Here is a 458,128-nt window from a genome sequence, read left to right as displayed (position 1 = left end):
CCATGGACCGCCGGCCGAGCTGACTGCGCGCCCAGTACCGCCGGCGCGCGTCCTCGCCGCCGGTGAATTCCTGGAACGTCATGGGCACGTGGTTGCGCCGGAACGAGCCGTTCTCCCCGCGGTAGTCCGGGATGCCGGACTCCGTCGAGAGGCCCGCTCCGCTGAGCACGACGACGCCTCCCGCACGCACCGCGGCGACGACCGCCGAGAGGTCGGTCGAGGCCGGAGGCAGGTCACCCCGCGGCTCCCAGGTCAACGTGGGTCGCGTCCGCATGTCTCACAGCTTAGGGCCGGGCTCCGACAGTGGCCGTCGGCCGCCTCAGGCGTCCGCCGTGTCCTGGAGCACGTCGCAGGTGTTCTGGAACTCCTCCATCAGGCGGGTGGCCTCGACGATGAGGACCCCGTACGGGCGGGACGCGTCGGCCAGCGGCAGCCCGTACTCCTGCGCCACGTCCAGCACCTTCTGCAGCGCCTCCTGGGCGGTCCCGGCGAGCCCGCACATCTCCTTGGCCTGCTCGGTCAGCTTGTCGGAGTCGAGTTCGACGATGACGTGCACGATGTCGCGCAGGGTCGCGGCGAAGTCGGCGTAGGCCTCGAGCGCCGGGGCGTAGGTGTACGTGTCCTCCGTCTCCCGCCACCGGCCGAGGCTGCGGGTCAGCGAGGCCAGCTGGTAGACCGCGCGTTCCAGGGCGCCGAGCGCCTGCCGGTAGCGGTCGAACGTGAGGTAGCCGCGGTGGGCGGGGAGCAGGCGGCGCGGGTTGAAGGGCAGGCTGTTCTCCGCCGTGCTCAGCCCGGTCCGCGCCTGGCCCACCGCGTCCTGCACGCGCTCGCCCGCCGTGCGCCACTGCTCGGCCCGTTCGGCGTCCACGTCGCCGCTGCCCAGACCGTCGGCCATGTCGTCCAGCAGGTACTCCATCTCCCCGGCCAGGGCGCGCAGCCCCTGCTCCGCGCTGCGGTAGCGCAGCGGCGGCGCGATCAACAGGTTGACGACGAGGCCGATGCCGCAGCCGATGAGGACGAGGAGGATGATCTGCCCCAGCTGCACGGCCCGGTCGGCGTTCGTGGCGGCGGCGGAGTACGTGGAGAAGGCGAAGAACGCGGCGGTGGCGACCTGGGAGCGCTGCTCGCCGAGCGCCGTCCACTGGCCGAGGCTCAGCGCGATGGCGGCGACCACGACGAAGGCGAACAGGTCGGGCCCCGCGGTGAAGCCGATCGCGGCCTGCACGGCCACGCCCACGACGACCGCGGCGATGTAGCGGAGCGTCTGCCAGACCGACTTCTGGAGCGTCACGTTCATGATCAGCACCGCGGAGAACGGTGCGAACGCGGGGGACGTGGCGTTCAGGAAGTCGTGCGCGATCCACCACGACAGCGTCGCCGCCAGCACGCACTTGGCGACGAGGAGCACCGTGTGGCGCTCGTGCCCGGACGAGCCCCACGCCCGCGCCACCCAGGACCCACCACTACGCAACCGCTCCACCACGCGCTCCGACCATCCTTCTGTGCTCTGTCCCGACCGTCGGGAACTCCAGACACTGTGTAACCCGCATCAACCACTTGAATCCGGGAAGCGCGGCGTACGACGGTCGAACCGGCCGCTGGTGGACCCTCGGCGACCCGTGCGGAGCAGGACGAAGGCCCGGACCATTCCGATGGTCCGGGCCCTCGTCGCGTCTCGTGCCGTGCGCGGTCACACCTCGCCGCGCCAGGCGCCGGTCTCCGCCCCGCCGCGCTTCTCGATGAACTGCTTGAAGCGGCCCAGGTCACCGGCGACCTGTCGTTTGACGAGACCGAGCTTGTCGCCGACCGTCTCGGCGAGGCCGTCGGGGTCGTAGTGCATCTGGAGCATGACCTTGGTGCGTGATGCGTCCAGACGGTGGAAGGTGACGACGCCGGCCTGCTTGGCCTGGCCCTCCACCGTGGTCCACGCGACGCGCTCGTCCGGGATCTGCTCGGTGATCCTGGCGTCGAACGTGCGCTCCACGCCGTCGATCTTCGTCACCCAGTGGGTGAGCTTGTCGGTGCGCTGTTCGATCCGCTGCACCCCTTGCATGAACTCGGGGAACGTCTCGAACTGGGTCCACTGGTTGTACGCGGCGCGGACCGGGACGTCGACTTCGATGGACTCTTCGACTTGCGACACGGATGACACCTTTCCTCGCGTACGTCCTGGTGCGAGCACGCGACCGACCCCTGAGAGGTGGCGGCCGCGCTGTGCACCTCTCTCTTCACTCGCGAGTGCCCGGGACATCCGCTTTCACTCACGGGCTCCGAGAATCCTCACGGGCGGCGCAAGTCCGCACGGCTGTGCGAGTCGAGGACGACCGCCGTCCCGGCGACGGTCCTGTCCTCGTGCATCGTGATCACCTGGCCGGGCCGCAGGACACCGGCCCCTGAGAACGGGGTCCTCCGGCGGCCCTCGTCGGCGGGTACGAGGACGAGGTCGACCCGGATGCTGTTCGGTGCGCCGGTCACTTCAGGTGGCGGGCGAGGAAGCGTTCCGCCGCGCGGTAGAGGTCGATGTTGTTCTCCGGGTTCACAAAGCCGTGGCCCTCGTTCTCCTTGACCATGTACTCGACCTCGACGCCGCGGGCCCGCAGCGCGTCGACGATCCGATCCGACTCCGCCTTGACCACACGCACGTCGTTGGCCCCCTGGACCACCATCAGCGGGGTGCGGATCCGGTCCACCCGGCTGATCGGCGAGCGCGCCAGCAGGTCGGCCTCCTGCTCGGGGTCGCTCGGGTCACCGGCGTACAGGTACCAGTTGTTGACCAGGCCGGGCCGCGCGAACTCCGGCAGCGTCCGGAGATAGGTGACGAGGTTCGAGGGACCGCACGTGTCGATCGCGGCGGCGAAGACATCGGGAGTGAAGGCGGCACCGACCAGCGCGGCGTATCCGCCGTAGGAGCCGCCGAAGACGGCGACGCGGTCCCGGTCCGCGTACCCTCGCCCGACCGCCCAGTCGACGGCGTCGATCAGGTCGTCGTGCATCGTGCCGGCCAGCTCGCCGATGCCGGCCTTGAGGAACGCCTTCCCGTACCCCATCGAGCCGCGGAAGTTGACCTGCAGCACCGCGTAGCCGCGGTTGGCCAGCAGTTGCACCACCGGGTTGTATCCCCAGGTGTCCCGGAACCACGGCCCTCCGTGGACCAGCAGCACCGTGGGCAGCCCGACCGGGTCCACGCCGACGGGCAGCGTCAGATAGGCGGGCAGCCGCAGCCCGTCGCGGGCGGGGATCACGACCGGCGCCATGGGGGCCAGCACTTCGGGGTCGAGATGCGGGTACGGCCGGTACAAAAGCCGGGTCTCCCTGGTGGCGTGGTCGTAGAGGTACGTGGCCCCCGGGTCGCGGTCGTGGGAGAAGACGGCGACCCAGCGCCGCCCGCTCGCGTCGCAGGAGACCGCGGCCAGGTCGCCGTCGGACAGCCGCTCCAGGTTCGGCAGGACCGCGGCGAAGTGCGGGTCGAGCGCGTGGATCACCTGCCGCTCACCGAGGTAACGCGCGCCGAGCAGCGCTCCGGTGTACGGGTTGCGGATGAGCGGCGACGGCAGCGCGGGGAAGACGACGCAGCGGGTGTCGAGGTCGAAGACCGGATGGCTGTCGACACCGGTCTCCTCCCCCGTGGCCAGGTCCAGGCGGACCAGGCGGGTCCGGTCGCTGTTGCGGTTGGAACCCAGCCACACGCCGGTGCCGTCCGGAGTGAGCTCGAACGGCTGGATGCTCAGGGGGTAGTCGGCGCCGTCGAACGTGGCGACCGGGCGCAGCTCTCCCGATCCCGCCGACGTGTCCCAGCGCGCCAACTGGATATCGCCCTCGGCCGTCAGGAGCTGCGCGTAGAGCTCGCCTCCCGGCGTGCACATCCAGCCCGCGGACTGACCGGGGTTCTGCGCCAGGACGGTCAACTCACCGGTGGCGATGTCGAGTTCGTACAGGTCGAACTCGACGGGGTTCCGCTTGTTCAGATGCAGGAAGGCCTTGCCCGGCCGAGCGGCCGCCGTGTCGAGCCCCAGCGCCACGACGCCGGGGAACGGGGTGAGGTCGACGGCCCCGGCCTCCGGGTGGTCCAGGTCGACCCGGTGGAGGTGCCACATCTCGTCGCCGTCGCCGTCCTGCTCGTACAGCAGCCAGCGCGGGTCGTCCGTCCAGTGGAAGGTGTGCACGCTGCGGTTGTCGTCGGCCGTCACGCACCGCGGCTCCTCGTCGGAGTCGAGGTTCTCCACCCATACGTTGAGCCGGCCTCGCCAGGGCGCGAGATAGGCGATCCTCGTGCCGTCGGACGAAATCGACGCACCGGCACGCACGGGAGAGCCGAAGAGCTCCTCGACGGTCAACTGCTCGACGGCGAGCCGGGGGGCTCCGTGCGCGGGGGCGGTCGTACGGGCACTCTCACTCATGCGGGCACTCCTTGTCGGTGCGTCGCCGCCGCGTCGGTCGGCGACAGGGACGCGAAGGCGTCGGGCGTCGGGCATCCGGGGTCGGGGGTAGCGCGTCAGACGACGGGATCACCGACCGCTCCCCCGGTGGCCGTGCGGATCGCCCGCGCGTACCGCCGGGCGAGCGCCGCCACGTCCTCGAACTCGGTGACGTCGTCGCCCGCGAGCGCCGCCGTGCCGATGTGCTCGTCGAGGACGCGGACGACGGACGCCGCCGACGCGGCGTACATCCGGACCTGAAGGTCGTCCGGCGGGCGCTCCAGGCGCTCGCCGATGATCGTGCGGAGTTCGCGCTCCACCTCGTCGCAGGCCATCAGCCACGCCGTGCGCAAAGCCGGTTCGGTGTCGGCCAGGCGGATCATCTTCATCGCGAGCAGTTCGTCGGCCAGGGTGACGGGCGGCCGCTCGTGTCCGAGCCTGATGCCGGTCAGTTCGGCGTCCAGGTGGTCTTCGAGGGCGCTCTCGCGGGGCCAGCGGCGCAGCACGCCGAGGAGTGTGACCACGCCCTGCATGATGACCGGCTCCGCGCAGCTCTCCTTGCTGCGGAAGTGCCGCCAGATGGTGCGCGTGGAGAGGCCCACCGCGTCGGCGATCTGGTCGCCGCCGGTCGCGGCCACTCCCTGCTCCCAGAAGAGCCGGGCCGCCTCCCGGGAGATCTCCAGCCGCAGCCGCGCACGCCGCTGCTCACTCATTCCTCGCGTCATCAAGGGACAGTATGTCACTAAGTGACGCGCGCGGCTCGGCGGCCTCAGATGGCCGCGGCTCTCGCCCGCCGCGCGATCGTGCGCCGCACCTGCATCCGCATGGTCTCGGTGAGCAGCGGATTGCTCTTGAGGACGCCGTTGAACTGGGTCAGGAGCCGGAAGACGGCGACGGGGCCCGCCGTGCCCCGGTTCGGGCACGCGAGCGCCGGCAGCGGCAGCGGGCGCCGGACCGGTGGCCGGTTGTTCCGCACCGCGGTCCGCCAGAGCGGCTCGAAGTAGGCCGCTTCGCCGTTCAGGGCGGAGACGAGCTGCTGGACGGCCCCCCAATCCGGCACCGCCGCGCTCTCCAGCATCGCGGTGATCTCATCGGCCGTCAGCCGCTCGCTGAGGCTCGCCAGTTGGGCCGGATCGGGGCACCCGGCGCGGTGGTGGAGGTAGCGCAGCGCCGCGTGCAGCGAGGGCGGGGCGTCCCTCTTCGCGCCCCGACGGGTCAGCGCGCTCTCCCACAGCGGCCGCAGCTGGACCGGGGAGGCACCGCAGGCGCGGGCCAGGCGACACACGACGGACCAGGAGGGCAGCCGTTCTCCGGCGATGATGCGCGAGACGTAGCCCGGGGAGAGGCGTGCCTGCTCGGCGACCGAACGCAGCGTGCGGCCGCTGGCGCGGTGCAGGGAGGCGAGGGCGGGGGCCAGCTCCTCGGCGCAGACGACGACGTCCGCGCCCTCCTCGTCGGCGTGCTGGCCGAAGGTGCCGGTGATCATGTAGCGCACAGGGCCGGGGCCCGGCCCGTCGTCGGGCGCCGCGGGTCTGCGGGGCGTGGGCCCCGTCGGACGCTGGGCGCGCGGGGCCCGCTTGCGCTGGTAACGGTCCAGGGCGGTGGCGTACTTGTGGCGGACCGTGTCCGGGGTGAGGTTCATGGCCGCGCCGACATCCGGCCAGCTGGCGCCGCGGGCCTTGGCGCGGCCGACGAGACCGATGGTGACCGCGTCCAGGCGCTGCTGGATGCGCACCAGAATGCGCAACGGGTCTTCGGGCGGCGCTCCGGAGTAGTCGAGGGAGCCGAGCAGTTCCTCGACCTCGTCCTGGATCGCCTGGAAGTCCTGCAGGAGCTGTTCGTCGACGAGCCGTGTGTCGGGGGGCTCCGGACGGCTCTTTCTGCTTTCGCGGTTGGCGGCCTGGCGGCACTTGGTGCCGCAATAGGTGCCCGGGCGCCCCGCTCCCTGCGAAATCCAGGTGCCGCCGCACTGCGGGCAGACCCTTTCCCCCATATTCGGCTGGATCATGCCGTGTTCCTTCCTGGCTTATGTGGTGGTCAAAGACTCAAGGACGCGAAGGTCCGGACCACCTGACTGCTGCGGCCGTGCATTCCGTGACAGGAGCCGGTGATCCAATCCCCTTTCGTCGGGAACTGGACCAGCGGCGTGGCACCGGAGGCCGGGCAGGAGAACCCGGCCTCCGATGGCCCGTCAGTTCTGTCCGGCGCGGCCGAGCAGATACACCCCGCACATCCACACAGCGGCGATGACGAGGGACGCTGCACTCTCGGAGAGGCCCACAGGGCCGTGGAAGACGATCAACGGCGGCGCTTGCAGGGCCGTGACCAGCGGGTTGCCAGGTTTGTTGCCTGCCGGGTGTTCAGTGTTGCCCGTCATATACGGGGCGGCCGGTGCGCTGTTATGGTCGGGACCGGTTCGGCGCCGAGCGCGCCGGAACCGGAAGCGGCCGGGAAAACGGGGCATGTGTCGCGTCCTCTTTCTTGGTTTGCATTCATCAAGAGCGCGAGCCCGGGACCCCGCTAAGAGAACGGGCTCGCGCTCGGTGAGCGTAGTGACACGGTATGCGCAAAGCTATTCGGGCATTTGCCCCCAACTGCAGTGCATTTTCGGGCCGATCGGACACTTTCGTAGACCGCCTACGGCTTCTTCGCATCCACTACGCCGAACAATCCCGCACCCTCGAATTGCTTCTGCTATAGGCGGATGCGACGGCGTGCGCCGGACGGCGGGGCGGCGACTCACCGGCTCACCGCGAGCGCCACGTCGTCCGTTCGCATGAAGGCGCGCAGCACCGTGTCGTTGCCCCCGAGCAACTCCCGCGCACCGGAGTCGTCGTACGACGTGGCGCCGCGCTCCAGGCGCGGCAGGTGACGCTCGGCGAAGCCGAGGAGTCTGGCGAACGCCCGCCACACGCGGGCCTCCGGAACCGTCCCCACCGCCGCGTGGTGCGCCTCCAGCAGATGGGCGGCCAGCGGGTCGCCCGCGCCGGCCGCGAACCGCCACCAGAACAGCGCGCCCTCGCGCCGGTCCAGCACGTACAGCAGACAGGCGAACGTCCGCGCCCCGGCCTCGTCGTAGTCGTCGGCGAAGTCGGCGAGCGAGTCGATGTGCGCGGAGCTCACCACCTGTCTGCACAGGCCCCGGACGTGTTCGAGGACCGCCTCCGGCGCGGCCGCGGGGTCCGGTGGGCAGAGCCGCGAGGGGCGGCGGCGCGCGCCTCGCCGCGAGCGGGGCCGCGAGGCGCCCGTACGGCGTGCGGGCGCCAGGGCCTCCTTGGCGACGACGGCGGCGCCGCTCTTCTGGACGCGCGGCGGCAGAGACGCGTCCTGGGTGATCCGGACGGCGAGGCGGTGCATGAAGGCGTCGCTGTCATGGGCTTCGAACTGAAGCTCCAGTTCCCGCGCGCTGCTGCGCAGGATGTCTTCCAGCATCAGGAATCTCCTTTTCCCCGAGTGGGGAGATCCATGAGGGATTGAAGGTCTTTGAGGCCTCTGCACACGTGGACCTTGACGCAGTCCGGGCTGATCTCCAGCCGTTCCCCGACCTCGTGGTTGGTCAGTCCGCACAGGAACCGCAGCCGTATGCAGGCCGCACGCACGGGTGCGCGTGCTTCCAGGCGCTCCAGGGCCAGGTCCAGTTCCTCGTGCTCTCCGAGGGCGAGCAGATCGTCACCGGTCGGGACGTCCGCGAAGGGCAACTCGCCGTAGGACGTCTCCCGGTCGGCTATCCGGGCCTGCTTGCGGAAGAAGGTGGCGATCTCCCAGTTCAGGATCTGATGGGCGTACGCGACCGGATTGGCGTGCGCGCGGATGCGCGGCCACTTGCGGTAGATGCGTACGCCCGCGATGAGGACCACCTCTTCGGCATCGTGCGCATTGCGCACCCGTGATGCCGCCGACTTCAGGAACTCCTTCTCGTGATCCCGGAAGAAGGTCTCGAAGTCGGCCGTCAGTTCGGCGGGATCGATCAGATGGTGCTCCTGCTCGGACGGTTCAGTCACCCCCCACACCTCCTGCGGCAGGATGCCGGGCCCAATGAGGCCACACGGACTGCTCCTCTTGCGTTCGACTGGGCGGCCGGGGCGCTCCGTGGCACGCCCGGGAGGACATCGTCCCCGCCCCTACATCGCGCCGCCGGACCCGTCCGGTTAACCGCACGGCCCAACTTCTTTTCGGAATACGGGATTCCGACCGCCGTGGACAGTGCCACCTGCACATACCTCAACCACTGTGACGCACGTCACGACATGGGGCGCAGGAGGTCGGGGCTCTTTTGGCCTTGCCGATCTTGGGCAACCGGGAGAAGTGATCTTCGTTTCCGTCCCCCGCCCCGTCCACCGACAGGGAGAGCAATGACCCGATCCTCGCGCCCGGTCCGGCGGACGAACCGCGAGCGGCGCTTCGATCTGCGCACGACCGCCCTGTTCTTCGTGCTCGTCGCGATCCTGCTGTGCGGCACGGCGGCCCTGGTCCGCGCCGCGGCCGACATGGTCGAGAGCCGCCCGCTGTGGATCGGCTCGCTCGCCGTCGTGGGACTCTCGGCGGCCTGCCTCGGCAGGTCACGGTGGCGGCGCTTCTCGGCGGCACGGGTGGCGCGGCGCGCGGCGGAGGTGCTGGAGGAGGCGGCCGAGCGGGCGTCCGAGAGCCTCGAGGGCACAAGGACGCGGGCGGCCGCCGCGACGGCCGGCGGTCCGGTGGTTCCCCTGGTCGCGGGGGACCGCTTCGGCACGGAGCCCACGCTCGTGGAGGAACCCGCCCGCATCGAGGAGCCCATCCTCTTGGAGGAGCCCACCCTCGGAGCGGAATCCACGCTCGTACTGGACACGACGGAGACCGCGACCGTCGTCCTCGACGCACCGGCCGCCCCCGTCGACTACGCCGCGCTCGACGCCGACGCCTTCGAGCAGGCGGTGGCCGACCTCTGCGTCCGTGACGCGTGCCAGGACGTCGAAGTCGTCGGCGGGGCCTGCGACTTGGGCGCGGACGTCCTCGCGGTGACACCGGACGGGCGCCGGATCGTCGTCCAGTGCAAGCGCTACGGCGAGGACAACAAGGTGGGCTCGCAGGACCTGCAGCGTTTCGGGGGCACGTGCTTCACGGTCCACGAGGCGGATGTCGCCGCCCTGGTGACGACGAGCGACTTCACCGCTCCCGCCCTCGCGTACGCGGAACAGTGCGGCATAGTCTGCGTGAACGGCGCGGAGTTGCAGGCCTGGTGCGACGGTACGGGGCCGAGCCCGTGGGACCTGGTGGCCGTCGAGGCCTGACCGGTCGCCGGGGACGCCGGAACGCGGCACGGGGGCATGTCCCGTGCCGCGTTCCGGCGTCCCCGGCTCTCCCGCATGACGACGTACGGATCAGACCTTCGCCGCGACCCGCCGTTCATTCGGCGCCGGACCGTCCTCGCGCAGACCGAACCGCGCGTGGAACCGGCGCAGCGGCCCCGGCGCGTACCAGGCGGACCGGCCGAGCAGCCGCATCGCGGCCGGTACGAGGATGCCGCGCACGGCGATCGCGTCGATGAGGATGGCGAGACCGCTGCCCAGGCCGAAGAGTTGCATGAAACTGATCTCCGCCGTGCCGAAGGCGAAGAAGCTGACCGCGATCAGGGCGGCCGCCGCGCCGACGATGCCTCCGGTGTGTCCGAGGCCGCCGGTCACCGCGGACTCGTTGTCCTCGCCGAGCTCGTGCAGCTCCTTGATGCGGCTGGTGACGAACACCTCGTAGTCCATCGAGAGGCCGAAGGCGACGCAGAACATCAGCACCGTCATCGACGTCTCCATCGGCTGCGCGGTGAACCCGAGCACCCCGGAGAGGTTGCCGTCCTGGAAGATCCAGGTCATCACGCCGATGGTCGCGCCCAGGCTGACCGCGTTGAGGACGAGGGCCCTCAGTGGCTGCACGACGCTGCCGGTGAAGAGGAAGAGCAGCAGGAACGTGGTGACGACGATGAGGCCCACGGCGAGCGGCAGCCGTCCTGCGATGGAGTCGTTGGAGTCGACGAGTTCGGCGTCGGCGCCGCCGACCAGCGGGTGCGTCCCGGAGGGCGGGGTGGCGGCCCTGACCTCGCCGACCAGAGCCTTGGCCGCGTCGGACTTCGGCGTCAGGGTGCTCACGACGTTGAGCTGCTGCACGGTGGGGCGGCCCAGTGTCGGGTTGCCGGGTCCGGTCGCCCCGGTCCCGCCGTCTGCGTAGGTGCCCTTGCTGGTCTCGACGCGGGCGACCCCGTCGAGCCCGGACAGGCGTGCCGCGTACGACGCCAGCGGTGCCGTGTGCATGCCCCCGTCGATGACGACGTGCAGCGCCGCCGCGTCGTTTCCTTCGAAGTTCTCCCGCAGCGACACGGAGACCTCGCGGCTCTTGGCGCCCTCGGGCAGTACGCGTTCGTCGGCCGTGCCGAAGGTGATGCCGAGCAGCGGGCTCGCCGCGACGAGCAGGACCGCGAGCACGGGCACCGCGGTGAGCGCGGGACGGCGCATCGCGGTGCGGGCGAGGCGCCCCCACACCGATGTCGGGCTCCCGGCGCGCGTCCGCTTCGCCCACGGCATCCGGCCGCTGTTCACGCGGTGCCCCAGCACGTTCAGGAGCGCGGGCATCACGAACAGGGAGGCGAGGGCGGCGATGACGACGACGCCGACGCCGGAGTAGCCGAACGAGCGGAGGAAGTACTGCGGGAACACCATGAGTGCCGCGAGGGCTGCCGCCACGGTCGCCGCGGAGAACGCGACGGTACGGCCCGCCGTGCTCATCGTCCTGCGGACGGCGTCCTCGACGCTCGCCCCCGCGGCGAGCTGCTCGCGGAACCGGCTGATCATCAACAGGGCGTAGTCGACGCCGAGTCCGAGGCCGAGTGCCGTCGTCAGGTTGATCGCGAAGATCGAGACGTCGGTGACGCTGCCGACCACGTAGAGCTCCGCGAAGACGCCCACGATCGCGATCAGCGCGACGGCGAGCGGCAGCAGCGCCGAGACGACGGTGCCGAAGACGACCAGGAGCAGCAGGAGGATGAGCGGGACGGCGATGGTCTCGGCGAGGACGAGGTCCTTCTCGGTCTGCGGCCCCATCTCGTAGCTCACGCCGGCGCTGCCGCCCGCCTTCACGGTGAGCGTGTCCCCGTACGTTCCCGCGTAGTCGTCGATGACGCCCTCGGCGTTCTCCTGCTGCTCCATGTCATGGCCCTTCACGCGGGCGAGCACGAGGGCCTCGCGGCCGTCCTTGGAGCGCAGGTCGGGGCTTTTCGTGTCCCAGTACGAGACGACGTTCTCCAGGTCCCTTTCCTTTTTCAGGTCCGTGACCAGCGCCTGGCCGCTGCGCCGCGCGGCGGGGGCGTCGATGAGGCCGTCGGCGGCACGGACGAGGAGGACCAGGTTCGTCTCTCCGCCGAGCTTCTCGTCGATGACGGTCCTGGCCCGGGAGGACTCGGAGGCCGGATCGTCGAAACCGCCCCCCAGTAGCTTCCCGAACGCACCGGCTCCCAAGGCGCCCATGAGGGCCACGACCACTGCGGCGACGATGAGTACCAGCCGCGACCGGCGGATCGCCAGCTCGGCTATGCGTTCGAACACGCGCTGTCTCCTTCATAGACGGGTGTTGCGGTGACGGGCGCAGCCGACGCTAGCGGGGCACAACAAAATTGAGCAGTGTTAGATTTTCTTCACAGGATGCCGACTTCCGGTCCCGTGACGAGGGACAGCGACGTACGGTCGCTGTATGTCCACCTCTGAAGTCCCCGCGGCCCGGCCGTCATTGCGCGAGCGTCGGCGAGCGGTCGCCGTCGACGAGATCGTGAGCACGGCCGAGACGCACATCGCCGAACACGGCCCGCACGCCCTGTCGTTGCGCGCGGTGGCCCGCAGCCTCGGCATGACCGTGCAGGCGCTGTACCACTACTTCCCGAGCCGGGACGACCTCGTCACGGCTCTCATCACCAAGGCGTACGACGACTTGGCGGACGCGGTGCAGGCCGCGACGGAGACGGCACCCGACGACTCGGACGTGCCGGGGATGATCGTCGCGGCGGAGGGCTATCGGCGCTGGGCGATCGCCCATCCCGAGCGGTTCCAACTCCTCTACGGAGCACCGCTGCGGCACTATCACGCGCCCGTCGACGGCCCCACGACGGAGGCGAATCGGCGGATGAGCGCGGTCTTCGAAAGGGAGCTGTTCCGGGGGTTCACACCGGAGCAGCTCGCGGCGGCCGACACGCGGTCGCTGTCACCCGCGTTCCTGGGTCACCTGGCGCGGGAGGTACCCCCGAGCGGCACCGCTCTGCCGCCGCCCGCGACGGCCCTGCTGCTGAGCGTGTGGGGGTATGTGCACGGCATGGTCGCCCTGGAGGTGTTCGGGCACACCGGGTTCCTCGGCGTCCACCAGTCCGAGCTCTACCGCATGGCGATGCGGAACCTGTACGAGGACGTGCGCCGGCGGGTGCCGACGCACGACTGAACTCGCTCCTGACGCCTACTTCTTGCCGCAGAACTCCGCTTCGAAGACGTCGTCGTACGGCTTGCCGTCCTCCAGCCAGTCACCGTTGAGGTGGAACGTCAGGGTGTGCTTGCCGTCGGCGGTGGTCGCCGTGCTGGTCAGGGAGCCCCAGACGATGCCGTCGTGGCCGTAGACCTTCACTCCGCACGACAGGGTGCGGACGATCAGGCCCGCGCCGTACCGGTAGAAGGTGCCCGTCTCGACGGTGTCCAGCAACTCCCGCTGCTGCGCGGGCGGCAGGAGCTCACCCTTGATGAGGGCGCTGTAGTAACGGTTGAGGTCACCGGTCGTGCTGATGACCTCGCCGGTGGCGCCGGACCACGCAGGGTTGTACTCCGTGGCGTCGTACACCTCGGGGCCGGGGTTCTCCGCGTAGAGCTTGGAGTAGCCGACCGCGTAGGGGGCGGGCATCTTCGGGTCGGTGCCGGGGAACGTGGTCTCGCGCAGCTTCAGGCGCTTGATGATGCGCCGTTCGGCCTCCTGCGCGTACGTGTTGCCCGTGGCCTTCTCGATGATCATGCCCGCGAGCACGAAGTTGGTGTTGGAGTAGTTCCAGCCGGTGCCGGGCTCGAAGTCGGGCTTGTACTTGAGCGCCAGGTCCAGGATCCGCTCGGGGCTCCAGGTCTCGTAGCGGTGGGCGAGGAAGCCCGGACCGTTCATGTACGAACGCCACTCCGGCGTCGACACCATGTCGTGCACGCCGCTGGTGTGGTTGAGGAGCTGTCGCACCGTCACCTTGGTGCCGTCGTAGCCGTTGCCGTCCAGCACACCGGGCAGCCAGCGCTCCACGGAGTCGTCCAGGCTGAGCTTCCCCTCGGCCTCCAACTGCAGAAGGACCACGGCGACAAGGGACTTGGTGTTGCTTCCCGCGCGCAGGTGGTCGGCCGCGGTGCGCTTGCGCTGCGTCGCGGTGTCGGCGTACCCCGCGGATCCGAACCACTTGCCCTTCGAGTCGCTGACCTCGGCGGCCACGCCCGGCATCCCGGCCCGCACCAGCCCGTCGAGAGCCTGCTGTGTGGCGGCGTGCCCGCCGGTGGACCCGGGCCCCTTGGAACCCCCGGCCGCGGTGGCGGTGCCGGTGACTCCCGCCAGGGCGACCGCGACGCCCAGCGCCACGGCGGATCCCCTGCGGAGTATTCGCTTACGAGTGGACATGCGTTTCCTCTCCCCCAAATGGTGCAGCATGATCATTCGACGGAGGCAGTGTACGAGGAGGAGAAGGGCAGTTCTTGGTATATACCAAGGAACTCCTCCCCCAGTAACCTCCACAGTGGCCGGCGGCACACCCCCACCCGCTCACCGCACCATCCCCCCACCCACCCCGTTGGCGCGCGGCCTCCAGGAGGATCACGGTGAAAGTTCGCACCAGCAGCACTGCGGTCATCGGCTCCATCTGCCTCATCGCTTCCCTCGCCCTGAACACGGCGTCCGCCGACGAACCGGCCGCCTCGCGCCAGAACGCGAAGGTCGCGCTCAAGAAGGTGGCCACCGCGAAGAACCCGTCCGGCGGTGCCGCGGGCCCCGGCGGCGCGGTCTGGATCGCCGAACGCGCGGGCACCGTGCGTGTGTTGGGCAAGCAGGGGCTCGGCGAGCCCGTGCTCGACATCTCCGCGGAGACCACCACCGACGGCGAACGCGGCCTGCTCGGCATCGCGTTCTCCAACGACTTCAGGTACTTCTACATCTCGTACACGGACCTCCAAGGCACCAGCACCGTGGACGAGTTCGCCGTGCACAAGGGCAAGCTGCGGCCGGAGACCCGGCGCACCGTCCTGACGCAGACGCAGCCCTACTCGAACCACAACGGCGGCGACATCAAGTTCGGCCGCGACGGCTACCTGTACATCGCGCTCGGCGACGGCGGCTCCGGCGGCGACCCGCACGGCAACGGACAGAACCTCGACACGCTCCTCGGCAAGCTGCTGCGCATCGACCCGCGGGGCGGCAAGCCGTACGCGATCCCGGCGGACAACCCGTTCGTCGGCGACCCGAAGGCGAAGGACGAGATCTGGGCGTACGGACTGCGCAACCCGTGGCGGTTCTCGTTCGACAGGGGCACGGGCGACCTGTTCATCGGCGATGTCGGCCAGAGCGCCTGGGAGGAGATCGACCGGGCCCCGGCGACGAGCAAGGGCGGCGAGAACTACGGCTGGTCGCAGATGGAGGGCACCCACCCCTTCCGCGAGGGCACCGAGCCCGCGAACCACGTGCCTCCGGTCCACGAGTACGACCGCACCGGCCTCGGCTGCTCCGTGACCGGCGGATTCGTGTACCGGGGGAAGGCGATCCCCGAACTCAGGGGCCAGTACCTGTTCAGCGACTACTGCGACGGCACCGTCCGCGCCCTGAAGATGAAGGACGGCAAGGTGACCGGGGTGAGCGACCTGGGCGTCAACGGCGGCGAGGTCGTCTCGTTCGTCCAGGGCGGCAAGGGCGAGCTGTACGTGCTCGACCTGGGCGGGCCGGTGTCCCGCATCGACCCGGCGGCGTAGGCCCGGCGGCGCAAGGGGGCACTCTCACCGTCCGTTGGCCGAGAAGTGCTGGTAGTCCGGGGCCCGCCAGTGCCCTCCCCACTGCCAGCCCACCTTGCGCATCGCCGTCGTGATCACGTCACCGTCCTTGATCATGCCCTTGGCGGTGCGTCGCCTGTCCAGGAAGGCGGCGCCCGCCGCGGGGTAGACGCGCCCGTTCCTGTCCACGTACGGGTTTTCCAGCGTGTTGATGTCGACCGCGTCTCCGTACGAGTGCTGCGAGAGCCGTGACGGATCGCCGGTGACGGCACGGCAGTTGAACGCCGAGGTGTTGTCCGCCTTCATCGCCGCGACGTCGCTGCCGCCGTACGCCGCCATCGTCCGCATCCGGCGGACGGGGAACCGGGCGTCGAAGGCCCGGCCGAAGACGTACAGCATCGGCCGCACGGCCTGCTTGCGCACGACGAGCTCACCGGCGTGGACGCGGCCGTCGAACCCCCAGTGGTTCATCCGGATGAGCCGCAGGTCGGCGGGCGGGACCGGGCACCCCGGATGCCGGCTCCGGCCGAGGTCGCGCGCGGAGACGGCGCTGACCCGTGCGTCCAGCGCGGGCGCTCGCTGTGGTCCCGCGGTGGCGGGGGCCGGGCCCAGGACGGTGAGGAGGACGGCGGCCGGAGTGGTGAGTGCGAGGAACGCACGGGCTCGAAGCGTGATCACTCCACAGGCATAACGCGCCCGAGCGGCCCCGCCCGGTCCGCACAGCCAACCGTCGGCCACCATTCGCCCGATTGGGCGGGCCCGCCGCCCGCACCCTCGTTTTTCCTTTCTCTGGACAAAGTGTGGACGTCACTCGACGCGATCCCTACGCTGAGCGTCGCTCTGCCACAGGGATCTGCGTAACCCACGACGGAACCACGCAGGAGGAAGAGTGAAGCCTCACCGCAACGCCCGAAGATCCACGGGACTGCTGCTCAGCGCCTTGCTCGGAGCCGGTCTGCTCGCGCCCGGCGCGGTCGCGGACGACGACGACCCGCGGCCGTTCGCGGACCTGCCGCCCCAGGAACCCGGCGTCACCCTGCGCGTGTTCGACGTGCAGACCCCGCTGGACAAGCTGTGCGACCTCAAGCCGGCCCAGACCCCCAACGTCGACAAGCTGATCCCGACGGCCGACTGGACGTCGACCGACGGCTTCGGCTTCAGCGACAACTTCGTGTCGCAGATCATCGGCAACCTGAACGTGCCGGAGGCGGGCGCCTACGACTTCCGGTTGATCAGCGACGACGGTTCGCGGCTCTTCCTCGGCGGCCAGCAGGTCATCGACCACGACGGGCTGCACGGCGCCGAGCCCAAGGACGGCGGGATCACCCTCAACGCCGGGTACCAGTCCCTGCGCATCGACCACTTCGACCGCGGCGGCGGACAACAGGTCACCCTCCAGTGGAAGCCGCCGGGCGCCAGCGAGTTCAAGACGGTGCCGAACTCCGTCCTCAGCACGGACGCCGACGTCGTACGGGTCACCGCGCCCGGCCGCAAGGAGTGCGAGGGGACGTACGACACCCCCGGTGACGGCCTTCCGCTCACCGAGGTCAACCCCGGCTACAAGCTGACCGACCTGCGCCCCAAGGGCTTCGAGCCGCAGGTGTCCGCGATGGACTGGCTGCCCGACGGCCGACTCGCGATCTCCACGTGGGGCGGCAGCAACGAGACCAAGGGCGAGGTATACCTCCTCGACCACGTCACCGGTGACACGGGCCCGGAGAAGGTCACGTACAAGAAGATCGCCGACGGCCTCAGGGAGCCGATGGGCATCAAGTACGCGGACGGCAAGCTGTACGTGTCGGAGAAGCACCAGCTGACCGAGTTGAACGACACGAACGGCGACGACGTCACCGACGAGAAGCGGAAGATCGCCGAGTGGCCGTGGGGCAAGAACTTCCACGAGTTCGCCTTCGGACTGCTCTACGAGAAGGGCGACTTCTATCTGAACCTGTCCGTCGCCATCAACTACGGAGGCGCGACCACCGACCCGCAGCCCGCCCCGAACCGGGGCACGACCATCAAGGTCAACAAGGCGACGGGAAAGGTGAGTTACCTCGCCGGAGGTCTGCGCACGCCGAACGGCATCGGGCGCGGTCCGGACAACGGCCTGTTCGTCACGGACAACCAGGGCGGCTGGCTGCCCGCGTCCAAGCTGGTCCACATCAAGCAGGACCGGTTCTTCAACCACTACATGAACCCCGACGGGCCCTACGACGACAAGCCCGTCACCAAGCCCGTGCTGTGGCTGCCGCAGAACGAGATAGCCAACTCCCCCAGCACGCCCATGCGGTTGAAGAAGGGACCGTTCGCCGGGCAGATGGTGTTCGGCGACGTCACGTACGGCGGACTGCAGCGCGCGGACCTGGAGAAGGTCGCCGGTGAGTACCAGGGCGCGGTGTTCCGGCACACGCAGGGCCTGGAGGCCGGCATCTCGCGGATCAGCGAGGGCCCCGACGGCGCCATCTACACCGGCGGCCTGGGCGCGGACGGCAACTGGGGTCAGGAGGGCAAGCTCCGCTTCGGCCTGCAGAAGCTGACGCCGAACGGGAAGACCGCCTTCGACATCAAGACGATGCGCGCCACGCCTGACGGCTTCGACCTCACCTACACCAAGCCCCTCTCCGATGAGACCGCGACCAAGCTCACCGAGGGCGCGTACGCGGTCGAGCAGTGGCGGTACGTGCCCACGCCGGACTACGGCGGTCCGAAGGTCGACGAGGAGTCGCTGCCGGTCGCGTCGGCGAAGCTCTCGAAGGACCGGCGCACGGTGCGGCTCACCATTCCCGGCCTGAAGCCGGACCGGGTCGTGCACGTCCGCTCGCCCCGCCCGTTCTCGTCCGCCGAGGGCGAGGAGCTGTGGTCCACCGAGGCCTGGTACACCCTGAACGCCAAGCCGGGCCCGCAGGAGCCCGTCACCACGTACGACGCCGAGTCCGCGAAGCTGTCGGGCGGCGCGGACATCGACAACGAGCACGCCGGGTTCACGGGCGGCGGCTTCGTCGACGGCTTCGGCGACAAGGGCGCGAAGGCGGCCTTCGACGTCGTCGTCGACAAGGCGGGCGCGTACGAGGTGGGGCTGCGCTACGCGAACGGGCCGCACCCCGCGCCCGGCACCAAGACGGTCGGCGTCAGCGTCAACGGCGGCGCGGCGAAGCAGACGAGCCTGCCGTCCACGGTCGCGTGGAACCGCTGGTCGACGAAGACCGAACGGCTCTCCCTGCGCAAGGGCCACAACACGATCACGTACGCCGTGGGCGCCGACGACACCGGCCATGTGAACCTCGACGCGCTCGACGTGCGCAGACCGGGCGCGCGGATCGATCTGTTCTCCGGCGGCAGCGTCTCCACCGCGTGGCAGCACAGTGACGGCCGGAGCGCACAGTGGCCGCACAAGGCCGAGAAGTCCATGGAGGTGTGCTGCGGCGACCTGCGCACGAAACAGCACTTCGGGGACTTCAGGCTGCACGTCGAGTTCCGGGTGCCGAAGCTGCCGGACGACGTGACCGGGCAGGACCGCGGCAACAGCGGGGTCTACCTCCAGGAGCGTTACGAGGTGCAGATCCTGGACTCGTACGGCGTGGCGAAGCTCGCGGACAACGAGGCGGGGGCGATCTACCAGAAGAAGGCCGCCGACCTCAACGCGTCGAAGGCGCCGGAGACGTGGCAGACGTACGACATCACCTTCCGTGCCGCCCGCTTCGACGCGGACGGCAAGAAGACGTCGGATGCCCGCGTCACCGTGGTCTGGAACGGTCAAAAGGTCCACGACGACGTGGCCGTGGACGGACCGACCGGTGCGGGTGACGCCGAGTCCGCGGCGGCCGGCGCCATCCGGCTCCAGGACCACGGCAACAAGGTCCGGTTCCGGAACGTGTGGGTGGAGCCGGTGTCCTGATCAGCCGTCACCCTCCGGCGAACAGGGTCGTCCCGTCGGGGCCGAGCGCCTCGACGCGGGCGCCGTGTTCGACGGTGCGGCTGACCGTGCAGTACTTCTCGTGGGTCAGCCGGATGGCGCGCTCCAGCGCCTCGGCGGCGCGGGTGTCGCCGTCGGGCAGGTCGAGTTCGTAGGAGACGCGGACGACGCCGACGCGGCCGTCGTCCTCGGGCCGGGACACCGAATCGACCACGACGCGCAACGCGTCGTGGTCGACGGTGCGGGCCGTGCGGTCCACGACGAGTCCCCCGCAGCCGCCGAGCGCGGCGAGGAGGAGTTCGACGGGGGTGAAGGAGGGCTGGGCGTCGGGGTTGTCGGCGGCGGCGATGCGGACCTCGGCGCCGCGGTCGTTGCGGGCGGTCCAGTCGCGTTCGCCGTTGCGTACGGTCTCGATGCGGTAGTCGGCCATGGCGGAACGGTATCCAGGGCCGGGCCCGGTCGGGCGCAGGCCGGTCCGGCGGGCCTGTCTCAGGGTGCCTGCTGGACGTCGCCCCGGGTGGAGGAGGCGACGGTGTCGCGGTGGGCGAAGTCGCCGGGCGGGATGCCGGGGTGGTGGCCGGGCAGGGGCTCGGCGGTGGTCGCGGCGGGGCCGAGGGTGAGGCGGGAGACGATGCGGTAGCGGTCGCCCCGGTACAGGGAGTGCACGTACTCGACGGGCTGCCCCGCCGTGTCGGAGGTGAGGCGTTCGAAGAGCAGCGCGGGGGACAGCTCCGGTACGTCGAGGAGCTCGGCCTCGGCGCGGGTGACCACCGTCGGCTCGATGGCTTGCACGGCTTCGCGGACGTGTACGTCGTGGTGCTCGCGCAGGTGCTGGTAGAGGTCCCCGCTCTCCAGTTCCTGCGCGCTGAGCCCGGGGACGAGGTCGGCGCGGATGTGCAGGTGCTCGATGGCCATCGGGGTGCCGTCGACGAGCCGGAGCCTGGCCACGTAGACGATCGGGGCGGCGGGCGACAGGCGCAGCTTGCGGCCGACGCGGGCCCCGGCCGGGATGGTGGTGAACTCCAGGAGCCTGCTCGACCAGGTTCCCGCGGCCGGCGGGACCGACAGCGCCTGTTCGCGGGAGACCAGTTCCTGGGTGATCTTCTGGGGTGCGACGAACATGCCGCGCCCGTGTTCGCGTACGAGAAGACCGGCGGCGACGAGTTCGTCGACGGCCGCGCGCAGGGTCGGCCGTGACACCCCGAGGTCCGCGCAGAGGGCGCGCTCGGAGGGGATCGGGTCGCCGGGCCGCTGCGACTCGATGAGTTCGAGGATGTGGTCGCGCACCCGCTCGCGCTTGAGCACCGCGCCCGGCGCCTTCGTGTTCTTCTCGGCAGTCACCGAACGAGCCCCCTCACCCCACACGACCAGTTGCCTGACCAGTTGACCACAAGGTCTCGGAGATCGACAACTGACCAGCATTCACCAGGGGGTTGACGCTTCGATTGGTCCATGCCACCTTTCTCCATCACCAGAGGTCACCTGACCAGTTCTCCAACTGGTCAGGTCCGACGCCCAGAGGTGACCCGTGAAGCTCCGCTTGCTCGCCGGCCTGTCCGCGTTCGTCGCGGCCGCCGGGCTCAGTGCCTGCAGTCCGTCCGGATCCGGCGACGGGGTCTCCGGGGACGGCGGGCGGACGGCCCTCGACGTGTGGCTGATGCGCGACAGCGTCTCGGCCGCGTTCCAGAAGGATTTCGAGAAGGGCTTCGAGGCCGCGCACCCCGACATCGACGTACGGGTGCAGATCCAGGAGTGGGACGGCATCGGCGAGAAGGTCACCGCCGCACTCGCCAGCAACGACGCGCCCGACGTCATCGAGACCGGGAACACACAGGTCGCCCAGCTCGCCCAGAGCGGCGGCCTGCTCGATCTGAGCGACAAGGTCGACGACCTCGGCGGCAGGCACTGGCTGAAGGGCCTCGCCGAGCCGGGCGCGTACGAGGGCAAGCAGTATGGCATCCCCTTCTACGCGGCGAACCGCGTCGTCGTCTACCGCACCGACCTGTTCGAGAAGGCGGGCATCGACGCCGACGCGATCAAGACCCGCGACCAGTGGATCGCGGCGACCAGGAAGCTCGACGAGGACGGCCGGCAGGGCATCTACCTCCCCGGCCAGAACTGGTACACCCTCTCCGGCTTCATCTGGGACGAGGGCGGCGACCTCGCCACCGAGTCCGACGGGACCTGGCGGGGCGCCCTGGACACACCCGAGGCGCTGCGCGGCATGGCCTTCTACAAGAAGCTCCAGGCGCTCGGGAAGGGCCCCAAGGACTCCGACGAGGCGCAGCCGCCGCAGGCCGAGGTGATGGCCAAGGGCGAGGTGGCCCAGATCATCAACACGCCCGGCGGCGCCAACGTCGTCGCGCAGAACAACCCGGAGCTGAAGGGCAAGCTGGGGTTCTTCCCCATCCCCGGGAAGACCGCCGACAAGCCGGGCGCGGTGTTCACCGGCGGCTCCGACCTGGTGATCCCCGCCGTCGCCGAGCACCACGACGCCGCGTACACCTTCGTCAAGGAACTCACGGGCGACGCCTGGCAGAAGAAGCTCGCCGTCGCCATGAGCTACGTGCCCAACAGGACGACCCTCGCCGACGCCGTCGCCGAGGACCCCGGCGCCTCGGCGATGGCGGTGGGCGCGGCCGTCGGCCATGCCACGCCGAACACACCGGGCTGGGCCGCCGTCGAGGCGAAGAACCCCGTGAAGGACTACATGACGGCCGTCCTGACCGGCGGACATCCCGCGCGGGAGGCCGAGAAGGCGTCCGACGCGATCACCTCGGCGATGAAGTAGGGAGCGGGTGCCGTGTCGGTCGTCCGCGAGCGGACCGAGCCCCGTCGCCTCACCCGGCCGCCCAGGCGCCCGGCGCGTCCCACGCGCCGCACGACGACGTCCGGTGCCTGGCCGTACCTCCTGGTGGCGCCCGCCGTCCTCGGCATGCTGTACCTGCTGCTCTATCCGCTGGCGCGCGCCGTCCTCATTTCGTTCCAGGACTTCGGACTGCGCGAACTGATCCTGGGCAACGCGCGGTTCACCGGATTCGACAACTACACGACGTTGCTGTCCGACCCCCGTTTCTGGACGGTGGTGCGCCGCACGTTCGTCTTCATGGCGATCTGCGTCGCCTCGATCATGGTGCTCTCGACGCTGGTGGCGCTCATGGTGGAGCGGCTCGGCAGGGTCTGGCGGGCCGCGGTGCTCAGCGCGCTCGTGCTCGCCTGGGCGATGCCGGTGGTCGCGGCGACGACGGTGTTCCAGTGGCTGTTCCACTCGGAGTTCGGGATCGTCAACCACGCCCTGACCGGCCTGGGGTTCGCGTCGTTCGACGGGTATCCGTGGCTGGCGCACGGCCCTGCGGCCTTCGCGATCCTGGTGCTGCTCGTGGTGTGGCAGTCGGTGCCGTTCGCCGCGATCACGCTGTACTCGGCGCTCACCACCGTGCCGCGCGAGCTGTACGAGGCCGCGCGCATCGACGGGGCGTCCGGGGCGCGCGTGTTCCGTTCGGTGACGCTGCCGATCGTGCGCCCGATCTTCATGCTGGTGCTGTCGCTGGAGGTGATCTGGACGTTCAAGGCGTTCGTGCAGATCTGGGTGATGACGCGCGGCGGCCCCGGCGACGCGACGACGATCCTGCCGGTGTACGCGGTGCAGACGGCCCTGTCCGGCCAGCACTACGACCTCGGTTCGGCGGCCTCGATGGTGACGGTGCTGCTCATGTCCGGCGTGCTCGTCCTGTACTTCCGGCAGATGTTCCGACAGGAGGCCGAGCTGTGACGACCTCGCGCGCACTGCGCCGACTGCCCCTGCACCTCGGCGCGGCGGTCACGGTGATCGTGTGCCTCTTCCCCGTGTACTGGATGGTCACGACCTCGTTCAAGCCGTCCCGTGACATCCAGTCCGACGACCCCCGTCTGCTGCCGCAGAGCTGGACGCTGGACCACTTCCGGCGGGCCGTCGACGCGGACGGGTTCGGACTGTTCTGGCGCAACAGCGTGCTCGTCACCCTCGGCGCGGTGCTGCTCGCGCTGGTCGTGGCGCTGGGCGCGTCGTTCGCGGTGGCCCGGATGCGGTGGCGGGGCCGGCGGCAGTTCCTGCTGATGGTGTTCGTCGCCCAGATGGCACCGTGGGAGTCGCTGATCATTCCCGTGTACATCATCGCGCGGGACACCGACATGCTGGACCGGCTGCCGACGCTGACCCTCGTCTACTTCATGATGACGCTGCCGTTCACGATCGTCGTGCTGCGCGGGTTCATCGCGACGATCCCGCCGGAGCTGGAGGAGTCGGCGCAGGTCGACGGCTGTACGCGACTCGGCGCGTTCCGGCACGTGGCGTTCCCGCTGCTCGCGCCCGGCCTCATGGCGACCTCTCTGTTCGGCTACATCACGGCGTGGAACGAGTTCGCGTACGCCAACTTCCTGATCATCAAGCAGCAGGACCACCGGACGCTGCCGGTGTGGCTCTCCTCGTTCCAGAACACGTTCGGCACCGACTGGGGCGCCACGATGGCCGCCTCCACGCTGTTCGCGCTGCCCGCGCTCGTCGTCTTCCTGCTGCTGCAACGGCAGGTGACGTCGGGGTTCGCGGCCGGTGCCGTCAAGGGCTGATGCCGTGAAGGGCTGACCCAGCCGCCGCCCAGGACCGACCCGTCCGCCTTCTGGAGGCCCCGCCGTGCCCGCACCCCGCCCCTCCCTGGTCCCCCTGCCCACCCACCTCTCCTGGCGTCCCGGCCACTTCACCCTGAACCGCCACACCGCCGTACGTGTCTCCGCGGGCGCGGAACCCGCCGCCGCGCTGCTGCGCACCCTGCTCGCCCCGGCCACCGGGCTCCGGTTGCCGACCTCCCCCGACGGGCCGCTCGTCCTCGCACTCGATCCGCAGCTGCGCGGCCTGGGCGAGGAGGGGTACGGCCTCACCGTCGGCCCTGACGCGCTGCTTCTGCGCGCCGCCCACCTCACCGGGCTGCTCCGTGGCGTCCAGACGCTCCGTCAGCTCCTGCCGCCCGAGGCCCTCGCGGGACGGCCCAGGCGCGGCACTCCGTGGGAGCTGCCCTGTGCGGAGATCACCGACGTCCCCCGGCACGCCTGGCGGGGCTTCATGCTCGATGTCGCACGCCACTTCCAGCCGGTCGCAGAGCTGCGCAGATACGTGGACCTGCTGGCCCTGCACAAGCTCAACGTGCTGCATCTGCATCTCACCGACGACCAGGGGTGGCGGATGCCGATCGCCGCGTATCCCCGGCTCACCGAAGTGGGCGGCCGCCGCGCCCAGTCGATGGTGGGCCCGGCCGGCAGCACGGTCCACGACGGCATCCCTCATCAAGGTGCCTACACCCGGGCCGAGTTGACCGGCCTCGTCTCCTACGCCGCGGCGCGGGGCGTCACTGTCGTACCGGAGGTGGAGATGCCGGGCCACACGCGGGCCGCCCTCGCCGCCCACCCGGAGCTCGGCAACGTCCCCGCGCGGCGGCTGGCCGTGTGGACCGACTGGGGCGTCTGCGACACCGTCCTCGCCGTCGACGAGCCGGTGCTCGACTTCTGCCGTACCGTCCTCGACGAGGTCATGGACGTCTTCCCGTCCCCGCACATCCACATCGGCGGCGACGAGTGCCCCACCACGGAGTGGGCGGCGAGCCCGGCGGCACGCGCACGGGCCGCCGCCGAGGGCCTGCCGGACACGGCCGCGCTGCGCGGCTGGTTCCTCGGCCGCATCGGGGCGCACCTCGTCGGGCGCGGGCGCGTCCCGACCGCGTGGGCGGAGAGCGGCGAGGGGCTGCCGTCGGAGTTCACCGTCATGGCGTGGCGCGACCCCGAGCACACCCGCCTCGCCCTGAAACAGGGGCACCGGGTCATCAGCTGCCACCACCGGGCCGCCTATCTCGACTACGCCCAGTCGGCCGACCCCGCCGAGCCGCAGGCGCAGCCCGGACCGCTGGTCGACCTGCGCGCGGTGCACGGCCACGAACCGCCGGACGACACCGCGATGACCGGCGAACTCCTCGGCATGCAGGCGCAGTTGTGGACCGAGTTCGCGCCCACCGCGGACCACGTCGACCGTCTTGTCTTCCCGCGTCTGTGCGCGCTCGCGGACCGTGCCTGGCACGGCGCCGCGCCCTGGCCCGGCGTGCACGGGCGGCTGCGCGCGCACGCTGCCCGGCTCGCCGCGCTCGGCGTGCGCCACGGCCCGCTCGATCCGTACGTCCCCCTCCCCCACCGTCCCGCAGAGGGACAGTCCTGAGAAAGGAACCGGCATGAGAAGGAAGACGCTCACCCGTTCGGCGAAGCGGTCCCTCACCTGTGCCGTCGCGGCCGCACTCGGCTGCGCGGGCCTGCTCGCGCTCCCCTCACCGGCCGTCGCGGCCGTCGGCGACCTGACCGTGCAGTACCACACGGGCGCCACCGGGAGCGATCAGGCCGAGCCGTGGCTGAAGGTGAAGAACACCGGTGGTTCCGGCGTGGCACTCAGCGGCGTGAAGATCCGCTACTACTTCAAGTCGGACGCGGGCAACCCGAGTTACCGCTTCGCGTGCTCGTGGGCGGTCAAGGGGTGCGGCAACGTCACCGGTACGTTCGGGACGCTCGCCAAGCCGACCGCGACCGCCGACCGCTACCTGGAGATCGGGTTCGCACCGGGCGCCGGATCGCTGGCGGCCGGCGCGGACACCGGTGACCTCCAACTGCGCTTCCACCGCGCCGACTGGCAGCCGTTGAACCAGTCCGACGACTACTCCTTCGGCGCCGCGCAGTCCACGTACGCGAACTGGTCGAAGGTCACCGCGCAGCTGGACGGCGCGACGGTCTGGGGCACGGCACCCGAGGGCAACGACCCGACCGACCCCACCGATCCGACCGACCCGCCCGGCGACGGGGCCACCCTGTTCGACGACTTCACCTACAGCGCGTACGACGACCCGAAGATCGCGGCGAACGGCTGGAACGTGCGCTCCAACTCCGGCGGTCCCGGCGTGCCCGGCGCCACCTGGGACCCGCGCAACGTGACGTTCGCGTCGTCGGGCGGCAACACGGTGATGAACCTGGAGACGTCGACGGCGGGCACCGGCGCGAGCACCGAGCAGACCGAAGTGCTCACCAAGGCGACGAAATTCAAGAACGGGACGTACGCGGCGCGCGTGAAGTTCAGCGACGCCCCGCGCAGCGGCCCCGACGGCGACCACCTCGTGCAGACGTTCTTCACCATCAACGACCTCAAGGCGCCGATGGCCGACGACTACGCCGAGTACGACTTCGAGTACCTGCCCAACGGCGGCTGGGGCGAGCCCTCGAACATCCTGTACACGACGTCGTGGGAGACGTACGACCCCGACCCGTGGCAGGCCGTCAACCAGCACACCGAGAGCCGGCGGAGCTACGCGGGCTGGCACGACCTGGTGGTCACCATCGACAACAGTGCCATCCGCTACTACGTCGACGGCCAGTCGTTCGGCACGCACGACGCCGCGTACCTGCCGGAGCGGCCGATGTCGATCAACTTCAACCAGTGGCTGATCGACCTGGCGGGCCAGTCCAGCACCACCCCCCGCTCGTACGACCAGCAGGTGGACTACGTCCTGCACGTCAAGGACCAGGTGCTGACCCCGGCGCAGGTCTCGGCGAAGGTCGCCGGCTACCGGGCGGCGGGCAAGGCGTTCGAGGACACGGTGCCGTCGGCGTGACGGGGCGGGGCGCGCGAGCGGTCAGGTGTCCGGTACGGCGAAGTCGCACCACACGGCCTTGCCCTCGCCGCGCGGCTCGACGCCCCAGCACGAGGCGACCGCCTCCACGAGGAGAAGCCCGCGCCCGGAGGTGGCGGTCTCGGCGGGGGACCTCCTGCGGGGGCGGTCGCTGGACCGGTCCTTCACCCACAGGCGGACCCGGCGCGGCGGCCCGGAGAGCACCTCCAGGGTGAGGATGGCGCCCCCGTCGGTGTGGACCAGGGCGTTGACGAGGAGTTCGCCGGCCGCGACCTCCACGTCGTCGGCGACGGCGCCGAACCCCCACGACGCGAGGTGTTCGCGCAGCGCGGCCCGCGCGTCGGCGAGCCCTTCCGGGTCGGCCTGGTGGACGTACCGGTGGATGCGCGGCTCCTGGGGCGTTCCGGGGTCGGGCAGTCTGCGCAGGACGAGGAGGGCCACGTCGTCGCTCGTGCCCCACCGCTCCCACAGCGCCTCGGAGAGGTGGTCCGCCAGGGCCTCGGCGCGTTCGGGTCCCTGGCGCATCACATCGGCGAGGTTGCCCATGCCGGTCTCGACGTCGAGGGCGGCGTCCTCCACGAGACCGTCGGTGCAGAGCACCATGGTCTCGCCCGGCACCAGGTCGAGGCGCACCTCGGGGAAGTCCTCCATGCCGAACTCGGTGGCCAGGCCGAGGGGCAGCCCGCCGGGGACCCGGGGCACGCCCACCCGGCCGTCCACGTGGCGCACGAGGGGCGGCAGGTGTCCGGCGCGGACGGCGCGCACGATGCCGGTGGCGGGGTCGAACTGGGCGTACGTGCAGGTGGCGAAGCGCTCGGTGTCGAGCTCGGCGAGGAAGCGCGAGGCGCGGGAGAGCACCGTGCCCGGCGGATGGCCCTCTCCCGCGAAGGCGCGCAGGGCGATGCGCAGCTGGCCCATGATGGCCGCGGCGTGTGTGTCGTGCCCCTGTACGTCGCCCACGACCAGGCCGATGCGGCCGCGGGGCAGGGCGACGACGTCGTAGAAGTCGCCGCCGACGTCGCGGCCGCCCCACGCCGCGTGGTAGCGCACGGCGACCTCGCAGTCCGCGACGGCGGGCACCCCGCGCGGCAGCATGGTGGCCTGGAGGCTCTTGGCGAGGTCCCGTTCCTCGTCGAAGAGCATGGCGCGCTGCAGCGACTGGGCGACGATGCCGGAGAGCCCGATGCAGAGGTTGCGGTCGGCGTCGGTGAAGTCCTTGCGGCCCCGGTAGAAGAGGCCGAGTCCGCCGATGGCACGGTCCTGGGCGACCAGCGGCAGGAACGCCGCCGAGTCGAGGCGCATGTGCTCGATGTAGGGGCGCAGGCGGGTGAAGCGGCGCGCGAGGTCGGGCAGCGAGGCGACGAAGCGGGGCTGTCGCGTCATGACGGCCTCGGCCAGCGGCTGGGACTCGTCGACCTTGTGCAGCTTGAGTTCGTCGAGTGCCTGCATCGTCTGGCCCACCAGGGCGATCAGCCTCAGCTTGTCCCCCTCGACGAGACCGAGGACGAGTCCGTCGGCGGCGAATCGGTCGAGGCCGCTCGCGCCGGACAGGACGGCGACCACGTCGTCGACGGTGACGGCCCGCGAGAGGGCTTGGGTGGTGCCCTGCACCATCAGGGCGATGCCCTGGCGGCGTTCCTCCCTGGGGTCGATGGCGGCGAGTTCCGCCCCGTCCTCCGACGCCGACCGCAGGACGCCGAGGACGCGCACGGCGCGGCCCTCGCCGTCGCGGACGATGCGTCCGCGCGCGTGGCCGAGGTGGATCGTGCCGTCCCTGCGCCGGGCCCGGAAGTAGACGCCGTACCGGTCCTCTCCGGAGGCGACGGCCTCGGTGACGGCGTAGTTGATGCGCACGGCCTCCTCGGGAGGGATGCGCTTCGTCAGGCAGGTCACCAGGCCGTTGAATTCCTCGGGGCGCAGGTCGAGCACCGCGAGGGAACCGGCGTCGAGACCCAGCGCGCCGGTCTTCAGGTCCCAGTCGAAACCGCCCACGCCGGTGAGGAGCAGGCACTGTTCCACATCGACGGATGTCTTCTTGGCTGACGTCATGGTGGTCTCCGGTATGCCGCTCGGCCACCATATGCTCCCCGCGCATCACCCGCCCGCCGGAGTCCGGCGTGCCTTTGGTCCCGTCAAACGTGACCTTGGTCCTGTGTGACACGTCATCGTCGGGACATTCGCTCTGTGTCGGCCTGGAGATCCAGCGCCGACCCGAGCACAAAGAGAGGAACGTTCTCGTGGGCATCATCGCCTGGATCCTGATCGGTCTCATCGCGGGAGCCATCGCCAAGGCCCTCACCCCCGGCAAGGACCCGGGAGGCTGCCTGCTGACCATGGTGATCGGCATCGTGGGCGGGCTGCTCGGCGGCTGGCTGGGCAAGGTGATCTTCGGCGTTCACTCGATCAACGGGTTCTTCCACCTGTCGACGTGGATCGCCGCCATCGTCGGCTCCGTGATCGTTCTGTTCATCTACCGCCTGGTCTCCGGGAAGCGGTAGACCCCGCCCGCAGGCCCTCGGGGGCGCGCATCCGAGCCGGATGCGCGCCCCCGAGGCGTTTCCGGGTTCCCGGGACTCTTCGAATTAGCTCACTTGTTCGACTCTTGGTTACACTGGCCGCATGGCAACCCACCAGCTCCAGGGATCGCTCTTCGACCAGAGCGACGACGTGCGCCTGGGCTCCCTCGCCGGCATCCGCCGCACGGTCCTCGGCGACGGCGCGTGGATCGACCTGCTGCCGGGCTGGCTGAGCGGCGCCGACGCCTTGTTCGAACAGCTGGCCGCGGAGGTCCCCTGGAAGGCCGAGCGCCGCCAGATGTACGAACGGGTCGTGGACGTGCCACGCCTGCTCGCCTTCTACGGCGCGGGCGAGCCTCTCCCCCACACCGTCCTCGACGAGGCCCGGTGGAACCTCTCCGAGCACTACGCCGACGAGCTCGGCGAGCCGTTCACCACGGCCGGCCTCTGCCACTACCGGGACGGGCGCGACAGCGTGGCCTGGCACGGCGACCGGATCGGCCGGGGCGCCCGCGAGAACACGATGGTCGCCATCCTCTCCGTCGGCGACCCCCGCGACCTGCTGCTCCGCCCGCGCTGCGGCGGCGCCACCGTCCGGCAGCCGCTCGGCCACGGCGATCTGATCGTGATGGGCGGCTCCTGCCAGCGCACCTGGGAGCACGCCGTCCCCAAGTCCGCCCGCGCCTCCGGCGGACGCATCAGCATCCAGTTCCGGCCGCACGGCGTGCGGTGAGGGCGAACAGCCGGGTGAGCGGATGGAAGCGGTAACGACCGGGAGCCCGCGACTCCAGGAGCTGCACGTCGACGAGCTGCTCCAGGATCACCTCGGTCGCCGACAGCGCACCGCCGGTCGTCACCGCCGCCCGCGCCACCGTCAGCTCCACTTCCCCCGGCTCCCCCTGCTCCCCCGGCTCTCCCTGCTCCGCCGCCAGCAGCGGAAGAGCGAGCGCCGCAGCCCGCCCGGTCGCCCCTCTGGCCTGCAGCTCCCGGTGACCGGCCGCCAGGGCCGCGTGCATGTCCAGGTCCGCGAAGGACAGCTCCGCGAGACGGCGCCCCGGATCCGCGAGGCGCTCGGCGAGCTCGCGCACCGGCCACCGGGGCCGCGCCGCGAGGCGGGCGCCCGCGATGCGCAGCGCCAGCGGGAGGTGGCCGCAGTGCCGCGCGATGACCTGGGCGGCACCGTGCTCGGCGGTCAGCCGCCCCGGTCCCGCCCAGAGGCCGAGGACCGCGACGGACGCCGAGGGCGGCAGCGGCATCAGGTGGAGGTGGGCGGCGCCGTTCAGGGTGGCGAGGACGCCGAGGCTGGTGACGAGGACCGCGCAGCTGTGCGCCGCGGGCAGCAGCGGACGCACCTGGGCCGCGTCCGAGGCGTTGTCGAGGACGATCAGGACGCGCCGTTCGGTGAGCAGGGTGCGGTAGGCGGCGGCCGCGTCCTCGGCGCTGCCCGGGTACGGCCTCGGCGCACCCAGCGCGTTGAGGAAACGCCGCAGGACGACGGCGGGCGGGACGGGGCGCTCGTCGCGGTGTGAGCCGCGCAGATCGGCGTAGAGCTGGCCGTCGCAACGCCGCGCGGATGCTGGCCCGGGTGGGCGAGATCCTCGCGACGGGCACCCTCACCGAGGAGTCGGCGTCGTGGTACCGCAGGCTGGACTACGACCGGCTCTACCGCTCGGGTCTGAGCCTCGGCCAGGTGCCGCACTCCATCGAGCTGTGGCAGGCGTTCGCCCGCCAGGCCGCGAAGGGCGGCCCGGTCGCCATCTGCCGCGACATGCGGGGTCGCACCGTCGCGGTCGCCGCTCTCATCGGCGACTGGCTGGAGCGCGCCGACGGTCCCGAGTCGGACGGCGAGCTGCTCCGCGTCCAGTCCGCGATGGCGGACCTGGCCGCGTACGCCCAGTTCGTGGCCTTCGCCAACAAGGTGGAGCCGCGTGACCCGGCGTGGCTGACCCCGCTGGGGTCGGTCGCGTAGCGGCTGTCCCTGAGCAGAACGAAGGAGCGTCGGCCCGGGCCGACGCTTCTTCCGCGTCTCCGTCACCGGTAGGCGCGCGCCTGGAGCCCGTACATCTGCGCGTACGGTCCGCGCCGCGCGAGGAGTTCGTCGTGGGTGCCCGCCTCCGCGACCCGGCCGTGGTCGAGGACGACGATCAGGTCGGCGCCGCGCACGGTGGAGAACCGGTGCGAGACCAGCAGGGTGACGGTGCCGGGCCCATCGCCGTTCGTGCCCGGACGGCGTGCGGCCTCGATGTGCCGCTCGAAGACGAGGTGTTCGGTCTCCGCGTCCAGTGACGCGGTCGGCTCGTCCAGGATGCGCAGCAGGGGTGCCCGGCGCATGAGGGCCCGTGCGATCGCCAGCTTCTGCCACTGGCCCGTCGACAGATCGACCCCGTCCTGCCAGCGGCTGCCCAGCTGGGTGCCGAGTCCGGCGCCGAGCGTGCCGGGCAGGTCGGCGGCGCCGGCCCGGCACAGCGCGTCGGCGGCCGCCCGCCGGTCGCCGACGCGCGGCAGATCCCCGAAGCCGACCGTCTCGTGGACCGTGAACTCGAAGCGCACGAAGTCCTCGAAGGCCGCGCCGAGCCGCTCGCGCCACGACTCCGCGTCGAGCGCGTCGAGCCGGACACCGTCCACCGTGATCCGGCCCCGCGTCGGCTCGTACATCCGGCACAGCAGTTTGACGAGCGTGGACTTCCCCGAGCCGTTCTCGCCGACCAGGGCGATCACTCCCCGGGCCGGCAGCCGCAGCGTGACATCGCGCAGTGCGGTCCTCGTCGTGCCCGGATAGCGGAAGGACAGCCCGTCCACGGCGATGCCATGCCGCAGCTTCGACGGCACGGCCGCTGTCGACGTGCGGTTCTCCCGCTCCGCGTACGCCTGCAGCCAGCGCAGCCGTTCGGCGTTCTGCAGGAGTTCCACGACGGCTCCGGTGGTCTGCACGAGGCCGACGACGTGGCCGGTGAACCGGCCCGCCAGGACGACGGCGAGCAGTACGGCGCCGAGTCCGGTGCGGCCCGTCACGGCGAGGTGCACGACGAAGGCGACCGCGCCGATCAGGCCGAGCGAGTTGAGCAGGCCGGCCGCGCAGCCGTTCGCCCCGACGAGGGCGACGGACGTGCCGGCCGGGATCGTCAGGTCGAGCCCGCGCAGCACGGGTTCGTCCGTGCCCGGGTAGGTGAAGTCGACGGACTCGAAGGCGATGTCGCGGCGGGCTTGCGGGGCGTGGCCGCTGCTGTCCGCTGTCCCGGCCGGGCCCGTGCCGTCGCCCGCGGTCCCGCGCGCCTCCAGTGCGGCGAGCGAGCGCAGGCCGAGCAGCGCGTCCCGCACCACGTTGTCGGCGTCACCGACCCAGCCGAGCGCGGGGACGGCGAGCGCCGCCTGGGCGCTGATCACCAGGCGGGTGAGGTCCAGGTCGCCGCGTGCGGCGGCGAAGGCCGCGTGGCCGAGGACGGCCGCCTCCGCGAGGACCACGAACCCGACCGCGCCGCAGGCCCGCCGCGCGGCCGTCCCGCGGGTGGCCCAGACCTCGGCCATGCCCGACTGCCAGACGGCCGTCATCCGCTCGGCGAGCCAGTCGCGGAGCCCGAACAGCCGTGCTTCCTTGGCGGGTTCGGGGTCCACGGCCAGCGACCGCAGGTATCCGGCCCTGCGGATCACCGCGCTCGCCGCCTGCATGCTGCCGTGCACATGGCGTGCCAGACGCTGGTAGGAGCGGTACGTCAGCACCGCCGCGAGCGCGAGCAGCACCGGCGCCCACCAGGCGAGCGGCGCCAGCAGGACGAGCAGCCCGATCCCTTCGAGCCGGGGGCGCACGATCTCGGGAAGCAGCGTGGCGAGTTGGTCGGGGCGGCTGTTCGGCTCGGTGACCAGCCGCAGCGTATCGGCGTAGCCCGGCTCTTCCAGGTGTCCGATGCCGTCCGGGCCGGTCCCGGCCGCCATGGCCCGGTCCTCCACGACACTGGCCGCACGCAGCTTGAGCACCGCGGCGAGGCCGCCCTCCACGGCGCGCAGTCGCGTCCGTACGAGTATCAGCGCCCCGAAGACGGTGAGTGCGGCGAGGACGCGCCGGGCCTCGGTCGATCCCGGCCCGCCGGTCACCGCTCCGGGCAGGCCGCCCACGAGCCGCCCGGTGGCGATCACGACGAGCGGTCCGGTGAGCGCCCCGCAGACCACGGTCACCGTGAGTGCGACCGTGTGTCGTGGACCGGCCCGCCACAACAGCCGCACCTCTGCCGCCCATTCCTGCCATGCCCGCATGTCTGCCTCCTCGACCGCGCCCCGTCGTTGGGGGCCCGATGCTCACAGAGGAGGCAGGTGGCCGGTCGACGGTCCCGGGCGCGGCCGGACAGTGCCGGTCGCCGGCCGAGCAGGTGTCAGCTCCGGCGTCGCGTGAGCGCGTGGCGCACCACTTTGGCGAGCACGGCGGGGCGGAACAGCAGGGCGGGCGGTGCCGTCATGTTCAGGACGCGTACGAACCGTGCCCACACGCTCGGGTCGTGCACGGCGAGCGCGAAGACCTGCTGGTTGTACCAGTGGGCGAAGCGTGCGGGCAGCGGGGGGCGGGTGGGTGCCCACATGACGTCCGAGCTGGTGGCCATGGTCCACGGGACCTGGATGACGCGGGCCGCGGCGCGCTGGTAGGCGCGGCTGAGGCCGTCCAGACCGCCGGACCGGTGCCGGTCCAGGAGGCGGCCGAGCAGCTGCGCCTCCAGTGCGGCGACCGTGAGTCCCTGTCCGTACACGGGGTTGAAGACGCAGAGCGCGTCGCCGACCGCGACGAGGCGTTCGGGCCAGCGGGCGTTCTTGTGGTGCAGGCGCCAGGCGTTGCCGGTGTTCGTGTAGCGGTGGATCTCTCCTTCGCGGGTGCCGCGCTTGATCTGTTCGGCGAGGCGGGGGGTGCCGAGGCTCTGGGCGAAGTCGAGGTAGCCCTCGTCGTCGGTGGGCGAGACGTGCTCGTCGACACCGAACAGCGAGCACATCCACCGGTCGCGTTCCACGGCGAGGACCACTCCGCCGCGGGGTACGTCGGGTGCGAAGGCCATTTGATAGGCGACGTCGAAGTCCTGCTGGTCCCGCGGCGGGCGCACGTAGCACGCGGAGGTGTAGGTGATCTTCGCCTTGATGACGTTCTTGGGGGACGCCGGCAGGCGCGCGTCGGTGAGCCAGCGGTCGACGGACGTGGAGCGGCCCGACGCGTCGACGACCAGGTCGGCGGTGATCTCGGTGGCGTCCTCGTCCTCGGTGCGATATCTGACCCGGTCCAGGCGGCCCGGCACGCTCGCGGTGACCGTCTCGCAGTGGGCGGCGGGGACGACGCGGACCGCGGGGAGCGCCGAGATCCTCTGTCGCAGGCGGCGCTCCAGCTCGTCGCGCGTGAAGGTCTGGATGCGGACGCCCACGGGGTCGGTCGGCGCGTATCCGGTGGGCAGGAGGAAGCTGATCCGCTCGCCGTAGTCGAAGACGGGCGCGCCCTCGTCGGCGAGCTCCGCGCGCAGCCCGGGGAAGAGCGCCTCGAGCACTTCGCCGCCGCGGGCGAGCAGCGCGTGCGCGTGGTAGCCCTGCGGGACGTGCGGGTGGACGCCGGTGTCCGGCAGCACCGGGTCACGCTCCAGGACCAGTACCTCGGTGAAGTGGTCGGCGAGGACCCGTGCGGTCACGAGACCGGCGTATCCGCCCCCTACGACGACGGCCCGCTCCCAGCGGGCGGCGGGCGTCGGGCTGTGCTGGTTCTCCGGCATGGCCGGTCCCCTCCCTGTCGGCGCGACGTCCCACCACTCCACCGTGGAGCGCCCCCGTTCTCAAGGCCCCCGGGGGAGCGCGCGGAAGCACTTGATCTTCCGCCCCGCGTCTCACGTCGAGGATCTCGGGTACTCGTCACAGGCCGCGATCGCCCGTGTGGCGAGCCGGCGGACTGTGTGAGCACCGTGGGAGGGGCCCACACCGGCCATCAGCCACCCAGCGGAAAGGAGCGCATCATGCCCGCAGGATCGAACCGCAAGAGGGAACGGCAGTACGAGCACATCAAGGAGAGCGCGAAGGACCGCGGCGAGTCCACGGGCCGTGCGGAGGAGATCGCCGCCCGCACGGTGAACAAGGAGCGTGCGCGCTCCGGCGAGTCCCGCACGGCGAGCCGTACGTCGACGAAGGACCCGAAGTCCGCGTCGCAGCGTGGCGGCGAGCGTTCTCACCAGGGCTCCCAGGGCCCGACCAAGGACCAGCTCTACGCCGAGGCGCGGAGGAAGAACGTCAAGGGCCGCTCGTCCATGAACAAGTCGGAGCTGGCCCGCGCCGTCGGGCGCTGAGTGGAAAGGTGCGTCCCCATGCGTGCTCTGACCTGGCAAGGCAAGCGCGACGTGCGCGTCGACGAAGTGCCGGACCCCCGTATCGAGAAGCCCGACGACGTGATCGTCCAGGTGACCTCGACCGGCATCTGCGGCTCCGACCTGCACCTCTACGAGGTCTTCGGGCCCTATCTGGACGCGGGTGACATCCTCGGCCACGAGGCCATGGGGGTCGTCGCGGAGACGGGCCCCGACGTCACCGAGGTGGCCGTGGGCGACCGCGTGGTGATTCCGTTCAACGTCTCGTGCAACACCTGCTGGATGTGCAAGCAGGGGTTGCAGTCGCAGTGCGAGACGACCCAGGTCAAGTCCATGGGCAGCGGCGCCTCGCTGTTCGGGTTCACCAAGCTGTACGGACAGGTGCCCGGCGGACAGGCCGAGCTGCTGCGGGTGCCCTTCGGCAACACGCTGCCCATCAAGGTGCCGCACGGCCCGCCGGACGACCGCTTCGTGTATCTGTCCGACGTGCTGCCCACCGCGTGGCAGGGCGTGGAGTACGCCGACATCCCGCGGGGCGGCAGCGTCGCGGTGTTCGGCCTCGGGCCCATCGGCGACATGGCCACCCGCATCGCGCGGCTGCGCGGTGCCGAGCTGGTCATCGGTGTCGACCTCGTCGACGCCCGCCTGGCACGCGCCCGGCGCAACGGCGTCACGACGCTCGACCTGCGCGAGCACGGCAAGGACCTGGGCGACGCCATCCGTGACCTCACGGACGGCCGCGGCACGGACGCCGTGATCGACGCGGTCGGCCTCGAAGCACACGGTTCGCCGGTGGCGACGGCCGCCCAGCGCGCCACCGCGCTCCTGCCCGACAAGCTGGCCCGCCCGCTGATGGAGAAGGCGGGCATCGACTGCCTGACCGCTCTCCACGCGGGCATCGACGCGGTCCGGCGCGGCGGCACCCTGTCCATCAGCGGCGTCTACGGCGGGGCCGCGAGCCCCATGCCGCTTCTGACCATGTTCGACAAGCAGATCCAGGTGCGCATGGGCCAGGCCAATGTGTGGCGCTGGATCGACGACATCCGCCCGCACCTGACGGACGACGACCCGCTGGGCGTCGACTCGTTCGCCACGCACCACCTGCCGCTCAAGGACGCCCCCTCGGCCTACGCGACCTTCCAGGCCAAGGAGGACGGCATGGTCAAGACACTGCTGCGGCCATGAGCGCACGGCACGACGACGGTACCTGCGCCCTGATCGTGATCGACATGATCAACACGTACGACCACAAGGACGCCGAGCATCTGCTGCCTTCGGTGCGTGAGGTCGTACCGGTGATCACGGACCTGCTCGCCGCCGCCCGTGGCAGCGGGGCGCCGGTGATCTACGTGAACGACAACTTCGGCCAGTGGCGCTCCCACCACGGGGAACTGGTCGAGGCCGCCATGGCGGGGCCGCACGCGGATCTGGTCGAGCCGCTGCGGCCGGACCACGACTCGCTGTTCGTCGTGAAGGCCCGGCACTCGATCTTCTACGAGACCCCGCTGACGTACCTGCTCTGGGAGCTGGGCGTCCGCAAGGTGACGCTGTGCGGTCAGGTGACCGAGCAGTGCGTGCTGTACTCGGCGCTGGACGCCCACATCCGGCACCTCGACGTGACCGTGGCCGCCGACGCGGTGGCCCATATCCACCCCCGTCTCGCGGAAGCAGCCCTGGAGATGATGCGCATCAATCTCGGAGCCCGGATCGCCAACGGCAAGGACATCGAGTTCGGCGGGGGCGTCACAGGCCCATGACGCGTTTCGTGACAGTCGCCGCGCTGCTGGCCTGCGCGGCCGGCGGCGTGGTGCTCGCCCTGCTGACGTCGCCCTGGTGGTGGGCGGCCGCCGCGCCGCTCCTGGTGGTGGCGCTGACCGGTGTGCACGACCTCGTGCAGCGACGCCACTCCGTCCTGCGGAACTATCCCGTCCTCGGCCATCTGCGGTTCTTCATGGAGGCGCTGCGGCCGGAGCTGCAGCAGTACTTCGTGGAGCGCAACTACGACGGCAGGCCATTCGACCGCGACACCCGCAGCATCGTCTACGAACGGGCGAAGGGGGTCGCCGCCGAGGAGCCGTTCGGCAGCGAGCGCGACATGGACGACCGGGGATACGAGTTCCTCGTGCCGTCCATGGCTCCCGCTCCGGTGCCGAAGGAGCCGCCCCGCGTCCACGTCGGCGGCCCCGACTGCGAGCAGCCGTACGACATGGCCCTCCTCAACGTCTCCGCGATGAGTTTCGGCTCCCTCTCCGCCAACGCGATCGTGGCGCTGAACACCGGCGCCGCGCGGGGCGGGTTCGCGCACGACACCGGTGAGGGCGGCCTCTCCGAGCATCATCTGCGGCCCGGCGGCGACCTCGTCTGGGAGATCGGCACGGGCTACTTCGGCTGTCGCACCCGGGACGGCGACTTCGACCCGCGGCAGTTCGAGGAGAAGGCCGCCCATCCGGCCGTGCGCTGCCTCTCGCTCAAGCTGTCGCAGGGCGCGAAGCCGGGGATCGGGGGCGTGCTGCCCGGCAGCAAGGTCAACGCCGAGATCGCCTCCGTACGCGGTGTACCGCAGGGTGAGACCGTCATCTCGCCGCCGTACCACCGCGTCTTCTCCACGCCCCGCGAGCTCGTCGGGTTCCTGGCCCGGATGCGGGAGCTGGCGCACGGCAAGCCGGTCGGGTTCAAGCTCTGCCCCGGGTCACGGACCCAGTTCCTCGCCGTGTGCAAGGCCATGGCGGCGGAGGGGATCACCCCGGACTTCATCGTCGTGGACGGCGCGGAGGGCGGGACGGGCGCGGCGCCGCTGGAGTTCGCCGACCACCTCGGGATGCCGCTCACCGACGGGCTCATCACGGTCCACAGCGCCCTGACGGGCTCGGGGCTGCGGGACCGCATCCGCATCGGTGCCAGTGGCAAGGTGGCGACGGGCTCCGACATCGTCAAGCGGCTCGCCATGGGCGCCGACTACACGAATGCCGCCCGCGCGATGATGTTCGCCGTCGGCTGCATCCAGGCCCAGCGCTGCCACACCAACCGCTGTCCGACCGGCGTCACCACCGTGGACCCGCGCCGTGCCCGCGCCCTCGACGTCGTGGACAAATCGGCGCGCGTCACCCGGTTCCAGCAGGCCACGGTCGAGAGCGCGCTGCAGATCATGGCCGCGATGGGCGTGCGCGACGCCGCGGACCTCGGCCCGCACCTCGTGCGGCGCCGCGAGGACAACGGGAGGTTCCGGTCATACGCTGACTTGTACGACTGGCTCTCCCCCGGCGAGCTGCTCGCCGCACCACCCGAAAGCTGGGCCGCCGACTGGCACGCGGCGGATCCGGACAGGTTCGCCACCTGACCGACGCGTTTGGATCATGTGGGCCCGGAAACAGGAGGGACGCCACGTATCGCCCGCGACAACGCGGGCACCCGGATCGTGACCAGTCGCAGGATGGGAACGCCGACCATGGAAAGGCACACGTAGCTGATGAATCACGTCACAGGTAAGGCGACCACCACCGATGCCGGCGTACCGGTCGAGAGTGACGAACACTCGCTCACCGTCGGCGCCGGCGGCCCGATCCTCCTCCAGGACTCCTATCTGATCGAACAGATGGCGCAGTTCAACCGGGAGCGCATCCCCGAGCGGCAGCCGCACGCCAAGGGCAGCGGCGCCTTCGGTCACTTCGAGGTCACCGGGGATGTCAGCCGCTACACGAAGGCGGCGCTCTTCCAGCCCGGCGCCCGCACCGATCTGGTGATCCGATTCTCGACCGTGGCCGGTGAGCGCGGCAGCCCGGACACGTGGCGCGACCCGCGCGGCTTCGCGGTGAAGTTCTACACCAGCGAGGGCAACTACGACATGGTCGGGAACAACACCCCGGTCTTCTTCGTGAAGGACCCGATGAAGTTCCAGCACTTCATCAGGTCGCAGAAGCGCCGCGCGGACAACAACCTGCGCGACCACGACATGCAGTGGGACTTCTGGACCCTCTCCCCCGAGTCCGCCCACCAGGTCACGTGGCTGATGGGCGACCGCGGCATCCCGCGCAGCTGGCGCCACATGAACGGCTACTCGTCCCACACCTACATGTGGATCAACGAGCAGGGCGAGCGGTTCTGGGTGAAGTACCACTTCAAGACCGACCAGGGCGTCGAGAACTTCACGCAGCACGAGGGCGACCAGATGGCCGCCGCCGACACCGACTACCACACCCGTGATCTCTTCGAGCACATCCGGGATGGGGACTACCCGAGCTGGACGCTGTACGTGCAGGTCATGCCGTACGACGACGCGGCCTCGTACCGGTTCAACCCGTTCGACCTGACGAAGGTGTGGCCGCACGGCGACTACCCGCTGGTCGAGGTCGGCAAGATGACCCTGGACCGCAACCCCACGGACAACCACGCCGAGATCGAGCAGGCGGCGTTCCAGCCCAACAACCTGGTCCCGGGCATCGGCCCGAGCCCCGACCGCATGCTCCTGGGCCGGCTGTTCTCGTACGCCGACGCGCACCGTCACCGGATCGGCGGAAACTACCAGCAGCTCCCCGTCAACGCCCCCATCGTGCCCGTCAACACGTACTCCAAGGACGGCGCGATGGCCATCCGCAAGACGGAGGACCCGGTCTACGCGCCGAACTCCAAGGGCGGCCCGGCGGCGGACACGGACCGCTACGGCTCCCCGCCCAGCTGGTACGCGGACGGCGACATCACCCGCTCGGCCTACGTCGACCACGCGGAGGACGACGACTGGGGCCAGGCGGGCACCATGGTCCGCGAGGTGCTCAACGACGCCGAGCGCGACCGTCTGGTCGACAACGTCGTCGGGCACCTGCTCAACGGCGTGACCGAGCCCGTGCTCGTCAGGGCCTTCGAGTACTGGTCGAACATCGACAAGTCGATCGGTGAGCGCATCGAGCAGGGTGTGCGCGCCAAGGCCGGCGAGAAGGACCCGAAGGCCGCGGAGCAGGCCAACCCGGCGCGCAGCAGCATGCAGGACAAGGCCTGACAGCAGTTCCCTCTCTCACCTCCTGGGCTGGGTCCTCGGCAGCCTCGTCGCCCCCGCGGCGGCGAGCAGGCAGAAGCCGAGGACCCACCAGAAGGTGTCGGCGAACGCCGAGGAGATATCGGTTCCCCGGTCCGTGAGGCGGTTCTCCAGGACCACGGCGAGTGCGGCCGTGCCGACGGAACCGCCCACGGTGTTGAGCAGATTGAGCGCTCCCGCCGCGCGCGGGAGCTGTTCGGGTTCGATGCGGCTGTAGACGATGTTCATCACGGGCGCGCCGATCATCGCCATCCCGATGCCGCGTACCGCGAGCGCCGCGATGATCAGCGCGTCCGGTGGTTCGTGACCCAGCTGGGTGAACGGGACCGTCCCGGCGAGGATCAGCACGATGCCCGCGACGACCAGGGTCCTTGGTGCGATCTTGTCGATGGTGCGGTTGACCAGGACGGAACCGGCCGCCGCACCGATGCCCTGCGGGGCGAGCAGCAGCCCGGCCTCCCACGCCGAGAGACCGCGACCGCTCTGGAAGTACAGCGGCAGCAGGAACGTGGTGCCGAAGACCGACGCGCCGAGCACGAGCAGTGCGAGGGCCGCCGCCCCGAAGGGCGGCCGGGCGAACAGGCGGGGGTCGACCAGCGGGGTGGCGCGGGTCCGCAGCCCGTGCACCGCGAAGCCCGCGAGCATCGCGAGGCCCGCCGTCACGCCGAGCGCCGCGGGGAGGTCACGGCCGTGGGCGACCTCGGTCAGCCCGTACACGAGGACGGCGAGACCGGGCGAGAGCAGCACGGCCCCCCGCAGGTCGAACGCGGTGCGCCGGGGCGCCGGTGGCACCGCGGGCACGTAGCGGCGGGCGAGGACGGCCGCGACGGCACCGATCGGCAGGTTGACGAGGAACAGCCACGGCCAGGACGCGGCGCTGAGGATGGCGCCGCCGACCAGCGGGCCGAACACCGGTGACAGCAGCGGGACGACGGCGACGACGCTGATCACGCGACCGGTGCGGTTGCGGCCCGCGATGCGGGCGAGCAGTGCCTGGCCGGTCGCGGGCAGCAGCCCGCCGCCGAGCCCCTGGATCACCCGGAACACGATCAGACTGGTCGCCGACCAGGCCAGCGCGCACAGCACCGAGCCGAGCAGGAACACGCCCACGGCGGCGAGCCAGGTGCGTCGGCCGCCGAAGCGGTCGGCCAGCCAGCCGGACGCGGGGACGGCCGCGACGACGGCGAGCAGGTAGGCGGTGCTGACCCACTGGATGTCGGCGACCGACGCGTCGAACTCCTCGGTCAGCCGGTCGATGCCGACGCTGACGATGGTGGCGTCCAGCGTGGCCATGAAGGTGCCGAGGACCAGGATGAACGCGATGCGCAGCAGCTGTCCGTCGACCCGGTCGGCGGGTGGCGCGGCCTCCGTCGCCTGTCCTTCCGGAGCGCTTGTCATCGGCCCTCCAGGAGGTCACGGACGTCGCGGTCGAGGTGCTCGTCCATCGTGCGGAGCAGGTCGAGGAGTTCGTCGGCGAGTCCGTCGACGCGCACCCCGGCGCGGTGGGCGAACACTCCGGTCCAGCCGTCGCCGTCCGGCATGACCGTCAGGGTCACCGGGTGGTGTGTGGACTCGCGGAAGCGGGTGCCGACGACCGTGAGCCCGGGGGCGGGTTCGCGGAGGCGGTCCGGGTCGACCGGGTAGTTCTCGAACACGACCAGGCTGTCGAAGAGCCTGCGCCGCCCGGTCAGTCGCTCCAGGTCGGAGAGGGCGACGTGGTGGTGTTCGACGAGCGCGCGCTGCCCGGCCTGCAGCCCGGCGAGTGTCTCGGCGAGGGTGCCCGTGAGACGTGCCCGCACCGGGACGGTGTTGGCGAGCAGGCCGACGATCTCCTCGACGCCCGGGAGCTCCGGGGGACGGCAGGCGACCATGGCGCCGAAGCAGACGTCCGCGCGGCCCGAGCGCCGCGCGAGCAGGACCGACCAGGCGCCCTGCACCAGCGTGTTGCGGGTGAGGCCGCGGCGCGCGGCGAGGCGGGTGAGGGTGTCGACGAGGTCCGCGTCGAAGGTGATGAGCGTGGGTTCCTGCCAGGCGGGGCCCGGTTCGCCGTCGCTCAGGTAGTCGCCCTCGGGCAGCCCGGCCAGCTCGGCGGCCCAGAGGTCGAGGTCCGGTTCGTGGTCGGCGCGCCAGCGCAGGTAGTCGCCGAACGGCACGGGGGCCGGGAGGTCGGGGGCGACGCCGCGGGTGCGGGCCGTGTAGAGGTCGAACAGTTCGGTGAGGATGCGCGGCGCGGACCAGCCGTCGGAGAGCACGTGGTGGCTGGTCATGACGAGGTGGGACCGGTCGGCGCCGTCGCGGATCACGGTCAGGCGCAGGAGCGGGCCGTCGGCGAGGGCGAACGGCTCGGCCAGGTCCGCCGCGAACGCCTCGTCGGCGGGTCCGTCGACGACGCGGAAGTCCGGCCGCGGCGACTTGGGGAGCACGGCGAGGTCGGCGGGGAACACGGCGCCGAGGTTCGGGTGCCGGTCCATCAGGTCGGCGCCGGCCGCCCGCAGCGCGTCGAGGTCGAGCGGCCCTTCGAGGGTGAACGCCGACTGCACGGTGTACGGGTCGGGGCGTTCGGTGCGCGAGTGCCGGAGCATCACTTCCTGGAGCGGGGTGAGCGGCTGGATCTCGGCGACGGGCCTGCCGCCGTCGAGGGCGCTGATCTCCGGCGCGGCGGCGAGTTCGAGCAGCGCCGTGCGCAGGCACTCGGCCAGCTCCTCCGCCTCGGCGGCGGTGAAGAGGGCGGCGGGCCAGGTGACGCGGACCCCGAGTGCGTCGTCGCGCACCAGGGCGTTGACCATCAGGCTGTGCGGCAGGGGCAGGGCGTCGGTGCCGCCGGAGCCGAGCGGATCGGCGTCCGGGGACGGTTGCCACGGCGTCTCGTCGGTGGGGGTGCCGGGGAACTGACCGAGGTAGTTCCAGGCGATCTCCGGCGTGACGGGGTCGAGGAGACCCGCGGAGGTGAGGATGCCGTGTCCGAGGCCGTCGCCCTGAGCGCGCAGCCGCTCCTTGACGGTCTGCACGTCGTCGCCCGCGTCGAGGCGTACGGGGTGGACGGCGGTGAACCAGCCGACGGTCTGGGAGAGGTCGACGTGCTGCGGGCGCCCGTGGCTCTCCAGCGCGACGAGGACCTGCGGGGTGCCGCGCCAGGCCCGGACGGCACGGGCGAGCGCCGTGAGCAGCACGGCGTCCGGTGTGCTGCGGTGGGCGGCGGGCAGGGTCGTGATCAGCGCGCGGGTCGCGTCGGTGCCGAGGTGGATCTCGTGGTGCCGCGCGGTGGCGACGGTGTCCCTCGCGGGGTCGAGCGGCGCGGTGAGGGCCGGGGTGGCCGTCATCCGCTGCCAGTGCGGGAGTTCGGCGCGGCGGTCCGCCTCGCGCAGGGACTGCGCCCAGCCGAGGAAGGACAGCCCGTGCCGGGCCAACTCGCCGCCCGTGTAGGCGTGTTGGACGTCGTCGAGGAGGATGCGCCAGGACACGCCGTCGGCGACCAGGTGGTGGGCGACGAGGACGAGCCTGCCGGGCCGGTCGGGCCCCGCGTCCACCCACAGGGCGCGCAGCAGCGGGCCGGTGCGCGGGTCCATCGCGTCCCGGATTCCGGCGACCCAGGTGTCGATGAGGGTGCGCGGGTCGTCGTCGCCCGCGCGGACGACGGTGAGGATGTCGGCGCCGGTGACCGCGCCGACGTGCGGGATGTGCAGGGAGTCGGCGCCGAGCCGGGCGCGCAGCACGTCGTGCCGGGCGAGCAGCGCGTCGAGCACGGCCTGCCACTCCCCCGCTTCGCCGCCCGGCGGGACGCAGATCTCCACCCACTGGCAGAAGCCGTCGGCGGCGGTGCCGGCGCGGCGCAGCAGGTCCCGCATGATCGGGGTGAGCGGCGCGTCGCCGGTCGCGGGTGCGTCGCCGCCGTCGAGGGTGCGGGCGCGGGCCGCGATGCCGGCGACGGTCACTCCCTCGAAGACGTCCCGCGCGGTCAGGCCGAGGCCCTGGCGGCGGGCGCGGGAGACGACCTGCAGCGACACGATGCTGTCTCCGCCGATGGCGAAGAAGTCATCGTCGGGGCCGACGGCCTCGGTGCCGAGGACGTCCCGGAAGACGCCGAGGAGTACCGCTTCGGCTTCGGTGGCGGGGGCGCGGCGTGCGGCGGTCACGGTCTCGGGGGCGGGCAGCGCGGTCGGGTCGAGCTTGCCGCTGGGGCTCAGCGGCAGCCGGTCGATGGGCACGAGCACGGTGGGAACCATGTGGTCGGGCAGCTCTCCGGCCAGGAACTCCCGTACGCGTGCGGTGTCCAGGTCGGCGCCGTCGGTCGGGATGACGTAGCCGACGAGGCGCCCTTCGCGCACGATGACGGCGCAGGCGCGGACGTCGGGGTGCGCGGTGAGCATGGACTCGATCTCCCCGAGCTCGACGCGGAAGCCGCGGACCTTGACCTGGTGGTCGACGCGGCCCAGGAACACCAGCTGACCGTCGGGCCGCCACCGCACCAGGTCGCCGGTGCGGTACATGCGCTCGCCCAGCGGTCCGAACGGGTCGGCGACGAACCGCTCGGAGGTGAGGCCGGGACGCCCCAGGTAGCCGCGGGCCAGGCTGGGCCCCGCGAGGTACAGCTCACCCGTCACGCCGACGCCCACCGGCTGGAGGCCGCCGTCGAGGACGTACGCCCGGACGTTGGGGTCGGGCAGACCGATGGGCAGCGGCCCCTCGTCGTCCGGGTCGTAGTGCCAGGTCACGGAGTTGATGGTGACCTCGGTCGGCCCGTACGCGTTGAAGAGCGCCCGGCGCCCCCGGCCCCAGCGCCGCGCCAGTTCGGGGTCGAGTCGCTCGGCGCCGACGACGAAGAACACGTCGGGGTGGACGGTGCGGTCGTCGGGCATCGCGGCGAGGAACGACGGCAGCAGGTTCACGCCCGTGACACGGTGCTCGACGATGTAGTCGAGCAGTTCGTCGCCGGGGACGCGCACCTCCTCGGGGGCGATCACGGAGGTGCCGCCGGAGAGCAGCGGCACCATCGTCTGCCAGAACGCGACGTCGAAGCTGGTCGACGCGAAGTGCAGGTACCGGTCGTGCTCGGTGACGCCGACGACCTCCTCCTGGAGCGCGATCAGGTCGGGCACGCCCCGGTGCGTCACGCCGACGCCCTTGGGGCGACCGGTGGTTCCCGAGGTGTAGATGACGTACGCGAGCGCGTCCTCGGTGAGCCGGGCGCGGGCCTCGGCCGGGTCGGTGTCGGACGCGGCGGCGAGGGTGGCGGGGTCGTCGAGGCGCAGGACGGGGATGTCGCGGTCGACGGGCAGTTCGGCGCCGGTCGAGACGACGGCCGCGGGCGCGATGTCGTCGAACATGAACGCCAGCCGCTCCCGGGGGTAGCTCGCGTCCATCGGCACGTACACCGCACCGGCCTTGGCGACGCCGAACAGCGCGACGGTCATCTCGATGTCACGGCCGAGCAGCACCGCGACCGGGTCCTGCGGGCGGACGCCGCGGGCGATCAGCGCGTGGGCGAGGCGGTTGGCCTCGCGGTCGAGCTCGGTGTAGCTGAGGCTGCGGTCGCGGCAGACCAGGGCCTCGGCGTCGGGCTTGCGGCGCACCTGGGCGGCGAACTCGTCGAGCCAGTGGCCGCGGTCCTTGGCGGGGACGATCTCGGTGCCGGTGCGCAGGATCCGCTCGCGCTCGTCGGCGTCGAGGGCGGGGAGCCGCAGGGCGGGGCGCGTGGGGTCGGCGACGAGCTCGCGCAGGAGGTTGTGCAGCCAGCGGCCGTAGTCGCGGACGGTGGGCGCGTCGAAGGCGCCCGGCTGGTAGCCGAGGCCGATGGTGATCTCGTCGTCGGGGATGACGATGACGGTCAGCGCGTAATGCGTGGCGTCGGTGATGTCGACGCCCGTCAGGTCGAGTCCGGGGGCGAGCGGGGTGCGCTTCCTGCTGGAGAGCGGGAAGTTCTCCATCACCAGCATGGTGTCGAAGAGTTCACCGACGCCGACCGCCCGCTGGATGCCGGGGAGGCCGACGTGGTGGTGCTCGGCGAGCGCGACGCTCTCGGCGTGCACGCGCGCCATGAGGTCGCTCGCGCTCTGGTCCTGGGTGTGCCGTACGCGTACCGGGATGGTGGTGCCGAGCTGGCCGATCATCGACTCCACGCCCGTGACCTCGGCGGGGCGGCCCGACACGGGGCAGCCGAAGACGACGTCGCGGCGTCCGGTGAGCTTGCCGAGGAGCAGGCCCCACGCGGTCTGCAGGACCGTGGTGAGGGTGATGCCCTGTTCGCGGGCGAAGGCGCGCAGCCGGTCGCTGAACTCGCGGTCCAGCGTGACGCTTTCGCGTCCGGGCCGCTCGACGGCGGTGCCGGTGGAGGCGGGGGCGAGGCGGGTCGCGTCGTCGACGCCGGCGAGCGCGTCCCGCCAGGCGCCGACGGACGCCTCGTGGTCGCGGTCCGCGAGCCACCGGAAGTACTCGGACAGCGGCGGCGCGACGGGGGCGGCGGGTCCGCCGTTCAGTTCGGCGTAGAGGGCGAGGAGGGTGCGGCCGACGATCGGCATGGACCAGCCGTCGAGCAGCGCGTGGTGGTTGGTGATGACGAGCTTGTGCTCGTCGGGTCCGACGCGGGACAGCAGGAAGCGGATCAGCGGCGGCCGCGCAGGGTCGAAGGGGCGCTCCAGGTCCTCGCGGGCGGCCTCGGGGAACCGGTCGTCCTCGCGCCAGTCCAGGGTCACGTCGGCGGGGATCACCTGCACCACGTCGTCGCCCGCCGTGCCCAGGTACACGCGCAGAGCGGGGTGGCGGTGCAGCAGTTCGCGTGCGGCCTGCGCCATCAGCTGCGGGCGCACCTCGCCGACGAGCGTCGTCACGGCCTGCACGACGTACACGTCGGCTTCCCGGTCGTCGCGGACCAGGGTGTGGAAGGAGAGCCCGACCTGCAGCGGCGTGGCGGGCAGGACGTCCGCGACGCGTCCGGTGCGTTCGAGGGCGTCGATGGCGTTCTGGTCGAGGGCCACGTGGGGCAGGTCGGAGGGGGTGAGTCCGCCGACGGTGTGGCGCGCGTGCTCGGCGAGCGCGTCGAGCGCGGCGGCCCAGGCGCTCTGCAGGCCCGCGACCGCTTCGGCGCCGAGCACCTCGGACGCCGCCGTCCACTCGACGGCGAGCCGGGGCGCGCCTTCCTCGTGGACGAAGCAGTTGAGGGCGAGGACCTGTTCGAGTGCCTTGGCGTCAGGCTCGATGACGGAGAACGCGTCGCGCTCGGGCAGGCGCCAGCCGGTGCCGGGCAGCGCGGCGAAGCGGCCCAGGTAGTTCAGCAGGACGTCGGGCGGTGCGACGGCGCCCAGTTCGGCGGCCGCCTCCGGGTCGAGGTGGCGCAGGACTCCGTAGCCGATCCCGGCGTCGGGGACACCGCGCCGGGCCTCCTTGGCGGCCCGCAGCACCTGGCCCACGCCGTCGGCCACGGGGACACGGACGGGGTACTCGCCGGTGAACCAGCCGACGGTGCGCGACAGGTCGAGGTGTTCCCGGCCGTGGCCCTCCATCGTGACGGTGACCGCGTCGTCGGCCGGTCCCCACGCGCGCAGGGCGAGCACCAGTGCGGCGAGCAGGACTTCGTCGACCCCGGCGCGGTAGGCCGCGGGCAGCGTGGTGAGCAGTGCCTCGGTGACCTCGGGCGAGGCGACGGTGACGGACCGGCGGGCGGTCGCGACGGTGTCCCGCTCCTGGTCGAGGGGGCGGGCGCCGAGCCGGGACGCGGAGCCGAGGGCGGCGCGCCAGTGGTCGAGTTCGGGGCGGCGGGCGCCGGACGTGCCCTGCTCGGCGAGGAGCGTGGCGTGGCGCCGCCAGGACGTGCCGGCGGGTTCGAGCGCGGCCCCCGTGCAGGCGGTGTGCAGGTCGGGCAGCAGGATGCGCCAGGACACGCCGTCCATGGCGAGGTGGTGGACGACGACGACCAGCCGGTCCGCCGCGCCGTCGCCGGTACGGAGCAGGGCGGCGCGCACCAAGTCGCCCGTACGCGGGTCGAGTCGGGCGGCGAGGCGTTCGGCGAGCGCGGTGATGTCGTCCTCGCCGTGGACCTCGTCGACGACGGCGCGCACCGCGCCGCGGGGCAGCACGTCGAGGCCGTCGTCCACGCGCAGCCGGAGCGCGTCGTGGTGGTCGAGGACCGCTTGTACGCCCGCGACCAGGTCGCCGTGGGCGAGGTCGTCGTCGATGTGCAGGGCGGTCCACTGGGCGTACCCGGCGACGGTGTCCACGTCCGGATGCGGGTCGAGGAGGCCGCGCACGATGGGCGGGGCGGGCACGGGCCCGGTCGGCTCGTCCACCGGTCCCGCGACGTCCTCCACGAGGGTGGCGGAGGCGGCGAGCGCGGCGAAGGTGCGGCGGGCGAGGAGGTCCCGCGGCCGCAGTTCGAGGCCCTTCGCGCGCAGGCGGCTGCTGATGGTGATCGCGGTGATGCTGTCGCCGCCGAGGGAGAAGAAGTCGTCGTCGACACCGACCCGTTCGACCTCGAAGACGTCGGCGAGGACGGCACAGAGCAGGCGTTCCCGCTCGGTGCCCGCCTCGCGGCCGCCGCCGGAGGACGCGGGCGCGGGCAGGGCGGCCCGGTCGAGCTTGCCGTTGGTGGTGACGGGCAGTTCGTCGAGGACCACCACGGCCGCGGGCACCATGTGCTCGGGCAGCCGCGCGGCCAGTTCGGCGCGGACCGCCTCGCCGGTGACGGAGGCGGACACGACGTAGCCGATGAGGCGGGAGGAGCGGACGGTGGCGGCGGCCGCGGTGACGCCGGGCACGGCGCCGAGCGCGGCCTCGACCTCGCCGGTCTCCACGCGGTGGCCGCGGATCTTGACCTGTCCGTCGCCGCGGCCCAGGTAGGTGAGGCCGCGGCCCGGTATCCAGCGGGCGAGGTCGCCGGTGCGGTACATGCGGGCGCCGGGCGGGCCGAAGGGATCGGCGACGAACCGGTCGGCGGTCGCTCCGGGCCTGCCGAGGTAGCCGCGGGCGAGGTGCGGGCCCGCCAGGTACAGCTCGCCGGTGCGGCCGTGCGAGACGGGCTGCAGCGCGCTGTCGAGGACGTAGACGCGGGTGCCCGCGAGGGGGTGGCCGATGGTCGGCTCGCCGCCGTCGACGCGGGCGGTGGTGGCGTCGACGGTGGCCTCGGTCGGGCCGTACATGTTGCGTGCGGTGATGCCGGAGTCGGCGACGCGCCGCCACAGTGCGGGCGGGGTGGCCTCGCCGCCGAGGACGAGGAGCGTGGGCCTGCGGTCGAGGAGGCCGCCGTCGATCAGCGGCGCGGCCATGGACGGCGTGGTGTCGACGATGTCGATGGCGTCGCGGGCGTACGCGGCGAGCAGGGCGTCGGCGTCGCGGGCTGTCTCGGTGTCGTACACGTGGAGGCGGTGCCCGCACAGCAGCCAGACCAGGTGGTCGAACGCGGAGTCGAAGGCGAACGAGTAGGTGTGGGCGACGTGCAGCGGCCTGCCCGCGGCGCCCTCTGCCTCGGCGACGACCGTGGAGCGCTGGTGGTGCAGGAGCGCGGCGAGACCGCCGGTCCGGCCGAGCACGCCCTTGGGGCGGCCGGTCGATCCGGAGGTGTGGATGACGTAGGCGAGGTGCTCGGGGTGGCGGGGCGCGGCCAGTTCGTCGACGGTCAGCGGGGCGCCGGAGAGGGCGGCGGCCTCGTCGAGCAGCGTGCTCCACGGCACTCCGTCGATGTCGTCGGCGGCCGTGAGCACCAGCGCGGGCCGGGTGTCGTCGATGAGGCCGCGCAGCCGCTCGGTGGGGTACGCGGTGTCCAGGGGCAGGAAGGCGGCGCCCGCGTCGAGTACGGCGAGGAGGGCGACGACCGAGTCGGCGGAGCGGGGCAGCGCGAGGGCCACGACGTCGTCGGTTCCGATGGCGCGGGCGCGCAGGGCGCGGGCGACCCGGTGCACGCGGTCGGCGAGTTCGGCCGCGGTCAGCCGGTCGTCGCCGCACACCAGGGCGGTGTGCCCGGGGTCGGCGGCGACCATCGCGTCGAACGCGGCCGGGATGTCGGCGGGTGCGCCGGGCAGGGCGGGCGGGCACCAGGCGGCGAGGAGGCGCTCGGTGTCCAGGTCGCTGCCGGCGAGCGGGATCCGGCCGACGGTCCGGCCGCCGATCAGCCCGGCGAGCAGGGCGCGCAGGCCGGAGAGGAGACCGTCCACGGAGGCCTGGTCATGGGAGGCTGCGTCGACCTCGAAGCCGAGCAGCAGTCCCCCGTCGCGGGCCGGCAGGACGCTCAGGCCCATGTCCTCGGGCGGTCCGCCCGCGACGTTGCGCATCACGCCACTGGCACCGGCGAAGTCGAGGGCGAGGTCGAAGGCCTTGAGGTTGATGCCGCGTCCGTGCAGGAGCGCGCCCGCGCCGGGCACGCCGAGGTCGCGGGGCAGGTCCTCGCCGCGGTAGCGCTGGTGGTCGCGCATCTCCTTCATGGCGGTGGCGACGCGGCGGCTCAACTCGCCCAGTGCGTCGCCCGGCCGCACGGTGACGCGCAGCGGCAGCACGTTGACGGCCATGGCGGGGGTGCGCAGCTCGACCGAGCCCGTGCGGCACATGAGCGGCAGGGCGAAGACGACGTCGGTGCGGCCCAGCATGCGGTGCAGGAAGGCGGCGTAGCAGGCGATGAGCGCCTCGCCCCAGGTGACGCCCTCGGCGTCGGCGAACGCGCGGAGTGCGGACGCCTCCTCGGGGGTGACGGCGGCGCGGGCGGTCAGCGTGCTGTCGGGCGCGCCGCCGGAGGCCTCGGCATGCTCGCCGAGTTCGGGCAGCGGGGTGAACCGCTCGACCCAGTACGCGCGGTCGTCGGTGAAGCGGTCGCTCTCGCGGTAGGCGCGGTCGGCCTCGACGAGGGCGGCGAACCCGCCGAACGTCGACTTGCGGGGCTCGGTGCCGTTGACGAGGGCGGTGTAGCGGGCGGCGGTGCGGCGGGCGAGCATCGCGGCGGTGTAGCCGTCGAAGATCAGGTGGTGGCCGAGCTGGGTGTACCAGACCTCACGGTCGGAGAGTTTGATGACGGTCCGCGCGTACAGCGGCCGGTCGACCATTCCCCGGCAGGCGGCGCCCGTCCGTGCCCGTTCGGCGTCGACGAGCGCGTGGGCGGCGGCCACCGGGTCGGCGTCGCCGCTGACGTCGATCACCTCGGGTGCGGCGACGGGGTCCTCGGCGACGGTCTGGCGCGGCCCGTCCGGGGTGTCGTACACGCGCAGCCGCAGCGTCTCGGCTTCCTCGGTGGTCGCCCGGACGGCCTCGACGAGCGCGTCCACGTCGACGGGTTCGCCGCCGGATATCTCGACGACGTCGCCGACCACGTAGTACGGCGAGTCCGGCTCCAGGCGTTGGGCGTTCCAGATGCCCAACTGGGCGCCGGTCAGGGGAAGCAGGCCGTCCGAGGAGACGCTTGCGGTGCTCAACTTACTCTCCTTGCAGAGTGGGGACGACCATCGGCGTGGCGGTGACCGGGTCGGGGACGATGACGCTCGGCAGGTCGAAGACGTCCTTGATCAGCGCGGCGTCCACGATGTCCCCGGGGTCGCCCTCGGCGACGATCCGGCCGTCCTTCATGGCGACGAGGTGGTCGGCGAAGCGGCATGCCTGGTTGATGTCGTGGAGTACGGCGATGACGGTGCGGCCCTCGTCGCGCAACCTGGCGAGCAGGCCGAGCAGTTGGTACTGGTGCGTGATGTCGAGGAAGGACGTCGGCTCGTCGAGCAGGAGGTAGGGCGTCTCCTGGGCGAGGACCATGGCCATCCACACGCGCTGGCGCTGTCCGCCGGACAGCTGCTGCGCGGGGCGGTCGCCGAGGTCCTCGACCCCGGCGGCCACCATCGCCTCGTCGATGGCCGCCTCGTCGTCGGGCGAGCGCAGGGCGAGCAGCGACTGGTGCGGGAAGCGGCCCCTGGCGACGAGCTGGCGGACCTTGATGTCCTCGGGGGCGAGGGGGTCCTGCGGCAGGAAACCGAGCTGCTTGGCGAGGGCCTTGGCGGGATAGCCGCCGACTTCGCGGCCGTCGAACTCGACGTGCCCCTCGTGGGGGCGAAGGAGTCGCACGAGCGCGCGCAACAGGGTGGACTTCCCACAGGCGTTGGGGCCCACGATGGCGGTGAACGCGCCGTCGGGGACGTCCAGGTTCAGCCGTGCGGAGACCACTCGGTCTCCGTAACGCAGGGTGATGTCCCGCGCGGTCAGGCGTGCGGTCACGCGCGCGCCACCTCCTTACTGAGGAGCCAGATCAAGTAGCAGCCGCCGATCGCGGTGCTGACGACGCCGACCGGCAGGGCGACGGGTGCGAGGAGCATCTGGGCGATCAGGTCGGCGCCCTGGAGCAGCACCGCGCCGGTCAGCGCGGCCGGGAGCAGCGGTACGCCCGCGGCGCCCGCGAGCCTGCGGCCGATCTGCGGGGCGGCGAGTGCGATGAACGCGATGGGGCCTGCGACCGCGGTCACCGTGGCGGTGCAGCCGACGCCGACGAGGACCATCAGCAGCCGCAGCCGGTTGAGGCCGACGCCGGTGGTCACGGCGATCGCGTCGCCGAGGGCCGCCTGGTGCATGGCGTGCGCCCGCGACGCCATCAGGGCGAGGAGCACGGCGATGACCGTGAAGGGGATGCCCAGGTCCTCCCAGCCGACGCCGGCGAGGGAGCCCGCGCTCCAGCCGACGGCGGCGATCGCCACTTCCAGGTCGGCGCGGAGCACGATCCACGAGTTGATCGCGGTCACCATCGCGTTGACGGCGATGCCGATCACCACGAGGCGCAGCCCGGAGAAGCCGCGGTCGAACGAGAGGAGGTAGATCACGGCGGCGATGATCAGGCCGCCGAGCACGGAGCCGGTGGCCAGTTGGGCGGAGGTGCCCGACAGGACGGTGAGGGCGAAGAGGGCGCCGGTGTAGGCGCCCGCGTCGAGGCCGATCACGTCGGGGCTGCCCAGCGGGTTGCGCGTGAGGTTCTGGAAGAGGGCTCCCGCGACACCGAGGGCGGCGCCGAAGACCAGTCCGGCGAGGACGCGCGGCAGCCGCCAGTCGGAGATGACCACGGAGCGGTCGGTGCCGGTCAGCGAGGCGAACACCTCGCCGGGGGTGGACCATGACGTGCCGTAGCAGAGTCCGAGCAGGCCGAGGCCGAGCATCAGTACGGTCATGACGGCGACGAGGATCACCGTGCGGCGTTCGGTTTTCGGTATGAGTGTGTGCACGTTTCTCGTCGTGAGTGTGTTCACAGCGACCCCGCTCCGTAGCGGCGCACGGCCCAGATCAGCATGGGGCCGCCGAGGAACGCGGTCACGATGGCCACCGGCACCTCGCCGGTGGGCAGCAGGACGCGCGAGCCGATGTCGGCGATCAGGAGCAGGATCGGGCCGAGCACCATCGTGTAGAGGATCAGCCACGGCACGGAGCCGCCGGCGGGCCTGCGGACCAGGTGCGGCACGATCAGGCCGACGAACAGGATGGGTCCGGCGACCGCTGTCGCCGCGCCGCTGAGCACGGTGATCAGTACGAGGGCGGCGATCCGCACCCGTCCGACGTTCGCGCCCAGCGTGTGCGCGACGGTCTCGCCGAGCGACAGGGCGTTGAGCGCGCGGCTCAGCAGCAGCGCGCCGACGAGGGCGAAGGCGATGACCGTCACGGGCAGGGCCATGGGTGCCTGTTCGCGGGCCGCGAGGGAGCCGACCGACCAGAACCGGTACGCGTCGAAGGTGTCGGGCAGCATCAGCCGCAGGCCGAGGGCGACGCCGTTCAGTACGGCGGTCAGGGCGACGCCCGCGAGCACCAGGCGCAGCGGCGAGTGCCGTCCGACCGCGACGACGAGGAGCGCGGCGACGACCGAGCCGAGGACCGCGAAGCCCAGTTCACCGGCTTGATTGACCGTCAGCCCGAGCGCCGAGCCGATGGTGATGGAGAAGCCGGCGCCCGCGGTGACCCCGAGGATGCCGGGTTCGGCGAGCGGGTTGCGGGCCAGCGTCTGGATGAGGGCGCCCGCCACCGCGAGGGCCGCGCCCACCGCGATGGCGAGCAGCGCGCGCGGCGCGCGGACGTCGCGCACGATCACGTGGTCGTCGTTGCTGCCCTGGTAGTCGAACAGGGCCCGCACGACCTCGCCGGGCGCGACCGAGCGGGCGCCGATGCCGATGCTGAGCACGGCGACGACGGCCATCAGCACCAGGCCGCCGACGAGCAGGCCGGTCCGCGAGACGGTCTTTCTGGTTCCGGCCGCCTCACAGGCGCGGCCCGCGACGGTCACCGCTTCAGGAGCGGAGCGAACGACTTGTCGATCGCGTCCAGGGTCTGCATGGCCTGCCCGTAGGTCGCGGCCTCGGTGTAGCGGATCGGGAAGGTCTTGCCGGCCTTGACGGCGGGCAGGTTCTTCCAGAGCTTGGAGTCCATGACGTACTTGACCGGCTTCGGGACGCTGCCGTCGGGGTTGACCGAGTAGGTGATGGCGTCGGCCTTGCCGAGGGCGTCGGGGAGTTCCTCGATGGAGGGGTACTCGCTGACGGCCTTCGAACCCGGGCCGGGCTCCTTGACCTTGCCGTAGTACTTCGCGCCGACGTCCTCGGCGATGTTGGTGCCCCACGAGCCGCCGAACTCGCGCTGGAACGTGCCCTTCGCGGTCTCGCCGTACGCGCCGACATGGCCGAGCTTCAGCTTGGGCAGCACGTCCGCGTACTTCTTGGACAGCTTGTCGGCCTCGGCCTCGTACGTGGTCTTCGCGGCGTCGAACTTCTTCAGCGCGCCCGCCGCGTCGGACTGCTTGTGGGCCAGCTTGCGCCAGGCGGACGGCACGGTCGGGCCGATCGCGACGACGGGGGCGATGCCTTCGAGGCGCTTGACGTCGATGTCGCCGAGCACCGGGGCGGGGACGCCGATGACGATCAGGTCGGGCTCGGCCTCGGCGATGGCCTCGTAGTTGGTCTCGGTCGCCAGCTCGCCCGCCACCTTGGGCGTCTTCTTGTACGTGGCGAGGTCCTGCTTGCTCATCATCGGCTCGCCCCGCTTCCAGGACGAGATGCCGACGAGGGGTGCGCCGCCCTCGATCAGGGCCGGGACGGCGTAGCCGGTGGCCACCACACGCTTCGGGTCGGACGGGATGGTGATCTTGCCGTTGTCGGCGGCGAACACCCGCGTCTTGCCCTTGCCGGTGTCGTCCGATCCTCCGTCGGACGATCCGCACCCGGTCACCATCAGTGCCAGCGCCACGGCACCGACCAGGCCCGACGATCTGCGTATGGACATGTTTCACTCCTTGATACTTAGGTAAGGCTCACCTTAGTAGATGGTGAGCACGGCAGGTCAATCGGGGCGCGCAACGATTTCGCGCGCCCTTCCCGCCGGTCTGTCAGTGATCGTCCTCGTCGAAGTCGGCGACGCCGCGCTTCCAGTAGCCGGTGATGTCGTGGTCGGCCTTGCCGAGCCCCAACTCGTCGCGGACCCAGCGGCGCAGGGGCTTGATCTGCCCGGCCTCGCCCGCGACCCACACGTAGACGCGCTCCCCCTCGGGCACGGTCACCGCGGTCACGGCCCGCTCCAGCGCGCCGCCCGTGCCCGGGGGCAGCGTGCCGCGGTGCAGCCAGTGCACCTCGACGCCCTCGGGCGCGGAGAGCTCGATCTCCTCGGCGGCATCGGCCACTTCGACGAACGCCCAGCCCTTCGCGGTCCGTGGCAGCTCCTCCAGCCACCGCGCGATGGCGGGCAGGGCCGTGATGTCTCCGGCGAGCAGGTAGCGGTCGTAGGTGTGCGGGACGATCAGGCCGCCGGGCGGGCCCGCGACGTGCACGACGGCGCCGGGCTGGACCGCGTGCGCCCAGTCCGACGCGAGACCGCCGTCGTGCGGGACGATGTCGATGTCGAGTTCGCCCGTGCCGGGGTCGTAGCGACGCACGGTGTACTCGCGCGAGGTGGGCGCAGGACGCGGCCAGCGCAGCATCGCCCCGTTGCGCTCGGGCAGCCGCAGCTCGCCGTCCGGCTCCGGGAAGATGAGCTTCACGTGCTCGTCCGGCGCGTGCGCCTCGAACCCCTCGGTGCCGGGGCCGCCCAGGGTCAGCCGCAGCAGGCCTTCGCCGACCTTGGCGGTGCGCACCACCTCGGCCTGCCGGATGCCGATCGGGTAGCCCACCTTCTCGGCGTGCAGACCCTCGCGGACCTCGGCGATCCGGTCCAGGTGGCGGTGGCGGTGGTCGACCCGGGTCACGCGGCACGCTCCGTCAGGAGAGCCGTCCAGTGGCCCAGTTCGGGCTGCTCGGCCAGGTCGGGGAATTCCAGCGTGGTCGCTCCCGCGGCACGCCACCGCTGAACCAGGGTCATGATCCGCACCGAGTCGAGACCGAGGTCGAACAGATCCTCGTCGGGCGCGATCTCGGCGGGGTCGCAGTCGAGCAGTTCCGCGATGTCGGCGCGGACACGCTCGGGCGACAAGGTCTGGTTCATCGGATGGCTCCTTCGAAACGCGCAGCGCGGACTCTCCGTCCCCGGTCCACACTCAGGGAAGGCTAACCTAACTTAATCATGGTGATCACGTGAAAACGGGAGACCTGTTCGAAGGCCTCCCGTTTTCCGTCCGCGTGTCAGGGCGTCACATGACCTCGCGCAGGGCGTTTTCGACCACTTCGGTCAGGGCCGGGTGGATCCACAGCGGGCGCTCGGCGACCTCCCGCACCGTCAGCCCGAAGGTCATCGCGAGGACGAGCGGCTGGATGAGGGTGGCGGCCTGCGGTCCGAGCACGTGCGCGCCGAGCAGACGGCCGCTCTTCGGGTCGGCCAACACCTTGCAGAAGCCCCGGGTTTCCTCCAGCGCCCAGCCGTACGCCACGTCCTCGTACCGGCGCGAGCCGACCACGTACTCCACGCCCCGCTCGCGGGCCTCCTGTTCGGTGATCCCCACCTGGGCGATCTGGGGCCGGGTGAACACGGCCGCGGGCACCACGTCGTACGACATCGTGCGCGGCTCGTCGGGGTGCAGGAGGTTGTGGGCCACCACCTCGGCCTCACGGTTGGCCACGTGCTTCAGGGGCGGCCCGGCGATGGTGTCGCCGAGCGCCCAGACGCCGTCGGCGCCGGTGCGCAGCTGCGCGTCGACCTCGATCATTCCCTTGTCGTCACACGTGATGCCGGCCTTGTCCAGGTCGAGTGTGTCGCTGTTCGGCTCGCGGCCCACGGCGACGAGCAGCGTGTCGGCCTCGACGACCGAGTCGTCGTCGAGGGTCAGCCGCAGGTGTCCGGGGCTGCCTTCCACGCGCACCAGCTCCCGGCCGAGCCGCAGGTCGTACTGGTCGCGCACGCTGTCGGTGAAGGCCGACGCGACCGATTCGTCCTGCTCGGCGAGGAGCGTGTCCTTCTTCTCGACGACGGTGACGGCAGCGCCCGCGGCGTGGAAGACGTGGGCGAGCTCGGCGGCGATGTAGCCGCCGCCGAGGACGGCCAGCCGCTCGGGCACCCCGGCACGGCGCATCACGGTGTCGGACGTCTCGTAGGGGAGGCCGGAGTCCGCCACCGGGGGCGGGACGACGGGGCGGCCGCCCGCCGCGACGACGATCCGGTCCGCGCTCACCGTCACGGGCCCGTCGGCCGTCTCCACCAGCAGCTCGCGCTCTCCGGTGAAGCGGGCGCGGCCCCGGTGGACGGTCACGAAGTCCGAGGCACGGCGGCCGTCCTCGCCGTCCCGCGACACGGCGTCGAGGCGGCCGAAGACGCGCTCCCGCACGGCCGACCAGTCGATGCCGTCCGACGTCGCCCGCACGTCGTGCCGGTCCGCCTCGCGTACGCCGTCGGCCACTTCGGCCGTCACGGCGAGCATCTTGCTCGGGATGCAGCCCGCGTTGAGGCAGGTGCCGCCGAACGGGCCCTCCGCCACGACGGCGACGTCCAGGTGGGAGAAACGGTCGTCGATCAGCACGTTTCCGGAGCCGACGCCGAGGACGAGGAGATCATGGTGTCGCATATACGGAGAGTATCCACATATGTTCTCGGCACACCTCAGGCGCCGCGCCCACGCCCACTCCCCCGCCCGGTCCCCCCGCCCACGCCTGTTACAGGTGCCGCGGCGGGCTGTTGCGGACGGCGGAGCGTCGCGCCCACAGCGCGATCGCCAGCAGAACGACTCCGGGCACGAAGTACGCCCACGCGTCGGCCGTGCCCGTGACGGCGCCGACGCCCCACGCGACCGACCACACGGCGAGCAGGACGCACAGGGCGCCCCAGGCCAGGGTCCGCATGCGCTGCCGCGCCTCGAGTCTCTGCGGGGTGCCGCGCTCCATCTCGCCCATGCCGGACGGGCCGTTGAACTCATCACGTGTCGTCATACTCGGCCGGATGCCCCGAAGTCCCCGGGTGAACCAGCCCCGCGCCGGGGGTCAGTCGACGTCGGCCCGCGACTCCCCCATCGCCAGGCCGTCGATCCAGTTGATGGCCGCCGTACTGGAGTCGGTGCCCCAATAGGTGCCCCACCGCGGCTTGTTGCCGAGGTCGTCCCAGGTGCGGGCGCCGGTACGGGAGGCGATCTCCTTGCCGTCCAGGTGGACCGAGAGCTTGCCGGAACTGCCGGAACTCGTGGTGATGCCGAGCTGGACGGAGTGCCAGGCACCGGCCGACCACGGGGCGGAGCCGATGGACGTCCACTCCTCGCCGGGGGCCACGTACCAGACCTTCAGCCTGCCGTCCTCGACCTTCATGATCACCGGGTAGTTCTGGCTGTGCTGGTCGTTGGTGCCGTTGGACTTCCACTGGAAGACGGTCTGCGCCTCCCCCGTCTTCGTCATCGAGTCCCACCCGAACCAGTACGTGCGCCCGTCCCGGAAGGCGTACTCGCCGCTCCCGGTCCGCACGTTGTGCGCCTCGCAGCGCGGCACGCCGATCGGCTTGTTGAACTTGAAGAAGTCACCGCGGGCCGTGCCCCAGTTGTCGACGGTGACGCTGCCGGGCGCGTCGCACAGGGTGGTCCCGAAGACGCCGAGCCCGTGGGAGGCGTCACCGTCCCACAGCACGCTCCTTGCGCCCTTGGCCCGCTCGTCTCCCTTGCCGCTGTCGTGCGGCGCGGCGTCTGCGCCCTGCGGCAGGGCGACGGCGACGGCCCAGGCGGCGGCTGCGGCCGCGACCATGCCGCCTGCCGAGGTGAGCGTCTTCGCGGTCCGGTTCACGGCATGCTCCTGCGAGGTGGGGGGGTGGTGGGGCGGCCACGAGGGTGCCACTGCCCCCACCATCACAGCAAGCGCTTGCACAACAGGAGTTTCAGAGCACAACAGGAGTTTCAGATCCGGCGCGCGACGGCCTTCTGCTGACGAGCGACCGCGTTCTGCGCGCTCTCGGTCAGCGAGCGGACCGTCCCCGCCGCGTCCCCCGCCGCTCCGCTCAGCGCCTTCGTGGCGTCGCGGCGGGTGCGGCGGGCCGCCCGGCGGCCGGCGACGGCCGCGGTACGGGTGCGGTAGGCCACGGACGGCTTGCCGTGGGTGTCGGCCGCCGCGATGAGGAGGCCGCCGAGCAGCGAGACGTTCTTGACGAACTGTGTGCGCTGGGCCGCCCGTCGCTCCGGATCCTTCTCCTTCCACCACGCGTGCCCCGCCAGGGTCGTCGGCACCAGCGTGCCGGCGAGCGCGAGGGCCGCGACGCGCGGGACGCGGCCGGTCGCCAGCATCAGACCGGCGCCCAGCTGCACCGCGCCGTTGACGCGGACCAGCCGCTCGGGGTCCTCCGTGAGCCATGGGATCCGGGACGCCACGGGCGCGGTCACGGCCTCGGCGGCGGGCGCCACGCGCTGCGGGTCCCGAAGAGTGTGCAGCCCGCCCGTGACGAAGACGGAGGCGAGCATCGGGCGTGCGCATTTCCTGAGAACAGCCATGCCCATCGGCTGCCCGAATTGTGGGCGGACAGTCCGGCGGCATCAGTCGGGCCGCTCCGGGTACGGGAACAGCGACCGACCGCACGCCCGCCGCACCGGCGGGGTGAGCCCCAGGAGGACCTCATGGCCGGACTGCTCTCACGCATCAGGGCCTACAGCCGCACCCCACAGGGACGGCGCACCGTCGCGTCGGCGCGCCGCGCCGCCGCCGACCCGCGCAAGCGCGCGCAGGCCCGCTCGCTCCTCTCCCGGCTGCGGGGCCGCCGCTGAGCCGGCGGCCGGACCGCCGATGAGTTCCGGCGTGTGCGGCAGTCTTCAGCGATAGTTGCCGCACACCCAAGAACTCCGGGAGAACCCACATGCGTACCGTGATCAGCACCGCCTTCGTCTCGCTCGACGGCGTCGTGGAGGCTCCGGGCGGTGAACCCGGATACCGGAACTCCGGCTGGACGTTCAAGGACATCGACTTCCTCCCCGAGGCGTACGAGATCAAGGGCCGGGAACAGCAGGAGGCCGCCGCGCTGATGCTGGGCCGGGTCAGCTACGAGTCCTTCAGCCCGGTCTGGCCGGACATGGCGGACTTCGCCGACTACAAGCTGATGCCGAAGTACGTCGTCTCCACCACCCTCGGCGAGGGCGACCTGGTCGACAACTGGGGCGAGACCACGATTCTGCGCTCGCTCGACGACGTCGCCGCGCTGAAGAAGACCGAGGGCGGCCCGATCATCGTCCACGGCAGCGCCTCCCTGAACCGGAGCCTCTCGGACGCGGGTCTGATCGACCGCTACCACCTGCTCGTGTTCCCGCTCCTCCTCGGCGCGGGCAAGCGTCTGTTCAGCGACACGGACAAGGACGCCCAGAAGCTGCGGCTCGTCGAGCACGAGGCATACGCCAACGGCCTCCAGAAGAATGTGTTCGACGTCCTGCACTGACCGTAATCTGTGCGGATGTTGCTCTACGCCCCGGCGGCCCTGCTCTTCCTCGTCTTCTGTTGGCGGATGGTGCGCGAGCGCCGCCGGTTCGGCAATGCGGTGCTCCTCGGCCTCGCCGCGCTCTGCGCGCTCGCGGCCTGGATGTACCGGCTGATCTCGTCCGGCTCGACGACGGGGCTCGTCATCGCCTCCACGCTGCTCGCCCTCGGAGCCGTGGGCATCCTCGTCCTCGTGGGCCTGCTCTTCCTCAACGGGCTGCAGATGGTGCGCAAGGAGGGCAGAAGCCCGTCCAACCTGCTGTCCCTGATGGGCGCGCTGGGCATCATCGGCGTCGTGGCCCTCGTGGTCACGGCAGCGGTGCTGCGGACGCCGGTCCTGATCGGTGTGGGCACGGCGGCGCTCGGCCTCGCCTGCTATCTCTCGTTCCTGTTCCTCAGCTTCGTCGTGTACGCGTTCCTCTACGGCCGCCTGCGGATTCGCCGCAACGCCGACTACGTGGTCGTCCTCGGCTCCGGCCTCATCGGCGGGTCCACGGTGCCGCCGCTGCTCGCCAGCCGTCTGGAGCGGGCCCGTGAGGTGCACGCGCTGCTCAGCAAGCGTGGCACCGCACCGGTGCTCGTCGCATCCGGCGGGCAGGGCCCGGACGAGGACCTGCCGGAATCGCACGCGATGGCGGACTACCTCGTGGAGCGGGGCTTCCCCGCCGACCTGATCGAGCGGGAGGACCGGTCGACGACGACGGAGGAGAACCTGCGGTTCAGCAAGGCGATCATGGAGAAGACCGGGGCGGACTACCGGTGCGTCGTCGTCACGAACAACTACCACGCCTTCCGCGCCGCGCTCCTGGCCCGCAGGGCAGGTGTCAGGGGGCAGGTGGTCGGCTCGACCACGGCGGCGTACTTCTGGCCCAACGCGACGATCCGCGAGTTCGTGGCCGTCCTTGTCGCCTACAAACGGACCAACATCGCCATGTGCCTGCTGTTCGTCCTGGCCGGCGTCCTGGCGTGGGCGGCTCGTTAGGCACAAACGCGTGAGCGGCCGCGTCCCTGTCCCACGAAGGCGCGGCCGCTCAGCTCGGAGGTGGAGCCGCCCACTGACCGGTCAGCGGCCCCGGCAGGATGTCACCCCTGCACTGAACGCGTGCCCACACCTGGGACGGCTACACACATGCGCCGCCATTCGCAGGGGCGGACTCACGTCGAGTCCCTCACCACCAGCTCCGGCTCGAAGATCAGGGACGTCGGTTCCGTCCGGGCACCCCGCACATGCTCGTGGAGCAGCCGGGCCATCGCCGCGGCCATCTCCTCCACCGGCTGGCGGACGGTGGTGAGCGGCGGCCGGCAGGTCAGCGCCACGCTGGAGTCGTCGAAGCCGACCACCGCCACCTCCTGCGGCACCTGTCCGCCCCGCTCGCGCAGCAGTTCGCACACGCCCTGCGCCATGAGGTCGTTGGCCACGAACACCCCGTCGAGATCGGGGTGCGCGGCCAGCAGTTCCGCCATCGCCGCGGCGCCGCTCTCCCGGGTGAAGGCGCCCTCGGCGATCGGCACGTACGCCGTCCCGGCCCTTTCCAGCGCCTCCCGGAAGCCCGCGAGGCGCTCCTGCCCCGCCGGCAGGTCCAGCGGTCCCGTGACGGTGGCGAGCCGCCGTCGGCCCCGTGCGAGCAGGTGTTCCGCGGCGAGCCGTCCGCCCTCGCGGTGCGCGAGGTCGACGTAGCTGATCGGGACGGGCAGCGCGGGCCGCGCGAAGCACACGGCGGGCAGGCCCTCGGCGACGAGCTGGGCGGGGAGCGGGTCCTCCGCGTGCGTGGAGACGACCAGCGCCCCGTCGGCACTGCCCTGCCGCAGGAACTCCGTCACCTGTTTCCTGGCCGCCGCGCTCTCGGCGACCATCAGGACCGGGTGCATGGACCGCGGCCGCAGGAAGCCGACCACACCGCTGATCACACGGCCGAAGAACGGGTCGGCGAACACCCGGGCCGCGAAGGCGTTCTGCACGCCGTCGCCGGGACGGCCTTCGTCCCCCTCGCCGTCGCCCTCCTCGCCCGCGCCCGAGATGACGAGGGCGATGGTCTCCGTGCGCCGGGTGACCAGGGAGCGTGCCGCCCGGTTGGGCGCGTATCCGGTGCGCTCGATCGCCTCACGGACCACGTCCCGGATCGCCGGGTCGACGTTGCGCACCCCGTTGATCACCCGTGACACCGTGGCACGGGAGACACCCGCCTCCCGTGCCACGTCCTCGAGCGTCAGCGACTGTCTCTCCATGCGTGCACTCTAACTTCCCTGCACAGCAAGGTGATAGAGCGCTCTCCCATCATGGGTCGGCGGGGCGGAGGTCAGCGGTAGACACCGAACTCGTAGAGCGAGTAGCCCCAGCCCGTGCCGCGCGCGGTGCCGTGGATCCGTACGTGGCGGCCCGTGCCGTCGACGTCGAAGTCGTCGATGCCGCCGTTGCCGTCCTTCACCTCGTGGACGGTCCGCCAGTTCTGTCCGTCGTCGGAGGTCTGGATCGTGTACGCCTTCGCGTACGACGTCTCCCAGTTGAGCTGGACGTGCCGGAACGACTGACGGGAGCCGAGGTCGACCTGGAGCCACTGGGGGTCGCTCCAGTCGCTGGCCCAGCGGGTCGTGGCCTTCCCGTCGACGGCGCCCGCGGCGGTGCAGGGGCAGTCGCCGCCGCCGGCCTGCTCGGAGGAGGCCTTCGCCGACTTGCCGAGGGCGAGGTTCGTGCCGTCGACCGGCGGGGCCACCACACGCACCGAGCGTGTCTCGACGCCGACGTTGCCCTTGCCGTCGGTCACCTTGACGTAGATCTTCCAGACGCCCGTGCGGTCGGGAGCGGTGACCTTCAGGCGGCCGTTGCCCTCGTCCGTGTGGCGCAGGGGCGTCAGGTTCTTGTCCTTGTCGATGTACATGCTGTTGGCGAGGACCTCGTAGCTCAGCGCGTCCCCGTCGGGGTCGGTCGCCCGGGTGGTGAGGGTGAGCGCACGCCCCGCCGGCACCTTGGTGGCATCCCCCTCGACGTCCAGCGCGGAGATGACGGGCGCCGTGTTGTCGCGGGAGGTGTCGGCGCCGTACGCCTTCTTCACCGCGGTGTACGCGAGCCGCTTCTGGCCCGCGGGCAGCAGGTTGAACCAGATGCCCCCGAAGTCGTACTCGGTTCCGTAGTGGAACATGGTGGCGCCCAGCGCGACGCCCTTGTGTCCGGTGACGCAGTTCCAGGCCTTGGTGTACCCCTCGGCCTTGGCACGGTCGGTGGGTTCCCGGGGCACTCCGTTGGCGTCGTCGGGCACCTCCCACTCCCCCGCGGGCCCGGTCTCGGTGACGATGTACGGCTTGGTGTAACCGCCCTGCTCCCACGTGGACTTGATGTCGCAGACCGCGTTGTAGGAGTTCACGGCGTACAGGTCGAGGTCGGGGGCGTTCTTCTTGTAGTAGGGCCAGGCGCCGGTCCACGCGTCGGTCGAGGTGACGGGGTGATCCGGGTCGACGGCGTGGATCTTCTTGGTGACGTCGTTGACGAAGGTGGTGTAGGCGTCGCGCTGGCGCTCCAGCTCGGCGCCGGTGTAGCAGTTCTGCAGCCCGAGCACGGACTCGTTGCCCACGTTCCACATCAGGACGCCCGGGTGGTCCTTGTAGGTCCGCACCCACTGGGGAAACTCTTCGAGCATCTGGTTCTTGTACGTGCTGTCGGTCAGGTAGTTGACGCAGCCGCCGCTGCCCGGGCCGCCGCCCGGCTGCAGCCAGAAGCCCGCGATGACCTTGATGCCGTGGTTGGCGGCCGAGTCGAACAGGGGCTTGCTGGAGGCGTCGGTGCCCCAGGTGCGGATGGTGTTGACGCCCATGGACCTGAGGTCGGGCATGTACTTGTCGGCATCGGCGACGCTCGGCCCCCAGGTCAGGCCCTTGACCTGGTAGGGGGAACCGTTCACCGTCAGCTGCCAGTTGCCCTGTGAACCGGTCACCTTGACCACGCTGCCGGCGGCACCCGCCTGCTGGGCGGGCAGGGCGAGGGCGCCGGAGGCGAGCAGGGCGACGATGAGCGGCACGGCGACGCGCCGCCGTCTCGTCGGTGGGCGGGGCGTGCGGACTCTGGGCATGCGGGGTCTCCTGTGGGGGTGGGGTGGGGGTTCGGTGGGGTGGGGCCGGACGGGTGGCCGCCGGTCAGGGGAGCTCGTAGTTCTCGTCGAGCGCCGCGCCCGCCTCGGGGTGCGTCTCGTCGTATCCGCGGGCGTTGCACTGCAGCCCGCCGACGACGCAGTGGTCGACCAGGGCCTTGAGCGTCGCGGGATCCCAGGCGTTGAAGAAGTCGTAGTGGAACGAGTGGCCGTCGCCGCTCGCCAGCTTCACCTGCGAGAGGTCTCCGTTGACGGGGAACGCCATCTTGAACTCGATCATCGGCACCGCCACCGGGTGGGACGCGGGACAGATGTTGTCGTTCGTCCCCGCCTTCACCTTCGGGTACGACATGTGGCTCTGGTGGTCAGGAGTGTCGAGGTTCTTCCCGTCCCAGCAACTCGGAGCCTGGAAGCGGATGTTGAGCTGGGTGTCCGCCGACGTCGGGCAGTTCTTGGGGATGTCGACGTTGAAGTAGCTCTCACCGCACTCCCAGCCCTCGACGAAGCCGGGGTGGCGCCGGAACTCCTCGGCGCTCTGCATCGGGCTGCCGACGACATAGCGCAGCCCCTCCGGGAACGGGCGCACGCTGGTGTAGTCGGTGACACCGGCCTTGTAGTAGATGACCTGCGGACCCACCGGAAGGACCGGCTGCCCGGCCTTCAGGAGGGTGGGCATCCAGTACGCCGACTTGTCGCCCGGCGCCTTGCACGCGGTGTTCCCGCGCTTCAGGGAGTCCGTGGTGCTGTGCGCGTCCGTCGTCGTGTTGCCCATGAAGGTGTGGTCGTGGGACTTGCCCGGCTGGCCCGGATAGACGATCGGGTCGTCCGGCCTGGTGTGCGTCACCGAGCAGTTGGCCTGGAACTCGTGGAAGTAGCGGTGGGGCGGCGCCTTGACCGACAGCCGGGCGCCGGTGACCGGCGACTTCGCCGGGATGGTGCCGTCGCCGTCGCGGTCCTCGGCGGCGGCGACGGTGGACGCCGCCATCGTGTGTCCCTGGTGGTGCCCCTGGTCGTGGCGCGCCGGGGCGGAGTCGGCGCCCGCCGCCATGCCGCCCACTCCCAGCGAGGTCACCAGGAGCGCGCCGGATATCAGTAACCCTGAGATGATCTTCGATCTCCGTGCCATGGAGACCTCCTGCCGAGTCAGCCGGATCGATGGGGTTGCGAGTGGCTCGGGAGAGCGCTCTCCCGATCCGGAGTGTTGCGGCCCTGCCGTGAGCGTGTCAATAGAAAGTGAACGCTTCCGAGCCACCCCCGCACCACGGCGACTTCCACCCCTCACGAGAACCGGCCCACGTACAACCCACGGGCCAACCGGCTCTGTACAGGCCTTTCTTGAAGTCCCATCAGGGACAACACCGGTAACTACCGTGCGACCTCTTGACGCGCCTCTCACGCGGATGAACTATTCCCGGTCAAGAGAGCGCTCCCCCGGCTCCCGATCGTTCACTTCCTGAAACAGGAGAGCCCCCATGCCAACCTCCCCCACACGCCGCACGGTTCTGGGCGCCATCGCCGCGTCGGCCGCCACCGCGGGCCTCGCCGCCACCGCCTCCCCCGCCGCGGCGCGGACCCCGGCCGCCCGACTGCCGGGCGGCGGCGACCTCGGGCCCAACGTGATCGTCTTCTCGCCCTCCACCTCGGGCATCCAGGCCCGGCTGGACCAGATCTTCAAGCAGCAGGAGAGCGCGCAGTTCGGCACCGGGCGGTACGCCCTGTTGTTCAAGCCGGGCACGTACAACGGACTCAACGCCCAACTCGGCTTCTACACCTCGATAGCGGGGCTCGGCCTCTCCCCCGACGACACGTCGATCAACGGTGACGTGACGGTCGACGCCGGCTGGTTCAACGGCAACGCCACGCAGAACTTCTGGCGCTCCGCGGAGAACCTCGCGCTCACCCCGGTCAACGGCACCAACCGCTGGGCCGTGGCGCAGGCGGCCCCCTTCCGCCGCATGCACATCAGAGGCGGGCTCAACCTCGCTCCCAACGGCTACGGCTGGGCCAGTGGCGGCTACATCGCCGACAGCAGGATCGACGGCAGCGTCGGCCCGTACTCGCAGCAGCAGTGGTACACCCGCGACAGCTCCGTGGGCGGCTGGGTCAACGCCGTGTGGAACATGGTGTTCTCAGGCGTCCAGGGCGCGCCGGGCCAGAGCTTCCCGAACCCCCCGTACACCACACTGGAGACCACGCCGATCTCGCGCGAGAAGCCCTTCCTCTATCTGGACGGCGCGGACTACCGGGTGTTCCTGCCGGAGAAGCGGACCAACGCGCGCGGTACGACGTGGGGCAACGGAACCCCGCGCGGCACGTCGCTGCCGCTCACCCAGTTCTACGTCGCCAAGCCCGGCACCAGCGCCGCCACGATGAACGAGGCGCTCGCCCAGGGCCTCCACCTCCTCCTGACGCCCGGCATCTACCACGTCGACCGCGCCATCGAGGTGAACCGCGCCAACACCGTCGTGCTCGGCCTCGGCTACGCCACGCTCGTGCCCGACAACGGCGCCTTCGCGATGAAGGTCGCCGACGTGGACGGCGTACGGCTCGCCGGCTTCCTCGTCGACGCCGGTCCGGTCAACTCGCCCGTGCTGCTCCAGGTCGGGCCGCGCGGTTCGGCCAGGGACCACTCCGCCAACCCGATCACCGTCCAGGACATCTTCATCAGGATCGGCGGGGCGGGGCCCGGGAAGGCCACGCTCAGCATGGAGGTCAACAGCCGTCACACGATCATCGACCACACCTGGGTGTGGCGCGCCGACCACGGTGCGGGTGTGGGCTGGGAGACCAACCGCGCGGACTACGGCGTGCACGTGCGCGGCGACGACGTCCTGGCGACCGGCCTGTTCGTGGAGCACTTCAACAAGTACGACGTGGAGTGGTCGGGGCAGCGGGGGCGCACGATCTTCTTCCAGAACGAGAAGGCGTACGACGCGCCCAACCAGGCGGCGGTCCAGGACGGGAACGTGAAGGGCTTCGCCGCCTACAAGGTCGCGAGCTCGGTGACGTCCCACGAGGGCTGGGGACTGGGCAGCTACTGCAACTACACCTCGGATCCCTCGATCCGTCAGGACCACGGGTTCGCCGCCCCGCGGACGCCCGGCGTCACGTTCCACGATCTGCTGGTCGTGTCGCTCGGAGGCATGGGCCAGTACGAGCACGTCATCAACGACACCGGTTCCGCCACGTCGGGCAGCTCCACGGTGCCGTCGACGGTGGTCTCCTACCCGTGAGCCGTGCTGCTCCCGGGGCTGGGGCCGGGGAGGGCGGGACGATCAGTTCCCGACTTCCCGGTCCCAGTCCTTCTCGAATTCCTTCTTGAACTTCTTCTCGCAGTCGCGGCGGCCGTCCTGGCTGTCGGCGTCCTTCATGCACTCCTTGAAGGTCTGCGCCGAGTCCGAGTTCAGGATCGACACGCCCAGGGCGATGATCAGCGCCGAAGCGATCAGTCCGAGCAGGCCGAGGACGACCCCGGTGATGGCCATGCCCCGGCCGCCCGCCCGGCCGCGGCGCGCCCGCACCGCGGCGACGATGCCGAGGATCACGGCGAGCAGTCCCAGCAGGACGCCGCCCACGACCGTCCAGAACAGCACGCAGGCGAGGATGCCGAGGACGAGCGCCGCGATGGCGAGGCCCCGGCCGGGGGCCGCCCCGGACGGCGGCTGCTGCGGTTGCGGTTGCTGCCATCCCTGCGGGTGCGAGCCGTCGTAAGCCGCCATACCGCTGACCTCGCCTTTCCTGCTGCCCGAACCGATGATCACGACCTTCGGTCATCCTCACAGAGAGGGCAGGGCTCCGCACCCGGTGTAGGCCTCCGCGAGGTACGCGGACCCGGCGGCGGAACCCGTCACGGCGGCCAGCTCGCCCAGCTGGCGGCGCGTGTCGAAGTCGGTGGCGTCGGGCAGCCGGTGCAGCATCGACGTCATCCAGTAGGAGAAGTGCTGGGCCCTCCAGACGCGGCGCAGCGCCCGGGGGCCGTACGTGTCGAGGGCGGCGCGGTCACCCGTGCGGACGGCGCTCTCCACCGCTTCGGCGAGCACCCGTACGTCGGCGAGGGCGAGGTTGAGTCCCTTGGCGCCGGTGGGCGGGACGGTGTGGGCGGCGTCGCCGGCCAGCAGCATGTTGCCGTAGCGCAGGGGGTCGCACACCAGGCTGCGGAACCTGAGGACCGAGCGGTCGGTGACGGGTCCCTCCTTGAGGGAGAAGCCGTCCGCTCCGGCCACCCTGGCCTGAAGTTCCGTCCAGATCCGGTCGTCGGACCAGTCCGCGGGGTCCTCGTCGGGGTCGCACTGGAAGTACATGCGCTGCACGGTGTCGGTGCGCCGGCTGATGAGGGCGAAGCCCCGCTCGGAGTGGGTGTAGACGAGTTCGGCGGCGCTGGGCGGCGCCTCGACGAGGATGCCGAACCAGGCGAAGGGGTACGCGCGGAAGTAGTGCGTACGGGATGCCTCGGGCACCGCGGTCCTGCACACGCCGTGCGCTCCGTCGGCGCCGACCAGGATCTCGCACCGCACCTCGCCGGGCCGCCCGTCGGCGTCCTCGAACAGGATGCCGGGGTGGTCCGTCGTCAGGTCGACGACTCGGGTGCCCGTGATGCCGAAGCGCACGTCCGCGCCGTCGCGCTCGCGGGCGTCGGCGAGGTCGGTGAACACGTCGGTCTGCGGGTAGAGCCATACGCTCTCCCCGACGAGTCCCTGGAAGTCGATGCGGTGGCCGGTGCCCCCGAAGCGCAGCTCGATGCCGTCGTGCCGCTCCCCGTCGCGCAGCACGCGGTCACAGACCCCGGTGTCCGTCAGGAGCCGGACGCTGTCCGCCTCGAGGATGCCCGCCCGGCTGGTGCCCTCTATCTCCGCTCGCGTGCGGTTGTCGACCACGACGGAGTCGATGCCCGCGCGGGCCAGCAGATGGGAGAGCATGAGGCCGGCCGGGCCCGCGCCGACGATGCCGACCGGGGTGCGCGTGAGGTTGCGGGGCACGGCCCGTCCCTTCAGGTCGCCAGGATGGCGTCGACCGTCTCGTCCAGGGTCTGCTCGGAGCTGTCGAACCACTCGCCCTCGCCCCGGAGTTCGGCGCGCATCGCCTCGTCCAGGAACGTCCAGTCGTCGGCGAGTACCTTGTCGCGCGCGGTGAGCCGTCGTGAGACGACGTCGACGGCCGGGGCCAGCACGATGAGGCGCAGCGGCAGGTCCTTCAGCTGTTCCCGGTAGAACTCCAGGTGCGCGCGGCGGACGACGACGTCGTCGATGACCGGGACGACTCCCGCCGCGTGGAAGCTGCGGGCGAGGACGGCCGCGTTGCGTGCGCGCAGGAGCAGTTGGCGGTCGGCTTCGAGGTCTTCCTCGGGCTGGGGGAGGTGGCTGCCCGAGACGATCAGGTCCTGGAGGTGGTCGCCCTCGATGTGGGCACCGAGGGGGAATCTGCGGGCGAGCGCGTCCGACACGGAGCTCTTGCCCGAGCCCGGGATGCCGACGACGAGGAACACGTGCGGCGCCGGTTCCGTGTCGACGGTCTGCCCCTGGAACGAGGTGTCCGGCATGCTTCCCCACTCTCCGACGTCTGCGGCTCTGTTCGACGGCGTCGGCCAGCCTATGCGTGGCGGACGGCCCGTTCACCCCTTTTGAATGCGACTGCAACGCGGCGCGAACGTAATTGCTTCACACCGCCCACACATTCTCCACCGCGATCTTTACCCAACGGTTGATTGCTGGACCAATTCCCAGCTCAGGGGCGGTAATTACTCAATTTTTGGCAGGTTTTTGCTCTGTCATCCGTCGGTAATGCGATGGCAAAGTGATGGTCACGACGGCCGTCCAGGCTGTCTCCAGGGCGACAGGCGCCCACCGTTCCGGCGGGCCAGTGCCGCCCCGCCGTCACCATCGACCCGACCACACCGCGTCCCGGCCCCGCCCGAGCGACGCAGGAGGCAGGCCACCTTGAAGTCCCTTATCGACAACGCCCGTTCGTTCGCCGCGACACACGTGGCGGACCCCCACAACGCAGCGGCCTTCCGGGCTCTCGAAGCCGGACAGTCACCCGAGGCCCTGTTCGTCACCTGTTCCGACTCGCGCGTCGTCCCGGCCCTGATCACCGGAGCGCGACCGGGCGAGCTCTTCGAACTCCGTACGGCCGGCAACGTCGTCCCGCCCTACCCCGCGTCCGGCATCGACGGCCGCTCCGAAGGACCCATGAGCGAGGCCGCCACCATCGAGTACGCGGTGTGCGTGCTCGGCGTCCGCGACATCGTCGTCTGCGGACACTCCCACTGCGGCGCCGTCGGCGCGCTGGTGCGGCGCGAGGACCTGTCGGCGGTGCCGGCCGTACGCGACTGGCTGGAGCACTCGGTCGGTCCCGACGCCACCCTGCGCTCGCTGGCGGCGACCTCGCCCGACGTGGCGGAGGCCGTCCAGACCCATGTGCTCGCGCAGGTGGAGAGGTTGCACGCGTACCCGTGCGTCCGCGAGCGCGTCGCCGACGGCTCCCTCACGCTGCACGCCTGGTACTACGAGGTGCACACGGGCACCGTCAGCACCCACCGTCCTTCGGACACCGGCCGACCGTCGTTCAGTCCGCTGTGAGCACCGCCGCTCCTCCCTGACCGGCCCGCTCCCACGACAGGACCCCCACCCTCATGTCCTCCCTGCCCCCTTCTCCCGCCTCCCTCCGTTCCCCCTTCCGCGCCCTGCGCGAACCGGGCGTGCTGCGCCGGGACATCCTCGCCTCGCTCGTCGTCTTCCTCGTCGCCCTGCCGCTCTGCGTCGGCGTGGCGGTCGCCTCCGGCGTGCCCGCCGAACTCGGCCTGGTCACCGGCATCGTCGGCGGTCTGGTCGTCGGCTGTCTGCCGGGCAGTGCCATCCAGGTGAGCGGCCCGGCCGCCGGTCTCACCGTGCTCGTCTTCGAAGCCGTGCGCGAGTTCGGGCTGAGCATGCTCGGCGCGATCGTGCTGCTCACCGGCGCGCTCCAGATCGCCCTCGGTCTGCTCCGCTGCGGCCGGTGGTTCCGCGCGATATCGGTCTCCGTCGTCCAGGGCATGCTGGCCGGCATCGGCCTCGTGCTGATCTTCGGCCAGCTCTACACCATGGCCGGGGCGAAGCAGCCCCTCTCCGGCATGGACAAGATCACCGGTCTGCCCGGGCTGCTCGCCGACACGGTCGGGGACACCACGGCGCTGACCGCGGCGGCCGTCGGACTCGGCACGATCGCCGTCCTCGTGCTGTGGCCGAAGCTGCCATCGGCGGCGCGTGTGGTGCCGGCCCCGCTGGCCGCCGTGGCCCTCGCCACGGCCGTGACCGCCGGGTTCGGCCTCGACGTGGCGAACGTGTCGGTGCGCGGCATGGTCGACGCCATCCAGCCGCCCGGCTTCGGTGACCTCGCCGGGCTGGGGAGCGTGGCGGTGCTCGGCACCGTCCTCGCGTTCACCCTGATCGCGTCGGCCGAGTCGCTGTTCAGCGCGGCCGCGGTGGACCGCATGCACGACGGTGCCCGCACGCACTACGACAAGGAGCTCGTCGCCCAGGGCGTCGGCAACACGGTGTGCGGTGTGCTCGGCGCCCTGCCGATGACCGCGGTGATCGTGCGCAGTTCCGCCAACGTCCAGGCCGGGGCCCGCACCCCGCTCTCCCGCATCCTGCACGGCGCGTGGCTGCTGCTGTTCGCGGTGCTCCTGCCTGCCGCGCTCGGCATCATCCCCCTCGCGGCACTCGCCGGCGTCCTGGTGCACGCGGGCTGCAAGCTGATCCCCGTCAAGGAGATCGTCCCGCTCGCCCGCACCCACCGCGGCGAGGCCGTCGTCCTGGCCGTCACGGCGATCGCCATCGTGGTGACCAACATGTTCGAGGGCGTCATCCTCGGCCTGGTGCTCGCGGTGGCCAAGTCCGCCTGGGACACCTCCCATGTCCACGTGGACGTACGGGAGTTGACCGACGGGCGGATGGTGGTGACGCTCACCGGCAACGCCACGTTCCTGCGGCTCCCCCGCATCCTGGAGACCCTGGAGGCCATGCCCCAGGACCGCCCCATCGAGCTGGACCTGACGGCCGTGCGCCACCTGGACCACGCCTGCCGCACGACGCTGGAGAACTGGGCGCTGCGGCACAACGACAGCGACACGGAAGCCGTACGGATGAAGACGCTTCCGGCGGCCGGGTCCGAGGCCACGTCCGCGGTCGATGCCGAGGCCGAGACGAAGGCCGGGGCGAAGCCCAAGGCCAAGGCCAAGGTCTGACGGCCGGCTCACGCCACCTGCCGCTCACCGATTTCCCCCTGCTCCGGGGGCCGGGACCAGAACACCCGGCCCGGCCCCCGGTGTCCCACCCATCCCTCGGCACGGAGTGCCGTGCCGATCAACCATGGAGGTTTCCACCGTGGAACAGCTCATCAAGCGCATGACGCAGGAGTCCGTCTGGCAGAAGTGGGTCGCGGTCAACTCGGCCCAGGGCGCGGGCGCGAAGGACGGCTGCATCAGCGCGACGCCGAAGAGCGGCTGCATCAGCGCCACCGGCAAGACCGGCTGTATCTCCTAGTACCGCCGGCACCGCCGACGCGGCGGGCGGTGGCGGTGACGACGGCGGCACGAGCCGCGGTCGGTCACCGCCCCCGCCCCGCCGTCCACCCCGCCCGGACACAGCCCGTCCGGGCCCACCCTGCCCGGCCCCACCCCGCCCAGCACCGGAGCCCCTTTGAACCGCCTGCCGAGCGCCGACGTCCTGGACCAGGTCCGGGACATCCCCCTGTACCGCGCGTCCGTCGAGCGCGGCGACTTCCCCGTCCTGGAGAAGCCGGAGATCGCCCGGGACTTCCCGGCCAACTGGATGACCCCCGAACTGGAGCGGGCCCTGGAGACGGGCGACGCCGAGTTCGTGCTGTCCACCGGGACCAACCACGCCCGCATGCAGCTCATCCGGCCGCCGTACTTCCTGCTCCGCTCCTACTACCGCCTGTGGAGCGAACACCCCGAACTCGGCGCCCTCTGGCACGCGGAGGCACGGCGCATCTCGCTCACCACCGTCCTCGCCACTGAGCACGTCGCCCGCGTCAACGCCCGCAAACCGGGTGCCACGCCCGGCGAACGCTGGCTGGACCACCGGACCTTGTACCTCAACCGGCAGCTGGATCCGGACGGTTGGGACCGCGTCGAGGTGGAGCGGATGCTCACCGAGATCCGCGAGGTGAGCGCCGCCCATCCCACGGGCGCCTACCTCCTGGACTGCTCCAGCTACCACTTGGCGCACCTGGTCCGGAAGGTCACCGAGTGGGACCTGTGGGCCCTGTTCCCGCGTCCGGCCGGGATCATCCACGCCTACGAGTACACGCCGCTGAACGTGCGCGCGTATCTGCGCACCCACTTCGACTGTCCCATCGTCGACCTCTTCGGCAGCACGGAACTGGGTTACCTCTTCTACAGCGAGGGCGAAGGACGCTACCGCCCCTACCTCCACGACATGAGCGTGGAACTGATTCCGGTGGAGCCGGGCAGTGGCATCCACAGCCTCATCGTCACCAGTGTCCGCAACCCGTACATGCCGCTGGTCCGCTACCGCTCCGGCGACTGCGTCCGCACCGCCGACGGCAGCCCCGACCCGGAGCGGATCGTCTCCTTCTGCGGCCGCGAGAAGGAGCTGCTCGCCACGCCCGCGGGCCCCGTGGCCCAGGCCGACCTGGACGCCGGGGTCGCCGCGGCCTCGTCCCGCGTCTTCCTGCACCAGCTGCACCTCACCGGCGACGACCGCTGCGACCTGTGGTGCACGACGTTCGACGGCAGACCGCTCACCCCCGGCGAGACCGCCGAACTCACCGCGACGGTCACGGCGTTGACCGGACGCGTCTGCCGTGTGGAGTACCGCGACCACGTGCCGATCGGGCACTCCGGCAAGTACGCCTGGCTGGCCGCGCCCCAGTGACCGCGCCAGCGACCGCACCAGAGACCGCGCCCGTGACGGCGACGTCGACCCACCGCACCGGAGAGCCCTCATGCCCACGTCCGTAACGCACGCCCCCACCGCCGAGGAGCTGCTCGGCTCCGACCTGCACGCCGAGGTCGTACGGCACTTCGCGGCGAAGCCCGACGCCCCGGACCTCACGTACGTCACCCACCAGGTCCGCGAGTGCCTCCGCTACCTCTACCTGGTCTCCCGCCACCCCGACCGCCTCGCCGGGCTCTTCCTCCCCGTCGAGCAGGACATCGACGAGATCTGGCACTACCTGATCCTGCAGACCCGGGAGTACCGGGAACTGTGCGAACAGCGGCTGCCCGGGGGCCACTTCATCCACCACCGGAGCGTGTCGTACGACACCTATCAGCAGGAGCCGGGCCGTGAGACGGCGGCGGAGGAGGCGCTGCGCTGGATCCCCCTCTACACCGCCGCGTTCGGCCCGTACGACGAGGACGCCCTGCCGCACTGGACGGTCGTGCGGTTCCTGCACGAAGTGCTCGAGATGCCCCTGTCGGAGATCGCGACTCTGGCGGACACCCCGGTTATGTGACATTTTACTGAGCGGCCCCGCGCCTCCGTCCGTGCGTCGTCCCCAGGGAGTCCTCGTGACCGCATCCGGCATGCCGCAATCCGCCGCCACCCTCCACACCGGCAGCCACGACCTGCCCGCCTCCGCCGAGCTCTCCCGCTTCATGGCGGAGGCCTGGGCACCGTCCGCCCTGCCCGACTCCGCGCGGGTCCCCGCGCACGCCGTCACCCCGGCCCGCCGGGCGCGGCTGTCCGCCCGCTTCCCCGGCGAGCGGCTGATCGTGCCCGCGGGCGAGCTCACGGTCCGTTCGAACGACTGCGACCACCGCTTCCGGCCGCACAGCGCGTACGCCTGGCTGACCGGGCTGACCGGTGAGGACCAGGCCGGCGGCGTGCTGGTGATGGAGCCTTCGGGGCCGCACGGGCACGAGGCCGTGCTGTACCTGCGGCCGCGCTCGCCGCGTGTCGACGGCGACGAGGAGTTCTACCGGGACCGGCGCTACGGCGAGTTCTGGGTGGGTCGCCGCCCCGACCTCGCCGAGGCGGAACGGCTCACCGGCATCCGCTGCGCCCACCTGGACTCCCTGGGCGCGCCGACGGGCCGCAACGCCGCCGCCGACCCCGAACTGGCCGCCGCACTGGCCGAGTTGCGGCTCGTCAAGGACGCCTGGGAGGTCGAGCAGCTACAGCTGGCCGTCGACCACACCGCCGCCGGGTTCGAGGACGTGGTCCGTGCACTGCCGCGCGCGCTGGCGCATCCGCGCGGGGAGCGCTGGATCGAGGGGGTGTTCGGCCTGCGCGCCCGCGCCGAGGGCAACGGCACCGGGTACGAGACCATCGCGGCCTCGGGGGCCCACGCCTGCGTGCTCCACTGGATCCGCAACGACGGACGCCTCGACCGCGGCGACCTCCTGCTGCTTGACGCGGGCGTGGAGACGGACAGCCTCTACACCGCCGACATCACCCGCACCCTGCCGCTCTCCGGCCGCTTCTCCCCCGTCCAGCGCCAGGTGTACGAGCTGGTGCTCGCCGCCCAGGACGCGGGCATCGCGGCGCTGCGTCCCGGCGCGCGCTTCCGCGACTTCCACCGGGCGGCGATGCGCGTCATCTCGGAGGGGCTCGCCGAGTGGGGCGTGCTGAAGGACGCGCGGGGGGACCTGCACCGCCGCTACACCCTGTGCGGCAGCGGCCACATGCTCGGGCTCGATGTGCACGACTGCGCCAAGGCGCGCGCCGGGGCCTACTTGGACGGCGTCCTGGAGGAGGGCCAGGTCCTCACCGTGGAGCCCGGCCTCTATCTCCAGCCCGACGACGAGACGCTCCCCGCCGAACTGCGCGGCGTCGGCGTCCGGATCGAGGACGACCTCGTGGTCACGGCGGAGGGCGCCCGCCTGATGTCGGGCGCCCTGCCGCGCACGGTCGCGGGCGTCGAGGAGTGGATGGGCACCCTGCTCGACGCCCGCGCCTGAGCCGCTCCTGGACGCGGATTTCTCCCACGGCCAGTCCATGGGGTACAGTCGATCATGTGCTCGACGCCGGAACGACGGCGCAGGGCCCGCGCGTTGGTGGTCCAAGGAAAGGCGCCCCACTTCCTGTGGGGAGATGCAGGTGCAAGGCCTGCCCAGCGCTCAGGAAAGAAGGCCCGACCTCCGTCACGGAGGTCGGGCCTTCTCGTGTGAGCGACACTGTGACCATGTTCCTCGACCGTCTTCCGCCCCCTGACCTCTACGGCCGCCTCCGCGTCGAGCGCCACGACCTGTCCCCCGCCCACTGGCTGGCACAACGCCCGTCGGGCGCGGACGGGTTCGGGACGGTGGCCGCCGTGTGCGCTCCCGGGTTCGAGGCGTACGCGCGGATCCTGCATCCCGCGCGGCTCGGCGCCGCACCGGTGCGGTGGGACCGGGCCGCCGCCTCGTACGGCGCGACGGTCGGGGCGGCGACGCGCTGGCACGAACTGATCGGCGCCGAGGACCGGCTCCTCTACCGCAACGACGACACCCCCGCCGTGCCCGGCGTCTGGGACGAGCACCCGCACGAAGGGCCCACGCAGGGCGATGTGGCCCGCGCCCTCGTCCCCGTCCTGGCCCGGCACACCGGGACGCCCGACCGCTGTTGGTACGGACTGTGGGCCGGATACGGGCACATTGACTGGGACGGCGTTCCCGTCTTCCCCACGCCGGGCCGCGAGGAGATCCTGCTCTCCGGCCCCCTCGACGACGCCGACTCCCCCGCGCCCGGCTCCGTCGACGGCGTGCCCGAACTCCCCGACCTGTGGTGGCCCGAGGACCGCGCGTGGTGCGTGGGCGGAGACGTCGGCCTCGTCAGCACGTACGTCGGAGGCTCCGCGCGGTGCGTCGCCGAGATCCTCGCGACCCCGGGCCTTGAGGCGTACGAGGTCGACGAGACGTCCGCGGTGGACTGATCCTGAGCGGTCAGCGCAGGAGACCCGTCCGGCCCGACCTCGCCGTGGAGACGAGTTCGGCGACCGTGGCGATCTTGACGCGCGGGCGGCCCGCGCTCGCGCCCCGGGTCACCTCGGCCCGTTCGATGGCGGCGAGGCCTCGTGCGTCGACCACGTGGCGATTGCGGCGGCGCACCAGCCGGTGGAAGGCCTTCGTGGCGTGGAGCGGGGCGGGCAGCGCGCCCGCGACCGCGTCGGCGAGGAGGGTGGTGACCGTTTCGGCGGCGCAGGTGCGGTTGGCGCCGATGCCGCCGCTGGGGCCGCGCTTGATCCAGCCCACGACGTAGGTGCCGGGCCGTCCCTCGACCCGGCCGCCCTCGTGGGGCACGGTGCCGCCGGTCTCGTCGAAGGGCAGTCCGGCGACGGGCGTGCCGCGGTAGCCGATGGCGCGCAGGAGCAGGCCCGCCGGGATGGACTCCTCCCCCGCGGCCGTCTCCACGCGCACCCCTTCGACCCGTTCCGTGCCGAGGACTTCGGCGGGTCCGCAGTGGAAGCGCAGCACGATGCGGCGGCCGGGCTCCGGCTGCCGTTCCCAGTCCGGGCGTGTGCGCGTGACGCCGTGCAGGACCGCCGCCTTGTCCTTGGCGCCCGCGGCTTCGACGGCGTCCGCGACGCGCGGGTCGTGGTCGTCGACGACCAGGTCAACGCCCGGCAGATGCTTGAGGGCCAGGAGTTCGGACGTGGTGTACGCGGCGTGCTCGGGACCGCGCCGGGCCAGCAGGACGACCTCGCGGACCTTGCTGTCACGCAGGGCGCGCAGCGCGTGGTCGGCGATGTCGGTGCGGGCGAGGGTCTCGGGGTCGGCGAGCAGGATCCGGGCGACGTCCAGGGCCACGTTGCCGTTGCCGACGACGACCGCTCGCTCCGCCGACAGGTCGATGCCGTCCGGCGCCGCGTCGGGGTGGGCGTTGTACCAGGCGACGAACGCGGTGGCGGAGATGCTGCCGGGCAGTTCCTCGCCGGGGATCGACAGGCGCCGGTCGGCCGACGCGCCCACGGCGTAGACGACCGCGTCGTGGTGGGCCGCGATCTCTTCCGGGGTGACGTCGGTGCCCACGTCGAGGCCGAGGTGCATCCGTACCCGCGGGTGTGCGTGGAAGCGGGCGAAGGTCTCGCCGACCTTCTTGGTCGCGAGGTGGTCGGGCGCGACGCCGTAGCGCACGAGTCCGCCGGCGACCGGGAGCCGGTCGATCAGGGTGACCTCGGCGCTGGTGTGGAGCAGCAGGTCCTGCACGGCGTACATCCCGGCGGGGCCCGTGCCGACGACGGCGACCTTCAGCGGCGCGAAGTCCGCGGGCAGGACGCGCGGGAAGGACGGCTCGCCCCAGACGTGGAAGTTGGGTCCTGCCGGGTCCGGTTCGGGAGCCCCCTCCCCCGTCGCGTCGTCGTAGTAGGCCGCGTTGATCGCGGCGTACTCCCGCTGCGCAACCGGCAGGGTGTCCACCGGGAAGATCGCGTCGACGGGGCAGGCGTCGGCGCAGGCGCCGCAGGAGATGCACGTCCTCGGGTCGATGTGCAGCATCTCCGTGCTGCCGAACGCCCGCTCCTGCGGCGTGGGGTGGATGCAGTTGACCGGGCACACGGCGACACAGGTGGCGTCGTTGCAACAGGTCTGGGTGATGGCGTAGGTCATGTTCGTCGGCTCAACTCGGGTCGGCTCGGCTCGGATCGGCTCAGATGAGGTGGGCGCGCTTGTAGAAGACCAGGGCCGGCTTGGTGAGCAGACCGCACGAGGCGAGGAACTCCATGAGGCCCGAACAGCTCGACCGCATCATGGACTTGTGGTGCTCGTTGGCCTTCGCCTCGGCGACGGCGCGCTCCTCGTCGAGTCCGGCGTTCGCGTACACCTTGCGGTTCACCATGCTGGTGACGATGACGTACGACGCGATGGCGATGATGAGGGAGTTGATCTCGCGGCGCACCCGGCCCGCTCCCGCGAGCTGCTTGCGCGTCTGGTCGCGGGCGAACTTCATGTGCCGCGACTCCTCGACGACATGGATGTTGTTGATGGTGCGGACGAACGGCACGACGCGCTCGTCACGCATCCAGTCGCGCTGCATCACGTCGAGGACCTCCTCGGCGACGAGGATCGCGGCGTACGCGGCCTCGCCGAACGCGACGGACTTGAAGACCCTGCCGAGTTCGGTGGCCCAGCGGCGCGGGCGGTAGGCGGGGGCACCCAGCTTCTCGGCGCCGCGGGCGAACATGATGGAGTGCCGGCACTCCTCGGCGATCTCGGTGAGCGCCCACTGCACCTCGGTGCTTGTCGGGTCCTTGGCGTAGACGTCGCGCAGCACCATCTGCTGCAGGATCATCTCGAACCAGATGCCCGTGCTGGCCACCGAGGCGGCCTCCTGCCGGGTCAGCTCCTTGCGCTGCGCCTCGGTCATCTCCCGCCAGTAGGCGGTGCCGTAGAGCGTGCTCCACTCCGGGCTCGCGCCGTGACAGTCGCGGTCGAGGGGGGTGTCCCAGTCGACTTCGACGGCCGGGTCGTACGCCAGCACGGCAGCCGAGTCCAACAGCCGCCGGGCGACATCGCCCTCCGGGGAACTGCCCTGTGTGCTCGGCCGAACAGTGCTGCTTGCCATGCTGCGGCTCCTTGGCTCGGTGACGCGTCGACTCCGACGCCGTCCAGGCAGCGGGCGCGGCGCAGCGTCGCACGGCTGGCCGCGACCCCGTTGTTAGACAGAACGTATAACAAGGGGGTCGCGTACGCCTACCCTCGAGTAAGCAAGGAATTGGGCAGAGCCGGTGAAGCCGTAAAACCCCGCAGGTCAGCCGGTCGTGGCCGGCCAGCGGATCCGCGTACTGCACGCCGAGACGACCAGCGCCGAGGCCGCGACGGCCGCCAGACCCCACACCAGACTGCTCGCGTGGGCGATGAAACCGATCAGCGGCGGACCGGCCAGCAGACCCGTCGTCCCCATGGCCGCCACCAGGGTCAGCGAGTCCGAGCCCTGTCCCGCCGCGGCCACGTAGACGCACGGGGTGACGGCCGCGATGCCGAGGCCGACACAGGCGAAGCCGAGCAGCGCGGGCACCAGGCCCCCGCTCAGCAGGGCGAGCGCCAGACCCGCCCCGGCCAGCACGCTCCCGGACAGGACGACACGGCCGTCGCCCCAGCGGCTGCGCCACCCGTCGGCGAAGAGGCGGGCGACGACCATCATTCCGGAGACCACGGCGATGCCCAGCGGCGCAAGCTCCGCGGACGCCTCGGCGACGTCCTCCAGATAGAGCGCCGACCAGTCGTTCATGGCGCCCTCGGTGACCGTGCCGAAGGCCATGGCGACGCACATCCACAGCGTCACCCGGGACGGCACCGTCCACCTGGACTTCTTCTTCACCGCCACCGCACCCGCCGCCGCACCCGACTCCTCGCCGGCCGTCTCCGCCTCCGCGGGACGCTCCGTCAGGAGCCCCGTGCGGGCGCAGACCACCAGCAGGAGCAGGAACAGCGCGGCCGCCCCGAAGTGCGCGGCGACCGCCGACGTCACCGCGTTCATGCCGGAGGCGAGCAGCGCCGCCAGCAGCGAACCACCGCTGAACGTGGCGTGCAGGCGGGCCATGGCGTTGCGCTCGTACCGCTTCTCCAGCTCGGCACCCTGCGCGTTCATGGCCACGTTGAGACAGCCCACGAGGACGCCGTCGACGCACATGACCAGCAGCGCCACGGGGTAGTTGGGCGCCCCGGCCAGCGCGAGGAGCAGCAGCGCCAGACAGAGCGCCGAAAGGAGCGCGAGGCGCTGCGAGCCGAGGCGCCGCATCAGGACGGCGACGAGGGGGAACGACACCGCCGCGCCGATGCCGGCGGCCATCAGGAGCACACCGACCTCGGCCGCGGACAGGTCGAGGTCCTCCTTGATGGCCGGGATGCGCGACGCCCAGGTCGCGTACTGGAAGCCGAGCGAGCAGAACAGTGCCGCGATCGCCAACTGGCTCCGATGGAAAGGATCACGCACGCGGAGCACCCGCATCAGCCCACTTCTCTGGTTCGCTCGCCGGTACGGTCGCCGGTCGTGTGGTTCTCGTCGTCGAGGGGCCCGTCGTTCTCGACATGTAGACGGCCGTCGGGCCGTAGCCGACGGGTGGCGGGCCCGGGTGCGCGGTGAAGCCCCGGCCCGCCCAGAACGTCTCGCTGCCGCCCACGGCGACCAGGGAGATCTGCTCGTACCCGTGCGCGCGGGCCGTTGCCATGAGATGGCGCAGGAGGTGCCGGGCGAGACCCCGGTGCCGCAGGTGTTCCGCCACGACGATGTCGTGCAGGTGCAGGTTGCGCGACGGGAGCGTCGCCCCGCGCTCGGGCCCGTCCAGCTCCGGGTACGCGGACTCCGGGTACGGCAGGGCCAGCAGGTAGCCGGCCAACTGCCGTCCGAGGTCCAGCGCGAAGCACGTCCCTGGCGACGCGTCGACCCGGGACTCCAGCGCCTCCCGCCCCTCGGAGAGGCCGAGGGGCGTGTAGGCGCGGGACTCCAGTGCCACGATGCCGGGCCAGTCGCCGTCGGCGATGCGGCGTATGCGTACGACCTCGGTCATGCCGCCTCGCCGTCGATCCAGGTGTACGGAAGCGGGCTGAAGCCGTTGAACCCCTGCGTCATGTAGCTGGTGGCGTACGCGCCGCAGGACATCACCCAGACCGGGTCGCCCGAGGCGAGTCCCCTGGGCACCGGTACGAGGCCGTCCTCGTGCGAGTAGGCGTCGTCGCTGTCGCAGGTGGGGCCCGCGACGACGGCGGGGACGGACTCGGCGTCGCGGTGCGAGGGGAAGACGAGCCGGTACTGCAGCTGGTCCATCTCGTAGAGGCCGTTGAACTTGCCGCAGCTCAGGTACAGCCAGTACTGGCGCTCGCCGTCCGGCCTGCGGCGCGCCGACAGCCGGGAGACGTGGGCGCGGATCGCGCCGTGGTCGGCGACGAGGTAGCGGCCCGGCTCCACGACGAAGCCGAGGTCGTGCCCGGGCAGCGCGCCGAGGCGTGCCATGCCCTCGCGGATGACGGTGAAGATCTTGTCCATCGGCGGTTCGAGGGTTCTGCCGTGCTTGTCGCGGTAGCCGAGCGCGGGCAGGCCGCCGCCGAGGTTGACGTGGTCGAGGGCGATGCCCCGGGCCGCGAGCGCGGTCAGCACGTCGGCGATGCGGTCGAACGCGCCGTTCCAGGCGTCGGCGGTCATCTGCTGGGATCCGACGTGCACGGAGAGGCCGGCGGGCGTGAGCCCCAGGTCGCGTGCCGTCTCCAGGATCGCGAGGGCATCCTCGGGCGAGCACCCGTACTTGTTGCTGAGCCCCCAGAGCGCGCCCTCGCCGGTGGTGGCGAGGCGGCAGAAGACCCGGCTGCCCGGGGCGTGTTCGGCGACCGCGCGCACGTCCTCCAGGCTGTCGGTCGCGAAGTCCCTGATGCCGAGCCGGAACGCGTCGGCGATGTTCCGGTCGGACTTCACGGTGTTGCCGTAGTGCACGCGGTCGATGGGCACGCCCGCCCGCAGCGCCTGCTCCACCTCGATGGGGCTCGCCGCGTCCACGCCGGAGCCGCGCCGCGCGAGGAGGGCGAGCACCTCGTCGACCGGGCAGGCCTTCATGGCGAAGCGGACGGCGACTCCGGGGAGTTCGCGCAGCAGCGTGTCGTACCCCTCCTCGATGCCCGGGAGGTCGAAGACGATCTGGTCCTGCGCGGATGCCGCGAGGGCGTCGAGGAGGGAGGCGCTGTCCGGCCCGTAGGTCGTCGTGGCGTTCACGCGGGGGTTCCCGTCGACGTGAGGGGGCCGATGTCCCGGGCGGCACGCATCAGCGGCTGCCAGGCCTCGGTCAGCAGGGCGAAGTCCTCGATGTCGCCGCGTGCCTCGTCGAGGAGGCGTTCGCGGTGTACGGCCAGGTGGTCGGCGACGTCCGCGTACCGGCCGCCGAGCGTGCGGTGGGCGGCGTCGAGGCGGTCCAGGCGCCGGACGTTCTCCGCCTGGTCGAGCGCGGTGCTCTGCCGGGCGAACCCGGCGATGACGGAAGGGCGCACGTGGCCCTCGCCGTCGAGCAGCTCCTCGCAGGCCTCGGCCATGCGGTCGTAGATGTGGTTGAAGTAGAGCATCGACAGGAGGAACTTCGCGTAGCGCGTCTGGTACGCGAGGAAGCCGGCGTCGGTCCTGCGTTCCCCGGTGTAGTAGTTGACGATGTTGCGGTTGTGCAGGACGCCGGGCAGGCCTGCGTCGTGGACCAGGTGGATGAGGAAGTAGTCGCTGCCGATGGTGTCGGTGGCGGGCGGCAGCGGCACGTGTTCGTGCACGTCGTGGAAGCTGATGTTGCACATGTCGACGCGCATCGGGTCGACGAGGCCTAGGAGGGCGTGGTCGCGCTCGAACGGGTCGGTGCCCGCGCCCCGGAAGGACTCGTCGACCAGCGCCCGCTTCTCGGCGTCGGACCAGTGCTCGGGCGCCCAGAGGCTGACCACGTCGTGGTACACGTCCGGGTCGATGCGCTGGATCTCGCCGATGTCCACGGAGAGTTCCCCGACGAAGGAGCTGCCCACCATCGCCACGCGCCGGTCGGCGTGGTCCGGTTCGAGAGCGCTCTCGGAAACGCCGTGCGCCGCCTCCCGCGCGGGCTTGCCGAGCGACATGAGCTCGTGGTGCACCGGGAAGACGGGCTCGCCGTCGACGCTCTGGTAGCGGCTGTCGGAGTCCCTGCGGTGGACGGACTCGCAGCCCAGCGCGCGGGCGACGAGGAAGGCGCGGTTGGTGCAGGCGCCGTAGGAGAGGCTTTCCGGGAGCATCAGGTCGAGCATCAGCTCGGGCTTGGCGACCTCGGCCCGGTCGATCACGGTGCGCAGGAAGTCGCGCTGTGCCGCCTCGTCGAGGTGGTGCACGACGACGTGCGGCACGTCGGGCAGTGCGGCGACGGCCCGGGTGTGGTCGGCGAACGTGGCGGTGTCCGAGGAGTCCAGGATCAGCAGGTGCGCCTCGACGTCGAAGTGCGCGGCCGCGTACGCCGCCTCCTCGGCGATCGCCGCGATGGTCTGCGGGCAGGACCGGTTGGTGGGAAGGGTCAGGCAGATGCGTCGCATGCGGCTTCCCCGTTCCAGGACTTGAGGCCGAGGAGCTTGGCGCCCAGGTCGTTGAGGGCGGCGGTGCCGTAGCGCAGCGATTCGTGCTTGTGGGCGTCCCCGAGCAGCGTGGCGTTCCACTCCGGGGTGCTCAGGTTGGACCAGGAGTCGATGCGGGAGCGGCGGAGCTCCTCGTGGGACTCCAGGGCGGGCATCATCGAGAGGTACTGGACCGCGCGGACGCCGTCCTTCGAGGTGTTGGGAGCGACGCCGTGGGCCAGCAGGCCGTTCCAGATCAGCAGGTCGCCGGCCTCCAGCTCGGGCCGGACGACGGGCATCTCGTCGCGGTCGATCGCGGGGCGGATGGGGTCGCGGCCGTCCGGCTGGAGCGCCTTCCACCGGTCGAACTGCCGGAACAGCTCGGGGCAGCACTGGAAGCCGCCGTGGTCCTCGCGGGTGTCGTCGAGCGCGATGATGCCCTGCACGCGCTGGGGCAGCACGCCGAGGGTGGTGTCGACGTCCCAGTGGAGGTTGATGTCGAAGCCGCGCTCGGTGGGCGCGATCAGGGAGCGGGAACGGTTCTTGACGTTGGGCGGGTTGAGGTTGAGGCGGTCCAGGGTGACCCAGAGCTCCTCGCAGTCCCATACGTCGACGAAGGCGTCGTAGACCCGCTGCGTCTGGCGGCTGTCCCAGATCAGCTGGTGGTGGTAGGCCTCGACGAAGCCGTAGACGTGCAGCTCGCGGTCGAGGTCGGAGCGCCACTCGCGGTCCTCGTACCAGGTCTCGGGGCGGCCGCGGTCCAGGCCCTGGAACTCCCAGGCGAAGTCGAGGAGGTCCTTGGCGGCCTCGCGGGGGATCGCCTGCTTGACGACTATGTAGCCGTACGTCTGCCAGTGGGCGAAGTCCTCCTCGGAGAGGACGCGCAGGGGCCGGGTCTTCTTGAGGTCGCGCAGCTGGGTCTGGGCCAGGTACGTGTCGGCGTCCGAGCTGAAGTACGGGACGTCGGAGGGGGCTCGATGGAGGTAGCGGTCACTCGCTGACATGTGGTGCTCCAAGGATCGGTTCTCAGCTCCGGCGGCACATCTCCACGCCGGGATCACCAAAATGGACTAGACCAACTCCTCGTGTCAACAATTGAATTGGGCGCCTTGAGGGGCAAAAAAGTGACATTTACCCCCAGTTCACTCGCCCGTCATATGTGGATTCGGCAAAGATCCCGCAGCTCAACTCGGGCCTACTGACAGGTAGTTGGTCCGGACCAAAATAAAAGAGGCGCCACCGTGAACACGGTGACGCCTCCTGAGCCCTGGGGCAGGACGGACCTGCCTCAGGGACCCGCCGTTACTCGTCGATCGCCGCGCCGAACGCCGCGTCCGCGGCCGGCGCCCCGAGCGAGCCCGCGCCGTACGTCCAGGAACCGGCGGCGGTGACCCCGCCGGAGTTCGCGGACAGGACCCACACCACACCGTCCCCGGTGTTCTCGCCGGGAGCGGCCGCGAGGAGCCCGAAGCGGCCGTCGCGGTTCGGGTCGGTGAGCCGCACCTGCGCGCCCCACTTGTCGCCCTTCTCCGCCTCGCCGGGGATGTCCGCGGAGTTCTGGTCGAACGACTTCGCGCCGGTCGCCGTCATCCCGTTCTCCGAGCCGCGGAGCACCCAGACGGCGCCCGCGTCGGCGACCGTCCCGATGTCCTCGCCCGGCGCACCGATCGCGACGTCGGCGTAGCCGTCGCCGTTGGTGTCCGCGACCGACAGGTCGGCGCCCCACCCGTCGCCGCGCTCGGCGACACCCGGCACGCCCTCGGCGTCCTGCGTCCACCACTTGGCCTCGTCCACGAGGCCGTCCTCGGTTCCGTAGCGCACGCCGACCAGACCGCCGGTCATGGTCTCGCCGCCGTCGTCCGGGGACGCAGGCTCGCCGGTCACGAGGTCGTCGTAACCGTCGTTGTTGATGTCCCCGGAGGCCGCGACCGGGCCGCCGCGCAGGTCGTTCTTGTACGTCAGGCCGTCGGCGCCGCCCGCGAACTGCACGGACCAGCCGTGACCGGGCTCGTCCCCGTCGGTGGTTCCGGAGGCGACGAGGTCCGCGTAGCCGTTCTTGTCGTAGTCGCCGGTGGTCAGCGACTTGGACACGATCGCGCTCGCGGCGGCCGACCTGCCGAGCCGCTCGGAGGCCTGGCGGCGCAGCGAGGCCTCGCCCCTGGCCTGCGGCGCGGGCTCGTACACGTAGAGGTCCACGTTGTCCCGGTCGAGGACGGCGAGGAGGTCGCCGGGCGTGTCCGCGGTGAAGTGCGCGGCGGCGAGCCCGAGACCGAACTGCTGGCCCGCGGCCGCTTCCTGGCTCTGCAGCCAGCTGCTCGCGGAGCCGGTGAGCCCCGACTTCGAGCCCCACAGGACGGCGACGCCACCGGCGTCCGCCCCGGCGTCGAGGTCCTCCCCGGGGATGCCGATGACCGCGTCGTCGTACCCGTCGCCGTCGAGGTCGCCGGTGGCGACGGCCTTGCCGAAGTTGTCGCCCGCCTCCGCGGCGCCGGAGACACCGGCCGTCGACTGGCTGAATCTGGCGACGTTGCTGGTGTTGATGCCGCCTGTGGAGCCGTACTGGACCGTGACGAGTCCGGCGCCCTTGGCGCCGCTCACCGTGGCGCCCGGGGCGCCGACCAGGACGTCCTCGTACCCGTCGCCGTTGAAGTCACTGTTGCGGTCGTCGGCGCGGGTACCCCCAGGGGTGCCGGCGAAGGCGGAGGGGGCGGCGGCGATACCGGCCCCGGTCAGCAGAAGGAACGATGCCGCGGCGAGGGCGGCCGAACGGTTCTTGCGCACGAGCGGCTCCTGTGAAGGAAGGTGGCCGGGCAGGCGCGGGGGGTGTCCGGAAAGGGCCCGTTCCTTGTCCGGCGCCCTGTTCGACACGGCATGGGGCGCCAGGGTTGTACCGGGTTCACGATCTGCTTCCGGAGCGTGTGGTCGCAGTTCCCGGAAGCGTCACTTCCATCCGTAGGCGTACGCAGCCACCCAGGTGATCTCCAGCTGCGCGCTGCTGCCCGGTTCGGCGCCCGGTCCCTCCAGGGCGCTCTCGTTCTGCAGGACCCAGGAGAGCGGGCGGTCGGGGACGCCGCGCGTGTCGTGTCCGGTCTCGCGTCCGTCGACGAAGAACCGGACATGGCCGGGCGTCCACTCGGTGGAGACGGTGTGCCATGCGGTCCAGTCCTCGGCGCCGGGGTAGGAGCCCTGTTCGCCTCCGCCGCAGGGGTGGTGGAAGGCCGTGAGGGGGCCGGTCCACTCGCCTTCGGGATGGTCCATCTCGCAGCCGCCGCCGTGGTGCAGCCAGGCCGACTTGTAGCCGGGAGCCGGCTTGGTCACCTTGATGCGGGCGCTGTACTTGCCGTACCGCATCTGCATGACCGCGCGTGGTACCACCGCCGACGCGTGGACGGGCCCTCCGTCGGCGGGCCGCCACATACGGATGCGCATACGGCCGTCGCCGTCCGCCGCAGGCCCCACGCTCACCGTGTCCTCCGGGTGGTAGACGCCCACGACCTCGCGCCCCCGGTCGTTGGCCGTGTCGCGCCAGCCCGTCGGATACGCCCACCAGTTGTCCCGGTACGAACCGTCGAGCCCCGCGCAGAAGGCGGCGGACGTGTCGGCGTGGTGATCGCAGTCGCGGAAGGCGCCGAGCGGCACCCGGTCGCCGTTGAAGTCCTCGGCGAGCACCTGCCAGAACGGTCCGCAGTCACCGACCGGCAGCGTGCTGCCCGCGGTCCGGCAGGCGTCGGCCGACACCGGCGCTCCCCCGGCACTCGGGATGCACAGCAGAGCCCCCAGCAGCGAGACCCCGAGCGCCCCGAACACGACCGGCCGCCGACGCCGCCGTCCGGCCGCAGCATGTGATCCCATCGCGCCGCCTCCGCTCCACGGACGGCCCCACGAGAAGGGCCGCGCCCTGTCGAGGGGGACATCCTCGTGGAGAGACGCAGGTGCCGCCACACGGACGGCGCAACGCTCGTCCTTTGCAGTGCTCTTCGTATGAAGCGCCGATGGGTTGAACGGTCCAGAACGTCAATCGTGCGAGCCTCCCCACGTCTCATTGACCATGTGGGAGCTGATGTGCACGTGACCTTTCCTTCCCTCGTCCGGACCGGAATGAGGTACCTCTGCCTCCTCGGCGTCGTGGCGGGGACGAGCCTGTCGGCCGCGCCCGTCGCCGAGGCCGCCGCGAAGCCCCTGCCCGGCGGCCTCGGCCCCTGCGTGCCGGGCAACTGCCCCGACGGCGACTACCCGCCGATCAACAACGGGGGGATCAAGTACCGCGACAACGGCATCAACATCTATGTGGGCGGGGACTTCCTTGTCCGCGAGAAGGCCTCGGAAGCCGAAGGGCGGGTCGTCGTCCTCGGCGACTTCGACCAGGACAAGGCGGACGGTGTCAGCGGCGTCTACAACATCGGCGAGGCCGGTGTCGGCTCACGGGTGGCACCGCCCGTGGGCGCGGACTGGCTCACCGCGGGCGGCGACGTCACCGTCGGCAGCGGGGAGCGGCTCCTCGCCGAGGACGGCGTGGTGCGGTACGCCAAGGACGCCACCGGCACGATCGTGGGCACCAAGAAGAAGGACCCCGACGCCGCGAAGCCGTACATCCCGCTGCGCGACGAACTGACCGAGGCCAGCCAGTGCTACGCGCACCCCGAGGGCGGCACGCGCACGCCCACCGGGACGGCCACGCACGCGGGTGGCGAGACCCTGTTCCGTGGCGACAACACCTCCATGCTCCAGGTGTTCAACGTCGACTTCGACCTGATGGGCGGCAGCGGCGGCCAGGAGGGCATCCGCTTCGAGGGGATCCCGGACGGCGCCACGATCCTGGTCAACATCCTCGGCACCAAGCGCACCATCAACACCTACAGCGGCACCATCGACGACAGCAGTCAGCTCAACAAGCTCCGCAGCCGCCTGCTGTGGAACTTCCCCGACGCCACCTCGGTGGAGGTCAAGGGCACCGGCCAGTTCCAGGGCAGCGTCCTGGTCGGCAACCAGGCCTCGATGACGACGGTCAGCGTGCCGGGCATGAACGGCCGCTTCTTCACCACGGGCTCGCTCACCCACACCAGCTCGGCTTCGGGCGGCGGCGGCCAGGAGTTCCACAACTATCCCTTCCTCGGCGACCTGCCGGACTGTGCCACCGCACCCACCAGCGGCGAGGTCAAGGTCGTCAAGACCGACGCGGACAGCGGCAAGCCGGTCGCCGGCGCCGAGTTCGAACTCTGGCAGGAGACCAACGGCGACGACGGCCTGCAGACGAGCGGCGACGACCCCGACACGAAGGTCGGCGGCGTCTGCGCCACCGAGAAGCCCGGCGAGTGCGTCCAGACCGTGCCGCTCGGCACGTACTACTGGCGCGAGACCAAGGCCCCCGACGGATACGTGCTGCCGAAGCCTGCGGTCTTCGGACCGCTGGAGCTGACCGCGGCGAACGCCTCCGAAGGAGTGTCCGTCCAGGCCGTCAACAAGAAGAAGCCCTCGGTCAAGAAGGGCGAGGTCAGCGTGGTCAAGAAGGACCAGGACACGGGCAGGCCCCTGTCCGGAGCCGTCTTCCGGCTGTGGCGCGAGACCAACGGCACCGACGGCCTCCAGCAGAAGGGCTCGGACCCCGACACCGCGGTGGGTTCCCCCTGCACGACGACCGACTCCGGCGCCTGCCGCAGGACCGTCGCCGTCGGCACGTACTACTGGGTCGAGACCAAGGCGCCGAATGGGTACGCACTGCCGGACCCGGCGGTCTTCGGGCCGCTCGAACTCACCGCGGGCAACGCCGCACAAGGAGTCTCCGTCGAGGCGCTGAACAGGAAGCACCACCACCCTGGCGCTGTCGGCGAGATCACCGTCCGCAAGAAGGACGAGAAGACGGGCAGGCCGCTGTCCGGCGCCGTCTTCCAGCTGTGGCGCGAGTCCAACGGCAAGGCGGGTCTGCAGTCGTCGGGCGCGGGCCGCGACACCCTCGTCGACCGGGGCTGCGCCACGGACGGCCGTGGCCGGTGCGACTTCGAGGGCCTCGAACTCGGCTCGTACTACCTGAAGGAGACGGCCGTTCCCGATGGCTACGTCCTGCCGTCGAACACCGTCAGCGGCCCGTACAAGGTGACCGCGGGCAACGCCGGGAAGGGCGTCACGGTGACGCTCACCAACCAGCGCGGCGGGGGCAAGAAGGGGAAGTGACCCCCTGAGGGGCCCTTGATGGTCCGCGTTCCGGGCGCGGGTGGCATCAGCCGCCCGTGCCCGGTTTCGTTCCCCAGAGGTAGATGCGGTCGCCCTTCTGCAGCAGGTCGTACAGGCGCCGGGCGTCGTCGACGGCCAGGTTGACGCAGCCGCCGGAGCCGGACGAGAAGAGGTCCGCGCGGGTGCCGTGCAGGGCCTGGCCGCCGTTGAAGAACTGCGCGTACGGCATGGCGACGTGATAGATCGTCGAGTAGTGGTCGCGGTGCTTCAGGTAGATCCGTTGCCAGCCCCGGCGGGTCTCCAGACCGTCCCGGCCGCTGCGCACCGGCACCGGGTCGAAGACCAGCCTGCGCCCGCTCTGCGCCCACAGGATCTGCCGGGACAGGTCCACGCACGTGATCCGGTACGGCTTCACGGGGCAGGCCCGTCGTCGCGCGGGATCGCGCCGGATCTGGTCCGCGACGAGGAAGCGGTAGGTCCGCAGCGTGGCCCTGCCGTCCGCGGGCCGGACGCCGAGCCGCTGCTGGAGCCGTTTGATCGCCGCGCAGTCGGCGGCGGACTGCCGCCCGTCGACGGGGAGCCGCAGCTCACGCTCCAGTTCGCGCTGGTAGGGGGCGGTGCCTGCCCGGCACGCCGGGCCCTGGGCGGGCCCGGGAGGCGCCGCGTACGACGCGGGGACGGCCAATGACAGTGCGGCGATCGCCGGAAGGAGCCAACGCATCGCACCAGCTTCACCCGTGCGCCGCCGCTCCCCCGGCGACACGACCCGACCATCCCACGATTGCTCCGAACAGGGCCCCGGGCCGCCGCCTCGCAACCCTGTCGCAACGTACCGGAGGGCAGAGTCCCGCCATGGACCGTCATGAGACGAAGGACTCCGGGGGCGAGGTCCCCCGGGTGGAGCTCACCCCCGCCGCGGCCCGGCTCCTGCGGACGTTGCGGGAGGCACACGGGCCGCTGATGTTCCATCAGTCCGGCGGCTGCTGCGACGGCAGCGCCCCCATGTGCTACCCGGACGGCGAGTTCCGTACCGGCCAATCCGACGTCCACCTCGCGTCGCTGACGGTCGAAGGGGTGGCCGAGCCCGTAGCGTTCTGGATGTCGAAGAGCCAGTACGAGCTGTGGAGCCACACCCGGCTGATCGTGGACGTCGTGCCGGGGCGGGGCAGCGGCTTCTCACTGGAGGCCCCGGAAGGCGTACGTTTCCTGATCCGTTCCCGGCTCGTCGGAACGTAGCCACCGGCGTCTGGTGAACTCCTCTGGCTGCTGCGACAGTTGGTTCGCTGCCCGGTCGACAACCAGGGGGATCTGTGACTCGCCAGAAGCTACGCGGTGGACGGTTCAGAACGGCCCTGACCCTTGTCACGACGCTCGGCATGCTGGCCGGCGCGGCTCTCACGGGAGCGGCGCCGGCCGCTGTCGCTGTCGGGGGTGAGAAGCGCGCGTCGGGGCCGGTCGCGCCGGGCGTGGAGTATCGATACTTCGACGTGGCGGGATCGCACGGCACGGCCCGCGTGCACGTCCTCGATGTCGATCTGCGCGACCCCCGCACCAGCGTGGGACTGCTCTATCCGGGGAAGGTCGCCGCGCGTGCGCCCGTCTCCGCGCTCGCGGACGGTGCTGGCGCGGTCGGCGGCATCAACGGCGACTTCTTCAACATCACCGAGACGCAGCACCCCGGCGTCGAGGCGACCGGCGCGCCCGTCGGTCCCGCGATCACGGGCGGGCACGTCCTCAAGGGCGCCGTGCCGAACGGGCAGCGGTTCGGGCCCGCGATGCCGCCGGGCGTGACCACCGAGGCCGTCCTCGGTGTCGGGTACGACCGCAAGGCCCGCCTGGACAGCCTCACCCTGGACGGGCGGATCCGCAGCCGGGAGGGCCGTCTCCCGCTGGGCGGACTGAACCAGTACGCGCTGCCGGTGGGCTCCGTCGGCGCGTTCACCAGCGACTGGGGCTCCGTGTCACGGGTGCGGGCGACCTGCGGCACCGACACGAGCCGCGGCGCGCCGTGCAGCACGGACACCCACGAGGTGACGGTGCGCGGGGGACGCGTGGTGGCGTCGGCCGACACGCCGGGCACGGGGCCGATCGCCCGCGGCACCACCGTGCTGGTGGGCCGCGAGGCGGGCGCGCAGGAGCTGCGGAAGCTGTCGACGGGTGACTGGGTGCACGTCAGGCACCGCCTGGTGGCGTCCGAGTCGCGCGTGCCGCTCCGCTTCGCTCTCGGCGGCTACCCCGTGCTCCGGGGCGGCGAGCCGCTGCCCGGTCTCGACGGGACCACGTCGGCGGTGCGGACCGCCGCGGGGATCTCCGACAGCGGCCGCCGCCTGCTGCTCCTGTCGCTCGACGGGTCGCCGGAGTTCCGGGCGGGCCTGACGATCGCCGAGATGGCGCGGGTCCTTCAGGAGCTGGGCGCGCGGGACGGCTTCAGCCTGGACGGCGGCGGCTCCTCCACGCTGGTCTCCGCCACGTCCACGCTGGTCGCGCGGCTCCCGGGCGCCGAGGCCGTGACGGTGCGCAACAACCCCAGCGGGGGGATCGAGCGGCCCGTACCGAACGGCATCGGCGTGTTCTCCCGTACCTGAACCGATCGCTCACCCGCCGTCCCGCACCGCCACGAGCCCGTTGAAGGCGCCCACGTAGGCCGTCCCGTCGGGCCCCAGGGTCACGGGTGCCCAGTTGTTGTCGTACGCGATGCCCGTGCCGGCGAGCCGCTTCCAGCGGGTGTCGCCGGTGCGGAAGTCGACGGCCGTCAGGTACCACGCGTCGATGCCGAGCCGGTTGGGCTCCTTCGTATAGAAGTACAGGAGGCCGTTGGCGGTGGACAGTTTGGGCACCGTGGACGGGGAGCGTTCGGCGCTCTCCCAGACGGTGTCGCAGCCGGTGCCGTCCGCGCGCACGTCGATCCTGGTGACGCCGCCGACGACGCTGCGGCCGAGGGTGAGCGAGGTGATGTTCTCGTAGCCGTAGTTGTTCTCGACGACGAGGCTGTCGCCCCAGGTGATCAGCGAGTTGTCGGTGGTGGAGGCGCCGGAGCCGAAGACGGGGACCTTGCAGACGAGCCGCTCGTCGTCCGGCACGTCGGCGCCGCGGCGGTAGACGAGGACGTTCATGCGGTCGTCGGCGTTGTCGGTGATCGCCACATAGTCGTCGTGCGCGCCGAAGAGGTCGGGCGTCGTGCCGGAACCCTGGTTGACGGAGCCGGGCTTGGTGCCGGTGCCGCGGTCGTACGTCTGGCGCCAGAGGGCCTTCGGGGTGCCGTCGGCGGTGGCCCGGAAGGTGTAGAGGGCGTGGTCGGAGACGATCGAGACGCCGTCGTCGGCGACGGAGAACGAGTTCTGGATCTCCTCGCCGTCGAGGCGGACGGAGCGGATGTCGCCGGACTTCGGGTCGACTGTCCCGATGCGGCCCTGCCGGGTCACCCACCAGATGCGCCCGTCCCAGTCGGGCATCACCGACGTGACGGGGTCGCACTCGCCGCTCGGGTACAGGTTGGTCCAGCTCACGCAGTCGTGCGGGACGTGGTCCGTCAGGTCCCACTCCTTGTCGACGACGAAGCGCCAGCCGCCGTCCGCGGTCCGCTCGTGCGCGAGCCGCACGATGTGCTGGCGCGAGTCGGCCAGGACGAGCCGGTCCTCGTTGTCGAGGTACGAATAGGCGCCGCCCGACGTGTCCTTGAAGATCTTCGAGAAGTCGAGGCGGGTGATGGCCTCGACGGTCGAGGGCCGCTGCGGCAGCTTGTACTCGGCGAGCGTGTCCAGCGTCTTCGGGTCGAGCAGCTTGACCAGGAATCCGGTGAACGTGCCGCACACGGTGACGATGCGCCCGTCGCGGTCGAAGGTGACGGTCGCGCACTCGCCGCCGAGCGCCGCCATCTTCTCGCTGTCGACGACGGGCCGCTTCCCGAGCGGCCCGCTCCAGGGGTACGTTCCGCTGCCGGCCGCGTCGGCGTGCATGCCGCTGCGGCCGTTGGCGGCGAGGTACGGGTGCTGGGGCGGTGGGGTGCCGGGCAGCGGGCGGGCCTCGGCGGGCGCGCCCTGGTACTGCTCGACGAGCCGGTGCCCGGGGGCGTTGGGTATCTCGTCGGCGTACGCGGGAACCGCGAGGGACACGGTCAGGGCCACGACACCGGCGGGAACGATGCGGCGCAGTCTGCTGGACATGCGCCGAAACTAGAGGGCGCCTCTACAACTGTCCATGACACGTAGTCAGTTGTTCATGAAACAGCAAGACTGGCCGACGCCAGGGCCACGTCCGTGGCCACCCTCACGGCCGGATCGAACTGACGATGTCGGCGGTGGCCGTGAGTCCGTCGTGGATGGTCGGCGCCATGCTCGTGCTCGCCAGATAGAACCCGAGGAGTCCGCAGACGATGGCGTGCGAGACCTTCAGCGCCCCGTTGCGCAGGAAGACCACCGCGAGGATCACGAGCAGCAGCACGACAGAGATCGAAACAGCCATGGGAAGTACCTCCTCCGCCACGTGGAACCGCGGCTTCCGGCCGTCAGTCTGGCGTAGCGGAGGGAGCGTCCGGGCGTCTGACCTGTGCTCCGAACGGGTGCTAGTTGCGCGAGGGTTGCTCCTCGAAGATCATCCGCGGTGTGCGTCGAGGAACGCCTCGAGTCCCGCGAGGTCATCGGTGTTGAGGTGATCGACCCCGGCGTCGAGCAGCTCGCCCCACACCGCTTCGCGCTGCGCCCCCGGCAGGTCGGGCGTGGCCCAGAACCGCACGCGCTGACGGCGCGCATGGGCGGCGGAGACGATGCCGCGCAGCTTCTCACGCTCGGTCGCAGGCATGGGCCCGACGCCCTGCCAGCCGAAGTTGAGGGACCAGTTGTCGCTGATCAGCGGGATGAGCGAGGCGCTCGCGGGCCCACCGAGATCGGCGAGCCGCCCGTCATAGAAGGCATGCCGCACCCGCTGCGCCTCCATCGGCCCGCGCGCCGCCCGGTCCCCGGAGACGACGGCGGTGACGGCACCACGGCGCACTTTCCCGTGGCTGTACGACGTGAAGAGGTGCCGGTAGCGCCGCAGATGGCGGTGGAGCTCGGCGTACGTCGAGGCGCCCTCGGTCTTGATGTCGATGAGCAGCTGGAAGGGAACACGGTGATACCCCCGGTACACGGACCCGTGCTGAGCGCGCACGCGGGCGGCAAGCGGCTCCAGGTAGAGCGACTCCAGGGTCCGCCTGGGGTCGAGGTCCACCGGGTCGTGCGCGACGAGCAGCTGCCCGTCGACGAGATAGATGTCGGCCTCGACGCTGCCGAAGCGGTGGTCGAGCGCGTCGAAGAGCGGCCGAGGGTGTTCGTAGTCGTTGTGCGCGTGGGCGCGGAACAGGGGCCTGGGCCGGTGACCACCTCCGGTCGCGTGCGCATAGGAGGGCATCGCGACGCCGCCGACGAGGGCGGCTCCGAAGGTGGTGAGGGCTCTGCGACGGGTGGTGAGGGTCATGTCTGCCTCCCGGGGCGAGTGGGAACGGGGCGTCGCTGTACGACGACGGGCGGGACCACAGTGAGTATGGGGTCCCGCCCGGCCCAGGAAACTCCGCCCGTAAGGGAGTTGGCTCTATCGACTCCGTGCGTTCACGGGCGGTCCGCGAGCGCGTCCGGGTTCGCGCAGTGGGCGAGTGGTTCGCCGCGGAGGTAGCGGGCGACCTCGGATGCCACGATTCGGGCCGCCTTGTGGGCCACCTCTTGGCTGCCGCCCGCGATGTGTGGGGTCATGACGATGCCGGGGGTCTTCAGGAGGCGGGAGTCGGCGGGGACGGGTTCTGTGGGGTAGACGTCGAAGGCGGCGCCGGCGAGTTGGCCGGCGTCGAGGGCGTCGCAGACCGCTTCGTAGTCGAGGAGGGCGCCGCGGGCGCAGTTGACGAGGACGGAGCCGCGCGGCATGCGGGCGATCTGTTCGGCGCCGATCATGCCCTTGGTCTCGTCGGTCACGCGCGCGTGCAGGGAGACGATGCGGGAGCGGGTCAGCAGGTCGTCGAGGGAGACCTGCTCGGCGACGCCGGTCAGCAGGTCCGGGCGTACGTAGGGGTCGTGGACCAGGACGTGGGCGCCCAGGGCGACCAGGACCTTGGCGACGCGGCTGCCGATGGCGCCGTAGCCGACGAGGCCGACGGTGGCGCCCTCGATCTCGATGCCGCAGTTGTCGTAGTCGTAGTAGTCGCCGCGCCAGATGCCCGAGCGCAGGTCGGTGTGGGTGTCGCCGACGCCGCGTGCGGCGGCGAGGAGCAGGGTGAGGGTGTGTTCGGCGGTGGCGACGGCGTTGCGTCCGGGGGCGTAGCAGACGGCGACGCCGTGGCGGGTGGCCGCCTCCAGGTTGGCGTTGACCGGGCCGCCCCTGCTGACGCACATCAGCTTCAGGTCGGGGCAGTTGGCGAGGATGCGCTCGGTGAGGGGTGCCATCTGCGTGACGCACACCTCGACGCCCTGGAGCGCCTCGATGAGCTCGTCCTCGGTGCCGGACGCCTCGACGACCTCGGCGACGGGCCCGAAGGGCGTGTGCGGCCAGGGCAGCGTGAGTTCCCGTACGGCGACGGTGTCGTCGCTGTCGGAGGTGGCCGCGCGGACCTCGTCGGCGAGCAGGCGGGGCAGGACGAAGTGGTCGCCGGCGGCGAGGACGGTGGTGCTCATGAGGGGGTTCCTTCGTGGGTGGGGGCGGCCGTGGTCGGCGCGTTGAGGCGCAGGAGTGACATCCGGCCGCCGCGCAGCCGCAGTTCGGTGAGGGCGCCGTTGTGGAGTGCGGGGAAGACCCGTCGGTAGTCGGCGAGCGGTATGCCCAGCTGGTGGCAGAGGACGAGGCGGACGAGGGTGGAGTGGGCGACCACCAGGACGCGGCCTTCGGGGTGGGCGACGGCGAGGTCGTGCAGGGCCTCGCTCCCGCGCTCGGCCGCCGCGCGCGGGTCCTCGCCACCGGGCAGGTGGTGGGCGACCGGGTCGCGGAGGAACGCGGCGAGTTCCTCGGGGAAGCGGTCGCGCATCTCGTCCCGGGTGAGTCCGTCCCCGCGTCCGAAGTCCAGCTCCAGGAGGCGTTCGTCGACGAGGGGTGTCAGGCCGAGCGCCTCGGCGGCGGGCTCCGCGGTCAGCCGGGCGCGGCTCAGCGGGGAGCTGACCACGGCGTCGATGCGTTCTCCCGCGGCCCACGCGCCGAGTGCGGCGGCCTGGCGGCGGCCGTGCGGGGTGAGCTCCACGTCGGTGCGCCCCGCATAGCGGTTGCCGTCGTGCCAGACGGTCTCCCCGTGGCGTACGAGGACGAAGTCGGTCACTGGTCTTCCCTTTCGCGTTCCTGGGTGCCGGGATTCCGGCGGGCGCGTTCCCGCGCGTGTGCGACGACGGTTCCGTCCAGCCAGCCCCGGCGGGCCAGCTCGTCGACGAAGGCGAGGTAGACGGGTGTCCAGCGGGCGGTGCGCACCGGGTCGGGGAGGATCTCCTCGCCGGTGCGGACCATGGCGGCCACCGCGTCCCGTACGCCGACGCCCGCCGAGGTCGCGGCGAGGACCGCCATGCCGACGGCGCCCTCGGCCTGTTCGGGGACGCGCACGGGCCTGCCGAGGACGTCGGCGCGCAGCCCGCTCCAGTACCGGTTGCGGGCGCCGCCCCCGGTGAGCGTGAGCGGTCCGTCGACGGGCGCGCCGATCAGGTCGAGGTAGTCGAAGCAGAGCCGTTCGACGCAGGCGACGCCGAGGAGGTGGGCGTGGAGGCGCTCGGCCTCGTCGGCGGGGTCGCCGAGGACGAACGGCCGGGCGTCCGGGGCGCGGAAGGGGAAGCGTTCGCCTCCGGCGGAGACCAGCGGGTAGGCGACCGCGTCGGACGTGCACCGGCTCGCGAGGGCGGTGAGTGCGTCCAGGTCGGCGTCCGGGAACTCGCGGGCGAGGACGCCCGCGCCGCTGCTGGAGGCGCCGCCCGGCAGCCAGGTGTCACCGGGCCCCCGGTGGCAGTAGACGACGCCTCCGGGGTCGCGCACCAGATGGGGGCTGGTGCCCTTGAAGACGAGCGTGGTGCCGAGCACGGAGTTCCAGGCGCCCGGGGCGAGGGCGCCCGCGCCGATCTGCGCGGCGCACCCGTCGGTCATGCCCGCGACGATCGCGGTGCCTTCGGGGATGCCGGTCGCGTCGGCAGCCGCCGCGCAGACGGTGCCGAGGAGGCTTCCGGGACGTATGACATCGGGCAACAGGGCACGCGGGACGGCGAGTTCGTCGAACACGCCGTCCGGCCAGCGTTCCTCGGCGAGGTGGTAGCCGGTCTTCAGGGCGTGGCTGGCGTCGCTCGGCACCTGGTGGCCCGCGAGCCGCCAGGTGATCAGGTCGGGCTGGTGCAGCAGCCGGACCCCCGTGCCGGCCGCCGCGGGTTCGTGGTCGAGGAGCCAGAGCAGTTTGGGCAGCGCCCAGGACGGCTGCATGGAGCGGTAGCCGAGCTCGTGCCAGACGGCGGCGCCCGCCTCGTTGGCGCGGGCGGCCTGTCCGGCGGCGCGCCCGTCGTCGTACATGAGACCCGGCGTGAGCGGGGCGCCGGAGGCGTCGGCGAGCAGGATGGTCCCCGATGTGCCGTCGATGGCGAGGCCACGGACGCGGTCGGCGTCGATGCCGGACAGGGCGTCGCGGCAGGCGGCGGCGAGCGCGTCCCACCACTGCTCGGGGTCCTGTTCGTGGCGGGTTCCCTCGCGGCGGCTGGTGAGGGGTCTGGACGCGGTGGCCAGCACGTGGCCCGTGGAGTCGACGGCGACGCAGCGGGCGCTCTGGGTGCCGAGGTCGAGGCCGAGCCAGACGGCGTCGGGGGGCAGTTGCTCAGGCACGGGGGGCTCCTTGATCATGTGCCGCTTCCGGTCCCCTGCGGGGGCCGGGCAAGGGGGTGGCGGTCGCGGTCCAGCCCGCTTCGCGGGCCAGGCCGCGCCACCTCAGGAACGACTCGTACAGCTCCGCGTAGTAGGCGGATCGCTCCGGATCGGGTTCCCAACTGGTGCGCATCCGTACGTATTTGGCGGCGGCGCTGTGCATGCTGGACTCGGCGCCGCTGAGCACGAGCCCGGTGAGGAAGGCGCCCTTGGCGCCGAGTTCGGTGTCGCCGGAGCGGGCCGTCGGCACGCCGGTCGCGTCCGCGATGAGCGCGCACCACTCGGCGCTGTTGGCCCCGCCGCCGCACAGCCGCAGCTCCGTGACGGAGGTGCGCGAGGCGACGAGCGAGTCGCGCAGGACGAGGGAGAGTCCGTCGAAGACGGCGCGGGCCAGGTCCGCGCGGGTGTGTTCGAGGGAGAGTCCCCAGAACGAGCCGCGGGCGCGCGGGTCGAGGAACGGTGCCCGCTCCCCCGCCGGGGAGAGGTAGGGCAGGAACATCAGGCCTCGGGCGCCGGGTCCGGAGTCGCCGAAGGCCAGCTCGGCGAGTTCCGGCGGTCCGTCGACGCGCAGGGTTCGCGCCGCCCAGTTGAGGACTTCCGCGCCGTTGAGGGTGGGGAAGGCGCGCAGGACGCGTTCGCGGCCGCGGTAGGCGATGTTGATGCCGGAGGGTTCGCCGCTCGTGTCGACGTCCTTGCGGACGATCTCGGTGCACAGGGTGGTGCCGAGGATGCCGCACGCCTGGCCGGGGTTGACGACGCCGGCGCCGCGGGCGGTGGAGGCGATGTCGTACGGCGCCATGACGACGGGGAGCCCGGCGGGCAGTCCGAGCTGGGCGGCCGCCTCCGAGGTGATCTCGCTGATGCGCTCGTGCTCGCCGAGGACCTCGGGAAGGAGCCGGGCGTAGGAGGTGAGGCCGAACAGGGCGACGATCTGAGGGTCGTAGTCGCCGGTGGCGTGGTCGAGGAAGGGTGCGGAGGCGTCGGACTCGTCCGTGGCGGTGACTCCGGTCAGGCGCAGGAACAGCCAGCCCGCGGCGGTGAGCGAGGCGGCGGAGTGCGCCAGGCGCTGCGGGTCGTGGGAGCCGAGCCAGCTGAAGATCGCGTTGGGCATGCCGCTGCAGGTGAGGGAGCCGTTGCGGCGGTAGGCCTCTTCGAGGACGCCTTCGCGCTCCCAGCGGGTGAGGATGTCGCCCGCGCGGCCGTCGGACCAGAGGATGGCGGGTCCGGTGGGGCGTCCCGCGGCGTCGACGAGCCAGGCGCCGTCGCCCTGCGCGGTGAACGCCACGAGCCAGACGGGGTCGGTGATCTCCGACAGGGCGTTGCGGACGGTGTAGACGACGGCGTTCCACACGGTGTCCATGTCCTGCTCGGCCCACCCGGGGTGGCGGCGCTGCACCTCGGTGGCGAGGCGGGAGACGGCGAGTTCGTTGCCCTGGTCGTCGAAGACCACGGACTTGATCATCGTGGTGCCGACGTCGATGGCGAGTACCGACATGGGTCACAGTCCCTTCGGGGCGGGTGCGCCGACGGGCCCGGTGGCGTCGGCGGGAAGCGGCTGTGGCAGGCGTACCGCGGAGTCGGCGGCGGGGACAGGGTTCGGGACGGGGACAGTGGCCGGGGCGGTGGTCCGTAGGGTGAGCGTCAGGAGCGCGCTCACCGCGTGGAACCCGGCGAAGATCCACACGACGCCGCCGACGCCGAGCGGCCCGAGGAAGAGGCTGACGACGAGCGGTCCCACGAAGGTGGAGGCGCCGGCGCCGAGGTTCAGCGCGGCCATGGCCTGGCCCTTGTGGGTGGGGGCGATGTCGGTCATGAGTGCGGAGAGCGGGACGTAGCCGGAGAGCGTGGCGCCGTAGAGGACGGCCACCAGTACGCACAGGGCGTACTGCGCCCCGACCGCGGACGGGACGTAGTACAGGACGAGCGTCGACACCGTGCAGCCGACACCGCCGAACCAGGCGACGGTGGTGCGCCAGCCGACCTTGTCGCCGACCATGCCGAACACCAGGTTGGTGACGATGTTGGTGGCGAACATGAGGGCGAGCAGCCGCAGCCACTGCGCGTTCGAGAGGCCGATCTCCTTGACGAACCAGGTGGGGAGCATGACCAGGAAGCCGAACTGGGAGGCGGTGTTGAGCATGCGCACCGTCGCGCCCACGCCCACCCGCGGGTCCCGGTAGAGGATCGTCAGGCTGCCGACAAGCCCGGTCACGGGGCTCTCCCCCGCCGGTGCGAGACGTCCGGAACCGGTGGGCTCCCGGATCAGGAGGAGCGGTACGAGTCCGCCGACGACGACCACGCCGAGCGCGGCCCACAGGGTGCCGAGCTCCCCGATGTGCGGGATCAGCAGGCTGGCGGTGAGCGAGCCGAGTGTGGGCAGCCCGGCGGAGAACGCCGACCAGAACCAGCCCATGGCGCTGCCCATCTGCCGCTGCGGGGCGACGGCCGCGATCCACACGAGGAAGGCGTACGCGAAGAGCGGGAAGGCGAGGCCGCGCAGGCCGTAGCCGAGGAGGAGCAGGGGGTACGCCTTGCTGGGGATCGCGACCGTGAGGAAGAAGACGTGCGTGACGGCGAACGCGGCGAGCCCGGCCCACATGACACGGCGCGGACCCCACAGGTCGGAGAGCGCGCCGGCGAACCAGGCGGCGACGGCGCCCGTGACGCCGTACACGGTGAAGACCATCGCGACCGAGGAGGCCGGGATGCCGAGGTCCTCCAGGTACGGCGAGAGGTAACCGGCCTCGATGCCGACACCGGTCATGAAGATCAGGAGCCCCAGGTATCCCCAGGAGAGGGCGGGCGGGATGCCGAGTCGTGTGAAGACGGAACTCGGGGTGTTCGTCATTGAAGCTCCCCTGCGGCAAGGTCGGCGGCGGATACGGCGGCGAGTGCGGGCAGCTCCGAGCTAACAGTTGGCCGAAATCCGCCGTCAATCACCTGCCGACATCTCCCGCGACGAGGGCCTTTCGCCGTGTGAGGAGGACTTCGGTCCCCTGCCCCCGAGCAGCGCGACCCCCGGGCCGCCCGACACCCCGGCCCGTGAAATCCATGAGATCATCACACAGCGATTTCACACGGTGGGCGGACGAGCGGCACGGCGGGAGAGGGCTCATGGCGACGGCGGACCGGGCGGACGTGCGCGAGGCGCGGCGCGGCAGCATCCGTGAATCAGTGGTCGCGCACGGTTTCGTGCGCGCCGCCGACCTCGCCGACGAGTTCGGCGTCAGCCTGATGACGATCCACCGCGACCTGGACTTCCTGCAGTCACAGGGGTGGCTGCGCAAGGTGCGCGGCGGGGCCACGGGCCTGCCGTCCGCGCAGTTCCACGGCAGCGTCGCCGAGCGCATGTCGACGATGGCACAGACGAAACAGCAGCTGGCCCGCGCGGCCGCACGCGAGCTGGTGCCGGGCCAGACGGTCCTGCTCGACGACAGCACAACCTGTCTGCATCTCACGCGACTGCTCACCGAGCGCACGCCGCTGACGGTCATCACCAACTCGCTGCCCGCGATCACGGCGCTCGCCAAGGAGCCCGGCGTCTCCCTGATCGCGCTCGGCGGCAGCTACTTCCCGGCGTACGACGCCTTCATGGGCCTGCACACCGCGGACAGCGTGGAGGCGTTCCGCGCGGACGTCCTCTTCATGTCGACGACGGCGGTGACGCGCGGCCGCTGCTACCACACGTCACCGGAGACCGTGCAGGTCAAGCGCGCCATGATGGCGGCGGCCACGCGCCGGGTCCTGCTCGCCGACCACACGAAGTTCACCCGCGACGGCCTCTACGCCCTGGCACCGCTCACGGACTTCGACCTGCTGGTGGTGGACGACGGTCTCGCGCAGGACGAGGTGGGCCGGATCCGCCGGGGCGGCACGGACGTGCGGGTCGTGCCGCGGGGCTGAGGCCTCAGCGAGGAGTCCGGCCCGCCAGTTCGTCCCAGTGCGCCGTGCGGTCGCACCAGCGCTCCAGGAGTACGCGGTCGTGGCCGACGGCGAGGAGGCCGGCGTCGTGTTCGGTGCGGTACTCCTCCACGACATGGACGAGGGCCGCCGTCGTCGACGCGTCGAGCATCGCCGTCATCTCGTCGCAGATCAGCCAGCGGGGGCGGAGCACCAGGGCACGGGCCAGGCAGGCCCGTTGGAGCTGGCCGTCGCTGACCTCGTGCGGGCGGCGGCCCAGGAGGTCCGTGCCGAGGCCGACACGGGCGGCCAGTTCGGGGACCGCGGTGGCCGCTTCGGCGCCGCGCCCGACGGCGCGCAGGGGTTCCGCGATCAGGGCGGTGAGGGTCAGGCGGGGGTCGGCGGAGAGTCGCGGTTGCTGGAAGACGACACCGAAGGCGGTGCGCTGCTCGCGGGGTGCGCGGTGGCGCCAGCCGCGGGCGGTCGTGCCGTCGATGACGACCTGTCCGGCGTCGGGGCGGTGCAGGAGCGCGGCGACCCGCGCGAGCGTCGACTTGCCGCAGCCGCTGGGGCCGAGGAGGCCGACGGATTCGCCGGGCGCGAGGGTGAGGCTCACGTCGCGGACGACGGGGGCGCGGCGGTCGTAGCCGGCGGTGATGGAGCGCAGTTCAAGCACGGGGCGCCTCCAGCACGTCCGCGTGGGGATGGTGGCAGGCGGCGCCGTCGCCGAGCGCGGGCAGCGTGCCGCACGCGTCGTCGGCCCGGTCGCAGCGCGCCGCGAAGGCGCATCCCTCGGGAAGCGCGGAGAGTTCGGGCGGCATGCCGGGGACGGGGGTGAAGGCGCGCTCCGGCAGGGCGTTCAGCAGGCCGCGGGCGTACGGGTGCCGGGGGCCGGGCGCGCCGAAGAACGCGTCCGCGTCGGCGACTTCGACGATACGGCTCGCGTACATCACGGCGACCCGGTCGGCGATGCGCTCGGCGGCCGCGAGGTCGTGAGTGATGAGGAGCAGCGCGCGGTCGTCCCCGACGTGCCGGCGCAGCTCGTCGACGGTGCGGTCGACCAGGTCGCGGTCGAGGCCCGTGGTGGGCTCGTCGGCGAGGAGGAGCGGCGCGTCGCCGATGAGGGCGAGCGCGGTGGCGGCGCGCTGGGCGAGGCCGCCGGACAGTTCGTGCGGGTAGCGGTCGAGGTGGCCCAGGGGGAACGCGGCGCGTTCGGCGGCCGCTTCGGCGGCTGACCTGAGCTGCGGCTTCCGTACGCCCGTGAGTTCGCGGAGGGTCTCCTCCAGTTGGGAGCGGACGGTGCGCACGGGCGTCAGGTGGGCGGCGGGGCTCTGCGGTACGAGGCCGACGCGGCGCCCGCGCACGGTGCGGGCCAGCGTGCGCTCGTCGGCGGTGAGCAGGTCGACGGGGGCCGCGCCGTCCCGGTCCGCGATCAGCGCGGACCCGGCAGTCCGCGCGTTCTCCGGGAGCAGGCCGAGCAGCGCCGAGGCGAGCACGGACTTGCCGCAGCCGCTCTCGCCGACCAGGGCGAGGCACTCCCCCGCCGCGAGGTCGAAGGTGGCGTCGGTGACGGCGGAGACGTGGGTGCCGCCGCGCATGCGGAAGCGTACGGAGAGTCCGTTCACGGAAAGGACGGGGACCGTCACAGCATGAGCTCCGATCGGCGCCGGGGGTTGATCCGTTCACGCCAGGCGCCCGCGAGGCCCGCGATCGCCAGGGTGGGCACGATGATGAACAGGCCGGGGAACAGCGTCGGCCACCAGTCGCCCGCGAGGAGCGAGCCGCGGGCGCTCTGCACGAGCGTGCCGAGGCTCGCCTGGTGGGAAGGGAGGCCGAGGCCCAGGAAGGACAGCGCGGACTCGTGCCAGATGGCGTGCGGCACCATCAGGACGGCGGCGAGTCCGGCCTGCGGCAGGACGCCGGGCAGCAGGTGCCGCACGGCGACGCGCAGCCGCGAGGCGCCGCCGGAGATCGCCGCGTCGACGTAGGGCCGCGAGCGCAGCGACAGGACCTCGGCGCGCACGATGCGGGCGGTGGACAGCCAGTGCGTGAGCGCCACGGACACGACGACAGGCCAGACGCCGGGCCGGAACATCGCGACGATGAAGATGCCGAGCAGCAGGTGCGGCACGGACGCGAAGACGTCGACGAGCCGCATGACCAGGCGGTCCACCCAGCCTCCGGAGGCGGCGGCCAGCGCGCCCACCGCCGTGCCGATGACGGTGGCGACGACCGCCGCGACGACACCGACGAGGAGCGAGACCCGAAGCCCGTACACGCAGCGCAGCAGCAGGTCGCGGCCCACGTCGTCGGTGCCGAAGGGGTGCGCGAGCGACGGCGGCCGCAGCTTCGACGCGAGGTCGACGGCCTGCTCGTCGAGGTGGACGAGCGGGGGTACGAGGAGGACGGCGAGGACGACCGCGGCGACGAGCACCGCGGAGGTGCGCACCCGCCACGCGCGCGTGGAGCGGCGCGCACCGCCCCGGTCGCGCCACACGATGTCGGCGTTCTCAGCCGTCCCGGTCATCTCGGTCGTCTCAGCCATCGAATCCCACCCTCGGATCGGCGAGGCCGTACAGGAGGTCGGCCACGAGGTTGCCCAGGAGGACCGCGACGGTGGCGAGCGCGGTCAGCGCGGCCAGCAGCGGGAAGTCCACGGAGGTCGCGGCCTGCACGGTGGCCGCGGCGATGCCGGGCCAGCTGAAGACGGTCTCCACCAGGAGCGCTCCGGTGATGAGTTCGGGCACGCGCGAGCCGATGAGCGTGAGGACGGGCAGCATGCCGGAGCGCAGCGCGTGGCCGAGGAGCACGGTCCGTTCGGCGAGGCCACGCGCGCGTGCCCCGCGCACGGGGTCGTCGCCGAGGGCGTCGCCGACCCCCTGACGCACGTACAGGACGAACCACGGCAGCTGCGAGATCGCGAGCACGGCGGCGGGCAGCACCAGGTGGCTCGCGACCTGTCCGGCCGTCACGGTCGAGCTGGCCGTGTCGGTCAGTCCGCCGGAGGGCAGGACGCCCAGTTTCAGCGCGAACAGCCAGACGGCGAGCAGGCCGAGCCAGAAGGGCGGGGCGGCTTCGAGGGTGTACGCGAGGGACGTCACGGCGCGGTCGAGCCAGCCGCCGGGCCTGCGCGCGGCGAGCACACCGAGCGCGGTGCCGAGCAGGATGGCGACGACGAACGCGGTCGCGGCGAGCAGCACGGACCAGCCGATGCGTTCGCCGATGGCGTCCGCGACGGGCTGCCTGAGGGTGCTGGAGTCCCCGAAGTCACCGGTGAGCGCCGAGGTCAGCCAGTCCCACCAGCGAGCGGCCAGCGGCCGGTCGACGCCGAGGTTGGCGCGCAGCTGGTCGAGGTTCTCCTGCGAGGCGGTGAGCCCTGCCGTGCCCGCGTACGCCTTGACGGGGTCGAAGGGCGACGCGGCGGCGACGGCGAAGACCCCGAAGGTGACGACCAGCAGCACGGGGACGGCGAACAGGGCCCGCCGGCCCACGAGGCGCGCCATCGGCCCCCAGGGGAGGCGACGGCGCGTCGCCTCCCTCGGGGTCTTGGATATCGCCGGTGCCGGTGTCACTTCTTCGGCTGCCAGTCCTCGACGTTCCACCAGGGGCCGGAGGCCAGTCCGTGGTCGTGCGGCTCGACCTGGGTGGTCAGGTCGCCGAACTTCTTGTCGACGACGTAGAGGTGGTCGATGTGGGTGAGGAACGTGTAGCCGGGGTTCTTCACGAGCTCGCGCTGGATGGTGTCGTACGCGGCCTGGCGCTTGGCGTGGTCGCCGCTCTTGCGGGCTTCCTCCAGGGCCTTGTCGACCTTGGGGTTGTCGTAGTGCGCCATGTTGTTGAAGCCGTCACCGGCGAGGGAGGACTTCAGGAGCGTGTACTGGTCGAAGTCGGGGTCCGCCGGGGAGCCGCCGCCGGCGAGGACCGCGTCCTTGGGCATGCGGGGCTCGATGACCTCCCACGTGCCGGACTGCACCTCCACCTTGACGCCGATCTTCTTGGCGTCGGAGGCGTAGGCGAGGGCGTGGTCCTGGCGGAGCTTGTCGCCGGAGAGGTACCAGAGCGGGAACTTCGCCTGGACGCCGTCCTTCTCGCGGATGCCGTCCTTGCCCGGCTTCCATCCGGCGTCGTCGAGGATCTTCTTCGCCTTGTCGGCGTCGAACTTGCGCTCGGTGCCCTTGGTGAACCAGGGGCTGTCGGTCGGGACGGGCCCGTAGGCCTCCTTGCCCTCGCCGTACAGGATCGAGTCGACCATGGCCTTGCGGTTCACGCCGGTGTCGAGGGCGCGGCGGATGTCGGTGTCGCCCGTGACCTCGTTGCCGGTGGGCAGGGTCACCACGCGGTAGTCGAAGGTCTTGGCGGCGTAGGTGTTCTTGGCGTCGTCGCTCTTGTACTTCTTGGCGAGGTTGGGCGGCAGGATCGCGCCGTCGAGCTCACCGGCGTCGAGCCGGGTGGCGCGGATGTCGTCGTCCTTGATGATCGCCATGGTGAAGTTCTTGACCTTCGGCGCGCCGCCCCAGTAGTCGGGGTTGGCCTTGAAGGTCAGCTTCTCGCCCTTGGACCACTTGACCAGCTTGTACGGTCCTGTGCCGACCGGCTTGGTGGTGAAGGTGCCGGTGTTCACGTCCTGCTTGCCCGCGACGTGCTCGGGGGCGATGGGCAGGACGGTGCGCTCGGCGAACGGCGCGTAGGGGTACTTGAGGTGGAAGACGACGGTGTCGGCGTCCTTGGCCTCGACGCTCCTGACGGCGTCCAGCTCGGTCTTGGAGGCGTTGTTCGTCTTCTTGTCGAGGATCGTCTCGTACGTGAAGACGACGTCCTTGGCGGAGAAGGGCTTGCCGTCGCTGAACTTGACGCCCTTGCGCAGCTTGTACGTGTAGGTCTTGCCGTCGTCGGCGACCTCGGGCAGCTCGGCCGCGAGGGCCGGCTTGAGCTTCATGTCGGCGTCGTGCGTGAGCAGGCCGTCGAAGATCTTCGAGTTGCCGTCCTTGCCGTAGCCGAGGAGCGGGCTGAGGGTCTCGGGTTCGTAGGCGATGCCGACGACCGCGGAGTCCTTCGCGTCGCTGCCGCCGTCGCCCGGCGCCGAGCACGCGGAGGCGGCGACCGCTATCGCGGCCGCCGTCGCCGTCGCGCCTGCGCCCCGTATCGATCGGGCCCTCATGCTCCACACCCCTACTGAAGATCAACCGTTGTTGCGAACGGCTCGCAATTATGCCCTACGTAATGACGGCGTAAAACGCGCAGCCCGCACCTGGTAGGTGCGGGCTGCATCAAAAATACGGGGGTGGGGTGTCGGGGCTCGGGGGCCCTGACGTGTCGGGGCTCAGGGGGCCCTGAGATCAACCAGCTCCGCCAGCGCCGCACGGTGCCGGCCCGCCGTGCCGTAGGCGATCGAGTCCGCCTTGGCGCGCTTCAGGTACAGGTGGACGGGGTGCTCCCAGGTCATGCCGATGCCGCCGTGCAGTTGCAGCGCCTCCTCGGCGGCGTGCACCGCCACGGGGGCGGCGTACGCCTGGGCGAGCGCGGTCGCCACGTCCGCGTCGGCGCTCTCCGTGGCGAGCGCGTCGGCGGCGTTGCGCGCCGCGGCGCGGGTGTTCACGACCTCCAGCCACAGCTCCGCGAGGCGGTGCTTGAGCGCCTGGAATGAGCCCACGGGCCGGTTGAACTGGTTGCGCTCCTTCGTGTACCCGACGGTCTCCGTCAGGCACCACTCGGCGACCCCGAGCTGTTCCGAGGCGAGCAGCGCGGCACCGGCCCGCAGGCCGCGCCGTACCGCCGGGGCGGCGTCCCGGGTGAGCTCGCGCGCCGCGGCGCCCTCGAACGTCACGGTGGCGAGGGGCCGGGTGAGGTCAAGGGAGGTCCGCGGGGTGACGGTGACACCGTCCTGCGCCGTGTGGACGGCGTGGAGCGCGCCGTCGTCGGCGGGGACGAGCAGGATGTCGGCGCCGGCCGCGTCCGCGATGCCGGTCGACTCGCCGTGCAGGGCACCCTCTACGTGACGTACGCCCGGGAAGGCGGCCCCTGGGGCGGCCGCGAGACCCACCGCGAGCGCGGCCACCGTGCGCCCGGCGGCGAGCGCCGCGAGCAGTTCGGTGGCCTCGCTCCCCGTACAGGCGAGCAGCGTCTCGGTGGCGACGACGGCACTGGTGAGGTAGGGCACGGGCGCGACCGCGCGGCCCAACTCCTCCAGGACGACGGCCGCTTCGCGATGCGTGGCGCCCTGACCGCCCAGCTCCTCCGGGACGAGGAGCCCGGCGAGACCCATGCCTTCGGTGAGCGCCTTCCACAGTTCGCGGTCGTGCGGTCCGTCGGCGGCCGGGGACTCGGCGCGGGCGAGGACGGTGGCGGCGTCGCACCGGTCGGCGAGCAGGCCCCGCACGGCCGAGCGCAGCGCCTCTTCCTCTTCGGAGTACAGCAGGTCGCTCATCGCGCGAGGTCCTTCCAGGCTACGTCCTTGTCGGTGCGCGGCTCGGCGGGCAGGCCGAGGACGCGCTCGGCGACGATGTTCAGCAGGACCTCGCTGGTCCCGCCCTCGATGCTGTTGCCCTTGGACCGCAGGTAGCGATAGCCCGCGTCGCGGCCCGTGAAGTCGACGAGCTCGGGCCTGCGCATCGTCCAGTCGTCGTACAACAGCCCCTCCTCGCCGAGGAGTTCCACTTCCAGGCCGCTGATCTCCTGGTTGAGGCGGGCGAAGCCCAGCTTCATGCCGGAGCCCTCGGGGCCCGGCTGCCCCGCGACGAGCTGCTGGCGCAGCCGCTCGCCGGTGAGCCTGGCGACCTCCGCGTCGACCCAGAGCTTCATGAGGCGCTGGTGGAGGTCGTGGGTGCGCAGGTCGGGGCGGTCGCGCCAGGCCTTGGCGACGGGGCCGATCATGCCGCCCTCGCGCGGGATGCGCATGCCGCCGATGGAGACGCGCTCGTTCATGAGGGTGGTCTGGGCGACCTTCCAGCCGTCGCCGACCTCGCCGAGCCGGTGCGCGTCGGGAATGCGCACGTCGGTGAGGAACACCTCGTTGAACTCCGCCTCGCCGGTGATCTGGCGCAGCGGCCGCACCTCGACGCCGGGGTCGGTCATGTCGCACACGAAGTACGTGATGCCGCGGTGCTTGGGCAGGTCCGGATCGGTGCGGGCGATGAGGATGGCCCAGCGCGCGGTGTGGGCGCTGGACGTCCACACCTTCTGGCCGTTCACCACCCAGTCGCCGTTCTCCCCGTCGCGGACGGCGCGCGTGCCGAGCGCCGCGAGGTCGGAACCCGCGCCCGGCTCGCTGAAGAGCTGGCACCACACCTCGTCACCGGTCCACAGCGGGCGCAGGAAGCGCTGCTTCTGCTCCTCGGTGCCGAAGCCTAGAACGGTCGGCGCGGCCATGCCGAGGCCGATGCCGATGCGGCGGGGGTCGTTGTCGGGTGCGCCTGCGGCCTCCAGTTCGGCGTCCACGACGGCCTGGAGGGAGCGGGGCGCGCCGAGGCCGCCGAGGCCCTCGGGGTAGTGCACCCAGGCGAGTCCGGCGTCGAAGCGGGCCTTGAGGAAGTCGGCGCGGTCCGTGGTGGCGGGCGGGTGCGCCGCGAGCAACGCGCGTGTACGGGTACGGAGTCCGTCGGCGTCGATCATGCGGCACCACCGTGCGGCAGGACGACCACGCGGCCGGTGGTGACGCCGTCGGCGACGCGCTGCACGGCGGACGCCCCGTCGGCCATCGGCACGCGCTCGCTCACCAGCGGCTTGATGGCGCCCTTGGCGGCGAGTTCGGTGAGCTCCTCGTGGCAGCGCAGGATGGAGCGCGGGTCCTTGGTCTTGTACAGGCCCCAGTGCAGGCCCACGATCGAGTAGTTCTTCACGAGGGCGTGGTTGAGCGCGGGGGTCGGGATGGAGCCGCTGGCGAAACCGATGACGACGATGCGGCCCTCGAAGGCCACGCACTTCGCGGACTTCGTGTAGGCGTCGCCGCCCACGGGGTCGTAGATCACGTCGGCGCCGCGTCCGCCGGTCGCTTCCTTGACGGCGCCGATCACATCGTCCGAGCGCCGGTCGAGGACGAGGTCGCAGCCCAGCTCGCGCGCGACCCGCGCCTTCTCCTCGCCGCCGACGACGCCGATGACCTTGGCGCCCGCCGCCTTGCCGAGCTGCACCGCGGCGCTGCCCACACCACCGGCGGCCGCGTGCACGAGCAGCGTCTCGCCCTCCTGGAGGTGCGCGCGGCGGTGCAGGGCGAACCAGCCGGTCTGGTAGCCGATGTGGAGCGCGGCGGCCTCCGCGTCGTCGAGCGCGTCGGGGGCGGGCAGCAGCCCGGCCGCGTCCGCGACGGCGTACTCGGCGAGACCTCCGTACGGCAGCACGGAGTTGGCGATCACGCGCTCCCCGCCCATCGTCTCACCGCAGATCTCCACACCCGGCGTGAACGGCAGCGGCGGCCTGACCTGGTACTGCCCCCGGCAGAGCAGCGCGTCCGGGAAGTTGATGTTCGCGGCGCGGACCTTCAGCAGCACCTGCCCCTCGTCGAGCGGAGGGCGTTCCACCTCGGCGAGACGCATCACCTCGCCCGGCTCGCCGTTCTCGTGCACTTGCCATGCCTGCATGCGGGGCCTCCACGGGGCTGTCGTAGACCATGCTCGTCCGCATACTAAGCGGTCGCTTGCCCCCAAGGGAACAGCCCCGTGGCACCCTCCCGCGCCCCTTTCAGTCCGCCTCACCCTTGCGGGTGGGCCGGGCCCGTACGTGCATCCGCTCCCCCTGCGGCCCGAAGAGGCTGATGAACTCCGCACCCCCCTCGCTCGTCGCCCCGAACCAGTGCGGGACCCGGGTGTCGAACTCCGCCGCCTCCCCCGGCCCGAGCACCACGTCGTGGTCGCCGAGGATCAGGCGCAGCCTGCCCGAGAGCACGTACAGCCACTCGTACCCCTCGTGCGTCTGCGGGTCCGGAGCGGGCGAGGTGCGGGCCGGCTCGACCACCTTGTACGCCTGGAGGCCGCCGGGCTGTCGGGTGAGCGGCAGCATGGTGCGCCCGTGCCGGACGATCGGCTTGGCCCGCACGCGCGGGTCGCCGACCGGCGGGGCGCCGACCAGCTCATCCAGGGGCACCTGATGGGCGCGGGCGATCGGCAGGAGCAGTTCGAGGCTGGGCTTGCGATGCCCGGACTCCAGGCGGGACAGGGTGCTGACGGAGATACCGGTGGCCGCGGAGAGGCCGGCGAGGGTGGCGCCGCGCTCCTTGCGGATGCGGCGGAGCCTGGGGCCCACCTCGGTGAGGACCTGATCCATGGCTTCCGGTTCCCCGGTGTCGCCTTCCCGGCCGTGCCCGGCGCGCTTTTCACTCATGCCGACCATCATGACACTTCTTGCGGTATCAGCAAGGCTGCTTGTCGATACCGCACGACTGGGGGCATGGTGCGAGTGGAGGTGGTCGCGATGACCGAGAACGCTCAGGACAGGCGGAACGAGATGAGGAACGGGCAGGCGTACGACGTGGTGGTCGTCGGCGGGGGAACGGCGGGGCTGAGCGCCGGCCTCGTGCTGGGCCGCTCACGCCGACGGGTCCTCGTCGTCGACGCGGGCGAGCCGCGCAACGCGCCCGCCGCGCACATGCAGGGTTACCTGTCGCGGGACGGCATGCCGCCCGCCGAGTTCCTCGCCGAGGGACGGCGGGAGCTGGCGCGGTACGGGGTGGAGGTCGTGCGCGACCGCGTGTCGGCCGTGCGGCCGGACGGCGCCGGGGAGTTCGGGATCGCGCTGGCGGAGGGCGGGGGCGTGCACGCACGCCGGGTCGTCATGGCGACGGGCCTGGTCGACGAACTCCCCGACGTGCCGGGTGTCGCCGAGCGCTGGGGCCGTGACGTGCTGCACTGCCCGTACTGCCACGGCTGGGAGGTGCGGGACGAACCCTTCGGCGTCCTGGCGTCCGAGCCCTTCACCAGTCACCAGGCGCTGCTCGTCACCCAGTGGTCCAAGGACGTGACCCTGTTCCTGCACACCGTGCGGGACCTGCCGGACGAGGAGTGGGAGCGCCTGGCGGCCGCGGGGGTCCAGGTCGTGGAGGGAGAGGTCGCGGGCCTCGCGGTCGAGGACGACCGGCTGGCGGGCGTGCGGCTCGCCGACGGCCGGGTCTTCCCCCGCTCGGTGCTGTTCGTCGCCGCGAGGCCGGTGGCCCGCGGCGGTCTCCTGACCGACCTCGGCGCCGAGCACCAGGACACCCCGTTCGGCCCGTACCCGAAGGTGGACGAGACCGGCCGCACGAGCGTTCCCGGCGTCTGGGCGGTGGGCAACGCCGCGAGCCCCATGGAGCAGGTGATCAACGCCGCGAGCGCGGGCTACCGGGCCGGCTCCACGATCAACGCCGAGCTCGTCATGGCGGACCTCGACGTGGAAGTGGCCCGGCGCCGCGCGGGAGTCTTCTCGCCTCGCCTGGAGGCGGAGGTGGCGCGTGTGTCGGCCGGCGCCCGCATCCACGAACTCGCCGCGGACTAGGACGCGGCCGGTGCGGCAGGCCCGGGCCGCGGCGGGCTCGTGTCCAGCAGGATCCACTGGTCGTCCGGCACGTTCCCGGCCACGGAGGCGGGGACGGGCCGCGACTCCTCGCACCAGTCGGATCCCACCGCCTCCGTCGCGACCCCGCGCCAGAACCGGGCGGCCCCCGCGTTGGCGGGCTGGAACGCGATGGCCCACGCGCCCGGCCGGGAGCGCAGCAGCTGAAGGGCGGCCTCCCGGCCGACACCGCGTCGGCGCAGTGCCCGTACGACGAAGAACGCGGAGATCGAGGTCGCGCCCTCGGACATCGGGCGGGTCAGCACGAAACCGGCGGGCACCGACCCGTACTGGATGAGCAGGGCCGACCGCCCCGGCTCGTCGAAGAACAGCGGCAGCTTGCCGAAGTCGTACGTCCCGTCGGGCGAGGGCAGGTACCCGATGAACTCCGACATGTCGTGCCGGTAGAGCTGGGCCAACCGCTCGACCACAGGCCGAAGTTGGGGCCCGGCGGGAACGAGGGCGGTGCGGGCGGGCTCTTCTGCGCTGACCGTTTCCGTGTTGACCATTGCGGGATTCTCGCACCGCTGTCCGACGGAGCCGCAGGCGCCTCGGCCGGGTTTGCGACGCGGTGCCCGTGACTGCCCCGTCCGTCCCGGCACCCCGGCCGGTCCCTAGCCCAACCAGGTCACATCTGCCCCCAACCCTCCTCCCGTCGGTGCGTCCCCGCGGCCCGTGCGCGCCGCTCGGACGATGTTGGTGCCGGTGTGCGTGCCGGTGGCGGCTTCGGCACCGGACAGGGACCAGAGCGAGGGAGCGCACGATGCCGGAACTGTTCGTCGACGGGGAGTGGACGGGGGCCGTCGAAGGGGCGCGGCGGGATGTGATCAATCCGTTCGACGCGTCCGTGGTGCAGCAGGTCGACGACGCCGGAGAGGCGGACGTCGACCTCGCCGTGCGGGCCGCGCGGCGGGCCTTCGACCGCGGCGACTGGTCGGACGCGCCGACCCGGGAGCGCGCGGACGTGCTTTTGAAGGTGTCGCGGTTCCTGCTGCGGGACCAGGAGGAGATCGCCCACGTCGAGTCCCTGGACACGGGCAAGACGCTCGCCGAGGCCCGGATCGACGTCGAGGACGTCTCGAACGCGTTCCGCTACTTCGCCGAGATCGCGGACAAGGACGGCGGCCGGGTCGTGGACGTCGGCCCCGACGTGCTGAGCCGGGTCACGTACCACCCCATCGGGGTCTGCGCCCTGATCGCGCCCTGGAACTATCCGCTGCTGCAGGCCTCCTGGAAGGTCGCCCCCGCCCTGGTCGCGGGCAACACCTTCGTCCTCAAACCCAGTGAGACCACGCCGCTCTCCACCATCCACATGATCAAGCTGATCGCCGAGGCGGGCGCGCCCGCCGGGGTCGCGAACCTGGTGCTCGGCCCGGGCAGCACCGTGGGCGCGGCCATGTCCGCGCACTCCGAGGTGGACCTGGTCTCCTTCACCGGCGGTCTGGCGACCGGGCGCCGGATCATGGAGGCGTGCGCGCCGGGCGTGAAGAACCTCGCCCTGGAGCTCGGCGGCAAGAACCCCAACGTGGTCTTCGCCGACTGCGACTTCGAAGCGGCCGTCGACCACGCGCTGGAAGCATCGTTCCTGCACTCCGGTCAGGTCTGCTCGGCGGGCTCCCGGCTGCTCGTCGAGGACTCCCTGCACGACCGGTTCGTGGAGCGGCTCGCCGCCCGTGCGCAGACCATCCGGCTGGGCAACGGGCTCGACCCGGAGACCGAGAGCGGTCCGCTGAGCTCGGCGGAGCACCGGGAGAAGGTCGAGGGCTATCTGGAGGTGGCCCGCGAGGAAGGCGCGCGGCTGGTGTGCGGCGGCCGCAGGCCCGACGCGCCCGAGCTGTCGCGCGGCTACTTCCTGCTGCCCACGATCTACGCCGACTGCGACCGCTCCATGCGCATCGTGCAGGAGGAGGTCTTCGGCCCGGTCGTCACGGTGGAGCGCTTCCGCTCCGAGGACGAGGCCGTCGAGCTGGCCAACGACACCCGGTACGGCCTGGCGGGCGGCATCTGGACGAACGACGCGAGCCGCGCCCAGCGGGTCGCCGCCCGGCTGCGGCACGGCACGGTCTGGATCAACGACTTCCACCCCTACGTCCCGCAGGCGGAGTGGGGCGGCTTCGGCATGTCCGGTTTCGGCCGGGAGCTCGGGCCGACGGGCCTGCGCGAGTACCAGGAGGCCAAGCACATCTACCAGAACCTCAGGCCGGGCCCCTCCGGCTGGTTCAAGGGCTGAACGGGCTCGGCGCTCCACACGGACGAGCACGGACGACAGGGAAGGCAGCGGCATGGCCGACGAGACGACGACTTACGACTACCTGATCATCGGCGGCGGTACGGCGGGGTCCGTACTGGCCGCCCGGCTGAGCGAGGACCCGGCGTCCCGGGTCTGCGTGGTGGAGGGCGGGCCCAGCGACGTCGGCGACGACCGGATCCTGAAGCTCCGCAACTGGATCAACCTGCTCGGCGGCGAGTTCGACTACGGCTACACCACCGAGGAGCAGCCGCGCGGCAACTCCCACATCCTGCACTCCCGGGCCCGCGTGCTCGGCGGCTGCTCCTCGCACAACACCCTGATCAGCTTCCTGCCGTTCCCCGAGGACCTCGACGAGTGGGTGGCGAGCGGCTGCGAAGGATGGGGGCCCGACACGATCCTGCCGTACCGGTCGCGGCTGCAGAACACGATCGTGCCGGTCGGCGCCGCCGACCGTAACCCGATCGCCCAGGACTTCGTGACGGCGGCGACCAGCCGGCTCGGCGTCCCGGTCGTCGAGGACTTCAACGCCCGTCCGTTCACCGACGGCGCGGGGTTCTTCTCCCTCGCGTACGACCCGCAGACCAACAACCGTTCCTCCGCGTCGGTCGCGTACCTGCACCCCGTCATGGACCGCCCGAACCTGACGCTCCGCCTGGAGACATGGGCGTACCGGCTGCTGCGCGACGAAGAGGGCCGCTTCACCCGCGTGCAGGTCCGCAACCCCGACGGCTCGGTGTCGATCCTGGAGGCGGAGGCCGAGGTCCTGCTCTGCGCGGGCGCCATCGACACGCCCCGGCTCCTGATGCTCTCCGGCATCGGCCCCGCCGACCAGCTGCGCGACCTCGGCATCGAGGTCGGCGCGGATCTGCCGGGGATCGGCGAGAACCTCCTCGACCACCCCGAGTCGGTGATGGTGTGGGAGACGAGCGGACCGCTGCCGCCCAACTCGGCCATGGACTCCGACGCCGGTCTCTTCCTGCGCCGCGACGCGGCGGGCGGGCCGCGCCCCGACCTGATGTTCCACTTCTACCAAGTGCCGTTCACCGTCAACACGGAACGCCTCGGCTATCCCGTTCCCGAGCACGGGGTCTGCATGACGCCGAACGTGCCGCGGGCCCGCTCCGTCGGCCGCATGTGGCTGCGCAGCGCCGACCCGTCCGTCAAACCGGCCCTGGACTTCCGCTACTTCACGGATCCGGAGGGGCACGACGAGCGGACGATCGTCGACGGTCTGCGCATCGCGCGCGAGGTCGCCGCCACCGCTCCGCTCAGCGACTGGCTGCTGCGCGAGGTCGCCCCGGGGCCGGACGTGCAGTCGGACGCCGACCTCTCGGAGTACGGGCGGCGGGCCGCGCACACCGTCTACCATCCGGCGGGAACCTGCCGGATGGGCGCGGAGGACGACCCGATGGCCGTGGTCGACCCGCAGCTGCGCCTGCGCGGACACGACGGTCTCCGCATCGTCGACGCGTCCATCTTCCCGACCATGCCGACCATCAACCCCATGGTCACGGTGCTCCTCGCCGCCGAACGCGCCGCGGACCTCATCATGGCGAGGCCCGCCCCCGGGGCCGCCGGCACGGAAGGGGCCGATCAGTGAGCACCGCGGATACCCCGGACGGCACCGCGAACGCGGGCACGGGCAAGGACTCGGGCACGGACACGGCTCCCGGCGAGGAGAACTCGGAGTTCCGCAAGGAGATGGGCCCGTGGGCGAACTTCGCCCTCGGTTTCACCTACCTCTCCCCCGTCGTGAGCACGTACACCCTCTTCGGCACGGCCCTCGCCGACGGTGGCCCGCCGATGATCTGGGCGTTCGTCATGGCGGGGTGCGGGCAGTTCCTCGTCGCCCTCGTCTTCGGCGAGGTCGTCGCGCAGTACCCGGTCGCGGGCGGCGTCTATCCGTGGGCGCGGCGGCTGTGGGGCGTGCGCTGGGCGTGGATGACCGGCTGGGTCTACATGTGGGCGCTGCTCGTCACCATCACCAGCGTCGCGTACGGCGCGGGGCCCTACATCGCGATCCTGCTCGGCTTCAAACCCACCGTGCACACCACCGTGCTGTGCACGATCGCGCTGATCGTGATCTCCGTGCTCATCAACTACGCGGGTACGAAGGCGCTTTCATGGGCGGCGCTCATCGGGTTCAGCGCGGAGCTGCTCGGCGCGCTCGTCGTCGGCATCATCCTGCTGACCACGCACCGCTTCCACGGCCTCGGCGTCCTCTTCGACGACTACGGCGCGGCCGGTGACAGCTCCTACCTGCCCGTCTTCCTCGGCGCCGCGATCATCGGCTTCTACCAGTACTACGGCTTCGAGGCGTGCGGAGACGTCGCCGAGGAGGTCAAGCACCCCGGCAAGGTCATCCCGAAGGCGATGCGCCGCACCATCTACGTCGGCGGGGCGGCGGCGACGTTCACCTGTCTGACGCTGCTCCTCGCCGTCGTCGACTACCGGGCCGTGATCTCGGGCGAGGACACCGACCCGGTGGTCAGGGTGCTCTTCGACGCCCTCGGCGAGGCGGGTGCGCGCACGGTCATGGCCGTCGTCCTCATCTCCTTCCTGTCCTGCACGATCAGTCTGCAGGCCGCCGCCGGACGACTCATCTACTCGTACGCACGGGACGAGATGATCATCGGCCACCGGCTGCTGCGGAAGTTCTCGTCGGCGCGCGCGGTCCCGCCGTACGCGCTGCTCATCGCGGCGGTCGTGCCCGCGCTCATCGCCGTCGGTTCGCTCATCTCGGAGGACGCCCTCACGAAGATCGTGTCCTTCGCGATCCTCGGCATCTACGCGGCCTTCCAGATGGTCGTCCTCGCCGCGCTGCGAGCCCGTCTGAAGGGGTGGAAGCCGAGCGGCGAGTACCGGCTCGGGCGATGGGGTCTGCTGGTCAACTTCGGGGCGCTCGCGTACGGGATCTTCGCCATCGTCAACATCGCCTGGCCCCGCACGCCCGAAGCGCCCTGGTACGACAACTGGATCGTGCTGCTGAGCGGCGGCGTCGTGGTGGCCGCGGGCCTGCTCTACATGTTCACGACGCACCACTACGGCCGCAGCGACGCCCCGGCGGACAACGCGGTGCCCGACGAGGCGGACACCGCGTGACCCCGTGAGCCGTGGCCGGCGTCGTGGCTACCGGAGGTGGGCGAGGAGCGCGTCGAGTGCCTTGGTGAGGGACTCGGCGTTGCCCCCGTCGAACCACGTGGTGCGGATGCGCTCGTTGCTTCCGCCGGGCGTCTCGTGGTCGCCCGCCAGCTGCTTCGGCGAGCGCGTCCCGTCGCCCAGCGCCCGTCCGACGGCCTGGAAGAGGCCGCGGACGTAACGGTCGGCCTCCTCGGCGGGAACGCCCTGCCGGGCGGCCCAGTCGGTGAGGGTCGCCAGGTACGCGTAGTGCGCGCTCAACGTGCCCGTCAGCGTGGAGAACACGGCGAAGTCCGCCTCGTCCGCCACCGGCAGCGCGCCGCCGAGCCCGTCGAAGAGGGCGTCGACGGCCGGGTGGGACGGGAAGGTCACGGTGACGGAGCGGCGTTCGCGCACGGCGGGCAGCGGGATGGCGCGCACCACGGGGGCGGCGGTGCCGAGCAGGTCGCGCACCTCGTCGACGCCGACGCCCGCCATGACGCTGAGCACGACCTTGTCGTCGCCGACCCGCAGTCCTTCGAGGGCCTCGGTACGGTCCTGGGGGCGGACGGCGAGGATCACCAGCTCGGCGCGGTCCGCGACCTCCTGGTTGTCCGCGCACACCCGTACGCCGGGGTACCGGCTCGCCAGCTCGGCGGCCGTTCGGGCCCCGCGCGGGGAGAGGTGGATCTCCGGCGGTTCCTGGACACCGTCGCACAAGCCGTCCACCATGGCCCGGCCGATCTCGCCCACGCCGATGATCCCGATGCGGTTCACCACTGAACTCCCCTGTCGTGTCGATGGAGGTTTCGCCCCGGACGGAGTATCCATGCGCGCATGACGCACCACGACACCGCGGGCGGGGCCGACGGGCCGCCCGGACTGCCTCCGCCTCCCCCGCTGGGTGCCACCGCGCTGCCACCGGGCACGTACGACGGCACGGTCGTCCTCGTCACGGGCGGCGGGACGGGGCTCGGCAAGGCCGTCGCCGCGGAGTTCGCGCGGCTGGGCGCCGACCTGGTGATCGCGAGCCGCAAGGCGGACCGGCTCAGGGCCGCGCGGGACGAACTGGCCGCGCTGGGCGGGCGCGTGACCACGGCGGTCTGCGACATCCGGGACGCCGATCGTGTCGCCGAGGTCTTCGACGCGGCGCGGGCGGCCTACGGGATGCCGGGGGTCCTGGTGAACAACGCCGCCGCCAACTTCCCCGTACCCGCCGAGGACATGTCGCCGGGCGCCTGGCGATCCGTCGTGGACATCACGCTCACCGGCACGTTCCTGATGACGCGCGAGTTCGGCCGCCGTCACCTGGCCGCGGGCACCCCCGGCTCGGTCATCGACATCGGGGCGTCGTACGCGTGGACGGGCGGCCCCGGGTTCGCGCACAGCGCGGCGGCCAAGGCCGGGGTGAAGAGCCTGGTGGAGACCCTCGCGGTGGAGTGGGGGCCGTACGGCATCCAGGTCAACGGGCTGGTGCCGGGGCTGATGCCGCACGACGACATGACCGCCGACATCCGCGGCAACCTGGATCCCGCCGGATCACTGGCCGCCCGCCAGCCCGCCCTCCGTGTCGGGCTGCCCCGGGAACTGGGCTGGGCCGCCACGTTCTTGGCCTCCCCGTACGCCCGCTTCATCACCGGCCACACGCTGGTGGTCGACGGCGCGAACTGGCAGCGCAGAGGGCTGGTCGGGTCGCGGGTGGTGACGGTGCGGGAGCAGATGGGGAGGGCGCCGTTCGACGGCGGCGCGGGTGCCGGTCAACGGACCTCTGCTTCCCCTACTTCCCCTCGAACGCCGCCGGCCGGCCCGCCGCCTTCGCCCTGTACCCCTCCCGGGAGTCCTCCGACGTGAGCGTGATCGCCGCGTTCATCGCGACGCGGTCGAGCGCCTCCGCCATGCCCGCGTCGGTGTAGGCGTCGATGCCGCGCTTGATGCCCCGCACGGCGAGCGGCGCGTTCGCCGCGATCTCGGCCGCCACGCTCCGGGCCGTAGTGCTCAACTCCGCCAGAGGCACGACCTGTTGGAGGAGGCGCAGACGTTCCGCGGTGGACGCGTCGATCCGGCGGCCGGTGAGGGCCAGCAGCTTCGCCCACCCCGCGCCGGCCTCACGGGCGATGCGCAGGTCGCCGCCCGCGTCCACGGCGACGCCGATGCCCGCCTCGGGCAGCGCGAAGACCGCGTCGTCCGCCGCGATCCGCACATCCGCCATGAGCGCGAGTTCGAAGCCGAAGCCCAGGCAGTACCCCTGGACGGCCGCGACGACCGGCTGCGGGAGCCGCGCGAAGGCGCGGAAGCGCTCGTGGGCCCAGCGCAGCCCCTCGTAGTAGTGGTGGGTGCGCTCGGCGCCGGTGCGGCCGGTGATCCCGCCGCCCGGCGCCGTGATGTCGATGCCCGCGCAGAACGCCCGGCCCTCGGCGCGCAGCAGCACCGCCCTGATGGAGCCGTCGAAGCGGATCCGGTCGGCGAACAGGCCGAGTTGGCGGGTGGATTCCCAGCTCCACGCGTTGAGCTTGCGCGGCCGGCAGAGGGTGAGGATGCCGAGCCCGTCCTCGACGTCGAGGCGCAGCCGCTCCTCGCCCTCCGGGATGTCCGTGCCGATGGTGTCGATCACGCGCGCAGGTTACGCGCATCACCTCGACGACTGAAGACTCACCGGCTGAAGACCTCGAACGCCACCGCGGGCTTGCCGCCGAAACGCGACGCCAGGGACTGCGCGTTGCCCGTCAGGAACGTACGGCAGTACTTCTCCGGGTCCTCGTCCGTCAACGCCTCGATGTACGTGCGGTGTTCGAGGAGCGAGGCGACCGAGCGCTCCAGCCCCGCCGACGCGTCCGCGGCGTGCGTGGGCGTCGAGGAACCAGCGACGGCGACCCACCGCACGCCGTTCCACGGCTCCAGGCCCTGCTCCTCGATGAGCTCTGGGAAGATCCAGCGGTTGCCCGCGTCCGCCGCGGCGTCCAGGGTGGCGCGGCCGACGGCCACGTGGTCGGGGGTGTTCCAGGCGACGCCGCCCCAGGTGTCGCGGTGGTTGAGCGTGATGACCAGCTCGGGGCGGTGTCTGCGGATCGCGGCGGCGATGTCGCGGCGCAGCGCCGTCCCGTACTCGACGACGCCGTCCTTGTGGTCGAGGAACTCCACGGTGTCGACGCCGACGACGGCGGCGCTCGCGCGCTGCTCCCGCTCGCGCAGCGGCCCGCAGGTGGCGGGGTCGATGGTGTCGATGCCGGCCTCGCCGCGGGTGGCCAGGACGTACGCCACCTCGCGGCCGCCGTCGGTCCAGCCCGCGATGGCCGCCGCGCACCCGTACTCCAGATCGTCCGGGTGGGCGACGACGGCGAGCGCGCGCCGCCAGTCCTCGGGCATGGGGGTGAGCTGGTCGGCGGGGGCGGCTGAACTCTGCGGCTCGGTCATGATTCCCAGCCTATCCCCGGGGTCGGACAACGGGCCGGGCCCTCACGCCTCGCCGCGCACCAGCGCGAGCAGCCGGTCGAGCACCCGCGGCCCGCTCGCGCGCAGCCCGTCGTGCTCGAACTCGTCGGTGACCCAGGTGCGCAGGCCCCGGATGGTGCGGGCGGTGCGCAGGGAGTGCTCCGTGTCGACGTAGAGGTCGTCGTGGTAGATCGCGGCTGCCGCGGGCACCTCGTTCGCGGCGAGGCGTCCGGTGTCGTACAGGCGCGGCCAGTCGGTGCGCTCGGCGAGGAGCTCGGCGGTCTCGCGCAGGGGGCGCAGCGCCGGGTCGCTGTCGAACATCCAGCGCTGCACGGCTTCTCCGGTGAACAGCAGCGGGGCGTCGCCCGCGAGGGTCTTCTCGGGGTCGAACTGCGGGTGTTCGCCGCGCATCCGCTCGGCGGACCAGGCGGTGGGGCGCTCGTCCTGGCCGTAGATCGCCTCGTGCAGGACGGCGAAGAGCGGGTTGCCGGCGTACGAGAGGACCGTCCGCATGCTGTCGAGGAAGGCGTCGGAGAGCGCGGGTCCCGCGGGGGTCGGCACGAAGGCGTCCTCCAGGAGGTAGTGCAGGCGGTGGCTGCCGTCGCCCGAGCCGAGCAGCATGCCGAGGGACTGGAAGGCCGGGACGGTCAGTTTGTAGCCGCCCTCCAGGACCGTGTCGTGCTCGGCGAGGTGGGCGGCGACGCGGCGGGCGCGCTCGACGTCCTGGGGGTAGCGGGCGTAGTGCGCGGCGGTCTTGCGCTCCATGCGCGGGTAGGCCGCGCGGTACACGTCGTCGGCGTGGCCGTCGAGGGTGGGCAGGCCGCCGGTGATCAGGGCGGCGGTGAGGCCTTCGGGCGCCGACGACAGGTAGTGGGTGGCGCAGAAGCCGCCGAAGCTCTGCCCGAGGACGGTCCAGGGGGCGCCGCCGGTCACCTCGGGGCGGATCGCCTCGCAGTCGCGGACGATGGAGTCCGCGCGGAAGTGGGCGAGGTAGCCGGCCTGTTCGCGGGGGCCGCCGCGCAGCGGGAGCGTCTGGCGGTTGGCGGGCGTGGAGCTGCCGGTGCCGCGCTGGTCGACGAGCAGGACGCGGTAGTCCTGGAGGGCGCGGGCGAGCCACGACTCCGCGCCGTGGAAGCGGGTGGCCCCGAAGCCCGGGCCGCCCTGGAGGTAGACCAGCCACGGCCGGTCCGCGCCGCCGCGCGACGCCGAGACCGCCTCGCGCGCGAAGATCTCGATCCGCTCCCCCGTCGGGTCGTCGTGGTCGAGCGGCACGCTGAAGCGGCGGTCGGCGAGTACGACTCCGGGCTGACGGTACGAGCGGGTCACGGGGGCTCCTGGCGAGGTGCGGAACGGTGTCTACGTAGGCCCTAGTCCAGCACACTTGTCGCACGGCAGGTCATGGCCTGCCTGAGGGCGGTGCACAGGGCGCCGGGGTCCTGTGCGGAGACGGCCATGGCGTCGACCTGCTGCTGGGTGAGCGTGTTGACGTAGCCGACCTGTCCGCTGGTGTCCGTGGCGCTGTTGGGGCCGGTCTCCTTGTACGTCGATCCGAGCTGCTTCAGTGCCTTCTCACCGCCCTTGTCGGCGACGGTGAAGTACGGGTTGCTGACCTGCTTGGGCAGGAACGCGACGGTGAGGTCCTACTTGGTGGCCGCGTTCGGATCGGCCTTCGCGCCCGAGGTCCTCGCGCTGTCGTCCTCCTTGCACGGGGGACGGCGACATGGTGGATCCCTTTCGGACGGGCTCGGGGAGGCGGGGCGGTCGTGGGCGGTGTCAGGGGGCGGAGGCCGCGGAGCGGCGGCCCGCGCGCGGTGGTCACCGGTCGGGCCACGCGGGGCCCGAGCACGGACACAGGCGTCCGCACTCGGCAACGTCCTGGTGCAGGCCCGGGCCCACGGCCTTCTGGCGGACCGTGACGAGGCGCGTGCGCTGGTGGCCCGCAGCCATCCGCCGACGCGGTACGAACCCCGTGGTGACACCGCCCGCTGGCAGGCGGCGGAGGAGCGTCTCCTACGGCCGCCACTGCCTATGCGGCCTGTACCGCCTGCACGGCCCGTACCGCCCGTATGGCGACAGCCCTCACCCCAACGGCCTCTGCGACCGTCGCGACCCGAGGACCGATGACTCCCCCGCGGACCGATGATTCCCCCGCGGTCCGTGCCCGCGTACGCTGCATCCATCCGATGACCCACTAGGAGGAACCCGCGATGCGTGTCGCTCTGTTCCTGACCTGCGTCAACGACACGCTGTATCCGGAGACGGGTCGGGCAGTGGTGAAATTGCTGACCAGGCTGGGAGTTGACGTCGACTTCCCGATGGCGCAGACCTGTTGCGGGCAGGCGCACTACAACACCGGATACCGACATCAGGCGGAGCCGCTGGCCCGGCATTTCTCCGATGTATTCGGTTCGACCGCGTACGACGCGGTCGTGACGCCGTCGGGGTCGTGCGGCGCCATGGTGCGGGAGCTGTATCCGCGGATGGGTGAACGGGCCCGTGCGGAGGGGCGGGGCGACAGTCTGGCGCGGGAGGTCGCACCGGTGGTCCCGAAGACGTACGAACTCACGGAGTTCCTGGTGGACGTCCTCGGTGTCACCGACGTGGGCGCGTACTACCCGCACACGGTGACGTACCACCCGACCTGTCACGGGTTGCGTGCGCTGGGGCTCGCCGACCGGCCCACCCGGCTCCTGCGGGCGGTGCGGGGGCTGGAGTTGGTCGAGCTGCCCGGTGCCGAGGAGTGCTGCGGTTTCGGCGGCACCTTCGCCGTGAAGAACGCCGACGTCTCGGCGGCCATGGGCGCCGACAAGGTGCGCAACGCCGAGTCGACCGGCGCCGAGGTGCTGTGCGCGGCGGACAACTCCTGCCTGATGCACATCGGCGGCACGATGGCCCGGCTGCGGACGGCCGTGCGCCCCGTGCACATCGCGGAGATCCTGGCGAGCACGGAAGAGGACCCCGCCGAGGCAGAGCACAGGCCGGCCCGGAGGGCCCACACGGGCGGCGCGGAGAAGGGGGCCCTGTCATGAGCGGCGGCACGTTCGTCGGTATGCCCGCGTTCCCGGCGGCCGCGCGGGAGGCGGTCGGCGACACCACGCTGCGGGCCAACCTGCGTCATGCGACCCACACGATCCGCGACAAGCGTGCCCGCGCCGTCGCCGAGCTGTCCGACTGGGACCGGCTGCGCGAGGCGGGCAAGCGCATCAAGGACCACACGCTGCGCCACCTCGACCGCTATCTCGTGCAGCTGGAGGAGTCCATCGAGCGGGCGGGCGGCACCGTGCACTGGGCCGCCGACGCCGAGGAAGCGAACCGCATCGTCGCCGACCTGGTCAGAGCCACCGGCGAGACGGAGGTCGTCAAGGTCAAGTCGATGGCCACGCAGGAGATCGGCCTCAACGAAGCCCTGGAGGCGGAGGGCATCCGCGCCTACGAGACCGACCTCGCCGAACTCATCGTGCAGCTCGGCCGCGACCGCCCCTCGCACATCCTGGTGCCCGCCATCCACCGCAACCGCGGCGAGATCCGCGACATCTTCCGCAAGGAGATGGCCGACTGGGGCCGTCCGGCGCCGGACGGTCTCACCGACACCCCGGCCGAGCTGGCCGAGGCGGCGCGGCTGCATCTGCGGGAGAAGTTCCTGCGCGCCAAGGTGGGGATCTCCGGGGCGAACTTCATGGTCGCCGAGACCGGCACGCTGGTCGTCGTCGAGTCGGAGGGCAACGGCCGCATGTGCCTCACGCTTCCCGAGACGCTGATCTCCGTCGTCGGCATCGAGAAGGTGGTTCCGGCCTGGCGGGACCTGGAGGTGTTCCTGCAGACGCTCCCCCGCTCCTCGACCGCCGAGCGCATGAACCCGTACACGTCGATGTGGACCGGCACGTCCGACCGGGACGGTCCGAGCACCTTCCACCTCGTCCTGCTCGACAACGGCCGCACCGACACCCTCGCCGACGAGGTGGGCCGTCAGGCGCTGCGGTGCATCCGGTGCTCGGCGTGCCTCAACGTCTGCCCGGTGTACGAGAGGGCGGGCGGACACGCGTACGGCTCGGTGTACCCGGGGCCGATCGGCGCGATCCTCAGCCCTCAGCTGCGGGGCACCGGGAGCGAGATCGACGCCTCGCTGCCGTACGCGTCCTCGCTCTGCGGCGCCTGCTACGAGGTCTGCCCGGTGGCGATCGACATTCCCGAGGTCCTCGTGCACCTGCGGGAGCGAGTGGTGCAGGGCGGCGAGGCGACGCGGGGCGGCAACAGGGTGACGCTGAAACCCGCGAAGGGGCATGCGGCGGAGAGGGCGGCGATGCGGGCCGCGGGGCTGGCGTTCGCCCGACCGGGTGCGCTCCGTGCGGGGCAGCGTCTGGCGTCGCGGACCCGGCGGCTCCATCCGCGCACGCTCCCCGGCCCCGGCAGGGCCTGGAGCGCGACCCGGGATCTGCCGGAGGTGCCGGTGGAGCCGTTCCGGGACTGGTGGCAGCGCACGCGGGGCGGCGGCGGCCGTACGACGGAAAGCAACGGGCAGTGAGCGGGGTGCGTGGTGTGAGCGCGAGAGACCGGGTTCTGGGCCGGGTGCGGCGGGCACTCGCCGACGTGCCTGCCGACAGCGTGCCGGTCGACGACGTCGCGTACGAGAAGGCGGTGGACCGCGGGTACGCGCGCGAGCACGGCGTGCGGACCGTCGAGGAGACCGTGGACCTGCTCGCGGAGAACCTCGCCGACTACCGTGCGATCGTGCACCGCTGCACGGAGGACGAGGTGTCGGACCTGCTGATGCGCCTGTACGCGGAGCGCGGTTCCGAGACCGTGCTCGTGCCGCCGGAGCTGCCGCCGCACTGGCTGGCGGCGGCCGACCCCGTGCGCGTCCACGACCGTGCCGTGAGCACCCCGCACGAGCTGGACCGGGTCGACAGCGTCATCACGGGGTGCGCCGTCGCCGTCGCCGAGACCGGCACGATCGTGCTCGACGGCTCCCCGGATCAGGGCCGGCGCCGCATCACCCTGGTGCCGGACCACCACGTCTGTGTCGTCCGGGTGCCCGACCAGGTCGTCGCCTCCGTGCCGCAGGCCCTCGAACGGCTCGATCCGGTGCGGCCGCTGACCTGGATCTCGGGGCCCTCCGCGACCAGCGACATCGAGCTCGACCGGGTCGAGGGCGTGCACGGTCCGCGCACCCTGGAGGTGGTGTTGATGAGCGGTGAGTGACGGGCGCGGCTAGCGTGAGGGTCATGATCCGGTTCGAGCAGGTGACCAAGCGCTATCCGGACGGCACGACGGCCGTGGACGACCTCTCCTTCGAGGTCGCCGAGGGCGAACTGGTCACGCTCGTCGGCCCCTCGGGCTGCGGCAAGACCACCACGATGATGATGGTGAACCGGCTCATCGAGCCGACGTCGGGCCGCATCTTCGTGAACGGCGAGAACATCGCCGACGTCGACCCGGTGCGCCTGCGCCGCCGTATCGGCTACGTCATCCAGCAGGTCGGCCTCTTCCCGCACCGCACGATCCTCGACAACACGGCGACCGTCCCCGCCCTCGTCGGCTGGAAGAAGGCGAAGGCACGGGCACGGGCGGCGGAGCTGCTCGACCTGGTGGGCCTGGACCCGATGACGTACGGCTCGCGGTACCCCGAACAGCTCTCCGGCGGGCAGCGTCAGCGCGTCGGAGTGGCCAGGGCGCTCGCCGCCGACCCGCCCGTGCTGCTCATGGACGAGCCGTTCGGCGCCGTCGACCCGGTGGTGCGCGAGCAGTTGCAGGACGAGTTCCTGCGGATGCAGGCCGCGGTCCGCAAGACGGTGCTGCTGGTCACGCACGACATCGAGGAGGCGGTCCGGCTCGGCGACCGCATCGCGGTGTACGGGCAGGGACGCATCGAGCAGTTCGACACGCCGGGGGCGGTGCTCGGGGCGCCCGAGACGCCGTACGTCGCCGAGTTCGTGGGCGCCGACCGCGGGCTGAAGCGGCTCTCCGTCACCGAGATCCAGACCGACGACCTGGAGGAGCCGCCGCTCGCCCGGCTCGACGAGCCCGCGGCGCAGGCCGCGGCCCGGCTGCGCGAGGAGGAGGCGCGGTGGGCCGTCGTGCTCGACACGGACGGCGATCTGCACGGCTGGGTGGGCCTCGACGAGCTGGCGCTGGCCGGGGCCGGCGGCACGGTGGGCGACCTGGCGCACCGCATGAAGTCCTGGGTGCCGGTCGGCGCCCCGCTCAAGCAGGCCTTCGGCGTGATGCTGCAGCACGACGCGGGGTGGGTGGCGGTGCTCGACGGCGCCCGCTTCCTGGGCGTCCTGACCCCGGCCAAACTCCACGAGGCGCTGCGCCGCTCGGTGGACGCGGACGCGCAGGGCGTGGCGCGGGACGAGGTGGAGTTCGACTCGGTGTCCGACGCGTGAGCGCCTGACGGGCGCTACAGCAGACCCTTCCCTTCCAGGTACGTCCGCGCTACGTCCTGCGGAAGCCGTCGCCAGCTGTCGACCTGTTCGTTCATCGACGCCAGGTCCGCCGTCGTCAGGACGGGGTTCAGGCGTCCCAGCGCGGCCGCGACGCCCTTGCTGCCCGCTCGGGAGCGGTTGACCACGGGGACGAGGTAGTCGGCGTTCTGCAGCTTCTTGTCGTCCTTGAGGAGCACCAGGCCGAAGTCGTCGAGGGTCGCGTCCGTGGATGTGGTGAGCACCATCTGGTCCTGGCCGCCCTGGACGGCCTTCTTGGCCTGGGTCGTGCCGACGCCCTTGGGATCGACTCCGGTGATGTCGATGCCGTACACCTTCTTCAGGCCCGGGGCGCAGTAGGGGCGCTGTACGCATTCGTCGCCCGCGGCGAGCCGTACCTGGAGGCCCGACCTGCCGAGGTCGCTGAGGGTCTTGAGCTTGTGCTGCTCGGCGTAGGAGGCGGCGACGGCGAAGGCGTTCTGGTCGACGGCCTTGCCGGGGTCGAGGACGGTGAGGCCGCGTGGGGCGGCGAGGCGGCGCAGGGCCTTCATGGTCGCGTCGAGGTCGGGTGAGCCGACGGGGCGCGCGTCGGCACCGTTCTTCTTGGCGTTGAGCCAGTCGGCGAAGGTCGCGGCGTACTCGGGGACGACGTCGATCTGGCCGGACTCCAGGGCGGGTTCGTACAGCTCGCGGTTGGCGACGGACAGGATGCGCGTGCTGTAGCCCGCTTTGTTCAGCAGCAGGGTGTACATCTGGGCGAGCAGGTCGGACTCGGTGAAGCCCGCGGAGCCGACGACGAGGCTCTTGCTGTCGCCGGGAGGCGCGGTGACCTCGCCCTGGGTCTCCAGTGAGGGACCGGTCGCGCAGCCGCCGAGGAGCAGGAGGACGGTGGCGCCCGCGATCGCCGTGCGCCGTTTCATCCGGTCCTCCCCCGTCCTCGCGCCCACCCGGGTGCGAACCGTTCGGCGACCTCGAAGGCGCCCTCGACGAGCAGGGCGAACGCGGCGACGAGGATGGCGCCGGCCACGACCTGCGGGGTGCTCGCCAGGTTGAAGCCCGCCGTGATGATGCGGCCGAGTCCGCCGCCGCCCGCGAGCGCGGCGATGGTGGCGGTGGCGACGAGCTGCACCGCGGCGATGCGGACGCCGCTGAGCACCAGCGGAAGGGCGAGCGGCAGTTCGACCCGCCACAGCATCTGGCTTCCGGTCATTCCCATGCCGCGGGCCGCCTGGACGACGCTGCGGTCGACGCCGCGCATGCCGACGTACGCGTTGGTGAGCAGGGGCGGTACGGCGAACAGGACGAGCGCGACGACCGTCGGCCCCTCGCCCCACGTGCCGAGCGGGGTGAGGAGCAGCAGGACGAGGACGGCGAAGGTGGGGACGGCGCGGCCGACGTTGGAGATGTTCACGGCGAGCGCGCCGCCCTTGCCGAGGTGGCCGAGGACGAGGGCGACGGGCAGGGCGATGAGGCAGCTGAGCACCAGGCAGACGACGGTGAGGACGAGGTGCTGGGTGAGCCGGTGCCAGATGCCGTCGTCGCCGGCCCAGTGCGCCGAGTCGGTGAGCCAGGACCAGGCGTCGCCGAGTGTCTTCATGGGCGTACCGCTCTCGTCGCTCGTTCCCACGGGGTGAGGACGCGTTGTACGCCGAGCAGCAGGAGGTCGGCGGCGACGGCGATGACGACGCAGAGCACGGAGGCGGTGAGCACCTGTGCTTTGAAGTAGGTGTTCATGCCGGTGTAGATGAGGTTGCCGAGCCCGCCGAAGCCGACGATCGCGCCGATGGTGACGAGGGAGACGGCGGAGACCGTGGCGATGCGCAGTCCGGCCATGGCGGCGGGGAGCGCCAGCGGGAGTTCGACCGTGAGCAGGAGGCGGACGGGGCCGTATCCCATGCCGCGGGCGGCCTGCCGGGTGTCCTCCGGTACGGCGCGCAGCCCGGCGAGGATGTTCCGCACGAGCAGGGTGAGCGAGTAGAGGACGAGGCCCGCGACGACGAGTGAGGCGGAGAGGCCGTACACCGGGAGCAGCAGCGAGAACATCGCGAGCGAGGGGATCGTGTAGAGGACGGTGGTGAGCGCGAGGACCGGCCCGGCGGCCCACCCCCAGCGGCGGGCGAGCACGGCCAGCGGCACCGCGACGACGAGCGCGATCAGGACGGCGAGCGACGTCAGCTGCAGGTGCTGCACGACCGCGTCGAGCAGGATCTGGCGGCGGGTGCTCAGGTACTCACCGCAGATCCACTCGTTGCGCGCGAGGCAGTCGTCGGGAGGCGCTGTCACCCGTTCATTCAAGGCGCAGGTGCGGGGCGACGGCGCGTTCTGGTGACCCGTACGGGTCGGGGTGGCGGCCCTGTCCCGTACGGGTCGCGGCGGGGTCGACCCTGAGATGTCCCCTATCCGACCCTCCGGTCTCGTCATCGGTTCGCTCGAAGTGAGCGAGGACGGAAAGAACATGAAGTACTACGAAGTGGCGCCGTTCTTCTACGTGTTGACGCCACAGCTCGTCCACCGGGCGGTCCCGCCCCTCACGGACACCCGGGAGAAGCCCGCACGGACCCCGGAAGGGGAAACCCCGACAACGCAGACCCCGAAAGAGGCAGCGAAGTGAATGGACAACTGGTGACGCTCGCCGCGCGGTACGCCCAGCTGCTCGAGGACAACGTCGAGCTGCACCGGCGCTCGCTCGAGGAGATGCGGCAGACCCGCGAGGAGCTGGCGCAGACCCGGCACACGGTCGGCTCGATGGAGAAGATGATGCGCGAGATCGAATAGCCCGCGGCTCTCGCGGTCCTCGCGGGGCTGCCGCTGGTGACGATGGCTCAGCTGGGCGCACTCGTCGGCGTGGGCGTCCTCCTGGACCGCTGTGAGCCGCCGCGTCGGTCAGTGGCTCCCCGCCTGCGCCCGCAGCGCGTCCACCGCGATGCGGGCCGCCGTGCCGATGACCGCGTCGGCCGTGGGGAGGATGGCCGCGGTGCCCGCGGCGCGGGTGAAGACGGCGACGGCGTAGCGGCCGCCGTCGGGGTATTCGACGACTCCCACCTCGTTGCGCAGCGTGGGGAGGCTGCCGGTCTTGCCCGCGACGTGGACGTCGTCGAAGGGGAAGCCCGACGCCATCCGGTGCGGCCAGACCTGGAGGCCGAGGAGACGGCGCAGCGCGGGACCGTGCTCGGGCGCGCACGCCTCGTCCCGCCAGACGGCGGCGAGGAGGCGGGTCATGTCGCGCGGCGTGCTGCGGTTGCTGCGGGCCGGGTCGAGCGCCCGCAGCCGTGCGATGACATGGGGGTCGGTGAGCGCCTGCGCGCCGCCGGGCCCCGCGTCCTCCTTCATCGTGGCGAGGAGTTCGCCGAAGGTGTGCGCCGCGTGCGTGCGGTCGAGGCCGAGCGCGGCGGTGGTGGCGTTGACGGCGTCCAGGCCGACGCGTGCGAGGAGGAGGTCGGCCGCGGTGTTGTCGCTCACGGCCATCATCAGGAAGGCGATGTCGCGCAGGGACATCCGGACGGGGTCGAGCATGGCGGAGATCCCCGTGGGACCGGGCGTGCGCAGGTCCGCGGGGCACTCGACCTGTTCGGTGAGGTCCAGCTCCCCGGCCGCGGCCCGCTGGTGGAGCGTGACGAGCAGGCAGAGCTTGTGCACGCTCGCGGTGACGACCGGCTGGTCGGCGCCGAAGTCGACCTCCGCCCCGGAGTCGATGTCGACGGCGTGCAGACGGCCCGTGACGCCGGCTTCGGCGAAGGCGTCGCGCAGGAGGCCCTGGGTGGTGCTCACAGGTAGTACTCCGCTGCCGGGCGCAGGTGGACGGGGCGCGAGGGCAGGTCGGTGGTCACCGCGGCAGTTTTCCACATGGCGTGCGTGGTGGCCTCGGCGAAGGCGGTGACGGCGGCGTCGCTGCGCCCCTGCGGCCACGCCACCGAGCTCCGCAGGGCCAGGGGCGCGCCGGCCAGCGGGCGCCACACGATCTCGGGGTCGTCGACGGGGGCATCGACGGCTCCGTCGGCGGAGCGTGCCTCGCGCGGCCGGAAGGCCACGGAGTCGGCGGAGCGGATGAGCCCGCGGATGAAGCTGGGACCTTGGCCGTGCCGGATGGCGGCGGGCGTGTAGCCGTTGCGGGCGCAGGTGGTGAGCAGGTCGTCGTGGAGGGCGGGGGCGTTGGCGCGCGGGAAGAGGATCAGGTCGTGGTCGGCGAGGGCACTGAGCGGTACCTCGCCGAGGGCGGCCGCGGGGGCGTCGCGCGGCAGCAGTACGCCCAGTTCACGCCGGAGGACGGGGCCGAGGCCGAGGCCCGTGACGTCACAGGGGTGGTGGATGAGCCCGACGTCCAGGTCGTGCGAGGCGAACCGGGCGAGCTGTTCCGAGGTGGGCAGTTCGTGCAGTTCCAGTTCGACGTCCGCGTGCCGCCGTCGGAAGTCCGCCAGGATCTCGGCGACGGTCTCGCCCGCGATGTCGGGCGGCAGCGCGGCCCGCAGCAGTCCGGCGTCGCCGTCGCGGATGCGGCGGCTGGTGGCCATCAGGGCTTCGGCGCGGGCCAGCAGCTCGCGGGCCTCGTCGAGGAGGAGCACCCCGCCCTTGGTGATCGTCACCTGCCGGCTGTTGCGCTCGAAGAGCCGGACCCCGAGCTCACGCTCCAGCCGCTGGATGCGCTGCGACAGTGGCGGCTGCGCCGTGCCGAGACGGGCGGCGGCACGGCCGAAGTGTGACTCTTCTGCAACAGCCACGAAGCACCGGAGATGCAGTATCAGGTCCACGAGCAGCAACGATATCCGAGATTGATCGGTACGCACTCCATATCCATCTTGGACACATCGGCCGCGCGGCTGCTCTCCTCGGCTCATGAACAGGACAATGCGGCACATAGCCGTCTTCTGCGGGGTCCTCGTACTGTCCTTGCTGGTACGGGCCACGTGGGTGCAGTTCGCCCGGGGCGACAGCCTCGCCGAGCACAAGAAGAACCGGCGGGTGCAGATCGACACGTTCAGCAAGCCGCGCGGGGACATCGTCGTCGGCGGGAAGCCGATCACCGGATCCGTGGCGACGCCGGGTTCGGACCTCAAGTACAAGCGCACCTTCAAGGAAGGTCCGATGTACGCGCCGGTCACCGGCTACTTCTCGCAGGCGCAGGGCGCCACGTTCCTCGAGGGCGTCGAGAACGACCTCCTGAGCGGCAAGGACCGCAGGCTCCTCGGCAGCCCTCTGGATGTTCTGACCAGGCAGAAGCCGCGGCCCGGCGATGTCGTCACCACCATCGACCCCAAGGCGCAGAAGGCGGCCTACAAGGGGCTGACGGATCTGGACGCGAAGGGCGCGGTGGTCGCCGTCGACCCGCGCTCCGGCAAGATCCTCGCGATGGCGAGCACCCCGTCGTACGACCCCTCGGTGTTCGCCGGCATCTCCGGCAAGGAGAGCGAGGCGTTCAAGGAGCTCGACCGGCGCAAGGACAAGCCGCTGAACAACCGGGCGACGCGCGAGACGTACCCGCCCGGCTCGACCTTCAAGATCCTCACCGCGGCCGCCGCCCTGGAGCACGGCACGGTGGCCGACATCGACGCCCCGTCCGGCGCCCGGGCCCCCTACCGGCTGCCGCTCAGCAGCACGGAGATCGGCAACGTCGTACCCGACTCGATGTGCGACAAGGTGTCGATGAAGACCGCGATGCAGTGGTCGTGCAACAACGTCTTCCTGGACGCGGCGCTGAAGACCGGCAAGGACAAGATGCGGGAGACCGCGGAGAAGTTCGGGTTCAACAAGGAGCAGTTCACGCCCGTACGGTCGGCGGCGAGCACCTATCCGAAGGAACTGGACAAGCCGCAGACCGCGCTGACCGGCATGGGCCAGGGCAGCGTGACCAGTACGCCCCTGCAGATGGCCATGACCGTCGCGGGGCTCGCCAACGACGGCAAGGTGATGAAGCCGTACATGGTGGACGAGTTGCGCGGCCCCGACCTGTCGGTGATCGAGAAGGCCGAGCCCGAGGTGCTCGACCGTGCCGTCTCCGTGGACACGGCGAAGAAGGTGCAGGCCATGATGGAGCACACGGTGACGGACGGCACGGCGGACAAGGTGCGCATGCAGGGCGTCACCGTGGGCGGCAAGCCGGGCACCGCGCAGCACGGTGCGGATGTGCGCGACGAGCGCCCGTACGCGTGGTTCGTCTCGTACGCCAAGCAGTCGGACAGCACGTCACCGGTGGCGGTCGCGGTGCTCGTCGACCCCGAGGACATGGACATCTCCCGCTCCGAGATCGCGGGCGGCCGGCTGGGGGCGCCGATAGCGAAAGCGGTCATGGAGGCGGTGCTCAAGCGCTAGCCGGTACGTCAACTCCCTTCCGCCCACGGCTGGTTCATGGCCGATGCGGGACCGCAGGCGTGTCACCCCGGGTGACAGCCGCGAGCTGACACACCATGATGGGTGGGTCATGGAGACTTCGGGACCGACGCTTCGCTCCCGGCGGCGCCACGGTCACAGGACCGTCGCGCCGCCGGGAGCGGTGGCGTGGCCGGCCCCCGCACGCCCGGCGTCGCGGTCCGCCACCCGCTCGCTGACGGGCACCCTCTTCGCCGTCGCCGCGTACCACCTCGTGCTCGGACCCGTGCCCGTGTGGGACGCGCGGACGGTCGCCGCCGCGGTCCTGTTCCACGCAGCGCTGTCGCTCCGCCACGCCCCGCCGCAGGACGAGGCCCGCCGCACCCGGTGGGCCTCGGTCCGTGAGCGGTGGAGCCCCGGCACCCGCACCCCCGCGCCGACCACCGCGCCCCGCCCACTCGGCGGCGGCTCCCTCACCCGGACCCTGCGCCTCCTGTGGGCGTTCCTGGCACGGCTGCTGCGCCCGTTCCGCACACCGCGGGACCTCGCACCACCGCCCCCGACGGCAACGCACCGTCCGGCGCGTCCGGCCCACGCACTCTCCCTCCCCCTCCTCCTCGCGGACGCACTGGTTCGGCGGGGCCCTCCGGCCCGCCCGCCGCTCACCGTCTGACCCGGCCCCCGGCGCGTGCACCGCGCGGGCCGACGCGGACGGGAGCGGCTCCGGCCCGCCGATCCGCACGTTCCGCTGGGAGGGACCCCCATGTCCAAGACCGTCGTCGTCATAGGCGCCGGCCCGTACGGCCTGTCCGCCGCCGCACACCTCAGGGCACGCGGCATGCCCGTACGGATCTTCGGCGCCCCCGTGGCGAGCTGGGCCCGGCGCATGCCCTCGGGCATGCTCCTGCGGACGCCGCCCGCGGCCACCGAACTGGCGACCCCGCGCGAGGGGTTCACGCTCCACGACTACTGCCGCGACGCGGGAGAGCGCAGGCTCGACGACCACGACCAGGTGCCCGTCGGGCTCTTCCTGCGGTACGGGAAGTGGTTCCGGGAGCGGCTCGTGCCCCGCGTCGAGGACGAGCGGGTGGCCGCGGTCGACCGGGGCGCGGACGGCTTCCGCGTGAAGCTTTCGTCGGGCGAGGTGCTCAGGGCGGGGGCCGTCGTCGTGGCCACCGGGCTCACGGGGTTCGCGCATCTGCCCGCGCCCCTCGCGGCGGCGGCGTCCGGCGGGCCCGCGGCGCTCGGCCTGATCTCGCACAGCTCCCAGCAGACCGACCCGAGCAGCTTCGCGGGGCGCAGCGTCACCGTCGTGGGAGCCGGCCAGTCCGCGGTGGAGAGTGCCGCTCTGCTCCATGAGGCGGGCGCGGACGTGCGGGTGGTGGCGCGCGGTCCGCGGGTCCGGTTCGACGCGCCGCCGTCGGGGCCGCAGTGGCGTCCCGACACGCCGGCGGGCCGGTCCTGGACCATGTACGGCCTCACGCGCCAGCCCGCCGCGTTCCGACGGCTGCCCGCGGCCGCCCGGCTCCGGTTCGCCGAGCGCGCGTTGCGGCCGGGCGGGGCGTGGTGGCTCAGGGAGCGGTTCGAGGGCAGGGTGCCCGTCCTCGCGGGGCGGGAGATCACGGGCGCCGAGGCGTACGGCGGCGGGATCGCCCTGCGGACGACGACGCCCGACGGACGTGTCCAGACCGTCGAGTCCGAGCACGTCCTCGCCGCGACGGGGTACCGCGTGCAGCTGGAGTCCCTGGAATTCCTCTCCCCCGAGCTCCGCGCGGACCTGATGCGCGTCGGCGGATTCCCCGTACTGGACAAGGGATTCTCCTCCAGCGTGCCGGGCCTGTACTTCACCGGGCCGTCCGCGGTGGCGACGTACGGCCCCGCGATGCGGCTGGTCAGCGGAACGCGGTTCGCGGGGCCTCGGCTCACGAAGTCCGTGGCGGCGTGCTGCGACGAGTGAGCGCGCGCCGCCGGGGAGCCCGGAGCCCTCGCACACTCACCTCGACACCAGCAGGGCGACCAGCCGCTCGGCCTGTTCGCGCGGGTCGGGCGCGCCGGGCCAGCCGCCGGTCATCAGGAGGTGGTGGACGGTTCCGACGAGGGCGAGCGCCGCCGTGGCGGTGTCGGTGCCGTCCGCGACGCGGCCGAGCCGCCGTTCCGCGTCGAGGTAGGCGGTGAGCTCGCCCTGGATCGCGCAGAAGCCGGGGGACCCCTCCGCCAGGGCGTCGCGGATCCGCTGGGAGGTGGCGTTGCTCGTCAGGGCCAGGCCGACGACCCTCGGGTCGAGGGAGTCGAGGAGCCCGAGCGCCACGTCGGTCAGGTTCGCCGCGACGGTGTCCTGACCCGCACGGGCGGGGAGTTCCCGGGCGCGGGCCGCGGTGCGCCCGAACCGGTCGAGCACGAGCTCGGCGACGAAGGCGTCCACGCCCCCGAAGTGCGTGTGCAGTATGCCTTTGGCGCAACCCGCCTCGGCCGTGACGGACCGGCTGGTGAGTGCGGCGGCGCCCTCGCGGGCGACGATCCGTTCCGCGGCGGCGAACAGCCGCTCGCGAAGATCGGGGATCGCGACTCCGCGCGGTGACATGACTTCCTCCTCGGCATCGGCGACACGGGAACAACTCGGCGCCCGCATCGCCCCGTTGCAGGTATGGGCGATCGCCCATACCCTTTGGGCGAGCGCCCATTCTATCGGTGCGCCCACATCGCCATGCGTCAGGGGGACGGAGTGCAGGAAGTGCGGAACATCATCAACACCGAGCAGGCACAGGCGTGGAACGGTTACGAGGGGGAGCACTGGGCCCGCAACCGGGACCGCTGGGACGCGGTGAACGCGGGTTTCAACACCCCGCTCCTGGACGCCGCTTCGATCGGCAGGCACGACCGGGTCCTGGACATCGGCTGCGGCGCCGGACAGACGACCAGGCTGGCCGCCCGCCGCGCGCACGACGGCCACGCGCTGGGACTCGACCTGTCGGCGCCGATGCTGGCGGGGGCGCGCCGTGCGGCCCGCCAGGAGGGCCTGGACAACGTCTCCTTCACGCAGGGCGACGCCCAGGCCCACCCCTTCACCCCTGCCGCGTACGACGCCGCGATCAGCCGCTACGGCGTCCTGTTCTTCGCCGACCCCGTCGCCGGTTTCGGCAACATCGCCCGCGCGCTGCGCCCCGGCGGCCGCGCGGCGTTCGTCTGCGGCGCGCACCCCGAGGACAACGAGTGGCTCCAGGCCTTCACCGCACTGGACGACCTGCTCCCCCTCGGCGGCTTCGGCGCACCCGGCGGCCCCGGCATGTTCTCCCTCGCGGACGCCGACGGGACCTGTGAGGTGCTGTCGGCCGCGGGGTTCGAGCGCGTCGAGGCGCGGCGCGTGGAGACGTACGGAACATGGGGCGCGGGCGCCGCCGACGCGGCCGTCTTCCTCCTCGACTCGGGCCCCGGCCGCCACCTGACGAGCCAGGTCACCCCCGAGACCCGCACCGAGGCCCACACCCGCCTGACGGAAACTCTGCGCCCGCACGAGACGGCCGGAGCACTGCGACTGCGCAGCGTGGCGCTCTTGGTGACGGCGGTGAGGGGGCGCGGGGAACCGCGCGGGTAGGGCCCACCGCCGGCCAGACGCCCAACAAGCCCCCGCGGCAGGGCCATGGGCGGCTTCCAGGAGCGCCGGGACGATCGCTACGATGCGCTTCGATGAGACAGTCGCAGTGGACCCGCGCCGCCCGGCACACTTGGTGCCGCTTCGCGTCGGCCGCTGCGCTCGTCTCCCTCGTCACCACGTTGTTCATGTGCCTCGGCCCCGTCGCGCCCGACGGAGGCCACGAGGGTACGGGCCACGCCACCGCCGTCACCCAGGCGCTGCCGTCCGACTGTTCCGACGGCTCCCCCGATCACCGGGCGACAGCCGTCGAGGTCCCCGACTGTCCGGACGACGAACACTGCTGCGCGCCCTCCGCCCACGGCGTCCGCGCGACGCCCGCCCCGGCCGGGCCGACGTTCTCGGACCACCACCGGCACGTGCCGTACGCCCCGGCGCTGTCGGCGCCCGGCCTCACGCCCGAGCAGCCGTCGAGCCGCGGCTCTCCCGATCTCCACATGCTCCAGGTGCAGCGGACCTAGGCGGATCCCGGCAGGGCGGCCCGCGGATGCGGCCTGCCCCGCCGACCCGGCATCCACCGATCCAGAATCCGCCACCACCGCCGCGCCTCCGTGCGGCGGGGACAGGGAACCCCCATGGCCAAGGCCGCCAAGTCCTCCGGCACGTCGAACAAGCCGAGCAAGAAAGCCGTCGCCGCCGAGCGCAGAGCCCGGGTCGAGGCGATGCAGCGCGCCGAGCAGGCGCGCGAGCGGCGGAACCGCATCATCACCGTCTCGGTGAGCACGGTGATCGTGGCCGCGCTGATCGGTTTCGGCGCGTACGCCGTCGACCGCGCCGACGACAAGGAGGAGCAGAACGCCGCCGCCGCGAAGAAGCCCGTGCGGGGCGAGAAGACGTGGGACGCGAAGAAGTTGGGCCGCAACCACGTCGAGAAGGCCGTCGACTACCCGATGACTCCGCCGGTCGGCGGTGACCACAGCCAGGCCTGGATGACCTGCGAGGCCAAGGTCTACAAGAAGCCCATACCGAACGAGAACGCCGTGCACTCCCTGGAACACGGCGCCGTCTGGGTCACGTACAACGACAAGGCCCCCGACGCCGACGTCAAGAAGCTGGGCGACAAAGTCGCCAAGACCTCGTACAGCCTGATGAGCCCCGTCAAGGAGCAGCGGAGCCCCATCATGCTGTCGGCCTGGGGACACCAGCTGACCGTCGACAGTGCCGCCGACCCGCGGATCGGGGAGTTCTTCAGCAAGTACGTGCAGGGCCCGCAGACTCCGGAGCCGGGCGCCGCGTGCGCCGGAGGGATCGACTCCGTGTGATTCGGTCCGGTCGGCGCGCGGTGGAGTCGCCGCGCGCCGACCGGACCGGGGACGCGCTCGGGTCAGACCCGCACCGGCCGGTCATCCGGCGACGACACGGGAGTCAGCCGTCCGGCGCGGTGCAGCCCGTACAGCGCGCCCGAACAGCCGAGGCCGAGAAGGAGCAGCGCGAGCCACGGCAGCGCCGACATCCCGGCCTCGCGGGCCGCGTCCAGGGCAACACCGGTCAGCAGGTTGCCGATCGTGATGCCGACGCCGCAGATGGTGTTGTAGAGGCCGTAGTGCGTGGCGACCAGCCGGTCCCCCGCAAGCCGGACGATCGTGTCCATCTCGAAGGGGTACGCGATCATCGTGCCCAGCGCGAGCAGCAGCGCGGCGAGCGTCGGCGGGACGGCGGCGAGCAGCCACCGCCCGGCTCCCCCGCCCGGCACCGGCAGGGCCGTCGCCGCGAGGAGCGGCAGGAAGGCGGCCCCCATGCACAACAGGCCCCGGGCCAGGGCCCGTCCGGGCGCCAGCCGCTCCTTGCACCAGGCGGTCACCCGAGTCTGCCCGAGGATGGTCGCGAGACCGGACGCCGCGAAGAGCAGCGCGACGGCGACGGTGCCGAAGTCGCCGTCGCCGCCGAGGCGTCGGACCTCCAGGGGCAGCGCCAGATAGACCTGGAAGGTCAGGACGTACGAGCCGATCATCGCCGTCGAGAAGAGCAGGAAGGCACGATTGCGGACGACGCTCCGCCACTGCGCGAGAACGCCCTCACCGGCACCGGAGCTCTCCCTCTCCCTCGCGTCGTTGCCCCCGCGTGCGGGCAACGCGCGGACCTGCACGACGCTCAGCAGCGCGAAGATCACCGCCGAGACGAGGCAGGTGACCCTGAAGTCGACGCCCGTGAGCAGCATCCCCACGAGCGGTCCCAACAGGATGCCCGCCTGGTAGAAGACGTTGAACAGCGCGAAGGCCTCGACGCGGCGCTCCCCCGCGTCGGCGGCGAGATAGGCCCGTACCGCGGGGTTGAACAGCGCTCCCGCGAGCCCGGTGGCCGCGGAGGCGACCAGCAGCGCGGGCACCGAGTCGACAAGGCCGAGCGTGGCGAATCCGACGGTACGCAGGACGCATCCCGCGACGATCAACGGCTTGTAGCCGAACCGGTCGGCGAGCGTGCCGCCGACGAGGAACATGCCCTGCTGGCTGAAGTTGCGCACGCCGAGGACGAGTCCGACGAGCCACCCGGCGAGGCCGAGGGTGCCGGAGAGGTGCTGGGCGAGGTACGGCATCAGCATGTAGAAGCCGAGGTTGATGGTGAACTGGTTGGCCAGGAGCAGCTGGACGCTCCGGTCGTAGGACCGGACCTGCGCGAGCGTCGTCGTCTTCATCGCGCCTCGCCTTCGGGGAGCGGTGAACGGAGTCCGCGGGGCGCGGTGTCGTCGTGCAAGGGGTCCCGGACGGTGGCGCATCGGGTCCAGCGGCTGACCTCCTTCTCGTCGGGGCTGTCGAGGGTGTCGGGATCGGCGGCCGGAGGCCCTTCGAGAAGCCCGTGCCGGGCGCAGTACGTGTCGTCGTACACGGTCTCCAGGTAGCGCTGCGGCCCGTCGGGGAAGACCGCGACGATGCGGGCGTCGCGCGGCAGCGTCCGGGCGAGCCAGCCGGCCACGAGCGCCACCGCGCCGACGCTCCATCCGCCGGTCGCGTAGTGCGAGGTCGCCAACTGCCTGCAGGCCCAGACGGATTCGGCGGGCGACACCCAGTGGACCTCGCTGAAATTCCCGTAGGCGACGTTGCGCGGGTAGATGCTCGATCCCAGGCCGCGCATGAGCCGGGGACGGGCGGGCTGGCCGAAGATGGTCGAGCCGACGGTGTCCACGCCGACCAGGCGCAGCCCGGGGTAGAGCTGGCGCAGGACACGGGAGATGCCGGCCGAGTGGCCGCCGGTGCCGACGCTGCACACCAGGACGTCGATGTGGCCCACCTGTGCGGCGAGTTCCAGGGCGAGCGGGGTGTAGGCGGCGACGTTGTCGGGGTTGCCGTACTGGTCGGGGCACCAGGAGCCGGGGTGCTCGGCGAGTAGTTCGGCGACACGGTCGCGGCGGGCCTGCTGCCAGCCTCCGGCCGGGTCCGGCTCGGGCACCGTGTCGACGGTCGCGCCGTGGGCGGCGAGCAGCCGCGTCATGGACGGTTCCAGGCCCGGGTCGGTGACCAGCGTGACGGGGTGCCCGTGGACCGTACCGGCCAGCGCGAGACCCAGCCCGAGGGTGCCGCTGGTCGACTCGACGATGCGGCAGCCGGGTCGCAACTCGCTTCGCGCGCGGGCGCGTTCGACCATGTGCAGGCCCGGGCGGTCCTTGATGCCGCCGGGGTTGAAGCCCTCCAGCTTGGCCCAGAAGCCGCGGCCGGGCGGGGTGAGGGGATGGGAGACGCGCAGGACGGGGGTGTTTCCGACGAGGCCGGGGAGGGTGGATCCGGCGGGGACGAGGTGGTGGGCGGGGTGTTCGGGGCGGGCGTGGTCGGTGGGGTGGTCGGAGCGGGCGGGGTCGACGGGATGGGAGGAGACGTCGGGGTGGGCGGAGGCGTCGGGGTGAGCTGTTTCGTGCGCGATCGGAGAATGCATCTCTTCGCTTCTTCTTCGCTGTCGTTGGGGGGTGGACGCGTACGGGGATCGCGCGATCCCCTATATGCGCCACCTGCACAGCGAGTTGAGGGCGGCCCGACCGCCACCGCCGCCCCGCGCGGATCCCGGCGGCCGTGACGCCGAGGCATGCTGCGCACCCGGGGCCGGGGCGGCGGGGCTTACGAGTGCGTAGAGCCGGACGGACGACTGCGCCCCGGACCCGGGTCCGGGGCCGCCCGGCCCGGGGTCCGCACCGAGCTCGTGGCAGTGACCGGACGAGGAAGGCGCGTCGGGGCTCGGGGTCCCGAGGTGATCACCGCCCTCCGCTCCCGCGACGGCCACGTGGAGCCCCGACGGCGCGTACGGCCCGTCCGGACCCGGCTCCGGACCCTGGTGATGCCCGGCGGAACACACGAGCAGAACGGCGAGCAGCAGGACGTACAACAGATTGCGGACATACAGCCGAGGCAGCACAGACCCTCCGCGCGACAGCTGCCCGACCGGGGGCGCATACGTGCACACGTACACGTACCGCCGGCACCTGCGGCCGGGACGAGGACAGACCGGTGGCGGGAACCGGCCGGTCTAGACGCGAAGGATCGTCGAGTCCGCCGCGTGCGCTATCGGAACGACGAAGTCGCGCCCCGCGACGCGTCGAGCCCCACTCGGAGGCGCGGGCGCGTCACCCCGCCAGGTGGAGTCCAGCGGCGAGGGGCAGGGGGAATCGACGCCGGGCTCCTGCGGAGGCTGCCCCAAAGCGCACTCCTCGACGGTGTGCGCCTGAGGGTGGTCGTGCCGCTGCTTCCCCGGCGCCTCGGCGACTACGGAGGAGCCACGCCCCGCCACGCTCCCCGCAACGGCGACGGACCCCGCCACGACCACCGCACGGCCGTCGCCCCCGAGGTGACGGCTCGTCGTCTCGGGGCTGGCGGCATGCGTGAACAACAGTCCGAACAGAACGAGCCCCAGCCCCACGACCCGCCACAGAGCCGCCACCAAGCGGCTCCGAGGCGTACCGGAGTGGGACCAGGCCGTCATCACACGGTGATCTTAGCGGCAGGCCTCCCTCGACAGTCGCCGTCGGAGCGGGTTGGCCGGGAACCGTCCTGTGCGCGGTGCGTGGCGCGCTGTCCGTGGTGCTTTCGGTGGCACTTTCCGCGGTGCTTTACGTGGTGCTTTACGTGGTCAGCACGGAAGCGGTCCGTGCCTGTGACGGGCGAGGCTGTGATCACAGCGAGTGGCCCCCCGCCCCTACAGGCGGCCGGGTCTCGAACCGAACACCGCAGGGGTGGAAGATGAGCACCGTAGACGTTCACGAGGGGTTCTCGGCCGAGGAGCGGGCCGCGATGAAGGACCACGCCAAGGAGTTGAAGGCGGCGGCCCGTCGCGGCACGCGTGCGGACAAGGCGGCGGAGGCCGAGCGGGACGTTCTCGCGAAGATCGCCGAGATGGAGGACTCCGACCGGATCATGGCGGAGCGGGTCCACACCGTCGTCACGGCGCACGCCCCGGCCCTCGCGCCGAAGCTCTGGTACGGGATGCCCGCCTACGCGCTCGACGGGAAGGTCGTCTGCTTCTTCCAGAGCGCGGCCAAGTTCAAGGCCCGCTACGCGACCCTCGGATTCAGTGACCTGGCCCGGCTCGACGAGGGGGCGATGTGGGCGGCCGGCTTCGCGCTGACCGAGGTGACCCCGGAGGTGGAGGAGCGGATCGGTGGGCTGGTCGAGCGGGCGGTGGGCTGAGGGGGCGGCTCTGGAGGGGGCGGCTTCGTGGGTCGGCTGAGGGGGAGGCTGAGCTGGGCCTACCCGGGCAGCTGGCCGTGCTCCCCCTGGCGGTCGATATCGGTACCCGAGTACGTATCGACTACGTATCGACGTCCGCGGTGGCGGGCCCCAGGCCCAGAGCGGACAGTGCCGCTCTCCCCTCAGCCGCATGCGCGCCACCCGCGAGCACCAGCGTCCGCGCCGCCTGGTACGGGCATCCGGCCGCCTCGAACGCGGCCCGGGTCGCGAGCAGCCGCGGCACGTCGTCGTCGAGCAGCGCCTGCGCGCGTTCCACCTGCGCCGCGGCGAGCGCGTTGCCCTCCACGACGCCGCGGGCGGAGTCGATACGGGCCCGGGCCTCCGGATGACCCGCGAGTACCGACGCCTCCGCGCGGAGTGCCACGTACCAGTGCAGCCACACCCAGCACACCCACTTCCACACCGCGTCCGGGGGCGCCGCCACGCTCGCCAGGGCGGCGTCCGGGTCTTCGTGGTGGAGCCGGACCATGGCGTCGAAGACGGCGCCGTAGCCCTTGCGATGCTGTTCGGCGGTGTCGGCCCGCTCCACCACGGCCAGCCAGTCCGCCCGGGCCGCGTGGTCGCCGCGCAGTCCGTGGACCATGGCGACCGACGCGGCCGCCGCCCCGAGTGAGAGCGAGCGTTGATGGCCGCTGCGCTCCCACGCCGTACGGAATCCGGTGGCGTGAGCGAGCACGTCGTCGGCGTGGCCCGCGAACGCCTCGGTGACCAGGAGCCAGGACGTTGCCTGGTGGCCCGCCTCGGCCAACAGGGGATGTCGGGCCAACTGACGCCCCCACAGCCGGGCCTGCGGCAGTTCGCCCACACCCAGCGCGGTGCCGGCCGCCATGGCCAGCGCGTCCATCACTTCGTGCGTCCCCGCCGGGGTCCGCGGCGACTTCACCAGGACGTCGATCCGGCGGCGGGCTGCCGCCGCCGCGCCGAAGGACTCACCGGCCCAGCACCGGGCGCCCGAGAGCGCGTCGAGAGCGGCCGACTCGGCCACCGGATCGCCGGTCAGCCGGGCCAGCGCGACGGCGCGTTCGGCGTACGCGACCGTCTCCCGCGCGGTGTTCTCCACGGCTCCTTGCAGCGCGCCGAAGGCGTCCGCGGTCACCGCGGCCTCGGCCAGCGCGAGGGCGGCCTCGGCTGCCGGGTCGCCCGCGCCGGACAGCTCGTGCGCTCGCGCCAGCACGTCCTTGACCTCCGCCTCGACCGGGATCACCGGGAACGACGTGGAGAAGCGGTAGGCGACGGTGGCGGCCGCCGCCAGGTCGCGGCTCGCCCCGGCGGTGTCGCCGGCCCGGCGAGCGGCTTCGGCGGCGCCCAGGTGCAGGCGGAACATGTCGTCGCCGAGCCGGCGGCACCCGGCCACCCCGGCGGCCTGACGCAGGGCCACGGCTGCCGCCGCGTCACCGGCGAGCTCCGCGGCCTGCTCGAACCGCTCCTGCGACTCGGCGAGGAGGTTGCGGGCGAAGGCAAGCTCGGCCAGCTGCCCGGCGAGAAGACAGGCGTCGGCGCGCTGCTCGGGCCGACCGGGAGCCCAGGCCAACGCGGCCCTGATGTCCTGCGCCACCGCGTCGAAGCGGGCCCGCCCCTCGCCCCCGCCGACGTCCGCGCCCTCCCTCAGGGCCACCGCACGGACCAGGCACCACGCCAGGTGCCGGGACCGGACACCGGCCAGCTCTCCGGCGCGGACGAGCTGCTCCGTGCCGTACTGACGGATGGTCTCCAGCGCCTGGTACCGGGTGCCGGAAGCGGAGGGAACCGCGGTCAGCAGACTGTGCTCGGCGAGCCGGCCGAGCCCGTCGGCGACCGCTGCCGCGACGTCGACCTCGACCCCAACCCCAACCCCAACCCCAACCCCAACCATCGAATCGGCCCCGTGAGCGTGACGCCACCCACCGGAGACGCCGTCGGGGTCCGCCACAACCACGGCCGCCTCCACCGTGAACGGGGCCACGAACACCGATACCCGGCGCAACAGCGCCTGATCCCGCGGTTCGAGCAGCTCATGGCTCCAGTCGAGCACCGCCCTCAGCGACCGGTGCCGGTCGTCGGCACGGGCCCCGCCGGCCAGCATCCGCAACTGGTCGGAGAGACCGGCCGTCAGCCCGTCGAGGCCGAGTGTCGGCCACCGTGCCGCCGCGAGCTCGATCGCGAGCGCCATGCCGTCGAGCCGTTCGCACAGGGCGACGACCCCCTCGCTCACCGACGGCCCCGGGGGCCACCCGACCGCCGCCGCCCGCTCCATGAACAGGCTCACCGCGTCCGACTCGTCGCCTCCGGCCCGTGACAGGGGCGGGACGGAGAAGATCCGCTCGAAGGGCACAAGGAGCCGGGCCCGGCTGGTCGCGAGCACGCGCAGCCGTGGGCAGGCCGGCAACAGCCGTTCCAGGAACGGCGCGACGCCCTCCCGTACGTGCTCGCAGTTGTCCAGGACCAGCAGGGCCTCACGGTCCGCCAGAGCCGTCGTCAGCACCTCGGCGAGGCCGCGCCCGGGCTGCTCGCCCACGTTGACCGCCGCCGCGACCGCGGCGCACACCCGGCCGGGGTCGGTGAGCGGGGCCAGGTCGACGAACCACGCCCCGTCGGCGAAGTCGTCCGCCGCGTCCGCCGCCACCGCGAGCGCGAGCCGCGTCTTGCCCACCCCGCCCGGCCCGACCGCGGTCACCTGCCGGTGCGTCCGCAACACCGTTGCCAGTTCCCCGCGTTCACGTTCGCGGCCGACGAACGTCGTCAGGGGCGTGGGCAGCCCTCCGGCCGCATCCGGCGCGGAGGCCTGCCGCGACGCGGCGGCACGCCGGGCAAGCGCCCGCCGGTCGGGCACGTCCAACTTGCGCAACAGGGACGAGACATGCGACTCGACCGTACGCACCGAGATGACGAGCCGCGCGGCGATCTCCGCGTTGCTGAGGTGCTCCCCGAGCAGAGCGAGCACGTCGGCTTCCCGAGCCGAGACCGCGGAAGCCGAGACCACAGAATTGGACACCCGACCATTATCCGTGACGGTGTACGAGACGCCGCACGACGCCTCACGTCATGCACCACCCCCGGTCGGGACCCTGTCGTCAGACCCCGTCGGCTCGACGCGCGTGAAAGATCCCCCAGCGGAGCAGGCCGCGCCGCGTGATGTCCGCCCACAGCGGCAGATTGGCGAGCAGGCCCTCCACGTACGCGGGGCTGATGACACCGCGCAGTTCACCGCTGCGATGACGCACCTCCTCGTGGAGGCGTGCGTAGTGCGTCGCGAGATCCTCGGTGCGGTCCTCGAAATCGGCTTTCAGACCGAGCGCGGCCAGGCGGTCCCGGTAGTACGACGGCGTCGCCAGGCTCTGGACGCCGAGACGGGACAGCGCGGGCCGCAGATCCCGCGCCGACGCGTCCTCGGCCGCCATGATGTCCGAGAAGACCAGCGCACCACCCGGTCTCAGCACCCGTACGGCCTCGCGCAGCGCGCCCTCCCGGTCCGCCACATGGCACAGGACCTCCAGGGACCAGACCACGTCGAAGCGATGCGCCTCGTAGGGGAGCCGGTTGAGGGAGCCCGAGACGACCTCGATCAGGCCGTCGAGTCCACGCCCCGCATTCGCCGCGCGGTGGCGTCTGTTGTGCTCCTCGCTCAGGTCGAGTGCCATCACCCGGCAGCCGAAGCGCTCCGCGAGGGCGCGGGACGAACCGCCGTACCCCGAGCCGAGGTCGAGCACGGCGGCGTCGGGACCGAGCAGGTCCAGGACCTGATCCGCGACGTGCCGCACCGTGCGGCGCGAGGCGTCCGCGATGGCCTCCCGCTCGTGGGCGTAGAGGCCGATGTGGATGTCCTCACCGCCCCAGACGGCGTCGTAGAAGGCGTCGACGTCGCCCGTCTCGTAGTAGCGGCGGGTCGACGCCTCAAGGTCCGGTGCGCTGCTGTCTTCGCCGGCGGTCTCGGTCACGGCACGTGCATACCCCACATGCCGCCCGTCGACGCACATCGAAGTACCGCCAAGCCCCCGCAATCAGAGCCGCACACCGCGCCTCTCCGCCGCGCCCGCGTCCGAACTGGGTCGGTGAATAGCCGAACGTAGCCGTACGTTCCGCTGCCTGACCGAGGGTGGAGAGGCCGGTGATCCGCGCTTATCAGAGCGTTCGCATTGTCTTCGCAGCATCATCAGCAGTAGCAGCAGCACCAAATTCAAGGTCGCCGATAATCTGTCGCCGCGTCAACGGCACGGGCAGGCACGGACATCCGAACGAAAACCTTGCCCCATGAAACAGAAACCCTTGCCCAAAAGGGCAACCCTTTTGCCCGCCAGGTTCTCCCGGTCCGCCCAAGCAGGAGGTCGGCCCGGTTCTGGTGTGCGGAGCACTGGCGGAACCGGGCCGTCACATGGTCTGCGTCAGCAGATCGAGCAGGTCGTGCACGTGCGGAAACAGGACTCCTCGCCGGAGATCACGCCTGCGGCGCCGTCCTGCGAGGTGTCCTGGATGGCGGTCTCGGTGAGGTCGATGTCAAAGAGGTCCTGAGTCATGCTTTCGGGCATGGGAATTCCTTCCGGTGGAACCTGCGAAACCGAACGAATCGCCACCCTTGGGTGACAGGATCGGAATCTAGGTACGGATAGCGGACGGAGTCAAGGGGTTACGGGCGAGGGGCAGTCTGGGTAGTGTGACGCCATTCCCCGAGAGGCGAATTAGGGTTTCTTAACTCAGTTTTATGGGCCATCCAGTAAGGGGGCAGTTGCGCGGATGCGGCGTAATCAAAGCGCGGAACCAGTGTTCCGCTGCGCGGACGGAGTGCTTCTGAGAGCGCCGCTCCTGGCACGGCCGAAAGCCCGCACGACCTGGCACGACGCGGTCCGACAGGACGTGTCCTCGCGGGACCGCGCGAGGAAGGCCCGGGACGAGGGCGGCGACGAGCCAAGCGGAGCCGATATCGTCGACACTCTTCGCGTACAACTCACAGAACTGGTCTCCGACCCGCTGTTCCGCGAGGCCTTGGAGGTCTCCAGCCCCTCGCTCGCCCGCACCCTCGACGCCGTCCTCGCCGACGCGCCCGTCGCCGCGTCCGATCTGCGCAAGGCTCATCGCGCAGTGACCCGCTATCTGCTCCGCGCCGCGTCCCGGCCCACCCCCTTCGGACTCCTCGCGGGCGTCCTGTGGGGCTCCTTCGGCGCGGCCACCAAGGGTGAGCTCACCGGCGCGGGGCACAAGGCCGCGCGGCTGGACGCCGGGCTGCTGGCCCGGCTGATCGCCGAGTGGGAACGTGACCCGGCCGTGCACCGGGGGCTGAGCGTCGTGGCCAACGGGCTGTGTTTCGTACGCGGTGGGCGCCTGGTCCTGCCGTTCGCACCGGCCGGACCCGGGCAGGATGCCGCCACACCGGCGGGCGAGAACCGCCCCAAGTCGCGGACACTGCGCCACACCCCGGTCGTGCGCGCCGTCCTGGAGGCCGCGGCCCGCCCCATACGCTGCGAGACCTTGGTCCAGGAAGTCGAAGCACGGTTCACCGAGGCACCCGAAGGCGCCGTGGCCCGACTCGTCGCCCAACTCATCGGCGCGGAGGTACTTCTGACGGAGCTGCGCCCGCCTCTCGACGCCCCCGACCCGCTGGCACACGTCGAAGCCCTGCTCCCGGTCGGTACCCGCGCCGCGCGGCGCATCGCCGAACTGCGCGGAGCCCTCGACGACTACCTCCGCGCCCCTCTCGGGGAGGGAAGGGCCGCCTGGCGCACGGCACTTGAGGGAGCCGCGGCAGCACTCGACGGCACCCGCACCTCCGACGATCCCAAGGACACCGCCGCCGATCCCGGAAACACCGCCGCCGTCGGGCACGCGGTCCAGGTGGACCTGCGCCTGGACGGCACCGTCGAGCTCTCGCACGAGGTGGCCCGCGAACTGGAGCGCGCCGCCGCCGCACTGTGGCGCCTCGCACCCTCGGGGCGCGGACGCCTGACCTCGTACCACCAGGACTTCGTCGAGCGGTACGGCCTGGGGCGCCACGTGCCCGTCAAAGAACTCCTCGACCCCGACATCGGTCTCGGCGCCCCCGCCGGATACCGGCTGCCCCCGAGCCACCGCCCGGACCCGGGGCCCGCCCCACTGGGTGCCGCGCGACAGCGGCTGCTGCTGGGGCTCGCGGCCGAGGCGCAGGCACGCGGGGCGCGGGAGGTGGTCCTGGACGAGCAGTGGCTGCGCAGATTGGAGACCGCGGACGACGGCGGGGCCGCCGAGCGGGGCGGGCCCGCGGACCGGGACGGGGCCGACGGCGGCGTACGGCCGCCCGCACTCGAACTCGTCGTGCAGATCACGGCGGCGTCGGCGGCCGCGGTCGACCGGGGCGACTTCACACTGGTCCTCAACGGCGCGGCCACCGCGTCCGGCGGCCTCATGGGCCGGTTCGCGCACCTCTTCGAGCCCGCGCAGGCCGAGGCGATCCGCCGGACGGTGCGTACCGCACGCGAGGACCCCGCGGGGCGCCTCCCCGTCCAGATCCACCACCAGGCCTCCCACCACCGGCACGCCAACGTCGCCCAGGTGCCCACCTGGCTGGACGGACGCCTGGTCATCGGCGCCCACCCCGGCGCCGCCGCGCCGGGCGTCACCGACCTCAGCCTCGACGACATCGCCGTCTGCGCCGACTCCGAGGGCTTCCGGATCGTCTCCGTCGCGCTCGGCCGCGAACTGACCCCGTCGGCACTGCACGTGCTCAACCGCGAACTGACCGCGCCCAACACGGTGCGCTTCCTCATCGAAGCCGCCGCGTTCGGCCGCCGACAGTGGCGGCTGTGGGAGTGGGGCGCGGCGGAGGACCTGCCGTTCCTGCCCGCCGTACGCACGGGACGCACCCTGCTCGCCCCGGCCCGCTGGCGCCTGGAAGCGAACGGCCCGTCGTTGGCGGAGTGGCGCGAGGTCTGGCACGTGCCCGACCACGTCCAGCTCGCCCTCGGCGACCACCGCATCCCGCTGAACCTCACCGCCCCCGCGCACCGGGAGATCCTGCGCCGCGAGTGCGAACGGGCGGGCGAGGCCCTGGTCCACGAACTGCCCCTGGGCCAGGACCCCGACGGCGGCTGGTTGCACGGGCCCGGCGGCCCCCACGAGGTGGAAGCGGTAGCCACCCTGATGCCCCATCAGCCGCGTTCCGGCGCCGCACGACCTCGATCGCAACGGCCCGCACGGCTCACACAGCCTCGAACACCACGGTCCACGCGCACCGCACCCCCCGTGAGCCGACCGGGAACCGGCGAAACCCCGCCCGGCGGGCCTTGGTTGTACGCGTCGCTCTACTCCTCCGCCGAGCGCCAGGACGAACTCCTCACCGGGCCGCTGCACCGCTTCCTGTCCGAGCTGCCCACCCCGCCCGACGGGACGGGCGGCGTCGACCGGTGGTTCTTCATCCGGTACGCCGATCCGGACCCGCACTTGCGTCTGCGCCTGCACGGCGACCCGTCCCTGCTCAACGGCGTACTGCTCCCCCGACTCCACGACCTGGCACAGCAACTGGCCGCGGACGGACTCGCCCGGGGGTTGCGCCTCGACAGCTACTCGCCCGAGACCGAGCGCTATGGAGGACCGACGCTGCTCGGCGCGGCCGAAGAGGTGTTCCACGCGGACAGCCAATTGGTGCTCGAACGCCTCGCGGCCCCGGCGAGCGACCGGATCCTGGCCACCGCGCACGACGTGACCGGGCTGATATCGGCCTTCCACCGGGGCTACGGCGAAGACTGGCGGCACTGGCTCACCCGCACGTACCCCAAGCGGGAACAGCACCACAAGGCCTTCGCGGCACGCAGGAGACAAGCACTCGCCCACCTCGCGCCGGAGGGCCCGGAGGCCCACACGCACCACGCGGCGGTCGAACGTTTCGGAAGGCTGGTGCGCGAGGGGCAGGCCCGGGGCGCGCTGAGCGTCTCCCCTGACGCGGTGCTCGCCTCCCTCGTCCACATGCACTGCAACCGGCGCCTCGGCACGGACCGTACGGCCGAGGCACAGAGTCTGGCCGTGGCCCGCGGCGCGGTCCAGGCCCACCTCGACCGGGAAAGGGCCCGATCATGACCGAGAACCCCGTCGCGCTCCTCGCCGAGCGCCTCACCGATCCGGTCGCGCTGGCCGCACAAGTGGCCGCGGGTCAGACCCCGGAGCTCGCCGAGACCCGCTCCCTGTGGCATCCCCAGTCCCTCGCGGACGGCCACGCGGGCGTCGCGCTGCTCCTCGCGGCACTCGCCCACACCGACCCCGACTCCGCGCGCGCCACGCACGCGCACCTGACGGCGGCGGTCACCGGCGTGGCCAGACCCGCACGCGAAGGGCTCTACGCGGGACTGCCCGCGGTCGCCTTCGCCGCGCGCACGGCCGTCACCAGACCAGGCGAGTACGCGGCGCTGCTCACCAAGCTGGACGTCCAGGTGGCGCTGCTGGCCCGGCGACTTGTCGAGGAAGACGCACCCCGCTTGGGGCCCGGAACCACCGGAACCTCGGGCATGAGGCCGGCCGGGGCGAGGATGGCCGGGTACGACGTGGTGGCGGGCCTCTCCGGCCTGGGCCGCCTGCTCCTCGCGGCCGGACCCGAGCACCGCGAGACCACCGAGCTCGTCCTCACCCACCTCGTCGCCCTCACCCACCCGGTCACCGAACCGGGCGGCAGGACCGTGCCCGGCTGGTGGACCGCCGACCCGATCCTGTTCAGCGAGCCCCTGGGAGTCCCCGATGGACACTTCAACGTAGGTCTCGCCCACGGCATCCCCGGCCCGCTCGCGCTGCTCTCCCTCGCCCACCGCGCGGGCGTCCGCGTGCCCGGCCAGGAGCGGGCGATCCGCACCATCACCGAATGGCTGCTGGCCCGTCGCAGCCCGGACGGCGTGGGCTGGCCCAACATCGTGCCGCTGGACGCCGAACTGACCGCGGCCGCCGGAGACCGTCCCGAGCTGGCCGAGGCACGCACCGGCTGGTGCTACGGAACACCCGGCGTCGCCCGCACCCTCCAACTGGCCTCGCTGGCCCTGAAGGAACCGGATTGGAACCGGCAGGCGGTGACCGCGGTCGCCCACGCCTGTCGCCGCGGCGACTTCGCCGACCCCACGCTCTGCCACGGCCTCGCGGGGCTGACCACGATCGTGTCCCTCATGGCACGGGAGCCCGGCGGAGAGGAACTGGCCGCTCTGTTGCCGGGGTTGACCACCTCCTTGGCGGCCGCGGCGCACCCGTCCCACCCCTTCCTGTGGCCCGCCGCCGCCCCCGGAGTCGGGTCGGTGGTCCACCGCCCGGGCTTCCTGGACGGGGCGGCGGGCGCAGCGCTCGCGCTGCACAGTGCGACCAATCCCGCGGCGCCACTCGGCGAACTGCCGTGGCAGGCGGCTCTTCTGCTGTGCTGAAGGAGTCCTGCGGAGCCACGGGCCCGTGACTGCTGCGTCCGCGCCGCCCGCGCCCAGGCATGCTGGTCGAGTCCGGCCTTTTTGACGGCCGTCACCGGCGTCGACGAGGTCGGGTTGTTCGAGGCGGCGGTGGCCACCGGGCCCTCGGTCATGCACCGAGGCCATGACGAGGTCGGGCAGGACGCCCGGGTCGGCCGCCGGTACGCCGGACAGCCGCCCGCAGGTAGCTCGCAGGTCGCCCGCATGGTCGACCCCACATGCGGCGGGCTTCCTCGGCCCCGACGCTCGAACCATGCGCACCCCTGCGCGACGCGCCGTCGCCCCCGCCGTCGTCCCGCCGCTGACCACCGCAAGCGGCAGGGACGGCGAACCGGACCCCATGCGGAACGAGCAGTGGTCACGCGGCGCGCTGAAACTGCCTGACGCGCGGGGCAAAGCCGAGGGAGACACCGAGGACTGACCAGCCATGCCCGACAAGACCCCACGGAGCGGCGCGCGCGTGCGGAGGCCGGTGTGACGCATCCGGGAACCCTCGTCCTGATCACCGGCGTCGCCGTCCTCGCTCCCCTTCTCGCGCACGGCACCCGCCGTTGGGTCCGGATCCCCCTGGTGATCTTCGAGATCGTGCTCGGGATCCTCATCGGCCCCGACGTCCTCGGCCTGGCCCGGCACGACGCGGTCATCGACACGCTCTCGGAGCTCGGCCTGGCCATGCTCATCTTCCTCGCCGGGTACGAGATCGAGTTCGCGGCCATCCGCGGGGACACCTTGCGCCGCTCCGTGTGGGCCTGGATCGTCTCCCTGGTCCTGGGCCTCGGCGTCGCCCTGGCACTGACCGGCATGGACCTGTCCCGAAGCGTGGTCATCGGCACCGCGCTGACCAGCACGGCCCTCGGCACCGTCCTGCCGCTCCTGCGCGACAGCGGTGACCTGCGAGGCCGTTTCGGCACGGTGACGATGGCCTTTGGCGCCGTCGGCGAATTCGGCCCCATCGTCGCCATGGCGGTGCTGCTCAGCGGCCGCGAACCAGGCGTGTCCACGGCGTTGCTCGCCGCCTTCGCGCTCATCACGGCCGGGGCGATCTACTGGGCCCTGCGCCCCCACCCACCATGGTTCGCCCAGGTCATCCGCACGACGCTGCACACCAGCGGCCAGTTCGCCGTCCGCTTCGTGATGCTGCTGCTGGTCGCCATGCTCGCCCTGTCCGCGGCGTTCGGCCTCGACGTGCTCCTCGGCGCCTTCGCGGCGGGCCTGCTCACCCGGCTGGTGTTCCAGGGGGCCGCCCCCGAGGCCGGCGAATAGGTCCTCGGCAAGGTGGAGGCGATGGGCTTCGGATTTCTCGTCCCCCTGTTCTTCATCGTCACCGGCATCAACTTCGACCTCGCCTCACTGATCGACGGCGGCCGGGCCCTCCTGCTGCTGCCCGTCTTCCTGCTCCTGTTCCTGCTCGTACGAGGGCTCCCGGTCCACGCGCTGGCCCCTCGCGACCTGAACTCCTCCGACCGCCGGGCCCTGACCCTGTACTCCTCGACCTGCCTGCCGCTCGTCGTCGCGATCACCACCATCGGCCTGGACGACGGAGCCCTGGAGAAGGGCGAGGCCGCGGCCTTGGTGGGCGCCGCCATGGTGTCCGTTCTCGTCTTCCCGCTCCTCGCCCTGAGGGTTCGGGCAAAGGCACGCAAGGCCCCCGAGACCCCGCCTCCGAACGGGCCCGCCACGGAATCGGAGGCGTGGTGAAGGAGCGCGGCGCCTCGCGCGGCGCTCATGGTGTCGCCGTGCCGCGCCGGTTCATGAGAAGTGTGGTGAGGTGGGCGACCACGGAGGCGCCCACGATGAGCGGCATCTGGTCGTAGGCATCGGCACCCAGCAACAACGCGGTCAGTACGGCCCCGCACAGCGGGAGACCCATCACGGCCGTCGCCGCGGCGCAGATGCCGCAGGCGAGGGCGGGGGCCGTCCCGAGTCCGGGCAGTCCCGCACAGGCGAGGGAACCGGCGGCGCCGAGCAACAGGGCGGGAAAAATGGGGCCCCCTCGCAGGCCACCGAGGCTCACGGCCCAGGCAAGTCCCTTGCACACGACGAGTGCGAGCAGGACGGCGACGGACCAGCCGGTGGGGTGGGCGGCGAGTTCGGCGAGTGTTTCCTGGCCGGAGAGTGCCGCGTCCCGCGGTGAGCGGCCGGTGAGGAGGGCGTAGGCGCTCAGGCAGACGCCGACGGCGAGAGCGCACAGGACGGTACGGGTCATGGCATTGCCGCGCCCGGTCCATCGTGCGGTGCTCCGGCCCATGTGGCGTCCGAGGGTCAGCACGCAGGCGATGAGGGCGGCGATCGGCAGGCCCCAGAGGAAGTCACCGACATCGGGGTTGGCGGCGGGCGGGACGGCGGGCAGGGCGAGTCCGCCGGTCTTGAGGCCGGTCCAGGTACCGAATCCGGTGAACACGAGTGCTCCGGTGGCGCTCGCGATCAGGCAGGGCATGAGCAGCGCGGCCAGCCGAGCGCCGCCCAGACCGGCCGCCTCGACCACGAGCAGGGCGGACACCAGCGGACCGCCGAGGATGGTGGAGATCGCGGCGGTCGAGCCGGCCGTCGCCACGACTCCCGTGGTACGCGGCTCGTCGGCGCCACGCATCCTGCGAACGGCAAGCAGGGCCAGGGCACTGCCGACGGCCATGAGCGGAGCTTCAGGGCCCAGGACGACGCCCAGGGGCAGGGTGGCGAGCGCGGCCAGAACCACGCCGGGCAGTGCGCGGGCCCACGGGTGTGCCGCCGAGTCCGTCGACAGGCAGGTGTCCGCCGTGGCCCGGCATCCGCGTGCGGACCGGCGCGAGGATCAGCCCGGCGAGACAGAGCGCGGGCAACGGCCACCACCAGGGGGCCTCCTCGTAGCCCAGGGCCGCCGGGAGCGCTGCCCAGACCTCGTGCTGCAGGCTCACGAAGAAGAAACAGGCCAGCGCGATCGGCACGCCGAGCAGCGCGGACAGCGACAGGACGCGGAGGTAGGGCCGGCTGAGGACTTCGCGGTACACCGCCGCGCCGTCGGGCACCGCGTCACCTTGCGTCTCTGTCACCGCTCACCCGACCACGGCCCGGGCCGTCGCACGCCGCACCTGTCGCACGCCGCACCTTCGGATAACAACGAAGACAACCGAGGCAACTCCCGACGGCTCTCTCGCTCCGTCCATCCTCCGTACGCGGATCAGCATGCCCCCATCCAACGGCGGGCCGCCCCGTCACGCACGCGCGTCTGACCCGAACGGGGACACGGAGGCGACGCCCTGTCCGGGCGCCGACGAGATCGCACGTGCCTGCCGGCCAGAAGGGCTGTAAAGCCTGGCGCTGGACTCCATCGCAGGCGAAAGGCAGCGCAGAACTTGGGTGTCTTTGCTCGAACAGGGCCACCCACTCGTCGACCAACGTGCAACACGAGTTGTCCGTGGCGTGGCCGCACGATCCGTACCCGGCGTCTCAGCTCGACAACTGCCGCCGCGAGGGCTCGGCAAGCTGCAAAGACCAAAATAGCGCCAACTCACCCACCCGCACGGAATCATTGCCGTTTCGGTACTCGGACGCCTCCCCGAAGTCCTTACGCGTGACCTTCGCTCACCATGAAAAATGCCGACCAACCTCACCGCCAAGGTGGTGCGCACCTGGCGCAACCAGCTCCGCACCACCTGCCAATGCCGCACGCGCGGCATCGACACAGTGTTGCCTGAAGGCGCTCTCCCTCGCTGACGCTCACATCCGTCCACTGCGTGCTCAACTCCACCTTGGAGCACGCCGTCCGCGATGAGGAGATCGCGCGCAACGTCGGCGCCGGCGCCCTACGCCCCGACGCTCGAAGCCCCCATCACCGACGAAGCCCGCCACTCGCAGTGAACCGAGCGAGAGTCCCCTGAGTCAGCCTGGCAGGACAGCGGCCTCGTCTTCACCACCCCGACCGGCGGGCCTCTCGCCCCGGCCAACCTCACCCGCCGCTTCCGCAGCTTCCTCAGCCGGGCTGGACTCCGCCGCATCCGCTTCCACGACCTCCGCCACGCAACCGACGCCCTGCTCCTGGAACAGGGCGTCGACCTCGTCGTGATCAAGGAACTGCTCGGCCCGGCCGACGGCGGCCCTGACGACCCACCCGCCGCCGTCGTCCGCTGACGTTGCCGTCACCGTTGCCGTCAAACGACCCGAGGGTCCCCTCCGCGCAGAAGCGCGGAGGGGACCCTCGCATTTTCTGGGCTATCGAATTCTCCATGATCAGATGACGTGACGACGACACGGCTCACGCCTTCATGACCCTTCATTCAGTTGATCCAGATAGCCACCTTGAAGGTATTACCAAAGACCTTCCTGGATGGATTCATCCTCATGCGCAGATCGTCTAGCCCTATGTGGCCCTTGCTTTTGACCTTCGGCGCCTGGGGCGGAGAGGGGAACCCCTGCCGCACTTTCTCTGTCAAGAACCGCTCTCAGCCTTCGGAGCATTGCAAGCCATTCAGCTCCTCCCTCCTCCACACTCCAGTCGTCCCGCAAGTCATTGCTTGTGACGAGTAGGCGAGAAATCGCTTCGAGCGCCAGGGGTACCAGCTCTTTCGGAATCGGCGGAATCTCACCATTCGGCCCCCACGTCGCAGATTGAAATTCATCGCCGCCCTCGACCCCTCGGACGGTCAACGCAGCGGCAGCGATTGCCAGCTCTGCTCTTCCGCCTTCGATATGCGGGCTGCCGTCGCCCGCCACCGAGGCAAGGGCAGATCGGATCGCCTGAACCCGCCTAGACAGCGGAGTGGCATCCAAATCGCCAGCAAAGTCCGCGGCGCCATCGTTATCGAATGGCCCGTATCCCCATTTCCCCATATCGCCCTACTCGAACGGGAGCTCAGGCTGAGTCGCCTGGCGCTTGTTGTAGAGGTTTCGACCAAACCCCTCAATGCCACTACTGAGCTTAAAGCCCATTTTTTCGAACTGAACCTTCATGATGTGCTCCCGGATTCTGAGAGCATTGTCATCTCCGCACACATGGATGCAAATGACAGGCCCATCCTTGTCTCGCCTGCCCAAGTCTGCGTGCTTGCTCAGTCGAACGTTAAAGTTGTTGGTCTTGCCGATATAAACGTGGCCAGGCTTCGACTTGTCGTCGAATATGTAGACGCCTTGGTTCTTGTTGCAATTGTGGACCAGGACCGGAGTCGCCCCCGCCACCACATAGTACGTATGCAACTCACCAACGGTGAGGTTGTGAACCGTCGAGTCCTGGCTCGTCCATCGCTTCACGGCCGTGATCTCGACGTTGTGCCCGCGCCAGTGCGCAGTGTCGCGCCCGCCTTGAGGTCCGTGGCGTCGATCCACTCCCCCAGCTCCGGGACCCAGAACGGATGCCCGTCCGTGGCCGTGACCGAGGCGGTGTTGGAGCCCTTCTTGCCGTCCACGTCGATCGTGACCCTGACGAGGTGCTTGCGGCCCTTGCCCTTGATCTCCGCGGTGACCGTTTCGACCTTGGTCTTTCCGGTCTTCGGGGCGGTGGCCAGGACCTTGTCGCCGATGTCGACGTCCTCGATGGCCTTCTTCTCCGGCGGCACGGTGAAGTTCGTTGGTGCCACGTTCTCCGGCGGCACGGTAGACCTTCAAAGTGCTCGCGGCACCGCTCCCCAGGGTCTATTGCCCCCGGCAGGTGACCCCTTGCCGCCCTGCCTGACTCTTCCCGCAGGCTGGATGCCGTAGAGAATCGAAGACATCAAAAGGGTGCTTTCCTCGCCTTCTCGAAGGCGAGGAAAGCACCCTTTGCCACCCATTAACTGCGTTTCACTGGTGAAACGGCAGCATTCCACCCCTGCGCTATTCACAGTGGCCACCGACATGAGCCACGGCGCAGAGCCTGGCGCTGACGATCGGCCTGGCGGTCGGCATCGACTACGCGATGTGCATCGCCACCCGGCACCGCTCCCAGCTCACCCGCGGCATGGACGTGGAGGAGTCCGCAGCACAGGAGGTGGGCACCGCGGGCAGCGCCGTGGTCTTCGCCAGGGCCACCGTGCAGGCCGCCCCCGTGACCTGGACGGCCTGCGGATCGCACTTCCTGTCGGCTGCGAGGCCACCCTGCTGTCCCTGCTGGAGGCCGCCGAGACCGACACACTGCTCGTGATGCACCACGGCGCCGTCATCGACGAGCGCTACCTGCACGGATCCCAGTCGCACGTGCCGCACCTGAACGCCTCCGCGACCAAGTCCTGCATCGCAGCTCATCGAGCTACAGCACGGTTCACCACGTCATCTGCCGTGAGCGGGGAGAGAATGCCCGACACCACCGCCAGTCGGAACTTGGTTTCGTCCTCGGTAGCGGGGGCCGCGGTGAGAACGACGATCTTGCGTTCCGCGTCGCCGTCGGTCAGGACGTCGCAGTCCACGGCGATCGGCCCAGCCTCAGGATGGTGGACGATCTTGTGGTCCTCCCGGTGCGCGCCAACCACGCCGGAAGCCCACAGTTCCTCGAAGCGCCGACTGCCCATCGTGAGGTCCCGGATCAGATCGGCCAGGCGGTCGCTGCCCGGGAATCGCCCCGTGGCGCGGCGAAGGTCTGACACGACGGAGACCTCGACCGCCGACTGGCCGAGCGAGGCCACCGGCCAGTGCGACAGGCGGGGACCGGCCCCGTCGGCGGGGAAGGTGTCCCGAGCGAAATTGCGCAGCGCCGACGGTGTCGACGACGGGTCGCCCAACAATGCTGCCCAGGAACGGTTCCACCAGATGAGCTGCCAGTCCGCGGCGAACACGGCGGCTGCGGCGTCGCCGAGCCGGTTCAGCATGCGGTACAGACCGGGCGGAATGTGGTCTGAAATCTCCCCGTCGGCCGGCGGGGCAAGCCCGGCCAGCCGGTAGAGGTGGTCCCGCTCGGCGTCGGTGAGCTGCAGGGCGCGGGCCAGCGCCGCGGTCACCTGCGCCGACGGGGTCACATAGCGTCCCTGCTCCAGGCGGACCACATAATCGACCGAGATCCCCGCGAGCTCGGCGAGGTCCTCCCGGCGCAGTCCCGTGACCCGGCGCCTGTGGCCGATGGACAGTCCCGCCGCGTCCGGCGATACACGGCCGCGCCAGGTTCGCAGCATCGGGCCGAGTTTCGCGATGTCAGCGGTCATGAGACTGATTGTCGCACCGGGAGCCAACCCGAAGGTGGTAGTGGTTTTCCTACCGAATTCCTCTCCCTGGTTACCGGCCCGACGGCCGATGATTCTTACGGACATGACCTTCATGTTCTCCCACGACCACGTGGGTATCACTGTCACGCAAGAGGACCTTGACGCCACGATCGCGTGGTATTCGCGCAACCTCGGCTTCACTGTCGAGCAGCGGTTCGACGCCCACGGCACGACGTTCGTCTTCCTCACCGCCGGTGACGTCAGGATCGAGCTCCTCGCCGGCGCGTCCAACCCGGGCGGGGCACCGACCGACAACATCCTCACGAGCATGGACCCCTCGCGCCTGCACCACTTCTGCCTCGCGGTGACAGATCTCGACGCGGCAGTGTCACGGCTGCTGGAACTCGATGTGCCGCTGATCGGCGGCCCCATGGAGATCCCGGACACCGGCCAACGCATTGCCTTCGTCACCGACAACGTCGGCACCATCATCGAGCTCAGCGCCCCCGGCACGTGGATCTCCGGCCGGAAGGCACAGGCGTAGGGCTGCCGAACCCCGCTGACCTCACCGGGTCCCAGGACGTCGGGCAGGCCGCTGGCAGCACGCCGAGGTGGCGAGCCCTCATGTCGAACGTCCCATCCCGGTCGTCGTCGCCAAGGACATCCCCTACATCCGGCCCCGGGGATCAATCGAACCGTGGTTGACGCTGAGATTGATCATGCCCCGTTGTAGTCGGGAGGGGCGTTGCGGCGCCTTGCCGATCAACTGGAGGACGCCGCTGTCGAGCAGGCCATGCGGGCGGGCTGGAGTTGGCCGCAGGTCTCCGAGGCGCTCGGTGTCACCCGCCAAGCCGTCCACAAGAAGCACGCCAAGCGGCTCATCGCCGCCGAAGTCAAGCTGAGGAGGCGCGGCGATGAGCGCGTTTGACAAGTACCTGCATGCGGTCATCGTGCGGGCGATGGACGAAGCCCAGAATGATGGGTCGGCGACGATCGACGCGCACCATCTTCTGTTGTCGCTCGCCGCCGATCAGGGGTCTACCGCTCAGCAGGTCCTGGCCTCGGTCGGGCTCGATCGCGCTGCTGTCCGCGAGGCACTGGATCGAGAATTCGAGCACAGCCTGAGCATGGTGGGAGTGTCTCCGGCCGACTATGACCTCCCCGGGCCGAGCCGCGCTTCCCAGGAGCCCAAGATGGGTGCGTCCGCCAGACTCGCACTGGAGCGGAGCTTCTCCTCCGCTCGCAAGAAGGACCTGCGGTCAGCGCATCTGCTGCTCGGGATCCTGCAGGCTCAAATCGGCACCGTGCCACGTGCTCTCGCCTTGGCCGGTGTCGATCAGGCCGGGCTGGCGGACCGAGTACGGCAGACGCTCAACAGCCAGGATCAGTGACCACCGGAATCAGCTGACGCGGCCAGTTCACCCCGCGGCCGTGCCTCTTGTCGTGATGTGCAGTGGATCCGGTAGGCGTGCGCGATGGATCGCACGCTGCGCTGGGCGCTTGCCCCTTGCTCAGACGTCGTTTCCTTTGGCTGGCTCGCACGGCCCGGCAGGGACTGCCCTGCTGGGCGAGCAGGGCTGGATGGGAACCGTGTCAGAAGGCCGGTTCACCCTGGGGCCGTGTCGCACGGCCGATTCAATACCGGAGTTCCCGACGAGCCTGGCTCGCCGCCCTATCGGGTGCTCCTGGACGAGACCGACTGGGGTGCGCTCCATACGGCATTCGGCTCCGGTGAGGACCTTCCCGACATCCTGTTGCGGCTGTTGGAACCTGACCCCGCAGCCCAGGTCGCCGCCTTGAGTGAACTCGGCGAACTGGGACACCACCAGAACACCATCTATGAGGCCGCTGCTCCCGCCGTCATGTACGTCGCAGGCATTCTGGACCATCCGGTGGCCAAGGCCCTCCGGCCCTATCCGGGCGGCGGTGTTGTACTGGCCGGCTTCCGCGACCTACGACGCCTCCGACGAGACTGTCGCTCGGATCGAGCAGTACTGCCCTGGCTTCCTCACGCCCGGCACCACCATGGCAGCCTTCCGGGAACTGCGCCCGACGCTTTACCAGGCTGTCGCACCGTTCCTGCAGGACAGTCACAAGGATGTGCGCGAAGCCGCCGTCAGCGCCGCTCTTGTCCTTGCCGAACACGCCGCACTCGCCGCGCACCGCGATCATCTAGCGGAGGATGCACGCCGCATCCTCGGGACCAGCAGTGTTATCACCAACCGCCGCATCGCCTGGAGGGCCCTCGCAGCACGGGGTCGCACTCCCCCTGCCCCAGAGCCTCTCCGGGAGGAACCCTGGGACCAAGGACCCCACAGTGATGGCCGAGGAGATCTCGAGCCTCCCTTCTGACTCGTGGTCAAGCTGCCGCGAGGCGCCGGAAGCAGATGAACCCGGCGGCGATGCCGACTAAACCGAGGAAGTGCTCGGCCTCGCGCTCGTAACGCCGGTGCCGCCGCCTGCATCCGGCCAACCAGGACACGGTCCGTTCCACCACCCAGCGATGCCGGCCGAGTCTCTGGAGGACTCGACCCCCTTCCTGGCGATCCGTGGGGTGATGCCGCGGCGGCGAAGGCACTGCCGGAGGGCGTCGTAGTCGTATCCCTTGTCGGCGTGGAGCTTGCCGGGGCGTCGGCGTCGCGGTCCGCGGCGGGAGCGGATCGGCGGAATGCCTCGGATCAACGCCTCCAGAGCCTGGCTGTCGTGCAGGTTCGCGCCGGAGATGCCTAGCGACAAGGGCAGACCGCTTCTGTCTGTGACCAGGTGAATCTTTGATCCCAACTTTCCCCGGTCGGTCGGATTCGGTCCGGTCAGCTGCCCCCCTTCACAGCTCGAAGGGTCACGGAGTCGATCGCGCACCTCGACCAGTCCAGCTGATCGCGGGCACCCAGCTCGTCGAGGGTGACCCGGTGGAGACGAGCCCAGACCCGATCTCGGCTCCCCAGAGCGAACCGCCGGTGACTGTCTGCCAGCACGGGCCGAACACCGGAGGCAGCCGAACACCGGAGGCAACTGCCGCCAGGTGCACCCGGACGTGCCCATGTGCTGACGACGAGCGCCACGACCAACAGAAACGATGCCTTAGGACGGTCACGCGACTCGCAACGGCCAGCGTGTTAGCCGCGCACCCAAGCCGGCAAGACACGATGCAGGCAAAGATCGGCACCCTGCCGCACGAAATGGCTGCAGCTTCGGAGCTCGGCGCGTCGCTGCAGTCCTCGCACGTGACCTTCTCTGCCGCAAGGTCGATACTGCCGAGAGCAGCACTCCAGGCGCCACTCGCTCGAGCAGGAGAGATGCCTGACGGTTCGTCACCAAAGTCAGCAACAGGTCAGCAACAGCACCGTCGAAAGCCGCTTCGGGTCGCTACGCACCGCCAAGATCACACACTGGCCGATCCCACCCTGACCAGCAAAGACGCAGGTGATGGACCTGCCTGCTCCCCTTCCCAGGAGGCACCCATGAAGATGCTGATCAACGTCGCGGAGACCGTCGTCGCCGATGCGCTGCGCGGCATGGCGGCTGCTCATCCCGAGCTGGCCGTCGACGTCGAGAACCGTGTGATCGTACGCAGGGACGCCCCCGTCGAGGGGAAGGTCGCGCTCGTGTCAGGCGGTGGGTCCGGGCACGAGCCGTTGCACAGCGGGTTCGTGGGGCCGGGGATGCTGTCGGCCGCGCTGCCCGGTGAGGTGTTCACGTCGCCCGTTCCTGATCAGATGGTGCGGGCCGCGGCCGCCGTGGACAGTGGTGCGGGCGTGCTGTTCATCGTGAAGAACTACACGGGTGACGTCCTCAACTTCGACATGGCCGCGGAGCTCGCCGAGGACGAGGGCATTCAGGTGGCGAAGGTGCTCGTCGACGACGACGTCGCCGTCACCGACAGCCTCTACACCGCGGGGCGGCGCGGCACCGGTGGCACGCTCTTCGTGGAGAAGCTCGCCGGGGCCGCCGCCGACGCGGGCCTGCCGCTGGAGCGGGTCGAGGCAGTCGCCCGGCGCGTCAACGAGAACACGCGCAGCATCGGCGTCGCGCTGAGCGCGTGCAGTACGCCCGCCAAGGGCAGCCCCACCTTCGATCTGCCGCCCGGCGAGCTGGAGTTGGGCGTGGGGATCCACGGCGAGCCGGGGCGTGAGCGGCGCGCGATGATGACGTCCCGCGAGATCGCCGACTTCGCCGTGGACGCCGTACTGGAGGATCTCGCGCCGCACAACCCTGTCCTCCTGCTCGTCAACGGCATGGGCGGCACTCCCCTGCTGGAGTTGTACGGCTTCAACGCCGAGGTCCAGCGCGTCCTGGTCGAGCGCGGCGTCGCCGTCGCACGCACCCTCGTCGGCAACTACGTCACCTCACTGGACATGGCGGGAGCCTCGGTGACGTTGTGTCAGATCGATGAGGAGTTGCTCCGGTTGTGGGACGCGCCCGTGCGTACCCCCGCGCTGCGTTGGGGGTGCTGACGCCCGCCCCGCTCCGCTCCGCCATCGGTCGCGCATTGCGCAATCCCGCACCCGCAACCCCAAGTCCCGTACCCCGTACCGCTAGGAGGCCCCGTGCTCGACGCCCTCTTCTTCCGCCGCTGGCTGACGGCCACCGCCGCCGTCGTCGACCGCGAGGCGGAACGGCTCACGGAACTGGACTCGCCGATCGGCGACGCCGACCACGGCAGCAATCTGCAGCGCGGCTTCCGGGCCGTCGCCGCCGTCCTGGAGAAAGAGGTGCCGGACACGCCCGGCGCCGTCCTGACGCTTGCCGGACGGCAGTTGATCTCCACGGTCGGCGGTGCCTCCGGGCCTCTCTACGGAACGCTGCTGCGCCGCACCGGCAAGGACCTCGGCGACGCCCCCGAGGTCGGGCCCACGCGGTTCGCGGAGGCACTGCGCAGCGGCGTCGACGCGGTGGCCGCGCTCGGGGGCGCCGCGCCCGGCGACAAGACGATGCTGGACGCGCTCATTCCCGGCGTCGACGCGCTCGACGGCCCCTCCGGCTCCTTCGGCGCGGCGCGCGAGGCCGCACTCCACGGCGCCCTCGCGACGACTCCGCTGCAGGCGCGCAAGGGCCGCGCGAGCTACTTGGGCGAGCGGAGCATCGGGCACCAGGACCCGGGCGCCGCCTCCTCGGCGCTGCTCTTCGAGGCCCTCGCGGAGACCGCGGAGAGCACAGAGACCCCGGAGAGCACGGAGACCGCGGAGAGCACGGACGGCAGCCGTGGCTGACGGTCCACTGGTGGGCATCGTGCTCGTGTCGCACAGCGGGCCCGTCGCCGAGGCGGTCGCCGCGCTCGCCACCGGGCTCGCGGGCGGCGGCAACACGGCGCCAGTGGCCGCCGCCGGAGGGACGGCGGACGGCGGCCTCGGCACCAGCGCGGAGTTGATCTCGGCGGCGGCCTCGCGCGTGGACGGCGGCGCCGGGGTCGCCGTCCTCACCGACCTCGGTAGCGCGGTCCTGACCGTAAAGGCCCTGATCGCCGAGGGCGACGAACTCCCGGACGGCACACGCCTGGTGGACGCCCCGTTCGTCGAGGGCGCGGTGGCTGCGGTGGTGTCCGCGTCGGCGGGCGCCGACCTCGCCTCGGTCGAGGCGGCGGCCACGGAGGCGTACACCTATCGGAAGGTGTGAGCGGCGCACTCAACTCCCCTGAAACGAAACGGGGATCAGTTCTGGCTTACGAGCCGCCTGGCCAGTTGGTCGCCCCGCGCGACCGCGGCCCGGTGGTTCTCGATCGGCTGCGCCTTGGGGCCCTTGAAGAGGATGTACGTGACGTCGGGGCCCGCGCCGCCCCTCTGCGGGTCGGGGTTGATGCCGAGCGCGCGGGCCGTGGCGTACGACGCCTCGCCGATGAGGTCCGTGGGGCCGGTGTCGCCCACGACGGCGTACTGGACCTTGTCGCGGTGGATGACCGCGGCGACGGTGCCGCCCGTGACGTCGTGCTCGGTGTGGTCCCAGCGGCGGCTCGCGCCGGGCACGACGACGTAGGGCAGGTTCTCCGCGTCGAGTTGGCGGCCGTCGGACTGCTGGAAGGCGGTGGTGGGCTGGAACAGGGGGTCGGTGCGGCGATTGCAGGCCTCGCCCTCGCGGCCGTCGCAGTCGATGTCCATGTCGGCCTTCCAGAAGACCGCGCCGCGCGTGGCGCAGACGGGGATGTCCGCGCGGGCGCCGTCGTCCGTGCGGTACTTGCCGCGGGAGACCTGTTTGCAGGACCGGGTCGCGGCCAGCAGGTCGGCGGCGCGGACCGATCCCTCGCGGACCGGTTCGGCCGCTGAACCCGCCGCCGCGCTCGGCAACTCGGCGTCCGGTTCGGGTGGCGGCGACTGCTGGGCCGCGGCGGTGTAGCAGGCGGAGACGAACAGGGCGGTTCCGGCGGCCACCAGGGCCGTCTGTTTCTTGCGCACGGGGAGGGCCTTTCGACGGGGACAGGGGGACGAGCGGCGGGGGACGCCTGGGACCTCGGCAATAGGGACAGGTGACTACGCAAATGCCACATATGCCAATTTGTGCACCCCCATATGCCCCTGCCGCCGATCACGGTCCGTACGGCGGACGCCCCACCCCTTGATGTGCTCTCGTCACCTGTGTCAAATAGGTCCGCACCAATGCGGCGCCCATGGCAGCACCCACGTGCCGCACCCCTGCCGTCGAGTGGAAGGCAGCAGCACCGTGCGACGGATACCCCGCCCGTCCGCCCATCGGGCCCCGCCGGCCCTGCTCGCCGCCATCGCCGTGACCGCCGCCGCGCTGAGCGGCTGCGCGTGGGGCGGCGACGGCGCCGAGGACACCACTCCCCCGGCGGCGCCGCGCGGCCTCACCGTGCAGGCCGGCAGCTCCACCACCGCCCACGTCATGTGGAACCAGGCCACCGACGACACCGAAGTCACCGCGTACGAGGTGTACCGCGACACGAAGAAGGTCAAGGAGGTGTCGGGGCGGGAGTCCATGGTGGACGTCGTCGGCCTGGAGCCGTCCGCCACGTACCGCTTCACCGTCCGCGCCCGCGACGCCGAGGGCAACCTCAGCGAGGACAGCAAGAAGCTGTCGGTCACCATGCCCGCCGCGGCCGCCGCCGACCGCAAGCCCCCGTCCCGCCCCGCACGGCTGACCGGCGAGGCCGAGGGGAGCCGGGCGGCGATGCTCTCCTGGGGCAAGTCGTCGGACGACAGGAAGGTGGCCTCGTACGAGATCTTCCAGGGCGGCTCGAAGATCCACAGCGTGGGCGGGAACCAGACAGCGACGCTCGTGACCGGGCTGCGGCCCGGCACCGACTACACCTTCACCGTCAAGGCGCGGGACGCCGCCGACAACTTCTCGCCCGCGAGCCGCGCGGTCCGCGTCAGGACCTCGCCGGGCAAGGACTCGGGGCGCGGCACCGCGCCGACCGGGTTCCGCGCGGACACGCACCACGCCGACGGGGCGTACTACATCGACCTGGCCTGGACTCCGCCGCGCACCGGCGGAGCCGTGGCGGAGTACCAGATCGAGCTGGACGGGCGCACCGCCACGTCGCTCGTCTTCGGCGGGACGGCGCCGAGCGACAAGGCCGAGCACAGCTTCTACATCGGCAAGAAGGCCGGGGAGCGGCACCGGGTGCGCATCCGTCCCAAGCTGCCGGACGGGACCTGGGGCGGCTACTCCCCCGAACGGACCGTCACCACGGGCTGAGACCCGCGCGCGGCGGCCTCCCGTTCGCTCAGGATGGCCGCCGCGCGCCGGCACCAGTCGCGGGACTCGCGCTCGAAGGCGAGCCCGCGCAGACACGTCAGATAGGGGCCCACGCGCTCCCCGGTGCGCAGGAACGTGCCCTCGTCGGCGTCGCCGCGCAGCCGCACGAGCAGCTTCTCCAGGACCTCGATCTTCGCGTCGGCGACCGCCGCCCGCTCCGTGAGCTGCTCGATCACCGGCGCGGCGGCCACGCCGTCGACGGCCTGCACCTTGACGAGCAGGTCGTCGCGGATGAAGGACGGTTTCGCGGCCCGTGCGGCGAACCGCTCCATTTCGGCGAGGCCCTCGTCGGTGACGCGGAACAGCCGCTTGTTGGGCCGTCCTTCCTGGACGACCTCGCGCCCGGCGACCAGGCCCTCCGCCTCCAGTTTGGTCAGCTCGGCGTAGAGCTGCTGGGGCAGCGCGTGCCAGAAGTTGGCCACGCCGATGTCGAAGCCCTTGGCCAACTGGTATCCGCTGTACTCGCCGTCCAGCAGTGCCGCGAGCACCGCGTGCCGCAGAGCCATCTGTCGGGGCCCCTTCCCTTTCGCCGTCCAGCACCCTCATCATAGTCATCAATGTGACTAGTCAGATTGATGACTATTGCTGACCAAGGGCTATGAACCAAGGACTACGAAGGACAGGGCCGCATGACGCACATCCATCCCACCGCCGCACGCTTCCGCGCTCTCGTCGAGCAGGGCGATCTCGACGCTCTGGAGGAGTTGTTCACTCCGGATGTCCGGCTCTACAGCCCGGTCAAGTTCACGCCCTTCGAAGGACGGCCCATGGTGCTCGGGCTCTTCGGCGTGCTGCTGCGCACGTTCGACGACTTCCGGTACGTGGGTGCGTACACGGGCGAGGCGCAGACCAGCGTCGACGGCACGGAGGCCGAGTCGAACGTGCTGCTGTTCCGCACCACCGTGGACGGCAAGGAGATCCACGGCATCGACCTGCTGCACTTCGACGACGAGGGGCGGATCAAGGAGTTCACCGTGATGGTGCGCCCGCAGTCGGCGGTGCAGACGCTCGGGCAGGCGGTCCACGAGGGACTCGTCGCGGCCGGCCTGGCCCCCGCGCCCCGGTAACGCCTCCGGCGACGCGTCTGCGCCGGACGAAGGATTCCGTCACCTGCCCGGCGGCCGTCCGCATGCGGTCCCCGCCCGCGCCGCGTTGGCTCTTCGTCAGGTAGCACGGGCCGTTCCCCGACTCCGGCGGCGCATGGGTTGTACCGCCTCCCGTGCACCGGAGGGCAGACTCATGCGTACCACTCAGATATCCGTCCGCGCCGGCCTGATCGCCACCGCCGCCTCGCTGCCGCTGCTCGTGGCCGCGCCGTCGGCGTTCGCCGCCGGCGACCTGACCGTCACCGCCACGGGTTCCACGGTGCGGGCCACCACCGGCGCGTGCGCCGACGGCGGCACGGCGTCGCTGATGAACGCCGCCAACGCCAGCTTCGCCGGAGGTCAACAGGCGGAGCTGGTCAACGGCAGCGCGACGTGGCAGAACGTCGGCGCCGGTTCGTACACCGTGCTCGTCTCCTGCAAGGACGGCACATCGGTCGGGCCGCAGACCGTCACTGTCGGCGCCGCGCCGACGACCTCCTCGACGGCCGCGCCCGCACGCGGCGTCCGTGGCGGGCTCGGCGGCGGCACCGAGGACCGGGGCACGCTGACGCTCGTCGGCGGCGGCACCCTGGTGGCCGCGGCGGCGGCCGGCGGCGGCATCTGGTACCTGCGCCGTCGCGCGGCGGCCGGCCGTACCTGACCGGCGTCGGGACCACGACCCGCACGGCGCCGTCGACTGCCGCCCATCCGCGACCACCGCGGGTGGGCGGCAGCCGCGTGCGGAGGCATCCGCGCCCGTACCCTGGGGCCCCCGCCCGCATGCCCGGGGCGCCCATGTCCCCATGCCCCAGGCACCCTTGCCCGCCCCGGCGAACCGACTTACCGTCCTCCCAGCCGACAGGGAGGGCGCGTTCATGCCACGACCGCTCAGCGTTCAGCTCTACACCGTGCGTGATCAGCTCGTCGCCGACCGGGAGGGGACGCTGCGCCGCCTCGCCGGTCTCGGGTACGGCGCCGTGGAGGCGTACGACGTGCTCGGCGACCCGAAGGGGCTGCGGCGGATCGTCGACGACCTCGGGCTCACCGTGTCCGGCACGCACGCCGTGCAGCTGCTCGGCCCGGAACCGGGCCCCGTCCTCGACGCGGTGGCCACCCTCGGCACCGACCTGGCGATCGTGCCCGCGGGCATCCCTCCCGAGGAGTTCACCTCGCGCGACGGCCTCGCCCGGACCGCCGACCGCCTCAACTCCCTTTCCGACGTGGCCCGTCGGCACGGCATACGCATCGGCTACCACAACCACTGGTGGGAGATCGAGCCCCGCTTCGACGACGCGGAGGCGGGGCTCCCGCACGCCGTCGACGTGCTCGCCGGCCTGCTCGACCCCGCCGTGTTCCTGGAGATCGACACCTACTGGGCGGCGGTCGGCGGCGCCGACGTCCCCGCGCTCCTGCGGCGCCTCGGTGAGCGGGTGCGGGCCCTGCACCTCAAGGACGGGCCCGGCACGAAGGAGGACCCGAACGTGGCGGTCGGCGGCGGCACCATGCCGGTGCCGGAGATCATCGCCGCCGCGCCGGATGCCTGGCGGATCGTCGAGTTCGACTCCTGCGGCGGCGACGCCGACGCCCTCTTCGACGAACTCTCCGCCAGCCGCGCCTACCTCACCTCGCTGGCGGCGGCATGACCTCGGCACCCACCGGCACGGGGCCCGTCGGTGTCGCGATCGTCGGCGCGGGCGTCATCAGCGCCCAGTATCTGCGTACGTTGAGCGGGTTCCCGGACGTCCGCGTCCTGGCCGTCGCCGACCTCGACGAGGAACGCGCCGCCACCGTGGCCCGCACCCACGGCATACCCGTGTCGGGCGGCCCCGCCGACGTGCTGGCCCTGCCCGACGTCGAACTCGTCGTGAACCTCACCGTGCCCGCCGCCCACGCGCAGGTGGCGACGGCCGCCCTGCGCGCCGGGAAGCACGTCTACGGCGAGAAGCCCATCACGCTCGTCCCCACGGAGGCGGAGAAGCTCCTCGCCGAGGCGTCGGAGCGCGGGCTCCTCGTCGGCAACGCGCCCGACACGTTCCTCGGCGCGGGGCTGCAGTCGGCGCTGCGGGCCGTCGCGGCCGGGCACATCGGCGCTCCCGTGGCGGCGACGACGGTCACCCAGGGCCTCGGCCCCGAGGCCTGGCACCCCGACCCCGCGTTCTTCTACCAGCCGGGCGCGGGGCCGCTCTTCGACCTCGGTCCCTACTACCTGACCTCGCTCGTCGCCCTGTTCGGCAGCGTGGAGCAGGTGGCCGCGACGGCGACGCGCGCCCGCGGGGAGCGGGTCGTCGGGTCGGGGCCGAAGGCGGGCCTGGCCTTCCCCGTCGACGTACCGACGCACGTGTCGTCGCTCCTGCGGTTCGCCTCGGGCGTGCGGGCCGACTCGACGTTCAGCTTCGACTCGGCGCTCCCTCGCATCCGCTTCGAGATCACCGGTACCGAGGGCATGCTCTCCGTGCCCGACCCGAACACGTTCGGCGGGCCGCTGAAGCTGCTGCCGAACGGTTCCGACACGTGGCGCGAGTTGCCTGTGCGGGGGCGGACCGACGGGCGCGGGCTCGGCGTGGTCGACATGGCGCGGGCCGTGCGCGGGGGCGTACCCCACCGGGCGTCCGGCGCGCTCGCGCTGCACGTGCTCCAGGCGATGACGGCGATCACGCACTCCGCCCACCGGGCCGAGTTCGTTCCGCTCGCCACCCAGATCGTGCCGCCCGAGCCGCTGCCGGAGGAGTGGGACCCCGAGGAGGCGACCCTGGGGAGCGGAAGCCCCGCCACCTGATGACGGCGGCCCCGCACGGTGAGACGTTGCGCATCCGGGCCGCTCGCCCGGACCCACACAGCGCCGCGTCCGCGGCACCGGGGAGGGAGAGTCGCCGTGACGAAGGAATACAAGGGCGTCGTCTACGCGGAGAGCGAGAAGGAGGCGGAGGAGCTGCTGCTCGCCTTCTGCGACCGCATCGACTTCTCGCGGGAGTGGATCTCCGCGGCCACCTGGAAGAACACCCTGGAGATCGCCTGCACCAAGGAGAACGGCATCGACACGGCCGAGCGGGCCGTGCTCAAGGACATGCAGGACCGTCAGAGCGCGACGCAGAAGCAGGCCCGCAGGGACAAGATCTCCGGCGACAGGGACGACATCCTCGGCCAGATCGAGGGCGCCGACACCCTCGACGAGCACGCGGTCAGCATCTTCAAGCAGGTGTGCGCCCAGTACATCGACGGCGGCGGGCTCAACATGACCTTCGGGCCGAAGCTCTCCAAGGATCGCTACGACGACCTGTGCGGCCACTGGCGGCGTGTGGGCGGCATCGCGGCCGACGCCGACGACAAGGTGTTCCGCGGCTTCGACTACCTGCCGGTCGAGAACAAGGAGGAGAAGGGCAAGGGCACCACGGGCGACACGCTGGAGCGCCGCAAGAAGCAGGGCAACTTCTTCTGCACGGTGGTGAACATCCGCTTCAACATCCACATCAACATCAGCTGAGTTCCTCGATGCCAGCTGAGTTCTTCGACATCAGCTGAGTTCGTCGATCGTCCGCGTGAGCCACTGCGTCCAGAACGTCTCCAGGTCGATGCCCGCGCGCAGCACCACATGGCGCAGCCGGTCCTCGACGGCGTCCTTGCCGGGCGGGAAGTCCCGCTTCTCGATCTCCTCGTACTCGGCCAACTGCCGCTTGTGCAGGTCGAGATGGCGGTACAGGTCCTCCCGGATGCCCTGCGTGCCGACGACCGCGGCGGCACGCAGGCGCAGCAGCAGGGTGTCGCGCAGCGGTTTGGGGTCCTGGCTCGCCGCCGTCCAGCGGGCCAGTTCCTCGCGGCCCGCCGGCAGCACCTCGTACTCCTTCTTCTGCCCGCGCGTCGCGCCCTGCCGCGGCAGGGCGCGGATGGCGCCGTCGCGCTCCAGCTTGCCCAGCTCGCGGTAGATCTGCTGGTGCGTGGCCGACCAGAAGTAGCCGATCGACTTGTCGAACCTGCGCGTCAGTTCGAGGCCGGACGAGGGCTTCTCCAGGAGGGCCGTGAGGATCGCGTGCGGGAGTGACATGGGGCAATCCTAGGGACGGCAGTCCCCCTGAGGGGGCCGCCTCACAGTGCGGCGGCCAGCTCCGTGCCCTGCTTGATGGCGCGCTTGGCGTCCAGTTCGGCGGCCACGTCGGCGCCGCCGATGAGGTGCGCGGCGATCCCGGCCGCGACGAGCTCCTCGTACAGGTCGCGGCGCGGCTCCTGGCCGGAGCAGAGCACGACGGTGTCGACGGGGATGACGGACGACTCGCCGTCGACGGTGATGTGCAGGCCCGCGTCGTCGATCAGGTCGTAGCTGACGCCCGCCACCATGGCGACGCCGCGGTGGCGCAGTTCGGTGCGGTGGATCCAGCCCGTGGTCTTGCCGAGGCCCTTGCCGACCTTGGACGTCTTGCGCTGCAGCAGGTGGACGGTGCGCGGCGGCGTGGGCCGCTCGGGCTTCGTCAGGCCGCCGCGTTCGCGGTAGTCCATGTCGACGCCCCACTGCCGGAAGTACGTCGCCGGGTCCAGGCTGGCCTTCTCGCCGCCGTCGGTGAGGAACTCGGCGACGTCGAAGCCGATGCCGCCCGCGCCGATGATCGCGACCCGCTCCCCCACGGGTGCCTCGTCGCGCAGCACGTCGAGGTAGCCGACGACGCTGGGGTGGTCGATGCCGGGGATCTCGGGCGTACGGGGGGAGACGCCCGCGGCGACGACCACCTCGTCGAAGGCGTCCTGGGCGAGGTCGTCCGCGGTGACGACGGTGTTCAGTCTGACGGTGACGCCGCGCAGGTCGAGCTGGGTGCGGAAGTAGCGCAGGGTCTCGTCGAACTCCTCCTTGCCGGGGATCTTCCTGGCGACGTTGAGCTGGCCGCCGATCGCGTCGGCGGCGTCGAAGAGGGTGACGTCGTGGCCGCGTTCGGCGGCGGAGACGGCGAACGCGAGGCCTGCGGGGCCGGCGCCGATCACGGCGAGGCGCTTGCTGGTGCGGGTGGGCGAGAGCACGAGCTCGGTCTCGTGGCAGGCGCGCGGGTTCACCAGGCAGGAGGTGATCTGCAGGTTGAAGGTGTGGTCCAGGCAGGCCTGGTTGCAGCCGATGCAGGTGTTGATGGCCTCGGGCCGTTCGTCCTTCGCCTTGTTGACGAAGTCGGGGTCGGCGAGGAGCGGGCGCGCGAGCGACACCATGTCGGCGGCGCCGTCGGCCAGCAACTGCTCGGCGATCTCGGGGGTGTTGATGCGGTTGACGGTCACGAGCGGCACGGAGACCTCGCCCATGAGCTTCTTCGTCACGAAGCTGTACGCGCCGCGCGGCACGGAGGTGGCGATGGTGGGGATGCGCGCCTCGTGCCAGCCGATGCCGGTGTTGATGATGGTCGCGCCCGCCGCCTCGATCTCCTTGGCGAGGTGGACGACCTCGTCGAGGGTCGAGCCGCCGGGGACGAGGTCCAGCATGGAGAGGCGGTAGATGATGATGAAGTCGGCGCCGACGCGCTCGCGGGTGCGGCGGACGATCTCGACGGGGAAGCGGATGCGGTTCTCGTAGGAGCCGCCCCAGCGGTCGGTGCGCTGGTTGGTGGGGGCCGCGATGAACTCGTTGATGAGGTAGCCCTCGGAGCCCATGACCTCGACGCCGTCGTAGCCCGCGGACTTGGCGAGCTCGGCGGCGCGCACGAAGTCCTCGACGGTCTGCTCGACCTCGTCGTCGGTGAGCTCGCGGGGCACGAAGGGGCTGATCGGCGCCTGGAGCGCGCTCGGGGCGACCAGCTTGTCGTGGTAGGCGTACCGCCCGAAGTGGAGGATCTGCATGGCGATCTTCCCGCCCTCGGCGTGCACGGCGGCGGTGATCGCCTCGTGCTCCTTCGCCTCGGCGTCGGTGGTCAGCTTGGCGCCGCCGTCCCAGGGGCGGCCCAGCTCGTTCGGGGCGATGCCGCCGGTGACGATGAGGCCGACGCCGCCGCGCGCGCGGGTCGCGTAGAACTCCGCCATCCGCTCGAAGCCGTTCGGCGCCTCTTCGAGTCCCACGTGCATGGAGCCCATGAGGACCCGGTTGGGCAGGGTGGTGAAGCCCAGGTCGAGCGGGTTCAGCAGGTTCGGGTAACGGCTCATGCGGCCCCTCCGTACGCGGTGTCTACAGGACAGTTGTAGACCAGCCCGACGCTGTTATGCAACTAGTTGCATAAAGCGCGGCAATGCCATGTCCGAATCCCGCCAGCCCCGCCCTCGCACGAGACGCAGACTGGAGACAGGAACCGAACGCACGAGGAGAGTCCGATGACGGTCTACGCGACGATCGACAGCCCGCTGGGCGAGCTGCTGCTGGTGGGCGAGGAGTCGGCCACCGCCAAGGGCGGCACCGCGCTGGTCTCCCTGTCCGTGCCGGACCAGAAGGGCGGCGCAGTCGTCCGGGAGGGCTGGGTCCGGGACGACGCGGCGTTCGACGCGGTCACCGCGCAGCTGCGCGCCTACTTCGCCGGGAGCCTCACCCACTTCGACATCGAGTACGCCGCCGGGGCGGGCACCGAGTTCCAGCGCAAGGTCTGGGACGCCCTCGACACGGTCCCCTACGGCACCACGACCACCTACGGACGGCTCGCCGAGCGCCTCGGCCTCTCGCGCGCCGCGGTCCGCGCCCTCGGCACCGCCATCGGACGCAACCCGCTCCTCGTCGTCCGCCCCTGCCACCGCGTCATCGGCGCCGACGGCTCCCTGACCGGCTACGCGGGCGGCCTTGAGCGCAAGCGGCTGCTCCTCGACCTGGAGGCGGCATGACCACCACCACGCGCACACCCGGCGCGGCGGTCGACGCGGCGGACTGGACGGCGCTCGCCGCCGAGCTCGACGCGCACGGCTGCGCGCTCACCCCCCGCCTCGTCGACCCCGCCGGTTGCCGCCGCATCGCCGAGCTCTACGACGACGCCACGCTCTTCCGCTCGACGGTCGACATGGCCGGACACCGCTTCGGCTCCGGCCGGTACCGCTACTTCACCCACGACCTCCCGGCTCCCGTCGCCGAGCTGCGGTCGGCGCTCTACCCGCACCTGCTCGCCGTCGCCCGCGACTGGGCCGACCGCCTGGGCCGCCCGGCCCCCTGGCCCGACTCCCTGGAGGAGTGGCTCGACCAGTGCCACGCGGCCGGCCAGACCAAGTCCGCCCAGATCCTGCTGCGCTACGAAGAAGGCGACTGGAACGCCCTGCACCGCGACCTGTTCGGGGACATGGTCTTCCCCCTGCAGGTCGTCATCGGCCTGGACGAGCAGGGCACCGACTACACGGGCGGCGAGTTCCTGCTCGTCGAGCAGCGGCCGCGGGCCCAGTCGCGCGGCACGTCGACCGTCCTGAAGCAGGGCCACGGCCTGGTCTTCACCACCCGCGACCGCCCGGTCCGCTCGGCGCGCGGCTGGTCCGCGGGGCCGGTGCGGCACGGGGTGAGCACGGTGCGGTCGGGGCTGCGCAGGTCGCTGGGGCTCGTCTTCCACGACGCGGCGTGACCCTCACCGGCTCTCACGGATCGTCACGGGTCCTCGCCGAGCCCGCTGACCCGCAGCGTGATGTTCAGCCGCCCGGTCAGCCCCAGCCCGTGCGGCGCGGTACCGGGCAGCACCTTCGACACCCCGTGGTACGCGAGGCGCGAGGCCCCGCCGAAAACCACCAGGTCGCCGCTGCGCAGCTCGACGTCCGTGTAGGGCTTCGTGCGCGTCCGCGTGTTGCCGAAACGGAAGACACCCGTGTCCCCGAGGCTCAGGGACACGACCGCCGCCCCCGACTTCTCGTCGCTGTCGCGGTGCATCCCCATCCGCGCGTCGGCGTCGTAGAAGTTGACGAGGGCGATGTCGTACGGCTCCTCGACGGCGTGCCCCGCCGCCGCGGCGCCCCTGCGGCCCAGCTCGGCGAGCCACGGCGGCATCGGCTTCACCGGGGCGCCGTCCCCGTCGACGACGGTGCGCGCGTACCCGTACGGATACCAGTGCCACCCCAGGCAGACCTGCCGCGCCGTCATCGCGCCGCCGCCGGGCGTCCGGACCGTACGCAGCCCGGCGGGCGGCCGTGCCCACTCCCGGCACGCCTCGAGGAGACGCGACTGCGCTTCCGGTGCCAGCCAGTCGGGCAGGTGCACCGCCCCCGGGCCGAGGACGGTGCGGGCCCGCGGGAACAGTTCGTTCAGTACGGCCACGTCCAGTCGGCGACCTCGGGGAGGTCCGTGCCGTGCTCGCGGATCCAGGCGTGGTGGCGCGTGCGGGTGTCGGCCATCGCCTGACGCACCGTCGTCGCGCGCACGGCGAGGCCCGGGACGCGGTCGACGACGTCCATGACGAGGCGGTACCGGTCGAGGTTGTTGCGCACGACCATGTCGAAGGGTGTCGTGGTCGTGCCCGCCTCCGTGTAGCCGCGCACGTGGATGTTGGCGTGGCCGGTGCGGCGGTAGGCGAGGCGGTGGATCAGCCACGGATAGCCGTGGTACGCGAAGATCACCGGCTTGTCCGGGGTGAAGAGCGCGTCGAACTCGGAGTCCGCCATGCCGTGCGGGTGCTCCTCGCGCGGCATCAGACGGGCGATGTCGACGACGTTGACGACCCGCACGGTGAGCTCCGGCAGGTGCTCGCGCAGCAGCGCGGCCGCGGCGATCACCTCCTGCGTGGGCACGTCACCGGCGCAGGCGAGGACCACGTCCGGCTCACGCGTGCCCTGCTCCGTCCCCGCCCACTCCCAGACGCCCGCGCCGCGCGCGCAGTGGGCGCGGGCGTCGTCGAGGGAGAGCCAGTCGAAGGTGGGCTGCTTCCCGGCGACGACGACGTTGACGTAGTCGCGGCTGTGCAGGACGTGCTCGGTGACGGAGAGCAGGGTGTTGGCGTCCGGCGGGAGATAGACGCGTACGACGTGGGGGCTCTTGTTCAGCACATGGTCGACGAAGCCCGGGTCCTGGTGCGAGAAGCCGTTGTGGTCCTGGCGCCACACGTGCGAGGTGAGCAGGTAGTTCAGCGACGGGACGGGCGCGCGCCACGGCAGCGCGCGCGAGGTCTTCAGCCACTTGATGTGCTGGTTGACCATCGAGTCGACGATGTGGACGAACGCTTCGTAGCAGGAGAACAGGCCGTGGCGGCCGGTGAGCGTGTAGCCCTCCAGCCAGCCCTGGCAGAGGTGCTCGGAGAGGACCTCCATGACGCGGCCGTCGCGTGCGAGGTGCTCGTCCGTGTCGAGGGTGCGGTCCTGCCAGATCTTGCCGGTGACGTCGTACAGCGCCCCGAGCCGGTTGGACTCGGTCTCGTCCGGGCCCACGACCCGGAAGTCCCTGCGCTCCGCGGTGTCCGCCATGACCTGCGCGAGGAGGGCGCCCGCGATCCGGGTCGGCTCGTGCAGCGTCGTGCCCGGCTTGTCGACGGTGACGGCGAACCGCTCCAGCGCCGGGACGGGCAGCTGCCGGGTGAGCCTGCCGCCGTTCGCGTGCGGGGTGGCGCCGAGCCTGCGCTCGCCCTCGGGCACGCAGGACACGACCTGCTCGTTCGGCCGCCCCTCGGCGTCGAAGAGCTCCTCGGGACGGTACGAGCGCAGCCACTCCTCCAACTGCCGCAGGTGGTCCGGGTTCTCGCGGACCCCGGACAGCGGCACCTGATGCGCCCGCCACGTGTTCTCGACCGGCTCGCCGTCCACGGCCACGGGGCCGGTCCAGCCCTTGGGGGTGCGCAGCACGATGACCGGCCAGGGTTCGCGGCCCTCGGCGCCGTCACCGCTGCGGGCGGCCTCCTGGATGGTCCTGATGCGGTCGAGCGCCCGGTCCAGCGCGGCGGCCATCGCCTGGTGCATCTCGTGCGGCTCGTCGCCGGCGACGTAGATCGGCTGGTGTCCGTAGCCCTTGAGGAGCGCGTCGAGCTCGGCTTCGGGGAGGCGGGCCAGCACCGTCGGGTTGGCGATCTTGTAGCCGTTGAGGTGGAGGATCGGCAGGACCGCGCCGTCGTGCGCGGGGTCGTGGAACTTGTTGCAGTGCCAGGAGGCGGCCAGCGGCCCGGTCTCGGCCTCGCCGTCGCCGATCACGCAGGCGACCAGGAGGTCGGGGTTGTCCAGGGCGGCTCCGTAGGCGTGCGCGAGCGAGTAGCCGAGCTCGCCGCCCTCGTGGATCGAGCCCGGCGTCTCGGGCGCCACGTGGCTGGGCACGCCGCCGGGGAAGGAGAACTGGCGGAACAGCTTCGCCATGCCCTCCGCGTCCCGTGTGATGTCCGGGTACGTCTGCGTGTAACTGCCCTCCAGCCAGGAGTTCGCGAGCACGGCCGGCCCGCCGTGACCCGGGCCCCACACGCACAGCGCGTCCAGATCCCGTTCCTGGATGACGCGGTTGAGGTGGGTGTGGACGAAGTTGAGACCGGGTGAGGTGCCCCAGTGCCCGAGCAGGCGCGGCTTGATGTGCTCGGGCCGCAGCGGCTCGGTCAGCAGGGCGTTGCCCATCAGGTAGATCTGGCCGACGGCCAGGTAGTTGGCGGCGCGCCAGTGGGCGTCCAGTGCCGCCAGGCGGTCCTTCGCCACGGGTGCCACAAGGTCCTCCTCGCAGGTTCGGTGCGTACGGCTGCAGTCACGGGTGTCCCGCGGGTTCCACGAGAAGGGCGGGTTCAGTCCTGCGGGGCGCTCATGGCTTCTCCGCGTCCAGCACAGCAGCCGCGCCGGACGACCGCCACCGGGCGGCACGCACGGCGGAACACCGCCGGCCGGAACCGAACGGGTACGACGTGCACCGGAGGCGGTCAGCGGCCGCCCTTCACCGCCCGCAGCAGCACGAACTTGGGGTCGCTCGCCACGACCTCCGCGTTGCCGAAGAGTTTGCGGAGCTTCACGTGGTAGCCGAGGTGGCGGTTGCCGATGACCCACAGCTCGCCGCCGGGACGCAGCGCGGCGCGGGCGCCGGTGAACATGCGGTGGGCGGTCGCGCCGGTCGTGGCCTGGTGGCTGTGGAAGGGCGGGTTGTTCAGGACGACGTCGACCGTCCCCGGCGGTACGGCCGAGAGGGCGTCGCCCGCCACGAAGTGGGCCTTGGCGTCGTCGGCCGCGTTGGCGCGGAACGTGGCCTCGGCGGAGGCGACGGCCTGGAACGACTCGTCGATGAAGGTGACCGTGGCGTCGGGGTCGGCGGCGGATGCGGCGGTGCCGAGCACGCCGTTGCCGCAGCCCAGGTCCACGACGTGGGCGCCGCCGCGGGCGCGCGGCAGGTGCTTGAGGAAGAAGCGGGTGCCGATGTCGAGCCGGTCGGCGCAGAAGATGCCGGCGTGGTTCACGACGGTGAGGCCCGCGCCGGCCCCGGAGTCGGCGGGCAGCACGTACCGGTTGGGCCAGGGGCTGGTGCCGGCGGCGCGGGCCGGGTCGGGGGCGCTGAAGATGAGCCGCGCCTTCTGGCGGGCCAGGGAGGTCCTGGTGGGGCCGATGATCCGCTCGAAGAGCTCCAGCGTCGACGTGTGGATCTCGGTGACCATGCCGGTGCCGATGACGGCCGTGCCCTCGTGCAGGGCGGGCGCGAGCCGGTGGAGCTGGTCCTCCAGGAGGGCGAGGCTCTTCGGTACGCGGACGAGGAGCACGTCGACGCGGGCGGGCGGCGCGTCCCTGGTCGTCGACAGCCGTGCCGCGTCCGGCGCGTGGCCCGCGCGCGCGAGGTTGGCGCGGGTCGCCTGCTGTGCGAGGAACGAGTCGGTGATCTGGACCGGGACGCGCGCCTGCCCGGCGAGCACGGTGGTGAGCGCGCCCCACCGGTCGCCGAGGACGGCGACCGTCCCGGAGAGGTCGACGGTGGCGGGGAACCCGTCGGGCGCCGCGTCCTGTTCGCCCGCCAGCTGCCGCAGCAGATAGGCGTCGGCCGCCGACCAGGCGCGCAGCTGGTCGCGGGGGTCCTCCGGGAAGCGAGTGAGGTCGTACGCGCCCCATGACGTGCTCAAACGGTTCATCGTGCCCTCAGGCTAACGGAAGGGATCAGGGGGCCGGCTCGAACCAGGTGGGCTCGTCCGCCAGCGCCCGCTTGATCCGGGAGAGCGAGAACTCGTGCAGGTGCGGCAGCGCGTCCATCTCGAACCATCCGACTTCCAGCGACTCGTCGTCGTTGACCCGCGCCTCGCCGCCGACGGCACGGCAGCGCAGGGTGATGTCCATGTACTGGCACGTGTCGCCGTTGTCATAGGTGACCGGTTCGAGGGCCTGGACCAGGACCACGCGTTCGGGCACGCAGTGCACGGCCGTCTCCTCGTACACCTCGCGCACCGCGCACTGCGCGGGCTGCTCGCCCGGTTCCGGGATGCCGCCGATAGCCGACCACCTGCCGTTGTCGGAGCGCCGCCCGAGCAGCACCCTTCCCTCGTCGTCGAAGACGATGGCGGTGACTCCGGGGAGCCAGAGCAGCTGCTGGCCGGCGTCGGCGCGGATGGTGCGGATGAAGTCTGGAGTAGCCATGTTCCGACCCTAACGGCGATACGCCGCGGACCAGTCGGGGGCCGGGGTCGTCGATCCGGGCCCCGCGAGCGGCAGTTGGAGCCCGGGTCCGGGCCGGTCCTTCACTTCGCGGCGCTCTTCCGGGCCCGCGCCGCCGAGGTCACGGCCCAGCCGAGGCCGCCCGCGGCGATGAGGACCAGGATGCCCTCGGGGAGCACGCCGAGACGCGTCGCGGGGGTCTCGGACGAGCGCAGCGGAACCTTCTCGACGAGCGAGTCGGCGGTGTACCACGTCGTCTTCGACCTGATCCTGCCGTCCGGCATGATGACGGCGCTGACGCCGCTGGTCACCGGGACCACGACGGCACGGCTGTGCTCGACGGCGCGGATCCGGGACATGGCGAGCTGCTGGTAGGTCATCTCGCTGCGGTCGAAGGTGGCGTTGTTGCTGGGCACGGAGATGATCTGCGCGCCGTTGGTGACGGTGTCGCGCACCGCCCAGTCGAAGGCCGCCTCGTAGCAGGTCGCGATGCCCACCTTCGTCCCTGCCATGGTGAAGACGCCGGGCTCGGTGCCGCGGCTGAAGTCCCTGCGCACCTTGTCGACGTCGCTGCTGAACACGCTGACCAGGGAGCGCAGCGGGATGTACTCGCCGAACGGCTGGATCTGCCGCTTGTCGTACGTGTCCGTGGGGCCCTTCTTCGGGTCCCAGAGCACCTGCTCGTTGTAGAGCACGCCGTTCTCGTTCTCGACCACCGCGCCGACGGAGACCGGTGCGCCGATGGCCTTGACGGCGCCCTCGATCGCGAGCCGCGCGTCGGGGTTGGAGAAGGGGTCGATGTCGGAGGAGTTCTCCGGCCACAGAACGAGATCCGGGCGCGCCGCCTTGCCGGCCTTCACCTCGGCGGCGAGGCGTTCGGTCTCGCGCACGTGGTGGTCGAGGACCGCGCGGCGCTGCGCGTTGAAGCCGAGGCCGGCGCGCGGGACGTTGCCCTGGATCGCGGCGACGGTCGCGGTGCCGTCCTCCGCCTCGTCGCTGACGAGCGGGCGGGCCGCGAAGGCGCCGAGTACGGGGACGAGCACGGCGAGCGCCGCGACGGCCGCCGCGCCGCGGCGCAGGACTCGGGTGGCGCGTACGTCGACGACCTGGCGCACGACCTCGTGCAGCCCGAAGCCGCACAGGACGACCGCGAAGCCGAGCACGGGGGTGCCGCCGAGCGCGGCGAGCGGCAGGAACGCGCCGTCCGCCTGCCCGAAGGCGATCTTCCCCCAGGGGAATCCGCTGAACGGCACACGCGCGCGTGCCGCCTCCCCGGCGATCCACAGGGCGGCCGCCCACAGCGGGTATCCGGGCAGGCGCGAGACCGCGGCGATGCCCGCGCCCACGAGGGCGATGAAGACCGCTTCGACGGCGGCGAGCGCCAGCCACGGGCCGGGGCCGACCTCGACGCCGGTCCATACGAGGAGCGGCAGGAGGAAGCCGAGGCCGAAGAGGTAGCCGAGGCCGAGGCCCGCCTTCCAGGTGCGGCCGCGCAGACACCAGGCGAGGGCGCCGAAGGCGGGGAGCGCCAGCCACCACAGGGTGCGGGGCGGGAAGCTGACGTAGAGCAGCACTCCGGAGAGGGCCGCCACGGCGGCGGGCACGAACCGGCGCAGGAGGCGCGTGGCGCGGGAGGCCTGCGGTGGCTGCGGATCGAGCTGATCCGGCTCGTCTACGGGAGTGGTGGTGGCGGTCACTCGGGGAGTGTACGGCGCGTCACGAGGGCGCCGACAGCGCGGTCCGCGGGCCGGTGCGGGCGTCGTTCGGTGAATCGTTCCTGCACAACTGGTCCCAAAGCGGGGCGTCAGCCGTTAGCGTGTGGCCGAGTCCTCGAGGCCCGTCCCGGCCCACGTCAGCGTGGGGCGGTCCGTGCCGGTGGGGGCCCGTCACATACCGGGGGGGCGACGGGGTGGGGTCAACGGGTACGGCCGCTTCGGCCTGTCCGGAAGCGGCACACGAGCGGCGGAGCGCGTCCGACGCGACGGGCGGTGCGCTGCTCGGCGCCTGCGCCGCCTGGGCGCTGATCACCGCGGGTGTGCACGGCGGCAGCCCCGAAGGGGTGCTGTTGGCGGTGCTCGCCGTGGCCGCGGGGTACGCGGGCGGGCGGATCTGCGGAGCGCTGCTCCCCGTCGCCGCGCCGTGCGCGGGTGCGCTCACCGGGCTCGGCCTCGCCGTGGCGGCGCCCCGGCTCTCGCTCAGCCCCTCCTCTCCCCTGGGCCACACCGGGGCCACCGCCGCCCTGCTGATCCTCGCGGCGGGCGCGGCCTGCTGCGCCGCGTGGGCGGCCCACACTCCTTCGCTCCGCCTGGCGCTGCGGCTGCTCGCCGCGGGGATCGCGGGCGCCGCCGCGGCCCTGGGCTCGCCGGTCGGCTGCGCGGGCTCCGTCGCGGTGCTGCTCTGCTCGCTCGCGACGGCGCGGCTGCGGAAGCGGGCCCTCGGCATCATCGGGCTCGCCGCCGCGTCGGTCCTGTTCACCGGAGTGTCCCTGGCGCTGGCCGACGACTCCCTCCCGGAGGGACTGACGGCCCCGCTGGAGGGCAGCGTCGGCCACCGTCGCGTGGTCCTGTGGCAGGACGCGCTGACCCTCGCGGAGCGTGAGCCCGCGATGGGGGTGGGCCCGGGCAGGTTCGGCGACGTCAGTCCGGTCGCGGCCGACGACCTGGTGACGGACGGCAAGCCGCACTCGGCGCCGCTGCAGCAGGCGTCGGAGCAGGGAATCGTCGGGGTGGCGCTGCTGGCGGCGGTGTTCTGCTGGCTCCTGTACGCCCTGTGGCGCTCCCCCGGCTCGACGCAGGTCGTCCTGTCGGCGGGGGCAGCCCTCACGGCACTGACGGCCGTGGCGACGGTGGGCAACGCGCTGAGCGTCACGACGGTGACGACGGGGGCGGGCCTGCTGGCGGGAATCGCAACGGCAAGACCCTTGCACGGAGGCCTCCACGAGGAGGACCCCTCACCCTCCGCCTGAGTCCCCCACGACGCCCCCCGTCCGGGCAACCTCTCACCGCCACCCTCTCGGGCCCCACGAGGACGAGGCCCACAGTCCAACGAGGCCCGGCACCGGCGACGACACGACGGCTGCTCGCAAAGGGCGACCTCGCGCCGCCAAACGCGCCCCACAATGAGGCTCTCAGGGTCCGCGACGGGCGGTCAGCCCGAGGTGCCCTTGAGGCCCAGGCGGGCCCTGATCGCGCGCACCGCCGACTCCGCGTTGTCGACCGTCACCGTGAACTTATGGCCGTCGCCCAGGCTGAGCACCAGGCCCTCGCCGCGCCGGACCACGACCGCGGTGCCCTTCTCGGGGCGCCAGCGGTAGCCCCAGCCGCCCCATTGCCGGGGCGTCACGGCGGGGGCGAAGTCCGCGCCGACGACCTGGGAGAGCGGGATGAGGCGGCGCGGCAGGCCGAGGTGGCCGCAGCGCACCTCCAGGTAGTCCTTCTCGACCTTCACGGCCACGTGGACGAAGGCGAGCGTCCCGAACAGCATCAGGAGCCCGACGGCGATGCATCCGACGACGGACATGGTCAGTGCCAGGACGCCCGAGGTCCACAGGGAGTCGACCGCGAGTTCGATGCCGAGCGCCAGACAGGCGGCACCGGCGCACGCCAGGAGCCACTGGGCGCGGTTGGTCGCGCGTCCGGTCCAGACTTCGTGCGGGCTGTCGGATGCGGCCCGCTCTTCGGGGGCTTGGTCCTTCATGCATCCGAGCCTACTCAGATTCCGCCGCGAAGCCACCGCGTCACGGAGAGCGACCGCCACGTCAGAGCGCCGGGCTGGTCTCCGCGAGCATGCGCCCCTCGGCGTACGCGAGCGCCGCTCGGGGCAGCTCCTCCTCGCGCCCGCTGAGCAGGACGGTGAGGCCGGGCACCACGTCCGTGGCACCGATGTTGGCGCCGGCCCTGCGCAGCGCCTGGGCCGCCACCGCTCCGGCGGAACCGTGCAGGACGAGGGGCGGCTGTCCGGGCTGCTGCACGGCGGCACGAATACGCTCGGCGACCAGCTCGTAATGGGTGCAACCTAGGACGACGGCCCTTACATCCGGGGGCGTGAGAGCCGCCGCGGCGGCGATCGTCTCGTCGATGGCCGCCTCGTCCGCGTACTGCACGGCGTCGGCGAGCCCGGGGCACGGCACCTCGGTGACGTCGACGCCGTTCGCGAAGTCCTCGATGAGGCCGCGCTGGTAGGGACTGCCGGTGGTGGCGGGGGTGGCCCAGATGGCCACGGGTCCGCCGGCCGCGGCCGCCGCGGCCGGCTTGATCGCCGGCACGGTCCCGATGACGGGGAACTCCGACTCGAAGCGGGCGCGGAGAGTCGGCAGCGCGTGCACGGACGCCGTGTTGCAGGCCACGATGAGCGCGTCGGGGCGGTGCGCGGCGGCGGCCTCGGCGACGGCGACCGCGCGTGCGGTGAGGTCCTCGGCCGTACGCGGACCCCAGGGCATGCCGTCCGGGTCGGAGGAGAGAACGAGATCGGCGTCGGGTCGAAGGCGACGCACCGCGGCCGCCGCGGCGAGCAGTCCGATGCCGGAGTCCATGAGCGCGATCTTCACCCGGTCACCATAGTCGATGCGCCCCACAGGCACCGTCCCGTGGGGCAGACTTCGGCGGATGAGCGTCGTTGCGTGGACCGCCGCCGCATCGCTTGCCGCGTGGCTGTGGCTTCTGTTGGGGCAGGGCTTCTTCTGGCGCACCGACGTGCGTCTGCCACCGCGCGGGGAGCCGGACGTCTGGCCCTCGGTCGGTGTGGTCGTCCCCGCGCGGGACGAGGCGGCCGTGCTGGCCCGGAGCCTGCCCTCGCTGCTGGCGCAGGACTACCCGGGGCGGGCCGAGGTCTTCCTCGTCGACGACGGGAGCACGGACGGCACGGGCGATCTGGCACGCGCGCTGGCCGAGCGGCACGGCGGGCTGCCGCTGACCGTCGGCTCCCCCGGCGAGCCGCCCGCGGGCTGGACGGGCAAGCTCTGGGCGGTACGGCACGGCATCGGCCTCGCCCGCGCGCGAAACCCCGAGTATCTGCTGCTCACCGACGCCGACATCGCCCACGAGCCGGACAGCCTGCGCCAGTTGGTGGCCGCCGCGGACCGTGGGGGCTACGACCTGGTGTCGCAGATGGCCCGGCTGCGGGTGGAGAGCCTGTGGGAGCGCCTGGTGGTCCCGGCCTTCGTGTACTTCTTCGCGCAGCTCTATCCGTTCCGGTGGATCGCGCGGAAGGGGGCGCGGACGGCCGCGGCGGCGGGCGGCTGCGTCCTGCTGCGCACGGACGCCGCAGAGCGCGCCCGGATCCCCGACGCCATCCGGCAGGCGGTGATCGACGACGTGGCGCTCGCGCGGGCGGTGAAGGGCTCCGGCGGCCACCTCTGGCTCGGGCTGGCCGACGGCGTGGACAGCGTGCGTCCGTATCCGCGCCTTGCCGACCTGTGGCGGATGGTCTCGCGCAGCGCGTACGCACAGCTGCGGCACAACGTCCCACTGCTCGTCGGCACGGTCGCGGGGCTCGCCGTGGTGTATCTCGTCCCGCCGGTGGCTCTGGTCGCGGGGCTCGTCACGGGCAGCCCCGCGGCGGCGGTGGCCGGTGGGCTCGCGTGGCTGGTGATGACGGCGACGTACCTGCCGATGCTCCGCTACTACCGCCAGCCGCTCGCCCTCGCACTCCTGCTGCCCGGCACCGCTTTCCTCTACCTCCTGATGACGGTGGATTCGGCGGTGCAGCACTACAGGGGGCGTGGCGCCGCGTGGAAGGGGCGTACGTACACGCGCCCCGACCCCACCGCTCCGGAGCCCTCGCCCGAGCAGCCCTGACCGGTCACTTCCTGCCGGGCGTCCAGTTCATGCCCCACCCGTAGGCGTGGTCCATGGTGCGCTGCGGGCTCACGCCGCGGTCGGGCACCAGGTAGCGGGCCTCGCGCTGGACGACGAGGTCGCCGCCGTTGTTGGTGATCAGGGCCAGCGCGCACACGGTCGAGGGGACCGTGCACTCGTCGAGGGAGAACTCGACGGGGGCACCGTGCTGCGGCTGGAGGGTGACCGTGGCGTCGAGGTCGGCGAAGCTGCGCGCGCCTTCGTAGATGGTCACGAAGATGACGATGCGCCGGAAGTCCTTGATGTGGTCGAGGTTGATGGTGAGGTTCTCGCCGGTGGCGACGGCGCCGGTGCGGTCGTCGCCGTCGAGCAGGATGTACGGCGGCTGGTTGAGCGCCCCGAAGGCGTTGCCGAGGGCCTGGACGACTCCCTTGCGGCCGTCGGCGAGTTCGTAGAGGGCGCAGAGGTCCAGGTCGAGGTCGGCGTGCATGGCGACGGCCCGGCCGAGCTTGGCGCCCCATCCCTTGAACTGTTTGCGCACCTCCCAGTTGAGGTTCACGCGCATGCCGCCCGATGTGCCGCCCTGCTTGGTCAGGGAGACGGACGGCGCGTCCTTGGTGAGCGTGACCTTGGTCAGGCGCACGGGCGCGGCGGCGGCCGGCGGGGGCGGCGGCGCGGGGGCGGCGGGCTGCTGGGCGACAGGGGCAGGGGCGGCGGGCGCGGGCGGGGCCACGGTGGCGGGTGCGGGCGGGGCCACGGGCGCGGGGGCGGCCTGCTGCGGTTCGTCCACGGAGATGCCGTAGTCCGTGGCGAGCCCTTCGAGACCGCTGCCGTATCCCTGGCCGACGGCGCGGAACTTCCAGGCGCCCTGGCGCCGGTAGAGCTCGCCGAGGACGAAAGCGGTCTCCACGGTGGCGTCCGCGCTGTCGTAGCGCGCGAGTTCGGCGCCGTTCGCCGCGTCCAGGACGCGGATGTACAGACCCGGCACCTGGCCGAAAGTGCCGCCGTCGGCCGACGCGGCGAGCACGACGGTCTCGATCTCGGGCTCCACGCGCGCGAGGTCGACGTTCAGCACATCGCTGACGCCGGTCCCGGTGGTCGTCTTGCCTTCGTGGCGCACCGCGCCGGAGGCGTGCGCGGGCTGGTTGTAAAAGACGAAGTCCGCGTCCGAGCGCACCTTTCCGGAAGGTGACAACAACAGTGCGGACGCATCGGCGTCGGGCACTCCCGCTCCGGAGCCCCACCCCAATTCGATCCGTACCGCGGGTGCCGGTACGGGAACATTCGATCCTTTAGACATTGTCATGTCCGCCCCCATCGCAAGTCGCCGTCCGGCAGGGCCGCCGTTTCCGTTCATGACCAACCTATTACCCGGAGCCTCCGGAGGCCCACGACCGTGTCCCGCGGGCCCCGGAGCCAACTCCAGGTAACCCCTCAGGAGCTCGGCCTTTACACGATCCGAACATCGTTCGGCGACCGATTTTCCCAAGTTCGCTCGCATTGGGGATCCGCTGCCACAGCCGACACGTAAAACAACCCGCTTATCGGTCTCCCCAACCAGCACATCAAGGGCTTAACTTATGGAGCATGACCTCCCCCCGCTCCACCTATGGCGGCGGTTACTACTCCGCGCCGTCCTTCCCGGACACTCCGATCTATGACTCCCTCGTCGCAGAGCGGGGCACTCCTCAGATCGCCCCGATCCGGGTTCCCTCCGCGTACGACACGGGCAGCCACCTGCCCGCCCTGCCGGCCGCGCTGCCCGCGTTGCCGGCCGCACCGTCCCATCCCCAGCAGGGGTACGGCTACCCCCAGGCCCAGCAGCCCGCACCGCTGCAGCAGGCCCCGGCGCCGTACATCCCGCAGCAGACCGGGGGCCCGCGCGGCTACCCGGGCGCCCAGCCCCAGCGGCCGGCTCCCGGCACGGGATACGAGGCGATGCGCCCGGCGCAGCCCCGCCCGGCCCCGGCGTCGTACGAGGATCCGTACAACCGCCCCTACCGCGGGTACTGATCGCCGCCGGGCTTCGAGGCGGCCAGGGGGCACGCTCCGCGTGAGGCCGCCACGGAGCCCGCAAGGCGTCGGTCGCCGCCGGGTCACGGCCCGGCGGCGGCTTTCGTGTGTCCGCGTCCGGCCGCACGCGCGACCCTGATGCCCGAAATCACCGGACGTATCCCCATCCAGAACCCGTTCAGGCTCCCCGAATGATCGACGCCCGAAAGGGAACTCGACGCCGGGCCATGGACGTTGGGATCCTGGGCATACAGCACAGCGGAGGGATGCGGAAGGGGGTGCAGGGCAGTGCGAGCAATCGTCGGCCTCTGGCGGTGGCGCCACAACCCACTGCGCCGCGGCACCGATCTGGCCGAGGCCTGGCTCACCCTGGCCGCCCTGGTGCTGATCCTCGTCGCCGTCCCGGTCGTGGGTGTGTTCACCACGAGCCTGGCGCGGGACGCCCTGCTCGCCTCGGTGCGGCAGCAGCACGAGGACCGCCACGCGGTCACCGGCACCGTCCTGCGCGAGGTCGGCCACTCCCCGATCGACCCGGACCCCGAGACCTCCTCGACACGCGACGCGCACAGTCGCGTCCTGGCCCGCTGGAAGGCCCCGGACCGCACGGATCACTACGGCGTGGTGCTTTCCGACCTCAAGTCCCCCGACCCCGGCGACCACTTCCGGATCTGGACCGACGAGCACGGCAGGGTCGTCGGCCGCCCGCTGGACGGCGCGACGGCGACGGCGCACGCGGTCCTGGCCGGATTCGGCGTCGCCACGGCGAGCGCCGGACTCATCGAGGGCAGCCGCAGGCTGATCCTCTGGCGCATGGTGCGAGCGCGGCACGCACGGCTCGACCGGGCCTGGGAGAAGGTGGGACCGGACTGGGGGCGGACCGGCACGGGCTCCTGAACCGCCCACCCCGGCCATCAGGTCAACTCGGCCTGCTCGCGCGCGCTACGGTGGACCGGCCGAACTCCTCGGCCCCTCGCGCGGTGCCACGACATGCAGTGACACATCAAGCGCCGCGAGGTCCCGCGTACGACAAGGTGGGGGCAGAGCAACTCCATGGCACAGGGCACGGTCCAGGTGACGCACACCGGCACGTCGCGGTGGCGGCGCCGCACCGGCGAGTACGCATCGCTCGCCGCTGCCTTGGAGGCCGCGAGCGACGGGGACGTACTGACCGTTGCCGCAGGCACCTACCGCGAGAACCTCGTCGTCCAGCGCACGGTGACGCTGCGCGGCCCGGAGAGCTCGCCCGGCTCCGTGCGCATCGCGCCCTCCGACGGGGTGCCCCTGACCATCCGCGCCTCCGCGGTCGTCCAGGACCTGCACATCGAGGGCCAGGACTCGTCCGCGCCCGCGCTGCTCGTCGAGGACGGCGCACCCGAACTCACCGGCATCCGTGTCGTGACGCGGTCGGCGGCCGGTCTCGAAGTGCGCGGCGGGGCGCGGCCGACGGTGCGGCGCTGCACCGTCGACAACCCCGGCGGCATCGGCATCGCGGTGCTCGACGGGGGCGGCGGTGTCTTCGAGGAGTGCGAGATCGTCGCGGCGGGCCAGTCCGGTGTCGCGGTGCGCGGCGGCGCCCACCCCCGTCTTGAGCGGTGCCGGGTGCACCACGCGTCGGGCGCGGGCTTCTCGGTGACCGGGGAGCACACGGGTCTTGAGGCGATCGGCTGCGAGGTGTACGAGGTCAAGGGTTCGGGCGTACAGGTCACCGGGCGGGCGGCCGCGCACCTGACCGACTGCGACGTGCACCGGACCACTTCGGACGGCGTCACGCTCGACACGGACGCCGTGCTCACACTGGCCGACTGCCGTATCCACGACATCCCGGAGAACGCGATCGACCTGCGCTCGCGCTCCGTGCTCACGCTCACCCGGTCCACGGTGAGCCGGTTCGGGCGCAACGGTCTCTCGGTCTGGGACCCGGGCACGCGCGTGGACGCCAATCAGTGCGAGATCCACGACAGTACGGGCGACTATCCGGCGGTCTGGGTCAGCGACGGCGCGACGGCCGTCCTGGAGTCGTGCCGGGTGCACGACGTGCCGGACGCCCTGTTCGTCCTGGACCGCGGCTCGCGCACCGACGTCGTCGACAGCGACCTCTCGCAGGTGCGCAACACCGCGGTGTCGGTGAGCGACGGTGCGACCGCGCAGCTCGACGACTGCCGTATCCGCGAGGCGGCGACGGGCGCCTGGTTCCGCGACCACGGCAGCGGCGGCACGCTCGCCAACTGCACGGTGGACGCCGTGCAGACGGGCGTGATCGTCACCAAGGGCGCGGACCCGACGATCGAGCGGTGCACGGTCACCTCGCCCGCGGAGGCGGGCTTCTACGTGTCGGCGGGCGGGCGCGGCAGTTTCCACGGCTGCCGGGTCAGCAACAGCGACGGCTACGGCTTCCACGTCATAGACGGCTGCCGTACGACGCTGAAGAAGTGCCGCACGGAGCGGTGCGCCCGCGGCGGCTTCGAGTTCTCCGAGGAGGGCCCGATCGTCGAGGACTGCGCGAGCGACGAGAGCGGCGGCCTGCGTGCCCCCGGCGCGCCCGCGCAGCCCGCGCCCGCCGTGCAGACGGCCACCCAGACCGTCGGCCTCCTCGGCGCCCTGCCCGCCCAGCAGAGCGCGCAGACCCCGCAGCCCTCGGCGCCCGCCGCCGAGAAGAGCTCCCGGGCCTCCAAGGAAGTCCTCGGCGAACTCGACGCCCTGGTGGGCCTCGACAGCGTCAAGCGCGAGGTGCGCGCCCTGACCGACATGATCGAGGTGGGCCGGCGCAGGCAGCAGGCCGGGCTCAAGGCCGCCTCGGTCCGCCGCCACCTCGTCTTCACCGGCTCCCCCGGCACCGGCAAGACGACCGTCGCCCGTCTCTACGGCGAGATCCTCGCCTCGCTCGGCGTCCTGGAGAGCGGCCACCTCGTCGAGGTGTCCCGCGTCGACCTCGTCGGGGAGCACATCGGCTCCACGGCGATCCGCACCCAGGAGGCCTTCGACCGGGCGCGCGGCGGCGTCCTGTTCATCGACGAGGCGTACGCCCTCTCCCCCGAGGACTCGGGGCGCGACTTCGGCCGGGAGGCCATCGACACACTCGTGAAGCTGATGGAGGACCACCGCGAGGCCGTTGTGGTGATCGTGGCGGGATACACCGTGGAGATGGAGCGGTTCCTCTCCGTCAACCCCGGTGTGGCGTCCCGCTTCTCACGGACCATCACCTTCAGCGACTACGCCCCCGAGGAGCTGCTGCGGATCGTGGAGCAGCAGTCCGAGGAGCATGAGTACCGCCTCGGCACGGGCACGTCCGAGGCGCTCCTGAAGTACTTCACGGTGCTCCCCAAGGGCCCCGCGTTCGGCAACGGCCGCACCGCGCGCCAGACCTTCGAGGCGATGGTGGAACGGCACGCGGGGCGGGTCGCGCAGCTCGGCGAGCCGAGCACGGACGACCTCACCCTGCTGTACCCGGAGGATCTGCCGGAGCCCGCGTGAAGCTCCCCGCCTCCGGGGCGCCCTGCGCGGCCGCCGAGGGCGTCGCCTCCGGCCTCGGGGGCGGCACGTTCGCCTTGAGGCGGGCCAGGAGCCTGGCCCGTTCCTCTGCGAAGGCGGGGTCCGCCTGGTAGTCGCCGTGGCCGAGGATCGGCGCGGGCAGTGGGTGGCCTTCCGTACGGCCGTAGGCCAAGGGGTCCTTGAGGGCGGCGCGGTCGACCTGCGGGCCGCAGTCGCCGTGCAGCTGTATGGGGCCGCCGATCGGGTCGGTGGTGCGGTACAGGTTGCGCCAGCAGTCGACCTCGCGATGCAGGGAGCTCAGCGCCGCGGGCCCGAAGTGGGCGGGGAACCACCGTCCGTAGAGGCGCTCCAGGGGCGACCCGTAGGTGAGCAGGGCGACGCGTCGGCGGACCGAGGGACGCAGCTGCCAGGCGGCGGCCGCCGCGAGGACGCTGCCCTGCGAGTGGCCCGAGAGGACGAGGCGGCCGCCCGTGGCGCTGGTGGCGCGCGTCCAACTGGCCATCCGCCAGGTCAGGTCGGGCACCGCGCGCTCGGCGTAGCAGGGCGGCGCGAAGGGGTGGGCGGCGCGCGGCCAGAAGGTGCCGACGTCCCAGAGGATGCCGATGGTGCGGCGGGCGGAGGGGTCCTTGTAGGCGCGGCGGCCCCAGGTGACGAAGAGTATGAAGCCGAAGCCGATCAGCCAGGAGCCGAGAGCCTGGGAGGTCTGCGCCGCCCCTTCCACGACGTCGGGCGTGCCGTCCGCAGCCCGCGCCGGGACTTCGTCCGTCATCCACGCGCCGATGAGCGCGGCCGCTCCCAGGAGCAGCGTCACGGCGGAGATGATGCCGACGAGCAGGGGCGCGCGGTCGGTGAGGGCGGCACGCGCGCGTGTGCCCGCGATGCGGTGGGTGCGGGTGGAGTCCTTGCGCTCGTCGGGATAGTCGTCGGCCATCCGCGCCATCTCCCGGCGCTTGCGCTGGACGGTGCGGACCCCGAACCAGCCGCAGAGCACCGCGACGACCACGAGGAGCGGCGGAATCACGGAGGCCTGCCAGGTGAGCACCAGGGCGGGTCCGTCGATGGAGCCCTGGCTGCCGTCGAGCCAGTCGGAGACGCGCTGCGCCCCGCCGCCGGTCATGACCCCGCCGAGCGCGCAGGACAGCATGGCGACGGCGGGTCCGCCGAAGCCGCGGATGGCGGTGCGGGAGTCGGGCGACGTGCGGTACAGGAGGTGGGCGACGACCGCGAGGCCGAGGATCAGGACGCCCTGGACGAGCGCGATGCCGCCGAAGGTCGCGTCGCCCGGCAGCCTGCCTTCCGAGCGCCAGCCGGGGCGTGACCAGCCCGCGTACAGGAGGACGAGGACGAGGAGGACCAGCGCGCCGAGGGGCAGCCAACGGACGAGAGTCCTGTCCAGTTGCCGGTCGAGCCTGTTCTCCGTACGTCCCCTGCGGCACACCACCCACACCACGACCGCCCCGCCCAGGACGAGCGTCGCGTCCAGTGCCCAGCCGATGGTCTCCAGGAGGCCGGGCCCGCCGGGGCGTCGGTCGTGCCGCGCGGCGGAGGTGCCGACCGCCGCGGCGACGGTGAGGAGTCCGGCCGCGGTGTGGGCGGCGCGCAGGCGGGCCACCAGGCGCCGGCCGTACCAGAACCCGGGCCTGCCGAGCGCGGTGCGGCTGGTCTCCTCCTCGGGGTCGGGCTGCTGGGGCAGCGGCTGCTGGGATTCGTACGCGCTCCAGGTGCGGTGGGACAGGTACCAGAGGAGGCCGGTGAGGGCGGCGGGCAGCAGGGCGGCGAGGGCGAGGCGGCGGCCGGGCTGGGACCACCAGCCGCCGTCGCCGGAGGCGTCGGTGGAGAGGAAGCCGAGCCAGTCGCGGTCGCCGGAGCACTCGGGGGTGCCCGCGCACTGCCAGGCGGTGAGGTCGAGGGCGAGCTCGCAGGCGGCGGCGACGAGCAGCACGGTGAGGGTGAGTCCGACGAGGCGCACCAGGAGGCCGTAGGTGCGCACGAGGCGTTTGCGGTGGCGGGAGGTGGGCCGCATCCAGTGGGCGAGGTTGACCACCATGAAGGGCAGCAGCAGGAGCCACAGGGCGCGGGAGCCGTTGCCGGAGGTCAGGTTGCACCAGACGTACGCCTCGGGGACCGGTTTGCCGCGGTAGTCGTCGGGGCGGCGTTCCGCGTCGGCGTCCTCGGTGCGGCGGAACACGGCCGCCGTGTCGTCGCCGGAGATCCGCACGGTGCGCGGGTCGCCCAGCATCTCTTCCGGTGTGGTTCCCCCGACTCCGTGGACCAGGAGTTCCAGGGCCGTCTCGTCCTGCGTTGCTCGTTCCACTGTTCCGCTTCCCCCGAGATGCGCGTGGTGAGAGGACAAGGATCCAGGGGCGCGGGTCCGCGTGCACCCCTCGTCACGTAATCTCCCCCTCCCGTGTTCTTCCCCGCCGTCGTACGGCCCACCCGGTCGGTGGCACGGCTGTCGGTGGCGCGTGCGAGGATGAGGCAGCGCGCCGGGCGGGCGCGTGGGGGACGACGCGGCAGAAGGGCCGGACCGGGCGTGAGCGACAATCAGAACCTCCTGGCCGAGCAGCGCCGTGCCCTGATCCTGGACGAGGTGCGCCGCCGCGGCGGGGTCCGGGTCAACGAACTCACCCGCAAGCTGGGTGTGTCCGACATGACGGTGCGTCGTGACCTCGACGCGCTGGCCCGTCAGGGCGTCCTGGAGAAGGTGCACGGCGGCGCGGTCCCGGTGGTCGAGGCGAGCACGCACGAGCCGGGGTTCGAGGCCAAGTCGGGCCTTGAGCTGACCGCCAAGGAGGACATCGCGCGGACCGCGGCGTCTCTGGTGGCGCCCGGCACGGCGATCGCCCTCTCCGGGGGTACGACGACGTATGCGCTGGCGCACCACCTCCTGGACGTGCCGGATCTGACGGTGGTGACGAACTCGGTGCGGGTGGCGGACGTCTTCCACTCCGCGCAGCGCGTCTCCGGGCAGCGGCAGGGCGCGGCGACGGTCGTGCTGACCGGTGGCGTGCGGACCCCGTCGGACTCGCTGGTCGGTCCGGTCGCGGACCAGGCGATCGGCGCGCTCCACTTCGACGTGCTGTTCCTCGGTGTGCACGGCATATCGCTGGAGGCCGGCCTGTCGACGCCGAACCTGGCCGAGGCGGAGACCAACCGGCGTCTGGTGCAGTCGGCCCGGCGCGTGGTGGTCGTCGCCGACCACACCAAGTGGGGGACGGTGGGGCTGAGTTCGTTCGCCTCGCTCTCGCAGGTCGACACGCTGGTGACGGACGCGGGGCTGCCGGCGGAGGCGCACGTGGACATCTCCGAGCACGTGAACCGGGTCGTGGTGACGGGTGAGCGCGCGGTGCCCGACGAGGTCTCCGGCTCGGTCGACTCCGAGGCCGACGCAGACATCTGACGGCCCGCCAGCTATGGTGACGTCGCCGGTCAACCGTCACGTTCCGCTGGGGGCAGAGTCCGATGGCACACCGACTGAACCCTGTGGGGCCCGACTTCGTCGCATCCGCTCCGGTGCGTCTGGTCTTCACGCGTGAGGTGTCCGCGCCTCCGGAGGCGGTGTACGGCGCGCTGGCGGACGATGTGACGGGCTGGCCCCAGTGGTTCACCGCGGTCACCCTGTGCCGGCCGACCGGGGGCGGCACGGGCCGTGAGGTGCGGCTCAAGGGCGGCACGCGCTTCCAGGAGTCGATACTGGCGGCGGAGGGCCCCGAGCGTTACGTCTACCGCGTCGACCGGGCGAACGCGCCCGGCCTGCGTGCCCTCGTCGAGGAGTGGCTGCTCTCCCCCGCCGGCACCGGCACCCGTGTGCAGTGGACCTTCGCCATGGACGGCGCGGCGCCGCTGCGCGGCGCCCTGAAGCTCGGCCGCGCGGGACTCGGCCGGGCGTTCCGGGACGCCGTCGTGGCGTTGGACGAGCGGCTCGCCGCACAGGCGGCGTAGCCCTCCTCGCAGGCGTGGCCGCCGGGCGGTCCGTTTGCTATTCGGGCCACGCCCCGGTTTCCAGGAGCGTGTCGATGGCCTGCGCGTAGGGCGTGATGTCCAGGCCCTGTTCGGTCAGCCACGCGTCGGAGTAGTACCTGTCCAGGTAGCGGTCGCCGGGGTCGCAGATCAGGGTGACGACGCTGCCCGTGCGCCCCGCGGCCACCATCTCGGCGACGATCTTCAGCGCGCTCCACAAGCCCGTGCCGGTCGAGCCGCCCGCCTTGCGGCCGATGGCCTGCTCCAGGGCGCGGACCGCGGCGACGGACGCGGCGTCCGGCACCTTCATCATGCGGTCGATGGCGCCGGGCACGAAGCTCGGCTCCATGCGGGGCCTGCCGATGCCCTCGATGCGGGAGCCGCAGTCGCTCGTCGCGTCGGGGTCGTTCTTCGTCCAGCCGTCGAAGAAGCAGGAGTTCTCGGGGTCGGCGACGCAGATGCGGGTGTCGTACAGCATGTAGTGGACGTAGCGCGCGATGGTCGCCGAGGTGCCGCCGGTGCCCGCCGTGGCGACGATCCACGCGGGCTCCGGATAGCGCTCGAGCCGCAGCTGCTGGTAGATCGATTCGGCGATGTTGTTGTTGCCCCGCCAGTCCGTGGCCCGTTCCGCGTAGGTGAACTGGTCCATGTAGTGGCCGCCCGTCTCGACGGCGAGGGCGGCGGACTCCGCGTACATCGTGCGCGGGTCGTCCACGAAGTGGCACCGGCCGCCGTGGAACTCGATGAGACGGATCTTCTCGGCGCTGGTCGTGCGGGGCATCACCGCGATGAAGGGCACCCCGATCAGCTTCGCGAAGTACGCCTCGGAGACGGCCGTCGACCCGCTGGAGGCCTCGATGACCGGCCGGTCCGGCCGGATCCAGCCGTTGCACAGGCCGTAGAGGAAGAGCGAGCGGGCGAGGCGGTGCTTGAGGCTGCCCGTGGGGTGCGTGGACTCGTCCTTGAGATACAGGTCGATGCCCCAGTGTTCGGGCAGCGGGAAGCGCAGCAGGTGGGTGTCGGCCGAACGGTTGGCGTCCGCCTGGACCTTGCGGACGGCTTCTTTGAGCCATGCCCGGTACGTCGCGTCGCTGTGGTCGACGTCGAGCGTCGGCATGGGTCCGTCGGCTCGAAACTGCTGTGGGGTGCTCACGGCAAGGCTCCTTCGCGTCGTGCCGGACGCGATTCGGACGCGGCCGTACACCTCGATCTTAAACACCTCCAACACCCTTCTCACCTGCATAAACACACCTTTGAGCACCTCAAAGGAGCAGCTGTCACAGCCTTGGGCAGAGCTTGCCGGCGGGCCGTCGCGGGCGTCCCGGAAGCCTGGGCCGGACGTCCCCATGTGTACTGGTGCTCGACGCCCTGGACGTGCAGACTTCAGGGCACGGGGCATCTGTCCCGAGTCGGAGCTGTTCACCCGAAACGCACAAGGGGGCGGAGTGCCATGGCGGAGCCGGAATTCACGGCCACGGGCGTGCGGATCGGGCGGCGCTTGCGCTCCCTCACCCGTGCCGGTCAGGTCCGCATCGCCGACGGCAGGCTGGAGTTGCTGACCAGTTACGGCACGGAGATCGACAGCGCACCGCTGCAGGCGGTCCGCACGGGCAAGCCCTGGTTCGCCCCGGACGACAGCGCTCTCGCCGAAGTGAACGGCACCCGTTACCGCCTCACGCTCGGCGAGCACGAACCGCGCCCCGGCGAAGCGGGTCCGCCCACGGTGCGCAGGTTCATCGAGGCGGTGCGCGACGCCACGGAACACCGGGTCCGGCGGAGCTGATCGGACACTCGGCACGACGCGCGAGTTGCATGCCCGCACCCCCTGGGTCACTCTGGTCTCACATCACTCTGGGTTTACCGGCGATGACGCTGCGAACCAGCCCCGCCGGCCACACAGCAGGCGGCAGACCACGCGGCCCCTGCTGGATCCGATCGTCGTCTTCTTCCGGACCTCAATTCGGGGAGTCGCAGCCGTGATCAGCCAGCCAAGCAGGCATTGCACGGTAGAGCTCCAAGCCCTGCCGTCGCGGATCGGCCAGGTCCGCAGAATCGTATCTGCGCAGTTGCGCTACTGGCATCTCGATCCCTTGATAGACCAGGCCGCCCTCGGTGTGACGGAGCTTCTCACCAACGTCCACCGGTATGCCGAGCCGGACAAGATGTGCACCGTGGAGATCGAGCTGCTGCTCGACCGGCTCACGGTCTCCGTCCACGACCACGACCCCCGGCTTCCCGAACTCCGTGAATCCGATGCCTTCGCCACCTGTGGCAGGGGGCTCGCGATGGTCGCGGCGGTGAGCGAGAGCTGGGGCGTGCGGCCGCAGGGCGACGCGGGAAAGGTCGTGTGGTTCACGCTCCCCGCGGTCTCCCCGGCGGTGGCCCTCGCGCCGTATCCCGTGTACGGGGCGGCAGAGAAGACTCCCGCCCGGTCGGCCGTTGTCGGCTGACCGGGCGGTGATCGTCCGCTCGCTCACCCGCGTCGGACACGAGGACGGGGTGGGCGCCGCTTCGGGCCGCGGCGTCACTCGGTGGCGATGGCCCGCAGCACATCGAGACGCGCCGCCCGCCGAGCCGGACGCAGGCCCGCCAACACGCCCGCCGCCAGGCCCACCAGGGCGACCACTACCAGCTGCGCCGGTGGTACGGCGAACGCGAAGGCACTCTCCGTCGTGCTGTCGGACGCCTTGACGAGCACCCAGCCGAGGAAGCCGCCGAGCGCCAGCCCGCCCGCCGTCCCGAAGGCGGCGACGAGCACCGACTCCCAGCGGACCATGGCGCGCAGCTGCGCCCTGGTCTGGCCGACCGCGCGCAGCAGGCCCAGCTCACGGGTGCGTTCGTGGACCGCGAGGGTCAGCGTGTTGGCGATGCCGAGCAGGGCGATCAGCACGGCGAGGGCGAGCAGGGCGTAGACGAGGGTGAGCATCATGTCGATGCCGCTCGCGGAGGTCTCCGCGTACCCGGACCGGGTCTGCACGTCCGGATTCCCGAAGTCCCGCGCCGTGGCGGCGACCGCGGCCTTCCCCTCGGCGGTGCTCACGCCGTCCTTGAACGTGACGGACACGAGCGTGTCGGAGTCCTGCATGCGGTGCGGTGCCCACGCCTCGCGGGTGATGACGTAGTCGCCCGCGAGCTCCGACCTGCCGAAGACCGCGCGGACCGTGAAGGTCTCCTTCTTGCCGTCGGCGAAGGCCAGTTCGGTGCGCGAGCCGACCTTCAGGTCCTGCTTCTCCGCCTCCGACCGGGTGATCGCGATGCCTCGGTCGCCGAGCGCGCCGGGCGAACCGTCGACGTCGCCGAGGTCGAAGGACTCGGCGAAGGGCTTCGGGTCGGTGACGGTGAGGGCGCGACCCTCGCCGTCGACCTCCGCGGCGCCCTTGCCGAGGCCGACGGCGGTCTCGACCTCGGGGAGCCGCGCGAGCGCCGGGGCCAGCTTCGGGCTCAGCCCGCTGCCGCCCGCGCCGAAGCCGGGGGTGCTCACCGCGACGTCCCCGGCGAAGGAGCGGTTCACGGTCTGGTCCATCGTGGCCTTCAGGGAGGCCCCGAAGACCGTGAAGAGCGAGACGACGGCGACGCCGATCATCAGCGCGCTCGCGGTGGCGGCCGTCCGCTTCGGACTGCGCAGGGCATTGCGCCGGGCGAGACCGCCGGTGACGCCGCGCAGCCGGTCGAGCGGCCCGCCGAGGACACGTACCGCCCGCGAGGAGGCGACGGGGCCGAGCACCACGAAGGAGACGAGGGCAAGCACCGCTCCCCCGGCGGCGAGCCAGATGGAGGGGCTCACCAGGACGCCGGTGAGGGCGAGGCCCACGGCGACCAGGGCGAGGCCGCTGCCGACGACGGTGCGGCGGCGGGAGGCACCGGAGTGGTCGACGGCCGTCTCGCGCAGTGCGGCGAGCGGGGCGGTGCGCCCGGCCCGTAGGGCAGGCAGCAGCGCGGAGCCCAGGCAGACCACGAGGCCGACGGCGAGGGGCAGCAGCATGGAGAGCGCACTGATCACCAGGTCGCCCTCGGGGAAGGGAAATCCGATCGCCGGGAACAGTGCCTGCAGTCCGGCCGCGACGCCGATGCCGCCCGCGAGACCCGCGGCCGACGCGATGACGGCGACGGCGCTCGCCTCGACGAGGGTCGACACCGTCACCTGACGGCGCGAGGCACCGAGCGCGCGCAGGAGCGCGTTCTCGCGGGTGCGCTGGGCGACGACGATGGCGAAGGTGTTGTGGATGCTGAACGTGGCGACCAGCAGCGCCACCCCGGAGAACACCAGCAGGAACGTGGTGAAGACGGAGAGGAACTGGCCGGAGATGTTGTCGGTGCTCTCCGTGGCCGACGCCTCGCCCGTGATGGCCTCAACGCCCTTGGGCAGTACGGGAGTCAGCGCGTCGACGAGTTCCTGCTGACTGACGCCGGGTCCGGCCCGCACCCGGATGGCGGAGGCCTCGCCGGGCTTCGGGGTGAGGTACTTCTCGGCGTCGGCGCGTGTCATGCCGGTGAAGGTGGTCTGCGCCATGCCGTCCTCGCCGCCGAAGGTCGCGAGGCCCACGATCTTCACCCGCACGGGGTCGGGGGTGCGCAGCGTCGTCGTGTCGCCGACCTCGAGGTCGCCGGTCTTCGCGGCGCCGCGGTTGACGACGACCTCACCGGGCCCGGACGGGGCGCGCCCTTCGGCGAGTCGGTACGCGTTCAGCTCGCTGTCGTCGATCCAGTTGCCCGCGAGGGTGGGCGGGCCCTGACCGCCGACGGGCTTCCCGTTCTTGCCGAGGAGCTGGCCCGCGCCCTGGATCTCGGGTGCGGCCGCGGCCACGTGCCCGGTCTTCTCGATCGTGTCCACGAGGCCGGCGTCGACGGGCTTGCGGGTGCCCTGGCTGTCGTCGGGGGTGGTGATGGTGGCGGCGCTCCGGACGACGGCGTCGGTGCCGCTCGTGGCGTTGCCGAACATCGTGTCGAAACTGGCGCGCAGGGTGTCGCCCATGACGAGGGTGCCCGCCAGGAAGGCGACGCCCAGCATCACGGCGAGGAACGTACCGGCGAAGCGTCGTCTGTGGCCGCGCAGCGAGGAGGCGCTGAGCCGCACGGCGGCGGTCAGGGAGTCCATGACCGGGACTCCTTTCCCATCGGCCGCGCGCCCGGTGCGTGGGGCGGCGCGGCGGAGTGCGTGGGGGAGGGCGCGGCGGGAGCCGGCGGCCGCGCGTCGAACGCCTTCATGCGGTCCAGGACCCGGTCGGCCGTCGGTGACTCCATGCGGTCCACGAGGCGTCCGTCGGCGAGGAAGACGACCTCGTCCGCGTGGGCGGCGGCCACCGGGTCGTGCGTGACCATGACGACGGTGCGGCGCATCTGACGTACCGCACGGCCGAGCAGGTTCAGCACCTCCTCGCCGGAGCGCGAGTCGAGGTTGCCCGTCGGTTCGTCGGCGAAGACGACGTCGGGACGGCCGGCGAACGCCCGCGCCACGGCGACGCGTTGCTGCTGGCCGCCGGAGAGTTCGGCGGGCCGGTGGTGCAGCCGGTCGCGGAGCCCGACGACGTCGATCAGGGCGTCCGCCCAGTCACGGTCGCCGCGGACCCCGGCGAGGTCCATCGGCAGGGTGATGTTCTCGGCGACGGTCAGCGTCGGCACCAGGTTGAACGCCTGGAAGACGAAGCCGACGCGGTCGCGCCGCAGCAGGGTGAGGCGCCGGTCGTCCAGCTTCCCGAGCTCCGTGTCGCCGATGAACGCGGCGCCCGAAGTGAGCGTGTCCAGGCCCGCGGCACAGTGCATCAGGGTGGACTTGCCGGACCCGGACGGGCCCATGATGGCGGTGAAGCGTCCGGCGGCGAACTCGACGCTCACCCCGTCAAGGGCCCGTACGGCGGTGTCCCCGCTGCCGTACACCTTCACGGCGTCGGCGACGCGGGCGGCGCCGGTGCCCACGGGCCTCGCGGCCCGTCCGGTGGCGGTGCTCATGCCGGACCGCCCTTGGAGGTGCGGCCGAACTCCTCGTTGAGGACGGTCAGCCTGCGCCAGTACTCGTCCTCGTCGATCTCGCCGGAGGCGAAGCGGCGGCCGAGCACGGCGATGGGCGAGTGCTCGTCGACGCCCGCTCGCCCGGCGTACCCCGTGGGCCCGGCGGGTCCGCCCATGCCACGGAACGGACCGCGGCGGCCGCGCCACACGGTGCGGCGGAGCAGGGTGACGGCGCCGACCACGACAGCCGCCCAGATCAGCGGGAAGAACAGGATCCACGGGCCGGGCCCGCCGTCCCAGTGCGCCAAGGTCTGCATCTGAACTCATCTCCTCCGAAGCGGTTTCCGCGATGCCTCCAAACTCGCCCCGGGGGTGCCCTCACGTCGTCGTACGGCCAGCGGCACCGCGCGTACCACCGCGGGAGTACGCCGGACCGCGACGGCTACGCCCGGCCTGATCACACGGCCCACTGGCTCTTTGTACCTACTAGTATGTACAGTGGCTTCATGAGCACTCCGGAGCGTCTGATCGAGTCCACCCGCGAGCTGCTGTGGGAGCGGGGGTACGTCGGCACGAGCCCCAAGGCCATCCAGCAGCACGCGGGCGCGGGGCAGGGCAGCATGTACCACCACTTCGCCGGGAAGCCCGACCTCGCGCTCGCCGCGATCCGGCGCACCGCCGAGGAGATGCGCGCCACGGCCGAGGCGACCCTGGGCGGCGACGGATCGGCGTACGCGCGCATCGAGTCGTACCTGCTGCGCGAGCGCGACGTATTGAAGGGCTGCCCGGTCGGGCGGCTCACCATGGACCCGGACGTCATCGCGAGCGACGCGTTGCGCGCACCCGTCACCGAGACCCTCGACTGGCTGCGCGACCGGATCGCCGGAATCGTCGAAGAAGGGCTTTCCCAGGGCGAGTTCACGGCCGTGCTCGTCCCGCAGGACATCGCGTCGACGGTCGTCGCGACGGTGCAGGGCGGCTATGTCCTGGCGCGGTCGTCGGGCTCGCCCGCCGCGTTCGACACGGCGGTGCGCGGCCTGCTCGCCCTGCTCGCCGCCGCCCGCACCCCCAACTCCCATTGAGGACTGGAACGTTGCACATCACCCGGAACCGGCCCGACACCCACCAGGGCCCCGCCGAGAACTTCACCGGCACCGTCTGGCTCGACGAGATAGCCGCGCCCGACGCCCCGTCCCGCCTGCGCATGTTCAGCGTGCACTTCGCCCCCGGCGCCCGCACGGCCTGGCACCGCCACCCGCACGGCCAAGTCCTGTACGTGACCGAGGGCGAGGGACTCGTGCAGCGCGAGGGCGGCCCGGTCGAGCCGATCCGGGCCGGCGACACGGTGTGGATCGAGCCCGGCGAGTCGCACTGGCACGGCGCGGGACCGCGCACGTTCATGACACATCTGGCCGTGGTGGAGGCGGCCGCCGACGGCACGACGACCGAGTGGGGCGACCTGGTCGACACCCCCGGTCGCGCCGCCTGAGTCCGCTGCGGAAGGAGTACGCCATGCACGCGATGCAGTACGAGATCACCCTGCCCGCCGACTACGACATGGGCGTCATACGCAACCGGGTCGAGACGAAGGGCCACCTGCTGGACGACTTCCCCGGGCTCGGCTTCAAGGCGTACCTGATGCGCGAGCGGGGCAAGGACGACTCGCCCGTGAACCAGTACGCGCCGTTCTATCTCTGGAACACGGCCGAGGGCATGAACTCGTTCCTCTGGGGGCCCGGATTCCAGGGGCTGAGCGAGGACTTCGGGCGCCCGACGGTGGAGCACTGGACGACGCTCGCGTACGAGGAGGGGTCCGCGTCCGGGGCCGTGCCGCGAGCGGCGATCCGCCGTCGGCAGCGCGTTCCGGCATCGATGCACCTCCCCGGCACGGCGGCCGAACTCGCCGCGGAAGCAGGGCGTCTGGCGCGGAACGAGGGCGCGGTGAGCGCACTGACCGCGGTGGATCCGCGGACGTGGGAGGCCGTGCACTTCTCGCTCTGGGAGAGCGAGGCGCCGCAGGGCGTCGGGGACGTCTTCCAGGTGCTGCACGTGTCGGCACCGGAGCGGGAGAAGCTGCCGCGGGGGCGGCAGTGGTGACCGAGGGAGGCGGCCTCACGGTCCGTACCGTCCTCGGCGACGTCGCCCCGGCGGATCTCGGCGTCTGCGACGCCCACGACCACCTCTTCCTCCGCAGCCCGCAACTCCCGGGCCAGGAGCTGGACTCGCCGTCCGCGGCGGCGGAGGAACTGGCCGCGTTCCGCGCGGCGGGCGGGCAGAGCGTCATCCAGTGGACGCCGCACGGGATGGGGCGCCGCGCCCAACTGCTGCCGGAGCTGTCGAGGGCCGCGGGCGTACGGGTCGTCGCCGCGACGGGGCTGCATCAAGCGGCCCACTACGAAACCGAGTTGCTGGATCACCTGCGTGCGGACGGCCTCGCGGCGCTCTTCACCCGTGAACTCACCGAAGGCATCGGGGAGTCCGGGGTGCGAGCGGGGCTCATCAAGGTCGCGGGCGGGTTCCACGGCCTCGACGCGCACGCGCGCTGGACCATGACGGCGGCGGCCGAGGCGCACCACGCCACGGGCGCGCCCATCACCGTCCACCTGGAGCTGGGCACCGGCGCGCTCGACGTACTCGACCTGCTCTGCGGCGACTGCGGTGTGCCGCCGCACCGCGTGGTCCTCGGCCACCTCAACCGCTCCCCCGACCTCACCGCCCATCTCCAGGCCGCCGAGTCGGGTGCGTACCTGGCTCTGGACGGCCCCTCTCGCGCCCACCACGCCACGGACTGGCGCATGCCGGACGCGGTGCGCTCCCTGGCGGACGCGGGTTTCGGCGACCGCCTCCTCCTGGGCGGCGACACGACGACGGCCGGGGCGCGATCGGTGCACGGCGGCCCCGGCATGCCGCATCTGCTGCGCCGGGTGCGCCCGCGGCTCGCGACGGCCGTGGGCGAGGAACTGGTGGAACAGATCCTGACGGTGAACCCCGGGCGGGCCTTCGGGGTGCGCTGGAGGTAGGAGCACCCGGGGAGCCCGGCGGACCTCGTATTGCACCGAGCGTTCCAAAACCTGTACGGTCTCCGCATGGCCCGACCGAGGAGCTTCGACGAGGAACGGGCCCTGGACGCGGCGATGCATGCCTTCTGGGCGAACGGCTACGAAGCCACCTCGACCCAGGATCTGTGCGAAGCCACCGGCCTGGGCCGCAGCAGCATCTACAACACGTTCACCAGCAAGCACGACCTGTTCCGCCGCGCCCTGACCCGGTACATGGACGGCATGAACGCCGGCCAGTCGCAGATCCTGGAGGACGTGGAGCGATCGGCCACGGAGCGCTTGCGCGCGCTCTTCGACCGGATCATCGAGGGCGAGTTCGCGCAGCGCAGGGACGGCCACAGCATCGGCTGCCTCACGGTCAACACCACGGTCGAGCTCGCCGGGCGCGACCCGGAGGCCGCCGCGATGCTGGAGCGGGACCTCGCCGCGCGGCTCACCGCGCTGCGCGCCACGATCCGCGCCGGCCAGACGGACGGCGACATCACCTCGGGGCGCGACGCGGACACACTCGCCCGCTATCTCAACGCCGTCATCGGCGGCATGCGGGTCTCCGCGCAGGGCGGCGCCGACCTGGCCGCACTGCGGGCCATCGCCGACACCGCGATGGACGCGCTCACCGGCATCTAGCGACGACACCGCGATTCCTGCCGCGTTCGCGGCGCCCTCGCGTGCCTCCGCGCCTTCCCGTGTCCTTTTTCTGTACCGATCCATCCAAAACCTACCCGACAGGAGTACTCCGCCATGCCCCGCGCCGTATACGTACTAGCCCTCGGCATCTTCGCCATGGTGACCAGCGAGTTCGTGGTCGCCGGCCTGATGCCGCAGATGGCGGACGGTCTGGACGCCACGATTCCCGAGATCGGCTATCTCATCACCGCCTTCGCCGCCGCGATGGCGCTCGGCGGGCCCTTCCTCACCGTGGCTGTACTGAGGCTGCGTCAGAAGTCGGCGCTCATGCTGCTCTTCGGGATCTTCCTCGCGGGCAACGTGCTCGCCGCCCTCGCCCCCGACTACCGCACCCTGCTCGTCGCCCGCGTTCTCACCGGCATCGCGTCGCAGGCGTTCTTCGGCGTCTCCATATCGCTGGCCTCCCGCATCACCCGGCCCGAAGTGCGCGGCCGCGCCGTGGCGGTGGCACTCAACGGGCTGATGCTGGGCACGCTGCTCGGGCTGCCGTTCGCCACGGTCGTCGGTGAACACCTGGGCTGGCGTTCCGCGTTCTGGGCGATCACCGTGCTGACCGTGCTCGCCGCCGCGGCCACGCTCATCGGCGTTCCGAGCACCGAGGGCGAGAGCGAGGAGCCCAGCGGCCTCCGCCAGGAGCTGGGCGCCTTCCGCAACCCCCGGCTGTGGCTCACGCTCACCACCAGCACGTTCGTGATCGGCGCGACCTTCTCCGCCTTCAGCTACCTCAACCCGATCCTCACCGAGCTGACGGGCTTCTCCACGGGAACCGTGCCGCTGCTGCTCGTCGCCTACGGCGCCGCCACCGTCATCGGCAACACCGTCGTCGGCCGGTTCGCCGACCGGCGCACCCTTCCCGTGCTCGTCGTCGGCCTGGGGCTCAACCTTGCCTTCCTCGTCGCATTCGCGCTCTTCGCCGAACTGACCGTTCCCGCAGTGGTGTTCATGCTCGGCATCGGTCTCGTGGGCGTCACCATGAACCCGGCCCTGGTGACCCGCGTCCAGCGAGTCGGCAACGCGCGGTCCCTGGTGAACACCGTCCACTCGTCGTTCATCACGCTCGGCATCATCATCGCCACGTCCGTCGGCGGGCCCGCGATCGACACGTTCGGACTGCGGGCCCCGCTGTGGATCGGCGCGGGTCTGGCCGTACTGGGCCTGGTCTCCCTGGTGCCCGACCTGCGGCGGCGGAATGCCAAGGCCCGCCTGGAGCTGGCCGCCCCGTCAGAAGCCTGACGGCTTCTTCGCCCCGAAGAGCCAGGTGTCGAACACCCCGGACAGGTCCTTGCCCGACTTCTCCTCGCAGAGGTCGATGAACTGCCGGGTGTCCGCGTTCCGGTGGCGGTGGCGCTCGGTCCAGGTGTGGAGGATGTCGTAGAAGGTGTCGTCGCCGACGGCCTCGCGCACCTGGTGCACGACCATGGCGCCCCGTCCGTAGACGGGAGAGTCCGACATGCGTCCCCCGCTGGGCGGCGCGGCCGGCGGGAAGTCCCAGATTCCCTCGCTCTCCGGATGCGTGCCGTCGTAGAACTCCTCGAAGGTCTGCCGCGCGGGCTTGCCTTCCTGGTCCTCCTGCCAGAGCCACTCCGCGTACGTGGCGAGGCCCTCACTGAGCCACAGGTCCTTCCACGCGCGCGGGGTGACCGAGTTGCCGAACCACTGGTGTGCCATCTCGTGCACCACCAGCGTGTCCTCGGGCGCCTCTTCGAAGTACGGCTTCGTCTGGGTCTCCAGGGCGTAGTCGAGTCCGGGGAGGTGGTCGACGACGGCGCCCGCGGAGGAGAAGGGATAGGGTCCGAAGTTCTCCGTGGCCCAGTCGATGACGTCGGGGACCAACTCCTCGACGCCATCGGCGTCTTCGCTCTGGTCCGGGTCGACGGCGATGTACAGGGGCACGCCGTCGGAGGTCCGGCCCTTGTGCACCTCGAAGTAACCGACGGTGACGTTGGCGAGGTAGCTCGCCATGGGCTCCTCGGTCCGCCAACGCCGGGTGACGCGGTCACCCTTGTCCTGCTCCTTCGTCAACTCCCCGTTGCTCACGACGTCGTAGGGGTCGCCGTCCTCGTCCTTGGGCACGGTGACCGCGATGTCGTACGTCGCCTTGTCCGAAGGATGGTGATTGCCCGGGAACCACGTCATGGAGCCGGTCGGCTGTCCGAGGGCGGTCGAGCCGTCGTCCGTCTCGATCCAGCCCTCCAGGCCGCCGTCCGCGCCCTCGATCATCTTCGGGGTGCCGTCGTAGGTGACGGTGGTCTTGAAGGTGTCGCCGTCGCCGAGCGCCTCGGCGGGCGTCACCGTCAGTTCGTTCCCCGAGCGGCTGAAGCGGGCCTCGGCTCCGTCCACCGTGGCCGTGCGCACCTTGAGCCCTGCCAGGTCGAGGTTGAAGCGGCTGAGGCCCTGGGTGGCGCGGGCGGTGATGACCGCGGTGCCCTTGAGGTGGTTGGTGTCGGGGACGTAGTCGAGGTCGAGGGCGTAGTGGGAGACGTCGTAACCCCCGTTGCCGAGGGTGGGGAAGAGCGCGTCCTTGACGCCGCTCGCTCCCGGGCGGGCCACCGCCGAGGTGCCGTCGCCGCCGGTGCAGGCGGTGCCTGCGAGAAGCAGCAGTGCCGCGAGGAGCGCGTGGCGGGTGTGACGTTGCCTCGTCGTGCGTCTCGACATCACGAGGGTTCGCCTCCTGCCCGGCGCTTGCTCCGGGCCCGTACCGCTCCCGCGCCGATCGCCGCCGCGACGGCGGTCGCGCCGACGCCGAGCGCGATGCCCGCACCGAACCCGGGCCCGCTCCCAGCAGCCTCTTCGGATGCCGCCGCCACCTTCACCTTCCCCTTGAGGACGATCGGCGGGTAGTCGCACACGTACTCCTGCTCCCCTTCGCCGACGCAGTCCGCGTCCTTGTGGCGGAGGGTGACCTTCACTTCGTACGTGCCGGGCCTCACGTTCTTCTTGATGCGGGCCGCGCCCACCCACGCCCGCCCGGAGTCCCCCAGGACGGTGTCATCGGTCAGCGCGGGGCTGGAGACGTCCACCGCCGTCGGATGCGGATTGCCCGGACGCTCCTTCACCGTGATGTCCACGACCTCGCCCGCCTCCGCGGGGCCTCCGACGGAGACGTAACCCCGTCCCGGGAACGGCAGCGCGTCGCCGTGCGCCGCGCCCGCGGCCCCAAGAAGCAGTACAGGCACAGCAATTGCGACATATCCGCTACGTACGGACAGAGAAGTGAAGTTGTCCATATGTCCTCCAGTCCGCCATAGTTCTACGATCATGACTCATATTGGCGCGGTCACGCCACAAAGCGTGACCCGCCTCTCGTCTTCTGTGGGGGAAACGACCATGCATGTGCGCAGAGCGCTGGGCGTCGCGGCGGGGGCCGCGGCGCTGATCCTGCTGCCGGGCCTACCGGCGTACGCGGAACCCGGCGATCCGACGCCCTCGGGGGAAGCCACCGCGGCGCAGCGGCCCGCCACACCGACGGCCACCGCCACGCCTCCCGCCACCGCCACACCTGCGGCCACCGTCCCGCCGACTCCCGTCCCGGCCCACGGCGACGAGGACGCGCGCGGTTTCACGCCGGCCGACGCCGACGACTACTGGACCCCGGAGCGCATGCGGGAGGCCCGGCCCGTGCGGGAGCAGGAGGACAAGCGGTTCTCCGCTCCCACCCGGCTGCCCCGCTCCGCCAGCCGGCCCTTCGAGGGGCTGCCGATCGTCGGCACCTTCTTCTGGAACGACGGCACCAACACCGGCCGCTTCTGCGGCGGCACCGTCGTCAAGAGCCCCGGCAAGAACCTCGTGATGAGCGCCGGTCACTGCTTCGACGACCAGGACGCGCGCAAGAACCTGACGTTCGTCCCGCAGTACGACGACGGCAAGAAGCCGCACGGCGCGTTCACCGTCAAGCCCGGACGCATCTACGTCGACAAGCGGTATCTGTCCAAGGGCCCCGACGCCGCGGCGGACCTCGACTTCAACTTCCTGCAGCTCGAACCGCGCGGCGGCAAGAACGTCGAGGACGTCGTCGGTGGCGCCGAACTGAAGATCAACGCGGGGTACGACCACTCCCCGGTCCGTCTGATCGGCTACCCGGCCAACCAGAAGCGCCCGCTGGACTGCACGGACAAGACCGTCCGCTACAACAGCACCGACCCGAAGATCCCCGGCAGCTTCCTGCGCATCCAGTGCGACAAGTACTCCGGTGGCGCCTCGGGCGGCCCCTTCCTCATCAAGCAGGGCAACGGCTGGGGCCTCATCGGCGTCATCGGCGGCTGGAAGACCGGCGGCGACAAGGACGACATCTCGTACAGCTCGTACCTCGACGGCGACGCCAAGGCGCTGTACGACGACGCGGTCAACAACCGCCCGCCGGCCGGCCGCGGCGTCCTCGGCAAGGCCGACACCTGGAAGCACGCCGAAGCCATGGCCGGTGGCTACTTCACCGACGGCAACGCCGGTACGTGGGACTACTCCGACCTGATCGTGCGCTGGACCGACGGCGAGGTCACCCTGTACCGCGGTGCGGGCGAGGACGCCGACAACTTCGACAAGGAGATACGTCTCACCGGCCCCAACGGCACCTGGAAGCACGCGGCCACCATGGCGTCCGGCGACTTCACCGGCGCCGACCGTGACGATCTCATCGTCCGCTGGTCCGACGGTGAGCTGACGCTCTACCCGGACGTCGACGAGAAGGGCTTCCACGGCGAGGTCCAGCTCCAGAAGCCCAATGAGCTCTGGAAGAACGCCACGTCCATCACCGGCGGCCGCTACACGAGCGACAACAAGTGGACCGACGACCTGCTGGTCCGCTGGAGCGACGGCGAAGTCACCCTCTACACCAACGTCAACCGCGACGGCTTCCACGGCGAGAAGAAACTCGCCGCCCCCAACGGCACCTGGAAGCACGCCTCGACGCTGACCTCGGGCGACTTCACCGGCAACGACCAGCACGACCTGATGGTGCGCTGGACCGACGGCGAGCTGACGCTCTACAAGGACATCGACCAGAACGGCTTCCACGGCGAGACGCAGCTCAAGAAGCCCAACCGCCTCTGGGAGCACGCCACGGTCCTGGCCGCAGGCGACTACACGGAGAACCGCCACCCGGACGACTTCCTGGTGCGCTGGTCCGACGGTGAGGTGTCCATGTACCCGGACGCCGACGAGACGGGCCTGAACCGCGAGATCACGCTGGTGTATCCGCCGGCCTGACGCGTACGAGCGAGCCGGCGCGGCAGGTCGCGCCGGCTGTGCTCCGCCGGCCTCCTCGTGCGACCCCCTTGCGGATCCGGCGGACCACCTCCGCGCCAGCACGCCTGCCGCGTCGGGCCGCGGCCGCTCAGGGCCGCTGCGCGATGCCCACCGTCTGCTGCGCCTCCGTCTGCTGCTCCTCCTGCGCGGTCGTCGCGCCGGTCGCCGCCGCGCCCGCGCCGACGAGGACCGCCGCGGCCGCGGCGAGGCCGACGACCGCGAGACGGGGCCGCCGCCATCTGTGCCGTACGGACGACACCGGCTGGTCGGGGATGAGCGCGGGAGGCCGTGGGCCCGCCGCGAGTTCCCGGCGGGCGGTCACCCACCGCCGGGTGTCGTCGGTGTCGAGCCCGCACGCGACGAGGAAGGCCACGAGGACGGCCTCGCGGGGCAGGCGGTCACGGCGCAGCATGGTCGCCGCCGTCGAGTACGGCAGCACCTCGCCCGCCGCGGCCGCCGCGCGCTCCAACTCCCGGTAGCTGAGGCCCGACCAGGCCTTGAGGCGGCGCAGCTCGGCCATGAACGCGGCTTCTCCGGCGGGGTGGGGCGGTGCGGACTGCGCGGGCGGTGGCATCGGGGGCGTCATGTGTGGGGCTCCTCCGGTTTCTGCGTACTCCGCTGACCTGCGTGAACGGAAACTCGCACAACCTCGAACAGCTCATGCGTCGAGCGAGCCCCGGACCGCCGGTCAGTCTCGGCCTCGTCACTGTCGTCGTTGTCTTGGAGGCCCGCGTGCATCGCCTCGGTTCCCTCGCGCTGTCGCTCGTACTCGCCCTCGCCGGATGCTCGAACGCCGCTCCCGCCGTGACCGGCACGGAGTCCGATGGCGTTCGGGCGAGGGAGGCGCCGGTCCGGTCGTCGGACCCGCACGACCCGGCTGTGGACCACTACCTCGACGCGGTTCTCCCCGCGGGGCCCGGCATCACCGTCGCCGCCGCCCGTGGCGACGATCTGGGGCACTGCGCGGGACGCGGTCTCGCCGACCGCGCGGCGAAGACCCCGGCCACGTGCGACACCGTGTACGACGTCATGTCCATCACGAAGCAGTTCACCGCCGCGGCCGTCCTGAAGCTGGAGATGGCGGGCGAACTGCGGGTCACCGACCGGATCGACCGTTATCTCGGCCCCGTCCCCGAGGACAAGCGGGACATCACCCTGCACCAGCTCCTCACGCACACGGCCGGCCTGCCCGAGGGGCTCGGTGACGACTACGAGCCGGTGTCGCGCGCGGAGATGCTCGCGGGAGCGATGAAGGCACCGCTGCGATCGGCGCCGGGCCAGGAGTTCCACTACTCGAACGTCGGCTACAGCCTGCTGGCCGCGATCGTCGAGAAGGTCTCGGGACAGAGCTACGAGCGTTTCCTCGCGGAGCGTCTGTTCCGGCCCGCCGGGATGACCCGCACCGGCTACGTACTGCCTGCCTGGGACCGCGCGCAAGTGGCCGTCGAGTACGACCGGAACGGGCGGGCCCAGGGACGGCCGATGGATCACCCGTGGGCGCCCGACGGCCCGTACTGGAATCTGCGCGGCAACGGCGGAATGCTCTCCACCGCCCGGGACATGTTCCGCTGGCACCGCGCCCTCACCGGCGGCACCGTCCTCTCCGAGGCGGCGAAACGGAAGCTGCTCGCCCCTCAGGTGCGGGTGCCGGAGCTGGACGGCTCGTACGGCTACGGCTGGGTCGTCGTCGACTCCCCCGACGGCCGGGTCGCCTGGCACGACGGCGGCAACGACTGGTCGCTGGCGACCGTCGCGGAGTACCGACGCCGGCGGATCCTGGTGTTCTGGGTAAGCAACCACGCGTACCAGAAGGGGAACTGGAACCTGGAGGACGGCCAACTGGAGCTGACCGACGGCATCGCGGAGCGCGTGCGGCGCTCCGGTTGAGGGTGTCGCCGTGCGCGCGCAGACGGCCGCGGTTCCGTGGGGGGGGCGGCCCTACCCCAACGCTCCCAGCGGGTCGTCAAGGACCGGCTGCCACGCCAACTCGGCTGCCCCCACCAGGCTGTTGTGGTCCAGGGTGCACGCCAGGATCGGTACGCCGCCGCTGCGTCCCCACAGGCTCCGGTCCGCGACGACCGCGCGCAGCCGTTCCGGGTCCGCCTCCAGGAGCGCGCGGTGCAGACCGCCGAGGATGATGCGGTCGGGGTTGAGGATGTTGACCAGGCCGGCGAGTCCGAGACCGAGCCGGTCGATGAGGGCCTCGGCGGCGGAGCGCACGGACGGGTCGTCGTAGGCGCCGCGGAGCAGTTCGCGGGCCTGCACGAGCAGTCCCTCGGGGCCCGGCTCGCGGCCCGCCGCCGTCAGGAAGGCCAGGGGGTCCGTCTCGACGTCCAGGCAGCCCCGGCTTCCGCAGTAGCACGGTCGGCCCTCGGAGTGCACGGTGAGGTGCCCCACCTCCAGGGCCAGGCCCGAACTCCCGGTGTGCAGGCGGCCGTCGAGGACGAGGGCGCCGCCGACGCCCCGGTGCCCGGTCGCCACGCACAGCAGGTCCCGGGCGCCGCGGCCCGCGCCGTGGCGGTGCTCGGCGATGGCGGCGAGGTTCACGTCGTTGCCCGCGAAGGCCGGCCCCTCGATGCCCGCGTCCCGTACGCACTCCGCGAAGATCTCGCTGACCGGCGCGCCCGCGGGCCACGCCAGGTGCAGCGGGTTGAGAGCGGTGCCCTCCGGCTTGGCGACCGCGGACGGCACGGCGAGGCCCGCGCCCACACACCGCCGCCCGGTCTCGCGCAGCAGCCGCGCGCCCGCGTCGACGACCGCTCCGAGGACCTGTGCGGGATCGGCGTCGACGGTCTCGCAGCCCGGCGCCGTCGCCACGATGCCGCCGCCGAGCCCGACCAGCGCGGCCCTGAACCCGTCGGCGTGCACCTGCGCGGCGAGTGCCACGGGCCCCGCCTCGGCGACGGCGAGCCGGTGCGAGGGCCTGCCCTGCGAGCCCGCTGCCGCGCTCGGCTTCGCGTCGATCCGGATCAGCCCGAGCGCCTCCAGTTCGGCGGCGACCGCGCCCGCCGTGGCGCGGGTGACGCCCAGCTCCGCGGTGAGCACGGCACGGGTGGGGGCACGCCCGGTGTGGACCAGTTCGAGCGCGGGGCCCAGCGCGCCGCGCCCTCGCTCCAGGCGGGTACGCGTGGTCACTTCCCCCTCGGCACGGGGGTCAGCCTTGCCGTTCATGAGGGCGAGTCTCCCATGATCCGTACACGCCCCCGCCGTTCGTTCGTCATCCTGCCGTCCCCTCCCCGCACCGCCGCGTACGCCGTCGCGCCGTCACCCACCCGGCCACGTCGACCTCGCGCGAACCGCCGCGCACTCGTCTTGTCCGCGCCCCGCGCGCACCCCTACTCTGACTTTGTGCCGCTACTAAACAAAATCGGGACCGCAGCGTCGCGATCCTCCCCCACGCCCCCCGGCCTGCGCCGTCTCCGCGTCATCCTCACGCTCTTCTTCGCCCTGGACGGATTCATCTTCGCCGGGTGGGTCGTCCGCATCCCCGCGATCAAGGACCAGACGGGCGCGTCGGCCAGCGATCTCGGGCTCGCGCTGCTCGGGGTCTCCGTCGGCGCCGTCATCACGATGACGCTGACCGGACGGCTCTGCCGCCGCTTCGGCACCCACCCCGTGACCGTCGCCTGCGGCGTACTGCTCTCCCTCAGCGTGGCCCTGCCTCCCCTGACACACTCGGCACCTGCTCTGGGCGCGGTGCTGTTGATCTTCGGGGCGGCGTACGGAGGCATCAACGTCGCCTTCAACAGTGCCGCCGTCGACCTCGTGGCCGCGCTGCGCCGCCCGATCATGCCCAGCTTCCACGCGGCGTTCAGCCTCGGCGGCATGGCCGGCGCGGGACTCGGCGGGCTGATCGCGGGCTCCCTCTCCCCCACGCGCCATCTGCTGGGCCTCACCGTGATCGGCCTGCTCGTGACCGGCGTCGCCGGACGCGCCCTGCTGCGGATCGAGCCTCCGGCGCCCGCGGACAGCAGCCAGGAGCGCGAGGGCGGGCCCGCCCCGGGCACCCGCACCCCCCGCCTCGACACCCGCACCCGCCGCCTCGTTCTCGTCTTCGGTCTCATCGCGCTCTGCACCGCCTTCGGCGAGGGCGCACTCGCCGACTGGGGCGCCCTCCACCTCGAACAGGATCTGGCCGCCCACCCGGGCATCGCCGCCGCCGGCTACTCCTGCTTCGCCTTCGCCATGACCCTCGGCCGGCTCGGCGGAACCACCCTGCTGGAGCGGCTCGGCCAGACCCCGATACTCGTCGCCGGCGGCGCCACGGCGGCCGCCGGCATGCTGCTCGGCGCGCTCGCCCCGACCGTATGGCTGGCACTGCTCGGCTTCGCCGTCACCGGTCTCGGCCTCGCCAACATCTTCCCCGTCGCCTTCGAGCGCGCGGGTGCGCTGGCCGGGCCGGGCGGTGTCGCCACCGCCTCCACCCTCGGCTACGGCGGCATGCTCCTCGGCCCGCCCGCCATCGGCTTCATGGCCGACTGGTTCACCCTCCCCACCGCGCTCACCAGCGTGGCCGTGCTCGCAGGTGTCGCCGCCGTGATCGGCTACACGACCCGCCCCTGAGCAAGGGCCGTACGCCTGCGCGTCCTGTTGCCCCTTGCCGCGTCCTGAGCGGGAAGTGACCCGAGGCCATCGCGCCGGGCGTTACGTCAACCCCCATATCCGGCCAACTGGCCGACCCTTGCCGGAACGCGGCGGCTGTAAAGCGGACGCCCGTTTCGCCAGCACGCGTGCGCCCGCATGCCGTCACGCGGCACAACCGGATGCCGATCGAGCGCCCCCAAGTCATGCAGTCAGGCCATCTCCTGAGTAATGCATCGAAATTAGTGTTTTACAAGCGGCGTTCCCAGGAATTAAGGTGAGCGCTCAACTAGAGACGGCTTGCCGGTATCAGGAATTCGATGTCGGATCCTTTGATCCGTACCGCTCGATCGCAAGCCGATCAGTCAAAACGGGGAGAGTGTAAAGGCATGTACGTGAAATTCCTTGAGGCGATTCGGCACACCGGTTCCCGCTGCTGAGCCCTCTGGGCCTTCACCGCAGGCGGCCGCTCGTCCGCATGTCACACCCCGTACTGCCTGACATGCACGGCACGCGCTTGACGCGCACTTCAGCGCATTTCGGTCGAGACGAAATCCACGTGGGCAAGCACCCGTAATCGCGTTTCGTCGCGCCCTTTCCATTTTTCAGCCTGTTTCGGCTGCTCTTGCGCCGCGATGGTCGTCGACCGTCGGCGAATCTCTGCAATGACGTATCCCAAAATTCTACGGATTTCAGGTCAGAGAATGATGACGAACCCCACGGGGCCCCACGAATTTTCCCTGCCAGACATGCTGCGCGCGGCCGTTCTCGCCCAGCCCGACAGGACCGCCGTCTCCTGCGGCGCGGACAGACTGACCTTTCAGCAGCTCGGCGAGCGGAGCGGGAATCTGGCGGAACGCCTGCGGCACGCGGGCGTCGCGGCGGATGAACCCGTCGGCATCTTCCTGCCGCCGTCCGTCGACCTCATGGTGAGCGTCTGGGGCGTGCTGCGCGCGGGCGCCGCCTATCTTCCGCTGTCGCCCGAGTATCCCGACGAGCGCGTGCGTTACATGGTCACGGACTCACGGACCAGGGTCGTCCTGACGGACGCCTCCCTGTCCGACCGGTTGGCGGCCCTGGCTCCACCGGAGACGCGGATCCTCACCCTCGCCGGGGAGGAGGGCGCCGCCGAGGTGCACGCCGCCACGCAGGCATGGAATCCCGTGGAGCCGGCACGGTCTCGCGTGCGGGGTGATGACCTGGCGTACGTCATCTACACCTCCGGAAGCACGGGCCATCCCAAGGGCATCGGGATCGAGCACCACAGCATCGTCCACCAGATGCGCTGGCTGGCCGACGAGCAGGGGCTCGACCGGACGAAGACCGTGCTGCAGAAGACGCCGCTGAGCTTCGACGCCGCGCAGTGGGAGATCCTCGCCCCGGCCTGCGGCGCTCGCGTCGTGATGAGCGAACCGGGGGTCTACGCCGACCCGGGCGGACTCGTCGACCTGATCCTTGCCAACGGTGTGACCACCCTCCAGGGCGTGCCGACCCTGTTGCAGGCACTCGCCGACACCGGCCGGCTCGCCGACTGCACCTCGCTCTCCCAGGTCTTCAGCGGCGGCGAGGCGCTCACCAGGAGTCTGGCGACCGAGCTCCTCGACGCGCTGCCCGGCTGCGACCTCGTCAATCTGTACGGCCCGAGCGAGTGCACCATCAACGCCTCCTCCCACCGTGTGGACCGGCACGCCCTCCGGCACGCTCCGGAGCATCTGCCCATCGGGCGGCCCGTGCGCGGGATGCGCTTCCATGTCCTCGACGCCGATCGTCGGCCGGTCGCGTCGGGCGAGTCCGGTGAACTGTACATAGCGGGGCCCCAGTTGGCCCGCGGCTACCTGAACAACCCCGAACTGACCGCGGACCGGTTCGTCACCGGTGGTGGGGCGGCCCGCGCCACCCGTCTCTACCGCACCGGAGACCTGGCCCGGTGGAACGCGGACGGCACCGTGCAGTTCCTCGGCCGCACCGACAGCCAGGTCAAGCTGCGCGGCTTCCGGGTCGAGCTCGACGAGATCAAGGTGTCCGTCGAGAAGCACGACTGGGTGAAGTCCGCCGCCGTGCTGGTCCGCGAAGACCCGCGGACCGGCGCCAACCTCGTCGCCTTCGTGGAACTCGACCCCGAACGCGCCGCGTTGATGGACCAGGGCAACCACGGCGCCCACCATCAGTCCAAGCGGAGCAAACTTCAACTCAAGGCTCAGCTGGGAAACTTGGGAGTGCGCGAGGACGTGGGCCGGTCCGTCGTGGAGTTACCGGGGCGGGCCGCGACGGTCCGGCAGCGCCGCACCGTGTTCGCCCGCAAGACGTACCGCTTCTACGAGGGCGGCCCCGTCACCCGCGACGACCTCCTTGCCCTGCTCACCCCGCCGGCCGAGGGAACCGCCGCACCCCGCGACCCGGCCACCCTGGCCCTGGACGAACTCGGTGCCCTGCTGCGCCACTTCGGACAGTTCCCCAGCGGCGAACGCCTCCTGCCCAAGTACGGCTACGCCTCCCCCGGCTCCCTCTACGCCACCCAGCTCTACCTGGAACTGTCCGGCATCGCCGGCCTGGAGGCGGGCCACTACTACTACCACCCGGTCGGCCACCACCTCACGCCGATCGCCCCCGCGTCCGCGCCCGCCACCACCGGGACCGCGCCCAGGATGCGGGTCCACTTCGTCGGGCGCCGGTCCGCCATCGAGCCGGTCTACCGGAACAACATCCGGGAGGTGCTGGGGTTCGAGGCGGGGCACATGGTCGGGCTGTTCGACCACGTGCTCCCCGAGTGCGGGCTGCGCGTCGACGCCCGCGCGGACGAACCCGGCGTCAAGGACGTGCTGCGCTGCCCGGACGAGGACCTCTACCTGGGCACGTACGAGGTGGAGACGGCCGCCGCGCCGGCCGCGCCCCGCCCCGTCGACGTGTACGTGCAGGCGCACCCCGGCCGGATCGCCGATCTCGCCGAGGGCCAGTACCGGTACCGCGACGGGGATTTGGTGCGGATCTCCGATGCGCTGATCCGCAAGCAGGACGTCATCGCCATCAACCAGGAGGTCTACGCACGGTCCAGCTTCGGGGTCAGCATGATCGGGCGGGCCGCGGCGCCCTGGCAGCGCTACGCCGACCTCGGCCGGGAGCTGCAGCGCCTCCAGATGAACGACATCGGCCTGGGGCTCATGTCCTCCGGCTACAGCTCGGAGACCGGCCACCCGCTGGCATCGGCCCGGCGCATCACGGCTCTCCTCGCATCCGAATCCGGCGGTGCGAACTCCGCACCCCGCGCCGAAACGGCCTCCTATTTCGCCGTGGGCGGCCGGGTCAGCGAGGAGCAGCGGCTCAGCGAGGGCATGAAGGAGGACGCCGTGCATATGCGGGGTCCCGCCGAGATCCTCAAGGAGAACCTCGCCGAGACCCTGCCTCCGTACATGGTGCCCAACCGCGTCACCGTCCTCGACTCCTTCCCGCTCACCCCCAACGGCAAGATCGACCACCAGGCCCTGCGCGAGCTGGACCAGGCAGCCGTCGACGACGCCGACGCACCGGTCGTACCGCCGCGCACGCCCACCGAGGAGGCGGTCGCCGCGCTGTGGCGCGAGGTGCTGCGACAGGAGCGGGTCTCGATCCGGGACAACTTCTTCGCCATCGGCGGCCATTCGCTGACCGCCGTCAACCTGGTCGGCCGGATCAACCGGGAGCTGGGCAGTTCCCTGCCGCTCCAGGTGCTGTTCGACGCGCCGACCGTCGCTGGTCTCGCGCGGCTCGTCGACCGTACGCCCACCACCGCGCTGTCCCGTCTGGTGCGGCTCGGCGGCCCGGACGACGGGCGGCCGGTGTTCTGCTGGCCCGGCCTCGGCGGCTACCCCATGAGTCTGCGGCTGCTGGCCGGCAGGCTCGGCCTCGCGCGGCCGTTCCTCGGCGTCCAGGCGTACGGCATCAACCCGGGCGAGCGCGCGTACCCGACGTTCGACGAGATGGTCGCGAAGGACATCGAGCTCATCCGGCAGGCGCAGCCGAAGGGACCGTACACGCTGTGGGGTTACTCCTTCGGGGCCCGGGTCGCCTTCGCGGTGGCCCGGCAGCTGGAACAGGCCGGGGAGCGCGTCGACGAGGTGATCCTCCTGGCGCCCGGCAAGCCGCCCGTGGAGACCGTGGAGGCACGGGACGGTGCGCCCACGGGGGCGTCGGTCGACTTCACCGACCCCGCCTTCGTCGCCATTCTCTACTCCGTTTTCGCCGGGAACATCCAGCGGTCCGCGATCGCCGAATGCCTGGCGTCGACCCACGACGAGGAGTCCTTCGTCGCGTGCCTCTGCGACCGGTTCGAGCATCTGGACCGCGAGCTGGTGCGCAGGATCGTCGCCGTGGTGCGGCTGACGTACCTGTTCGAGTACGGGCCCGAGGACATGACGGGGCACCGGGTCACCGCGCCGGTCACCGTGTTCCGGGCCGCCGGTGACCAGGACTCCTTCATCGACCACGGACACGGACCCGGCCGCCGCCACGGCCCCGCGCTGTCGACCGCGCCTCCCCGGATCAACCGGTTGCGGGCCGACCACTACGCACTGCTGCGCGCGCACGGGGTGGACGAACTCGTCACCGCCCTCCGCGCCGCACGACTCACCCGAAAGGTCATCCCGGTGCCCCACGTCAACATCAAGCACTTCCCGAACAACCTCGAAGAGGCCCAGTTATCGGCCCTCGTGGACGCGATCACGAGCGCGGTCAGGACCGCGTTCTCCGTCGACGAGGGGGTGGTGTCCATCGCCCTGGAGCCCGTCGCGCAGGACGTGTGGAACGAGCGGGTCTACATCCCGGAGATCGTCGAAGACCCGGGCCATCTCGTCAAGAGTCCGGACTACTGAGGCGGCTGATCCCATGCGCGAGGCAATCACCAGGGCGCGGGAGGACCTCTCCATGATCGTGGAGCGGGACCCGTCGATCCACACACGTGCGCAGGCGCTGCTGCACCCCGCTCTGCCGGCCCTGTGGGCCCACCGGGCGGCGCACGCCCTCCACACCCGCCGACGGCGTCAACTCGCCCGCTTCATCGCCTACGTGGCCCGGGCGGCGACCGGCGGCATCGAGATCCATCCGGGCGCCCGGCTCGGCCGGCGCGTGTTCATCGACCACGGAGCCGCCGTCGTCATCGGGGAGACCGTCGAGATCGGCGACGACGTCACGATCTTCCACCAGGTCACGCTGGGCGCGGTCGGCTGGTGGCGGGACGGGCGGCGGCCGCCGGGCGCCCGGCGGCACCCCGTCGTCGGCGACCGGGTGGTGATCGGCACCAACGCGATCGTCCTCGGTCCGGTCACCGTCGGCGACGACGCGCTGATCGGCGCCGGTTCGCTGGTCCTGGGCGACGTGCCGCCCGGGGCCCGGGTGGCCGCCCCCGTGGCCGCGGTCACCGTACCGCTGTCGGCCGCGGAGCGCGCCGAGTCGGAGCAGCTGCTCCGCACCCTGGCCACCGCGGGTTGCTGGTGACGGCCCGCCCGTCCCGTACATCAACGAATTCGTCCCCGGCCGCGAGCCGGTTTGCCAACGGAGGCACAGAATGATCCACGTCGGAGTCCTGGAGAGCAATCTCTCCGGTTCCGGCTTCGAGGGCCTGCAGATCATCAAGGAACTCGACTGCCGCGTCACCTTCTTCACCCGCGATCTGGAGCGCTACCTCGACGTCCCGGGCGGGCCCGCCTACTTCGACCGTTACGTCGACGACATCGTCCGGTGCGAGACGAACGTCTTCGAGGAGCTCCTGCCGCACGTGCACGCCGCCGGGGCCGAGCAGCCCTTCGACGCGTTCCTCACCCTGGCCGAGTACGACGTGGTCGTGGCCGCCGAGGTGGCGGTCCACCTCGGGCTCCCCACGGTCAGCGTCGACGGTGTCGCCACCGCGCGCAACAAGGCGCTGATGCGCCGCCGCTGCGCCGAACTCGGCGTTCCCATACCGGCGTTCCGCACCGTACGGACACCCGGCGAGGCGGCGGCGGCCGCGGCCGAGGTCGGCCTGCCCTGTGTGGTGAAGCCGGCCGACGAGACCAGCAGCGCGGACGTACGCCTCGTGGACACCCCGGAGCAGGCCGCCGAGCACGTCGCCCTGATCCGGTCCCGCGCGGAGAACACCCGCGGCCAGGCCCGCCACGACGAGCTGATGGTCGAGGAGTACATGAGCGGCCCCGAGGTCAGCGTGGAGGTGCTCGCCGACGGCGACCGGTACGAGGTGTTCGGGGTGACCGACAAGTCGGTCGTCGGCCTCGGCTACTTCGTCGAGCTGGCCCACACCTTCCCGTCCCGGCTGCCGGAGCCGCTCGTGCGTGCCTGCGGCGACCTGGCCGTGCAGGCGCTGCGGGCGGTCGGTTTCGACCTGGGCATGGCCCATGTCGAAGTGAAGCTGACGGCGTCCGGGCCCAAGCTCGTGGAGATCAACCCGCGGCCGGCCGGTGGGAAGATCACCTACCTGGTCGACCGGGCCCTCGGCATCAAGTCCCTGGAGCTGGTGGCACGCCAGTACCTCGGCCAGCCGCTGCCCGACCCGGTGCTGCCGCGAAATCCGGTCGGGGGCGCGGCGATCCGCTATCTGACGGCGCAGCCCGGCCGGGTGGTGTCGGTCACAGGCCGGGAGCGCGCCGCCGCGCTCCCGGGCGTCGAGGAAGTCGTCGTCAAGCCCACACCGGGTGCCGTTGCACGGGAGTTGAGGCGCAACGGCGACCGCGCCGGCCATGTGCTCGTGGTGGCCGAGACGGCCGAACTGGCGGCGCGCACCGCGGAGGCGGCCGTCCAGGAGATCGGGATCCGCACCGAGCCGGTCTCCCGGCGTCCGGTCGCGGACTCCCTCGTCGACCTCATCGGCGGCACGCCGCTGCTGAGGCTGCCGGTGGACCGGATCGTCGACGGCGCCCCGGCGGACGCCGAGGTGCTCGCGAAGCTGGAGCTGTTCAACCCCTGGTCGAGCAGCAAGGACCGGGCCGCCCTCGCGATGCTGCGGGGCGCCGAGAAGCAGGGGCTGCTCGTGCCGGGTTCCGGCACCGTGATCGAGGCGACCTCCGGCAACACCGGCATCTCGCTGGCCGCTCTGGCCGCGGACCGCGGTTACCGCTGCGTCATCGTGCTGCCGGACAACGCGACGCCGGAGCGTGTGTCGATGCTCCGGTCGCTGGGCGCCGAAGTGGTGCGCAGCCCGCACTCCGACGGCTACCGGGCGGCGGTCGACAGGGCGGAGGAGCTCCACCGGCGGACGCCGGGCTCGTGGTTCTGCCGCCAGCACGACAACCCGGACAACACTCGGGCGCACTACGAGACCACGGGCCCCGAGATCTGGAGCGACGTCGGCGGACGCGTCGACGTGTTCGTCTGCGGAGTGGGAACCGGCGGTACGCTCAGTGGCGCGGGGCGTTATCTCCGCGAGAGTCATCCCGCTGTGCGGATCGTGGCGGTGGAGCCGGCGGGCTCGCCGCTGCTGTCCGGCGGTGAGCCCGGCGCGCACGGCATCCCGGGCTTCAACGGCGGCTTCATCGCGCCGACCACGCAGCAGAGCCTCATCGACGAGGTGATCACGGTGTCCGACGCGGACGCCCTGGACACCACCCGGCGGCTCGCCCTGCACGCCGGTCTGATGGCCGGTGTCTCGGGCGGCGCGGTCGTCCACGCGTCGGGCGTGCTCGCCGCCCGCCCCGAGTACCGGGGCCGGCGCATCGTGACGCTGCTGCCCGACACCGGCGAGCGCTACCTCAGCCTGCTCGCCCACGAGAACACCGCGGGCGGTGCCCGATGACTGCTCCTTTGCCGCTGTCGAGCTGGCACACCGGCGACCGGCCTCGCCTGCTGATGGTGATGCCCTACCGCCAGTTCGTGCGCAAGGCACGGGCCGAAGGGTTCTGGGTCGGCGCGATCTGGGATCCGCGTCTGGAGACGCCCGGCTACCTCGACGACGTCCGCGCCGCCGCCGACCTGTTCGTGACGGTGGACTTCCGTGACCGGGAGCTGCTGCGGCGCACCCTGCGCGACGTGGCCACGGAACACCGCGCGTCGGTGATCCTCCACCTCGGCAGGGAGGAGACGATGGTGACGGCCCACGAGGTGGCCGAGGAGCTGCGTGCCGAGGTCAATCCGGTCACGGCGATCCGCTGCCTCTCCGACAAGCACGCGATGCGCGAGCTGCTCGCGCGGCGCGAACTGTCGCCGGTGGCCTACGAGTCGGCGCCGACGCGGCACGAGGTGCCGGCCGCCGTCGACCGGATCGGCCTTCCCGCGGTGGTCAAACCGGTCGCGCTCGCGGGCAGCCGGGGCGTGTTCCTGTGGCGTGAGCCGCGGGACCGGGCGGCGTGGACGACGCTCGTGGACACGTACGGCTATGACGGTCCTTTCCTGGTCGAGGAGTATCTGCGCGGCCCCGAGTACAGCGTGGAGACGCTGAGCCAGGACGGCGTGCACCGGGTCGTCGGCGTCACCGAGAAGGTGCTGGGGCCGCCGCCGCTGTTCGTGGAGGTGGGGCACGTCCATCCCGCGCCGCTGCCGGCGGATCGCAGGAGGGCCGTCGAGGAGCTGGCGGTCCGCTTCCTGACGGTGTGCGGGTACCGGTTCGGGCCCGCGCACACCGAGGTGATCTGGACCGAGCGGGGGCCGCGCATCGTCGAGTCGCAGGCCCGGCTCGGCGGCGACCGCATCCCGCGCCTCGTCGAGCTGGCCGCGGGACTCGACATGGAGCGGGCGGTCTTCGCGGGCCTGGCGGGCGCGCCGGCCGAGGTGCCGGAGCCGACGGCGACGGCCGCCGTGCGGTTCTTCACCTTCCCGCCGGGACGCGTCGACGCGATCCGCGGCCTGGAGAGGCTGCAACGGCTGCCGTACGTGGATGAGTTGACGCTCCGACTGCGTCCGGGCGACACCGTCGGGGAGGTGCGTGACTCCAAGGCGCGCCAAGGGCACGTCATCGTCTCCGGCTCCACACCCGGGCAGACCCGGGCCCGGCTGGCGGAGGCGCTCGCCACCCTGGAGGTCGTCATCGACGGGACGCCGGTCCGTGCGGACGGCCGGGCCGAGGGGGCACCTGCCGCCCCCGGCACCGACGCGCAGGTCGTGTTCGTCGGCTACAACGCGGCCTACCTGCGCGCCATCGACGGGAGTGTTCCCGACGGTTGTGTCGTCGTGCTCGAAGAGCCCGACATCATCCGCAAGCGGGGACTGCGGGACGCGGCGAGCCGCTTCGGCTGCCTCGACCGGATCGTGCCCGCGCACTACCAGCAGTCGGCCGGGGCCCTGGACCTGGCGGCCGATCTGGCGGCCGAACGCCCGGTGGCGGCGGTCGTGCCGGGCCTGGAGTACGCGGTGCCGGCGGCGGCCGCGCTGGCCGAGAAGCTCGGGCTGCCGGGCGCGACGGAACCCGCCGCGCAGGCGCTGCGGGACAAGGTCCGGCTGCGGGAGGTGTGCGACGCGGGCGGTGTCCGCGGTCCGCGCTGGCGCGAGGTGCACGGGCCCGAGGACATCCTCGCCTTCGCGGGCGAGAGCCCCGTCGTGGTCAAGCCGGCCAACCGGCAGGCCAGCGTCGGCGTACAGCTCCTCGACTCCGTCGACGCGGACGGCGCGGCGCGGGCGTGGGAGCGCACGTCCCGCGCCGCCGAGTACGAGCAGGTGCCCGACCGGCGGATGACGTGGCGCTTCCTCGCCGAGGAGCGCCTGCGCGGGCCCGAGTACAGCGTCGAGGCACTGGTGCGGCAGGGCGAGATCATCTTCCACAACGTCACCGCCAAGACGGTGATCCCGGGACCGTACCCGGTGGAGATCGGCCACCTCCTGCCCGCTCCGCTCGACCGGGACACCCGGGACGCGTTCGAGGCGGCCATGCGGGCCCTGGTCGCGGCGACCGGGTACGACACCGGGATCCTGCACGCCGAGTGGATCCTGACCGCGTCCGGCCCCGCGCTGGTGGAGTGCGCGGGACGCTGCCCCGGCGACTATCTGATCGACCTGAACGACCTGGCGTACGGCACGCGGATCAGGCTGGCCCTCATCGACCTGCTCGCCGGCCGTCCGGTCACCCTCCCCCGTACCGCCCGGCTCACCTCGGCCATCCGGTTCCTCGCCGCCGAACCCGGCACCGTCACGGCGGTCGACGGGACGGACGCGGCGCGGGCACTGCCCGGCGTGGAGACGGTGGAGATCGACGTCGAGGCCGGGCAGGAGGTCCGGCCGTGGGCGTCCTCGTGGGACCGCGCCGGACACGTGATCGCGACAGGACCCGACGCGTACAGCGCACGCCGACGCGTCCTGGACGCGGACGCGGCCATCCACATCACCACGGAGTGAGGAAGCAGATGTCTGTTCTCTGGCAGCGCGTCCGGGGATGGCCGAGGTCCGTCCCGGGCGGACGGGTCGGCCTGCGGCTGTCCGTGATGGCGATGATCGACGCCGTCGGCACGGGCGCCTTCCTGGCCGTCTCCGTACCGTTCATCACGCGGTCCGTCGGGCTCTCCGTGGGCGAGCTGAGTCTCGGCCTGACCCTGTCCGCCACGATCGCGCTGGCCACCGCCGTCCCCATCGGCATCCTCGCCGACCGGATCGGCCCGAAGAAGGTGCTGGTCGGCGTCAGCCTGTGGCGCTGCGGCTGCTTCGTCCTCTACCCGTTCGTCCAGAACCTGTGGCAGTTCCTGACGGTGGTGTGCCTGCTCGGCCTCGTCGACAAGGCCGCGGCGCCGATGGAACAGGCCCTGGTGGGGCAGGTTACGGCGACCGACGACCGGGTCAGGGTCGTCGCGGTGCTGCGGTCGCTGCGCAATGTCGGCTTCACCGTCGGCGCCCTGCTGGGCGGTGTCGGGCTGCTCATCGACACCCGGGCGGGCTACGCCGCGATCCTCCTGCTCAACGCCGTCTCGTTCGCCGTGCTCGCGCTCCTCGCCCACCGGCTGCCGGTGCTCGGCACCCCGGCGAAGAGCCTGCGCCGCCGCTTCTCCGCCGACGCGCTGCGGGACGGGCCGTTCCTGTCGTTCACCGGGATCAACGCGGTGCTCACGATGCACATGACGCTGCTGAGCATCGGCGTCCCGCTGTGGATCGTCGAACACACCGAGGCCCCGGCCGCGGTGATCTCGCCCCTCGTGGCGGTCAACACCGTGCTCGCGGTGGCGCTTCAGGTCCGCGCGAGCCGCGGCACCGAGACCATCGCCGGGTCCGCGCGGGCGCTGGTGCGGGCGGGCATCGCCCTCGCCGTCTGCTGTCTGCTCCTGATCGCGGCGCCGAAGCCGCCCGTCCTCGTGGCGGTCGGCGTGCTGCTCCTCGCCATGGTCGCGCTGACCGCGGGCGAGCTGTTCCAGTCCGCCGGCGGCTGGGGCGGTTCGTATCTGCTGGCGGCGCCCGGCCAGGAAGGCGTCTATCTGTCGGTCTTCTGGCTCGGCGTGGCCGTCCAGCAGATCGCGGCACCGCTCGTGGTCGGCCTGGTCATCACGGCGGGCACCACCGGGTGGGCCGTGCTTGCCGCGCTGTTCGCCGTCTGCGGCCTCGCCGCGCCGGTCATCGGCCGGTGGGCGCAGGCCCGCGCCTCGATGACCCCGCAACTTCCGCAATCCATCAGCCCGTGACCCTTGGAGGGATCAATGTCCGTTCCGCTGTACGTCCCCGCAGGTGAAGGTGAGTACGTCGACATCCGGGACACGAAGAGGACGTATCTGAAGCTCACCACGCCCGATTCCAACGGGGAGTTCGGCTTCTTCGAGCACCACATGGCTCCGGAGGCGAAGGGCGCGGCCCCGCACATCCACAAGCAGTCCACCGAGATGTTCTACGTGGTCAAGGGTGAGATCGAGTTCACCATCGGCGACCGCAAGGTGGTCGGTGAGCCGGGCGCGTTCGCGTACGTCCCCAGGGGCGAGCCGCACGGCTTCACCAACCGGGGCACCGAGGACGCCACCCTGTTGATCATGTTCTACCCGATCTACGACCGCGAGGACTACTTCCGGGGCCTCGGTCGGCTGACCGCCAACGGGCGCAACCCCAGCATGGAGGAGCTGCGGGAACACATGGCCAAGTACGACCAGTTCATGGTCTGAGGCGGCGGCATCGAGTGGGCCGGGGCCGGCGTCAGTCGGTCCCGGCCCGCCCTTTGCGGTAGCGCCACTGCAACTCGCGTACCTCGTCGGACAGTTCGGGGAACGGCCCGGCGACGTCCAGGCCAGGCACGACGTCCTGGATGGTCAGCGGGCTCAAGGGCGAGGTGGCGGGCACGCCCCACTCGGCCTTCCACTCGCGGGCCTGCCGGGACGAGCTCGCGTACACGATGCGGCCGAGGCCGACCCAGCCGTGCGCGGCGGCGCACATGGGGCAGTGCTCCCCCGAGGTGTACACCGTCGCCGCGGCGCGTTCCGCGGGGGTCAGACGGGTCGCCGCCCAGCGGGCGAGGGCGAGCTCCGGGTGGGCCGTCGGGTCGCCGGTGGTGGACTCGCGGTTGCGGTCCTCGGCCCTGACCGCGCCGTCCGCGTCGACGAGCACGGACCCGAACGGCAAGTCGCCCGCGTCCAGCGCCTCGGCCGCCAGCTCGATGCAGCGGCGCAGGTGGGGCAGGTCGCGGTCGTGAGGCATCACCACTGTGGCTTCCTTTCCGTCACGTCCGTAACATCCGCGATGTCTGTTGCATCCGTTATATTCGTTATACCCGTCACGTCCGGTGCGCGGCCACGACGGCCAGCGCCTGCCAGGCCTTCTCGGGCCGCAAGGTCTCGTCCGGATCTCCGTGGTACGGGTCGAGCAGCACGGTGTCGGCGCCCGCCAGACGCAGCTCCTCCAGGTCCTCCAGGAGCTGCTCGAGAGTGCCTTCTCCGGCGCGGCGGTCCGGGCCGTCGACCGGTTTCCCGGTGAGCCGCAGGCGGATGCGCGGCGCGAGACCCGGTACGGGCCTTTCGAGCCGGGCCGATATTCCCTTCAGCCGCACCAGTGCCTCCCTGAACCAGGGCATCGTGAACCGCAGCGGATGCCAGGGGGCGTCGAAACGCAGCGCCCTGCGCATGGCCGCGTCGCTGTTCCCGCCGATCCAGAGCGGGATCTGTCCGGAGCGGTAGTCGGCGTCGTTCCGCCACGCGGTGCGCAGTGTCCGCAGGTGTGCGTCGGTCAGCGCGCCGCGCCGCTCGAAGGGGACGCCGAGCGCCTCGAACTCCTTGCGTGCCCAGCCGACCCCGACCCCGAGTATCAGCCGCCCGCCGCTGAGTTGGTGGAGGTTGGCGGCCATGCGGGCGACGAGGAGGGGGTGCCGGTAGGGGGTGATGAGCACGGTCGTGCCCAGCTGTACCCCGGTGGTGATGCCCGCCATCCAGGCGAGGGTGGTGAACGGTTCGTAGAACGGCGCGGGGTACTGCTCGGCCACGTCGGGGGTGACCGCCACGTGGTCGGACATCATCAGGAGTTCAAAGCCGAGGCCCTCCACGGTCTCGGCCCAACGGGCGAGGTGCTCCGGGTGCGTCCCCGGCCCGAAGTTGGGGACGTTCACACCTATCCGCATGGGCGTCACCCTAGAAGTCCGCGGCCCCGGTGGCTACGGAGCGTACACAATCGGTCCCAGATCACCCGGAGGTTCCGGTTCCGGCGCGCTCCGTCCGACACAATCGCCCGCATGGAGATTTCCGAGCACATTCAAATAGTCGCCGAAGAGGGCAAGTTGCTCGCCCGGGCCGCCGCTGAGGCGGGGACCGACGCCAAGGTGCCGACCTGCCCGGGCTGGCAGGTGCGGGACCTGCTGCGGCACGCCGGGATGGTGCACCGCTGGGCCGCGGCGTTCCTCACCGAGCGGCGCACCTCCTACCGGCTCGGCGGCGAACTCCCCGACCTGGACGGCGACTCCCTCGTCGAGTGGTTCCGCGAGGGCCACGCCGCCCTCGTCGCCACGCTCGAATCGGCCCCGCCCGACGTCGAGTGCTGGACCTTTCTGCCCTCGCCCTCGCCGCTGGCCTTCTGGGCCCGGCGGCAGGCGAACGAGACGACCGTGCACCGGGTGGACGCCGAGTCCGCGCGCGGGGGCACGCCGTCGCCGCTGGACGTCGACTTCGCCGTGGACGGGATCGAGGAGCTGCTGTTCGGCTTCCACGCCCGCAAGAAGAGCCGGGTGCGCAGTGACGTTCCGTGCGTACTGAGGGTGCGGGCCACCGACGCGCGGACCTGGACGCTGCGCCTCTCCGACGGGCCACCGGTCGTTGAGCACGGCGCGACGGCGCCCGCCGACTGCGAGGTGTCGGGGCCCGCTACGCGGCTCTATCTCGCGCTGTGGAACAGGCTGCCGTTCCCGCAGGTGACGGGTGAGACCGCGCTGGCGGCGCTGTGGCGGGAGAAGTCGGCCATCGTCATGGGGTGACGCGAGCGGCGGGTGGGACCGTCAGCTCGTGGACGTGTCGAGCATCCGCCCGAGGACGGCCCGCTGCAGCGGCCGCACCTTGCGGTGCAGTGCGCGCCCCTTGTCGGTGAGGGACACGCGTACGCCGCGACGGTCCTCGCTGCACATGCCGCGCTCCACGAGACCGTCCTTCTCCAGCCGTCCGATGAGGCGGGAGAGCGCGCTCTGGCTCAGGTGGACCTGAGCGGAGATCTCCTGCACGCGGAACGTACAGCCGCCGTCGTCCGACGATCCCTCGGCCAGTACGTCGAGGACCTCGAAGTCACTCGCGCCCAGACCGTGCGGGTGCAACTCCCGGTCGAGCTCGCACAGGGTGCGCGCGTGCACCGCGAGGATGCCGCGCCATTGATCCACGAGCCCCTGCTCGCGCTCCACGAGCCCCTGCTCGGCCGTTTTCGCCGCCATGGGACCGCACGGTAGCAGAGTTCCGACCGGTCGTTGCACCGGCATTAAATGCATACGCATTCAGAGTGGTCAGGCGCGCTCGCGGTCGGCCGATGCCCTCAGGGCGGCGATCGTGAGAGCCACGACCAGCAGCGAGGCGAGGGTCGCGATCGCCGCGGACAGGGTCGGGACCGGTGCCGTCACCCGCTCGGGCCGCAGGGCGAAGGCCAGCGTCCGCGAGTCGATCCGGTCGTCCACGAGATGGGCGACGGTCAGCGCACCGGCCACCAAGGTGCCGGCCACGGCCGCGAACGGGGATCCGCTCAGGCACAGGGCCGCACCCGCCGCGGCACAGACGACGGAGATGCCGAGCGCGGCGGCGAGGCCGACGGTCGGCGCGCCCGACCAGGTCAGCGGGAAGTGGGCCGCCGCGCAGAGCAGGAGCAGGACGCCCGCCACGCGGCGCAGCCACACCAGCGAGGTCCGGCTCCGGACCTGCGTGGCCGGGGCCTCGGGAGCGTTCGGAGCGGACGCGGTGCGGGCGGGGGCGGCGGTCGATTTCCCGGCGTCGGCGGCGGTGGTGTCCGCGCCGGTGCTGGTGCCCGCGGTGGTGTTGGTTGCCGCCGTGCCGTCCGTGCCGGTGGCCACGGCGCTGTCGCCGACCGGCACGCCGGGGGCGCCCCCGGTCTCCTGCTGTTCCCGCAGGCTGCCGATCAGCTGCATCAGATCCTCGACCGTCCTGGTCGTGCCGGCGGCGTGCACCACTTCGGCGCCGCTGTGCGGGTCGTGCGGAGGACGGGACAGGAGGTGGACGAGTCGGCTCACCTCGGGGATGGGCCGTTCCTCGGCGGCGTGCCGGATGGCCTCGTCCATGTGGTCGGCGGGGTGCTGCGGCGGGCCGAGGAGTTCCACCAGCCGGGTGACGTCGTCGACGGAGCGGGCCACGGCCGCCAGGCGGAGTACGGAGGCGGCGGTCGGCATGCCGTCGGGCGACTGCTCCAGGAGGGTGACGAGGTCGACCACGTCGTCCAGCGGCCGCGACACGACGGCGACGCGTATGAGCTCCTCCACCGCGTCGTCCTCGGTATCGGGCGCCGCCGTGTCCGGCGGCCTGCCCTCGGTGGCGTCAACGGCCCGGTCGCGCACGGGGGGAACGGCGTCGGCGACGTCCGCGGCCCTTGGCCGGTCCGGTACTGCCTCTTCGGTGGTGCGGGCGGCCGGCTGCTGCCAGGGGGCGGGTTCCGCGCGCGTCGGGACGCCGAGCTGCGCGGTGCCCCAATGGACCGACGTGGACACCAGCGGTTCGCCGGTCCCGGACGTTTCCCCTGCGGCGGAGAATGACTCAGCGGCCATGTCGTCTCTCCATTTCAGCGGGGCACCCTCGCCCCGCACATGAGCGTGTATCCCGTTGTATGCACGCTTCATGCGGGCCGCCACTGGAGGGGGGCCTGTCGGCGGCAGGCGCGGCGGCCGGGCGCAGCCCCGTACGCGACCGGGTCATTGCCCACGGGGAGTGCGCACCGCACACTCGGAGGATGGGGCGACGGACGCAGGCGGAGCGCGACGCGGACACGGTCGAGATCGCCTACGCGCTGTTCGTGGCGGCGTCCCTCGCCGGAGGCACGATGCTGGCGGTGGCGTCACCGGCGTTCTTCTTCGGCGTGCGCTCACCCAGCGAGGGCACGCTGGTCCGGGCCGGCATGATCGCCGGAGCCGTCGTCTTCTTCGCGGTCCTCGTGGCCGTCCTCCTGCGCCACGGGCGGGCGCCGCGGCCGCCTGATCCGTCGGATCAGCCCAGCCAGCCGGGGCGGACGAGGCCCGACTCGTAGGCGAGGACGACGAGTTGAGCGCGGTCCCTGGCGTTCAGCTTCACCATCGTCCTGCTGACATGGGTCTTGGCCGTGAGCGGACTGACGACCAGACGGCGCGCGATCTCCTCGTTGGAGAGGCCGATGCCGACCAGGGCCATCACCTCACGCTCGCGCTCGGTCAGGCCCGCGAGGGTGTCGGCCGCCGCCGGTTCCTTGGAACGCGCCGCGAACTCGGCGATGAGGCGGCGCGTCACGCCCGGCGACAGCAGCGCGTCCCCCTCGACCACCGCCCTGACCGCGCGCAGCAGTTCGTCCGGCTCGGTGTCCTTGACGAGGAAACCCGAAGCGCCGGAGCGGATCGCCTCGAAGACGTACTCGTCCAGTTCGAAGGTGGTGAGCATGACCACCTTCACGTCGCCGAGGCCGGGTGCGTCGGTGATCCTGCGGGTGGCGGCGAGCCCGTCGAGAACCGGCATCCGGATGTCCATCAGGACGACGTCGGGGCGCAGCTCCCGCACCAGCCGCACCGCCTCGTCGCCGTCCGCGGCCTCCCCCACGACGCCGATGTCCCGCTGTGCGTCGAGCAGCGCCTTGAAACCCGCTCTGACCAACGACTGGTCGTCGGCGAGCAGTACGCGGATCACTGGTCCTCCCGAGGTGCCGTGCGGGCCCCGGAATCCTCGTCCGCCGCCCGGGGCAGTACGGCGGTCACGCGGAAGCCGCCGTCCGGGCGCGGGCCCGCCTCGATCGTGCCACCGAGTGCGGCGGCGCGCTCCCGCATTCCGGCGAGTCCGTTGCCGCTGCCGCCCGCGTCGGTGCCGGTGGCGGGTCCGTCGTCGTCGATCCGCAGGGTGAGCGCGGCCGCTTCGTGGCGCACCAGCACGCGTGCGTGACGTGAACCGGAGTGACGTACGACGTTGGTCAGCGCCTCCTGGACGATGCGGAACGCGGCGAGGTCCGTGCCGGGTGCCGGCTTCACCAGGGCTCCTTCCGTGGTGACTTCGACGGTCAGGCCCGCGCTCCCGGCCTGCTCGACGAGTTCGGGCAGCCGGTCGAGGCCGGGTGCCGGGGCGCGCGGTGCGTCCCCTGGGGCGCGCAGGGTGCCGAGGACCTGGCGCACCTCTCCCAGTGCCTCCTTGCTCGCGGCCTTGATGGTGGTCAGCGCGGTGCGGGCCTGTTCCGGGTCGGAGTCGAGCAGCGCGAGGCCGACGCCCGCCTGCACGTTGATGACGGAGATGCTGTGCGCGAGGACGTCGTGCAGCTCGCGTGCCATCCGCAGCCGTTCCTCGTCCGCCCGCCGCTTCGCGGCCTGCGCGCGCTCGGCACGCTCCTTCGCCCACTGTTCACGGCGTACGCGGGCGAGTTCGGAGACGGCGACGATCGCGACGACCCAGACGGCGACGGCGAGTTCCTCGCTCCAGGGGCGGGCGCCGTCGTCGCCGGGCGGCAGCCACCGGTAGAGCCAGTGGGCGATCAGCAGATGCCCCGCCCACAGCCCGCCGACCGCGCCCCAGGCCGCACGCCGGCGGCCCGCGACGATCGCGGCGAAGCAGCCCACGGCGACGGCGAGGAAGACGGGGCCGTAGGGGAAACCGGCGGCGACATAGACGAGGGTGAGCGCCGCGGTGGCGTACACGACCGGTACGGGGTGCCGGTGGCGGAGCAGGAGTACCGCCGTGGCCAGGAACAGCAGCACCCGGGCGAAGGCGTCGAGGTCCTGCCGTTCGAGCTGGCCGTGCTCGGCGAACCTGGAGCCGACCTGCACGAAGACGGTGAGCGCGGCCGTGGTCAGCCACGGCAGACGACGGGCCGTCGCCCCCGCCTCCGCCCCGGCCGTCCCTGCGGACCCGGAGTTCCACCAGGGCGGCCCGTGCCGCCACCAGGGCGGCCCGCCCCGTCTCGGGGGCGGACCGTCCGGCCTGCCTTCGCGCTGCTCGTCCATGACGGTCACGCTAGACCGGGGCGGCCGGCCCGGGCGTCCGACGGGCGAGGTGATCACACGTACTCCCCCGGGAGTAGGAGGGGCGCGGCGCGCGGCACCGGCGAGGCCCTTCAAGCGACCCGGATTGCGAACACTCACGCACTCGGTCCTATATTCATACAAACAATTCACGCGTGGCCCTGCCGCGCCGGCCACGGGGTGGGACCGCAGTGATCGAACCCGACGGCACTGGCCCCGCCCGGGCCGGGGCCCGCGCTGCCCGCAAGGCGCGTACGAAGGCGCGGCGGCGCAAGCAGATGGCCGTGGTCGCGGCTGTGATCGGGCTGGGCGGGGTGGCCACCACAGGTGTCATCGCTCTGGGCGACTCCTCGGGGGACGGGGACGGCTCCGGGCGCACCGCGTCCGCTTCTTCGGGCAGTGCGGCGCAGAAGGCCCGTGCTGCCAAGCGGGCGAAGAAGGGGGAGGAGAAGTGGGACGGCAAGGTGCGGGTGCTGGGGGACGGCTCCACCTCGTACACCGGGCCGCAGTCCAAGCAGCTCAAGCCCAAGAAGCTCAAGCCCGGTGAGAAGCCGCCGCAGTTCGTGGTCTTCTCCTGGGACGGCGCGCTGGAGGGCGATGACCACCGCTTCTCCCACTTCCGCCAAGTGGCCCGCGAGAGCGGGGCTCACATGACGTTCTTCCTCACCGGGATCTACCTCCTGCCGGAGAGCAAGAAGTCGCTCTACCGTCCGCCGCAGCACAACCCCGGGTCGGCCGCCATCTCGTATCCGACCGTCCCGCACATCCAGACCACGCTGGAGCAGCTGCGCGGCGCCTGGAAGGACGGGCACGAGATCGGTTCGCACTTCAACGGGCACTTCTGCGGCCCCAAGGGCGGCGGTGACTGGAGTGCCGGGGAGTGGAAGAGCGAGATCGAGCAGACGTACGCGTTCATGAAGGAGTGGAAGACCAACACCGGGTTCACCAAGGAGGCGCCCCTGCCGTTCGATCCGGACCGGGAGGTGGTCGGCGGCCGTGCGCCCTGCCTGGAGGGGCAGCAGAACCTCCTCGCCGCGGCCAAGCCGTTCGGCTGGCGCTACGACGCGAGCTCGTCGGGCGACTTCCAGATATGGCCGTCCAAGGCAGGAGGCCTCTGGAACTTCCCCCTGCAACTCCTGCCCCTGGAGGGCAAGGAGGTGCAGGTCCTCTCCATGGACTTCAACTTCCTCTATCACCAGTCCGGTGACAGCACCGAGGGCGACCCGGCGAAGTACCCGGCGTGGCAGACGCAGGTCGCCACGTCGTACATGAACGGGTTCAACCGCGTCTACAACGGCAGCCGGGCGCCGATGTTCATCGGCAACCACTTCGAGGACTGGAACGGCGGCATCTACATGAACGCCGTCGAGGACGTGATGCGCAAGGTCTGTCCGCGCAAGGAGGTGCGCTGCGTGTCCTTCCGCGAGTTGGCCGACTGGCTCGACGTCCAGGACCCGAAGGTCCTGGACCGGCTGCGCCTGCTCGACCCGGCGCAGGCACCGAAGTGGAAATCGGTCATCCGGTAGCGGGACGGCCTGCCGCGCGGGCAGGCGGGACTTCCGACACAGGCCCTAGGTGAGCGCCTCGATGTAGTGGGTCCACAGGTCCACCGCCCGTCGGCTGGCGGGTGTGGTGGGATCGTCGCCGCCAAGACCCTTGAGCGGCAGGGGCACCAGGTCCTTGAGCGACATGCGGTAGACGACCACGGCCGTCGTCTCGTCGTGGGTGCCTCCCACGAACCAGCCCGCCGTGTTCGCGGTGGTCGTCCCGGTCTTGCCCACGGCGCCGGGGTGTGCCGCGCCCGCCGCTTTCGCCGACCCGTCGGCCATGGTGCCCCGCAGGGCGTCCGTGACGGCCTGGGCGGTCTTCTTCGACATCGCCCGGGCGGGTCGCGGCACGGTCAGCGGCACGGCGTCCCCGGCCCGGGTCACCGAGCTCACCGAGTAGGGGTCGGTGTGCATGCCGTCGGCGGCGAAGGTCTGGTAGGCGCCGGCCATCCGGATGGCGCTGGGCGTCGAGTTCTCCCCGAGTGCGAACACGGGGACCCGTTGGCCCAGGCTGGAGGGGAGCAGTCCCGCCCGCAGCGCGTACTTCTCCACCCGGTCCAGGCCGACGTCTAGGCCGAGTTGGAGCAGGGGCGTGTTCACGGAGTCGGCGACAGCCCGGCGCAAGGTCACCTCGCCCCAGTCGCGGCCGCCTTCGTTGCGGCCCTTGACCACCTTGCCGCTGCGGTCCCAGTAGGGCCCCTCGGGTGTCTGTACGGCGATCTTGTCGTCGCCGTCGTAGACGCTGGCCGGGGAGACGGGGGTGCGGCCCCCCTCCCGGGTGCGCTTGACGCCGTCCTCGAGCCCGGCGGCGTAGACGAAGGGGGTGAACGCCGAACCGGCCGGAATGGTCGTCGCGTTGGACTGGTTGAAGCCCTGTTTCAGGAAGTCGCGGCCGCCGTACACGGCGAGCAGCCGGCCGTCCGGGGCCACGCTCGCCGCGCCGATCCTGGCGTGCTGGTCGGTGTCGGGCCGCCGCTCGGCGTCGAAGTCCTTCTCGGCCCGGTGGACGGCGGCGGTCAGGGCCTTGGTGCGTTTGCGGTCGAAGGTCGTGCGGATCTGGTAGCCGCCCAGGTCGTAGTCGGCCGCGGTGATGTGCCCGGATTTGATCGCGTGGCGCTTGGCCAGCTCCACCAGGTAGCCGGTCCGCGCGCCGGGGATGTCGCCGGAGCCCGACTTCGTGGGTTCGGGGAACTTCTTGTAGGTGGCCCGCTCGGCCTGGCTGAGGTGGCCGGTCGACACCATGCGGTCCAGGATCCAGTTCCAGCGTTCGACGGCCCGCTCGCGGTTCTCCTTGCCGAGGGCCGGGTCGTAGAGTCCGGCGCCTTTGAGGAGAGAGGCCAGGAAGGCGCCTTCGCTGGGATTGAGGCGCGAGACGTCCTTGCCGTAGTAGGCGTGCGAGGCGCGCTGGATGCCGTAGGTGCCCCGCCCGAACCAGCTCGTGTTCAGGTAGTCCTGGAAGATCTCGTCCTTGCTCATGTGGTTGTCCAGCTTCACGGCGAGCAGGGCTTCGGTGAACTTCCGCGACAGGGTGCGGTCCTGGCTGAGGTAGACGTTCTTCACGTACTGCTGGGTGATGGTCGACCCGCCCTGGGTCTCTCCTCCCGTGATCGCGGCGGTCGCCGCGCGCAGCACACCGGACGGTGAGACGCCGGCATCCGAGTAGAAGCTCGCGTTCTCGGCCGCGAGGACGGCGCCCCGGACCTTCGGCGGCACCCTCTTCAGCGGTATCTCCTGCCGGATGACCCAGCCGGTGCGGGCCATGACGCTGCCGTCGGACCAGTAGTACACATTGTCCTGTTGCGTGGCGAACGAGTTGAGGTCATCCGGTATGTCCGTGGTGGCGTACGCGATCGTGACGAAGCCGGTCAAACCGAGGACCGAGTACACGAAAGCGCCCAGCCACTGGCGCCACGAGGGAAGCCACCGGCGCCAACCGCTGCGCCCCGGCCGGGGATAGGCCGGACGCAGTCGGCGCAGTTGTCCGCGCACCCCGGCGAGGGCGCCGGGTATGCCGCCCGTGGTCCGCTGCCTGGACTTCCTGCGCCGGCCGGTCGCCGCGCGGCGCTCCCCCGCTGCCGCCCGCCGTCTCCCGCCGCCCTGACCTGTGGCCATCTTGCGCCCACCCACCCCGTGTGCCTCCTCTGCTGCGCTCTGGCGCTCACATTAGAGGCAGTTGGAGGCGTGCGGCCCGGCCGCCGGGGCCCTGGATGCCTGGTCCGGGGCCCTTCGGGTGCCGAAAAAGCGGGGGCAACGGGTCTGAAAAGGGCCGCAGTTGTGTCAAGATTTCGTGCCCCGGTCGGGGAGATCGGGCAAAGAAAGAGGAAACGCAGTGATATCCATAGCGATACCCAAGAGATACAGACCCGCCGCCATCGTCGGTCTGACCGCGGCCGTGGCGTCCGGCTGTCTGCTCGCGCCCTCCGCGCACGCGGACGCCGGTGATGCGCCCCGCAAGGCCGACCACCGGTCACTCGCCGCCTTCGCCCGCATCGCCGACGATGTCCTCTCCCGGCGCACCCAGGCCCTGGTGGAGGACCGCGCGGGGCGCGGCGGCACGGACGCCGGCGCGGGGACGACGCGCATGTCCGGCCGGCTGCGGACGGACGAGGACGCCGCGCTGCGGTCGCTGCGCGCCCGCAAGTCGCGCCTTGCCCAGCTCGGCGAGGCCTACACGAAGGCGGACACCCGCGTCGTCGTGGACAGCGCCACGCTCACCGGCAACACGGCGACCGTCCAGGTCACCGCGTCCTCGACGCTCACGTACAAGAACGTGCGCGGGGACGGGCCGAAGACCACCGCGTCCTCGACGCGGCACGAGCTGAAGCTCGCCGGCACGAAGGACGGCGGCTGGCAGCTGACCAGGATCACCGCGCGCGACCAGGGTCCCGTCGCGGTCGACGAGCCCTCGGTGGCCCGGACGAAGACGGTCGACGACGACGGCAACCAGTACCCGGACGGCACGCCGGCCTCGACCAAGTACCCCAGCACGCCGATGCCCTCGGGCAAGACGGGCGGCACCTACGGCTACTCCGCCATGGCGCAGTACGCGGAGAAGTACTGGCGCAGCTACAACCCGGCCTACCGCAAGTTCAACGGATCCGGCGGCGACTGCACCAACTTCGTCAGCCAGGCTCTGAAGGCGGGCGGCTGGAAGCCCGTCCCCGGCTCCGCCTACGACTACCGGAACTGGTGGTACGAGAGCGCGGGCCAGAGCACCTCGTGGGTCGGGGTGAACGAATGGGCTTGGTTCACGCTGTCCAACCGGCGGGCCCCGAACCTGGCGAGCGCCTACCAGATGGACGTCGGCGACGTCCTGCAGGTGGACTTCGACAAGGACGGGTCCAAGGACCACACCATGCTGGTGACGTACCGCGACAGGCAGGGCATGCCGTACCTGACCTACCACGACACGGACACCTACCGCAGGTCGCTCGCGAGCCTGGTCGCGTCCTACCCCAACGCGCGCTACTTCGCGTACCGCACCTGAGGACCCCTCCCGTCAGCCGCAGCCGGTCTGCAGGTTCCCTCCTCGGGTGGAGCTGGCGAGGTCGTTGATCTCGCCGAAGTTCCCGCTCTGGCCGTTCAGCGCCCCGTGGGAGATGTGGGCCTCGCTGTACCGGTAGTCGTCGAAGACGCACCACAGACGGCCGCTGTTGTTGGCGTACGAGGAGGCCGTGTTGTCCATGTTCTGCCGGCGCAGATCCGGGCTTCCGCCCTGGAAGGCGACCATGCGGCCGTTTCCGTCCGGGTCTTCGAAGAGGCAGTAGCTGCCGCCCGGACAGCGTCCGAATCCGGCGGCGGCGGACTGGGCGGGCGAGGCGATGGGCAGCACGGCTGATCCCGCGGCGAGGATCAGGGCGAGCGTGAGGTGACGAAGGCGCATGCCGCAGCCTTTCCCCTCGACTCGCCTTTCCACGCGGCAAACCACCCGTGCGCCGTACGGCCGGGACGAGCCCCGGCCGTACGGCCTTTCGGGTGCCTTCACCTCCGACAGGCCCCTCGAAGCCTGGGCGCGGGTGGACGATCTGTCACAGGTGCGGGCGGACGAAGGGGGCACGAATGGCCGACGAGATGGTCCTGAAGGCGCAGAGGTTCATCAACAGCTACGCCGTCGACGGGATTCCGGATGTCGAGGAGAACGGCAGAACCAGCTGGACGGTGATGCACGCGCTGACCCGTGTGCTCCAGCACGAACTGGGCCTCACTCCGCTCTCCGACAGCTTCGGCCCCGCCACGCTCACCGCCCTGCGGTCCCGGTTCCCGGTCATCGACGCGAACACCCGGCACGAGGCCGTCTGCCGGGTCGTGCAGTCCGCCCTGTACTGCAAGGGCTATGACGGCGGCGACATCGAGGGCACCTACAACCCGCGGGTGGCGGCGTCCGTGACCCGGGTGAAGCAGAACATGGGCGTGAGCGGCGTGTATCCCGGGGACGGGGTCACGCCGAAGGTGTTCAAGGCGCTGCTCACGATGGACGCGTACACCGTCGTGTCCGGCGGAACCGACCAGATCCGCACCATCCAGCAGTGGCTCAACGGCCGGTACGTCGGTCGCCAGAACTTCTTCGTCATCCCCTGCGACGGCAACTTCTCCAGGGACGTTCAGAAAGCGCTGATCTACGCCCTGCAGTTCGAGATGGGGATGAGTGACGCGGTCGCGACCGGGGCGTTCGGACCCGCGACCCGTGACGGGCTGCGGAACCATCCGGTGGCGCAGGGTTCGACGGGCACCTGGGTGAGCCTGTTCAGCGCGGCCATGGTCTTCAACCGGCGTGCCGGGGCGGCGTTCACCGACCGGTTCGACGCCTCGCTCGGCGACCGGGTCGAAGAGTTCCAGAACTTCGTGAAACTGCCCGTGAGCGGGCGGGGGGACTTCCAGACCTGGGCCTCCCTGCTGGTGTCCACCGGGGACCACACGCGCAGAGGAACCGCGTCCGACTGCGTCACCGAGGTCACGGCGGCACGGGCGCAGGCGCTGCGAAACGCCGGCTACCGCATCGTGGGGCGCTACCTGGCGAACTACGCGGGGTCGACGCTCAACAAGCAGATCCGACCCGGCGAGTTGGGGGTCATGGCCGCGAACGGGCTGCGGTCGTTCCCGATCTACCAGACCAACGGCGGTGAGGCGAGCTACTTCAGCAGGGCAACCGGCATCGCCGACGCCCTGCACGCCATCGAACGAGCACGCCACTACGGCTACCGGGCGGGCACCCGCATCTACTTCGCCGTCGACTTCGACGCGCTCGACCAGCAGGTGGCGGAGCGGATTCTGCCGCACTTCCGTGCCGTCAGGGACACGATGAGCGAGCACGGCTCCGAGTACCAGGTCGGCATCTACGGTCCCCGCAACGTGTGCAGCCGCGTCCGTGCCGCCGGTTTCACCTCGGCGAGCTTCGTCAGCGGAATGTCGACCGGCTTCTCCGGAAACCTCGGCTACCCGCTGCCGGAGGACTGGGCCTTCGACCAGATCGCCACCGTCAAGGTCGGCTCCGGGAGCGGCGAGATCGAGATCGACAACAACATCGTCTCCGGCCGCGACGACGGCCAGGGCGAGTACGACATGGGGCAGTCCGACGACGGCCTCGACGTCAGCTTCGACAAGGCCCAGCGCGACGCGATGCTCGCGGACGTCCAGTCGTACTTCGTGAACGTGATGAAAGTGCCCGAACAAGGCGGCACCGGAGGCCTGGCGTTCAGCGTGCGGACGACGACGAAGTGCTTCGACATCCTCATGGACCACGACTGGCTCCTCACCCGGCTCGCCAGGAGCCTGCGGATGCGCAAAGCGCTGATCCAGTGCCCGCTGATGTGGGAGCTGCGGGCGATGAACACCGCCGACGGGCTGGCCGACGAACTCGTCATCGACCACTACACGGGCGGTTCGAGCACCAAGAACGACAGCAGCACCGGGCCCGGCCAGATCTTCGCGGCGACCGCGATCCGCTCCCGCAACCACGCCATCCGGCAGGGGCTGATCGCCGGGACCATCATGGATGCCACCAAGGAGAGCGACCTCTGGGCCGTCTGGCAACGGCTCCACGACGACACGGTCCACAACATGAGCACCGTCCCGCTGGTCCTCATCGAGGGCGCCCACGATGTCGGCGCCGCACGCCCCGGCCTCGACACGAGCGAGGAGGACAGCAGGCGCGCCCTCGCCCGCTACAACGGCACCGACGAGAGTGCACAGGGGTACGGGACCGCGCTGCTCGGGCTCTACCGGGTGTTCGAGAAGTACCATGCGCCGCTGCGAGGGCAGTGAGGGCGGCGGCTACTTGGTGGTGTGCGTGGGGAAGACCTGGACGTCGGTGTACGCGCCCTTGATCGCACCGGCACCGGCGGGCCACTTCAGGTCGACGGTGTGGGTCTCGTTCGGGGGCGTCACCTGGATGTGGGTCGGGGACGCGAGGCTCTCGCCGCTGTTGTCGATCTCGTAGGCCAGGTTGAAGACGGCGGCGTCGCCGGGCTTCAGCGTGGTCACACGGGGCTGGGCCTGGCCGCGCTCGATGGGGCTTGAGGTGTGGTCCTCGTCCTTGATGTCGACGCCCGCGAAGCCCGTCGCCGAGCAGGTCTTCGAGCCCCGGTTGATCATCGTGATGTCGATCCGGCCGGTGTTCTCGTCCGGCGCGGCGTCCTGGGCGTCGATCGCCAGGTCAGCGGTCTTGCAGAACGTGACCTTGCCGCCGCCGGACTTGGCCCCGCTGTCCGGGGCGTCGGTGCCGGCCTCGGAGTTCTGCCCGGAGCCCGACTTCCCCGCACCGGCCTCCGAACCGCCTTCCGACGAGCCGCCCTCGGTCTTCGAGCCGCTGCCCGAGGACGACGAGGAGGACGAGTTGGAGGACGAGGAGCCCTGAGAGGACGCGTCCGCCGCGGTGTCGTCACCGTTGCAGGCGGTGAGCGAGAGGGAGGCGGCGAGGCCGAGGGCAGCGAGGGCAGCGATACGGGTGTTCTTCATGGTGTTCCCCCAGAAGGTCGCGGTGCGGTGTTTGCTGACGGAACTATTTGTAACTCGCACCGAGTTACAGGCGGTGCCCCACGACGTCTTCGTTCCGTCACAGGCGATGCCCTCACCGCCCCTACGCTGCCCTCATGGACCACCAGGGCATCACCTTCAGGCACCCGCCCTACGCGAGCGCGGCCTCACGGGCCCGCGCGAGCACCTGAAAGTCGCCTTCGCACAGGCCAATGCGGGGGTTCACGTGATGGAGAAGCGCGGAGGCGGGGTGATGGGCCGTCACGTACGCGTCGTCGAGCCCGCTCTGTTCGTCGTCGACCCAGGCGAAGGGGCGGCCGTCGGCGTAGTCGACGAGGAGGCCGGTCTTCCAGTGGACACCGTCCGGGCGCTCCTGGAGCAGGGCGTCGCCGAAGTCGACGAACGGGAGTTCCGGGAGGCCCAGCACGGGGGCGATCCACCGGTTGGCCTCACCCATCCACGTGGTGGCCCAGCACAGGTCGTAGCCGAGACGCAGCAGGGCCGGGCCGTGCTCGGGATTGAGCCAGACCCGCAGGGTCCGCCGTCGGCCCGAAAGCCCTCCGAGCCCCGTGAGGCCTTCGTCGCCCCGGGGCACCCTCAGCGTGGTGTAGCCCTTGGGGCGCCTCTCCGGTTGGGCCGCATAGGGGTTGAGCGGCCCGTCCACGTCGAGGAACAGCAACGGTCGGTTCACGGTCTCCCTTGCTCCCACGGTCTGCACACATCCGAATCCGACCCAGTGCCTCACCCCTGGCGCAGCAGCCCCACCCCGTGCGCGAGCTGTGTCACCGCGTGCGAGAAGAACGCGGGGCGGTCCTCGACGATCCGGTTGAACTGGCCGAACACCTCGAACCCGACGAGTCCGAAGAGCTGTGCCCACGCGGCGACCATGGCCGTGATCGTCGCGGGCGGGAGGTCGGGCGCGATGTCCGCCGCGAGCCGCTCACCTTCCGTGCGGAGCTCGGCGGGCAGCCGCTCATAGGCGACGCCTCTCCCCCGATGGGCATCGCGCACGATGCCGATGAGGACCAGGCCCACGCGCGCGGCGGCGCGCACGGTCGTGTCCGGCGCGCTGTACCCGGGCACGGGCGAGCCGTAGATGAGCGCGTACTCATGCGGATGCTCCAGCGCCCAGGAACGCACCGCCTCGCACACCGCCGTCCACTGCCGCACCGGCTCCTCGCCGGCTGCCCCCGCGTGCGCGGCCTCGGCGGCGGCGCCGACGGCGTCGTACGCGTCGATGATCAGGGCGGTCAGGAGGTCGTCGCGGCTGGGGAAGTAGCGGTAGAGGGCCGAGGAGACCATGCCGAGCTCGCGGGCGACCGCGCGCAGGGAGAGCTTGGCGGCACCGTCGGCCGCCAGTTGCTTGCGGGCCTCGTCCTTGATCGCCGCGGTCACTTCTTCGCGGGCCCGGGCCCGGGCTCCCCGGGTGGCGCTGGTGCCGGCGCCGGAGCCGACGTTCGTGCTGCTGCTCATACGGCCAGTGTGCCACGCATCCGGAGCAGCGCACACAAAGGAGAGCACTGCTCTTGCTTTGGATCGGCGATGTCCGGCACACTGCTCTCAAGCGAGAGCAGTGCTCTCGAAACCGGCTCCGGTCGGCCCGAACGGCTCCCGCACGACGCCGCCCGGACCCGCGCCGCCACCCACCCCAGGAGGGCACCATGTCCACGACTCCCACGCCGCCGTACTACCTCAAGGGCAGCCGCCTCAACGTCCGCATGAACAGCGTGATCGGCTGGCTGGCGCGGCACGGGGTCAGCCTGATGGGCAGCGCCGAGCTCTCCGTCCGGGGGCGCAAGAGCGGCAAGATGCAGCGGATCCCCGTCAACCCGTTCACGTACGACGGCGACCAGGGCCAGTACCTCGTGTCGGCGCGCGGGCACTCCCAGTGGGTGCGCAACATGCGTGTCGCCGGTGGCGGCGAGCTGCGGGTGGGGCGCAAGGTGCGGGAGTTCACCGCCGTGGAGGTGCCCGACGCCGAGAAGCTGCCCCTGCTGCGCGGCTACCTGGAGAAGTGGGGCTGGGAGGTCAACCAGTACTTCCAGGGCGTGACCGCGAGCTCCTCGGACGAGGAGCTCCAGGCGGCCGCACCCGATCACCCCGTCTTCCGCATCACCGTGCAGAGGAAGCGGTAGAGGGAAGGTGAGCGGGGAGGGAAAGCGGGGAGGGAAAGCGACGACGTCGCTAGCGGTCGTCCTTCTCGCCCCGTGCCTGCAGAACCCGCCCCACCATCGGATGCGTACGCACCAGCTCGCCCAGCGTCGTCGAGCCTCGCGTGATCCTCGCGAACGCGTTCCACGCGGGCCGGAAGCCGGTGATCGCCGTGTGCAGCATGCCGGGGCGACGCTCGAAGGCCTTGAGCATGCGACGGCCGACGCTCATCTCCACGCCGAGCCCCGCCTTGATGGCGAAGGCGTAGTTCAGGGCCTGGCGGCGCGCGTCGACCGCGTCGTGCGCCTCGGCGATCCGCACCGCCCACTCCCCCGCGAGGCGCCCGGAACGCAGCGCGAAGGAGATGCCCTCGCGGGTCCACGGCTCCAGGAGGCCCGCCGCGTCGCCGCAGACCAGGACACGGCCGCGGGAGAGCGGCGAGTCGTCGGCACGGCAGCGCGTCAGATGCCCGGAGGAGATGCTGGGCTCGAAGCCGGCGAGACCGAGCCGGGCGATGAAGTCTTCCAAATACCGCTTGGTCGCCGCCCCTTCACCACGGGCGGAGATCACGCCGACGGTGAGGGTGTCGCCCTTGGGGAACACCCACCCGTAACTTCCCGGCATGGGGCCCCAGTCGATGAGGACGCGCCCGGCCCAGTCCTCGGCGACGGTCTCGGGCACCGGGATCTCGGCCTCCAGACCGAGGTCGACCTGGTCGAGCTTCACGCCGACGTGCGCGCCTATGCGGCTCGCGCTGCCGTCGGCGCCGACCACGGCGCGTGCCAGGACCGTCTCGCCACCCTGCAGCACCACGGCGACGGTCCGCCGGTCGGGCACCTCGGTGCCGTGCTGCTCCACGCGCGCGACAGTGACGCCGGTGCGCAGCTCGGCGCCGGCCTTCTGCGCGTGCTCGACGAGCTGCTGGTCGAACTCGGGGCGGTTGATCAGGCCGAACAGCATCTGCCGGGAGCGGCGGGTGCGGCCGAACTTGCCGTCGAGGGTGAACGTCACCGCGTGCACCCGGTCGCGCAGCGGCAGCTCGAAGCCGGGCGGCAGGGAGTCCCGCGAGGGGCCGATGATGCCGCCGCCACACGTCTTGTACCGGGGAATGTCGGCCTTCTCCAGGAGGAGGACCGTGCGTCCCGCGACCGCTGCCGCATAGGCCGCCGAGGCCCCCGCAGGGCCGGCTCCGACCACGACGACGTCCCACACGTGCCGGGTGTCGTCCGCTGAGTTCTCGCTGCTCACGTTGGTCTACCGCTCCTGATCCCGCTGTTGGCCGCGCTTTCCCCCGGCATCCTACGGCGGACCCTCTCGGGTTCCGCCTGTGGGAGGATCACATGTACTCACACGTACAACGTCGCACCCACGAGGAGCGTGCCCATGTCGCCGAATCCGATCGCCGAGACCGTCGCCTCACTGATGCCGAGGGCGAAGGCGGAGCTCACCGAACTGGTGGCCTTCAAGTCGGTGGCGGACTTCGATCAGTTCCCGAAGAGCGAGAGCGAGGCCGCCGCCGGCTGGGTGGCGGACGCGCTGCGCGCCGAGGGCTTCCAGGACGTGTCGCTGCTCGACACCCCGGACGGCACGCAGTCGGTGTACGGCTTCCTGCCGGGCCCCGAGGGCGCGCCGACGGTCCTCCTCTACGCCCACTACGACGTTCAGCCGCCGCTCGACGAGGCCGCGTGGGCGACCCCGCCGTTCGAGCTGACGGAGCGCGACGGCCGCTGGTACGGCCGGGGCAGCGCCGACTGCAAGGGCGGCGTCATCATGCACCTGCTCGCGCTGCGCGCCCTGAAGGCGAACGGCGGCGTGCCGGTGCACGTGAAGGTGATCGCGGAGGGCTCCGAAGAGCAGGGCACGGGCGGCCTCGAGCGGTACGCGGAGGCCCACCCCGACCTCCTGTCGGCCGACACCATCGTCATCGGTGACGCGGGCAACTTCCGCGTCGGCCTGCCGACGGTGACGTCGACGCTGCGCGGCATGACGCTCGTACGCGTCAGTGTCGACACCCTCGAAGGGAACCTGCACTCCGGCCAGTTCGGCGGCGCCGCCCCGGACGCGCTCGCCGCGCTGGTGCGCGCGCTGGACTCGCTGCGCGCCGAGGACGGCTCGACGACGATCGACGGCCTGACGAGCGACGCCGTCTGGGACGGGCTGCAGTACGAGGAGAGCGACTTCCGCAGGGACGCGAAGGTCCTCGACGGGGTGGGGCTCATCGGCGAGGGCACGGTCGCCGACCGCATCTGGGCGCGCCCCGCCGTCACGGTCCTCGGCATCGACTGCCCGCCGGTGATCGGCGCGACGCCGTCGGTGCAGGCGGCCGCACGGGCGCTGATCAGCCTGCGGGTGCCGCCGGGCGTGGACGCGGCCGAGGCGACGAAGCTGCTCCAGGCGCATCTGGAGTCGCACACTCCGTGGGGTGCGCAGGTGCGGACGGAGCAGATCGGGCAGGGGCAGCCGTTCCGCGCGGACACGACGAGCCCGGCGTACGCGGCGATGGCCGAGGCCATGGGTGAGGCCTACCCCGGCGAGGAGATGCAGTACGCGGGGCAGGGCGGCTCGATCCCGCTCTGCAACACCCTCTCGTCGCTCTACCCGAGCGCGGAGATCCTGCTGATCGGCCTGAGCGAGCCGGAGGCGCAGATCCACGCGGTCAACGAGAGCGTGTCGCCCGAGGAGTTGGAGCGACTCTCGGTGGCGGAGGCGCTGTTCCTCCAGAAGTACGCGGCGAACTGAGCACGGTCCGCCGACCGGCGCGCCGCTGACGACTTGCGCGCGCCGCTGGCAGCGCATTCGGGCTCTGGTCGACGACCTTTCCGCGTGCGTGCGGCGTCAGTTCCCGCTCGTGCGCAGGAAGGTGTCGAGCCGGTCGGCGAAGCCCGGTGCCGCGGCGACGAAATGCCCGGCGCCGGGATGTACGGTGCGCTCGCCGCCGAGCGTGACCGCGAGGGCGTCACAGATCCGCTCGTGGGCGGCCGCGTGGCCCCCCGACGCGACGAGCACCGGCACTCGGGCCTGGCGGACGAGGTCGAGTCGCGGCCGCGCCCTGCTGGGCAACCGGGCCCCGTGCGCCCGACGGACACCGGCGACCACGCCGTCCGGGAGCGGTCCGTCGTCGACGGGGGCGCCCGCCAGGCGCAGGAACTCCCGCAGCTCGGCGGGGTCCGTGTCCATTCCCTGAGTCAGGACCGTGTCACCGAGGCGCTCCAGCCGTGCCACGTCGGGATCGTCCGGGACGAGGAAGGCGAGGGGCGGCTCGATGAGGGTGAGCGAGCGCACGCTGTCCGGCGCGGCCGCGACGGCGGCCAATGCCCCGAGCGTGCCGTAGGAGTGGGCGACGACGTGCGGGCGGCCGACGAGCAGCGGCGCCAGGTCCTGGGCGTCCACTTCGTAGTCCTGCCTCGTCCGTGGTGCCGGGCTCGGCGGATAGCCGCGCCGATGGACGTACGCCAGCGTCCAGCGGTCGCCCAGCGCGGACAGCGCGCCCCACGTCGTCCGCGGCCCGGCGCCCCCGTGCACGAGCAGGACCTCCGGCCCCGACCCGGCGCGCACCACCACGACTTCGTCCACGGGGCGAGAGCATAACGGCCGCACCCGATCCCGTGAGGCCGGGCCCTGGGACGGAACCGGGGCTGGGGCCGGGCCCGGGGCCTGGGCGCAGAGGCAGACCCTTCGCGACGGCTATCCGCGGAGCGGGACGCCGGCCTCCAGGTAGAGCGTGGCGCCGCGTTCGCGTGCGCGGAGCGCCCAGCGCAGCCGCTCGTAGCGCACGGCGGGCAGCAGGTCGGCCGCTTCCTGTTCGGTGACGAAGCGCCAGTCGCGGAGCTCGGGTCCCGGCAGGAGCATGCGGACCGCGCCGCTGTCGAGCCGTCCGCCGTCGAAGAGGAAGCGCATCCCTCCGTAGCCCGGCGGGTTCGGCGGTTCCCAGTCGGCGACCAAGAGGGGCGGGGTGCCGGTGAGCTGGATGCCGGTCTCCTCGGCGACCTCGCGCACGCCCGCGCGTACGGGCGCCTCGCCGGGCTCGACGACGCCGCCTGGGAACTCCCAGCCGGCCTTGTACGTGGGGTCGACGAGCAGCACCCGGTCCTGCTCGTCGAAGAGCAGCACCCCGGCGGCGAGGGTCTCGGCGGTGGGTTCCGGTGTCTGCACGATGTCGCAGACGGGCGCGGCGCCGTTGCGGACGGCCTCGGCGAGGCGTTCGGCGGTCTCGAAGGGCGTGAGGACGCTGGTGTCGACGACGTGGGCGTCGCGGTCGATCCAGTCCGCGCGGGCCGCGCGGTAGGGCTCGACGTGGTCGAAGGCCCACTGCCGCACCCGGAGTTCGCTGTCGGGCTCCGGCGGCACGGGGCGGCCGGATATCCGCTCGCGCAGGATCGTTTCGTCGGGTGCGAGCAGAACGTGGTGGACGCTGATCCTGCGTGCCGCCAGACCTCCGAAGATCTCGTCGCGGTACTCCTGGCGCAGCAGCGTCATCGGCACCACGAGGACGCCGCCGACCTCGGCGTGCAGCGCGGCCGCGGTGTCGATGACCAGACGGCGCCAGATCGGCAGGTCCTGATAGTCGTTCACCTCGTCGAGGCGCTTGGGCGGCAGGAGGTAGGGAAGGGTGCCGCCGATGACCTCGGGGTCGAAGAGTGTGCTGTTCGGGATCAGCTCGATCAGTTCCCGTGCGGCGCTCGTCTTCCCCGCGCCGAACGCACCATTGATCCAGACGATCACGGTTCCCCCTCTTCTGTTGGCCCCCTGTGGCTTGCCCGCAACACCCTGCCATGGAAACCCGGCCCTGATGGGAGTGGAACCGCCCGTGGCTCTCAGGTTTCGCGCCGCACGCTGCTCGTCAAGGGGATCGACGCAACTTCACCCCAAGGTGTGGCGTCGCCCTTCCGTGAATCGTTCCCGCACTGCAAGGCGCATCCACCCCCGCTAGCGTTTTCCCCTGCAGGCCCCCCAGTCCCCGGGCGCCTCTCGTAACTGGCACTCCCGTTGCGCCGCACTCCCTCGGGAGCATGTCGGCGCCGGCGCTGGGGGGATTATGCGGCAGCACGAACTCAAGGCATTCACGCGCGAGGACTCCGATCAACCTCCGCGGGTGTACGGACTCGACCACGCGATAGTGATCGAACTCAACGGAGAGATCGACCTGGTGGCCTACCAGCGCACCGTCGCGCTGATGGACGCCGTGACCGCGGGCCCCGAGCCCGTCGTGGTCGTCGACCTGAGCCGGATCACGTTCATCGACTGCTCCGGGCTCTCCCTGCTCATGCGGGCGCACCGGAGGGTGACGGCGCGAGGCGGGCGCTTCTGCCTCGTCTGTTCGCACCGGTTGACACTGCGCATGCTGAGCGTCACGAAGCTCACGGCGGCGCTGTCACCGGCGCCGACGCTCAGCGCGGCACTCATCGACCCGCCCGAGCACGGGGCTGGCTGAAGTCCCGCGTCACCTCGTGGTGCGACTGGTAGTGCTCGCGCCAACTCGGCGTCGCCGCACCGCCCATGACGGTCATCACGACGTCATGGGCGAGGGTGTCGGTCACGGGCAGGTGGCCGAAGAGGACCCGGTGGTAGGTCGGGGCTCCGAGCATGTCCAGGAGCAGATCGATGTCGGCGTCGGGCCGGATGTCACCGCGCTCGACGCCTCGCCGTAGGGCCGCCTCCGTGGTGGCCCTCCTGGGGTGGAAGATCGTCTCGGTGAAGACGCGGTCCAGAGCGGGGTCGTCGGCGAGGTCGGCCATGAGCGCGGGCAGCGTACGCCGGCCGAGGCTTCCTCCGAAGGCCCGGCTGAGGGTGTCGATGCCTTCGATCAGGTCGCAGTGCGTGCAGCCCGTGTCCGGCGTGGGCGCCGTGCCCATCGTGTCGGCCAGCGCCGCGATGACGAGGTGCTGCCTGGACGGCCAGCGGCGCCGGATGGCGGGCTTGGTCGTACCGGCGCGGCGGGCCACCGCTTCCATCGTCAGTCCCGGGTAGCCCGCCTCCTCCAACAGCTCCTGAGTCGCCGTCAGGATCGCCTCGTCGAGCCGGGTGTCGCGGGGGCGGCCGGCGGGGCGGGCTTCCGGGGCGGTGCGGGTGGCGCGGCCTTCGGGGAGCACGGGGTCGGGGGTTGCCATGGGGCCGAGTATAGGTAGCATGACGTTTCGTTCCGGTCCGGATCGAAACGTAATGGGAGGGGTTGCCTTGCCCGAGCAGGCGGACACCACGGGCGCCATGGGCGCTGGGGACATCACCGGCGCCATGGGCGCTGGGGACATCACGGACACCACTGGCACGGTGGACGCCATTGCCCCCACTGATGCCACTCACGGCACCGATGGCACCGACGCCACCCGCGAAAGCGTCTTACGCGCGCCTCACGCCGCCCTGACCTGGGGCATCGTGCTCTCGGTCGGGCTCGTGGCCTTCGAGTCGATGGGCGTGGCCACCGTGCTGCCCGAGATCGCGGGCAGACTCGGCGGCCTCGGTGCGTACGGCTGGGGCCTGTCCGCGCTGATGCTCGCCAACCTCATCGGCACCGTCGCCGCGAGCCGCGCCGCCGACCGGCGCGGCCCCGCTCGCCCGCTGGCCCTCGGCCTCTCCGTCTTCGCCGTCGGCTGCGCGCTGGCCGGGTCGGCGCCCGACTGGCCGCTGTTCCTCACCGGACGCTTCCTGCAAGGGCTGGGCGTGGGCGCCGTCATGGCGCTCGCGTACACCGCGATCGCGCTGGCCTACCCGCAGCGGCTGCGCGCCCGGATGTTCGCGCTCGTGTCGGGCGGCTGGACCGTCCCCTCGCTGATCGGGCCGACGATCGCCGCGCTCGTATCCGACCACGTGTCGTGGCGGGGCGTGTTCGTGCTCCTCCTTCCGCTGGTGGCCTTGGCGGCCGCGCTCGCCCTGCCGCCGCTGCGTCGTCTCGGTGGGCCCGAGCGGGTGCCTGCGGCGGACCGCGGGCCGTGGTGGTCCACGCCGACAGCGCGCAGCGTGCTGCTCGCCGCGGGCACGGGAGTTCTCCTGGCCGGCCTCGAACTGCGCCAACCGGCCTTGCTGGCCGTACTGGTACTGGCCGGCGGCGCCGCGGCCGTCATGGCGCTGCGCTCGGTCACTCCGGCCGGCACGCTCAGCGCGCGACGAGGTGTGCCGACGGGTGTCGTCCTGCGCTTCCTGCTCTGCGGCGCGTACTTCGGGAGCGAGGCGTTCCTGCCGCTGGGCCTGGTCGAGCTGCGGGGGCTGAGCGCGACGGAGGCGGGGCTCGGGCTTTCGGCGGGTGCGATCACATGGGTGCTCGGCGCGGCCTGGCAGGGCAGGGCCGACAGCCGCTGGAGCGGGCGGTCGCGGGCGGTGCCGATCGGGGCGGGGTTCGCGGTGCTGCTCGTCGGCATCGTGGTGATGGCGCTGGGCGTGCTGGTCGACGCGACGCCTTCGTTGACGGCTGTGGCGGGCTGGGCGATCGGTGGCGCGGGGATGGGCGTCGCCTTCAACGCGGCGACCACCGACACCATGGAACAGGCTCCGGCGGACCGGCAGGGCGAGGCGAGCGGCGCGATGCAGCTCGCGCAGACGCTGGCGGTCGCGGTGCTCACCGGCCTCGGCGGCGCGGCGGTGGCACTGTCGGACGCGCAGGGGTCGTCGGTGTCCGCGGCGCTCACGGCGACGTTCTCGCTGACGGCGGTGGCGGCGCTGGCGGGGGCTTTGACGGCGCGGCGGATCAGGGTGCGGGCGGGGTGATTCGGCGCTCCGGCGGCGTGTGCGGGAGCGGGGGCGTCCGTCCTGTTCACGGGCCTACGCTGACGCGATGATTCATGTACGAGAGATGGATGAGGCCGACATCGCGGCCGTCTCGGCGATACGTGTCCGGGGGTGGCAGTCGGCGTACGCGGGAATCGTTCCTCGGACGTATCTGGACGCGATGACGGTCGAGGGCGACACGGCCCAACGACGGCGGATGCTCTCCCACCCGCGCCGCGCCTTCCGGGACCTGGTGGCGGTCGACGAGCGCGGTGACACGGTGGGATGGGTCTGCTTCGGGCCGTGCCGGAGTGAGGTGTCCGCCGCGGGGCCGACGGGTGCGCGGATGCGGTTCGGTGAGGTCTACGCCCTGTACGTCTCGCCCGAACTGACGGGCCGGGGCATCGGCGGCAGGCTCCTCGAGGAGGCGCACGTGCAATTGAAGGTCCAGGGTTTCGAGGCGTCGGCGTTGTGGGTTGCTTGCCGACAACCGACGAGCCCGACGTTTCTACGAGCGTGCGGGCTACGAGGCGGACGGCGCCACGCAGGACGACGTCTACGACGAGGTCACCCTCACGGAACTCCGCCTCCGACGCGTGCTGTGAGCCCGGCCGCGAACATGGCGGACACTCATCCCTTCTCCCACACGGGAACCGACGGCAATCCCAGTGCCGCGCGAGCGCGGTCGGTGATCTCCTGCGCCGGCGCCGTCTTGCCCCGCGAGTACTCGCCCGCGCCCGTACTGGCGGCGGCGGTCGCCCACTTGAGCTGCGCGTAGCAGCGGGCGTCCTCAGGATGGGTGCCCAGGTGGTCCCGGAAGATGCGCTGGTTACCGGTGGGCCAGCTCTCCTGGGTCACCACGTGCAGGATGTGGCTGCGGGCCCCGCCGTCCGCACGGACGTACAACTGCCGGTCCGTCATCCCGTTGTCGTGCGGGTGGTACCCGATTCTGCGAGCGCCGGCCGGTGGGTGGCGGCGCACGTGAGGTCGTGGACGGCGGCCATCAGGTCGATGACGGGTTTGGCCGCGAGGCCCGGGACGGCGGTCGAGCCGATGTGCTCGACCTCCACGAACAGCCCGGGTGCTGCTGCCCGGAGAGCCTCGATGGCTTCGACAGCTTGCCGGGACCAGCTCGGGTCGTAGTCAGCGATGTGAACGGCGCTTGGCTCTGTCACACCGGTCATCCTGCTCAACGCCCCCTACGACGTCCACCGGCACCGCCCCCCTCACCCCGCACGCACGGAACGGCTCACCGGGGAGTGACCGTGATCGTCACGGACACCTCCCCCGGGCCCGCCGGCCTGGTCCAGGGCCGGGTCAGCACCGTCGGCAGTCTGCCCTTCGTGAGGGCGAAGCGCGGCAGCGACACGTCGTACGCGTCGGCTATCGCGCGCAGGGCACGCCTCTCGTCCGAGCGGTCGGGGGCCGGTCCTGCCGGGTCCGGGAACAGGTGATCGGGCGAGAGCTCCGCGGGGAGGTCGCCCCATTGGACGCGGTTCGCCCGGTGGACCGTGAAGCCGTAGCACTCCTCGCCGTCCTCGGCGCAGGCGAAGTGGAACAGGCCGCCCTCCCGCCAGACCGTGAGCGCGCGGGTGCCGCGTGACAGTTCGGTACCCGGGTGGGTGAGACGGTCGGGGTTGTGGCCGAGCATGCGGTGCGACTCGAAGGCGAAACTCCAGCGGTCCACGGCGTCCCTCTGTGGCATGGCACCTGCTGCCGGGCCCACGGCACCTATGCGGGCCATGGGGCCACGACGCTCCCGCTGCCACGCGTACTGAAGCTCGAACACCTCCGCCTCGTTCGCCACCGGCTCCACCTCCCCTGCCCCGAACCGCTCCGCAAGTTCCTCGGGGCGCGCCCCCTCCACCAGGACGAACCGGTAGGCGTCGCGGCGGAGCCCGCCCGTGCCGCCCGCCGCGCACGCCTCATCCGCCAGCCAAGCGAGCCCGTCCTGCACGCTCTCGACCGTGGCCGCAGGCACCGGCACCGCCTCCCCCTGCCCGGCCCGAGGGATGCGCAGCAGCTCACGGCCCCGCTCCGGCGTGATCACCGGACCGAGCACCGGATCACCGAGCAGCCCGAACGGTGCCACGTGGTCGTCCGTGTACGGCTCCCACCTCGGGACGGCGCCCGCGATCACCCGCCAGGCGCCGTCCGTGTCGCCCCAGCGCGCCAGCTCCCTGGCCTCCTTGACGGCATGCCCGAAGGCACCCGGTGACGCGTACTCGTACGTACGGCCCTTGATCTGCTCCAGCACCACCTCGGCCCGCTCCCTGTCCGACGCGTAATCGTCGGTCACGGGGCCCAGCACGAAGCGGTCGTCCGTCCGGCCCTCGCGCAGGTGACCCCGGATCCTCGTCGGCAGCACCTCGCCCGCGTACAAGGGGTCGTCCATACGAGGGTCCACGGGCACCCAACCGTGTCCCTGGAGCAGCGCCCGGAGCTGGGCGTCCAGGAGTCGCGCCCGCGGTCTGCCGAGGTCGGCCGCCTCGCCGAGGACGGTGAGCGCGTCGTCCAACTCGCCTCGCAGGCAGGCGAGTCTGGCCTCTTCCACCCGCCCGTCGAGCTCGCGGGTCACCGCGTTCTCGAAACCGGGGTCATGACCGCCCGAGCGATAAACGTCCCTGTACATCTCTTCCATGAACACGCGGAACGACTCGTACCGTTCGGGTTCGTCGCCGCTCCACCCATGGTGTACGTAGACCGGCCATTCCCCGTCCTCGCCCACATCTCCCGGGTCGAGCAGCACGTCGGTCATGTCGGAGTCGAGCGACAGCTGCAACGCCCGCCCCCACATGCCGGCTTGCCGCACCTCGTGTTCGCCCGCGTTCTCGCCCAGGTTCCGCTCGCACACCTTCTGCAGATCGAACGGGTCCCCGTACGGCACGATGTCGTCCGCTCCGGCCAGCAGATAGACGGAACCCCCCGCGTACCGCCAGCCGTTCGTCACCTCGAGGAAGGAGCGGAGGGAAGGAGGCAGCGGCGCCGCGATCCCCCACCCGCGCACGCGCTCCTCCAACGCGGCCATCCGCGCCGGACCGGCCGGACCGAACCCCAGCCAACGGTTCCGGACGATGTCCTCGTCCAGCTCCTCGAACTCCTCCGGCTCGCTCTCGGCGAGCGCGTCCAGCCACTCCCCGCTCCACCGCTCGAGCCACGGCCCCCACTCGAAGATCTCCATGCCTGCCATCGTGGCAGCCGCCACTGACAATTGCCGCTGGCGTCGGGGTCGGTGGGCGCCCGACGCCAGCGGCTGCCCCGCGGCACAGGGCCGTGCCCGGTCGGGGGAGGCCGGGTACGTCCCTGCGTCAGATACTTCGTCGGCGGGGGCGGTCCTGGATGCAGCGGTTCTGGATGTGGCCGATTTGCAGGCATCGTCCCCGCTTCCTCCTCCTCAAGTCCGGCGAATCGCCCTGCTCCGCGAAATACTGCAGCAACCGAACACAACCGAACGCGCGGATGGGATCCCACTCCCACCAGGCACCGCCGTCAACGCTTCCGGCGCCAGACAACCGAACCCGTACCGCTCCTCTTCCAACAGAGTCCAACAAGCCCTACCGTAAGCGCGCGTGTGACACGTCCGTGCAAGCTCCTCTCACCCCCCATCTCTCGCGACTACGCAGGTACGCGAGTACGGAGGAACCTAACGATGCGTCATCTCCCAGACCGCACGACCCGTATGGCCCGTACGAGAGTTCGTACGGGCATTCGTACGAGAGCGGTCGGATCACTGACCGCCGCTCTGCTCTGCGCCGCAGGGCTCGCGACGCCCGCGGCGACGGCAAGTGGCGCCACCCCGCCCGCCGCCCCTTCCGCGAAGCTCCCCGACGGCCTCGCCCTCACCCCGCCCATGGGGTTCAACAACTGGAATTCCACCCACTGCCGGGCGGAGTTCGACGAGGCGATGGTCAAGGGAATCGCGGACATCTTCGTCGAGAAAGGCCTCAAGGACGCCGGCTACCAGTACGTCAATCTCGACGACTGCTGGGCGCTGCCGCAACGCGACGCGAACGGCAAGCTGGTGCCCGACCCCGTCCGTTTCCCCAACGGGATCAAAGCGGTCGCCGACTACGTTCACTCCAAAGGCCTGAAACTCGGCATCTATACGAGCGCGGGCACCAAGACCTGCAATTCCGCGGGCTTCCCCGGCGCGCTCGGCCATGAGCGCAGCGACGCCCGGCAATTCGCCGACTGGGGCGTCGACTATCTCAAGTACGACAACTGCAACAACCAAGGTGTCGACGCCAAGCAGCGGTACATCGCCATGCGCGACGCCCTGAAGGCCGCCTCCGAGAGCACCGGCAGGCCCATCGTCTACAGCATCTGCGAGTGGGGCGAGAACAAGCCGTGGGAGTGGGCGGCGGACGTCGGCCACCTCTGGCGCACCACCGGTGACATCAGCGACAACTGGGGCTCCATGTTGTCGATCATGAAGCGGAACCTGCCGCTCGCGAAGTACGCGGGGCCGGGCCACTGGAACGACCCCGACATGCTCGAAGTCGGCAACGGCGGCATGACGGACACCGAGTACCGCACCCACTTCTCGATGTGGTCGATCATGGCCGCGCCCCTGCTCATCGGCTCCGACCTGCGCAAGGCCACCCCCGAGACCTTCGAGATCCTCGGCAACAAGGAAGTCATCGCCGTCGACCAGGACCCGCTGGGCAAACAGGGCGAGGTCGTCTCGTCACAGGGCGGACGCTGGGTCGTCGCCAAGGAGATGAAGGACGGCAGCCGCACCGTCGCCCTCTTCAACGAGACCGGCAGCCCGCAGACCGTCGCCACGACGGCGAAGGCGGTCGGGCTGCCCGACGCCGACGCGTACGCGCTGCGCGACCTGTGGCAGCACAAGAGCTACAACACGGCGGGCCGGATCGCGGCCACCGTTCCCGCGCACGGCACCGTACTGCTGCGCGTCTCCGCCGACGGCAAGTGGGCGCACCACCCGCCGGCCACCGAACTCGGCCTGAAGGGCGGCCTGTACGTGGAGGCCGGCAAGTCCGCCGACGTCACCTCCGAGGTCACCAACCTGGGCCGCACGGCCGCACAGCGGGTCTCCGTGACGCTCGGTGCGCCCTCCGGGTGGACCGTGAAGGCCACCTCGCCCAGCACGGCGCGCTCGCTGCGGACCGGCAAGTCGCTCGCCACGTCCTGGGCCGTCACCGCGCCGCCCGGCACGAAGCCGGGTTCGTACGACCTGCGACTCAAGGCCACGTACCGCTCGCCGAAGGGCGTCCGCGCGGAGACGGTGCTGCCGCTCACCGCCCAGGTGGTCGTGGCGCCCCCGGCCGGCACCTCGCTCCTCGGCGACCTGCCCTGGCTGTCGGCGACCAACGGCTGGGGCCCCGTGGAGCGCAACACCAGCAACGGAGAGAGCGGCCTCGGTGACGGCCGCCCGATCACCATCGGCGGCAAGGTGTACGCGAAGGGGCTCGGCGTGCACGCGGAGAGCACCGTCGAGTACTACACCGGAGCGGCCTGCGAGAAGGTCACCGCGCAGGTCGGCGTCGACGACGAGACGATCGTGAAGGGCACGGTGGCCTTCGAGATCTGGGCGGACGGCAGGAAGGCCGCCTCGACCGGAGTGCTCACCAACGCCATGCCCGCGCAGGAACTCTCCGCGGACGTGAGCGGCACCCAGGTCGTCCGCCTCGTCGTCATGGACGGCGGCGACGGCATCGACTCCGACCACGGCGACTGGGCGGAGGCCACGCTGAGCTGTTAGGGCGCCGGAAGTCCCGCCTGCCCCGCGGCGTCCGGGCGGACGACGGGACTTCCGACACAGGCCCTAGCGCCCGGCGGCGGGAGCCGCCAGGCGTGCCGCCGCGCTCGGCTCCAGGTCGAGGGCGGCCGCGGCGGCGCCCACCAGGCCCGCGTCCGTGCCCATCACCGCGGGCGTCACGGTCAGTTGGCGTACGAAGGACAGCGTGGCGTAGTCCCGCAGGGCGCGGCGCAGTGGGGTGAAGAGTACGTCGCCCGCCTTCCCCACGCCCCCGCCGATCACCGCGATGTCGATCTCGACGAGCGTGGCCGTGGCGGCGATCCCCGCGGCCAGCGCCTGCGCCGCCCGTTCGAAGGAGGCGAGCGCGACGGGGTCCCCGGCACGGGCGGCGGTCGCCACCGCGGCCGCCGACGTGTCGCCGTCGGCGCCGGGGAGCCAGCCGCCTTCGATGGCGCGACGCGCGATGTTCGGGCCACTGGCTATCCGCTCGACACAGCCCCGCGCCCCGCACGGGCACGCGTCGCCGTCGAGGTCCACGCTGATGTGGCCGATGTGTCCCGCGTTGCCGGTCGGGCCCGCGTGCAGCTTGCCGCCGAGGACGAGGCCGCCGCCGACGCCCGTCGACACGACCATGCACAGCGCGTTGTCGTGGCCGCGTGCCGCACCCTGCCAGTGTTCGGCGGCGGTCATCGCCACGCCGTCGCCGACCAGGACGACGGGGAGTCCGCCGGTCGCCGCGCGGACACCGTCGACCAGCGGATAGTCGCGCCAGCCGGGCACGTTGACCGGGCTGACCGTGCCCGCGGAGGCGTCCACCGGGCCCGCGCTGCCGATGCCCACGGCTGTCGCGCGCCCCCACAGGTCACTGGAGGCCAGCTCGCCGAGGACCTCCTCGACCGCCCGCATCACCGTGTCGCCGTCCTCGCGCGCGGGCATGGGCCGCTGCGCGCGCAGGAGGATACGGCCGCGCCCGTCCACCAGGGCTCCGGCGATCTTGGTGCCGCCGATGTCGAGTGCGGCGACGAGGTCCATGTGCATCTGTGTCGGGTCTCCTGGTGTATCGGCAGGCCGGAGAGAGTGCGAAGGTCAGTCTCCCTTGCATCTGACAACGTTGTCCAGGCCCTATGCTCGACGCCACATGCTCTTGCGGGGCCTCACGAACGGCCGTGGAGGCCGCGCGAGGAGCTCGTGGACGACTTCGTGGACGACAGGACAGGACAGCGCACCGTGGCCGAGACCGCCGCCCGACGACCCGAGAACCGTTACGGCAACCGGCCGACCATGAAGGACGTCGCCGCGCGCGCGGGGGTCGGCCTGAAGACCGTCTCACGCGTCGTGAACGGCGAGCCCGGCGTCACCCCGGACACCGAGCGCCGGGTGCAGGAGGCGATCGATGCCCTGGGCTTCCGTCGTAACGACAGCGCACGCGTGCTGCGCAAGGGGCGTACCGCCAGCATCGGCCTCGTACTGGAGGATCTGGCCGACCCGTTCTACGGTCCGCTGAGCCGTGCCGTCGAGGAGGTCGCGCGGGCGCACGGCGCGCTGCTCATCAACGGGTCGAGCGCGGAGGACCCGGACCGCGAGCAGGAGTTGGTGCTCGCGCTGTGCGCGCGACGCGTGGACGGGCTCGTGGTGATTCCGGCCGGGGACGACCACCGGTATCTGGAGCCGGAGATCGCCGCCGGTGTCGCCACGGTCTTCGTCGACCGGCCCGCCGGGAAGATCGACGCCGACGTGGTGCTTTCCGACAGCTTCGGCGGTGCGCGGGACGGCGTCGCGCACCTCATCGCCCACGGTCACCGCCGTATCGGCTTCATCGGCGACCAGCCGCGCATTCACACCGCCATAGAGCGCCTGCGCGGCTACCGCGCGGCGATGGAGGACGCGGACATTCCCGTCGACGAGGCGTGGGTGTCGCTCGGCGTCACCGATCCGGAGCGGGTGCGTCTGGCGGCCGAGACGATGCTGAGCGGGCCGGAACCGGTCACGGCGGTGTTCGCGGGCAACAACCGTGTGACGGTGACGGTCGTACGTGTCCTGGCCTCGCTGGATCGCCCCGTGGCCCTCGTCGGCTTCGACGACATCGAGCTCGCGGATCTGCTGGACCCCGGCGTGACCGTCGTGGCGCAGGACGCGGCGCAGCTGGGCAGGACGGCGGCGGAGCGGCTGTTCCGGCAGCTCGACGGCGCTTCGGAGGCCCCGGAGCGGGTCGAGCTGCCGACGCGGCTCATCACGCGTGGGTCGGGTGAACTGCCGCCCGCGGAGTGAGTGTCCGCCCACCCCCGTGCGCACGGAAGGAACGTCCGCCCACCCCGTGAGCACGGGCGGGCGGCAGGGCCACCAGACTGGGGCCATGGACGCAGGACTCGCCGCTCTGCTCGGTGCCGCCGTGGGCTCTCTCGCCACTCTGGGAGCCGCGCTCGTGAACGGGCGGGCGCAGGCGCGGTCACAACACGACCAATGGCGCCGTCAGCACCGCCGCGACGCCTACGCCGCCTACCTGAGCGCTCTCCACGACCGCGACATCGCCATGGACGCCGTCCTCGACGCCCTGCGTCCGGACGTCCCCGAGCTGCCGGACGTCGACGAGAAGATACGCCGCTTCATCACCCTGGCCCGCGAAGTGCACCGCGCGGTCGAAGTGGTCGTCCTCGAAGGTCCGGCTCCCGTCGTGGAGGTCGCCGAACGCGTCACCCGCGCCTCCGGCGACCTCTCGCTCGTCGTGCGACGGATGGCGGAGAACGCGCGTGCGGGTGACGACGGCCGCAGAGCCGAAGACGCCGGGCTGGCCGCCGAGCGGGAGCGCGCTCTCTACCAGGCCGTCAAGGACTTCCGCCTCGCGGCCCGCACCGCCCTCGGCAACACGGACTGACACACCGGCTCCGGTCAGGGCCAGAACACCACGGCAAGAGCGACCAGCGTGCCGAGGGCCAGCAGGCCGCCGATGACTCCGAAGACGAGGGCCACCTTCGCCGACGTGGGGCGGAGCTCCTGCCAGCCCAGTTCCCGCGCCGCTTCCCGTATCAGCCGGTGACCGTCGGCGGAGGAGAACGAGGTCCGCTCACCGCCGTCCAGGGAGCGGCCCCAGGTCCGGTAGGTGGCGCGGCCGCGCTCCACCGTGCGGCTGCCGAACTCGCCCCGCGTGCGGACGATGTCCGTCATGGTGAAGGTCTTCTCGCGCGGGTGCAGCTCTACGCGGTACGTGTGCACCTGTGTGGTGTGTCGGCCCACCTGGGGGACGTTCACCGTCATGTCGAAGCCACGCCCGGTCCGCTGCAGACGGTATGACGTGCCCGCCATGGCGGCCTGGACGCGGGCGTACAGTGTCTCGCTCATCAGCAGACCGGCAGTCCGGGCAGCGGCTTGTCGTTGTCGCCGCCCTTCAAGTAGACGTCGCTGACGAAGACGTTGGTGTTGCCGCTGTCGTCGTCCGTCTTGGCCCACCAGACGTTCGTCCACTGGCCGGACGTCTCACGGCGGCCCAGATTCTGCTGGCAGTAGAAGTAGTTGGTGCCCGCGTTCAGCGTGCCGACGCGGGCGCCGCCCGCGGTGTACGAGTTCGCGGTGCGCCACACGTCGCAGTTGTACTTGCCGCCGCCCGCCGGGTGGCAGACCGGGTCCGGCGCGGAGCCGTCCTGGGTCGGCTTGGTGGTGGCATCGGGGCGGGACGGGGTCTTGCCGCCGTCCTTGCTCTTGCCGGCGTCCCGGTCGGACGAGTCCTTGTCGCCCTTCCCGTTCCCGTCCCTCTTTCCGCCGTCCTTCGCGTCACCGGACGGCTTCGTGCGCGGCTCGCGGGGCTTCTCGTCGCCCAGCCCCGACGGCTTGGGCCGCTCCGACTCGCCGCCGAGGGGGCCGCGGCTGCCGTCGTCGTCGTTCGCTCCCGCGCCTGCCGGGGACGCGTCCTCACGGGCCTGGCCGCCTTTGTCCTCCTTGCCGTTGAGGACGGCCACGGTGGCTCCGGTCGCCGCGAGGACGACGGCGACGGCAGCGGCGGCCAGCAGCGCGCGTCCGCGGCGCGGGCGGCGCTGCGTGGAGCGCATCTCGGCGCGGGTCTCCGCACGACCGGGCGACGCGGGGCCCTGGTGTCCCACCGGAGGGGCGGGTGCCAGGGGCGGCTGCGTCACCGCGGGCGGTGGGCCGAAGCCCGGCGGCGGTGCGCTCGGAATACTGCGCTCCGTCGTCCCGTGGGGCGCCTGGGCGGGCGGCCCCGCGCTCCCGGGCTCCGCGGCCGCCACACCGGCGAGCAGCAGCCGTGCCGCGTCCGCGTCGGGGCGTGCCTGCGGGTCCTTGTCCATCAGCTGCCGCAGTACGGGAGTGAGTGGCCCCGAACGCCGCGGCTCGGGCAGCGGGTCTACGACGATCGCGGTGAGCGTGGACCATGTCGACGTACGACGGAAGGGCGATGAGCCCTCCACGGCGGCGTACAGCGTGGCGCCGAGGGCCCAGACGTCGGATGCGGGACCCGGGTCGTGGCCCTGGGCGCGCTCGGGCGCCAGGTAGTCCAGCGAGCCGACCAGTTCGCCGCTGCGGGTGAGGTGCGTGGCCGAGCCGTCGTTCGGGTCCTCCATCGTGGCGATGCCGAAGTCGGTGAGGACGACGCGTCCGCCGGTCTCCAGGAGGATGTTGCCGGGCTTCACGTCGCGGTGCAGGACGCCGACGCGGTGGGCGGCGGCCAGGGCGTCCATGACCTTGGCGCCGATGTCGGCGGCCTCGCGGGGGTCCAGGGCGCCGCGGTCGCGCAGCACGTCGTCGAGGGAGGGGCCGTCGACGAGCTCCATGACGATGAGGGGCCGTCCGTCGACCTCCGTCACGTCGTGCACGGCGACGACTCCGGGGTGACGCACGCGGGCGGCCGCGCGGGCCTCGCGCTGCATGCGCAGGCGTAGATCGGCCAGTTCGGGGCCCGCCGCGTCCGTGTACGTACGCAGTTCCTTGACCGCTACTTCGCGGTGCAGCACCTCGTCGACGGCGCGCCACACGACGCCCATGCCACCGCGGCCGAGCTGTGCCACGACGCGGTAGCGCCCGGCGAGGAGTCTGCCCGCCTCGCCCGTCTGATCCTGATCCCCCGAAAACACCGCTGCCCCGTTCCTGTCACGCCACTTTCCGTGGCGTACAGACTACGGGGCAGCAGTGACGGTCAGTGGCTGCTGTTACCGACCTGGCACGGTGCTACTTGCCGGACTTCGTCAGGTCGCCGCGGCGGGGGCCCGCGAAGCCCTGGAGGCGGGCCAGGGTGAGGCCGGTGAGGCGGGTGACCTCGCCGGCGTCGAGGGCGCCGCAGTCCAGGCCGCGCAGCAGGTAGCCGGCGAGGGCCTTGGCGGTGGCGGGCTCGTCGGCGACGTCGCCGCCCTCGTGGTGGCCCGCGTAGGCGGCGAGGCGGGCGGCGGCGGCCTCGAAGCCCTCGCGGTAGAACGCGAACACGGCGGCGTAGCGCGTCGGGATGTGGCCGGGGTGCATGTCCCAGCCCTGGTAGTAGGCGCGGGCCAGGGCGCGCCGGGTGAGGCCGTAGTGGAGGCGCCAGGCGTCGTGGACCTTCGCGGTGGAGCCGACGGGCAGGACGTTGGTGGAGCCGTCGGAGACACGTACTCCGGTGCCCGCGGCGGCGACCTGCATGACGGCCTTGGCGTGGTCGGCGGCCGGGTGGTCGCTGGCCTGGTAGGCGGCGCTCACGTGGAGGCAGGCGCTGTAGTCGAAGGTGCCGTAGTGCAGGCCGGTGGCGCGGCCCTCGGCGGCCTGGATCATGCGGGCCACGGCGGCGGTGCCGTCGGTGGCGAGGATGGACTGGCTGGTCTCGATCTGGATCTCGAAGCCGATGCGGCCGTGCTCGATGCCGCGGGCCTTCTCGAACTCCTCCAGGAGGCGCACCATCGCGGTGACCTGCTCGGGGTACGTCACCTTGGGCAGGGTCAGGACGAGGCCGTCGGGAAGGCCGCCGGCCTCCATGAGGCCGGACAGGAAGATGTCGAGGGTGCGGATGCCGCGGGCGCGCACCGCCTCTTCCATGCACTTCATGCGGATGCCCATGTAGGGGGCCGCGGTGCCGTTCTTGTAGGCCGCGGCGACGAGGCGGGCCGCGCGGGCGGCGTCCTGGTCCTCGTCGGCGCCCTTGTAGCCGTCCTCGAAGTCGATGCGCAGGTCTTCAATGGGCTCGCGCTCCAGCTTGGTGCGCACGCGCGTGTAGACGGCATCGGCGAGGTCGTCGTTCAGGCCGAGGACGGCGGCGAAGGAGGCGGCGTCCGGCGCGTGCTCGTCGAGCATCGCCAGAGCCTTGTCGCCCCAGGTGCGGATCGAGTCGGCGTCGAACTGCTCGCCGGGGACGTACACGGTGTGGACGGGCTGGCGGGTGCCTGGGTCTCCGGGGTAGCGGCGCTCGAGCTCCGCGTCCACCGGGGCGAGGGAAGCGCTGATGCCGTCGCTGACCGCGCCGGCGAGGCTCGTCGCCACCTTCTCTTGCTGACCCATTCCTGCATCCTCCACACGCTCGGTGTCGCGCCCGACATTTTCCGCTTCACGGAATCAACAATCCGTATAGCGAAGTTATCCGTGACCTTCGTGCTGGTCAACACCCTCTCGCGTCGTGGACCCGTCGCCGACCACAGGAGTTCACGCCGGTCCCGGATTCTTCTGCCGCTGTCTCAGATCCTGCTTACGCAGCAGTACGCGCGCACCCCATCCTGACCGCGCGCCCCGAACCGAAGGAGACCGAGTGCCGACCGATCCCCGCGTCACGCGCCGTTCCGGCCTGCGGACGGCGTTCGCCGCAGCCGCCGCGCTCCCCCTGCTCACGACCGCACTGGCCGCCGCGCCCGCGCACGCCCTGCAGCGCCCGGGACGCCGCCTGGAGGTCATGTCGTTCAACCTGCGCTACGCGAGCGCCACGCCGCCGAACACCTGGGCCGACCGCCGCCCGGTCACCCGCGAGCTCCTGCGCCGCACCAGGCCGCACATCGTCGGCACCCAGGAAGGCCTCTACCAGCAGGTCCGGGACATCGCGGCCGACCTCGGAGCGCACTACGACTGGATCGGCACCGGCCGCGCGGGAGGCAGCCGCGACGAGTTCATGACCGTCTTCTACGACACCCGCAGGCTCGCCCCGCTCGAGTACGACCACTACTGGCTCTCGGACACCCCGGAGGTGATCGGCTCCAACACCTGGGGCGGCGGCTCCATCCGGATGGTCACCTGGGTCCGCTTCCACGACCTGCGCACCGACGACGAGCTGTACGTGCTCAATACGCACCTCGACAACGCGTCCCAGTTCGCACGCGCGCGTGCCGCCCAACTGATCGTCGAGCGCCTCGGCCGCCTCGACCGGTCCCTGCCGCTGCTCGTGACGGGCGACTTCAATGTGGCCGCGCACAAGAACCCGGTGTACGACACGCTGCTCGGCGCCGGCCTCGTCGACAGCTGGGACGCGGCGGACCACCGCAGCAAGGCGTACGCCACCTTCCACGGCTACAAGCCCCTCACCCCCGACGGCGACCGCATCGACTGGATCCTCACGACCCCGGGAGTGCGGGTCCACGAGGCGGCGATCAACACGTTCTCGCTGGACGGGCAGTTCCCGAGCGACCACCTTCCGGTGCAGGCGAGCGTGACGCTGTGACGCGACGGGGCCCCCGCGCCGCGTGGTGCGCGGTGCGAGGGCCCCGTCGGGGTCACCGAGCTCAGCCCTTGCGGGTCTTGACCTCTTCGGTGAGTGCCGGAACGACGTCGAAGAGGTCGCCGACCACTCCGTAGTCGACCAGGTCGAAGATCGGGGCCTCGGCGTCCTTGTTGATGGCCACGATGGTCTTCGAGGTCTGCATGCCGGCGCGGTGCTGGATCGCGCCGGAGATGCCGGACGCGATGTACAGCTGCGGGGAGACCGACTTGCCGGTCTGGCCGACCTGGTTGGAGTGCGGGTACCAGCCGGCGTCGACCGCGGCACGCGAGGCGCCCACGGCGGCGCCGAGCGAGTCGGCGAGGGCCTCGATGATCGAGAAGTTCTCGGCGCCGTTGACGCCGCGGCCGCCGGAGACCACGATCGCGGCCTCGGTCAGGTCGGGGCGGCCCGTCGACTCGCGCGGGGTGCGCGAGACGACCTTGGTGCCGGTGGCCTTCTCGGAGAAGGAGACCGTGAGGGCCTCGACGGTGCCCGCGGCCGGGGCGGCCTCCACGGCGGCCGAGTTCGGCTTGACCGTGATGACCGGGGTGCCGTTGGAGACACGGGACTTGGTGGTGTACGAGGCGGCGAACGCGGACTGCGTGGCCACCGGACCCTCGTCGCCGGCCTCGAGGTCGACGGCGTCCGTGATGATGCCGGACTTGATGCGGACCGCGAGGCGGGCCGCGATCTCCTTGCCCTCGGCGGAGGACGGGACGAGCACGGCGGCCGGGGAGACGGCCTCGTACGCGGCCTGGAGCGCGTCCACCTTCGGCACGACGAGGTAGTCGGCGAACTCGGGGGCGTCGGCGGTGAGGACCTTCACCGCGCCGTGCTCGGCGAGCGTGGCGGCGGTGGCCTCGGCGCCGGAGCCGAGGGCGACGGCGACGGGCTCGCCGACGCGGCGGGCCAGGGTCAGCAGCTCAAGGGTGGGCTTGCGGACGGCGCCGTCCACGTGGTCGACGTAGACGAGAACTTCAGCCATGGGACTTCAATCTCCTGCGATTGCGAAGAAGTTGGGGCGGTTGAGGGGGTGACTGAAGCTCAGATGAACTTCTGGCCCGCGAGGTACTCGGCCAGCTGCTTGCCGCCCTCGCCCTCGTCCTTGACGATCGTGCCGGCCGTACGGGCCGGACGCTCGGCGGCGGAGTCGACCTTGGTCCAGGCACCCTCAAGGCCGACCTCCTCGGCGTCGATGTCCAGGTCGTCCAGGTCGAGCGACTCCACCGGCTTCTTCTTGGCGGCCATGATGCCCTTGAAGGACGGGTAGCGGGCCTCGCCCGACTGGTCCGTCACGGACACGACGGCCGGCAGGGACGCCTCGAGCTGCTCGCTGGCGGTGTCGCCGTCACGGCGGCCCTTCACGACGCCGTCCGCGACGGAGACCTCGGAGAGCAGCGTGACCTGCGGGACGCCGAGGCGCTCCGCGAGGATCGCCGGCAGCACGCCCATGGTGCCGTCGGTCGAGGCCATACCGGCGATGACCAGGTCATAACCGGTCTTCTCGATGGCCTTGGCGAGCACCAGCGAGGTGCCCATCACGTCGGTGCCGTGCAGGTCGTCGTCCTCGACGTGGACAGCCTTGTCGGCACCCATGGAGAGCGCCTTGCGCAGCGCGTCCTTGGCGTCCTCGGGGCCGACGGTCAGCACGGTGATCTCCGCGTCGTCCGCCTCGTCGGCGATCTGCAGCGCCTGCTCGACCGCGTACTCGTCGAGCTCCGAAAGGAGGCCGTCGACGTCGTCGCGGTCGACGGTCAGGTCATCGGCGAACTTCCGGTCGCCCGTGGCGTCCGGCACGTACTTCACACAGACAACGATCCTCAAGCTCACGCCGGCTCTCCTACTGCATCGTCTTAACTGGGCTGCTGCCTTGGCTCATGGCCACTGCCTTCTTCCAGGCAGCATAGGCGCCTGAAGCGGCGGATCCCGGTCGGGGCGGCCCGCGCTCCTTCCGGAATATTACTCATGAGTACATCCAGTTCATTCCCGCTGAGCAAGCGCTTTGAACTGTGACCTTCCCAACGCTCCGTAATCGGACCGCGCACCCGCTCGACGGGAACTTTCAGTCACGCAACGCGTTGAAGCGCCCGTGGTGGTACAGGAGCGGGCGGCCCTCGTCCGTGCGGTCGCCGACGACCGCCTGCGCGAGCACGATGCGGTGGTCGCCCGCGGGCACGCGCGCCACGATCCGGCAGACCAGCCAGGCGAGCGCGCCGTCGAGGACGGGGACCCCTTCGGGGCCCTCGCGCCAGCCCGTGGGCGGGGCGAAGCGGTCGGCCCCGCTGCGGGCGAACGTGGCGGCGAGATCTTCCTGATGCTCGCCGAGTATGTGGACGCCGACGTGGTCGGTCTCGGAGACCGCGGGCCAGCAGGAGGAGCCGGTGCCGATGCCGAACGAGAGCATCGGGGGCTCGGCGGAGACCGAGGCGAGCGAGGTCGCGGTGAAGCCGACGGGGCGTGAGCCGTGCGCGGCGGTGATCACCGCGACTCCCGCGGCGTGCTGCCGGAAGACCGACCGCAGCAGATCGGGGGTGGCGAGCCGGGGCGTGCTGAGGGCAGGCGATGCCGTCATGGAGTTGTCCTTCTGCCGGGAGTTGCCGGAGGTGCGAGCGGAGGCGTCGTTGCTCAGCACTGCGGACAGCGGGCGCTGGCGTGGCGGCCGAGGTCCACGTGGACGCGCTCGTACAGAAGGAGATCCCGAGGCATGCGAGCAGGCTCGCGATAGATGCCGCGTGCAGTCAAGTCTGTTTCGGAATATGAAAGAAGGATCACTGTCGAGGGCCCGTTCCGCCCGCTGTGACCTGCGCGTCGGCCCGTCACACGGCCTCGCCGAGCGCCGCGATCACATCGGCCTTGCGGGGCTGTCCGACGGCGCGCCGAACGACGTGCCCGGCGGCGTCCAGGACGAGCACGGTGGGGGTCTTGAGGACGCCGAGTTCCCGTACGAGAGCGAGCTGCTCCTCGGCGTCGATCTCCACGTGGGCCACACCGGGCACCATCGCGGCCACGTCCGCGAGCACTCTGCGCGTCGCGCGACAGGGCTGACAGAAGGCACTGGAGAACTGCACGAGCGTCGCCCGCTCCCCCAGCCCCACCCCGATGTCCGCGGCGCCGAGCCGCCGCCCGGCCTCCCGTCCCCGCACGCGCGCCTCCACACTCGTCAGTCCTGTACCAATGCGCTCCGTAGTACAGCGCTCATGCGCCCCGAATGATTCCGACGTGACGAGAATCTCCCGCCTACGCGGCACCAAGGCTGGTCAGCCGTCCGTTGATGGGGCACGATCTGCGCAACGCCGAAAAACCTACGGCTGCGTAACTTGATGCCGGGACCCCCTCCCCAGGCAGAAAACGAAGGGCCCTTCCCACCCATGGCAGAGCTTGTCTACCGTCCCGTCATCGGTGCCGCGAAAACGCTGTTCAAGGCATGGGACCTCAAGATCGACTGCAAGGGGTCGGAGAACATCCCACGCTCCGGCGGCGCGGTTCTGGTGAGCAATCACATCAGCTATCTCGACTTCATCTTCGACGGTCTCGCCGCCCTGCCGCAGAAGCGCCTGGTGCGGTTCATGGCGAAGGAGTCGGTGTTCCGGCACAAGATCTCCGGGCCGCTGATGCGCGGGATGAAGCACATCCCGGTCGACCGCGAGCAGGGCGAGACCGCGTACGCGCACGCACTGGACTCGCTGCGCTCCGGGGAAATCATCGGTGTCTTCCCCGAGGCGACGATCTCGCAGTCGTTCACCCTGAAGCAGTTCAAGTCGGGTGCCGCGCGACTGGCCCAGGAGGCCGGCGTGCCGCTGATCCCGATGGCACTGTGGGGCACGCAGCGGCTCTGGACCAAGGGGCACCCCCGCAACTTCAAGCGCAGCCACACCCCGATCACGATCCGGGTCGGCGAGCCGGTGGAGGCGCCGAAGGACCAGTACGCGGGCGCGATCACCCGGCGGCTGCGCGAGGCCTGCCAGGAGCTCCTGGAGGCCGCGCAGCGCGCCTATCCCGTACGCCCCAAGGGGCCGGACGACACCTGGTGGATGCCCGCGCACCTCGGCGGCACGGCGCCGACCCCCGCCGAGGTCAAGGCCGCCGAGGCGGGCTGACCCCCTCGGCCGCCTTTCGCGGTGGCGTCCCTCAGCGGACGGTGATGTCCGCGCCGGGACTGAACTTCGCGAGCAGCTCGGCCAGCTCCGCGCCCGCCGCGTCGAGACCCGCGTCCGGGCCCATGCCCTCCAGCAGGAAGACCGCGTTCACCGACTCCTCGGTGAGGCGGGTGCGCGGACCCTGGCGCCAGTTCCAGCGACGGCACGTTACGCCCTCGTCGTCGCACCAGACGATTTCGCCCGCGTCGGGGTGCTCGACGACGCGCTCCCCGGCGGCGGCGGTCACGAACTCCTCGTCGCCGGTGGCCCGCACCAGACGCATGCCGCCCTTGATCCGGTCCAGGTCCTCGCCGCCGACCGGGATCAGGCGGGCCACGCTGATCGCGTTGTAGAGGTCGACGAGCAGGTTGATGCGCGGCAGACCGCCGTCCGCGAGGGCGCGCCTGGCGAGCGCCTCCGCGGAGTTGCGGGTGCGGGAGGGCTTGGCGCCGAAGGCCGCGTACGCGGCGCGCCAGGCGGCCATGTGCGGGTCCTCGTGCGGGGCCCGGCCGTCGAGCCGCGCGGCGAGGCGGCGGGCCGCGTCGTCGAGGAGGGCCTCGGTGGCGTCGGTGCCGGGTCCGTTGACGAGCCCGCGGGCCTCGATGACGACGTGGGTGAAGCCGGGCGCGAGGGCGCGGACCTCGTCGGAGACGGTCAGGTGGAGGGTCATGGTCCGTCGTGCCTCACAGTTCTGAGGGGTAGATCTGCCAGAGGTGCAGCCGGTCCCGGGCTTCCTTGAGTGCGCGGAGCGCCACGGGACTCGGTTCAGCATAGAGGACTGGATAGTCCACTTCGTTGCACTCCGGGTCCACGGGCCAGGCAAGCCGCTCCTCGCCGATCCCGAACTGGGCGTCGACACCGGCCGGGAGGTTGCCGCGCGGGTCCTGTCGGTGCCAGGCGCCGTCGAGCCGCACGGCGACCAGGCCGTGCAGGGAGTAGCCGCTGGCGTTGTCGTCCCGCAGGCGCTGGTAGCAGAACCCCGTCGGGATGTCCTCGGCGCGCAGCAGGGCGGCCAGGGCGTGGGACTTGGCGGTACAGATGCCGGTGCGTTCGCGCAGGACGTCGGAGGCGCGCCAGGTGACCTCCATGCGGCCCGCGTCCTGGGAGTGCGGAATGGCGTCACGTACGTACTCGAAGGCGGCCCGTGCGTAGGCGTACGTATCGGCGGATGTTTTTGCAAGCCCGGCCGCCACCTCGCGGACCAGCGGATGATGGTGGTCGACGACCTCGTCAGCCGCCAAGTACGCAGACAGGTCGGGTTTTTCCTGGGTCAGCTGCATGCCACGGGAGCATAGGAATACGCCCGACCGTACGTCAATGACTTTACGATCGGACGCATACCTATGCGCGCCAGGGGTGCCTCAAGCAGACCGGCTCAGCGAGCCATCTCCTCCTTGAGCGCCGCGAGGAACCCGTCGACGTCCTCCTCGCGCGTGTCGAACGCGCACATCCAGCGGACGTCGCCCGCCGCCTCGTCCCAGAAATAGAAGCGGTACCGCTTCTGCAGGCGTTCGCTCACGTCATGCGGGAGGCGGGCGAAGACCGCGTTGGCCTGCACGGGGTAGAGGATCTCCACGCCGTGCACCGAGCGGACGCCCTCCGCGAGGCGCTGCGCCATCTCGTTGGCGTGACGCGCGTTGCGCAGCCACAGGTCCTTGCTGAGCAGGGCCTCCAACTGCACCGAGACGAAGCGCATCTTGGACGCGAGCTGCATCGACATCTTGCGCAGGTGCTTCATGTGCCGGACGGCGTCCTGGTTGATGACCACGACGGCCTCGCCGAACAGCGCGCCGTTCTTCGTGCCGCCGAGCGACAGGATGTCGACGCCGACGGCGTTCGTGAACGTCCGCATGGGGACGTCGAGGGCGGCCGCGGCGTTGGCTATCCGGGAGCCGTCGAGGTGCACCTTCATGCCGAGCTGATGCGCGTGGTCGCAGATCGCGCGGATCTCGTCGGGCGTGTAGAGCGTGCCCAGTTCGGTGTTCTGCGCGATGGAGACGACCTGCGGCATGGCCCGGTGCTCGTCGTCCCAGCCGAACGCCTGCTTGTCGATCAGCTCGGGGGTGAGCTTGCCGTCCGGGGTGGGCACGGTGAGCAGCTTGAGGCCCGCCATGCGCTCGGGCGCGCCGCCCTCGTCCACGTTGATGTGCGCGGACTCGGCGCAGATCACCGCGCCCCAGCGGTCGGCGACCGCCTGGAGCGCGACGACGTTGGCACCCGTGCCGTTGAACACCGGGAACGCCTCGGCGGTGGGGCCGAAGTGGCCGCGGATCACCTGCTGGAGGTTGGCGGTGTAGTCGTCCTCGCCGTACGCGATCTGGTGGCCGCCGTTGGCGAGCGCGAGGGCCGCCATGACCTCCGGGTGGGCGCCCGCGTAATTGTCACTGGCGAAGCCGCGCACGTCCGGGTCGTGGTGACGGCGGGCGTCGGTCTTCGGCGGGTTCACGGCTTCTCGGTCACGACCGATCGTGTCGCGTGCGGTCACGGCTTCTCGGTCAGCCACAGGCGGTTTCCGTTCACTTCTCCTGCGGGCTTCTCCCAGACGCCGGCGACGGCATCGGCCAGGTCCTTGACGTCCGTGAAGCCCGCGAACTTCGCGTTGGGCCGCTCCGCGCGCATCGCGTCGTGCACCAGCGCCTTGACCACCAGGATCGCAGCCGCCGCACTCGGCCCGTCCTCGCCCCCCGCCTTGCGGAAGGCGTCGGCGAGCGCGAGCGTCCAGGCCTCCGCCGCGGCCTTCGAGGCCGAGTACGCGGCGTTGCCCGCGGTCGGCTTGGAGGCTCCGGCGGCGCTGATGAGCAGGTAGCGCCCACGGTCGCTGCGCTGCAGGCCGCCCTCGAAGGCGAGGGAGGTGTGCTGCACGGTGCGGATCAGGAGCTTCTCGAGGAGGTCCCAGTCGGCGAGGTCGGTCTCGGTGAAGTTCTTGCTGCCGCGCCAGCCGCCCACGAGGTGCACCAGGCCGTCGATGCGGCCGAACTCCTTCTCCGTGCGCGTCGCCCACTCCCTGGCGGCGTCCAGATCGAGGAGGTCGACGGTGTCACCGATGACGGTGGCCCCGCCGTGCGCGTACCGGGCGGCGTCCACCGCTTCGGCCAGGCGCGCGGCGTCGGCGTCCGACGCCACGACGGTGGCTCCCGCCTCCGCCAGCCTGAGCAGGGTGGCGCGTCCTGCGGGCCCGGCCGCTCCGGCCACCGCGACCACGGCTCCATCGAGTGCGGACATGGTCCTCGCCTCCTCCTGGCGGCCGCTCACGCGGCGGCCTTCTCGGCGCCCGAGGTAGCAGTGATCCCCTTGGTGGAGGCGATCACGTGCTTCAGCTTCTTGGAGAGCGCCTCATAGAACATGCTGAGCGGAAACTCGTCGGGAAGCACCTCGTCGACCAGTTTGCGCGGCGGCAGCGAGGTGTCCAGGGCGTCGGGGCCCTTGGCCCAGCGCGATCCGGGGTGCGGGGCGAGGTAGCTGGACACGAGGTCGTACGCGGCGAACCAGTGGACCAGCTTCGGGCGGTCGATGCCCGCGCGGTAGAGGTCCTCGATCTCGCCGCACAGCTGGTTGGTGACCTGGGGAGCGCGCTCCCAGTCGATCCTGAGCCGGTTGTCGGTCCAGCGGACCACGTCGTGCTTGTGGAGGTACGCGAAGAGGAGCTGGCCGCCGAGCCCGTCGTAGTTCTTGACGCGGTCGCCGGTGACCGGGAAGCGGAACATCCGGTCGAAGAGGACGGCGTACTGCACGTCGCGTGCCTGCGGGACGCCCTCGGCCTCCAGCTTCACGGCCTCCTTGAAGGCGGTGAGGTCGCAGCGCAGCTCCTCCAGGCCGTACATCCAGAACGGCTGGCGCTGCTTGATCATGAAGGGGTCGAACGGCAGGTCGCCGTGGCTGTGGGTGCGGTCGTGGACCATGTCCCACAGGACGAACGCCTGCTGGCAGCGGTCCTGGTCGCCGACCATCTCGCGTATGTCGTCGGGCAGTTCGAGCCCGAGGAGGTCCACGGCGGCCTCGGTGACGCGGCGGAAGCGGGCGGCCTCGCGGTCACAGAAGATGCCGCCCCAGGAGAAGCGCTCGGGGGCCTCGCGCACGGCGATGGTCTCGGGGAAGAGGACGGCCGAGTTCGTGTCGTACCCGGCGGTGAAGTCCTCGAAGGTGATGCCGCAGAACAGCGGGTTGTCGTACCGCGTGCGCTCGAGATCGGCCAGCCAGTCGGGCCAGACCATGCGCAGCACGACCGCTTCGAGGTTGCGGTCGGGGTTGCCGTTCTGCGTGTACATCGGGAAGACGACCAGGTGCTGCAGGCCGTCCTCGCGGTGCGCGGCGGGCTGGAAGGCGAGCAGCGAGTCGAGGAAGTCGGGCACCTGGAAACCCGTCTCGGCCCAGCGGCGCAGGTCCGCGACGAGCGCGCGGTGGTACGCGGCGTCGTGCGGAAGGAGCGGGGAGATCTCCTCGACCGCCGATATCACGCGGTCCACGGCGAGTTCGGCGATGCCCTTGGCCGGGGCGCCGTCCGCCTCGAAGTCGATGGAGCCGTCCGCCGACTGCCAGGGCCGGATGTCCTCCACGGCGTCCTTGAGCACCGGCCACGCCGGGTGGTCCACCACCCGCCCAGCAGCGGAAGGAACCGCACCCTCGATACCCGACTGCACAAGAATTTCCGTCATGTCCCATCCTCCACGGGAGAACCTCGCGTCAGAACACCGTATGCGTGCGAGGTTCTCCGGGACAAGAGGGGCCTCAGGAAATTATCCTGCGCCACCCCCACTTCCGCCGCTGTTTTTCCTGCCGCCTCCTGTCGACTCGATTGCTTCTGCCGCACCGGCCAACGCCCGCACCGCGTCGGGGAGCAGTTCGGGGAAGCCCAGGAAGCCGTGGAACATGCGCGGACAGTGAGCGGTGGTGACGCGCCTGCCGGCGGCGCGCAGGCGGGCCGCATAGGCCAGCCCCTCGTCGCGCAGCGGATCGCAGCCTGCCGTGAGGACGTACGCGGGCGGCAGGCCTCGGAGGTCGGGAGCGCGCAGCGGTGAGGCGTGCGGGTGTGCGCCCCGGCCGTCGGCGCCCAGGTACTGCCGCCAGAACCAGCGCAGATGCGCGGCGGTCAGGAAGTAGCCGTGCGCGTTCTCGCGGTACGAGCGGGTGTCCTGGGCCGCGTCCAGCAGGGGGTAGAGCAGCACCTGCGACGCGATGGCGGGACCGCCCTCGTCCCTGGCCCGCAGGGACACGGCGGCGGCGAGCCCGCCTCCGCTGCTGTCCCCCGCGGTGACGATGGCGCCCGGGTCGCCCCCGAGCGCGGGGCTCTCCTCCGCCGCCCAGCAGAGCGCCGCGTACGCGTCGTCGACGGCCGCGGGGAACCGGTGCTCGGGCGCGAGCCGGTACGCGACGGAGACCACGACGGCCCCGGAGCGGGCGGCGAGCGCACGCGCGGTGGCGTCGTGGGAGTCGAGGCCGCAGAGGGTGTAGCCGCCGCCGTGGAAGAAGACGACGGTGGGGCGGGGCTCCGCCGGGTGCCGGTCCTGGTCCGGCACGTAGAGGCGCACGGGGATCTCGGGTGCGCCGGGCGGCCCGGGGACGGTCCGGTCCACGACGGCCCCGACGGCGGGCGGCACCTTCCGCGACGCGGGCGCGGCGGCGAGGATGCGGCGGGCCTCGGCGGCGTCGGTGACGGCGCCGCCGAGGTCGGGGAAGGCGCGCGTGAGGGCATCGACGAGGGGGCGGGCGCGGGGGTCGAGGCGGTCGAGGACGGGCCGCCGCATCAGCTCGGTCCCGCCTCCTGCGCGCGGAAGTACGGGATGACCTTCTCGCCCCACTGCCGCAGCGTCTCCAGGCAGGCCGCCTGGGGGACCGTGCCCATCTGGATGAGGCACATGATCTCGTCGGCTCCCGCGTCGCGCAGGCGTTCCACGTAGGCGATGGCGTCGTCCGCGGTGCCGTAGGCGTGGTCGGCGTTGAAGGTGGCCGTCGAGGTGGGGCGTACCGGAATGTCCTGCTCGTGCAGGCGCGCGACGACCTGTTCGGCTGCCCTGCGCATCTCCGCAGCCTCGTCGGTCCCCTCCACGACCGCTTCGTCGGGCAGGCCCGCGCCGCCGTACCAGTGGCCGATGGACTGCGCGAAGAACCGCTGGCCGCGGATGCCGACCTGCCGCGCGGTCTCCCGGTCGTCGAGCACGATCGTCGGGCAGAGCACGGAGAAGTGGTCGTTGACGACGCCCGACACGAAGCGGTCCCCGGTGCGGTCCGCGACGGCCGCGTCGTACGCCTGCCGCATCCCGGCGATCGACTCGGGCCCGGCGAAGCCCATCACCAGGGCGCCGATGCCGAGTTCGGCCGCCTGGGTCAGGGTCTCGGTCCTGCTGCACGCGAGGAAGAGCGGTGGGTGCGGTGTCTGCTTCGGCCGCGGGAGGATCGGGTGCGGGCCGATGTCGAGGAGCTCGCCGTGGTGCTCGAACTCCTCCTTCTCCCAGGCCTTCCCGATGATCCGGAGCGCTTCCTCGACCTCCTGGGTCGTACGTTCCTTGTCGACTCCGCACAGCGACGTCTCCTGCTCCGTGCCGCCGCGCCCCGCACCGAGGTCGAGCCGCCCTCCGGAGAGCAGGTCCAGCATGGCCGCGCGCTCGGCGACCCGCGCCGGGTGGTTGAAGTTGAACGGCATGCAGACGACGCCGTGCCCGATCCGGATGGTGCTCGTGCGGGCGGCGACCCAGGTCAGGAAGATTTCCGGCGCGCTCATGTGCGCGTACCACTTGAGGGAGTGGTGCTCGACCGCCCAGACGCGGTCGAACCCCATCTCCTCGGCGAGCACGGCCTGTTCGACGCTGTCGTGGATGACCTGGTGCTCGCGCTCGACGGTCGGATCGGCGAGCTGCGCCTCGAATATGACGGAGAACTTCACGTGCCCTCCAGAGAGCGAGTGGCGTATGACGGTTAGTCATATGACTAACCGTCATATCGCGAAGTCGCAAGGGTTATGCCCCACTCAGCCGCCGAAGGCGCCGCCCTCAGTGAAGGCCTTCGCCGCGAAGCGTTCGCCCATGAGGCGATGGGTCTCGGCGTCCGGGTGGAGATCGTCGGGGAGGGGGTGCTCGGCGGTGTCCGCGGGGCCGTAGAGGTCGCGGCCGTCGAGGTGGTGCAGGTTCGGGTCGTCGGCCGAGCGCTGCTGCACGATGCGGGCGAGTTCGTCGCGGATGACGTTGAGGGTGAGCTTTCCGCCCGCCCGCTCCGCCGGATCGCCCATCGCCGTGAACCGGATGCGTCCCTCCCCGAAGTCACTGAGGTCCGGCGCGCTGGGGCCGGGGGTGTCCTCGTGGATGGGGCACAGGATGGGCGAGACGACCAGGAGCGGCGTCTCCGGGTGGCCCTCCCGGATGGTGTCGAGGAATCCGTGCACGGCGGGGGCGAAGGCACGCAGTCGCATCAAGTCGGCATTGACCACATTGATGCCGAGCTTGACGCTGATCATGTCCGCGGGGGTGTCCCGCATGGCGCGGGCCGTGAAGGGGTCGAGCAGGGCGCTGCCCGCGAGGCCCAGGTTGATCAGCTCCACACCGCCGCGCGAGGCGGCGAGCGCGGGCCAGATCGTGGTGGGGCTCGCGGCGTCGGAACCGTGGCTGATCGAACTGCCGTGGTGCAGCCAGACCTTGCGGCCCGGGTCGCGCGCGGGCTCCACCGGGGCGTCGGTGCGCAGCGAGAGGAGTTCGGTGGTCTCGTTGTGCGGCAGCCAGATCTCGATGTCCTTCATGCCGTCGGGCAGTCCGGCGAAGCGTGCGGTGCCGGGCTCACCGGCGGTGCGCTCGGCGGTGCCCGCGGTCATGTCGATGGTCAGGACGTGGCCCGCCCGGACGGTCGTGGCGCCGGCCGGGCTGCCGTCGACGAGCAGGTCGTAGACGCCGTCCGGGCGGGGCGGGGCGCCCACGTACGACCGCTTGGTGGGCAGCGTGTCGAGTTCGATCGCGGTGGCGCGGGTGCGGAACGCCAGGCGCACGCCGGAGGGCTGGGACTCGGCCATGGCGAGCTGGCCGTCGGTGTTCTGGGCGCGGGCGCCGGCGGGGAGCCGGTGCGGCAGTACGCCGTGTTCGGTGCGCTCGACGTCGAGGGCGCCTCGCAGCAGCTCCGCGGTGATGGCCGTGGTGGTCCAGGAGGGGTCGGTGGGGTGGGTGTCGTCCGTGTGCATTGCCTCAACCTGTTGATCAAGTGTGTGGATTAGGCGGCCGGTTCGGGCCAGTTGCGCAGCAGGGCGTCAAGGGCGTCGATGACGCGCGTCCACGTCGCGTCGGAGTCGGGCGCGCTGTGGCTGAATCCGCCGCCGAGCTCCAGGCTCACGTAGCCGTGGAAGACGCTGCCGAGGAGGCGGACCGCGTGCGTCTGGTCCGGTTCCGTCAGCTCGTACCCGCGCAGGATCGCCCGCGTCATCTCCGCGTGCCGGCCGCCCGCGCTCGCGGCGGCGGCTTCGGGGGTGAGCCGCAGCTGGGCCGCCGCGTACCGGCCGGGGTGCTCCCTGGCGTAGTCGCGGTAGACGTTCGCCAGTGCGGCCAGCGCGTCCTTGCCCGCCCGGCCGGCCAGCGCGTCGGCGCCCCGGTCGGCGAGTTCCGCGAGCGCGAGCAGGGCGATGCCGGTCTTGAGGCCCTGGGAGTTCTTCACGTGCGAGTACAGGCTCGCGACCTTGACGTCGAACCGTCGCGCGAGGGCGGAGACGGTCACCTGGTCGAAGCCGACCTCGTCCGCCAGCTCGGCCCCCGCCCGCACCAGACGTTCCGTGGTCAGCCCTGCGCGCACCATGACGACGTTCCCTTCGTGACTCTACGCGTACCCCGCTTTCGGCTAAATCGATTATGGAGTTGCCTAAAGCTTTTAGGCAAGTGGGTATACAGGTTCGGTGACGGTGCGGTTGAGCGCAGGTCGGGTCAGAGGACGGTGATGTGGCCGGGCGCGGGCAGGCGCGGGGCCGTCGCCGGCTCGTGGATGTCCGCGAGGGCCATGAAGAGCAGCGCCACGGCCAGGGCGCCCGGGTCCGGCACGCCGAGCGCGTGGTCGCCGACGTAGCTGGCGCGGCCCCGGCGGGGGCGCAGCGACGCGGTGGCGAGAGCGCCGCGAATGGCCGCCTGCGCCGCCTCGGTCAGCGGTGCCTCGGGGGCGTCCGCGTCGCGGGCCGCGGCCAGGGACTCGGCGGCGGGCGCGAGGGCGTCGACCAGCGTGCAGTCGCCGGGGACGGCGCCGCCCACGCGGTGGATGGCGGCGTGACCGGCCTCGGCGGCCTCCGCGAGCGCGGCCGCCGTCGGGGCGCCGCCGTCCTTCGGCGAGGCGGCGGCCAGGTGCTGGAAGAGGAGGCCGAACAGGGGGCCGCTGGTGCCTCCGACGTCGTTGAGGAAGGCGTCGGCGAGCGCCGCCGTGCCGTCCGTGCCGGTCTCGTCGGCCAGCTTCACCGCGCGGCGCACGCCCCCGGCGAGGTTGTCGCCGAAGTCGCCGTCGCCGACGAGCTGGTCGAGCTTGGTGAGGTTGTCGCGGACCTGGGTGACGGTGAGCGCGTAGCGGTCGAGCAGGGCGCGGTCGCCGGTCCCGCGGGGCGCGGCGTCGGAGGAGCTCGCGGCCGTCCGGGCCGACGACGCGGAGCGGTCGGCCCCCTCGGCACTCCCGGCGCCTGCCGCGTTCCCGGCACTTTCGGTGCCTGCCGGGCTCTCGGAGGTGTCCACGGGGCGCGGCAGGACGAGCGGGGTCCGCGTGGGGGCGGTCCACAGGTCGGCCCAGCCCTCTTCGAGCCGCGTGAGGGTGAGGGAGAACCCGGCCATGTCCAGGGCGGCGGTGAAGGTGCCGGGGACGACGAGGACCGGGCGGAGGCCGCGGGCCGTGAGCTCGTCGTTCAGCAGCACCGCGATGGCGTTGAGCTCCAGCTCGGTGGTGGCGCCGAGGCCGTTGACGAGGGCCAGCACGTCGTCGGGTCCGTCGGGCAGCGCGTCCAGGAGGTCGTCGGTCATGCGCCGGACGAGGTCGCCGGTCGCGGGCCTCGCGATGGTGCGGATGCCGCGCTCGCCGTGGATGCCGACGCCGTAGTCGAGGGTGCCCTCGTCCAGCTCGAAGGCCGGGTGCACCGTGGTGGGCGAGGTCTGGGCGCGGGCGGCGACGGCGATGCTCCGGGAGGCGGCGACGACGCGTCGGCCGAGGTCCGTGAGCTCCTCCAGCGTGGCGCCCCGGTCGGCGGCTGCGCCGAGGAGCTTCTCGACGACGACCGTCGCGGCGGTGCCCCGGCGGCCGGTCGCGCTGTCCGCGCTGTCGGTGGCCAGGTCGTCGTCGACCAGGACGGTGGCGACGGGGATGCCGTCGTGCCGCAGGCGCTCCGCGGCGATCTGGAAGTTGATCACATCACCGGTGTAGTTCTTGACGATGTGCAGGACGCCGCCGCTCTTCGCGGCCGCCGCGCTCGCCTCGTAGATCTGCCGGTTGTGCGGGGAGGCGAAGATCTCGCCGGGGCAGACGGCGTCCAGGCCGCCCCGCCCCAGGAGCCCGGTGTGCAGCGGCTCGTGGCCGGAGCCGCCGCCGGAGACGAGGGCGACCGTGCGGGCCGGGTCGGCGTCGCGTGCCCGCAGATGGAGCGGGCTGCTGTTCACCTCGATCATGCCGGGGTGCGCCAGGGCAAGCCCTCGGGCGGCGGTCAGCACGGCATCGGTCTCCGGCAGGAAGTGGCTCATCGGTGAACTCTCCAAGGGTGTGCTGGTGGTGACAGCGGTCCCGCACCCGGAACCACCCGGAACCCACCCGGAACGCGGGAGTTCCGGACCGTGCCGGGGGCGAGGCGCCCACCATGCCTCCGCGCCCCGCGCCAAGGTCGGCACACCGCGCTACCGGCACGCTCGCGTTCCGGTCGCCGCCGCCGTGTGCGAGGCTGACACCGTGCACCGGCCCGGGCCGAGATCGGCGAAGGGCGCGCGGCGCGCCCGTACGGCAGCTTCATCTTTGCGAGGTCTTTACAGTTGGTGGACGCGCGACGCGAGGACCTCGGACGGATGCTGCGTGCCTGGCGGATGGCGCGGGACCCGGCCCTCCTCCCCGAACCCGTCCCTTTCCGCGGCCACCGCTCGTACCTCACCCAGCTCGACATGGCGCTGCTGCTCGGCGTCTCCGAACGCTGGTACCGCGCTCTGGAGCGGGGCGAGGACCGCAAGTACGCACGCGAGATGATCGACGGCGTCGTACGGATCCTCGACCTCTCCCCCGGCCGGGCGACCGCCCTTCACCGCGGCACCGGCCACCAGCCGCCCCGCTACCGGGCCGGGAGCGCGCGGCCCGACGACGCGATGCTCGACCTGCTGCACCAGCAGCGCCGGGTGAGCTGGATCTGCGACCAGGCCTGGGACGTGCTCGCCGTCAACGCCGTCGCGGCACGCCACTGCCCGTGGCTGGCCCGCCCGGACGCGAACGTCATGACCTGGGCGTTCTCCACCGAGGCCCGGTACCAACTGCGCGACTGGGACACGAAGTGGGCGGGCCCGCTGCTCGGCCGGCTGCGCCTCGCCTGGCAGCGCTGGCCGGACAACGAGCGCCTGGACGACGTGGTGCGGACCGTGCGGCGCGAGCCGGGCGTCGCCGAGCTGTGGGAGCGTACGGCGGACGTCCGGACGCCCCACGACGACGCGACGCTCCCCATGTACTTCCCGCTCGTGGCGCCCGACCCGGTCGACGTGCGCGTCGCGGCGTACGGACGCTTCGGCGACACGGCGCTGCGCTGGCTGGTCCTCACGCCCGTGGACCCGGCGGTCGTCTTCCCCTGAGGACGTACGAGGGAGCTCTCGCCCGCCGGGGCCGGGGCCGGAGCTCAGTCGTCGAGAGCGCCGAGCCACTCCGTCAGGATCCCGTTGACCTCGTCGGGGCGTTCCTGCTGCACCCAGTGGCCGCACCCGTCGAGCACGTGCGAGGAGCGCAGGCCCGGCAGGGTGTCGGGGAACGCCTTGATCGCGTCGGCGAGCCACGTGGTCGAGGCGTCCAGGGCACCGCCGACGAACAGGGACGGCTGCCGGACCGGGGCGCCGGCGAAGCGCGGCGTCAGGTCCTCCCAGTCCCGGTCCATGGCGCGGTAGCGGTTGAGCGCGCCGGTGAGGCCGGTCCGCTCGAACTCCTCGGCGTACGCGTCGAGGACGCACTCGTCGAGCCACCCGGGCAGCCGCGGCCCCGAAGCCGTCGCGACGTCGGGGAACCGGTCCCGCAGCCGCCCGCCCCGGCTCACGAAGTGCGGGTCCGGCGCGTCGGGACCCGGCATCGTGTCGGCGGAGAGCGCGGCGTAGAACCCGGCGAGCCAGCCCCGTACGTCGGGTTCGATCTCGGCCTCGGCGCGGCCGGGCTCCTGGAAGTACGAGACGTAGAACTCCTCGTCCCCGCCCATTTCGGCGAACACCTCGCTGGGCCGCGGGCCGCCCGGCGGCGTGTACGGGACGCTCAGGATCCCGACCGCGCGGAAGACGTCGGGCCTGACGAGCGCGGAGTGCGCGGCGACAGTGGCACCCCAGTCGTGCCCCACGATCACCGCGGTCTCCTCGCCGAGCGCACGCACCACGGCGACGGCGTCGTCGACCAGGTCGAGCGTCCGGTACGCGGAGGCGTCCGCGGGCCGTGACGAACGGCCGTAGCCGCGCACGTCGACGGCGACCGCGCGGTATCCGGCGGCGGCGAGGGCGGGGAGCTGGTGGCGCCAGGAGTACCAGGACTCGGGGAAGCCGTGCACGAGCAGGACGAGGGGGCCCTCGCCCTGCTCCACGAGGTGGATGCGGCCCGCGGGCGAGGGTACCAGACGGTGGGTCAGGCCCTCGGCGGACGACGAAGAGAGCTGCGACTGCGCGGACGACATGGGCACTCCTGGGCTCGGGCGACGACGTGCCCCGAGCATGCGGCGCGCGTCCGCGGCGGGACGATGTTCGTTGCCGTTCCGGCAAACGGCCGGGGCGGCGCCCGGCCCTGGGCGCCGAGTCGGGCAGCCGGGACGGGGCGCCGGTCGGCGCGATTCGGCCTGGTCGGGCCCCGGCACTTCCCGGAGGATCGGTACGGACTGCGGCAGACGGGGGCGGGAGTCGAGTCATGGTGTACCGCATTCACTTCACGGTCGAGGATCTGGCGCGGACCCGGGTCTGGCCCCGCTCGCTGCCGCTGATGGAACTGGGCGCGGCAGTACGCACCCTTCAGGAGCCCGGCCACGGCGTGCGCTTCAGGGCCTGGCGCCGCCATGCCCTGGCCGGCCTGCGCCCCGACGCCGCGATGGTCCTCGAGCTGATCCGGACCCGCCGCTGGGCGCCCGACTTCCTGACGCGCGCCGAGGCGGGGTCCCCGGAAGAGGTCCTGGAACGGGTGCGTGCCACGCCGCGCGCACGAATCCGCGACGATCTCGCCCAGGCCGCGGCCGACCGGCCCCTGCCCTCCTGGACACGGCATCTCGCCGACGACCGCGACCTGTTCCAGCAGCTGTGCGACAGCCTGGACCACACGTACCGTGTGCTCCTCTCACCTCACTGGCAGCGGATCACCAGCAATGCCACGGCCGAGGCCGGGATGAGAACCCGACAGGCGCTGGCCGGCGGCCTGGAGCACCTCCTCACCGTCGCGAACCCCCGCTGCATGCGCTGGAGCGCTCCCGTCCTCGACGTCGCACTGGCCTCCGGCCTCGAAGGCGACCTGCACCTCGAGGGGCGCGGGCTGCTGCTCGTCCCGAGCTATTTCGCGCCGCGATGGTCGGCCGTCTGCACCGCCTGCCAACCGCAGCCGGTGCTGACGTACCCGGCCAACAGCCCGTCGGACGCGGCATCGTTCATCGCGTGTCCACCACCGCCCGCGCATGACCGCGGCGCGGGGTCGTCGTCGCTGGCTGCGCTCCTGGGCCACACCCGCGCCGCGGTGCTGACCTCCATCGGGGAGCACCCGGGCTGCTCCACGAATGAGCTCGCCCGCTTGTCCGGCACCGCACCTCCCACCGCGAGCAGACACGCCGCCACACTGCGCGGTGCCGGCCTCGTCCGGACGGCCCGGCACCGCAACACGGTCCTGCACACGCTGACGGCCCTCGGCGCGAACCTCCTCGATGCTCCGCGAGGCGGCTGAACGACACACCACCGGGCGCCCGCCCTACGGAACGATCGAGTCCACGTAACCGCCGTCCACCCGCACCGCGCCGCCCGTCGTCGCGGATGCCAGTGGGGAGCTGAGGTAGACGACCATGTTCGCGATCTCCTCCGGCTCGATGAGGCGCTGGATCAGGGACTGGGGGCGGTGCTCGGTCATGAACGTCCGCTGGGCCTCGTCCCACGGCAGCGCGCGGTCGACCAGTTCGTAGACGAAGTCCTCCACGCCGCCGGTGTGCGTCGGGCCCGCGATCACGGAGTTGACGGTGACGCCGGACCCCGCCGCCTCCTTCGCGAAGCCCCGCGACACGGCGAGCAGCGCGGTCTTCGACATGCCGTAGTGGATCATCTCCGCGGGCGTGACGAGCGCCGAGTCGCTGGCGATGTTCAGGACGCGGCCCCAGGAGCGGTCCTTCATGCCCGGCAGGTAGTGGCGGATCATCCGCACGGCGGTCAGTACGTTGACCTCGAAGTAGCGGCGCCATTCGTCGTCGGTGATGCCGAGGGCGGGCTCTGCGCCGAAGATGCCGAGGTTGTTGACGAGGATGTCCGCCCGCGGCACGGCCTCGAAGACCTGCCGCGCGCCCTCGTCCGTGGAGATGTCGCCCGGCGCCGCGAGGAACCCGGCGCCGTCGCACTCACCCTTGAGCCGGTCGACGGCCGCGTCCACGGAGTCGCGGGACCGCCCGTTGACCGCGACCTCGGCGCCCGCCCGCGCCAGGCCGACGGCGATCGCCGCGCCGATTCCCTGGGTCGAGCCGGTGACGAGCGCGGTCTTGCCGGAAAGGTCGACGAGCACGGTGTGTACCTCCTGGAGTTCCTGTCCTGCCCTGTCTGTCCTGCCCTGTGACGTGGGTGGCCTGCCTGCGCCACTCCCCCTGCCCTCTGTTGTCCTGCGTCCTCCTGTTTACCCCTTTGACTCCAATGCGGCGACGAGCACGCGTACGTGCCCGTGCGGAAGGTCCTTCGTGGCCGTCAGGAGGGTGAGCCGGCCTTCGTGGGCGAGGGTCCGCAGCCGGTCGAGCTCGGTGGACCGTTCCTCGTCGGCGAGCTCGTGGCGGTAGCGCTCGGCGAACTCCTCGAAGCGCTCGGGATCGTGGTCGTACCAGCGGCGCAGCTCGTTCGACGGAGCGATCTCCTTGTCCCACGCGTCGAGCCGCGCCTTGTCCTTGGACAGCCCGCGCGGCCACAGCCTGTCGACGAGGACGCGCGTGCCGTCGTCGGGCGACACCTCGTCGTAGACCCGCTTGACCTGCACGTCGAGGCGGCGTCGCGGCGTCATGCGGTGCTCCGTCCGGTCGGGTGCCGCCCGGCGGTCGGGGGCCGCTCCCAAGACTGAACCAACTGCCCCGTTCGGACGAGCATCACGGGCCTTCGCCGTGTCGCCCTGTTCGAGTGAGCCCATGAAACGACGCATCGGGAGCATCGACCGGCGCTGGTTCGAACAGGTGGCGTCGGCGCGGCTGCCGGGCGCGGAGCAGGTGCTGCCACCGCTGAGCAGGGCGGCGAACCACGGGCGGCTCTGGTTCGGCACGGCGGCCGCCCTCGCGGTCGTCGGCGGCCCCGCGGCCCGGCGTGCCGCACGGCGCGGGGTGGGCGCCCTCGCGCTGGCCTCGGTGACGACGAACGCGGTGGCCAAGTACGCCGTACGCCGACGTCGCCCCGTCCTCACCGCCGTGCCCGCCATGCGACGCCTCTCCAAGACGCCGTGGACGTCCTCGTTCCCGTCCGGGCACGCCGCGTCGGCGGCGGCGTTCGCGGTGGGGGTGGCGCTGGAGGCGCCCCGGTACGGCGCGCTGCTCGCGCCGGTCGCCGCGGCCGTGGCGTTCTCCCGGGTGTACGTGGGGGTGCACTACCCCGGTGACGTCCTCGCGGGCTGCGCCCTCGGCGCGGCGGCGGCCGCGGTGACCTGCTACTGGTGGGCGCCGCATCCCTCGCCCGCGCAGTTCCGTCGCACCCGGGTGAAGGCGCCCGCGCTGCCTGAGGGCGAGGGGCTCGTCGTCGTCCTCAACTCCGGTTCTGGGAAAGGGGTTCCGGGGCGGCTGCCCGCGGGCGAGCATCTGGAGCTGCTCCTGCCGAAGGCCGAGGTCCTGTCGTGCGGTCCGGGTGACGACCTCGACGAGATCCTCGACGAGGCGGTGGCGCGGGCCTCCGGGGCGGCCGGGGTGCTCGGCGTGTGCGGCGGGGACGGCACGGTGAACGCGACGGCCCGGCGCGCCGCCGCGGCGGGGCTCGCGCTCGCGGTCTTCCCCGGCGGCACCTTGAACCACTTCGCCCTGGACGTGGGCACGCCCACCTTCGAGGACACCGCGCACGCCGTCGCGCGCGGCGAGGCGGTGCGCGTCGATCTGGCGATGGTGCGCGACGGAGAGGGCAAGGAGGTCGCGGGGTTCGTCAACACGTTCAGCATCGGCATCTATCCGGAACTCGTGCGCAAGCGCGAGAAGTTGGAGGGTCGCATCGGCAAGTGGCCCGCGGCGGCCGTGTCGTTCGTCGAGGTGTTGCGGACCGCGGCCCCGCTGCGGATCCGGCTCGACGGGCACGACCGCGTGCTGTGGCTGCTGTTCGCGGGCAACGGCCAGTACGTGCCGGACGGCCTCGCCCTCACGCACCGGCCGCGCCTGGACGACGGTCTCCTCGACATCCGCACGGTCGACGCGGAGGCGCCGCTCGCCCGGACGCGCGTCGCCCTGTCCGCGCTGGGCGGTGCGCTGCGGCGCTCGCGGGTGTTCCGCTCCGAGCGCGTCGAGGAGTTGCGGCTCAGCGGTCTCGATGACGTGACGGGGCTCGCGTACGACGGCGAGACCGCGCCGACCCCGGACGCCCTGCTCCTCGACAAGCTGCGTTCCGCGCTGACGGTCTACAGCCCGGCGGCGCAGCTCGACGAGATCGCCCAGCGGGCCCGCACCCTGACGCTGGCGGCGAACCGTCAGCCGAAGCGGAGGCCGGCGGGCTGACCCCCTCGCCGGCCGGGGAGGTGCCGGGGCCACCTCGCCCACCGGCGCGGACCCACCCCTTGCGCCCGCCCCGTCCCCTTCACTTCAATGCGCCCTATGGCCGCGCGTCGAACCACCTCGCAGCAGCACGGCGGCAGCGCCTCGACTGACGGGGGTGCCGAGTTGCCGCCGACCGCGTGGGCCGTCCTCGGGCTGCTCTCCTTTCCCGGCGAGCGGACCGGGTACGAGCTGAAGAAGTGGGCGGACGCCTCCCTCCGCTTCTTCTACTGGTCGCCCGCCATCAGCCAGATCTACGCCGAACTGCGCCGCCTCGAAACACTCGGTTACGCCACGTCGCGCCGCTCGGGCCCCGAGGAGCCCCGTACGAAGCGGGCGTACGCCATCACCGACGAGGGCCGCGCCGCGCTGACCGCCTGGGCCGACGGCGGCCGGGACGCCGGCCCGCCCGTCCTCAAGCACCCCCTGCTGCTGCGGATCTGGCTCGGCCACCTCACGGACCCGGGCCGGCTCCGGGGCCTGGTGGCCGAACACATCGCGCGGACCAGGGGCGAGCTGACGGAGGTCAGGGACGCGCTCGCGCGGGTGGACGGCGCGGACGGGGCAAAGGCGTGGTCGCATCCGCAGGTCGCACTGCGCTGGAGCGAGCGGCGCCTGGAGGCGGAGGTGGAACTGGCCGAGGCGATGCTCACCGACCTGTCCGAGCTGGAGGCGCGGGGAGAGGGCGAGGGCAGAGGCGGGGGCGGGGGCGTTCCACCGTCCCCCGGTCAACCTCCGCTGCCACCCGGTCAATACGTGAAGGACTCGCCCACGCCCGGGTGACGCGGCTCGCCCGGGTGGGGGTGCCGCCGGTAGGACGGAGGGGGTCAGCCGTCCCCCCTCCGTTCGGAGCAGCGCACCCGTGAGCACCCGTGCCGTCCTTGTCGCCGCCCTGATCACCGGTCTGCTCCTGGGGATCGCGGGGACCAGATCCGAGGAGGCCACCGACCCCCGTCCACACGGTTCCTTCACCGAGGCGGGCCATTAGGCTGCGACATTGCGCGCGGCTCCCCGGCCGTGCGGTCGCCGAGCCTCCGTCGACGGAAGCGAGTGGATCTTGAACTTCCTCACCATCGGTCATCGTGGGGTCATGGGCGTCGAGCCCGAGAACACCCTGCGTTCCTTCGTCGCCGCGCAAGCGGCGGGCCTCGACCTCATCGAGCTCGATCTGCATCTGAGCAAGGACGGCGCGCTCGTCGTCATGCACGACGCCGACGTGGCCCGTACGACCGACGGCAAGGGGCCGATCGCCGAGAAGACCCTCGCCGAGCTGCGGGAGCTCGACGCGGGCCGCGGCGAGCGCATCCCCGTCTTCGAAGAGGTCCTGGACGCGGTGAAGGCACCGTTGCAGGCCGAGATCAAGGACGTCGCGGCCGCCCGCGCCCTCGCCGAGGTCATGCTGAGCCGCGATCTGGTCGCGCGGGTGGAGGTGATCTCCTTCCACGACGAGGCGATCGCCGAGATCGCCCGCCTCGTCCCCGGTGTACGGACCGCCCTCGTCGCGAGCCGCTACGGCACGGACGTCGTGGAGCGCGCCACCGCCGTCGGCGCGACCACGCTCGTGCTCAACATCCGGCGCCTGACGCTGGAGATCGTCGAGCGCGCCAAGAAGGCCGACCTGCGGATCATCGGCTGGGTCGTGAACACCCAGGACGATCTGCGTCTGGTGCGGGCCCTGCAACTGGACGGGGCGACCACCGACTATCCCGAGATCAAGCGGACTGGTCGCTTCACTGCCTGAGGGTCCCAGCCCCCCCGGGCGCCTAGGCCAGGTCCTTGACCAGCAGCTCGAACTCCAGGTCGTCGCGTTGCGGGATGCCGAAGCGCTCGTCGCCGTATGGGAAGGGCGTCATCTTTCCCGTACGGCGGTAGCCGCGGCGCTCGTACCAGGCGATGAGGTCGCCGCGGGCGGAGATCACGGTCATGTGCATCTCACGGGCGTCCCACATCTCGCGTGCCGTCCGCTCCGCCTCGGCGATGATCACCTTGCCGAGGCCGGCGCCCTGCAGCGCCGGGCTGACGGCGAACATGCCGAAGTAGGCGTGGTCGCCGCGGTGTTCGAGCTGGCAGCACGCGATGAGCGCGCCGTCCCGCTCGACGGCGAGCAGCCGGCTCGTCGGCGACTCGATGACGTCGACGACGCCCTGCGGGTCGGTGCGCTGCCCTTCCAGGAGGTCGGCCTCGGTGGTCCACCCGGCGCGGCTCGCGTCTCCTCGGTACGCCGACTCGATGAGCGCGACGAGGGCGTCCGCGTCGGCGGCTTCGGCGGCGCGGAAAGTGAGCTCTCCTGAAGTGGGGCGCGGGGCGGTGTCCATGGACCTGGCTCTCCGAATCTTGGCGCGGGTTGGGGCGCCGTCGAGCCTAACCCCACGCCGCGCGACTATGGTGCGGCCGCATGGTCCACGTACTGAGCAGCAGGACACTTCTGCGCCCCACCGACCCGGAACGCTCGCGCGTCTTCTACGGCGAGACGCTGGGCCTCGCCGTCTACCGCGAGTTCGGCACCGGTCCCGAGCGCGGCACGGTCTTCTTCCTCGGCGGCGGTTTCCTGGAGGTGTCGGGCCGCTCCGACGCCCCGCCCGCGCCGGGGCTCCAGCTCTGGCTCCAGGTCGCGGACGTCGCGGCGGCCCACGCGGAGCTGGTCGGGCGCGGCGTCGAGGTGGTGCGGCCGCCGGTGCGGGAGCCGTGGGGGCTCATCGAGATGTGGATCGCGGATCCGGACGGCGTCAGGATCGTTCTCGTCGAGGTCCCGCAGGACCATCCGATCCGCTACCGGCCGGGGATCTGACCTTCCGGATTTCCCCGCTGAAGCAGCGGCAGCACCGGGAAAGCGTGGTCCCGCCAGATCAGGCGTGACCGCTCCTCCGGGTACGCCGTGACGGTCGGCGCCGCGTCGAAGAGCCGCACGAGGCGCCGGTCGCGGTCGTACGCGGGCCAGCCGGGGTCGCCCTGGGCGGCGAACGACGTCCACGCGGCGCGCATCGCGGCGGACAGATCCTCCGCCTCGGGCGCGGTGCCGATCAGTGCCGCGGGCTGGCCGCGGTCCAGGTTGCCGAAGACCAGGGGCACGTCCAGGCCGTGGCAGGCGCCGAGCACGCCGTCCATGCCGGGGGCGGGCCAGGTCAGTTCGTAGGCGTGGACGCGGCCGCCCGCGGCTGCCTGCGCCTCCGCGAGGTGCAGGGTCGGCATACGGAAGAGCCAGTCGGAGAGCACCAGTTCGTGGAGCTCGTCGGGGCCCGCTTCCGGGTGGGCGTCGCGGTAGGCGCGGGCGCCGTCCGGGCCCGGTGCGAACGCGTCGAGGGTCTGCGCGGCGACGTCCTCGCCGACCTGGCCGAGTAGCCCGTCCAGCGCCGTGAGGAGCCGTTGCTCGTGGCGGGTGTGGCCGACAAGGAGGTCGATGTCCCGTCCCGCACCCGCGGTCAGTGCCTGCCACGGGGTGACCGACAGGGCCGCGCCGTCGACGACCGGCGAGAACGTGACCGACCGGAGGGCGGGCTTCCCCCAGCGCCCGCCGTGCCGGGCCGCCTCCGCGCCGACCGCGTCACCCGCGGCGGCCAGCCGGTGCGGCGCCACCCCGGAGAGGTCCGCCACCGTGGCCCGCAGGCCCAGTTCGGCCGCGCACGCCCCCGTGATGTCGGCGGCGAGTTCCGGCGCGAAGAACGTGCCCTGCGCGCTCTGCGCGACGGCCCTGCCGAAGAGCCCCGCCGCGCCCGGCGCCGCGAGGAGCGCGGCGACCGATCCGCCGCCCGCCGACTGCCCGAAGACCGTGACCCGGTCCGGGTCGCCGCCGAACGCCGTGATGTGGTCGCGCACCCACTCCAGGGCGGCGATCTGGTCGAGCAGGCCCCGGTTGGCGGGCGCTCCCTCGATCTGCCCGAACCCCTCCGGGCCCACGCGGTAGTTGAACGTCACGACGACGACCCCGCCGTCCCGTGCCAGGCGGCCGCCGTCGTACTCGGGAAGGCCCGACATGCCGATGGTGTAGGCGCCGCCCTGGATCCACACCAGCACCGGAAGTCCCGCCCCGGGCCCGGGATCGGGCGACCAGACGTTGACGGTCAGCCAGTCCTCGCCGACCGTCTCCCTGGCCAGCGCGTCCATGCCGAAGTGGCCGCCCTGCGGAGGGGGCGGTCCGAAGGCCACGGCCTCGCGCACCCCGCTCCAGCCGCGCACCGCGCGCGGCGCCGCGAAACGCAGCGCGCCGACCGGCGGCTCGGCGAACGGGATGCCGCGGAAGACCGCGACGCCCACCTCCAGGCTTCCGCGCAGCGACCCGGACCGCGTACGGACCTCGGGCCGGGACCGGGACACGTCGTCACCGGCAACGGTCATCGCCACTCCCCCTCCGGGTTCCCCTCACGGAGGATCCGAGCATCCCGCCCTCCGACGGCCCGGTGCCAGCCATTTACGCGAGGTGCGCAGGCCGGACACAGATGTGTGAAGCACGTCACACGAGCAATCCATCCAGGATGCAGGGGTACAAGGCCACGGGTACGGTCCGCAGAAGATCATTCAGAGTCCTGGCAGGCCCGAAAGCCCTGAAGTCGATCTCCAACCGCTCAGGAGAGACATCACATGGCAGCTCCCCGGATCCTCATCGTCGGCGGTGGTTTCGCCGGCATGGAGTGCGCACACAAGCTGGAGAAGAAGCTCTCGCCCCACGAGGCGGAGCTGCGGCTGATCAGTCCGACGGACCACCAGCTGTACCTGCCACTGCTGCCGCACGTCGCCTCCGGAGTGCTCACTCCGCAGTCGGTGGCCGTGCCGCTGCGCCGGATGCTGCGCCGCACCGCGATCGTGCCCGGCGGCGCCGTCGGCGTCGACCCGAAGGCCAAGGCGGTGGTCGTGCGGAAGATCAACGGCGAGGAGGTCGTGGAGCGCTACGACTACCTGGTCCTGACGCCCGGCAGTGTCACGCGGCAGTTCGACATCCCCGGCGTCGACCGGTACGCGGTGGGCGTCAAGACGCTCGCCGAGGCCGCGTGGATCCGCGACCACGTCATCTCCCAGCTGGACCTGGCCGCGGCGAGCTCGAGCCGTGCGGAGCGCGAACAGCGGCTGCAGTTCGTGGTGGTCGGCGGCGGGTACGCGGGCGTGGAGACGGCTGCGTACCTCCAGCGTCTGACGTGTGCCGCGGTGAAGCGCTATCCGGGCCTGGACGTGTCGCAGATCAAGTGGCACGTGGTGGACGTCGCCCCGAAGCTGATGCCTGAGCTGGGCCCGCGGCTCGGCGACAAGGCGATGGAGATCATGCAGCGGCGGGGCGTGAACGTCTCGCTCGGGGTGTCCGTGGCCAAGGCGACCGAGGACACCGTCACGCTCACCGACGACCGCGTCCTGCCGTGCCGCACGCTGATCTGGACCGCGGGCGTCGCCCCGAGCCCGCTCATCGCGACGCTGGGCGCGGAGACGAACCGCGGCCGGCTCGTCGTGCGGCCCGACCTGACGGTCCCCGGACTCGACGGAGTCTTCGCCCTCGGCGACGCGGCCGCCGTCCCGGACCTCGCCAAGGGCGGCGACGCGATCTGCCCGCCGACCGCGCAGCACGCCATGCGGCAGGGCTGGGCGGCCGGGAAGAACATCGTCTCGGCCCTGCGCGGCTTCCCGCTCGCCGACTACCGGCACAAGGACATGGGTCTGGTCGTCGACCTCGGCGGCATCCAGGCGGTGTCGAAGCCGCTCGGCGTGCAGCTGACGGGACTGCCCGCCCAGGTGGTGGCGCGCGGCTACCACCTGGGCGCGCTGCGCACGGTCACGGCGCGCTTCCGGACGGCCGCGAACTGGGGTCTCAACGCGCTCGCCGGCGATGACTACGTACGCACCGGCTTCCAGGCGCAGCGGCCCGCCACGCTCAAGGACTTCGAGATGACGGACGCCTATCTGTCGCAGGAGGAGATCCTGAAGCGGGTGGAGGCGGCCTGAGGGGACGCCTCCCGGAACTCCCCGCCTAGGACGTCCGCCCGCGCCGCTTCGCCGACTCGAAGCGGTCGGCCCAGTACGCCGTGCGGTCCAGGTAGGCGGTCTCGGCCGCCTCGCCCGTCTTTCCGTAGGCCCCTTCGAAGGTCTGGTAGCCGTGACCGGCCGGAGGCGTACTGTCGGCGGGCTCGATCGAACTGCCTTCGTGCCATTCGTTGAAGGACGTCACCGACACCCAGTCGGGCGAACCGCCGACGGCCGGGTCCAGAGCGTTGGTCCACTGCTTGTCGTACGCGGCTCCGTCCGCGCGGCCGAGGGTGGGCGTGGTGTTGCCGGGGACAGCCCGGTCGTCGACGTAGCCGGGGGCGACGGACGGGGCCCAGATCAGGTCGTGCGCACGGGCGTAGTCGCCCGCGTGCTTCCAGCCGGGCGCGGTGGCCCCGGCGATCCCGTCGTACGTGTACATCCCCGAGAAGTGCGCGATCTTGCTGGTGTCGGTCGTCTGGGCGAGGACGATGTTGTCGTCCGTCACCTCGTCGAGCGCGGCCCAGTCGGTGGTGCGCAGGCTCTCGAAGACGTAGAACGCGGGTTTGCCGCCGTGCTCGGCGGAGCGGTGGAAGGCGGGGTGGCTGCCGTAGGCGGCGTTGAGGTAGCGGATGTCGGCGACGGTGGAGGCGGCGGTGCGGCCCGCGTACGGCTCCAGGTGCCAGGCCACCTCGATGCCCTCCTCGGCGGCCGCGTCGAGGACGCCCTTGGCGAGCCGGTCCTCGTAGCCGTCCCGGCCCCACCAGCTGTAGACGAGGACTCCGGCGCCGGAGCGCTTCACCCATTTCATGTGCTGGGCGACGGTGCCCGCCATGTCCCCGGAGTCGTAGGGGCCGAGCGCCGGGTAGAGGTCGGCGCCGATGTCGTCGGGCGGGGTGTGGCCGCCCTGGGGCCAGTGGCGCCAACTGCCGCCGCCCGACGGGCTTCCGTACCACGGGTAGTAGAAGAGGTGGACGTCGCGCGAGCCCTCGTCGTAGGCCGCGGACGTATTGACGGTGAACGCGTCGACGTCGAAGAGGTTCCCCCGGCCCGTCGGCCCCTTGAAGACGAGGACGAGCTCCGTCGTCGCGGACGGCGCGCCGGTCAGGTTCGCCGTGACGTTCTGGAAGTTCTCCCAGCCGCCCGTCACGGGCACGTTCACCGAACCGAGGAGCGTGCCGGTCGCCGAACCCGCGCGGACTTCGAGCGTGCCTCCCGCGCCGCCGGAGGAGACGCGCGCGGTGAGCGAGGTCGCGTTGCCGAGTGCGTAGGGCTTGAAGGAGATCCAGTCGCCGTCGTCGGTGTAACCCACCGTGTTGGCGCCCTCCGCGTTCCCGTGTCCGGCGATCTGGATGCCGGACTGCGCGGCGAAGTGCTCGGCCTGCCGGTGGCGCGGCTGGAGAGTGTTTCTGCTGTGCGTGGTCAGGCCGCCCTTGTCGGTGTACTCGGCGTCGAAGACCCCGTACAGATTGGCCGCGCTGTCGTGTTCTCCGTCGGTCGGCACGGCGATGCTGCCGCTGCACCCGTTCTTGGAGGTGACGGCGTGCGCGTGGCTGTCGTGGCCGAGCAGATAGGTGACCTTCACCTTCGAGCAGTCGACGGCACCGTCCTCCGGATCGCTGACGGAGACCTCGAAGGGCACGGTGTCCCCGAAGGAGAAGAGCCGTCCGTCGGGGGGCTGTCGCAGGGAGACCGTGGGGGCGGTGTTGCCCGCGGTGACCACGAGGCTTGCGCTGCCGGTGAGGCCTTCGGGGTCCTTCACCGTGAGGGTCGGCCGGTACGTTCCCTTCGTCGTGTACGTGTGCGAGGGGTTGGCCTGTGTCGAGGTGGCGCCGTCGCCGAAGTCCCAGGAGTAGCCGAGCGCTCCGCCCTCGGGGTCGGAGCTGCCCGCCGCCGAGAACTTCACGGTGAGCGGCACGGACCCGGAGGTCTTGTCCGCGGCGGCCTTGGCGACGGGGCTGCGGTTGCTGCCGGCCAGGTACTCGATGCGGTAGAGGGCCTGGTTGTTGCTGCCGGTGCCGTAGTCCAGGACGTACAGGGCGCCGTCGGGCCCGAAGTCGCTGTCCATGACCTGCGTGCCGGTCCACGGGAAGTCCTCGATCGCGCCGCGGGACCCGTCGGACTTCACCTCGACCGTCTTGATCCATTTGCGGCCGTACTCGGTGGCGAAGAAGCGGCCGTCCAGGGACTGCGGGAACTTCACGGACGAGTCGAGGTTCGGGTCGTAGCGGTAGACCTCGCCGCCCATCGGCGACTCCGAGCCGCTGCCGAACTCCGGCGGTGCGCCCTCCCAGCCGTACTTGATCCAACTGGGCTTCGCGGGCGGCAGCTTGCTCTGCCCGGAGTTGCGGGGCGAGTTGTTCGCCGGGCCGCCCGCACAGTCGTACTTCGCGCCGGAGGGGCCGCTGGGGAACGTGTACTCGTTGTAGGTCTCGGTGGCGGTGTTCGTGCCCGTGCAGTACGGCCAGCCGTAGTTGCCCGGCGCGGTGATGCGGTCGAACTCGACCTGGCCGCCGGGGCCCCGGTTCGCGTCGCCGCCGCCCGCGTCGGGGCCGTAGTCGCCGAGGAGGACGGCGCCGGTCTTCTTGTCGACGCTCATCCGGAACGGGTTGCGGAAGCCCATCGCGTAGATCTCGGGGCGGGTGCGGTCGGTGCCGGGGGCGAAGAGGTTGCCCGCGGGGACGGTGTAACCGCCGGCCGCCGTCGGCTTGATGCGCAGGACCTTGCCGCGCAGGTCGTTCGTGTTGCCGGAGGAGCGCTGGGCGTCGAACTGGGGGTTGCGGTCGCCGCGTTCGTCGAGCGGCGCGTAGCCGGACGAGTCGAACGGGTTGGTGTCGTCGCCCGTCGTCAGGTACAGGTTTCCGGCGGCGTCGAAGTCGATGTCGCCGCCGACGTGACAGCACTGGCCGCGGTCGTTGGGCACTTCGAGCACGACCTTCTCGCTGGCCATGTCGAGGGTGCGGTCCGCCTTGAGCGTGAAGCGGGACAGGTTGAGGTGTCCCTTCCACCGCTCGAAGTCGGCGGCGCCGCCGGTGACCGGGGCGTCACCGGCGGGGGTGTCGAGCTTGGGCGAGTAGTAGACGTACACGTGCCGGGTCGAGGCGAAGTCCGGGGCGGCCGCGATGCCTTGAAGCCCCTCCTCGTCGTGCGTGTACACGTCCAGCTTCCCGGCCGACGTGGTGTTGCCCGCGGGGTCGGTGTGTCTGACCGTGCCGTCGCGTGCGGTGTGCAGGACCGAGCGGTCGGGCAGCACGGTGAGTGACATCGCCTCCCCCACTTCGGCGGCGCCGACCGCCAGTTGGACCTGTTGGTAGTCCGCGGCCGGGACCGCCCGCGCCGCGGCGCCGGAGGTCGTGGCCGTGACGCCGCCCAGGACGAGGGCGAGGGCGGTGAGCAGTTTGAGCCCGGTACGAGGGCTTGGGGACATGGGGCATCCTCCTGACGCTCGGGGTGTGTCAGGCAGGGCGCGCGCCGGCCGCGCCGCGAACAGCGAATTACGTGTTCAGCACAGAGAATTACGCGGAAGTGCGAGAGCTTTGCATGCTGGCAACGGCGCCCCTATTTGTCAAGGCCGTGTCAAAACCCCCGCCACGCCCAGGAGGCCCGGCCCCCGCAGCCATCGCCGCACCCGGGCCGCCCGGCCCCTCAGCCCCGCCGCACCCCGAGCCGCCCCTCCAGCTGTGCGAGCAACTCCCCGAGCAGCCCGCTGAGTTGACCCTGCCCCGCACCGTCGAGCACGGACAGGACAACCGTTTCGTACGCGAGCTGCTCCGGCAGGATCGCGTCGACCAGATCGCGTCCCGCGTCCGTGAGGCCGACGTGCGCGACCCGCCGGTCCCGCGCGTCGGCGCGCCGCTCGACCAGTTCCCGCTCCTGCAACTGCTTGAGCCGTTTGGTGACGGCGGCACCGGAGGAGAAGGTCTCGCGGGCCAGCTCGCCGGGTGTCAGCTCGTGTCCGGTGCGGCGCAACGCGCCGAGCAGGTCGAACTCGGCGCGGGTCAGGCCCGCCCGGCGCAGCGGCGCGTCCTCGGCCTGCTGGAGGAGGGCCGCGCAGCGGTTGATGCGGCCGATCACCTCCATGGGCCCGGTGTCGATGTCCGGCCGCACCGTCTGCCACTGCCGCACCACCGCGGCCACGGTGTCCCCGCCGTGGCCGGCCACCGGACCGTTCTCCGTCGTCATGCTCGTGCGCCCTCCCAGGCGTCGGCAGCCCCTGCGCGGGCCCGCGTCCCCTGACCGTTCTCACCGCTGTGGCCGTGCAGCCTGCGGACCGTCGCCGCGAGCGTACGGTGTCCGGCGCGTTCGGCGGCGAGCACCCGCTGTTCGGGCAGGGCGCGCTGCCACCATTCGCCTGCGGCCGCGTCCGCGGCGGCGCGCAGTTCGACGAGGGCGGCGGTGAGGCGACGGCGGGCGGGTTCGACCGCGCCCGCACCCGCGAGGCCGGCCTCGGCGTGCTCCCGCGCCCGGTCGGTGGCCTCGATGGCCTTCTCGATGTGGTCGACGGCGCGCCGGTTGGTGACGAGGACGGCGGCGGCGACGCCGAGCACGGCGCCCACGAGGGTGTCGACGACGCGGTCGAGGATCAGTTCGCCGGGCTGCTGGAACCGCGCGAACTCGGTGACGAGCAGCGCCATCGGCGTCACGCAGACGCTGCCGAGCCAGTAGTTGCGGGTGATCAGGGCCTCCGCGCCGAAGGCGAGGACCAGGCAGCACACGATGAGCTCGGCGTGGCCGAGGTGTGCGAACGGCGCGATGGCGGCGAAGGCGAGCACCCCGATGAGGTTGCCGACCACGCGCTGCACGCCCCGGTTCCAGGTCAGGGTGACGTTGGCCTGGTAGAGGGAGGCGGCCGTGACCAGGGCCCAGTACGGGCGACCGATGCCGAGCGCGAGCGAGGCGTAACCGGCGAGGGCGCAGCCGACGGCGGTGCGCAGCGCCACGGGCAGCAGCGGGGAGCCGGGGGCGAGCCGCCGCCACAGCGGCACCTTCGGCCCGGCGAGCTCGGCGTCGACGCCGAGGAGCTCCTCCTCCTCGCCGGGGTGCGGGCCTCGGGGGCGCGGGACGGCGCCGGTGCCGCGCAGCCCGGCCGCCCAGGAGCGGAGCGCGTCGGGGTCGGCGGACCCGGGCACGGCGAGGGCCTCCTCGGCGCGGACGACGAGGCGGGCCAGAGCGCGGCGGGCCTGCACGGTCCGGGGGCCGGTGGCCAGCAGTGACTGCCAGGCGGCGTGCACGGCACCGGCCGCGGCGGCGCGGACCCGCTCGGTGCCGGGGCCGTCCGCGTCGGCGCGCGCGGCGTCGGCGTAGGCGGCGGTGGCGTGCAGGGCGCGTGCGGTGGCGCGACGCTCGGGTCCGTGCGGGCGCACCAGGGCGGGGGCCATGCCGACGAGCCAGGCCACGGCGCCGCCCGCGAGGGTGAGGGCGAGGTGGCCGGGGACCTGGCCGAGGGTCTGCGGCGCGAAGAGGGTGGCCGAGCTGATGAACGTGAAGATCAGGTGTCCGGGCGGTCCGACGCGGGTGGCGTCGCAGAGCGTCTTCTGCGCCGCGGCGAGCAGCGCGCCGACCGCGACGAGGACCGCGGCGGAGCTCGTGAGCGAGGCGGTGACCAGGGCGACGGCGATGCTCGCGACCATGCCCGCGACGACTCCGGCCAGCACCCGGGCGCGCGCCGCGTAGGGAAGGTTGTGGGTGTACAGGGCGCAGAACGATCCGGCCATCGTGTACATCACGAGGTCGAGCCTGCCGAGGGCGAGCAGCGTCAGGTTCGGTGGGGCGGTGGCCACGACGACGCTGGTCGCGGGCTTGAACCAGATGTCGGACGGCTTGCCCGGACGCAGCACACCCGCGAGCGGGAGCCTGCGGGCGCGGACGGAGCGGGGCGCGCCTTCGGATTCGGATTCGGGCGCGACCGCGGATCCGGCTTCGGGCACGGATCCGGGTGCGGGGTGCGGGGACGGCGGAGTACTGCTCATACCCAAAAGGTTAGCAAGTGTTTTACTCGCAAAAGATCTGGGTCGCGGTGCGCTCGCTCCCCCGTGCGCCCCGTGCACCCCCATGCGCTCGCGTACGACGGCATGCGCGTGGGCATCGACCCGACGACACCGTTCGACAGTTGACGCCGTCGACAGGGGAGGGTGCCGTGCACGGACCGGTACAGGCCGCCTGGCTGCTCGTCGCGCTCTGCGCGGGTACCGGGGCCTACTGCCTGCTGCGCATGCGCAGCAGGATCGAGGAACAGCGCCGCACGGCCGGCGGCGAGGCGCTCATGGGGTTCGGCATGGCGGTGATGGCCGTGCCCGCGGCCGTGCTCGCGCCGCCGCGCTGGGCATGGCTGGTCTACGCCGCGGTGTTCGGGGCGGCCGCGCTGCACACCGTGTGGGCGGCCCGCACCGACCCCCACCACCTCCATCACCTCGTCGGCGCGTTCGCGATGGTCTACATGTCGGTGGCGATGGCCACGGCGCCCGGCGCGCACGCGGGCCACGGGGGCGCCGGCGTCCCCTTGCTCACCGGCGCGCTCCTGCTGTACTTCGCCGGGTACGTCCTGTGGTCCGGCGCGCGCCTCGCCCCCCGGGCGGTCTCCGCGCCGGCGGGCGGCACGGCGGTACTGGCGTGGGCGGACCGCTCCGAGGTGGCGCTGGCGTGCCGGCTGTCGATGGGGATCGGCATGGTGGCGATGCTGCTGACGCTCTAGGGGACGCGGCTCGGCGCCCGATCAGCGCCCGGTCAGCTCGGTCAGTGCCATGAGGCCGTCGATCCGCAGGTCCGCCGCGTCGGCGACGTCGGGATGGTCCGCCCAGTAGTGCCCCCACGGGCCGCGGCGGATGTGGGCCGTCCGCAGCCCGGCCCGCTGGGCGGGGAAGATGTCGTGGGCCGGATGGTCGCCGACGTGGAGCGTGGCCTGCGGATCGGCCTGGGCCGCTTCGAGTACGCGCGTGAAGAAGTCCGGGTCGGGCTTGGCCACGCCCCAGTCGCCGGAGGTGGCGACGTGGTCGGCGGGCAGGTCGAGGCCGCGCAGGAGCTCGGCCGCGCGCGCCGAGCCCTCCCCCGCGACGACGACGCGGATGCCCAGCTTCTGGAGAGCGCCGAGCGCGGGCCGCACGTCCGGGTAGAGGTCGGCCTCGCCCAGATGCTCGCCCCGGCCCGCCGACTCGCGGGCGCGGCAGGCGGAGGCGACGTCCATGTCGCGGCTGACGAGCCGCAGCGCGTCGGCCCTGTCCCCGCCCTGGGCGACGACGGCTCCGACGAGCGCGGACAGGGTGTGGCGCGGAACCTGCAGCCAGTCCGCCCACGACGCCCAGTAGCGGTCGTCTTTGGTGAGGGTCTCCCCCACGTCGAACACGATGGTCTCGATCATCGTCCGCACCCTAACCGCCACCTGGCGTCCAACCCGGGGACGTCACTCGTACGTGAGATACACCCGTGTCGGCCGTGGCGTGCGTCACTTGGACCGGCAGTCCATACCATCGGACAGCCCGACCCTCATAGGCTGGCGGCATGATGGTCCCCGTCGCGCTGTTGCTGCTGGGCGCCCTGACCGCTGTCGTCGCCCCCCGGATGCTCGCGCGGGCCGACTGGCCGGAGCGCGAACCCGTGGTCGCGCTGTGGGTTTGGCAGTGCGTGGTGGCGGGAGTCCTGCTCTGCTGCGCGCTCTCGATGATCCTGAGCGCGGCCGCCGCCTGGCAGGCCGTGCGCGGCCACGTCTTCGCGCCGGCGCCGCACGAGGTCGTCGAGGCGTACGCGCTGCAGGAACCCGGCCCTTGGGCGGCGGCGACCGCGGTGGTCCTGGCCTGCGGCGGTGTGTGGAGTGCGGCCATGCTGGCCAGGGAGATCGTGCGGGCGCGGGCGCGGCGGGCGGGCAGCCGGGCCGAACTCCTCGTACGTTCGCCGCTGTTGCCCGGCGAGGAGCCGGGCAACAACCGTCTCGTCGTCCTGGAGGGCGAGCGCCCCGACGCCTGGTGGCTGCCCGGTCAGGCGCCCCAGCTGGTCATCACCACGGCCGCGTTGCGCCGCCTGAAGGGCCGCCAGCTCGATGCGGTGCTCGCGCACGAGCAGGGGCACGCGCAGGCCAGGCACGACTGGTTGCTGCACTGCTCGGGCGCGCTGGCCATCGGGTTCCCGCAGGTGCGGGTGTTCGCGGCGTTCCGCGACGAGATGCACCGGCTGGTGGAGCTGGCCGCCGACGATGTGGCGTCGCGTCGTTTCGGCCGTCTGACGATCGCCCTCGCGCTGGTCGAACTGAACGAGGACCGCGGAGTGTTCGGCCCCTGCCCGGCCCATCAGGCGCACGTCCCGCAGCGCGTGCACCGTCTCCTCGCGGCCCGCCCGCGCCTCACCGCGGCCCGCAGGCTCCGTCTGACGGCGACGGCCGCGCTGGTGCCGGTGATCCCCGTCCTCGTCACGTTCGTACCGGGCCTGCGCGCGCTGGGCTGACCCGCCGAGGGGCCGCCGGCAGCCGCTCGCGCCACGCCCCCGGCGCCCCGGGATGGCCTCGGCCCCGCCTCGTCGGCGAGGATCACTTCATGTACTCCGCGCCCACCGACACCCCGACCCGACCGCCCGGCTCCCGGGCCGCGCTCGCCGCCGCGGCCTTCGGCGTGCCCTCGCTCGTCCTGCTCCTCCTGGTCGCACTGGAGTGGCGGCCGTTGCTCTCCCTCGACGGGGACATCTCGCGCACCACCCACCGCTGGGCGGTGGACGAGTCCGGTGTGACGCGCGTCTTCCGTGTCCTCACCGACTGGGTGTGGGACCCCTGGACGATGCGCGCGCTGTGCGCCGTGGTGGTCATCTGTCTCGCACTGCGCGGGGCCAGGTGGCTCGCGCTCTGGCTGACGGGCACCTGCGTGGTCGGCTCCGCGCTCCAGCAGGGCCTGAAGGCGGCGGTGGACCGGCCGCGGCCGGTGTGGCCGGACCCGGTGGACTCCGCGCACTACGCGGCGTTCCCATCGGGCCACGCGATGACGGCGGTGATCGTCTGCGGTCTGATCCTGTGGGTGCTGCGCCGCTACGGCGCCCGCCCGGCCGTGTGGCGCGCCTGCCTGGCCCTCGCCGTGCTCTCCGTCGTCGGCGTGGGAGCGACCCGCATCTGGCTCGGTGTGCACTGGCCGTCGGACGTCGTGGGCGGTTTTCTGCTGGGGGCCCTGATGGTGGCACTGGCGGTCGCGACGTACGCGTACGGGCCCGCCAGGCGCACCCCCGAAGCGACGTGACCGCACACGGGGGTCGTCAACCACGCCACCACCCGCGACGCCATGGAGGCTTCCGCACATGACCATCAAGGGCGTGCTCTTCGACTTCTCCGGGACGCTGTTCCGCATCGAGCCTGCCGAGTCCTGGCTGCGGGCCGTCCTCGCGGAGCTCGAAGTCCCGCTGCCCGAGGACGAGTCGGCGCGGGCCGCCGAGGCACTGGAGAGGGCGGGCGCGCTCCCCGGAGGCGCCCATCCGGCCCGCGTGCCCGGCCACCTCGCCGAGTTGTGGGCCACCCGCGACCGGACCGCCGAACTGCACCGCGCCGCGTTCACCGGACTCGCCCGCGAGGTGCCGCTCCCCGACCCGCGGCTCTACGACGCGCTGTATGCCCGGCACATGACTCCTCCGGCATGGCAGCCCTACGCCGATGCCGCGGAGGTCCTGACCGGACTGCGGGGGCGCGGCATCGGCATCGCGGTGGTCAGCAACATCGGATGGGACCTGCGGCCCGTCTTCCGCGCCCACGGGCTGGACGCGTACGTCGACGCGTACGTCCTGTCGTACGAGCACGAGATGCAGAAGCCCGATCCGCGGCTCTTCGCGGTGGCCTGCGACGCGCTGGGGGTCGATCCCCGGGACGCCCTGATGGTCGGGGACGACCGGCGGGCGGACGCCGGCGCGGCGGGGCTCGGGTGTGCGGTGCACTTCGTCGAGCATCTGCCGGTGGAACGGCGTCCCGGAGGCCTGCGGCCCGTGCTCGGACTCGTCGGATGACGGATCGCGGAGAGTCCGGGGCAGGCAACACTCCCCCGCGGTGCTGCCTGCCCCGGGCCCGCACTGAGTATATTGGCTCGGAGCCAGTCAACGCAGGAGTTACAGAATGTCCCCGCGCAGTCCGTCGGTCAATGAAGAATTGCGCAGACGTTCCCGGGAGCGGCTGCTGCAGGCGACGGTGGAGCTGGTGGGCGAACGCGGGTTCGAGGCCACGACGCTCGGACACATCGCGGACCGCGCCGGCGCCGCCCGCGGCCTCGTGTCGTACTACTTCCCGGGCAAGCGCCAACTGCTGCAGTCCGCGGTGCACCGGCTCATGCACCGCACGCTGGACGAGGCGCTCGAGCGGGAGCCGCGGACCGAGGACGGGCCCGAGCGGCTCGCGCGGGCCGTCGACGCGATCCTGGGCCTCGCCGTCGACGAACCGCTGCTGATGCGCACGCACATGGCGGGGATCCTCCAGGCGGAGGGGTTCGTGCAATGTCCCGAGCAGCAGCGTCTCGCGGAGCTGCTGCGCGACACCGTGGTGCGGTACGGATCGCAGGACCCCGACCGGGACTATCCGCTGCTGCGCGCGCTCCTGATGGGCGCGGTCTTCGCGCTGCTCATCCCCGGGGCGCCGATGCCCCTGGAGACGCTGCGCGCCGAGTTGTTCCAGCGGTACGACCTCGACTGGAAGCTCGGCTTCCCGCCGGACGGCACACCGCCCGACGGGATGTTCCCGAACGGGACTAGTCGAAGTAGTCCGGCTGCGTCTGGACGTTGAGCTCGTGCAGGCGGACCCGCTGGGCGGAGTCGGTCCGCTTGTCGTTGATCTTCAGGACGTCGAGGCCCTTCTCGATGTCGTTCGAGTAGACCCGGCCGTTGTAGTAGTACGCCGACCACGAGCCCGCCGTGGTGATCTTGTCCGTGGTGTGCGGGCCGCGCTCGAAGTAGCCGATCTCCTTGGGCTTGGCGGAGTTGGTGAAGTCCCAGACGGAGACACCGCCCTGGTACCAGGCCTGGACCATGAGGTCCTTGCCCCTGACCGGGATCAGCGACCCGTTGTGGGCCACGCAGTTCTCGGTGTCGGCCTGGTGGCGCGGGATCTTGAAGTAGCTCTTGAAGACCAGCTTGCGCTTGTCGCCCTTGCCCTTGATGTCGTAGATGCCGTTGGCGCCGCGCTCGGGTCCGGTGGCCGCGTTGCAGGTGGCGCCGGAGCCGCCGCCGAGCTCGTCGGTGAAGACGACCTTGTCCGCCCGCTGGTTGAAGGTCGCCGAGTGCCAGAACGCGAAGTTGGTGTTGTCCTGGACCTGGTCGATGACCCTCGGGTTCTCCGGGTCCTTGATGGAGAAGAGGATGCCGTCGCCCATGCAGGCGCCCGCCGCGAGGTCCTCGGAGGGCAGCACGGTGATGTCGTGGCAGCCGGTGGTCTTGGAGACGCCCGGGTTGGTGGGCCCGCCCGGGTTGCCGCCGCCGTCGGGACCCTCACCCGGGAAGAGCACGGGGAAGTTCACGACCGCGGCCTTCTGCGGGGCCTTGCGCGGCACCTTGATGACCGAGATCCCGTCGTGCGGAGGCTGGCAGTCCGGGAACGTCGCGTTCGGGGAGTACGAGGAGACGTACACGTAGACGTTCTTGCGCTCCGGCACCAGCGTGTGTGTATGGGACCCGCAGGCGGTCTCGACGGCGGACACGTACCTCGGGTTCGACTTGTCGCTGATGTCGAAGATCTTCATGCCCTCCCACGAGGACTTCTCCGTGGCGGGCTGCGTGGTGCTCTTGCAGGAGTTGTCGCTGCGCGAGGAGTCCGTGGAGAGGAAGAGCAGGTCGCCGGAGACGGAGACGTCGTTCTGCGATCCCGGGCACAGCACCTGTGAGACCGTCTTCGGTGCCTTCGGGTTGCTGATGTCGTAGATCCGGAAACCGTCGTAATTGCCGGCGAAGGCGTACTTGCCCTGGAACGCGATGTCCGTGTTGAGGCCCGGCAGCGCGTCCTTGGGGATGTTGGCGAGGTGCTCGATGTTCTTGGAGTGGACGACCTCGTCGGGCGCGGGTATCTCCCCGCGCTCGATGGCCTTCTCCGTCCGGGCTTCTGCGCTCTTGGAGACACTCTTCGGGGCGGCGGGGCTGTCACCGGGGTCGGGGACGGCTCCCGCGGGTGCGGCGGTCAGCAGCGCGGCCAGCAGCCCGGCCGCGGCCGCTCCGACTCCCATGCGTCTGCGTCGAGTTCGGGAATTGTTCAACAGGGTCACTGCTTCCTCCCTTGTCGCCGTTCACAGTGGAACGGTTCACGGACACCCGAAGTATCGTGCTCATCATGCACAGATCAACAGAGGGGGAAGCGGTCCCGTAACAAGAGTTTTTGATCGCGGACGGTCACCCGCGTGCTAGTACGGACCCCAACTCGTCGCCGCGTGCCGCAGGAGGTCTCTGTGCTCAACCGTCGTACATCCGCCGTCACCGCGTTGCTGGCGGCAGCCGTTCTCGCGCTCGCGGGGTGCGACTCCGACGGGGGCGGCGGGGGCGGTCCGGACGCCGGACCCAAGGCGGCGGCCGAGCCTTCGGTGATCGCGCCGGGCAAGCCGGGCGAGACCGCCGCGACGATGTCCGCGAAGGACGCCGCGAAGCAGAGATCCGAGGACGACTCCCCCAACTCGGCTGACTTCACCTACACGCAGATGATGATCGTGCACCACGGTCAGGCCCTGGAGATGACCGAACTCGCCCCGAAGCGGGCCGAGTCGAGCCGCGTCAAACGGCTCGCCTCGCGCATCTCCGCCGCCCAGCGGCCGGAGATCGGCGCGATGGAGGGCTGGCTGAAGAAGCACGGCGGTCCGCGCGAGCACGCCGGGCACGACCACGCGGCCATGCCGGGCATGGCCAGTGCGGCGCAGCTGAAGCAGCTGCGTGCCGCGAAGGGCGAGGCGTTCGACGAGCTCTTCCTGAAGCTGATGATCACGCATCACACGGGAGCGGTCACGATGGCCACGGACGTGCTCTCCGAGGGCAACAACATCCAGGTCGAGGAGATGGCGAACGACGTGGTGGCGCAGCAGTCGAGCGAGATCGGCAGGATGCGGGAGATGAGCTGAGCGCGGGGCGTCCGGGCGCCGGGATCCGCTGATCCGCTTCCTAACGACGATGGTGACGGGGCGTCAGGAGCCCCGCGTCGCGCGCTCCCGCGATGAGTCTGAGCGACTTGCGGCGGCTGCGCCCGGTCGCGCACATCACGGCGAGCACCGGGTCGCGGCCCTCGCCCTGCGCGGTGCGGTACGCCTCCGCCACGATCCGGCGTCCCGCGTGGCCGCGCGGCCACGCGGGACGGGCGCGGCGGGCCGGTTCGGCCGGCCGCGGGCCGTCGTCCGTCAGCGGCCGCTCGATCCAGTCGACCAGCGCGGCGAAGTCGTCCGGGGAGAGCGGCGGCTGGGCGTGCAGGTGCTCGATGGCGACGCGGCCGTGCGACACCACGGCGGTCACGTCGACGTCTGCGCCGTCGCTGAACGTCAGCCGGACACGGAACGAGGGGCCGGACAGCTCCCCGGCCCGCCCCTCATGTCCGACCCGACTGGCCGGTTCGACCTGACTCGCCGCTTCGACCTGACCGTCCGGTGCAGCGACGTTCAGTCGATAGTGATCAGAAACATCAGCCAATGATCTGTTCCGCACAGGCGCACGCTATCCGCGCCGTCGCGCCCTCCCGGGAACGGCACGCACGAGGACTCGCACGGACGGACGCACGGCAAGGACGCACACCCTGACATCACGCTCCCCCGGTGCGATCCTGAGACCGTCTCCCGGGCTCGTCTCGCGGAAGGAGCACCGCCGTGCTGCAGGTCGCCGTCGTCGGTTCGGGCCCCAGCGGGGTGTACGCCGCGCAGTCCCTGGTCCAGCAGGACCTGGTGCCGGACGTGCGGGTGGACGTGCTCGACCGCCTCCCGTGCCCGTACGGCCTGGTGCGGTACGGGGTGGCTCCGGACCACGAGAAGATCAAGTCCCTGCAGAACAACCTGCGTACGGTCCTGGAGCACGAGCGCGTGCGCTTCCTCGGCTCCGTCGAGATCGGCCCCGGCGCCCTGCCCCCGGCCCGGCTCCTCGGTCTCTACCACGCGGTGGTCTACTGCGTCGGCGCGGCGGCGGACCGCAGGCTCGGGGTGCCCGGCGAAGATCTGCCGGGCAGTTTCTCGGCGACGGAGTTCGTCTCCTGGTACAGCGCGCACCCGGACGCGTTGGCGGACGTGTCCGCGCAGGACGGGTTCATGCGGGACGTGGAGTCCGCCGTTGTCATCGGGGTCGGCAACGTCGCGGTGGACGTCGCCCGGATGCTGGTGCGCGGCGCCGCCGAACTGCTCCCCACGGACATGCCGGACGCCGCGCTCGGAGTGCTCGCGGGCAGCCGGGTGCGCGAGGTGTCGATGGTGGGCCGGCGCGGTCCTTCGCAGGCGCGGTTCACCACCAAGGAACTGCGGGAGCTCGGCGCGCTGCCGGACACGGAGATCCTGGTGGACCCGGCGGAGCTGGCACTCGACCCCGCCTTCGCCGACCCGTCGGGGCTGCCCGCGGCGAACCGTCGCAACGTGGAGGTGCTGCGCGGCTGGGCCGCGCAGCCCGAGCAGGGCCTGGCCCGCCGGATCAGGCTGCGCTTCTTCCTGCGGCCGGTCTCCCTGACGGCGGGGCCGACGGGGCACGTCGCGGGGACCCGGTTCGAGCGGACCCTCCCGGACGGCTCGGGGGGCGTGACGGGGTCGGGGCGGTACGAGGACGTCCCCGCGCAGCTGGTGCTGCGTTCGGTGGGCTACCGCGGGGTGCCCATCGAGGGGCTGCCGTTCGACGCGGGCAGGGGCACGGTGCCCCACGCGGCCGGGCGGGTGCTGCGCGACGGTGTGCCGGCTCCCGGCGAGTACGTGGCGGGCTGGATCAAACGCGGCCCGACCGGCGTCATCGGCACGAACCGCCCCTGCTCCAAGGAGACGGTGCTCTCCTTGCTGGCCGACGCCCCCGCTCTCGTACGGAGGCAGGTCCCGGAGGATCCACTGACGGGGCTGCGTGCGGCCGGGCTGCGACCGGTCGAGTGGCCGGGCTGGCTCGCCATCGAACGCGCGGAGGCGGAGCTCGGCCGCTCACTCGGGCGCGGCATCGTCAAGATCCCGGACTGGGAGGGGCTGCGGGCGGCGGCCCGGGGGGCAGGGGGTTCAAAGACAGGCTCTTAGTCGGCGTCCAGCAGACCCAGACGGTGGGCGAACGCCGCCGCCTCGCCCCGGCCCGACGCGCCCAGTTCGGGAAGGATGTTGGAGACGTGGACGCTCGCCGTCTTCGGTGAGATGAACAGCTCCTCCGCGATCTGCCGGTTGCTGCGCCCGGCCGCCACCAGCCGCAGCACGTCACGCTCCCGTGCGGTCAGGCCCAGGGCCGCCGCCGGGGACGGATCGGGGGCCGCCTCGTCCTGGTGGAGCGGGATCCCGGCGCGGGCGGCCAGGGCGGCGATGTCCGTCGCGAGGGGGGCGCGCCCAGGTCGTGTGCCGTCGCCGCGGCCCGTCGCAGCAGGTCCCGGGCCGTGTCGCGCGCGTCCGGGCCGCCCCGGACGATCAGGGCTTCCGCGAGGCGCAGGCGGGCGGTGGTCAGAAGCAGCGGGGGCTCCAGACACTCCGCGCCGCGGCGACGGCCTCCGTCCAGGCCTCGGCGCCGAGTTGGCGGCGCAGGGCGCGCAGGGCGGTCGACACGGGGTGGTACGGCAGGGCGTCGGCGCCCGGCTCGACGCAGCCGCCGAGGGCGACGACAATTCCGTCCGCGGCGGCCCGGCCGAGGAACTCCGTCAGGAGCCGGGTCTTGCCGACGCCGGCCTCGCCGCCGACGACGAGAGCGCGGGGCTCCCCGGCGGCCGCACGGGACAGGGCCTCGTCGAGGGCGGTGAGTTCGGCGCCGCGGCCGACGAAGTCGGCGTTCTTGTGACTGCTCTGCACGGGGCCGAGCATCGCACGGCATACGAGGGGGCGGACAGCGGCGTCGGGTTCCGGGCCCTCGCAGGAGCCTGTCCGGGTCCGCGCGGGAGCCTGTCCGGGTCCGCGCAGGAGCCTCTCCGGGTCCGCGCAGGAGCCTCTCCGGGTCCGCGCAGGAGCCTCTCCGGGTCCGCGCAGGAGCCTGCTCGGGTCCGCCGCAGGGCCGCGCGAGCCACGCCTCGCCTCCGCGTGCGCCACGCCGCACCTCCGCGCGAGCCCCTCCCACGCTCGCCCGCGAAGCCACCCGCGGCCTCTCCCGCAACCCCTGCGGCAATCCCGCCCGTGATCCCGCCCGAAGGGACAGGCTTTCGGGTGTCCCCCGTGCCTCTCCCGCACCTCTTCCACCGTCCCGCGGCTGCCTCCCGCGGTCGGCCGCGTCCCAGTCACGCGTTCCAGGCACTCCACGTTCCCCCAGTTCAGCGGCGTATTTACCGTTCCAGCGTCCCCAACTGCCCGGCATTCCTGGCCTTCGGGACGGATGACGCCGCAGGGTTGGGCCGTGCTCGCCGAGAGGTTCCCTCACGGCTTTTGGAGCACCGATTTCGCAGCAACGACATGGGAGTTCGTACATGCTTCGCAAGCGCTCACGTCTGATCGCCGCCCCGGTCGCGGCGGTCGCCCTGACTCTGACCGTGGCCGGCTACCAGGCCAGTGCGGCCGGCGTGCCGGGCCCGGACGAGACGGGCTGGCCCGCCGCCGGCATCGCGGCGGCGGGCCCCTGCCTGTCCGACGCCACGACCCTCCTCGGCGACCTCGACGGCGACGGCCACCCGGACAAGATCGCGAACCCTGGGCTCAACGGCACGAAGATGACGGTCCAGTGGGGAGCCGCCGACGGCACGTTCGGCACCAAGCAGAACGTCGGCAAGCTGGTCGGCGTCAAGCGGGGCGAGGTCGCGACCGCCGCGGTCGCCGACTTCGGCCAGGACGGCAAGCTGGACCTCGTCGTCAACATCGTCGAGCCGTCCGGCGTCGACGATCCCGCGACGGCCCGCGTCGCCGACTACCGGCCCGGACCGCTCAAGCGCGCCGACCTGACCTCGGCCCGCACCCGGCACCTGGACATCGGCGACGCCAGCGAGGCCAAGGAGCTCCGGGTCGCCAACTACGGCGGCGACGCGTACCCCGACCTCGCGATCCTCAGCAACGCCGGTGACGGCGTGTGGGAGCGGAACGTACGCCTTTCGAAGGCGAACAGCGGCCCCGGCGCCTACAACCAGGACCACGAGCAGAAGTACGGCGCCTGGGGCACCCCCGCCGAGCCGCCGGCCATGCCCGGCGACGGCTGGAAGCACTTCTACAAGTCGTGCTCCTGATCCGTCCCTCCCGTCCCGGTCCGATCCGTTCCTGACCGGTTCCCGCACATCCCCTCCGGGCGCCGCCGGTTCTCCCCGGAACCGGCGGCGCCTCCCTCGGCCCGGCCGGGGTGCCTCCAGCCGCTCGAAATGAGGAAGTTCCCGTGTCCAGCTCGTCCCCGGCCCTCGTGGCCGCCCCGGCGCCCGTCGCCCCCGTCGCGGCCGCCACGCCCGCCGTGCTCCCGGTGCCGAAGGACCGGCGCGTCCGCGTCTCCGTCAGCGCCCCCGACCCGATCAGCCGCGAGGGCGTCGTCAGCCAGCTGCGCCGCCATCCCGAGGTCGAGGTGTGCGCCGACGCGGCCGCCGCCTCGGTCACCCTGCTCGTCGAGGACACCCTCGACGAGGCAGCGCTCACCCGGCTGCGGCGTGCCGTGCGCGGCGAGAGCGCCCGCGCCGTGCTCGTCGCCGGAGCGGTGCGCGAGCACGAGCTCCTCGACGTCATCGAATGCGGTGTCGGCGCCATCGTCTGGCGCCGCGAGGCCACCGCGCACCGGCTGGCGCAGGCGGTCCTGACCGCCGCCCAGGGCGGCGGCGACCTGCCCACGGACCTGCTGGGCCAGCTCATCGGCCAGGTGCGGCGCCTCCACCAGGGCGGCCCCGACCAGCCGGGTTTCGTCCTGAGCTTCACCAAGCGCGAGGTGGACGTGGTGCGGCTGGTGGCCGAGGGGTTCGACACCTCGGAGATCGCGCGGAAGCTCTCGTACTCCGAACGCACCGTCAAGAACGTGATGCACGGCCTCACCACCCGTCTCCACCTGCGCAACCGCGCGCACGTCGTGGCGTACGCCCTGCGTGAGGGCTACATCTGAGCGGGCCGGGGCCGGCCGTCAGACGGTGAACCGGACTCCTTCGAGGGACTGGTTCAGTTCCATCGGGCTTCCGTGGTACTTCCACTGGCCGGGGTCGGTGCACACCTCGCCCATCCAGTCCCTGTCGGTCACGAAGGCATCGCTGCACACCGAGCCGTCGTTGACCTTGTAGGTGAAGCCTTCCAGGGCGGGGTCGGCGCTCTCGGTGCTGCCGAAGAACATGTCCTTGCCGTCCTCCGCGTCCGACCAGGGGATGCCCTCGCGCCAGCCCTCGCCGACGAAGGCGCCGGTGCCGGTGACCCCTTGGGTGCCGGACACCGCGATGTTGAGCGACTTGATGGGTGTGTTCTGGCCGGGCGTACCCGCCTCGGCGCCGTCGCACACGGGCTCCTGCCAGGCGTCGCCCACGTAGGCGCGGTAGCAGATGTGGCGGCCCTCGCCGAGTTCGGCGACCGCGTCCGCCGCCGTCTTCTCGTCGGGCGCTTCCTCCTCCCCGCCACCGCCTCCGCCGCCCTCCGGCTCCTGCGCGCCCCCCTTGTCGGACTCCGCGGGCGGCTCGGTCTCCTTGTCCTCCTTGGGCGGTGGCGGCGCCTTCTCGGCCGGCGGGGACGGGTTCGCCGGGGCGATCGCGCCGGACTCCTGCGGCTTCTCCTTCGCCACCGTCCGCATCTCCGGGCGGTACGTCAGCCAGATCGTCACGAACGCGATGGTCAGCGCGAGGACGAGGCCGAGCGTTCCGGCGAGCCAGCCCGGCAGGACGCTGCGCTGCACGAACGTGCCGTCCGCGGTCAGCGGTTCGGTGCCGGAGCGGCGCACGCTCAGCGAGTAGGGCTGCTCCTGCTTGGAGCCGAACCAGGTGATCTGCCGGGGCCGCAGCGTCGCCTTCACGAACGCCGCGCGGCCCGGCTCGATCTGTACGTTGCCGGGTTGGATGTCGTACGACAGCCGGTCGCCGGTGTCGTTGCCGCCGAGCGACGCGGTGACGGTGGTGTTGCCGACGTTGTCCACGGCCAGCTGCGGACGCCCCCGGAACCATCCCTTCACCGTCGGCGGCACCAGCTCGGCGCGCACCTCGGTGAACGGGTTGACGGTGACGTTCCCCTCGGGGACCACGACGGCGCCCGCGTGCTCCGTGGGGGTGATCCGCACCGCGAAGGGATGCGCGCCGGCTCTCGCGTCCGCCGTGCGCGGCGGTGCGAAGGTCAGTTCCACCGTGCCGGTCGTCCCCGGGTAGAGCCGCAGCACGGGTGGCTCGGCCGTGGTCCAGGGGGCGAGGTCACCGACCGGCTCGAAGCGGTAGGCGTCGACGATGTCACCGGTGTTGCGCACCCGCAGCTGCACCGTGGTGGTGCTGCCGGGGTCGACGGTCACGGAGGCAGGTTCGAGGGAGGTCCAAAGGCTCACCCCATGACGCTAGGCCGGGCGGTGTCGGGCGTCAGGAGTCGGCGGGGCAGACCCCGTTGCCCATAGGGGCGCGCGTGATGGCCTACGGCCCTCCTGCCGTCCCGGCGCCCGGCCGGGCACGCCGCCGGTCACCGAGGCACCCGAATGTGCCCTTTGATGCGTGGTCCGGCCTACGGCCCGAACCATAGGCTGCCCGCAGGAATGGACGTCCCGGTGACCGGGTGTCGGCCTGCGAGAAGAGGAGCCATGGGCTACAAGCGAGACGGTGGAAGAGCGGGCCGCACCGAGGAAGGGCGTCCATCGGCGCGTGAACGGGCCCAGCGTGCCGGTCGGCCCGAACCGGGGCTGATGGCCCTGCAGCGCAGCCTGGGCAACAGAGCGGTCGTCGAGATGCTCCAGGGCTCGGGGCACTTAGGCAGCCGGGAGCGGCCCGGAGGCGGGGAGGTCGGGGAAGGGCAGCAGCTCCCGGTGCAGCGGACGCGAGCCACCGCGGGCAGGGGCGCGCCGGCTTCTGTGTCGGTGCAGCGTACGGACGACGGTCTGACGCTCGGCGCCGAGACCAGCGGGCGGTCGCGGGCCGCCGACCCGGCGTTCGAAGCGGAGGCGATGGCGTTCGAGCGCAAGCTCGCGGCCAAGGCCTCCGCGCACGCCGCCGCCAAGGGCGCCATGGCCGACATGGCGACGAAGGCCAAGGCGTACATCCGGAGCGGGGTGGGCGGCGCCTGGGATCACGCCGACGAGCAGCTGGCCGAGATCTTCAAGACCGTCGGCCAGGAAGGCGTCGAGAAGTCGGGCTTCGTCGGTACCGCGGTCGCCGATGTGATGGCCGTCTTCGACCAGGGCACTCTGAGCGAGCAGTACACCCACATCGTGCGCTTCTTCACCGAGGTGCTGGCCCGGGACCTGGCCAGTTCCGCGAAGCGGGCGGAGATCGACCAGCGCATGAAGGAGGCCCAGTTGAACATGCCCTTCCTGCTGGACCGCCGTCGCGCGATGCTGCGGGCCGGTGGCACTCCGGAGAGCGTCGTCACCCGTGACATCGCGCCCGTTCCGCAGGGCTCGGCGGTGGAGCACCAGGGAGACGCGCGAGTCCGGCGCAACGACGTGCTGAAGGCCCTGCACCCGGACCAGGACCCCGGCGAGACCGGGCGTACCGAGCATACGGTCGCGCAGACCGGTCTCGACTTCAGCGACCGGCAGAAGGCGATGCACACGAACGACGACCCGAGCTGGGACGTGCAGCAGGACGCCCTGAAGTGGCTCGCGGGCGCGAAGGTCTGGATGATCAACGAGAAGAACACCTGGGTGGAGGCGCAGCGCAAGCTCAGCCTGCCCCTCGGCGGCGGCCCCTCCGGTACGACCAACACGATGATGAGTGCCGCCAAGGCGCTCCAGGCGGACAAGTACGGCGCCCGGCTCGCGTCCATCGCGTTCCTCGTCGGGGCGAGCCACCACACCGTTGTCGAGATCATGGCCGCGGCCGAGCCGTTCGGCTGTGAGTACGATCCGACGCAGGGGATCTACCGGAACATCAAGCCGCTCACCGAGGACGAACTGCGCGCCTGCGGCAAGGACGGCAGGTTCCCCGGTGAAACGACGCCTGCCGGAAAGAACGGGAACTAGGGCATGACGACATTCTGCGGTCCCTACCCCGAGTTGGTGGGCGCGCGCTTCTGGCTGCCGACGGAGCCCTTCGAGTTCGGCTGGGCGTCCCTCGTGGGCTGCAACGCGCTGTGCTGCACGAGCTGCGGTGAACCGGTGCGGTCGGAAGTGCTGCCGGACGGCAAGCACCGGCGCTACGCCTGTGGATGCCACCGCCGTGACACGGTCTGGAGCTACCGGATCGGGTCCGAATCGGACGACCTGCACCCGGCGTTCACGGACTGGGTGTGCGGCGGGCACCCCGACTTCGAACTCCCCTCCGTTCTGGACGGGGTGGAGCTGAACGAGGCTGTCGATTGGGATGCGCTGGTCGTCGAGGCGGCGCTGCGCCCACCCTTCGATCCGCCCGGCGTCGAACTGTACGCCCGGTGGATCACCCGGCTCCACCGCCTGCTCGGCGCCGAACAGACGGTGCTGAGCCGGGCCGTGGCCGGCCTGCTCGGCGCCGAGGACCCGCGCCTGGTGAGGGAGGCCTACGACTTCTTCACCAATGAGCGGCACGCCGCGGGAGCCGAACTGCTCGCGGGCTCGGTGGCCGGGCGCAGGGAGTGGCTGGGCAAGACCCCGGACCCGCGCCGCGCCTCGTCGTCCCTGCTCGACGGCGCGGCCCTGCTGCTGCACGAGAGGCTGCTGGTGGTGGACGCCGACGGCGCCCCCGTGGACGGGCCGGCTCTCGCCCTGGCCAAGGAGCTCGCGCTCGCCGGTGTCGGCCCCAGCGACGCGCCGTTGACGTTCCGGGACTACGACCCGGACTGGCTCTGGGCCCACGGCGGCGCGCTGGCCGCCGCGAACGCGGAGTGGGTGGACACGCTCGTCTACGCCACCTCGTGGGCCCCTGCCTCACTCAGAGGAGAGGTTCTCGCCGAGATGGCCAAGACCGCGCCGGAGGCGGTCCGTTCGGCCGTCGAGCAGCACTTCGAGGAGCCCGACCGCGAGACGTTGCTGTCCTCCATCCCCGGGCCTCGCTAGGAGCCCGTCGGGGAACCCCCGAGGCGGGTCTCCTGGCGGGTCGCGGCGTCAAGGACGCTGTCGAGGAGGCCGGGGAAGAGGGTGTCGAGGTCGTCGCGGCGCAGCACGTTGAGTTTGGTCGTGCCCCGGTAGATCTGCCGGATGACGCCGCTCTCGCGCAGCACCCGGAAGTGGTGCGTACAGGTCGACTTGGTGACGGGCAGCGCGAAGTACGAACAGGAGAGGCCCGCGGCACCCTCCTCCCGGGCCAGCTCCCGGACGACGCGCATCCGCATCGGGTCGGCCAGCGCGTGCAGCACGGATTCGAGGCGGACGTCCCCGGGCTCGGGGTGAGCGAGCGTCCTGCTGCTCGCGCTGCCGGTCGCGGCGGCGGTCGTCATGGCGGCTCCACTTCGTCCTCTGGCTCTGGCTATGACTCTGACTGGCTGGTGCGTCCTGCGTCCTCCGGCACCCCGCGCCCCATTGTACGAGAACCGTCGTAGTTTGACATGCGCCGTACTACGAGGTCTATCGTACGAGGAGCACATCACCCCCGAGGAACCCCTCAGGAATGGAGCCCGCCGTGAGCGCGCTGTTCGAGCCGTACACCCTGCGATCCCTGACCATCCCGAACCGGGTCTGGATGCCTCCGATGTGCCAGTACTCCGCGGCCCCCGAGGGCGCCGAGGCCGGGGCGCCGCGCGACTGGCACTTCGCGCACTACGCCGCGCGTGCCGCCGGCGGCACCGGCCTGATCATCGTCGAGGCCACCGCGGTCAGCGCCGAGGGCCGTATCAGCCCGTACGACCTGGGCATCTGGAACGACACCCAGGCCGCCGCGTTCCGCCGCGTCACGGACTTCCTGAAGAGCCAGGACACCGTCCCCGCGATCCAGCTCGCCCACGCGGGCCGCAAGGCGTCCACCGACCGCCCCTGGAAGGGCGGCGCCCCGGTGGGCGCGGACGAGCACGGGTGGCAGCCGGTCGCACCCAGCCCGGTCGCCTTCGACGAGCGGCACCCCGTGCCCACCGAGCTCACCGTCGAGCGGATCCGCGAGATCGTGGGCCAGTTCGCCGACGCCGCCCGGCGTTCGCTGGACGCCGGCTTCGAGATCGCCGAGATCCACGGCGCCCACGGCTACCTGATCGGCGAGTTCCTCTCCCCGCACAGCAACAGGCGCACCGACGCGTACGGCGGCTCGTACGAGAACCGCACGCGCTTCGCCCTCGAAGTCGTCGACGCCGTACGGGCCGTGTGGCCCGAGGACAAGCCGCTGTTCTTCCGCATCTCCGCCACCGACTGGCTGGAGGAGGCCGGCTGGACCGCGGACGACACGGTGCGATTCGCCACCGACCTCAAGGAGCACGGCGTCGACCTGCTCGACGTGTCCACGGGCGGCAACGCGTCCGGCGTCCGGATCCCCGTCGAGCCCGGCTACCAGGTCCCCTTCGCCGCACGGGTCAAGGCCGAGACGGAGCTGCCGGTCGCCGCGGTGGGGTTGATCACCGACATCGAGCAGGCCGAGAAGATCGTCGCCAACGACGAGGCGGACGCCGTGCTGCTGGGCCGCGAACTGCTGCGCGACCCCTCGTGGGCGCGGCGTGCGGCGCGTGAGCTCGGCGCGGAGGTACACGTGCCGGAGCAGTATCACCGCTCCGTCTGAGCGCCGCCACCCCGGGCCTCTGGCCGCCTCCGAGACTGCCGGCGCGCGCCTCTCGCTCACCGCGCTCCTCGTTCATGATGGGTCATGGTGGGCACCAGGACCTTACTGCGGACGACTGCGTAAGAGGGGCGACGATGTCGACAGGTCGACTTCCGGAGCACGAGCAGCGCATCCTCGACGAGTTGGAGACGGTCCTGCGCCGGGACCGGCAGCTCACGGCCCGCCTGTGGCTCCTGCGGCTCGGGCCCCGCATGCGCACGGCCCTCGCGAACAGTCCGCACCCGCTCACCGTGGCGGTCTTCGCCGCGCTGTCCGGCACGCTCCTGTTCATCGGCCTCACCACGTCGAGCGCCGGCATGGTCTGGGCCTTCGCGGGCCTGTGGTCGCTCACGCTGATCGGGTTCGTGCGGCTGCTGTGCCGGTGGACCGAGCCGTGACCGCCAGGCCGATTCTCGGTCTGGCGGTCATGTGGTGCCGGGCGTAGAGAGGGAGGTTCACCCAGGGCCCCCAGGGAGGCCGACGTGGACAGGATCATCGGCAAGGGCACGTTCCGGGACGTTTTCAAGAACCAGATCGTCGCGGTCTCCGCGCTGCCACCGGGCACGGCGCGGCGGAACGCGGAGCGTGCCAACGCGGCAGCGGGTCAGTCCGATGCCGCATTACGGACGAAAGCCGAGTTCAGCGCGTTGTTCGAGCTGCTGCTCGCCGAGCAGACGGACCTCACGGGGAACGGCGACCTCGTCCTTCTCGACGCGGACGGCCGGGTCACCGAGATCGGCCGGATGGTGGACGCCTACCTCGAAGCGGCCGTGGACAAAGCGGAGTTCTTCGCTCAGGACATGTATCAGGTCAAGGTCACCGGCTGGCCGCCCGGTGTCCTGACGGCCGACGACGTCGTGGAGGCACCACCGGGCGCCCGGCTGTCCCTGGCGCGGAGCGGCACGCCGGACGACACACTGCTCGCGACACCGGCCTTCTCCATGGTCAACAGCGGCAATCTCACGGCGCACGCGCCCAAGCGCTCCTGGAAGATCGACTTCGAGGTCGGCGCGAGCGAGGACCGCCTCTTCGGCATGGAGCGGATCAACCTCAAGGCGATGTACAACGACCCGTCGCAGATGCGCGAGGCCGTCGCCTGGCGGCTCCTGGAGCGGGCGGGGATCCCGGCGGCGCAGCACACATACGCCACGTTCACGATCAACGACCGCTACATGGGCCTCTTCTCGGTCATCGAGCAGGTCGACAAGAAGTTCCTCAAGGACCACTTCGGCAAGAACTCCGAGGGCAACCTCTACAAGGCGTACTGCGGCGACGTCGGCTGCGCGACCCTGGAGCACCGCCCCGGCACCGACGGCGTCGACAGCGGCCGGCAGTACTTCACCGCGGGCAGCAGGGAGGACGACCGCACCTACCGCCTGAAGACGAACGAGGACGATCCGGCCACCGCCACCTACGACGACCTCGCCGCCCTCGTCCGCACGATCAACGGCGTACAACTCCCCGGCGACGAACGGAAGTTCACGTCCGACGCGTTCCGTGAGGCGGTCGAGCGGATCCTGAACGTGCCCGCGTTCCTGCGGTGGGCGGGCGCCAACGTCCTCCTGGGCAGCTGGGACAACTACTTCGCGACGCCGTCGAACTACTACCTCTACAACTCCGGCAGGCTCGGCGACCCCTCGGGCTTCATGTCCCGCCCGTACTTCACGTTCATCCCCTGGGACTACGACAACAGCTCGGGCATCGACTTCTTCTCGACGCAGTGGCAGTACACGGACCTCCTCGACTGGCCCGCGATGACCCGCAACTACTGCCGGATCACGCACGCGCCGCACCAGGTGTCACGGCTGCCGCTCTTCACCAACCTGCTGAGGCACCACGACTTCTGCCAGTACTACCTCGACCACCTCGAGTACCTCCTGGACACGGAGTTCGAACCCGAGCGGATCGCCGCGCTGCTCGGCGCGGAGGGGTCCGGGCACACCGACGGGCTGTGGCAGCTCATCGCTCCCGCCGCCTACGCGGAGTCCGCCACCCCGCACGGACAGCCCTTCACCGGGCGGCAGTTCACCAACGACGAGGTGTACCGAGCGGCGTACCGGCAGTGGGAGCTGAGCCGGGGCTCGCAGTTCACGTACGGGATCTTCCACTACACGCGCATGCGCTACGACCACGCGCGTCAGCAGCTCGCCGAGCTGCGCAAGACCTACCCCAACGGCGCCAGTGGGGCGTCGTTCCCTGGCGCGATGGAGGTACTTCCCTCATGACCGCGACGAAGAAGAACGGCAAGGAGAAGACCGGCAGGGACAAGTCCGGCACGGACAAGACCGGCAGGAACAAGGCCGAAGCCGCACGTGAGCTCCGCCTCGTCAAGGAAGCCAAGATCCAGGACCTGATCGGGGACAGCGCAGGCACCCGTCTGGAGGCGAGCGGTGTCCTCTACCGCGACGGCGCCTTCCTGATCGTCTGCGACAACCTGCCCTCCCTCATCCGGGTGAGCAGCGAACTGTCGCCCAAGGCCCCGGAGAACGGCGTCCTCAGCCACAAGCAGACCAAGAAGAAGCCCGCTTCGGAGGCCAACGAGGGGTTCGAGGACCTCGCCCACGACGCGGCACGCGACCACTACTACACGCTGAGCGAGGCCGAACCGGTCAAGCCCAAGGGCTTCCGCGCCCGCGTCCAGGAGTACGACGCGAAGCTGCGCCCGATCGGCTCCGCGCACCTCGACTTCGACATCGCGGACGCCAACAAGGGCATGGAGGGCCTGGAGTGGGTCGACCGCTCGGGCACGGGCCACCTCCTCGCACTGTGCGAGGGCAACTGGTGCGCGGGCGGCAAGAAGGGCAGGACGCCGGGCGGCGGACGCATCCAGGTCTTCCGGCGCGACGGCAAGCGCTGGAGCAACACGGCCACGATCCGGCTGCCCAAGTCGCTGCCGTTCGAGGACTACAGCGGCGTGTCCGTGCGCGACGGCCGCATCGCCGTCCTGTCGCAGGCGTCGTCCGCTCTGTGGGTGGGCCGCATCGACACCAAGAAGTGGGAGGTCGACGAGGGCACGGTCCACCGCCTGCCCACGGACGGCAAGGGCCGCACGGTCTACGGCAACCCCGAAGGCGTGTCCTGGGTCTCCGCCGACCACGTGGTGATCGTGTCCGACCGGGCGAAGAAGGGCGCGGCGAACGAACGGTTCCGCGCGAAGGACCAGTCGATCCATCTGTTCCTGATCCCGGGGAACAGCGACTGATCCACATCGGCGACTGGACCACGTCAGCGGCCCCGGGCCTCCCCGGTCACTCGGGGATGGCCGCCAGGGTGAAGGAGTGCCCGGCCGGGTCGGAGTACGTCCGGGTGTCCCGGGGGCCGCTGTTGTCCTTCGTCACGATGGGCCGCGCGCCGAGACCGACCGCCTCGCGTTCCGCCTCGTCCATGTCGTGCCGGGCGACCATGATCCTCAGGTGCGCCTGCTGCGAGTCCTCGGGGCGGGGCCAGCTGGGCGGGATGTAGTCACGCTCCCGGTGCACGGCCAGGCAGACCCCGCTGTCGTTCGTGACCTCTACGTAGTCGGGGTCCTTGCTCAACCGCACATCGGCGCCCAGCAGTCCGGCGTAGAACTCGGCGAGCCCTTCGGGCTCGGAGCAGTCGAGTACGAGCACGGTGTTCTTGTGGACGGTCATGCCGACCGGGTTTCCCGCGCCGTCGTTTCCAAACGGCGGCGCCCGCCTCCCCAGCGGACCCGCGGCCCCCGCGACCTCGCGACCTCCGGCGGCAGAATTGTCAGACCCCTCACCTACTGTGATCGACATGGAAAGCAGGAGGTCTGGGAGGGGTCCTGTCATGAGCTGGGTAGAGGCGGCGGGTGGGTACGCGGTGACCCTGGACGGCACCCGGGTGCTGTGCAGGAACGCCGCGGGGCGCATGCTGAAACAGGTCCCCGCGAAGCTGCGCGACGACGCCGAAGTGGTGCGGCTGCGCCAGCTCGCCGAGTGGCTTGAGCGGCACGAGCGCGAGTGCCGCGCCCAGGTCGACACGTGGCTGGTGCGCTCGCTGCCCGTGCCCGCACGGCTCCTCGTCGAGGTATGGCCCGACGCGGCCTGGCAAGGGGCGCTGCGGGACCTGGTGGTGGCGCCGGTCGGCGCGGACGGCGACGCCGATGTGGCGCGTGCCGGGTTCCTGCGGGACGCCGACCCGGAGCGGGGCCTGGGCATCGTCGACCTGGACGGCGACTCGGTGCGGCTCGACGCCGAGCAGATCCTGATACCGCATCCGGTGCTCCTCGACGACCTGGCGGATCTGCGGGAGTTCGCCGCCGAACTGGGCGTCGAGCAGGGCCTGGACCAGCTGTTCCGCGAGGTGTGGCCGCGCCCGGAGTCCGTCGATGCGGCGGCCCTGGAGTGGGGTGCGTACGCCGACGCGGCGTTCGAGGAGCTGCGGCACGCGACGGCGAGAGCGACGGCTTACGGCTACCGCGTGCGCGGAGGTTACGCGGTGTGCGCGCTGACGGAGGACGGCCGCGCACTCGAAGCGGCGTACTGGCTCGGTGACGACTATCCCGAGAGCGAGACCCGCACGGGCGGGCTCGAATGGCGGGCCGCGGGCGGCCGTCGGGTGCCGCTCGGCGAGGTGGGGCCCGTGGCCTGGTCGGAGGGGGTCCGGATGGCGGCCCTTGTGCACGCGGGCCGCGTGGTGAAGAACGAGTACGGCGAGTCCGACGAGGACGGGGCGGGAGCACGGTGAACGGGGAACAGAAGCTGTTGGAGGCGGGAGCGGTGCTGCCACCGGCCGGTGACGATGCGTCCGGGAAAGGGGCGGCCGGTGACACGCTGACCGCCCGGGCGTACGCGCACCCGGTCCTGGAGGGGCGCACGGTGGTGCGGCTGGTGCCGGAGGCGATCGGTCCCGCCGAGGACCTCGCCCTGGAGTACCTGGGGTTCGGCGCGCCCACGAGCGTCGCGGTGGGGCGCGTGCAGCGCCGGTCGCTCGGCTTCCCCGCCTGGGCGCTGGTCAACGACCCGGCCAACGGGCGGCACGCGCTCGCCGTGGTCAAGGAGATGGAGCGCCTTGCCCGCCTGGTCACCGGCAAGCCCGGTCTGGCCAAGGAGGGCTTCGACGAGATCGGGGACCGCCTCGACCGTTCGGCGCCGCACTTCCTGCCGACGTACTACGAACAGGTGGCGCGGCTCTTCCTCGCGGCCGAATCGGCCCAGCAGGCCTCGGTGTTCTTCGGAAAGGCGCGGGCGGCCGAGCAGCGGCACGCGCTGGAGGTCGACGAGGACCGGATGCGGGAGGTGTTCCTGGAGTTCGCCGGCGTGGGCGCGCTCAGCGGCAAGGTGCTGCGCGAACACGCCAAGGGTCTCGCGGCCCGGCTGTCGGGCCAGGAGGCCTACGAACAGTTCAGGACGCTCTCCTTGCAGCGGTGTGCGGCGGGCATCGCCCCGTACGCGGGCATGCTGGAGGATCTGCGGCGGCTGGCGAAGGGCGCGGGGCTCACCGCCCGCGCGGAGGAGTGCTCGCTGCTCGGGGAGATCATCCACTCGGGCGCGATGACGCGTGCGGCGGGCAGCTTCTGGAAGTCCGCGCTGCCCGCCCTCGCCGAGCTCGCGCAGTCCGATCCCGCGGTGCGGCAGCGGCTGTTGACGCTCCTGCCGACGGCCGGTGGCGACTCCAAGGACGCCTTCGACGAGGCGTGGCTCGCGCTCCTGGACCGGTGCGGGGCGATCGATCTGCTGCTCGACGGCTCGGCGAGCGCCGCCGAGTGGCTGGGCGCGTGGGCGCGGCACCGGCAGCGCGGCTGGCGCACGTCGAACCGGCTCCCTGCCGAACTGGCCCTGGTGGAGCGGCTCGCGCCCCGGCTGATCGCGGACGGCACCCCGGTGCGGCTCGTCGTCGACCGCGGCTGGCGGTGCGAGACGGACCTGGATCTCCTCGACGCCGCGCTCGCGGCCGGGGTGCCGGTCGCCGACCCGCCCGGCGAGGCGAGCGGCCTGGAGCTGCGGCACTGGCTGCAGGACGACGGCGCGGGCGCCAGGGATCTGGTGGCGCTCACCTCGGACGCCCGGTTCGCACCGCTGCTGCGGGAGGGCGTGGAGAACCTCTCGACCGCCGACGGCCCCGCCTCCGGGCCCTCCGCACGCCTTGAGCGGGTCGCGGAGCATCCGGCGCTGCGCACGGTCCTCGCGGACTGGCTCGCACACCGCGCCGAGGACCTCGCCCGGCCCATCGGACTGCCGGGCCTGGACGCGCTGCTGCGGAACGTCTCGCGGTTCTCGAAGCCGGCCGTGCTGGCCACCGCGCCCGAAGCGGTCGAGCGGATCGTCACCTTCGACCCGGCGCCGGTCCTCGCGCGTTCGCTCCGGTCGGGCATCTTCGACGAGCTGGGCTGGCCTGCTCTGGAGGAGGCGCTCGGCACGCTCGGCGACGTCAACACGATGGCGGCGGGCCGGCACCATCCTCACCTCGACGGCCAGTGGTACAAGTGCGCGGACGCGTGGCCCGGGCTCATCGTCCGGGTCGGCACGCAGGTAGCACTCGTCGGCGCCGAAGGCGTCCTGGACCAGCGCACGTTGAGCCTGCCGTCGAAGTCCTCGGGGTACGGCGAACCGACGGTGCGTTTCGTCGACGGGCAGTGGCTGATCGCGTCGGGGCACGGCGGCGAGCGGCGGGCCGTGTGGTCCGGCAGCCCCGCGGACGTGTTCAAGCCGAGCGGCCTCCAGGACGGGTGGTACGGAGCGGGTACGGTCTCGCTGCCGCTCCCGGACGGCAGCCGGTGGTACGGCGCGCGTCCCGTGCACCCCGGGGACACCTCCTTCGCCGAGCAGCGCCGCGAGGTCGCCTCGGACGGTGTGTCGTCCTGGGTGCTGCACGAGGACCGCTGGTACGAGTACGACCCGGCGGGCGCCCGCCGGGGCCGGGCCTCGGTGCCCGCGTTCTTCGACTCCGCGCTCGCCGGGGCGGCGGCGGGCGTGCGCCTGGAGGAGAAGCACTGCAGGCTGCTGCCCGTCGAGCCGGGCCTGGAGAGCTCCCCGTTCGGCAGCAAGGACGGGCTGCTCGGCTGGTGGGTGGCGTACGACGAGAAGTCGGGGACACGCAGGGCGTGTTCCGTCGACGGCACCTCGGGCCCGGCGACGGACGCCGGCCGCCCGACCGCTCCCCTGCGGCTGCCCGCCGGCGCCGTGCTCCACCCGGTCCAGCTCGGCTGGAACGAGTCGGTGGTCGAACTGCGGGACGCGGACGGCGTGGCCGTCGCCCGCGTGCAGATCGGCGACCGGGGCAGCGCCCACGCGGCGGGCACCCGTGTCCTGCCGCCCCTCTGGTACTGGCACGCGCTGCGGCCTCGTGACGAGCGGGGCTCCGCGGCGCTCCGCGCGGTGACCGACACCGATGCCGCCGCGCTCCTGGCCGCCGTCCGCGGCGGCGAGAGCCCCGCCGAGGCCGTCGCGCGACTGCTGCCCGCCGTCACCGACGAAGCGCTCGCGCTGGGCGTGGCCGGGCTCGTCGAGGAGACCGCACGCTGCGCCAAGCGGATCGCCACGCTCGCCGAGCGGGCGCACCGGCAGAGGGAGGCCGGACAGGACACCGCGCCCACCGTGCGGCACGCCCTCGACAGTGTGCTGCGCGAAGCCACGGTGGGCCTGACGGGCACGCAGCACTTCTCCGGGTCGTACCACTACTACGGCAGGTCCGAGCAGGCCACCTCCGCCATGGAGCAACTCGCCGCGCTGCGCCGCGTGTTGGGCCCCAAGGCGCCGGACGGCAAGGCGGGTCTCGGCAGCAGCGGCGTGGCCTGGCTGACGCTCGCCGGGCCCGGTATGGCGGCGCTCGCCGTGCGGGCCGCCGCGCCGACGACGGAGGACGCACACCGCGCGGCCCTCCTCGAATTCCTCGACGCCGTCCTCGCGGTGCGGGCCGATGACGACTCGGTCCTCGTCGATCCGCGCGGGCGGCTGCGGGCGGTGCGGCTCAAGACGTCGTACAAGGCCCGGCCGGAGCGTGTCGGCGAGGTCCTCACCGCGGGGGCGCGGCGCATGCTGATCGTGTCGTGCCAGCGCGTGGAGGGGGACGACGCGTTCTGGAACGGCATCGAGTACGACCCGTCCGGCGCCTTCGGCGCGTGGGAAGGCTTCGCCCTCACCTCTGCCGAGGTGTACGGCGAGCCGGACGACCCGCGCCGGGCGCCCTCGCTGCGGCGGCTGCTCGCGCTCCTGCGGGAGCGGGGGCCGCTGCCCTACCGGCCGGAGCAGGCGACGGAACTCGCCGAGCGCATCGGCGTCGGGCCGATCACCGGGGCGCTGCTGCTGCTCGGCATGCCCGGTCTGGGGAGGTTCGGCAGGGACGGGCTGCTCCCCGCCGAGTTCCTGAAGCCGCTCGGCGCCAAGAGTGCGGAGGCGAAGGCCGCGCGCGGGGCGCTGCAGGATCTGCCCCTCCCCCAGCGCCAGGAGTTCACGGCATCCCTGCTGCCCGCCGCCCCGAACGGCGTCAACACCCTCTGGACGACCGGCTGCGCACTGGACGCCACCAGCGAGCTGTGGCTGGCGGTCCGCGGCAGGCACCGCGTCGCCCCACCCGAACTGGTCGCCCAGGTGGTCGCCGAGATCGGCCCGGGTCCCATCCTCGACCACGTCCTCAACCCCGAGGCGCGGCCCGAACTCACCGGGCGTACCGAGCAGACGCTCGGCGACGGACTGCGCCCGAAGGACCCGGAAGCCCTCCTCGAAGGGCGCGATCTCGTCCCGTACGTGGACATGCTGCGCTGGCTGGCCTACCGCCTGCCGTACGGCGACCCTCTGCGCCCGGTGCTGCCCGAGACGCTGCGCCTCCTCCGCGAACGGCTCGCCGACCCGGGCCTGCTGCTCGACCTGCGGGTGAGCTGGGGCACGGACGGCAAGGTCACCGGCGGACACGTACGGGAGGCGTACGGGCTGCCGCCGCGCGGCGGCGAGGACGGCCTCGGGCTCGTGGCCGCGGGCCCCGCGCTGGTCCTCGCCCCGATGCAGCACCGCAACGACTGGGACGCCGTGTGGGTGCGCCCGTCGGCGTTGCTGCCGGGCGCGAGCGCCGAGGGCGGTCCGGACCACCCGGCACTGACGCTCCTCATCGGCCTCGCCGACAACAGCGACGCGCTGAAGGCGCTGCGGACCCTGATCAGCGACGAGTTCGCCACGCTGCTCGCCGCCGACGGGCCCGCGGGCGCACCGCAGAACCCACTGGTCGGCGCACCCGACCTGGTGCCCGAGGCGGCCCGCCGCCTCGAACTCTCCGAGGACGCGGCCGTGCTCTACCTGATGGTCCTCGCGCTTCCCGACCCGACGGACCGCCGCCAGGCGGCCTGGACCGGCTGGAAGCCCGCCCGTCTGAAGAAGGCCAGAGCGGAACTCGCCGCCACCGACCTGGTGGTGGAGGCCAAGCGGTCCCGGGCGGGGCGCACGCTTTTCCTGCCCGGCGGCTGGCACGACCGCAGCGCGCCCCTGCTGCCCGTGGAGAGCTGGAAGAAGCCGCTGCTCCCGGAGCCGGGCTTCCGGTTCGAGGTGCCCGGGTGCCCGGTGCCCGAGCTGTACGCACGGGCGTGGCAGCGGGTGGTCGACGGGGACGTGCCCGGCTACGAGGAGTTCGAGACGCGGGGCGGCCGCAGGGGAGGCAGGCGATGAACCGGCAGGATCAGGAGCCCACGGTCGGGCGGCAGATGGAGCTGCCCGAGGACCGGTACGCGGAGGAGCTGGCGTTCCTCGCGGCGTACGACGACGGGCCGCGCCCGCCCGGCTGGCGTCTGACGCCCCGCGCGGTGGTGCTCTTCGTCTGCGGTTCGAGCGGCGAGGAGCTGGTCGACGGGGCGGGCCGACGCCTCGTCGTCTCCGGGAAGTTCGTGGGCGAGCGGCAGCTGGTGGAGCGCTGTGTGGTGACGCTCGCGGGCGAGCGCGGACTGCTGCTCGTCGGCGAGCCGGGCACCGCCAAGTCGATGCTGTCCGAACTGCTCGCCGCCGCCGTGTGCGGCACCAGCGCGCTCACCGTGCAGGGCACCGCAGGCACCACGGAGGACCAGCTGCGGTACGGCTGGAACTACGCGATGCTGCTCGCCAAGGGCCCGAGCCGGGAGGCCCTCGTGCCCTCGCCGGTGCTCACGGCGATGGCGCGCGGCGCGGTGGCGCGGGTCGAGGAGGTGACCCGCTGCCTGCCCGAGGTGCAGGACTCCCTGGTGTCCCTGCTCTCCGAACGCCGTGTCTCCGTACCGGAACTGGCGGGTCTCGACGGCGACGACGGCACGGTGCACGCCGTGCCCGGCTTCACCCTCATCGCCACGGCCAACCTGCGGGACCGGGGCGTCTCCGAGATGTCCGCGGCCCTCAAGCGGCGCTTCAACTTCGAGACGGTCGGCCCGATCGGCGACCTCGCCGCCGAGACCGAGCTGGTGCGCAGCCAGGCCACGGCGGCGCTGGCCCGCTCCGGCGCCGCGTTCTCCGTCGACGACACGGTCCTGGAGGCGCTGGTCACCGCGTTCCGTGACCTGCGCTCCGGGCGCAGCGCCGAGGGCTGGGAGGTCGAGCGGCCCTCGACGGTCATGTCGACGGCGGAGGCGGTGCAGGTCGCCACGTCCATGGGGATCGGGGCGGCGTATCTGGGCGACGGGCGGGATGTCGTCCGTACGCTGCCGGGCCACCTCCTCGGCACCGTCCGCAAGGACGACCCGGCCGACCACGCGCGGCTGCTCGGCTACTGGGACGGTCCGGTGCGGCGGCGCGCGGAGGACGGCGCGGGGCTGTGGCGGACGCTGTGGGAGCTGCGTGATGATCTTGGGTGAGGGTGAGGGTGAGGGTGGGGGTGCGGCTGGGGGTGCGGCGGCGGTTGTAGCGGCGGATGTGGCTGTAGCTGGGCGTCGGGATCTTGGGCCGGAGCCGTCGCCGGAGGTGGTGGTCGAGGAGCTGGCCGGGTGTCGTGACCCGTACTTGATCGGTGTGCGGCACCACTCCCCCGCGCTCGCCGCCGCCCTGCCCCGGATGCTGGCGGCAGCGGCGCCCGATGTGCTGTTCGTGGAGCTGCCGGAGGAGTTCGCACCCTGGCTCGATCACCTGGGGGACCCGGAAACGGTGCCGCCCGTCGCGCTGGCGGGCTCCACCGGTGCGGGTGCTGGCGCGGGCAGGCTCGTGTTCCTGCCGTTCGCGGAGTTCTCGCCGGAGCTGGCGGCGATCCGGTGGGCGCGGGAGGCGAAGGTGCCGGTGGTGCCGTTCGACCTGCCGCTGGCGTGCCGGGATTCGGCGGAGAGGGCGTCGGAGGCGGTACCGGCGTCGGCGGCGTCGGTCGTCGAGGTCGGTGACTCCGGCCGGGGCCGTCTGGTGGCCGCGCTCCGGGCGCGGGCCGGACTGCGCCCGGAGGACGACCTGTGGGACCGTCTCGTCGAGACGGCCGCGCCGGGCGCCGCGGCGGAGGCGCTGCGGAGGGCCGCGCTGTTGGTGGGCTGGGCTCTGCGCAGGGACGAGGGCGAGGTGTCGGCGTACGACCTGGCGCGGGAGGCCCATATGCGGCGCCGCCTGGCCGAGCACACGGGCGGTCGGGCCGCGGCCGTGGTGGGGGCGTTTCATGCGGGGGCGCTGGCGCCGGGTGCGGGACGGCTCGGTACAGGGGTGACCGAGCCCGTGGGCGGGTCCGCGGGGGGAGACGTGGTCACCTCCCTCGTGCCGTATGCCTATCCGTTGCTGGACGAGCGGTCCGGGTATCCGGCCGGGATCCGGGATCCGGAGTGGCAGCGCGGAGTGTTCCTGGCGGGTGGTGAGGGCGGGCGGCTGGACGAGCTGTTGCTGGTCACCGCCGTACGCGTCTGTGCGGCGGTCCGTACCGCCGGGCACCCCAGCGGTCCCGCGGACGCGCGTGAAGTGGTGCGGATGGCGCGAGACTTGGCGGCGCTGCGCGGGTTGCCCGCGGCCGGTCGCGGGGAGCTCGTCGAGGCCGTGCAAACCGTTCTCACGCAGGGGCAGCTGCTCGGCCGGGGGCGGGTCGTCGCCGCCGCCATGGAGAAGGTGCTCGTCGGAGAGCGCCGGGGACGGCTCGCCCCGGGCACACCCCGGTCGGGGCTCGGGCCCGCCGTGGAAGCGGACCTCGCCACGCTCTCGCTGCCGACGCCCGAGGCGCCCGCGCGCCGCGAGCTGCGCCTCGATCCGCACCGCTCCGAGCGGGACCTGCGGCGCGACGTGTTCCTGCGGCGCCTGGCGGTCTGTCGTGTCCCGTACGGGGAGGAGGGCGAGGTCGCCCAGATCGGTGAGGCGGCCGCGCTCACCACGCGCTGGACGGTGGGGTGGACGCCGTCGGTGGCGGCGATGCTGGATGTCGCGGGCGTCCACGGCGTGACCCTCGAACAGGCGTCGGCGGGCATGTTGCGCCTGCGCCACGCGGCGGACGTGCGGCACGGCGGGCCGACCGCGGCACAGGTCCTCTCCGGCCTCGCGGACGCCGCGCACTGCGCTCTGCCCGGACTCACGGCCGAACGGCTCGCGGAGACGGCCGAGTTGCTGCCCGCTTCCGGCACGCTTCCGGAGTTGCTCGCGGGGCTGGACCTGTTGAACCGTATCGAGACGGGCCAGATGCCGGGTCTGCCCGAAGGGTGGCGGGCCGCCGAGGTCGCCGCCGTGCGTGAGGAGTTGGGCGCGGCGGGGGTGCGGGCTCTGGACGGACTCGCCGGTTCCGACGAAGTGGCGGACGCCCGCGCGCTGGTGGACCTCGCCGTCCGCGCGGCCGACGAGGGCGGCGGACTGCGGCTCGCGGCCGCGCTGGCCCGCCTCGACGCGGCGGGCACCCCGCTGATCCGGGGCGCGGCGGGCACGGCCCAGGTGCTGCTCGGGCAGCGCGACGCCGACGGCTTCGGCGTCCGGCTCGCGTCACGCGTGGACGGCGCGGCCACGCCCGAACTGCGCGCCGAGCTCAGCGCGTTCCTGCGGGGCACGCTGGTGGCCGCGGGGCCGCTTCTGGAGACCGGCCTGGCCATGGACCCGCTCCTGGAACGCGTCGAGTCCCTCACGGACCGCGCCTTCCTCGACCGACTGCCCGCCCTGCGCGCCGGTTTCGACACGCTGTCGCCCGCGGCGCGCACGCGGATGCTCGCTGCCGTGGAGGACCGTACGGGCCTGTCGGCGGACGCACTCCCGACGGCGGTCGCCGACCACGCGGCCCTCGCCCGGCTCGCGGTGGCGGATGCGGCGGGTCGGGAGGCGCTGGCCGCGGCGTGGCTGACGGCGGGTGTGCCGTCCTCGTACGGGGAGATCGCAGCCGACTCGTCTGCTCCTGCACGGATCCCTGCCTCCAGGACCGCCCCCACCCCGCCCGCCGACTCCGTCCTCGGCGCCCACGAGCGCTGGCGGCTGCTGCTCGGGCGGTCGCGGGGGCTGGGAGGTCGCGCGGGGCGGGTGGCCTCCGCGTTGGACGAGTTGTACGGGACGGGGCGCGGGGAGGGGTCCCGTGGCGAGGAAGGTGCCGGTCACGGGGCGGGAGGCGGCACCGACCCCTCGTACCCCGATGTGCGCGGCTGGTCGGAGGAGCTGGCCGCGCTGTTCGGCCCCGGAGGACGGGAAGAGGTGCTGGCCGCGGCGGCGGACGCCGGCCGCATCGACGCGGCGATGGAGCTCGACCCCGCGACGGTCCGGCCGTCCGTGGAGTTGCTGCGCACCGTCCTGTCGTACGCGGGAGGCATGCCGGAGAGCCGACTCGCCCGGTTGCGCCCCCTGGTGGCCCGCCTGGTGAAGGAGCTGACCGAGGCCCTGGCCACGCGGCTGCGCCCCGCGGTCACCGGCTTCGCGCATCCCCGGCCCACTTCGCGGCCCGGCGGGCCGCTGGACCTCGCACGGACCGTGCGGGCCAATCTGGCGACCGCGCGGCGCGATCCGGCCACCGGCACGGTGACGGTGCTGCCCGAGCGGCCCGTGTTCCGTACCCGGGCGCGGAAGGCGGCGGACTGGCGGCTCGTCCTGGTCGTGGACGTGTCCGGGTCGATGGAGGCGTCGACGATCTGGTCGGCGCTCACCGCCTCCGTGCTCGCCGGGGTGCCCGCGCTCAGCACACACTTCGTGGCCTTCTCCACGGAGGTGCTCGACCTCACCGACCAGGTGGACGATCCGCTCGGCCTGCTCCTGGAGGTGCGGGTCGGCGGAGGCACCAGCATCGCTCGCGGGCTGCGCCACGCCCGCTCCCTCGTGACCGTGCCGTCGCGCACCCTCGTTGTGCTGATCAGCGACTTCGAGGAGGGCGGACCCGTCGGCCCGCTGCTGTCCGAGGTACGGGCGCTGGTCGACGCGGGCTGCCATGTCCTGGGCTGCGCCTCGCTCGACGACACAGGGCGCCCTCGCTACTCGACGGGCGTCGCGGGGCAGTTGGTGGCGGCGGGCATGCCGGTCGCGGCGCTGAGCCCCTTGGAACTGGCCCGCTGGGTCGGCGAACGCATGGCAGGAGCGACAGGATGACCGAGCAGCCCGTACGTTCCGCGCTGCCTCCGGTGGCCCCCGAGGTGGCCGCCACCGCTCTCGGCCCGCTGCCGCCGCGGCTGCGCAAACGCGTCGACGGCGCCGTGGCCAAGGCGGCGGCCTGGCCGGTCGACGCCACGGAGAACGGTGACGGCACCGTCATTCGCGCGGTCGTCCGCGTCGACGACGAGACGGCGGTGACTCTCGCGGCGCCGCACGGTGCCGTCACCGCCGCGGACGACGTGACCTGCACGTGTCTGCTCGCGCCCGCCTGTCTGCACAGAGCAGCGGTGCTGCTGCGGGCACCGCTCGCGGAAGAGCCACCGGAACCGGCCGACGCCGAGACCGCCCCACCGCACCCCACGACCCCCTCGGAGCCGCCACCCACCCCTCCGGCCCCCGAGCCATCGAACGCCCCGCGCGCCCCCGAGCCGCCGCACGCCCCGGGCACCCCGAAGCCACCAACCGCCTCACCCGACCCCGCACCACCGCACCGCACGCTCACCCCCGAGCCACCGAACGTCACGGACTCCCCCGAGCCGCCGCACGGCAACCCACCTCCCGGACTGCCGCAAGCCACACTCGACCGCAAGCCGCCCCACGACACGCTGGCCCCCAGGCCGCCCCACGCCCCACTCGACCGCGAGCTCTCGCACACCAAGCCGACCCCCGAACGGCCGCACGACACGCTGGCCCCCGAACCGCCCCACGCCCCCCTCGACCGCGAGCTCTCGCACCCCACGCCCGACCCCGAGCCGCCACACTCCCCGCCCGCCCCCAACCACCCACCCCTGACTCCGACCCAGACCACAAGCGCCCTCGCCCTCTGGGCCGCGGCCGTGGACGTTCTGGTGGTCGGGGCGGGCGGGGCCGGGGGCGGGGTGGGGGCCGTGCAGCGTGCGCGGCTTCTGCATGCGGCGCACTCCGCGCGGTTGGCCGGCCTGCACCGGCCCGCCGCGGCCGCGGTGCGCGTGGCGCGGCGGCTCGGCGAGGCCTCCACCGAGGACCCGGCGTTCAGGCTGGCGGACCTGACGCACAAGGTCACCGAAGTGCTCCACGTACTGCACGCGCTGAAGACGCGGCGGTCCGCGGACCCCGTCCTCACCGGAACCGCACGCCGTGCGTACCGCCCCGATCAACCCCTGCGCCTGCACGGCCTGTTCACGGAACCGGTGGTGACCGCGTCGGGCTACGCGGGAGTCGTGACCTACGCCCTGGCCCCGGACGGAGAGCTCCGCACCCTGGCCGACGTGGCGCCGGGCGGCCCGGACCGCGTCCTGCGGGCGGCGCGTGCCTCCGTCCCCGGCGGCTGCGCGCTGTCGCTGCGCGACCTCGGCGACGGCGGCGGGGCCACCCTCACCGCACCGACCGTGTCACCGGACGGCCGGATCGGCGCGGGGAGCAAGGTGCGCTCGGTCCGGGCATCCGGCGCCGCGTGGACGCAGACCCCGCTCGACAACCTGTGGCAACGACCACCGCACACTCAACTCACGCGCGCCCTCGCCTGGTTGTCGACGCCCGTCGAGGAGCGGACGTCGGCCGGCGGCGACCTCGTCTTCCTCCGGGGGGCGGTCACCGCGACCGGCCTGTTCGCCGTCCTCAGCGGGCCGACGCTCCGCCTGCTCGCCCCGGACGAGCGCCCCGAACTGCCGTACGCGGAGAATCTGCGACTGCTCGCCGCGCGCCCCGGCCTCTGCCTGCATGTGGTCGCGCGCGTGTCCCCCGACCGGCCCGGCGGCGTCCTCGCCCTGGCCGCATCCTGGACCGGCCACGAAGGGCGACCGTTCCGCGCCGATCTCGGCCTGCGGCGCCTCGACAGCACGCATCTGCCGCCGCACACGGAAACCGCGACACCGCCCCCGGCCGCCGATCCCCCGGCCCTCCCCACCGAACTCGGCCTGCTGCGCCGCGCCGTGGACCGCGCGGTGGCCGGTGGTCGGCGGGTCGCCGCCGCGGACACCGCCGGCGACCTCCCGCGCCGCTTGCGTGCGGCGGGCCTCACCACGGGAGCCCAGTGCGCCCAGTGCCTCACGACGGCGGCCGCCGACCGCGAGCACGACGCACTCGGCCGCCTGCGCCCCGCCGACCCCGACGCCTACGCGGGGGCGTGGCTGGCCGCGTCCCTCTACACCCGGGCGGCCACCGCCTCACTGCTCACCGCGGCCTGGGCCCCACCGTCCGTACCCGCCCTCATGGAGAGCTGAAGGCCGAAGGGCCGGTGCCCGTGCCGGGCCGCCTCGGCCGCCTCGGCCGACGCCACGGCTCACTTCATCCACTCCGCCTCGTACTTCGCGTACGTCCCGTCGTGCTTCGCCAGGTGCACGAACTGGTCGACGTACTCCTTGAACTCGTCGTCGCCGCGCGGTGTCGCGTACGCCTTCTCGGAGAAGGTGAAGGGCTTGTCGGGGTGGAGGGAGCACAGTTCGGGGTGGATCTTCGACTGGTAGAGCGTCTCGCTCGCGTCCGTCATCATCACGTCCGCCCGCCCGTCGATGATCTCCTGGAAGATCGTGGTGTTCTCCGGGTGCAGCTTGATCGTCGCCTTCTTGATGTGCGCGCGGGCGAACTCCTCGTTCGTGCCGCCGGGATTGACGATCACGGTCGTGCCCGGCTTGTCGATGTCCGCGAGGGTGCCCGCGCCGAACTCGCCCTTGTCCGCGCAGCGCACGACGGGCGTCTTTCCGTCCTCGCGTGTCGGCTCGCCGAAGGAGACCTGCCGGGCGCGCGGCAGGGTGATCGAGACGCCGCCGACACCGATGTCGCAGCGCCTGGACGCCACGTCCTTCGTCAGGTTCGCCCAGGTCGTCGCCACGAACTTCGGCTTCGCGTCGAGGCTTTTCGCCAGGTCCCGTGCCATGTCGATGTCGATGCCGCTGTACGTGCCGTCGGCGGGGTCGAGCTTCGTGAACGGGGCGTAGTCGCCGGTCGTGCAGACCTTCAGTACGCCCTTCTTCGGGACGGAGTCGAGGAGGGTTCCATGGGTGCCCTGATGCCCGTCCGGCCGTCGGGCCTCGTCGTGCGAGGAGGGCGCGGCGGGTGCCGCCGCGGTGACGGCCAGCAGGCAGACCAGGGCGGACAGAGCGGCAGCACGCTTCACAGGGGGCTCCTCACAGTGCGGACGGGGCATGGGGGGCGAGCGAGTCGAGTCCGACCGGTGTCAGGTCGGGCGCCCCACTGTCATAAGCGTCCTCGTCGAACGGGTACAGAGGGCGCTCCACCCGGTGGTGGCCGAGCCGCAGCAGATCCTGGTCGACGCCTCCCGGCGTGAGCGCGAGGAGCCAGTCGGCGGCCATGTCGTGGAGCTCGGGCTCCAGGTAGCCGATCTTCACGACGACGAGGTCGTACGTGCGGGGGTCGATGCCGAGACCGCCGTCCGCCGGGCCCATGAAGTCGGCGAGCGTGTGGAACGGCTTGCGGCGCTCGACGAGGATCACGGTGAGGCCGCCGTGGCGCACGGCCGCCATGTCGACGCCGCGGTCGTAGGCTCCGCCCTCCGCCCGGTCCTGCTGGTCGGCGGCGCGCTGCAACGCGACGACCGTGCCGGTGAGTTCGTACGGTCCGCCGTGCTGCGCGTCGACCTTGCCGCCGACGCTCAGCGTGACCTCCGCGCCCACGCCCGCGTCGAAGCAGCGGGCGACGGCCACCGGGTCGGTGATGCCGGGGTGGACCGCGGTGACCCTGCCCGAGCGGATGTCGTCGTTGTCGAGCAGCCTGGCCAGCATGTATGCGAGGTCGCCCGCGCCGCCGGCCGTGGGGTTGTCGCCGGAGTCGCTGATGAGGAAGGGCCGCGCGTCCGATGCCACCGCCTTCTCGACGCACTCCTCGGCGGAGCCCGTGGGGCCGACGAAGACGAAGTCGCGGCGTGCGTCCCAGTAGCGGCGTGCGAGCTTCTCCGCTTCCGAGGCGGCGCGTTCGGCGTCTTCGCCGGTGACGACGATGGCGGCCCGGCAGCGCGGTTCGTCGGCCCAGGCGTAGCCGACCCACATCGCGGCGTCGAGGATGCCGGGGAGCTTCTCGATCTCGGCGAGGGATGCGTAGAGGGACTTGGCGGGCTCCAGGCGGGTGCTGGTCTTCTCGCCGGGCAGGAGCACGGGAACCTGGACCCAGGCGCGGTGCGGACGCACGCCCTCCGTCAGGCAGCGCACCAGGTTGCGGGCCGCGCGTTCGCGGGTCTCCCACGCGTCCTCGTGCGGGGCGAGGCGGTGGGCGGTGAGCAGGTCGACGGGTTCGGCGAAGCGGCGCGAGACGTTGCCGTGCAGGTCCATGGCGGTCGAGATCATCGGGCGTCCCGTGCCGTCCGGGGTGCCCACGGAGTCGAGTGCGGCGCGTACCGCTTCGGTGAGGTCGGCCTCGGCGTCGGTGAGGCCGATGACGCTCATGGCGCCGTGGATGTCGTAGACCAGGCCGTCGAGGGGGCCTGCTTCCCTGATGCGGGTGACGAGTTCGTCCTTGAGGATGAGGTATGACTCCGCTTCCACCGGGCCGCCGGGCAGCGAGGTCGCGTGCAGGAGGGGCACCCATTCGACGGTGTCGGCGAGGTCGGAGTCGGCCCGCGTCCAGGTGTAGCGGTCGAGGAGGTCCTGGCCGCGGGTCTGGCGGAAGTCGTCGGTGGTGGAGCGGTGGGGGCAGAACGTGGACGACTCGATGCCGATGCCGCCGATGCCGATGCGCAGGCGGCGGGGGTGTGCGGAGGGGGTCATGCGGGTGCGCTCTCTTCCTGCGGTGCGGGGGCGGGGCCGGAGGCGGTCGGGGGGTGGCGGCGCAGCGCCGTGAGGCCGGCGCCGAGCAGGCCGGCGTCGACGCCCGTCACGGTGGTGGTGATCTCCAGGTCGGCCGTGGCGAGCGGCAGGCAGCGTTCGTAGAGGACGCCGCGTACGGCCGCGACCAGCGGTTCCGCGGTGGCGAGGACACCTCCGAGTGCCACGGCCTGCGGGTTGAAGAAGTTGACGACGACGGACAGGACCGAGCCGATGTGCCGGCCTGCGGTGCGGACGAGCGTGGTGGCCTGGGGGTCGCCGTCCGCGACGAGCCGCAGCAGGTCGCTGGTGTCGGACACCTCGATGCCCTGGAGGGCGAGTTCGCGGATGAGGGCGGCCCCGCTGGCGACGGTCTCCAGGCAGCCGATGTTGCCGCAGCTGCAGGGGCGGTCGCCCGCCGCGTCGACGCGGACGTGGCTGATGTCGCCGGCGCTGCCGTTGGCGCCGTCGTGCGGGCGGCCCGCGGAGATGACGCCGCTGCCGATGCCGCGGCCGGCCTTGACGACGACGAGGTGTGCCAGTTCGGGCCGGGCCACGCGGTGTTCGCCGACGGCCATCATCGTGGCGTCGTTGTCGACGGTGACGGGGATGCCGAGCCGGTCCGCGAGGACGTCGCGCAGGGGGTAGCGGTGCCAGCCGGGCATGCGGGACGGGCTCAGGACGCGACCGGTGCCGGGCTGCACGGGGCCGGGGAAGGCGACGCCGAACGCGCGGACCGTGCGGCCCTCGGCGCGCTGCCGGGCGACGAGCGCGTCGGCCTGCGCGCAGAGCCAGTCGACGGCGGACTCGGGGCCCGCGGTGATGTCGTGCGGCAGGTCGACGGCGTCGGTGACGGTGCCGCCGAGGTCGACCGCGCCGAGCCGCGCGTGGTGGCTCCCGAGGTCCGCGGCGAGGGCGACACCGCCCTGCGCGGCCACCCGGAGCAGCCGGGGCCTGCGGCCGCCGCGCGACGCGCCTTCGCCGGACTCGGTGAGCAGCCCGGCGTCGACGAGTTCCTGCACGCGCAGGGAGACCGTGGAGGGTGCCAGGCCCAGTTCGCGCACGAGGTCGGCGCGGGACGTGGCCGCCCCCGACGAGACCAGGTGCAGGATGTGCTGCCCCGAGCCCGGCTCGCCGAGTGGTGTTCCGGTCATACGGCCGCCCCCAGGTGGTCGTCTTGCTCGTTACTTCGACGCGTTTGTTCGGCAGTGTTCGTTCGACAACGGGACGAACACTAAGTCCAGTCGAACCAAGTTGGCCAGGGGTTCCCGCTTTTCCACTTCTTGCCGAATGAAGCTATTGACTTGTTTTTCGCGGTCGGCCTAGCGTTCGGGCGCCGCCCGTCGTACTCCGGCACGGGCCGGCCCCGTACCCCTTGGAGGCCCATCGCCATGCGCTCACTCAGGTCCGCGGCGGCCGCGCTGCTCGTCCTCGCGGCGGCCCTCACCGGCTGCACCCGCGAGGGCGGCCGCATCGACATGGGCCCCACCGGCGGCACTCCGGTCGAGGGCGGCACCGCGACGATGGCGCTGCCGCCGTCGGCGACGCCCAACTGGATCTTCCCGATCGGCGCGCCGGGCTATGGCGCCTCGTACAACTACGGGATCTATTCACTGATGTTCATGCCGGTGTACGACGCCGTGCAGGACGCGGCGGAGGGGGAGCTGACCACGCACGGGCCCGGCACGCTGGGTCTCGAGCCGAAGTACAGCGACGGCAACAAGACCGTGACGGTGCCGCTGCGCGAGGGTGTCAAGTGGTCCGACGGCACGCCGGTCACCGCCCGCGACCTGGAGTTCTGGTTCAACCTGGTCAAGGCCAACAAGGCGGAGTGGAGCAACTACTCCGTCGGCACGATGCCCGACAACGTCAAGCGGTTCGAGACGCTCGACGATCACACGGTGCGGCTGCACCTGACCCGTGCGTACAACCCGGACTGGTTCACCGCCAATCAGCTGGTCCTGCTGCGTGCGCTCCCCCGGCACGCCTGGGACGCGAAGAGCGACGGCGGGCGGATCGGCGACTGGGACCGCACCCCCGCGGGCGCCAAGGCCGTCTTCGCGCGGCTGACGAAGCACGCGAAGAGCCTCGGCTCGTACGGCTCCGACCCGCTCTGGAAGACGGTCAACGGGCCCTGGAAGCTGGCGGGCTGGCGCGACAGCGGGCAGGTCACGATCGTGCCGAACGAGAAGTTCACCGGCCCGGAGTCGGAGCGCCCGCACCTGGACAAGGTGGTCTTCAAGCCGTTCACGACGGCCGACTCCGAGTACAACGTGCTGCGTTCGGGCGGCGTCGACTACGGATACATCCCGCCGTCGGTGATGGCGCAGAAGGAGAAGTTCGAGGACAAGGGGTACCGGGTCGATCCATGGGAGGGCTGGGCGGCGACGTACATCGTCTACAACTTCAACTCCACGCACGGCGGCCCGATGATGGACCAGCTGTACATCCGGCAGGCCATGCAGCACCTCGTCGACCAGAAGGCGATGAGCGACGTCGTCTGGCAGGGCAGCGCGACCCCGACGCTCGGCCCGGTGCCGGTCACGCCGAAGAGCCAGTATCTGTCCGAGAAGATGGAGAAGAACCAGTACCCGTTCTCCGTCGCCAAGGCCAAGGCGCTGCTGGAGCGGCACGGTTGGCGGACCAAGGACGGCACCGCCCGCTGCGTACGTCCCGGCACGGGCGCGGACGAGTGCGGCAAGGGCATCGACAGGGACACGCCTCTCGAACTCACCCTGCTCTCCCAGTCGGGGTCCACCGAGACGACGAACATGATGCAGGAGCTCAAGTCGTCCCTGTCCAAGGGCGGCATCGACCTGACCGTTCGCCAGCAGCCGCTGAACTCGGTGCTCGGCAACTCCGTTCCGTGCAGGGCGAAGGATCCGGGCTGCGACTGGGACATGTCGTTCTTCGGGACGGCCGGCAGCTGGTACTACCCGCTCAACCCCAGCGGCGAACAGCTCTTCTCGACGGGCGCCTCCGCCAACTTCGGCAACTACAGCGACACGAAGGCGGACCGCATCATCCGGGCCGTGCAGTACTCCCCCGACATGAAGGCCGTGCACGAGTACGGGGAGTACCTCGCCGAGCAGCTGCCCGTGATGTGGATGCCGAACCCCGCGTACCAGGTCTCGGTGATCCGCAACGACCTGCGCGGCGTCTCGCAGAACCCGACCGTCACCTTCGCGCCCCAGCACTGGTACTACGTCAAGAAGAAGGGGGCCGAGAAGTGACCGGCTTCACCGGCTTTCTGGTCAAGCGCTTCCTCCAGGCGATCGTCGTCCTCTTCCTGGTGTCCGTCATCGTCTTCGTGCTCCTGCACCTGCTGCCGGGCGGTCCCGCCCGCGCGATCCTCGGCCCGAAGGGCACTCCGCAGCAGATCGAGCACTTCAACCACCAGCAGGGGTACGACCGTTCGCTGCCGACGCAGTACGCGATGTACGTGAAGCGGCTGCTCACCGGCGACCTCGGCGAGTCCTTCAAGCTCAACTCGCCCGTGTTCGACCTGCTGAAGCAGCGTCTGCCGAAGACGCTGCTCCTCACGGTCCTGTCCACCGTCCTCGCGGTCGTCATCGCCGTCCCGCTCGGTCTGCTGCAGGCCGTGCGGCGCGGCAAGGCGTCGGACTACGCGCTGACGGGCCTCGCCTTCCTGCTGTACGCGACGCCCGTGTTCTTCCTCGGCCTCATCATGATCATCCTGTTCGCGCAGGTCATGCCGGTCTTCCCGGCGGAGGCACCACAGGGCGAGACGATCGGCGCGCTCCTCGGCGACTTCACGGGGCTCGTCCTGCCCGTGGTCACCATGGCCTTCGGCATCGTCGCGATGTTCAGCCGCTACATGCGCTCGGCGGTCCTCGACAACCTCACCGAGGAATACGTCCGCACGGCGATGGCCAAGGGCCAGTCGAGCCGCCGGATCATGGTCAGGCACGTCCTGCGCAACGCGCTGATCCCCCTCGCCACGCTCCTCGGCCTCTATCTGCCGACGCTGTTCAGCGGCGCCCTCGTCGTCGAGTCGATGTTCAACTACCCCGGCATGGGGCTGCTGTTCTGGAACGCCGCGCAGGGCTCCGACTTCCCCGTCCTGCTCGGCGTGACGCTCGTCGTCGGTGTCGCCACCGTCGTCGGCTCGCTGCTCACCGACGTCCTGTACGCCGTCCTCGACCCCCGGATACGGAGCGTGGCATGAGTACCACGGTCGCCCCTGTCACCGCGCCAGGCCACGAGGACGCCGCGCAGGCCACGCCGTCACTGGCCCGCCGCACCCTCCGGGTCTTCACCGGCAACAAGCTCGCCCTGACCGGAGTGGTGGTGCTGCTCCTGCTGCTCGCGTTCAGCTACCTCGGCCCGCTCGTGTACGACACCGAGCAGATCCACACCGATCTGTCCCGGGCCAACCTGCCGCCCGGCAGCTCGGGACACCTCCTCGGCACCACCGACCTCGGCTACGACATGGTCGGCCGGCTGATGGTCGCCGGACAGACGTCCTTGGAGATCGGCCTCGCGGCGGGGCTGCTCGCCACCCTGTTCGGCACCGTCTACGGCGCGGTGTCCGGCTACTTCGGCGGCTGGGTCGACGCGGCGATGATGCGGATCACGGACGCGGCGCTCGCCATCCCCGCGATGTTCCTGCTCGTCGTGGTGGCCGCCATCATCACGCCCAGCAAGGGCGTCCTCATCATGATCATCGCGGGCGTCGCATGGCTGTCCCCCGCCCGCCTGGTGCGCGGCGAGGCCCTGTCGCTGCGCAACCGCGAGTACGTGCAGGCGATGCGGATGATGGGCGGCGGCGGGACGCGCGCCGTCTTCAAGCACATCGTGCCGAACGCCATCGGCACGGTCATCGTCAACTGCACGTTCCAGATCGCCGACGCCATCCTCTACGTCAGCTATCTCGCGTTCCTCGGTCTGAGCATCCCGCCGCCGTCGGCCGACTGGGGATCGATGCTGTCGGCCGGCATCACCTACACCCAGAACGGCTACTGGTGGCTGATCTTCCCGCCGGGCATCGCGATCGTGCTGGTCGTCGCCGCGTTCAACTTCATCGGCGACGGGCTGCGTGACGCGTTCGAAGTGCGGCTGCGGAAGTAACAGGAGACACGACAGATGACCGAGCCCCTGCGCGCGGCCGAGCCCCGGCCCGCGACCGAACCCCTCCTCTCCATCGAGGACCTGCGCGTCGACATCGCCTCGCGCGAACGCACCGTCCACGCCCTCGACGGCGTGTCCCTCTCCCTCGCCCCCGGTGAGGCCCTCGGCATCGTCGGCGAGTCCGGCTGCGGCAAGACGATGACCGCGCTCGGCGTCCTCGGCCTGCTGCCGCCGGGCGGCGAGATCACCGGGGGCCGCGTCCTGTTCGACGGACAGGACCTCGCGGCGGCCCCGGCGCCCGTCCTCCAGGGCGTCCGCGGGAACACCATCGGCATGGTCTTCCAGGACCCGCTGACCTCCCTCAATCCGACGATGACCATCGGCGCGCAGGTGGCGGAGCCGCTGCTCCTGCACCGCCCCGGCATCGGCAGGAAGGAGGCGTGGGCGCGCGCCCAGGAGATGCTGCGGCTCGTCGGCATGCCGCAGCCCGCCGAGCGGATGAAGGCCTACCCGCACCAGCTGTCCGGCGGCATGCGCCAGCGCGTCGCGATCGCCATGGCGCTGGTGTGCGAGCCGAAGCTGCTGATCGCGGACGAGCCGACGACGGCCCTCGACGTGACGACGCAGCACCAGATCCTGGAGCTCGTGGACGATCTGCGCGCCCGGCTCGGCATGGCGATGATCCTGGTCACCCACGACCTGGGCGTCATCGCCAACCGGGTGGACCGGGTCGCGGTGATGTACGCGGGCAAGGTCGCCGAACAGGCCGACGTGCGCGGCCTGTTCGCACACCCCCGCCACCGCTACACCGAGGCACTCTTCGCCGCGCTCCCCGAGCGTGCGGCCGACAGCGGCACGGAGCTGCACACCATCCCCGGGCTGCCGCCGAACCTCGCGACGCGCCCCACGGGCTGCCGTTTCGCGCCGCGCTGCACGTTCGCCACGGACGAGTGCCGTACGGCGGAGCCGCCGCTCGTGGACGACGGGACGCGGGGCCCGGAGCACCGGTTCGCGTGCTTCCATCCGGTACCGGCCGAGGTCGAGGCCGCCTCCGAGGACGAGATCGTGGTCCCCGCGCCCGTGCCCGCAGCCGCCGAACCCGGTGACGTACTCCTCGAACTCGACGCCCTCGTCAAGGAGTTCCCCCTCAAGGGCGGCGCGTTCTCGCGCGGTCGCGGAACCGTCAGCGCGGTCGGCGGGGTCTCGCTGACGATCCGCAAGGGCGAGACGTTCGGCATGGTCGGTGAGTCCGGCTGCGGCAAGACGACGCTCGGGCGGATCGTCGCGGGCCTGGAGGAGCCGACCGACGGCGCGGTGCGCTTCGAGGGAGCCGACCCGTCGCTGATGTCACGGGCCGAACGGCGCGCGCACCGGCGGCGCGTCCAGCTGATGTTCCAGGACTCCACCGCCGCGATGGACCCACGCATGCGGGTCGGCGAGATCCTGCGCGAGCCGCTCGTGATCCAGGGCGTCGGCGGCCGCGCCGAGCAGGAGGGACTCGTGGCCGAGCTCCTCGACGCCGTCGGCCTGCCGCGCGGCGCCGTGCACCGCTACCCGCACGAGTTCTCCGGCGGCCAGCGCCAACGCCTCGGTCTCGCCCGCGCGTTGACGCTCTCCCCTGACCTGGTGGTCGCCGACGAGCCGGTCTCCGCGCTCGACGTGTCCGTGCAGGCGCAGATCCTCAACCTGATGCGGGAGCTGCAGCGCGAGCGCGGTCTCGCGTATCTGTTCATCTCGCACGACCTGGCCGTCGTACGCCATCTGGCGGACACCGTCGGCGTGATGTACCTGGGCAAGCTCGTGGAATCGGGCCCCGCCGAGCAGGTGTACGCGCATCCACTGCACCCCTATACGCGCGGGCTCCTGGACACGGTCAACCTGCCCGATCCGCAGGCCGCGGGGACGGGCCCTGAGCGCGCGCCGCTGGAAGGCGAGACGCCCTCCGCCGCGAAGCCCCCGTCGGGCTGCCGCTTCCGCACCCGGTGTCCCCTCGCGCAGGACGTGTGCGCCACGACCGAACCGCCGGTCAGCACGCCGAACAGCGCGGGACACCAGGTGGCCTGCCACTTCCCCCTGGCCTCGGAGCGGCTAGCGTCGGCGGTGTGAGACTCGCCGACGCCCTTGCCCAGCGCCCTGTCGTGCTCGACGGCGGCCTCGCCAACCAACTGGAGGCCGCCGGGCACGACCTGAGCGACGACCTGTGGTCCGCGCGGCTGCTCGCCGACGAGCCCGCCGCGATCGAGGGCGCCCACCGCGCGTACTACGAGGCGGGCGCCGAGGTCGCGATCACCGCGAGCTACCAGGCGACGTACGAGGGGTACGCGCGGCACGGCATCGACGCCGGGCGCACCCGCGAGCTCCTGCGCCTCGGCGTCGCACTGGCCCGGCGTGCCGGGTCCACCGCCGGGCGCGAGGTGTGGGTGGCCGCGTCCGCGGGTCCCTACGGGGCGATGCTCGCCGACGGCTCCGAGTACCGGGGGCGGTACGGGCTCTCGGTGGACGAGCTGGAGCGCTTCCACCGGCCCCGGCTCGAGACCCTCGCCGAAGCCGGACCCGATGTCCTCGCCCTGGAGACCGTGCCCGACGCCGACGAGGCCCGGGCCCTGCTGCGGGCGGTGCGCGGCCTCGGGGTGCCCGCCTGGCTGTCGTACAGCGTCGTGGGCACGCGCACGCGCGCGGGGCAGCCCCTCGACGAGGCGTTCGCGCTCGCCGCCGACGCGGACGAGGTCATCGCGGTCGGCGTGAACTGCTGCGACCCGAGGGACGCGGAGACCGCGGTGGGGCTCGCCGCGCGGGTCACCGGGAAGCCCGTGGTCGTCTATCCGAACAGCGGGGAGGAGTGGGACGCGGCCGCCCGGGGCTGGCGGGGGCCCGCCCGGTTCTCGGCCGGGCAGGTCGCGGGGTGGCGGGAGGCCGGGGCGCGCCTGATCGGGGGCTGCTGCCGGGTGGGGCCCGCGGCGATCGCGGAGGTGGCGGACGAGCTGGCCGCGGGTGGCTCCGCGAGCCGGAACACACGGCTCTGACCTGCACGGATGCCGTCCCCGGGGGAGATTGTCAGTGCCGGGGTGCAGACTGACCGGTACCTGAGACAACGACGTCCCGGAGGTGGTCGGCATGGCCGACATCATCCTGACCGTAGGCACCCGCAAGGGCCTGTTCATCGGCCGCAGGCGAGGGGGTGCCTGGGAGTTCGACGACAGCCCGTACTTCAACGCGCAGGCCGTGTACTCGGTGGCCATCGACAACCGTGGCCCCACCCCGCGCCTCCTGGCCGGCGGTGACAGCGCGCACTGGGGTCCTTCCGTCTTCCACTCCGACGACCTCGGGCGGACGTGGACGGAGCCGTCGAAGCCCGCCGTGAAGTTCCCCAAGGAGACCGGGGCTTCGCTGGAGCGCGTGTGGCAGCTGCACCCGGCGGCCGCCGAGCCGGACGTCGTGTACGCGGGCACGGAGCCCGCCGCGCTGTACCGCTCGGAGGACCGCGGCGAGTCCTTCTCGCTCGTGCGGCCCCTGTGGGAACACCCCACCCGGTCCAAGTGGGTGCCGGGCGGCGGCGGAGAGGGCCTGCACACCGTGCTGACCGACGTCCGGGACCCGCGCGCGGTGACGGTCGCGGTCTCCACCGCCGGGGTGTTCCGCACCGAGGACGGCGGCGCGAACTGGGCGCCTTCGAACGACGGCGTCTCGGCGGTGTTCCTGCCCGACCCGAACCCCGAGTTCGGTCAGTGCGTGCACAAAGTGGCGCGGGACGCCGCCGACCCGGACCGGCTGTACCTGCAGAACCACTGGGGTGTGTACCGCAGCGACGACGCGGGCGCGCACTGGACCGACATCGGCGGCGGGCTGCCGTCCGACTTCGGTTTCTCCGTGGTCGCGCACCCGCACCGCGGCGGCACGGCCTATGTCTTCCCCATCACCGCCGACAGCGACCGCGTCCCCGCCGACCACCGCTGTCGCGTCTACCGCACGACCGACGCCGGCGAGACGTGGGAGCCGCTGAGCACGGGCCTGCCCGACGAGGACCACTACGGCACGGTGCTGCGCGACGCCATGTGCAGCGACGACTGCGACCCTGCGGGCATCTACTTCGGCAACCGCAACGGGGAGGTGTTCGCGTCGGCGGACGACGGCGACACCTGGCAGCAGCTCGCCTCGCACCTGCCGGACGTGCTGTGCGTGCGGGCCGCGGCCATCGGTTGATCACCCCTGCCGTTACGGCAGTAGGGTGACGCCGTGGCACCACGACCCTTGCATGAAATCGTCGAGACCGGCTGGGCCGAGGCCCTGGGACCGGTGGCCGAACGGATCGCCTCGATGGGGGACTTCCTGCGCGCGGAGATCGCCTCGGGACGCACCTATCTCCCGTCGGGGGCGAACGTCCTGCGCGCCTTCCAGCAGCCCTTCGACGACGTCCGCGTCCTGATCGTCGGTCAGGACCCCTATCCCACGCCCGGTCACGCGGTGGGCCTGTCGTTCTCGGTCGCGCCCGAAGTGCGGCCGCTGCCCGGCAGCCTCATCAACATCTACCGCGAGATGAACAGCGACCTGGGCCTGCCCGCGCCGACGAACGGCGACCTCACGCCCTGGACGCGCCAGGGCGTCCTGCTGCTCAACAGGGCGCTGACCACCGCACCGCGCAAGCCCGCCGCGCACCGGGGCAAGGGCTGGGAGGAGGTCACGGAGCAGGCCATACGGGCGCTCGCGGCGCGCGGCAAGCCGCTGGTGTCGATCCTGTGGGGCCGCGACGCGCGCAATCTGCGGCCGCTGCTCGGGCAGTTGCCCTCGGTGGAGTCCGCGCACCCCTCCCCCATGTCGGCGGACCGCGGCTTCTTCGGGTCGCGCCCGTTCAGCCGGGCCAACGACCTGCTGGTCCAGCAGGGAGCGGAGCCGGTGGACTGGCGGCTGCCGTGACATCGGACGGAGCCGAGGAGCGGGTGTCGCAGTCCGTGCGGGAGTGCGTACTGGGGGTCGACTCGGGCGGTTCGGGGCTGCGGGCCGCCCTGCACGTCCCGCAGGGCATGCGCCGCCCCGACCCGGTGCGCGCCGTCGCGCCGGTGCGCACCGGCCCGCGCGGCATCGACGCCGGACACTTCGTGGAGCAACTGCTGCCCATGGCGCGGGGCTTGCTGGAGCAGGCGGGCGGCGGGCGGATCGCGGCCGTCGCCGTCGGCGCCGCGGGCATGGCGACCCTCGGTGACGACCTCCGCGCCGCGCTGCCCGCCGCGCTCGGCCGGGCGCTGGGCGTACGGCGCACGGCGCTGGCCGCCGACGCCGTCACCGCGTACGCGGGAGCGCTCGGCGACCGTCCCGGCGCCGTCGTCGCCGCGGGCACCGGGATGATCGCGATCGGCACGGATCTGACCGCCTGGCGCCGCGCCGACGGCTGGGGGCACCTGCTGGGCGACTGCGGCGGCGGCGCCTGGATCGGTCGCGCCGGGCTCGAAGCGGCGATGCGGGCGCACGACGGCAGGCGCGGCGGTTCGCGGGCGCTGCTCGCACGCGCCGAGGCGGCGTTCGGCCCGCCGGCCGGGCTGCCGGGGCAGCTCTATCCGCGCGCCGACCGGCCCGCGGTCCTCGCCTCCTTCGCGCCCCACGTGGCGGAATGCGCCGCGGACGACCCCGTGGCGGACGGCATCCTGCGGGCCGCTGCCCGCCACATCGCCGAGGCGGCGGCCGCCGTCTGCCCCGTCGCGGACGCCTGCGACGTCGCCTTCACCGGCGGACTCCTCAACCTGGGCGAGCCGCTGCTCGCACCCCTGCGCGCCGAGCTCGCGGAGCAACTGCCGCACGCGCGGCCGGTCCCCGCGGCCGGGGATCCGCTCGACGGCGCGGTGCGCATAGCGGCGGATGTCGCCGAGGGCCGGTTGCGACTGCCGCTCGACTCCCGCATGCTCTCCGTCCACGGTGCGGGTGACCATGAACAAGGTGACAGTTGACCTCTGCGTAATTCATCAGACAAAAACGGACTTATACCGCCCACCTGCACCCTCCCCGAACAGGGATGGCCCGCAAGCCAGTAGCATGCGGGCGCATGAGCTCCCCCACTGGGCCCGCATCCGGCCTGCCAGTACGAATGCCGCGCCCCCGTCAGCCGGGCCGGCACCGCCGTCCGGAGCCCGTCGCGGCTCCTGAGGGCGCGCCCGCACTTGTTCTCGCCGTGCCGGGCGCCCCCAGCACCACCATGCGCGGCCTCGCCGAGGAAGTCGTGAGCATCGCCCGCTCCGAGCTGCCCGGTCTCGACGCCAGAATCGGTTACCTCGACGGTGAGGAAGACGCCACCGTCACGTCGTTCCCCGAGTTCCCCTCGCTGCACTCCGTGCTCGCGCACGCGGCCGCGGAGCGCACCGCCCGCGTCGAGCGCGCGCGTGCCGCGGGCGCCGAGGTGGCCGACCCCGAGGGTCCTGTCGCCGTCGTCGTGCCGCTGCTCGCGGGCCCCGACGCCGCGCTGATGCGGCGCGTCCGGCAGGCCGTCATGGACAGCCGTGCCGCCGCCGAGCTCACCGACGTCCTCGGCCCGCACCCGCTGCTCGCCGAGGCCCTGCACGTGCGCCTCTCGGAGGCCGGGCTCGCCCGCGCCGACCGCGCCCGCCTGTTCACCGTGGCGACGGCCGCGGACGGCATCGTGCTGGCCACCGTCGGCGGCGACGAGGCCGTGCAGGCCGCCGGGATCACCGGCATGCTGCTCGCCGCGCGTCTCGCGGTGCCGGTGATGGCCGCCGCGCTCGACGAGGAGGGCGCCATCGCCGCGACCGCCGAGCAACTGCGCGGTTCCGGCTCGACGCAGCTGGCCCTCGCGCCGTACCTGATCGGCCCGGAGCTCGACAGCGCTCTGCTGGAGGCGGCCGCGAAGGAGTCGGGCCTGTCCGTCGCCGAGCCGATCGGCCCCTACCCGGCGATCGGCAAGCTGGCGCTGGCCAAGTACACGACGGCGCTCGGCATCACGCCGCAGCAGCCCTCGGGTGCGCCCGCGCACTGAAGCGACCCCGTACGTACGACGACGGGCCCGCCCCGATGTGGGGGCGGGCCCGTCGTCGTACGCGGGCGTGTCTCTCAGCCGAAGACCACGCAGGAGGCCGCGGGCGCCGCGACGGAGCCCGTACGGCTCGGGATGCCCGTCTCCTGGTCGATCGCGAACCAGGTGACGTCCCCGGAGCGCTCATTGGCCGCGTACAGGTGCCGTCCCGCCGGATCGATCGCCAGGTCGCGCGGCCACGTGCCGCCGCACGGCACCGTCGCCTTCAGACTCGGCACGTCGCCCGTCTCGTCGAGCGCGATGACCGAGATGACGTCCGGGCCGCGCGTGGCGGCCCACAGGAACCGCCCGTCGGGCGCGATCACGACCTCCGAGGGGTACGTGTCGCCCTCCGGGGCCTCCGCGAGGACGGGCAGCTCGCCGAGCGGCTTGAGCGAGCCGTCGGCGGCGTCCCAGGTGCAGACGGTGAGGGTGGGGCTGAGCTCGTTGAGGATGTACGCGCGGTCGCCGCGCGGGTGGAACACGAGGTGCCGCGGACCGGACCCCGGACGCAGCGCCACCTCGCGGTGCAGGGTCAGCCCGCTCTCCCCGAAGGCGCACACGCGCACGGAGTCCGTGCCGAGGTCGGCACTGACCGCCCAGCGGCCGCTCGGGTCCGCGAGGACCTGATGCGCGTGCGGGCTCTGCTGACGCTGCGGGTGCGGTCCCGAACCGGTGTGCCGCAGCTCGCTCGACGGCGTCGGGACGAGGGTCCCGTCGCCGCGCACCTGCACGGCGGTGACGCTGCCCGACCGGTAGTTGGCGGTGAGCACGTGCCCGTCGTACAGGGCGAGGTGGGTCGGCGCAGACCCGACGGGCACGGGCGGCCCGGTCAACTCGGCCCTGTCGCCCGCGGTACGGAACGCGGCGACGCCCCCGTCGGAGGTCTCACTCACCGCGTACAGCGTCTCCCCGTCGGACGAGAGCGCGAGATAGGACGGGTCGGCGACCGCGTCCGTGGCACCGAGCACGGTCAACGCCCCGCTCTCCGGCGCGACGGACGCGGTGATCACACCCGGCCCCCCGGCCGCGGTGAAGGATCCGATGTACGCCCGCCCCGCCTGCCTGCCGACGACCACGACTTGTCCCCTCTCGCCCCGGGCGCCCCGTCCGTCGCGCCACTCGTGCGCCAGACGCTAGCAGTCGGTCTAGACCATGTGCGGTCGAGGGGACGGTGTCGTACACCGTCATTCCACCGCCGCCACGCCGACGCCCACCGCCATGAACAGCCCGCCGGTGGCCCGGTCCCAGCGGCGGCGGCAGGTCAGAGCTCGCACCCCGAGCCAGATCAGGGCCGCAGCGCCGGCCGGCTTGACGACGGTGAAGGCCAGGGCGGGCCTCGTGGCGATCGCCGACACGCCGAGCGCCGCCGCGCGCATGTGCACGCACAGGCCTGTCCGGGCACCCAGCGCCGAGTATTCGCGGCGGCGACGGCGCCGGGCCTCCGCTGACTGGGCGTACCGCGGTTGTGCCCGTCCCGCGGACAGCGGATTCTTTGGAAGATGAACGGGGCTGGTGTGGCGCCATGACGGCAGGGCGTGAGCAGGCCGACTTCCGTGGTCCCCTCGACGTCACCAGGGCGGCCACGGCGGTCATCGACGCCCAGGACATCGTCATCGGGTGGAGTCCGGCCGCCGAGAGGCTCCTCGGCTACGGTGCGCACGACGTCGTCGGGCGGCCGGTCTCCACGTTCCTGGCGCCGGGCGCGACGTCCTCCGGTCCCCCGCTCCAGTTCCAGGGGAACGAGATCCGCGTCGCCCGCCACCGTGACGGGCACGAGGTGGTCGTCGCCACCGCCGTGTGCACGCTGCCGGGAGCGGGACCGGCCGTCCGCGTGCTCGTCGCCACCGAGCTCAAGGCCCTCCGGGAGTGGGAGGCGCGCCTCGCTCTGCTGCACGGGCTGGCCACCCAGTCCCCCGTGGGCCTCGGCATCTACGACACCGACCTGCGTCTGACCTGGTGCAACACGGCGTACGAGCGGGAGATAGGGCGCCCGTTCGCCCAGTTCCGCGGCATGCGGGCCGACGAGCTGTACTCCGACGGGAAGTTCGTGACGAAGGGGCATCCGCCGACCCTCGAAGCGGTCATGCGGCACGTGCTCGACACCGGCGAGCCCTTCCTGGACCTGCACTTCCAGGGCCGCCCGCCCAGCGACCCGGACACGGAACACCTCTGGTCCTGCGCCTACTACCGGCTCCAGGACGCCGACGGACGCGTGATCGGCGTCTGCGAGGACGCCTTCGACATCTCCGACCGCTACAAGGCCCAGCGGCGCCTCGCCCTGCTCGTCGAGGCGGGCCGCGGGGTCGGGGGCGCCCTCGACGTGCGGGTCACCGCCGAGAAGATCACCGAGGTGGCGGTGCCCGAGTTCGCCGCCGAGGTCACCGTCGACCTGGCGCAGGCGGTCCTGGAGGGCGAGGTGCCTGCCACCAGCGGCGCGGCGGCGGCGTCGCTGGTACGGGTCGCACGCTGCTGCCCCGGCGACCGGGCCGACCGCGCCAGCGGGTCCAGCACCCCTTCCCCCGTGCGGTATCCCCCCGGCTCGCCCCAGGACCGCAGCCTCTCCTCCGGCGGTCTCGTGCTCGACGAGTCGGAGCTGGTCGTGCCGCTGCGGGCCGGGAACAGCGTCCTCGGCCTCGTCACGTTCCTGCGCGGCGCGGGCGCGGCCGCCTTCGACAGCGGTGAGGTGGCGCTCGCCGACGAGCTGGTGGCCCGTACCGCCGTGTCCCTCGACAACGCCCGCCGCTTCGCCCGGGAGCGCACCGCCTCCCTCGCCCTCCAGCGGCAGCTGCTGCCCCAGCAGCTGCCCGAGCAGTCGGCCGTCGACCTCGCCCACCGCTATCTGCCCACGGACGACGTGACGGGGGTCGGCGGCGACTGGTTCGACGTCATCCCGCTGTCCGGCACCCGGGTCGGGCTCGTGGTCGGGGACGTCGTCGGCCATGGGCTGCAGGCGGCGGCCACCATGGGGCGGCTGCGCACGACCGTGCGGGCCTTCGCCCAGCTGGACATGGATCCCGTGGAGGTGCTGGCGCGGCTCGACGACCTGGTGGCGCAGTCGGCGGAGGAGCAGTGGGGCGGTGCGTGGGCGGCCGGCGCGGCCTACGCCGACGTGACGACCGGGGCGACCTGTCTCTACGCGGTCTACGACCCGGTCTCGCGGCGCTGCGTCATGGCGAGGGCCGGGCACCTGCCGCCCGCGGTCGTCGACCCGGACGGCCGGGTCTCCTTCCCCGAGCTGCCGGCCGGGCCGCCGCTGGGCCTCGGCGGCCTGCCGTTCGAGTCGATGGAGATCGAGCTGCCGGTGGGCAGCCTGCTGGCCCTGTTCACCGACGGCCTGGTCGAGGCCCGTGACCGCGACATCGACCACGGGCTCGACACACTGGGGCGCGTACTCGGCGAACGGGGCGCGTCGCTCGAAGAGCTCTGCGACCGGGCCGTGGCGGAGCTCCTGCCGAGCGGTCCGACGGCCGACGACACCGCGCTGCTGCTGGTCCGCACCCGCGAGCTCGACGCCTCTCAGGTCAGCGAATGGGAGCTGCCCGCGGAGGCGGTGGCCCCGGGGCGGGCCCGGGAGCTGGCCACCCGGCAGCTGCACGCGTGGGGTCTCGAAGAGCTGTCGTTCGCCACCGAACTCGTGGTCAGCGAGCTGGTGACCAACGCGGTCCGGTACGCCGGAGGTCCCATTCAGGTACGCCTCATCCGGGACCGCACCCTCCTGTGCGAGGTCGCCGACCCCGGTCACACCTCGCCGCACCTGCGCCACAGCACCGAGGAGGACGAGGGCGGTCGCGGTCTGCTCATCGTCGCGCAGCTCGTCCAGAGGTGGGGCACGCGGTACAGCCGCTCCGGCAAGACCATCTGGACCGAACAGTCCTTTCCCGCCTCGAACTGACCGATGTGTGGCGAACGTTGGTTAGGCTTGCGTGCAGAGCGGCGTCAACGGCCCTGACGGGAGGGGAAGGTGGAACGCCTTGCCACGGAAGAGCCGGTGACCGGCCGCCCGACCACCGCTTCCGCCGTGCTGCCCGCCGCGCTGCGCGCGTGGCTCGGGCTGATCGCGGTCCTCGCCGCGCTGACGGCCGTCGTCATCGGAATCCAGTACGCGGGACACAGCGAGGCCGGCCGGGCCGACAGGTGGTTCATCGACCCGACGGCGGACAGTGTGCGCGGGACGTGGCGGAACGTCGCCCTGGCCACGGACTTCTGGGGCGAGCCCGCCGGGGCCGCGCTGCTGGTCGTGGCAGCGGTGGCGGGCTGTCTGCTGCTGCGGCACCGGCGCGGGGCGGTGCTCGTGGTCGTCGGCGCCGCGCTGGCCGTGGTGGCGACGACGCTCGTCAAGTCCGTGGTGGGGCGCACCATTCACGGCGCCGACAACCTGTCCTACCCGAGCGGGCACACCGCGTTCGCCACCGCGCTCGCGGTCGCGGTGGCGCTCATCGCGACCGGCCGGCTCGGCCTCGGCAGGGCGGCCGGCCTGTCACTCGTGCTCGGTGCGGCACTGGTGGCGGGCGCCGTCATGGGCTGGGCGCAAGTGGCGCTGAGCGCGCACTACCCGACCGATGTGCTGGGCGGCTGGTGCACGGCCCTGACGGTGGTGCCGTTGACCGCGTGGGCGGTCGACCGGGCCGCGGACTCCCGCCGCTCCGACCGCTCCTGACGTCACGCCAGGCGGCGGAAGACCGGCTTCACCGGCCGCCCGGCCAGCCAGGGCGTGGGGTCGCCCGCGTCCAGCGCCTTCCGGTAGACCGCGCAGGCCTGGGCCACCACGTCCACGGTGCGGTCGATGTCCGCCTCGTCGAGCGCGCTGCTCACCACGAACGACGGGGCGAGCACCCCGCCCGCGAGGAGGCGGCGCAGGAACAGGGTGCGGTACTGCTGCGAGGGCTGCCCGTCCGCGTCGAGCGTCGCGAAGACCAGGTTGCTGGCCCGGCCGCGGACGACGACGTGGTCGTCGACGCCCATGCTCGCCGCGGCGTCCCGCACCCCGGCGGCCAGCCGCTCGCCGAGGGCGTGCAGCCGCGCGGTGATGCCCTCCTCCGTGTACACGGTCTGCACCGCCATGGCGGCGGCGAGGGAGTGCGTCTCCGCGCCGTGCGTGGTGGACAGCAGGAACACGCGCTCGTCACCGTGGCGCAGGCCGCCCCGTTCCATCAGCGCGCGGCGCCCGGCCAGCGCGGAGACGGCGAACCCGTTGCCCAGCGCCTTGCCGAAGGTGGACAGGTCGGGGGTGACGCCGTAGAGGCCCTGGGCGCCCGCCTCGGACCAGCGGAAGCCGGTGATCATCTCGTCGAAGACGAGGACGCAGCCGTGCCGGTCGGCCAGGTCGCGCAGTCCGGCGAGGTAGCCGGGCGGGGGCTCGGTGTGGGCGGGTTCGAGGATCAGGCAGGCGACCTCGTCCCGGTACCGGGTGAGCAGGTCGTCGGTGGCGGCCAGGTCCCCGTACGGGAACGCGACCGTGAGCGCGCTGGTCGACTCGGGGATGCCGGCGGACATCGGGGTGGTGCCGATGAACCAGTCGTCGACGGAGAAGAACGGGTGGTCGCCGCAGACCGCCACCCGCTGCCGCCCGGTGACGGCGCGGGCGAGGCGCACGGCGGCGGTGGTCGCGTCGGAGCCGTTCTTCGCGAACTTCACCATCTCGGCGGTCGGCACGGTCGCGAGGAAGCGTTCGGCGGCGTCGGCCTCGACGACGGACGGCCGGACGAAGTTGCTGCCGCGGTCGATCTCGCGCCGCACCGCCTCGGTGACGCGGGGGTGGGCGTGGCCGAGGCTGACCGACCGCAGGCCGGAGCCGTACTCGATGTAGCGGTTGCCGTCGACGTCCCACACGTGGGCGCCCCTGCCGTGGCTGATGACCGGGGCCAGGCCCTCGGGGTACTGGTCGTCGCCCTTGGCGTACGTGTGGGCGCCGCCGGGGATCATGGCGTGCAGTCGTTCGTTCGCGGCCCGCGACCGGGGCAGGGAGAACTCTTCGTGGTCCACGGTGCGTTCAGCTCTCTTTCTGCTTCAGTACCTCGGCGAGGCTCGGCGCCTCGCGGTCCCGCCGGGACATCATCGCGGGCGGCAGCGGCCACGGGATGGCGAGCTCGGGGTCGTCGAAGGCGATGGTGACGTCCTCGGCCGGGTCGTGCGGGCGGTTGATGCGGTACGAGGTGTCGGCGGTCCCGGTCAGCGCCTGGAAGCCGTGCGCGCACCCCGCGGGGATGTACAGGGTCAGCTGTGTCTCGTCGGACAGCTCGAAGAAGGCCCGGCCCAGGTACGTCGGCGAGTCTTTCCGCAGGTCCACGACGACGTCGAAGATCTTTCCGTACGAGCACCGCACGAGCTTGGCCTCGCCCGCGCCGGAGCGCAGGTGCATCCCGCGCAGCACGCCGCGTGCCGAGCGGGACAGGCTGTCCTGGACGAAGGCGTGCGGGTCGAGGCCCACGGAGCGGACCACGTCGGCGTCGAAGGTGCGGCTGAAGAAGCCGCGTTCGTCGGCGTACGGCGTCGGCTCGAAGAGGAACGCGCCGTCGATCTCGGGGACTTGGATGGCTTTCACGGTGTCTCCCGCAGGGCGTGGGCGTCTGTGTGGGTCGAAGAGGTGCGGGCACCGGGGAACAGGGCCGCTGTCAACGCGTCAAACTGGTCTCGGAGTTGACGCGCGGCGGTCCGGTTCCGGTCGGCGAGCGTGCGGCGCAGTTCCACCGACTGCTTCTCCAGCGCACGGAACTGTTCGAGGAGCCGGTCGGTGTCGACCTCGCGGGCCGGGTGGCAGTGGGCGGCGAGGCCCATGCGTTCCATGAGCGCGTCGCTCTTGGCCGCGTAGCTGAGGGCGAGTGTCGGAGTGCCTGCCTTCAGTGCGCAGACCAGGTTGTGGTACCTGGTCGCCACGACGGAGTCGGCGGCCGCCATCTCCTCCATCAGGTCGGCGAGCGAGGCCGTCTCGGCGGCGGTGACCAGCGGTGAGTCCACCGCGTCGATGATCGCTTCGACCACCGACGCGTCGCAGGCGTCGCCGGTGAGCAGCCGGACCGGCCTGCCCTCGTCGACCAGCGCACGGACGAACCGGGTGGTCCCTTCGAGGTAGCGCCGGTGGATCTCCTCGGCCCGCGCACGGTCGTCGTTGCCGCCGTGGAAGTCCATGACGCCGACGCAGACCGTGCCGTTCGTGGTGCCCGGCGGCGGGGTCGGCAGGGCGAAGGCGAGGTCCGGGTAGACCTCGTCGGGCGCCGTGTCCACGCCCATGGCGCGCATCGCGTCGCGGGACAGGTCGTCACGGTAGGACCGGTAGGCGGCGAGGCGCGCCGAGCGGCGCACCAGGGCCCTGGTCGCCCGGTCGCGGATGGGGGCGGCGCCGACGCCGACGAGCGCGATCCGGGTGCGGAAGATCCTGCCGCTCGCGCAGAGCAGGAACAGCGAGTACGGGAAGCCCCACGGCCGCAGCGGCAGCGTGGCCTCCAGGACGCCCATGCCCGGCACGATCACCACGTCGTGCCTGCGCACCCAGGCGGCGGTGCGGGCCACGTCGACGAGCTTGCCGACGCCCTTCGTGGCGATCGCGCCCACGCGTGACGCGGTGCGGTACTCCCCGCGGTTCCAGTGCAGCCGGGTGGCGGGAATCCCGTACCGGGCCGTGACGACCTCGGGTCCGCCGCAGAGCGCGTCCACGGCCGCGTCGGGGTGCTCGGCGCGCAGGTACCCGAGCACGGCTTCGAGCGATCCGTCGTTGCCGAGGTTGCCGGAGCCGAGCAGGCCGAACACGCCCACCCGTGAGGCGGTCTTCATGCCCCCCGCCCCTCACGTCCGGCCACGAGGGCGTCGACGGAGACGGCGGACTCGGCGGGGTCGACGGGGGCGCGGTCCTCGACGCGTTCACCGGCGCCGGGGCGGGCCCGGCTGGTCATCCAGGCGGCCAGGTGGCCGTAGCAGGCGCGCCGGTCGGCCGCGGAGAGCGGTGCCCGCCGGATCGCCGAGACGAACCCGGCGACGTACTCGGCGAGGAGACGGGGCGTGGGGTGCAGCAGCCCTGCGCGCCTCGGGTCCAGGTTGACGCACCGGGAGCGCTTGGAGGGGTTGGCGCGTTCGGCGCGGGTGGGGTGGTCGCGGCGGAAGTAGAGGAGTTCGGGCACCTGGTGGAAGGGGCCGTGCAGGCCGATCTCGGCGACGAAGGTGCGGTCCGCGTGGTGGTAGCTGTCGTGCGGTTTCACGCGGCGCAGGACGTCGGCCCGCATCACGCCGTAGAAGTCGTCGCCGCCGGGCTCGAACAGCATGCTGCGGAAGCGCTCGGGCGCGCGCGGCGAGTCGGTGGCGAGCGTGTACTCGTAGGGGACCTTGACCTTGCCGTCGCCGTCGATGACGGCCTGGTCGGCGTGGGCGAGGATCACGTGCGGCCGCTCGTCGAGGGCCTCCACGCAGCGCCGCAGGAGGTCCCTGGCGTACAGGTCGTCGTGCGAGGCCCACTTGAAGAGTTCGCCGCGGCACTCGGTGAACACGTAGTTGTGGTTCGGTGCGGCGCCGATGTTGCGGGTGAGCCGGATGTAGCGGATGCGGGAGTCCCGCGCGGCGTACTTGCGGCAGATGTCCTGGGTCCCGTCGGCCGACGCGTTGTCCGAGATGACCAGCTCGAAGTCCTCGTAGGTCTGGCCGAGCAGGGCGTCGAGGGACTCGGCGAGGTACTCCTCGCCGTTGTACACGGGCAGGCCGATGCTCAGCCGCGGGTTGCTGCCCCGAGTTGCAGTCATGTGGTCCTCACTTCGCGAAGGGTGTTCTGGTGGTGCTCGCGCAGGGCCCACCGGAGGTGCAGCCACCACACGGCCGAGCCGCAGACGGTCGCGGCGGCGACGCCCCAGGCCGAGCCGACCGTGCCGCCGGCCGCCGCCCCGCCGAGTCCGCCCGCGACGTAGCAGGCGGAGGCGAACAGCTGGCTGCGCAGGCTGCGCCGGGCCGCGCCGAGCGCGCGGAGTCCGGCCGCGGCGCCGGTGCCGAGTCCCGCGCCGACGACGCCGAGCGTGACCGGCACGATGAGCTCGGACGCGGCGCCCCATACGTCGCCGAGCACGAGTTCCCCGGCCCGGTCGGGTACGAGGAGCAGCGCCCCGCCCCAGAGCAGCGCGGCGGCGGCCTGCCCGCCGCCGAGGACGAGGCAGAACTGGCCGAGGCGGTGCGGGGCCCTGCGCAGGACCCGTGCCGCCTCGGCGACGGTGACCAGGGAGAGCCCCATCAGGACGGCCATGAAGGGGCCGAGCAGGAGTTCGGCGCCCCGGATGACGCCGACCGCGCCGACGCCGACGATGACGCCGAGTCCGTACGCCCGCAGTTGGCTCGCGCCGCTGTTGCTGACGTTCTCGACGAGGTACCGGGTGCCGAGGTCGCGGTGCGCGCGCAGCCATGCGCGCGCGCCGGTCACCCGGGGCCGGATGCCGGACTGGAAGCAGCCGTACGCCCCGGCCACCGCGGCGGATCCGCCCCAGGCGATGACGAACGCCCCCACGCTGCCGATGTGCGCCGCGACCAGCAGGGCGGGCACGAGTGCGACGCCCCACACGATGTCGTTGACGAACGCCTTGCGGCCGGCGCCCGCGGCGAAGAACGCGAATCGCCACGCGTCCTGGAGGAGCAGCCCCGGCAGGACGACGCCGAGGCAGGCGAACGCGGAGCCGACACGGCCGCCGACGGCGAGGCCGACGACCACGGACGTCGCGCCGAGGGCGAGGCCGGTGCCGAGCGCGGTGCCCGACGCCCGGGCCGCCGCCGTCCGCCACGCCTTCTCCGGCACGCCGCTGAAACGGACCACGAGTGGGTCGGTGGCCAGGCCGCGGGAGACGTTGAGCACCACGCCGTAGGTCACCCAGGCCAGGCTGAACACGCCGAACGCGGTCACCCCGAGGGAGCGGGCCACGTAGACGCCCACGGCGAAGTTGCTCATGCTGGAGGCCGCCTGGTCGGCGAGGCCCCAGGACAGCCTGCCGATGACACCCCGCCTGGCGCTCGGCCCGGCGGGCTCGGCCGGTGTCGTCTTCTCCCCCTCGGTGGTCATCGGCGTCATGCCTTGAGCAGCCCTGCGCCGTGCAGGGCGTCGGCCGCGACGGCGACGGCGTCGAACGGCAGCCCGGACCGTTCGGCGACGTCGAGCAGGCTGTGGTCGCCGTCGGAGAGGTTGAGCACCCAGAGCATGGCCATCTGGGCCTGCTTGGTGTCGCTGCGGCCGCCGAGCGCGTCGTAGAGCCCGCGGCGCCCCAACTGCGGTTCTCCGTAGGGGCTCAGGTTCTGGTACGTCCGGTTGCGGTCGAGGATGCCGAACGCCTCGCGGCAGACGGACAGGGTGTCCGCCATCGCCTCCGGGGAGACGAAGTCGGGGTTGTCCGCCGAGGTGTGGTACTCGGGGTATCCGGCGTACGGGGTGCGGCTGAGGGAGCCCACGCCGAGGTCGAACCCGGGCGAGCAGTACTGCCGCTCGTCGTAGCCGTACGGCGTGAACTCGGCGATGCGGTGCGGGCGTTCGGAGACGTTGAGGACGTGCCGCAGCACCCGGTCGATCTCCGCGTCGCCGCGCCTGCTCTGCTTGTACGTGAGCCGCCCCGAGTCGCCCGCGCAGGCCAGCACGAGCCCGTGCTTGACCTGTTCGATCCGCTCGGCGTTCCGCGCCAGCCAGGTGATCGCGCCGACGGTGCCGGGCGCGAAGATGAACCTGTAGGTGTAGTACGGGTTCTCCTCGGCCAGCGCCCGGGCGAGGAACGTCGCCACCGCGATGCCTGCCAGGTTGTCGTTGGCCAGCGACGGGTGGCAGACGTGGCAGGAGACGATCACCTCGTCGGCGACCTGCCCGGGGACGACGTGCTCGGCGTAGGTGAGGTGGCCGTCGGCGAGCGTGGAGTCGATGCGCACCTCGTAGTCGCCGTCCGGCAGCGCGTCCAGGGTCTCCTGGGAGAGGCAGAAACCCCACTCCGGCTTGTAGTAACTGGTGCGGTACGGCACCCAGCTCGGATGGTCCGGCAGGGTGTGCAGATGCTCGCGCAGCTCGGCGAGCGGCACGGTCGCCGCGACCGGCACGCTGTAGCCGAGCACGTGCAGGCTGGACGCGGCGAAGTCGACGACCCTGCGGCCCGTGGAGTCGGCGACGTACGCGTCCCGGATGTTCCACTCCTGCGGCACCGTCCAGTCGAGCACCTGCGTCCCGGTCGGCACCTCGTGCACGGTGAGCGGGACGTACTCGTCGACGATCTGCAGGGTGGCGCGCACGCCGTCGCCCGTGATGCTCCGGCAGAGCGGGTAGAGCCGCTCCACCAGCGCGTGCATCCGCCTGCCGGTCTCGGTCATCGGCGCCACCGCAGGGTGTCGTCGACGGTGCCGGCGTCGGACGCCGCGCGCAGCACGGCGAGGCGGGTGAAGCGCTGCTCGAAGTCCTCGCGGGTCAGGCCGTGCTTGCGGTAGGCGTCGGCGAGTTCGAGAGCGCCGCGCAGAACCGTCCACTCGCACTCGAAGCCGGGGATCGCGGCGCGGAACCGGGAGAAGTCGACGCGGTAGGAGCGGGGGTCGGCGCCGTTCTCGCCGGTGATCCGCACCTTCGCGCCGGACACGGCCTCGGCGACCTGTTCGGCGATCTCGGCGACCGTGACGTTGTTGGTCTCGCTGCCGATGTTGAACGCCAGGTCGTGCACGGCGTCGCGCGGCGCGGTGAGCGCGGCGGTGAAGGCCCGTGCGATGTCGGCGGCGTGGACGAGCGGGCGCCAGGGCGTGCCGTCGGAGAGGACGAGGACCTCGCCGGACAGGAGGGCGTGGCCGACCAGGTTGTTCAGGACGATGTCGGCGCGCAGTCGCGGCGAGTAGCCGAAGGCGGTGGCGTTGCGCATGTACACCGGGCTGAAGTCGTCGTCGGCGAGGGCGTGCAGGTCGTCCTCGACCCGCACCTTGGACTCCGCGTACGGCGTCACGGGCCGCAGCGGAGCGTCCTCGGCGACCAGTTCGCCGCCGCCCGCGGCGCCGTAGACGGAGCAGGTGGAGGCGTACAGGAAGCGTCGCACTCCGGCCTCGCGGGCCAGCCGGGCGAGGCGCACGGACGCGTGGTGGTTGATGTCGTACGTGAGGTCCGGTGCGAGCGCGCCCAGCGGGTCGTTGGAGAGCGCGGCCAAGTGGATCACGGCGTCGATGCCGGTCAGGTGGTCGGGCGTGACGTCGCGCAGGTCGACGCGCGGCCCGGGCGGGTCCGCGGGGCGCGGGCCGAGGACGCAGTCGGCGAACAGGCCGGAGTCCAGGCCGACGACGTCGTGTCCGGCGGCGGTGAGCACCGGGGCCATCACGGTGCCCAGGTAGCCCTGGTGTCCGGTGAGCAGTACGCGCAAGGTTCAATCCCCCAGCTTGAGAGCGAGTTTGGTGACGGCGAACGCCTCGGCGTAGCGCGCGTGGCATTCGATTCCGCGGATCCGGGCGAGGCCGAGGAAGGCCTCGCGGTCGTACCAGGGCCGGTGCCGTTGTGAGGGGTAGTGCTCCTGGAGGAGCCGTACCTTCTCCTCGGCGGTCTCCGGTGACAGCGGCTGGTACGCGGTGGGGCGGCCGAGGTCGCCGTCCCACTTGACGATCTCGTAGCCGAGTACGAGGTGGTCGCGGAACGCGGTGGGGATCAGCTGTGCGAGGCCGCGGTGGTCCTGGTGGGCGTCGTCGGTGCGCGGGGCGAGGACCAGGTCGGGTTCGGTGCGTGCGCGCAGCTCCTCGACGGCGGCCTTGGCCTCGTCCCAGTGCACGGGCATCCGGCCGTCGGGCAGCTTGAGCACGGTGACGGCGAGTTCGGCGCCGGGGCAGAAGGCGGCGAGCGCGGCCAGCTCCTCCTGCTCCCGTTCGCTGCCGCCGCCGGAGAGCACCAGCGCGTCGACGCGCAGGCCCGGCCGTGCCGCGCACATCGTGAGGAGCGTGCCGCCCGCCCCGATGGCGATGTCGTCGCAGTGCGCGCCCACCGCCACGACGCGTTCCAGGGGGCCCGCCCCGAGCCTGATCACGCGCCCACCCCGACGTTGTCGCGCTCCCACACGGCCCACGGGCGGTCGCCGCGGGTGTAGGCGTCGTCGAGCGCGGCCCGCTCCTTGACGGTGTCGGTGGGCTTCCAGAAGCCGCGGTGCTGGTGCGCCACGAGGCGGCCGCTCTTGGCGAGCTGGGCGCAGCCGTCGGCGACCAGGTCGCCGTTCTCCGGTATGTGGTCGAAGACTTCCTGGCGGAGCACGAAGTAGCCGCCGTTCTCCCACATGGGCAGTTCGCTCACCGGGGTGATGCCGCCGACCAGGCCGTCGTCGCCGAGCTCCACGCAGTGGAACGAGGACTGCGGCGGCACGACCATCATCGACGCGCCCGCGTCGCGCCGGGAGAACTTGTCGATCATCTCCGGCAGCGGGGCGTCGGTGAGGACGTCGGCGTAGTTGGCGAGGAACATCTCGTCGCCGCCCAGGTGGTGGCGGACCCGGCGCAGGCGTTCACCGATCGGCGACTCGATGCCGGTCTGGGCGAACGTGATCGTCCAGTCGGCTATGTCGGTGGAGAGCAGCTCGGTCCGGCCGCCCCGCAGCACGAAGTCGTTGGACGTCGTCTCCTCGTAGTTGAGGAAGAAGTCCTTGATGTGGTGGGCGCCGTAGCCGAGGCAGAGGATGAACTCCTTGTGCCCGAAGTGCGCGTAGTAGCGCATGACGTGCCAGATCAGCGGGCGCGGGCCGACCATCGCCATGGGCTTCGGCACGTCGTCGGAGGCCCCGTTGCGCATCCGCATGCCGTAGCCGCCGCAGAAGAGTACGACCTTCATGCTGTGACCTCCTTCGAGGACGCGGCCTCGACGATGCTCAGTTCGGGGATGGGGAAGACGAGACGGCCGCCCCACTCGTGGACGTACGCGAGCTGCTCGGCCAGTTCGGCCCGCAGGTTCCACGGCAGGACGAGGACGTAGTCGGGTTTGTCGGCGGCGATCTGTTCGGGCGCCAGGATCGGGATGCGGGTGCCGGGGGTGAACCTGCCGTGCTTGTACGGGTTGCGGTCGACCGTGTACGCGAGCAGGTCGGGGCGGATCCCGCAGTGGTTGAGCAGGGTGTTGCCCTTGCCGGGTGCGCCGTAGCCGACGACGGTCTCGCCGCGTTCGGCCGCCTCGATGAGGAACTTGAGGAGGTCGCGGCGGACCTTGGCCACGCGGGCGGAGAACTCGGTGTACCCGGAGAGCTCCTGGAGCCCGGCCGCTTTCTCGCGGGCCAGTACGTCGGCCACGCGCTGTGACGGCTCGCCCGCCACCTCGGCGGGGCGGGCCCACAGGCGGATGGAGCCGCCGTGGGTGGGCAGCAGCTCGACGTCGACGAGGGCGAGTCCGCCGCTGGCGAGGGCGCGGATCGCGGACGCGACGGTGTAGTACTGGAAGTGCTCGTGGTAGATCGTGTCGTACTGGTTCTCCTCGATGAGGGTCAGCAGGTGCTGCACCTCGATGGAGACCCAGCCGTCGTCGGCGACCAGGGCGCGCAGCCCCTGGGTGAAGCCGACGACGTCGGGGATGTGCGCGTACACGTTGTTGGCGACGACCAGGTTGGCCGGGCCGTGCTCTGCGCGGACGGCCGCGCCGGTGTCCGGGGAGAGGAACTCGGTGAGCGTGGGGACGCCCGCTTCCCGTGCGGCGGCGCCGACGTTCACCGACGGCTCTACGCCGAGGCAGCGGATCCCGCGCTCCACGACGTGCTTCAGGAGGTATCCGTCGTTGCTCGCGACCTCGACGACGAAGGCGTCCTCGCCGAGCCCCGCCCGCTCCACCGCGCCGGCGACGAACGTGCGGGCGTGCTCGACCCAGGAGGTCGAGAAGGAGGAGAAGTACGCGTACTCCGTGAACGTCTCCTCCGGCTTGATCAGCGGCGGGATCTGCGCCAGCCAGCAGTCGGTGCAGACCCGCAGGTGCAGCGGGTACGCGGGCTCGGCCTGATCCAGTTGGTCCGCGGCGAGGAAGCTCTCGCACGGCGGGGTCGCCCCCAGGTCGACGACGCTCGCCAGCGTCGCCGAGCCACAGAGTCGGCATGCTGTCATCGGTTCCCCCCATATCTGCTCGCGCGTGTCCCCCACCGCGAGCCAGTGCTTTCTCTTCCTGTCGGCGACGGGCTTTCCCCGTCGCCGGACCGCCCCGCGATCGCGGAGCGGTACCCCTCCTCCAGGCGCTCCAGGCCCACGGCCGGGCTGAACCCCTGTTCGTAGCGGCGCCGGGCCGCCCGTCCCATCTCCCGGTTGGCGGCCGGGTCGGTGGCCACGCGGCGCAGGCACGACGCGAGCGACGTGGCGTCGCCGGGCCGGTGCAGCAGCCCGGTGACGCCGTCCTCGATGAGCTCCACGAAGGCGCCGTGGGCGGCGGCGACGGCCGGCACTCCGGCCCCCATCCCCTCCGCGACGACCAGGCCGAACGTCTCCATGGCCATCGAGGGAGCCACCACGGCGACCGCCTTCGCGACGCCCTCCCGGCACCGCTCCGGGTCCCAGAGGCCGACGTAGCGCACGTCGTCCCGGCCCTCGGCCCAGGCACTCACCTCCCGCTGCAGCGGCCCCGCCCCGGCGATCACGAGCGGGACGCCCACCCCGCCGCTCGCCGCGACCTCGTCCCAGGCGGCCATGAGCAGCCCGACGCCCTTGGGCTCCGCGAGGCGCCCGAGGTAGAGCACGTGCTCGCCGTCGCCCGTCCTGCGGGCGTCCGGGTCGGGCACGAAGTTGTGCTTGACCGTGAGCCGTTCGGCCGGCATGCCGGACCGCACCAGGGTGTCGCGCTGCGCCGCGGAGATGCAGAAGAACCGCTCCACGCCGGACCACCACCGCCGCCGGTTGACCGTCAGGCTGAGCGCGAGCGGCACCGTCGCGAGACGGGAGTCGCGGTAGCAGCCGTGCCGTACGGCGGGCAGCGCCATCTTCGAGCCGACGCATTCGGTGCACGGACGGCCGTCGCGGTGCAGGGTGCCGGGCGGGCAGACCTGGGTGTAGTTGTGCAGCGTGGCGACGGCGGGCACGCCTGCGTCGGCGCAGGCGGCGAGGACCGAGGGCGACAGGAGCGGGAAGACGTTGTGGACGTGCACCACGTCGGGCCGCTCGGTGCGGAGCCGGGCGGCGAGCTCGGTGCGGACCGCCGGGTTCCACGGCACGAGCAGCGGCACGGCGGCCTTGCTCGGCAGGGAGCGTGCGGCGATGTCGTCGCTGCGCCGCTCGAAGACGTCGACGTGGTGGCCTGCCGCGCGCAGCAGCGCCACTTCCTCGTCGACGACCCTGTTCTCGCCGCTCGGCTGGGCCGAGGAGTAGCGGTTGTGCACGACGAGAACGCGCAAGTCGTGCGTGTCGTGCAGATCGTGTCCTGCGTGCATGCTTGAGGTCACCTCCGGGCCCATCGCGGGACGTGTCGTCGGGGAACTGCGGGCGTCGAGAGGGGCGGGGGCGTGGCGGGCGTCGCGAGGAGTGCGGCGGCCAGGCCCAGGTGCAGCAGGTAGGGCGAGGCGTCGCCGAGGCCCGCCTCGGTGTACGAGGAGATCCCCACGTAGCTGATCAGGAAGATCGCGCAGGCCCTCGACAGGGACGGTGGCCGCAGCAGCGCGACGCCGCCGAGGACGAGGAGCATCGCCGCCACGAGGGTGACGCCGGTGAGGCCCTGTTCGTTGTAGACGGCCAGCCAGCTGTTGTCGATCGGCAGGCCGCCGAACGACTTGTCGCCGAGGCCCGTGCCGAACACCTTCTCCCCGGCCGTGCGGGGCGCCGAGAGGAGGGCGTCCCAGACCTTGGCCCGGCCGGTGAGGTTGGAGAAGTTCTCCTGGCTCTGGCCGCGCAGGAACCATGACTGGATCGCGGAGTAGAACACCACCGCGCCGACGGTGACGCACGCCACGGTCCAGGCGAAGAACCGGCGGGCGGCGGCGCTGGTCATGACGAGCGAGCAGATCGCCAGGGTCAGCCCGACGAGCATGCCGACGGTGGCCGTACGGGTGTGGGTCAGGGCGAGCAGGACGAGCGAGGGCACGATGACGAACGCCCCACTGCCCTTGGTGGTCCTGCGGCCGATGAGGAGCAGCACGGTGAGCCCGATGATCACGGCGGCGTACTGCCCGATCTGCGGCGGGGTGAGCGGCCACAGGGCGCCGACGAGGCGTCCGCCGTAGTACTCGGGCATGGCCGTGCCCGGCGCGACGACGAGGCCGACGGCGACCGTGCAGAGCGCCACGAAGTACATCCGGATGTGGTGGCGTACGAAGGTCAGGCTGCCGTCCCACCAGCGGGTGAGCAGCCACAGCGTGCCGACGAAGAGCGTGAGCCTGAAGCAGCGGAACAGCGCGCCGTACCCGACCTCCAGGTTGGCGCTGGAGAGCACGCTCGGGATGAGCAGCAGGGTGAGCAGGAGGACGAACGCGCTGGGCCGGATGCGCAGCCGCGGGTTGAGCGCGAGGGCCAGCGCGAACGCGGTGACCAGCGCGCCCATGGTGGCCATCTGGATGAGGGAGCGGGGAATGGTGACGATGGTCTTCGCCCCGGCGGAGCCCAGCGTGTTGAGGCCGAGCAGCGCCCAGACGATGCCGACGGCCTTCGGCGTGCCGGCCGGGCGTATCGCGGTGTCCGTGCTCATCTCAGCCACCGCCCTGTCGGACGAAGGTGCTGCCCGCGTCCTGGCGGGGCGGGGTGTCCTGCCACTGGCCCGAGTCGAGCGTGCGCGTCTGGTCGCCCGAGACGAAGTTCCACGGCCCGCGGTAGTCGTTGTCGTGCCAGCGGTTGCGCTGCTTCTCGGTGATCGCCTCGGAGACCCGCCTGCCCTTGTACGGCGACCACTTGGGGTAGGTGCCGTAGTTGGAGATGATCGCCATGCGGGCGCAGTCGTCGCCGCAGTCGACGACGGACGGGTCGAGGTCGAAGCGGTTGTCGTGGATGTCCACGCGCTGGGTCTTCCAGCGGCAGTCTGCGTACAGCGGGGCCTTGGTGATGCCCGGACGCTTGCAGCTGTCGGTGTCCTTGACCAGCAGCGTGCAGTAGCCGGTCGAGGTGTTGGCGGGGCTGTTGCAGAACCGGTCGGCGTTCTCCCAGAGGGTGATGCCGTTCCAGTTGTCCTCCAGCACGTTGCGGTAGATCTCGATCTTGTCGGTGCGGGCGTGGATCCGGGGTTCGCCGCCGGACTCGGAGACGTAGATCGTCGCGTACGGGAAGTCGTCCCCGCGGTCGGCGTTCCTGCGGCCCTCGACCCAGTTGTTCTTGCGGAACGTGTTGTTGCGGATGACGGCGTTGTAGCTGGTCTCGTACATGAGCGCGGCGCCGTCGTTGGCTTCGAGGACGTTGCCCTCGATGCGGAAGTCGTTGTTGTTGTTGTCGGCCCACAGCCCGGCGCCGCGGTTGTCGTGGACCCAGTTGCCGCGGATGTCGGCGCCGTCGACGGCCCAGAACTTGATGCCGCCGGTGCAGCCGCAGCCCGGGCGGCGCCGCTCCCAGTTGCCGGTGTTGTTGCCCACGACCTCGTTGCCCTCGACCACCAGGTCCTTGATCGAGTCGCCGGTCTTGTACGCGTTCATTCCGTACTGCCCGTTGTCGCGCAGGCAGTTGTCGCGCACCTGCTGCCGGGCCCCGGCCATCAGGCCCGCGCCGGAGTTGTGCTGGATCTTCGCGTGCTCGATCACCCAGCCGTCGGCCATGTCGTGGTTGACGACGCCCTCGTTGTGCGGCGCGACGAAGCGCTCCACGGTGAGGTGGCTGATGGTGACGTCGGCCGCGGTGCCGCTGAACGCGTACTGGTTCTTCTTGCGGCCGTCGAGCACCGCGCCGGGCGCGCCGATGTAGCGGTTGCCCTTCTTGGTCATGACCTGCGCGTACCGGTCCGATTCGAGCCGGTGCCTTCCCGGCTTGAGCCAGAACGTGGTGTTCGCGGGGTTGCTCTTCGTCTTCTCTGCGAGATCACCGACGACCTCGGGGTCTACCGTCACCGCGCCCGCCGGCGCCTTCTCGGGGCCGGCGGCGGGCTTGGCGCACACCCGTGCCACGGAGGCGGTCGGCGCGGCGGTCGGCTTCGACCGCGCGTCCGACGTGCCGGGCGTGCCCGGCTCATTCGACGAGCTGTCGCAGCCGGTCACCGCCAGCAGGGCGAGTGCCAGCGGCGCCGCCGGCAGCGCCCACTGCCGCCACTTGATCCCCACGCGTCCCCCTAACCCTGGAACCTGAGTACGGAGGTGAACCCCCGCACGCCGTCGGCGGATCCAGTGCCGACCAGCGTGATGGCGGGTTCCTTGCGCCCGAACCCGGCGGAGTACCAGCCGAGCGGGGGGTCGCTCTCGCCGCGGTGCGCCCGCCAGTTCAGGTCGCCGGGCAGTTCGAGCACCGCGGAGCGTTCCTCGCCGTCGCGGGTCCAGGTGAGCGCGGCCCGGTTCCCCTCGAGCTCCGCGGTGACCGCCGGTCCGAGGTGGAACGCCAGGCGCACGGTCCGGTGCGCGCCCTGCACCTCGTCGGTGATCCGCACCTCCTGCTCGTCCGACGCCAGTTCGACGCGGCGGCGGTGTACGGAGGGCTGGTAGCCGTCGTGTTCGGCGCACCAGCGGGCCACGTTCCGGCCGGAGGTGTCGGCGACCAGGACGCGGGTGCGGGCGTGCCGGGTCCACAGGAACGGGCCGCCGGACACGGACTGGTCGGCGTCGTCCAGTTGCAGGGTGTTGTGGCCGAGGGTGGAGCGGAAGTACTGCCGCCATGCGGGCTGCCCGTGGTAGCAGTACGTGCCCGGGTCGGCGAGCACGTCGACCCCGTCGTGCCTGACCTCCACGGACAGCGCGTCGGCGTGGGCGTGCGCGGCGATGGAGAGGAAGCCGTGCGGGCCGCCGTCGCAGCGGCACCAGATCTTCTCCGGGCCGCGCAGGATGGTCATGCCCGCGTCGGCGAAGTGGGCGGGACGGCTCCTCGGGCGGGTCACGCGCCGCGGGCTGTCGTTCTTCGCGTACGGGCGGAGCAGCGCCGCGAGGAGCGGGGTGCGCACGTCGGACTCCGGCACCTCGGGCCACCAGTCGAGCCGGCCGAAGACGGCGTCCCCGGTGGCGAGGAGCGAGGCCCAGCGGTCGGTGCCCGGGCCGTCCACGACGAGTCCGTGCCCGTCGTCCGCGTCGCCCTGGCGGGGCGGCCGCAGCCGGTTGTCGACGACGGCGGCGAGCGCGTCGGTCATGCGCAGCAGCACGAGGCGCACGGTCGTGGGGACGGCGACGCCCGCGGCGTCCGCCTCGGCCACCGCGGCGAGGCCGAGTTCCAGGACGAGTCCGTGGTACTCGCTCGCCAGTTCGCGGTTGAGGCCGGAGGGGAAGGTGTTGCCGCGCAGGTTCCGTTCGAGGGACCGCAGCGCGCCGTCGCGCCAGCGCGCCGAGGCGGGGAACCACGCGAACGCGCAGGACGCGGCGAGCTGCCCGGCGGCCTCGGCGATGACGTGGTTGTTCGCCGAGGAGCCGCGGCTGGGGAAGGCGGCGAGCCAGCGCTGGTGGTGCCAGATCTGGTTGACCGCCACCGGGTTGTTCTCGAACAGGTCGGCCGCGCCCCGCCAGGTGTCGAGCAGCCTGCGGATCCACACCCACGAAAGGAGGCGGATGCCGAGCTCGATGCCGCTGATCCAGTGGACGCCGCGCAGCGGAGCGTTCGCCGCCCACCAGGACCGCAGGTGCTCGGCGACCCGCTCCGCGTACCGCTCGTCCCCGGTGACCGCGTAGGCGGCGGCGAGCACGGTGAGGTACTGGTGCCGGGACGGCTCCCAGATCTGCTTGATGTCCCCGACCGCGTCCTCGTCGCGGTACGGCACGTCGAAGGCGTGGCCCCACGGGGCGCGGCGCCCGGTCTTCGGGTCGAACCACCAGTCCGGGTCCACCAGGTCGTCGCGGACCACGCCGAAGAACTCGACGTGCCCCGCCATCAGCCGGTCCGCCTCGGCGACGAGCCGCTTCGCGGCCTCCGGCTCCACGGCGGCGAGCGCCCCCGCGGGCAGCACGGCGGTGAACCGGGCGTCGGCCGGGCGCGGGCAGGCGGGCGGCGCGGACCGCCAGCGCCGCCTGCGCACGACGTCGCCGACGCGGCCGCCGACCTCCCGCGGCCCCATCCGGGAGAGGCGCCGCAGGTACCAGGTTGGGCTCATGCTCATTCGGCGCCCGCCAGCGTCACCGGCGCGCCGCCGGCCAGACCGGTCTGCACGGCGAGGGTGGCCGCCGTGGTGGCGGCCAAGGACGTCAGCGGCACCGGCATGGCGCCGCCGGTGCGCACGGCCCTGACGAACGCGGCCAGTTCGGCCTCCTGCCCCTTGTCCCGTGCCTTGGGCAGCCGGGAGCTGACCCACCGCTTGCTTCCGTACACGGAGGCGCGGACGAAGTCGTCGAGCCGCAGCGCCTTGCCGTCGGCGACCAGGTCCAGCGTCTCCTTGGGGAGGCTGGCGGGGCCCGAGGTCACGTAGCTGATGGTGGCGGTGGAGCCGTCGGGGTAGCGCAGGACGACCTGGAGGTCGTCGTTGCCGGGGGTGGCGAGCGCGTACACCGATATCGGGTCGGCGTCGAGCAGCCAGCTCACCGTGTCGATGAAGTGCCCGCCCTCACCGGCGAACCGGGTGCCTTCGCTGCCCTGCCGGAGGTACCAGCTACCGTGCTGGAGCCGTCCCGCGTTGACCAGGTAGCGGACGCTGGCCGGTCCCGTCCGGGCGCCGAACCGCTTCTTGGCCTCGCGAAGCAGCGGGGAGAACCGGCGGTTGAAGCCGACCTGGAGGCGGTCGTTGCCGGACTCCTCCACGGCCTTCAGGACGTCGGCGAGTTCGTCCTCGCCGAGGGCCAGGGGCTTCTCGACGAAGACCGCCTTGCCCGCGTGGAGCGCCTTCTTGGTGAGGTCGGCGTGGGAGCTGTGGCGGGTGACGACGAACACCGCGTCGATGGACTTGTCTCCGAGCACGGCGTCGAGGTCGGTGGTCGCCTCGGCGAAGCCGAACTTCCGCTTCGCGTTGGCGGCGGAGAGCGCGGTCGTGGTGACCACGGTCGACAGCTCGACACCGTCGCGCCCGGTCAGGTGCGGCAGCAGCATCGACGTCGCGTAGTTCCCCGCGCCGACGAACGCGAGGCGCACCGGCGACTTGGTGACACGGGCCGGGGCCGACGCCCCGCCGCTCAGCCGCACCGCGGGCACGGTCACCGCCGGAGCGACCGTCTCGCCCTCCTCCCCCTTGTGATCGGGGTAGCGGAACAGCACGGCGACGGCCTTCAGGTCGCCGTCCTTCAGGCTCTGGTACGTCTCCACGGCGGCGTCGAAGTCGGCGATGTGGGAGATCAGGGGCTCCACGTCGACGCTGCCGCGGGCGGCGAGGTCGAGGAAGCACGCCAGGTTGCGGCGCTCGGTCCAGCGCACGTAACCGATCGGGTAGTCGCGGCCCTCCAGTTCGTACGACGGGTCGTAGCGACCGGGGCCGTAGCTGCGGGAGAACCGGACGTCGAGCTCTTTCTCGTAGTACGCGTTCCACGGCAGGTCCAGGCTGCACTTGCCGATGTCGACGACCCGGCCGCGGTCCCGGCTCAGGTGGGCGGCGAGCTCGACGGGCTGGTTGCTGCCGCCGCCCGCGGCCAGATACACCTGGTCGACGCCGTGGCCGCCGGTGAGTTCGGCGACGGCGGCCTCCACGGCGGCGGACGCGGGGTCGCCGCAGGCCGCGGCGCCGAGCCGCTCGGCGAGTGCGCAGCGCGCCGGGTCGGGGTCGGCCCCGACGACGCGGACGCCCGACGCGACGAGGAGCTGCACGACCAGCTGCCCGATCAGGCCGAGGCCGATGACCAGCGCCACCTCGCCGAGCTGCGGCTCGCCCTGGCGGACGCCCTGCATCGCGATCGAGCCGACCGTGCCGAAGGCCGCGTGCCGGGGCGCGAGGCCGTCCGGCACCGGGGTGTAGAGGTTCCTGGGCACCCAGTTCACTTCGGCGTGCAGCGCGTGCTCGTTGCCGGCGCAGGCCACGAGGTCGCCGACGGCCACGTCGTCGATCCCGTCGCCGACCTGCTCGACGACACCGCACAGCGAGTAGCCGAGCGGCGTGTAGGAGTCGAGCTTGCCCATCACCTTGCGGTAGGTGGCGGGCACGCCGTTGGTGGCCACGCTCTGCATGACCTTGGCCACCTGGTCCGGCCGTGAGCGGGCCTTGCCCACCATCGACATGCCGGCCTCGGACACCTTCATGAGCTCGGTTCCGGTGGAGATCAGCGAGAAGGCGCTGCGCACCAGGACACCGCCGGGTTTGCACCCCGGTGCCGGCACGTCGAGCAGCGCCAGTTCGCCGCTCTTGTAGTTCTGCACAACCTGTTTCACCCGAGCTCCTCTTGTTTTACGTGTTTCAGGCCGCCTGGCTCCGGCCGGAGCCGGAGACAGCGCCGCGGTACCAGTACTCGAGGGTCAGCACATGCCAGAGATGCTTGGAGAAGTCCCGCTGCCCGGCGGCGTCCTCGGCGACCATGCGGGCCAGCGCGTCGCGGCGCAGGATCCCGGAGTTGACGAGCACGCCGTCGTTGACGACCTCGCGCACCAGCGGTGCCAGGTCCCGGCTCATCCAGGCCCGCAGCGGCGCGCTGAACAGGCCCTTGGGCCGGTAGACGATCTCCTTGGGCAGGATCGAGGTGGCGGCCTCCTTGAGGACCGCCTTGCCCTGCCGTCCGACGATCTTGCGGTCGCCGGGCACGGTGAACGCCGCCCTGACCACGTCGACGTCCACGTACGGCACGCGCACCTCGGTCGACGCGGCCATGCTGGAGCGGTCCGTGTAGGCGAGGTTGAGGCCCGGCAGGAACATCCGGGCGTCGGTCAGGCACATGCGGTTGACGTGGTCGTCGAGGTCGTTGTCCCGGTAGACGTCCGCGTGCTCGGTCAGCACGTCGTCGACGGTCCCCGCCAGGTCCGGGTCGACGAGGGCGAGCAGTTCGTCCTGGTCGTACATGGTGTAGCTGCGGCGGAACGCGGTCTCCTCCGGCAGTCCCGCGAAGGAGAGGAACCGCTTGGCGAAGCGCACCGAGCGGTAGCCGCGGCGCGCCGTGGCGACGGGCAGCCGGTCCACGATGCCGGACACCCCGCTCCGCAGCGGCCGCGGGACGCGCTGGTAGCGGAGCGCGAGCAGGTTCGCCAGGTGCTTGCGGTACCCGGCGAACAGTTCGTCGGCGCCCATCCCGGAGAGCATCACCTTCACCCCGGCCTCCCGGGCGGCCGAGCAGATCAGGAACGTGTTGATCGCGGCGGGGTCGCCGATCGGCTCGTCCAGGGAGTACGTCATCTGCGGGAGCAGGTCGAGGACGTTCGGGGCGATCTCGATCTCGTGCAGGTCGACTCCGTACCGCTCGGCCACCTGCCGGGCGTAGCGCAGGTCGTCCGGCATCGCCTCGAACTTGGCGTCCGCGGCCCGGAATCCGATCGTGTAGGCGGAGATCCCGGGTTGGTGGCGGGCGGCGAGCGCGGTGAGGTAGCTGGAGTCGAGGCCGCCGGAGAGGAAGGTCGCCACGGGCACGTCGGAGAGCAGGTGCTGCCGGGTCGACTCCTCGACGATGGCGGCCAGGTCGGGGCGTTCGCCGCTGCGGGCCCGCTCCCGGCCCTCGGCGGCGACGTCCCTCAGGTTCCAGTACGTGCCGCGTTCCTCCCGGCCGTCGGGCCGTATCCGCAGCCAGCTGCCCGGCGGCAGCTTCTCCGCCTCGCGGAACGCGCACCGGGAGTCGGGCACCCAGTAGTAGAGGAGCGAGGCCACCAGGGCCGCGTGGTCGACGTCGAGTGATCCGCCGGTCACGGCGGCGAGCGCCTTGAGCTCGGAGGCGAACACCATGCCGCCGCCGCGCCGCAGCAGGAACAGCGGCTTGATGCCGAGCTGGTCGCGGGCGAGCACCAGTTCGCCGGTCCGCTCGTCGAAGACGGCGAACGCGAACATGCCGCGCAGCCGGGGCAGGCAGTCCGTGCCCCAGCGCCGCCAGGCCTCGAGGAGCACCTCGGTGTCGGAGGTGCCGCGGAAGCGCACCCCGGCGCCCGTCAGCTCGGCGCGGAGCTCGGGCGCGTTGTACAACTCGCCGTTGTAGGTGAGGGAGAGGCCGTCCGAGACCATCGGCTGGGCGCCGGTCTCGGACAGGTCGATGATGGCCAGGCGGCGGTGCCCGAGGTGCACCTCGCCGTCACCGGCGGGGTGGCTGTACCTGCCCGACCCGTCGGGGCCGCGGTGGGCGAGGACGTCGGTGAGCCGGTCGGTCACCGCCTTGCCGTCGGGCCATCGGTATGTTCCTGCGATGCCACACATGGTCTACCTGGCCTCCTGGTCGCTGTACGGGACCCGTGCGGCCGGTACCGACGGCCTTTCGGTGCGCGACTGGCCCCCACTGTTCTGCCGGGGCGGCCGCTCCTGAGGGCCCCGCAGCGCGGTGTGCAGTCCGTCCCACAGCGTGCCGTCGGTCCGGTCGCGCGGGTCGGGGTCGATCAGCACCACGCCGATCAACGGGATGCGCTGGTCGGCAAGTTGTCGTGCCACGGTGTGCAGCCACGCGGCGCTGCCGTGTCCGGCCCGTACGACGAGCACGGCCTGGCTGCCCAGGTGCTGGAGGTCGGTCCACGCCGTGCCGGGCGCGACCGAGCCGACGCCGATGCGGCGCACCTGGTGCGACACGGTCGCGGCGCGCTCGCCGCCGACCACGGTCACGTCCGCGGGTATGCGGCGGCTGTCGGCGAGCTCCGAGCCGGGCAGGCCGTCGATGACGACCACGGGCCCCTCCGCCGCGAGTTCCCCCGCGACGTCCAGGGCGATCGCGCTCGTACTGCGCGCACACCCCAACTCCAGCAGCGACACCGGCTCCTTGGAGCCGCGAACGGTGCGGGCCAGGGAGGCGGCGAGCCGTTCGCGTGCCACCCGGGTGCGTTTGAGCTGCCAGCGACCGGCCGGGCGGCGCGGCACGCGGGGCAGCTCCGCGATGACCGAGGCGCCCAGGTTCGCCGCCATCTCGCGGCGCAGCACGGGGCGGTCGGCCACCACCGAGGTGACGGCGGCCAGCGCGAGGCCGAGGACGAGCCCGAGGACGAGCCCGATCGCGGCCTTGGTCGCGGCCGACTTCGGCAGCGACTGCTGTACCGCGCGCGGGGCGTCCACGATCTGCGTACCGGCGATGATCTTGGGTGTGCCCATCTGGGCTTCCTCGGCGCGCTGGTCGTAGTCGGCGATGCGCGAGGTGAGTTCGGCCCGGCGGGAGAAGAGGGACTCGATGCTCGCGGAGTCCTGCGGGTCGGTCTCCGGCGACCGGTCGCCGATCGACGCGTTGACCTCCTTGAGTTCGTCCCGCATGCGGTCTCGCTGGTCGCGCAGCGCCTTGGCCTCGGCCTTCGCGGCCGCCTGCATCCGCCGCACGTGGTCGGCGACGAACGCGTCGGCCAGCGCCTCGGCCCGGGCGACCGCCTCGGCGTCGTCCTTCCCGGTCACGTCGATCTGCATGAGGTTGTTGGTCAGGCCGGTGCCCCGGTAGTCCTGCAGGAAGTCCTCGGGCTTCTCGGAGGACTTGAGGGCCTGCAGGGCCTTGCCCGCGATCCGGGTGGTCCCCAGGATCTCGACGTCGGTGCGGATCAGCGTTCCGGTGTCGTTGGGCTGGTCCTCCTGGTGGGTGACGAGCACCTTGGTCACCGCGCTCGGCGGGGGCGGCATGACGACCGCGAGGGCCGCGCCGATCAGCAGCCCGAGGAGCGCCAGTGAGCACCAGAGGCGGCGGCGCCTGCGCACCGACACCACCAGGGAGTGCAGGTCGAAGAGTGGGGTGGGCGCCGGGGATTCGCCGGTTGTGTTCGTCGTCACGCCGGGCCTCCCGTCGCGTCGCCGCGCACGGCGAGGGCCAGGGTGGCCTTCTCCGGCGGCTGGTCGGCGGAGCGTGCCGGGCGGGCGCGGACCGCGCCCGCGACGACGACGCCGACGACCTCGTGCCTGCCGTCCGCGCACGCCTCGGCGATGCCGGTGAGCTCGGCGGCGGTCCAGTTGCCGGCGCTGAGCACGATCAGGGCACCGGACTCGGCGCCGCTGTCGGGCACCACCGGCCGGCCGATGGGCACCTCCACCACGCGCAGCACGGGGTATCCCCTGCTCGCGGCGTTCGCGGTGGGGTCGCTCGCGCACTCGGCGACGAGCTGCCCGGCGGCCCGGTGGGCGACCTCGTCGCCCTCGGGCACGACGAGGAGCAGCCGCCGGGCGGCGGGCATCTTGTTGCGGAGGCGGGCGCACACACGCCGGTAGCGGATCCGCCGTCCTGCCTCGTCGGCGGAGCGCTGTGGGGCCGGTGTGTCCCAGCGGGTGTCGAGGCCGAGGAACCGGCGGACCGCCGCTCGGGGGCCGACCGGCCGGTGCGCGCGCCCTTCGTCGGGTACGTCGACGGTGCCGAGCAGCTCCGAGCGCAGGGCCGCGGCGATCTCGGGTTCGGTGCGCAGCCTGCGGTTGGTGCGGGCGGCGGCGAGGTGGCCGATGACGGCGGACACCAGGAACAGGAGCGCCCCACCGGCCATGAGCTGGGTGCGCGTCGGCGGTGCCTCGCCGGTCGGCCTGGGCGACTTCCCCATGACGACCATGCCGGCCTTGCTGGACACGGTCTCGGCCTGGTCCAGCTTCTTCATGGCCTCCTCCAGCGAGGCACGCAGCTTCTCCAGGGACGTGCGGGCCTGTACGCCTTCCACGGTCCGTCCCGGGTCCGCCGCGTCGGCAAGGTCGCTGATGCGGCGGTTGGTCGCCTCCACCTTCTTGCGCAGGGCCTCGGGGCCCGTCTCCGTTCCGTTGTCGGTGCTGCCGCCCGAGAGCCGTGCGGAGAAGCCGACGAATTGCTGTGCCATGCCGTCGGCGAGCTCCTGTGCGCGCTCCGGGTTCTCTGCCGTACCCGAGATCTTGATGATGTTCCCGTTCGTGGCCTTGGCGCTGACCTTGTCCTTGAGCCCGGTGGCGGCGTCGCCCTTCAGGCCGAGTTCGGCGGCCGCGCGGTCGACCACCGACGAGCTGGTCGCGACCTGTGCCTGGGTGAGCAGTTCGCGCTCCTCCCACTGCCCCGGCAGGAGTACGGACGCCGATGCCGTGTACCGGGGTGGGAACAGCACCACGGAGGCGCCGTACCCGACGAGGGCGCCCACCAGGGTGAGAACCGCGAGGAGCCGCCACCGGCGGCGGAGTACCTGGCCGATCGTGGCCAGTCGTATCGTTTCGTCGCTCAACGGAGCCGCCTCCTCCCCTTTCGTCCCGGGGCGGCTCTCGGCGCCGCGGTGCGTCCGCGGCAGGCGGCGTCGTAGGCGGCGAGCAGTTGCTTCTGGGAGTGCTGCCAGGAGAGTTGGCCGGTGATCCGTTCCTGGCCGACCGCGCCCATGCGGGCGCGCTTCTCCGGGTCGTCGAGCAGTTCCGTGATGAGCTTCGCGAACTGCGCCTCGTCGTTGGCGGGCGCGTACACGGCGGCGTCGCCGGCGGAGACGCGGGCCTCGCGCAGGTCGAACGAGACGATCGGCTTGCCCATCGCCATGTACTCGAGGACCTTGTTCATGGTCGACACGTCGTTGAGCGGGTTGTGCGGGTCGGGCGAGAGGCAGACGTCGGCGGTGGACAGGTACCGCACCAGGTCCGCGTCGGATATGCGGCCGGTGAACTCCACCTGGTCATCGAGCCCGAGCTGCCGTGACAGCTCCACCATCGCGTCGTACGCGTCGCCCGCGCCGACGAACACGGCGTGCCAGTCGGTCCTGCCGAGCTCGTCGCGGAGTTTCGCGAGGGCCCGCAGGGCGTAGTCGACGCCGTCCTGCGGACCCATGACGCCGAGGTAGCAGAGCAGATGGGGCTTGCCCTTCTTCAACTCCGGCTCGGGCGGCACCGGTTGGAACCGGTCGACCTGGGGCGCGCTGCGCACCACGAAGACGTCCTCGGGCCGCTTGCCGCCGCGGCGCACCGCGACGTCCCGGTAGCTCTCGTTGGTGGCGAGCACGATGTCCGCCGCCCGGTACGTCATGCGTTCCAGCGCGCACACGCCGCGGTAGAGGAGGTCCTCGCCGCGGTCGAAGCGGGAGAGGTACAGCTCCGGCACCAGGTCGTGCTGGTCGAAGACGAATTGTGCGCCGCGCCGTGTCAGCCACCGGACCGGCAGGAACAGCAGATCCGGCGGGTTGCAGGCGTGGACCACGTGGACCGGGCCGACCTCGCGGATCAGCCGCGCCGTGTGCCACAGCGCCGATCCGTACTCCCGGAGATAACCGGCGGGACCGCCGGTGGCGGCGCGCAACGGGTAGCGGTGGATCCGCACCCCGTCGATCTCCGCCTCCGGTTCGGTGTCCCGTTTGGTGCCTTGGGGACAGATGACGTGCACCGCCCACCCCGCGTCGCGGAGCGTCGTGCACTCCTGCCACACCCGCCGGTCGAACGGCACCGACAGGTTCTCCACCAGGATCAGCGCGCGCCGGCGGGGCCGGTCGTCACGTATTGCATTACCAAGCAAGGCCCACGTACCCAGGTTCGGTCCGGCGCGCGTCGGCGTCGGGAAGGTGGATGAGGTCGATGAGCACCGGTCCCTCGCCATGGGGCAGCGCCGAGAGCACGGCCGGGTCCTTGGTCCCGACCAGGCACACGTCGGCGTGCTCCAGTACGTCGTCGACGGAGTCGGCGAGCAGCTGTGCGAGGTGCGGCAACCGGGTCTCGATGTACTCGCGGTTGGCGCCGATCAGCCGCGAGAGGCTGACGTTGGCGTCGTGGATCCGCAGGTCGTACCCCTTGCCGAAGAGTCTCTCCGCGAGTTCGACGAGCGGGCTCTCGCGGAGGTCGTCGGTGCCGGGCTTGAAGGAGAGCCCGAACATGCCCACCCGCCGCTTGCCGGTGCGCTCGACCAGTTCGACCGCGCGCTGCAGGTGGTCGGCGTTGGAGGGCAGGACGTGGGACAGGATGGGCACCGAGACGTCGGCGCGCTGCGCGGCGTGGACCAGGCTGCGCAGATCCTTGGGCAGGCAGGAGCCGCCGAAGGCGAATCCCGGCCGCAGGTAGGCGGGGCTGATGTTCAGCTTGCGGTCGGCCATGAACACGTCCATGACCTGGTGCGAGTCGACGCCGAGCGCCCGGCACACCGCGCCCAGTTCGTTGGCGAAGCCGATCTTGAGGCCGTGGAACGCGTTGTCCGCGTACTTGATCGCCTCGGCCGTCGGGACCGGCACCCGGAACACATCGCCGGGCAGGCCTTCGTAGAGCGCGGCGACCGTGTCGCCGCTCGCCGGGTCGAGCTCGCCGATGACGGTCTTGGGCGGGTCGAAGAAGTCCCGCACGCTCGTGCCCTCGCGCAGGAACTCCGGGTTGACCGCGACGCCGAAGTCCACCCCGGCCGTGCCGATGTGCTTCTCCAGGATGGGCACGAGCAGGTTGAGGCAGGTGCCCGGGAGCATGGTGCTGCGGAAGACGACGGTGTGCCGTCCGCCCCGCTCGGCGAGCGCGACGCCGATCTCCTCGGTGACGCGCTCCAAGTACGTGGTGCACAGGCTGCCGTTGGGTTCCGACGGCGTGCCCACGCAGATCAGCGACACCTCGCTGTTCGTGATCGCCTCGCGGACGTCGGTGGTGGCGCGTAACGCCCCGGTCCGCACGACCTCGGCGGTGAGCTCGCCGATCCGCTCCTCGACCACCGGGGCCTTGCCGTCGTTGACCAGGTCGACCTTCACCTGGTTCACGTCGACGCCGATGACCTCGTGCCCCGTGCCGGCCAGGCACGCGGCCGACACGCAGCCCACGTAGCCGAGCCCGAAAACGCTGACCTTCATGACTGGCAACTCCCCCCGGGCCGGTTCTCCCGGCCCGCTGTACGCGCCCTGTGCGGACGCCGGTCCCCGTGCATCAGTAGGCCCCCTGGCCGTGGATCACCGCGCGCAGCGTCTTCCACAAGATCACTGTGTCGAGGGCGAGCGACCAGTCCTCCACGTACCGCAGGTCGAGGCGGACCGCCTCCTCCCACGGCAGGTCGCTGCGCCCGCTGATCTGCCACAGACCGGTCAGTCCGGGCTTGACCAGCAGCCGCCGCCTGATGTCCGGGCCGTACGCGGCGGACTCCTCGGGCAGCGGAGGCCGCGGCCCGACGAGCGACATCGATCCGGTGAGTACGTTGAACAGCTGCGGGAGCTCGTCGATCGAGTACCGCCGCAGCACCGCCCCCACCCGGGTGACCCGCGGGTCCCTGCGGAGCTTGAAGAGCAGCCCCGCGCCTTCGTTGTGCTCGGCCAGCTGGGCGCGTGCGTTGTGCGCCCCGGTGACCATGGTGCGGAACTTGAAGATGGTGAACTCGCGGCCGTCCTTGCCGACTCTTCGCTGGCGGTAGAGCGCCCCGCCCCGGGTGTCCGAGAGGACGAGCAGCCCGACCATCACCATCAGCGGTGCGAACAGGATCAGCAGGAACGCCGCGCCCAGCCGGTCGACGATGCCCTTGACCACGCGCCGGCCCCCGGTGAAGGTCGGCATGCTCACCCGCAGCAGCGGGATCCCGAGCACCGCGTCGACGTGCAGCCGCGGTCCCGCCACCTCCATCAGGACGGGGGCCACGACCATTTCGGCGTCGCTGCCCTCCAGGTTCCAGGCCAGCCGTTGCAGCCGGTCCGGCGACCAGTGCGGGTCCGGGGTGACCGCGACGACGCGGTAGCCGTCGCGGCGGACGTGGTTCGCGACGTCCGCGAGCCCGCCGACGATCGGCACTCCGTCGAGATGGTCGCCCTCGGGGCCGAGGCCGTCCGCCGTGCACACCGCCTCCACGCGCCAGCCGAGGTGCGGGAACTTGCGGGCCCGGGTGATCAGGTCGCGCACGGTGGCCGGGCTGCCCGCGGCGAGCACCGGCCGCAGACACCGTCCGTCCTGCCGCCGCTTGTGCAGCCGCAGGCGCAGCAGATATCGCGCGGTCATGGTGACGAGCCCGATCGCGGGGATCGCCACGAAGATCCAGAGTTTGATGTTGCGTGAGGTGAGGGCGATTCCGCCGAGCGCGAGGACGACGACCGCGGTGAACAGTGAGCGTCCGAGGCGCCGGAATTCCTCGGCACCCTGTCCGAGTACGGAAGGAGCCCACGCACGGCTGACCGCCAATGCGCCCAGCACCAGGAGTTCGGTGCCGAATGCGAGAATGCCCCACTTTTCATGCCAGTTGGCTGCGTCCCGGGCCCCGAAGAAGATACCGATTCCCGCCACCACAAAGGCGGTGGCCACGGTATCGCTGGTGATCACGGTACGTCGGTACCGCTGCTCCCATTCGGTTGCGGGCTGGCCGATCTCCCCGTTCGCCAGGCGCCCGCGCGCCGGCGGAAACGGGCTGACTAATCCCCCCTGCCGCACAGAACCCCCCAGGTCCCCAGTGGTTCGACGTGTTCGCCCAGCACTGCCCCTCCCCCCGGGAGGCCCCCGCCTCCCGCACTGGTTTCCTCCCCCGGGAGACCCCCGCCTCCCGTGCCGCGCTGTTCCTCCCCGCGAAAAGCGCACGCCCCACGCGCACGGCATTCCGCTCAATTCAGCGCTTGTGAACAACCCACCCCGGCGGCAAAGGACGCACTCGTCCTGCCGGACTCACGAACTGATGCCGAAACCCGTCGGAACCCCGGATGCTCCCCGCACCCGAAGCCCGCCCCGGGCCCCGGAATTGATCACCCCCACGTGCGGCGCCGGGACGCGATCGCTCGCTGTCCGTAACGCCGGACTATTGATCATTTATGGTCGCCTCGCGCCTGAACAGCTGAAGCACGGACAATCTAGAGCATGGGGACGGCTATGGAGAGGGGATGTGTGGAATTTGTGCTCGACCTTTGAGACCGGATCAACCATTCGGTGAACACGGTCGGCTCTGTAACGGTCAGGACACGCACTGTGACCAGCGGTGATGCGAGCACCCGACCGCACCGGCGGTGACAATCCGGAGTCAGCGCCGCCGCGTGGGGGTCTGCATGCCTGACGCAATTTCGACCCCGGATGGGCGGCCGAATGGCCAGTTCCATGGCCATGGGCACGACTTGGGACACGTTCGCACACCTGGTGGTCGCCGAAGCCGCCCACACCGCCCCGGTGACGTTCGGTAGGTGCGGCGCGGGTGCATCCGGCGGGCCTCCGGCGCCCGAAGCGTTCTGTGACCCGTATCGATCAAGTGTCACGGTGGGAGGACGCGCGATGCTCTCGGGACCCGCGGAGGGGACCAGGCAGGACGCCCTGGACGGTGTGAGCGCGTGCGACATCGACGCCGACGTGTCCGGCGCGGTGCGCCGTACGTTGGAGGGCATCCTCCACGGACGGCTGGAGGAGGCCAGAGCCATCGACCCGGCCTTCGCCGGGGACGTCGCGGACCGCGTGGCCCGGTTCACCCTGCGCGGCGGCAAGCGCATCCGATCCCAGTTCCTCTGGTGGGGGCTGCGGGCCTGTGCGGGAGGCGCGGGGCCCGGCCGGGCGGACGCGGCCCTGGGCATCGCCGCGGGGCTCGAACTCATCCAGACGTGCGCCCTGGTCCACGACGACGTCATGGACGGTTCACCGCTGCGCCGCGGCAGGGACGCCGTGCACGTGGATCTCCAGAACCAGTACGGCCCGTACGAGAAGCGGCGCTCCGGGACCGCCGCCGCCCAGGGGCAGGGCTTCGGGACGGCCGCGGCGATCCTCGCCGGTGATCTGGCGCTCAGCTGGGCCGACGACGTGGTCGCCGCGACCGTCCTCGACGCGGTGCGGGCGCCCCGGGTCCGCGGGCTGTGGCGTGCCATGCGGGCGGAGATGGTCGCGGGCCAGTACCTGGACCTCCGGGCGCAGGCGACCGGGGCGCGGTCGATGACCGCGGCCGTACGGACAGCCGTGCTCAAGACCGCCCTGTACTCGGTGGAGCGCCCGCTGGCCCTCGGCGCGGCGCTCGCGGGCGCCGACGACGCGACGACCGGAGCGCTCTGTTCGGCGGGTCGCTGCGCCGGAATCGCCTTCCAGCTGCGGGACGATCTCCTCGGCGCGTTCGGCGACCCCGGGGAGACCGGCAAACCCTCGGGGGACGACATCCGCGACGGCAAGGGCACCTACCTCCTGGCGGTGGCGACCGCCAGGGCCGAGGCCGCCGCGGACCACGACGCGCTCGCACTGCTCGACCGCTGCGTGGGCAGGGCCGATCTGACCGACGACGACGTGCGCGGGGTGCGGGAGGCGTTCGTGACGACCGGCGCCCGCGGAATCGTCGAGGACAAGATCCGCCGACTGGTCCTGCAGGCGCACCGCCACCTCGCCGCCGGTGCCCTGGTCCCCCACGCGGACCGGCGGCTGCACGAACTGTTCTGCCGCGTGGCCGGTGTGCCCGTGTCGTCCGAAGCGACCGCCGTCGCGCACCTTCCCCGGACCGAGAGCGGGAGCCGATGAGGACCATTCCTGGCCGGACCGACCATGTCGTGATCGTGGGCGCCGGGCTCGCGGGCCTGTCCGCCGCCCTGCATCTGCTGGGCTCCGGCCGCGCGGTCACGCTCGTCGAACGGGCCGGCCATCCGGGCGGCCGGGCCGGGCTCATGGAACGCGGGGGCTACCGGATCGACACCGGCCCCACCGTCCTGACCATGCCCGAACTCGTCGAGGACGCCTTCGCCGCGGTCGGCGAGACCCTCCGCGGCCGCCTCGACCTCGTGCCGCTGCACCCCGCCTACCGCGCCCGGTTCGCCGACGGCGCCTCCCTGGACGTGCACACCGCGCCCGAGGCCATGGAAGCCGAGATCGAACGGTTCGCCGGCGCCCGGCAGGCCGTGGGGTACCGGCGGCTGCGCGCCTGGCTCACGCGGCTCTACGAGCTCCAGATGCGCCGCTTCATCGACACCAACTTCGACTCGCCGCTGGAACTCCTGACCCCCGATCTGGCCCGGCTCGCCGCTCTCGGCGGCTTCGGCCGACTGGACGCGCGCATCGCCTCGTTCATCTCCGACGAACGGCTGCGGCGGGTCTTCTCGTTCCAGGCGCTGTACGCGGGCGTGCCGCCGGCCCGCGCCCTCGCCGCCTATGCGGTCATCGCCTACATGGACACCGTCGCCGGGGTCCACTTCCCGCGCGGCGGCATGCACGCCGTGCCGCGCGCCATGGCGGCCGCCGCCGAGGACGCGGGCGCCGACGTCCGGTACGGGCACACGGTCCAGCGCCTTGAGCGGTCGGGGTCCAGGATCACGGCCGTCGTCACCGACCGGGGCCGCATCCCCTGCGACGCGGTGATCCTCACCCCTGACCTTCCCGTCGCGTACGGGCTCCTGGGCCGCGCCCCGCGCCGCCCGAGGCCGCTGCGGCACTCGCCGTCCGCGGTGGTCCTGCACCTCGGCACCGACCGCACCTGGCCCCAGTTGGCCCACCACACGATCTCCTTCGGGTCGGCCTGGAAGCAGACCTTCGACGAACTGACCGGCACCGGGAAGCTCATGTCCGACCCGTCCCTGCTCATCACCCGGCCGACGGCCACCGACCCCTCGCTCGCACCCCACGGCCGCCACCTGCACTACGTCCTCGCCCCCTGCCCGAACACCGACATCGGCCCCGCCGCCCGGGACTGGACCGACCTCGCGCCCCGCTACCGCGACACCCTCCTCGCCGAACTCGAGCGGCGCGGGCTCGCCGGCATCGGGGCGGCGATCGAAGAGGAGTGCATGGTGACCCCCGCGGACTGGACCGCCCACGGACACGCGGCGGGCACCCCGTTCTCCGCCGCCCACACCTTCCCGCAGACCGGCCCCTTCCGGCCCCGCAACCTCGTGCGGGGCACGGACAACGCGGTCCTCGCGGGCTGCGGCACCACGCCCGGTGTGGGCGTGCCCACGGTCCTGATCTCCGGCAAGCTGGCCGCCGCGCGCGTCACGGGGAGGACCCGATGAGCGCCCGCGAGCTGGACGCGGCGGCGATCACCGACCCCGCGCTGCGCGCCGCCTACGGCCACTGCCGACGCCTCAACGCCCGCCACGGCAAGACGTACTTTCTCGCCACCCGGCTGCTGCCGGTCGAACGGCGGCCGGCCGTGCACGCCCTGTACGGCTTCGCGCGGTGGGCCGACGACATCGTCGACGACCTGGAGGTCACCACCGCGCCCGCCGAACGCTCCCTGGCGCTGCGGCGGCTCCAGGCGCAGCTCGACCGAGGGCTGCGGACCGGGGAGAGCGGCGAACCCGTCGTGACGGCACTGGCCGACACCGCCCGCAGGTACGCCATCGACCCGCTGCACTTCAGCGACTTCATGACGTCCATGCGCCAGGACCTGGAGGTGACGGAGTACCCCACGTACGGCGATCTGGAGCGGTACATGCACGGCTCCGCCGCCGTCATCGGCCTGCAGATGCTGCCCGTGCTCGGCACCGTCGTCCCCCGCGCCGAGGCCGCCCCGCACGCCGCCGCCCTCGGGGTCGCCTTCCAGCTCACCAACTTCCTGCGGGACGTGGGCGAGGACCTGGACCGCGGCCGGATCTATCTCCCCCAGGAACTCCTCGGCGCACACGGCGTCGACCGTGCGCTGCTGCACTGGAGCCGCACCACGGGGCGCGGGGACCCCAGGATCACCGCGGCGCTGAAGGAGGCCGCCGCCTTCACCCGCGGCGTCTACGCCACCGCGGCCCCGGGCCTCGCCATGCTCGATCCCGTCGCACGCCCCTGCATCCGCACGGCCTTCGTGCTGTACGGGGCGATCCTGGACGCGATCGCCGACGGCGGCTACGCCGTACTGCACCGGCGGGCGGCCGTCTCCCGCCGCCGCCGCGCCGCGGTCGCCTGCGACGGCCTGGTCCGGGTGGCCGCCGCCCGCCTGCGGCACCGGCCGGCCGGAGCTCCCGCGCTGCCGCCGCCCGCCCCGTCCGAAGACCCGGCCCCGCACCACGGCACGTACACCCCGCACTCCAGGAAGGAGCCGGTATGAGCCGCGGTTCGAACCGCTACCCCTTGCGGCTGCGCCGCGGGCCCGTCGCCTGGGAGGACCAGCGTCCGACCTGGCGCGAGGCCCGGCCCGCCGTGATCGCCGCCGCGCTGAAACGTGCCCAGGGCCGCCCGTCCGGCAACTGGTACGTGGTGGGCGCGACGCGGCAGCTCGGGGACGACCGCCCGCTGGGCCGCACGGTGGCGGGGCGGGAGATCGTCCTGTGGCGCGACGCCGAGGGGGCGCTGCGGGCGGGGCCCGGCGCCTGTCCGCATCTGGGCGCCCCGCTCAAGGACAGTCCGGTGCGCTGCGGGACGCTGATCTGTCACTGGCACGGCATGTCGCTGGACGGGACGCCGTTCGCGGGCTGGAGTCCTTACCCGGCCTTCGACGACGGCGTGCTGCTCTGGGTCAGGCTCGACGACATGGGCGGCGAACCGCCGCTGGATCGGCCGGTGTTGCCCTGGCGCCCCGATCCGGCGCGGAGCGTGGCGGCCGTGCTGACGGTGGCGGGGCGCTGCGAACCCGAGGACGTGGTCGCCAACCGGCTCGACCCCTGGCACGGCGCGTGGTTCCACCCGTACTCGTTCGTCGACCTGACGGTGGCCCCCGTCGAGGAGGACGGCACAGATGCCGGGGACGACCCGCAGCGGGACGCGTTCACCGTCGACGTGTCGTTCAAGGTGGCGGGACGCGCGGTCGTGCCGGTGCGGGCGGTCTTCACCGCTCCCGAGCCCCGCACCGTCGTCATGCACATCACGGAAGGCGAGGGCGAGGGTTCCGTGGTGGAGACCCATGCGACGCCCCTGGGCACGGACCGGGCGGGGAATCCTCGTACCGCGGTCGTCGAGGCGGTGATCGCCACGTCCGGGCGGCCCGGTTTCGTCGCCGCCAGGGCCGCCGCGCCCGCGCTGCGGCCGCTCATGAGGGCGGCGGCGGCCCGGCTGTGGCGCGACGACCTGGCGTACGCGGAACGCCGCTGGGCCCTGCGCAGCGCGGGCCGCTTCCCGGGCTGAACCGCACACGGCTCCGGCTCACGTGCCGAGCAGCCGGTTGAGTGCCCGCAGCACCCCCACCCGCCCCCGGTCCGGGACCGACCACAGTGTCTGGCCCCGCAGTCCCCAGCGTTCGAGCAGTGCGTTCGCCGCGAGGAATCCCGTGGTCACGGCACGCTCCATCAGGGCGGCCGGCAGATCGGTCCGTACGAGGTCGCCCGCGACGGTCAGGGCCGGGTCCGCGGTGTGCACGGTGGGCCGGTCCTCGTAGCCGCCCACCGCGAACAGCGGGCAGTCGGCGCGCCATTCGTGCCGCTCGTCCACGATCTTGGCGTCGCGCGTCTCGGGGTAGACGCGTTGCAACTGCACCCGCAGGCGTTCCTGTTCCGCCGTCCGGTCGGCGCCGGGATCCACCGCGTACGCGTGGAGTTCGACGACCGAGCCGCCGGTGCGCGCGACCCAGCGCAGCGCCTCGCCCTCCCACCGTTCGAGCACGCTCACGTTGTCCAACGGCCCGTATCCACTGGTGCCCATGAACCCCGGGCGGTCGGCGGCCACCGGACGGTCGAGCCAGAGACGGGAGACGAGGAAGGGCGGGGCGGTGCGCAGCCGCATGATCCGCTCGCGCCACTGGCGGTCGGCGAGCCGGGGCGAGCGGGCGACGACGTGCTGCAGGCCGGTCGTGTCGAGGGCGAGCACCACGGTGTCGTGCTGTGCGCCGCCGTCCTCGGTGGTGACGCGGAACCCGCCGCCCGGCACCGGCTGCACGCTCTGCACCGCCTGCCCGGTGCGGATGTCGACGCCGTGGCCGGTGAGGTAGGCGGCCAGCGGTTCCCAGAAGGCCGTCGGGAAAGGTTCCTGCGGTACGTCGAAGAGCAGGCCCTCGCTGGAGCCGAGGAAGTAGATGTGGAACATGAGGGCGAGTTCGGCGGCAGACAGCAGTCGCGGATCGGCGAAGAAGCTGCGGGAGAACACCTCGAAGGCCAGGTGGTGGGCGGCTTCGGGGAACCGGATGCGTTCGAGGAGCTCGTGTGCGCTGGTGCCGTCGAGCTGCCGGTAGGTCTCGGGGACGCGTACGTCCATCAGGGGCAGGGCGGCGCGCGGGTTCAGCCGGGCCAGGTCGCGGCCGCCGAACGTGGGGCTCAGCGCGGCGAAGCCGAGGGCGCTCCACGGCGGGGTGCGCGGCACCTTCGCGAAGCTGTCCCGGAACCCCGCGCTGTGCCGCAGCGGATAGTCGGGCAGGCCGGTCAGCGAGGTCAGTCCCGGGTCGACCCGGCGCAGCAGTCCGCGCAGGTTGTAGTACTGGCGGAAGAACGCGTGGAAGCCGCGGGTCATGGTCGCCGTGGAGCCGTCGGCGAGCTCGATGGGCCAGCCCGCGAGGCGGCCCCCGAGCTGGTACTCGCGTTCGTACAGGGTGACGTGGACGCCGCGTTCGGCGAGCGCCGTGGCGGCGGCGAGACCGGCGAGGCCGCCGCCCACGACGGCCGTCGTGCGCGTCTCGCCCGTCGGCACGCGGGCGAGCCCGGCCGGCGCGTGCCACACCCGGGCGCGGCGGTCGCGGCCGCGCCGCGGCGTCGCGTACGGCTGTTCCGTGCCGTTCAGGTTCATCGGGCGGCCCCGTCGGAGCCGTCGGCCGCGGCAAGGACGGTGTGCACGATGCCGGTCTGCCAGCCGGGCATCGGCAGGACGCGTACGCGGCCGAAGCCGGCTTTGCGGGTGCGTGCCGCGAACGCGTCGGCGGTGTCGAAGCCGGACACGCTGCGGAACAGGTGCCGGTAGAGGGCGCCATCACCGGAGAGGGTGCCTGCGGGCTGCACCACCGCCTTGCAGACGGCCGTCCACACCAGACGGTCCGTCAGGCGGCCGCTGAGCGTGTACTCGTGCACGGCGAGACGGCCGTGCGGGGCGAGCAGCGCGCGGACCGCGGCGAGTACGGCGTCCGGGTCGGCGAGGTTGCGGAAGAGGTAGGCGGCGAAGACCGCGTCGAAGGGTCCCTCCACCCCCGCCTGTTCGAGCCGTTCGGCGGGGGCGTGCACAAACGTCACGGAGGGCGGCCAGGGTTTGGCCGCGGCGCGCTCCAGCATGCCCGCCGACGCGTCGACCGCGACGATCTCGGCCAGTGGCGCGGCGCTGCGCAGCGCCGCGGTGGAGGCGCCGGTGCCGCAGCCGAGGTCGAGCAGGCGCAGCCCGGCGCCGCCGTTCGGCAGCCGCAGCCGTCGGGCGGAGCGGCGGAGGTGCGCGTGGTAGCCGGGGTTGGCCGCGACCAGCCGGTCGTAGGTGCGGGCGGCGTGGTCGAACGCGGCGGACAGGGTGTCGTCGCGCAGCACGGTCATCTCAGTTCTCTTTCCGTTCGGCCGGGTGTCCCGGCCGCGGGGTGGGGGTGGGGGTGGAAGAGGGGGCGTGGGCCCGGTGCTTGGGCAGTCGGGGCAGTTCGGCCGCCGTGCGCAGCATGGGGGCGACGGGGGTGTGCAGCCCGATCGTCAGGTCCTCGCGGATGCCGGTGCGGCCGTCGAGGAAGCGGAGCAGCCGCTCCATGGGGATTTCACGGAAGAGGCGGGTGAAGAACGACGCGCCGCTCACCCGGCCGGTGTCCAGGGCCCGCAGCAGTACGGCGTCCATCGCCCGTGACCGCGCCGAGTGCGCGGGCGGCGGCTGCGGGGTGCGGCCGCGGTGGTAGGCGGCGGCGATGGCGCGTGTCTGTCGCTGGACGGCGGCGAAGGTGTACCCGGTCGAGGGGCGGGTCGCGCCGCCCGCGGTGCCGATACGGAAGACGGAGCGGCCCGCGCGTCGCGGGAAGCGCGCGTCGGTCATGGGGATCACGCCGTGCTCCACGCGGACGACCTCGTGGGCGCCGAGGGCCAGTTGGTCCGTCAGGTACCGGGTCAGTGCCCGGTCGTACGCCTGGTCGTCGATGACCTCGCGGGAGAACTCCGTGTACTCGACCAGGGCTTGGTGGGGGCCGGTGGGCAGCACGTAGGCGAAGGACAGGCCGTGCGGGGGCTGGGGGGTGCGGAAGTCCATCAGGTCCGCGACCAGCGGGTCGAAGGCGGGCCGGTCGGTCGTGACGAACCAGCCGCGGAAGTGCTGCAGCAGGGTGGTGCGGCCCGGCGGCAGGACGCCCGGCGGGCGCGAGTCGAACACCCACCGGGCGTGCAGCGACAGGGGGCGACCGCCGGGTGTGCGTGTGCGGACCTCGGCGCCGTCGCCGAGGTCGCGGATCTCCTCGACCGCGGCTTCGAGGCGCGCCACGTTCGACTCGTCGGCGAGGCGGTCACCGACGAGGGTCTCGAAGTCGCCGGAACGCAGCATCTTGTAGCGCAGGGGGGCGGGTGAGGCGGCGACGGCGGTGCCGTCCGGGGCGCGGATACGCAGGGTGTCCCAGACGGCGGTCAGGGCGGCGTCGAACTCGCCGTCCGGCTCCTCCCAGAAGCACCAGGTGCGCTCGGCGGGCTTCAGGGGACCGGCGGGGGCGTCGATCAGGACCACCGACGGCATCGGGTCGCCGGGGCGGTCGACGGCCAGCCGGTAGGCGAGCGACAGGCCCGCCGCGCCGGCCCCCACGATGGCGATGTCCGCGTCCTGCATGAAGCCCCTCGCCGGTCGTCCGCCCATGCCCATGCCCATGCCCATGCCCAGCATTCCGCACGGGGCCGCCACTTGGATGCACCGACCGGGCGCGAATCGCCGCGGACGGGTGGCGCGTCGGCTCTCCTACCCCGGGTGCGGTGTGCTCAGCAGAGCGACGGCGTCGCGGAGGCTGCCGCAGCGGGCGAGCCCGCTGGGCGCGGACCGCCCCCAGCCCGGTCCGGACGGCAGGACGCGGGCGCGCTTGCGGGCGCCCGCGGGCCCCCACTCCATCGCCGCCACGCGGCGCGCGACCGCCTCGCCCGCCGTGGAGCGGGCCTGCGACCACAGCACGACGGCCGAGGGTCCTGTGCGCCGCACGGCGGCGACGAGTGCCTCCAGGGGTACGGCGGCGCCCAGCATGAGGGTGGGGACGCCGTTCTCGCCGAGGGCTGCGTCGAGTGCTTCCAGGGGCAGGGTGTGCTGCTCGTCCGGCATGCAGGCGAGCAGGACCGGGGAGGTGTCGAGGAGCGGTGCGGTGCGCGGGCGGAGCAGCGGGGCGCTGCGCAGGGCGGTCGAGACGTGCCAGGACAGGAGGTGTTCGACCTCCACGTACCGGTCATCGGACAGCTCCCACTTGCGTCCCACCGCTCGCAGGGTGGGCACCATGACCTCTTCCCACACGGGTACGAGGCCGTGCTCGCCGACCAGCGAGTCGAGCCTGCTCCGCATCTCCTGCGCGTCGAGGCGGACCGCGGCGCGGGCGAGGCCCCGGCACTCCTGGCGCACGTCGCCGAGGGGCAGGACGGTGCTGGCGTCGCGGCGTCGGGTGGACGGCGCGTCGGGCTCCCCGGTCGCCGGGTCCGCCCGGGACGCCTCGCCCCGCGACGCGAGGCGCGCCGCCTCACCGGGCGGGACGCCGCTGGCCGTGAGCCTGCACATGTGTTCCAGCACGGCGATGTCCTCGGGCGTCCACCGGCGGTGGCGTCCCCGCGTGCGGGCGGCGGGGCCCAGGCCGTAGCGGCGGTCCCAGCTGCGCAGGGTGGTCGGTGAGACGCCCAGGCGCCGGGCGACGGCTCCCGAGGTCAGCGCGGCCGCTGAATCGTTCATGCCCTCCAAAATACGACGCAGAATCGATGCACGTTGCCCATCCGTCCGACCGCGCGAAGGATCGGCGCCAGGCCGCCCGCCCGCCACGGACCACCCCGGGACGGAAGAAGCGGCCGCCCCGGCAGAAGGAGCAGCCGCACATGATCGCCAGTCGACCGGCCCCGATCACCGAGAGCGTTCCCGTCCCTCAGCCGGGCCGCGCGTCGGGCGGCGACGAGGAGGAGCTGGCCACCGGCTTCGTGGCGGGGGACGAGGCCTGCCTCGCCGTGGTCCACGAGCGGTGGTCGGCGCTGGTGCACTGCGTCGCCCGGCGTTCGCTCGGGGACGCGCGGGAGGCCGAGGACGTGACGCAGCAGGTGTTCATCGCCGCCTGGCGCGGGCGGGCCGGCTACTGCCCCGGGCGCGGCACCCTGGCCGGCTGGCTCATCGGCATCACCCGCCGCAAGGTCGCCGACGCCCTCTCCGCGCGCAGCCGCCGGGCCGCGCTGGTCGACGCGGCGGGCGCGGCGCTCGCGGTGCGCCCCCAGGAGTCGTCCTCCCTGGAGGGCGTGCTCGACCAGGTCCTCGTGGAGCACGAACTGGCCCGGCTGCCACCGCCGCAGCGCAAGGTCCTGCGCCTGGCGTTCTACCACGACCTCACGCAGCCCCAGATCGCCGTCGTGACCGGCTGGCCCCTGGGCACGGTGAAGAGTCACGCCCGCCGCGGCCTGCTCCGCCTGCGCCACGCCTTCGAACACGGCACCGAGCCGGAACCCGGCACCCCACTCGGCCCGTGACGCCGGGGCGCCGAAGGGGGCCGGCCGCCGCACAGTCGAACGGCGCCGACCGCCGCACGGCGGAACGAGCCCCCGCTCAGGCCCCCAGCAGCGGCGCCCGTCCCGCCCTCTGGAGAGGGTGGGCCAGGTCGATCAGGGCCCGTTCCAGGCTGTGCAGGTGGGCCAGGGCGGGCTCCACCACGGCGTGCGGCAGGTCCGCGGCCGCGCCGACCTGCGCCGGTGTGCCGCGCGGCGCCGTCAGCGTCTCGACCGCGGCCTCGACACGCTGGCACGCGGCGGCCAGGCGGGCGTCGTGGGACGCCTCCGGGTCGGCGGCGACGGCGGCGAGTCCCCGTATCTCGCGGGCGCAGTTGTCGAGCAGCGCGACCACCTGGAGAGCGCGTCCCTTGCGGGTCCGCAGCGGGCTGAACGGGTGCACGAGCGGCGCGAGGGACATGCGTACCCGCCCCAGGATCGCCTCCAGCTCGGCGATGCGGCGGGCGGGGTCGGCGGACTCCAGACCGCCGAGCCGGGCGGCCGCTTCCTTCGTGCAGTCGTGCACGCAGTGCAGCGCCTTCTCGATCCACGCCTCGGTCGTGGCGTGCGTCGTGATGGGCAGGACGATCAGCACGGCGAGGACCGCGCCGAGGGCGCCGATGCCGGTCTCGGCGAGCCGCAGCCCGAGCAGGCTCGCGTCCAGGACGCCGAGCAGGCCGTACAGCGATCCGGCGAGCACCGTCACGGAGAGCATCATCCACGTGTACGACACCGCGGCCGTGTAGAAGATACCGAAGACGCCGACCGCCACGAGCAGGGCGCTGGGAACGGGCGCGCCCTCCAGGGGGACGACGAGGACGAGGCCCGCGGCCATCCCGATCAGCGTGCCGAGCACGCGCCGGAAGCTCCGCACGACGGTCTCGCCGCGCGAGGTGGTGTTGACGAAGACCCACCAGGTGGCGCCGACCGCCCAGTACCAGCGCTCACCGGAGAGCAGCTGGCCCGCCGCGAGCGCGAAGGCGCCGCCCGCGGCCGCCTGGACCGCCTGCCGGGTGGTGGCCCTGGCCAGTCCCCTGGCGTCCGGCGGGGCGGGCAGTACGACGCCGGGCGGCACCCCGCGCTCGTAGCACCACGCGCCGAAACGCACGGTCGAGGCGGCGGCGATCGACAGGAGCACCGCGGCGTAGAGCTGGGGCAGCTGGTGCACCTCCGTGTGGAGGAACTGGCTGATGAAGAAGGTCATGAAGGCGAACACGCCGAGCGAGTGCCCGCGCGGTCCCCACCGTCGCGCGTACACGCCGAGGCCCATGACGGCGAGGAAGGCGCAGTCCCGCGCGAGCGGGACGTCGTGGAGCGACGCCGCGAGCGCCAGGACGGGGAAACCGACGACGGGCAGCAGGGCCGTGGTGATCGCCTGCCCGCGGACCGTCGTGTCCGTGACGGTGAAGAGGGCCAGGAGCGCGGCGAGTCCCCCGGTGATCGCCGCGACGAGCGAGTGTCCGGCCAGACCGCACACGACGACCGCCAGGGAGATGCCGAGTACGGCCCGTGAAGCGAAGCGGAGCCGCATCCGTCCCGGATCCGGCGCCACGAACACCCTCTTCAGCAAAGCTTCCCGCCCTTCCGTGCACATCTCGGTCTGTCCGCATGAACTGTTCGCATAAAAAAGGCGCCGCGGAGATCCGCAGCGCCATCGACAGGACCATCAGACCATCCGAGCACCATCTGGCTCAACTCAGCCTCGTACCACTGGACCATTGGCTCACTTTTCGGCAGCGATTCCGGCCACACCCGAAGCCAACGGCTCATGCCGCTGTTGCAGGACGGTGACACTTCGGGCACAACGCCCCGGGCGGGCCGACCGTCTCAACAGATGTCATAACCGACATGTCCTGATGGGAAGGCACCCTCATGATCGTCACCAAGCGGAACTCCCTGCGCATGGCCGCCGTAGGCATCATCGGAGCGGTCGCTCTCGGCACGGCGGGCACCGCCGCCATGGCCGCGACCCCGGCCGCACACCCCGTCTCCGCCACGCAGAAGGCCACCGCCGCACAGAAGACCGCCGCCGCCAAGGCCATCACCGCGAAGCCCTCGGTGAAGTCCGTCAAGGCGTGGCAGCTGTTCCGTGTCACCGGCACCACGACCGGTCTGAAGCCGGGCAGCAAGGTGACCCTGCAGCAGAAGCAGCGTGGCCACTGGGTCTCGCTGCCCGCCTCCGCGCCCATCACCCGGAGCGGCAGCTACTCCCTGGGCGTCAAGCTCGGCATGAAGGGCAAGAACGAGCTGCGCGTCGTCCAGGGTTCGACGGCCTCCGGCGTGTTCACCGTGACCGTGCGCTGACCGACGTCGACGTGCGGGCGGGACGGGACAGCAGGAGCAGACTGTGCGGCTCCAGGGTGACTTCGGCGTTCGCCTTGTGTTCCGTCTCGTCCGCCACCCCGGTGGGATCCGTGGTGTCGATCCGCGTCGTCCAGCGCTCGCCGTACGCCGCATCCGGCAGGTCGAAGACGACCGGTTCCCGGTAGCTGTTGAGCAGGAGCATGAAGGAGTCGTCGACCACCGGCCTGCCGTGGGCGTCGGGCTCCGCGATGGCGTCGCCGTTGAGGAAGACGGCGACGGCGTGCGCGTCGCCGCGCTGCCAGTCCTGGTCCGTCATCTCCAGGGCGTCGGGCCGCAGCCACACCAGGTCGGGGAGCGGCTGCCCCTGGTGCGTGGCCGTGTCGCCGCGGAAGAAGCGGCGCCTGCGCAGCACGGGGTGGCCGAGCCGGAGCGTGATGGCGCGGCGGGTGAAGGCGATGAGGTCGCGCTGCTCGTCGGTGAGGTCCCAGTCGATCCAGGAGAGCTCGCTGTCCTGGCAGTAGGCGTTGTTGTTGCCCTGCTGGGTGCGGCCGAGTTCGTCGCCGTGGGCGAGCATCGGGATGCCCTGCGAGAGCATGAGGGTGGCCAGGAAGTTGCGCTGCCTGCGCGCGCGGAGTTCGAGGATCCCCTCGTCCGCGGTGGGGCCTTCGACGCCGCTGTTCCACGAGCGGTTGGCGTTCTCGCCGTCCTGGTTGTTCTCGCCGTTGGCCTCGTTGTGCTTGTCGTCGTACGAGACCAGGTCGCGCAGCGTGAATCCGTCGTGCGCGGTGACGAAGTTGACGCTGGCGCGCGGGCGGCGGCGGTCGTGCTGGTAGAGGTCGGACGAGCCGGTCAGCCGGGAGGCGAATTCGGCGAGGGTGTGGTCGGCGCCGCGCCAGAAGTCCCGTACGGAGTCCCGGTACTTGCCGTTCCACTCCGACCACAGAGGCGGGAAGTTGCCGACCTGGTATCCCCCGTCGCCGACGTCCCACGGTTCGGCGATGAGTTTGACGCGGCTGACGACGGGGTCCTGCTGGACCAGGTCGAAGAAGGCCGAGACCCGGTCGACGTCGTGGAACTGCCGGGCGAGCGTGGCCGCCAGATCGAAGCGGAACCCGTCGACGTGCATCTCGGTGACCCAGTACCGCAGCGAGTCCATGACCAGTTGCAGGACGTTGGGGTGCCGCATCAGCAGGCTGTTGCCGGTGCCTGTGGTGTCGAAGTAGTGCGCCGGGTCGTCCTCGGCCAGGCGGTAGTACGAGGCGTTGTCGATGCCGCGGAAGGCGAGGGTGGGGCCGTTCTCGTTGCCCTCGGCGGTGTGGTTGTAGACCACGTCGAGGATCACTTCGAGTCCGGCCTGGTGCAGCGCCTTGACCATGGACTTGAACTCGGTGACCTGCTCGCCGCGCGAGCCGTGCGCCGCGTAGGCGTTGTGCGGGGCGAAGAAGCCGATGGACGTGTAGCCCCAGTAGTTGGACAGGCCGCGGTCGCGCAGGAAGCCGTCCTGCACGTACTGGTGGACCGGCATCAGCTCGATCGCGGTCACGCCGAGCGAGGTGAGGTGCTCGATGACCGGCTCGGTGGCGAGGCCCGCGTACGTGCCGCGCAGCGACTCGGGCACTCCGGGGTGCGTCCGCGTCAGTCCGCGGACGTGGGCCTCGTACACCACAGTCTCCGCGTAGGGCCGCCGCGGCGGCCGGTCGCCCTCCCAGGAGAAGGCCGGGTCGGTCACCACGGAGAGCGGGGTGTGTCCGGCGCTGTCGGCACGCCCCGGCCCGTCGGCCGCACGTTCGAAGAGCGCGGCGTCGTTGTCCATCTGGCCCTCGATAGCCCGGGCGTACGGGTCGAGGAGCAGCTTGGCCGGGTTGCAGCGGTGGCCTTCGGCGGGGTTCCAGGGGCCGTGCACCCGGTAGCCGTAGCGCCGCCCGGGGCCGACCCCGGGCAGGTAGCAGTGCCATACGAAGCCGTCGACCTCGGAGAGGGTGACGCTGCGGTGCGTGCCGTCATCGTCGATGAGGATGAGGTCGACGCGCTCGGCGACCTCGCTGAACAGGGCGAAGTTGGTCCCTTCACCGTCGTAGGTGGCGCCGAGGGGGAAGGGGGTGCCGGTCCAGGTGCGCACGCGACTGCCTCCGTACAGGGGGGAATTCGGGATCGGGCCGGGAAAGCGGTGCGCCGGCCGCGGCCACCCGCTCGGGGAAGCCGCGGCCGGTGCGCCGCGCCGCCGTACGAGGCGGGCGTTCACACCACGGGCGTCGCTCGCGGCATCGGTTCCACCATCCTGATCCGGGACGCGTCGGGCCGCAGAACATGGGCGACCGGGTCGGGCACCGCGAGGGTGGCGACCGCGGCCGGGGCCTGGGCGCCCGTGGCCGCCGTCGCCGCCTCGGGTTCCGCCGCCGCGGGGGCCGCGAGCGCGGCGACGGGAATCTCGCGGGGCAGCTTCAGGGCCTCGCGCAGGCTGGGCGCGGGGGCGGCGGGGGCCAGCGGGGCGCGTTCGGGGGCGCGGACCCGGCGGGAGAACCAGATGATCTTGCCGTTGGTCGCGGGGAAGCTGCCCCAGCCGTCGCTCAGCGCGGCGATCTGCGTCAGGCAGCCCTGCGGTCCGTAGTGCCGCTCGGGCAGCTCGCGGTTGGTGTCGGACACGGCGGTGATGAGGTGCTGGCCGTTCCACCACATCTCCACGACGGTGTTCTTGTCGGTTCCGTACTCCTCGATCTCGTGGAGCAGAACCCCGGTGCAACGGCGTACGGGTTCGCTGAGAACCCCCAGCCCCCAATGCCGGAGATGCGCGGTCAGGATGCGGCCGACCTGGTCGATCCTCTCCGGGCTTACCTCGACCTCGAGGTGGTAGTAGCAGGGGATCGCGGATTTCATTGCTCTTGGCTCCTCTCGGCGAAGCTTGTCCGCTCCGCCTCGGCCTGGTCGGCCGAGCCCCGAACACGCAGCGTGAGCACTGATCGCTTCTGAGTCAGTCTCAGGGTGCGAGCGCTACTCCATTCGCGCAACACGAGACACGGGCGAGCACGGCGGCACGACGGTCGCACCGACGCCACACTCGTTGGTTGAATTCCCAACAGGACGCTGGGTGCTCATCCGTGCACGATGGGTCAGACCGATCGACGAACGAAAGGGTGACCAGCGTGAAGCTGCTGCCCGCCAGATCCGAGGTCGCACGGCATCTGCGTCAGTACAGGGCGTGGGAGCGGCTGTTGCTGGCTCACCCCGCCGACCGGTCCGTGCGGATGCGGTTCGAGGACACCGCGTACACGCTGTGCGTCCTGATGGGCGAGTGCAAAGCACGGGAAGCCGCCGACGCGGCCGAGCAGTACCTGCGTCCACGAGAGGCACGACCGTCTCACACAGCACGAGCACCACACGCGGCAACTCGTCGGCCTCAGCTCTCCCCGAGCGCCCGGGCCCGATAGCGACACCCGGCTCCCGCGGGGGCCGCCCGCACGCACGCCCGGCGGAGGAGGGACCGATGACGTCAGCCGCACAGACGCCCTCCGCCCGCACGGTGCCCGTACCGGTCCTCGACGTCCGGCCCGCCGTCGACGGCGGCCGCCGCCCGGCGAAAGCCGTTCCCGGCGAGACGTTCCAGGTCACGGCGACCGTCTTCGCCGAGGGCCACGGAGCGGTCGGCGCCGACGTCGTGCTCCTCTCCCCCGACGGGCGCCGCGGACCGTGGGCCCCGATGCGTGAACTCTCCCCGGGCAGCGACCGATGGGGCGCCGAGGTCACGCCGGACGTCGAGGGGCGGTGGACGTTCCACGTCGAGGCCTGGACGGACCCCGTGAAGGAGTGGCGGCGTGCCGCCGGGGTCAAGGTGCCCGCCGGCATCGACGCCGGGCTGATGCTCGAAGAGGGCGCGCTGCTGTACGAGCGGGCGGCGCGCGGCGCCCCGGAGGACACGGCTCGGAGAACGCTGCTCGCGGCGGCCGCCGCGCTCCAGGACGAGGAGCAGTCGCCGGGCGCCCGCCTGGCGGCAGCGCTCACTCCGGAGGTGGACGCGGTCCTCGCGCGGTACCCGCTGCGCGAGCGGGTCTCCCCATCGCGGGCCATGCCGCTGCTCGTGGAGCGGGAGCGCGCGCTCTACGGATCCTGGTACGAGTTCTTCCCACGCTCGGAGGGCGCCGTCGTCGAGGAGGGGGCGCCGCCCGTGCCCGGCACGTTCCGCACCGCCGCCGAACGGCTGCCCGCCCTCGCGGAGATGGGCTTCGACGTGGTGTATCTGCCGCCGATCCATCCCATCGGCACCACCTTCCGCAAGGGCCCGGACAACGCGCTCTCCGCCGGCCCCGACGACGTGGGGGTGCCGTGGGCGATCGGCTCGCCGGAGGGCGGCCACGACGCGGTCCACCCGGATCTCGGGACGCTGGACGACTTCGACGCGTTCGTGCGCCGCGCCACCGATCTCGGCCTCGAAGTCGCCCTGGACTTCGCGCTCCAGTGCTCTCCCGACCACCCCTGGGTGGAGAAGCACCCCGAGTGGTTCGCCCACCGGCCCGACGGTTCCATCGCGTACGCGGAGAACCCGCCGAAGAAGTACCAGGACATCTACCCGATCGCCTTCGACGAGGATCTGCCGGGTCTCGTCGCGGAGACCGTGCGGCTGCTGCGGTTCTGGATGGGGCACGGTGTACGGGTCTTCCGCGTCGACAATCCGCACACCAAGCCCGTGGCGTTCTGGGACCTGGTGCTCGCCGAGATCAACGCGAGCGACCCGGACGTCGTCTTCCTCGCCGAGGCGTTCACCCGGCCCCCCGTCATGCGCGCGCTGGCGCAGGCCGGTTTCCAGCAGTCCTACACGTATTTCACCTGGCGGAACACCAAACAGGAGCTCACCGACTACCTGACCGAGCTCTCGACGGAGACCGCCGCGTATCTGCGACCGAACCTGTTCGTGAACACGCCGGACATCCTGCCCGGCTACCTCCAGGACGGCGGGCGCGCCGCCTTCGAGGTGCGGGCCGTGCTGGCCGCGACGCTCGCGCCGAGCTGGGGCATGTACGCCGGGTTCGAGCTGTGCGAGAACACCCCGGCCCGTGCGGGCTGCGAGGACTACCTGCACTCGGAGAAGTACCAACTGCGGCCGAGGGACTGGGGGTACGCGGAACGGGCGGGCCACTCGCTCGCGCCGCTGATCACCACCCTCAACCGGTTCCGTCGCGAGCATCCCGCGCTGCGGCAGCTGAGGAACCTCCGTTTCCACGAGGCCGACAACGACGCGGTCATCGTCTACAGCAAGCGCGCCGGACAGGACACGGTCCTGGTGGTCGTCAATCTCGACCCTCACCACACCCAGGAGGCCACGGTCTCGCTGGACATGCCGCAACTCGGCCTCGACTGGCACGAGTCCGTGCCGGTGCGCGACGAGCTCACCGGCGAGACCTACCACTGGGGCAGGGCCAACTACGTGCGCCTGGAACCCGGCCGCGCGCCCGCGCACCTCTTCACGGTCCTGCGACCGTCCTCTCACCGTTGATCGGAGGGTCACCCACACCATGATCGTCAACGAGCCCGTCCAGGACACCTTCGAGGACACACCGGCCAAGGACCGCGACCCCGAATGGTTCAAACGCGCCGTCTTCTACGAAGTCCTCGTCCGCTCCTTCCAGGACAGCAACGGCGACGGCATCGGCGACCTCAAAGGCATCACCGCCAAACTCGACTACCTCCAATGGCTCGGCGTCGACTGCCTCTGGCTGCCCCCCTTCTTCAAATCCCCCCTCCGCGACGGCGGCTACGACGTCTCCGACTACACCGCCGTCCTCCCCGAATTCGGCGACCTCGCCGACTTCGTCGAATTCGTCGACTCCGCCCACCAACGCGGCATGCGCGTCATCATCGACTTCGTCATGAACCACACCAGCGACCAGCACCCGTGGTTCCAGGCCTCGCGCACCGACCCCGAAGGCCCCTACGGCGACTACTACGTCTGGGCCGACGACGACAAGCAGTACCAGGACGCCCGCATCATCTTCGTCGACACCGAAGCCTCCAACTGGACCTTCGACCCCGTCCGCAAGCAGTACTTCTGGCACCGCTTCTTCTCCCACCAACCCGACCTCAACTACGAGAACCCCGCCGTCCAGGAAGAAATCATCTCCGCCCTGCGCTTCTGGCTCGACCTCGGCATCGACGGCTTCCGCCTCGACGCCGTCCCCTACCTCTTCGCCGAAGAAGGCACCAACTGCGAAAACCTGCCCCGTTCGCACGGAATGCTGAAGCATGTGCGTGCGGTCATCGACGCCCATTACCCCGATACGGTTCTTCTTGCCGAGGCCAACCAGTGGCCCGAGGACGTCGTCGACTATTTCGGCGACTTCCAAAAGGGCGGCGACGAATGCCACATGGCGTTCCACTTCCCCGTCATGCCCCGCATCTTCATGGCCGTACGCCGTGAATCCCGCTACCCCGTCTCGGAAATCCTCGCCAAGACCCCCGCCATCCCCTCCGGCTGCCAGTGGGGCATCTTCCTGCGCAACCACGACGAGCTGACCCTGGAAATGGTCACCGACGAAGAACGCGACTACATGTACGCGGAGTACGCCAAGGACCCGCGCATGCGCGCCAACATCGGCATCCGCCGGCGCCTCGCCCCGCTCCTGGACAACGACCGCAACCAGATCGAACTCTTCACCGCACTCCTGCTGTCCCTGCCCGGCTCGCCGATCCTCTACTACGGCGACGAGATCGGCATGGGCGACAACATCTGGCTCGGCGACCGCGACGCCGTGCGCACCCCCATGCAGTGGACCCCCGACCGCAACGCCGGCTTCTCCTCCAGCGACCCCGGACGCCTCTACCTGCCCACGATCATGGACCCCGTCTACGGCTACCAGGTCACCAACGTCGAAGCCTCCATGTCCTCCCCGTCCTCCCTGCTCCACTGGACGCGCCGCATGATCGAGATCCGCAAGCAGAACCCGGCCATGGGCATCGGCTCCTACACCGAGCTCCCGTCGTCCAACCCGGCGGTGCTCGCCTTCCTGCGGGAGTACCAGGACGACCTCGTGCTGTGCGTGCACAACTTCTCGCGCTTCGCCCAGCCCACCGAACTGGATCTCCAGACCTTCGCGGGACGCCATCCCGTCGAGCTCATCGGCGGAGTCCGCTTCCCCGCCATCGGTGAGCTCCCGTACCTCCTGACCCTCGCGGGACACGGCTTCTACTGGTTCCGGCTGTGCAACGACCTCCACCCGCGCCGTCCGGCCGAACCAGCCGTGCGCCTCTGAAGGGACGTGTCGCATGCTCAAGACCGCAACGCAGTCGCGCGAAAGCCTCAGCCCGCCGCTGCTGCTCACGTCGCTGGCCGGGGTGCTGCAGAAGTGGCTGCCGGAACAGCGGTGGTTCGCCGGCAAGGGGCTGCCCGTCACGGAACTCGCCGTGGTGTCGATGACCGAGCTGCACCCGGGCTGCCTGCACCTGCTCATCCGCTCCCGCCACGCCGGATCGCGCGAAGACTGCTACCAGCTGCTCCTCGGCGTGCGCAGGGACCTGCCGCCACGCCTCCACCACGCCGTGATCGGCCGCCCGGCCGAAGGCCCGCTCGCGGGCCTCACCGTGTACGACGCCCTGCACGACCCCCGCTCCGCCGCGCTCCTCCTGGAGCGCCTGCGCACCCCGGGCTCGGCGGGCCCCCTGCGCTTCGAACGCGATGTACAGACCGTGGTGCCCCCGCACCTCACCCCCCGCGTCCTGGACGGCGAACAGTCCAATACCTCGCTCGTGTACGGCGATTCCTTCATCCTCAAGCTCTTCCGCCGCATCCAGTACGGCGTCAATCCCGACCTCGAGGTGCCGTGGGCGCTCGCCGGCCAGGGCTGCGCCCGCGTGCCGTCCCCCGTGGCCTGGTTCTGGACCAGCGAGCCGCGCAAGACGACGCTCGGCGTGCTCCAGCCGTTCCTGCGCGGCGCGACCGACGGCTGGACGCTGGCCCTCAAGTCCCTCGCGGCGGGTAGGGACTTCACCGACGAGTCCTACGAGCTGGGGCGCGCCACCGCCGAGGTGCATCTGGCCCTCGCGCAGGTCTTCGCACCCGACGCCCCGGACCGGCACGGCGGCCGTCACCTCGCCGAGAGGATGACGTCGCGCCTGGACACCACCGCCCGTCAGGTGCCCGCACTCGTTCCGTACGTGGCCCGGCTGCGGGCCGCCTACGACGCGGTCGCGGCGCGCGGCCCGGTGCGGCCGGCCCAGCGGATCCACGGCGATCTGCACCTCGGCCAGGTCCTGCGGGCCGGACAGCGGTGGTTCGTCATCGACTTCGAGGGCGAGCCGGCCCGCCCGATCGCCGAACGGCGGCGGGCGCAGGCGACCGTGCGCGACGTGGCGGGCATGCTCCGCTCCTTCGACTACGCGGCCCACGCCAGGCGCCCCTGGCAGCCCCGGTGGGCCAGGCGCTGCCGGGAGGCGTACTGCGCGGGGTACGCCGCCGAGGCGTCCTGGGATCCGCGGACGGAGGCCGGACTCCTGCGGGCCTACGAGACGGACCGGGCCGTGTACGAGGCCCTGTACGAGGCCAGGCACCGCCCGGACTGGCTGCCCGTGCCCATGGCGGCGATCGCCCGGCTCGCGGAGGGCCGCTGACCTCACCGCCCGCCCCCGAACCCCTTTTGAGGAGACCTGACACCCGTGGTCATCATCGATACGTCCACCGCCGATCCCGCGCCCGCCCTCCGCGCCGCGTTCGCGCCCCTCGACGACGAGAGCCGCGGCCGGCTGCTCGCGGGCACGCACCACGACCCGCACGCGGTGCTCGGCGCCCACGCGGTCGCGGACGGTGTGGCCTTCACGGTGCTGCGCCCGTACGCCGAGGCGGTGCGGGTCGTCGTCGAGGGGCAGGCGGTTCCGCTCCACGACGTGGGTGACGGGCTCTTCTCCGGCCTGCTGCCGCTCGGCTCGATCCCCGCGTACGAGTTGCGGGTGACGTACGACGGCGTGGAGACCGAGCTCCAGGACCCGTACCGCTTCCTGCCCGCGCTCGGCGAGCTCGACCTGCATCTGATCGGCGAGGGCAGGCACGAGCAGCTGTGGCAGGCGCTGGGGGCGCACCTGATGACGCACGAGGGCGTCGTCGGCACCCGGTTCACGGTGTGGGCGCCGAACGCCAGGGGTGTGCGGGTGTCCGGGGACTTCTGCCACTGGGACGGCACCGCCCACCCGATGCGCTCCCTCGGCTCGTCCGGCGTGTGGGAGCTGTTCCTGCCCGGCATCGGCGAGGGCGACCTGTACAAGTTCGACATCACCCGCCCCGACGGCACGCACACCCTCCGCGCGGACCCGATGGCGCGGCAGGCGGAGGTGCCGCCCGCGACCGCGTCCGTCGTCACGCGGTCGGCCCACGTGTGGTCGGACGCCGAGTGGATGGAGCACCGCGCGGACCGGCCCGTGCACCGCTCCCCCTTCTCCGTGTACGAGGTCCATCTGCCGTCCTGGCGGCCCGGGCTGACGTACCGACAGCTCGCCGACGAGCTCACGGCGTACGTCTCGGACGCGGGGTTCACGCACGTGGAGTTCATGCCGGTGGCCGAGCACCCGTTCGGCGGGTCCTGGGGGTACCAGGTCACCGGGCTCTACGCGCCGACGTCCCGGCTGGGCACGCCCGACGACTTCAGGTTCCTCGTCGACGCGCTGCACCGGGCGGGCATCGGCGTGATCGTGGACTGGGTCCCCGCGCACTTCCCGAAGGACGACTGGGCGCTGGCGGCGTTCGACGGGGAGCCGCTGTACGAGCCGGGGGACCACCGGCGCGCCGAGCACCCCGACTGGGGCACGCTCACCTTCGACTACGGCCGCACGGAGGTCCGCAACTTCCTCGTCGCCAACGCCGTCTACTGGTGCGAGGAGTTCCACGTCGACGGTCTGCGCGTGGACGCCGTGGCCTCCATGCTCTACCTCGACTACTCGCGCGAGGACGGCCAGTGGGGGCCCAATGAGCACGGCGGCAGGGAGAACCTGGACGCGGTGGCGTTCCTCCAGGAGATGAACGCGACGGTGTACCGCCGCTGTCCCGGGGTCGTCACCATCGCCGAGGAGTCGACGGCGTGGGACGGTGTCACGCGGGCCACCGACGACACGGGGTACGGGGAGCTGGGCGGGCTCGGCTTCGGCCTGAAGTGGAACATGGGCTGGATGCACGACTCGCTGGAGTACGTCCGGCACGAGCCGGTGCACCGCCAGTACCACCACAACGAGCTGACCTTCTCCATGGTGTACGCGTACAGCGAGAACTACCTCCTGCCGATCTCGCACGACGAAGTCGTCCACGGCAAGCAGGCGCTGGTGTCGAAGATGCCCGGCGACTGGTGGCAGCAGCGCGCGAACCACCGCGCCTACCTGGCCTACATGTGGGCGCACCCCGGCAAGCAACTCCTTTTCATGGGACAGGAGTTCGCGCAGGGCGCCGAATGGTCACCGGACCACGGTCCCGACTGGGGTCTTCTCGACCCGGCGTACCCCGCCGAGCCGGACCACGCCGGGGTGCGGCGGCTGGTACGGGACCTCAACCACCAGTACCGGGACGCGCCCGCCCTGTGGGAGCGGGACACGGTGCCCGACGGGTTCGCCTGGATCGACGCGGACGCCTCCCAGGACAACGTGGTCTCGTTCCTGCGGTTCGCCGCCGACGGGACACCGCTCCTCGCCGTGAGCAACTTCTCCCCGGTCATCCGCCGCGACCACGTGCTCGGCGTGCCGGAGTCGCCCGGCACCTGGCGGGAGACGCTCAACACGGACGCGGCGGACTACGGCGGCGGCGACGTGCGCAACGCGGACCCGCTGCGGACGGAGCCGGAGCCCGCGGGCGCCTTCCCCGCCCGCCTGCGCGTCACCCTTCCCCCACTGGCCACGCTCTGGCTCAGGCCCGCGTGACGCTCAGGGACGCCAGCGCTGCGCGTACCCCTCCCGCAGGGGCCCGCCGAACAGGCGGAGCACGTCCTCGACGGCGGCCATGAGCGGTACCGGATCGGCACGCTCGGCCACGGCCAGGTGGCCGTCCAGCAGGGCCTTTCCGCGCGCCGGGTCCGCGGCGAGCAGCCTGCGGGGCAGCCACTTGCCGATGCCGGTCCAGGCGTTGTGGTGGGCGGTGAGGAGGTGCGCCGCCTTGCCGAGGGCGAGGTCGGCGAGGGCGAGCTGTTCGTAGCGCCGGCCCGGTGAGGTGTCGGCCGCGGTGTCGGCCAGGTCGTCCATGAAGCAGGTGAGGGCGTAGCGGTCGCGTTCCGCTTCGTCGGGGGTGAGGGGCGGCGGCCCGGCGGCGAGCACGGCGCGGGCCTGCGCGCGGGTGCGGGCGACATGGCCGTGGGGGTCGAGCAGCGGCAGGCCTTCTGCGTGGATGAAGAGGACCGTGCCGCGTCGGCGGGCCCTGTCCCACGCGAAGAACTCCGGCACGTCCGCGAGCGTGGTGAGGAACAACTCGACGGGACGTTCCTCGTGGCGTATCACTTCGCGGCGGCTGAGGTCGGAGTCGGGCAGGAGGACGGCCACGTCGAGGTCGCTCGTCGCGGCGGCGCGCCCCTGCGCGGCCGAGCCGCCGAGGACAGCGCCGAGCGCGTCGGGGAAGAGCTCGGCGACGAGGCGCGAGGCCTGGGCGGTGGGGCTCGTGTGACGGTTCATGGGCGGCCATCGTGCCAGCGTGCACCTTCTCCCGGTAAAGGGACCGTGCTGGTCCGGCCTTGCCCGGCACTGGTCCGTACCAAGAACCGGAAAAACAACTTCTAGGTACAACCAACTGGCCTGAATGGATTCCACATCGCGGACGGAGCAAGAGGACTCTGAGCTCGTTCGTGGAAACACGCAGGCCGGAGGTGACCGCTCCGGCAAGCCGGTCCCCGAGGGGAGTCCGAGGAATGGGACGTGCCAGGGCGAAGGCGGAGCGTATCGCGGCGGATGCCGCAGAACGCCTTTTCGCCGCGGGACAGTTGCTGCAGAGGGCGCCGACCACGCCCGACAGCAGGGCGGTGTTCCGCACCGATCAGGGAGTCAACGACAGCCCGTACCGCGACCGTTGGGCGCACGACAAGGTGGTGCGCTCCACCCACGGCGTGAACTGCACCGGCTCGTGTTCCTGGCAGGTGTACGTCAAGGACGGCCTCATCACGTGGGAGACACAGGCGACCGACTACCCCTCGGCGGGAGCCGACCGCCCGGACTACGAGCCGCGGGGGTGCCCGCGCGGCGCGTCGTTCTCCTGGTACACGTACTCCCCGACGCGCGTCCGCTACCCGCACGCCCGCGGCGTCCTCGTGGAGATGTTCCGCGCCGCCAAGCGACGCCTCGGCGGCGACGCGGTCGCGGCCTGGGGGGAGGTCACCGGCGATCCGGATCAGCGGCGCCGCTACCAATCGGCGCGCGGCAAGGGCGGCCTGGTGCGGATCGGCTGGGACGAGGCGCTGGAGATCGCGGCCGCCGCGCACGTCCACACGCTCAAGGAGTACGGGCCCGACCGCATCGCCGGGTTCTCGCCGATCCCCGCGATGTCGATGGCCTCGCACGCCGTCGGGGCCCGCTTCCACTCCCTCATCGGCGCCCCGATGCTCTCCTTCTACGACTGGTACGCGGACCTGCCGATCGCCTCCCCGCAGGTCTTCGGCGACCAGACCGACGTTCCGGAGTCGGGTGACTGGTGGGACGCCGCGTACCTGATGCTGTGGGGCTCCAACGTCCCCGTCACCCGTACGCCCGACGCCCACTGGATGGCCGAGGCGCGCTACCGGGGGCAGAAGGTCGTCGTGGTGTCGCCGGACTACGCGGACGCGACGAAGTTCGCCGACGAGTGGCTGCACCCGCACCCGGGCACCGACGGCGCACTGGCCATGGCGATGGGGCACGTCATCCTGCGGGAGTGCTTCGTGGAGCGGCAGGTGCCGTACTTCACGGACTACGTCAAACGCTTCACCGACCTGCCGTTCCTCATCGCGCTCGACGAGCCGGGGAGCGAGGCGCACGGCACCGGCGCCCGCGTTCCCGGCGCGTTCGTCACCGCCAGGGACCTCGACCTGGCCAAGGACGCCAAGGCCGAGTCGCGGCGCTGGATGCCCGTCGTCCACGACGCGGCCACCGGCCGTCCCGCCGTCCCCAACGGCACCCTGGGCGACCGCTGGGGCAAGGACGGAGAGGGGCGCTGGAACCTCGACCTGGGGGACATCGACCCGCTCCTGACCCTGCTCGGGCACCCCGGCACGGAGACCGCCGAGGTGGTGCTGCCCCGCTTCGACGAGGAGGGCGCCACCGTGCGGCGCACGGTGCCCGCGCTGCGCGTCGACGGGTATCTGGTGACCACCGTCTTCGACCTGATGCTCGCTCAGTACAGCGTGGGACGCGCCGGGTTGGGTGCCACGACGGCCGAGGAGGCGGCCGTGTCGTACGAGGACGCGACCACGCCCTGCACCCCGGCCTGGCAGGAGGCGGTCACGTCGGTGCCCGCGCAGGCCGTGGTGCGCGCGGCGCGGGAGTTCGCCCGTACCGCGGAGCAGACGCGGGGGCGCTGCATGATCGTGATGGGGGCCGGCACCAACCACTGGTTCCACTCGGACACCATCTACCGGTCGTTCCTCTCGCTGCTGCTGCTCACCGGCTGCCAGGGCGTGAACGGCGGCGGCTGGGCGCACTACGTGGGGCAGGAGAAGGTGCGGCCGTACGCGGGCTGGCAGCAGGTCGCCACGGCGTCGGACTGGGTGCGGCCCTCGCGGCAGATGGCCGGGACGCCGTACTGGTACCTGAACACCGACCAGTGGCGGTACGAGAAGTTCACCGCGGACGCCCTGGCGGCGCCCACCGCGCCGGGCGCCCTCTCCGGCCTGCACACCGCCGACCTTGTGGCCCGTTCCGTCCGGCAGGGCTGGATGCCCTCCTACCCGACGTTCGGCGCCAACCCCCTGGACCTGGGGCGGCGGCTGCACGAGTCGGGGGCCGACCCGGCGGGCTGGGTGGCGGCCGAACGCGACGCGGGGCGCCTCGCGTACGCCTGCGAGGATCCGGACGATCCGGCCAACTGGCCTCGCGTGCTCACCGTTTGGCGTGCCAACCTCATCGGCTCCTCCGCCAAGGGCAACGAGTACTTCCTGCGGCACCTGCTCGGCGCGTCCGACAACGCGAGCGCCGAGGAGGCGCCGCCCGACGGGCGGCCGCGCGAGGTGACGTGGCGGGACGACGCTCCGCGCGGGAAGGTCGACCTGCTGCTCGCGCTGGACTTCCGCATGACGTCGACCACGCTCTTCGCCGACCTCGTGCTGCCCGCGGCCACGTGGTACGAGAAGCACGACCTGTCCAGCACGGACATGCACCCCTACGTGCACGCCTTCTCCCCCGCCATCGACCCGCCGTGGCAGGCCCGCACCGACTTCGAGATCTTCCACGGCCTGGCCCGCGAGGTCGGCCGCCTCGCCGAGGGCCGTCTGGACGTGGCCCACGACCTGGTCGCCACTCCCTTGCAGCACGACACGCCCGGCGAGGCACCGCCCGACGGACCCACGGGCCCCCGATTCACCCTCGTGGAGCGCGACTACACCGCCATCGGCGACAAGATGGCCGCGCTCGGACCGCTCACCGGCGAGGAGGGCATCACGGTCAAGGGGGTGACCGTGCGGCCGCTGCCGGAGATCGAGTGGCTCGGCACCCGCTGCGGCACGGCGACGCGCGGGCCGGCGCGCACACGTCCCCTCCTCGACACGGACGTCAAGATGTGCGAGGCGATCCTCGCCCTGTCCGGCACCACGAACGGGCGGCTCGCCGCCGAGGGCTTCGACCGGCTCGCCGAGCGCTGCGGCGCCGACACGGGCCTCGGCGAGCTCGCGGCCTCCGTGGCCGAGCGGCGCGTGACGTTCTCCGACACGCAGGCGCGGCCGGTGCAGGTCGGCGCGAGCTTCGAGTGGTCGGGCAAGGAGGGCCCCGAGCGCCGCTACTCCCCCTTCACGATCAACACGGAGCACTTCAAGCCCTGGCACACCCTCACCGGCCGCCAGCACTTCTACCTCGACCATCCGTGGATCGCCGAGTACGGCGAACAACTCCCGATCTACCGGCCGCCGTTGAACCTGTCCGGTCTCGGCGAGCAGCCGACGGCCGACCCCGATGGCGGACGTTCCGTGACGGTGCGCTATCTGACGCCCCACTCCAAGTGGTCGATCCACTCCGAGTACCAGGAGAACCTGCTGATGCAGACGCTGGCCCGCGGCGGCCCCGTCATCTGGATCGGCGTCGACGACGCCGCGTCGATCGGCGTGGCCGACAACGACTGGATCGAGGCGCACAACGCCAACGGCGTGGTCGTGGCCCGCGCGGTCGTCTCCCACCGCATGCCGCCCGGCACGGTGTTCATGTACCACGTCCAGGAACGCATGGTGAACGTGCCCAAGTCCGAGGCGACCGGGCGGCGCGGCGGCGTCCACAACGCGCTCACCAAGCTCCTGATCAAGCCGACGCACCTGATCGGCGGCCACGCGCAGCTCAGCTTCGCGCCCAACTACTACGGCCCCACCGGCAACCAGCGCGACGCGGTCACCGTCATCCGGCGCCGCGCCCAGGAGGTGCAGTACTGATGCCCCGTGACGGAGTCACTGTCGGGCGGGTCATGGCGCAGGTGGCCATGGTGATGAACCTCGACAAGTGCATCGGCTGCCACACCTGCTCGGTCACCTGCAAACAGACCTGGACCAACCGGGCCGGCACCGAGTACGTGTGGTTCAACAACGTCGAGACGCGCCCCGGCCAGGGCTACCCGCGCGGCTACGAGGACCAGGAGAAGTGGCGGGGCGGCTGGCAGCTCAAACGCGGCCGGCTCGTCCCCCGGGGCGGCGGCCGCGCCCGGCGCCTGGCCCGGCTCTTCGCCAACCCCGAACTCCCCGCGCTCGACGACTACTACGAGCCGTGGACGTACGACTACGAGACCCTCACCACCGCCCCCCTCGGCGACGACGTGCCCACCGCACGGCCGCGTTCCCTGGTCGACGGCGAGCCCACCGCGGTGACCTGGGGGCCGAACTGGGACGACGACCTGGGCGGTGGACCCGAACACCTCGCCGGTGACCCGGTGTTGAAGAAGATGAACGACCAGGTGCGTCTGGAGTACGAGCAGGCGTTCATGTTCTACCTGCCGCGGATCTGCGAGCACTGCCTCAACCCGTCGTGCGTCGCGGTGTGCCCGTCGGGTGCCCTCTACAAGCGCATCGAGGACGGCATCGTCCTCGTCGACCAGGACCGCTGCCGCGGCTGGCGCATGTGCGTGAGCGGCTGCCCGTACAAGAAGGTGTACTTCAACCACCGCAGCGGCAAGGCCGAGAAGTGCACGATGTGCTACCCGCGCATCGAAGCCGGCCTGCCGACCGTGTGCTCCGAGACGTGCGTGGGCCGCCTGCGCTATCTCGGCGTCATCCTGTACGACGCCGACAAGGTCGGCGAGGCCGCGGCGACGGACGACGAACAGGGCCTCTACCAGGCCCAGTTGGACTGCTTCCTCGACCCCGACGACCCCGAGGTGGCGCGCGCCGCCGAGGCGTCCGGCATCCCCCACGACTGGGTGACCGCCGCCCGACGCTCTCCGGTGCACGCACTCATCAGCCGCCACAGGGTGGCGCTGCCACTGCATCCCGAGTACCGCACCATGCCGATGGTCTGGTACGTCCCGCCGCTGTCGCCCGTCGTCGAGTCGCTGACCGCCACCGGACACGACGGCGAGGACCCGGCCAAACTCTTCGCCGCCATCGACTCGCTGCGCATCCCCGTCGGCTACCTCGCGGAACTGTTCACCGCGGGCGACCCGGCACCCGTGGAGGCGGCGCTGTGCCGGCTCGCGGCGATGCGCTCCCACATGCGGCGTGTCAATCTCGGCGAGGAGCAGGACCCCGCCATCGCCCGTGCCGTCGGCATGGACGCCGACGAGATCGAGGCGATGTACCGGCTGCTCGCCCTCGCCAAGTACGACGAGCGGTACGTGGTCCCCACCAGCTACACCGCGCCGGTCCCCGGCTCCGACGACCTCGACGCCGGGTGCGGCCTGGACGGCCAGGACGGGCCCGGCATGTACGACCCGGACGCCTTCCACATCCCCCTGGGCGCACCGGCATCGGGCCCGCCGGCGTCCGGCAGGGAACCGGAGCACGCGGGGACCTCGCTGCGCAACCGGGTCAACCTCCTGAACTGGGACGGCAGCGGCCGCCCCGAAGGGCTCTTCCCGAGCGCGGAGGGCGACGCCCGGTGAACCGAGCCGTCGTTCATCAGGCCGCTTCCCTGCTGCTCGGCTACCCGGACCGGGACTGGCCCGGGCGCCTCGACACCGTGCGCTCGGCACTCGAACCCGTGCCGGGCGCCGACATCCGGCTGCTGCGGCAGTTCTGCGCCCGCGTCGACGGCACGGCGCCGCTCGAACTCGCCGCCCGGTACGTCGCCACGTTCGACCGCAGCCGCCGACGCTGCCTGTACCTGACGTACTACACCGACGGGGACACCCGCAGGCGCGGCACCACCATGGCCGGGCTCAAGTCGCTCTACCGCGACCACGGCTGGCGCCCGCCCGCGGACGAACTCCCCGACTTCCTGCCCCTGATGCTGGAGTTCGCCGCCCGCTCCCCGGAAGCCGGGGAGCGGCTGCTCGCCGAACACCGGCCCGCACTCGAACTCCTCCGCTTCGGCCTCACGGCCTACGAGAGCCCCTACGCCGACATCGTCGAGGCGGTCTGCCGCACCCTGCCCGGCCCCGGACCCGCAACCCGCGAGGCGGCCCTGCGCCTCGCCCGCACGGGCCCGCCCGCCGAGTCGGTCGGCCTCCTTCCCTTCCCCCGGCTCCGGCCGGTACCCGACGCCCCGCACGCCGAGGAGACCTCCCGGTGAACCATCTGCGCATCGCCCTGTGGGGCGTACTGCCCTATCTCGTCCTCGTCGTCATGGTCACCGGCACGGCCTGGCGCTACCGGTACGACCGGTTCGGTTTCACCACGCGCTCCAGTCAGCTGCACGAGCACCGGCTGCTGAGCATCGGCGGCCCGCTGTTCCACTACGGGCTGCTGTTCGTGGTGGCCGGGCACGCCATCGGGCTGCTGATCCCCGAGTCGCTCACCGAACGCGCCCACGTCCACGAGTGGATGTACCACCTCAACGCCCTGTTCGTGGGCGGCACGGCGGGCCTCGCCACCCTCGCGGGCCTCGCGATCCTCATCCACCGACGGCTGCGTGTGCCCGCCGTGCGCGGGGCGACCAGCCGCAGCGACCGCGTCGTCCTGCCGGTCCTGCTCTGCGTGATCCTGGCCGGGCTCGTCGCCACGGCCACCACACTGCGGCCCCACTCCTACGACTACCGCCTCGGGGTGTCGGTGTGGTTCCGCTCGCTGTTCGCCCTCGACCCCGACGTCTCCGCCATGGCGGGCGCCCCGCTCGCCTACCAGGTCCACGCCCTGCTCGGCATGGCCCTGTTCACCCTGTGGCCGTTCAGCCGCCTGGTGCACGCCTTCACGGCACCGGTCGGCTACCTGGCCCGCCCCTACGTCGTCTACCGGTCGCGCGGGGTGCCGGCGGGGCGCCGGGAGGGAGCTGCCCCTAGCCGTTGGGGAGGATGACCGCCCTGCCGTGCACACGGCCCGCGTGGAGGAGTTCGTACGCCGTCGGGGCGTCGTCCAGGGCGTACGTCTCCACGTGGACGTCGAGGACGCCGGACCTGGCCAGGTCCAGGACCTCGACCAGCTCCGACCTGCTGCCCCAGTAGGGGGCGCGGAAGGCGGCGTCGAAGGGGGTCGTGCCGAAGCCGACGGGCGCGGTGCCGCCGCCGATGCCGACGAGGGTGACGTCCGCCTCCACCGCGGCGCACGCGGCGGCGGTCGCGGTGGTGGGCGGCGCGCCGACGAAGTCGAACACGGCCTGGGCGCCCAGCCCGCCGGTCAGTTCGCGGACCCGGGCCGCGGCCGCCGCGTCCGACAGGACCGTCTCGTGGGCGCCGACCTCACGGGCGAGCGCCAGCTTCTCCTCGGTGACATCGAGGGCGATCACCCGTGCCGGGGTCAGCGCGCGCAGCAGCTGGATGGCGACGTGTCCGAGGCCGCCGGAGCCGATGACCACGGCGGTGCTGCCGGGCGTCAGCTTGGGCAGTGACGTCTTGACGGCGTGGTACGGGGTGAGGCCCGCGTCGGTGAGCGGGACCGCCGTCACCGGGTCGAGGCCGTCCAGCGGCACGAGGTGGCGCGGATCGTCCACGATCATGTACTCGGCGATGGCGCCGGGCGCCCCGAGCCCCGGCGGGCGGATGCCGAGCTCGGCGGCGCGCGTGCAGTAGTTCTCCTTGCCCTGCGCGCACATGAGGCAGGTGCCGCAGCCCCACGGCCCGTACACGGCCACGGAGTCGCCGAGCGCGAGCCCGGTGACGCCGTCGCCGAGCGCGGCGACGGTCCCCGCGCCCTCGTGGCCGAGGGTGAGCGGCAGCGGGAAGCCCAGGGCTTCGGCGGGCCGGCTCATCACGGCGATGTCGGAGTGGCAGACGCCCGCCGCGGTGACCTTCAGGAGCACTTGGCCCGGCCCCGGTTCGGGGCGCGGGACCGTGACCACCTCGGGGGCGGCGCCGACGGTGCGGTACTGGACGGCTTTCATCGTCTCAACGGGCCGCATAGCCGCCGTCCACCAGGTGGTAGCTGCCGTTGATGAACGACGCGTGGTCCGAGAGCAGGAACAGGGTGAGGTCGGCGACCTCCTCGGCGGTGCCGAGACGGCCCTGGGGGTGGAGGGCGACGAGCCGGCTGCGCTGTTCCTCGTCGCCCTTGAGCAGCGGGGTGTCGATGAAGCCGGGGGCGACGGCGTTGACGCGGACGCCGCGGGCCGCGTACTCGACGGCGGCGGTCTTGGTCAGGCCGACGACCGCGTGCTTGGCCGCGGAGTACGCGGCGGAGCCGGCGAAGCCGTTCGTGCCGAGGATCGACGACATGTTGACGACGGCGCCGCCGCCCGCGGCGACGAGGTGCGGCAGCTCGTGGCGGAGCGAGTAGAAGACGCCGTTGAGGTTGGTGTCGATGACGCGCTGCCAGTCCTCGATCCCGTACTCGCCGGTGGGGGCGGAGGCGCCGGCGATCCCGGCGTTGTTGACGGCGAGGTGCAGGCCGCCGAAGGTCTCGACGGTGAAGTCGACGGCGTGGCGCACCGATTCGGGGTCGGTGACGTCGACGCGTACGGCCGCGGCGCGTGCGCCGTCCTCGGTGAGCGCGCGGGCGACGTCGTGGGCGCCCTGTTCGTTGAAGTCGGCGACGACGACCGCCGCTCCCGCCGCGGCGAGACGGCGGGCGACCTCCAGGCCGATGCCGGATGCGGCGCCGGTGACCAGGGCGGTCTTCCCGGTGAACTGCTCGGTGGTGGTGCTGGTGTGCGTGGTGGTGCTCGTGCTCATGGTGGTGCCTGGTTTCACGTGGTGGTTGTGGTGATGCGGGGCGCGGGCTCATCGGCCAGGGCCGCGAACGCCGCGTCGATGAGCGGCGGAAGGCCGCCGTTGTCGCCCGGGGCGATCCAGAACCGCACGGCGGTGCCGAAGGCTCCGACCGCCAGGGAGACGGCGAGCGCCGGGCGCAGGTCGCGCTCGGCGTCGAGTCCGAGCCGGTCGGCGACGATCGCCACCGACGCGGCCTTCGCCTCGTCCTGCACCCGCAGGTAGGCGGGCAGCAGCGACGGCTCCTCGTGGAGCAGCCGCAGCAGGTCGGCGGAGCGGGGCAGGCGGTGCCAGGCGGTCGGTTCGTCGTCCAGCCAGTTCCGGAGTGCCCGGTGGTAGGCCGTGAGGGGGCTCTCCCCCTCGGGGCGGGCGGCGAGCGCCGCGTTGACGCGTGCGTAGTCGACGCGGAGAGCGTCGACCACGGCGTCCTCCTTCCCCGTGAAGTACCGGGAGAAGGTGCGGCGCGAGACGTCGGCGCGGTCGCTGATCGTCTCGACGGTGACCTGGTCGAGGCCGTGGGCGAGGGCCAGGTCCACGGCGGCGTTCGCCATGGCGGCCCGGCTCTCCTGGACCTTGCGGGTCCGGCGGCCCTGTGTGCTGCTCATGCTTCGACTGTACGCCTCGAAGTGTCCCAGTGGGACATCTGTCCCGGGGGGACATGGGGTGAGACGCGCCACTGAGGCTTTCGGCGGCGCATTCGCGCTCTGCTCGCGGGCGCGCACTCGTGCCATCGTGAGGACGGACCGCCGATTGGTACGGACCAGTCGACGGTCGACACCGACGTCCCGAGGAGCGTGCACATGCGCGGCACTACGGTCCTGCCCGGCGAGGGGAACAACGGAGAGCCGGGCGAGGACGGCATGCCCATGCACCGGCTGCAGGTGCCGATGCCCAACGCGCTGCCCTTCGCCATCGGCACGTTCGACAGCATCGGACCCATGTCGCGCGCCTCGTTCCCGCACCGGCACACCTTCCACGAGATCGTCCACGTCACCGGGGGCACCGGCCGGCACGTCGTCGACCTGGGCCGTTTCCCGCTGTGCCCGCCGAACCTGTGCGTCATCGCCCCCGGGCAGGTCCACCACTGGGAGGACGTGACCGGCCTCGAAGGCAGGGTCATCCTCTTCACCGACGACTTCCTCGTGGACCACCCCACCGACCGGCACGTCCTGCGCACCCTCTCCCGGCGCTCCTGGCTTGACCTGCCCGGGGAGGCGGCGGAGGAGACCGCGCGCCTGGTCGCCGAGCTGGACGGCGAGTACCGGTCCGGGGCCACCGGATTCCACAGCGTCCTGCGGGCGCTGCTGCACGTGCTCGTGGTCCGGGCGGCCCGGCTCCCCGCACCCCGCTCATCCGCCGAACCGCCCGCGCCGCCACCCCTGCCCGAGGGACCGTCCCACTCGCGCCCGGGCTCGGTGGCCGCCGACTTCGTGACCCTGATGGGCACTCCCGAGGGGGCCCTGCAGTCGGTGCGGTCCTGCGCCGACCGCCTGGGCGTCTCGGTGAGCTACCTCAGCGAGGTGGTGAAGGCGGAGACCGGCAGGACACCCGGTGAACTGATCCGGCAGACCCGGGTGCACGAGGCCAAACGGCTGCTGCTGCGCACCGAGTTGACGGTCCGCCAGGTCGCGGGACGGGTCGGCTTCAAGGACCCGGCGTACTTCTGCCGCTTCTTCCGCCGCGAGACCGGCGCGAGCCCCGGGGACTTCCGGCGCGGCGGTGGCGATATTCACCACGACCACCGGCTCGAGTCCATCGCCGGGCCCTCCTCCCCCGCATAGCTTCATAGCCGATCCGGAACCACCGACCCCCACAGGCTCAGGAGGAGCGATGGACCACGAGACCGGCAGCCCCGGAGGCGGCATACCAGGCGCGGGCGGCGACCCCGCCGCCGACGGCGTGAACGGCAACAAGGGCCCCAGCCGCAAGACCGTCCTGCGGGCCGCGGCCGCGCTGGGCATGGCCGTGCCGGTGTCCCTCATGGGCGTACCCGCACTGGCCAGGACCGCCGCCGAGCGGGGCGAGGCACCCGAGCTCACCCCCGACTGCGACGACGGGGACGACCCGACCATCCCGCAGATGGAGGGGCCGTACTTCAAGCCCAACTCCCCGCAGCGCACCTCGCTCGTCCAGCCCGGCACCCCCGGCGTGCGCCTCACCGTCACCGGCTACGTCTTCGGGCGTGCCTGCAAGCCGATCTCGCGGGCCCTGCTGGACTTCTGGCAGGCCGACACGTACGGGACGTACGACAACGCCGGATACCGCTTCCGCGGGCACCAGTTCACGGACGCCAACGGCGCGTTCAAGCTCACCACGATCGTGCCCGGCCTCTACCCCGGCCGCACCCGGCACCTGCACGTCAAGGTGCAGGCCCCCGGGCGTCCGATCCTGACGACGCAGCTGTACTTCCCGGGCGAGCCCCGCAACAACACGGACACCATCTTCGATCCCCGCCTCCTCATGAACGTCCGCAGCGTGGGCAACACGAAGGAGGCGGACTTCGACTTCGTCCTGAACGTGCCGCAGTGACCCCGCGTACCGCCGCCGGGCCGCGTACAACCTCGGGCGCCCTCCACCGGTCAACTGATCGGTCGTGACCGTCCGAGGGAAAGAGGAAGTCGAATGTCGCTCGCACACCGCGGAGTCCTGCGCACCATGCCCCTGATCGCCGCGTCGCTGTTGGTGGGCAGCGGCCTTGCGGCCCTGACACTGGGGCAGGGCAGTGCCCGCGCGGACTCCGCCGTGCGGGCGACGGACGACTTCGACGGCGACGGGTTCGCGGACCTCGTCGTCGGCGCGCCCGGCGGCACCGTCTCGGGCAGGGCGAACGCCGGGTACGTGGTGGTGACGTACGGCTCCGAGGACGGCCTCGACCCGGCCCGCAGGAAGGTGGTCAGCCGCGCCACGGCCGGCGTGCCCGGGTCGGCGACGGCGAAGCAGGAGTTCGGGCGGACCTTCACCAAGGGCGACCTGGACCACGACGGGTACACGGACCTGGTCGTCGGCACCGAGGGCCAGGGTTCGGGGTCGGGCGCGGTGGTGTTGTGGGGCTCCGCGTCCGGCCTGACCGGCGGCACCGCGATCGCCACGTACGGGTTCGCGCCGCAGGCCGGGGACTTCGACGGCGACGGCACCACCGACCTCGCGCTGTTCGGCAGGGCGGGCTCGCACGGCGACGACCCGGTCGCCCAGGGCGCCCGCCTCTGGAAGGGCCCCGTAGCGCGCACCGGCACGCCGGCCGCGACCCTCGACTTCATGGACCCGTCGCAGTGGTGGAGCTACGAGACCGACGAGCGGCCCGACCCGTCCTGCCGCGAGCGGCCCGAGGTCTGCGTCGACGGTCCGCTGTCCGTGAAGGGTCCGGTGGTGCCGCAGGGCGTCGGCGACGTCAACGGCGACGGCCGGGCCGACATCGTCATGAACGACTACTCCGGCGACGGCCAGTGGGGCAACAGCGTGCTGTACGGCGGCGCGACCGGGTTCGTGCGGGGGGACGCGCCGGGATCCGGCGACGCGCTGGGCGTCGGTGACGTCAATGGCGACCACTACGCCGACGTGGTCGCGGGCGACAGCGACGAGGACGGCAAGGCGATGGTCTCCTACGGCTCGGCGGACGGCCTCAAGGGCGACGTGCAGAAGTTCGACCAGGACCTGCCGGGCGTGCCGGGCGCGGAGGAGAACGGGGACCGGTTCGGCAGCTCGATCGCGGTCGGTGACGTGACGGGCGACGGGTACGCGGACATCGCGCTCGGCGTACCCGGTGAGGACGTCAAGGACGTCACGGACGCGGGTGCGGTCGTCCTGGTGCACGGCAGCCCCACCGGCGTGACGGGTGCGGGCGCCCAGGCCTTCCATCAGGACACGGCGGGCGTCCCCGGTGTCGCCGAGAAGAACGACCTGTTCGGCGCGGCGGTGTCGCTGCTCGATGTGACGGGCGACGGACACGGCGACCTCGCGGCCTCGTCCGTGGAGGAGAACGCCCGCGCGGGCGCCCTGTGGTCACTGCGCGGCACCGCTGCGGGCACGACCGCCACGGGTTCGGTGGCGTTCGGCCCGAAGGACGTCGACGCGCCGAACACGGCGGCGCTCTTCGGCAGCACGCTGCGGTAGCCGGGGCGCTCAGGCGGCCGGGCGGATCAGCTCCCAGGTGTCGACGGCGTGGTCGAGAGTCATGCCGTGCCGTTCGTAGAGGGCGAGTGCGCCGCTGCTGTTGTCGGTGTCGACGCCGAGGCCGATCCGGTCGCGGCCCAGCGCGGCGTAGTGCCCGAAGGCGTGGCGCAGCAGATGGCTGCCGATGCCGCGCCCGCGGGCCTCGGCCAGGACGCCGAGGTTGCCTATCCAGCCCATCGACGGGCGGTTGTCGTGGGTGCGCAGCACGGCGGCGTCGCCGAGCCCTTCGACGTGGGCGACCCAGATGAGCGACCAGTCCACGTTCGGGGCGTCGATGTCGTCGAGCCACTGCGCGTAGGTGCGCGGCTGGTGGTCGAAGTGCTCGGTGAAGCTCTCCTGGAGCAGGGCGTGGGCGCGCCTGCGGTCCTCCTCGGCGAGGCAGGGGCGCAGGACCACACCGGGCGGCGCCTTCGGCAGCGGATCCGTGTCCGCGCCGATCCGGCGTGCCAGCACGTTGTAGCGCCGCACGGTCCGCCAGCCTCGCGCACGGAGGTCCCGCGGGTCCGTGGTGGGCTCGGTGTTGAGGTGCAGATGCACCACGGCCCGCGCCGCACCGTTGGCCGCCGCGCGCTCGGCGGCGCGGGCCTCCAGCAGGTCGAGGAGGTGCAGGGCGCCCTGCGGCCGGCCGGGCAGGACGTAGTGGTCGACGTCGATGCGCTCGCCGCCGGATTCGTCCCACGCCAACGCGTACCCGACGAGCAGGTCACCGTCGAAGAGCAGCCAGGAGTCCCGCTCCAGGTCCACCTCGGGGTGGACGAAATCGGCCCGCACCTCGGCTGTTTCGGTGTCGGCGCGGCCGATCTCCAGGACGTCGACCTCGTTGAGCAGCGCGCACACGGCCGCCGCGTCGTCGAGCGTCGCCGGGCGCACGGTGAGCCCCTGGGGCGGTGTGGGAGACGTCGTCATGGGTCCACTGTCCGGGGGCGGGATCCGCACGCGCAACGGACTTTTCGCGTTGCCGAGGGCGCCGATGTCCCGAAGTCGAGGGCCCCGAGAGCGGCCGCGCGAGCCGGGTCCTGCCGAGCGCGGCCGGTTCCCACCGTAGGACGAGTCCGGTGTCCGCCCGTCCGCCGGGGCCCGACCGGCGCGCAAGTGGTCCCGTCGCAGTACGCGGCGCCCGGGGCTTTCGCGTAGGCCGACCGGTACCGCGACGTTCCCGGAACGCGGAGGGTCAGGCCAGCACCGCCCGTACCGTCTTGCCCCCGCGGTGCGCCCCCACGACCTCGAGCCGGTGGGTCAGCAGCCGGACCATCGCCAGGCCGCGTCCGCTCTCCCTCTCCGTGTTGTCCATGCCGTGTTTCTGGAACCGTGGATGCTCGGGGCTGGCGTCGGTGACCTCCACGGTCACCCGCGCCCCCGACACCTCGACGCGCAGCCGGCAGCCGCCTCGTCCGTGCCGCAGCGCGTTGGACACGAGCTCGGAGACGATCAGCGCGGCGTCGTCCATCCGCTCGGCGTCCACCTCGGTCTTGCGGCGCCGTGACCCGGCGAGGAACGCGGAGGCCAGTCTCCGCGCGCGGCCCGCCGAAGCGGGCTCCTGCGGCAGCGCGTACTCCACCCGTTCCGTGGGCCGACGGGCGCGCTGGTGCGCACGCATGGCAGCTCACTCCCCTCCCTGTAGCAGGCCGGCGTCCACCCGCGAACCATGTCGCCACCGGGGTCGCCGCCCATCCGGCGCGACCTGTCCTGCCTCACGGTGATGCCCTCGCGTACAGATCACCAATCCGCGCGCGGCCACTTCCGTGAACACGGCCTCGAACGACGCTCATTGACCTTGACATCGACTTCGAACCAGACTGAGCGGCCGTCCGATCCTCCGTACCGGGAAGGCCGCCCATGCATCCGACGCCCCGCCCCTTCAAGGACTACCAGGACGAGATCTACCTCGACGGTCTGCGCGGCGTCGTTCCCGAGTACCCGATGAAGTACGCGGAGTGGGAGGCGCGCGCCCATGCCGCGATGCCGCCTTCGGTCGTCTCGTACGTCGCGGGCGGCGCCGGCGACGAGCGCACACAGGACGCCAACGTCACCGCGTTCGAGCGGTGGGGGCTGATACCGCGCATGTTCGTGGGGGCCGCGGAGCGCGACCTGTCCGTGGACCTGTTCGGCATGACGCTGCCCTCTCCCCTGTTCATGGCGCCCATCGGGGTCCTCGGCATCTGTACGCAGGACGGGCACGGCGATCTCGCGACCGCGCGGGCGGCCGCGCGGACCGGGGTCCCGATGGTCGCCTCGACCCTGTCCGCCGACCCGATGGAGGAGGTCGCCGCCGAGTTCGGCGATACGCCCGGCTTCTTCCAGCTGTACACGCCGACGGACCGCGCTCTCGCCGAGAGCCTGGTCCGCCGGGCGGAGAAGTCCGGGTTCAAGGGCATCGTCGTCACCCTGGACACCTGGATCACCGGCTGGCGCCCGCGCGACCTGGGCGCCTCCAACTTCCCGCAGCTGCGCGGCCACTGCCTGGCCAACTACACGAGCGACCCGGTGTTCCGCGCGCAGCTGCCCGCCGACCCCGAGCACGACATGCAGTCCGCGGTGCTCAAGTGGGTGCAGGTCTTCGGGAATCCGCTCACGTGGGACGACCTGCCGTGGCTGCGCTCCCTGACCTCGCTGCCGCTGATCATCAAGGGCCTCTGTCATCCCGAGGACGTGCGCCGGGCCAGGGACGGCGGGGTGGACGGCATCTACTGCTCCAACCACGGCGGCCGTCAGGCCAACGGCGGGCTTCCCGCGCTCGACGTGCTGCCCGCGGTCGTCGAGGCCGCCGAGGGGCTGCCCGTCCTCTTCGATTCGGGGGTGCGCAGCGGCGCGGACATCGTCAAGGCCGTCGCGCTCGGCGCCACCGCGGTGGGTGTGGGCCGCCCGTACGCGTACGGGCTCGGCATGGGCGGGGCCGACGGCGTGACGCACGTGCTGCGCTCGCTGCTCGCCGAGGCGGACCTGCTGATGGCAGTCGACGGCTATCCGACGCTCGCGGACCTCACCGCGGAGGCGCTCCAGCGCGTGCGGTGACGCGTACCCGGCCCGCCGCCGTGGCTCAGCCGACACCTCATTAGACACCTACACGTTTCCTGTGAGACATTGGTGTCTCATTCGAAACTGAGGTGTTACTCCACATGACCCCGCAGCGTGATCCTCGGCGCTGGGCCGTCCTCGCGATCCTCTCCGGCAGCCTCCTGCTGATCGCCATGGACACCACGATCCTGAACGTCGCCTTCCCCTCCCTGGTCGCCGATCTGCGGCCCAGCTCCGTACAGCAGCTGTGGATCATCGACATCTACGCCCTCGTGCTGTCCGGCCTCCTCGTCACCGCCGGCGCGCTCGGCGACCGGTGGGGCCGCAAGCGGCTGCTCCTGATCGGCTTCGGCGTCTTCGCCCTCGCCTCGCTCCTCGCCGTCTTCGCGACCGCCGCGTGGCAGGTCATCGCCGCCCGCGCGCTGCTCGGCGCCGGTGGCGCGACGATCATGCCGGCCACCCTGTCGATCCTGCGGAAGGTCTTCACCGACGCCCGCGAGCGCGCCCTCGCCTACGCGGTGTGGTCGGCCGTCTTCGGCGGCGGCATGGCGCTCGGTCCGGTCGTCGGCGGTCTGCTCGTCGAGCACGACGGCTGGCAGTCGGCGTTCCTGATCAACATCCCCGTCGCACTGGTGATCATCGCGCTCGGCCTGTGGATCCTGCCCGAGTCCCGTCAGCCCCGCGAGGGCCGCTGGGACTGGTGGGGCGTGGGCCAGTCCGTCGTCGGCATGCTCGCCCTCGCGGGCGGCATCAAGCAGCTCGGCAAGGGCGGCCCCGCCGACCCCGTCGCCTGGGCGCTGCTCGCCGTCGCCGCGGTGACCCTCACGGTCTTCGTACGCCGCCAGCTGCGCCTGGCCCACCCACTGCTGCAGGTGCGCCTCTTCGCGTCCCGGCCCTTCGCCATCGCCGCCGCCTCGATCTTCCTCGGCATGATCGCGCTCGGCTCGGCGCTGTTCCTGATCACCCAGTGGTTCCAGTACGGCGAGGGCTACAGCCCCCTGGAGGCCGGCATCCGGATGCTGCCCGCACCGCTCGGCCTGGTCCTGACCTCGCTGGTCACCCCGGCGCTGATGCACCGCCTGCCGATCCGCCACGTCATGGGCGGCGGCCTGCTCCTGATGACGGCGGGGCTCTCCCTGCCGTGGCTGCTCCAGCTGTCGGGCCCGCTCGGCTACGGCGAGGTCGCCGTGGCGCTCGGCGTGCTCGGCTGCGGCGTCGGCATCGCGACGACCGCCGCGTCCGTGACGCTGATGGCGGCCACCCCGGCCGAGGACGTCAGCGGCGCGGCGGCGGTCGAGGAGACCTGCTACGAGCTCGGCGCCGCGATGGGCGTGGCCGTGCTCGGCAGCATCGCCACCGCGCTGTACCGCGTGAACCTGCCCGACCTCGGTCTCACGGCGGACACCGCGGCGTCCGTGAGCGACTCGATCGGCGAGGCGGCCCGGGTGGCGTCCGGCCTCACGGGCCCGGCCGGTGCCGAGCTGCTTTCGCGGGCCGCCGACGCGTTCACCTCCGGGATGACGCCGACGTTCCTGATGGCGGCCGCGCTGCCGCTGGCCGCCGCGGCGCTCACCTGGGCGAAGATCCCGAAGAACCTGCGCCCGACGGAGGACGCGCACTGACCGGATGGACCGTGCGGCACAACTGGCAACAGCCGTCCCTCAGTTCACCCCTATCATCTGTTCGGCAGTGACTCGACAGTGTGAGAGGACAACGGGGAATTGAGTTCCATACGCAAGCGCGGCGCACGCAAGCGCCGCATGGCGATGGCCGGCGTGGGCGCCGCGGCGGCCGTCGTGGCGGGGGTCCAGTTGTCGCCCGCCGCCTTCGGCACCGGCGGCGACGACGAGCCGGCCGCGGCGCACCCGGCCGCCGAGGCGGCGGACTTCGGCGCCACCCGCTCCGACGGCACGTCCTTCGAGGACGGCGTGATGTCCCTGAAGTCGACGCCCGTGGCCCGCTCCGCGGCGCCGTCGGGCGCGTCCGGGCGTGCCGCCGCGGCCGCCCCGCACGGCACGGGCTGGCAGTCGGGCGGCGCGTCGAAGTACCTCGCCTCCGGCTACACCATCAAGTTCTACGACAAGAAGTCCGCGGACTGGCTGGCCCCATACGTGAAGAAGTCCGCCGCCGACCTCCAGCGCGTCACGACGCTCCCGGTGAAGGTCGACACACAACCGGTCGGCTGGGACTACGTACGGCCCAAGGGCGAGATCATCGTCGGTGTGCTGCACCGGCCGTGCGTACCGCCGGCCGACGGAGGCTCACAGGGCTGGAAGGTCGTCCGTGACGGCTCCGGCAGCAAGAGCCTGAGCTGCGGCTTCTACTCCTCGTCCGTCGCCGACACGGTGACCAGCGGGCACGCGTACATCGACGACGAGTTCCTCACCGCGGCCGGCAAGCCCGCCCCGTCCATGGGCGAAACGTATTTCCGCAACCACATCAGCCACGAGCTCGGGCACACGATGGGGCTGGCGCACGCCAACCGCAGCGCGACCCGCGGCGACTGCGTCAAGGGGTCGGACTCCGGCCAGTTCCCCGTGATGTGCACGCCCACCACCGCGTACCAGGACAAGCGCGCGGGCACCTACGTCCAGCAGTACGACATGCAGGGCCTGCGCCACCTGGCGCGCGGCGGCGGCGCGGCGCTGCCCCCGCAGGGCAAGGTGACCGGTATCGGCCGCAAGTGCCTCGACGCCAAGGGCGGCAAGGCGGCCAACGGCACGCAGATCCAGATCTACACCTGCAACAGCGGCCCCGGGCAGTCCTGGATCCCGCAGCAGGACGGCACGATCCGCGCGCTCGGCAAGTGCCTGGACAACTACCGCAACGCGAGCACCAACGGCAACAAGATCTCCCTGTACGACTGCAACGGCGGTGCGTCCCAGCGCTGGAAGGTCAACGCCAAGGGTCAGGTCGTGCACGTCGCGTCCGGCAAGGTCCTCGACGTGAAGGGCGGCTCCACCGCCAACAGCACCAAGGTCCAGCTGTACGCGGCGAACACGTACAAGCGGCAGATCTGGGTCATGCCCAAGTAGCGCACCAGTAGCGCACCCCGGTGGGCGGGCGCGTCCGCAGGCACGGCCCGAGCGGCTACAGTCACCTGCGATCACCCCCGCCCACCTGGGAGAACCTCCGACCATGGCCGTCGACGAACTCGACACCCGCATCCTCCGGCTGCTGCTCGAACAGCCCCGCACCAGCCTGCGCGAGTACGCCCGCGTCCTCGGCATCGCGCGCGGCACCCTCCAGGCCAGGCTCGACCGCATGGAGCGGGACGGCGTGATCACCGGCACCGGCCCGTTCCTCTCGCCCGCCGCGCTCGGCCACCCCGTGCTCGCCTTCGTCCACATCGAGGTCACGCAGGGGCACCTGGACGAGGTGGGGGACGCGCTGGCCGCCGTGCCGGAGATCATCGAGGCGCACTCGATCACGGGCGGCGGCGATCTCCTGACCCGGGTCGCGGCGCGCGACAACGGGCACCTGGAGGACGTCGTGCAGCAGCTGATCAACCTGCCGGGTGTGGTGCGCACGCGGACGGAGATGGCGCTGCGGGAGCGGGTGCCGCACCGGCTGCTGCCCCTGGTCGAGTCGGTCGGCAGGTCGGTCGCCGGACAGGGATGACCAGGCGGTTTGGCATGCTGGAGGTCATGAGCACCTTCGGCAGGACCGCGGTCGTCTTCGACCTGGACGGCACTCTCGTGGACAGCGAGCCCAACTACTACGAAGCCTCGCGGGCCCTGCTCGCCGACTTCACGGGCCGGGAGTACACCTGGGCCGACAACGAGCAGTACGTCGGCATCAGCTCCCACGAGACGCTCGCGCTGTGGCGGCGGGAGTACGGGATGGCGGCGTCCGTGGCCGAGCTGCTCGCCGACCTCGACCGCCGCTACCTGGCGCTCGCCCGTGCCCGGACCCCCGTCTACCCGGAGATGCGCAAGCTCGTCGAGCGGCTGTACGACGCGGGCGTGCCGATGGCGGTGGCGTCCGGCTCCTCCCGGGCCGCCATCGAGGCGATCCTCGCGGGCACGGGCCTGGACGCCCATCTGACGACGTTCGTCTCCGCCGAGGAGGTGGAGCGCGGCAAGCCCGCGCCGGACGTGTTCCTCGCGGCGGCCGCGCTGCTCGGCGCGGAGCCCGCGGACTGCGTGGTCTTCGAGGACGCGGCGCCGGGCGCCGCGGCCGCGCACGCGGCGGGCATGCGCTGCGTCGCGGTCCCCTACGTCGCCGCCCACGCGGACGACCCGGCCTTCGCCGGTGCGGAGCTGCTGTTCCGGGGCGGCCAGCAGGAGTTCACGGCCCAGGCGGCCCTCGACGTACTGGCGGCCGGCCGGGGCCTGTGAGGGCAGTCCGGCCGCGGTCGGCGGGACCGCCTCAGACCAGCTCGGGCTGCGGCTTCGGTTCGGCGGGCGCGACCTTCGGCTCCCACAGCCGGGTCGTCCACACGTAGCCCTGGACCACCGAGGCCATCGCGAGGATGAGCAGCGGCCCCGCCACCCACGGGTACTCGGCCATCTGCACCGGCAGATAGCGGTACGCCACCAGGAGCGCGACGAAGACGCCGGTGCCGTAGGCGACGAGCCGGACGGCCGACCGGTCCCAGCCGCGGTCGAACGAGCGCATCGCGGCGTCGATGGTGAACGCGAACACGACTCCCGCGATGAGGTCGGCGCCGTAGTGGTAGCCGAAGCCCAGGGTGGCGCCGAGCGTCGCGATCAGCCAGAACGTGCCCGCGTACCGGAGCCAGCGCGGTCCCTTGCGGGAGTGGATGAAGATCGCGGTGGCCCATGCCGTGTGCAGGCTGGGCATGCAGTTGCGCGGGGTGAACCCGTCGTACGGCATCGCGTGCGGGGCGGTGAGCGGCGGCGCCGTGTGCGGCCACAGCTCGGCGAGCGCCCACTGGCTGCCGCCGGTGCCGAAGGCCCCCTCCCCGTACGCGAAGATCGGTCCGACCACCGGGAAGACCATGTAGACGGCGGGTCCGACCATGCCGATGACCAGGAAGGTGCGCACCAGGTAGTGGCCGGGGAAGCGGCCCTCGGTGGCGACGTTGCGCAGCTGGTACAGCGAGACGCAGACCGCGGCCACCGCGAGCTGGATGTAGACCCAGTCCAGGACGGTGGAGCCGACCGGCCCGGTCGCCTCGACCATGCGGCCCACCAGCCACGACGGGTTGCCCAGCGCGTGGTCGGCGACGGCGACGTACGGATCGAGGACCGTCGGGCGGGTCTTCGAGGTGATGAGCAGCCAGGCGTCACCGGTCTTGCGGCCCGCGACGAGCAGCAGACCGAGGCCGACGCCCTTGAGGAGCAGGACCCGTTCCGGCCCGGTGCGGCGGGTGACGGCGATGACGCCGACGCCCAGGATCACCCACAGCGCGCCGTTGCCGAACATCATGTCGGCGCCGACCGCGAGGCGTGCCAGGAAGAAGACGACGTCGATGGCGACGGCGACGCCGAAGGCGATGAACCGCTGGCGCCAGGTGAGCACGACCATCATCAGCGCCATGCTCGCGTACAGCAGCGGCCCCGACTTCGGCGCGAAGATCACCTCGCTCGCCTGGGCGGCGATCGGCCCCGGCAGGCCGTAGTGCCGCGAGGCGATCTCCAGCGCGATGAGGAACCCGAGGGTCACCACACCCGCCGCCGTCCACAGCATCACCCGCGGGCGGCGCAGGGCCGGGATCAGCTGTGTGCGGTCTTTGCGCGGAGATATCCGCGGTGCTTTAGATATCAATGGTCTGGCCGTTTGTTAGGTGCGTGGGCTGAAATAGTCCACTCTCGCCGGGGCCGGATCATGCTATCCGAGCACGGCTCCGGTCAGGCGGCCCCGGCCACCCGCTCCGGGGTGAGCAGCTCCGCGAGGCGCTCCGCGGGCAACAGCCCCTTCTCGAGAACCAGTTCGGCGACGCCCCGGCCCGTGCTCAGGGCCTCCTGCGCGATCTCGGTGGCCGCGGTGTACCCGATGTGCGGGTTGAGCGCGGTGACCAGGCCGATGGAGGTCTCCACCGAGGCGCGCAGCACCTCCGTGTTGGCGGTGATGCCGGTCACGCAGCGCTCGGCGAGCGTCAGGCAGGCGGCGCGCAGCGAGGTGATGCTCTTGGCCAGGGAGTGCAGGATGACCGGCTCGAACGCGTTGAGCTGGAGCTGTCCCGCCTCTGCGGCCATCGTGATCGTGACGTCGTTGCCGATCACCTCGAAGGCGACCTGGTTGACGACCTCGGGGATGACCGGGTTGACCTTGCCAGGCATGATGCTCGACCCGGCCTGCACCGGCGGCAGATTGATCTCGTTGAGTCCCGCGCGCGGGCCGGACGAGAGGAGCCGCAGGTCGTTGCAGCTCTTGGAGAGCTTGACCGCGATGCGCTTCAGGACACCGGACAGGTGCACGAAGGCGCCGCAGTCCTGCGTCGCCTCGACCAGGTTGGCGGCGGTCACCAGCGGCATGCCGGTGATCTCGGCGAGGTGGCGGCGGGCGGTCTCCGCGTATCCGGCGGGGGCGTTGAGGCCCGTGCCGATGGCGGTGGCGCCGAGGTTGATCTCATGGATGAGCTCGACGGCCTCGGCGAGCCGGGCGCGGTCCTCGTCGATCATCACTGCGTACGCGGAGAACTCCTGGCCGAGCGTCATCGGCACGGCGTCCTGCAACTGGGTGCGCCCCATCTTCAGGACGTCACGGAACTCCAGGGCCTTCGCGGCGAACGCGTCCTGCACCACCGACATCGCGCGCAGCAGCCCGTGCACGGCACTGACGGTCGCGACCTTCACGGCGGTCGGATACACGTCATTGGTGGACTGGCTGAGGTTGACGTCCTCGTTGGGGTGCAGATGTTCGTACGCGCCCTTGGGGTGCCCGAGGAGCTCCAGCGCCCGGTTGGCGACGACCTCGTTGGCGTTCATGTTGGTGGAAGTGCCGGCGCCGCCCTGGATGACGTCGACGACGAACTGGTCGTGCAGCCGTCCCGCACGAATCTCCCGGCACGCGGCCGCGATGGCATCGGCCTTCACCTTCGGAAGCAGCCCCAGCTCCTCGTTGGCCCGGGCCGCGGCCTCCTTGACGGCGGCGAGCGCGTCGATGAGCTGCGGATACACGGAGATCGGGATGCCCGTGATGGGGAAGTTCTCCGTGGCACGGAGGGAGTGGATGCCCCAGTAGGCATCGGCGGGCACATCACGATCCCCGAGCAGGTCGTGCTCGCGACGGAGGGCGGGGACGGGGATGGGGGCGGGGACGGTGCTCATGATGCAGTACGTGTTTCTCTTCCAGGCGCGGGGGCGCCGCTTCGTTCTGTACGGGGGGGTGGGCGCCGTGCACTCTCTTCGCGGGCGGGACAAGGCACAGTCCAGGGGCGCGGGGAACTGCGCGACCAGCCACATCCGGCCCGCAGACGAAAACACTCAGGCAGCCGCAGCCTCATCCAGGGCCACCGAACCGACGACGTGGCGCAGCGCAGCGCCCCGCTCCCCCGGCCCGGAGGCCGAGAGGAGAGCCGCAAGCACCGCACTCCGCCCCTGCCCCGCCCGCAACGTCCCCGTGAGCACCGCTCCGGCCGCCGCGAGATCGACCGCCCCGCCGTGCGTATAGATCTCGGTGACGGGCCCGCCCTGGACACGGGTGGTGAGGGCGACCAGAACGCCCCGCTCGATCGCCGCGGTGACGGCGCCGACGAACTCGGGCGTCGCGTTGCCCGCCCCCGTGGCGACGAGCACGATGCCCTGCGCGCCCGCCTCGACGGCCGTCTCCACGAACAGCGGGTCGGCGTCGACGTGGTGCATGACCATGTCTATGCGCGGCAGGGTCGCGTCAGCCGGGGGCAGCGGCAGCGGGGCGGGCCGCAGCGGACGGTGCAGTATCGAGATCTTGCCGAAACCGACCTTGCCGACGGGCGGCCCCGACGGATCGGCGAACGCGTCGGCGGCGAGGGTCTGCGTCTTCACCGTGCCGCGGGCCGCGTGCACCTTGCCGTCGAAGACGACGAGGACACCGAGGTCGCGCACGGTCGCGGCGGTGAGCAGCGCGTCGTACAGGTTGCCGGGCCCGTCGCCGTCCTCGGCGCCCAACGGCTTCTGCGCACCGGTGAAGACGACCGGCCGGGGGTCGTCGTGGTAGAGGTCGAGGAGGAAGGCGGACTCCTCCAGCGTGTCCGTGCCGTGCGTGACGACGATGCCGTCGACTCCGGGGTCGGCGAGGACCTCGTGCACGGTGCGCAGGAGGGTGAGCTGCTGGGCGGAGGTCAGACGCGGGCTGTTCACGTTGAAGAGGTCGATGACCTCGGAGGTGATGTCCTGGGGTATCGCGGCCGTGGCGAGCACCTCGCGGCCGGGGGCGTCGGCGGCGAAGCCGGTCCCCTGCCAACGGCTCGCGATCGTCCCGCCGGTGCTGATGACGACGATCCGTCGCGCCTGTGCTTCCACGTCCGTATACCTCCCAGGGAACCTGAGGACCATCAGCCCCCTGAGTGGTGGGCAGCCTCGCCGCAAGGATAGATCGAACATTGCGCAATGTGTTTGCCAAAATCGAAGACTTGTGCAACATACGTGGTGGATAATTGCGCCATGGACGAGATCGACCGCAGCATCTTGCGTGAGCTTCAGAACGACGGCCGACTGACCAATCAGGAGCTGGCCGCGCGGGTCGGCCTCAGCGCGTCCCCCTGCATGCGCCGGGTGCGCCAGCTGGAGCTGGACGGGGTCATCCGGGGATACCGCGCGGTGGTCGCCCCGGAAGCGGTCGGCCGGGGGTTCGAGGTGCTGGTCTCCATCGAGGTGCGCCGCGACCGCGAGACCGTCGAGGCGTTCGAGGCGGCACTCCAGGACATTCCGGATGTCATCGAGGCGTACCGCCTGTTCGGGAGCCCCGGCTGCCTCCTGCGCATCGCGGTCGCGGACCTCGCCGCGTACGAGCGGCTGTGGATCGAGCGGCTCACCACGCTGGCCGGGGTCACCGAGGTCAACTCGCAGATCATCATGAAGCGGATCAAGGAACCGCAGGGCCTGCCGGTGGACGACTGAGCGCGACCCCTCTTTGGTACAGACCTATTGACGCCTGGTCCAGACCTGCCTAGCGTGACGCCTCGCACCACGCACGTCTCCTCCCCCCTCCCCCCAAGGAGTCCAGCGTGTTCGGTCGGACGTTACGCCTGCTGGGGTCGGCGCTCGCGCTGGCCTGTGTCGCCCAACTACCGGCCGCCGCGGCGGCCCCCGCCGCACCCCGTGCCGCCGACACCTGCGCGGTCAAGCCGAAGCCCGCGGGCAAGGTGCTCCAGGGGTACTGGGAGAACTGGGACGGCGCCTCCAACGGCGTGCACCCGCCGTTCGGCTGGACCCCCATCACCGACAGCCGCATCAAACAGCACGGCTACAACGTCATCAACGCGGCCTTCCCCGTCATCCGCTCCGACGGCACCGTCCTGTGGGAGGACGGCATGGACGCGACGGTGAAGGTCGCGACGCCCGCCGAGATGTGCCAGGCGAAGGCGGACGGCGCGACCATCCTGATGTCCATCGGCGGCGCGACGGCGGGCATCGACCTGAACTCCACCGCCGTCGCCGACCGCTTCGTCGAGACGATCGTGCCGATCCTGAAGAAGTACAACTTCGACGGCATCGACATCGACATCGAGACGGGCCTCGTGGGCAGCGGCAACATCAACCAGCTGTCGGCCTCGCAGTCCAACCTCATCCGCATCATCGACGGCGTGCTCGCCCGCATGCCCGCGGGCTTCGGCCTCACGATGGCCCCCGAGACGGCGTACGTCACCGGCGGCAGCGTCGTCTACGGCTCGATCTGGGGCGCGTACCTGCCGATCATCAAGAAGTACGCGGACAACGGCCGCCTGTGGTGGCTGAACATGCAGTACTACAACGGCAGCATGTACGGCTGCTCCGGCGACTCCTACTCCGCGGGCACCGTGCAGGGCTTCACCGCCCAGACCGACTGCCTCAACAAGGGCCTGAACATCCAGGGCACCACCATCAAGGTCCCCTACGACAAACAGGTCCCGGGCCTCCCCGCCCAACCGGGCGCCGGCGGCGGCTACATGTCCCCGAGCCTCGTCACCCAGGCCTGGAACCGCTACAACGGCGCCCTCAAGGGCCTGATGACGTGGTCGATCAACTGGGACGGGTCAAAGGGCTGGACGTTCGGCGACAACTTCAAGCGGATCAGCTGACCCGCCCCTGATCCCGCCCCTCGGCACCGGCACCGGCACCGGCCGCCAACACGGTCTCGCGGAACGCGGCGACGACCGGGCGCAGGTCGATCCGGTGCCATACGGCCCACAGTCGGACGGACCGCCGGAACCACGGGAGTTCGCGGACGGTCACCCCCTCGGTGCGGCCCCGCACCATGCTCTGCTGCACGAACGCGAGGCCGAGCCCGGAGGCCACCAGGCCCAGCGCGGTCAGGGGCTCCGGGGCCTCGAAGCGGATGTCGGGGGCGAACCCCGCGGCGGCGCACGCGGCGACGAAGTCGTCCCGCCAGACGTGGTCCTGGCCGTCCTCGACGGCGATCCAGGGCAGGCCGTCGAGGTCCGCGGGCCGCACCTCGTCGGCGTCGGCCAGTGGGTGGCCGCTGGGCACGGCCAGGAGCAGCGGGTCCGCCAGCAGGAGCGCGCCGCGCAGGTCGGGGTCCTCCGCGGGCGGCGCCTCCGGGACCAGGGCGATGTCCAGGCTGCGCTGGCGCAGGCCCTCGAACTGCTCGGGGGCGGTCAGGTCGTAGAGGGCCACGTGGATGCCGGGGCGGTCCTCGTTGAGGGTGCGCAGGGCGCCGGGGAGCAGACCGGTGTGCATGGCGTCGCTCACGTACCCCACGCACAGGCCGCCCTCGTCGCCGCGGCCGAGGCGCCGGCCGAGGTTCTCCAGCCGGTCCGCGTGCCGCAGCAGGGCGGTGGCCTCGGCGAGGAAGACGCGGCCGTCGGAGGTGAGCCGCAGGCGCTGCTGGCTGCGTTCGAACAGCGTCAGACCCAGGTTCTTCTCCAGCTGGGCGATCTGCCGGCTGAGCGGGGACTGCGAGATGTTCAGGCGCTCGGCGGCCCGTCCGACATGCTCCTCCTCGGCCACGGTCACGAAATAGCGCAGTTGTCGCAGGTCAAGCATGTAAGACCTCGGGGGACTCAAGTATGACCAAGTAAGTCTTGGACAGTCTGACCCGTCGATCCTAGCCTGGACGGAGCAAGAGACGCGGACAGGGGTAAATGCCCTCGTATCCGCACATAACCCTCGTCGACGCAAGGATCTTCTCCATGGGCATCAAGTCCCTCCTCCCCGGCCGTCTCGGCTTCGGCACCGCCCCGCTCGGCAACATGTTCCGCGCCATCCCCGACGACGAGGCGCGCGCCACCGTCGAGGCCGCCTGGGACCACGGCATCCGTTACTACGACACCGCACCCTTCTACGGCGCCGGACTCGCGGAGAGCCGCCTCGGCGAGGTGCTCGCCGGGAAGCCCCGCGACTCCTACGTCCTGTCCACCAAGGTCGGACGCGTCATCCTGGACGAGCACGAGACCGCCACGCCCGACTTCGGCGAGAAGGGCGGCCTGTTCGAGCACGGCAACCCGAACAAGATCGTGCACGAGTGGACGGCCGACGCCACCGAACGCTCCATAGAGGACAGCCTCAAGCGTCTGGGGACCGACCGCCTCGACATCGTCTGGGTCCACGACATCGCCCAGGACTTCCACGGCGACCAGTGGCTGCAGAAGTTCGAGGAGGCCCGCACCGGCGCCTTCCGCGTCCTGTCCCGGCTCCGCGACGAAGGCGTGATCAAGGCGTGGGGCCTCGGTGTCAACAAGACCGAGCCCATCGAGCTGACCCTCGACCTCGACGAGCCGCGCCCCGACGGCTTCCTCCTCGCGGGCCGCTACACCCTCCTCGACCACGACCACGCCCTCCAGCGGCTGCTGCCCGCGGCCCGCGAGCAGGGCGTCGACATGGTCGTCGGCGGCCCCTACAGCTCCGGCATCCTCGCGGGCGGCACCCACTTCGAGTACCAGGAGGCGCCCGCCGAGATCGTCGAGCGCGTCGGCCGCCTGAAGGCACTCGCCCAGAAGCACGGCGTGAGCATCAAGGCCGCGGCCCTGCAGTTCTCGCTCGCCCACCCGGCGACCGCCGCCGTCATCCCCGGCGCCACCCGCCCCAGCCGCATCGCCGAGGACACGGCCGCACTGAACGAGGACGTCCCCCAGGCCTTCTGGACGGAGCTGCGCGCCGCGGAGCTGGTCAGCCCGTCCGCCCCGCTCCCGAACGACGCCTGAGCGCCTCCCCGTCGGGAATCACCGCACAAGGGACCTTCGCCCCTGTCGTCCCCCACCGTGGCCGCCTACGGTGGGGGGCACTTCCGTCCGGTACGGATACAGGCACGAGCACAGGCACATGGAGAGGAGGCGGGAACCGTGGACCACAGTCCGAGTCCGAGTCGCGATCGACTCCTCAGCACCCTTCACCCGCCTTTTCTTCGCGGCACGCACTGACGTCTTCGGCGTCGCCTGCCGCCCCGGTCCATCCGGAGGTGCGCCATGACCTTCCTCGTCTTCGCCCACAAGCCCGCCGTCCGCTTCACCCGTCATGTCGCCCTGGTCTGGAGGCGGTTGGCCGACGCCCCGCTCGACAACACGGTGTGCGCCCTGCGCTCAGCCTCGCCGGAACACGGCGACCGTTCGCGCGGGAACGGTAAAGGTGCCCGAACTCCGCGCGTACGCCGCTGACTTGACGGTGGGGTCGGCGCCGGACGCCTGGATCGGGTGCAGGTCATAGCGGGCGCCCCGTACGGCGTCGACGCGCTGCCGTCGCGTCTGTGGGCTCGCGTTGAGGACGACCACCAGGTCGCCGAGTTTCATGGTGATGACGCCCGGTGTTTCGTCGGCGGTACCGGACAGCGGGAAGGACAGCGCCGACTGGACCTTCCCGGCCGTGGCCAGGGAGAAGGCCGATTCGGTCGTCCGGATGCGCAGCAGGTCCCGGTACGCGGCCGACGTGCTGTTGATCTCCTCGCAGCCCGGGGTCAGCGCCGCCGCGGACGACAACAAGGGCTTCGCGTAAGGCCACTTGTCCTTGTTGTCGGCGGCGGGCGGCAGGCCCCGGCCGAAGCCGTTGCCCGCGCGGCAGTCCCAGTTGATCGTGTTGAACCAGTCGCCGCTGTCGTAGGAGTTGCGGTCGAGGGACTTGGAGCGCAGCAGGTCCGTGCCGGCCTGGGAGAGCGCCGGGCCCTGGGAGAGGGCGGCGGTCGCCATGGCGAGGACCTGCATGCGGGCCCGGTCACCCGCTGACGTGTCCTTCGGCAGCTTGAAGGCGAGCGCGTCGTACAGCGATTCGTTGTCGTGCGCGTCGGCGTAGGAGAGCGCGTCGCCGGGCCGCGCCGCGTACCCGGCGGGGGCCCCGTTGTAGTCGACGTCCGCGCCCTTGACCCTGCGTCCGGCCGAGTCCGTGAAGGTGTAGCCGGCGAGGTTCCCGGTCAGGCCGACCTTGATGAGGTCCTGGTAGTGCAGGAGGCGGGCCTTCTGTTGGGCCGGAGTGCCGTTCGACTCGGACGAGTTGGGGTCCGTGTACAGGCCGCTGGCGAAGCCCTGCACGCCCGGGTCCCCGTCGAACGGGCCGCCGCCGCGCAGCGCGTCGCGCGAGCGGTCGGAGAACGTCGCGATGCCGGTGCCCGCCATGTTCTTCTGGGTGGCCTGCACGAACCGGGCGTCGTCGGCGACCTCGCCGAAGTTCCACCCCTCCCCGTACAGGACGATGCTCTTGCCGTCGACGCCGTCCTTCGCCGGGGTCAGCGCGTCGAGCGCCTTGCGGACGGCGAGGATGTTGGCCTTCGGGTGGTGTCCCATCAGGTCGAAGCGGAAGCCGTCGACCTTGTACTCCCGCGCCCACGTGACGATCGAGTCGACGACGAGCTTGCCCATCATCGCGTTCTCGGGCGCCGTGTCGGCGCAGCAGGTGGAGGTGGTGACCGCACCGTCCGCGTCCAGGCGCTGGTAGTAGCCCGGCACGATCCTGTCCAGCACGGACTTGTCGGCCTGGCCGCTCGCGACGGTGTGGTTGTAGACGACGTCCATCACCGTGCGCAGCCCCGAGCCGTTCAGGCCCCGCACCATCTCGCGGAACTCCACGGTGCGGCGGGTGCCGTCGGGGTCGCTCGCGTACGAGCCCTCCGGGACCGTGTAGTGCAGCGGGTCGTATCCCCAGTTGTACGCGTCCTGGCCCGCGCTCCTGGTGACGCAGGCCTGCTGCTCCTCCGAGTCGGGGGCGTACGCGGGCAGGTCGCAGTCGGGGGTGGCCCGGTCGGCGGCGCGCTCGGGGACGGTGCCGATGTCGAAGACCGGCAGCAGGTGCACGTACGACGTGCCGGCGCGGGCCAGGCGTCGCAGGTGCTGCATGCCGTCGGACGTCTTGTCCGTGAACGCCAGGTACTGGCCGGGGTGGTCCGACGTGGGGTCGGCGGCGGAGAAGTCCCGGACGTGCAGCTCCTGGATCTGCGCGTCGCGCAGCGGGGTCGCCTTCGGCTTGCGCAGCCCGGCCCACCCCTCGGGGGCGAGCTCCGGGTCGGCCAGGTCGACGGCGAGGCTGCGCTCCGAGTCGGCGGTGAGCGCGGTGGAGTAGGGGTCGGTGACCTTGTTGGTGACGACCTCGCGGACGCTCGGCGCCCACACCTCGACGACGTACCGGTAGGCCTTGCCCGACCAGCTGCCGGGCCCGGTCGCCGACCAGACCCCGGAGGCGCGGTCCCGGTGCATCGTCACCGTACGGCCGCCGATGTCGAGGGAGACCCGCTGGGCGGTGGGAGCCCAGACGGCGAGGGTGACGCGGCCGTGCGCGAAGCGGGGGCCGAGGGTGGCCTTGGTGGCGGCGGCGCCGTACAGGTCGTCGAGGACGCCCTGCGTCTGCACGCCGGTGGCGGAGCGCAGGGTGCCGTCGGCGGTGCGGGCCGTGGCGACGAGCTGGCCGGTGAGGGCGGCGCGCACCAGGCGGCGGTCGCGGGGGTCGACGGTGAAGGCCGCGTACTCCTTGAGGTGCGGGAACCTGGCCTTCTGGGCGTCGGTGAGGCCGCCGCCTTCGGCGGGAGTGAGGCGCAGGCGGTGGACCGCCGCTCCCCCGATGTCGCCGCCCGCGACCGTGAGGCCGCCGTGGGGTGCGTACAGGAGCTCGTGACGGCTCCCCGGGCTCGCGTCCCAGGCCAGGGTGTTCCTGTCGATCCACTGGGCCCTCGACTTCGACAGGTCGAGTGGATCGGCCTGCCCTGTCTGCTCGGCCGCGGCGGATGCGGCGGACGCGGGCGACGGAACCAGCGGCACCGCGCCCGCCGTCGCGGTCAGGGGCACGGTGGCGGCGAGCAGGGCGAGGGCCACGGTCACGGCGGCGCGGCGCGGGGAGCCGGTCACAGCGGTTTCTCCTTGAGAGGTGGGCTTGAGGGAGAGGTGGGCTTGAGGGGCGGGGAGGAAAGGTGCGGCCGCCCGGCAGCGGGGACACGGATGGGCCGGGCGGCCGGCCTATGGGCGGTGGGCTCGGGGCCGGTCAGCAGTTCTTGGACCCGGCGTGCAGCGCGAGGGCCGTGTTCGGGGCGACGGACGCCGTGAACCGCCCCGAGCCGTCCACGCCGACGCTCCTGCCGCTCTGCACGTCGCAGTACGTGCCCGCCGCCAGGGAGGTCTGGAAGGTGCGGTTGACGGTGGCACCCTCGTGGTTGATGACGACGTACGCCTTGTCGCCGCGGCCGAAGGCGATCGTGTCGTTGCCGTTGTCCCACCAGTCGGTGACGGACGCGCCGCGCGCGGCGTTGCGGAACTTGACCATGCCGCGGATCTCCGGCCAGGCGTGCTGGCACTTCCACCCGTCGCTGTAACAGGCCTTCACCTGGCCGCCGTTGGGCGGCCCGGCGTCCGTGCTGCTGAACTCGTAGCCGGAGTGGACGTCGGGCGAGCCGTAGGGCCAGGCCAGCATGAAGACGTGCGCCAGCGTGTGGTCGGCGCCGTCCTTGTAGCTGAGGGTCTGGCCATGGCGCTCGGTGTCGTGGTTGGTGACGAACACCGCGCTGGTGCCGCTCGGCATGTAGCCCCAGCCCTCGCCGTAGTTCTTCAGGTAGGCGAGCTTCTCGTCCTTGAAGACGCGCTTGAGGTCCCAGGCGTAGCGGAACTCCTGCGGGTCGCCGGTCGCGGTGTACTCGCTCGGAGATACGGCCTCGCCGGCCCCGTACAGCGTCTCCTGCTTCCAGTGGACATTCGGGTTGCTCAGCCGCGACTTGATGTTCTTCAGGTCGTCGACGGGCATGTGCTTGGCCGCGTCGATGCGGAAGCCGTCCACGCCGAGCGAGAGGAGGTCGTTGAGGTACGTGGCGATGCGGCCGCGCACGTGGTTCTCGCCGGTGTCGAGGTCGGCGAGGCCGCCGAGCTCGCAGTGCTGGACGTTCCAGCGGTCCTGGTAGTTGTTGATGGCGGACTTGCAGTCGTCCATGTCGGCGGACGAGTACGTGCCCGGGTAGTCGTACTTGGTGAAGCCGGAGCCCGCCGAGCCGGTGCCGGACGCGTTCGTCATGTGGTTGATCACCGCGTCGGCGACGACCTTCACCCCGGCCGCGTGGCAGGTGTCGACCATGCTCTTGAACGCGGCGCGGTCGCCGAGCCGGGAGCCGATCTTGTAGCTGACCGGCTGGTACGCGGTCCACCAGGCGTCGCCCTGGATGCGCTCCTGGGGCGGCGACACCTGCACGTATCCGTAGCCGTCCGGGCCGAGCCGGTCCGTGCAGGCCTTCGCGACGGACTTGAAGTTCCACTCGAACAGGACGGCGGTGACGTCCTTCGCGCCGGGCGGGGCGGCCTGGGACGCGGGGGCCCCGGCGACGACACTGCCCGCGACACCCACCATCAGGGCGAGCGTGGTCGCGGTGGCTCTGCGGCTCTGCGTGGTCCGGGCGGTCATGGGGAACCTCCTGCGCGTGGGGAGAACCAACCTTCAGCGAGTGCTTCCTTCGACAAGCCAGCCCTCAGCAAGTACTTGCAGCAAGTCAGCACAAGTTGTTGCGGGTTGGACCGTAGGACGCCCCCCGCACGGGGTCAACCCTCTGGGCACACCCCGGTGGACCCGCGCACGACGAGCTCCGGCTGGAACACGAACTCCGTGCGCTGCACGGGATTTCCGTCGATCTCCTCCAGGAGCGCGCCCACCGCGGCGGTCGCCATCGCCTGCACCGGCTGGCGCACGGTGGTCAGCGGCGGATCGGTGAAGGCGATGAGCTGGGAGTCGTCGAAGCCGACCACGGAGACGTCGCCGGGCACGGTGAGGCCGCGTTCGCGCACGGTCCTGACGGCGCCGAGCGCCATCAGGTCGCTGCCGCACACCATCGCCGTGCACCCGAGGTCGAGGAGGGCACCGGCGGCGGCCTGCCCGCCCTCGACCGTGAACAGCGTGCGCTGCACGAGGCGTTCGGCCTCCGCCCGCGGCAGACCGAGCATGCCGTGCAGGGCCGCGACGAACCCCTCCGCCTTGCGGCGCGAGGGCACGTACCGGGTCGGTCCGACGGCCAGGCCGATCCGCTCGTGACCCAGGTCGACGAGGTGGCGTACGGCCATGCGCACCGCGGAGCGGTCGTCGGGCGAGACGAAGGAGACCGGGATGTCCTCGTTGTATCCGTTGATGAGGACGAACGGCACTTTGCGGTGCGCCAGTTCGCGGTAGCGCGCGGTGTCGGCCGTCATGTCGGCGTGCAGGCCCGACAGGAAGATGATGCCGCTGACACCGCGGTCCTCCAACTGCTCGACGAGCTCGTCCTCGGTGGCACCGCCGGGCATCTGCGTACAGAGCATCGGGGTGTAGCCGTGCCCGGCGAGGACCTGCTCGATGACCTGCGCGAAGGCGGGGAATATCGGGTTGGTCAGCTCGGGGATGACCAGACCGACGAGTCCGGCGCTGCGTCGTTTCAGCCGGGTGGGCCGTTCGTAGCCGAGGACGTCCAGGGCGGCGAGGACCCGGCGTCTCGTGCCGGTCGCGACCCCCGCCCTGCCGTTCAGGACCCGGCTCGCCGTGGCCTCGCTGACGCCGGCCTGCGCCGCGATGTCCAGGAGCCGCGGGGCGCCCCGGTGGGCGTCCCGCGGCGCGGAGGGCAGCGTCACACTGCCCACCAGACGGTGGTGTCGGCGGGCAGGTGCACGACCCCGTCCGCGATCTCCGCCTCCTCGCTGCCGAGCAGGACACGGCCGGGAGCCGGGACACCGACTGTCTCAGCGGTGGTGTTCACGGTGCACACGAAGCCGTCGCGGGCGAAGACGAGCACGCCCTCTGGGGCGTCGCGCCACTCGACGGCGCCGCCCGCGCCGAGCCCCGGCTCCGCGCGGCGCACGGCGAGGGCGCTGCGGTACAGCTCCAGGGTCGAGCCGGGGTCGCCCGTCTGCGCCTGCACGCTCAGCTCGCCCCACCCCACGGGCTGCGGCAGCCAGCTGCCGCCCGAACCGAAGCCGTACGAAGAGCCGTCCTTGGTCCACGGGATGGGCACCCGGCAGCCGTCCCGGAAGCCGTCCTGCCCCTCGGCGCGGATGAACGACGGGTCCTGGCGCACCTCGTCGGGCAGGTCGGTGACGTCGGGCAGGCCGAGCTCCTCACCCTGGTACAGGTACGCGGAGCCGGGCAGCGCCAGCATCAGCAGGGTCGCCGCGCGGGCGCGGCGCAGACCCAGCTCGCGGTCGCCCGCGGTGCGCAGCTGGGTGCCGAGGCCCGGCGGGTTGGCGAGGCGGGTGGCGTGCCGGGTCACGTCGTGGTTCGAGAGCACCCAGGTGGCGGGGGCGCCCACGGGTTCCATCGCGGCCAGCGACGCGTCGATGACCTCGCGCAGTTCGGCCGCTTCCCAAGAGGTGCCCAGGTACTGGAAGTTGAAGGCCTGGTGCATCTCGTCGGGCCGCACGTAATGAGCGGAGCGTTCGACGGTCGGCGTCCACGCCTCGGCGACGAGGATGCGCTCGCCCGCGTACTCCTCCAGCACCGTGCGCCAGCTGCGGTAGATCGCGTGCACGCCGTCCTGGTCGAAGAACGGCATGGTGTCGTTGCCGAGCAGCTTGAGCTGGTCGTGGTGACCGATGTCGGGGAGGCCGGCCTCCTTGACCAGGCCGTGGGCCACGTCGACGCGGAAGCCGTCGACCCCCATGTCGAGCCAGAAGCGCAGGATCGAGCGGAACTCGTCCTGGACGGCGGGGTGTTCCCAGTTGAAGTCGGGCTGTTCGGGCGCGAAGAGGTGGAGGTACCACTCGCCGTCGGGCACCCGAGTCCAGGCGGGGCCGCCGAAGATGGACTCCCAGTCGTTGGGCGGGAGTTCGCCGTCGGCGCCCTTGCCGGGGCGGAAGTGGTAGCGCTCGCGGAGCGGCGATCCCCGACCCTCGTCCAGCGCGCGGCGGAACCAGTCGTGCCGGTCGGAGGAGTGGTTCGGAACCAGGTCCACGATGATGCGCAGGCCCAGCTCGTGGGCGTCGCGGATGACCGCGTCGGCGTCGAGGAGGCTGCCGAACATCGGGTCGATGGCGCGGTAGTCGGCGACGTCGTAACCGGCGTCGGCCTGCGGCGAGGCGTAGAAGGGGCTGAGCCAGACGGCGTCGACGCCGAGGTCCCTGAGGTACGGCAGCCGGCTGCGGATGCCCTCCAGGTCTCCCATGCCGTCGCCGTTGCCGTCGGCGAAGCTGCGCGGATAGACCTGGTAGATCACCGCGTCGCGCCACCAGTCCGTGCGCGTCTCGGTGGTGGGGGCGGCAGGGGCAGCGAGATGCTGGGTCATGTCTTCCCTGGGGATCGAGTGTGGTGGAGCGGCGGGACGCCGTGGAGCGGGACGCCTCGGAACAGGACGCCTCAGGACTTCGTCGCGCCCGCCGTCAGACCGGAGACCAGGTGGCGCTGGGCGAAGCCGAAGATCACCGCGGCGGGCACCGCGACGATCACCGCGGACGCGGTCAGCGAGCCCCAGTCGCTGGTGTACTGGTTGACGAAGGTCTGCAGGCCGCCGGCGAGCGTGAGGTTCTCCTCGCCGGTCATGAAGGCGGACGCGTAGGCGACCTCGGCCCAGCCGGTGATGAAGCTGTAGAACCCGGTGACGGCGAGGCCCGGCTTGGCGAGCGGCACGATGAGCCGCCAGAAGGTGCCGAACGGGTTGAGTCCGTCCACCCGTCCCGCCTCGTCGATCTCGACCGGGATGGTGTCGAAGTACCCCTTCATCATCCAGGCGCAGAACGGCACGGCGATCGTCAGATACGTGACGACGAGCCCGACGGGCTGGTTGAGCAGTCCGAGACTGGCGAGCAGGTTGTACAGCGGCACGATGAGCACCGCGACCGGGAACATCTGGGTGATGAGGAGGAGCCACATCAGGGGCCGCATGCCGGGGAACTTGAAGCGGCTCACCGCGTACCCGGTCGTCGCCGAGATGAAGACGCCGATCACCGTGGTCAGGCCCACCACGAAGAGGGAGTTGAGGAGCCAGTTCGGGAACTCGGTGTCGTTGAGGACGTGGTCGTAGTTGCCGAACGTGAAGTCCTTCACCAGGTCGGTGGAGAACGCTTCGCTCTGCGGCTTGAACGACGTGACCAGGAGCCACAGGGGCGGCAGGACCGCGACGGCACTGGCGAGCAGCAGGGTGACGTGCAGGGCGACCGAGGCGAGCGGGCCGCGCTCCTCCCGCCCTCTGGGCCTGCGCTTCTTCGCCGACGCGGGCTCCGCCGGGGTGGTCTCCTTCGTTTCCACGGTGGTCACCACACCTCTCCTTGCTTGCGGAGCGCGCGGCGGTAGGCCACCGCGATGATCGACAGGAGGGCGAGGATGAGGACGCCCCAGGCCGCGGAGCCCGCGAAGTCGCGTGGGCTGACGACGAACGAGAGCCGGTAGGCGTACGTCACCAGGATCTCGGTGGCGTCTCCCGGGCCTCCCCTGGTGAGCAGGAAGATCACCGGGAACATGTTGAAGGTCCAGATGCCGCTGATCAGGATCACCGTGCTGGCCACGGTGCGCAGCCCCGGCAGGGTGATGTGGCGGAAGCGCTGCCAGGCGTTGGCGCCGTCCATCTCGGCCGCCTCGTACAGCTCGCCCGGTATGGACTGGAGCCCGCCGAGCATGGCGACCAGCATGAACGGCACGCCCAGCCAGACGTTGACGGTGATCACGGAGATCTTCGCCCAGGTCGGGTCGTTGAGCCACGGGACCGCGTCGATGCCGCCGCCCGCGAGAAGCTTGTTCAGCAGGCCCTTCTTCTCGTTGAAGAGCAGGCGCCAGGTGAAGACGGAGACGAAGGCCGGCACGGCCCACGGCAGGATCAGCGCCATCCGGTAGAAGGAGCGCCCCGCCAGCTTGCGGTTGAGCATGGTGGCGAGCGCGAGACCGAGCGCGAAGGACAGCGCGACGCAGGAGACGGTCCACACCACGGTCCAGGTGAGGCGGTCCCAGAAGACGCCGTCGGAGAGGATCGCCCGATAGTTGTCGAGCCCGACGGACTCGTACGTGGCGGGGATGTCATTGACGCCGATGTGCCGCTCGACGTTCGCCTCGTTGGCGTTGGTCGTCGACAGATACATGCCGCGCACCAGCGGGTAGCCGACGATCACGCCGATCACGGTCACCACGGGGGCGACCATGGCCCACGCGTACCAGTGAGTCGCGAACGTCCTGCGCAGCCGCCCCGGTTTCTTGCCGGGCCGGTGGCCGCGGCCGCGGATGCCCTCGGCATCCGCGGCCTTCGCCACCGACCGGCCGGTCTCGACAGCCATGGGTCGGTCAGCCCTCCCTGTTCCTACTTGTAGTCCTTGAGGAGCTTGCGGTAGGCGTCACCGATGCCCTTGGCGCCCTTCTCGGGCGAGGACTTGCCGCTGAGCACCTTCTCCAGTTGCAGACGGATCGGCTCGAAGAGCGCGTTGGCCTCCGGGATCCACGGCCGCTGCACGGACTTGGCGACGGCGGGCTTGAAGAACTGCACCATCTGGTTGTCCTTGACGGACTTCACGTCGTAGACGGAGGTGCGGGTCGGCAGCAGGCTGAGCTGCTCGGTGGTCTGCTGCTGCACTTTGGCGGAGCTCATGTACTTGATGAACTCGTACGACGCGTCGAGGTTGCCGGAGCCGGCGTAGGCGGCGAGGTTCCAGCCGCCTTGCGGGGCGCCCTGGCGCGCGCTGCCCGCCGGGGCGGGTGCGACACCGAGGTTGCCCTTGTCGGACTTGAACTCCTTGCCCTGCAAAGCTCCTTGGATGGACCACGGGCCGTCGAGCGCCATGGCGACGTCGCCGTCCTTGAAGGCGTTGAGCTGGTTGTTGTAGCCGTCGCTCGCGTCGGTGACCGCCGCCTTGGAGTCGACGAGGTCCTTCATCACCGAGAAGGCCTCGGCGCCCTCGGGCTCGTCGACCGTGACCTTCTTGTTCTTGGTGTCCAGGAGGTCGCCGCCCTCTCCGTAGAGGTACGGGAGGTAGTAGTACGGGTCGTCGCCGCGCAGGTAGAGGCCGGTCTTGCCGGACTTCGACCTGATCTTCTTCGCGGCGGACTTGACCTCGTCGAAGGAGGTCGGCACCTCGACGCCGGCGTCCTTGAGCATCTTCTTGTTGTAGAAGAGCGCCAGGGTGTCGATGGTCTGCGGGGCGGCGTACGTCTTGCCCTTGAACTTCGTGCTCGCGGCGGCCTGCGGGAGGTAGTCGTCCGCCTTGTCGAGCGCGACGGTGCCGTCGAGCGGGGCGAGGTAGCCGAGCGAGGCGAAGTCCTGGGTCCAGGCGACCTCGGTGCGCATCACGTCGGGTGCGCCGGAGTTGCCGCCCGCGGCGTTCTTGAACTTGGCGTTGGCCTCGCCGAACGGGACGTTCACATAGTCGACCTCGACGTCCGGGTGCAGCTTCTCGAAGCCCTTGGCGATCTTTTCGTACGCGCCCTTCTCGGCGTCGTTCGAGGTGTCCCAGAAGGTGACGGTGCCGGAGAGCTTCCCGCCCTTGCTGCCGCCGCTGCCCTCGTCGTCGCCCCCGCACGCTGCCGCTGTCAGGGCCAGGGCCGCGATCAGCCCGGTGGCCGCAATGCCACGCCGCATGTGAACTCCTTCAACTGATCCCGGAATCAAGGGAGACGAAGAGGTGCCTCCTGCTGGCCGCTCTGGACGGCGGCGCCGGGTTGCCAGGAACGTAACAGCGTTGGAATCTTGCCGAAAGACCTTGCGGAAAATTTCTGCAAGGGCCAGCGATCGTTACATCTGCGTGTCCTTACCGTGGCCCGACTCGCGCTTGACAGGGCCGCTGAGCGGCTGACATCGGCGCTTGAGTGGAGAGCGCGGGGACATCGGAGGCGATGAAGGCGACTGCAAGGCTCTTGCAAGACAGCTCTTTCCGCAAGCTTCCACAAGAACTGACAGACAGTGGGCAATCACCTCGATGACAGGTACAGTCCAGTGCCATGACCGCACGGCTTGTCGACATCGCAGCCCACGCGGGGGTCAGTGAAGCCACCGTGAGCCGCGTCCTCAACGGCAAGCCCGGGGTGGCCGTCGGCACCCGCGAGGCGGTGCTCGCCGCCCTCGACGTGCTCGGGTACGAACGCCCGGTACGGCTGCGCCGGCGCAGCGCGGGGCTCATCGGCCTCATCACGCCCGAGCTGGACAACCCGATCTTCCCCGCGTTCGCGCAGGTCATCGCGCAGGCTCTGACCCGCCAGGGGTACACGCCGGTCCTCGCGACGCAGACTCCCGGCGGCTCCACCGAGGACGAGCTCACCGAGATGCTCGTCGATCGCGGTGTCAGCGGCATCATCTTCGTCTCGGGCCTGCACGCCGACACCACCGCCGACACGGAGCGGTACGAGGTGCTGCGTGCCCAGGGTGTTCCCTATGTCCTCGTCAACGGCTTCTCGCCGGACGTGGCGGCCCCCTTCGTCTCCACCGACGACCGCGCCGCCGTGCGCCTCGCCGTCACGCACCTGACGTCGCTCGGCCACACGCGCATCGGCCTCGCGGTGGGTCCCAAGCGGTTCGTCCCTGTCGTGCGCAAGATCGAGGGCTTCCGGCTCGGCCTGCTGGAGCGCCTGGGCCTGGACGACGAGGCGTCGGAGGAGCTGATCCAGCACTCCCTCTACACCCTGGAGGGCGGCCAGGCCGCGGCCACCACCCTCATCAACCGCGGCTGCACCGCCATCGTGTGCGCCAGCGACATGATGGCTCTCGGTGCGATCCGCGCCGCCCGCGACCTGGGCCTGAGCGTGCCGCGGGACGTCTCGGTCGTCGGCTTCGACGACTCGCCGCTCATCGCGTTCACCGACCCGCCGCTGACCACGATCCGCCAGCCCGTACAGGCCATGGGCCAGGCGGCGGTCCGCGCGCTGCTCGAGGAGATCGGCGGGACGCCCGCGCCGCACGGCGAGTTCGTCTTCATGCCGGAACTGGTGGTGCGGGGCTCCACGGGGTCCGGACGCAAGGAGTAGGCCGCGTGCGCGCGGCACGCGGCCCGGCCTCGGCGGTGCCGCTACGCGCCGGAGATCTCGTCGAGCCGCAACGTATCCATGCGGTCCCAGCCGCGCGCCGCGATCCGGTCACGCAGGTCCAGTCCCGGGGTGGCGCGCACCACCAGGCACTGCGGGGGCTGGAGATGGACGGCGAAGGCGACCAGGGTCTCCAGGCCGCTGTTGGCCAGGTAGTGGACGCCGGTGAGGTCGATGAGGATCTCGTCCGCCTGCGTACGGCCCCGGCCGTTGCTCTGGGTCTGGTCGGTCAGCGCGAGAGCCAGCGGCCCGCGATGTGTGCTCACGACCTCGCCGGAAAGCCGCACGCCGGGGCTGTGGGCGGTGGGCATGATGAGCAGGAGGTCGTCCGCGAAGTAGTCGCGCATGGCAGGTCCAATGCCTTGGTGCGCCGGTTCGAAGGACAGGCGGCGGCGGACGCGGAGTCCGGATCCGCCGCGCGGCCCTTCGTGCGGTGCTACGGGACGGAAGCAGAGTTCCACTGAAAGCAGCCGCTGGCGTGGGGGCCCACTCCGGGCCCGAGAGGTCGCCGGAAGGTCATCGCAGCGCTAACGGCAACAACAGATCACGGGCTGTTACTCAGCGTACCCTCTCAACTCCGCTACCGATAGGGACCCTTCCGGGCGAGCGCCGCTTCGCGGCAACTCGGTGCAAACGGACCACAGGAGGCCGCGGTCGAAGGGTCGGTCCCCAGAACGGCGCGCCTCGCCGCAGCGGCCAGCACGCGTCGGTCGGTGCCCCACAGCGCAGTGCTCGCCGTGACCCGTACGCTCAGGCCGCGGGCGCCCGCCACCCTGCGCAGCGACGCGGTGAAGTCCTCCTCGCCGAGGAAGGCGGCGGCCGTGCTCGGCCCACCGCCCTGGCGGTACTCGACCGTCACCGGACGGACGGGCGCGCCCGCGTCGACCGCCGCCTGGAAGGCCGCCCGCCGGAACCGGCCACCCGTCACCGAGCACCACGTCGTCGCCTGGGGAAAGACGAGCACCGACGTGCCGGCGCGCAGGGCGTCGGCCAACTCCGCGACGAGGCAGGGCAGTCCGCGCGGGCTGCCGTCCCGGTCGATGAACCGCGTGCCCGCACGCCGGGCCAGCGCGCCGACCACCGGCCACCGGCCGACCTCGCGCTTGGCGAGGACGCTCACCGGCTCGACGGCGAGCAGGGCGACGACGTCGAGCCAGGAGATGTGGTTGGCGACGACGAGGGTGCCCACCCCGTCCGCCCGCACACTGAACGGCACACGCTCAGCACTCGGCGACCCCTCCACGCGCTCCACGCCCACCCCGAGCGCGCCGAGTACCGCGCGCGCCTCGGTCCGGAGGACCTCGGGTTCGGCGAGCCGGTCGCCGCGGGCCACGGCCCGTGTCAGGGCGTACGTCAACGTGGCGTACCGGCGCGCTAGTTCACCGAGCGGCACGCGCGGGTCCGGTTCGGTGGCACAGGACGCCGGACAGCCGCGGTCGACCGTCCACGCGCTCATCACGCGTCCTCGCCGAGGAAGTAGCGGCGGTGGCGTGCGCTGAGGCGTTCCGTGTCGAGGAGGACGAAGAAGTCCGCGACGTCGAACTCCGGGTCGTGGGCGGGGGCCCCGCACACCCACGCGCCGAGCCGGAGGTAGCCGCGCAGCAGGGGCGGCAGGTCGGCGTAGGTCGGGCGTTCCGGTGCCGGGCCGCCGGGGGTCCAGGGGCGCCGGGGGTGGACGCGCAGCTCGGGCGGTGCCGCGTGCTTGGCCGTGCCGAGCAGCCAGGCGGCGGTCGCGGCGCGCCCGCCGTCCGCGAGCGGGACGGAGGCGCAGCCTGCCAGGTAGCGGTGGCCGGAGAGCAGGACGTAGCGGGCGAGCGCGGACCACATCAGGTTGATCACGGCGCCGGAGCGGTGGTCGGGGTGGACGCAGGACCGGCCTGCCTCGACGGTGGACGACCGCAGCGCGTTGAGGGCGACGAGCTCGAACTCGCCGTCCGAGTAGGAGTGCTCGGCCCGTCCCGGCGGGATCATCCGGTACGTGCCGACGACGTCGCCGGTCGAGGTGTCGGTGACTATCAGGTGGTCGGCGAGGTCGTCGAACGTGTCGATGTCGTGGCCGGGCAGGGGCGTGTCGAGGGCGGCGCCGAGCTCTTCGGCGAAGACGCGGTGGCGCAGCCGCTGGGCCGCCCTGATCTGTTCGGTGGTGTCCGCGATGGAGGTGACGTACGAAGTGGTGGGGGTCGCGACGAGCGGCGTCGAGGGCATGACGGTTCCGTTTCTCGGTTCGGTGGGGACGACGACGGAGACGGGGAGTCGACGGTCGGTGCCGCTGCGGCTCCGCGCCGGCACCTCATCAGCACGGTGACGGCGCCGCCTGAACTGCGTGCTGCATGCGTGCGTCGGCCCGTCGTCGGGCTCGCGTCCGAATCGCACCGCAGGCCGGGGCGCCGGGCGACGGCGACGGGACGTACCGTCGCCGTCGTGCGTCCGCTCAGAAACCCGTGGCGGATCCCGCCCCTGCCCCCGTGCCGCCCGCGCCCATGACCTGCGTGCCGTCCAGGCGGCGCGTGCGGTAGCTGTCCGCGTCGAGGGTGACGACCTCCGCGTGGTGGGCCAGCCGGTCCACCGTCGCGGACGCCGTCGCGCTGTCGCCGAACGCCTCGTCCCAGCGGCCGAGCGGCCGGTTGCCGGTGACGATCAGCGAGCCCCGCTCGTAGCGGTGCGAGACGAGCTGGAAGAGGAGGTGGGCGACGTCGGTCTCGAAGGGCACGTAGCCGACCTCGTCCATGACGAGCACCGGGTACGCGTCGAGGCCGGCCAGTTCCTCGCGCAGCCGTCCCGCGGCCTTCGCGTCGGCGAGCCGGGCGCCCCACTCGGCGGCGGTCGCGAACAGCACCCGGTGGCCGGCCTGGCAGGCGCGTACGCCGAGGGCGACCGCCAGGTGCGTCTTGCCGGTGCCGGGCCCGCCGAGCAGCACCACGTTCGCCTTGCGGGTGACGAAGTCGACCTTGCCGAGGCGGGTGATCACCTGTGGTTCGGGCGACCGCAGATGCCCCTCGTCGAACATCTCAAGGACCTTCCTCGACGGGAACCCGGCGGCCTCGATGCGCTCCTCCGCGCCGGTCGAGAGCTCGGCCGCCGCACCGCCGTCACCGCCTCCACCGTCGGCCCCGCCGTCCCGCTGCGCGGGGATGACGGCGGCCCGCCCGGCGTCCTTCACGGCACGCGCCCTGGCCTCGTGGGCCGCCATGGGCCCGGACATGTAGGCGAGGATCGCCGCGGAGGCGATGAACGCCATGTGGATGACCGTTCCCCACAGCAGGTCGTGCCGGGGTGTGTGGTGCACGTCGACGAACATCTGGAGCAGATGCACCGACGAGATGCCCACGATGGCGGTGGCGAGCTTGACCTTCAGGACGTTGGAATTGACGTGCGAGAGCCACTCGGGCTGGTCCCGGTGGCCCTGGAGTCCGATGCGCGAGACGAACGTCTCGTACCCTCCGACGATCACCATGATGAGCAGATTGGCGATCATCACCACATCGACGAGCTTGAGGACGGCGAGCATGACGTGCGTCTCGTCGGCATGCCCGCTGATGACGTGATGGATGAGGTGCCACAACTCGTTGAAGAACTTGTAGACGTACACCCCCTGCGCGGCCACCAGGCCGAAGTACAGGGGTGCTTGGAGCCACCGGGTCGCGAAGAGAGCACACCCCAGCGTGGTCATCTTCGGCGGGGACGAGGTGGAGCGGGACACGAGACCTCCAACGGCCGTGAGGTTGGTCATTCTTGTGGTCCGCCGCCGACAATCTGAATTCGAGCCACCCGTTGGGATTAATAGAAATCCAGTCGGACAGGAACGTCGCATGCCGCCTCCCCCTCGCCTGCCCCTCGCCGGTGTCACCGTCGTCAGTCTCGAACAGGCCGTCGCCGCGCCCTTCGCCACCCGGCAGCTCGCCGATCTGGGCGCCAGGGTCATCAAGGTCGAGCGGCCCGGCGGCGGCGACTTCGCACGGCGGTACGACACCACCGTGCGGGGGCAGGCCAGCTACTTCGTCTGGCTCAACCGGTCCAAGGAGTCGATCACCCTCGACCTGAAGTCGGAACCGGGCCTGGCGATCCTCGCGGAGCTCGTCGCGGGCGCCGACGTGTTCGTGCAGAACCTCGCGCCGGGCGCGGCCGAGCGGCTCGGGTTCGGCGCGGCGGAGCTGCGGGAGCGCCACCCGTCCCTGATCACGTGCACCGTCAGCGGTTACGGCACGGACGGGCCGTGGGCCGACCGCAAGGCGTACGACCTGCTCCTGCAGTGCCAGACCGGGCTGCTCCAGCTCACCGGCACCCCGGACGAGGCGGCGCGCGCGGGGATCTCCGTCGCGGACATCGCCGGGGGGATGTACGCGTACAGCGGCATCCTGTCGGCGCTGTACACACGGGCGACGACGGGGCGTGCCCCGGCCGTCGAGGTGTCCCTCTTCGACGCGCTCGCCGAGTGGATGGGGCAGCCCGCCTACTACACGCGGTACGGCGGCACCCAGCCGCCCCGGGTCGGCGCCCGGCACGCGACGGTCGCGCCGTACGGCCCGTTCACGGCCGCCGACGGCAAGGACGTCCTCCTCTCGGTGCAGAACGAGCGCGAATGGGTCGCCCTGTGCCGCGAGTTCCTCGGGCGGCCCGAGCTGGCCGACGACCCTCGCTTCGTCACCGGTTCCGACCGCGTGGAGCACCGCGACGCACTCGACGCGATCATCTCCGAGCGGTTCGCGGAGCTCGGCAGCGACGCGGCGATGGAGCTGCTCGACCGTACGGGCATCGCCAACGCCGGGGTCAACTCGGTGCACGAGTTCCTGGCCCATCCGGTGCTCACCGAGCGCGGACGCTGGCAGGACATCCGCGTGCCGGGCACGTCCGAGCCCGTACAGGCCCTGCTGCCCCCGGCCATCCTCTCCGGGGTCGCCCCGCGCATGGACCCGGTGCCGGAGGCGGGCGAGCACACCGCCGCGATCCTCGCCGAGCTGGGCCACGGCCCGGACGACGTCGCGCGGCTGCGCGCGGAAGGGGTCTGCCGGTAGGCGCTCATCGAGGGCATGAAGGAACCGGGCGGCTTCGGCCTCGCGCCGAGCCGCTCTTCCGGGCGTTCAGTAGGAGCCCGCGTGCGCCGGCGGCACCGAGACCGACATGGTCATCTCGACCGGTTCGGCGCCCTTGTTGTGGTAGCCGTGCGGCGCGTTGGCCTCGAAGGTGGCGCCGGTCCCGGCGGGGACGGTGTGCTCCGTGCCGTCCACGACGAGCGTCAGTTCGCCGCGCGTGACGTGCAGCAGCTCGATGGTGCCCGGCGGGTGGGCGTCGGAGTCGCTGCCCTCGCCCGGCATCAGGCGCCACGACCACAGCTCGAACGGCCCGCGCGCCTCGGCCCCCACGACGAGCGTCGTGCTGCTGCCGGCCTCCGTGGACCACATGCGGACCGCCTGCTCCGGGGGCACGAGCCGGACATGTGAGCCCTGTTCGTAGTCGAGGAGGGTGGTGATGCTGACGCCCAGCGCGTCCGCGAGCTTCACCGTGATGCCCACGCTCGGGTTGGTCCTGGCCTGCTCGATCTGGATGATCATGCCGCGGCTCACGCCCGCGCGGGCGGCGAGCGCGTCGAGCGTGAAGCCCCGCTCGTTGCGCCAGCGCTTGAGGTTACGGGCGAGCGACTGGGTCAGCTGGTCGAGGTCCGACACATTCCGTCCAATATTTTGTATGACAGGGTTCAGGATACTGAACTACGGTGTGGTGCACCCGAAGCTCCCGGATGGTTCAACACACTGTACTGCGAGGCTCCCTGATGACCGCACTGTTCGCCCTGGCCACCAGTCTGCTGTGGGGCCTCGCCGACTTCGGCGGTGGAATGCTGACGCGGCGCGTCCCCGCCCTCACCGTGGTGGTCGTCTCGCAGACCATCGCGGTGGCGGTGCTCGGAGCCGTGGTGATCGCGACCGGCGGGTGGACCGAGTGGGGGCCGCGGCTGTGGTTCGCGGTGGCCGCCGGCCTCGTCGGGCCCGTCGCCATGCTCGCCTTCTACAAGGCCCTGGCCCTCGGCCCGATGGGCGTCGTCTCGCCGCTCGGGTCGCTCGGCGTCGCCGTACCCGTCGGTGTCGGTCTCGTGCTGGGCGAACGGCCGGGCCTCGCCCAGTTCGCGGGCATCGCCGTCGCGGTCTCGGGCATCGTGCTCGCGGGCGGGCCCGAAGTGCGGGGCGCTCCCGTGCAGCGGCGGGCCGTCCTGCTCACCCTCCTCGCCGCGTTCGGGTTCGGCGGCGTGATGGCGCTGATCGCCGAGGCGTCGAGCAGCCTGACCGGGCTGTTCCTCGCGCTGTTCGTGCAGCGGGTGACGAACGTGGCGGCGGGCGGCGCGGCGCTGTTCGTCTCCGTGCGGCGGGGCGGGAGGGCGCTTCCCGAGGCCCCAGACGCGGAAGGACCCGCGACCGAGGGTTCCGAGGACTCCGAAGGTGTCACGGGTTCCGGGGGCAAGCGGTACGGCATGGGCGTCGTGCGGGCGGCACTCCCCGCTCTCGCCTTCGTCGGCCTCGCGGACGTCGCCGCCAACGGCACGTACTCGATGGCCGCGCAGAGCGGCCCCGTCACCGTCGCCGCGGTCCTCTCCTCCGTCTACCCGGTGGTGACGGCGCTGGCGGCGCGTGCGGTCCTGAAGGAACGTCTGCGCGGGGTGCAGGCGGCGGGCGCGGGGCTCGCCCTGGTCGGCACGGTCCTGCTGGCGAGCTGAGGCAGAGGCGGCTGTCCGGCGCTCCGCCTCAGACCTCGTCCAGCTTCCCCAACTCCCCCAACTCGCCCAACCGCCCCATCTCCCCCAGTTCGCCGAGCGCGACGAGCTGTTCCGGTGTGACGCCGTCAGGAATCGGCACCGGCGCGGGCGTCCGCAGCGGCGGCTGCCATCCCTGCTCGGCGTCCCAGGTGCGGACGACCCTCGCGGGCGCCCCCGCCACCACGGCGTGGTCGGGCACCTCCCCCCGGACCACCGCCCCCGCGGCGACCACCACGTTCCGCCCGATCCGCGCCCCCGGCAGGATCACCGCACCGGTGCCCACCCAGCACCCGGGCCCGATCTCCACCGGGTCCATCCGCGGCCACTGCTTGCCGATGGGCGTGTGCGGGTCGTCGTAGGAGTGGTTGGTGGAGGTCACGTACACGTAGGGACCGAAGTAGCAGTCGTCGCCGATGGATACCGTCGTGTCCGCGATGACGTGACTGCCCCGGCCGAGCACGACGCCGTTGCCGATGCGGAGGATCGGGTCGGGTCCGAGGTCGAGGTCGGGCATCATGCCCGCGGTGAGCGTGACGTGCTGGCCGACGATGCAGTGGTCGCCGATCCTGATCCACGGCTCCCCGAAGACCGTGCCCTGCGGGAACGCGAGCTTCGTGCCCTCGCCGAGCGCACCGAACCGCAGCCGCCCCGGATGCGCGGCGGTCACCGCGCCCGTGCGCTGCACCCAGCCCCAGCCCGCGTGGACGGCGCGCTGCGCGATCCTGCGGGGCGCGGCGGCAAGAGATGAGAACGTGTTCCTGTTCTTCGGCACGCGCTCACGTTACTCAGTGCCTCCACCCCCCGCAGGCCCCCGGCCTGTGATCTTCACCCCACGCGGCCGCACCCGCTCCCCCGTCCCGTACCGTGCCGTCAGGCGCGACGGCACACAGACGTACGGAAAAAGGGAGCGGACCGATGGGCCACGAGGCACTCATCACCGGCATCGGCGGCAAGGACCCGAAGATCGATCAGGACGCGTTCACCGCGCCGACGTCCGTCGTCATCGGTGAGGTGACCCTCCAGGCCGGGGCGAGCACCTGGTACGGCGCGGTGCTGCGCGCCGACTGCGGGCCCATCGTCGTGGGTGCCGACAGCAACATCCAGGACAACTGCAGCCTCCACGTCGACCCCGGCTTCCCCATCACGATCGGGGAGCGCGTCTCGGTCGGCCACAACGCCGTCCTGCACGGCTGCACCGTCGAGGACGACGCGTTGATCGGCATGGGCGCCACCGTCCTGAACGGCGCGGTGATCGGCGCGGGTTCGCTGGTGGCCGCCCAGGCCCTGGTGCCGCAGGGCATGCGGGTGCCCCCGGGCTCACTCGTCGCGGGCGTGCCCGCCAAGGTGCGCAGGCCGCTCACCGACGAGGAGCGCGAGGGCATCTCGCTCAACGGCACGTTGTACGTGGAACTGGCCAAGGCCCACCGCGACGCGCACGCGGCGGGCTGACCGGAGACGGAGCTCTCAGTCGGCGGCGGTGACGGGCTGCGGCTCGGCCACCGGGACCCCCGTCACCGGGGTCCCTGCCGCGGCCGCTTCCGCCTCGGCCTCCGCAGCGGCCTTCTTCGCACGGCGCTTGACGAACAGCATCGAGCCGACGCCGATGAGGACGGCGATGCCGAGTCCCACGTACGAGAACCGCTTCAGCCAGTCCTCGGCGACCACGCCGATGTAGTAGATGACGGCGGTGGTGCCGCCCGCCCAGACGATGCCGCCGAGGACGTTGGCGATCAGGAACTTCCAGTACGGCATGCGCAGGACACCCGCGAGCGGGCCCGCGAAGATGCGCAGGAGGGCGATGAAACGGCCGAAGAAGACGGCCCACATGCCCCACTTCTGGAACGACCGCTCGGCGGTCGCCACGTTCGCGGCGCCGAAGTGCTTGGGGAACTTGCGTTCCAGCCAGGCGAGGAGCGGCCGTCCGCCCTTGCGTCCGATGGCGTACCCGATGGAGTCGCCGACGATGGCACCCGCGGTGGCGCACGCCCCGAGGATCACCGGGTTGATGTCACCGTGCTGGGAGGAGAGGAGCGCCGCCGAGACGAGGACGATCTCGCCGGGCAGCGGGATGCCCAGACTCTCGAGGCCGATGACGAGACCCACCAGCGCGTAGATGCTGACGGCTGGTACCTGCTCCAGCCACTCCTGGACGTGCAACGCCGGTTCCTCCCGTGTCAGTGTGTGTGCCCGGCGTGCGCGCCTGCTCGGCCGCGCACGCACGCCGGGCAGCCTACCCGGACGGGGTCACCCGGCCGGAACGGTGTCCCAGAGGTCGCACCGGTGCGCGTCGTGCACCGTGGTGCTGATCCCGGTGCCGCCCTCGGACGCGGTGCGCAGGGAGAGCACCTGCCCGGGGCGGGTGCGCTGGTCGGGGGCGCCGGGCCCGCCGTCGGCGCGCGGCACACCGGTGCGGACGAACGATCCCCAGTACTGCTCCATCTGCCGGGCGAGCGCCCGCTGTTCCTTGTCGAGCGGCGATGCGAGACCGAAGTGCTTGAAGAGGTACTGGACTTCGTTGACGTGGGTCGCGCCGAAGTCGAAGTCGGTGTCCAGCTCGCGCAGCGACGCGAAGGGCGGCGAGGTGCGGTCGGCGAACTCGTAGGCGTAGACGGGTCCGCGGTGCGCCAGGGCCGTGTTCATGCGCAGGGCCGTGCAGGCGAACATCCGGTCACCGGTCGCCGCGCCGAACGCGTGCGTGGGCGAGGCGTGTTCCGTGAGCGGGTACGCCTTCAGGACACGGCCGCCCAGATCGGGGCCGTACGCCTCGGTGACCGCGCCGGGGTACCGCTCGGCGGTGAGCGGGGCGCCCGCGCCGTCGAACCGGGCGAAGGCGAAGAGGTTGCCCTCGTCGCTGTTGGCGCCGTTGAGCACGGGCACGCGGGCGGCGGCGCCGTTCTCGTACGCCTCCTTCGGCTGCACGGGCAGGAAGGCGCCACCGGTGACCGGCCCCCAGTCGAACCCGGCCTGCGCGGCGAGGATGTCC

Annotated in this window: 382 protein-coding genes and 17 pseudogenes (2 of these 399 only partly in view); 181 read left to right on the top strand and 218 right to left on the bottom strand. The window is 71.9% G+C overall.

Annotated elements, in window-relative coordinates:
* The 9 genes from DEJ48_RS35640 to DEJ48_RS35600 form a co-directional block, all read right to left on the bottom strand.
* On the bottom strand, window positions 1–274 hold the 5' portion of the coding sequence (locus DEJ48_RS35640; RefSeq protein ID WP_150220243.1) for an NAD-dependent protein deacetylase. 626 nt of this gene lie to the left of the window's left edge; 274 of the gene's 900 nt are visible here — the first part of the coding sequence; its start codon is at window positions 272–274; its stop codon lies beyond the left edge, outside the window.
* Between the two features lie 45 nt (window positions 275–319).
* Window positions 320–1,483 carry an FUSC family protein gene (locus DEJ48_RS35635; RefSeq protein WP_223832312.1) on the bottom strand — a complete coding sequence of 388 codons (1,164 nt, stop codon included), beginning with the start codon at window positions 1,481–1,483 and terminating at the stop codon, window positions 320–322.
* A 207-nt stretch (window positions 1,484–1,690) separates the two neighbouring features.
* Window positions 1,691–2,143: an SRPBCC family protein gene (locus DEJ48_RS35630; RefSeq protein ID WP_150220242.1), complete on the bottom strand. Its 453-nt coding sequence runs from the start codon at window positions 2,141–2,143 to the stop codon at window positions 1,691–1,693.
* A gap of 137 nt (window positions 2,144–2,280) precedes the next feature.
* Window positions 2,281–2,475 carry a hypothetical protein gene (locus DEJ48_RS35625; RefSeq protein WP_150220241.1) on the bottom strand — a complete coding sequence of 65 codons (195 nt, stop codon included), beginning with the start codon at window positions 2,473–2,475 and terminating at the stop codon, window positions 2,281–2,283.
* Window positions 2,472–4,397 carry an alpha/beta hydrolase family protein gene (locus DEJ48_RS35620; RefSeq protein ID WP_150220240.1) on the bottom strand — a complete coding sequence of 642 codons (1,926 nt, stop codon included), beginning with the start codon at window positions 4,395–4,397 and terminating at the stop codon, window positions 2,472–2,474. The genes DEJ48_RS35625 and DEJ48_RS35620 overlap by 4 nt, the downstream gene beginning before the upstream one ends.
* Window positions 4,398–4,492: 95 nt before the next feature.
* Window positions 4,493–5,140, bottom strand: a complete 648-nt coding sequence (locus DEJ48_RS35615; protein ID WP_223832311.1) for a TetR/AcrR family transcriptional regulator — start codon at window positions 5,138–5,140, stop codon at window positions 4,493–4,495.
* 44 nt (window positions 5,141–5,184) lie between these two features.
* Window positions 5,185–6,423 carry a helix-turn-helix domain-containing protein gene (locus DEJ48_RS35610; protein ID WP_150220239.1) on the bottom strand — a complete coding sequence of 413 codons (1,239 nt, stop codon included), beginning with the start codon at window positions 6,421–6,423 and terminating at the stop codon, window positions 5,185–5,187.
* A gap of 731 nt (window positions 6,424–7,154) precedes the next feature.
* Complete coding sequence (locus DEJ48_RS39940; protein WP_190537789.1) at window positions 7,155–7,847, bottom strand: hypothetical protein; 693 nt, start codon at window positions 7,845–7,847, stop codon at window positions 7,155–7,157.
* Entirely contained in the window at window positions 7,847–8,416 is a 570-nt protein-coding gene (locus tag DEJ48_RS35600; protein WP_190537788.1) for an RNA polymerase sigma factor, read from the bottom strand. Before DEJ48_RS35600 ends, DEJ48_RS39940 begins: the two co-directional genes overlap by 1 nt.
* Window positions 8,417–8,767: 351 nt before the next feature.
* On the opposite strand from DEJ48_RS35600, the gene DEJ48_RS35595 reads away from it, so the two are divergent.
* Window positions 8,768–9,682 (top strand): restriction endonuclease, encoded by a 915-nt coding sequence (locus tag DEJ48_RS35595; RefSeq protein WP_150220237.1) that lies wholly within the window; start codon window positions 8,768–8,770, stop codon window positions 9,680–9,682.
* Window positions 9,683–9,772: 90 nt separating this feature from the next.
* Here DEJ48_RS35595 and DEJ48_RS35590 read toward each other — a convergent pair whose 3' ends face one another.
* Window positions 9,773–11,980 (bottom strand): MMPL family transporter, encoded by a 2,208-nt coding sequence (locus tag DEJ48_RS35590; protein WP_150220236.1) that lies wholly within the window; start codon window positions 11,978–11,980, stop codon window positions 9,773–9,775.
* A gap of 145 nt (window positions 11,981–12,125) precedes the next feature.
* Between DEJ48_RS35590 and DEJ48_RS35585 the strand changes: the two genes are divergently transcribed.
* Window positions 12,126–12,860, top strand: coding sequence for a TetR/AcrR family transcriptional regulator (locus DEJ48_RS35585; protein WP_150220235.1), 735 nt, complete (start codon window positions 12,126–12,128; stop codon window positions 12,858–12,860).
* A 15-nt stretch (window positions 12,861–12,875) separates the two neighbouring features.
* Here DEJ48_RS35585 and DEJ48_RS35580 read toward each other — a convergent pair whose 3' ends face one another.
* On the bottom strand, window positions 12,876–14,054 hold the full coding sequence (locus DEJ48_RS35580; RefSeq protein WP_150220234.1) for a serine hydrolase domain-containing protein: 1,179 nt from the start codon (window positions 14,052–14,054) through the stop codon (window positions 12,876–12,878).
* Between the two features lie 197 nt (window positions 14,055–14,251).
* Between DEJ48_RS35580 and DEJ48_RS35575 the strand changes: the two genes are divergently transcribed.
* Entirely contained in the window at window positions 14,252–15,391 is a 1,140-nt protein-coding gene (locus tag DEJ48_RS35575; RefSeq protein ID WP_150220233.1) for a PQQ-dependent sugar dehydrogenase, read from the top strand.
* Window positions 15,392–15,415: 24 nt separating this feature from the next.
* Here the strand turns inward: DEJ48_RS35575 and DEJ48_RS35570 are convergent, their stop codons facing one another.
* Window positions 15,416–16,087: a M15 family metallopeptidase gene (locus DEJ48_RS35570; protein WP_223832310.1), complete on the bottom strand. Its 672-nt coding sequence runs from the start codon at window positions 16,085–16,087 to the stop codon at window positions 15,416–15,418.
* A 211-nt stretch (window positions 16,088–16,298) separates the two neighbouring features.
* Between DEJ48_RS35570 and DEJ48_RS35565 the strand changes: the two genes are divergently transcribed.
* Window positions 16,299–19,304: a family 16 glycoside hydrolase gene (locus tag DEJ48_RS35565; RefSeq protein WP_150220231.1), complete on the top strand. Its 3,006-nt coding sequence runs from the start codon at window positions 16,299–16,301 to the stop codon at window positions 19,302–19,304.
* A 7-nt stretch (window positions 19,305–19,311) separates the two neighbouring features.
* On the opposite strand, the gene DEJ48_RS35560 is transcribed toward DEJ48_RS35565, so the two are convergent.
* Together DEJ48_RS35560 and DEJ48_RS35555 are read right to left on the bottom strand one after the other, a co-directional pair.
* A complete protein-coding gene (locus tag DEJ48_RS35560) occupies window positions 19,312–19,752 on the bottom strand; it encodes an OsmC family protein (protein ID WP_150220230.1) in 441 nt (146 codons plus the stop codon).
* Between the two features lie 59 nt (window positions 19,753–19,811).
* The gene (locus tag DEJ48_RS35555; protein WP_223832309.1) at window positions 19,812–20,663 is read right to left on the bottom strand and encodes a GntR family transcriptional regulator; all 852 of its coding nucleotides are present in this window, start codon (window positions 20,661–20,663) and stop codon (window positions 19,812–19,814) included.
* Window positions 20,664–20,850: 187 nt separating this feature from the next.
* On the opposite strand from DEJ48_RS35555, the gene DEJ48_RS35550 reads away from it, so the two are divergent.
* From DEJ48_RS35550 to DEJ48_RS35530, 5 genes are all read left to right on the top strand, one after another.
* Window positions 20,851–22,113, top strand: coding sequence for an extracellular solute-binding protein (locus DEJ48_RS35550; RefSeq protein WP_150220228.1), 1,263 nt, complete (start codon window positions 20,851–20,853; stop codon window positions 22,111–22,113).
* 12 nt (window positions 22,114–22,125) lie between these two features.
* Entirely contained in the window at window positions 22,126–23,094 is a 969-nt protein-coding gene (locus DEJ48_RS35545) for a carbohydrate ABC transporter permease (protein WP_150220227.1), read from the top strand.
* Window positions 23,091–23,927 (top strand): carbohydrate ABC transporter permease, encoded by an 837-nt coding sequence (locus DEJ48_RS35540; protein WP_150220226.1) that lies wholly within the window; start codon window positions 23,091–23,093, stop codon window positions 23,925–23,927. The genes DEJ48_RS35545 and DEJ48_RS35540 overlap by 4 nt, the downstream gene beginning before the upstream one ends.
* 64 nt (window positions 23,928–23,991) lie before the next feature.
* Window positions 23,992–25,557, top strand: a complete 1,566-nt coding sequence (locus DEJ48_RS35535) for a beta-N-acetylhexosaminidase (RefSeq protein ID WP_150220225.1) — start codon at window positions 23,992–23,994, stop codon at window positions 25,555–25,557.
* Between the two features lie 13 nt (window positions 25,558–25,570).
* Window positions 25,571–26,992, top strand: a complete 1,422-nt coding sequence (locus tag DEJ48_RS35530) for a cellulose binding domain-containing protein (RefSeq protein WP_150220224.1) — start codon at window positions 25,571–25,573, stop codon at window positions 26,990–26,992.
* Between the two features lie 21 nt (window positions 26,993–27,013).
* Here DEJ48_RS35530 and DEJ48_RS35525 read toward each other — a convergent pair whose 3' ends face one another.
* Window positions 27,014–29,059: a SpoIIE family protein phosphatase gene (locus tag DEJ48_RS35525; RefSeq protein WP_150220223.1), complete on the bottom strand. Its 2,046-nt coding sequence runs from the start codon at window positions 29,057–29,059 to the stop codon at window positions 27,014–27,016.
* A 188-nt stretch (window positions 29,060–29,247) separates the two neighbouring features.
* Here DEJ48_RS35525 and DEJ48_RS35520 point away from each other — a divergent pair, with 188 nt between their 5' ends.
* Both DEJ48_RS35520 and DEJ48_RS35515 read left to right on the top strand, forming a co-directional pair.
* Window positions 29,248–29,508, top strand: a complete 261-nt coding sequence (locus DEJ48_RS35520; protein WP_150182175.1) for a GlsB/YeaQ/YmgE family stress response membrane protein — start codon at window positions 29,248–29,250, stop codon at window positions 29,506–29,508.
* A 121-nt stretch (window positions 29,509–29,629) separates the two neighbouring features.
* Window positions 29,630–30,259 carry an alpha-ketoglutarate-dependent dioxygenase AlkB gene (locus tag DEJ48_RS35515; RefSeq protein ID WP_150220222.1) on the top strand — a complete coding sequence of 210 codons (630 nt, stop codon included), beginning with the start codon at window positions 29,630–29,632 and terminating at the stop codon, window positions 30,257–30,259.
* Here the strand turns inward: DEJ48_RS35515 and DEJ48_RS35510 are convergent.
* The gene (locus DEJ48_RS35510) at window positions 30,225–30,878 is read right to left on the bottom strand and encodes a hypothetical protein (RefSeq protein WP_150220221.1); all 654 of its coding nucleotides are present in this window, start codon (window positions 30,876–30,878) and stop codon (window positions 30,225–30,227) included. The two genes, DEJ48_RS35515 and DEJ48_RS35510, sit on opposite strands and share 35 nt — an antisense overlap.
* Window positions 30,879–31,099: 221 nt before the next feature.
* On the opposite strand from DEJ48_RS35510, the gene DEJ48_RS35505 reads away from it, so the two are divergent.
* Complete coding sequence (locus DEJ48_RS35505; protein WP_150220220.1) at window positions 31,100–31,495, top strand: hypothetical protein; 396 nt, start codon at window positions 31,100–31,102, stop codon at window positions 31,493–31,495.
* 62 nt (window positions 31,496–31,557) lie between these two features.
* Here DEJ48_RS35505 and DEJ48_RS35500 read toward each other — a convergent pair whose 3' ends face one another.
* Complete coding sequence (locus tag DEJ48_RS35500; RefSeq protein ID WP_150220219.1) at window positions 31,558–33,774, bottom strand: ATP-binding cassette domain-containing protein; 2,217 nt, start codon at window positions 33,772–33,774, stop codon at window positions 31,558–31,560.
* 116 nt (window positions 33,775–33,890) lie between these two features.
* Entirely contained in the window at window positions 33,891–35,255 is a 1,365-nt protein-coding gene (locus DEJ48_RS35495; RefSeq protein WP_150220218.1) for an FAD-dependent oxidoreductase, read from the bottom strand.
* Between the two features lie 237 nt (window positions 35,256–35,492).
* Between DEJ48_RS35495 and DEJ48_RS35490 the strand changes: the two genes are divergently transcribed.
* From DEJ48_RS35490 to DEJ48_RS35470, 5 genes are all read left to right on the top strand, one after another.
* Complete coding sequence (locus DEJ48_RS35490; RefSeq protein ID WP_150220217.1) at window positions 35,493–35,819, top strand: plasmid stabilization protein; 327 nt, start codon at window positions 35,493–35,495, stop codon at window positions 35,817–35,819.
* An 18-nt stretch (window positions 35,820–35,837) separates the two neighbouring features.
* Complete coding sequence (locus tag DEJ48_RS35485) at window positions 35,838–37,022, top strand: alcohol dehydrogenase catalytic domain-containing protein (RefSeq protein ID WP_150220216.1); 1,185 nt, start codon at window positions 35,838–35,840, stop codon at window positions 37,020–37,022.
* Window positions 37,019–37,594 (top strand): isochorismatase family cysteine hydrolase, encoded by a 576-nt coding sequence (locus DEJ48_RS35480; RefSeq protein ID WP_150220215.1) that lies wholly within the window; start codon window positions 37,019–37,021, stop codon window positions 37,592–37,594. Before DEJ48_RS35485 ends, DEJ48_RS35480 begins: the two co-directional genes overlap by 4 nt.
* The gene (locus DEJ48_RS35475) at window positions 37,591–39,174 is read left to right on the top strand and encodes an FMN-binding glutamate synthase family protein (RefSeq protein WP_150220214.1); all 1,584 of its coding nucleotides are present in this window, start codon (window positions 37,591–37,593) and stop codon (window positions 39,172–39,174) included. Before DEJ48_RS35480 ends, DEJ48_RS35475 begins: the two co-directional genes overlap by 4 nt.
* Before the next feature lie 129 nt (window positions 39,175–39,303).
* Window positions 39,304–40,827, top strand: a complete 1,524-nt coding sequence (locus tag DEJ48_RS35470; protein WP_150220213.1) for a catalase — start codon at window positions 39,304–39,306, stop codon at window positions 40,825–40,827.
* 15 nt (window positions 40,828–40,842) lie between these two features.
* Here the strand turns inward: DEJ48_RS35470 and DEJ48_RS35465 are convergent, their stop codons facing one another.
* The 12 genes from DEJ48_RS35465 to DEJ48_RS35410 form a co-directional block, all read right to left on the bottom strand.
* A complete protein-coding gene (locus tag DEJ48_RS35465) occupies window positions 40,843–42,261 on the bottom strand; it encodes an MDR family MFS transporter (RefSeq protein WP_150220212.1) in 1,419 nt (472 codons plus the stop codon).
* Window positions 42,258–52,247: a non-ribosomal peptide synthetase gene (locus DEJ48_RS35460; RefSeq protein WP_150220211.1), complete on the bottom strand. Its 9,990-nt coding sequence runs from the start codon at window positions 52,245–52,247 to the stop codon at window positions 42,258–42,260. The genes DEJ48_RS35465 and DEJ48_RS35460 overlap by 4 nt, the downstream gene beginning before the upstream one ends.
* Window position 52,248: 1 nt before the next feature.
* The gene (locus DEJ48_RS35455; protein ID WP_150220210.1) at window positions 52,249–53,034 is read right to left on the bottom strand and encodes an ABC transporter ATP-binding protein; all 786 of its coding nucleotides are present in this window, start codon (window positions 53,032–53,034) and stop codon (window positions 52,249–52,251) included.
* Window positions 53,031–53,972 carry a FecCD family ABC transporter permease gene (locus tag DEJ48_RS35450; protein ID WP_150221592.1) on the bottom strand — a complete coding sequence of 314 codons (942 nt, stop codon included), beginning with the start codon at window positions 53,970–53,972 and terminating at the stop codon, window positions 53,031–53,033. Before DEJ48_RS35450 ends, DEJ48_RS35455 begins: the two co-directional genes overlap by 4 nt.
* 74 nt (window positions 53,973–54,046) lie before the next feature.
* Window positions 54,047–55,072: a FecCD family ABC transporter permease gene (locus tag DEJ48_RS35445; RefSeq protein WP_150220209.1), complete on the bottom strand. Its 1,026-nt coding sequence runs from the start codon at window positions 55,070–55,072 to the stop codon at window positions 54,047–54,049.
* Window positions 55,069–56,064, bottom strand: coding sequence for an ABC transporter substrate-binding protein (locus DEJ48_RS35440; protein WP_150220208.1), 996 nt, complete (start codon window positions 56,062–56,064; stop codon window positions 55,069–55,071). The genes DEJ48_RS35445 and DEJ48_RS35440 overlap by 4 nt, the downstream gene beginning before the upstream one ends.
* Window positions 56,065–56,167: 103 nt before the next feature.
* A complete protein-coding gene (locus DEJ48_RS35435; protein ID WP_150220207.1) occupies window positions 56,168–57,019 on the bottom strand; it encodes a siderophore-interacting protein in 852 nt (283 codons plus the stop codon).
* Window positions 57,016–57,255: a phosphopantetheine-binding protein gene (locus DEJ48_RS35430; protein ID WP_055569977.1), complete on the bottom strand. Its 240-nt coding sequence runs from the start codon at window positions 57,253–57,255 to the stop codon at window positions 57,016–57,018. The genes DEJ48_RS35435 and DEJ48_RS35430 overlap by 4 nt, the downstream gene beginning before the upstream one ends.
* 145 nt (window positions 57,256–57,400) lie before the next feature.
* Window positions 57,401–58,765 carry a mycothione reductase gene (locus DEJ48_RS35425; RefSeq protein ID WP_150220206.1) on the bottom strand — a complete coding sequence of 455 codons (1,365 nt, stop codon included), beginning with the start codon at window positions 58,763–58,765 and terminating at the stop codon, window positions 57,401–57,403.
* 88 nt (window positions 58,766–58,853) lie between these two features.
* Window positions 58,854–59,126, bottom strand: coding sequence for a hypothetical protein (locus DEJ48_RS35420; RefSeq protein WP_223832308.1), 273 nt, complete (start codon window positions 59,124–59,126; stop codon window positions 58,854–58,856).
* A 51-nt stretch (window positions 59,127–59,177) separates the two neighbouring features.
* Window positions 59,178–59,960: a heparin lyase I family protein gene (locus tag DEJ48_RS35415; protein WP_190537787.1), complete on the bottom strand. Its 783-nt coding sequence runs from the start codon at window positions 59,958–59,960 to the stop codon at window positions 59,178–59,180.
* 110 nt (window positions 59,961–60,070) lie between these two features.
* Window positions 60,071–60,658 carry a DoxX family protein gene (locus tag DEJ48_RS35410; RefSeq protein ID WP_150220204.1) on the bottom strand — a complete coding sequence of 196 codons (588 nt, stop codon included), beginning with the start codon at window positions 60,656–60,658 and terminating at the stop codon, window positions 60,071–60,073.
* A 123-nt stretch (window positions 60,659–60,781) separates the two neighbouring features.
* On the opposite strand from DEJ48_RS35410, the gene DEJ48_RS39935 reads away from it, so the two are divergent.
* From DEJ48_RS39935 to DEJ48_RS35400, 3 genes are all read left to right on the top strand, one after another.
* Complete coding sequence (locus DEJ48_RS39935; protein WP_190537786.1) at window positions 60,782–60,928, top strand: hypothetical protein; 147 nt, start codon at window positions 60,782–60,784, stop codon at window positions 60,926–60,928.
* Window positions 60,929–61,017: 89 nt separating this feature from the next.
* Complete coding sequence (locus tag DEJ48_RS35405; protein ID WP_150220203.1) at window positions 61,018–61,590, top strand: dihydrofolate reductase family protein; 573 nt, start codon at window positions 61,018–61,020, stop codon at window positions 61,588–61,590.
* 15 nt (window positions 61,591–61,605) lie between these two features.
* Complete coding sequence (locus DEJ48_RS35400) at window positions 61,606–62,610, top strand: YdcF family protein (RefSeq protein ID WP_150220202.1); 1,005 nt, start codon at window positions 61,606–61,608, stop codon at window positions 62,608–62,610.
* A gap of 173 nt (window positions 62,611–62,783) precedes the next feature.
* Here DEJ48_RS35400 and DEJ48_RS35395 read toward each other — a convergent pair whose 3' ends face one another.
* The 3 genes from DEJ48_RS35395 to DEJ48_RS35385 all read right to left on the bottom strand — a co-directional run bounded on the left by DEJ48_RS35395 (window position 62,784) and on the right by DEJ48_RS35385 (window position 66,833).
* Window positions 62,784–63,854 carry a LacI family DNA-binding transcriptional regulator gene (locus DEJ48_RS35395; protein WP_150220201.1) on the bottom strand — a complete coding sequence of 357 codons (1,071 nt, stop codon included), beginning with the start codon at window positions 63,852–63,854 and terminating at the stop codon, window positions 62,784–62,786.
* Between the two features lie 71 nt (window positions 63,855–63,925).
* On the bottom strand, window positions 63,926–65,689 hold the full coding sequence (locus DEJ48_RS35390) for a discoidin domain-containing protein (protein ID WP_150220200.1): 1,764 nt from the start codon (window positions 65,687–65,689) through the stop codon (window positions 63,926–63,928).
* A gap of 64 nt (window positions 65,690–65,753) precedes the next feature.
* A complete protein-coding gene (locus DEJ48_RS35385) occupies window positions 65,754–66,833 on the bottom strand; it encodes a DUF1996 domain-containing protein (protein WP_150220199.1) in 1,080 nt (359 codons plus the stop codon).
* Window positions 66,834–67,179: 346 nt separating this feature from the next.
* On the opposite strand from DEJ48_RS35385, the gene DEJ48_RS35380 reads away from it, so the two are divergent.
* On the top strand, window positions 67,180–68,940 hold the full coding sequence (locus tag DEJ48_RS35380) for a coagulation factor 5/8 type domain-containing protein (protein WP_150220198.1): 1,761 nt from the start codon (window positions 67,180–67,182) through the stop codon (window positions 68,938–68,940).
* Between the two features lie 42 nt (window positions 68,941–68,982).
* Here DEJ48_RS35380 and DEJ48_RS35375 read toward each other — a convergent pair whose 3' ends face one another.
* From DEJ48_RS35375 to DEJ48_RS35365, 3 genes are read right to left on the bottom strand one after another with little or no spacing between them, the layout of a single operon-like run.
* Window positions 68,983–69,468 (bottom strand): DUF4190 domain-containing protein, encoded by a 486-nt coding sequence (locus DEJ48_RS35375; protein WP_223832307.1) that lies wholly within the window; start codon window positions 69,466–69,468, stop codon window positions 68,983–68,985.
* A 15-nt stretch (window positions 69,469–69,483) separates the two neighbouring features.
* The gene (locus DEJ48_RS35370) at window positions 69,484–70,683 is read right to left on the bottom strand and encodes a 4-hydroxybenzoate 3-monooxygenase (protein ID WP_150220197.1); all 1,200 of its coding nucleotides are present in this window, start codon (window positions 70,681–70,683) and stop codon (window positions 69,484–69,486) included.
* An 11-nt stretch (window positions 70,684–70,694) separates the two neighbouring features.
* Window positions 70,695–71,243 carry an AAA family ATPase gene (locus DEJ48_RS35365; RefSeq protein WP_150220196.1) on the bottom strand — a complete coding sequence of 183 codons (549 nt, stop codon included), beginning with the start codon at window positions 71,241–71,243 and terminating at the stop codon, window positions 70,695–70,697.
* Window positions 71,244–71,640: 397 nt separating this feature from the next.
* On the opposite strand from DEJ48_RS35365, the gene DEJ48_RS35360 reads away from it, so the two are divergent.
* The 7 genes from DEJ48_RS35360 (at window position 71,641) to DEJ48_RS35335 (ending at window position 78,586) form a co-directional block, all read left to right on the top strand.
* Window positions 71,641–72,282: a carbonic anhydrase gene (locus DEJ48_RS35360; protein ID WP_411757515.1), complete on the top strand. Its 642-nt coding sequence runs from the start codon at window positions 71,641–71,643 to the stop codon at window positions 72,280–72,282.
* Window positions 72,283–72,335: 53 nt separating this feature from the next.
* Window positions 72,336–73,928, top strand: a complete 1,593-nt coding sequence (locus DEJ48_RS35355) for a SulP family inorganic anion transporter (RefSeq protein ID WP_150220194.1) — start codon at window positions 72,336–72,338, stop codon at window positions 73,926–73,928.
* Between the two features lie 139 nt (window positions 73,929–74,067).
* Complete coding sequence (locus DEJ48_RS39930; RefSeq protein WP_190537785.1) at window positions 74,068–74,226, top strand: hypothetical protein; 159 nt, start codon at window positions 74,068–74,070, stop codon at window positions 74,224–74,226.
* A gap of 156 nt (window positions 74,227–74,382) precedes the next feature.
* Window positions 74,383–75,603: a hypothetical protein gene (locus DEJ48_RS35350; RefSeq protein WP_150220193.1), complete on the top strand. Its 1,221-nt coding sequence runs from the start codon at window positions 74,383–74,385 to the stop codon at window positions 75,601–75,603.
* A gap of 70 nt (window positions 75,604–75,673) precedes the next feature.
* Window positions 75,674–76,186 (top strand): hypothetical protein, encoded by a 513-nt coding sequence (locus tag DEJ48_RS35345; RefSeq protein WP_150220192.1) that lies wholly within the window; start codon window positions 75,674–75,676, stop codon window positions 76,184–76,186.
* Between the two features lie 70 nt (window positions 76,187–76,256).
* Window positions 76,257–77,633: an aminopeptidase P family protein gene (locus tag DEJ48_RS35340; RefSeq protein ID WP_150221589.1), complete on the top strand. Its 1,377-nt coding sequence runs from the start codon at window positions 76,257–76,259 to the stop codon at window positions 77,631–77,633.
* Window positions 77,634–77,857: 224 nt separating this feature from the next.
* Window positions 77,858–78,586 carry a hypothetical protein gene (locus tag DEJ48_RS35335; RefSeq protein ID WP_150220191.1) on the top strand — a complete coding sequence of 243 codons (729 nt, stop codon included), beginning with the start codon at window positions 77,858–77,860 and terminating at the stop codon, window positions 78,584–78,586.
* A 10-nt stretch (window positions 78,587–78,596) separates the two neighbouring features.
* Here DEJ48_RS35335 and DEJ48_RS35330 read toward each other — a convergent pair whose 3' ends face one another.
* The 9 genes from DEJ48_RS35330 to DEJ48_RS35290 form a co-directional block, all read right to left on the bottom strand.
* The gene (locus tag DEJ48_RS35330; protein ID WP_150220190.1) at window positions 78,597–80,258 is read right to left on the bottom strand and encodes an FAD-dependent oxidoreductase; all 1,662 of its coding nucleotides are present in this window, start codon (window positions 80,256–80,258) and stop codon (window positions 78,597–78,599) included.
* A 40-nt stretch (window positions 80,259–80,298) separates the two neighbouring features.
* On the bottom strand, window positions 80,299–81,213 hold the full coding sequence (locus tag DEJ48_RS35325; protein ID WP_150220189.1) for an AurF N-oxygenase family protein: 915 nt from the start codon (window positions 81,211–81,213) through the stop codon (window positions 80,299–80,301).
* Window positions 81,214–81,399: 186 nt separating this feature from the next.
* Entirely contained in the window at window positions 81,400–82,599 is a 1,200-nt protein-coding gene (locus DEJ48_RS35320; protein ID WP_190537784.1) for an MFS transporter, read from the bottom strand.
* Complete coding sequence (locus tag DEJ48_RS35315; RefSeq protein WP_150220188.1) at window positions 82,577–83,158, bottom strand: GNAT family N-acetyltransferase; 582 nt, start codon at window positions 83,156–83,158, stop codon at window positions 82,577–82,579. The genes DEJ48_RS35320 and DEJ48_RS35315 overlap by 23 nt, the downstream gene beginning before the upstream one ends.
* Complete coding sequence (locus DEJ48_RS35310; RefSeq protein ID WP_150220187.1) at window positions 83,155–84,351, bottom strand: type III PLP-dependent enzyme; 1,197 nt, start codon at window positions 84,349–84,351, stop codon at window positions 83,155–83,157. Before DEJ48_RS35310 ends, DEJ48_RS35315 begins: the two co-directional genes overlap by 4 nt.
* Window positions 84,348–85,667, bottom strand: coding sequence for a DUF6271 family protein (locus DEJ48_RS35305; RefSeq protein WP_150220186.1), 1,320 nt, complete (start codon window positions 85,665–85,667; stop codon window positions 84,348–84,350). The genes DEJ48_RS35310 and DEJ48_RS35305 overlap by 4 nt, the downstream gene beginning before the upstream one ends.
* Window positions 85,649–86,689 carry a phytanoyl-CoA dioxygenase family protein gene (locus DEJ48_RS35300; RefSeq protein ID WP_150220185.1) on the bottom strand — a complete coding sequence of 347 codons (1,041 nt, stop codon included), beginning with the start codon at window positions 86,687–86,689 and terminating at the stop codon, window positions 85,649–85,651. Before DEJ48_RS35300 ends, DEJ48_RS35305 begins: the two co-directional genes overlap by 19 nt.
* Window positions 86,690–86,987: 298 nt before the next feature.
* Window positions 86,988–88,466, bottom strand: a complete 1,479-nt coding sequence (locus tag DEJ48_RS35295; RefSeq protein WP_150220184.1) for an integrin alpha — start codon at window positions 88,464–88,466, stop codon at window positions 86,988–86,990.
* A gap of 159 nt (window positions 88,467–88,625) precedes the next feature.
* A complete protein-coding gene (locus tag DEJ48_RS35290; protein WP_150220183.1) occupies window positions 88,626–89,537 on the bottom strand; it encodes a glycoside hydrolase family 16 protein in 912 nt (303 codons plus the stop codon).
* A gap of 216 nt (window positions 89,538–89,753) precedes the next feature.
* On the opposite strand from DEJ48_RS35290, the gene DEJ48_RS40560 reads away from it, so the two are divergent.
* On the top strand, window positions 89,754–91,853 hold the full coding sequence (locus DEJ48_RS40560) for a choice-of-anchor A family protein (RefSeq protein ID WP_223832306.1): 2,100 nt from the start codon (window positions 89,754–89,756) through the stop codon (window positions 91,851–91,853).
* Between the two features lie 46 nt (window positions 91,854–91,899).
* Here the strand turns inward: DEJ48_RS40560 and DEJ48_RS35275 are convergent, their stop codons facing one another.
* The gene (locus tag DEJ48_RS35275; protein WP_150220181.1) at window positions 91,900–92,574 is read right to left on the bottom strand and encodes a L,D-transpeptidase; all 675 of its coding nucleotides are present in this window, start codon (window positions 92,572–92,574) and stop codon (window positions 91,900–91,902) included.
* Between the two features lie 131 nt (window positions 92,575–92,705).
* Between DEJ48_RS35275 and DEJ48_RS35270 the strand changes: the two genes are divergently transcribed.
* Window positions 92,706–93,089, top strand: coding sequence for a DUF779 domain-containing protein (locus DEJ48_RS35270; RefSeq protein WP_150220180.1), 384 nt, complete (start codon window positions 92,706–92,708; stop codon window positions 93,087–93,089).
* 140 nt (window positions 93,090–93,229) lie between these two features.
* Complete coding sequence (locus tag DEJ48_RS35265) at window positions 93,230–94,438, top strand: phosphodiester glycosidase family protein (RefSeq protein WP_150221587.1); 1,209 nt, start codon at window positions 93,230–93,232, stop codon at window positions 94,436–94,438.
* A 9-nt stretch (window positions 94,439–94,447) separates the two neighbouring features.
* Here DEJ48_RS35265 and DEJ48_RS35260 read toward each other — a convergent pair whose 3' ends face one another.
* The 8 genes from DEJ48_RS35260 to DEJ48_RS35225 all read right to left on the bottom strand — a co-directional run bounded on the left by DEJ48_RS35260 (window position 94,448) and on the right by DEJ48_RS35225 (window position 103,533).
* Window positions 94,448–96,016, bottom strand: coding sequence for a hypothetical protein (locus tag DEJ48_RS35260; protein WP_150220179.1), 1,569 nt, complete (start codon window positions 96,014–96,016; stop codon window positions 94,448–94,450).
* Window positions 96,017–96,119: 103 nt separating this feature from the next.
* Window positions 96,120–96,314 (bottom strand): hypothetical protein, encoded by a 195-nt coding sequence (locus tag DEJ48_RS35255; protein WP_150220178.1) that lies wholly within the window; start codon window positions 96,312–96,314, stop codon window positions 96,120–96,122.
* A 129-nt stretch (window positions 96,315–96,443) separates the two neighbouring features.
* On the bottom strand, window positions 96,444–97,304 hold the full coding sequence (locus DEJ48_RS35250) for a phosphatidylinositol-specific phospholipase C/glycerophosphodiester phosphodiesterase family protein (protein ID WP_150220177.1): 861 nt from the start codon (window positions 97,302–97,304) through the stop codon (window positions 96,444–96,446).
* 131 nt (window positions 97,305–97,435) lie between these two features.
* Window positions 97,436–98,488, bottom strand: coding sequence for a 2-hydroxyacid dehydrogenase (locus DEJ48_RS35245; protein ID WP_150220176.1), 1,053 nt, complete (start codon window positions 98,486–98,488; stop codon window positions 97,436–97,438).
* A complete protein-coding gene (locus tag DEJ48_RS35240) occupies window positions 98,485–99,120 on the bottom strand; it encodes a histidine phosphatase family protein (RefSeq protein WP_150220175.1) in 636 nt (211 codons plus the stop codon). The genes DEJ48_RS35245 and DEJ48_RS35240 overlap by 4 nt, the downstream gene beginning before the upstream one ends.
* A complete protein-coding gene (locus DEJ48_RS35235) occupies window positions 99,117–100,664 on the bottom strand; it encodes an FGGY-family carbohydrate kinase (protein WP_150220174.1) in 1,548 nt (515 codons plus the stop codon). Before DEJ48_RS35235 ends, DEJ48_RS35240 begins: the two co-directional genes overlap by 4 nt.
* Window positions 100,639–102,180, bottom strand: coding sequence for an FGGY-family carbohydrate kinase (locus DEJ48_RS35230; RefSeq protein WP_150220173.1), 1,542 nt, complete (start codon window positions 102,178–102,180; stop codon window positions 100,639–100,641). The genes DEJ48_RS35235 and DEJ48_RS35230 overlap by 26 nt, the downstream gene beginning before the upstream one ends.
* A gap of 3 nt (window positions 102,181–102,183) precedes the next feature.
* Window positions 102,184–103,533, bottom strand: a complete 1,350-nt coding sequence (locus tag DEJ48_RS35225; RefSeq protein WP_150220172.1) for an MFS transporter — start codon at window positions 103,531–103,533, stop codon at window positions 102,184–102,186.
* 266 nt (window positions 103,534–103,799) lie between these two features.
* Here DEJ48_RS35225 and DEJ48_RS35220 point away from each other — a divergent pair, with 266 nt between their 5' ends.
* Window positions 103,800–104,588, top strand: coding sequence for a DeoR/GlpR family DNA-binding transcription regulator (locus tag DEJ48_RS35220; protein WP_150220171.1), 789 nt, complete (start codon window positions 103,800–103,802; stop codon window positions 104,586–104,588).
* A 4-nt stretch (window positions 104,589–104,592) separates the two neighbouring features.
* Here DEJ48_RS35220 and DEJ48_RS35215 read toward each other — a convergent pair whose 3' ends face one another.
* The 9 genes from DEJ48_RS35215 to DEJ48_RS35175 all read right to left on the bottom strand — a co-directional run bounded on the left by DEJ48_RS35215 (window position 104,593) and on the right by DEJ48_RS35175 (window position 113,897).
* A complete protein-coding gene (locus DEJ48_RS35215) occupies window positions 104,593–105,261 on the bottom strand; it encodes an ABC transporter ATP-binding protein (protein WP_150220170.1) in 669 nt (222 codons plus the stop codon).
* The gene (locus DEJ48_RS35210; protein WP_150221585.1) at window positions 105,254–106,183 is read right to left on the bottom strand and encodes an ABC transporter ATP-binding protein; all 930 of its coding nucleotides are present in this window, start codon (window positions 106,181–106,183) and stop codon (window positions 105,254–105,256) included. The genes DEJ48_RS35215 and DEJ48_RS35210 overlap by 8 nt, the downstream gene beginning before the upstream one ends.
* A gap of 44 nt (window positions 106,184–106,227) precedes the next feature.
* Window positions 106,228–107,112: an ABC transporter permease gene (locus DEJ48_RS35205; protein ID WP_150221586.1), complete on the bottom strand. Its 885-nt coding sequence runs from the start codon at window positions 107,110–107,112 to the stop codon at window positions 106,228–106,230.
* A 10-nt stretch (window positions 107,113–107,122) separates the two neighbouring features.
* Window positions 107,123–108,088: an ABC transporter permease gene (locus DEJ48_RS35200; protein WP_150220169.1), complete on the bottom strand. Its 966-nt coding sequence runs from the start codon at window positions 108,086–108,088 to the stop codon at window positions 107,123–107,125.
* 65 nt (window positions 108,089–108,153) lie between these two features.
* A complete protein-coding gene (locus tag DEJ48_RS35195; protein ID WP_150220168.1) occupies window positions 108,154–109,743 on the bottom strand; it encodes an ABC transporter substrate-binding protein in 1,590 nt (529 codons plus the stop codon).
* Between the two features lie 162 nt (window positions 109,744–109,905).
* Entirely contained in the window at window positions 109,906–111,009 is a 1,104-nt protein-coding gene (locus tag DEJ48_RS35190) for an acyl-CoA dehydrogenase family protein (RefSeq protein WP_150220167.1), read from the bottom strand.
* Window positions 111,006–112,193 carry an acyl-CoA dehydrogenase family protein gene (locus DEJ48_RS35185; protein ID WP_150220166.1) on the bottom strand — a complete coding sequence of 396 codons (1,188 nt, stop codon included), beginning with the start codon at window positions 112,191–112,193 and terminating at the stop codon, window positions 111,006–111,008. The genes DEJ48_RS35190 and DEJ48_RS35185 overlap by 4 nt, the downstream gene beginning before the upstream one ends.
* A complete protein-coding gene (locus DEJ48_RS35180; RefSeq protein WP_150220165.1) occupies window positions 112,190–113,158 on the bottom strand; it encodes an NADPH:quinone oxidoreductase family protein in 969 nt (322 codons plus the stop codon). The genes DEJ48_RS35185 and DEJ48_RS35180 overlap by 4 nt, the downstream gene beginning before the upstream one ends.
* A gap of 100 nt (window positions 113,159–113,258) precedes the next feature.
* Window positions 113,259–113,897, bottom strand: a complete 639-nt coding sequence (locus DEJ48_RS35175; RefSeq protein ID WP_150220164.1) for a helix-turn-helix domain-containing protein — start codon at window positions 113,895–113,897, stop codon at window positions 113,259–113,261.
* Window positions 113,898–113,987: 90 nt separating this feature from the next.
* Here DEJ48_RS35175 and DEJ48_RS35170 point away from each other — a divergent pair, with 90 nt between their 5' ends.
* Window positions 113,988–115,043 carry an NAD(P)/FAD-dependent oxidoreductase gene (locus tag DEJ48_RS35170; protein WP_150220163.1) on the top strand — a complete coding sequence of 352 codons (1,056 nt, stop codon included), beginning with the start codon at window positions 113,988–113,990 and terminating at the stop codon, window positions 115,041–115,043.
* On the opposite strand, the gene DEJ48_RS35165 is transcribed toward DEJ48_RS35170, so the two are convergent.
* Complete coding sequence (locus DEJ48_RS35165) at window positions 115,040–115,609, bottom strand: GNAT family N-acetyltransferase (RefSeq protein ID WP_150220162.1); 570 nt, start codon at window positions 115,607–115,609, stop codon at window positions 115,040–115,042. The two genes, DEJ48_RS35170 and DEJ48_RS35165, sit on opposite strands and share 4 nt — an antisense overlap.
* Window positions 115,610–115,863: 254 nt before the next feature.
* On the opposite strand from DEJ48_RS35165, the gene DEJ48_RS35160 reads away from it, so the two are divergent.
* Genes DEJ48_RS35160 through DEJ48_RS35150 form a run of 3 tightly spaced genes read left to right on the top strand, consistent with a single transcriptional unit; the run spans window position 115,864 to window position 120,453 of the window.
* Window positions 115,864–117,330 carry an aldehyde dehydrogenase family protein gene (locus tag DEJ48_RS35160; protein ID WP_150220161.1) on the top strand — a complete coding sequence of 489 codons (1,467 nt, stop codon included), beginning with the start codon at window positions 115,864–115,866 and terminating at the stop codon, window positions 117,328–117,330.
* Window positions 117,331–117,382: 52 nt separating this feature from the next.
* Complete coding sequence (locus DEJ48_RS35155; protein WP_150220160.1) at window positions 117,383–118,951, top strand: GMC family oxidoreductase; 1,569 nt, start codon at window positions 117,383–117,385, stop codon at window positions 118,949–118,951.
* Window positions 118,948–120,453 carry an APC family permease gene (locus tag DEJ48_RS35150; RefSeq protein ID WP_223832304.1) on the top strand — a complete coding sequence of 502 codons (1,506 nt, stop codon included), beginning with the start codon at window positions 118,948–118,950 and terminating at the stop codon, window positions 120,451–120,453. Before DEJ48_RS35155 ends, DEJ48_RS35150 begins: the two co-directional genes overlap by 4 nt.
* Before the next feature lie 27 nt (window positions 120,454–120,480).
* Here the strand turns inward: DEJ48_RS35150 and DEJ48_RS35145 are convergent, their stop codons facing one another.
* Window positions 120,481–121,245 (bottom strand): NAD(P)-binding domain-containing protein, encoded by a 765-nt coding sequence (locus DEJ48_RS35145; RefSeq protein WP_223832303.1) that lies wholly within the window; start codon window positions 121,243–121,245, stop codon window positions 120,481–120,483.
* A 60-nt stretch (window positions 121,246–121,305) separates the two neighbouring features.
* Here DEJ48_RS35145 and DEJ48_RS35140 point away from each other — a divergent pair, with 60 nt between their 5' ends.
* A complete protein-coding gene (locus tag DEJ48_RS35140) occupies window positions 121,306–122,319 on the top strand; it encodes an SDR family oxidoreductase (RefSeq protein ID WP_150220158.1) in 1,014 nt (337 codons plus the stop codon).
* Here the strand turns inward: DEJ48_RS35140 and DEJ48_RS35135 are convergent.
* The 4 genes and pseudogenes from DEJ48_RS35135 to DEJ48_RS35120 form a co-directional block, all read right to left on the bottom strand.
* The gene (locus DEJ48_RS35135; RefSeq protein WP_150220157.1) at window positions 122,246–123,079 is read right to left on the bottom strand and encodes an enoyl-CoA hydratase/isomerase family protein; all 834 of its coding nucleotides are present in this window, start codon (window positions 123,077–123,079) and stop codon (window positions 122,246–122,248) included. The two genes, DEJ48_RS35140 and DEJ48_RS35135, sit on opposite strands and share 74 nt — an antisense overlap.
* 38 nt (window positions 123,080–123,117) lie before the next feature.
* A complete protein-coding gene (locus tag DEJ48_RS35130; RefSeq protein ID WP_150220156.1) occupies window positions 123,118–123,879 on the bottom strand; it encodes a PIG-L deacetylase family protein in 762 nt (253 codons plus the stop codon).
* 42 nt (window positions 123,880–123,921) lie between these two features.
* On the bottom strand, window positions 123,922–125,223 hold the full coding sequence (locus tag DEJ48_RS35125) for an alpha/beta fold hydrolase (RefSeq protein WP_150220155.1): 1,302 nt from the start codon (window positions 125,221–125,223) through the stop codon (window positions 123,922–123,924).
* A 71-nt stretch (window positions 125,224–125,294) separates the two neighbouring features.
* Window positions 125,295–125,570 (bottom strand): annotated as a pseudogene (locus DEJ48_RS35120) (substrate-binding domain-containing protein); the annotation flags it as partial.
* Between the two features lie 97 nt (window positions 125,571–125,667).
* Between DEJ48_RS35120 and DEJ48_RS41170 the strand changes: the two are divergent.
* The 5 genes and pseudogenes from DEJ48_RS41170 to DEJ48_RS35095 all read left to right on the top strand — a co-directional run.
* Window positions 125,668–125,907: pseudogene (locus DEJ48_RS41170) on the top strand (rhamnulokinase); the annotation flags it as partial.
* Window positions 125,908–126,104: 197 nt separating this feature from the next.
* Window positions 126,105–126,860 (top strand): annotated as a pseudogene (locus DEJ48_RS35110) ((Fe-S)-binding protein); the annotation flags it as partial.
* Window positions 126,861–126,922: 62 nt separating this feature from the next.
* Window positions 126,923–128,419: a LutB/LldF family L-lactate oxidation iron-sulfur protein gene (locus DEJ48_RS35105; RefSeq protein WP_150220154.1), complete on the top strand. Its 1,497-nt coding sequence runs from the start codon at window positions 126,923–126,925 to the stop codon at window positions 128,417–128,419.
* A 14-nt stretch (window positions 128,420–128,433) separates the two neighbouring features.
* Window positions 128,434–129,096, top strand: a complete 663-nt coding sequence (locus DEJ48_RS35100; RefSeq protein WP_150220153.1) for a lactate utilization protein C — start codon at window positions 128,434–128,436, stop codon at window positions 129,094–129,096.
* A 23-nt stretch (window positions 129,097–129,119) separates the two neighbouring features.
* Window positions 129,120–130,283, top strand: a complete 1,164-nt coding sequence (locus tag DEJ48_RS35095; RefSeq protein WP_150220152.1) for a betaine/proline/choline family ABC transporter ATP-binding protein — start codon at window positions 129,120–129,122, stop codon at window positions 130,281–130,283.
* A 14-nt stretch (window positions 130,284–130,297) separates the two neighbouring features.
* On the opposite strand, the gene DEJ48_RS35090 is transcribed toward DEJ48_RS35095, so the two are convergent.
* The 3 genes from DEJ48_RS35090 to DEJ48_RS35080 are packed head-to-tail and all read right to left on the bottom strand — an operon-like array spanning window position 130,298 to window position 132,602.
* The gene (locus DEJ48_RS35090; RefSeq protein WP_150220151.1) at window positions 130,298–131,239 is read right to left on the bottom strand and encodes an ABC transporter substrate-binding protein; all 942 of its coding nucleotides are present in this window, start codon (window positions 131,237–131,239) and stop codon (window positions 130,298–130,300) included.
* Complete coding sequence (locus DEJ48_RS35085) at window positions 131,236–131,916, bottom strand: ABC transporter permease (RefSeq protein ID WP_150220150.1); 681 nt, start codon at window positions 131,914–131,916, stop codon at window positions 131,236–131,238. Before DEJ48_RS35085 ends, DEJ48_RS35090 begins: the two co-directional genes overlap by 4 nt.
* Window positions 131,913–132,602, bottom strand: coding sequence for an ABC transporter permease (locus tag DEJ48_RS35080; protein ID WP_150220149.1), 690 nt, complete (start codon window positions 132,600–132,602; stop codon window positions 131,913–131,915). Before DEJ48_RS35080 ends, DEJ48_RS35085 begins: the two co-directional genes overlap by 4 nt.
* Before the next feature lie 106 nt (window positions 132,603–132,708).
* On the opposite strand from DEJ48_RS35080, the gene DEJ48_RS35075 reads away from it, so the two are divergent.
* Both DEJ48_RS35075 and DEJ48_RS39925 read left to right on the top strand, forming a co-directional pair.
* Window positions 132,709–132,930 carry a hypothetical protein gene (locus DEJ48_RS35075; RefSeq protein WP_150220148.1) on the top strand — a complete coding sequence of 74 codons (222 nt, stop codon included), beginning with the start codon at window positions 132,709–132,711 and terminating at the stop codon, window positions 132,928–132,930.
* Window positions 132,927–133,094, top strand: a complete 168-nt coding sequence (locus DEJ48_RS39925) for a hypothetical protein (protein WP_190538128.1) — start codon at window positions 132,927–132,929, stop codon at window positions 133,092–133,094. Before DEJ48_RS35075 ends, DEJ48_RS39925 begins: the two co-directional genes overlap by 4 nt.
* Before the next feature lie 108 nt (window positions 133,095–133,202).
* Here DEJ48_RS39925 and DEJ48_RS35070 read toward each other — a convergent pair whose 3' ends face one another.
* Both DEJ48_RS35070 and DEJ48_RS35065 read right to left on the bottom strand, forming a co-directional pair.
* The gene (locus DEJ48_RS35070) at window positions 133,203–134,087 is read right to left on the bottom strand and encodes a serine hydrolase (RefSeq protein WP_150220147.1); all 885 of its coding nucleotides are present in this window, start codon (window positions 134,085–134,087) and stop codon (window positions 133,203–133,205) included.
* The gene (locus DEJ48_RS35065) at window positions 134,084–135,064 is read right to left on the bottom strand and encodes a LysR family transcriptional regulator (RefSeq protein ID WP_223832302.1); all 981 of its coding nucleotides are present in this window, start codon (window positions 135,062–135,064) and stop codon (window positions 134,084–134,086) included. Before DEJ48_RS35065 ends, DEJ48_RS35070 begins: the two co-directional genes overlap by 4 nt.
* Before the next feature lie 85 nt (window positions 135,065–135,149).
* On the opposite strand from DEJ48_RS35065, the gene DEJ48_RS35060 reads away from it, so the two are divergent.
* The 3 genes from DEJ48_RS35060 to DEJ48_RS35050 all read left to right on the top strand — a co-directional run bounded on the left by DEJ48_RS35060 (window position 135,150) and on the right by DEJ48_RS35050 (window position 138,576).
* Window positions 135,150–136,622, top strand: coding sequence for a peptidoglycan D,D-transpeptidase FtsI family protein (locus DEJ48_RS35060; protein ID WP_150220145.1), 1,473 nt, complete (start codon window positions 135,150–135,152; stop codon window positions 136,620–136,622).
* Between the two features lie 109 nt (window positions 136,623–136,731).
* Window positions 136,732–137,292, top strand: coding sequence for a hypothetical protein (locus DEJ48_RS35055; RefSeq protein WP_150220144.1), 561 nt, complete (start codon window positions 136,732–136,734; stop codon window positions 137,290–137,292).
* Window positions 137,293–137,382: 90 nt separating this feature from the next.
* A complete protein-coding gene (locus DEJ48_RS35050; RefSeq protein WP_150220143.1) occupies window positions 137,383–138,576 on the top strand; it encodes an FAD-dependent oxidoreductase in 1,194 nt (397 codons plus the stop codon).
* Between the two features lie 36 nt (window positions 138,577–138,612).
* Here DEJ48_RS35050 and DEJ48_RS35045 read toward each other — a convergent pair whose 3' ends face one another.
* Entirely contained in the window at window positions 138,613–139,200 is a 588-nt protein-coding gene (locus tag DEJ48_RS35045; RefSeq protein WP_150220142.1) for a TetR/AcrR family transcriptional regulator, read from the bottom strand.
* Window positions 139,201–139,350: 150 nt separating this feature from the next.
* On the opposite strand from DEJ48_RS35045, the gene DEJ48_RS35040 reads away from it, so the two are divergent.
* The 3 genes from DEJ48_RS35040 to DEJ48_RS35030 all read left to right on the top strand — a co-directional run bounded on the left by DEJ48_RS35040 (window position 139,351) and on the right by DEJ48_RS35030 (window position 141,530).
* Window positions 139,351–140,211, top strand: a complete 861-nt coding sequence (locus tag DEJ48_RS35040; RefSeq protein WP_150220141.1) for a class I SAM-dependent methyltransferase — start codon at window positions 139,351–139,353, stop codon at window positions 140,209–140,211.
* Between the two features lie 92 nt (window positions 140,212–140,303).
* A complete protein-coding gene (locus tag DEJ48_RS35035) occupies window positions 140,304–140,729 on the top strand; it encodes a hypothetical protein (RefSeq protein ID WP_150220140.1) in 426 nt (141 codons plus the stop codon).
* Between the two features lie 114 nt (window positions 140,730–140,843).
* Window positions 140,844–141,530 carry a DUF3105 domain-containing protein gene (locus DEJ48_RS35030; RefSeq protein WP_150220139.1) on the top strand — a complete coding sequence of 229 codons (687 nt, stop codon included), beginning with the start codon at window positions 140,844–140,846 and terminating at the stop codon, window positions 141,528–141,530.
* 62 nt (window positions 141,531–141,592) lie between these two features.
* On the opposite strand, the gene DEJ48_RS35025 is transcribed toward DEJ48_RS35030, so the two are convergent.
* Both DEJ48_RS35025 and DEJ48_RS35020 read right to left on the bottom strand, forming a co-directional pair.
* The gene (locus DEJ48_RS35025; protein ID WP_150220138.1) at window positions 141,593–142,900 is read right to left on the bottom strand and encodes an MDR family MFS transporter; all 1,308 of its coding nucleotides are present in this window, start codon (window positions 142,898–142,900) and stop codon (window positions 141,593–141,595) included.
* Entirely contained in the window at window positions 142,897–144,132 is a 1,236-nt protein-coding gene (locus DEJ48_RS35020; protein ID WP_150220137.1) for a PLP-dependent cysteine synthase family protein, read from the bottom strand. Before DEJ48_RS35020 ends, DEJ48_RS35025 begins: the two co-directional genes overlap by 4 nt.
* A 1,295-nt stretch (window positions 144,133–145,427) precedes the next feature.
* On the opposite strand from DEJ48_RS35020, the gene DEJ48_RS35015 reads away from it, so the two are divergent.
* Entirely contained in the window at window positions 145,428–145,874 is a 447-nt protein-coding gene (locus tag DEJ48_RS35015; RefSeq protein WP_150220136.1) for an iron chaperone, read from the top strand.
* Between the two features lie 121 nt (window positions 145,875–145,995).
* Here DEJ48_RS35015 and DEJ48_RS35010 read toward each other — a convergent pair whose 3' ends face one another.
* From DEJ48_RS35010 to DEJ48_RS39920, 3 genes are all read right to left on the bottom strand, one after another.
* Window positions 145,996–148,905, bottom strand: a complete 2,910-nt coding sequence (locus DEJ48_RS35010; protein ID WP_223832301.1) for an ATP-binding protein — start codon at window positions 148,903–148,905, stop codon at window positions 145,996–145,998.
* A gap of 79 nt (window positions 148,906–148,984) precedes the next feature.
* On the bottom strand, window positions 148,985–149,848 hold the full coding sequence (locus tag DEJ48_RS35005; protein WP_223832300.1) for an SAM-dependent methyltransferase: 864 nt from the start codon (window positions 149,846–149,848) through the stop codon (window positions 148,985–148,987).
* Window positions 149,849–150,292: 444 nt separating this feature from the next.
* A complete protein-coding gene (locus DEJ48_RS39920) occupies window positions 150,293–150,436 on the bottom strand; it encodes a hypothetical protein (protein WP_190537782.1) in 144 nt (47 codons plus the stop codon).
* A 325-nt stretch (window positions 150,437–150,761) separates the two neighbouring features.
* Between DEJ48_RS39920 and DEJ48_RS35000 the strand changes: the two genes are divergently transcribed.
* Both DEJ48_RS35000 and DEJ48_RS34995 read left to right on the top strand, forming a co-directional pair.
* Window positions 150,762–153,950: a lantibiotic dehydratase gene (locus tag DEJ48_RS35000; protein ID WP_190537781.1), complete on the top strand. Its 3,189-nt coding sequence runs from the start codon at window positions 150,762–150,764 to the stop codon at window positions 153,948–153,950.
* Complete coding sequence (locus tag DEJ48_RS34995) at window positions 153,947–155,266, top strand: lanthionine synthetase C family protein (RefSeq protein ID WP_150220133.1); 1,320 nt, start codon at window positions 153,947–153,949, stop codon at window positions 155,264–155,266. The genes DEJ48_RS35000 and DEJ48_RS34995 overlap by 4 nt, the downstream gene beginning before the upstream one ends.
* A 68-nt stretch (window positions 155,267–155,334) precedes the next feature.
* On the opposite strand, the pseudogene DEJ48_RS40550 reads toward DEJ48_RS34995, so the two are convergent.
* Window positions 155,335–155,418: pseudogene (locus DEJ48_RS40550) on the bottom strand (fasciclin domain-containing protein); the annotation flags it as partial.
* A gap of 140 nt (window positions 155,419–155,558) precedes the next feature.
* Here DEJ48_RS40550 and DEJ48_RS39915 point away from each other — a divergent pair.
* Both DEJ48_RS39915 and DEJ48_RS34985 read left to right on the top strand, forming a co-directional pair.
* Window positions 155,559–155,726, top strand: coding sequence for a hypothetical protein (locus DEJ48_RS39915; RefSeq protein WP_190537780.1), 168 nt, complete (start codon window positions 155,559–155,561; stop codon window positions 155,724–155,726).
* Window positions 155,727–155,779: 53 nt separating this feature from the next.
* Window positions 155,780–157,003: pseudogene (locus DEJ48_RS34985) on the top strand (cation:proton antiporter).
* 25 nt (window positions 157,004–157,028) lie between these two features.
* On the opposite strand, the gene DEJ48_RS34980 reads toward DEJ48_RS34985, so the two are convergent.
* Together DEJ48_RS34980 and DEJ48_RS40545 are read right to left on the bottom strand one after the other, a co-directional pair.
* Complete coding sequence (locus DEJ48_RS34980) at window positions 157,029–158,000, bottom strand: chloride channel protein (protein ID WP_263399469.1); 972 nt, start codon at window positions 157,998–158,000, stop codon at window positions 157,029–157,031.
* On the bottom strand, window positions 157,948–158,334 hold the full coding sequence (locus tag DEJ48_RS40545; RefSeq protein ID WP_223832299.1) for a hypothetical protein: 387 nt from the start codon (window positions 158,332–158,334) through the stop codon (window positions 157,948–157,950). Before DEJ48_RS40545 ends, DEJ48_RS34980 begins: the two co-directional genes overlap by 53 nt.
* An 898-nt stretch (window positions 158,335–159,232) precedes the next feature.
* On the opposite strand from DEJ48_RS40545, the pseudogene DEJ48_RS41165 reads away from it, so the two are divergent.
* Window positions 159,233–159,412 (top strand): annotated as a pseudogene (locus DEJ48_RS41165) (tyrosine-type recombinase/integrase); the annotation flags it as partial.
* 177 nt (window positions 159,413–159,589) lie between these two features.
* Here the strand turns inward: DEJ48_RS41165 and DEJ48_RS41160 are convergent.
* From DEJ48_RS41160 to DEJ48_RS41150, 3 genes and pseudogenes are all read right to left on the bottom strand, one after another.
* Complete coding sequence (locus DEJ48_RS41160; protein WP_150220132.1) at window positions 159,590–160,111, bottom strand: DUF4259 domain-containing protein; 522 nt, start codon at window positions 160,109–160,111, stop codon at window positions 159,590–159,592.
* Window positions 160,112–160,117: 6 nt separating this feature from the next.
* On the bottom strand, window positions 160,118–160,363 hold the full coding sequence (locus DEJ48_RS41155; protein WP_411757562.1) for a hypothetical protein: 246 nt from the start codon (window positions 160,361–160,363) through the stop codon (window positions 160,118–160,120).
* A gap of 54 nt (window positions 160,364–160,417) precedes the next feature.
* A pseudogene (locus DEJ48_RS41150) lies at window positions 160,418–160,818 on the bottom strand (polymorphic toxin-type HINT domain-containing protein); the annotation flags it as partial.
* Window positions 160,819–161,171: 353 nt separating this feature from the next.
* Here DEJ48_RS41150 and DEJ48_RS41145 point away from each other — a divergent pair.
* Window positions 161,172–161,396, top strand: coding sequence for an MMPL family transporter (locus DEJ48_RS41145; protein WP_411757514.1), 225 nt, complete (start codon window positions 161,172–161,174; stop codon window positions 161,394–161,396).
* A gap of 97 nt (window positions 161,397–161,493) precedes the next feature.
* Here the strand turns inward: DEJ48_RS41145 and DEJ48_RS34955 are convergent, their stop codons facing one another.
* A complete protein-coding gene (locus tag DEJ48_RS34955) occupies window positions 161,494–162,387 on the bottom strand; it encodes a helix-turn-helix transcriptional regulator (protein ID WP_223832298.1) in 894 nt (297 codons plus the stop codon).
* 103 nt (window positions 162,388–162,490) lie between these two features.
* Between DEJ48_RS34955 and DEJ48_RS34950 the strand changes: the two genes are divergently transcribed.
* The 3 genes from DEJ48_RS34950 to DEJ48_RS34940 all read left to right on the top strand — a co-directional run bounded on the left by DEJ48_RS34950 (window position 162,491) and on the right by DEJ48_RS34940 (window position 163,778).
* Complete coding sequence (locus tag DEJ48_RS34950; RefSeq protein WP_190537779.1) at window positions 162,491–162,931, top strand: VOC family protein; 441 nt, start codon at window positions 162,491–162,493, stop codon at window positions 162,929–162,931.
* Between the two features lie 201 nt (window positions 162,932–163,132).
* Entirely contained in the window at window positions 163,133–163,315 is a 183-nt protein-coding gene (locus DEJ48_RS34945; protein WP_150220130.1) for a hypothetical protein, read from the top strand.
* Window positions 163,302–163,778 carry a Clp protease N-terminal domain-containing protein gene (locus DEJ48_RS34940; RefSeq protein ID WP_150220129.1) on the top strand — a complete coding sequence of 159 codons (477 nt, stop codon included), beginning with the start codon at window positions 163,302–163,304 and terminating at the stop codon, window positions 163,776–163,778. The genes DEJ48_RS34945 and DEJ48_RS34940 overlap by 14 nt, the downstream gene beginning before the upstream one ends.
* A gap of 968 nt (window positions 163,779–164,746) precedes the next feature.
* On the opposite strand, the pseudogene DEJ48_RS34930 reads toward DEJ48_RS34940, so the two are convergent.
* A pseudogene (locus DEJ48_RS34930) lies at window positions 164,747–165,429 on the bottom strand (IS5 family transposase); the annotation flags it as partial.
* A gap of 419 nt (window positions 165,430–165,848) precedes the next feature.
* On the opposite strand from DEJ48_RS34930, the gene dhaK reads away from it, so the two are divergent.
* The 3 genes from dhaK to DEJ48_RS34915 all read left to right on the top strand — a co-directional run bounded on the left by dhaK (window position 165,849) and on the right by DEJ48_RS34915 (window position 168,000).
* Complete coding sequence (gene dhaK, locus DEJ48_RS34925) at window positions 165,849–166,841, top strand: dihydroxyacetone kinase subunit DhaK (RefSeq protein ID WP_150220128.1); 993 nt, start codon at window positions 165,849–165,851, stop codon at window positions 166,839–166,841.
* A 93-nt stretch (window positions 166,842–166,934) separates the two neighbouring features.
* Complete coding sequence (gene dhaL / locus DEJ48_RS34920; RefSeq protein WP_150220127.1) at window positions 166,935–167,597, top strand: dihydroxyacetone kinase subunit DhaL; 663 nt, start codon at window positions 166,935–166,937, stop codon at window positions 167,595–167,597.
* Window positions 167,590–168,000, top strand: coding sequence for a PTS-dependent dihydroxyacetone kinase phosphotransferase subunit DhaM (locus tag DEJ48_RS34915; protein ID WP_150220126.1), 411 nt, complete (start codon window positions 167,590–167,592; stop codon window positions 167,998–168,000). Before dhaL ends, DEJ48_RS34915 begins: the two co-directional genes overlap by 8 nt.
* Before the next feature lie 35 nt (window positions 168,001–168,035).
* Here the strand turns inward: DEJ48_RS34915 and DEJ48_RS34910 are convergent, their stop codons facing one another.
* The gene (locus tag DEJ48_RS34910; protein WP_411757513.1) at window positions 168,036–168,773 is read right to left on the bottom strand and encodes a glycoside hydrolase family 75 protein; all 738 of its coding nucleotides are present in this window, start codon (window positions 168,771–168,773) and stop codon (window positions 168,036–168,038) included.
* Window positions 168,774–169,038: 265 nt separating this feature from the next.
* Between DEJ48_RS34910 and DEJ48_RS34905 the strand changes: the two genes are divergently transcribed.
* Entirely contained in the window at window positions 169,039–170,037 is a 999-nt protein-coding gene (locus tag DEJ48_RS34905) for a fibronectin type III domain-containing protein (protein ID WP_411757512.1), read from the top strand.
* On the opposite strand, the gene DEJ48_RS34900 is transcribed toward DEJ48_RS34905, so the two are convergent.
* Entirely contained in the window at window positions 170,004–170,603 is a 600-nt protein-coding gene (locus DEJ48_RS34900) for a PadR family transcriptional regulator (protein WP_150220124.1), read from the bottom strand. The two genes, DEJ48_RS34905 and DEJ48_RS34900, sit on opposite strands and share 34 nt — an antisense overlap.
* Window positions 170,604–170,726: 123 nt before the next feature.
* Between DEJ48_RS34900 and DEJ48_RS34895 the strand changes: the two genes are divergently transcribed.
* The 5 genes from DEJ48_RS34895 to DEJ48_RS34875 all read left to right on the top strand — a co-directional run bounded on the left by DEJ48_RS34895 (window position 170,727) and on the right by DEJ48_RS34875 (window position 174,663).
* Window positions 170,727–171,164 (top strand): nuclear transport factor 2 family protein, encoded by a 438-nt coding sequence (locus DEJ48_RS34895; protein ID WP_150220123.1) that lies wholly within the window; start codon window positions 170,727–170,729, stop codon window positions 171,162–171,164.
* A 172-nt stretch (window positions 171,165–171,336) separates the two neighbouring features.
* Window positions 171,337–171,843, top strand: a complete 507-nt coding sequence (locus tag DEJ48_RS34890; RefSeq protein WP_150220122.1) for a hypothetical protein — start codon at window positions 171,337–171,339, stop codon at window positions 171,841–171,843.
* Between the two features lie 214 nt (window positions 171,844–172,057).
* Window positions 172,058–172,825: a sugar phosphate isomerase/epimerase family protein gene (locus DEJ48_RS34885; RefSeq protein WP_150220121.1), complete on the top strand. Its 768-nt coding sequence runs from the start codon at window positions 172,058–172,060 to the stop codon at window positions 172,823–172,825.
* Entirely contained in the window at window positions 172,822–173,958 is a 1,137-nt protein-coding gene (locus DEJ48_RS34880; protein WP_150220120.1) for a Gfo/Idh/MocA family protein, read from the top strand. The genes DEJ48_RS34885 and DEJ48_RS34880 overlap by 4 nt, the downstream gene beginning before the upstream one ends.
* Window positions 173,959–174,054: 96 nt before the next feature.
* Window positions 174,055–174,663: a hypothetical protein gene (locus tag DEJ48_RS34875; RefSeq protein ID WP_150220119.1), complete on the top strand. Its 609-nt coding sequence runs from the start codon at window positions 174,055–174,057 to the stop codon at window positions 174,661–174,663.
* A gap of 30 nt (window positions 174,664–174,693) precedes the next feature.
* Here DEJ48_RS34875 and DEJ48_RS34870 read toward each other — a convergent pair whose 3' ends face one another.
* Together DEJ48_RS34870 and DEJ48_RS34865 are read right to left on the bottom strand one after the other, a co-directional pair.
* Entirely contained in the window at window positions 174,694–175,221 is a 528-nt protein-coding gene (locus tag DEJ48_RS34870) for a PadR family transcriptional regulator (RefSeq protein ID WP_150220118.1), read from the bottom strand.
* A gap of 41 nt (window positions 175,222–175,262) precedes the next feature.
* The gene (locus DEJ48_RS34865; RefSeq protein ID WP_150220117.1) at window positions 175,263–177,284 is read right to left on the bottom strand and encodes an NADPH-dependent 2,4-dienoyl-CoA reductase; all 2,022 of its coding nucleotides are present in this window, start codon (window positions 177,282–177,284) and stop codon (window positions 175,263–175,265) included.
* A 165-nt stretch (window positions 177,285–177,449) separates the two neighbouring features.
* Here DEJ48_RS34865 and DEJ48_RS34860 point away from each other — a divergent pair, with 165 nt between their 5' ends.
* Both DEJ48_RS34860 and DEJ48_RS34855 read left to right on the top strand, forming a co-directional pair.
* Window positions 177,450–177,947 (top strand): methylated-DNA--[protein]-cysteine S-methyltransferase, encoded by a 498-nt coding sequence (locus DEJ48_RS34860; RefSeq protein WP_150220116.1) that lies wholly within the window; start codon window positions 177,450–177,452, stop codon window positions 177,945–177,947.
* Window positions 177,944–178,666 (top strand): 2OG-Fe(II) oxygenase, encoded by a 723-nt coding sequence (locus tag DEJ48_RS34855; protein WP_150220115.1) that lies wholly within the window; start codon window positions 177,944–177,946, stop codon window positions 178,664–178,666. Before DEJ48_RS34860 ends, DEJ48_RS34855 begins: the two co-directional genes overlap by 4 nt.
* Window positions 178,667–178,689: 23 nt before the next feature.
* Here DEJ48_RS34855 and DEJ48_RS34850 read toward each other — a convergent pair whose 3' ends face one another.
* The 5 genes from DEJ48_RS34850 to lnt form a co-directional block, all read right to left on the bottom strand.
* A complete protein-coding gene (locus DEJ48_RS34850) occupies window positions 178,690–179,349 on the bottom strand; it encodes an alpha-ketoglutarate-dependent dioxygenase AlkB family protein (protein WP_150220114.1) in 660 nt (219 codons plus the stop codon).
* Window positions 179,337–181,700 carry a phosphoketolase gene (locus DEJ48_RS34845; protein ID WP_150220113.1) on the bottom strand — a complete coding sequence of 788 codons (2,364 nt, stop codon included), beginning with the start codon at window positions 181,698–181,700 and terminating at the stop codon, window positions 179,337–179,339. Before DEJ48_RS34845 ends, DEJ48_RS34850 begins: the two co-directional genes overlap by 13 nt.
* A gap of 206 nt (window positions 181,701–181,906) precedes the next feature.
* Window positions 181,907–183,094 carry a methyltransferase gene (locus tag DEJ48_RS34840; protein WP_150220112.1) on the bottom strand — a complete coding sequence of 396 codons (1,188 nt, stop codon included), beginning with the start codon at window positions 183,092–183,094 and terminating at the stop codon, window positions 181,907–181,909.
* 25 nt (window positions 183,095–183,119) lie between these two features.
* The gene (locus DEJ48_RS34835; protein ID WP_150220111.1) at window positions 183,120–183,593 is read right to left on the bottom strand and encodes an NUDIX hydrolase; all 474 of its coding nucleotides are present in this window, start codon (window positions 183,591–183,593) and stop codon (window positions 183,120–183,122) included.
* Between the two features lie 101 nt (window positions 183,594–183,694).
* Entirely contained in the window at window positions 183,695–185,308 is a 1,614-nt protein-coding gene (gene lnt, locus DEJ48_RS34830) for an apolipoprotein N-acyltransferase (RefSeq protein ID WP_150220110.1), read from the bottom strand.
* 212 nt (window positions 185,309–185,520) lie between these two features.
* On the opposite strand from lnt, the gene DEJ48_RS34825 reads away from it, so the two are divergent.
* Complete coding sequence (locus tag DEJ48_RS34825; protein ID WP_150220109.1) at window positions 185,521–186,576, top strand: O-antigen ligase family protein; 1,056 nt, start codon at window positions 185,521–185,523, stop codon at window positions 186,574–186,576.
* A gap of 182 nt (window positions 186,577–186,758) precedes the next feature.
* On the opposite strand, the gene DEJ48_RS34820 is transcribed toward DEJ48_RS34825, so the two are convergent.
* Both DEJ48_RS34820 and DEJ48_RS34815 read right to left on the bottom strand, forming a co-directional pair.
* Window positions 186,759–187,307 (bottom strand): hypothetical protein, encoded by a 549-nt coding sequence (locus DEJ48_RS34820; RefSeq protein WP_150220108.1) that lies wholly within the window; start codon window positions 187,305–187,307, stop codon window positions 186,759–186,761.
* A gap of 61 nt (window positions 187,308–187,368) precedes the next feature.
* On the bottom strand, window positions 187,369–188,157 hold the full coding sequence (locus DEJ48_RS34815; protein WP_150220107.1) for a glutamate racemase: 789 nt from the start codon (window positions 188,155–188,157) through the stop codon (window positions 187,369–187,371).
* Window positions 188,158–188,215: 58 nt separating this feature from the next.
* On the opposite strand from DEJ48_RS34815, the gene DEJ48_RS34810 reads away from it, so the two are divergent.
* Window positions 188,216–189,406 (top strand): glycosyltransferase, encoded by a 1,191-nt coding sequence (locus DEJ48_RS34810; RefSeq protein WP_150220106.1) that lies wholly within the window; start codon window positions 188,216–188,218, stop codon window positions 189,404–189,406.
* A gap of 4 nt (window positions 189,407–189,410) precedes the next feature.
* Here the strand turns inward: DEJ48_RS34810 and DEJ48_RS34805 are convergent, their stop codons facing one another.
* A complete protein-coding gene (locus DEJ48_RS34805) occupies window positions 189,411–190,724 on the bottom strand; it encodes a TerD family protein (protein ID WP_150220105.1) in 1,314 nt (437 codons plus the stop codon).
* A gap of 269 nt (window positions 190,725–190,993) precedes the next feature.
* Here DEJ48_RS34805 and DEJ48_RS34800 point away from each other — a divergent pair, with 269 nt between their 5' ends.
* The 3 genes from DEJ48_RS34800 to DEJ48_RS34790 all read left to right on the top strand — a co-directional run bounded on the left by DEJ48_RS34800 (window position 190,994) and on the right by DEJ48_RS34790 (window position 194,890).
* Complete coding sequence (locus DEJ48_RS34800) at window positions 190,994–191,419, top strand: DUF6643 family protein (protein WP_150220104.1); 426 nt, start codon at window positions 190,994–190,996, stop codon at window positions 191,417–191,419.
* A 288-nt stretch (window positions 191,420–191,707) separates the two neighbouring features.
* Window positions 191,708–192,313, top strand: coding sequence for a hypothetical protein (locus tag DEJ48_RS34795; protein ID WP_150220103.1), 606 nt, complete (start codon window positions 191,708–191,710; stop codon window positions 192,311–192,313).
* Between the two features lie 156 nt (window positions 192,314–192,469).
* On the top strand, window positions 192,470–194,890 hold the full coding sequence (locus tag DEJ48_RS34790; protein ID WP_150220102.1) for a right-handed parallel beta-helix repeat-containing protein: 2,421 nt from the start codon (window positions 192,470–192,472) through the stop codon (window positions 194,888–194,890).
* On the opposite strand, the gene DEJ48_RS34785 is transcribed toward DEJ48_RS34790, so the two are convergent.
* On the bottom strand, window positions 194,850–197,222 hold the full coding sequence (locus DEJ48_RS34785; protein WP_150220101.1) for a hypothetical protein: 2,373 nt from the start codon (window positions 197,220–197,222) through the stop codon (window positions 194,850–194,852). The two genes, DEJ48_RS34790 and DEJ48_RS34785, sit on opposite strands and share 41 nt — an antisense overlap.
* Before the next feature lie 219 nt (window positions 197,223–197,441).
* Between DEJ48_RS34785 and DEJ48_RS34780 the strand changes: the two genes are divergently transcribed.
* Both DEJ48_RS34780 and DEJ48_RS34775 read left to right on the top strand, forming a co-directional pair.
* Entirely contained in the window at window positions 197,442–198,308 is an 867-nt protein-coding gene (locus DEJ48_RS34780; RefSeq protein WP_150220100.1) for a DeoR/GlpR family DNA-binding transcription regulator, read from the top strand.
* A 62-nt stretch (window positions 198,309–198,370) separates the two neighbouring features.
* A complete protein-coding gene (locus DEJ48_RS34775; protein WP_150220099.1) occupies window positions 198,371–198,850 on the top strand; it encodes an SRPBCC family protein in 480 nt (159 codons plus the stop codon).
* A gap of 37 nt (window positions 198,851–198,887) precedes the next feature.
* Here the strand turns inward: DEJ48_RS34775 and DEJ48_RS34770 are convergent, their stop codons facing one another.
* Window positions 198,888–199,985: a PLP-dependent cysteine synthase family protein gene (locus DEJ48_RS34770; RefSeq protein ID WP_150221579.1), complete on the bottom strand. Its 1,098-nt coding sequence runs from the start codon at window positions 199,983–199,985 to the stop codon at window positions 198,888–198,890.
* 333 nt (window positions 199,986–200,318) lie between these two features.
* On the opposite strand from DEJ48_RS34770, the gene DEJ48_RS34765 reads away from it, so the two are divergent.
* Together DEJ48_RS34765 and DEJ48_RS34760 are read left to right on the top strand one after the other, a co-directional pair.
* Window positions 200,319–200,651 (top strand): hypothetical protein, encoded by a 333-nt coding sequence (locus tag DEJ48_RS34765; RefSeq protein WP_150220098.1) that lies wholly within the window; start codon window positions 200,319–200,321, stop codon window positions 200,649–200,651.
* A gap of 193 nt (window positions 200,652–200,844) precedes the next feature.
* Window positions 200,845–201,318 (top strand): ATP-binding protein, encoded by a 474-nt coding sequence (locus tag DEJ48_RS34760; RefSeq protein WP_150220097.1) that lies wholly within the window; start codon window positions 200,845–200,847, stop codon window positions 201,316–201,318.
* 74 nt (window positions 201,319–201,392) lie between these two features.
* Here DEJ48_RS34760 and DEJ48_RS34755 read toward each other — a convergent pair whose 3' ends face one another.
* The 3 genes from DEJ48_RS34755 to DEJ48_RS34745 are packed head-to-tail and all read right to left on the bottom strand — an operon-like array spanning window position 201,393 to window position 205,131.
* Complete coding sequence (locus DEJ48_RS34755) at window positions 201,393–203,954, bottom strand: ABC transporter permease (protein ID WP_190538103.1); 2,562 nt, start codon at window positions 203,952–203,954, stop codon at window positions 201,393–201,395.
* A complete protein-coding gene (locus DEJ48_RS34750; protein ID WP_223832297.1) occupies window positions 203,951–204,814 on the bottom strand; it encodes an ABC transporter ATP-binding protein in 864 nt (287 codons plus the stop codon). Before DEJ48_RS34750 ends, DEJ48_RS34755 begins: the two co-directional genes overlap by 4 nt.
* Window positions 204,811–205,131 carry an SHOCT domain-containing protein gene (locus tag DEJ48_RS34745; protein WP_150220095.1) on the bottom strand — a complete coding sequence of 107 codons (321 nt, stop codon included), beginning with the start codon at window positions 205,129–205,131 and terminating at the stop codon, window positions 204,811–204,813. The genes DEJ48_RS34750 and DEJ48_RS34745 overlap by 4 nt, the downstream gene beginning before the upstream one ends.
* 189 nt (window positions 205,132–205,320) lie before the next feature.
* Between DEJ48_RS34745 and DEJ48_RS34740 the strand changes: the two genes are divergently transcribed.
* The 6 genes from DEJ48_RS34740 to DEJ48_RS34715 all read left to right on the top strand — a co-directional run bounded on the left by DEJ48_RS34740 (window position 205,321) and on the right by DEJ48_RS34715 (window position 209,793).
* On the top strand, window positions 205,321–205,896 hold the full coding sequence (locus DEJ48_RS34740) for a TetR/AcrR family transcriptional regulator (protein ID WP_223832296.1): 576 nt from the start codon (window positions 205,321–205,323) through the stop codon (window positions 205,894–205,896).
* A gap of 11 nt (window positions 205,897–205,907) precedes the next feature.
* The gene (locus DEJ48_RS34735; RefSeq protein ID WP_150220093.1) at window positions 205,908–206,303 is read left to right on the top strand and encodes a cupin domain-containing protein; all 396 of its coding nucleotides are present in this window, start codon (window positions 205,908–205,910) and stop codon (window positions 206,301–206,303) included.
* Window positions 206,304–206,326: 23 nt separating this feature from the next.
* Window positions 206,327–206,911 carry a DUF4865 family protein gene (locus DEJ48_RS34730; protein ID WP_150220092.1) on the top strand — a complete coding sequence of 195 codons (585 nt, stop codon included), beginning with the start codon at window positions 206,327–206,329 and terminating at the stop codon, window positions 206,909–206,911.
* Window positions 206,905–207,834, top strand: coding sequence for a phosphotriesterase (locus DEJ48_RS34725; protein ID WP_411757511.1), 930 nt, complete (start codon window positions 206,905–206,907; stop codon window positions 207,832–207,834). Before DEJ48_RS34730 ends, DEJ48_RS34725 begins: the two co-directional genes overlap by 7 nt.
* A 66-nt stretch (window positions 207,835–207,900) precedes the next feature.
* Window positions 207,901–208,500 carry a TetR/AcrR family transcriptional regulator gene (locus DEJ48_RS34720; protein WP_150220091.1) on the top strand — a complete coding sequence of 200 codons (600 nt, stop codon included), beginning with the start codon at window positions 207,901–207,903 and terminating at the stop codon, window positions 208,498–208,500.
* A 114-nt stretch (window positions 208,501–208,614) separates the two neighbouring features.
* Window positions 208,615–209,793 (top strand): MFS transporter, encoded by a 1,179-nt coding sequence (locus DEJ48_RS34715; protein ID WP_150220090.1) that lies wholly within the window; start codon window positions 208,615–208,617, stop codon window positions 209,791–209,793.
* On the opposite strand, the gene DEJ48_RS34710 is transcribed toward DEJ48_RS34715, so the two are convergent.
* Together DEJ48_RS34710 and DEJ48_RS34705 are read right to left on the bottom strand one after the other, a co-directional pair.
* Window positions 209,782–211,215 carry a M1 family metallopeptidase gene (locus DEJ48_RS34710; RefSeq protein WP_150220089.1) on the bottom strand — a complete coding sequence of 478 codons (1,434 nt, stop codon included), beginning with the start codon at window positions 211,213–211,215 and terminating at the stop codon, window positions 209,782–209,784. The genes DEJ48_RS34715 and DEJ48_RS34710 overlap by 12 nt on opposite strands.
* Entirely contained in the window at window positions 211,215–211,736 is a 522-nt protein-coding gene (locus tag DEJ48_RS34705) for a hypothetical protein (protein WP_150220088.1), read from the bottom strand. The genes DEJ48_RS34710 and DEJ48_RS34705 overlap by 1 nt, the downstream gene beginning before the upstream one ends.
* A 151-nt stretch (window positions 211,737–211,887) precedes the next feature.
* Between DEJ48_RS34705 and DEJ48_RS34700 the strand changes: the two genes are divergently transcribed.
* Window positions 211,888–213,762 carry a trypsin-like serine peptidase gene (locus DEJ48_RS34700; protein ID WP_150220087.1) on the top strand — a complete coding sequence of 625 codons (1,875 nt, stop codon included), beginning with the start codon at window positions 211,888–211,890 and terminating at the stop codon, window positions 213,760–213,762.
* A 127-nt stretch (window positions 213,763–213,889) separates the two neighbouring features.
* On the opposite strand, the gene DEJ48_RS34695 is transcribed toward DEJ48_RS34700, so the two are convergent.
* Window positions 213,890–214,387, bottom strand: coding sequence for a hypothetical protein (locus tag DEJ48_RS34695; RefSeq protein ID WP_223832295.1), 498 nt, complete (start codon window positions 214,385–214,387; stop codon window positions 213,890–213,892).
* Window positions 214,388–214,533: 146 nt separating this feature from the next.
* On the opposite strand from DEJ48_RS34695, the gene DEJ48_RS34690 reads away from it, so the two are divergent.
* Window positions 214,534–215,688, top strand: a complete 1,155-nt coding sequence (locus DEJ48_RS34690) for a serine hydrolase domain-containing protein (protein WP_223832294.1) — start codon at window positions 214,534–214,536, stop codon at window positions 215,686–215,688.
* 51 nt (window positions 215,689–215,739) lie between these two features.
* On the opposite strand, the gene DEJ48_RS34685 is transcribed toward DEJ48_RS34690, so the two are convergent.
* On the bottom strand, window positions 215,740–216,972 hold the full coding sequence (locus DEJ48_RS34685) for an ROK family protein (protein ID WP_150220086.1): 1,233 nt from the start codon (window positions 216,970–216,972) through the stop codon (window positions 215,740–215,742).
* Window positions 216,973–217,149: 177 nt separating this feature from the next.
* Here DEJ48_RS34685 and DEJ48_RS34680 point away from each other — a divergent pair, with 177 nt between their 5' ends.
* From DEJ48_RS34680 to DEJ48_RS34650, 8 genes and pseudogenes are all read left to right on the top strand, one after another.
* A complete protein-coding gene (locus DEJ48_RS34680) occupies window positions 217,150–218,364 on the top strand; it encodes an MFS transporter (protein WP_190537776.1) in 1,215 nt (404 codons plus the stop codon).
* A gap of 767 nt (window positions 218,365–219,131) precedes the next feature.
* Window positions 219,132–223,226 (top strand): amino acid adenylation domain-containing protein, encoded by a 4,095-nt coding sequence (locus tag DEJ48_RS34675; RefSeq protein ID WP_223832293.1) that lies wholly within the window; start codon window positions 219,132–219,134, stop codon window positions 223,224–223,226.
* A 13-nt stretch (window positions 223,227–223,239) separates the two neighbouring features.
* A complete protein-coding gene (epsC, locus tag DEJ48_RS34670; RefSeq protein ID WP_150220084.1) occupies window positions 223,240–223,848 on the top strand; it encodes a serine O-acetyltransferase EpsC in 609 nt (202 codons plus the stop codon).
* Between the two features lie 70 nt (window positions 223,849–223,918).
* A pseudogene (locus DEJ48_RS40530) lies at window positions 223,919–224,803 on the top strand (ATP-grasp domain-containing protein); the annotation flags it as partial.
* Entirely contained in the window at window positions 224,780–226,135 is a 1,356-nt protein-coding gene (locus DEJ48_RS40525) for a pyridoxal-phosphate dependent enzyme (RefSeq protein WP_411757561.1), read from the top strand. The pseudogene DEJ48_RS40530 and the gene DEJ48_RS40525, both read left to right, overlap by 24 nt.
* Window positions 226,132–228,663: an ATP-grasp domain-containing protein gene (locus DEJ48_RS34660; RefSeq protein ID WP_150220082.1), complete on the top strand. Its 2,532-nt coding sequence runs from the start codon at window positions 226,132–226,134 to the stop codon at window positions 228,661–228,663. The genes DEJ48_RS40525 and DEJ48_RS34660 overlap by 4 nt, the downstream gene beginning before the upstream one ends.
* 8 nt (window positions 228,664–228,671) lie before the next feature.
* A complete protein-coding gene (locus tag DEJ48_RS34655) occupies window positions 228,672–229,931 on the top strand; it encodes an MFS transporter (protein ID WP_150220081.1) in 1,260 nt (419 codons plus the stop codon).
* Between the two features lie 15 nt (window positions 229,932–229,946).
* Complete coding sequence (locus DEJ48_RS34650) at window positions 229,947–230,399, top strand: cupin domain-containing protein (protein ID WP_150220080.1); 453 nt, start codon at window positions 229,947–229,949, stop codon at window positions 230,397–230,399.
* A gap of 31 nt (window positions 230,400–230,430) precedes the next feature.
* On the opposite strand, the gene DEJ48_RS34645 is transcribed toward DEJ48_RS34650, so the two are convergent.
* Both DEJ48_RS34645 and DEJ48_RS34640 read right to left on the bottom strand, forming a co-directional pair.
* Window positions 230,431–230,928 (bottom strand): nucleoside deaminase, encoded by a 498-nt coding sequence (locus DEJ48_RS34645; RefSeq protein ID WP_150220079.1) that lies wholly within the window; start codon window positions 230,926–230,928, stop codon window positions 230,431–230,433.
* A gap of 76 nt (window positions 230,929–231,004) precedes the next feature.
* Entirely contained in the window at window positions 231,005–231,841 is an 837-nt protein-coding gene (locus tag DEJ48_RS34640; RefSeq protein ID WP_150220078.1) for an LLM class flavin-dependent oxidoreductase, read from the bottom strand.
* Between the two features lie 111 nt (window positions 231,842–231,952).
* On the opposite strand from DEJ48_RS34640, the gene DEJ48_RS34635 reads away from it, so the two are divergent.
* Complete coding sequence (locus tag DEJ48_RS34635) at window positions 231,953–232,687, top strand: maleylpyruvate isomerase family mycothiol-dependent enzyme (protein WP_150220077.1); 735 nt, start codon at window positions 231,953–231,955, stop codon at window positions 232,685–232,687.
* A gap of 21 nt (window positions 232,688–232,708) precedes the next feature.
* On the opposite strand, the gene DEJ48_RS34630 is transcribed toward DEJ48_RS34635, so the two are convergent.
* Window positions 232,709–233,131: a MarR family winged helix-turn-helix transcriptional regulator gene (locus DEJ48_RS34630; RefSeq protein ID WP_150220076.1), complete on the bottom strand. Its 423-nt coding sequence runs from the start codon at window positions 233,129–233,131 to the stop codon at window positions 232,709–232,711.
* Between the two features lie 69 nt (window positions 233,132–233,200).
* Complete coding sequence (locus tag DEJ48_RS34625) at window positions 233,201–234,463, bottom strand: hypothetical protein (RefSeq protein ID WP_150220075.1); 1,263 nt, start codon at window positions 234,461–234,463, stop codon at window positions 233,201–233,203.
* 182 nt (window positions 234,464–234,645) lie between these two features.
* Between DEJ48_RS34625 and DEJ48_RS34620 the strand changes: the two genes are divergently transcribed.
* Complete coding sequence (locus DEJ48_RS34620) at window positions 234,646–234,939, top strand: DUF6332 family protein (protein ID WP_150220074.1); 294 nt, start codon at window positions 234,646–234,648, stop codon at window positions 234,937–234,939.
* Here DEJ48_RS34620 and DEJ48_RS34615 read toward each other — a convergent pair.
* A complete protein-coding gene (locus DEJ48_RS34615; RefSeq protein ID WP_150220073.1) occupies window positions 234,900–235,565 on the bottom strand; it encodes a response regulator in 666 nt (221 codons plus the stop codon). The genes DEJ48_RS34620 and DEJ48_RS34615 overlap by 40 nt on opposite strands.
* Window positions 235,562–236,863, bottom strand: a complete 1,302-nt coding sequence (locus tag DEJ48_RS34610) for a sensor histidine kinase (RefSeq protein ID WP_150220072.1) — start codon at window positions 236,861–236,863, stop codon at window positions 235,562–235,564. The genes DEJ48_RS34615 and DEJ48_RS34610 overlap by 4 nt, the downstream gene beginning before the upstream one ends.
* A gap of 212 nt (window positions 236,864–237,075) precedes the next feature.
* Here DEJ48_RS34610 and DEJ48_RS34605 point away from each other — a divergent pair, with 212 nt between their 5' ends.
* Window positions 237,076–238,407, top strand: coding sequence for a hypothetical protein (locus DEJ48_RS34605; protein WP_411757560.1), 1,332 nt, complete (start codon window positions 237,076–237,078; stop codon window positions 238,405–238,407).
* Window positions 238,408–238,452: 45 nt separating this feature from the next.
* On the opposite strand, the gene DEJ48_RS34600 is transcribed toward DEJ48_RS34605, so the two are convergent.
* A complete protein-coding gene (locus DEJ48_RS34600; protein WP_150220071.1) occupies window positions 238,453–240,540 on the bottom strand; it encodes a transglycosylase domain-containing protein in 2,088 nt (695 codons plus the stop codon).
* A gap of 217 nt (window positions 240,541–240,757) precedes the next feature.
* On the opposite strand from DEJ48_RS34600, the gene DEJ48_RS34595 reads away from it, so the two are divergent.
* Window positions 240,758–241,915, top strand: a complete 1,158-nt coding sequence (locus DEJ48_RS34595; RefSeq protein WP_317850943.1) for an amidase domain-containing protein — start codon at window positions 240,758–240,760, stop codon at window positions 241,913–241,915.
* Window positions 241,916–241,927: 12 nt separating this feature from the next.
* Here the strand turns inward: DEJ48_RS34595 and DEJ48_RS34590 are convergent, their stop codons facing one another.
* Window positions 241,928–242,311, bottom strand: coding sequence for a peptidase inhibitor family I36 protein (locus tag DEJ48_RS34590; protein WP_150220070.1), 384 nt, complete (start codon window positions 242,309–242,311; stop codon window positions 241,928–241,930).
* Between the two features lie 176 nt (window positions 242,312–242,487).
* Between DEJ48_RS34590 and DEJ48_RS34585 the strand changes: the two genes are divergently transcribed.
* A complete protein-coding gene (locus tag DEJ48_RS34585; RefSeq protein ID WP_150220069.1) occupies window positions 242,488–244,689 on the top strand; it encodes a glycoside hydrolase domain-containing protein in 2,202 nt (733 codons plus the stop codon).
* Window positions 244,690–244,698: 9 nt separating this feature from the next.
* Here the strand turns inward: DEJ48_RS34585 and DEJ48_RS34580 are convergent, their stop codons facing one another.
* The 3 genes from DEJ48_RS34580 to DEJ48_RS34570 all read right to left on the bottom strand — a co-directional run bounded on the left by DEJ48_RS34580 (window position 244,699) and on the right by DEJ48_RS34570 (window position 246,873).
* Window positions 244,699–245,382, bottom strand: a complete 684-nt coding sequence (locus tag DEJ48_RS34580; RefSeq protein WP_150220068.1) for a DUF4232 domain-containing protein — start codon at window positions 245,380–245,382, stop codon at window positions 244,699–244,701.
* A 169-nt stretch (window positions 245,383–245,551) separates the two neighbouring features.
* Window positions 245,552–246,091 carry a hypothetical protein gene (locus tag DEJ48_RS34575; RefSeq protein ID WP_150220067.1) on the bottom strand — a complete coding sequence of 180 codons (540 nt, stop codon included), beginning with the start codon at window positions 246,089–246,091 and terminating at the stop codon, window positions 245,552–245,554.
* 50 nt (window positions 246,092–246,141) lie between these two features.
* Window positions 246,142–246,873 carry a TetR/AcrR family transcriptional regulator gene (locus DEJ48_RS34570; protein ID WP_150220066.1) on the bottom strand — a complete coding sequence of 244 codons (732 nt, stop codon included), beginning with the start codon at window positions 246,871–246,873 and terminating at the stop codon, window positions 246,142–246,144.
* A gap of 188 nt (window positions 246,874–247,061) precedes the next feature.
* On the opposite strand from DEJ48_RS34570, the gene DEJ48_RS34565 reads away from it, so the two are divergent.
* Window positions 247,062–247,535, top strand: a complete 474-nt coding sequence (locus tag DEJ48_RS34565) for a nitroreductase family deazaflavin-dependent oxidoreductase (protein ID WP_150220065.1) — start codon at window positions 247,062–247,064, stop codon at window positions 247,533–247,535.
* A gap of 49 nt (window positions 247,536–247,584) precedes the next feature.
* Here the strand turns inward: DEJ48_RS34565 and DEJ48_RS34560 are convergent, their stop codons facing one another.
* A complete protein-coding gene (locus DEJ48_RS34560; protein ID WP_150220064.1) occupies window positions 247,585–248,799 on the bottom strand; it encodes a geranylgeranyl reductase family protein in 1,215 nt (404 codons plus the stop codon).
* Window positions 248,800–248,934: 135 nt separating this feature from the next.
* Between DEJ48_RS34560 and DEJ48_RS34555 the strand changes: the two genes are divergently transcribed.
* The gene (locus DEJ48_RS34555; protein ID WP_150220063.1) at window positions 248,935–250,290 is read left to right on the top strand and encodes a dipeptidase; all 1,356 of its coding nucleotides are present in this window, start codon (window positions 248,935–248,937) and stop codon (window positions 250,288–250,290) included.
* A gap of 96 nt (window positions 250,291–250,386) precedes the next feature.
* On the opposite strand, the gene DEJ48_RS34550 is transcribed toward DEJ48_RS34555, so the two are convergent.
* Complete coding sequence (locus tag DEJ48_RS34550; RefSeq protein WP_150220062.1) at window positions 250,387–251,124, bottom strand: alpha/beta fold hydrolase; 738 nt, start codon at window positions 251,122–251,124, stop codon at window positions 250,387–250,389.
* A 111-nt stretch (window positions 251,125–251,235) separates the two neighbouring features.
* Entirely contained in the window at window positions 251,236–252,273 is a 1,038-nt protein-coding gene (locus DEJ48_RS34545) for an NUDIX hydrolase (protein WP_150220061.1), read from the bottom strand.
* Window positions 252,274–252,586: 313 nt separating this feature from the next.
* Between DEJ48_RS34545 and DEJ48_RS34540 the strand changes: the two genes are divergently transcribed.
* The gene (locus tag DEJ48_RS34540; RefSeq protein ID WP_150220060.1) at window positions 252,587–252,982 is read left to right on the top strand and encodes an STAS domain-containing protein; all 396 of its coding nucleotides are present in this window, start codon (window positions 252,587–252,589) and stop codon (window positions 252,980–252,982) included.
* Here DEJ48_RS34540 and DEJ48_RS34535 read toward each other — a convergent pair.
* Window positions 252,951–253,658, bottom strand: a complete 708-nt coding sequence (locus DEJ48_RS34535; protein WP_223832292.1) for a TetR/AcrR family transcriptional regulator — start codon at window positions 253,656–253,658, stop codon at window positions 252,951–252,953. The two genes, DEJ48_RS34540 and DEJ48_RS34535, sit on opposite strands and share 32 nt — an antisense overlap.
* 67 nt (window positions 253,659–253,725) lie before the next feature.
* On the opposite strand from DEJ48_RS34535, the gene DEJ48_RS34530 reads away from it, so the two are divergent.
* The 3 genes and pseudogenes from DEJ48_RS34530 to DEJ48_RS40835 all read left to right on the top strand — a co-directional run bounded on the left by DEJ48_RS34530 (window position 253,726) and on the right by DEJ48_RS40835 (window position 255,854).
* Complete coding sequence (locus tag DEJ48_RS34530; RefSeq protein ID WP_223832291.1) at window positions 253,726–255,249, top strand: MFS transporter; 1,524 nt, start codon at window positions 253,726–253,728, stop codon at window positions 255,247–255,249.
* Window positions 255,250–255,316: 67 nt separating this feature from the next.
* Window positions 255,317–255,685 (top strand): annotated as a pseudogene (locus DEJ48_RS40975) (N-acetyltransferase family protein); the annotation flags it as partial.
* Window positions 255,686–255,725: 40 nt separating this feature from the next.
* Window positions 255,726–255,854 (top strand): hypothetical protein, encoded by a 129-nt coding sequence (locus DEJ48_RS40835; RefSeq protein WP_263399497.1) that lies wholly within the window; start codon window positions 255,726–255,728, stop codon window positions 255,852–255,854.
* A gap of 25 nt (window positions 255,855–255,879) precedes the next feature.
* Here DEJ48_RS40835 and DEJ48_RS40515 read toward each other — a convergent pair.
* Together DEJ48_RS40515 and DEJ48_RS34510 are read right to left on the bottom strand one after the other, a co-directional pair.
* Window positions 255,880–256,433 (bottom strand): annotated as a pseudogene (locus DEJ48_RS40515) (GrpB family protein).
* 65 nt (window positions 256,434–256,498) lie between these two features.
* Window positions 256,499–258,430: an SMI1/KNR4 family protein gene (locus tag DEJ48_RS34510; RefSeq protein ID WP_150220057.1), complete on the bottom strand. Its 1,932-nt coding sequence runs from the start codon at window positions 258,428–258,430 to the stop codon at window positions 256,499–256,501.
* A gap of 468 nt (window positions 258,431–258,898) precedes the next feature.
* On the opposite strand from DEJ48_RS34510, the gene DEJ48_RS34505 reads away from it, so the two are divergent.
* The gene (locus tag DEJ48_RS34505) at window positions 258,899–260,974 is read left to right on the top strand and encodes an NPCBM/NEW2 domain-containing protein (protein WP_150220056.1); all 2,076 of its coding nucleotides are present in this window, start codon (window positions 258,899–258,901) and stop codon (window positions 260,972–260,974) included.
* 63 nt (window positions 260,975–261,037) lie between these two features.
* On the opposite strand, the gene DEJ48_RS34500 is transcribed toward DEJ48_RS34505, so the two are convergent.
* The gene (locus DEJ48_RS34500) at window positions 261,038–262,009 is read right to left on the bottom strand and encodes an ROK family protein (protein ID WP_150220055.1); all 972 of its coding nucleotides are present in this window, start codon (window positions 262,007–262,009) and stop codon (window positions 261,038–261,040) included.
* Window positions 262,010–262,171: 162 nt separating this feature from the next.
* On the opposite strand from DEJ48_RS34500, the gene DEJ48_RS34495 reads away from it, so the two are divergent.
* Together DEJ48_RS34495 and DEJ48_RS34490 are read left to right on the top strand one after the other, a co-directional pair.
* Window positions 262,172–263,239: a LacI family DNA-binding transcriptional regulator gene (locus tag DEJ48_RS34495; protein WP_150221570.1), complete on the top strand. Its 1,068-nt coding sequence runs from the start codon at window positions 262,172–262,174 to the stop codon at window positions 263,237–263,239.
* Window positions 263,240–263,324: 85 nt separating this feature from the next.
* On the top strand, window positions 263,325–263,843 hold the full coding sequence (locus DEJ48_RS34490) for a proline dehydrogenase (RefSeq protein ID WP_150220054.1): 519 nt from the start codon (window positions 263,325–263,327) through the stop codon (window positions 263,841–263,843).
* 14 nt (window positions 263,844–263,857) lie between these two features.
* Here the strand turns inward: DEJ48_RS34490 and DEJ48_RS34485 are convergent, their stop codons facing one another.
* The 3 genes from DEJ48_RS34485 to DEJ48_RS34475 all read right to left on the bottom strand — a co-directional run bounded on the left by DEJ48_RS34485 (window position 263,858) and on the right by DEJ48_RS34475 (window position 267,436).
* Window positions 263,858–264,307, bottom strand: coding sequence for a hypothetical protein (locus DEJ48_RS34485; protein WP_150220053.1), 450 nt, complete (start codon window positions 264,305–264,307; stop codon window positions 263,858–263,860).
* Window positions 264,307–266,049, bottom strand: a complete 1,743-nt coding sequence (locus DEJ48_RS34480) for a serine/threonine protein kinase (protein WP_150220052.1) — start codon at window positions 266,047–266,049, stop codon at window positions 264,307–264,309. The genes DEJ48_RS34485 and DEJ48_RS34480 overlap by 1 nt, the downstream gene beginning before the upstream one ends.
* A gap of 94 nt (window positions 266,050–266,143) precedes the next feature.
* Window positions 266,144–267,436, bottom strand: coding sequence for a DUF6986 family protein (locus tag DEJ48_RS34475; protein WP_150220051.1), 1,293 nt, complete (start codon window positions 267,434–267,436; stop codon window positions 266,144–266,146).
* A gap of 244 nt (window positions 267,437–267,680) precedes the next feature.
* On the opposite strand from DEJ48_RS34475, the gene DEJ48_RS34470 reads away from it, so the two are divergent.
* Entirely contained in the window at window positions 267,681–268,580 is a 900-nt protein-coding gene (locus DEJ48_RS34470; RefSeq protein WP_150220050.1) for an endonuclease/exonuclease/phosphatase family protein, read from the top strand.
* Between the two features lie 61 nt (window positions 268,581–268,641).
* Here DEJ48_RS34470 and DEJ48_RS34465 read toward each other — a convergent pair whose 3' ends face one another.
* From DEJ48_RS34465 to DEJ48_RS34450, 4 genes are all read right to left on the bottom strand, one after another.
* Window positions 268,642–269,604, bottom strand: a complete 963-nt coding sequence (locus DEJ48_RS34465; RefSeq protein ID WP_150220049.1) for an electron transfer flavoprotein subunit alpha/FixB family protein — start codon at window positions 269,602–269,604, stop codon at window positions 268,642–268,644.
* Between the two features lie 59 nt (window positions 269,605–269,663).
* A complete protein-coding gene (locus DEJ48_RS34460) occupies window positions 269,664–270,449 on the bottom strand; it encodes an electron transfer flavoprotein subunit beta/FixA family protein (RefSeq protein WP_150220048.1) in 786 nt (261 codons plus the stop codon).
* A 232-nt stretch (window positions 270,450–270,681) separates the two neighbouring features.
* Window positions 270,682–271,191 carry a flavin reductase family protein gene (locus DEJ48_RS34455; RefSeq protein ID WP_150220047.1) on the bottom strand — a complete coding sequence of 170 codons (510 nt, stop codon included), beginning with the start codon at window positions 271,189–271,191 and terminating at the stop codon, window positions 270,682–270,684.
* A gap of 244 nt (window positions 271,192–271,435) precedes the next feature.
* On the bottom strand, window positions 271,436–271,795 hold the full coding sequence (locus DEJ48_RS34450; RefSeq protein ID WP_223832547.1) for a thioredoxin family protein: 360 nt from the start codon (window positions 271,793–271,795) through the stop codon (window positions 271,436–271,438).
* Between the two features lie 192 nt (window positions 271,796–271,987).
* Here DEJ48_RS34450 and DEJ48_RS34445 point away from each other — a divergent pair, with 192 nt between their 5' ends.
* A complete protein-coding gene (locus DEJ48_RS34445) occupies window positions 271,988–272,716 on the top strand; it encodes a lysophospholipid acyltransferase family protein (RefSeq protein ID WP_150220046.1) in 729 nt (242 codons plus the stop codon).
* A 31-nt stretch (window positions 272,717–272,747) separates the two neighbouring features.
* Here DEJ48_RS34445 and DEJ48_RS34440 read toward each other — a convergent pair whose 3' ends face one another.
* The 10 genes from DEJ48_RS34440 to DEJ48_RS34395 all read right to left on the bottom strand — a co-directional run bounded on the left by DEJ48_RS34440 (window position 272,748) and on the right by DEJ48_RS34395 (window position 283,419).
* Complete coding sequence (locus DEJ48_RS34440; RefSeq protein ID WP_150220045.1) at window positions 272,748–273,425, bottom strand: B3/4 domain-containing protein; 678 nt, start codon at window positions 273,423–273,425, stop codon at window positions 272,748–272,750.
* Window positions 273,426–273,438: 13 nt separating this feature from the next.
* Window positions 273,439–274,035, bottom strand: a complete 597-nt coding sequence (locus DEJ48_RS34435) for a transglutaminase-like domain-containing protein (RefSeq protein WP_150220044.1) — start codon at window positions 274,033–274,035, stop codon at window positions 273,439–273,441.
* 95 nt (window positions 274,036–274,130) lie between these two features.
* Window positions 274,131–275,201 carry a threonine aldolase family protein gene (locus DEJ48_RS34430; protein ID WP_150221568.1) on the bottom strand — a complete coding sequence of 357 codons (1,071 nt, stop codon included), beginning with the start codon at window positions 275,199–275,201 and terminating at the stop codon, window positions 274,131–274,133.
* 35 nt (window positions 275,202–275,236) lie between these two features.
* Window positions 275,237–275,977: an SDR family oxidoreductase gene (locus DEJ48_RS34425; RefSeq protein WP_190537774.1), complete on the bottom strand. Its 741-nt coding sequence runs from the start codon at window positions 275,975–275,977 to the stop codon at window positions 275,237–275,239.
* A gap of 26 nt (window positions 275,978–276,003) precedes the next feature.
* Window positions 276,004–277,407, bottom strand: a complete 1,404-nt coding sequence (locus tag DEJ48_RS34420; RefSeq protein ID WP_150220042.1) for a DUF6421 family protein — start codon at window positions 277,405–277,407, stop codon at window positions 276,004–276,006.
* Between the two features lie 81 nt (window positions 277,408–277,488).
* On the bottom strand, window positions 277,489–278,496 hold the full coding sequence (locus tag DEJ48_RS34415; protein WP_150220041.1) for an alpha/beta hydrolase: 1,008 nt from the start codon (window positions 278,494–278,496) through the stop codon (window positions 277,489–277,491).
* Window positions 278,496–279,632 carry an LLM class flavin-dependent oxidoreductase gene (locus tag DEJ48_RS34410; protein ID WP_150220040.1) on the bottom strand — a complete coding sequence of 379 codons (1,137 nt, stop codon included), beginning with the start codon at window positions 279,630–279,632 and terminating at the stop codon, window positions 278,496–278,498. The genes DEJ48_RS34415 and DEJ48_RS34410 overlap by 1 nt, the downstream gene beginning before the upstream one ends.
* Window positions 279,633–279,716: 84 nt before the next feature.
* Complete coding sequence (locus DEJ48_RS34405; RefSeq protein ID WP_150220039.1) at window positions 279,717–280,910, bottom strand: GDSL-type esterase/lipase family protein; 1,194 nt, start codon at window positions 280,908–280,910, stop codon at window positions 279,717–279,719.
* Between the two features lie 29 nt (window positions 280,911–280,939).
* A complete protein-coding gene (locus tag DEJ48_RS34400) occupies window positions 280,940–281,515 on the bottom strand; it encodes a TetR/AcrR family transcriptional regulator (RefSeq protein ID WP_150220038.1) in 576 nt (191 codons plus the stop codon).
* 125 nt (window positions 281,516–281,640) lie between these two features.
* Window positions 281,641–283,419 carry a dihydroxyacetone kinase family protein gene (locus tag DEJ48_RS34395; RefSeq protein WP_150220037.1) on the bottom strand — a complete coding sequence of 593 codons (1,779 nt, stop codon included), beginning with the start codon at window positions 283,417–283,419 and terminating at the stop codon, window positions 281,641–281,643.
* A 285-nt stretch (window positions 283,420–283,704) separates the two neighbouring features.
* Here DEJ48_RS34395 and DEJ48_RS34390 point away from each other — a divergent pair, with 285 nt between their 5' ends.
* Window positions 283,705–284,499: a helix-turn-helix domain-containing protein gene (locus DEJ48_RS34390; protein ID WP_150220036.1), complete on the top strand. Its 795-nt coding sequence runs from the start codon at window positions 283,705–283,707 to the stop codon at window positions 284,497–284,499.
* Between the two features lie 44 nt (window positions 284,500–284,543).
* Here the strand turns inward: DEJ48_RS34390 and DEJ48_RS34385 are convergent, their stop codons facing one another.
* Window positions 284,544–285,569, bottom strand: coding sequence for an alpha/beta fold hydrolase (locus tag DEJ48_RS34385; protein ID WP_150220035.1), 1,026 nt, complete (start codon window positions 285,567–285,569; stop codon window positions 284,544–284,546).
* A 227-nt stretch (window positions 285,570–285,796) separates the two neighbouring features.
* Here DEJ48_RS34385 and DEJ48_RS34380 point away from each other — a divergent pair, with 227 nt between their 5' ends.
* Entirely contained in the window at window positions 285,797–286,810 is a 1,014-nt protein-coding gene (locus DEJ48_RS34380; protein WP_150220034.1) for a MarR family transcriptional regulator, read from the top strand.
* Window positions 286,811–286,834: 24 nt separating this feature from the next.
* Here the strand turns inward: DEJ48_RS34380 and DEJ48_RS34375 are convergent, their stop codons facing one another.
* Window positions 286,835–287,629, bottom strand: a complete 795-nt coding sequence (locus tag DEJ48_RS34375) for an SDR family NAD(P)-dependent oxidoreductase (RefSeq protein ID WP_150220033.1) — start codon at window positions 287,627–287,629, stop codon at window positions 286,835–286,837.
* Between the two features lie 108 nt (window positions 287,630–287,737).
* Window positions 287,738–288,112 carry a DUF488 domain-containing protein gene (locus DEJ48_RS34370; RefSeq protein ID WP_150220032.1) on the bottom strand — a complete coding sequence of 125 codons (375 nt, stop codon included), beginning with the start codon at window positions 288,110–288,112 and terminating at the stop codon, window positions 287,738–287,740.
* 121 nt (window positions 288,113–288,233) lie between these two features.
* Here DEJ48_RS34370 and DEJ48_RS34365 point away from each other — a divergent pair, with 121 nt between their 5' ends.
* From DEJ48_RS34365 to DEJ48_RS34355, 4 genes are all read left to right on the top strand, one after another.
* Window positions 288,234–289,787, top strand: coding sequence for a phosphatase PAP2 family protein (locus DEJ48_RS34365; protein ID WP_150220031.1), 1,554 nt, complete (start codon window positions 288,234–288,236; stop codon window positions 289,785–289,787).
* Window positions 289,788–289,883: 96 nt separating this feature from the next.
* Window positions 289,884–290,606: a PadR family transcriptional regulator gene (locus DEJ48_RS34360; protein WP_150220030.1), complete on the top strand. Its 723-nt coding sequence runs from the start codon at window positions 289,884–289,886 to the stop codon at window positions 290,604–290,606.
* Between the two features lie 79 nt (window positions 290,607–290,685).
* Window positions 290,686–290,811 (top strand): hypothetical protein, encoded by a 126-nt coding sequence (locus DEJ48_RS40830; protein WP_263399468.1) that lies wholly within the window; start codon window positions 290,686–290,688, stop codon window positions 290,809–290,811.
* Window positions 290,812–290,880: 69 nt separating this feature from the next.
* On the top strand, window positions 290,881–291,564 hold the full coding sequence (locus DEJ48_RS34355) for a glycerophosphodiester phosphodiesterase (protein WP_150182348.1): 684 nt from the start codon (window positions 290,881–290,883) through the stop codon (window positions 291,562–291,564).
* Window positions 291,565–291,586: 22 nt separating this feature from the next.
* Here the strand turns inward: DEJ48_RS34355 and DEJ48_RS34350 are convergent, their stop codons facing one another.
* On the bottom strand, window positions 291,587–292,138 hold the full coding sequence (locus DEJ48_RS34350; protein WP_150220029.1) for a GNAT family N-acetyltransferase: 552 nt from the start codon (window positions 292,136–292,138) through the stop codon (window positions 291,587–291,589).
* Between the two features lie 80 nt (window positions 292,139–292,218).
* Between DEJ48_RS34350 and DEJ48_RS34345 the strand changes: the two genes are divergently transcribed.
* Window positions 292,219–292,611, top strand: a complete 393-nt coding sequence (locus DEJ48_RS34345) for a VOC family protein (protein ID WP_150220028.1) — start codon at window positions 292,219–292,221, stop codon at window positions 292,609–292,611.
* Here the strand turns inward: DEJ48_RS34345 and DEJ48_RS34340 are convergent.
* Window positions 292,593–294,155: a carboxylesterase/lipase family protein gene (locus tag DEJ48_RS34340; protein WP_150220027.1), complete on the bottom strand. Its 1,563-nt coding sequence runs from the start codon at window positions 294,153–294,155 to the stop codon at window positions 292,593–292,595. The two genes, DEJ48_RS34345 and DEJ48_RS34340, sit on opposite strands and share 19 nt — an antisense overlap.
* Window positions 294,156–294,398: 243 nt before the next feature.
* Between DEJ48_RS34340 and DEJ48_RS34335 the strand changes: the two genes are divergently transcribed.
* Complete coding sequence (locus tag DEJ48_RS34335; RefSeq protein WP_150220026.1) at window positions 294,399–295,745, top strand: NAD(P)/FAD-dependent oxidoreductase; 1,347 nt, start codon at window positions 294,399–294,401, stop codon at window positions 295,743–295,745.
* Between the two features lie 25 nt (window positions 295,746–295,770).
* Here DEJ48_RS34335 and DEJ48_RS40510 read toward each other — a convergent pair.
* The 4 genes and pseudogenes from DEJ48_RS40510 to DEJ48_RS34320 form a co-directional block, all read right to left on the bottom strand.
* Window positions 295,771–296,727, bottom strand: a pseudogene (locus tag DEJ48_RS40510) (glycoside hydrolase family 99 protein); the annotation flags it as partial.
* Window positions 296,728–296,760: 33 nt separating this feature from the next.
* A pseudogene (locus DEJ48_RS34330) lies at window positions 296,761–299,190 on the bottom strand (PQQ-dependent sugar dehydrogenase); the annotation flags it as partial.
* A 218-nt stretch (window positions 299,191–299,408) separates the two neighbouring features.
* Window positions 299,409–299,945, bottom strand: coding sequence for a MarR family winged helix-turn-helix transcriptional regulator (locus DEJ48_RS34325; protein WP_150220024.1), 537 nt, complete (start codon window positions 299,943–299,945; stop codon window positions 299,409–299,411).
* Complete coding sequence (locus tag DEJ48_RS34320) at window positions 299,942–301,732, bottom strand: FUSC family protein (protein ID WP_150220023.1); 1,791 nt, start codon at window positions 301,730–301,732, stop codon at window positions 299,942–299,944. Before DEJ48_RS34320 ends, DEJ48_RS34325 begins: the two co-directional genes overlap by 4 nt.
* A 167-nt stretch (window positions 301,733–301,899) precedes the next feature.
* Between DEJ48_RS34320 and DEJ48_RS34315 the strand changes: the two genes are divergently transcribed.
* On the top strand, window positions 301,900–302,454 hold the full coding sequence (locus DEJ48_RS34315; protein WP_150220022.1) for a DUF5134 domain-containing protein: 555 nt from the start codon (window positions 301,900–301,902) through the stop codon (window positions 302,452–302,454).
* 21 nt (window positions 302,455–302,475) lie between these two features.
* Here DEJ48_RS34315 and DEJ48_RS34310 read toward each other — a convergent pair whose 3' ends face one another.
* The gene (locus DEJ48_RS34310; protein ID WP_190537772.1) at window positions 302,476–303,117 is read right to left on the bottom strand and encodes an HAD family hydrolase; all 642 of its coding nucleotides are present in this window, start codon (window positions 303,115–303,117) and stop codon (window positions 302,476–302,478) included.
* A 140-nt stretch (window positions 303,118–303,257) separates the two neighbouring features.
* On the opposite strand from DEJ48_RS34310, the gene DEJ48_RS34305 reads away from it, so the two are divergent.
* The 4 genes from DEJ48_RS34305 (at window position 303,258) to DEJ48_RS34290 (ending at window position 306,489) form a co-directional block, all read left to right on the top strand.
* A complete protein-coding gene (locus tag DEJ48_RS34305) occupies window positions 303,258–304,193 on the top strand; it encodes a M56 family metallopeptidase (protein WP_150220021.1) in 936 nt (311 codons plus the stop codon).
* An 89-nt stretch (window positions 304,194–304,282) separates the two neighbouring features.
* A complete protein-coding gene (locus DEJ48_RS34300) occupies window positions 304,283–304,969 on the top strand; it encodes a phosphatase PAP2 family protein (RefSeq protein ID WP_150220020.1) in 687 nt (228 codons plus the stop codon).
* A 58-nt stretch (window positions 304,970–305,027) separates the two neighbouring features.
* On the top strand, window positions 305,028–305,723 hold the full coding sequence (locus DEJ48_RS34295; protein WP_150220019.1) for an HAD family hydrolase: 696 nt from the start codon (window positions 305,028–305,030) through the stop codon (window positions 305,721–305,723).
* Window positions 305,724–305,829: 106 nt separating this feature from the next.
* A complete protein-coding gene (locus DEJ48_RS34290) occupies window positions 305,830–306,489 on the top strand; it encodes a TetR/AcrR family transcriptional regulator (protein WP_150220018.1) in 660 nt (219 codons plus the stop codon).
* On the opposite strand, the gene DEJ48_RS34285 is transcribed toward DEJ48_RS34290, so the two are convergent.
* The gene (locus DEJ48_RS34285; protein ID WP_150220017.1) at window positions 306,455–307,957 is read right to left on the bottom strand and encodes an LVIVD repeat-containing protein; all 1,503 of its coding nucleotides are present in this window, start codon (window positions 307,955–307,957) and stop codon (window positions 306,455–306,457) included. The two genes, DEJ48_RS34290 and DEJ48_RS34285, sit on opposite strands and share 35 nt — an antisense overlap.
* Window positions 307,958–308,137: 180 nt before the next feature.
* Here DEJ48_RS34285 and DEJ48_RS34280 point away from each other — a divergent pair, with 180 nt between their 5' ends.
* Window positions 308,138–308,797 (top strand): DUF305 domain-containing protein, encoded by a 660-nt coding sequence (locus DEJ48_RS34280; protein ID WP_150220016.1) that lies wholly within the window; start codon window positions 308,138–308,140, stop codon window positions 308,795–308,797.
* Window positions 308,798–308,837: 40 nt separating this feature from the next.
* On the opposite strand, the gene DEJ48_RS34275 is transcribed toward DEJ48_RS34280, so the two are convergent.
* A complete protein-coding gene (locus DEJ48_RS34275) occupies window positions 308,838–309,239 on the bottom strand; it encodes a DUF6214 family protein (RefSeq protein WP_150221566.1) in 402 nt (133 codons plus the stop codon).
* Between the two features lie 290 nt (window positions 309,240–309,529).
* Here DEJ48_RS34275 and DEJ48_RS34270 point away from each other — a divergent pair, with 290 nt between their 5' ends.
* Complete coding sequence (locus DEJ48_RS34270) at window positions 309,530–310,912, top strand: FAD-dependent oxidoreductase (protein WP_150220015.1); 1,383 nt, start codon at window positions 309,530–309,532, stop codon at window positions 310,910–310,912.
* On the opposite strand, the pseudogene DEJ48_RS41140 reads toward DEJ48_RS34270, so the two are convergent.
* Window positions 310,909–311,593: pseudogene (locus DEJ48_RS41140) on the bottom strand (LuxR C-terminal-related transcriptional regulator); the annotation flags it as partial. The gene DEJ48_RS34270 and the pseudogene DEJ48_RS41140 overlap by 4 nt on opposite strands.
* A gap of 674 nt (window positions 311,594–312,267) precedes the next feature.
* Between DEJ48_RS41140 and DEJ48_RS34260 the strand changes: the two are divergent.
* Both DEJ48_RS34260 and DEJ48_RS34255 read left to right on the top strand, forming a co-directional pair.
* Entirely contained in the window at window positions 312,268–313,014 is a 747-nt protein-coding gene (locus tag DEJ48_RS34260) for an FG-GAP repeat domain-containing protein (RefSeq protein ID WP_150220014.1), read from the top strand.
* A 215-nt stretch (window positions 313,015–313,229) separates the two neighbouring features.
* On the top strand, window positions 313,230–313,862 hold the full coding sequence (locus DEJ48_RS34255) for a helix-turn-helix transcriptional regulator (protein WP_150221565.1): 633 nt from the start codon (window positions 313,230–313,232) through the stop codon (window positions 313,860–313,862).
* Window positions 313,863–313,880: 18 nt separating this feature from the next.
* Here DEJ48_RS34255 and DEJ48_RS34250 read toward each other — a convergent pair whose 3' ends face one another.
* Window positions 313,881–315,266 carry a hydrolase gene (locus DEJ48_RS34250; RefSeq protein WP_150220013.1) on the bottom strand — a complete coding sequence of 462 codons (1,386 nt, stop codon included), beginning with the start codon at window positions 315,264–315,266 and terminating at the stop codon, window positions 313,881–313,883.
* 246 nt (window positions 315,267–315,512) lie between these two features.
* Between DEJ48_RS34250 and DEJ48_RS34245 the strand changes: the two genes are divergently transcribed.
* Window positions 315,513–316,889 (top strand): hypothetical protein, encoded by a 1,377-nt coding sequence (locus tag DEJ48_RS34245; RefSeq protein ID WP_150220012.1) that lies wholly within the window; start codon window positions 315,513–315,515, stop codon window positions 316,887–316,889.
* Between the two features lie 3 nt (window positions 316,890–316,892).
* Entirely contained in the window at window positions 316,893–317,897 is a 1,005-nt protein-coding gene (locus DEJ48_RS34240; RefSeq protein WP_150220011.1) for a hypothetical protein, read from the top strand.
* On the opposite strand, the gene DEJ48_RS34235 is transcribed toward DEJ48_RS34240, so the two are convergent.
* Window positions 317,894–318,277, bottom strand: a complete 384-nt coding sequence (locus tag DEJ48_RS34235) for an ArsR/SmtB family transcription factor (RefSeq protein WP_150220010.1) — start codon at window positions 318,275–318,277, stop codon at window positions 317,894–317,896. The genes DEJ48_RS34240 and DEJ48_RS34235 overlap by 4 nt on opposite strands.
* 182 nt (window positions 318,278–318,459) lie before the next feature.
* Here DEJ48_RS34235 and DEJ48_RS34230 point away from each other — a divergent pair, with 182 nt between their 5' ends.
* The 4 genes from DEJ48_RS34230 (at window position 318,460) to DEJ48_RS34215 (ending at window position 322,780) form a co-directional block, all read left to right on the top strand.
* Window positions 318,460–319,539, top strand: a complete 1,080-nt coding sequence (locus DEJ48_RS34230; RefSeq protein ID WP_150220009.1) for an NADH:flavin oxidoreductase/NADH oxidase — start codon at window positions 318,460–318,462, stop codon at window positions 319,537–319,539.
* Window positions 319,540–319,673: 134 nt separating this feature from the next.
* Complete coding sequence (locus DEJ48_RS34225) at window positions 319,674–319,976, top strand: DUF3040 domain-containing protein (RefSeq protein WP_150220008.1); 303 nt, start codon at window positions 319,674–319,676, stop codon at window positions 319,974–319,976.
* Window positions 319,977–320,060: 84 nt separating this feature from the next.
* Complete coding sequence (locus DEJ48_RS34220; RefSeq protein ID WP_150220007.1) at window positions 320,061–321,803, top strand: CotH kinase family protein; 1,743 nt, start codon at window positions 320,061–320,063, stop codon at window positions 321,801–321,803.
* Window positions 321,800–322,780, top strand: coding sequence for a hypothetical protein (locus DEJ48_RS34215; protein ID WP_150220006.1), 981 nt, complete (start codon window positions 321,800–321,802; stop codon window positions 322,778–322,780). The genes DEJ48_RS34220 and DEJ48_RS34215 overlap by 4 nt, the downstream gene beginning before the upstream one ends.
* A 46-nt stretch (window positions 322,781–322,826) precedes the next feature.
* On the opposite strand, the gene DEJ48_RS34210 is transcribed toward DEJ48_RS34215, so the two are convergent.
* Entirely contained in the window at window positions 322,827–323,210 is a 384-nt protein-coding gene (locus tag DEJ48_RS34210) for a VOC family protein (RefSeq protein WP_150220005.1), read from the bottom strand.
* Window positions 323,211–323,370: 160 nt separating this feature from the next.
* On the opposite strand from DEJ48_RS34210, the gene DEJ48_RS34205 reads away from it, so the two are divergent.
* The 5 genes from DEJ48_RS34205 (at window position 323,371) to DEJ48_RS34185 (ending at window position 336,172) form a co-directional block, all read left to right on the top strand.
* Window positions 323,371–324,270: a DUF4132 domain-containing protein gene (locus DEJ48_RS34205; protein ID WP_150220004.1), complete on the top strand. Its 900-nt coding sequence runs from the start codon at window positions 323,371–323,373 to the stop codon at window positions 324,268–324,270.
* On the top strand, window positions 324,267–329,177 hold the full coding sequence (locus DEJ48_RS34200) for a hypothetical protein (protein WP_150220003.1): 4,911 nt from the start codon (window positions 324,267–324,269) through the stop codon (window positions 329,175–329,177). The genes DEJ48_RS34205 and DEJ48_RS34200 overlap by 4 nt, the downstream gene beginning before the upstream one ends.
* Window positions 329,174–330,325 carry an ATP-binding protein gene (locus DEJ48_RS34195; RefSeq protein ID WP_150220002.1) on the top strand — a complete coding sequence of 384 codons (1,152 nt, stop codon included), beginning with the start codon at window positions 329,174–329,176 and terminating at the stop codon, window positions 330,323–330,325. Before DEJ48_RS34200 ends, DEJ48_RS34195 begins: the two co-directional genes overlap by 4 nt.
* Before the next feature lie 106 nt (window positions 330,326–330,431).
* Window positions 330,432–333,968 (top strand): DUF5682 family protein, encoded by a 3,537-nt coding sequence (locus DEJ48_RS34190; RefSeq protein ID WP_223832288.1) that lies wholly within the window; start codon window positions 330,432–330,434, stop codon window positions 333,966–333,968.
* Window positions 333,965–336,172 carry a hypothetical protein gene (locus tag DEJ48_RS34185; RefSeq protein ID WP_150220001.1) on the top strand — a complete coding sequence of 736 codons (2,208 nt, stop codon included), beginning with the start codon at window positions 333,965–333,967 and terminating at the stop codon, window positions 336,170–336,172. Before DEJ48_RS34190 ends, DEJ48_RS34185 begins: the two co-directional genes overlap by 4 nt.
* 59 nt (window positions 336,173–336,231) lie before the next feature.
* Here DEJ48_RS34185 and DEJ48_RS34180 read toward each other — a convergent pair whose 3' ends face one another.
* The 3 genes from DEJ48_RS34180 to DEJ48_RS34170 are packed head-to-tail and all read right to left on the bottom strand — an operon-like array spanning window position 336,232 to window position 339,858.
* Complete coding sequence (locus DEJ48_RS34180) at window positions 336,232–337,065, bottom strand: transporter substrate-binding domain-containing protein (RefSeq protein WP_150220000.1); 834 nt, start codon at window positions 337,063–337,065, stop codon at window positions 336,232–336,234.
* Between the two features lie 10 nt (window positions 337,066–337,075).
* On the bottom strand, window positions 337,076–338,668 hold the full coding sequence (locus DEJ48_RS34175) for a M81 family metallopeptidase (protein ID WP_150219999.1): 1,593 nt from the start codon (window positions 338,666–338,668) through the stop codon (window positions 337,076–337,078).
* Complete coding sequence (locus tag DEJ48_RS34170) at window positions 338,665–339,858, bottom strand: ROK family transcriptional regulator (RefSeq protein ID WP_150219998.1); 1,194 nt, start codon at window positions 339,856–339,858, stop codon at window positions 338,665–338,667. Before DEJ48_RS34170 ends, DEJ48_RS34175 begins: the two co-directional genes overlap by 4 nt.
* A 237-nt stretch (window positions 339,859–340,095) precedes the next feature.
* Between DEJ48_RS34170 and DEJ48_RS34165 the strand changes: the two genes are divergently transcribed.
* The 9 genes from DEJ48_RS34165 to DEJ48_RS34125 all read left to right on the top strand — a co-directional run bounded on the left by DEJ48_RS34165 (window position 340,096) and on the right by DEJ48_RS34125 (window position 350,771).
* The gene (locus tag DEJ48_RS34165) at window positions 340,096–341,937 is read left to right on the top strand and encodes a peptide ABC transporter substrate-binding protein (protein ID WP_150219997.1); all 1,842 of its coding nucleotides are present in this window, start codon (window positions 340,096–340,098) and stop codon (window positions 341,935–341,937) included.
* Entirely contained in the window at window positions 341,934–342,893 is a 960-nt protein-coding gene (locus DEJ48_RS34160) for an ABC transporter permease (RefSeq protein WP_150219996.1), read from the top strand. The genes DEJ48_RS34165 and DEJ48_RS34160 overlap by 4 nt, the downstream gene beginning before the upstream one ends.
* Entirely contained in the window at window positions 342,890–343,795 is a 906-nt protein-coding gene (locus tag DEJ48_RS34155) for an ABC transporter permease (protein ID WP_223832287.1), read from the top strand. The genes DEJ48_RS34160 and DEJ48_RS34155 overlap by 4 nt, the downstream gene beginning before the upstream one ends.
* 15 nt (window positions 343,796–343,810) lie before the next feature.
* Window positions 343,811–345,901 carry an ABC transporter ATP-binding protein gene (locus DEJ48_RS34150; RefSeq protein ID WP_150219995.1) on the top strand — a complete coding sequence of 697 codons (2,091 nt, stop codon included), beginning with the start codon at window positions 343,811–343,813 and terminating at the stop codon, window positions 345,899–345,901.
* The gene (gene mmuM, locus DEJ48_RS34145; protein ID WP_150219994.1) at window positions 345,898–346,818 is read left to right on the top strand and encodes a homocysteine S-methyltransferase; all 921 of its coding nucleotides are present in this window, start codon (window positions 345,898–345,900) and stop codon (window positions 346,816–346,818) included. The genes DEJ48_RS34150 and mmuM overlap by 4 nt, the downstream gene beginning before the upstream one ends.
* Window positions 346,819–346,909: 91 nt before the next feature.
* The gene (locus DEJ48_RS34140) at window positions 346,910–347,995 is read left to right on the top strand and encodes a WD40/YVTN/BNR-like repeat-containing protein (protein ID WP_150219993.1); all 1,086 of its coding nucleotides are present in this window, start codon (window positions 346,910–346,912) and stop codon (window positions 347,993–347,995) included.
* 33 nt (window positions 347,996–348,028) lie between these two features.
* Window positions 348,029–348,706 (top strand): uracil-DNA glycosylase, encoded by a 678-nt coding sequence (locus tag DEJ48_RS34135; protein ID WP_150219992.1) that lies wholly within the window; start codon window positions 348,029–348,031, stop codon window positions 348,704–348,706.
* 107 nt (window positions 348,707–348,813) lie between these two features.
* On the top strand, window positions 348,814–349,731 hold the full coding sequence (locus tag DEJ48_RS34130) for an N-acetylglucosamine kinase (protein ID WP_223832546.1): 918 nt from the start codon (window positions 348,814–348,816) through the stop codon (window positions 349,729–349,731).
* A 95-nt stretch (window positions 349,732–349,826) separates the two neighbouring features.
* Window positions 349,827–350,771, top strand: coding sequence for a sirohydrochlorin chelatase (locus tag DEJ48_RS34125; RefSeq protein WP_150219991.1), 945 nt, complete (start codon window positions 349,827–349,829; stop codon window positions 350,769–350,771).
* 74 nt (window positions 350,772–350,845) lie between these two features.
* Here the strand turns inward: DEJ48_RS34125 and DEJ48_RS34120 are convergent, their stop codons facing one another.
* Window positions 350,846–351,886 (bottom strand): lactonase family protein, encoded by a 1,041-nt coding sequence (locus tag DEJ48_RS34120; protein ID WP_190537766.1) that lies wholly within the window; start codon window positions 351,884–351,886, stop codon window positions 350,846–350,848.
* A gap of 108 nt (window positions 351,887–351,994) precedes the next feature.
* Window positions 351,995–352,294, bottom strand: coding sequence for a LysE family transporter (locus DEJ48_RS34115; RefSeq protein WP_223832545.1), 300 nt, complete (start codon window positions 352,292–352,294; stop codon window positions 351,995–351,997).
* 38 nt (window positions 352,295–352,332) lie between these two features.
* Between DEJ48_RS34115 and DEJ48_RS34110 the strand changes: the two genes are divergently transcribed.
* Together DEJ48_RS34110 and DEJ48_RS34105 are read left to right on the top strand one after the other, a co-directional pair.
* Window positions 352,333–354,702 carry a SpoIIE family protein phosphatase gene (locus DEJ48_RS34110; RefSeq protein WP_150219988.1) on the top strand — a complete coding sequence of 790 codons (2,370 nt, stop codon included), beginning with the start codon at window positions 352,333–352,335 and terminating at the stop codon, window positions 354,700–354,702.
* A 96-nt stretch (window positions 354,703–354,798) separates the two neighbouring features.
* The gene (locus tag DEJ48_RS34105) at window positions 354,799–355,467 is read left to right on the top strand and encodes a phosphatase PAP2 family protein (protein ID WP_150221561.1); all 669 of its coding nucleotides are present in this window, start codon (window positions 354,799–354,801) and stop codon (window positions 355,465–355,467) included.
* A 2-nt stretch (window positions 355,468–355,469) separates the two neighbouring features.
* Here the strand turns inward: DEJ48_RS34105 and DEJ48_RS34100 are convergent, their stop codons facing one another.
* From DEJ48_RS34100 to DEJ48_RS34000, 21 genes are all read right to left on the bottom strand, one after another.
* Complete coding sequence (locus tag DEJ48_RS34100) at window positions 355,470–356,792, bottom strand: glutamate-1-semialdehyde 2,1-aminomutase (RefSeq protein ID WP_150219987.1); 1,323 nt, start codon at window positions 356,790–356,792, stop codon at window positions 355,470–355,472.
* A gap of 7 nt (window positions 356,793–356,799) precedes the next feature.
* Entirely contained in the window at window positions 356,800–357,351 is a 552-nt protein-coding gene (gene rfbC / locus DEJ48_RS34095) for a dTDP-4-dehydrorhamnose 3,5-epimerase (RefSeq protein ID WP_150219986.1), read from the bottom strand.
* The gene (locus tag DEJ48_RS34090) at window positions 357,348–358,577 is read right to left on the bottom strand and encodes a polysaccharide pyruvyl transferase family protein (RefSeq protein WP_150219985.1); all 1,230 of its coding nucleotides are present in this window, start codon (window positions 358,575–358,577) and stop codon (window positions 357,348–357,350) included. Before DEJ48_RS34090 ends, rfbC begins: the two co-directional genes overlap by 4 nt.
* On the bottom strand, window positions 358,574–359,533 hold the full coding sequence (locus tag DEJ48_RS34085; protein WP_150219984.1) for a glycosyltransferase family 2 protein: 960 nt from the start codon (window positions 359,531–359,533) through the stop codon (window positions 358,574–358,576). The genes DEJ48_RS34090 and DEJ48_RS34085 overlap by 4 nt, the downstream gene beginning before the upstream one ends.
* A complete protein-coding gene (locus tag DEJ48_RS34080) occupies window positions 359,530–360,837 on the bottom strand; it encodes a hypothetical protein (protein ID WP_150219983.1) in 1,308 nt (435 codons plus the stop codon). Before DEJ48_RS34080 ends, DEJ48_RS34085 begins: the two co-directional genes overlap by 4 nt.
* Window positions 360,834–362,108 (bottom strand): DUF4910 domain-containing protein, encoded by a 1,275-nt coding sequence (locus DEJ48_RS34075; RefSeq protein WP_411757510.1) that lies wholly within the window; start codon window positions 362,106–362,108, stop codon window positions 360,834–360,836. Before DEJ48_RS34075 ends, DEJ48_RS34080 begins: the two co-directional genes overlap by 4 nt.
* Window positions 362,105–363,130, bottom strand: a complete 1,026-nt coding sequence (locus DEJ48_RS34070) for an NAD-dependent epimerase/dehydratase family protein (protein WP_150219981.1) — start codon at window positions 363,128–363,130, stop codon at window positions 362,105–362,107. Before DEJ48_RS34070 ends, DEJ48_RS34075 begins: the two co-directional genes overlap by 4 nt.
* A 3-nt stretch (window positions 363,131–363,133) precedes the next feature.
* The gene (locus DEJ48_RS34065; protein WP_150219980.1) at window positions 363,134–363,781 is read right to left on the bottom strand and encodes a PIG-L deacetylase family protein; all 648 of its coding nucleotides are present in this window, start codon (window positions 363,779–363,781) and stop codon (window positions 363,134–363,136) included.
* The gene (locus DEJ48_RS34060) at window positions 363,778–364,572 is read right to left on the bottom strand and encodes a sugar phosphate nucleotidyltransferase (protein ID WP_150219979.1); all 795 of its coding nucleotides are present in this window, start codon (window positions 364,570–364,572) and stop codon (window positions 363,778–363,780) included. Before DEJ48_RS34060 ends, DEJ48_RS34065 begins: the two co-directional genes overlap by 4 nt.
* Window positions 364,569–365,822, bottom strand: coding sequence for a class I SAM-dependent methyltransferase (locus DEJ48_RS34055; protein WP_150219978.1), 1,254 nt, complete (start codon window positions 365,820–365,822; stop codon window positions 364,569–364,571). Before DEJ48_RS34055 ends, DEJ48_RS34060 begins: the two co-directional genes overlap by 4 nt.
* Window positions 365,819–367,096 carry a glycosyltransferase gene (locus DEJ48_RS34050; protein ID WP_150221560.1) on the bottom strand — a complete coding sequence of 426 codons (1,278 nt, stop codon included), beginning with the start codon at window positions 367,094–367,096 and terminating at the stop codon, window positions 365,819–365,821. The genes DEJ48_RS34055 and DEJ48_RS34050 overlap by 4 nt, the downstream gene beginning before the upstream one ends.
* Before the next feature lie 44 nt (window positions 367,097–367,140).
* Complete coding sequence (locus DEJ48_RS34045; protein WP_150219977.1) at window positions 367,141–368,379, bottom strand: O-antigen ligase domain-containing protein; 1,239 nt, start codon at window positions 368,377–368,379, stop codon at window positions 367,141–367,143.
* Between the two features lies 1 nt (window position 368,380).
* Window positions 368,381–369,928, bottom strand: coding sequence for a right-handed parallel beta-helix repeat-containing protein (locus tag DEJ48_RS34040; protein ID WP_150219976.1), 1,548 nt, complete (start codon window positions 369,926–369,928; stop codon window positions 368,381–368,383).
* A gap of 8 nt (window positions 369,929–369,936) precedes the next feature.
* On the bottom strand, window positions 369,937–371,895 hold the full coding sequence (locus tag DEJ48_RS34035; protein WP_190537764.1) for a heparinase II/III family protein: 1,959 nt from the start codon (window positions 371,893–371,895) through the stop codon (window positions 369,937–369,939).
* Window positions 371,892–374,081, bottom strand: coding sequence for a bi-domain-containing oxidoreductase (locus DEJ48_RS34030; protein WP_150219974.1), 2,190 nt, complete (start codon window positions 374,079–374,081; stop codon window positions 371,892–371,894). Before DEJ48_RS34030 ends, DEJ48_RS34035 begins: the two co-directional genes overlap by 4 nt.
* Before the next feature lie 25 nt (window positions 374,082–374,106).
* Entirely contained in the window at window positions 374,107–376,035 is a 1,929-nt protein-coding gene (gene asnB / locus DEJ48_RS34025) for an asparagine synthase (glutamine-hydrolyzing) (protein ID WP_150219973.1), read from the bottom strand.
* Between the two features lie 3 nt (window positions 376,036–376,038).
* Window positions 376,039–377,568 carry a Wzz/FepE/Etk N-terminal domain-containing protein gene (locus tag DEJ48_RS34020; protein WP_150219972.1) on the bottom strand — a complete coding sequence of 510 codons (1,530 nt, stop codon included), beginning with the start codon at window positions 377,566–377,568 and terminating at the stop codon, window positions 376,039–376,041.
* Entirely contained in the window at window positions 377,565–378,959 is a 1,395-nt protein-coding gene (locus tag DEJ48_RS34015; RefSeq protein WP_150219971.1) for a Wzz/FepE/Etk N-terminal domain-containing protein, read from the bottom strand. Before DEJ48_RS34015 ends, DEJ48_RS34020 begins: the two co-directional genes overlap by 4 nt.
* Window positions 378,956–380,221 (bottom strand): glycosyltransferase family 4 protein, encoded by a 1,266-nt coding sequence (locus DEJ48_RS34010; RefSeq protein ID WP_150219970.1) that lies wholly within the window; start codon window positions 380,219–380,221, stop codon window positions 378,956–378,958. The genes DEJ48_RS34015 and DEJ48_RS34010 overlap by 4 nt, the downstream gene beginning before the upstream one ends.
* On the bottom strand, window positions 380,211–381,524 hold the full coding sequence (locus DEJ48_RS34005) for a nucleotide sugar dehydrogenase (RefSeq protein WP_150219969.1): 1,314 nt from the start codon (window positions 381,522–381,524) through the stop codon (window positions 380,211–380,213). Before DEJ48_RS34005 ends, DEJ48_RS34010 begins: the two co-directional genes overlap by 11 nt.
* A gap of 73 nt (window positions 381,525–381,597) precedes the next feature.
* Entirely contained in the window at window positions 381,598–383,076 is a 1,479-nt protein-coding gene (locus tag DEJ48_RS34000) for a sugar transferase (protein WP_150219968.1), read from the bottom strand.
* Window positions 383,077–383,898: 822 nt separating this feature from the next.
* Between DEJ48_RS34000 and DEJ48_RS33995 the strand changes: the two genes are divergently transcribed.
* Genes DEJ48_RS33995 through DEJ48_RS33980 form a run of 4 tightly spaced genes read left to right on the top strand, consistent with a single transcriptional unit; the run spans window position 383,899 to window position 388,635 of the window.
* Window positions 383,899–385,113 carry a polyprenyl synthetase family protein gene (locus tag DEJ48_RS33995; protein WP_150219967.1) on the top strand — a complete coding sequence of 405 codons (1,215 nt, stop codon included), beginning with the start codon at window positions 383,899–383,901 and terminating at the stop codon, window positions 385,111–385,113.
* On the top strand, window positions 385,110–386,594 hold the full coding sequence (locus DEJ48_RS33990; RefSeq protein WP_150219966.1) for a phytoene desaturase: 1,485 nt from the start codon (window positions 385,110–385,112) through the stop codon (window positions 386,592–386,594). Before DEJ48_RS33995 ends, DEJ48_RS33990 begins: the two co-directional genes overlap by 4 nt.
* Window positions 386,591–387,622 carry a phytoene/squalene synthase family protein gene (locus DEJ48_RS33985; RefSeq protein ID WP_150219965.1) on the top strand — a complete coding sequence of 344 codons (1,032 nt, stop codon included), beginning with the start codon at window positions 386,591–386,593 and terminating at the stop codon, window positions 387,620–387,622. Before DEJ48_RS33990 ends, DEJ48_RS33985 begins: the two co-directional genes overlap by 4 nt.
* Window positions 387,619–388,635 carry a DUF5914 domain-containing protein gene (locus tag DEJ48_RS33980; RefSeq protein WP_150219964.1) on the top strand — a complete coding sequence of 339 codons (1,017 nt, stop codon included), beginning with the start codon at window positions 387,619–387,621 and terminating at the stop codon, window positions 388,633–388,635. The genes DEJ48_RS33985 and DEJ48_RS33980 overlap by 4 nt, the downstream gene beginning before the upstream one ends.
* Before the next feature lie 18 nt (window positions 388,636–388,653).
* On the opposite strand, the gene DEJ48_RS33975 is transcribed toward DEJ48_RS33980, so the two are convergent.
* The 4 genes from DEJ48_RS33975 to DEJ48_RS33960 all read right to left on the bottom strand — a co-directional run bounded on the left by DEJ48_RS33975 (window position 388,654) and on the right by DEJ48_RS33960 (window position 393,288).
* Window positions 388,654–390,222 (bottom strand): FAD-dependent oxidoreductase, encoded by a 1,569-nt coding sequence (locus DEJ48_RS33975; RefSeq protein ID WP_150219963.1) that lies wholly within the window; start codon window positions 390,220–390,222, stop codon window positions 388,654–388,656.
* Entirely contained in the window at window positions 390,219–390,947 is a 729-nt protein-coding gene (locus tag DEJ48_RS33970; RefSeq protein ID WP_150219962.1) for a class I SAM-dependent methyltransferase, read from the bottom strand. The genes DEJ48_RS33975 and DEJ48_RS33970 overlap by 4 nt, the downstream gene beginning before the upstream one ends.
* 1 nt (window position 390,948) lies before the next feature.
* On the bottom strand, window positions 390,949–392,199 hold the full coding sequence (locus DEJ48_RS33965) for a lycopene cyclase family protein (protein WP_150221559.1): 1,251 nt from the start codon (window positions 392,197–392,199) through the stop codon (window positions 390,949–390,951).
* Window positions 392,200–392,325: 126 nt separating this feature from the next.
* Window positions 392,326–393,288, bottom strand: coding sequence for a MerR family transcriptional regulator (locus DEJ48_RS33960; RefSeq protein WP_411757509.1), 963 nt, complete (start codon window positions 393,286–393,288; stop codon window positions 392,326–392,328).
* Between the two features lie 140 nt (window positions 393,289–393,428).
* On the opposite strand from DEJ48_RS33960, the gene DEJ48_RS33955 reads away from it, so the two are divergent.
* A complete protein-coding gene (locus tag DEJ48_RS33955; protein WP_150219960.1) occupies window positions 393,429–394,064 on the top strand; it encodes an RNA polymerase sigma factor in 636 nt (211 codons plus the stop codon).
* 76 nt (window positions 394,065–394,140) lie between these two features.
* On the opposite strand, the gene DEJ48_RS33950 is transcribed toward DEJ48_RS33955, so the two are convergent.
* Window positions 394,141–395,649: an FUSC family protein gene (locus DEJ48_RS33950; RefSeq protein ID WP_150219959.1), complete on the bottom strand. Its 1,509-nt coding sequence runs from the start codon at window positions 395,647–395,649 to the stop codon at window positions 394,141–394,143.
* Window positions 395,650–395,951: 302 nt separating this feature from the next.
* Between DEJ48_RS33950 and DEJ48_RS33945 the strand changes: the two genes are divergently transcribed.
* Window positions 395,952–396,383 carry a hypothetical protein gene (locus DEJ48_RS33945; RefSeq protein ID WP_150219958.1) on the top strand — a complete coding sequence of 144 codons (432 nt, stop codon included), beginning with the start codon at window positions 395,952–395,954 and terminating at the stop codon, window positions 396,381–396,383.
* On the opposite strand, the gene glgX is transcribed toward DEJ48_RS33945, so the two are convergent.
* Both glgX and DEJ48_RS33935 read right to left on the bottom strand, forming a co-directional pair.
* Window positions 396,364–398,502, bottom strand: coding sequence for a glycogen debranching protein GlgX (gene glgX, locus DEJ48_RS33940; protein WP_190537762.1), 2,139 nt, complete (start codon window positions 398,500–398,502; stop codon window positions 396,364–396,366). The genes DEJ48_RS33945 and glgX overlap by 20 nt on opposite strands.
* A 119-nt stretch (window positions 398,503–398,621) precedes the next feature.
* Entirely contained in the window at window positions 398,622–399,257 is a 636-nt protein-coding gene (locus tag DEJ48_RS33935; protein WP_411757508.1) for a pep a2, read from the bottom strand.
* 272 nt (window positions 399,258–399,529) lie between these two features.
* Between DEJ48_RS33935 and DEJ48_RS33930 the strand changes: the two genes are divergently transcribed.
* The 5 genes and pseudogenes from DEJ48_RS33930 to glgB all read left to right on the top strand — a co-directional run bounded on the left by DEJ48_RS33930 (window position 399,530) and on the right by glgB (window position 407,258).
* Window positions 399,530–399,808, top strand: a complete 279-nt coding sequence (locus DEJ48_RS33930; protein ID WP_411757559.1) for a DUF5133 domain-containing protein — start codon at window positions 399,530–399,532, stop codon at window positions 399,806–399,808.
* A 56-nt stretch (window positions 399,809–399,864) separates the two neighbouring features.
* A pseudogene (locus DEJ48_RS33925) lies at window positions 399,865–401,891 on the top strand (alpha-1,4-glucan--maltose-1-phosphate maltosyltransferase).
* Window positions 401,888–403,621, top strand: a complete 1,734-nt coding sequence (gene treS / locus DEJ48_RS33920; protein ID WP_150219955.1) for a maltose alpha-D-glucosyltransferase — start codon at window positions 401,888–401,890, stop codon at window positions 403,619–403,621. The pseudogene DEJ48_RS33925 and the gene treS overlap by 4 nt, the downstream one beginning before the upstream one ends.
* A 13-nt stretch (window positions 403,622–403,634) precedes the next feature.
* Window positions 403,635–404,975 carry a maltokinase N-terminal cap-like domain-containing protein gene (locus tag DEJ48_RS33915; RefSeq protein WP_150219954.1) on the top strand — a complete coding sequence of 447 codons (1,341 nt, stop codon included), beginning with the start codon at window positions 403,635–403,637 and terminating at the stop codon, window positions 404,973–404,975.
* 45 nt (window positions 404,976–405,020) lie between these two features.
* A complete protein-coding gene (gene glgB / locus DEJ48_RS33910; protein WP_223832285.1) occupies window positions 405,021–407,258 on the top strand; it encodes a 1,4-alpha-glucan branching enzyme in 2,238 nt (745 codons plus the stop codon).
* A gap of 3 nt (window positions 407,259–407,261) precedes the next feature.
* Here glgB and DEJ48_RS33905 read toward each other — a convergent pair whose 3' ends face one another.
* Window positions 407,262–407,999: a nucleotidyltransferase domain-containing protein gene (locus DEJ48_RS33905; RefSeq protein WP_150219953.1), complete on the bottom strand. Its 738-nt coding sequence runs from the start codon at window positions 407,997–407,999 to the stop codon at window positions 407,262–407,264.
* Between the two features lie 233 nt (window positions 408,000–408,232).
* Here DEJ48_RS33905 and DEJ48_RS33900 point away from each other — a divergent pair, with 233 nt between their 5' ends.
* From DEJ48_RS33900 to narI, 4 genes are read left to right on the top strand one after another with little or no spacing between them, the layout of a single operon-like run.
* Window positions 408,233–411,922 (top strand): nitrate reductase subunit alpha, encoded by a 3,690-nt coding sequence (locus DEJ48_RS33900; RefSeq protein ID WP_150219952.1) that lies wholly within the window; start codon window positions 408,233–408,235, stop codon window positions 411,920–411,922.
* Window positions 411,922–413,580 (top strand): nitrate reductase subunit beta, encoded by a 1,659-nt coding sequence (narH, locus tag DEJ48_RS33895; RefSeq protein WP_190537760.1) that lies wholly within the window; start codon window positions 411,922–411,924, stop codon window positions 413,578–413,580. The genes DEJ48_RS33900 and narH overlap by 1 nt, the downstream gene beginning before the upstream one ends.
* The gene (gene narJ / locus DEJ48_RS33890) at window positions 413,577–414,209 is read left to right on the top strand and encodes a nitrate reductase molybdenum cofactor assembly chaperone (protein WP_150219951.1); all 633 of its coding nucleotides are present in this window, start codon (window positions 413,577–413,579) and stop codon (window positions 414,207–414,209) included. The genes narH and narJ overlap by 4 nt, the downstream gene beginning before the upstream one ends.
* Window positions 414,206–414,931 carry a respiratory nitrate reductase subunit gamma gene (gene narI, locus DEJ48_RS33885; RefSeq protein WP_150219950.1) on the top strand — a complete coding sequence of 242 codons (726 nt, stop codon included), beginning with the start codon at window positions 414,206–414,208 and terminating at the stop codon, window positions 414,929–414,931. The genes narJ and narI overlap by 4 nt, the downstream gene beginning before the upstream one ends.
* Here the strand turns inward: narI and DEJ48_RS33880 are convergent.
* Genes DEJ48_RS33880 through DEJ48_RS33870 form a run of 3 tightly spaced genes read right to left on the bottom strand, consistent with a single transcriptional unit; the run spans window position 414,912 to window position 417,380 of the window.
* Window positions 414,912–415,952 carry an NAD(P)-dependent alcohol dehydrogenase gene (locus DEJ48_RS33880; RefSeq protein ID WP_150219949.1) on the bottom strand — a complete coding sequence of 347 codons (1,041 nt, stop codon included), beginning with the start codon at window positions 415,950–415,952 and terminating at the stop codon, window positions 414,912–414,914. The genes narI and DEJ48_RS33880 overlap by 20 nt on opposite strands.
* A 4-nt stretch (window positions 415,953–415,956) precedes the next feature.
* On the bottom strand, window positions 415,957–416,739 hold the full coding sequence (locus DEJ48_RS33875; RefSeq protein WP_150219948.1) for an SDR family NAD(P)-dependent oxidoreductase: 783 nt from the start codon (window positions 416,737–416,739) through the stop codon (window positions 415,957–415,959).
* 14 nt (window positions 416,740–416,753) lie between these two features.
* Window positions 416,754–417,380, bottom strand: coding sequence for a TetR family transcriptional regulator (locus DEJ48_RS33870; protein ID WP_150219947.1), 627 nt, complete (start codon window positions 417,378–417,380; stop codon window positions 416,754–416,756).
* Between the two features lie 195 nt (window positions 417,381–417,575).
* Between DEJ48_RS33870 and DEJ48_RS33865 the strand changes: the two genes are divergently transcribed.
* The 3 genes and pseudogenes from DEJ48_RS33865 (at window position 417,576) to DEJ48_RS33855 (ending at window position 420,885) form a co-directional block, all read left to right on the top strand.
* Complete coding sequence (locus tag DEJ48_RS33865; RefSeq protein ID WP_190537758.1) at window positions 417,576–418,556, top strand: AraC family transcriptional regulator; 981 nt, start codon at window positions 417,576–417,578, stop codon at window positions 418,554–418,556.
* Between the two features lie 49 nt (window positions 418,557–418,605).
* Window positions 418,606–419,301: pseudogene (locus DEJ48_RS33860) on the top strand (dioxygenase); the annotation flags it as partial.
* A gap of 96 nt (window positions 419,302–419,397) precedes the next feature.
* Window positions 419,398–420,885: an FG-GAP and VCBS repeat-containing protein gene (locus tag DEJ48_RS33855; protein ID WP_150219945.1), complete on the top strand. Its 1,488-nt coding sequence runs from the start codon at window positions 419,398–419,400 to the stop codon at window positions 420,883–420,885.
* A 9-nt stretch (window positions 420,886–420,894) separates the two neighbouring features.
* Here the strand turns inward: DEJ48_RS33855 and DEJ48_RS33850 are convergent, their stop codons facing one another.
* Together DEJ48_RS33850 and DEJ48_RS33845 are read right to left on the bottom strand one after the other, a co-directional pair.
* Window positions 420,895–421,851, bottom strand: coding sequence for a GNAT family N-acetyltransferase (locus DEJ48_RS33850; protein ID WP_150219944.1), 957 nt, complete (start codon window positions 421,849–421,851; stop codon window positions 420,895–420,897).
* Between the two features lie 265 nt (window positions 421,852–422,116).
* Window positions 422,117–422,542 (bottom strand): ATP-binding protein, encoded by a 426-nt coding sequence (locus tag DEJ48_RS33845; protein ID WP_223832284.1) that lies wholly within the window; start codon window positions 422,540–422,542, stop codon window positions 422,117–422,119.
* A gap of 239 nt (window positions 422,543–422,781) precedes the next feature.
* On the opposite strand from DEJ48_RS33845, the gene DEJ48_RS33840 reads away from it, so the two are divergent.
* The 5 genes from DEJ48_RS33840 (at window position 422,782) to DEJ48_RS33820 (ending at window position 428,300) form a co-directional block, all read left to right on the top strand.
* Complete coding sequence (locus DEJ48_RS33840; protein WP_150219943.1) at window positions 422,782–423,957, top strand: alpha-hydroxy-acid oxidizing protein; 1,176 nt, start codon at window positions 422,782–422,784, stop codon at window positions 423,955–423,957.
* A gap of 104 nt (window positions 423,958–424,061) precedes the next feature.
* The gene (locus tag DEJ48_RS33835) at window positions 424,062–425,582 is read left to right on the top strand and encodes an MFS transporter (RefSeq protein ID WP_150219942.1); all 1,521 of its coding nucleotides are present in this window, start codon (window positions 424,062–424,064) and stop codon (window positions 425,580–425,582) included.
* A 99-nt stretch (window positions 425,583–425,681) separates the two neighbouring features.
* The gene (locus DEJ48_RS33830; protein ID WP_223832283.1) at window positions 425,682–426,995 is read left to right on the top strand and encodes a ricin-type beta-trefoil lectin domain protein; all 1,314 of its coding nucleotides are present in this window, start codon (window positions 425,682–425,684) and stop codon (window positions 426,993–426,995) included.
* 103 nt (window positions 426,996–427,098) lie between these two features.
* The gene (locus DEJ48_RS33825) at window positions 427,099–427,581 is read left to right on the top strand and encodes an Lrp/AsnC family transcriptional regulator (protein WP_150219941.1); all 483 of its coding nucleotides are present in this window, start codon (window positions 427,099–427,101) and stop codon (window positions 427,579–427,581) included.
* A 26-nt stretch (window positions 427,582–427,607) separates the two neighbouring features.
* Window positions 427,608–428,300, top strand: coding sequence for an HAD family hydrolase (locus tag DEJ48_RS33820; protein ID WP_150219940.1), 693 nt, complete (start codon window positions 427,608–427,610; stop codon window positions 428,298–428,300).
* A 31-nt stretch (window positions 428,301–428,331) separates the two neighbouring features.
* Here DEJ48_RS33820 and DEJ48_RS33815 read toward each other — a convergent pair whose 3' ends face one another.
* From DEJ48_RS33815 to DEJ48_RS33805, 3 genes are all read right to left on the bottom strand, one after another.
* A complete protein-coding gene (locus tag DEJ48_RS33815; protein ID WP_150221552.1) occupies window positions 428,332–429,615 on the bottom strand; it encodes a phosphatase PAP2 family protein in 1,284 nt (427 codons plus the stop codon).
* 161 nt (window positions 429,616–429,776) lie between these two features.
* Window positions 429,777–431,198: an aspartate ammonia-lyase gene (aspA, locus tag DEJ48_RS33810; RefSeq protein ID WP_150219939.1), complete on the bottom strand. Its 1,422-nt coding sequence runs from the start codon at window positions 431,196–431,198 to the stop codon at window positions 429,777–429,779.
* A 156-nt stretch (window positions 431,199–431,354) separates the two neighbouring features.
* Window positions 431,355–432,371: an asparaginase gene (locus DEJ48_RS33805; protein WP_223832282.1), complete on the bottom strand. Its 1,017-nt coding sequence runs from the start codon at window positions 432,369–432,371 to the stop codon at window positions 431,355–431,357.
* 141 nt (window positions 432,372–432,512) lie between these two features.
* Here DEJ48_RS33805 and DEJ48_RS33800 point away from each other — a divergent pair, with 141 nt between their 5' ends.
* A complete protein-coding gene (locus DEJ48_RS33800; RefSeq protein ID WP_150219937.1) occupies window positions 432,513–432,968 on the top strand; it encodes an Lrp/AsnC family transcriptional regulator in 456 nt (151 codons plus the stop codon).
* 107 nt (window positions 432,969–433,075) lie between these two features.
* Window positions 433,076–434,128, top strand: a complete 1,053-nt coding sequence (locus DEJ48_RS33795) for a chitinase (RefSeq protein WP_150219936.1) — start codon at window positions 433,076–433,078, stop codon at window positions 434,126–434,128.
* On the opposite strand, the gene DEJ48_RS33790 is transcribed toward DEJ48_RS33795, so the two are convergent.
* On the bottom strand, window positions 434,121–435,053 hold the full coding sequence (locus DEJ48_RS33790; protein WP_150219935.1) for a LysR substrate-binding domain-containing protein: 933 nt from the start codon (window positions 435,051–435,053) through the stop codon (window positions 434,121–434,123). The two genes, DEJ48_RS33795 and DEJ48_RS33790, sit on opposite strands and share 8 nt — an antisense overlap.
* A 146-nt stretch (window positions 435,054–435,199) precedes the next feature.
* Here DEJ48_RS33790 and DEJ48_RS33785 point away from each other — a divergent pair, with 146 nt between their 5' ends.
* The gene (locus tag DEJ48_RS33785; protein ID WP_150219934.1) at window positions 435,200–436,210 is read left to right on the top strand and encodes an aldo/keto reductase; all 1,011 of its coding nucleotides are present in this window, start codon (window positions 435,200–435,202) and stop codon (window positions 436,208–436,210) included.
* Between the two features lie 375 nt (window positions 436,211–436,585).
* Here DEJ48_RS33785 and pulA read toward each other — a convergent pair whose 3' ends face one another.
* The 7 genes and pseudogenes from pulA to DEJ48_RS33750 form a co-directional block, all read right to left on the bottom strand.
* The gene (pulA, locus tag DEJ48_RS33780; protein ID WP_150219933.1) at window positions 436,586–439,327 is read right to left on the bottom strand and encodes a pullulanase-type alpha-1,6-glucosidase; all 2,742 of its coding nucleotides are present in this window, start codon (window positions 439,325–439,327) and stop codon (window positions 436,586–436,588) included.
* Between the two features lie 136 nt (window positions 439,328–439,463).
* Window positions 439,464–440,807 (bottom strand): annotated as a pseudogene (locus DEJ48_RS33775) (alpha-amylase); the annotation flags it as partial.
* A gap of 188 nt (window positions 440,808–440,995) precedes the next feature.
* A complete protein-coding gene (locus DEJ48_RS33770) occupies window positions 440,996–442,051 on the bottom strand; it encodes a LacI family DNA-binding transcriptional regulator (protein WP_150221551.1) in 1,056 nt (351 codons plus the stop codon).
* The gene (locus tag DEJ48_RS33765; protein ID WP_150219931.1) at window positions 442,048–443,697 is read right to left on the bottom strand and encodes a glycoside hydrolase family 13 protein; all 1,650 of its coding nucleotides are present in this window, start codon (window positions 443,695–443,697) and stop codon (window positions 442,048–442,050) included. Before DEJ48_RS33765 ends, DEJ48_RS33770 begins: the two co-directional genes overlap by 4 nt.
* A 71-nt stretch (window positions 443,698–443,768) precedes the next feature.
* A complete protein-coding gene (locus tag DEJ48_RS33760; protein WP_411757507.1) occupies window positions 443,769–444,665 on the bottom strand; it encodes a sugar ABC transporter permease in 897 nt (298 codons plus the stop codon).
* A complete protein-coding gene (locus DEJ48_RS33755) occupies window positions 444,662–445,672 on the bottom strand; it encodes a carbohydrate ABC transporter permease (protein ID WP_150219930.1) in 1,011 nt (336 codons plus the stop codon). Before DEJ48_RS33755 ends, DEJ48_RS33760 begins: the two co-directional genes overlap by 4 nt.
* 23 nt (window positions 445,673–445,695) lie before the next feature.
* A complete protein-coding gene (locus DEJ48_RS33750; protein ID WP_150219929.1) occupies window positions 445,696–446,967 on the bottom strand; it encodes an extracellular solute-binding protein in 1,272 nt (423 codons plus the stop codon).
* 359 nt (window positions 446,968–447,326) lie between these two features.
* On the opposite strand from DEJ48_RS33750, the gene DEJ48_RS33745 reads away from it, so the two are divergent.
* Window positions 447,327–448,346 carry a LacI family DNA-binding transcriptional regulator gene (locus DEJ48_RS33745; RefSeq protein WP_150219928.1) on the top strand — a complete coding sequence of 340 codons (1,020 nt, stop codon included), beginning with the start codon at window positions 447,327–447,329 and terminating at the stop codon, window positions 448,344–448,346.
* A gap of 41 nt (window positions 448,347–448,387) precedes the next feature.
* Here DEJ48_RS33745 and DEJ48_RS33740 read toward each other — a convergent pair whose 3' ends face one another.
* The 4 genes from DEJ48_RS33740 to istB all read right to left on the bottom strand — a co-directional run bounded on the left by DEJ48_RS33740 (window position 448,388) and on the right by istB (window position 452,073).
* Entirely contained in the window at window positions 448,388–448,750 is a 363-nt protein-coding gene (locus DEJ48_RS33740; RefSeq protein WP_150219927.1) for a hypothetical protein, read from the bottom strand.
* Window positions 448,751–448,983: 233 nt separating this feature from the next.
* Window positions 448,984–449,859 (bottom strand): lysophospholipid acyltransferase family protein, encoded by an 876-nt coding sequence (locus DEJ48_RS33735; protein WP_150219926.1) that lies wholly within the window; start codon window positions 449,857–449,859, stop codon window positions 448,984–448,986.
* Window positions 449,859–450,608, bottom strand: a complete 750-nt coding sequence (locus tag DEJ48_RS33730; protein WP_150219925.1) for a GNAT family N-acetyltransferase — start codon at window positions 450,606–450,608, stop codon at window positions 449,859–449,861. The genes DEJ48_RS33735 and DEJ48_RS33730 overlap by 1 nt, the downstream gene beginning before the upstream one ends.
* A gap of 226 nt (window positions 450,609–450,834) precedes the next feature.
* Entirely contained in the window at window positions 450,835–452,073 is a 1,239-nt protein-coding gene (gene istB, locus DEJ48_RS33725) for an IS21-like element helper ATPase IstB (protein WP_223832543.1), read from the bottom strand.
* 139 nt (window positions 452,074–452,212) lie between these two features.
* Here istB and DEJ48_RS33720 point away from each other — a divergent pair, with 139 nt between their 5' ends.
* Window positions 452,213–453,415 carry a CaiB/BaiF CoA transferase family protein gene (locus DEJ48_RS33720; protein ID WP_150219924.1) on the top strand — a complete coding sequence of 401 codons (1,203 nt, stop codon included), beginning with the start codon at window positions 452,213–452,215 and terminating at the stop codon, window positions 453,413–453,415.
* 66 nt (window positions 453,416–453,481) lie between these two features.
* On the opposite strand, the gene DEJ48_RS33715 is transcribed toward DEJ48_RS33720, so the two are convergent.
* Window positions 453,482–454,066, bottom strand: coding sequence for a helix-turn-helix domain-containing protein (locus DEJ48_RS33715; RefSeq protein ID WP_150219923.1), 585 nt, complete (start codon window positions 454,064–454,066; stop codon window positions 453,482–453,484).
* A gap of 104 nt (window positions 454,067–454,170) precedes the next feature.
* Here DEJ48_RS33715 and DEJ48_RS33710 point away from each other — a divergent pair, with 104 nt between their 5' ends.
* Entirely contained in the window at window positions 454,171–455,106 is a 936-nt protein-coding gene (locus DEJ48_RS33710; protein ID WP_150219922.1) for a DMT family transporter, read from the top strand.
* A 28-nt stretch (window positions 455,107–455,134) separates the two neighbouring features.
* Here the strand turns inward: DEJ48_RS33710 and DEJ48_RS33705 are convergent, their stop codons facing one another.
* Complete coding sequence (locus DEJ48_RS33705; protein WP_150219921.1) at window positions 455,135–455,917, bottom strand: acyltransferase; 783 nt, start codon at window positions 455,915–455,917, stop codon at window positions 455,135–455,137.
* 143 nt (window positions 455,918–456,060) lie between these two features.
* On the opposite strand from DEJ48_RS33705, the gene DEJ48_RS33700 reads away from it, so the two are divergent.
* On the top strand, window positions 456,061–456,594 hold the full coding sequence (locus tag DEJ48_RS33700; protein WP_150219920.1) for a gamma carbonic anhydrase family protein: 534 nt from the start codon (window positions 456,061–456,063) through the stop codon (window positions 456,592–456,594).
* A gap of 15 nt (window positions 456,595–456,609) precedes the next feature.
* Here DEJ48_RS33700 and DEJ48_RS33695 read toward each other — a convergent pair whose 3' ends face one another.
* Together DEJ48_RS33695 and DEJ48_RS33690 are read right to left on the bottom strand one after the other, a co-directional pair.
* Window positions 456,610–457,302, bottom strand: coding sequence for a DedA family protein (locus tag DEJ48_RS33695; protein ID WP_190537756.1), 693 nt, complete (start codon window positions 457,300–457,302; stop codon window positions 456,610–456,612).
* Between the two features lie 87 nt (window positions 457,303–457,389).
* Window positions 457,390–458,128 carry the end of a carboxylesterase/lipase family protein gene (locus tag DEJ48_RS33690; RefSeq protein WP_150219919.1) on the bottom strand. The gene runs 866 nt beyond the window's last position, so the window shows 739 of its 1,605 coding nt (coding positions 867–1,605); its start codon lies off the right edge, out of view; it ends in the stop codon at window positions 457,390–457,392.

It is taken from the genome of Streptomyces venezuelae (genome assembly GCF_008642315.1).
Classification (GTDB): Bacteria; Actinomycetota; Actinomycetes; order Streptomycetales; family Streptomycetaceae; genus Streptomyces; species Streptomyces venezuelae_D.
This window is presented reverse-complemented; position numbering and strand designations above follow the sequence as displayed.

Bases quoted from the DNA above. Each gene is read 5' to 3' on its own strand.
- DEJ48_RS35620 (WP_150220240.1), bottom strand. From the start codon at position 4,397: ATGAGTGAGAGTGCCCGTACGACCGCCCCCGCGCACGGAGCCCCCCGG.
- DEJ48_RS35615 (WP_223832311.1), bottom strand. From the start codon at position 5,140: ATGACGCGAGGAATGAGTGAGCAGCGGCGTGCGCGGCTGCGGCTGGAG.
- DEJ48_RS35610 (WP_150220239.1), bottom strand. From the start codon at position 6,423: ATGATCCAGCCGAATATGGGGGAAAGGGTCTGCCCGCAGTGCGGCGGC.
- DEJ48_RS39940 (WP_190537789.1), bottom strand. From the start codon at position 7,847: ATGCTGGAAGACATCCTGCGCAGCAGCGCGCGGGAACTGGAGCTTCAG.
- DEJ48_RS35595 (WP_150220237.1), top strand. From the start codon at position 8,768: ATGACCCGATCCTCGCGCCCGGTCCGGCGGACGAACCGCGAGCGGCGC.
- DEJ48_RS35585 (WP_150220235.1), top strand. From the start codon at position 12,126: ATGTCCACCTCTGAAGTCCCCGCGGCCCGGCCGTCATTGCGCGAGCGT.
- DEJ48_RS35580 (WP_150220234.1), bottom strand. From the start codon at position 14,054: ATGTCCACTCGTAAGCGAATACTCCGCAGGGGATCCGCCGTGGCGCTG.
- DEJ48_RS35560 (WP_150220230.1), bottom strand. From the start codon at position 19,752: ATGGCCGACTACCGCATCGAGACCGTACGCAACGGCGAACGCGACTGG.
- DEJ48_RS35530 (WP_150220224.1), top strand. From the start codon at position 25,571: ATGAGAAGGAAGACGCTCACCCGTTCGGCGAAGCGGTCCCTCACCTGT.
- DEJ48_RS35525 (WP_150220223.1), bottom strand. From the start codon at position 29,059: ATGACGTCAGCCAAGAAGACATCCGTCGATGTGGAACAGTGCCTGCTC.
- DEJ48_RS35515 (WP_150220222.1), top strand. From the start codon at position 29,630: ATGGCAACCCACCAGCTCCAGGGATCGCTCTTCGACCAGAGCGACGAC.
- DEJ48_RS35505 (WP_150220220.1), top strand. From the start codon at position 31,100: ATGCTGGCCCGGGTGGGCGAGATCCTCGCGACGGGCACCCTCACCGAG.
- DEJ48_RS35500 (WP_150220219.1), bottom strand. From the start codon at position 33,774: ATGCGGGCATGGCAGGAATGGGCGGCAGAGGTGCGGCTGTTGTGGCGG.
- DEJ48_RS35495 (WP_150220218.1), bottom strand. From the start codon at position 35,255: ATGCCGGAGAACCAGCACAGCCCGACGCCCGCCGCCCGCTGGGAGCGG.
- DEJ48_RS35490 (WP_150220217.1), top strand. From the start codon at position 35,493: ATGCCCGCAGGATCGAACCGCAAGAGGGAACGGCAGTACGAGCACATC.
- DEJ48_RS35485 (WP_150220216.1), top strand. From the start codon at position 35,838: ATGCGTGCTCTGACCTGGCAAGGCAAGCGCGACGTGCGCGTCGACGAA.
- DEJ48_RS35480 (WP_150220215.1), top strand. From the start codon at position 37,019: ATGAGCGCACGGCACGACGACGGTACCTGCGCCCTGATCGTGATCGAC.
- DEJ48_RS35475 (WP_150220214.1), top strand. From the start codon at position 37,591: ATGACGCGTTTCGTGACAGTCGCCGCGCTGCTGGCCTGCGCGGCCGGC.
- DEJ48_RS35470 (WP_150220213.1), top strand. From the start codon at position 39,304: ATGAATCACGTCACAGGTAAGGCGACCACCACCGATGCCGGCGTACCG.
- DEJ48_RS35465 (WP_150220212.1), bottom strand. From the start codon at position 42,261: ATGACAAGCGCTCCGGAAGGACAGGCGACGGAGGCCGCGCCACCCGCC.
- DEJ48_RS35450 (WP_150221592.1), bottom strand. From the start codon at position 53,972: ATGACCGTACTGATGCTCGGCCTCGGCCTGCTCGGACTCTGCTACGGC.
- DEJ48_RS35440 (WP_150220208.1), bottom strand. From the start codon at position 56,064: ATGTCCATACGCAGATCGTCGGGCCTGGTCGGTGCCGTGGCGCTGGCA.
- DEJ48_RS35430 (WP_055569977.1), bottom strand. From the start codon at position 57,255: ATGAACCAGACCTTGTCGCCCGAGCGTGTCCGCGCCGACATCGCGGAA.
- DEJ48_RS35425 (WP_150220206.1), bottom strand. From the start codon at position 58,765: ATGCGACACCATGATCTCCTCGTCCTCGGCGTCGGCTCCGGAAACGTG.
- DEJ48_RS35420 (WP_223832308.1), bottom strand. From the start codon at position 59,126: ATGACGACACGTGATGAGTTCAACGGCCCGTCCGGCATGGGCGAGATG.
- DEJ48_RS35410 (WP_150220204.1), bottom strand. From the start codon at position 60,658: ATGGCTGTTCTCAGGAAATGCGCACGCCCGATGCTCGCCTCCGTCTTC.
- DEJ48_RS39935 (WP_190537786.1), top strand. From the start codon at position 60,782: ATGGCCGGACTGCTCTCACGCATCAGGGCCTACAGCCGCACCCCACAG.
- DEJ48_RS35405 (WP_150220203.1), top strand. From the start codon at position 61,018: ATGCGTACCGTGATCAGCACCGCCTTCGTCTCGCTCGACGGCGTCGTG.
- DEJ48_RS35400 (WP_150220202.1), top strand. From the start codon at position 61,606: ATGTTGCTCTACGCCCCGGCGGCCCTGCTCTTCCTCGTCTTCTGTTGG.
- DEJ48_RS35395 (WP_150220201.1), bottom strand. From the start codon at position 63,854: ATGGAGAGACAGTCGCTGACGCTCGAGGACGTGGCACGGGAGGCGGGT.
- DEJ48_RS35390 (WP_150220200.1), bottom strand. From the start codon at position 65,689: ATGCCCAGAGTCCGCACGCCCCGCCCACCGACGAGACGGCGGCGCGTC.
- DEJ48_RS35385 (WP_150220199.1), bottom strand. From the start codon at position 66,833: ATGGCACGGAGATCGAAGATCATCTCAGGGTTACTGATATCCGGCGCG.
- DEJ48_RS35380 (WP_150220198.1), top strand. From the start codon at position 67,180: ATGCCAACCTCCCCCACACGCCGCACGGTTCTGGGCGCCATCGCCGCG.
- DEJ48_RS35365 (WP_150220196.1), bottom strand. From the start codon at position 71,243: ATGCCGGACACCTCGTTCCAGGGGCAGACCGTCGACACGGAACCGGCG.
- DEJ48_RS35355 (WP_150220194.1), top strand. From the start codon at position 72,336: ATGTCCTCCCTGCCCCCTTCTCCCGCCTCCCTCCGTTCCCCCTTCCGC.
- DEJ48_RS35345 (WP_150220192.1), top strand. From the start codon at position 75,674: ATGCCCACGTCCGTAACGCACGCCCCCACCGCCGAGGAGCTGCTCGGC.
- DEJ48_RS35340 (WP_150221589.1), top strand. From the start codon at position 76,257: ATGCCGCAATCCGCCGCCACCCTCCACACCGGCAGCCACGACCTGCCC.
- DEJ48_RS35335 (WP_150220191.1), top strand. From the start codon at position 77,858: ATGTTCCTCGACCGTCTTCCGCCCCCTGACCTCTACGGCCGCCTCCGC.
- DEJ48_RS35330 (WP_150220190.1), bottom strand. From the start codon at position 80,258: ATGACCTACGCCATCACCCAGACCTGTTGCAACGACGCCACCTGTGTC.
- DEJ48_RS35325 (WP_150220189.1), bottom strand. From the start codon at position 81,213: ATGGCAAGCAGCACTGTTCGGCCGAGCACACAGGGCAGTTCCCCGGAG.
- DEJ48_RS35320 (WP_190537784.1), bottom strand. From the start codon at position 82,599: ATGCGGGTGCTCCGCGTGCGTGATCCTTTCCATCGGAGCCAGTTGGCG.
- DEJ48_RS35315 (WP_150220188.1), bottom strand. From the start codon at position 83,158: ATGACCGAGGTCGTACGCATACGCCGCATCGCCGACGGCGACTGGCCC.
- DEJ48_RS35305 (WP_150220186.1), bottom strand. From the start codon at position 85,667: ATGCGACGCATCTGCCTGACCCTTCCCACCAACCGGTCCTGCCCGCAG.
- DEJ48_RS35300 (WP_150220185.1), bottom strand. From the start codon at position 86,689: ATGTCAGCGAGTGACCGCTACCTCCATCGAGCCCCCTCCGACGTCCCG.
- DEJ48_RS35290 (WP_150220183.1), bottom strand. From the start codon at position 89,537: ATGGGATCACATGCTGCGGCCGGACGGCGGCGTCGGCGGCCGGTCGTG.
- DEJ48_RS35275 (WP_150220181.1), bottom strand. From the start codon at position 92,574: ATGCGTTGGCTCCTTCCGGCGATCGCCGCACTGTCATTGGCCGTCCCC.
- DEJ48_RS35270 (WP_150220180.1), top strand. From the start codon at position 92,706: ATGGACCGTCATGAGACGAAGGACTCCGGGGGCGAGGTCCCCCGGGTG.
- DEJ48_RS35265 (WP_150221587.1), top strand. From the start codon at position 93,230: ATGCTGGCCGGCGCGGCTCTCACGGGAGCGGCGCCGGCCGCTGTCGCT.
- DEJ48_RS35260 (WP_150220179.1), bottom strand. From the start codon at position 96,016: ATGTCCAGCAGACTGCGCCGCATCGTTCCCGCCGGTGTCGTGGCCCTG.
- DEJ48_RS35255 (WP_150220178.1), bottom strand. From the start codon at position 96,314: ATGGCTGTTTCGATCTCTGTCGTGCTGCTGCTCGTGATCCTCGCGGTG.
- DEJ48_RS35250 (WP_150220177.1), bottom strand. From the start codon at position 97,304: ATGACCCTCACCACCCGTCGCAGAGCCCTCACCACCTTCGGAGCCGCC.
- DEJ48_RS35245 (WP_150220176.1), bottom strand. From the start codon at position 98,488: ATGAGCACCACCGTCCTCGCCGCCGGCGACCACTTCGTCCTGCCCCGC.
- DEJ48_RS35235 (WP_150220174.1), bottom strand. From the start codon at position 100,664: ATGATCAAGGAGCCCCCCGTGCCTGAGCAACTGCCCCCCGACGCCGTC.
- DEJ48_RS35230 (WP_150220173.1), bottom strand. From the start codon at position 102,180: ATGTCGGTACTCGCCATCGACGTCGGCACCACGATGATCAAGTCCGTG.
- DEJ48_RS35225 (WP_150220172.1), bottom strand. From the start codon at position 103,533: ATGACGAACACCCCGAGTTCCGTCTTCACACGACTCGGCATCCCGCCC.
- DEJ48_RS35220 (WP_150220171.1), top strand. From the start codon at position 103,800: ATGGCGACGGCGGACCGGGCGGACGTGCGCGAGGCGCGGCGCGGCAGC.
- DEJ48_RS35210 (WP_150221585.1), bottom strand. From the start codon at position 106,183: ATGCGCGGCGGCACCCACGTCTCCGCCGTCACCGACGCCACCTTCGAC.
- DEJ48_RS35205 (WP_150221586.1), bottom strand. From the start codon at position 107,112: ATGACCGGGACGGCTGAGAACGCCGACATCGTGTGGCGCGACCGGGGC.
- DEJ48_RS35200 (WP_150220169.1), bottom strand. From the start codon at position 108,088: ATGGCGCGCCTCGTGGGCCGGCGGGCCCTGTTCGCCGTCCCCGTGCTG.
- DEJ48_RS35195 (WP_150220168.1), bottom strand. From the start codon at position 109,743: ATGAGGGCCCGATCGATACGGGGCGCAGGCGCGACGGCGACGGCGGCC.
- DEJ48_RS35190 (WP_150220167.1), bottom strand. From the start codon at position 111,009: ATGAGCGACCTGCTGTACTCCGAAGAGGAAGAGGCGCTGCGCTCGGCC.
- DEJ48_RS35185 (WP_150220166.1), bottom strand. From the start codon at position 112,193: ATGATCGACGCCGACGGACTCCGTACCCGTACACGCGCGTTGCTCGCG.
- DEJ48_RS35180 (WP_150220165.1), bottom strand. From the start codon at position 113,158: ATGCAGGCATGGCAAGTGCACGAGAACGGCGAGCCGGGCGAGGTGATG.
- DEJ48_RS35175 (WP_150220164.1), bottom strand. From the start codon at position 113,897: ATGAGTGAAAAGCGCGCCGGGCACGGCCGGGAAGGCGACACCGGGGAA.
- DEJ48_RS35170 (WP_150220163.1), top strand. From the start codon at position 113,988: ATGACCGAGAACGCTCAGGACAGGCGGAACGAGATGAGGAACGGGCAG.
- DEJ48_RS35165 (WP_150220162.1), bottom strand. From the start codon at position 115,609: ATGGTCAACACGGAAACGGTCAGCGCAGAAGAGCCCGCCCGCACCGCC.
- DEJ48_RS35160 (WP_150220161.1), top strand. From the start codon at position 115,864: ATGCCGGAACTGTTCGTCGACGGGGAGTGGACGGGGGCCGTCGAAGGG.
- DEJ48_RS35155 (WP_150220160.1), top strand. From the start codon at position 117,383: ATGGCCGACGAGACGACGACTTACGACTACCTGATCATCGGCGGCGGT.
- DEJ48_RS35140 (WP_150220158.1), top strand. From the start codon at position 121,306: ATGACGCACCACGACACCGCGGGCGGGGCCGACGGGCCGCCCGGACTG.
- DEJ48_RS35130 (WP_150220156.1), bottom strand. From the start codon at position 123,879: ATGACCGAGCCGCAGAGTTCAGCCGCCCCCGCCGACCAGCTCACCCCC.
- DEJ48_RS35105 (WP_150220154.1), top strand. From the start codon at position 126,923: ATGAGCGGCGGCACGTTCGTCGGTATGCCCGCGTTCCCGGCGGCCGCG.
- DEJ48_RS35095 (WP_150220152.1), top strand. From the start codon at position 129,120: ATGATCCGGTTCGAGCAGGTGACCAAGCGCTATCCGGACGGCACGACG.
- DEJ48_RS35090 (WP_150220151.1), bottom strand. From the start codon at position 131,239: ATGAAACGGCGCACGGCGATCGCGGGCGCCACCGTCCTCCTGCTCCTC.
- DEJ48_RS35085 (WP_150220150.1), bottom strand. From the start codon at position 131,916: ATGAAGACACTCGGCGACGCCTGGTCCTGGCTCACCGACTCGGCGCAC.
- DEJ48_RS35075 (WP_150220148.1), top strand. From the start codon at position 132,709: ATGTCCCCTATCCGACCCTCCGGTCTCGTCATCGGTTCGCTCGAAGTG.
- DEJ48_RS35060 (WP_150220145.1), top strand. From the start codon at position 135,150: ATGAACAGGACAATGCGGCACATAGCCGTCTTCTGCGGGGTCCTCGTA.
- DEJ48_RS35055 (WP_150220144.1), top strand. From the start codon at position 136,732: ATGGAGACTTCGGGACCGACGCTTCGCTCCCGGCGGCGCCACGGTCAC.
- DEJ48_RS35050 (WP_150220143.1), top strand. From the start codon at position 137,383: ATGTCCAAGACCGTCGTCGTCATAGGCGCCGGCCCGTACGGCCTGTCC.
- DEJ48_RS35045 (WP_150220142.1), bottom strand. From the start codon at position 139,200: ATGTCACCGCGCGGAGTCGCGATCCCCGATCTTCGCGAGCGGCTGTTC.
- DEJ48_RS35035 (WP_150220140.1), top strand. From the start codon at position 140,304: ATGAGACAGTCGCAGTGGACCCGCGCCGCCCGGCACACTTGGTGCCGC.
- DEJ48_RS35030 (WP_150220139.1), top strand. From the start codon at position 140,844: ATGGCCAAGGCCGCCAAGTCCTCCGGCACGTCGAACAAGCCGAGCAAG.
- DEJ48_RS35025 (WP_150220138.1), bottom strand. From the start codon at position 142,900: ATGAAGACGACGACGCTCGCGCAGGTCCGGTCCTACGACCGGAGCGTC.
- DEJ48_RS35020 (WP_150220137.1), bottom strand. From the start codon at position 144,132: ATGCATTCTCCGATCGCGCACGAAACAGCTCACCCCGACGCCTCCGCC.
- DEJ48_RS35015 (WP_150220136.1), top strand. From the start codon at position 145,428: ATGAGCACCGTAGACGTTCACGAGGGGTTCTCGGCCGAGGAGCGGGCC.
- DEJ48_RS39920 (WP_190537782.1), bottom strand. From the start codon at position 150,436: ATGCCCGAAAGCATGACTCAGGACCTCTTTGACATCGACCTCACCGAG.
- DEJ48_RS34995 (WP_150220133.1), top strand. From the start codon at position 153,947: ATGACCGAGAACCCCGTCGCGCTCCTCGCCGAGCGCCTCACCGATCCG.
- DEJ48_RS39915 (WP_190537780.1), top strand. From the start codon at position 155,559: ATGCGCACCCCTGCGCGACGCGCCGTCGCCCCCGCCGTCGTCCCGCCG.
- DEJ48_RS41160 (WP_150220132.1), bottom strand. From the start codon at position 160,111: ATGGGGAAATGGGGATACGGGCCATTCGATAACGATGGCGCCGCGGAC.
- DEJ48_RS41145 (WP_411757514.1), top strand. From the start codon at position 161,172: ATGTGCATCGCCACCCGGCACCGCTCCCAGCTCACCCGCGGCATGGAC.
- DEJ48_RS34955 (WP_223832298.1), bottom strand. From the start codon at position 162,387: ATGACCGCTGACATCGCGAAACTCGGCCCGATGCTGCGAACCTGGCGC.
- DEJ48_RS34950 (WP_190537779.1), top strand. From the start codon at position 162,491: ATGACCTTCATGTTCTCCCACGACCACGTGGGTATCACTGTCACGCAA.
- DEJ48_RS34940 (WP_150220129.1), top strand. From the start codon at position 163,302: ATGAGCGCGTTTGACAAGTACCTGCATGCGGTCATCGTGCGGGCGATG.
- dhaK (WP_150220128.1), top strand. From the start codon at position 165,849: ATGAAGATGCTGATCAACGTCGCGGAGACCGTCGTCGCCGATGCGCTG.
- DEJ48_RS34900 (WP_150220124.1), bottom strand. From the start codon at position 170,603: ATGGCTCTGCGGCACGCGGTGCTCGCGGCACTGCTGGACGGCGAGTAC.
- DEJ48_RS34895 (WP_150220123.1), top strand. From the start codon at position 170,727: ATGACGCACATCCATCCCACCGCCGCACGCTTCCGCGCTCTCGTCGAG.
- DEJ48_RS34890 (WP_150220122.1), top strand. From the start codon at position 171,337: ATGCGTACCACTCAGATATCCGTCCGCGCCGGCCTGATCGCCACCGCC.
- DEJ48_RS34885 (WP_150220121.1), top strand. From the start codon at position 172,058: ATGCCACGACCGCTCAGCGTTCAGCTCTACACCGTGCGTGATCAGCTC.
- DEJ48_RS34880 (WP_150220120.1), top strand. From the start codon at position 172,822: ATGACCTCGGCACCCACCGGCACGGGGCCCGTCGGTGTCGCGATCGTC.
- DEJ48_RS34870 (WP_150220118.1), bottom strand. From the start codon at position 175,221: ATGTCACTCCCGCACGCGATCCTCACGGCCCTCCTGGAGAAGCCCTCG.
- DEJ48_RS34865 (WP_150220117.1), bottom strand. From the start codon at position 177,284: ATGAGCCGTTACCCGAACCTGCTGAACCCGCTCGACCTGGGCTTCACC.
- DEJ48_RS34860 (WP_150220116.1), top strand. From the start codon at position 177,450: ATGACGGTCTACGCGACGATCGACAGCCCGCTGGGCGAGCTGCTGCTG.
- DEJ48_RS34855 (WP_150220115.1), top strand. From the start codon at position 177,944: ATGACCACCACCACGCGCACACCCGGCGCGGCGGTCGACGCGGCGGAC.
- DEJ48_RS34840 (WP_150220112.1), bottom strand. From the start codon at position 183,094: ATGAACCGTTTGAGCACGTCATGGGGCGCGTACGACCTCACTCGCTTC.
- DEJ48_RS34835 (WP_150220111.1), bottom strand. From the start codon at position 183,593: ATGGCTACTCCAGACTTCATCCGCACCATCCGCGCCGACGCCGGCCAG.
- DEJ48_RS34820 (WP_150220108.1), bottom strand. From the start codon at position 187,307: ATGAAGGACCAAGCCCCCGAAGAGCGGGCCGCATCCGACAGCCCGCAC.
- DEJ48_RS34810 (WP_150220106.1), top strand. From the start codon at position 188,216: ATGAGCGTCGTTGCGTGGACCGCCGCCGCATCGCTTGCCGCGTGGCTG.
- DEJ48_RS34805 (WP_150220105.1), bottom strand. From the start codon at position 190,724: ATGGGGGCGGACATGACAATGTCTAAAGGATCGAATGTTCCCGTACCG.
- DEJ48_RS34800 (WP_150220104.1), top strand. From the start codon at position 190,994: ATGACCTCCCCCCGCTCCACCTATGGCGGCGGTTACTACTCCGCGCCG.
- DEJ48_RS34790 (WP_150220102.1), top strand. From the start codon at position 192,470: ATGGCACAGGGCACGGTCCAGGTGACGCACACCGGCACGTCGCGGTGG.
- DEJ48_RS34775 (WP_150220099.1), top strand. From the start codon at position 198,371: ATGGCACACCGACTGAACCCTGTGGGGCCCGACTTCGTCGCATCCGCT.
- DEJ48_RS34770 (WP_150221579.1), bottom strand. From the start codon at position 199,985: ATGCCGACGCTCGACGTCGACCACAGCGACGCGACGTACCGGGCATGG.
- DEJ48_RS34765 (WP_150220098.1), top strand. From the start codon at position 200,319: ATGGCGGAGCCGGAATTCACGGCCACGGGCGTGCGGATCGGGCGGCGC.
- DEJ48_RS34750 (WP_223832297.1), bottom strand. From the start codon at position 204,814: ATGAGCACCGCCACCGGACGGGCCGCGAGGCCCGTGGGCACCGGCGCC.
- DEJ48_RS34745 (WP_150220095.1), bottom strand. From the start codon at position 205,131: ATGCAGACCTTGGCGCACTGGGACGGCGGGCCCGGCCCGTGGATCCTG.
- DEJ48_RS34740 (WP_223832296.1), top strand. From the start codon at position 205,321: ATGAGCACTCCGGAGCGTCTGATCGAGTCCACCCGCGAGCTGCTGTGG.
- DEJ48_RS34730 (WP_150220092.1), top strand. From the start codon at position 206,327: ATGCACGCGATGCAGTACGAGATCACCCTGCCCGCCGACTACGACATG.
- DEJ48_RS34720 (WP_150220091.1), top strand. From the start codon at position 207,901: ATGGCCCGACCGAGGAGCTTCGACGAGGAACGGGCCCTGGACGCGGCG.
- DEJ48_RS34715 (WP_150220090.1), top strand. From the start codon at position 208,615: ATGCCCCGCGCCGTATACGTACTAGCCCTCGGCATCTTCGCCATGGTG.
- DEJ48_RS34710 (WP_150220089.1), bottom strand. From the start codon at position 211,215: ATGTCGAGACGCACGACGAGGCAACGTCACACCCGCCACGCGCTCCTC.
- DEJ48_RS34700 (WP_150220087.1), top strand. From the start codon at position 211,888: ATGCATGTGCGCAGAGCGCTGGGCGTCGCGGCGGGGGCCGCGGCGCTG.
- DEJ48_RS34695 (WP_223832295.1), bottom strand. From the start codon at position 214,387: ATGACGCCCCCGATGCCACCGCCCGCGCAGTCCGCACCGCCCCACCCC.
- DEJ48_RS34685 (WP_150220086.1), bottom strand. From the start codon at position 216,972: ATGAACGGCAAGGCTGACCCCCGTGCCGAGGGGGAAGTGACCACGCGT.
- DEJ48_RS34675 (WP_223832293.1), top strand. From the start codon at position 219,132: ATGCTGCGCGCGGCCGTTCTCGCCCAGCCCGACAGGACCGCCGTCTCC.
- epsC (WP_150220084.1), top strand. From the start codon at position 223,240: ATGCGCGAGGCAATCACCAGGGCGCGGGAGGACCTCTCCATGATCGTG.
- DEJ48_RS34660 (WP_150220082.1), top strand. From the start codon at position 226,132: ATGACTGCTCCTTTGCCGCTGTCGAGCTGGCACACCGGCGACCGGCCT.
- DEJ48_RS34655 (WP_150220081.1), top strand. From the start codon at position 228,672: ATGTCTGTTCTCTGGCAGCGCGTCCGGGGATGGCCGAGGTCCGTCCCG.
- DEJ48_RS34650 (WP_150220080.1), top strand. From the start codon at position 229,947: ATGTCCGTTCCGCTGTACGTCCCCGCAGGTGAAGGTGAGTACGTCGAC.
- DEJ48_RS34645 (WP_150220079.1), bottom strand. From the start codon at position 230,928: ATGCCTCACGACCGCGACCTGCCCCACCTGCGCCGCTGCATCGAGCTG.
- DEJ48_RS34640 (WP_150220078.1), bottom strand. From the start codon at position 231,841: ATGCGGATAGGTGTGAACGTCCCCAACTTCGGGCCGGGGACGCACCCG.
- DEJ48_RS34635 (WP_150220077.1), top strand. From the start codon at position 231,953: ATGGAGATTTCCGAGCACATTCAAATAGTCGCCGAAGAGGGCAAGTTG.
- DEJ48_RS34630 (WP_150220076.1), bottom strand. From the start codon at position 233,131: ATGGCGGCGAAAACGGCCGAGCAGGGGCTCGTGGAGCGCGAGCAGGGG.
- DEJ48_RS34625 (WP_150220075.1), bottom strand. From the start codon at position 234,463: ATGGCCGCTGAGTCATTCTCCGCCGCAGGGGAAACGTCCGGGACCGGC.
- DEJ48_RS34620 (WP_150220074.1), top strand. From the start codon at position 234,646: ATGGGGCGACGGACGCAGGCGGAGCGCGACGCGGACACGGTCGAGATC.
- DEJ48_RS34610 (WP_150220072.1), bottom strand. From the start codon at position 236,863: ATGGACGAGCAGCGCGAAGGCAGGCCGGACGGTCCGCCCCCGAGACGG.
- DEJ48_RS34600 (WP_150220071.1), bottom strand. From the start codon at position 240,540: ATGGCCACAGGTCAGGGCGGCGGGAGACGGCGGGCGGCAGCGGGGGAG.
- DEJ48_RS34590 (WP_150220070.1), bottom strand. From the start codon at position 242,311: ATGCGCCTTCGTCACCTCACGCTCGCCCTGATCCTCGCCGCGGGATCA.
- DEJ48_RS34585 (WP_150220069.1), top strand. From the start codon at position 242,488: ATGGCCGACGAGATGGTCCTGAAGGCGCAGAGGTTCATCAACAGCTAC.
- DEJ48_RS34580 (WP_150220068.1), bottom strand. From the start codon at position 245,382: ATGAAGAACACCCGTATCGCTGCCCTCGCTGCCCTCGGCCTCGCCGCC.
- DEJ48_RS34570 (WP_150220066.1), bottom strand. From the start codon at position 246,873: ATGAGCAGCAGCACGAACGTCGGCTCCGGCGCCGGCACCAGCGCCACC.
- DEJ48_RS34565 (WP_150220065.1), top strand. From the start codon at position 247,062: ATGTCCACGACTCCCACGCCGCCGTACTACCTCAAGGGCAGCCGCCTC.
- DEJ48_RS34555 (WP_150220063.1), top strand. From the start codon at position 248,935: ATGTCGCCGAATCCGATCGCCGAGACCGTCGCCTCACTGATGCCGAGG.
- DEJ48_RS34540 (WP_150220060.1), top strand. From the start codon at position 252,587: ATGCGGCAGCACGAACTCAAGGCATTCACGCGCGAGGACTCCGATCAA.
- DEJ48_RS34535 (WP_223832292.1), bottom strand. From the start codon at position 253,658: ATGGCAACCCCCGACCCCGTGCTCCCCGAAGGCCGCGCCACCCGCACC.
- DEJ48_RS34510 (WP_150220057.1), bottom strand. From the start codon at position 258,430: ATGGAGATCTTCGAGTGGGGGCCGTGGCTCGAGCGGTGGAGCGGGGAG.
- DEJ48_RS34505 (WP_150220056.1), top strand. From the start codon at position 258,899: ATGCGTCATCTCCCAGACCGCACGACCCGTATGGCCCGTACGAGAGTT.
- DEJ48_RS34500 (WP_150220055.1), bottom strand. From the start codon at position 262,009: ATGCACATGGACCTCGTCGCCGCACTCGACATCGGCGGCACCAAGATC.
- DEJ48_RS34490 (WP_150220054.1), top strand. From the start codon at position 263,325: ATGGACGCAGGACTCGCCGCTCTGCTCGGTGCCGCCGTGGGCTCTCTC.
- DEJ48_RS34485 (WP_150220053.1), bottom strand. From the start codon at position 264,307: ATGAGCGAGACACTGTACGCCCGCGTCCAGGCCGCCATGGCGGGCACG.
- DEJ48_RS34475 (WP_150220051.1), bottom strand. From the start codon at position 267,436: ATGGGTCAGCAAGAGAAGGTGGCGACGAGCCTCGCCGGCGCGGTCAGC.
- DEJ48_RS34465 (WP_150220049.1), bottom strand. From the start codon at position 269,604: ATGGCTGAAGTTCTCGTCTACGTCGACCACGTGGACGGCGCCGTCCGC.
- DEJ48_RS34455 (WP_150220047.1), bottom strand. From the start codon at position 271,191: ATGACGGCATCGCCTGCCCTCAGCACGCCCCGGCTCGCCACCCCCGAT.
- DEJ48_RS34445 (WP_150220046.1), top strand. From the start codon at position 271,988: ATGGCAGAGCTTGTCTACCGTCCCGTCATCGGTGCCGCGAAAACGCTG.
- DEJ48_RS34440 (WP_150220045.1), bottom strand. From the start codon at position 273,425: ATGACCCTCCACCTGACCGTCTCCGACGAGGTCCGCGCCCTCGCGCCC.
- DEJ48_RS34435 (WP_150220044.1), bottom strand. From the start codon at position 274,035: ATGCAGCTGACCCAGGAAAAACCCGACCTGTCTGCGTACTTGGCGGCT.
- DEJ48_RS34425 (WP_190537774.1), bottom strand. From the start codon at position 275,977: ATGTCCGCACTCGATGGAGCCGTGGTCGCGGTGGCCGGAGCGGCCGGG.
- DEJ48_RS34420 (WP_150220042.1), bottom strand. From the start codon at position 277,407: ATGACGGAAATTCTTGTGCAGTCGGGTATCGAGGGTGCGGTTCCTTCC.
- DEJ48_RS34415 (WP_150220041.1), bottom strand. From the start codon at position 278,496: ATGCGGCGGCCCGTCCTCGACCGCCTCGACCCCCGCGCCCGCCCCCTC.
- DEJ48_RS34405 (WP_150220039.1), bottom strand. From the start codon at position 280,910: ATGCACACGGACGACACCCACCCCACCGACCCCTCCTGGACCACCACG.
- DEJ48_RS34400 (WP_150220038.1), bottom strand. From the start codon at position 281,515: ATGGTGCGCGCAGGGCTGACCACGGAACGTCTGGTGCGGGCGGGGGCC.
- DEJ48_RS34395 (WP_150220037.1), bottom strand. From the start codon at position 283,419: ATGAGCCACTTCCTGCCGGAGACCGATGCCGTGCTGACCGCCGCCCGA.
- DEJ48_RS34385 (WP_150220035.1), bottom strand. From the start codon at position 285,569: ATGTCGTCCGCGCAGTCGCAGCTCTCTTCGTCGTCCGCCGAGGGCCTG.
- DEJ48_RS34380 (WP_150220034.1), top strand. From the start codon at position 285,797: ATGGTGTACCGCATTCACTTCACGGTCGAGGATCTGGCGCGGACCCGG.
- DEJ48_RS34370 (WP_150220032.1), bottom strand. From the start codon at position 288,112: ATGACGCCGCGACGCCGCCTCGACGTGCAGGTCAAGCGGGTCTACGAC.
- DEJ48_RS34365 (WP_150220031.1), top strand. From the start codon at position 288,234: ATGAAACGACGCATCGGGAGCATCGACCGGCGCTGGTTCGAACAGGTG.
- DEJ48_RS34360 (WP_150220030.1), top strand. From the start codon at position 289,884: ATGGCCGCGCGTCGAACCACCTCGCAGCAGCACGGCGGCAGCGCCTCG.
- DEJ48_RS34350 (WP_150220029.1), bottom strand. From the start codon at position 292,138: ATGGACACCGCCCCGCGCCCCACTTCAGGAGAGCTCACTTTCCGCGCC.
- DEJ48_RS34345 (WP_150220028.1), top strand. From the start codon at position 292,219: ATGGTCCACGTACTGAGCAGCAGGACACTTCTGCGCCCCACCGACCCG.
- DEJ48_RS34340 (WP_150220027.1), bottom strand. From the start codon at position 294,155: ATGACCGTTGCCGGTGACGACGTGTCCCGGTCCCGGCCCGAGGTCCGT.
- DEJ48_RS34335 (WP_150220026.1), top strand. From the start codon at position 294,399: ATGGCAGCTCCCCGGATCCTCATCGTCGGCGGTGGTTTCGCCGGCATG.
- DEJ48_RS34325 (WP_150220024.1), bottom strand. From the start codon at position 299,945: ATGACGACGGAGAACGGTCCGGTGGCCGGCCACGGCGGGGACACCGTG.
- DEJ48_RS34320 (WP_150220023.1), bottom strand. From the start codon at position 301,732: ATGAGCAGTACTCCGCCGTCCCCGCACCCCGCACCCGGATCCGTGCCC.
- DEJ48_RS34310 (WP_190537772.1), bottom strand. From the start codon at position 303,117: ATGATCGAGACCATCGTGTTCGACGTGGGGGAGACCCTCACCAAAGAC.
- DEJ48_RS34305 (WP_150220021.1), top strand. From the start codon at position 303,258: ATGATGGTCCCCGTCGCGCTGTTGCTGCTGGGCGCCCTGACCGCTGTC.
- DEJ48_RS34300 (WP_150220020.1), top strand. From the start codon at position 304,283: ATGTACTCCGCGCCCACCGACACCCCGACCCGACCGCCCGGCTCCCGG.
- DEJ48_RS34295 (WP_150220019.1), top strand. From the start codon at position 305,028: ATGACCATCAAGGGCGTGCTCTTCGACTTCTCCGGGACGCTGTTCCGC.
- DEJ48_RS34290 (WP_150220018.1), top strand. From the start codon at position 305,830: ATGTCCCCGCGCAGTCCGTCGGTCAATGAAGAATTGCGCAGACGTTCC.
- DEJ48_RS34260 (WP_150220014.1), top strand. From the start codon at position 312,268: ATGCTTCGCAAGCGCTCACGTCTGATCGCCGCCCCGGTCGCGGCGGTC.
- DEJ48_RS34245 (WP_150220012.1), top strand. From the start codon at position 315,513: ATGGGCTACAAGCGAGACGGTGGAAGAGCGGGCCGCACCGAGGAAGGG.
- DEJ48_RS34240 (WP_150220011.1), top strand. From the start codon at position 316,893: ATGACGACATTCTGCGGTCCCTACCCCGAGTTGGTGGGCGCGCGCTTC.
- DEJ48_RS34235 (WP_150220010.1), bottom strand. From the start codon at position 318,277: ATGACGACCGCCGCCGCGACCGGCAGCGCGAGCAGCAGGACGCTCGCT.
- DEJ48_RS34225 (WP_150220008.1), top strand. From the start codon at position 319,674: ATGTCGACAGGTCGACTTCCGGAGCACGAGCAGCGCATCCTCGACGAG.
- DEJ48_RS34215 (WP_150220006.1), top strand. From the start codon at position 321,800: ATGACCGCGACGAAGAAGAACGGCAAGGAGAAGACCGGCAGGGACAAG.
- DEJ48_RS34210 (WP_150220005.1), bottom strand. From the start codon at position 323,210: ATGACCGTCCACAAGAACACCGTGCTCGTACTCGACTGCTCCGAGCCC.
- DEJ48_RS34205 (WP_150220004.1), top strand. From the start codon at position 323,371: ATGAGCTGGGTAGAGGCGGCGGGTGGGTACGCGGTGACCCTGGACGGC.
- DEJ48_RS34195 (WP_150220002.1), top strand. From the start codon at position 329,174: ATGAACCGGCAGGATCAGGAGCCCACGGTCGGGCGGCAGATGGAGCTG.
- DEJ48_RS34185 (WP_150220001.1), top strand. From the start codon at position 333,965: ATGACCGAGCAGCCCGTACGTTCCGCGCTGCCTCCGGTGGCCCCCGAG.
- DEJ48_RS34175 (WP_150219999.1), bottom strand. From the start codon at position 338,668: ATGACCCCCTCCGCACACCCCCGCCGCCTGCGCATCGGCATCGGCGGC.
- DEJ48_RS34170 (WP_150219998.1), bottom strand. From the start codon at position 339,858: ATGACCGGAACACCACTCGGCGAGCCGGGCTCGGGGCAGCACATCCTG.
- DEJ48_RS34165 (WP_150219997.1), top strand. From the start codon at position 340,096: ATGCGCTCACTCAGGTCCGCGGCGGCCGCGCTGCTCGTCCTCGCGGCG.
- DEJ48_RS34155 (WP_223832287.1), top strand. From the start codon at position 342,890: ATGAGTACCACGGTCGCCCCTGTCACCGCGCCAGGCCACGAGGACGCC.
- DEJ48_RS34150 (WP_150219995.1), top strand. From the start codon at position 343,811: ATGACCGAGCCCCTGCGCGCGGCCGAGCCCCGGCCCGCGACCGAACCC.
- DEJ48_RS34140 (WP_150219993.1), top strand. From the start codon at position 346,910: ATGGCCGACATCATCCTGACCGTAGGCACCCGCAAGGGCCTGTTCATC.
- DEJ48_RS34130 (WP_223832546.1), top strand. From the start codon at position 348,814: ATGCGCCGCCCCGACCCGGTGCGCGCCGTCGCGCCGGTGCGCACCGGC.
- DEJ48_RS34125 (WP_150219991.1), top strand. From the start codon at position 349,827: ATGAGCTCCCCCACTGGGCCCGCATCCGGCCTGCCAGTACGAATGCCG.
- DEJ48_RS34110 (WP_150219988.1), top strand. From the start codon at position 352,333: ATGACGGCAGGGCGTGAGCAGGCCGACTTCCGTGGTCCCCTCGACGTC.
- DEJ48_RS34090 (WP_150219985.1), bottom strand. From the start codon at position 358,577: ATGAAGACCGCCTCACGGGTGGGCGTGTTCGGCCTGCTCGGCTCCGGC.
- DEJ48_RS34085 (WP_150219984.1), bottom strand. From the start codon at position 359,533: ATGACTGCAACTCGGGGCAGCAACCCGCGGCTGAGCATCGGCCTGCCC.
- DEJ48_RS34080 (WP_150219983.1), bottom strand. From the start codon at position 360,837: ATGACGCCGATGACCACCGAGGGGGAGAAGACGACACCGGCCGAGCCC.
- DEJ48_RS34075 (WP_411757510.1), bottom strand. From the start codon at position 362,108: ATGACCGAGACCGGCAGGCGGATGCACGCGCTGGTGGAGCGGCTCTAC.
- DEJ48_RS34060 (WP_150219979.1), bottom strand. From the start codon at position 364,572: ATGAAGGTCGTACTCTTCTGCGGCGGCTACGGCATGCGGATGCGCAAC.
- DEJ48_RS34055 (WP_150219978.1), bottom strand. From the start codon at position 365,822: ATGACAGCATGCCGACTCTGTGGCTCGGCGACGCTGGCGAGCGTCGTC.
- DEJ48_RS34045 (WP_150219977.1), bottom strand. From the start codon at position 368,379: ATGAGCACGGACACCGCGATACGCCCGGCCGGCACGCCGAAGGCCGTC.
- DEJ48_RS34035 (WP_190537764.1), bottom strand. From the start codon at position 371,895: ATGAGCATGAGCCCAACCTGGTACCTGCGGCGCCTCTCCCGGATGGGG.
- asnB (WP_150219973.1), bottom strand. From the start codon at position 376,035: ATGTGTGGCATCGCAGGAACATACCGATGGCCCGACGGCAAGGCGGTG.
- DEJ48_RS34005 (WP_150219969.1), bottom strand. From the start codon at position 381,524: ATGAAGGTCAGCGTTTTCGGGCTCGGCTACGTGGGCTGCGTGTCGGCC.
- DEJ48_RS33995 (WP_150219967.1), top strand. From the start codon at position 383,899: ATGCTCTCGGGACCCGCGGAGGGGACCAGGCAGGACGCCCTGGACGGT.
- DEJ48_RS33990 (WP_150219966.1), top strand. From the start codon at position 385,110: ATGAGGACCATTCCTGGCCGGACCGACCATGTCGTGATCGTGGGCGCC.
- DEJ48_RS33985 (WP_150219965.1), top strand. From the start codon at position 386,591: ATGAGCGCCCGCGAGCTGGACGCGGCGGCGATCACCGACCCCGCGCTG.
- DEJ48_RS33980 (WP_150219964.1), top strand. From the start codon at position 387,619: ATGAGCCGCGGTTCGAACCGCTACCCCTTGCGGCTGCGCCGCGGGCCC.
- DEJ48_RS33975 (WP_150219963.1), bottom strand. From the start codon at position 390,222: ATGAACCTGAACGGCACGGAACAGCCGTACGCGACGCCGCGGCGCGGC.
- DEJ48_RS33970 (WP_150219962.1), bottom strand. From the start codon at position 390,947: ATGACCGTGCTGCGCGACGACACCCTGTCCGCCGCGTTCGACCACGCC.
- DEJ48_RS33965 (WP_150221559.1), bottom strand. From the start codon at position 392,199: ATGCAGGACGCGGACATCGCCATCGTGGGGGCCGGCGCGGCGGGCCTG.
- DEJ48_RS33960 (WP_411757509.1), bottom strand. From the start codon at position 393,288: ATGAACGATTCAGCGGCCGCGCTGACCTCGGGAGCCGTCGCCCGGCGC.
- DEJ48_RS33955 (WP_150219960.1), top strand. From the start codon at position 393,429: ATGATCGCCAGTCGACCGGCCCCGATCACCGAGAGCGTTCCCGTCCCT.
- DEJ48_RS33945 (WP_150219958.1), top strand. From the start codon at position 395,952: ATGATCGTCACCAAGCGGAACTCCCTGCGCATGGCCGCCGTAGGCATC.
- DEJ48_RS33935 (WP_411757508.1), bottom strand. From the start codon at position 399,257: ATGAAATCCGCGATCCCCTGCTACTACCACCTCGAGGTCGAGGTAAGC.
- treS (WP_150219955.1), top strand. From the start codon at position 401,888: ATGATCGTCAACGAGCCCGTCCAGGACACCTTCGAGGACACACCGGCC.
- DEJ48_RS33915 (WP_150219954.1), top strand. From the start codon at position 403,635: ATGCTCAAGACCGCAACGCAGTCGCGCGAAAGCCTCAGCCCGCCGCTG.
- DEJ48_RS33905 (WP_150219953.1), bottom strand. From the start codon at position 407,999: ATGAACCGTCACACGAGCCCCACCGCCCAGGCCTCGCGCCTCGTCGCC.
- DEJ48_RS33900 (WP_150219952.1), top strand. From the start codon at position 408,233: ATGGGACGTGCCAGGGCGAAGGCGGAGCGTATCGCGGCGGATGCCGCA.
- narH (WP_190537760.1), top strand. From the start codon at position 411,922: ATGCCCCGTGACGGAGTCACTGTCGGGCGGGTCATGGCGCAGGTGGCC.
- DEJ48_RS33880 (WP_150219949.1), bottom strand. From the start codon at position 415,952: ATGAAAGCCGTCCAGTACCGCACCGTCGGCGCCGCCCCCGAGGTGGTC.
- DEJ48_RS33875 (WP_150219948.1), bottom strand. From the start codon at position 416,739: ATGAGCACGAGCACCACCACGCACACCAGCACCACCACCGAGCAGTTC.
- DEJ48_RS33870 (WP_150219947.1), bottom strand. From the start codon at position 417,380: ATGAGCAGCACACAGGGCCGCCGGACCCGCAAGGTCCAGGAGAGCCGG.
- DEJ48_RS33865 (WP_190537758.1), top strand. From the start codon at position 417,576: ATGCGCGGCACTACGGTCCTGCCCGGCGAGGGGAACAACGGAGAGCCG.
- DEJ48_RS33855 (WP_150219945.1), top strand. From the start codon at position 419,398: ATGTCGCTCGCACACCGCGGAGTCCTGCGCACCATGCCCCTGATCGCC.
- DEJ48_RS33850 (WP_150219944.1), bottom strand. From the start codon at position 421,851: ATGACGACGTCTCCCACACCGCCCCAGGGGCTCACCGTGCGCCCGGCG.
- DEJ48_RS33845 (WP_223832284.1), bottom strand. From the start codon at position 422,542: ATGCGTGCGCACCAGCGCGCCCGTCGGCCCACGGAACGGGTGGAGTAC.
- DEJ48_RS33840 (WP_150219943.1), top strand. From the start codon at position 422,782: ATGCATCCGACGCCCCGCCCCTTCAAGGACTACCAGGACGAGATCTAC.
- DEJ48_RS33835 (WP_150219942.1), top strand. From the start codon at position 424,062: ATGACCCCGCAGCGTGATCCTCGGCGCTGGGCCGTCCTCGCGATCCTC.
- DEJ48_RS33825 (WP_150219941.1), top strand. From the start codon at position 427,099: ATGGCCGTCGACGAACTCGACACCCGCATCCTCCGGCTGCTGCTCGAA.
- DEJ48_RS33820 (WP_150219940.1), top strand. From the start codon at position 427,608: ATGAGCACCTTCGGCAGGACCGCGGTCGTCTTCGACCTGGACGGCACT.
- DEJ48_RS33815 (WP_150221552.1), bottom strand. From the start codon at position 429,615: ATGCTGTGGACGGCGGCGGGTGTGGTGACCCTCGGGTTCCTCATCGCG.
- aspA (WP_150219939.1), bottom strand. From the start codon at position 431,198: ATGAGCACCGTCCCCGCCCCCATCCCCGTCCCCGCCCTCCGTCGCGAG.
- DEJ48_RS33800 (WP_150219937.1), top strand. From the start codon at position 432,513: ATGGACGAGATCGACCGCAGCATCTTGCGTGAGCTTCAGAACGACGGC.
- DEJ48_RS33790 (WP_150219935.1), bottom strand. From the start codon at position 435,053: ATGCTTGACCTGCGACAACTGCGCTATTTCGTGACCGTGGCCGAGGAG.
- DEJ48_RS33785 (WP_150219934.1), top strand. From the start codon at position 435,200: ATGGGCATCAAGTCCCTCCTCCCCGGCCGTCTCGGCTTCGGCACCGCC.
- DEJ48_RS33765 (WP_150219931.1), bottom strand. From the start codon at position 443,697: ATGACCCAGCATCTCGCTGCCCCTGCCGCCCCCACCACCGAGACGCGC.
- DEJ48_RS33755 (WP_150219930.1), bottom strand. From the start codon at position 445,672: ATGGCTGTCGAGACCGGCCGGTCGGTGGCGAAGGCCGCGGATGCCGAG.
- DEJ48_RS33750 (WP_150219929.1), bottom strand. From the start codon at position 446,967: ATGCGGCGTGGCATTGCGGCCACCGGGCTGATCGCGGCCCTGGCCCTG.
- DEJ48_RS33745 (WP_150219928.1), top strand. From the start codon at position 447,327: ATGACCGCACGGCTTGTCGACATCGCAGCCCACGCGGGGGTCAGTGAA.
- DEJ48_RS33740 (WP_150219927.1), bottom strand. From the start codon at position 448,750: ATGCGCGACTACTTCGCGGACGACCTCCTGCTCATCATGCCCACCGCC.
- DEJ48_RS33735 (WP_150219926.1), bottom strand. From the start codon at position 449,859: ATGAGCGCGTGGACGGTCGACCGCGGCTGTCCGGCGTCCTGTGCCACC.
- DEJ48_RS33730 (WP_150219925.1), bottom strand. From the start codon at position 450,608: ATGCCCTCGACGCCGCTCGTCGCGACCCCCACCACTTCGTACGTCACC.
- istB (WP_223832543.1), bottom strand. From the start codon at position 452,073: ATGACCACGCTGGGGTGTGCTCTCTTCGCGACCCGGTGGCTCCAAGCA.
- DEJ48_RS33720 (WP_150219924.1), top strand. From the start codon at position 452,213: ATGCCGCCTCCCCCTCGCCTGCCCCTCGCCGGTGTCACCGTCGTCAGT.
- DEJ48_RS33710 (WP_150219922.1), top strand. From the start codon at position 454,171: ATGACCGCACTGTTCGCCCTGGCCACCAGTCTGCTGTGGGGCCTCGCC.
- DEJ48_RS33700 (WP_150219920.1), top strand. From the start codon at position 456,061: ATGGGCCACGAGGCACTCATCACCGGCATCGGCGGCAAGGACCCGAAG.